The 453,343-nt window shown below is 62.2% G+C and carries 440 protein-coding genes and 2 pseudogenes (2 of these 442 only partly in view); 251 read left to right on the forward strand and 191 right to left on the reverse strand.

What is annotated here, in order from left to right:
* Positions 1-675 carry the 3' portion of an RNA polymerase sigma factor gene (locus tag ACFWAD_RS06705; RefSeq protein ID WP_378542324.1) on the forward strand. It extends 567 nt beyond the left edge of the window, so only the last 675 of its 1,242 coding nucleotides appear in the window; the start codon falls outside the window, past its left edge; the stop codon is at positions 673-675.
* A gap of 8 nt (positions 676-683) precedes the next feature.
* Here ACFWAD_RS06705 and ACFWAD_RS06710 read toward each other — a convergent pair whose 3' ends face one another.
* Positions 684-1,262, reverse strand: a complete 579-nt coding sequence (locus ACFWAD_RS06710; RefSeq protein WP_378542326.1) for a hypothetical protein — start codon at positions 1,260-1,262, stop codon at positions 684-686.
* Between the two features lie 35 nt (positions 1,263-1,297).
* A complete protein-coding gene (locus tag ACFWAD_RS06715) occupies positions 1,298-1,897 on the reverse strand; it encodes a TetR/AcrR family transcriptional regulator (protein WP_378446921.1) in 600 nt (199 codons plus the stop codon).
* 140 nt (positions 1,898-2,037) lie between these two features.
* Here ACFWAD_RS06715 and ACFWAD_RS06720 point away from each other — a divergent pair, with 140 nt between their 5' ends.
* The 3 genes from ACFWAD_RS06720 to ACFWAD_RS06730 all read left to right on the forward strand — a co-directional run bounded on the left by ACFWAD_RS06720 (position 2,038) and on the right by ACFWAD_RS06730 (position 4,751).
* On the forward strand, positions 2,038-3,183 hold the full coding sequence (locus ACFWAD_RS06720) for an acyl-CoA dehydrogenase family protein (RefSeq protein ID WP_007730036.1): 1,146 nt from the start codon (positions 2,038-2,040) through the stop codon (positions 3,181-3,183).
* Between the two features lie 61 nt (positions 3,184-3,244).
* Positions 3,245-4,006 carry an SDR family NAD(P)-dependent oxidoreductase gene (locus ACFWAD_RS06725; protein ID WP_003939707.1) on the forward strand — a complete coding sequence of 254 codons (762 nt, stop codon included), beginning with the start codon at positions 3,245-3,247 and terminating at the stop codon, positions 4,004-4,006.
* A gap of 97 nt (positions 4,007-4,103) precedes the next feature.
* Positions 4,104-4,751 carry a TetR/AcrR family transcriptional regulator gene (locus ACFWAD_RS06730; RefSeq protein ID WP_378532724.1) on the forward strand — a complete coding sequence of 216 codons (648 nt, stop codon included), beginning with the start codon at positions 4,104-4,106 and terminating at the stop codon, positions 4,749-4,751.
* Between the two features lie 2 nt (positions 4,752-4,753).
* On the opposite strand, the gene ACFWAD_RS06735 is transcribed toward ACFWAD_RS06730, so the two are convergent.
* Complete coding sequence (locus tag ACFWAD_RS06735; RefSeq protein ID WP_378531259.1) at positions 4,754-5,215, reverse strand: SRPBCC family protein; 462 nt, start codon at positions 5,213-5,215, stop codon at positions 4,754-4,756.
* 89 nt (positions 5,216-5,304) lie between these two features.
* Here ACFWAD_RS06735 and ACFWAD_RS06740 point away from each other — a divergent pair, with 89 nt between their 5' ends.
* The 6 genes from ACFWAD_RS06740 to ACFWAD_RS06765 all read left to right on the forward strand — a co-directional run bounded on the left by ACFWAD_RS06740 (position 5,305) and on the right by ACFWAD_RS06765 (position 14,106).
* Complete coding sequence (locus tag ACFWAD_RS06740) at positions 5,305-5,931, forward strand: TetR/AcrR family transcriptional regulator (protein WP_019745479.1); 627 nt, start codon at positions 5,305-5,307, stop codon at positions 5,929-5,931.
* 402 nt (positions 5,932-6,333) lie between these two features.
* The gene (locus ACFWAD_RS06745) at positions 6,334-8,436 is read left to right on the forward strand and encodes a dipeptide ABC transporter ATP-binding protein (protein WP_378542328.1); all 2,103 of its coding nucleotides are present in this window, start codon (positions 6,334-6,336) and stop codon (positions 8,434-8,436) included.
* 178 nt (positions 8,437-8,614) lie between these two features.
* Positions 8,615-10,495 (forward strand): ABC transporter substrate-binding protein, encoded by a 1,881-nt coding sequence (locus ACFWAD_RS06750; protein ID WP_378542330.1) that lies wholly within the window; start codon positions 8,615-8,617, stop codon positions 10,493-10,495.
* A 51-nt stretch (positions 10,496-10,546) separates the two neighbouring features.
* Entirely contained in the window at positions 10,547-11,497 is a 951-nt protein-coding gene (locus tag ACFWAD_RS06755; protein WP_378542332.1) for an ABC transporter permease, read from the forward strand.
* A gap of 53 nt (positions 11,498-11,550) precedes the next feature.
* Positions 11,551-12,402, forward strand: coding sequence for an ABC transporter permease (locus ACFWAD_RS06760; RefSeq protein WP_378542334.1), 852 nt, complete (start codon positions 11,551-11,553; stop codon positions 12,400-12,402).
* Between the two features lie 102 nt (positions 12,403-12,504).
* Positions 12,505-14,106: an amidohydrolase family protein gene (locus ACFWAD_RS06765; protein WP_378542335.1), complete on the forward strand. Its 1,602-nt coding sequence runs from the start codon at positions 12,505-12,507 to the stop codon at positions 14,104-14,106.
* Between the two features lie 324 nt (positions 14,107-14,430).
* On the opposite strand, the gene ACFWAD_RS06770 is transcribed toward ACFWAD_RS06765, so the two are convergent.
* Together ACFWAD_RS06770 and ACFWAD_RS06775 are read right to left on the reverse strand one after the other, a co-directional pair.
* Complete coding sequence (locus ACFWAD_RS06770) at positions 14,431-14,568, reverse strand: hypothetical protein (protein ID WP_378542337.1); 138 nt, start codon at positions 14,566-14,568, stop codon at positions 14,431-14,433.
* A 576-nt stretch (positions 14,569-15,144) separates the two neighbouring features.
* On the reverse strand, positions 15,145-16,536 hold the full coding sequence (locus tag ACFWAD_RS06775) for a serine hydrolase domain-containing protein (RefSeq protein ID WP_378542339.1): 1,392 nt from the start codon (positions 16,534-16,536) through the stop codon (positions 15,145-15,147).
* Positions 16,537-17,030: 494 nt separating this feature from the next.
* Between ACFWAD_RS06775 and ACFWAD_RS06780 the strand changes: the two genes are divergently transcribed.
* The 5 genes from ACFWAD_RS06780 to menC (ACFWAD_RS06800) all read left to right on the forward strand — a co-directional run bounded on the left by ACFWAD_RS06780 (position 17,031) and on the right by menC (ACFWAD_RS06800) (position 23,356).
* Positions 17,031-18,242, forward strand: a complete 1,212-nt coding sequence (locus ACFWAD_RS06780; RefSeq protein WP_378542341.1) for a serine hydrolase domain-containing protein — start codon at positions 17,031-17,033, stop codon at positions 18,240-18,242.
* A gap of 104 nt (positions 18,243-18,346) precedes the next feature.
* Positions 18,347-20,059, forward strand: coding sequence for a PucR family transcriptional regulator (locus tag ACFWAD_RS06785; protein WP_378542343.1), 1,713 nt, complete (start codon positions 18,347-18,349; stop codon positions 20,057-20,059).
* Between the two features lie 110 nt (positions 20,060-20,169).
* Positions 20,170-21,321 (forward strand): M20 family metallopeptidase, encoded by a 1,152-nt coding sequence (locus tag ACFWAD_RS06790; RefSeq protein ID WP_378542345.1) that lies wholly within the window; start codon positions 20,170-20,172, stop codon positions 21,319-21,321.
* Positions 21,322-21,368: 47 nt separating this feature from the next.
* On the forward strand, positions 21,369-22,253 hold the full coding sequence (locus ACFWAD_RS06795; protein WP_378542347.1) for a GNAT family N-acetyltransferase: 885 nt from the start codon (positions 21,369-21,371) through the stop codon (positions 22,251-22,253).
* Entirely contained in the window at positions 22,250-23,356 is a 1,107-nt protein-coding gene (menC, locus tag ACFWAD_RS06800; protein ID WP_378542349.1) for an o-succinylbenzoate synthase, read from the forward strand. Before ACFWAD_RS06795 ends, menC (ACFWAD_RS06800) begins: the two co-directional genes overlap by 4 nt.
* Before the next feature lie 529 nt (positions 23,357-23,885).
* Here menC (ACFWAD_RS06800) and ACFWAD_RS06805 read toward each other — a convergent pair.
* Positions 23,886-24,929 carry a glycoside hydrolase family 3 N-terminal domain-containing protein gene (locus tag ACFWAD_RS06805; RefSeq protein ID WP_378531285.1) on the reverse strand — a complete coding sequence of 348 codons (1,044 nt, stop codon included), beginning with the start codon at positions 24,927-24,929 and terminating at the stop codon, positions 23,886-23,888.
* A 162-nt stretch (positions 24,930-25,091) separates the two neighbouring features.
* Here ACFWAD_RS06805 and ACFWAD_RS06810 point away from each other — a divergent pair.
* The 3 genes and pseudogenes from ACFWAD_RS06810 to ACFWAD_RS06820 form a co-directional block, all read left to right on the forward strand.
* Positions 25,092-25,256 (forward strand): annotated as a pseudogene (locus tag ACFWAD_RS06810) (LysR family transcriptional regulator); the annotation flags it as partial.
* Between the two features lie 100 nt (positions 25,257-25,356).
* Positions 25,357-26,115 (forward strand): DeoR/GlpR family DNA-binding transcription regulator, encoded by a 759-nt coding sequence (locus tag ACFWAD_RS06815; protein ID WP_378531287.1) that lies wholly within the window; start codon positions 25,357-25,359, stop codon positions 26,113-26,115.
* Between the two features lie 139 nt (positions 26,116-26,254).
* Positions 26,255-26,497: a hypothetical protein gene (locus tag ACFWAD_RS06820; protein ID WP_378542351.1), complete on the forward strand. Its 243-nt coding sequence runs from the start codon at positions 26,255-26,257 to the stop codon at positions 26,495-26,497.
* 85 nt (positions 26,498-26,582) lie between these two features.
* Here the strand turns inward: ACFWAD_RS06820 and ACFWAD_RS06825 are convergent, their stop codons facing one another.
* Positions 26,583-27,170: an HAD-IA family hydrolase gene (locus ACFWAD_RS06825; RefSeq protein ID WP_378531291.1), complete on the reverse strand. Its 588-nt coding sequence runs from the start codon at positions 27,168-27,170 to the stop codon at positions 26,583-26,585.
* A gap of 288 nt (positions 27,171-27,458) precedes the next feature.
* On the reverse strand, positions 27,459-28,037 hold the full coding sequence (locus ACFWAD_RS06830; protein WP_378531293.1) for a TetR/AcrR family transcriptional regulator: 579 nt from the start codon (positions 28,035-28,037) through the stop codon (positions 27,459-27,461).
* A gap of 82 nt (positions 28,038-28,119) precedes the next feature.
* On the opposite strand from ACFWAD_RS06830, the gene ACFWAD_RS06835 reads away from it, so the two are divergent.
* A complete protein-coding gene (locus ACFWAD_RS06835) occupies positions 28,120-29,049 on the forward strand; it encodes a DMT family transporter (protein ID WP_378531295.1) in 930 nt (309 codons plus the stop codon).
* Here the strand turns inward: ACFWAD_RS06835 and ACFWAD_RS06840 are convergent.
* The 6 genes from ACFWAD_RS06840 to ACFWAD_RS06865 form a co-directional block, all read right to left on the reverse strand.
* Positions 29,036-29,857, reverse strand: a complete 822-nt coding sequence (locus ACFWAD_RS06840) for a tyrosine-protein phosphatase (RefSeq protein ID WP_378542353.1) — start codon at positions 29,855-29,857, stop codon at positions 29,036-29,038. The genes ACFWAD_RS06835 and ACFWAD_RS06840 overlap by 14 nt on opposite strands.
* Before the next feature lie 35 nt (positions 29,858-29,892).
* Positions 29,893-30,306 carry a hypothetical protein gene (locus tag ACFWAD_RS06845; RefSeq protein ID WP_378542355.1) on the reverse strand — a complete coding sequence of 138 codons (414 nt, stop codon included), beginning with the start codon at positions 30,304-30,306 and terminating at the stop codon, positions 29,893-29,895.
* A gap of 64 nt (positions 30,307-30,370) precedes the next feature.
* Entirely contained in the window at positions 30,371-31,312 is a 942-nt protein-coding gene (locus ACFWAD_RS06850; protein WP_378542357.1) for a DUF1214 domain-containing protein, read from the reverse strand.
* 64 nt (positions 31,313-31,376) lie between these two features.
* On the reverse strand, positions 31,377-31,685 hold the full coding sequence (locus ACFWAD_RS06855) for an SHOCT domain-containing protein (RefSeq protein WP_378542359.1): 309 nt from the start codon (positions 31,683-31,685) through the stop codon (positions 31,377-31,379).
* Between the two features lies 1 nt (position 31,686).
* Positions 31,687-32,124, reverse strand: coding sequence for a DUF6325 family protein (locus ACFWAD_RS06860; protein ID WP_378542361.1), 438 nt, complete (start codon positions 32,122-32,124; stop codon positions 31,687-31,689).
* Positions 32,121-32,495: a PLDc N-terminal domain-containing protein gene (locus tag ACFWAD_RS06865; protein ID WP_030537228.1), complete on the reverse strand. Its 375-nt coding sequence runs from the start codon at positions 32,493-32,495 to the stop codon at positions 32,121-32,123. The genes ACFWAD_RS06860 and ACFWAD_RS06865 overlap by 4 nt, the downstream gene beginning before the upstream one ends.
* A gap of 170 nt (positions 32,496-32,665) precedes the next feature.
* Here ACFWAD_RS06865 and ACFWAD_RS06870 point away from each other — a divergent pair, with 170 nt between their 5' ends.
* Positions 32,666-34,201 (forward strand): LuxR C-terminal-related transcriptional regulator, encoded by a 1,536-nt coding sequence (locus ACFWAD_RS06870; RefSeq protein ID WP_378542363.1) that lies wholly within the window; start codon positions 32,666-32,668, stop codon positions 34,199-34,201.
* Here the strand turns inward: ACFWAD_RS06870 and ACFWAD_RS06875 are convergent.
* Entirely contained in the window at positions 34,136-34,723 is a 588-nt protein-coding gene (locus tag ACFWAD_RS06875; protein WP_378542365.1) for a TetR/AcrR family transcriptional regulator, read from the reverse strand. The genes ACFWAD_RS06870 and ACFWAD_RS06875 overlap by 66 nt on opposite strands.
* A gap of 95 nt (positions 34,724-34,818) precedes the next feature.
* Here ACFWAD_RS06875 and ACFWAD_RS06880 point away from each other — a divergent pair, with 95 nt between their 5' ends.
* From ACFWAD_RS06880 to ACFWAD_RS06895, 4 genes are all read left to right on the forward strand, one after another.
* Entirely contained in the window at positions 34,819-36,597 is a 1,779-nt protein-coding gene (locus ACFWAD_RS06880; RefSeq protein ID WP_378542367.1) for an ABC transporter ATP-binding protein, read from the forward strand.
* Between the two features lie 75 nt (positions 36,598-36,672).
* Positions 36,673-37,884 (forward strand): acyl-CoA dehydrogenase family protein, encoded by a 1,212-nt coding sequence (locus ACFWAD_RS06885; RefSeq protein WP_378542369.1) that lies wholly within the window; start codon positions 36,673-36,675, stop codon positions 37,882-37,884.
* Positions 37,881-38,906, forward strand: a complete 1,026-nt coding sequence (locus tag ACFWAD_RS06890) for a phosphotransferase family protein (protein ID WP_378542371.1) — start codon at positions 37,881-37,883, stop codon at positions 38,904-38,906. Before ACFWAD_RS06885 ends, ACFWAD_RS06890 begins: the two co-directional genes overlap by 4 nt.
* Positions 38,903-39,640, forward strand: coding sequence for an SDR family NAD(P)-dependent oxidoreductase (locus ACFWAD_RS06895; RefSeq protein WP_378542373.1), 738 nt, complete (start codon positions 38,903-38,905; stop codon positions 39,638-39,640). Before ACFWAD_RS06890 ends, ACFWAD_RS06895 begins: the two co-directional genes overlap by 4 nt.
* Positions 39,641-39,704: 64 nt before the next feature.
* Here the strand turns inward: ACFWAD_RS06895 and ACFWAD_RS06900 are convergent, their stop codons facing one another.
* The gene (locus ACFWAD_RS06900) at positions 39,705-40,250 is read right to left on the reverse strand and encodes a hypothetical protein (protein ID WP_007729604.1); all 546 of its coding nucleotides are present in this window, start codon (positions 40,248-40,250) and stop codon (positions 39,705-39,707) included.
* A 144-nt stretch (positions 40,251-40,394) separates the two neighbouring features.
* Here ACFWAD_RS06900 and ACFWAD_RS06905 point away from each other — a divergent pair, with 144 nt between their 5' ends.
* Genes ACFWAD_RS06905 through ACFWAD_RS06920 form a run of 4 tightly spaced genes read left to right on the forward strand, consistent with a single transcriptional unit; the run spans position 40,395 to position 42,880 of the window.
* A complete protein-coding gene (locus tag ACFWAD_RS06905; protein WP_378446906.1) occupies positions 40,395-40,895 on the forward strand; it encodes a methylated-DNA--[protein]-cysteine S-methyltransferase in 501 nt (166 codons plus the stop codon).
* Positions 40,882-41,436 (forward strand): RNA polymerase sigma factor, encoded by a 555-nt coding sequence (locus ACFWAD_RS06910; RefSeq protein WP_378542375.1) that lies wholly within the window; start codon positions 40,882-40,884, stop codon positions 41,434-41,436. The genes ACFWAD_RS06905 and ACFWAD_RS06910 overlap by 14 nt, the downstream gene beginning before the upstream one ends.
* A complete protein-coding gene (locus ACFWAD_RS06915) occupies positions 41,433-42,038 on the forward strand; it encodes a methylated-DNA--[protein]-cysteine S-methyltransferase (protein WP_378542377.1) in 606 nt (201 codons plus the stop codon). Before ACFWAD_RS06910 ends, ACFWAD_RS06915 begins: the two co-directional genes overlap by 4 nt.
* The gene (locus tag ACFWAD_RS06920) at positions 42,035-42,880 is read left to right on the forward strand and encodes a DNA-3-methyladenine glycosylase family protein (protein ID WP_378542379.1); all 846 of its coding nucleotides are present in this window, start codon (positions 42,035-42,037) and stop codon (positions 42,878-42,880) included. The genes ACFWAD_RS06915 and ACFWAD_RS06920 overlap by 4 nt, the downstream gene beginning before the upstream one ends.
* Before the next feature lie 4 nt (positions 42,881-42,884).
* Here the strand turns inward: ACFWAD_RS06920 and ACFWAD_RS06925 are convergent, their stop codons facing one another.
* The 5 genes from ACFWAD_RS06925 to ACFWAD_RS06945 form a co-directional block, all read right to left on the reverse strand.
* On the reverse strand, positions 42,885-45,110 hold the full coding sequence (locus tag ACFWAD_RS06925) for an MMPL family transporter (RefSeq protein ID WP_378542381.1): 2,226 nt from the start codon (positions 45,108-45,110) through the stop codon (positions 42,885-42,887).
* 102 nt (positions 45,111-45,212) lie between these two features.
* Positions 45,213-46,763 carry a bifunctional 3'-5' exonuclease/DNA polymerase gene (locus tag ACFWAD_RS06930; RefSeq protein ID WP_378542383.1) on the reverse strand — a complete coding sequence of 517 codons (1,551 nt, stop codon included), beginning with the start codon at positions 46,761-46,763 and terminating at the stop codon, positions 45,213-45,215.
* Positions 46,764-46,810: 47 nt separating this feature from the next.
* Positions 46,811-47,674: a biotin-dependent carboxyltransferase family protein gene (locus tag ACFWAD_RS06935; RefSeq protein ID WP_378542385.1), complete on the reverse strand. Its 864-nt coding sequence runs from the start codon at positions 47,672-47,674 to the stop codon at positions 46,811-46,813.
* Positions 47,671-48,303: an allophanate hydrolase subunit 1 gene (locus ACFWAD_RS06940; protein WP_378542387.1), complete on the reverse strand. Its 633-nt coding sequence runs from the start codon at positions 48,301-48,303 to the stop codon at positions 47,671-47,673. The genes ACFWAD_RS06935 and ACFWAD_RS06940 overlap by 4 nt, the downstream gene beginning before the upstream one ends.
* The gene (locus tag ACFWAD_RS06945) at positions 48,300-48,779 is read right to left on the reverse strand and encodes a MarR family winged helix-turn-helix transcriptional regulator (protein WP_378542389.1); all 480 of its coding nucleotides are present in this window, start codon (positions 48,777-48,779) and stop codon (positions 48,300-48,302) included. The genes ACFWAD_RS06940 and ACFWAD_RS06945 overlap by 4 nt, the downstream gene beginning before the upstream one ends.
* 74 nt (positions 48,780-48,853) lie before the next feature.
* Here ACFWAD_RS06945 and ACFWAD_RS06950 point away from each other — a divergent pair, with 74 nt between their 5' ends.
* On the forward strand, positions 48,854-49,687 hold the full coding sequence (locus ACFWAD_RS06950; RefSeq protein WP_378542391.1) for an alpha/beta fold hydrolase: 834 nt from the start codon (positions 48,854-48,856) through the stop codon (positions 49,685-49,687).
* A gap of 11 nt (positions 49,688-49,698) precedes the next feature.
* On the opposite strand, the gene ACFWAD_RS06955 is transcribed toward ACFWAD_RS06950, so the two are convergent.
* Positions 49,699-50,142 (reverse strand): hypothetical protein, encoded by a 444-nt coding sequence (locus ACFWAD_RS06955; RefSeq protein WP_378542393.1) that lies wholly within the window; start codon positions 50,140-50,142, stop codon positions 49,699-49,701.
* A 49-nt stretch (positions 50,143-50,191) separates the two neighbouring features.
* Between ACFWAD_RS06955 and ACFWAD_RS06960 the strand changes: the two genes are divergently transcribed.
* A complete protein-coding gene (locus ACFWAD_RS06960) occupies positions 50,192-50,470 on the forward strand; it encodes a hypothetical protein (protein WP_378531334.1) in 279 nt (92 codons plus the stop codon).
* Positions 50,471-50,588: 118 nt separating this feature from the next.
* On the opposite strand, the gene ACFWAD_RS06965 is transcribed toward ACFWAD_RS06960, so the two are convergent.
* Together ACFWAD_RS06965 and ACFWAD_RS06970 are read right to left on the reverse strand one after the other, a co-directional pair.
* Positions 50,589-51,965, reverse strand: a complete 1,377-nt coding sequence (locus tag ACFWAD_RS06965) for an NAD-dependent succinate-semialdehyde dehydrogenase (protein WP_378542395.1) — start codon at positions 51,963-51,965, stop codon at positions 50,589-50,591.
* Between the two features lie 99 nt (positions 51,966-52,064).
* A complete protein-coding gene (locus ACFWAD_RS06970) occupies positions 52,065-53,378 on the reverse strand; it encodes a YhgE/Pip domain-containing protein (RefSeq protein WP_378542397.1) in 1,314 nt (437 codons plus the stop codon).
* A 317-nt stretch (positions 53,379-53,695) separates the two neighbouring features.
* Here ACFWAD_RS06970 and ACFWAD_RS06975 point away from each other — a divergent pair, with 317 nt between their 5' ends.
* The 6 genes from ACFWAD_RS06975 to ACFWAD_RS07000 are packed head-to-tail and all read left to right on the forward strand — an operon-like array spanning position 53,696 to position 61,540.
* Positions 53,696-54,598, forward strand: coding sequence for an NADP-dependent oxidoreductase (locus tag ACFWAD_RS06975; protein ID WP_378542399.1), 903 nt, complete (start codon positions 53,696-53,698; stop codon positions 54,596-54,598).
* Between the two features lie 49 nt (positions 54,599-54,647).
* On the forward strand, positions 54,648-55,388 hold the full coding sequence (locus ACFWAD_RS06980) for an enoyl-CoA hydratase/isomerase family protein (protein ID WP_378542401.1): 741 nt from the start codon (positions 54,648-54,650) through the stop codon (positions 55,386-55,388).
* Positions 55,385-56,947 carry an acetolactate synthase large subunit gene (locus ACFWAD_RS06985; RefSeq protein ID WP_378542403.1) on the forward strand — a complete coding sequence of 521 codons (1,563 nt, stop codon included), beginning with the start codon at positions 55,385-55,387 and terminating at the stop codon, positions 56,945-56,947. Before ACFWAD_RS06980 ends, ACFWAD_RS06985 begins: the two co-directional genes overlap by 4 nt.
* Positions 56,948-56,990: 43 nt before the next feature.
* Complete coding sequence (locus ACFWAD_RS06990) at positions 56,991-57,668, forward strand: GAP family protein (RefSeq protein ID WP_378542405.1); 678 nt, start codon at positions 56,991-56,993, stop codon at positions 57,666-57,668.
* A gap of 18 nt (positions 57,669-57,686) precedes the next feature.
* A complete protein-coding gene (locus ACFWAD_RS06995; protein ID WP_378542407.1) occupies positions 57,687-59,582 on the forward strand; it encodes an SEC-C metal-binding domain-containing protein in 1,896 nt (631 codons plus the stop codon).
* Positions 59,583-59,617: 35 nt separating this feature from the next.
* Positions 59,618-61,540, forward strand: coding sequence for an SEC-C metal-binding domain-containing protein (locus ACFWAD_RS07000; RefSeq protein ID WP_378542409.1), 1,923 nt, complete (start codon positions 59,618-59,620; stop codon positions 61,538-61,540).
* Between the two features lie 36 nt (positions 61,541-61,576).
* Here the strand turns inward: ACFWAD_RS07000 and ACFWAD_RS07005 are convergent, their stop codons facing one another.
* Entirely contained in the window at positions 61,577-63,007 is a 1,431-nt protein-coding gene (locus tag ACFWAD_RS07005; RefSeq protein WP_378542411.1) for a coniferyl aldehyde dehydrogenase, read from the reverse strand.
* Positions 63,008-63,115: 108 nt separating this feature from the next.
* Here ACFWAD_RS07005 and ACFWAD_RS07010 point away from each other — a divergent pair, with 108 nt between their 5' ends.
* The 5 genes from ACFWAD_RS07010 (at position 63,116) to ACFWAD_RS07030 (ending at position 68,820) form a co-directional block, all read left to right on the forward strand.
* Positions 63,116-63,913 carry an enoyl-CoA hydratase gene (locus tag ACFWAD_RS07010; protein ID WP_378531354.1) on the forward strand — a complete coding sequence of 266 codons (798 nt, stop codon included), beginning with the start codon at positions 63,116-63,118 and terminating at the stop codon, positions 63,911-63,913.
* A gap of 45 nt (positions 63,914-63,958) precedes the next feature.
* Positions 63,959-65,479: an acyl-CoA synthetase gene (locus ACFWAD_RS07015; RefSeq protein ID WP_378542413.1), complete on the forward strand. Its 1,521-nt coding sequence runs from the start codon at positions 63,959-63,961 to the stop codon at positions 65,477-65,479.
* A gap of 120 nt (positions 65,480-65,599) precedes the next feature.
* Complete coding sequence (locus ACFWAD_RS07020) at positions 65,600-66,766, forward strand: acyl-CoA dehydrogenase family protein (protein WP_007729538.1); 1,167 nt, start codon at positions 65,600-65,602, stop codon at positions 66,764-66,766.
* A gap of 44 nt (positions 66,767-66,810) precedes the next feature.
* Positions 66,811-67,551 (forward strand): 3-oxoacyl-ACP reductase FabG, encoded by a 741-nt coding sequence (gene fabG / locus ACFWAD_RS07025; protein ID WP_378542415.1) that lies wholly within the window; start codon positions 66,811-66,813, stop codon positions 67,549-67,551.
* A 72-nt stretch (positions 67,552-67,623) separates the two neighbouring features.
* Positions 67,624-68,820: a CaiB/BaiF CoA transferase family protein gene (locus ACFWAD_RS07030; RefSeq protein ID WP_378542925.1), complete on the forward strand. Its 1,197-nt coding sequence runs from the start codon at positions 67,624-67,626 to the stop codon at positions 68,818-68,820.
* A gap of 6 nt (positions 68,821-68,826) precedes the next feature.
* On the opposite strand, the gene ACFWAD_RS07035 is transcribed toward ACFWAD_RS07030, so the two are convergent.
* The gene (locus tag ACFWAD_RS07035) at positions 68,827-70,047 is read right to left on the reverse strand and encodes an acetyl-CoA C-acetyltransferase (protein ID WP_378542417.1); all 1,221 of its coding nucleotides are present in this window, start codon (positions 70,045-70,047) and stop codon (positions 68,827-68,829) included.
* Positions 70,048-70,355: 308 nt separating this feature from the next.
* On the opposite strand from ACFWAD_RS07035, the gene ACFWAD_RS07040 reads away from it, so the two are divergent.
* Positions 70,356-71,546, forward strand: coding sequence for an acyl-CoA dehydrogenase family protein (locus tag ACFWAD_RS07040; protein WP_378542419.1), 1,191 nt, complete (start codon positions 70,356-70,358; stop codon positions 71,544-71,546).
* A gap of 77 nt (positions 71,547-71,623) precedes the next feature.
* On the opposite strand, the gene ACFWAD_RS07045 is transcribed toward ACFWAD_RS07040, so the two are convergent.
* The gene (locus ACFWAD_RS07045; protein ID WP_378542421.1) at positions 71,624-73,294 is read right to left on the reverse strand and encodes a chitobiase/beta-hexosaminidase C-terminal domain-containing protein; all 1,671 of its coding nucleotides are present in this window, start codon (positions 73,292-73,294) and stop codon (positions 71,624-71,626) included.
* A 182-nt stretch (positions 73,295-73,476) separates the two neighbouring features.
* On the opposite strand from ACFWAD_RS07045, the gene ACFWAD_RS07050 reads away from it, so the two are divergent.
* Complete coding sequence (locus tag ACFWAD_RS07050) at positions 73,477-74,367, forward strand: LysR substrate-binding domain-containing protein (protein WP_378542423.1); 891 nt, start codon at positions 73,477-73,479, stop codon at positions 74,365-74,367.
* Here the strand turns inward: ACFWAD_RS07050 and ACFWAD_RS07055 are convergent.
* The gene (locus ACFWAD_RS07055) at positions 74,301-75,245 is read right to left on the reverse strand and encodes a LysR family transcriptional regulator (protein WP_378542425.1); all 945 of its coding nucleotides are present in this window, start codon (positions 75,243-75,245) and stop codon (positions 74,301-74,303) included. The two genes, ACFWAD_RS07050 and ACFWAD_RS07055, sit on opposite strands and share 67 nt — an antisense overlap.
* Positions 75,246-75,432: 187 nt before the next feature.
* Between ACFWAD_RS07055 and ACFWAD_RS07060 the strand changes: the two genes are divergently transcribed.
* Genes ACFWAD_RS07060 through ACFWAD_RS07085 form a run of 6 tightly spaced genes read left to right on the forward strand, consistent with a single transcriptional unit; the run spans position 75,433 to position 81,492 of the window.
* Positions 75,433-76,992, forward strand: coding sequence for an AMP-binding protein (locus ACFWAD_RS07060; RefSeq protein ID WP_378531369.1), 1,560 nt, complete (start codon positions 75,433-75,435; stop codon positions 76,990-76,992).
* Positions 76,989-78,035 (forward strand): MBL fold metallo-hydrolase, encoded by a 1,047-nt coding sequence (locus ACFWAD_RS07065; RefSeq protein WP_378542427.1) that lies wholly within the window; start codon positions 76,989-76,991, stop codon positions 78,033-78,035. The genes ACFWAD_RS07060 and ACFWAD_RS07065 overlap by 4 nt, the downstream gene beginning before the upstream one ends.
* 38 nt (positions 78,036-78,073) lie before the next feature.
* Positions 78,074-78,835, forward strand: a complete 762-nt coding sequence (locus ACFWAD_RS07070; protein WP_283302961.1) for a crotonase/enoyl-CoA hydratase family protein — start codon at positions 78,074-78,076, stop codon at positions 78,833-78,835.
* Entirely contained in the window at positions 78,832-79,644 is an 813-nt protein-coding gene (locus ACFWAD_RS07075; protein ID WP_378542429.1) for an enoyl-CoA hydratase/isomerase family protein, read from the forward strand. The genes ACFWAD_RS07070 and ACFWAD_RS07075 overlap by 4 nt, the downstream gene beginning before the upstream one ends.
* A 30-nt stretch (positions 79,645-79,674) precedes the next feature.
* Positions 79,675-80,577, forward strand: a complete 903-nt coding sequence (locus ACFWAD_RS07080) for a LysR family transcriptional regulator (RefSeq protein ID WP_378542431.1) — start codon at positions 79,675-79,677, stop codon at positions 80,575-80,577.
* Between the two features lie 3 nt (positions 80,578-80,580).
* Positions 80,581-81,492, forward strand: a complete 912-nt coding sequence (locus ACFWAD_RS07085; protein ID WP_378542433.1) for a LysR family transcriptional regulator — start codon at positions 80,581-80,583, stop codon at positions 81,490-81,492.
* Here ACFWAD_RS07085 and ACFWAD_RS07090 read toward each other — a convergent pair.
* The 5 genes from ACFWAD_RS07090 to ACFWAD_RS07110 all read right to left on the reverse strand — a co-directional run bounded on the left by ACFWAD_RS07090 (position 81,489) and on the right by ACFWAD_RS07110 (position 87,697).
* Positions 81,489-82,451, reverse strand: coding sequence for an NAD(P)H-dependent flavin oxidoreductase (locus ACFWAD_RS07090; protein ID WP_378531380.1), 963 nt, complete (start codon positions 82,449-82,451; stop codon positions 81,489-81,491). The two genes, ACFWAD_RS07085 and ACFWAD_RS07090, sit on opposite strands and share 4 nt — an antisense overlap.
* Positions 82,448-84,145: a class I adenylate-forming enzyme family protein gene (locus ACFWAD_RS07095; RefSeq protein ID WP_378542435.1), complete on the reverse strand. Its 1,698-nt coding sequence runs from the start codon at positions 84,143-84,145 to the stop codon at positions 82,448-82,450. The genes ACFWAD_RS07090 and ACFWAD_RS07095 overlap by 4 nt, the downstream gene beginning before the upstream one ends.
* Positions 84,142-84,906 (reverse strand): SDR family NAD(P)-dependent oxidoreductase, encoded by a 765-nt coding sequence (locus ACFWAD_RS07100; protein ID WP_378446871.1) that lies wholly within the window; start codon positions 84,904-84,906, stop codon positions 84,142-84,144. Before ACFWAD_RS07100 ends, ACFWAD_RS07095 begins: the two co-directional genes overlap by 4 nt.
* 53 nt (positions 84,907-84,959) lie before the next feature.
* Positions 84,960-86,090: a thiolase family protein gene (locus ACFWAD_RS07105; protein ID WP_378542438.1), complete on the reverse strand. Its 1,131-nt coding sequence runs from the start codon at positions 86,088-86,090 to the stop codon at positions 84,960-84,962.
* A 134-nt stretch (positions 86,091-86,224) separates the two neighbouring features.
* Positions 86,225-87,697 (reverse strand): MFS transporter, encoded by a 1,473-nt coding sequence (locus tag ACFWAD_RS07110; protein WP_378542440.1) that lies wholly within the window; start codon positions 87,695-87,697, stop codon positions 86,225-86,227.
* A gap of 196 nt (positions 87,698-87,893) precedes the next feature.
* Between ACFWAD_RS07110 and ACFWAD_RS07115 the strand changes: the two genes are divergently transcribed.
* Complete coding sequence (locus ACFWAD_RS07115) at positions 87,894-89,051, forward strand: acyl-CoA dehydrogenase family protein (protein WP_378542442.1); 1,158 nt, start codon at positions 87,894-87,896, stop codon at positions 89,049-89,051.
* A gap of 66 nt (positions 89,052-89,117) precedes the next feature.
* Here ACFWAD_RS07115 and ACFWAD_RS07120 read toward each other — a convergent pair whose 3' ends face one another.
* Genes ACFWAD_RS07120 through ACFWAD_RS07130 form a run of 3 tightly spaced genes read right to left on the reverse strand, consistent with a single transcriptional unit; the run spans position 89,118 to position 92,240 of the window.
* Positions 89,118-90,338, reverse strand: a complete 1,221-nt coding sequence (locus ACFWAD_RS07120) for a CoA transferase (protein ID WP_378542444.1) — start codon at positions 90,336-90,338, stop codon at positions 89,118-89,120.
* 31 nt (positions 90,339-90,369) lie between these two features.
* The gene (locus ACFWAD_RS07125; protein WP_378531392.1) at positions 90,370-91,368 is read right to left on the reverse strand and encodes a MaoC family dehydratase; all 999 of its coding nucleotides are present in this window, start codon (positions 91,366-91,368) and stop codon (positions 90,370-90,372) included.
* A complete protein-coding gene (locus tag ACFWAD_RS07130) occupies positions 91,365-92,240 on the reverse strand; it encodes an HpcH/HpaI aldolase/citrate lyase family protein (protein ID WP_378531394.1) in 876 nt (291 codons plus the stop codon). The genes ACFWAD_RS07125 and ACFWAD_RS07130 overlap by 4 nt, the downstream gene beginning before the upstream one ends.
* Before the next feature lie 199 nt (positions 92,241-92,439).
* On the opposite strand from ACFWAD_RS07130, the gene ACFWAD_RS07135 reads away from it, so the two are divergent.
* The 5 genes from ACFWAD_RS07135 (at position 92,440) to ACFWAD_RS07155 (ending at position 96,590) form a co-directional block, all read left to right on the forward strand.
* Positions 92,440-93,591: an acyl-CoA dehydrogenase family protein gene (locus ACFWAD_RS07135; protein WP_378531397.1), complete on the forward strand. Its 1,152-nt coding sequence runs from the start codon at positions 92,440-92,442 to the stop codon at positions 93,589-93,591.
* A gap of 31 nt (positions 93,592-93,622) precedes the next feature.
* Entirely contained in the window at positions 93,623-94,369 is a 747-nt protein-coding gene (locus tag ACFWAD_RS07140; RefSeq protein WP_003940169.1) for a GntR family transcriptional regulator, read from the forward strand.
* An 80-nt stretch (positions 94,370-94,449) separates the two neighbouring features.
* Positions 94,450-94,902, forward strand: coding sequence for a MaoC family dehydratase (locus ACFWAD_RS07145; RefSeq protein ID WP_378531399.1), 453 nt, complete (start codon positions 94,450-94,452; stop codon positions 94,900-94,902).
* A gap of 40 nt (positions 94,903-94,942) precedes the next feature.
* Positions 94,943-96,139 (forward strand): acetyl-CoA C-acetyltransferase, encoded by a 1,197-nt coding sequence (locus ACFWAD_RS07150; RefSeq protein ID WP_378542446.1) that lies wholly within the window; start codon positions 94,943-94,945, stop codon positions 96,137-96,139.
* Between the two features lie 61 nt (positions 96,140-96,200).
* A complete protein-coding gene (locus ACFWAD_RS07155) occupies positions 96,201-96,590 on the forward strand; it encodes a metalloregulator ArsR/SmtB family transcription factor (protein WP_317552083.1) in 390 nt (129 codons plus the stop codon).
* A 7-nt stretch (positions 96,591-96,597) separates the two neighbouring features.
* Here the strand turns inward: ACFWAD_RS07155 and ACFWAD_RS07160 are convergent, their stop codons facing one another.
* The 3 genes from ACFWAD_RS07160 to ACFWAD_RS07170 form a co-directional block, all read right to left on the reverse strand.
* Positions 96,598-97,095: a hypothetical protein gene (locus ACFWAD_RS07160; protein ID WP_378531404.1), complete on the reverse strand. Its 498-nt coding sequence runs from the start codon at positions 97,093-97,095 to the stop codon at positions 96,598-96,600.
* A gap of 111 nt (positions 97,096-97,206) precedes the next feature.
* Positions 97,207-97,857 carry a pyridoxamine 5'-phosphate oxidase family protein gene (locus ACFWAD_RS07165; RefSeq protein ID WP_378542448.1) on the reverse strand — a complete coding sequence of 217 codons (651 nt, stop codon included), beginning with the start codon at positions 97,855-97,857 and terminating at the stop codon, positions 97,207-97,209.
* Between the two features lie 16 nt (positions 97,858-97,873).
* A complete protein-coding gene (locus ACFWAD_RS07170) occupies positions 97,874-98,827 on the reverse strand; it encodes a DNA-3-methyladenine glycosylase family protein (protein ID WP_378542450.1) in 954 nt (317 codons plus the stop codon).
* Between the two features lie 45 nt (positions 98,828-98,872).
* Here ACFWAD_RS07170 and ACFWAD_RS07175 point away from each other — a divergent pair, with 45 nt between their 5' ends.
* Complete coding sequence (locus tag ACFWAD_RS07175; protein WP_378542453.1) at positions 98,873-99,424, forward strand: ribonuclease H; 552 nt, start codon at positions 98,873-98,875, stop codon at positions 99,422-99,424.
* A gap of 5 nt (positions 99,425-99,429) precedes the next feature.
* On the opposite strand, the gene ACFWAD_RS07180 is transcribed toward ACFWAD_RS07175, so the two are convergent.
* From ACFWAD_RS07180 to ACFWAD_RS07190, 3 genes are all read right to left on the reverse strand, one after another.
* Positions 99,430-100,428, reverse strand: coding sequence for an MDR family oxidoreductase (locus tag ACFWAD_RS07180; RefSeq protein ID WP_378542455.1), 999 nt, complete (start codon positions 100,426-100,428; stop codon positions 99,430-99,432).
* Between the two features lie 80 nt (positions 100,429-100,508).
* Positions 100,509-101,642, reverse strand: coding sequence for a 12-oxophytodienoate reductase (locus ACFWAD_RS07185; protein WP_378542457.1), 1,134 nt, complete (start codon positions 101,640-101,642; stop codon positions 100,509-100,511).
* Positions 101,643-101,646: 4 nt separating this feature from the next.
* Positions 101,647-102,174: a nuclear transport factor 2 family protein gene (locus ACFWAD_RS07190; RefSeq protein ID WP_378542459.1), complete on the reverse strand. Its 528-nt coding sequence runs from the start codon at positions 102,172-102,174 to the stop codon at positions 101,647-101,649.
* A 125-nt stretch (positions 102,175-102,299) separates the two neighbouring features.
* Between ACFWAD_RS07190 and ACFWAD_RS07195 the strand changes: the two genes are divergently transcribed.
* Entirely contained in the window at positions 102,300-103,205 is a 906-nt protein-coding gene (locus ACFWAD_RS07195; protein ID WP_378446856.1) for an amidohydrolase family protein, read from the forward strand.
* A 43-nt stretch (positions 103,206-103,248) separates the two neighbouring features.
* Here the strand turns inward: ACFWAD_RS07195 and ACFWAD_RS07200 are convergent, their stop codons facing one another.
* Both ACFWAD_RS07200 and ACFWAD_RS07205 read right to left on the reverse strand, forming a co-directional pair.
* Positions 103,249-103,992 (reverse strand): SDR family NAD(P)-dependent oxidoreductase, encoded by a 744-nt coding sequence (locus ACFWAD_RS07200; protein ID WP_283302923.1) that lies wholly within the window; start codon positions 103,990-103,992, stop codon positions 103,249-103,251.
* A 27-nt stretch (positions 103,993-104,019) separates the two neighbouring features.
* On the reverse strand, positions 104,020-104,958 hold the full coding sequence (locus tag ACFWAD_RS07205) for a 3-oxoacyl-ACP reductase (protein WP_230815229.1): 939 nt from the start codon (positions 104,956-104,958) through the stop codon (positions 104,020-104,022).
* Positions 104,959-105,231: 273 nt separating this feature from the next.
* Between ACFWAD_RS07205 and ACFWAD_RS07210 the strand changes: the two genes are divergently transcribed.
* A complete protein-coding gene (locus tag ACFWAD_RS07210) occupies positions 105,232-105,375 on the forward strand; it encodes a hypothetical protein (protein WP_378542461.1) in 144 nt (47 codons plus the stop codon).
* Positions 105,376-105,443: 68 nt separating this feature from the next.
* Entirely contained in the window at positions 105,444-107,039 is a 1,596-nt protein-coding gene (locus ACFWAD_RS07215; RefSeq protein WP_378542463.1) for an acyl-CoA synthetase, read from the forward strand.
* A 56-nt stretch (positions 107,040-107,095) separates the two neighbouring features.
* Here ACFWAD_RS07215 and ACFWAD_RS07220 read toward each other — a convergent pair whose 3' ends face one another.
* The 3 genes from ACFWAD_RS07220 to ACFWAD_RS07230 all read right to left on the reverse strand — a co-directional run bounded on the left by ACFWAD_RS07220 (position 107,096) and on the right by ACFWAD_RS07230 (position 109,871).
* Positions 107,096-108,343, reverse strand: coding sequence for an Nramp family divalent metal transporter (locus tag ACFWAD_RS07220; protein ID WP_378542465.1), 1,248 nt, complete (start codon positions 108,341-108,343; stop codon positions 107,096-107,098).
* Between the two features lie 128 nt (positions 108,344-108,471).
* Positions 108,472-108,963: a nuclear transport factor 2 family protein gene (locus ACFWAD_RS07225; RefSeq protein ID WP_003939809.1), complete on the reverse strand. Its 492-nt coding sequence runs from the start codon at positions 108,961-108,963 to the stop codon at positions 108,472-108,474.
* Between the two features lie 32 nt (positions 108,964-108,995).
* Positions 108,996-109,871 carry a TIGR03619 family F420-dependent LLM class oxidoreductase gene (locus ACFWAD_RS07230; protein ID WP_378542467.1) on the reverse strand — a complete coding sequence of 292 codons (876 nt, stop codon included), beginning with the start codon at positions 109,869-109,871 and terminating at the stop codon, positions 108,996-108,998.
* Positions 109,872-110,009: 138 nt separating this feature from the next.
* Here ACFWAD_RS07230 and ACFWAD_RS07235 point away from each other — a divergent pair, with 138 nt between their 5' ends.
* From ACFWAD_RS07235 to bphC, 4 genes are all read left to right on the forward strand, one after another.
* Positions 110,010-110,918 (forward strand): IclR family transcriptional regulator, encoded by a 909-nt coding sequence (locus ACFWAD_RS07235; RefSeq protein ID WP_378446850.1) that lies wholly within the window; start codon positions 110,010-110,012, stop codon positions 110,916-110,918.
* A 76-nt stretch (positions 110,919-110,994) separates the two neighbouring features.
* Positions 110,995-111,864: an alpha/beta fold hydrolase gene (locus ACFWAD_RS07240; RefSeq protein ID WP_019745379.1), complete on the forward strand. Its 870-nt coding sequence runs from the start codon at positions 110,995-110,997 to the stop codon at positions 111,862-111,864.
* A gap of 181 nt (positions 111,865-112,045) precedes the next feature.
* Positions 112,046-113,224 carry an acyl-CoA dehydrogenase family protein gene (locus ACFWAD_RS07245; RefSeq protein WP_378542469.1) on the forward strand — a complete coding sequence of 393 codons (1,179 nt, stop codon included), beginning with the start codon at positions 112,046-112,048 and terminating at the stop codon, positions 113,222-113,224.
* A 35-nt stretch (positions 113,225-113,259) separates the two neighbouring features.
* Positions 113,260-114,180, forward strand: a complete 921-nt coding sequence (gene bphC / locus ACFWAD_RS07250; RefSeq protein ID WP_095968411.1) for a biphenyl-2,3-diol 1,2-dioxygenase — start codon at positions 113,260-113,262, stop codon at positions 114,178-114,180.
* 63 nt (positions 114,181-114,243) lie between these two features.
* Here the strand turns inward: bphC and ACFWAD_RS07255 are convergent, their stop codons facing one another.
* From ACFWAD_RS07255 to ACFWAD_RS07265, 3 genes are all read right to left on the reverse strand, one after another.
* Positions 114,244-115,557, reverse strand: coding sequence for a bifunctional o-acetylhomoserine/o-acetylserine sulfhydrylase (locus tag ACFWAD_RS07255; RefSeq protein WP_378542471.1), 1,314 nt, complete (start codon positions 115,555-115,557; stop codon positions 114,244-114,246).
* A 38-nt stretch (positions 115,558-115,595) separates the two neighbouring features.
* Positions 115,596-116,111 carry an OsmC family protein gene (locus ACFWAD_RS07260; RefSeq protein ID WP_007732784.1) on the reverse strand — a complete coding sequence of 172 codons (516 nt, stop codon included), beginning with the start codon at positions 116,109-116,111 and terminating at the stop codon, positions 115,596-115,598.
* Between the two features lie 241 nt (positions 116,112-116,352).
* The gene (locus ACFWAD_RS07265; RefSeq protein ID WP_378542473.1) at positions 116,353-117,114 is read right to left on the reverse strand and encodes an enoyl-CoA hydratase-related protein; all 762 of its coding nucleotides are present in this window, start codon (positions 117,112-117,114) and stop codon (positions 116,353-116,355) included.
* Between the two features lie 117 nt (positions 117,115-117,231).
* On the opposite strand from ACFWAD_RS07265, the gene ACFWAD_RS07270 reads away from it, so the two are divergent.
* Positions 117,232-117,825 carry a TetR/AcrR family transcriptional regulator gene (locus ACFWAD_RS07270; RefSeq protein ID WP_378531438.1) on the forward strand — a complete coding sequence of 198 codons (594 nt, stop codon included), beginning with the start codon at positions 117,232-117,234 and terminating at the stop codon, positions 117,823-117,825.
* Positions 117,826-117,831: 6 nt separating this feature from the next.
* Here ACFWAD_RS07270 and ACFWAD_RS07275 read toward each other — a convergent pair whose 3' ends face one another.
* Complete coding sequence (locus tag ACFWAD_RS07275) at positions 117,832-118,491, reverse strand: TetR/AcrR family transcriptional regulator (RefSeq protein WP_378542926.1); 660 nt, start codon at positions 118,489-118,491, stop codon at positions 117,832-117,834.
* A gap of 268 nt (positions 118,492-118,759) precedes the next feature.
* Between ACFWAD_RS07275 and ACFWAD_RS07280 the strand changes: the two genes are divergently transcribed.
* The 3 genes from ACFWAD_RS07280 to ACFWAD_RS07290 all read left to right on the forward strand — a co-directional run bounded on the left by ACFWAD_RS07280 (position 118,760) and on the right by ACFWAD_RS07290 (position 122,350).
* Positions 118,760-119,563, forward strand: a complete 804-nt coding sequence (locus tag ACFWAD_RS07280; protein WP_019745372.1) for an SDR family NAD(P)-dependent oxidoreductase — start codon at positions 118,760-118,762, stop codon at positions 119,561-119,563.
* A 72-nt stretch (positions 119,564-119,635) separates the two neighbouring features.
* Positions 119,636-120,757 (forward strand): DUF5938 domain-containing protein, encoded by a 1,122-nt coding sequence (locus ACFWAD_RS07285; protein WP_378542475.1) that lies wholly within the window; start codon positions 119,636-119,638, stop codon positions 120,755-120,757.
* Between the two features lie 72 nt (positions 120,758-120,829).
* A complete protein-coding gene (locus tag ACFWAD_RS07290) occupies positions 120,830-122,350 on the forward strand; it encodes an AMP-binding protein (RefSeq protein ID WP_378542477.1) in 1,521 nt (506 codons plus the stop codon).
* Positions 122,351-122,352: 2 nt separating this feature from the next.
* On the opposite strand, the gene ACFWAD_RS07295 is transcribed toward ACFWAD_RS07290, so the two are convergent.
* A complete protein-coding gene (locus tag ACFWAD_RS07295) occupies positions 122,353-123,909 on the reverse strand; it encodes an alpha/beta hydrolase (protein ID WP_378542479.1) in 1,557 nt (518 codons plus the stop codon).
* Positions 123,910-123,985: 76 nt separating this feature from the next.
* The gene (locus ACFWAD_RS07300; protein WP_378446830.1) at positions 123,986-124,753 is read right to left on the reverse strand and encodes a MerR family transcriptional regulator; all 768 of its coding nucleotides are present in this window, start codon (positions 124,751-124,753) and stop codon (positions 123,986-123,988) included.
* Between the two features lie 174 nt (positions 124,754-124,927).
* On the opposite strand from ACFWAD_RS07300, the gene ACFWAD_RS07305 reads away from it, so the two are divergent.
* From ACFWAD_RS07305 to ACFWAD_RS07320, 4 genes are all read left to right on the forward strand, one after another.
* Positions 124,928-125,878, forward strand: coding sequence for a TauD/TfdA dioxygenase family protein (locus tag ACFWAD_RS07305; RefSeq protein ID WP_378542481.1), 951 nt, complete (start codon positions 124,928-124,930; stop codon positions 125,876-125,878).
* A 140-nt stretch (positions 125,879-126,018) separates the two neighbouring features.
* On the forward strand, positions 126,019-127,149 hold the full coding sequence (locus ACFWAD_RS07310) for an ABC transporter permease (RefSeq protein WP_378542928.1): 1,131 nt from the start codon (positions 126,019-126,021) through the stop codon (positions 127,147-127,149).
* Positions 127,146-127,832, forward strand: coding sequence for an ABC transporter ATP-binding protein (locus ACFWAD_RS07315; RefSeq protein ID WP_230815256.1), 687 nt, complete (start codon positions 127,146-127,148; stop codon positions 127,830-127,832). Before ACFWAD_RS07310 ends, ACFWAD_RS07315 begins: the two co-directional genes overlap by 4 nt.
* A 27-nt stretch (positions 127,833-127,859) precedes the next feature.
* Positions 127,860-128,411, forward strand: a complete 552-nt coding sequence (locus tag ACFWAD_RS07320; protein ID WP_378542483.1) for a TetR/AcrR family transcriptional regulator — start codon at positions 127,860-127,862, stop codon at positions 128,409-128,411.
* A gap of 5 nt (positions 128,412-128,416) precedes the next feature.
* Here the strand turns inward: ACFWAD_RS07320 and ACFWAD_RS07325 are convergent, their stop codons facing one another.
* Positions 128,417-128,791 (reverse strand): nitroreductase family deazaflavin-dependent oxidoreductase, encoded by a 375-nt coding sequence (locus ACFWAD_RS07325; RefSeq protein ID WP_378531452.1) that lies wholly within the window; start codon positions 128,789-128,791, stop codon positions 128,417-128,419.
* 109 nt (positions 128,792-128,900) lie between these two features.
* On the opposite strand from ACFWAD_RS07325, the gene ACFWAD_RS07330 reads away from it, so the two are divergent.
* The 6 genes from ACFWAD_RS07330 to ACFWAD_RS07355 all read left to right on the forward strand — a co-directional run bounded on the left by ACFWAD_RS07330 (position 128,901) and on the right by ACFWAD_RS07355 (position 134,762).
* On the forward strand, positions 128,901-129,575 hold the full coding sequence (locus ACFWAD_RS07330; protein WP_378542485.1) for a TetR/AcrR family transcriptional regulator: 675 nt from the start codon (positions 128,901-128,903) through the stop codon (positions 129,573-129,575).
* A gap of 195 nt (positions 129,576-129,770) precedes the next feature.
* Positions 129,771-131,243: an aromatic amino acid ammonia-lyase gene (locus tag ACFWAD_RS07335; protein ID WP_378542487.1), complete on the forward strand. Its 1,473-nt coding sequence runs from the start codon at positions 129,771-129,773 to the stop codon at positions 131,241-131,243.
* A gap of 99 nt (positions 131,244-131,342) precedes the next feature.
* Positions 131,343-132,458, forward strand: coding sequence for an ABC transporter ATP-binding protein (locus ACFWAD_RS07340; protein WP_378531460.1), 1,116 nt, complete (start codon positions 131,343-131,345; stop codon positions 132,456-132,458).
* Positions 132,455-133,105, forward strand: a complete 651-nt coding sequence (locus ACFWAD_RS07345; protein WP_378446824.1) for an ABC transporter permease — start codon at positions 132,455-132,457, stop codon at positions 133,103-133,105. The genes ACFWAD_RS07340 and ACFWAD_RS07345 overlap by 4 nt, the downstream gene beginning before the upstream one ends.
* Positions 133,102-133,842, forward strand: coding sequence for an ABC transporter permease (locus tag ACFWAD_RS07350; RefSeq protein ID WP_378542930.1), 741 nt, complete (start codon positions 133,102-133,104; stop codon positions 133,840-133,842). The genes ACFWAD_RS07345 and ACFWAD_RS07350 overlap by 4 nt, the downstream gene beginning before the upstream one ends.
* Before the next feature lie 11 nt (positions 133,843-133,853).
* Positions 133,854-134,762 carry an ABC transporter substrate-binding protein gene (locus tag ACFWAD_RS07355; protein ID WP_378542489.1) on the forward strand — a complete coding sequence of 303 codons (909 nt, stop codon included), beginning with the start codon at positions 133,854-133,856 and terminating at the stop codon, positions 134,760-134,762.
* 778 nt (positions 134,763-135,540) lie between these two features.
* On the opposite strand, the gene hutG is transcribed toward ACFWAD_RS07355, so the two are convergent.
* The 11 genes from hutG to ACFWAD_RS07410 form a co-directional block, all read right to left on the reverse strand.
* Complete coding sequence (hutG, locus tag ACFWAD_RS07360) at positions 135,541-136,509, reverse strand: formimidoylglutamase (RefSeq protein ID WP_378531466.1); 969 nt, start codon at positions 136,507-136,509, stop codon at positions 135,541-135,543.
* Between the two features lie 23 nt (positions 136,510-136,532).
* The gene (gene hutI / locus ACFWAD_RS07365; protein ID WP_378531468.1) at positions 136,533-137,723 is read right to left on the reverse strand and encodes an imidazolonepropionase; all 1,191 of its coding nucleotides are present in this window, start codon (positions 137,721-137,723) and stop codon (positions 136,533-136,535) included.
* Between the two features lie 37 nt (positions 137,724-137,760).
* Positions 137,761-139,434, reverse strand: coding sequence for a urocanate hydratase (hutU, locus tag ACFWAD_RS07370; RefSeq protein WP_317552059.1), 1,674 nt, complete (start codon positions 139,432-139,434; stop codon positions 137,761-137,763).
* Between the two features lie 51 nt (positions 139,435-139,485).
* On the reverse strand, positions 139,486-140,922 hold the full coding sequence (locus tag ACFWAD_RS07375) for a purine-cytosine permease family protein (protein ID WP_378446819.1): 1,437 nt from the start codon (positions 140,920-140,922) through the stop codon (positions 139,486-139,488).
* 202 nt (positions 140,923-141,124) lie between these two features.
* Positions 141,125-142,489 (reverse strand): FAD-binding oxidoreductase, encoded by a 1,365-nt coding sequence (locus ACFWAD_RS07380; RefSeq protein WP_378531470.1) that lies wholly within the window; start codon positions 142,487-142,489, stop codon positions 141,125-141,127.
* 16 nt (positions 142,490-142,505) lie between these two features.
* Positions 142,506-143,579 carry a histidinol-phosphate transaminase gene (locus ACFWAD_RS07385; protein WP_378531472.1) on the reverse strand — a complete coding sequence of 358 codons (1,074 nt, stop codon included), beginning with the start codon at positions 143,577-143,579 and terminating at the stop codon, positions 142,506-142,508.
* A complete protein-coding gene (hutH, locus tag ACFWAD_RS07390) occupies positions 143,576-145,144 on the reverse strand; it encodes a histidine ammonia-lyase (RefSeq protein WP_378542491.1) in 1,569 nt (522 codons plus the stop codon). The genes ACFWAD_RS07385 and hutH overlap by 4 nt, the downstream gene beginning before the upstream one ends.
* Before the next feature lie 110 nt (positions 145,145-145,254).
* Positions 145,255-146,046, reverse strand: coding sequence for an IclR family transcriptional regulator (locus tag ACFWAD_RS07395; RefSeq protein ID WP_378531476.1), 792 nt, complete (start codon positions 146,044-146,046; stop codon positions 145,255-145,257).
* Positions 146,047-146,137: 91 nt separating this feature from the next.
* On the reverse strand, positions 146,138-146,800 hold the full coding sequence (locus tag ACFWAD_RS07400) for an IclR family transcriptional regulator (protein ID WP_317552053.1): 663 nt from the start codon (positions 146,798-146,800) through the stop codon (positions 146,138-146,140).
* 37 nt (positions 146,801-146,837) lie between these two features.
* Positions 146,838-147,980, reverse strand: coding sequence for a CaiB/BaiF CoA transferase family protein (locus ACFWAD_RS07405; RefSeq protein ID WP_378531478.1), 1,143 nt, complete (start codon positions 147,978-147,980; stop codon positions 146,838-146,840).
* A gap of 11 nt (positions 147,981-147,991) precedes the next feature.
* Positions 147,992-149,161 carry an acyl-CoA dehydrogenase family protein gene (locus tag ACFWAD_RS07410; RefSeq protein ID WP_378531480.1) on the reverse strand — a complete coding sequence of 390 codons (1,170 nt, stop codon included), beginning with the start codon at positions 149,159-149,161 and terminating at the stop codon, positions 147,992-147,994.
* A gap of 233 nt (positions 149,162-149,394) precedes the next feature.
* On the opposite strand from ACFWAD_RS07410, the gene ACFWAD_RS07415 reads away from it, so the two are divergent.
* The 6 genes from ACFWAD_RS07415 to ACFWAD_RS07440 all read left to right on the forward strand — a co-directional run bounded on the left by ACFWAD_RS07415 (position 149,395) and on the right by ACFWAD_RS07440 (position 159,231).
* The gene (locus ACFWAD_RS07415; protein ID WP_378542493.1) at positions 149,395-154,017 is read left to right on the forward strand and encodes an NAD-glutamate dehydrogenase; all 4,623 of its coding nucleotides are present in this window, start codon (positions 149,395-149,397) and stop codon (positions 154,015-154,017) included.
* Positions 154,018-154,126: 109 nt separating this feature from the next.
* The gene (hutC, locus tag ACFWAD_RS07420; RefSeq protein WP_378446969.1) at positions 154,127-154,882 is read left to right on the forward strand and encodes a histidine utilization repressor; all 756 of its coding nucleotides are present in this window, start codon (positions 154,127-154,129) and stop codon (positions 154,880-154,882) included.
* A gap of 217 nt (positions 154,883-155,099) precedes the next feature.
* Positions 155,100-156,494, forward strand: coding sequence for a serine hydrolase domain-containing protein (locus ACFWAD_RS07425; RefSeq protein ID WP_378542495.1), 1,395 nt, complete (start codon positions 155,100-155,102; stop codon positions 156,492-156,494).
* A gap of 97 nt (positions 156,495-156,591) precedes the next feature.
* On the forward strand, positions 156,592-157,671 hold the full coding sequence (locus tag ACFWAD_RS07430; RefSeq protein WP_378542497.1) for a dipeptidase: 1,080 nt from the start codon (positions 156,592-156,594) through the stop codon (positions 157,669-157,671).
* Between the two features lie 32 nt (positions 157,672-157,703).
* A complete protein-coding gene (locus ACFWAD_RS07435) occupies positions 157,704-158,639 on the forward strand; it encodes an alpha/beta fold hydrolase (protein ID WP_378531488.1) in 936 nt (311 codons plus the stop codon).
* 85 nt (positions 158,640-158,724) lie between these two features.
* Positions 158,725-159,231 carry a ClbS/DfsB family four-helix bundle protein gene (locus tag ACFWAD_RS07440; protein ID WP_378542501.1) on the forward strand — a complete coding sequence of 169 codons (507 nt, stop codon included), beginning with the start codon at positions 158,725-158,727 and terminating at the stop codon, positions 159,229-159,231.
* On the opposite strand, the gene ACFWAD_RS07445 is transcribed toward ACFWAD_RS07440, so the two are convergent.
* Positions 159,222-159,800, reverse strand: coding sequence for a GNAT family N-acetyltransferase (locus ACFWAD_RS07445; protein WP_378542503.1), 579 nt, complete (start codon positions 159,798-159,800; stop codon positions 159,222-159,224). The two genes, ACFWAD_RS07440 and ACFWAD_RS07445, sit on opposite strands and share 10 nt — an antisense overlap.
* Positions 159,801-160,014: 214 nt before the next feature.
* Between ACFWAD_RS07445 and ACFWAD_RS07450 the strand changes: the two genes are divergently transcribed.
* A complete protein-coding gene (locus tag ACFWAD_RS07450; RefSeq protein ID WP_378542505.1) occupies positions 160,015-160,809 on the forward strand; it encodes an SDR family NAD(P)-dependent oxidoreductase in 795 nt (264 codons plus the stop codon).
* Position 160,810: 1 nt separating this feature from the next.
* On the opposite strand, the gene ACFWAD_RS07455 is transcribed toward ACFWAD_RS07450, so the two are convergent.
* Genes ACFWAD_RS07455 through ACFWAD_RS07470 form a run of 4 tightly spaced genes read right to left on the reverse strand, consistent with a single transcriptional unit; the run spans position 160,811 to position 163,577 of the window.
* The gene (locus ACFWAD_RS07455; RefSeq protein ID WP_378542507.1) at positions 160,811-161,269 is read right to left on the reverse strand and encodes a nuclear transport factor 2 family protein; all 459 of its coding nucleotides are present in this window, start codon (positions 161,267-161,269) and stop codon (positions 160,811-160,813) included.
* A gap of 51 nt (positions 161,270-161,320) precedes the next feature.
* A complete protein-coding gene (locus ACFWAD_RS07460) occupies positions 161,321-162,109 on the reverse strand; it encodes an SDR family NAD(P)-dependent oxidoreductase (protein WP_378542509.1) in 789 nt (262 codons plus the stop codon).
* Positions 162,110-162,139: 30 nt separating this feature from the next.
* Positions 162,140-162,436: a hypothetical protein gene (locus tag ACFWAD_RS07465; protein WP_378542511.1), complete on the reverse strand. Its 297-nt coding sequence runs from the start codon at positions 162,434-162,436 to the stop codon at positions 162,140-162,142.
* Positions 162,414-163,577 carry a Rieske 2Fe-2S domain-containing protein gene (locus ACFWAD_RS07470; protein WP_378446803.1) on the reverse strand — a complete coding sequence of 388 codons (1,164 nt, stop codon included), beginning with the start codon at positions 163,575-163,577 and terminating at the stop codon, positions 162,414-162,416. Before ACFWAD_RS07470 ends, ACFWAD_RS07465 begins: the two co-directional genes overlap by 23 nt.
* Before the next feature lie 237 nt (positions 163,578-163,814).
* Between ACFWAD_RS07470 and hsaA the strand changes: the two genes are divergently transcribed.
* From hsaA to ACFWAD_RS07510, 8 genes are all read left to right on the forward strand, one after another.
* A complete protein-coding gene (gene hsaA, locus ACFWAD_RS07475; RefSeq protein WP_378542513.1) occupies positions 163,815-164,981 on the forward strand; it encodes a 3-hydroxy-9,10-secoandrosta-1,3,5(10)-triene-9,17-dione monooxygenase oxygenase subunit in 1,167 nt (388 codons plus the stop codon).
* A 38-nt stretch (positions 164,982-165,019) separates the two neighbouring features.
* Positions 165,020-166,312 (forward strand): glutamine synthetase, encoded by a 1,293-nt coding sequence (locus tag ACFWAD_RS07480; protein WP_378542515.1) that lies wholly within the window; start codon positions 165,020-165,022, stop codon positions 166,310-166,312.
* Positions 166,313-166,377: 65 nt separating this feature from the next.
* Positions 166,378-166,737, forward strand: a complete 360-nt coding sequence (locus ACFWAD_RS07485) for an ArsR/SmtB family transcription factor (RefSeq protein WP_378542517.1) — start codon at positions 166,378-166,380, stop codon at positions 166,735-166,737.
* Entirely contained in the window at positions 166,730-167,191 is a 462-nt protein-coding gene (locus ACFWAD_RS07490; protein WP_378542519.1) for an SRPBCC domain-containing protein, read from the forward strand. The genes ACFWAD_RS07485 and ACFWAD_RS07490 overlap by 8 nt, the downstream gene beginning before the upstream one ends.
* Positions 167,192-167,272: 81 nt before the next feature.
* Positions 167,273-168,154, forward strand: coding sequence for an SMP-30/gluconolactonase/LRE family protein (locus ACFWAD_RS07495; RefSeq protein WP_378542521.1), 882 nt, complete (start codon positions 167,273-167,275; stop codon positions 168,152-168,154).
* A gap of 1 nt (position 168,155) precedes the next feature.
* Positions 168,156-169,172, forward strand: coding sequence for a TIGR03617 family F420-dependent LLM class oxidoreductase (locus ACFWAD_RS07500; RefSeq protein ID WP_378542523.1), 1,017 nt, complete (start codon positions 168,156-168,158; stop codon positions 169,170-169,172).
* 30 nt (positions 169,173-169,202) lie between these two features.
* Positions 169,203-169,751: a pyridoxamine 5'-phosphate oxidase family protein gene (locus ACFWAD_RS07505; RefSeq protein WP_378542525.1), complete on the forward strand. Its 549-nt coding sequence runs from the start codon at positions 169,203-169,205 to the stop codon at positions 169,749-169,751.
* A 168-nt stretch (positions 169,752-169,919) separates the two neighbouring features.
* Positions 169,920-171,830 carry an alkyl/aryl-sulfatase gene (locus ACFWAD_RS07510; RefSeq protein ID WP_378542527.1) on the forward strand — a complete coding sequence of 637 codons (1,911 nt, stop codon included), beginning with the start codon at positions 169,920-169,922 and terminating at the stop codon, positions 171,828-171,830.
* Positions 171,831-171,936: 106 nt separating this feature from the next.
* Here ACFWAD_RS07510 and ACFWAD_RS07515 read toward each other — a convergent pair whose 3' ends face one another.
* Positions 171,937-173,469, reverse strand: a complete 1,533-nt coding sequence (locus tag ACFWAD_RS07515) for an FAD-dependent oxidoreductase (protein ID WP_378542932.1) — start codon at positions 173,467-173,469, stop codon at positions 171,937-171,939.
* A gap of 153 nt (positions 173,470-173,622) precedes the next feature.
* On the opposite strand from ACFWAD_RS07515, the gene ACFWAD_RS07520 reads away from it, so the two are divergent.
* The 7 genes from ACFWAD_RS07520 (at position 173,623) to ACFWAD_RS07550 (ending at position 181,362) form a co-directional block, all read left to right on the forward strand.
* The gene (locus ACFWAD_RS07520; RefSeq protein WP_378532734.1) at positions 173,623-174,249 is read left to right on the forward strand and encodes a TetR family transcriptional regulator; all 627 of its coding nucleotides are present in this window, start codon (positions 173,623-173,625) and stop codon (positions 174,247-174,249) included.
* A gap of 193 nt (positions 174,250-174,442) precedes the next feature.
* Positions 174,443-175,606, forward strand: a complete 1,164-nt coding sequence (locus tag ACFWAD_RS07525) for a steroid 3-ketoacyl-CoA thiolase (RefSeq protein ID WP_378542529.1) — start codon at positions 174,443-174,445, stop codon at positions 175,604-175,606.
* A gap of 34 nt (positions 175,607-175,640) precedes the next feature.
* Entirely contained in the window at positions 175,641-177,821 is a 2,181-nt protein-coding gene (locus ACFWAD_RS07530; protein ID WP_378542531.1) for an acyl-CoA dehydrogenase, read from the forward strand.
* A 7-nt stretch (positions 177,822-177,828) separates the two neighbouring features.
* On the forward strand, positions 177,829-179,031 hold the full coding sequence (locus ACFWAD_RS07535) for a lipid-transfer protein (RefSeq protein ID WP_378542533.1): 1,203 nt from the start codon (positions 177,829-177,831) through the stop codon (positions 179,029-179,031).
* On the forward strand, positions 179,031-179,900 hold the full coding sequence (locus tag ACFWAD_RS07540) for a MaoC/PaaZ C-terminal domain-containing protein (protein ID WP_378542535.1): 870 nt from the start codon (positions 179,031-179,033) through the stop codon (positions 179,898-179,900). Before ACFWAD_RS07535 ends, ACFWAD_RS07540 begins: the two co-directional genes overlap by 1 nt.
* Positions 179,900-180,550: a PaaI family thioesterase gene (locus tag ACFWAD_RS07545; RefSeq protein WP_378542537.1), complete on the forward strand. Its 651-nt coding sequence runs from the start codon at positions 179,900-179,902 to the stop codon at positions 180,548-180,550. Before ACFWAD_RS07540 ends, ACFWAD_RS07545 begins: the two co-directional genes overlap by 1 nt.
* A 23-nt stretch (positions 180,551-180,573) precedes the next feature.
* Positions 180,574-181,362 (forward strand): SDR family NAD(P)-dependent oxidoreductase, encoded by a 789-nt coding sequence (locus tag ACFWAD_RS07550; protein ID WP_378542934.1) that lies wholly within the window; start codon positions 180,574-180,576, stop codon positions 181,360-181,362.
* A 7-nt stretch (positions 181,363-181,369) separates the two neighbouring features.
* Here ACFWAD_RS07550 and ACFWAD_RS07555 read toward each other — a convergent pair whose 3' ends face one another.
* Positions 181,370-182,194 carry a mycofactocin-coupled SDR family oxidoreductase gene (locus ACFWAD_RS07555; protein WP_378542539.1) on the reverse strand — a complete coding sequence of 275 codons (825 nt, stop codon included), beginning with the start codon at positions 182,192-182,194 and terminating at the stop codon, positions 181,370-181,372.
* A 135-nt stretch (positions 182,195-182,329) separates the two neighbouring features.
* Between ACFWAD_RS07555 and ACFWAD_RS07560 the strand changes: the two genes are divergently transcribed.
* Complete coding sequence (locus ACFWAD_RS07560) at positions 182,330-182,485, forward strand: hypothetical protein (protein WP_378542541.1); 156 nt, start codon at positions 182,330-182,332, stop codon at positions 182,483-182,485.
* 22 nt (positions 182,486-182,507) lie between these two features.
* Here the strand turns inward: ACFWAD_RS07560 and ACFWAD_RS07565 are convergent, their stop codons facing one another.
* From ACFWAD_RS07565 to ACFWAD_RS07590, 6 genes are all read right to left on the reverse strand, one after another.
* Positions 182,508-184,004, reverse strand: a complete 1,497-nt coding sequence (locus tag ACFWAD_RS07565; RefSeq protein WP_378542543.1) for a DUF222 domain-containing protein — start codon at positions 184,002-184,004, stop codon at positions 182,508-182,510.
* A 77-nt stretch (positions 184,005-184,081) separates the two neighbouring features.
* Positions 184,082-184,597, reverse strand: a complete 516-nt coding sequence (locus tag ACFWAD_RS07570; protein ID WP_378542545.1) for a nuclear transport factor 2 family protein — start codon at positions 184,595-184,597, stop codon at positions 184,082-184,084.
* Position 184,598: 1 nt separating this feature from the next.
* Positions 184,599-185,495, reverse strand: a complete 897-nt coding sequence (locus ACFWAD_RS07575; RefSeq protein WP_378542547.1) for a TIGR03619 family F420-dependent LLM class oxidoreductase — start codon at positions 185,493-185,495, stop codon at positions 184,599-184,601.
* A gap of 5 nt (positions 185,496-185,500) precedes the next feature.
* On the reverse strand, positions 185,501-185,857 hold the full coding sequence (locus ACFWAD_RS07580; RefSeq protein WP_378542549.1) for an EthD domain-containing protein: 357 nt from the start codon (positions 185,855-185,857) through the stop codon (positions 185,501-185,503).
* Positions 185,858-185,890: 33 nt separating this feature from the next.
* Positions 185,891-186,361 carry a nuclear transport factor 2 family protein gene (locus ACFWAD_RS07585; protein ID WP_378542551.1) on the reverse strand — a complete coding sequence of 157 codons (471 nt, stop codon included), beginning with the start codon at positions 186,359-186,361 and terminating at the stop codon, positions 185,891-185,893.
* Positions 186,358-188,019 carry a class I adenylate-forming enzyme family protein gene (locus ACFWAD_RS07590; RefSeq protein WP_378542553.1) on the reverse strand — a complete coding sequence of 554 codons (1,662 nt, stop codon included), beginning with the start codon at positions 188,017-188,019 and terminating at the stop codon, positions 186,358-186,360. The genes ACFWAD_RS07585 and ACFWAD_RS07590 overlap by 4 nt, the downstream gene beginning before the upstream one ends.
* 254 nt (positions 188,020-188,273) lie before the next feature.
* Between ACFWAD_RS07590 and ACFWAD_RS07595 the strand changes: the two genes are divergently transcribed.
* The 3 genes from ACFWAD_RS07595 to ACFWAD_RS07605 are packed head-to-tail and all read left to right on the forward strand — an operon-like array spanning position 188,274 to position 191,610.
* A complete protein-coding gene (locus tag ACFWAD_RS07595) occupies positions 188,274-189,905 on the forward strand; it encodes an AMP-binding protein (protein WP_378532743.1) in 1,632 nt (543 codons plus the stop codon).
* The gene (locus tag ACFWAD_RS07600; protein ID WP_378531529.1) at positions 189,902-190,732 is read left to right on the forward strand and encodes an SDR family NAD(P)-dependent oxidoreductase; all 831 of its coding nucleotides are present in this window, start codon (positions 189,902-189,904) and stop codon (positions 190,730-190,732) included. Before ACFWAD_RS07595 ends, ACFWAD_RS07600 begins: the two co-directional genes overlap by 4 nt.
* Positions 190,729-191,610, forward strand: a complete 882-nt coding sequence (locus ACFWAD_RS07605) for an LLM class F420-dependent oxidoreductase (protein ID WP_378542555.1) — start codon at positions 190,729-190,731, stop codon at positions 191,608-191,610. The genes ACFWAD_RS07600 and ACFWAD_RS07605 overlap by 4 nt, the downstream gene beginning before the upstream one ends.
* Before the next feature lie 13 nt (positions 191,611-191,623).
* Here the strand turns inward: ACFWAD_RS07605 and ACFWAD_RS07610 are convergent, their stop codons facing one another.
* Positions 191,624-192,886: a TetR/AcrR family transcriptional regulator gene (locus ACFWAD_RS07610; protein ID WP_378531533.1), complete on the reverse strand. Its 1,263-nt coding sequence runs from the start codon at positions 192,884-192,886 to the stop codon at positions 191,624-191,626.
* Between the two features lie 214 nt (positions 192,887-193,100).
* Here ACFWAD_RS07610 and ACFWAD_RS07615 point away from each other — a divergent pair, with 214 nt between their 5' ends.
* Complete coding sequence (locus ACFWAD_RS07615) at positions 193,101-193,340, forward strand: LuxR C-terminal-related transcriptional regulator (protein ID WP_378446777.1); 240 nt, start codon at positions 193,101-193,103, stop codon at positions 193,338-193,340.
* Between the two features lie 36 nt (positions 193,341-193,376).
* On the opposite strand, the gene ACFWAD_RS07620 is transcribed toward ACFWAD_RS07615, so the two are convergent.
* Both ACFWAD_RS07620 and ACFWAD_RS07625 read right to left on the reverse strand, forming a co-directional pair.
* A complete protein-coding gene (locus ACFWAD_RS07620) occupies positions 193,377-193,940 on the reverse strand; it encodes a GtrA family protein (protein ID WP_378531535.1) in 564 nt (187 codons plus the stop codon).
* A 65-nt stretch (positions 193,941-194,005) separates the two neighbouring features.
* Positions 194,006-195,211, reverse strand: coding sequence for an enhanced intracellular survival protein Eis (locus tag ACFWAD_RS07625; protein ID WP_378542557.1), 1,206 nt, complete (start codon positions 195,209-195,211; stop codon positions 194,006-194,008).
* A gap of 135 nt (positions 195,212-195,346) precedes the next feature.
* On the opposite strand from ACFWAD_RS07625, the gene ACFWAD_RS07630 reads away from it, so the two are divergent.
* Positions 195,347-196,567 carry a fatty acid desaturase family protein gene (locus tag ACFWAD_RS07630; RefSeq protein WP_378542559.1) on the forward strand — a complete coding sequence of 407 codons (1,221 nt, stop codon included), beginning with the start codon at positions 195,347-195,349 and terminating at the stop codon, positions 196,565-196,567.
* 4 nt (positions 196,568-196,571) lie between these two features.
* On the opposite strand, the gene ACFWAD_RS07635 is transcribed toward ACFWAD_RS07630, so the two are convergent.
* The 4 genes from ACFWAD_RS07635 to ACFWAD_RS07650 all read right to left on the reverse strand — a co-directional run bounded on the left by ACFWAD_RS07635 (position 196,572) and on the right by ACFWAD_RS07650 (position 199,681).
* The gene (locus ACFWAD_RS07635) at positions 196,572-197,240 is read right to left on the reverse strand and encodes a methionine ABC transporter permease (protein ID WP_378542561.1); all 669 of its coding nucleotides are present in this window, start codon (positions 197,238-197,240) and stop codon (positions 196,572-196,574) included.
* Positions 197,237-198,238: a methionine ABC transporter ATP-binding protein gene (locus ACFWAD_RS07640; RefSeq protein WP_378446775.1), complete on the reverse strand. Its 1,002-nt coding sequence runs from the start codon at positions 198,236-198,238 to the stop codon at positions 197,237-197,239. Before ACFWAD_RS07640 ends, ACFWAD_RS07635 begins: the two co-directional genes overlap by 4 nt.
* Before the next feature lie 12 nt (positions 198,239-198,250).
* Entirely contained in the window at positions 198,251-199,108 is an 858-nt protein-coding gene (locus ACFWAD_RS07645; RefSeq protein ID WP_378446774.1) for a MetQ/NlpA family ABC transporter substrate-binding protein, read from the reverse strand.
* 117 nt (positions 199,109-199,225) lie between these two features.
* Complete coding sequence (locus ACFWAD_RS07650; RefSeq protein WP_378542563.1) at positions 199,226-199,681, reverse strand: nuclear transport factor 2 family protein; 456 nt, start codon at positions 199,679-199,681, stop codon at positions 199,226-199,228.
* 130 nt (positions 199,682-199,811) lie between these two features.
* Here ACFWAD_RS07650 and ACFWAD_RS07655 point away from each other — a divergent pair, with 130 nt between their 5' ends.
* The 6 genes from ACFWAD_RS07655 to ACFWAD_RS07680 are packed head-to-tail and all read left to right on the forward strand — an operon-like array spanning position 199,812 to position 205,476.
* Entirely contained in the window at positions 199,812-200,978 is a 1,167-nt protein-coding gene (locus ACFWAD_RS07655; protein ID WP_378542936.1) for an acyl-CoA dehydrogenase family protein, read from the forward strand.
* Positions 200,975-201,922: a MaoC family dehydratase N-terminal domain-containing protein gene (locus ACFWAD_RS07660; RefSeq protein WP_378542565.1), complete on the forward strand. Its 948-nt coding sequence runs from the start codon at positions 200,975-200,977 to the stop codon at positions 201,920-201,922. The genes ACFWAD_RS07655 and ACFWAD_RS07660 overlap by 4 nt, the downstream gene beginning before the upstream one ends.
* Positions 201,922-203,037, forward strand: coding sequence for an acyl-CoA dehydrogenase family protein (locus ACFWAD_RS07665; protein ID WP_378542567.1), 1,116 nt, complete (start codon positions 201,922-201,924; stop codon positions 203,035-203,037). Before ACFWAD_RS07660 ends, ACFWAD_RS07665 begins: the two co-directional genes overlap by 1 nt.
* On the forward strand, positions 203,034-203,462 hold the full coding sequence (locus ACFWAD_RS07670; protein WP_378531555.1) for a MaoC family dehydratase: 429 nt from the start codon (positions 203,034-203,036) through the stop codon (positions 203,460-203,462). The genes ACFWAD_RS07665 and ACFWAD_RS07670 overlap by 4 nt, the downstream gene beginning before the upstream one ends.
* A complete protein-coding gene (locus ACFWAD_RS07675) occupies positions 203,462-204,640 on the forward strand; it encodes a lipid-transfer protein (RefSeq protein WP_378542569.1) in 1,179 nt (392 codons plus the stop codon). Before ACFWAD_RS07670 ends, ACFWAD_RS07675 begins: the two co-directional genes overlap by 1 nt.
* Before the next feature lie 14 nt (positions 204,641-204,654).
* Positions 204,655-205,476, forward strand: coding sequence for a MaoC/PaaZ C-terminal domain-containing protein (locus ACFWAD_RS07680; RefSeq protein WP_378542571.1), 822 nt, complete (start codon positions 204,655-204,657; stop codon positions 205,474-205,476).
* Between the two features lie 111 nt (positions 205,477-205,587).
* On the opposite strand, the gene ACFWAD_RS07685 is transcribed toward ACFWAD_RS07680, so the two are convergent.
* Positions 205,588-206,364, reverse strand: a complete 777-nt coding sequence (locus tag ACFWAD_RS07685) for an SDR family oxidoreductase (RefSeq protein WP_378542573.1) — start codon at positions 206,362-206,364, stop codon at positions 205,588-205,590.
* A 199-nt stretch (positions 206,365-206,563) separates the two neighbouring features.
* Between ACFWAD_RS07685 and ACFWAD_RS07690 the strand changes: the two genes are divergently transcribed.
* Positions 206,564-207,325, forward strand: a complete 762-nt coding sequence (locus ACFWAD_RS07690; RefSeq protein WP_378531563.1) for an SDR family NAD(P)-dependent oxidoreductase — start codon at positions 206,564-206,566, stop codon at positions 207,323-207,325.
* A 15-nt stretch (positions 207,326-207,340) separates the two neighbouring features.
* Here ACFWAD_RS07690 and ACFWAD_RS07695 read toward each other — a convergent pair whose 3' ends face one another.
* On the reverse strand, positions 207,341-208,117 hold the full coding sequence (locus tag ACFWAD_RS07695; protein ID WP_378542575.1) for an SDR family NAD(P)-dependent oxidoreductase: 777 nt from the start codon (positions 208,115-208,117) through the stop codon (positions 207,341-207,343).
* On the reverse strand, positions 208,114-208,758 hold the full coding sequence (locus ACFWAD_RS07700; RefSeq protein ID WP_378542577.1) for a hypothetical protein: 645 nt from the start codon (positions 208,756-208,758) through the stop codon (positions 208,114-208,116). The genes ACFWAD_RS07695 and ACFWAD_RS07700 overlap by 4 nt, the downstream gene beginning before the upstream one ends.
* 188 nt (positions 208,759-208,946) lie before the next feature.
* Between ACFWAD_RS07700 and ACFWAD_RS07705 the strand changes: the two genes are divergently transcribed.
* The 5 genes from ACFWAD_RS07705 to ACFWAD_RS07725 all read left to right on the forward strand — a co-directional run bounded on the left by ACFWAD_RS07705 (position 208,947) and on the right by ACFWAD_RS07725 (position 213,898).
* Entirely contained in the window at positions 208,947-209,846 is a 900-nt protein-coding gene (locus ACFWAD_RS07705) for a LysR family transcriptional regulator (protein ID WP_378531569.1), read from the forward strand.
* An 84-nt stretch (positions 209,847-209,930) separates the two neighbouring features.
* Complete coding sequence (locus ACFWAD_RS07710) at positions 209,931-210,962, forward strand: hypothetical protein (protein ID WP_378542579.1); 1,032 nt, start codon at positions 209,931-209,933, stop codon at positions 210,960-210,962.
* Between the two features lie 5 nt (positions 210,963-210,967).
* Positions 210,968-211,954: a hypothetical protein gene (locus ACFWAD_RS07715; protein ID WP_378542581.1), complete on the forward strand. Its 987-nt coding sequence runs from the start codon at positions 210,968-210,970 to the stop codon at positions 211,952-211,954.
* A 13-nt stretch (positions 211,955-211,967) separates the two neighbouring features.
* Positions 211,968-213,251: an adenylosuccinate synthetase gene (locus ACFWAD_RS07720; protein WP_378542583.1), complete on the forward strand. Its 1,284-nt coding sequence runs from the start codon at positions 211,968-211,970 to the stop codon at positions 213,249-213,251.
* Positions 213,248-213,898 (forward strand): NUDIX domain-containing protein, encoded by a 651-nt coding sequence (locus ACFWAD_RS07725; protein ID WP_378542938.1) that lies wholly within the window; start codon positions 213,248-213,250, stop codon positions 213,896-213,898. Before ACFWAD_RS07720 ends, ACFWAD_RS07725 begins: the two co-directional genes overlap by 4 nt.
* A gap of 6 nt (positions 213,899-213,904) precedes the next feature.
* Here ACFWAD_RS07725 and hppD read toward each other — a convergent pair whose 3' ends face one another.
* Positions 213,905-215,110, reverse strand: coding sequence for a 4-hydroxyphenylpyruvate dioxygenase (gene hppD, locus ACFWAD_RS07730; RefSeq protein ID WP_378446760.1), 1,206 nt, complete (start codon positions 215,108-215,110; stop codon positions 213,905-213,907).
* A gap of 177 nt (positions 215,111-215,287) precedes the next feature.
* Between hppD and ACFWAD_RS07735 the strand changes: the two genes are divergently transcribed.
* A complete protein-coding gene (locus ACFWAD_RS07735) occupies positions 215,288-215,809 on the forward strand; it encodes an Lrp/AsnC family transcriptional regulator (RefSeq protein WP_378531577.1) in 522 nt (173 codons plus the stop codon).
* On the opposite strand, the gene ACFWAD_RS07740 is transcribed toward ACFWAD_RS07735, so the two are convergent.
* Entirely contained in the window at positions 215,806-217,350 is a 1,545-nt protein-coding gene (locus ACFWAD_RS07740) for an MFS transporter (RefSeq protein ID WP_378542586.1), read from the reverse strand. The two genes, ACFWAD_RS07735 and ACFWAD_RS07740, sit on opposite strands and share 4 nt — an antisense overlap.
* Before the next feature lie 56 nt (positions 217,351-217,406).
* Here ACFWAD_RS07740 and ACFWAD_RS07745 point away from each other — a divergent pair, with 56 nt between their 5' ends.
* Positions 217,407-218,057: a TetR/AcrR family transcriptional regulator gene (locus ACFWAD_RS07745; RefSeq protein ID WP_378531582.1), complete on the forward strand. Its 651-nt coding sequence runs from the start codon at positions 217,407-217,409 to the stop codon at positions 218,055-218,057.
* Position 218,058: 1 nt separating this feature from the next.
* Here ACFWAD_RS07745 and ACFWAD_RS07750 read toward each other — a convergent pair whose 3' ends face one another.
* Complete coding sequence (locus tag ACFWAD_RS07750) at positions 218,059-219,063, reverse strand: adenylate/guanylate cyclase domain-containing protein (protein ID WP_317552319.1); 1,005 nt, start codon at positions 219,061-219,063, stop codon at positions 218,059-218,061.
* Between the two features lie 302 nt (positions 219,064-219,365).
* On the opposite strand from ACFWAD_RS07750, the gene ACFWAD_RS07755 reads away from it, so the two are divergent.
* Positions 219,366-220,085, forward strand: coding sequence for a DUF6319 family protein (locus tag ACFWAD_RS07755; RefSeq protein WP_378531584.1), 720 nt, complete (start codon positions 219,366-219,368; stop codon positions 220,083-220,085).
* A 74-nt stretch (positions 220,086-220,159) separates the two neighbouring features.
* Positions 220,160-220,816, forward strand: coding sequence for a serine protease (locus ACFWAD_RS07760; RefSeq protein ID WP_064687707.1), 657 nt, complete (start codon positions 220,160-220,162; stop codon positions 220,814-220,816).
* Between the two features lie 13 nt (positions 220,817-220,829).
* On the opposite strand, the gene ilvD is transcribed toward ACFWAD_RS07760, so the two are convergent.
* Complete coding sequence (gene ilvD / locus ACFWAD_RS07765; protein ID WP_378531588.1) at positions 220,830-222,524, reverse strand: dihydroxy-acid dehydratase; 1,695 nt, start codon at positions 222,522-222,524, stop codon at positions 220,830-220,832.
* A gap of 142 nt (positions 222,525-222,666) precedes the next feature.
* Between ilvD and ACFWAD_RS07770 the strand changes: the two genes are divergently transcribed.
* From ACFWAD_RS07770 to ACFWAD_RS07780, 3 genes are all read left to right on the forward strand, one after another.
* Positions 222,667-223,008 (forward strand): hypothetical protein, encoded by a 342-nt coding sequence (locus ACFWAD_RS07770; RefSeq protein WP_378542588.1) that lies wholly within the window; start codon positions 222,667-222,669, stop codon positions 223,006-223,008.
* Between the two features lie 103 nt (positions 223,009-223,111).
* Entirely contained in the window at positions 223,112-224,800 is a 1,689-nt protein-coding gene (locus ACFWAD_RS07775) for an alkaline phosphatase D family protein (RefSeq protein ID WP_378542590.1), read from the forward strand.
* Positions 224,797-226,071, forward strand: a complete 1,275-nt coding sequence (locus ACFWAD_RS07780) for an alkaline phosphatase family protein (RefSeq protein WP_378542592.1) — start codon at positions 224,797-224,799, stop codon at positions 226,069-226,071. The genes ACFWAD_RS07775 and ACFWAD_RS07780 overlap by 4 nt, the downstream gene beginning before the upstream one ends.
* On the opposite strand, the gene ACFWAD_RS07785 is transcribed toward ACFWAD_RS07780, so the two are convergent.
* Positions 226,068-226,625 (reverse strand): TIGR03086 family metal-binding protein, encoded by a 558-nt coding sequence (locus ACFWAD_RS07785; protein ID WP_378531597.1) that lies wholly within the window; start codon positions 226,623-226,625, stop codon positions 226,068-226,070. The two genes, ACFWAD_RS07780 and ACFWAD_RS07785, sit on opposite strands and share 4 nt — an antisense overlap.
* A gap of 101 nt (positions 226,626-226,726) precedes the next feature.
* Between ACFWAD_RS07785 and ACFWAD_RS07790 the strand changes: the two genes are divergently transcribed.
* The 6 genes from ACFWAD_RS07790 (at position 226,727) to ACFWAD_RS07815 (ending at position 233,227) form a co-directional block, all read left to right on the forward strand.
* On the forward strand, positions 226,727-227,722 hold the full coding sequence (locus ACFWAD_RS07790) for an aldo/keto reductase (protein ID WP_378542594.1): 996 nt from the start codon (positions 226,727-226,729) through the stop codon (positions 227,720-227,722).
* Positions 227,723-227,767: 45 nt separating this feature from the next.
* On the forward strand, positions 227,768-229,039 hold the full coding sequence (locus ACFWAD_RS07795) for a nitrate/nitrite transporter (protein ID WP_378542596.1): 1,272 nt from the start codon (positions 227,768-227,770) through the stop codon (positions 229,037-229,039).
* A gap of 70 nt (positions 229,040-229,109) precedes the next feature.
* Positions 229,110-229,538: a DUF6325 family protein gene (locus ACFWAD_RS07800; RefSeq protein ID WP_317551990.1), complete on the forward strand. Its 429-nt coding sequence runs from the start codon at positions 229,110-229,112 to the stop codon at positions 229,536-229,538.
* Positions 229,539-229,562: 24 nt separating this feature from the next.
* Positions 229,563-229,886: an SHOCT domain-containing protein gene (locus tag ACFWAD_RS07805; protein ID WP_378542598.1), complete on the forward strand. Its 324-nt coding sequence runs from the start codon at positions 229,563-229,565 to the stop codon at positions 229,884-229,886.
* A gap of 83 nt (positions 229,887-229,969) precedes the next feature.
* The gene (locus tag ACFWAD_RS07810; protein WP_378542600.1) at positions 229,970-231,874 is read left to right on the forward strand and encodes an alkyl/aryl-sulfatase; all 1,905 of its coding nucleotides are present in this window, start codon (positions 229,970-229,972) and stop codon (positions 231,872-231,874) included.
* A gap of 114 nt (positions 231,875-231,988) precedes the next feature.
* Positions 231,989-233,227 carry a DUF222 domain-containing protein gene (locus tag ACFWAD_RS07815; protein WP_378542602.1) on the forward strand — a complete coding sequence of 413 codons (1,239 nt, stop codon included), beginning with the start codon at positions 231,989-231,991 and terminating at the stop codon, positions 233,225-233,227.
* Positions 233,228-233,298: 71 nt separating this feature from the next.
* Here ACFWAD_RS07815 and ACFWAD_RS07820 read toward each other — a convergent pair whose 3' ends face one another.
* Both ACFWAD_RS07820 and ACFWAD_RS07825 read right to left on the reverse strand, forming a co-directional pair.
* Positions 233,299-234,294 (reverse strand): endonuclease/exonuclease/phosphatase family protein, encoded by a 996-nt coding sequence (locus ACFWAD_RS07820; RefSeq protein WP_378542604.1) that lies wholly within the window; start codon positions 234,292-234,294, stop codon positions 233,299-233,301.
* Positions 234,295-234,375: 81 nt separating this feature from the next.
* Complete coding sequence (locus ACFWAD_RS07825) at positions 234,376-235,797, reverse strand: short-chain fatty acyl-CoA regulator family protein (protein ID WP_378542606.1); 1,422 nt, start codon at positions 235,795-235,797, stop codon at positions 234,376-234,378.
* A gap of 168 nt (positions 235,798-235,965) precedes the next feature.
* On the opposite strand from ACFWAD_RS07825, the gene prpD reads away from it, so the two are divergent.
* From prpD to ACFWAD_RS07860, 7 genes are all read left to right on the forward strand, one after another.
* Positions 235,966-237,468 (forward strand): 2-methylcitrate dehydratase PrpD, encoded by a 1,503-nt coding sequence (gene prpD / locus ACFWAD_RS07830; protein WP_378542608.1) that lies wholly within the window; start codon positions 235,966-235,968, stop codon positions 237,466-237,468.
* Complete coding sequence (gene prpB, locus ACFWAD_RS07835) at positions 237,468-238,385, forward strand: methylisocitrate lyase (protein WP_378542610.1); 918 nt, start codon at positions 237,468-237,470, stop codon at positions 238,383-238,385. The genes prpD and prpB overlap by 1 nt, the downstream gene beginning before the upstream one ends.
* The gene (locus ACFWAD_RS07840) at positions 238,382-239,503 is read left to right on the forward strand and encodes a bifunctional 2-methylcitrate synthase/citrate synthase (RefSeq protein WP_378542612.1); all 1,122 of its coding nucleotides are present in this window, start codon (positions 238,382-238,384) and stop codon (positions 239,501-239,503) included. Before prpB ends, ACFWAD_RS07840 begins: the two co-directional genes overlap by 4 nt.
* A 157-nt stretch (positions 239,504-239,660) precedes the next feature.
* The gene (locus ACFWAD_RS07845) at positions 239,661-243,044 is read left to right on the forward strand and encodes a pyruvate carboxylase (RefSeq protein WP_378542614.1); all 3,384 of its coding nucleotides are present in this window, start codon (positions 239,661-239,663) and stop codon (positions 243,042-243,044) included.
* A 110-nt stretch (positions 243,045-243,154) separates the two neighbouring features.
* Positions 243,155-243,937: an enoyl-CoA hydratase gene (locus ACFWAD_RS07850; protein ID WP_378542616.1), complete on the forward strand. Its 783-nt coding sequence runs from the start codon at positions 243,155-243,157 to the stop codon at positions 243,935-243,937.
* A 60-nt stretch (positions 243,938-243,997) separates the two neighbouring features.
* A complete protein-coding gene (locus tag ACFWAD_RS07855) occupies positions 243,998-244,858 on the forward strand; it encodes an SDR family NAD(P)-dependent oxidoreductase (protein ID WP_378542618.1) in 861 nt (286 codons plus the stop codon).
* 10 nt (positions 244,859-244,868) lie between these two features.
* Entirely contained in the window at positions 244,869-245,384 is a 516-nt protein-coding gene (locus ACFWAD_RS07860) for a MerR family transcriptional regulator (protein ID WP_378542620.1), read from the forward strand.
* Here the strand turns inward: ACFWAD_RS07860 and ACFWAD_RS07865 are convergent.
* Together ACFWAD_RS07865 and ACFWAD_RS07870 are read right to left on the reverse strand one after the other, a co-directional pair.
* Positions 245,342-246,262 carry a TIGR01777 family oxidoreductase gene (locus tag ACFWAD_RS07865; protein ID WP_378531671.1) on the reverse strand — a complete coding sequence of 307 codons (921 nt, stop codon included), beginning with the start codon at positions 246,260-246,262 and terminating at the stop codon, positions 245,342-245,344. The two genes, ACFWAD_RS07860 and ACFWAD_RS07865, sit on opposite strands and share 43 nt — an antisense overlap.
* The gene (locus ACFWAD_RS07870; RefSeq protein WP_378542622.1) at positions 246,259-246,936 is read right to left on the reverse strand and encodes a TetR family transcriptional regulator; all 678 of its coding nucleotides are present in this window, start codon (positions 246,934-246,936) and stop codon (positions 246,259-246,261) included. Before ACFWAD_RS07870 ends, ACFWAD_RS07865 begins: the two co-directional genes overlap by 4 nt.
* 145 nt (positions 246,937-247,081) lie before the next feature.
* Here ACFWAD_RS07870 and ACFWAD_RS07875 point away from each other — a divergent pair, with 145 nt between their 5' ends.
* Both ACFWAD_RS07875 and ACFWAD_RS07880 read left to right on the forward strand, forming a co-directional pair.
* Positions 247,082-247,486 carry an EVE domain-containing protein gene (locus ACFWAD_RS07875; RefSeq protein WP_378531675.1) on the forward strand — a complete coding sequence of 135 codons (405 nt, stop codon included), beginning with the start codon at positions 247,082-247,084 and terminating at the stop codon, positions 247,484-247,486.
* Positions 247,487-247,498: 12 nt separating this feature from the next.
* Positions 247,499-247,945 (forward strand): MarR family winged helix-turn-helix transcriptional regulator, encoded by a 447-nt coding sequence (locus ACFWAD_RS07880; RefSeq protein WP_378542623.1) that lies wholly within the window; start codon positions 247,499-247,501, stop codon positions 247,943-247,945.
* A 6-nt stretch (positions 247,946-247,951) separates the two neighbouring features.
* On the opposite strand, the gene ACFWAD_RS07885 is transcribed toward ACFWAD_RS07880, so the two are convergent.
* Positions 247,952-248,605: a TetR/AcrR family transcriptional regulator gene (locus ACFWAD_RS07885; protein WP_378531679.1), complete on the reverse strand. Its 654-nt coding sequence runs from the start codon at positions 248,603-248,605 to the stop codon at positions 247,952-247,954.
* Between the two features lie 96 nt (positions 248,606-248,701).
* Here ACFWAD_RS07885 and ACFWAD_RS07890 point away from each other — a divergent pair, with 96 nt between their 5' ends.
* The 3 genes from ACFWAD_RS07890 to ACFWAD_RS07900 are packed head-to-tail and all read left to right on the forward strand — an operon-like array spanning position 248,702 to position 251,489.
* Positions 248,702-249,163: a MaoC family dehydratase gene (locus tag ACFWAD_RS07890; RefSeq protein ID WP_054781524.1), complete on the forward strand. Its 462-nt coding sequence runs from the start codon at positions 248,702-248,704 to the stop codon at positions 249,161-249,163.
* A 28-nt stretch (positions 249,164-249,191) separates the two neighbouring features.
* The gene (locus tag ACFWAD_RS07895) at positions 249,192-250,364 is read left to right on the forward strand and encodes an acyl-CoA dehydrogenase family protein (protein WP_378542624.1); all 1,173 of its coding nucleotides are present in this window, start codon (positions 249,192-249,194) and stop codon (positions 250,362-250,364) included.
* A gap of 9 nt (positions 250,365-250,373) precedes the next feature.
* Positions 250,374-251,489 (forward strand): acyl-CoA dehydrogenase family protein, encoded by a 1,116-nt coding sequence (locus ACFWAD_RS07900; protein WP_378542625.1) that lies wholly within the window; start codon positions 250,374-250,376, stop codon positions 251,487-251,489.
* A 273-nt stretch (positions 251,490-251,762) separates the two neighbouring features.
* Here ACFWAD_RS07900 and ACFWAD_RS07905 read toward each other — a convergent pair whose 3' ends face one another.
* Positions 251,763-252,425, reverse strand: coding sequence for a response regulator (locus ACFWAD_RS07905; RefSeq protein WP_378542626.1), 663 nt, complete (start codon positions 252,423-252,425; stop codon positions 251,763-251,765).
* A 36-nt stretch (positions 252,426-252,461) separates the two neighbouring features.
* Positions 252,462-253,646: a histidine kinase gene (locus ACFWAD_RS07910; RefSeq protein WP_378542627.1), complete on the reverse strand. Its 1,185-nt coding sequence runs from the start codon at positions 253,644-253,646 to the stop codon at positions 252,462-252,464.
* Positions 253,647-253,811: 165 nt separating this feature from the next.
* On the opposite strand from ACFWAD_RS07910, the gene ACFWAD_RS07915 reads away from it, so the two are divergent.
* The 4 genes from ACFWAD_RS07915 (at position 253,812) to bla (ending at position 259,113) form a co-directional block, all read left to right on the forward strand.
* The gene (locus ACFWAD_RS07915) at positions 253,812-254,534 is read left to right on the forward strand and encodes an ABC transporter ATP-binding protein (RefSeq protein ID WP_378542628.1); all 723 of its coding nucleotides are present in this window, start codon (positions 253,812-253,814) and stop codon (positions 254,532-254,534) included.
* Positions 254,531-255,868, forward strand: coding sequence for an FtsX-like permease family protein (locus ACFWAD_RS07920; RefSeq protein WP_378542629.1), 1,338 nt, complete (start codon positions 254,531-254,533; stop codon positions 255,866-255,868). Before ACFWAD_RS07915 ends, ACFWAD_RS07920 begins: the two co-directional genes overlap by 4 nt.
* A gap of 258 nt (positions 255,869-256,126) precedes the next feature.
* Positions 256,127-257,626, forward strand: a complete 1,500-nt coding sequence (gene dacB / locus ACFWAD_RS07925; RefSeq protein ID WP_378542630.1) for a D-alanyl-D-alanine carboxypeptidase/D-alanyl-D-alanine-endopeptidase — start codon at positions 256,127-256,129, stop codon at positions 257,624-257,626.
* Between the two features lie 581 nt (positions 257,627-258,207).
* On the forward strand, positions 258,208-259,113 hold the full coding sequence (gene bla, locus ACFWAD_RS07930) for a class A beta-lactamase (protein ID WP_378542940.1): 906 nt from the start codon (positions 258,208-258,210) through the stop codon (positions 259,111-259,113).
* 34 nt (positions 259,114-259,147) lie between these two features.
* Here the strand turns inward: bla and dacB (ACFWAD_RS07935) are convergent, their stop codons facing one another.
* Genes dacB (ACFWAD_RS07935) through ACFWAD_RS07965 form a run of 7 tightly spaced genes read right to left on the reverse strand, consistent with a single transcriptional unit; the run spans position 259,148 to position 267,684 of the window.
* Positions 259,148-260,509, reverse strand: a complete 1,362-nt coding sequence (gene dacB, locus ACFWAD_RS07935; RefSeq protein WP_378542631.1) for a D-alanyl-D-alanine carboxypeptidase/D-alanyl-D-alanine-endopeptidase — start codon at positions 260,507-260,509, stop codon at positions 259,148-259,150.
* A complete protein-coding gene (locus ACFWAD_RS07940) occupies positions 260,506-261,498 on the reverse strand; it encodes a phosphatase PAP2 family protein (protein ID WP_378542632.1) in 993 nt (330 codons plus the stop codon). The genes dacB (ACFWAD_RS07935) and ACFWAD_RS07940 overlap by 4 nt, the downstream gene beginning before the upstream one ends.
* Positions 261,495-263,417 (reverse strand): glycoside hydrolase, encoded by a 1,923-nt coding sequence (locus tag ACFWAD_RS07945; RefSeq protein WP_378542633.1) that lies wholly within the window; start codon positions 263,415-263,417, stop codon positions 261,495-261,497. The genes ACFWAD_RS07940 and ACFWAD_RS07945 overlap by 4 nt, the downstream gene beginning before the upstream one ends.
* A 45-nt stretch (positions 263,418-263,462) precedes the next feature.
* A complete protein-coding gene (locus ACFWAD_RS07950) occupies positions 263,463-264,803 on the reverse strand; it encodes an ATP-binding protein (protein WP_378542634.1) in 1,341 nt (446 codons plus the stop codon).
* Complete coding sequence (locus ACFWAD_RS07955; protein WP_133727074.1) at positions 264,800-265,465, reverse strand: response regulator transcription factor; 666 nt, start codon at positions 265,463-265,465, stop codon at positions 264,800-264,802. Before ACFWAD_RS07955 ends, ACFWAD_RS07950 begins: the two co-directional genes overlap by 4 nt.
* Before the next feature lie 57 nt (positions 265,466-265,522).
* A complete protein-coding gene (locus tag ACFWAD_RS07960; RefSeq protein WP_378542636.1) occupies positions 265,523-266,524 on the reverse strand; it encodes a GDP-mannose 4,6-dehydratase in 1,002 nt (333 codons plus the stop codon).
* Positions 266,521-267,684: a glycosyltransferase gene (locus tag ACFWAD_RS07965; RefSeq protein WP_378542638.1), complete on the reverse strand. Its 1,164-nt coding sequence runs from the start codon at positions 267,682-267,684 to the stop codon at positions 266,521-266,523. The genes ACFWAD_RS07960 and ACFWAD_RS07965 overlap by 4 nt, the downstream gene beginning before the upstream one ends.
* A gap of 277 nt (positions 267,685-267,961) precedes the next feature.
* Between ACFWAD_RS07965 and htpG the strand changes: the two genes are divergently transcribed.
* The 4 genes from htpG (at position 267,962) to ACFWAD_RS07985 (ending at position 273,162) form a co-directional block, all read left to right on the forward strand.
* Positions 267,962-269,890, forward strand: a complete 1,929-nt coding sequence (gene htpG, locus ACFWAD_RS07970) for a molecular chaperone HtpG (RefSeq protein WP_378531686.1) — start codon at positions 267,962-267,964, stop codon at positions 269,888-269,890.
* A 156-nt stretch (positions 269,891-270,046) separates the two neighbouring features.
* Positions 270,047-270,586 carry a DinB family protein gene (locus tag ACFWAD_RS07975; RefSeq protein ID WP_378542640.1) on the forward strand — a complete coding sequence of 180 codons (540 nt, stop codon included), beginning with the start codon at positions 270,047-270,049 and terminating at the stop codon, positions 270,584-270,586.
* A gap of 81 nt (positions 270,587-270,667) precedes the next feature.
* The gene (locus ACFWAD_RS07980) at positions 270,668-272,248 is read left to right on the forward strand and encodes an FAD-binding oxidoreductase (RefSeq protein WP_378542942.1); all 1,581 of its coding nucleotides are present in this window, start codon (positions 270,668-270,670) and stop codon (positions 272,246-272,248) included.
* On the forward strand, positions 272,245-273,162 hold the full coding sequence (locus tag ACFWAD_RS07985; protein ID WP_378542642.1) for a diacylglycerol kinase: 918 nt from the start codon (positions 272,245-272,247) through the stop codon (positions 273,160-273,162). Before ACFWAD_RS07980 ends, ACFWAD_RS07985 begins: the two co-directional genes overlap by 4 nt.
* Before the next feature lie 169 nt (positions 273,163-273,331).
* On the opposite strand, the gene ACFWAD_RS07990 is transcribed toward ACFWAD_RS07985, so the two are convergent.
* From ACFWAD_RS07990 to ACFWAD_RS08000, 3 genes are all read right to left on the reverse strand, one after another.
* Positions 273,332-273,463, reverse strand: coding sequence for a hypothetical protein (locus tag ACFWAD_RS07990; RefSeq protein ID WP_256063007.1), 132 nt, complete (start codon positions 273,461-273,463; stop codon positions 273,332-273,334).
* 261 nt (positions 273,464-273,724) lie between these two features.
* Positions 273,725-273,847, reverse strand: a complete 123-nt coding sequence (locus ACFWAD_RS07995; protein WP_256063008.1) for a hypothetical protein — start codon at positions 273,845-273,847, stop codon at positions 273,725-273,727.
* Positions 273,848-273,858: 11 nt separating this feature from the next.
* On the reverse strand, positions 273,859-274,383 hold the full coding sequence (locus ACFWAD_RS08000) for a hypothetical protein (RefSeq protein WP_378542644.1): 525 nt from the start codon (positions 274,381-274,383) through the stop codon (positions 273,859-273,861).
* A gap of 589 nt (positions 274,384-274,972) precedes the next feature.
* Between ACFWAD_RS08000 and ACFWAD_RS08005 the strand changes: the two genes are divergently transcribed.
* The 3 genes from ACFWAD_RS08005 to ACFWAD_RS08015 all read left to right on the forward strand — a co-directional run bounded on the left by ACFWAD_RS08005 (position 274,973) and on the right by ACFWAD_RS08015 (position 276,882).
* On the forward strand, positions 274,973-275,257 hold the full coding sequence (locus ACFWAD_RS08005; protein WP_378542646.1) for a hypothetical protein: 285 nt from the start codon (positions 274,973-274,975) through the stop codon (positions 275,255-275,257).
* Positions 275,258-275,320: 63 nt separating this feature from the next.
* Positions 275,321-276,148 (forward strand): potassium channel family protein, encoded by an 828-nt coding sequence (locus ACFWAD_RS08010; protein WP_378542648.1) that lies wholly within the window; start codon positions 275,321-275,323, stop codon positions 276,146-276,148.
* A gap of 47 nt (positions 276,149-276,195) precedes the next feature.
* Positions 276,196-276,882, forward strand: a complete 687-nt coding sequence (locus tag ACFWAD_RS08015) for a TetR/AcrR family transcriptional regulator (protein ID WP_378542650.1) — start codon at positions 276,196-276,198, stop codon at positions 276,880-276,882.
* Between the two features lie 6 nt (positions 276,883-276,888).
* Here ACFWAD_RS08015 and ACFWAD_RS08020 read toward each other — a convergent pair whose 3' ends face one another.
* On the reverse strand, positions 276,889-278,073 hold the full coding sequence (locus ACFWAD_RS08020; protein WP_378542652.1) for a metallophosphoesterase: 1,185 nt from the start codon (positions 278,071-278,073) through the stop codon (positions 276,889-276,891).
* A 120-nt stretch (positions 278,074-278,193) separates the two neighbouring features.
* Between ACFWAD_RS08020 and ACFWAD_RS08025 the strand changes: the two genes are divergently transcribed.
* On the forward strand, positions 278,194-278,823 hold the full coding sequence (locus ACFWAD_RS08025; protein ID WP_378542654.1) for a GyrI-like domain-containing protein: 630 nt from the start codon (positions 278,194-278,196) through the stop codon (positions 278,821-278,823).
* A gap of 3 nt (positions 278,824-278,826) precedes the next feature.
* Here the strand turns inward: ACFWAD_RS08025 and ACFWAD_RS08030 are convergent, their stop codons facing one another.
* The 6 genes from ACFWAD_RS08030 to ACFWAD_RS08055 form a co-directional block, all read right to left on the reverse strand.
* Positions 278,827-279,219: an RNA-binding S4 domain-containing protein gene (locus tag ACFWAD_RS08030; protein WP_029256216.1), complete on the reverse strand. Its 393-nt coding sequence runs from the start codon at positions 279,217-279,219 to the stop codon at positions 278,827-278,829.
* A 24-nt stretch (positions 279,220-279,243) separates the two neighbouring features.
* Complete coding sequence (locus ACFWAD_RS08035; RefSeq protein ID WP_378542656.1) at positions 279,244-280,155, reverse strand: oxygenase MpaB family protein; 912 nt, start codon at positions 280,153-280,155, stop codon at positions 279,244-279,246.
* Between the two features lie 163 nt (positions 280,156-280,318).
* Entirely contained in the window at positions 280,319-281,167 is an 849-nt protein-coding gene (locus tag ACFWAD_RS08040) for a 3-hydroxybutyryl-CoA dehydrogenase (RefSeq protein ID WP_378542658.1), read from the reverse strand.
* Positions 281,168-281,259: 92 nt separating this feature from the next.
* Complete coding sequence (locus ACFWAD_RS08045) at positions 281,260-282,417, reverse strand: acyl-CoA dehydrogenase (RefSeq protein ID WP_003939784.1); 1,158 nt, start codon at positions 282,415-282,417, stop codon at positions 281,260-281,262.
* Between the two features lie 159 nt (positions 282,418-282,576).
* Positions 282,577-283,269, reverse strand: coding sequence for a TetR family transcriptional regulator (locus ACFWAD_RS08050; RefSeq protein ID WP_378531702.1), 693 nt, complete (start codon positions 283,267-283,269; stop codon positions 282,577-282,579).
* A 72-nt stretch (positions 283,270-283,341) separates the two neighbouring features.
* Complete coding sequence (locus tag ACFWAD_RS08055) at positions 283,342-283,962, reverse strand: TetR/AcrR family transcriptional regulator (RefSeq protein ID WP_378531704.1); 621 nt, start codon at positions 283,960-283,962, stop codon at positions 283,342-283,344.
* Positions 283,963-284,052: 90 nt separating this feature from the next.
* Between ACFWAD_RS08055 and ACFWAD_RS08060 the strand changes: the two genes are divergently transcribed.
* Entirely contained in the window at positions 284,053-285,420 is a 1,368-nt protein-coding gene (locus ACFWAD_RS08060) for a cytochrome P450 (protein WP_378542660.1), read from the forward strand.
* Positions 285,421-285,435: 15 nt separating this feature from the next.
* On the opposite strand, the gene ACFWAD_RS08065 is transcribed toward ACFWAD_RS08060, so the two are convergent.
* Positions 285,436-287,040, reverse strand: a complete 1,605-nt coding sequence (locus tag ACFWAD_RS08065; protein WP_378542662.1) for an acyl--CoA ligase family protein — start codon at positions 287,038-287,040, stop codon at positions 285,436-285,438.
* Between the two features lie 140 nt (positions 287,041-287,180).
* Here ACFWAD_RS08065 and ACFWAD_RS08070 point away from each other — a divergent pair, with 140 nt between their 5' ends.
* Entirely contained in the window at positions 287,181-288,047 is an 867-nt protein-coding gene (locus tag ACFWAD_RS08070; protein WP_378542665.1) for a response regulator transcription factor, read from the forward strand.
* A 115-nt stretch (positions 288,048-288,162) separates the two neighbouring features.
* Positions 288,163-289,590: an amidase gene (locus ACFWAD_RS08075; protein WP_378542667.1), complete on the forward strand. Its 1,428-nt coding sequence runs from the start codon at positions 288,163-288,165 to the stop codon at positions 289,588-289,590.
* Positions 289,591-289,621: 31 nt separating this feature from the next.
* Here ACFWAD_RS08075 and ACFWAD_RS08080 read toward each other — a convergent pair whose 3' ends face one another.
* From ACFWAD_RS08080 to ACFWAD_RS08135, 12 genes are all read right to left on the reverse strand, one after another.
* The gene (locus ACFWAD_RS08080) at positions 289,622-290,302 is read right to left on the reverse strand and encodes a 3'-5' exonuclease (RefSeq protein ID WP_317551954.1); all 681 of its coding nucleotides are present in this window, start codon (positions 290,300-290,302) and stop codon (positions 289,622-289,624) included.
* Between the two features lie 124 nt (positions 290,303-290,426).
* Entirely contained in the window at positions 290,427-291,560 is a 1,134-nt protein-coding gene (menC, locus tag ACFWAD_RS08085; RefSeq protein WP_378446709.1) for an o-succinylbenzoate synthase, read from the reverse strand.
* Positions 291,550-292,371, reverse strand: coding sequence for a GNAT family N-acetyltransferase (locus tag ACFWAD_RS08090; protein ID WP_378542669.1), 822 nt, complete (start codon positions 292,369-292,371; stop codon positions 291,550-291,552). Before ACFWAD_RS08090 ends, menC (ACFWAD_RS08085) begins: the two co-directional genes overlap by 11 nt.
* Positions 292,349-293,512, reverse strand: coding sequence for a M20/M25/M40 family metallo-hydrolase (locus tag ACFWAD_RS08095; protein WP_378446708.1), 1,164 nt, complete (start codon positions 293,510-293,512; stop codon positions 292,349-292,351). The genes ACFWAD_RS08090 and ACFWAD_RS08095 overlap by 23 nt, the downstream gene beginning before the upstream one ends.
* Entirely contained in the window at positions 293,509-296,868 is a 3,360-nt protein-coding gene (locus ACFWAD_RS08100) for a serine hydrolase (RefSeq protein WP_378542671.1), read from the reverse strand. The genes ACFWAD_RS08095 and ACFWAD_RS08100 overlap by 4 nt, the downstream gene beginning before the upstream one ends.
* On the reverse strand, positions 296,865-297,656 hold the full coding sequence (locus ACFWAD_RS08105; protein ID WP_003940215.1) for an ABC transporter ATP-binding protein: 792 nt from the start codon (positions 297,654-297,656) through the stop codon (positions 296,865-296,867). Before ACFWAD_RS08105 ends, ACFWAD_RS08100 begins: the two co-directional genes overlap by 4 nt.
* Complete coding sequence (locus ACFWAD_RS08110) at positions 297,653-299,533, reverse strand: dipeptide/oligopeptide/nickel ABC transporter permease/ATP-binding protein (RefSeq protein WP_378542673.1); 1,881 nt, start codon at positions 299,531-299,533, stop codon at positions 297,653-297,655. The genes ACFWAD_RS08105 and ACFWAD_RS08110 overlap by 4 nt, the downstream gene beginning before the upstream one ends.
* 1 nt (position 299,534) lies before the next feature.
* Complete coding sequence (locus ACFWAD_RS08115) at positions 299,535-300,548, reverse strand: ABC transporter permease (RefSeq protein ID WP_378542675.1); 1,014 nt, start codon at positions 300,546-300,548, stop codon at positions 299,535-299,537.
* A gap of 60 nt (positions 300,549-300,608) precedes the next feature.
* Positions 300,609-302,213 (reverse strand): ABC transporter substrate-binding protein, encoded by a 1,605-nt coding sequence (locus ACFWAD_RS08120; protein WP_378542677.1) that lies wholly within the window; start codon positions 302,211-302,213, stop codon positions 300,609-300,611.
* 226 nt (positions 302,214-302,439) lie between these two features.
* Complete coding sequence (locus ACFWAD_RS08125; protein ID WP_378531726.1) at positions 302,440-304,038, reverse strand: ABC transporter substrate-binding protein; 1,599 nt, start codon at positions 304,036-304,038, stop codon at positions 302,440-302,442.
* Between the two features lie 145 nt (positions 304,039-304,183).
* Positions 304,184-305,785: a PucR family transcriptional regulator gene (locus ACFWAD_RS08130; RefSeq protein ID WP_378542679.1), complete on the reverse strand. Its 1,602-nt coding sequence runs from the start codon at positions 305,783-305,785 to the stop codon at positions 304,184-304,186.
* A 49-nt stretch (positions 305,786-305,834) separates the two neighbouring features.
* On the reverse strand, positions 305,835-306,749 hold the full coding sequence (locus tag ACFWAD_RS08135; RefSeq protein WP_378531730.1) for an SDR family NAD(P)-dependent oxidoreductase: 915 nt from the start codon (positions 306,747-306,749) through the stop codon (positions 305,835-305,837).
* Between the two features lie 100 nt (positions 306,750-306,849).
* On the opposite strand from ACFWAD_RS08135, the gene ACFWAD_RS08140 reads away from it, so the two are divergent.
* Positions 306,850-307,467, forward strand: a complete 618-nt coding sequence (locus tag ACFWAD_RS08140) for a TetR/AcrR family transcriptional regulator (protein WP_378531732.1) — start codon at positions 306,850-306,852, stop codon at positions 307,465-307,467.
* 314 nt (positions 307,468-307,781) lie between these two features.
* Positions 307,782-308,933: a magnesium and cobalt transport protein CorA gene (locus tag ACFWAD_RS08145; RefSeq protein ID WP_007731382.1), complete on the forward strand. Its 1,152-nt coding sequence runs from the start codon at positions 307,782-307,784 to the stop codon at positions 308,931-308,933.
* A gap of 87 nt (positions 308,934-309,020) precedes the next feature.
* On the opposite strand, the gene ACFWAD_RS08150 is transcribed toward ACFWAD_RS08145, so the two are convergent.
* Positions 309,021-309,638 (reverse strand): hypothetical protein, encoded by a 618-nt coding sequence (locus tag ACFWAD_RS08150; RefSeq protein WP_007731384.1) that lies wholly within the window; start codon positions 309,636-309,638, stop codon positions 309,021-309,023.
* 109 nt (positions 309,639-309,747) lie between these two features.
* On the opposite strand from ACFWAD_RS08150, the gene ACFWAD_RS08155 reads away from it, so the two are divergent.
* The 13 genes and pseudogenes from ACFWAD_RS08155 to ACFWAD_RS08215 all read left to right on the forward strand — a co-directional run bounded on the left by ACFWAD_RS08155 (position 309,748) and on the right by ACFWAD_RS08215 (position 322,551).
* Positions 309,748-310,794 carry an ATP-dependent DNA ligase gene (locus ACFWAD_RS08155; RefSeq protein WP_378542681.1) on the forward strand — a complete coding sequence of 349 codons (1,047 nt, stop codon included), beginning with the start codon at positions 309,748-309,750 and terminating at the stop codon, positions 310,792-310,794.
* Complete coding sequence (ligD, locus tag ACFWAD_RS08160) at positions 310,794-311,834, forward strand: non-homologous end-joining DNA ligase (RefSeq protein WP_378446698.1); 1,041 nt, start codon at positions 310,794-310,796, stop codon at positions 311,832-311,834. Before ACFWAD_RS08155 ends, ligD begins: the two co-directional genes overlap by 1 nt.
* 58 nt (positions 311,835-311,892) lie before the next feature.
* Positions 311,893-312,444 (forward strand): DUF6764 family protein, encoded by a 552-nt coding sequence (locus ACFWAD_RS08165; RefSeq protein WP_378542683.1) that lies wholly within the window; start codon positions 311,893-311,895, stop codon positions 312,442-312,444.
* A 108-nt stretch (positions 312,445-312,552) separates the two neighbouring features.
* The gene (locus ACFWAD_RS08170; protein WP_378446696.1) at positions 312,553-313,764 is read left to right on the forward strand and encodes a serine hydrolase domain-containing protein; all 1,212 of its coding nucleotides are present in this window, start codon (positions 312,553-312,555) and stop codon (positions 313,762-313,764) included.
* Between the two features lie 15 nt (positions 313,765-313,779).
* Positions 313,780-313,998: a dodecin gene (locus ACFWAD_RS08175; protein WP_003939815.1), complete on the forward strand. Its 219-nt coding sequence runs from the start codon at positions 313,780-313,782 to the stop codon at positions 313,996-313,998.
* A gap of 10 nt (positions 313,999-314,008) precedes the next feature.
* Positions 314,009-314,890 (forward strand): hypothetical protein, encoded by an 882-nt coding sequence (locus tag ACFWAD_RS08180; RefSeq protein WP_378531741.1) that lies wholly within the window; start codon positions 314,009-314,011, stop codon positions 314,888-314,890.
* 81 nt (positions 314,891-314,971) lie between these two features.
* The gene (locus tag ACFWAD_RS08185; RefSeq protein WP_378542685.1) at positions 314,972-316,654 is read left to right on the forward strand and encodes an FAD-dependent oxidoreductase; all 1,683 of its coding nucleotides are present in this window, start codon (positions 314,972-314,974) and stop codon (positions 316,652-316,654) included.
* A 216-nt stretch (positions 316,655-316,870) separates the two neighbouring features.
* Complete coding sequence (locus ACFWAD_RS08190) at positions 316,871-317,794, forward strand: Ig-like domain-containing protein (protein ID WP_378446693.1); 924 nt, start codon at positions 316,871-316,873, stop codon at positions 317,792-317,794.
* Positions 317,795-317,868: 74 nt separating this feature from the next.
* Positions 317,869-318,843: a carbohydrate ABC transporter permease gene (locus tag ACFWAD_RS08195; RefSeq protein WP_378446692.1), complete on the forward strand. Its 975-nt coding sequence runs from the start codon at positions 317,869-317,871 to the stop codon at positions 318,841-318,843.
* A complete protein-coding gene (locus ACFWAD_RS08200) occupies positions 318,840-319,742 on the forward strand; it encodes a carbohydrate ABC transporter permease (protein WP_378531745.1) in 903 nt (300 codons plus the stop codon). The genes ACFWAD_RS08195 and ACFWAD_RS08200 overlap by 4 nt, the downstream gene beginning before the upstream one ends.
* A gap of 37 nt (positions 319,743-319,779) precedes the next feature.
* Positions 319,780-321,111 carry an ABC transporter substrate-binding protein gene (locus ACFWAD_RS08205; RefSeq protein ID WP_378542687.1) on the forward strand — a complete coding sequence of 444 codons (1,332 nt, stop codon included), beginning with the start codon at positions 319,780-319,782 and terminating at the stop codon, positions 321,109-321,111.
* A 15-nt stretch (positions 321,112-321,126) separates the two neighbouring features.
* Positions 321,127-322,212 carry an ABC transporter ATP-binding protein gene (locus ACFWAD_RS08210; protein WP_378542689.1) on the forward strand — a complete coding sequence of 362 codons (1,086 nt, stop codon included), beginning with the start codon at positions 321,127-321,129 and terminating at the stop codon, positions 322,210-322,212.
* 16 nt (positions 322,213-322,228) lie between these two features.
* Positions 322,229-322,551 (forward strand): annotated as a pseudogene (locus ACFWAD_RS08215) (YnfA family protein).
* 68 nt (positions 322,552-322,619) lie between these two features.
* Here ACFWAD_RS08215 and ACFWAD_RS08220 read toward each other — a convergent pair.
* Positions 322,620-324,578: a M13 family metallopeptidase gene (locus tag ACFWAD_RS08220; protein WP_058037706.1), complete on the reverse strand. Its 1,959-nt coding sequence runs from the start codon at positions 324,576-324,578 to the stop codon at positions 322,620-322,622.
* A gap of 112 nt (positions 324,579-324,690) precedes the next feature.
* Between ACFWAD_RS08220 and ACFWAD_RS08225 the strand changes: the two genes are divergently transcribed.
* Genes ACFWAD_RS08225 through ACFWAD_RS08235 form a run of 3 tightly spaced genes read left to right on the forward strand, consistent with a single transcriptional unit; the run spans position 324,691 to position 327,969 of the window.
* Complete coding sequence (locus tag ACFWAD_RS08225; protein WP_030535180.1) at positions 324,691-325,140, forward strand: helix-turn-helix transcriptional regulator; 450 nt, start codon at positions 324,691-324,693, stop codon at positions 325,138-325,140.
* Positions 325,141-325,145: 5 nt separating this feature from the next.
* Positions 325,146-325,556: a VOC family protein gene (locus ACFWAD_RS08230; protein ID WP_003940539.1), complete on the forward strand. Its 411-nt coding sequence runs from the start codon at positions 325,146-325,148 to the stop codon at positions 325,554-325,556.
* Between the two features lie 52 nt (positions 325,557-325,608).
* A complete protein-coding gene (locus ACFWAD_RS08235; protein ID WP_378446688.1) occupies positions 325,609-327,969 on the forward strand; it encodes an ATP-binding cassette domain-containing protein in 2,361 nt (786 codons plus the stop codon).
* A gap of 13 nt (positions 327,970-327,982) precedes the next feature.
* On the opposite strand, the gene ACFWAD_RS08240 is transcribed toward ACFWAD_RS08235, so the two are convergent.
* The 6 genes from ACFWAD_RS08240 to ACFWAD_RS08265 form a co-directional block, all read right to left on the reverse strand.
* On the reverse strand, positions 327,983-328,930 hold the full coding sequence (locus ACFWAD_RS08240; RefSeq protein ID WP_378542692.1) for an intradiol ring-cleavage dioxygenase: 948 nt from the start codon (positions 328,928-328,930) through the stop codon (positions 327,983-327,985).
* Positions 328,931-328,996: 66 nt separating this feature from the next.
* On the reverse strand, positions 328,997-329,923 hold the full coding sequence (locus ACFWAD_RS08245) for a PaaI family thioesterase (protein WP_378542694.1): 927 nt from the start codon (positions 329,921-329,923) through the stop codon (positions 328,997-328,999).
* Between the two features lie 44 nt (positions 329,924-329,967).
* Positions 329,968-330,750: a pirin family protein gene (locus tag ACFWAD_RS08250; protein ID WP_378542696.1), complete on the reverse strand. Its 783-nt coding sequence runs from the start codon at positions 330,748-330,750 to the stop codon at positions 329,968-329,970.
* 114 nt (positions 330,751-330,864) lie between these two features.
* The gene (locus tag ACFWAD_RS08255; protein ID WP_378542698.1) at positions 330,865-331,611 is read right to left on the reverse strand and encodes a pirin family protein; all 747 of its coding nucleotides are present in this window, start codon (positions 331,609-331,611) and stop codon (positions 330,865-330,867) included.
* A gap of 1 nt (position 331,612) precedes the next feature.
* Positions 331,613-332,578: a pirin family protein gene (locus tag ACFWAD_RS08260; RefSeq protein WP_378542700.1), complete on the reverse strand. Its 966-nt coding sequence runs from the start codon at positions 332,576-332,578 to the stop codon at positions 331,613-331,615.
* Positions 332,579-332,726: 148 nt separating this feature from the next.
* Positions 332,727-333,449, reverse strand: coding sequence for an IclR family transcriptional regulator (locus ACFWAD_RS08265; protein WP_378542702.1), 723 nt, complete (start codon positions 333,447-333,449; stop codon positions 332,727-332,729).
* A 138-nt stretch (positions 333,450-333,587) separates the two neighbouring features.
* On the opposite strand from ACFWAD_RS08265, the gene ACFWAD_RS08270 reads away from it, so the two are divergent.
* The 6 genes from ACFWAD_RS08270 to ACFWAD_RS08295 all read left to right on the forward strand — a co-directional run bounded on the left by ACFWAD_RS08270 (position 333,588) and on the right by ACFWAD_RS08295 (position 339,057).
* Positions 333,588-334,037, forward strand: a complete 450-nt coding sequence (locus ACFWAD_RS08270; RefSeq protein ID WP_378542704.1) for a nuclear transport factor 2 family protein — start codon at positions 333,588-333,590, stop codon at positions 334,035-334,037.
* A gap of 49 nt (positions 334,038-334,086) precedes the next feature.
* A complete protein-coding gene (locus tag ACFWAD_RS08275; RefSeq protein ID WP_378542706.1) occupies positions 334,087-334,923 on the forward strand; it encodes an SDR family NAD(P)-dependent oxidoreductase in 837 nt (278 codons plus the stop codon).
* The gene (locus ACFWAD_RS08280; RefSeq protein WP_378542708.1) at positions 334,916-335,698 is read left to right on the forward strand and encodes an SDR family NAD(P)-dependent oxidoreductase; all 783 of its coding nucleotides are present in this window, start codon (positions 334,916-334,918) and stop codon (positions 335,696-335,698) included. Before ACFWAD_RS08275 ends, ACFWAD_RS08280 begins: the two co-directional genes overlap by 8 nt.
* A complete protein-coding gene (locus tag ACFWAD_RS08285) occupies positions 335,695-337,152 on the forward strand; it encodes an FAD-dependent oxidoreductase (RefSeq protein WP_378542710.1) in 1,458 nt (485 codons plus the stop codon). Before ACFWAD_RS08280 ends, ACFWAD_RS08285 begins: the two co-directional genes overlap by 4 nt.
* 76 nt (positions 337,153-337,228) lie before the next feature.
* Entirely contained in the window at positions 337,229-338,542 is a 1,314-nt protein-coding gene (locus tag ACFWAD_RS08290) for an MFS transporter (protein ID WP_317552316.1), read from the forward strand.
* A gap of 26 nt (positions 338,543-338,568) precedes the next feature.
* Positions 338,569-339,057 (forward strand): nuclear transport factor 2 family protein, encoded by a 489-nt coding sequence (locus ACFWAD_RS08295; protein WP_378542712.1) that lies wholly within the window; start codon positions 338,569-338,571, stop codon positions 339,055-339,057.
* A gap of 68 nt (positions 339,058-339,125) precedes the next feature.
* Here the strand turns inward: ACFWAD_RS08295 and ACFWAD_RS08300 are convergent, their stop codons facing one another.
* Both ACFWAD_RS08300 and ACFWAD_RS08305 read right to left on the reverse strand, forming a co-directional pair.
* A complete protein-coding gene (locus tag ACFWAD_RS08300; protein ID WP_378542714.1) occupies positions 339,126-340,766 on the reverse strand; it encodes an ABC-F family ATP-binding cassette domain-containing protein in 1,641 nt (546 codons plus the stop codon).
* Positions 340,767-340,989: 223 nt separating this feature from the next.
* The gene (locus ACFWAD_RS08305; RefSeq protein ID WP_378542716.1) at positions 340,990-341,547 is read right to left on the reverse strand and encodes a TetR/AcrR family transcriptional regulator; all 558 of its coding nucleotides are present in this window, start codon (positions 341,545-341,547) and stop codon (positions 340,990-340,992) included.
* A gap of 51 nt (positions 341,548-341,598) precedes the next feature.
* On the opposite strand from ACFWAD_RS08305, the gene ACFWAD_RS08310 reads away from it, so the two are divergent.
* From ACFWAD_RS08310 to ACFWAD_RS08350, 9 genes are all read left to right on the forward strand, one after another.
* Entirely contained in the window at positions 341,599-342,555 is a 957-nt protein-coding gene (locus tag ACFWAD_RS08310; RefSeq protein ID WP_378542718.1) for a DMT family transporter, read from the forward strand.
* Positions 342,552-344,147, forward strand: coding sequence for an amidohydrolase (locus tag ACFWAD_RS08315; protein ID WP_378542720.1), 1,596 nt, complete (start codon positions 342,552-342,554; stop codon positions 344,145-344,147). Before ACFWAD_RS08310 ends, ACFWAD_RS08315 begins: the two co-directional genes overlap by 4 nt.
* Before the next feature lie 759 nt (positions 344,148-344,906).
* Positions 344,907-345,848, forward strand: a complete 942-nt coding sequence (locus ACFWAD_RS08320) for an Ig-like domain-containing protein (RefSeq protein ID WP_378542722.1) — start codon at positions 344,907-344,909, stop codon at positions 345,846-345,848.
* A gap of 216 nt (positions 345,849-346,064) precedes the next feature.
* Positions 346,065-346,577 (forward strand): alternate-type signal peptide domain-containing protein, encoded by a 513-nt coding sequence (locus tag ACFWAD_RS08325; RefSeq protein WP_378542724.1) that lies wholly within the window; start codon positions 346,065-346,067, stop codon positions 346,575-346,577.
* A 22-nt stretch (positions 346,578-346,599) separates the two neighbouring features.
* Positions 346,600-347,142 carry a hypothetical protein gene (locus ACFWAD_RS08330; protein ID WP_378542726.1) on the forward strand — a complete coding sequence of 181 codons (543 nt, stop codon included), beginning with the start codon at positions 346,600-346,602 and terminating at the stop codon, positions 347,140-347,142.
* The gene (locus ACFWAD_RS08335) at positions 347,139-347,879 is read left to right on the forward strand and encodes a signal peptidase I (RefSeq protein ID WP_378542728.1); all 741 of its coding nucleotides are present in this window, start codon (positions 347,139-347,141) and stop codon (positions 347,877-347,879) included. The genes ACFWAD_RS08330 and ACFWAD_RS08335 overlap by 4 nt, the downstream gene beginning before the upstream one ends.
* Positions 347,880-347,888: 9 nt before the next feature.
* Positions 347,889-348,494, forward strand: a complete 606-nt coding sequence (locus ACFWAD_RS08340) for a SipW-dependent-type signal peptide-containing protein (RefSeq protein WP_378542730.1) — start codon at positions 347,889-347,891, stop codon at positions 348,492-348,494.
* The gene (locus ACFWAD_RS08345) at positions 348,491-349,102 is read left to right on the forward strand and encodes a signal peptidase I (RefSeq protein ID WP_378542732.1); all 612 of its coding nucleotides are present in this window, start codon (positions 348,491-348,493) and stop codon (positions 349,100-349,102) included. The genes ACFWAD_RS08340 and ACFWAD_RS08345 overlap by 4 nt, the downstream gene beginning before the upstream one ends.
* Position 349,103: 1 nt before the next feature.
* A complete protein-coding gene (locus tag ACFWAD_RS08350) occupies positions 349,104-350,162 on the forward strand; it encodes a hypothetical protein (protein ID WP_378542734.1) in 1,059 nt (352 codons plus the stop codon).
* A gap of 7 nt (positions 350,163-350,169) precedes the next feature.
* Here the strand turns inward: ACFWAD_RS08350 and ACFWAD_RS08355 are convergent, their stop codons facing one another.
* Together ACFWAD_RS08355 and ACFWAD_RS08360 are read right to left on the reverse strand one after the other, a co-directional pair.
* Entirely contained in the window at positions 350,170-350,580 is a 411-nt protein-coding gene (locus ACFWAD_RS08355) for a limonene-1,2-epoxide hydrolase family protein (RefSeq protein ID WP_378542736.1), read from the reverse strand.
* On the reverse strand, positions 350,577-351,818 hold the full coding sequence (locus tag ACFWAD_RS08360) for a cytochrome P450 (RefSeq protein WP_378542738.1): 1,242 nt from the start codon (positions 351,816-351,818) through the stop codon (positions 350,577-350,579). The genes ACFWAD_RS08355 and ACFWAD_RS08360 overlap by 4 nt, the downstream gene beginning before the upstream one ends.
* A 185-nt stretch (positions 351,819-352,003) precedes the next feature.
* On the opposite strand from ACFWAD_RS08360, the gene ACFWAD_RS08365 reads away from it, so the two are divergent.
* The 4 genes from ACFWAD_RS08365 (at position 352,004) to ACFWAD_RS08380 (ending at position 356,079) form a co-directional block, all read left to right on the forward strand.
* Positions 352,004-352,555 carry a TetR/AcrR family transcriptional regulator gene (locus ACFWAD_RS08365; RefSeq protein WP_378542740.1) on the forward strand — a complete coding sequence of 184 codons (552 nt, stop codon included), beginning with the start codon at positions 352,004-352,006 and terminating at the stop codon, positions 352,553-352,555.
* A gap of 122 nt (positions 352,556-352,677) precedes the next feature.
* Positions 352,678-353,826, forward strand: a complete 1,149-nt coding sequence (locus tag ACFWAD_RS08370; RefSeq protein WP_378542742.1) for a TetR/AcrR family transcriptional regulator — start codon at positions 352,678-352,680, stop codon at positions 353,824-353,826.
* A 58-nt stretch (positions 353,827-353,884) separates the two neighbouring features.
* Positions 353,885-355,012 (forward strand): acyl-CoA dehydrogenase family protein, encoded by a 1,128-nt coding sequence (locus ACFWAD_RS08375; protein WP_378542744.1) that lies wholly within the window; start codon positions 353,885-353,887, stop codon positions 355,010-355,012.
* Positions 355,009-356,079, forward strand: a complete 1,071-nt coding sequence (locus tag ACFWAD_RS08380; RefSeq protein ID WP_378542746.1) for an acyl-CoA dehydrogenase family protein — start codon at positions 355,009-355,011, stop codon at positions 356,077-356,079. Before ACFWAD_RS08375 ends, ACFWAD_RS08380 begins: the two co-directional genes overlap by 4 nt.
* Before the next feature lie 13 nt (positions 356,080-356,092).
* Here the strand turns inward: ACFWAD_RS08380 and ACFWAD_RS08385 are convergent, their stop codons facing one another.
* Positions 356,093-357,631 carry a long-chain fatty acid--CoA ligase gene (locus ACFWAD_RS08385; RefSeq protein WP_378542748.1) on the reverse strand — a complete coding sequence of 513 codons (1,539 nt, stop codon included), beginning with the start codon at positions 357,629-357,631 and terminating at the stop codon, positions 356,093-356,095.
* A gap of 192 nt (positions 357,632-357,823) precedes the next feature.
* Here ACFWAD_RS08385 and ACFWAD_RS08390 point away from each other — a divergent pair, with 192 nt between their 5' ends.
* Complete coding sequence (locus ACFWAD_RS08390; RefSeq protein WP_378542749.1) at positions 357,824-358,861, forward strand: phosphatidylinositol-specific phospholipase C domain-containing protein; 1,038 nt, start codon at positions 357,824-357,826, stop codon at positions 358,859-358,861.
* Between the two features lie 59 nt (positions 358,862-358,920).
* A complete protein-coding gene (locus ACFWAD_RS08395; protein ID WP_378531839.1) occupies positions 358,921-359,697 on the forward strand; it encodes a trans-aconitate 2-methyltransferase in 777 nt (258 codons plus the stop codon).
* Positions 359,698-359,724: 27 nt separating this feature from the next.
* On the opposite strand, the gene ACFWAD_RS08400 is transcribed toward ACFWAD_RS08395, so the two are convergent.
* The 5 genes from ACFWAD_RS08400 to ACFWAD_RS08420 form a co-directional block, all read right to left on the reverse strand.
* Positions 359,725-360,720: a glycine betaine ABC transporter substrate-binding protein gene (locus ACFWAD_RS08400; RefSeq protein WP_378542751.1), complete on the reverse strand. Its 996-nt coding sequence runs from the start codon at positions 360,718-360,720 to the stop codon at positions 359,725-359,727.
* Entirely contained in the window at positions 360,717-361,496 is a 780-nt protein-coding gene (locus ACFWAD_RS08405) for an ABC transporter permease (protein WP_378532752.1), read from the reverse strand. The genes ACFWAD_RS08400 and ACFWAD_RS08405 overlap by 4 nt, the downstream gene beginning before the upstream one ends.
* 35 nt (positions 361,497-361,531) lie before the next feature.
* A complete protein-coding gene (locus ACFWAD_RS08410) occupies positions 361,532-362,749 on the reverse strand; it encodes an ATP-binding cassette domain-containing protein (protein WP_378531843.1) in 1,218 nt (405 codons plus the stop codon).
* Positions 362,746-363,393 (reverse strand): ABC transporter permease, encoded by a 648-nt coding sequence (locus ACFWAD_RS08415; RefSeq protein WP_283302663.1) that lies wholly within the window; start codon positions 363,391-363,393, stop codon positions 362,746-362,748. Before ACFWAD_RS08415 ends, ACFWAD_RS08410 begins: the two co-directional genes overlap by 4 nt.
* A 300-nt stretch (positions 363,394-363,693) precedes the next feature.
* Positions 363,694-364,314, reverse strand: a complete 621-nt coding sequence (locus tag ACFWAD_RS08420; protein ID WP_378542753.1) for a malonic semialdehyde reductase — start codon at positions 364,312-364,314, stop codon at positions 363,694-363,696.
* A 110-nt stretch (positions 364,315-364,424) separates the two neighbouring features.
* On the opposite strand from ACFWAD_RS08420, the gene ACFWAD_RS08425 reads away from it, so the two are divergent.
* A complete protein-coding gene (locus ACFWAD_RS08425) occupies positions 364,425-364,778 on the forward strand; it encodes a helix-turn-helix domain-containing protein (protein ID WP_279164427.1) in 354 nt (117 codons plus the stop codon).
* Position 364,779: 1 nt separating this feature from the next.
* Here ACFWAD_RS08425 and ACFWAD_RS08430 read toward each other — a convergent pair whose 3' ends face one another.
* Complete coding sequence (locus tag ACFWAD_RS08430) at positions 364,780-365,196, reverse strand: PPOX class F420-dependent oxidoreductase (protein WP_378531848.1); 417 nt, start codon at positions 365,194-365,196, stop codon at positions 364,780-364,782.
* A 229-nt stretch (positions 365,197-365,425) separates the two neighbouring features.
* Here ACFWAD_RS08430 and ACFWAD_RS08435 point away from each other — a divergent pair, with 229 nt between their 5' ends.
* Positions 365,426-366,274, forward strand: a complete 849-nt coding sequence (locus ACFWAD_RS08435; RefSeq protein WP_378542755.1) for an alpha/beta hydrolase — start codon at positions 365,426-365,428, stop codon at positions 366,272-366,274.
* A gap of 178 nt (positions 366,275-366,452) precedes the next feature.
* The gene (locus tag ACFWAD_RS08440) at positions 366,453-366,656 is read left to right on the forward strand and encodes a PspC domain-containing protein (protein ID WP_378531852.1); all 204 of its coding nucleotides are present in this window, start codon (positions 366,453-366,455) and stop codon (positions 366,654-366,656) included.
* 9 nt (positions 366,657-366,665) lie between these two features.
* Here the strand turns inward: ACFWAD_RS08440 and ACFWAD_RS08445 are convergent, their stop codons facing one another.
* On the reverse strand, positions 366,666-367,325 hold the full coding sequence (locus ACFWAD_RS08445; protein ID WP_378531854.1) for a TetR/AcrR family transcriptional regulator: 660 nt from the start codon (positions 367,323-367,325) through the stop codon (positions 366,666-366,668).
* A gap of 99 nt (positions 367,326-367,424) precedes the next feature.
* On the opposite strand from ACFWAD_RS08445, the gene ACFWAD_RS08450 reads away from it, so the two are divergent.
* Complete coding sequence (locus ACFWAD_RS08450) at positions 367,425-368,921, forward strand: MFS transporter (protein WP_003940566.1); 1,497 nt, start codon at positions 367,425-367,427, stop codon at positions 368,919-368,921.
* A 49-nt stretch (positions 368,922-368,970) separates the two neighbouring features.
* On the opposite strand, the gene ACFWAD_RS08455 is transcribed toward ACFWAD_RS08450, so the two are convergent.
* Positions 368,971-369,678 carry a TetR/AcrR family transcriptional regulator gene (locus tag ACFWAD_RS08455; protein ID WP_378542757.1) on the reverse strand — a complete coding sequence of 236 codons (708 nt, stop codon included), beginning with the start codon at positions 369,676-369,678 and terminating at the stop codon, positions 368,971-368,973.
* Between the two features lie 141 nt (positions 369,679-369,819).
* On the opposite strand from ACFWAD_RS08455, the gene ACFWAD_RS08460 reads away from it, so the two are divergent.
* Positions 369,820-370,257, forward strand: a complete 438-nt coding sequence (locus ACFWAD_RS08460) for a GtrA family protein (protein WP_020908979.1) — start codon at positions 369,820-369,822, stop codon at positions 370,255-370,257.
* A 62-nt stretch (positions 370,258-370,319) separates the two neighbouring features.
* Positions 370,320-371,090 (forward strand): ABC transporter permease, encoded by a 771-nt coding sequence (locus ACFWAD_RS08465; protein ID WP_378531858.1) that lies wholly within the window; start codon positions 370,320-370,322, stop codon positions 371,088-371,090.
* On the opposite strand, the gene ACFWAD_RS08470 is transcribed toward ACFWAD_RS08465, so the two are convergent.
* The 3 genes from ACFWAD_RS08470 to ACFWAD_RS08480 all read right to left on the reverse strand — a co-directional run bounded on the left by ACFWAD_RS08470 (position 371,068) and on the right by ACFWAD_RS08480 (position 374,115).
* Positions 371,068-371,739 (reverse strand): NAD-dependent epimerase/dehydratase family protein, encoded by a 672-nt coding sequence (locus ACFWAD_RS08470; RefSeq protein ID WP_378542759.1) that lies wholly within the window; start codon positions 371,737-371,739, stop codon positions 371,068-371,070. The two genes, ACFWAD_RS08465 and ACFWAD_RS08470, sit on opposite strands and share 23 nt — an antisense overlap.
* Before the next feature lie 362 nt (positions 371,740-372,101).
* The gene (locus ACFWAD_RS08475; RefSeq protein WP_378542761.1) at positions 372,102-373,583 is read right to left on the reverse strand and encodes a flavin-containing monooxygenase; all 1,482 of its coding nucleotides are present in this window, start codon (positions 373,581-373,583) and stop codon (positions 372,102-372,104) included.
* Positions 373,584-373,656: 73 nt separating this feature from the next.
* On the reverse strand, positions 373,657-374,115 hold the full coding sequence (locus tag ACFWAD_RS08480) for a DUF5990 family protein (RefSeq protein ID WP_378531865.1): 459 nt from the start codon (positions 374,113-374,115) through the stop codon (positions 373,657-373,659).
* Between the two features lie 38 nt (positions 374,116-374,153).
* Here ACFWAD_RS08480 and ACFWAD_RS08485 point away from each other — a divergent pair, with 38 nt between their 5' ends.
* A complete protein-coding gene (locus ACFWAD_RS08485; protein WP_378542763.1) occupies positions 374,154-375,308 on the forward strand; it encodes a lipase family protein in 1,155 nt (384 codons plus the stop codon).
* 36 nt (positions 375,309-375,344) lie between these two features.
* On the opposite strand, the gene ACFWAD_RS08490 is transcribed toward ACFWAD_RS08485, so the two are convergent.
* From ACFWAD_RS08490 to ACFWAD_RS08510, 5 genes are all read right to left on the reverse strand, one after another.
* Positions 375,345-375,677, reverse strand: a complete 333-nt coding sequence (locus ACFWAD_RS08490) for a CD225/dispanin family protein (RefSeq protein WP_003940071.1) — start codon at positions 375,675-375,677, stop codon at positions 375,345-375,347.
* A gap of 72 nt (positions 375,678-375,749) precedes the next feature.
* Positions 375,750-376,277, reverse strand: a complete 528-nt coding sequence (locus tag ACFWAD_RS08495; protein WP_378542765.1) for a hemerythrin domain-containing protein — start codon at positions 376,275-376,277, stop codon at positions 375,750-375,752.
* Positions 376,274-376,840, reverse strand: a complete 567-nt coding sequence (gene msuE, locus ACFWAD_RS08500) for an FMN reductase (protein ID WP_378542767.1) — start codon at positions 376,838-376,840, stop codon at positions 376,274-376,276. Before msuE ends, ACFWAD_RS08495 begins: the two co-directional genes overlap by 4 nt.
* A gap of 8 nt (positions 376,841-376,848) precedes the next feature.
* Complete coding sequence (locus ACFWAD_RS08505) at positions 376,849-377,907, reverse strand: LLM class flavin-dependent oxidoreductase (protein WP_378542769.1); 1,059 nt, start codon at positions 377,905-377,907, stop codon at positions 376,849-376,851.
* Between the two features lie 11 nt (positions 377,908-377,918).
* Complete coding sequence (locus ACFWAD_RS08510; RefSeq protein WP_007731489.1) at positions 377,919-378,422, reverse strand: MarR family winged helix-turn-helix transcriptional regulator; 504 nt, start codon at positions 378,420-378,422, stop codon at positions 377,919-377,921.
* 158 nt (positions 378,423-378,580) lie between these two features.
* Here ACFWAD_RS08510 and ACFWAD_RS08515 point away from each other — a divergent pair, with 158 nt between their 5' ends.
* The gene (locus ACFWAD_RS08515; RefSeq protein WP_378542772.1) at positions 378,581-379,879 is read left to right on the forward strand and encodes a DUF222 domain-containing protein; all 1,299 of its coding nucleotides are present in this window, start codon (positions 378,581-378,583) and stop codon (positions 379,877-379,879) included.
* 91 nt (positions 379,880-379,970) lie between these two features.
* On the opposite strand, the gene ACFWAD_RS08520 is transcribed toward ACFWAD_RS08515, so the two are convergent.
* Positions 379,971-380,963 (reverse strand): GGDEF domain-containing protein, encoded by a 993-nt coding sequence (locus tag ACFWAD_RS08520; RefSeq protein WP_378542774.1) that lies wholly within the window; start codon positions 380,961-380,963, stop codon positions 379,971-379,973.
* 173 nt (positions 380,964-381,136) lie between these two features.
* Here ACFWAD_RS08520 and ACFWAD_RS08525 point away from each other — a divergent pair, with 173 nt between their 5' ends.
* The gene (locus ACFWAD_RS08525; RefSeq protein WP_378542776.1) at positions 381,137-382,405 is read left to right on the forward strand and encodes a VWA domain-containing protein; all 1,269 of its coding nucleotides are present in this window, start codon (positions 381,137-381,139) and stop codon (positions 382,403-382,405) included.
* Position 382,406: 1 nt separating this feature from the next.
* Here ACFWAD_RS08525 and ACFWAD_RS08530 read toward each other — a convergent pair whose 3' ends face one another.
* The 4 genes from ACFWAD_RS08530 to ACFWAD_RS08545 form a co-directional block, all read right to left on the reverse strand.
* Positions 382,407-383,498, reverse strand: coding sequence for an alpha/beta fold hydrolase (locus ACFWAD_RS08530; RefSeq protein WP_378542778.1), 1,092 nt, complete (start codon positions 383,496-383,498; stop codon positions 382,407-382,409).
* A 146-nt stretch (positions 383,499-383,644) separates the two neighbouring features.
* Positions 383,645-384,271: a superoxide dismutase gene (locus tag ACFWAD_RS08535; RefSeq protein WP_378542780.1), complete on the reverse strand. Its 627-nt coding sequence runs from the start codon at positions 384,269-384,271 to the stop codon at positions 383,645-383,647.
* Positions 384,264-384,836: a flavin reductase family protein gene (locus tag ACFWAD_RS08540; RefSeq protein WP_378542782.1), complete on the reverse strand. Its 573-nt coding sequence runs from the start codon at positions 384,834-384,836 to the stop codon at positions 384,264-384,266. Before ACFWAD_RS08540 ends, ACFWAD_RS08535 begins: the two co-directional genes overlap by 8 nt.
* A 104-nt stretch (positions 384,837-384,940) precedes the next feature.
* Entirely contained in the window at positions 384,941-385,786 is an 846-nt protein-coding gene (locus ACFWAD_RS08545; RefSeq protein WP_378542784.1) for an LLM class F420-dependent oxidoreductase, read from the reverse strand.
* Between the two features lie 176 nt (positions 385,787-385,962).
* On the opposite strand from ACFWAD_RS08545, the gene ACFWAD_RS08550 reads away from it, so the two are divergent.
* From ACFWAD_RS08550 to ACFWAD_RS08570, 5 genes are all read left to right on the forward strand, one after another.
* Positions 385,963-386,811, forward strand: a complete 849-nt coding sequence (locus tag ACFWAD_RS08550; RefSeq protein WP_378542786.1) for a class I SAM-dependent methyltransferase — start codon at positions 385,963-385,965, stop codon at positions 386,809-386,811.
* A gap of 243 nt (positions 386,812-387,054) precedes the next feature.
* Positions 387,055-387,912 carry an ABC transporter permease gene (locus tag ACFWAD_RS08555; protein WP_378542788.1) on the forward strand — a complete coding sequence of 286 codons (858 nt, stop codon included), beginning with the start codon at positions 387,055-387,057 and terminating at the stop codon, positions 387,910-387,912.
* Positions 387,909-388,991 (forward strand): aliphatic sulfonate ABC transporter substrate-binding protein, encoded by a 1,083-nt coding sequence (locus tag ACFWAD_RS08560; RefSeq protein ID WP_378542789.1) that lies wholly within the window; start codon positions 387,909-387,911, stop codon positions 388,989-388,991. The genes ACFWAD_RS08555 and ACFWAD_RS08560 overlap by 4 nt, the downstream gene beginning before the upstream one ends.
* Positions 388,975-389,802, forward strand: a complete 828-nt coding sequence (locus ACFWAD_RS08565) for an ABC transporter ATP-binding protein (protein WP_378542791.1) — start codon at positions 388,975-388,977, stop codon at positions 389,800-389,802. The genes ACFWAD_RS08560 and ACFWAD_RS08565 overlap by 17 nt, the downstream gene beginning before the upstream one ends.
* A gap of 81 nt (positions 389,803-389,883) precedes the next feature.
* Entirely contained in the window at positions 389,884-390,111 is a 228-nt protein-coding gene (locus ACFWAD_RS08570; RefSeq protein WP_007733785.1) for a hypothetical protein, read from the forward strand.
* 24 nt (positions 390,112-390,135) lie between these two features.
* Here ACFWAD_RS08570 and ACFWAD_RS08575 read toward each other — a convergent pair whose 3' ends face one another.
* The 6 genes from ACFWAD_RS08575 to ACFWAD_RS08600 all read right to left on the reverse strand — a co-directional run bounded on the left by ACFWAD_RS08575 (position 390,136) and on the right by ACFWAD_RS08600 (position 394,788).
* Entirely contained in the window at positions 390,136-390,324 is a 189-nt protein-coding gene (locus ACFWAD_RS08575; protein ID WP_378531923.1) for a helix-turn-helix transcriptional regulator, read from the reverse strand.
* The gene (locus ACFWAD_RS08580) at positions 390,324-390,734 is read right to left on the reverse strand and encodes a hypothetical protein (protein WP_378542793.1); all 411 of its coding nucleotides are present in this window, start codon (positions 390,732-390,734) and stop codon (positions 390,324-390,326) included. Before ACFWAD_RS08580 ends, ACFWAD_RS08575 begins: the two co-directional genes overlap by 1 nt.
* 90 nt (positions 390,735-390,824) lie before the next feature.
* Positions 390,825-391,343 (reverse strand): GNAT family N-acetyltransferase, encoded by a 519-nt coding sequence (locus tag ACFWAD_RS08585; protein ID WP_378542944.1) that lies wholly within the window; start codon positions 391,341-391,343, stop codon positions 390,825-390,827.
* A gap of 19 nt (positions 391,344-391,362) precedes the next feature.
* Positions 391,363-392,241, reverse strand: coding sequence for an SDR family oxidoreductase (locus tag ACFWAD_RS08590; protein WP_378542795.1), 879 nt, complete (start codon positions 392,239-392,241; stop codon positions 391,363-391,365).
* Complete coding sequence (locus tag ACFWAD_RS08595; protein ID WP_378542946.1) at positions 392,238-393,770, reverse strand: flavin-containing monooxygenase; 1,533 nt, start codon at positions 393,768-393,770, stop codon at positions 392,238-392,240. Before ACFWAD_RS08595 ends, ACFWAD_RS08590 begins: the two co-directional genes overlap by 4 nt.
* A 13-nt stretch (positions 393,771-393,783) precedes the next feature.
* Positions 393,784-394,788 (reverse strand): patatin-like phospholipase family protein, encoded by a 1,005-nt coding sequence (locus ACFWAD_RS08600; RefSeq protein ID WP_378542797.1) that lies wholly within the window; start codon positions 394,786-394,788, stop codon positions 393,784-393,786.
* A 130-nt stretch (positions 394,789-394,918) separates the two neighbouring features.
* Between ACFWAD_RS08600 and ACFWAD_RS08605 the strand changes: the two genes are divergently transcribed.
* Positions 394,919-395,509, forward strand: a complete 591-nt coding sequence (locus ACFWAD_RS08605; protein WP_230814704.1) for a TetR/AcrR family transcriptional regulator — start codon at positions 394,919-394,921, stop codon at positions 395,507-395,509.
* Here ACFWAD_RS08605 and ACFWAD_RS08610 read toward each other — a convergent pair.
* Positions 395,495-396,586, reverse strand: a complete 1,092-nt coding sequence (locus ACFWAD_RS08610; RefSeq protein WP_378542799.1) for an alpha/beta hydrolase — start codon at positions 396,584-396,586, stop codon at positions 395,495-395,497. The two genes, ACFWAD_RS08605 and ACFWAD_RS08610, sit on opposite strands and share 15 nt — an antisense overlap.
* 19 nt (positions 396,587-396,605) lie before the next feature.
* On the opposite strand from ACFWAD_RS08610, the gene ACFWAD_RS08615 reads away from it, so the two are divergent.
* From ACFWAD_RS08615 to ACFWAD_RS08625, 3 genes are read left to right on the forward strand one after another with little or no spacing between them, the layout of a single operon-like run.
* Positions 396,606-397,370 carry an MBL fold metallo-hydrolase gene (locus ACFWAD_RS08615; protein WP_347874614.1) on the forward strand — a complete coding sequence of 255 codons (765 nt, stop codon included), beginning with the start codon at positions 396,606-396,608 and terminating at the stop codon, positions 397,368-397,370.
* Positions 397,367-398,032, forward strand: a complete 666-nt coding sequence (locus tag ACFWAD_RS08620; protein ID WP_378542801.1) for an alpha/beta fold hydrolase — start codon at positions 397,367-397,369, stop codon at positions 398,030-398,032. The genes ACFWAD_RS08615 and ACFWAD_RS08620 overlap by 4 nt, the downstream gene beginning before the upstream one ends.
* A gap of 43 nt (positions 398,033-398,075) precedes the next feature.
* Entirely contained in the window at positions 398,076-398,627 is a 552-nt protein-coding gene (locus ACFWAD_RS08625) for an SRPBCC family protein (protein WP_378542803.1), read from the forward strand.
* Positions 398,628-398,631: 4 nt separating this feature from the next.
* Here the strand turns inward: ACFWAD_RS08625 and ACFWAD_RS08630 are convergent, their stop codons facing one another.
* A complete protein-coding gene (locus tag ACFWAD_RS08630; RefSeq protein ID WP_378542806.1) occupies positions 398,632-399,717 on the reverse strand; it encodes a LacI family DNA-binding transcriptional regulator in 1,086 nt (361 codons plus the stop codon).
* A gap of 159 nt (positions 399,718-399,876) precedes the next feature.
* On the opposite strand from ACFWAD_RS08630, the gene ACFWAD_RS08635 reads away from it, so the two are divergent.
* Positions 399,877-401,049 (forward strand): acyl-CoA dehydrogenase family protein, encoded by a 1,173-nt coding sequence (locus tag ACFWAD_RS08635; RefSeq protein ID WP_003939770.1) that lies wholly within the window; start codon positions 399,877-399,879, stop codon positions 401,047-401,049.
* Positions 401,046-402,194, forward strand: coding sequence for a CaiB/BaiF CoA transferase family protein (locus tag ACFWAD_RS08640; protein ID WP_378542808.1), 1,149 nt, complete (start codon positions 401,046-401,048; stop codon positions 402,192-402,194). Before ACFWAD_RS08635 ends, ACFWAD_RS08640 begins: the two co-directional genes overlap by 4 nt.
* Before the next feature lie 66 nt (positions 402,195-402,260).
* Here ACFWAD_RS08640 and ACFWAD_RS08645 read toward each other — a convergent pair whose 3' ends face one another.
* The gene (locus ACFWAD_RS08645; protein ID WP_095968655.1) at positions 402,261-403,262 is read right to left on the reverse strand and encodes an NADP-dependent oxidoreductase; all 1,002 of its coding nucleotides are present in this window, start codon (positions 403,260-403,262) and stop codon (positions 402,261-402,263) included.
* 111 nt (positions 403,263-403,373) lie between these two features.
* Here ACFWAD_RS08645 and ACFWAD_RS08650 point away from each other — a divergent pair, with 111 nt between their 5' ends.
* Together ACFWAD_RS08650 and ACFWAD_RS08655 are read left to right on the forward strand one after the other, a co-directional pair.
* Positions 403,374-404,306, forward strand: a complete 933-nt coding sequence (locus ACFWAD_RS08650; RefSeq protein WP_378542810.1) for an alpha/beta fold hydrolase — start codon at positions 403,374-403,376, stop codon at positions 404,304-404,306.
* Entirely contained in the window at positions 404,303-404,734 is a 432-nt protein-coding gene (locus tag ACFWAD_RS08655; protein WP_378542812.1) for a nuclear transport factor 2 family protein, read from the forward strand. The genes ACFWAD_RS08650 and ACFWAD_RS08655 overlap by 4 nt, the downstream gene beginning before the upstream one ends.
* Before the next feature lie 18 nt (positions 404,735-404,752).
* Here the strand turns inward: ACFWAD_RS08655 and ACFWAD_RS08660 are convergent, their stop codons facing one another.
* Positions 404,753-405,526: an SDR family oxidoreductase gene (locus ACFWAD_RS08660; RefSeq protein WP_378542814.1), complete on the reverse strand. Its 774-nt coding sequence runs from the start codon at positions 405,524-405,526 to the stop codon at positions 404,753-404,755.
* A 235-nt stretch (positions 405,527-405,761) separates the two neighbouring features.
* Here ACFWAD_RS08660 and ACFWAD_RS08665 point away from each other — a divergent pair, with 235 nt between their 5' ends.
* Entirely contained in the window at positions 405,762-406,673 is a 912-nt protein-coding gene (locus ACFWAD_RS08665; protein WP_378542816.1) for a hypothetical protein, read from the forward strand.
* Here the strand turns inward: ACFWAD_RS08665 and ACFWAD_RS08670 are convergent.
* A complete protein-coding gene (locus ACFWAD_RS08670; RefSeq protein WP_378542818.1) occupies positions 406,661-407,272 on the reverse strand; it encodes a phosphoribosylanthranilate isomerase in 612 nt (203 codons plus the stop codon). The two genes, ACFWAD_RS08665 and ACFWAD_RS08670, sit on opposite strands and share 13 nt — an antisense overlap.
* A 69-nt stretch (positions 407,273-407,341) precedes the next feature.
* Here ACFWAD_RS08670 and ACFWAD_RS08675 point away from each other — a divergent pair, with 69 nt between their 5' ends.
* From ACFWAD_RS08675 to ACFWAD_RS08685, 3 genes are all read left to right on the forward strand, one after another.
* Positions 407,342-408,643, forward strand: a complete 1,302-nt coding sequence (locus ACFWAD_RS08675) for an alpha/beta hydrolase (RefSeq protein ID WP_378542820.1) — start codon at positions 407,342-407,344, stop codon at positions 408,641-408,643.
* Between the two features lie 91 nt (positions 408,644-408,734).
* Positions 408,735-409,964 (forward strand): acyl-CoA dehydrogenase family protein, encoded by a 1,230-nt coding sequence (locus tag ACFWAD_RS08680; protein WP_230814689.1) that lies wholly within the window; start codon positions 408,735-408,737, stop codon positions 409,962-409,964.
* A 94-nt stretch (positions 409,965-410,058) separates the two neighbouring features.
* Positions 410,059-410,703: a CatB-related O-acetyltransferase gene (locus ACFWAD_RS08685; protein ID WP_378542822.1), complete on the forward strand. Its 645-nt coding sequence runs from the start codon at positions 410,059-410,061 to the stop codon at positions 410,701-410,703.
* 12 nt (positions 410,704-410,715) lie between these two features.
* On the opposite strand, the gene ACFWAD_RS08690 is transcribed toward ACFWAD_RS08685, so the two are convergent.
* Positions 410,716-411,321 carry a hypothetical protein gene (locus tag ACFWAD_RS08690; RefSeq protein ID WP_378542824.1) on the reverse strand — a complete coding sequence of 202 codons (606 nt, stop codon included), beginning with the start codon at positions 411,319-411,321 and terminating at the stop codon, positions 410,716-410,718.
* A gap of 68 nt (positions 411,322-411,389) precedes the next feature.
* Between ACFWAD_RS08690 and ACFWAD_RS08695 the strand changes: the two genes are divergently transcribed.
* Together ACFWAD_RS08695 and ACFWAD_RS08700 are read left to right on the forward strand one after the other, a co-directional pair.
* Entirely contained in the window at positions 411,390-411,743 is a 354-nt protein-coding gene (locus tag ACFWAD_RS08695; protein WP_003939907.1) for a VOC family protein, read from the forward strand.
* A gap of 102 nt (positions 411,744-411,845) precedes the next feature.
* Positions 411,846-413,165: a M18 family aminopeptidase gene (locus ACFWAD_RS08700; protein WP_378542826.1), complete on the forward strand. Its 1,320-nt coding sequence runs from the start codon at positions 411,846-411,848 to the stop codon at positions 413,163-413,165.
* 11 nt (positions 413,166-413,176) lie between these two features.
* Here ACFWAD_RS08700 and ACFWAD_RS08705 read toward each other — a convergent pair whose 3' ends face one another.
* On the reverse strand, positions 413,177-414,163 hold the full coding sequence (locus tag ACFWAD_RS08705) for a Dyp-type peroxidase (protein WP_378542828.1): 987 nt from the start codon (positions 414,161-414,163) through the stop codon (positions 413,177-413,179).
* Between the two features lie 249 nt (positions 414,164-414,412).
* Here ACFWAD_RS08705 and purL point away from each other — a divergent pair, with 249 nt between their 5' ends.
* The 9 genes from purL to purM all read left to right on the forward strand — a co-directional run bounded on the left by purL (position 414,413) and on the right by purM (position 424,776).
* Complete coding sequence (gene purL, locus ACFWAD_RS08710) at positions 414,413-416,692, forward strand: phosphoribosylformylglycinamidine synthase subunit PurL (RefSeq protein ID WP_378542830.1); 2,280 nt, start codon at positions 414,413-414,415, stop codon at positions 416,690-416,692.
* Between the two features lie 3 nt (positions 416,693-416,695).
* Entirely contained in the window at positions 416,696-418,480 is a 1,785-nt protein-coding gene (locus tag ACFWAD_RS08715; RefSeq protein WP_378542832.1) for an alpha/beta hydrolase, read from the forward strand.
* Complete coding sequence (locus ACFWAD_RS08720) at positions 418,477-419,133, forward strand: CPBP family intramembrane glutamic endopeptidase (protein WP_378531961.1); 657 nt, start codon at positions 418,477-418,479, stop codon at positions 419,131-419,133. Before ACFWAD_RS08715 ends, ACFWAD_RS08720 begins: the two co-directional genes overlap by 4 nt.
* Positions 419,133-419,522, forward strand: a complete 390-nt coding sequence (locus ACFWAD_RS08725) for a sterol carrier family protein (protein WP_378542834.1) — start codon at positions 419,133-419,135, stop codon at positions 419,520-419,522. The genes ACFWAD_RS08720 and ACFWAD_RS08725 overlap by 1 nt, the downstream gene beginning before the upstream one ends.
* 147 nt (positions 419,523-419,669) lie before the next feature.
* Positions 419,670-421,247: an amidophosphoribosyltransferase gene (gene purF, locus ACFWAD_RS08730; protein ID WP_003940541.1), complete on the forward strand. Its 1,578-nt coding sequence runs from the start codon at positions 419,670-419,672 to the stop codon at positions 421,245-421,247.
* Positions 421,248-421,439: 192 nt separating this feature from the next.
* Positions 421,440-422,048 (forward strand): AIM24 family protein, encoded by a 609-nt coding sequence (locus tag ACFWAD_RS08735; protein WP_003940441.1) that lies wholly within the window; start codon positions 421,440-421,442, stop codon positions 422,046-422,048.
* 3 nt (positions 422,049-422,051) lie between these two features.
* Complete coding sequence (locus tag ACFWAD_RS08740) at positions 422,052-422,729, forward strand: AIM24 family protein (protein ID WP_378531969.1); 678 nt, start codon at positions 422,052-422,054, stop codon at positions 422,727-422,729.
* Between the two features lie 13 nt (positions 422,730-422,742).
* Positions 422,743-423,489 carry an AIM24 family protein gene (locus tag ACFWAD_RS08745; protein ID WP_003939813.1) on the forward strand — a complete coding sequence of 249 codons (747 nt, stop codon included), beginning with the start codon at positions 422,743-422,745 and terminating at the stop codon, positions 423,487-423,489.
* 207 nt (positions 423,490-423,696) lie between these two features.
* Positions 423,697-424,776: a phosphoribosylformylglycinamidine cyclo-ligase gene (gene purM, locus ACFWAD_RS08750; RefSeq protein ID WP_378542836.1), complete on the forward strand. Its 1,080-nt coding sequence runs from the start codon at positions 423,697-423,699 to the stop codon at positions 424,774-424,776.
* Between the two features lie 147 nt (positions 424,777-424,923).
* Here purM and ACFWAD_RS08755 read toward each other — a convergent pair whose 3' ends face one another.
* The 4 genes from ACFWAD_RS08755 to ACFWAD_RS08770 form a co-directional block, all read right to left on the reverse strand.
* Positions 424,924-425,127, reverse strand: a complete 204-nt coding sequence (locus ACFWAD_RS08755) for a DUF3073 domain-containing protein (protein ID WP_003940337.1) — start codon at positions 425,125-425,127, stop codon at positions 424,924-424,926.
* A gap of 202 nt (positions 425,128-425,329) precedes the next feature.
* On the reverse strand, positions 425,330-426,283 hold the full coding sequence (locus ACFWAD_RS08760) for an asparaginase (protein ID WP_003940365.1): 954 nt from the start codon (positions 426,281-426,283) through the stop codon (positions 425,330-425,332).
* On the reverse strand, positions 426,280-426,948 hold the full coding sequence (locus ACFWAD_RS08765; RefSeq protein ID WP_378446596.1) for an MOSC domain-containing protein: 669 nt from the start codon (positions 426,946-426,948) through the stop codon (positions 426,280-426,282). Before ACFWAD_RS08765 ends, ACFWAD_RS08760 begins: the two co-directional genes overlap by 4 nt.
* Positions 426,945-428,066, reverse strand: a complete 1,122-nt coding sequence (locus ACFWAD_RS08770; RefSeq protein WP_378542838.1) for a YgfZ/GcvT domain-containing protein — start codon at positions 428,064-428,066, stop codon at positions 426,945-426,947. The genes ACFWAD_RS08765 and ACFWAD_RS08770 overlap by 4 nt, the downstream gene beginning before the upstream one ends.
* Positions 428,067-428,145: 79 nt before the next feature.
* On the opposite strand from ACFWAD_RS08770, the gene ACFWAD_RS08775 reads away from it, so the two are divergent.
* The 5 genes from ACFWAD_RS08775 (at position 428,146) to cydC (ending at position 435,141) form a co-directional block, all read left to right on the forward strand.
* Positions 428,146-429,009 (forward strand): aminodeoxychorismate lyase, encoded by an 864-nt coding sequence (locus tag ACFWAD_RS08775; RefSeq protein WP_019745097.1) that lies wholly within the window; start codon positions 428,146-428,148, stop codon positions 429,007-429,009.
* A 154-nt stretch (positions 429,010-429,163) separates the two neighbouring features.
* Positions 429,164-430,663 (forward strand): cytochrome ubiquinol oxidase subunit I, encoded by a 1,500-nt coding sequence (locus ACFWAD_RS08780; protein WP_030535241.1) that lies wholly within the window; start codon positions 429,164-429,166, stop codon positions 430,661-430,663.
* A gap of 9 nt (positions 430,664-430,672) precedes the next feature.
* Positions 430,673-431,716, forward strand: a complete 1,044-nt coding sequence (gene cydB / locus ACFWAD_RS08785; protein ID WP_003939727.1) for a cytochrome d ubiquinol oxidase subunit II — start codon at positions 430,673-430,675, stop codon at positions 431,714-431,716.
* A gap of 58 nt (positions 431,717-431,774) precedes the next feature.
* A complete protein-coding gene (cydD, locus tag ACFWAD_RS08790; protein ID WP_378542841.1) occupies positions 431,775-433,463 on the forward strand; it encodes a thiol reductant ABC exporter subunit CydD in 1,689 nt (562 codons plus the stop codon).
* Complete coding sequence (cydC, locus tag ACFWAD_RS08795; RefSeq protein ID WP_378542843.1) at positions 433,453-435,141, forward strand: thiol reductant ABC exporter subunit CydC; 1,689 nt, start codon at positions 433,453-433,455, stop codon at positions 435,139-435,141. The genes cydD and cydC overlap by 11 nt, the downstream gene beginning before the upstream one ends.
* Before the next feature lie 233 nt (positions 435,142-435,374).
* Here the strand turns inward: cydC and ACFWAD_RS08800 are convergent, their stop codons facing one another.
* From ACFWAD_RS08800 to ACFWAD_RS08835, 8 genes are all read right to left on the reverse strand, one after another.
* Complete coding sequence (locus ACFWAD_RS08800; RefSeq protein WP_378542845.1) at positions 435,375-436,415, reverse strand: type IV toxin-antitoxin system AbiEi family antitoxin domain-containing protein; 1,041 nt, start codon at positions 436,413-436,415, stop codon at positions 435,375-435,377.
* 144 nt (positions 436,416-436,559) lie between these two features.
* Complete coding sequence (locus tag ACFWAD_RS08805) at positions 436,560-437,165, reverse strand: FABP family protein (protein ID WP_378532754.1); 606 nt, start codon at positions 437,163-437,165, stop codon at positions 436,560-436,562.
* Between the two features lie 291 nt (positions 437,166-437,456).
* Positions 437,457-437,762, reverse strand: coding sequence for a DUF1416 domain-containing protein (locus ACFWAD_RS08810; protein WP_003939797.1), 306 nt, complete (start codon positions 437,760-437,762; stop codon positions 437,457-437,459).
* Positions 437,763-437,764: 2 nt separating this feature from the next.
* Positions 437,765-438,598: a sulfurtransferase gene (locus tag ACFWAD_RS08815; protein ID WP_003939859.1), complete on the reverse strand. Its 834-nt coding sequence runs from the start codon at positions 438,596-438,598 to the stop codon at positions 437,765-437,767.
* Between the two features lie 74 nt (positions 438,599-438,672).
* Complete coding sequence (locus ACFWAD_RS08820; protein ID WP_378542847.1) at positions 438,673-439,143, reverse strand: DUF4395 domain-containing protein; 471 nt, start codon at positions 439,141-439,143, stop codon at positions 438,673-438,675.
* Between the two features lie 131 nt (positions 439,144-439,274).
* Positions 439,275-439,361, reverse strand: coding sequence for a putative leader peptide (locus ACFWAD_RS08825; protein ID WP_350318872.1), 87 nt, complete (start codon positions 439,359-439,361; stop codon positions 439,275-439,277).
* Positions 439,362-439,371: 10 nt separating this feature from the next.
* A complete protein-coding gene (locus tag ACFWAD_RS08830) occupies positions 439,372-439,848 on the reverse strand; it encodes a thioredoxin family protein (RefSeq protein ID WP_378531985.1) in 477 nt (158 codons plus the stop codon).
* Entirely contained in the window at positions 439,845-440,624 is a 780-nt protein-coding gene (locus ACFWAD_RS08835; RefSeq protein WP_347874593.1) for an LmeA family phospholipid-binding protein, read from the reverse strand. Before ACFWAD_RS08835 ends, ACFWAD_RS08830 begins: the two co-directional genes overlap by 4 nt.
* A 141-nt stretch (positions 440,625-440,765) precedes the next feature.
* Here ACFWAD_RS08835 and ACFWAD_RS08840 point away from each other — a divergent pair, with 141 nt between their 5' ends.
* The 13 genes from ACFWAD_RS08840 to ACFWAD_RS08900 all read left to right on the forward strand — a co-directional run bounded on the left by ACFWAD_RS08840 (position 440,766) and on the right by ACFWAD_RS08900 (position 452,411).
* Positions 440,766-441,518 (forward strand): response regulator transcription factor, encoded by a 753-nt coding sequence (locus tag ACFWAD_RS08840; protein ID WP_003939728.1) that lies wholly within the window; start codon positions 440,766-440,768, stop codon positions 441,516-441,518.
* Position 441,519: 1 nt separating this feature from the next.
* Entirely contained in the window at positions 441,520-442,419 is a 900-nt protein-coding gene (gene mshD / locus ACFWAD_RS08845) for a mycothiol synthase (RefSeq protein WP_378542849.1), read from the forward strand.
* A gap of 193 nt (positions 442,420-442,612) precedes the next feature.
* Complete coding sequence (gene pstS / locus ACFWAD_RS08850; RefSeq protein ID WP_378542948.1) at positions 442,613-443,731, forward strand: phosphate ABC transporter substrate-binding protein PstS; 1,119 nt, start codon at positions 442,613-442,615, stop codon at positions 443,729-443,731.
* A gap of 68 nt (positions 443,732-443,799) precedes the next feature.
* Positions 443,800-444,891, forward strand: a complete 1,092-nt coding sequence (pstC, locus tag ACFWAD_RS08855) for a phosphate ABC transporter permease subunit PstC (protein ID WP_378531991.1) — start codon at positions 443,800-443,802, stop codon at positions 444,889-444,891.
* Positions 444,892-444,894: 3 nt separating this feature from the next.
* Positions 444,895-445,803 carry a phosphate ABC transporter permease PstA gene (gene pstA, locus ACFWAD_RS08860; protein WP_378542851.1) on the forward strand — a complete coding sequence of 303 codons (909 nt, stop codon included), beginning with the start codon at positions 444,895-444,897 and terminating at the stop codon, positions 445,801-445,803.
* 58 nt (positions 445,804-445,861) lie between these two features.
* Positions 445,862-446,638 (forward strand): phosphate ABC transporter ATP-binding protein PstB, encoded by a 777-nt coding sequence (pstB, locus tag ACFWAD_RS08865; protein ID WP_230814665.1) that lies wholly within the window; start codon positions 445,862-445,864, stop codon positions 446,636-446,638.
* Positions 446,639-446,919: 281 nt separating this feature from the next.
* The gene (ureA, locus tag ACFWAD_RS08870) at positions 446,920-447,222 is read left to right on the forward strand and encodes an urease subunit gamma (protein ID WP_003939800.1); all 303 of its coding nucleotides are present in this window, start codon (positions 446,920-446,922) and stop codon (positions 447,220-447,222) included.
* Complete coding sequence (ureB, locus tag ACFWAD_RS08875) at positions 447,219-447,689, forward strand: urease subunit beta (RefSeq protein ID WP_007733849.1); 471 nt, start codon at positions 447,219-447,221, stop codon at positions 447,687-447,689. Before ureA ends, ureB begins: the two co-directional genes overlap by 4 nt.
* Complete coding sequence (locus ACFWAD_RS08880) at positions 447,686-449,395, forward strand: urease subunit alpha (RefSeq protein ID WP_378542853.1); 1,710 nt, start codon at positions 447,686-447,688, stop codon at positions 449,393-449,395. The genes ureB and ACFWAD_RS08880 overlap by 4 nt, the downstream gene beginning before the upstream one ends.
* A gap of 4 nt (positions 449,396-449,399) precedes the next feature.
* Entirely contained in the window at positions 449,400-450,089 is a 690-nt protein-coding gene (locus tag ACFWAD_RS08885; protein WP_378542855.1) for an urease accessory protein UreF, read from the forward strand.
* Entirely contained in the window at positions 450,082-450,831 is a 750-nt protein-coding gene (gene ureG, locus ACFWAD_RS08890; RefSeq protein ID WP_347874591.1) for an urease accessory protein UreG, read from the forward strand. The genes ACFWAD_RS08885 and ureG overlap by 8 nt, the downstream gene beginning before the upstream one ends.
* The gene (locus ACFWAD_RS08895; RefSeq protein WP_378542857.1) at positions 450,831-451,568 is read left to right on the forward strand and encodes an urease accessory protein UreD; all 738 of its coding nucleotides are present in this window, start codon (positions 450,831-450,833) and stop codon (positions 451,566-451,568) included. Before ureG ends, ACFWAD_RS08895 begins: the two co-directional genes overlap by 1 nt.
* Before the next feature lie 90 nt (positions 451,569-451,658).
* A complete protein-coding gene (locus ACFWAD_RS08900) occupies positions 451,659-452,411 on the forward strand; it encodes an SDR family oxidoreductase (protein WP_378542859.1) in 753 nt (250 codons plus the stop codon).
* Between the two features lie 58 nt (positions 452,412-452,469).
* Here the strand turns inward: ACFWAD_RS08900 and phoU are convergent, their stop codons facing one another.
* Positions 452,470-453,165 (reverse strand): phosphate signaling complex protein PhoU, encoded by a 696-nt coding sequence (phoU, locus tag ACFWAD_RS08905; protein WP_003940130.1) that lies wholly within the window; start codon positions 453,163-453,165, stop codon positions 452,470-452,472.
* A 72-nt stretch (positions 453,166-453,237) separates the two neighbouring features.
* Positions 453,238-453,343, reverse strand: the 3' portion of a protein-coding gene (locus tag ACFWAD_RS08910; RefSeq protein WP_378542861.1) for an LCP family protein. Its footprint extends 1,952 nt past the window's final position; only the last 106 of its 2,058 coding nucleotides appear in the window; its start codon lies beyond the right edge, outside the window — the gene reads right to left on this strand; its stop codon occupies positions 453,238-453,240.

The raw sequence follows: 453,343 nt of genomic DNA on the forward strand, positions 1-453,343 counted from the left end.
ATCTATTCGGTGTTCACCGAGGGGTATGCAGCGAGTTCGGGTCCGGATCTGCAACGCGTCGACCTGGCGGTAGAGGCGATCAGGCTGGCGAGGATCTTGCGCGCATTGCTTCCCGATGAGCGCGAGATCGCGGGGTTGCTTGCGTTGATGCTTCTCGTCCACGCGCGTCGGGATGCCCGTACCGACGCCGGTGGCGGGATCGTGCTCCTCGAGGACCAGGATCGTGGGTGCTGGGACCAGCCGATGATCGAGGAAGGCTGCGATCTCGTCGTCGTCGCGTTGACCGGGGGAGCGCCGGGGCCCTACGGGGTGCAGGCCGCTATCGCCGCATTGCACGACGAGGCTGCTGATGTGAAGAGCACCGACTGGCCACAGATCTGCGCGCTCTACGGAGTGCTGCTCACACTGACTCCGTCGCCCGTCGTGGCCGTCAATCGGGCAGTTGCGCTGGCGATGCGCGATGGCGAGGTGGTCGGACTGGCAGCGTTGGAGGAACTGGCAGCCGAGCCCAAACTTGCCGACTACCACCCGTATCACCTCGCGCGCGCCGAACTGCTCGCTCGGTTGGGGCGCACCGACGCGGCAGCGGCTGCGTATCGGCAAGCCCTGAAACTGGTTGGTACCGATCCGGAGCGGGCCTACTTGGAGCGTCGGCTCGACGAGATCTCTGACTGAGCGGTGCTTTATCGAGGGACGTCGAGATCGAAGTACAGGGTCTCGGACCAATAGCCTAGGCCGAGCTCGCGGAGCGGTTCCTCGATGCTCTCCTGAGTCGGCGTGAACAGTCTCTCCCAGAACTTTGGCTTGGTGGGTGCGAACGTGGTCAAAGCCGCCTCCATCTCGGCGTCGATGGTCGCCAGACCGGCCATCAGTGCCTGGCCTTGTTCGGCGAACGGTTCGTCGTCCATGTCGAAGATCTCGCCGCATTCGAGAACGAAGTAGTGGTCGGGTTCGGTGTGGCTGCGCAGGAAGCTCAGCGCTTCACCGGCCATCGCGCCGAGTTCGGGGTGGTCGATGCGGCCGAGGAAGTCTTCGAGCCGGGCAATGCCGGGGCCACAGGGCGCGGTGACCGCGATCAGGTCGGGAACGTCGTCCCAGATGATCGACTGGCGAGCGAAGGGATTCACGGACACAAGGATCCTGGGGACCAGCGGTATCGCGTACGACCACTCCGAGATTCCCTCGAGGCCCCGGGCGCGAGCGGCAGCCGGATTCTCGTGCGGGGCAACAGGGGTCGAGTAGAGATAAGTGCGGTTGGCCACTGGCCGAGTCCTTTCTGCGGTCGCCGTCACCTGATTCAGGCGGCGCCCACCATCCTCAATGCCAGGTCTCCGTACAGTTTTCCGATGTCTTCCGGATCCGTGTAGTTGCCGGCCGGGAACCAGCGGCACACGTCGACGCACAGGGACATCAAGGCGAGGGTGACGCCTTCGGCGTCGGGGATAGTGAAATCACCCGACTGGACGCCGGCGTCGACAACCTCCCGGACCACCCGCGTCGTGCTGCGACGAAGCGCGACGACGGTTCGATAGTGCTCTGGTGTGAGTGCCGTGAGTTCGTACTGGACGACGCGAGCGAGTGAATGGTGCCCGGCCTGCCAACTGGCGAACGTGCTGATCAATTCCCGCAGGCGAACGGACGGTTCTTCGCCCGGTCGGTCGGCGCCCTCGACCACTTTCAACGCTTCGGTGTGGCCTTCGAAGCTGATCGCGAAAAGCAGTTCTTCTTTCGAGCGGTAATGCGGGTACATGGCCGCAGGACTCATGTCGAGTCGCGCGGCGATGTCACGGGTGGTGGTGCCGCCGTAACCGGCAGAGGCAAAAGCGTCCACGGCTGCCGCGCGGATACGGGCCGCAGCTTTGGAGGGGCTGATCACCACGTCAGGTGAATCGCTCACGGTTTCCTCCAGATGTGACGGATTTCGATGTTGACAATATCCCGCTCTCGATTCACTATAAGCAGGTGCTTAGATTCTAAGCGAATGCTTAGGAACATCGTTACGTGTGGCTTTGCCACGCCGAAAGGAAGCAACTCGTCATGCGTCGCACTCTGTACGGACCCGATCACGAGGCATTTCGCGAATCTGCCCGCGAATTCGTCAACCGGAACATCCTTCCGGTCGCAGAGAAGCTGATCGACCAGCGCTTCATCGATCGTGAAATCTGGCTCGAAGCGGGACGCAACGGCTTCCTCGGACTCGAGGTTCCGGAGGCGTACGGCGGAAGCGAAGCTGGCGACTACCGCTTCAACGCGGTTCTGGCCGAAGAACTCTCGCGTGCCAGCGCAGCTGTTGCTTCGAGCTTCGGCATCCACGCCGACGTCGTTGCTCCCTACCTCGTTCAGCTCACCACCGAAGAGCAGAAGCAGCGTTGGCTGCCCAAGTTCTGCACCGGCGAGATGCTGACGGCCATCGGCATGACCGAGCCTTCCGGTGGATCCGACCTCGCCTCGCTCAAGACCACTGCGGTCAAGGACGGCGACGACTGGATCATCAACGGCTCCAAGACCTTCATCACCAACGGCTACAACGCCGACCTCGTGATCGTGGCGGCGCGGACCAGTCCCGAGAAGAAGTCCAAGGGCATCACTCTCTTTGCCGTCGAAACCGGCATGGAAGGCTTCGAACGCGGACGCAAGCTCGACAAGGTCGGCCAGCACGAGTCCGATACCGCCGAACTGTTCTTCGAGAACGTTCGCGTGCCGTCCACCAACATCATCGGTGAGATCGACCGCGGCTTCATCCACATGATGGAAATGCTGCCGCAGGAGCGCGTCGGCGCTGCGGTGTCCAACATCGCGCACGCCGCTCCGATCCTCGAAGAGACGCTGCAATATGCCAAGGATCGCAAGGCTTTCGGTCAGCCGATCGGCTCGTTGCAGTGGAACAAATTCCTTCTCGCGGATCTCGTCACCCGCATCGAGGTCACCCAGGCCTACGTCGACAACTGCGTCGCGGCACACGCTGCCGGCGAGCTGACCGCCATCGATGCGGCCAAGGCGAAGTGGTGGACCGCGCAGGTGCAGAACGAGGTCCTCGATCACTGCGTCCAGCTGCACGGCGGCTACGGCTTCATGACCGAGTACCGCGCCGCCCGCGCGTGGATGGATGCCCGCGTCACCAAGATCTGGGCCGGATCCAACGAGATCATGAAGGAACTCATCGGCCGCGATCTCGGCCTGTAATTTCGCAACTGAAGTCCATATGTCACTTCCCGAACCCGACGACACAGGAGCATCACCGCGCATGTCTGTTCTCGACAAGTTCTCTCTGACCGATCGAGTGGTCATCGTGACCGGTGCGTCGTCGGGCCTCGGGGTGGCGTTTGCGAAAGCCGCAGCAGAGGCCGGCGCGGACGTCGTCCTGGCAGCTCGCCGCGTCGACAAGCTCGAAGACACGGCCAAGCTCGTGCGTGACGCCGGCCGCGAAGCGTTGTGCGTGGCCACCGACATCGTCGATCCGGCACAGGCTCAGAACATGGTGGACGCCGCGATGGAGAAGTTCGGCCGCGTGGACGTCCTGGTCAACAACGCCGGCGTCGGAACCGCGGTGCCGGCAACCCGCGAGACCCCGGATCAGTTCCGCGCCGTCATCGACATCAACCTCAACGGGTCGTATTGGGCAGCGCAGGCCTGCGGCCGCGTCATGCTTCCGGGCAGCTCCATCGTCAACATCTCGAGCATTCTCGGACTGACGACGGCCGGACTTCCGCAGGCCGCCTACGCGGCGAGCAAGGCAGGCGTCGTCGGATTGACCCGCGACCTCGCACAGCAGTGGGGAACGCGCAAGGGCATTCGTGTCAACGCGATCGCGCCCGGCTTCTTCAAGTCGGAAATGACCGACCAATACAACGACGGCTACTTGGATGCGATGGCTCCGCGCCTGATCCTCGGCCGGATGGGCGATCCGGAAGAGCTCGCGGCCACGATGGTGTGGCTCGCATCCGAGGCAGGCGGATACGTCACAGGCCAGACCATCGCCGTCGACGGAGGAATCACCATCACCTGACGCCGATGCCGAGATGTCGCCGGCTTTGCCGTATAAGTAGCTGGTGACCTCTCGCGCCGAACCTCAGGAGAACTGGGAAGACCGTCCGCCACCATCAATGGCAGCGACGGAGCTTCTGCGTGACCTCCCGGTGACCGCTCGCGGCGTCCGTACCAGGGCTTCTCTGGTTGCAGCGGCTCGGACTGTGTTCGAACGCGCGGGATATCTCGATGCCCGGCTGACGGACATCACCAAGGAAGCGAACTGCTCCACCGGCACGTTCTACACCTACTTCGACAACAAAGAGCAGATTTTCGCCGCAGTTCTCGACGTTGCGCAGGAAGACATGCTGCACCCCGGCATGGGTCGGGTCCGTGACGTCGACAATCCGTATGCGGTCCTCGAATCGAGCAACCGTGCCTACCTGACAGCGTTTCGCCGCAACGCCAAACTGATGGGGCTGCTCGAGCAGGTATCGCACATCGATCCGGCGTTCGCGAAACTGCGTCGGGACCGAGCCGAGACCTTCATTTCGCGTAATGCGCGCGCCATCGAACGTTTGCAAGCAGCGGGCAAAGCGGACCGTTCACTGGATCCGCTGCTGGCATCGCGAGCGTTGTCGGCGATGGTGAGCCGTCTTGCCTACAGTTCGTTCGTCTCGGAGGAACCTGGCGCCGACGGCAACCCTGTCTCGTTCGAGGACGTCGTCAAGACAGCTACTCAGGTGTGGGCCAACGCCCTGGGCCTCGAAGGCGACCGCGGGTAGTTTCAGCCTTCGCCGCGGGCCGCGAACTGCTCCTCGAGGCTGCGGCGCAACGTCTCCTCGCTGTTCTTGACAGCGTTCTCGACGAACGGCCCGATCAAGCGGCCGAGTGCCTTGCCGGCAATGCCGCCGGGGAGTTTGTAGGCGAAGTCGACGGAGAGTTGGGTCTTGGAATCGTCGATCGCGGCGAACTCCCAGGTGGACGAGTTGGATACACCGCCGAGCGAAGACAGCTTGATGATCCGATTCTTCTCCCACTCGGTGACCTCGAGCTTGGATCGCAACGTGCTTGGCCCGACCTGCATGGCAGCGTCGAATGTGGCGCCGAGCCCCTGATCGAACTCTCCGAACGGGGTGAACTCGGAAACACCGAACATCCACGTCGGGACGTTGCGGTAGTTGTCGATGTAGTCGAAGGCGACATCAACCGGCACGGCAGCAACCGCGGTGTGGCGAACATGGATCATGACTGGTCCCTGTCTTTCGGTGAACATCGACTGTAACCAATGGCACCGACGTGTTCGGCGGCGGAGCAAGAGCGATCTACGGTATCGGTATGACGAACGAGCTTCCGGTACGCGGATCCTGGCGCGATTACGAAGACCTGGGACTGCCGAAACCGCTCGCTGCGGCACTGGAGGCGTTCGTCGAGCAGGGCTATCACGGGACTTCGATCCGCGACGTCGCCTCGCGGTCCGGCTTGTCGGTGCCGGGGCTCTACCACCACTACCCGTCCAAGCAGGCTCTGCTGATCGGTTTGGCGACGGTCGTGATGACGGAGTTGTTGGAGCGAAGCCGAGCCGCCGAACTCGACGCCGGGGACGATCCCTCTGACCGCTTCGACGCGGTGATCGAATCTCTGTTGCGGTTCCACATGTTTCGACGCGAGCAGTCGTTCGTCGCTTCCTCCGAGATCCGCAGCATGGAGCCCGACAGCCGAGCGAGCTACATCGCGCAGCGCGACGAACAGCAGAAGCAGGTGGATCGGATCGTCCTCGACGGCGTCGCTTCGGGAGTGTTCGAGGCCGACCATCCCGAGGACGCCAGCCGTGCCGTCGTCACGATGTGCGTCGCCGTGGCGGTCTGGTACCGCCCGGACGGTGAATTGTCCCCGGACGAGTTGGTGGAGAGGTATTTGGAGATAGCGAGGCGCATGGTGGGGGCGAAGCGGGTGGGGGAGTGACTGTGGGGGCGAAGCGGGTGGGGCAGTGACTGTGGGGGCGAAGCGGGTGGGGCAGTGAGTGTGGGGGCATGCAATTGAAAAGCGATGTCGTAGAGCTAAATTCGGGATGAGCGGTTTCGCTGCATGCGTCCGACCAGCCGAATGCCGTTCTCTCCCTTATGTGCCGGTACTCTTCTTGTGCCTCTCGGCAGGCTCGGTCACGTCGCTGCTGTCTCGAAACGCCACTCGTCGGCTAGCGAAGCCTGTGGAAATATGTCGCTGACCACGGGCGTTCATAGCTGGAAGGTCTTCGGTGCGGCGAACTGCCAACGCACGAATTTGTCCTCCGAGACGAAGTTTTTTGCCTGATTTCATTCGCGTCGACCAACCTACCCCCCGGGTGTGCGCCACTACGATCAGTCCATGGTTCTGGACAGCGAGGCCACGCAGATGGCTGACACCTTGGGTAGTGCTTCTGGTGACGGCCCCGACTTGCTAGCGATCCGCGATCTCTCGATCGAAATTCGACGCGGCGATCGAATCGTACGACCGGTGTCTCGCGTGAGTTTGCGGCTGCGCCGTGGCGAAACTCTTGGCGTTGTAGGCGAATCCGGCTCTGGGAAGTCGATGACCGGACTGGCGATCATGGGCATGTTGCCGGCCGGCGGTGCCGTGACCGGCGGCTCGATCATGGTTGACGGCAGAGAACTCGTCGGCCTGCCGCAGTCCGAGTACAGGCAGGTCCGAGGCAATGACATCGCGATGGTTTTCCAGGACTCGATGTCCGCGTTGAACCCCACCCGTCGGATCGGTGATCAAGTTGCAGAACCGGTGCATCTTCATTGTGGTGGGACCAATCGCGCTGCGCGCCGACGAGCTGAAGAGGTGCTGGCTCTGGTCGGGATACCCAGGCCGTCCGAGCGGATGAACGACTACCCGCACCAACTCTCCGGAGGTATGCGCCAACGGGTGATGATCGCCATGGCGCTGGCGTGCGAGCCTCGCATCATTATCGCCGACGAGCCGACCACCGCTCTCGATGCCACGATCCAGGCGCAGATCCTCGATCTGCTCGACGACTTGAAGTCACAGCTCGGTATGGCGATGATCCTGGTCTCCCACGATATCGGGGTGATCGCGGGGCACGCGGACCGCGTCGCGGTGATGTATGCGGGGCGCGTTGCCGAGACCGGCCCGACAACCACTCTGTTCGGCGACATGCGGCACCGTTACACACAGTCGCTGCTCGCTTCGATTCCCACGATCACTCACGACAAGCAGGACGAGCTGTACAGCATTCCCGGGTTCCCTCCAGACATGGCGCTGCCAATGCTTGGCTGCCCGTTCGCACCCCGGTGTGCCTCAGCCACCGATCGTTGCCACGAGGACGATCCGCAGCTGACGATCGAGCCAGCCGGGCATGCCTACGCCTGCTGGCATCCGGCCGCCGGGCCGATCACCCGTGTGCGGTCCCGGATTGCGCCCGCAACTGCCGGGCTCGGTGGATCGGAGTCGGTTCCGCGGCTGCGCGTTCGTAATCTGGTGCGCGAGTATCCAACCGGTAGATCAGGACTGTTCGGTGAGCGACGCACCGTCAAGGCAGTTTCCGGAGTCAGCTTCGATGTCGCTGCCGGTGAGACCTTCGGGCTTGTCGGAGAATCTGGATGCGGCAAATCGACGCTCGGCAGGATGATCGTCGCGTTGGACCAACCGACCCAGGGCGAAGTGTTACTCGAGGGCGACTCGATTACCAAGATGGGTTCGCGCGAACTCGGGCGCCGTCGGGCTGAATTGCAGATGATGTTTCAAGATCCCCACGCTTCTCTCGACCCCCGGATGCGGATCGACACCATTCTGCGTGAACCACTGGCCATCCAGAACATCGGCACCGGAGCGCAGCGGGCGACCCGTGCCCGGCAACTGTTGGATCAGGTGGGTCTCCCGGCGAGCGTGATGGAGCGCTATCCACATGAGCTGTCCGGGGGACAGCGTCAAAGGGTGGGGCTGGCGCGCGCACTTGCGCTCGATCCGTTGGTGCTCGTCGCCGATGAGCCGGTGAGTGCGCTGGATGTTTCTGTGCGCTCACAGGTTCTCAACCTGATGCGACGCACCCAGCGCGAGTTCGGACTCAGCAGCGTCGTGATCTCTCATGATCTTGCGGTGGTGCGCTATCTCGCCGACCGTGTCGGAGTGATGTACCTCGGCAGGCTCGTCGAAATCGGCACGTGCGAAGAGGTTTACGCGACGGCTGCCCATCCCTATACCGCTGGGCTTCTCGCAGCAGTCGCGGATACCGATCCGCTGGCCACTGGCCGTGACGGTGGCACGCCCATCCGCGGCGAGTTGCCCAGCGTCATCGCTCCGCCGAGCGGATGCCGCTTCCGGACACGATGCTCGCAGGCGACCGACCTGTGCGCCGCGGCGGAGCCGCCGCTGGAGTCGATCAGTGATACCCATCAGGTTGCCTGCCACTTTCCGCTGCAGCCCAAACGGTTCGAGCAGCATGCCGATCTCGCCACGACATAGGCTCGTCAGTCTCATACCGGTATGAAATCGGTTGCACGGCAACGAGAGCGGAGCCATGCGAATTTGTGCTCGTCCGCCGACTGGATGGGCAATAGCTACTACACGCTGGTACGTCTCAGCGATCTTCTTGAAGTGGGCGGGATCGAGCCCCCACGTGCATGACTGACAGGAGCAAAGAATGACCACTCTCACTACCCACAGAGCGCTGCGTGGGGTGTTCGCTGCAGCAGCAGTCTCGTTGCTGATCGCCGGATGTACGAGCGTCGAGCCCGCCGGAACAGGTTCCGGCGGAGATGCTTTCGGATCCTTACCCGAAGCCGTCGGGCAACCCACGGCAGGCGGTACGATCACCGTCGCATCGCCTGTGGGGCTCGCACCCAACGTCATCTACCCGAACTTCGCCAGTTCAGATGTTCAGTTCGCTACCCAGCAGGTGATGTTCAAGTACCTGTACGCCGCAGCCGACGTCGGCTCGAAGGATTCGGTCAACTCTGCACTGAGTCTGGCCGAGCTGCCCACGGTCAGCGACGACGGCAAGACCTTCACGATCAAGATGAAGGATTCGTACCAGTGGTCTGACGGGAAACCGGTCAATGCCGATGACTTGATCTTCTCGATCGAGTTGATCAAGGGCGCGATCGCCGAGAGTCCCGCCAACTGGAGCGGTTATGTCGCGGGCAGTTTCCCGGAGAACTTGGTCAGCGCCACGGCGACCGACCCGTACACCGTTGAGCTGCAGCTGAATCAGGCGATGAATCCGGACTTCTTTCTGAACAATGTGGCGGCGCCGCTGCTGATTCCGCTTCCGTCGACGGCGTGGAACATCGCGTCCACGGGCGGGCAACACCTTGACTACACGGTGCCCGAAAACGCCAAGGCGATCTACAACTACCTGTCGGAACAGGGACGTGCGCAGTCGACCTTCGCCAGCAATCCGTTGTGGCAAGTCGTCAATGGCCCCTTTCGGCTGCAGAGTTTCGAATCTGCTACTGGTGCATACACACTCGTTCCCAACTCGAATTACACCGGACCGAGACCCTCGACGGTCGAGGCGGTGAAGTTCCTGCCGTTCACCTCCACATCAGCGATGCTCAATCAGCTCAAGGCAGGCGAGCTGACAGTCGCTGCTCTGGATGCAAGTTTCGCGTCGCAGGCCTCCGATCTGGAAAAACAGGGGTATCACGTGTACGGCCGACCCGGCCCGACACAGTTCAATCCGGTGGTGATCAACTTCAAGAACACCACGAACAACTTCGACAAGGTTATCGCCCAGCTGTACATACGGCAGGCGTTGCAACATCTTATCGATCAGCCCGGTTACATCAAGAGCCGCGGGATCTACGGCGGCGCCGGTGCACCGTCGTACACGCTCGGTCAAGCCGGCACTCGCTTCGCCCCGTCATTCGGGGAGGACGCCCCGTACCCCTATGACCCTGCCGCGGCCGAAAAGCTTCTCACCGAACATGGTTGGGAGGTCGGCGACGATGGGACAAGGACGTGTGTCAGTCCCGGAACCGGTCCCGGCAACTGCGGTGCCGACATCCCTGCCGGACAGACCCTCAGCTTCAATCTGCTCTATGCGAACTCGCCAGCGAGCATCGCCAACCGCAATATCGCGTTCATCTCCGCGGCACAGCAAGTCGGCATCACGATCAGCGGGGAGGCCAAGTCCCTCAACTTCCTCTACGAGAACGCCGACAACAATGCCGCGCCGGCCTATCAGGACCAGTGGGCCCTGGCAGACGAAGGGAGTTTCAACACAGCGGCCTACCCCTCCGCAATTCGCTATCTGGCGACCGGAGCCTCGTACAACCTCGGCCATTACAGCGATCCCAAGGCTGACGCCCTGATGGATGCCTCGAAGAACTCGACCGACCCGAACGCGATGGTGACCGAGACGACCTTCGTCGGAGAGAACTTGCCCTACTTGTTCATGCCGAACCCCTCCACCATCGCTGTTTGGAAGTCCGACATCTCCGGTCCGCCGACCGCGTTTGCGAACATCACGCGCTACGGATTGGGCGTCCTGGACCCACAGCTCTGGTACTTCCACTCCTAGATCACCACAAGAAGGCCGTCAGCAGACTTCGTAGAATAGAAAGACGACAACATGGCATGGTACGTGCTTCGGCGCCTGGCGATTTCGCTCCTGGTATTGATTGGGATCTCCGCGGTGGTGTACTTTCTGCTCCACTTTGTGCAAGGCAGCCCTGGGCGTGCAGTGTTGGGCCAGAGGGCATCTCCCGAAGCAGTGGCCGCGTTCAACAGTGAGCACGGCTTCGATCGACCGATCATCGAGCAGTACCTCAGCTACCTCAACGAGCTGGTTCACGGAGACCTCGGCTACTCCTACAAGTTGAACCAAAGTGTCGCGACGCTCCTGCAGCAGAACGCCGGCCGTAGCGCCATGCTCTCGTTGGCGGCTCTGGTACTGGCGCTCGTCGTCGCGATACCCCTGGGGATCTGGCAGGCAGTCAAACGCAACAGCATTGTCGACCACACAGCCACTGCCGCGTCGTACACGCTGTATGCGACGCCGCAGTTCCTACTCGGCCTGATCCTCATCGCGCTCTTCAGTCAGGCCATCCCGATCTTCCCTTCCCAAGCGTCCCAGTCACCTTCGCCGTGGGTGATCTTCACAGACCCCAAAGCCATGGCGCTGCCGGTCATCACGATCGCCCTCACCAGCGTCGCAGTCTTCTCCCGCTACCAGCGAACTGCCACTCTGGATCAACTCGGACAGGACTACATCAAGGTGGCGCGAGCCAAGGGACTGCCCGAGCGGTTGGTCCTGACCCGACATCTGTTGCGTAATTCCTGCCAACCGCTCATCACAGTGGTGGGTCTGTCGATTCCCGCACTACTGGCGGGAAACCTGATTGCCGAGACTGTATTCAACTACTCGGGCCTCGGTCTGCTGTTCCTCAACAGCCTCCAACGTGAGGACTACCCGGTACTACTGGCCTACACCCTGATCGGTGGCACATTGACGGTATTCGGAAACCTCATCGCCGACGTCGCGCTAGCCATCACCGACCCCCGGATCGAGCTGTCCGCATGAGTACACCAACACAAGTGCCCACAAAATCGGCTGAGAAAAGTACAAGCACGGAAGTGCCCGCGAAGTCGGCGGCGTTGGGGGCCATGCTTCGTCGACTGCGAGCACATCCGCTCGGCCTCGTCGGCCTGCTACTGCTCTTGTTGCTCACTGGTTTCTGCTTTCTCGGGCCGTACATCTATCACACCGACCAGACCTATGTGAGCCTCGCGGATGCCGCGCTGCCGCCGACCAGCGAACATCCCCTCGGCACCGATGCCAACGGTTTCGATGCTCTCGGGCGCTTGATGAAAGGCGGCCAGGTCTCCCTGCAGATCGGTCTGCTCGCCGCGGTTACTGCAACCGTGATCGGCACCCTGTACGGCACCATCGCCGGCCTCGCCAAAGGCTTCCTCGACGGAGCCATGATGCGCCTGGTCGACATCTTGCTGTCGGTGCCGTTCCTGCTTGTCGTTCTCATTTTGTCTGCACGATTCACCGCCAGCGCCGTATCGCTGGGTCTGATCATCGGTGCGTTTTCATGGCTTGTGCCCGCCAGATTGGTTCGAGGCGAGGTCTTGTCGCTGCGCGTACGAGAGTTCGTGCTGGCAGCTCGGGTAATGGGTGCATCGCGTCCGAGACTGATCCTGACGCATCTGGTCCCGAATGCCCTCGGCGTGATCATCGTCAACATCACCTTTCAGGTTGCCGACGCCATCCTGATCGTCGCCACCCTCGGGTTCCTCGGCTTCGGGCTGTCCTACCCCTCGACGGACTGGGGTGGCCAACTATCGGACGGTGCCACCTACATCGCCGATGGTTACTGGTGGCTCGTCTATCCAGTCGGCGCATGCATCATTCTCACCGTGCTGGCCCTGAACCTGCTCGGAGAGGCTCTTCGCGAGATGTTTGCGCGCCAGACCAATTGACAGCGGCACTCGGCGCGATCGGATCGCCAGATGCCGAGTGCCTAAACATAACCAGTCACAGAGGAGCAAAAGTTGTCGATTTTCAACCCGGAGGAACAGACGATGTCCATCGATCTCGTGGTGCGTGGTGGCATGGTTGCTGACGGAACAGGGGGACCCCTTCGCCGTGCCGACGTCGCGATCAGCGCTGATCGGATCGTAGCGGTCGGCGAGGTTCCCCCCACCAGTTGCCAGGAACTGTCGGCTGAAGGCGCAGTCGTGGCACCCGGGTTCATCAACGTGCTCAGCCACGCCTACGACACGCTTCAACTAGATCCGCGCGGGCTGTCAGATCTCTATCAAGGCGTCACCACGGAGGTCTTCGGGGAAGGCTTCTCCATGGGGCCGGTCAGCGGCGAGATGGGTGAGATCATCGACGCCGAACCGCTTCCCTCAGGCGTACGGAGGAACTGGCCGCGACTCAACGACTTCCTCGATCACCTGGCGATGACCGGCGTTGGCCCGAACATCGCCAGTTTTGTTGGTGCCCACAACCTTCGCATGATTCATGCCGGCGCGGACAATCGGGCCCTTACCGAAGAAGAACTCAGCTCGGCGTGCCGAATACTCGACGACGAGCTCACCGCGGGCGCCCTTGGCGTCGCCTCGGCGTTGATCTACTCGCCGGGCAGCTACGCAAGCACTGCCGAGCTCACCGCATACGCGAAAGTGCTCGCCCAGCACGATGCGCTCTATATCTCGCACATTCGTAACGAGGCGGATCGGCTGCTCGACGCCATCGACGAACTGATTGACATCGCTCGTGTAACATATACGCGCGCAGAGGTTTACCATATCAAGGCCTCCGGTCGGCAGAACTGGCCGGCGATGAGCAAGGCGATCGACAAGATCGAAGCCGCACGCCTTTCGGGTCTGAGCGTCAGTGCCGATATCTATCCCTACGAGGCTGGTGGGACACTTCTGAGTGCGTGCATTCCGCCGCAGTTTCACGAGGGCGGCCGCGTTGCGCTGTTGACCCGACTGGCAGAACCCGGGACTCGCGCCGCCATCAAGACATCGATCACCCACCCGGGTGCGGACTGGGAGAACCTCTACCTCGGGTCGGGAGGTGCCAGCGGCATCCTGATGCTCGGAGGGATAGAGCCAGACGTCGGAGGTCGAACCTTGGCTGAGATCTCCACTGACCGTGGAGACCCCGATCCGATCGACACTTTGCTCGACCTCGTGACTGCCGACCCAGATCTACTGGCGACCTACTTCGAGATGACAGAGGAGAATATTCATCTCGCACTACAAAGTCCGTGGGTCTCGATTTGTTCTGACTCGGAAGCTTCGCCCGCAGAGGCGCCGTTCAACGAGGCGCCCACCCATCCTCGCGCGTATGGTGCATTCGCTCGGGTCCTGGGCCCGTACGTCCGTGCGGGTGTTCTCCCTCTCGAAGACGCCGTCCGGCGCATGACCAGCCTGCCCGCGGAGAATCTCCGACTGCTCGATCGGGGTCAGGTTCGGGTGGGCGCCTTCGCGGATCTCGCCGTATTCGAGCCGGAAGCGGTTAAGGACCTTGCCACCTATCGAGAACCACATTGCTACGCAACGGGTATGCGGCATGTGTTGATCAACGGCGCAATTGCTTTCCAAGATGGCCTACCGACCGGCCGGCTCGCCGGCCGCGCGCTGCGTCGGGGCGGATCATACGAGGGATGACGGGACAAATGTGGGCGACTGACGGCATCCCTGACGGTACTTCCAGATCAGGTAGGTAGCGGTCACCCTAAACCCCTTCGCCGAAGGTCTGCGCCCAGCTGGATCTGTAACCGTGACAGCCATTTGCCTGTCACGGTTACAGATCTGTTCGAGGCTGTATCTGGTGCCGTGGGGTGCTCGTGTTGAATGTGGCAGCCGTTGAATGTGACAGTGGATGAATATCTTTGGAAAGCTGCCGGATTCATGTAACTAGTTGCCTTGCAATATAATTGAAAACAGATGGGTCGACCGAAATTCGGTCGACCCATCTGCTCTGCTACGGCGTTACGACAGGCTTGCTCCGCCTCCGAAGAACGAGACGAGACCAAGGGCGGCGGTAATGCCGCCGATCACTCCAGCGATACCGCTGAGAACCGTGACGGCATTGTCAATTGCAGTCAGGTCAGATTCAGATGAACCCATTGAAAGCTCCTTGCTTGTAAGGGATTTGCGAAGGCGGAATACGAAGACGGATCAGATTCCGCGAATCGCGGGGAATTTGTTACCCGCATCACAGTAGGTGTGAACGCGGCTTCAGTCAATAGATCTATCCCGAAATCTGTTGATACAAAACGTCTTAATGTTTTGTCTGACATCGGCATGACCCAAATATGAAAGGATGCACGGAGTTCGTCTCGGGCCTGAAACCTGATCTGCGTGTCTCCGGGCCGGAGTTGGGGTGAGAGAGACCTCGAGATGCCCGTTCCTTCTGAACTTGCGAAACAGGCCTTTGGTGAGTGGGTTCTTCAGCACTGATGGGGCGGTGAGGGGCACAACGATCTGAGCATGTCGCCCGGGTTGAGACGTCCGGCAACATGCTCAGATCTCTGCGTGAAGTTCAGATCTTCGTTTCACATAGGTGTTGCTGTTACACATAAGGATTTGCATCCATTGTGGACGAGAAGAACTCAGGGATGGGCTAACTGATGGTGAAACATTCGGTCTTCGAGGAGTTGGCGCACTGCGCCGGCCGATTGCAGTGACTCGCTCCGGCTGGGACTATGCATCAACCTTCTTGAAAAGCCTTGTCATGTAGAGATGTTCGTCTCCGTCGACCGTGACGCGCGCAGCTTCGAAAGACGCACCTGCAAGCTCGATGAGGAACCGAGATCGAGACAAAGGCTGGACTGGCAGCGGAGGCATCGGCGGCTCGCCGGTGATCTCTACTTTCGCAACCATACGGACCTGGTACTCACCATCGTCCTTGCGGCTCAGTTCGATTCGATCCGTTGTCGTCTCGTAGGCGCCGACTAGCTCCGACAAATCAGTCTCGCCGGGCTCCGCTTCCGGTTCCGGGTAGGTCAGACCGAGAGCGTGTGCGATCTCAGTCTCGATGTCGTGAGCCAGTGCGGCACCGCGGTGCGAATTTGTCAGCACCCCGATTGCGATGCCCAACTCGGGGAATGTATGCAACTGAGCGATCTGACCGATCACGCCACCGGAGTGATGTACGCATGCCACGCCATTCCAGTCTGAGATGATCCATCCCAATCCCCAACCCTGATCAACGGTGGACAGGCCGGTGAGGTCGAACTGCGGTACCCGCATCGCCGCCACCGACTTTTCCGAGAGGATTCGTTCGCCCGTCAACCCCAGCCCGTCGCGCAGGTGCGCCGCCGCGAACGCCAGTAGATCGCCCATGGATGCGGTGATGGTGCCGGCCGGTCCCACTGAACGTGGAAGTGCCCAGCGTGTAGTCGGCAGCACGTTCTCTGCTGACTCCTGGTCTGGGTTGGCAAGATGGCCGACGGCCGCACGGAACAGGATGGCATCATCAGATCTGGTGACCGTTTGGGTCAAACCCAGTGGGCCGTAGATTCTTTCAGAGAGTGCCTGGTCCCAGGTCTGCCCTCGTAGTGCCTCGACGATTCGGCCGGCGACGACGAACGCGGTATTGCTGTAGCTGAGGTGCCCTCCGGCCGAGGTGACACTGATTGCGCTCGCCAACCCCGCGACGTATTTTTCGAGGCAGTCGTCGCCGTCGCCGGTGTCGGTGAAAACATCCCCGTCGATACCAGAAGTGTGCGTGAGCAATTGGCGGACTGTGACATTCTTCGTATTGTCGGCATCGGCGATCGTGAATTCCGGAAGCACCTCGACGACGGGGGTGTCGAGGGTCAGCAAGCCCTCGTCCACCAACTGCATGACGAGAGTCGTCGTCCATATCTTCGTGATCGATCCGATCTGAAACAATGTGTCGGCGTCGACCTCCACCTTCGTCTTGAGGCTAGTCAGACCGGTGGTCAGCACACGCACGTCCGCGCTGCCGTCATCGGCCAGTGCAATAACACCAACCTGGGCGCCCGGCACCGAGTGCTTGGCAGCCAATTCGTCGAGTCGTTGCTGCCAATGCGGTGAGTTCAGCAGGTCTGCAGCCAATTTCGTAGGCATATCGATTTTCCTTGTTCGGTTTCGGAGTTGATTTGGTTCAAGTTCTTCTGCGACCGCCACCGAGTCAGCTGGCTTGGCAGATCGTTCACAGCCGGATCTGGAAAGACATCTGAACGGAGAATTTGTCGGTGCACTCGAGGAATCGGTTTCGTCGAATGGCAGCCCTGCGCTCGGGAGGCGTTACGACAACCATCGCTGCGACTTGGTACCGGCTGATCATGGTGCAACGGTAAGCGTGTGTCGATGCAAAGTATTCGTCGGCCGCGACGAGGCCGATAGTCAAGATCCATCTGATCGGACAAAGCCATCGGCCAATCCACGGTCTGCCGGTCATGGGGCAGGAAGGCGATGGCGCCTGTAATGCTTGCATTGATTGTCCGTTCGGCTGCACGAACAGACCGCGCGAGTGTCGTGCCGCCAGACCACGACTGTCGACACTCGGCTAGCAACAATCATGGAATCAGTCGCCCCACCCGAGCCGAAGGACGAACACCATGTCGAGAGAAACGCTTGTCATCCCCATCGAGGATCAGTTGGATGCCGCGATGGCCCGTGTTGCGAGCCTGGCGACGGCACCGGGCTCGCAGGCTGCGTTGATGCGCCACGGTGAGCTGATCTGGACAGGCACTCAGGGCTTGGCGAGGGTCGACCAAACCGTCCTTGTCTCCGACGAAACGCCGTTTTGCTTGGCCAGCTTCGGCAAACTGATACTCGCAGCATGCACGTTGCATCAGGTCGAGCGCGGAGTCATCGGACTCGACCGGCCGATCTCGATGTATCTGGGCCCCGATGTGCCCGGCGCTGACACAGTGACGGTTCGTATGTTGCTCACGCATACGTCAGGCTTTCCGGATATCTATGCATCGCCGGGGATGGAGGTGCTGTTTCCTCCCGAGTTGGAGGAATCCCTGTGTGACGCTGCCGGTTCGGACTCCGCTGTGCGCAATGTCTACGATCCGAACCGGCCGTTCACTTGGACGATGCTGGCCGAGGCTCTTGGTCCCCCCGTCGATTCGGGACGCCGTTGGGACTATTCCAATACCGGATACATCGTGCTGGCCCGGGTACTGGTGCAGGCGCTCGGCGGCGAGGAGCAGATGGAACGTGCCTGTTCGGACCTCATTCACTCAGTCGGCGGCCACTATTCGATGAACGACGATTTACTGACCCTGCGACGGTCCCCGCGCTTGGCCGAGTCGTTGGCCCGGGGCTATCAGCGGTTGTCGGACGGCTTGTTCCACGACACTTATGCAGCATGGCAGCCGTCCGGCATACCGTCTGACCTTTTCGGTCTTCCGTTCGGCGACGGCCTGTTCGCGGGTACCGCGATCGGAGCAGCACAGTTTCTCGACAGCTTGTTCGTTCGCAAGACGCTGCTCGGTTCGGCGACCCTGGAGCAGATGATTTCGGCGACGCCGCAGGCCATTGCCGGACCGGCAGAACCAGTCCGGATCAACAGTTACGGGATGGGAACGTTCCGCACACAGGTGGGTAGCACCGTCTGGCAGGGCCATAGCGGTACGTACGGTGGGTACACCGCAATGGGTGCAAGTGAGATGTCAGCCGGCGTCACGCTGGTCGCAGTCACAAACGGCCTCCCTGCTGTGGGTGCTACTCCGTCCGCTGGGATAGTGGAAACTCCTGCCGGGACAGTGTGGAATGCGCTTGCCGCGGTCTGTGCGGACCATTTCGAGTCGGGGCGTTAACTACGGAGGATTCGCCGAACTTGATTCGATCGGAGGAAAAAGCGCGTCGATTTATGTCCGCTGCGACGATACTAGTGATCTATCACACGCCATAGTATTCGTGAATGCTCAGCTCAATCGCGACAAACCGCCGCAGTCTTGGCCGGATTTTGGACCATCTCGGCGCGACGCTCCTCGAGAAGTTGGCCGGATCGATCATGGACCACCACGCGCTCGGAGGCGTGGTCATCTACGATTCCGCCGACGATCTGGTGATAGCTGAACGCTCGATCGTGCTTGGTGTCGGGGTCCACGATCATGACGGGATCTGCCGACTGCTGCGCGAACTCGGAAATCGCAACGCTGCGGCGCTGGTCGTGCGCGCACCGATCACTGTTGATGCTTCGATGACGCTCGCAGTCCAGCGATCGGGTGTGACGCTGCTCGGCCTGGTGGAAGGAGCATCCTGGACGCAGTTGGTCGCGATGTTGCGCACGTTGCTCGCAGAAGACGATATCGGCGGCTCCATGACCGAGTTCATCGGCGGGATGCCCTCCGGTGATCTGTTCTCGCTCGCCAACGCGATTGCAGCCTTGCTGGACGCGCCACTCACGATCGAGGACAGAAGCTCCAACGTCCTGGCGTTTTCAGGACGCCAGGACGAAGCCGACCTCTCCCGTGTCGAAACGATTCTCGGCCGCCGGGTCCCAGAGCGTTACCTCCGTTCACCTGAGTCCCGAAGCGAGTTCGAGCAGCTCCATCGCAGCGAGGATCCGGTCTTCCTCCCTGGCTGGACTCTCGATGACGACGAGCACGCCATGGCGCGCGTCGCCATCGCCGTGCGCGCGGGTGAGGAGGTGCTCGGCTCGATGTGGGCCGCCGTCCGTGAGCCTCTGAGCGACGAACGCAACCAGGCTTTCGCTGATTCCGCGAAGCTGGTCGCGCTGCACATGCTGCGCTTTCGTGCCGGAAGTGATGTCGAGCGACGGCTACGCGCAGACCTGGTGAACACTGCGCTCGAAGGCGGCCCGTCGGCACCTGAGGCGGCCGGGCGACTCGGCCTCATCGGTCGACCGGTGGCGGTACTTGCACTCGGCCTGAACTGGACAGCGGAAAGCGCCGGGGCCGCCGACAGCGCACCGATGCACGCCGCCAGTCTGCAGCGCGCCGCCGACGCCTTGGCTCTTCACCTGACGGCTCTGCAACCTGGCTCGGCCGTTGCAGTGCTCGGAGACCGGGCCTACGCGATCGTGCCGCTACTCGGTAACGCTCCGGATCATGCCAAGCGGACACACCTCATGGCTCAGGGGTTTCTCGACCGAACCGGTCAAAACCTTTCGGCATTGATCGGAATCGGCCCACTCGCCATGGACGGTGGGAGCCTTCCGAATGCCCGACGCGGTGCCGACCAAGCGCTGCGAGTGCTGCGGCACGAGGGAGGGAAACGCCGCGTGATTGCCGCGGAAGACGCTTACATCGATTCATTGATGCTCGATTTTTCGGATCTGGTCGCTGCGCGAGGCAACGCAGTTTCACTGCCCATCGCGCGGCTGCTCGCCTACGACGCCAAGCACCAGGCACACCTGGTGAAAACCTTGCGCTACTGGCTCAATGCATTCGGTGATGTCAGCATCGCCGCCCGACAGGCCTACGTCCACCCGAGCACGTTCCGCTATCGGATCCGTCGTGTCTCAGCGGTCAGCGGTCTCGATCTCAACGACCCGCAGCAACGATTCGCAGCCATGCTGCAGCTGCGCCTGCTGGAAGTGCGGCAGCTTCCCGGCAATACCCAGGAGATTCCTGACGCCTGCGACAACACTGTCGAACTCGGCCAGTGATGTTGGTCTGGGCGAACCATCCCTGACCCTCCGATATGCGCGGATGGACGATTCAATCGCGGCAGGACTGCGAAAGGCTGGGGTGAATCAGTCGATCGAAGGAGCCTTGTGTGACCCCCGTGCTAGCGACATTTGAACAACTGTCGAAGCAGATGCTGATCGATATCGGCACTCTGGTCAGGTGTGAGTCCCCGTCGTCGGACCTGGAAGCCGTGGCTGCCAGCGCCGACGCTGTTGCTCTGGTTGGAACCGCACTGTTGGGCGTCGAGCCGGAACGCGTCATCGTCGACGGATGCACTCATCTGCGATGGCGTCTCGGCGAAGGGCCTCGCAGAGTATTGCTGCTGGGTCACCACGACACCGTGTGGCCACTCGGCTCGCTCGAAACTCATCCATGGTCTGTCGAGGATGGAGTCATACGCGGACCTGGATCGTTCGACATGAAGATTGGCGTTGTCATGGCGCTCTACGCAGCCGCACACGTCGACAGGGGAGCACCGATAACCGTGCTTGTCACCGGCGACGAAGAGACGGGTTCTGATACTTCCCGCGCGCTGATCGAACAGTCTTGTCGAGACGTCGCAGCAGTACTGGTACTCGAAGCATCGGCCGATGGAGGCGCCTTGAAGACGGCGCGGAAGGGAATCTCCGACTATCGAGTGGTGGTGTCGGGACGCGCGTCGCACGCAGGGCTCGAGCCGGAGGCCGGCATCAATGCCGCCCTGGAATTGGCGCATCAGATCATCAGGATCGCCGCAATCGGTTCGACAGAACTCGGAACCACCGTGGTGCCGACAGTCGTCTCTGGTGGCACCACGACCAACACAGTGCCGGCATCAGCCGAGGTCACGGTCGACTCACGTGCATGGAGCCGGGAGGAGCAGCAGCGCGTCGATCGCGAGATCAGGGCACTACGTCCGGTTCTTCCAGGTGCCAGGCTTGTTGTCACCGGAGGTCCGAACCGACCTCCGTTGGAGCGCGAGATGTCCGCTGAATTGTTCGCGATTGCTGCGCGAGTCGCAGACGAGGCCGGACTCGGACGCCTTGGTGAGTCCCACGTGGGTGGAGGGTCCGACGGAAATCTGACGGCAGGTCTGGGAGTGCCGACCCTCGATGGTCTCGGAGCAGTCGGCGGCGGGGCCCACGCGGATCATGAACACGCGCTCGTCGAGGAGATTCCCGTGCGAACTGCGCTCGTGACAATGCTGGTGAATCGACTGACCGAACCAGTGCCGTCAGACGAACGAGTGCCGAAGAAATAGTGGAGCTGGACAGTGTTCCGCTCGCCCGAATGGGCAATCCTCGACTTATGACCACTTTTGCTGAACAAGCGCGAGACGTCGCGCGAACTGAGACGTCGCGGATTGCCGCGATCGCCGCCGCTCAGGCGGCAGACCGATCAGGAGTGGCGATCCGCGCGCTGATCTCAATCGACGACATGCAGAGGGGTGTCGAACTGATCGATCAGATCTGGCGGCCAACTGACGGAATGTCGATCATGAACGTCGAGGTTCTTCAAGCGCTTGCCGGTACCGAAAGCTATGTCTGTGGGGTTTTCGCGGGCGACCAGATTCTCGGCATATCTGTCGGGATGTGGGGCGTGCCGTCGACTTTGTCACTGCACAGCCATATCGCCGGGGTGGCGGACAGTGCGCGCGGCCGAAATATCGGGTTCGCTCTCAAACTCCACCAGAGAGCCTGGGCCATGGCGCGGGGCATCAAGACCATCACGTGGACGTTCGACCCCCTGGTCAGCAGGAATGCGCACTTCAACCTTTCCAAGCTCGGCGGCACTGCTCGCGTCTACCACGTCAATCATTACGGGACGCTGCTCGATGACCTCAATGGCGAAGACGAGACTGACCGCCTCAAACTCGAATGGGACCTCGCGAGTTCTCGCGCTTCGAGCTGCGCAGCGCTCGAGCAACGAAACAGCGCCCAGGTGCATACAGAGCCAATGCTGTCGAGAGACCCCCTTGGCCGGCCATCACTGGAGGACACGTCCGCGGCCGATGTATCCGTGGCGGTGCCCACCGACATCGAGGCGCTTCGTCACTCGGATCCTGGGCTCGCCTCCGAATGGCGCCTCGTGATACGGGAGGTTCTGGGAACCCTGCTCGCCGAAGGTGGGCAGGTCGAGGATTTCGACCGTCGTGCAAACGCGTACATCGTGTCCAAAGGGACGGCAGTATGAAGATCGATAGCTTCGAAATCAGGCGGGTTCAGATGCCGCTCGTGTCGCCTTTCCGTACCTCGTTCGGCATCGAGACCGAACGGGAAATGTTGGTGGTGCGGGTTCGCGCTCCAGACGGCGACGGCTGGGGTGAATGCGTCGGCATGTCAGACCCGCTCTACTCCTCGGAGTACGTCGATGGCATCGACGACGTACTCAAAAGGTTTCTCATCCCAGATCTGTTGTCGATGGATGCGGTCTCGGCGCACCTCGTGGCGCCTCGCCTCGCCAAGTACAAGGGGCATCGCATGGCAAAAGCCGCCCTCGAGATGGCGATCATGGATGCGGAGTTGCGGAGCCAGGGCATTTCGTTCGCGCAAAGTCTGGGCGCGGTGGTCGATCACGTCCCGAGCGGAGTCTCGGTCGGAATCATGGACTCCATTCCAGAACTACTTGATGCTGTCGGTTCCTATATCGACGAGGGATACGTCCGGATCAAGCTCAAGATCGAACCGGGATGGGATGTCGATCCTGTCCGCGCCGTGCGTGAGCGCTTCGGCGACGAGGTAATGCTCCAGGTTGACGCCAACACCGCCTATACCCTCGGCGATGCCCCTCAGCTGGCGAAGCTGGACCCTTTCGGGTTGCTCCTGATCGAACAACCGCTTGACGAGGAGGATGTCCTGGGGCACGCGGACCTCGCGGCTCGCATCAAGACGCCGATCTGTCTCGACGAGTCGATAGTGTCGGCCCGGTCTGCCGCCGATGCCATCAGACTCGGCGCGTGCTCGATCGTCAACATCAAGCCCGGCCGTGTCGGCGGCTATCTCGAGGCTCGACGCATCCATGATGTGTGCGCCGCACACAACGTGCCGGTGTGGTGCGGCGGAATGCTGGAAACGGGTCTCGGAAGGGCGGCGAACGTTGCGTTGGCTGCACTCCCCGGTTTTACCTTGCCCGGTGATGTGTCCGCTTCCGACAGGTTCTATCAAGTCGATCTGACGGAGCCGTTCGTGCTTGAAGGCGGTGGGCTCCGTGTCCCCGATGGACCAGGGCTCGGCGTGGACCCACTGGCGGATCGGCTGAAGGAATTCACGGTTCGTGCGGCGGAAGTCCAACGCTGAGATCGCAGAACTCTCGAATCGTCGCTCTCCGACCATTTCGCATTGAAAACGGCTGAAGCGGAACCGAGTCATTTTGCGGTCTGGGGCGTGGTGAGTTGTGCTGCCGTGATGAGCTACGGAGCCCGACAGTCGGGCGAGCTACATCGCGCAGCGCGGTTGGCAGTGAGCCGGCACAGCAGAGAATTCTGTGAGCCGCCGCCGCCGACGGCGATTGTCTCGATTCTCGACCCGGCAAGTGCTCCGGCTGCGCACATCCGTGTCGCGATGATGCTCGACGGCAAGATAGTCGAAGTGGATTCTACCGAACCGGTTTCCGACAATCCGGCACACCCGTTCACACAGAAACTGCAGATGTCTGCACCAGTGGCGGGTCCCGACGAGCAGAGGATCCGCCTTGAGCGGCGCCGCGAGTCTTGCCGGTTCCCAGACCGGAAGGCTGACCAAATCGGTTTGAGGCCTTGAGCTGTTGTGCCGAATCCCGAGCCTTGGTTCCGAAGCCGATCGGCCGACGCCAACAACACCGCCTTTGTCAACCGATCTGTTCGCCATGGGTGGAGCGTGGGACGATCGAACTCACTAATTCGCGAACACGGTTTGCCGCGCCGCGAAGTCGTTCTGCTGCTTTCGGATTCCGGAGGGCCGCGGCGGCCAATGACTTTGCAACAGTGGCGACTTCATCGCCGCCGGGGATCAGTAGGAGGTCGGCGCCGGCCAGGAGACTTGCGAGTGCGGTCTCTTCGGGTGACCGCCCAAGCATCGTTGCGGGGGAATCCAGATCGTCACTCACGACGACGCCGCGGAAGCCCAGATCCTCTCGCAGTGCTCGGATCGTGATGCTCGAGGTCGTCGCCGGAGCGGTTGGATCGACAGCTTCGACGATGGCCGGTCCGACCATCATGCCGGAAACGCCGGCGTGGACGACAGCCTTGAATGGTGTGAGAGTTTCTGCGCTCCAGTCCTTTGCGGCGACGGCTGTGTCCTTTAGTGCGGGGTCGTGTTCGAGTACAGGGAACCCCGGGAAGTGTTTTGCGATTGCCGCGACTCCAGAGGTCTGGACGCCGTGAACGAAGGCCACTGCGATGCGAGCGATTTCCGAATGCGGTAGGTCGAGTGTGCGTTCGAACAACCAGGGATTGTTGCCTTCCAGGCGATCGAGTACGGGCGACAAGAATGCATTCACGCCCATCTCACGGGCGGCGAACGCCACTGATCGGGCAACATTTTCGATGTTCGTATCGGTCATTTTCGTTAGCGCGTCGGTTGAGGGGAACTGGGGAACGAGCGTATGGAGGCGCTGGATGCCCCAGGGTTCCTGATCGACTGCGACGAGCAACGGCGTGTCAGTGCTCGAGTCCAGGGCGCTGGTCAGTTTGCGGAGTGATTGACCGGTTTCATTCTCGCGGCGAGCAGATGTCATTCTGCGGGATACGTACTCCTCGCGGGATTCGCCGAGGATGACCGCAACGGTTCCGGCGCGGAGAAGATCAGCGAGCCAGGTTTCGACGTGATCCGAATCGAACGCTGGGAACATCACTGTGTGTGCGTCGCGCTCGAGAGTTGAATAGTTTGACATCGAGGGTCCTGTTTCTCGCACACAGGTGCGCTTGTCGGTATTTGTTCAGGTAGTGCTCGAGGGATTCGTAGTACTTGTGCATTGGACTTCGGCGTGACCTGGAGCGACGTCATCAGCGGTGTTACGCGCGTTGACCTTTCAGCCGTGGCTGTTTCTGGAATTGTCGAATCTCTACGTATCCTCGACCGGATACTGCCCACCGGGTGAGCGCAGATCCAGACCAACAACATCGCCGGCCACTACGAGGCGGTCAAACACGGTGTTGGGACCGCGCCCTTACTGACGTACATCGGCGCGACCGACGATGACCTCCTGCCGGTGGTTCGTTGTCCAAAAGGTGATGGCAGTTATGTGCGGACGTTGATCATCGCAGGTAAGTGATCGTCAAATTCTTTCGAATGATCAGAAAAGATGTATGATTTTAGTCATGGTGATTGATGGTAGACAGGTCGCGATAGTGCGAGCATTGAAGAACTCCGAGTCGGTATCCGTGACGGACCTCGCACGCGATCTGAACACTTCCGAGGTGACAATCCGTCGGGACCTCGCCGAACTGGAAACTGCCGGGGTGCTCAGAAGGGTGCGGGGCGGGGCCGTGAGTGCCATGTTGCGTGGTGATGAGCTTCCGTTCGTCCTGCGCGAGATGGAGGGGGTGATGGAGAAGGCTCGAATCGCTTCCGCCGCAGTCAATTTGATTGCCGATGGCGAAGCAGTGTTGCTCGACAGCGGTACGACGGGGCTGGCAGCAGCACACGAGTTGTCGTCTCGCAATGTCACCGTGATGCCGTTGGCGGCGCACGCGATTCCCGTTCTCATGGAGGCTGCAACGGTGAGATTGTTACTGCCTGGAGGAACGGTCCGTAGCGGGGAGACCTCCATGGTGGGTCCGATGGTGGAGCAGAACCTCGCTGCGCTGAGATTCGACACAGTTTTGCTGACCTGCTGCGGACTCAGTCGAACGAGCGGGGTTACCGCCTACGACATGCAGGATGCGGCGGTCAAACGTGCTGCTCTGGGGTCGTCTACGCGTGTGATCGCCATGGCCGATTCGAGCAAATTCACTCGGACAGCACTTGCAGTCGTTTGTGCGCTCGATCGGATCGACGTGTTGGTCACCGATGTCGGGGCCCCTCAGGACGTGGTGGCGGAGTTGAGGGACGAGGGGATACAGGTGCTCTGTGTCTGAGTATCAGACTGTTTCTGACGGTGAAGGCTGACGGACCGAGCCCAACGACGGAGTTGGCGGGCCCAACCTGCAATTCGATCAGATGTTGAGTTGCGTTGCAGTGAAACAAATTCAATGATTGTTCGATCGAGGTGACGGCGTGGTGATCATGGGTCGGTTCAGTGAGCGTTTTCTGATTCTCCGCATTCGCGTAGTTTTGTGGCGTGCCGACCGGGAACGTACGCGAACTCTGCTGCGTGAGTTCGGTGAGTTCGTCGACATAGGTGGGGGCGCGGATATCGATGCTGTGCTCGATCTCGAAGGCTCGAGTGTGTACACGGACGAGCGGGCCATTCTTGCCGGGTTGCGTTTGGCGGCCATAATGCGCTGTCAGAGCCGCTGACGACCTCCCGTGCAGACGGTCACTGCTTCCGAGTCATGGTGATCGGTGTCCGCACCCCCTAGTTGATGCCGCCTGGGGTCTAGCCTCAATCGCGGTCGGCAAGGTTTGAGAGGGTGGATTTGCCGACGTACAGGTGGGCCTGCATTCCGTATTGCTTTGCAGCGGAGATATTTTCAGGTCGATCATCGACGAAAATGATGTCTTCTGCGCTGCCGCCGATTGCACTATGTGCCTGTGAAAAAATTTCCCGGTTGGGTTTGACCATCTTCAGGCTCGCACTGAAGATGAGTTTATCGAAGTATCGGGCCAGTTCGGAACCTGTAATTGCTGAGGCTAATTCGTTCGGTGCGTTCGACAGTAGATGCAGTTTCGAGCCGCGGCGGTGTTGATTCTCGATCCATGCGACGCTATCGCGATCGAAGTGCATCCACCCTGCGATATCGATCTCCACAAGGGCCTTCAATATGTTCGGATCGATTGGAACTGGTTGCGCTAGAACATTTTTCCAGTAGTCGTGTGCGGACTGGCCGGCGTCATATGCCGGTCGAAAGGCCCAGTAGTTGGTAGTGAAGTCGATTCGATCCATCCCCGTCACGGCGATCAGTTCGTCGATGGATTGCGGATCCTGGGGTTGAGAGATGACCTCGCCGTAGTCGATCAAGTATGTGGGCATCAAAGACTCCTTCACGTTTTGCTCGTAGCTGTGCGATGTTCGTCGCGCGGGCGACGGAACAGGAAAGTTACGGAACCGGGTTATTGCTGGCGCACCTGTCCGGGCGCATCTCAATCGTACAACAAAAATGATCAATCGAAAACATTCGATGATCAAGTAGGAGTTTGCGATCTTCCGTTCCGATCGTTTTCGGGCTGAAGCAAACTCTGTGGCGCCGGTGTGGATGATTTTGCTGTCAGGTACGGACTCTGTCGTAGGGGTCGCCCGGAATGTGCGCAGCGGGGTGGATCACCCGGAGTTCTTCAGCAAATCGAGCGCCGCGTCCCGACCGCCGCCGAAGGGGTCGGTGCCGATACCGATCCCGTCTGCGACGAGGGCACCTTCGTGAAGCAGCATGATTGCCTCGGCGAGGCGTTCGTCGGCTTGCCCGTCCGTCGCCAGAATGCGCCGAAAAAGGTCCAACATCTCCCGCTTCTGTTCGGCGACAACAGCGAAGACCTGATGTGAGCGATCACTGAACTCAGCGTGGGCGTTGATCATGCTGCACCCCTTTCCTCCGCTCGCCCCGGACCAGGAGGCGGAAGCATCGAACACCGCACTCAACTGTTCGGCGCGGCTCTCGCCGGCGGATGCGAGCTTCTTGTCGCGAAAGGCGCGCCACCGCCGATCTCGGTCCTTCAGGTATTCCACGACGAGACCGTCTTTCGAGCCGAACCGCTCGTACAGAGTTTTCTTCGTGACCCCGGCGTCCAGTGCGACGGTATCCACACCTACGGCATGAATACCCTTTTCGTAGAACAACTTCGACGCCGACTCCAGGATGCGACGCGCTTTCGGAGTCAACTCGGGTACGGATTCCGCTGCCATGGACAAGAGTATACCGATCTGTATAGTCGAACGTGTGAGTAAACAGATCGGTATACCTCGGATCGTAATCCCGAGATCTGTCGTGACGGCTACCTTGTCGGTCCTGTTCGTCGCGTGCTGGAGTTCGGGTTTCATCGGAGCCAAACTCGGGGCCGGCAGTGCCGAGATCCCCACGTTGCTGATGTGGCGGTTCCTTCCGCTCGCGGCGGTGCTCGTCCCGATTGTCTGGCTGTCCGCCCGGCGCCGGAACATGGTGCCGACTCCGCGGGCTCTCGGCAGGCAGGTGGTGATCGGGATGCTCTCTCAGAGCGGCTACCTGTTGTCTGTGTACTGGGCAGTCGATCTCGGCGTGAACACCGGAACCACCGCACTGATCGACGGTATTCAGCCGCTGGTCGCGGCGGCTCTGCTCGGTCCGGTCCTCGGTGTCGCAGTCCCGCGTATGCAGTGGGTCGGGCTGGCGATCGGACTGGGCGGCGTCGCGATGGTCACGGCAGCCGATGCCGGGGCCGGTACATCCGCTCCGTGGTGGGCATACGCGATCCCGTTCCTGGGGATGCTCAGCCTGGTTGCATCCACCTTCGTCCAACAACGCGCTCTCACGACCACGCCACCTCTGCAGGCCCTGGCCATCCACTGCTCGACCAGCGCAATAGTTTTCACGACACTGGCGGTGGCCTCAGGAGTCGCCGTACCGCCAAGCGTCAACACATTCTGGATCGCATTGCTCTGGTTAGTCGTGCTGTCCACGTTCGGTGGTTACGGGCTGTACTGGTTATTGCTCCGTCGCATCGGCATCACTTCCGTCAACACCTTGATGTTCTTGATCGCCCCCGTCACCGCGGTCTGGGGCGCGTTGATGTTCGGAGAATCCTTCACTCCGTTCACCGCGCTCGGCTTGGCGGTGGGGATCCTCGCCGTCGTCGTGGTCACCCGGGTGGACAATCACCAGAAAAAGCGGGGCGAGGGCGAAAATGACTGTCCGGTAAGGGCTCCGATCACTTCGCGCTGATGACTCCCGACCTGGATGTGAACCGCTCGCGGAGCGCGGTGAGTTGCTCTGCGGTGAGCTTCAGTCCGTTGATTGCGTAGTCCTCGACGGTGCCGAAGTGCGTGCGCATTTCGTCGAGAGCGGCGTCGAAGTAGCTGTCACGGACCCCGAGGAGGGGCCGGAGTAGTTCTGCGTCAACGCCTTTGCTGGCGGCGAAGTCGAGGATCGGTTCCGTCATGGGAGCCAGATCGGTATTCGTCTCCAGATAATCGGCGCGTACGTCGGCTTCGTCGGCCCCGAGGAGGAGTAGGAAAGACGTCGCGGCCCACCCGGTTCGATCCTTGCCGGTGGTGCAGTGGAAAAGTGCTGCCCCGGCGCGGTTTTCGTCGATGAGGTCGAGGTAGAACGTGCGATAGGCGTCGAGAGCGGACGGCAGGCTGACGAAGTTGCGGTTGGCTTCCTCCATCTGCGCGATCCCACGGCCGCCGCTGATGGTCTCGGCGTACGCGAGCGGGTCGGTCATGAGTAGTCCGGTGGCCGCTGCATTTTGGGCATTGTCGGCGAGGACGTCTAGCCAGACCGTGCGTGTCGAGTCGGGGAGATTGTCGAGTGCGCCGTCGCGCTCGGCGGCGGTCCTCAGGTCGTAGACGGTCCGGACGTCCAAGTCGGCGACCGCGGCAACGTCGTCGCCGTCGAGTTTCGCGAGCGTCGCCGAACGGTAGAGCGCGCCTGCGCGGACGGTGCCGTCAGCAACGGGAATGCCACCGAGATCCCGGAAGTTCGGGGCGGTCTTGAGGAGAACGCGACGATCGAGCGGGTGACTTGGCATGGCTGACTCCTTGTGGGTTCCGTTTCACTGATCATTCATGCCTTTTGCACACTGCGCACGAGCTTTTCGGCATTGCGTCTCTTGATCCACTTGTCGATGACAAGAGCCATGAAGATCCAGCCGCCCAACGCGGTGATCACCCACACGATGATCGGTGCGAGGATCCAGGACCCGACGCCGCTGATCGCAATGCCGTCGGGGACCAGGGTGGCAACCCGGAGCGCTAGCAGTGTGGCGACCAAGCCGACACCACCCGCGAGCGGAGCGGCGTAGTGCAGTGCCACGCTGAGCACGAATGGGCCGAGAATCATGTGTGCGAGGGTGAATACACCGATAGCGGCCAAGAAGCCGTTCACGCTCAGGCTGACCCCGGGAAGAGTGAAATGTACGACGATCAGCGCGATCGCACCGAGTACGCATTGCGAAATGAGCTGAAATAGCAGACGCATGGGTTGTACCTCCGTGCTCAGGTCGAGTCACCCGAGAGTGGTGTGTGCGTGGGTAAACGCTTCGCTAGAGCGCTTCGGGACGAGGAGCCGTCCAGGTGCCGTCGAGCACGGAGGGGCAGGGGCGGTACAGGCGCAGCACGTAGTTCCAGCCCGGCATGATTGGCAGTGCGTTCGCGACGCCGTCGAGATGGACACCGAAGCGGATGGTGGTGCTGCCGTCGGAGTCGGGGGTGGCGGTGATGCTGTTGATGCTGTTGACGCCCAAAGCGTTTTCTTCGAAGTACCCCGCCGCGTTGTACAGCGAGACCGACCAGAATGCATCCACGGGAACGTCGTTCAGGCGGAGACGGTATTCCCCGACGGGGAGACGTTCGTCGAAGTTGACGTAGGTGGCCTCGTACTCGGGGAGGCCGCCCCAGCCGGAGGCGGTACCGAGCAGGTGCCTGATGGGGTCGACTTCCGCCGCGGTGCCGAATGAATGGTCGTATGTGGTGATGCCACGAGCGAGGGCGAGGAGCGCGTCGCGGGTCTCGGTCTGCGACTGCTCGTCGTAGTCGCGCAACGGGAACTTGCCTGTTCCGCCGCCGTCGATGGTGAGGGCGTCCTGCAACCGGTTCACCTCGGTGACGTCTTCGGGGCTGTTCGGATCGACGAGGATACGGACGATCAGTGCGGCGTAATCGGTTCCGACCAATTCGCGCGTGAGCAGGTGCTCTCCCGGATCGCGCAGGATGACGGGACCGTAATGATCTTGACTGACCACCCACACGGAGATGTAGCGCTTGCCGGTATCGGGCACCGTGATCGTGACGTCTTCGCGCACATCGACGATCGCGCTGCTGTACAGGGTGTCGCGGTTCTGGCGGATGATCGGCTGGTCGTCGAGCGACCCGAGATCACGAGTGTGGTTCCACGTGCCCAGGCCGACGCCCGCGGCCAGGCGAGCGAACATGAGATCGGATTCTGCCCGATTGAAGTTCAGGACGTTGACTGAGGTCGCGGACATAGCGGGTTCCATTCGGTGTCGGGTATGGAAGCGAGAGCGGGAATCCCTCGCCCGTCGGGGTGAATCAGCCGAGCAGTCGAGCTTTCGCGGCTTGAAACTCGGCCTCGCTCAGTAGACCTTGTGATTTGAGGTCGCCGAGTTTCTGCAACTCGGTGACGAGATCGACCGGGGAGGCGGGTGCGGGTGTGGGCATCGGGAGTACGGCCTGCTGCTGGGCAAATTCGTACTGCGCCTGCTCGTATTCGGCTTGGGCTCTCCTTTGCCGGCGGGTGGCCATCCCGTCGCTGACGGCGGTCGCGGTACCGGTCACGACCGCTGTGCGGGCGGCGAGGCCCAGCAGTCCGGGGCGACCTCTTCTCGGGATGTACGGCATGTCAGACCTCCAGTTTCGGGATGATCGTGTCCATGAGGGCGTTGACGACGGGTGCGGGTATCCGCTCGTAACCCAGTAACACCGCGCCGGACGCCGCGGTCCGGGCGGCGAGCTCGCGCTGATAGACCAGCTCGATCGCTACCAGCAGCGCTGCAGCGCCGGTGGGAATGGCTGCCGCGAGTTCGGTGATGTCCTCGTGCCCGAGCAGACCGGACGCGCCGAGCATCTCGACGTTGATCTCGAAGCCGTTCGGCAACTCCTCGACCTCGATGAGGGTGAGTTCACCGTCCTCGGACTTGGAGATGACGATCAGATCGAGCAGCCGCACCAGGCCCGTATCCGTGAGGTCGGTGAGCGCGGAGAGCGCGGCCGGGTCGAGGTCCTGCCCAGGCAGACGGAGAAGATAGAAATCGACAGGGCCGAAACGCGCGGCACTCACGAGAGGACCTTCAGCTTCAGTGCGGCGAACTCGTCCTCGCTGATCGCTCCGGCTTCGAGCAGTGCTGCGGCTGCGGCGATCTCCTCGCTGGGGCTCTTCCCCGCGACCTCGCGGATGTACGATTCGGCGGCCTTCTCGGCGTCGCGTGCGGCCTTGTTGCTGCGTTCCGTCATCCCTTCGCCGCGGGCGACGAGATAGACGAGCGCGGTGAGGATGGGCAGGAAGAGTAGGAAGAACACCCAGACGGCCTTCAACCAACCGCTGAGCTTGTGGTCGCGGAACAGGTCGGCGATGATCGCGAACAGCGCGAAGAGATATCCGATGAAGACGGTTGCCCACAGCATCCAGCCGAGGCTTTCCCAGAAGCTCATGTGTCTTATCCGTTTCGTGTCAGGCCTGCGCACCGGGATTCCGCCGACTAGCGCATTTCGGTTGATTCCGGCAATTCTCACTGGTTTCCGCAGGCTTCGATCGCGGTCTCATCCGAAGCGGATGAGACCGGATCTCCACGGACATCGAACGTCTCGAGTATCTTCGACACATGATCGAAGCCGTGCGTGACGCACTCGCCTCTGGTGAGGCGGAGCAGGCTCGACGCGTCCTGCGGAAAAACTGGCTTCGTTTGATACTCGAATCTCACACCAGGGAACTCGAGCAACTCTGCCTTGCGCATCCCGATCCGCACGATCCGCACATCCTGCTGATACGGGCGTGCTGCCGCGATCTCAGCGGCGATCAGTACGGCGCTGAGTTTCTCCGCGGGCAGGGTCTGCGGGTCGCGTCCGACGATTTTGTCGTCTGCTTCACCGACCTGCTGCTCGCTCCGGACACCTCGACCAAGGCCGTCATCGCCGATCGCGCTCGCCACGCGCTCGCCCAGTGTGAGCCCGAGGACGATTACCCGTCCGCGCTTTTCCTCCTCGGGTGGACCGAGATCAGGCTTCGTCGTGACCTTCCTCGTGCAATCGCGCTACTTCGCTCCGCCAGCGACGAGGCGCAGTTGCAGTCGCGCACGGAGACGTTGCGTCTCGCGCAATCCAATTTGGCTTTTGCGCTCACCCACGCAGGAGTATTCACCGAAGCCGAACGGATCCTCGACGGCCTTCCTGCGCGAGAGGTGGCGTCCGATTGGGAACGCTTCGAAGGCGGTCTCCCACAGTCGAATCGAGGGTGCATCGCTTACTGGCGTGGCGACTTCGAGGAGGCGATCGCTCAGTTCGACTCGATCATCGTGGAGGGCAGTCCCGGAACCAATTTCGAGGCGCTCGCCCGTCTGTACTTGGTGATGAGCCTGATCGCTCTGAACCGGGAAGACCGGTACCACAACGCCGCTCGTCTGCTGCGCGGCGTGAGCACTGCGGACAAGCATGGCATTCCTTGGGATACGCTGCGGCGCGTCACCACGGCCTGGCTCGCCCACGCTCAAGGACAGGACGAGCAAGCTCGCCGCATCGCAATGCCCACGCTGACCAGAACAGGAGCTGCGGTCGCTCACGCGCTTCTCGCGGAGCTCTACCGAGTCATGGGGGATCCGGAACCGTCGGCTCAAGCGCTTCGCTTGGCAACCTCGGCCGCGCTGCCGCGATATGCGCTGGTGAGCACCCTTGTCACGTCTGCCGCCCTGAGCTCCGTCGCCGGGCGTGGACCGCAGGCGCACGAGCAGTTGGATCGTGCGCTGGCGGAGGCAATCCCCGAGCGGATTCTCGCCCCATTTCTCAGCGGCGATCCGGTAATCGTCGATCTGTTGAACGCGCACGCAACACAGGGGTCGAGACACCAGGAGCTCCTGCGCACGATTCTGGAAAAACGGGGCCGGCTCTCTGCCCAACTCGCCGGAGTCCTGACGGAACGTGAGAAAGAGATCCTCACTTTTCTGCGCACCACGATGACTGCAGACGAGATCGCTGCGCACCTCGGCATCGCCTATCCCACTGTGAAGACTCACATTCGCTCGATCTACCGCAAACTAGGCGTGACCAAACGGCGTGCCGCTGTTCAAGCAGCCGACAACCTAGACCGCGGGATCGGGCGCGATTCCGCGGCGGAGGCTGCGAACCGTCAGGTCCAAGGCCTGTAGTCGCGTCCCGGAGCCGCAGTTCACGTAGTCCATCGACGTGTAGAGCAGTGACCACAGCAGGTTCTGCACCCAGTCCGAACCCATGTCGGGGTCGATGGAACCGTCGGAGTGTCCGCGCTCGATGGCGTCGCTGACTCCGTCGTCGTTCGACGCGGACTCGGCAAACGAATCTTCTTGATACACGCCGGGAGTGAAGAACAGGACCGTCAAAAGATCGGCCAGTTCGAAGTATTCGTGGCACAGGCGCACCAGTGCCTCTGCTCCGGAGCCCTCACCGAGACGCGCCGCTGCTGCGGCCTCTCCGACGGCGCGGGTGGCCTCGGCCGCGACGGCGTCGACCAGGTCTGACCGTTCGGGAAAGTAACGGTGCAAGGTGGTCCGGCCGACCTTCGCGGCTGCAGCGATCTCGCTGAGCGTCGCGGCAGGCTTGGATGCGAACACCGAAACGGCGGCATCGAGGATGGCCTTTCGTGTGCGCTCGCGGGTCGCGCTTTGTTCTGGTGCGCTGTGGATCGTTGTCACGAATTCGAAGCGTAGCCGTGTCCGGTTTCGGTATCCAGTGTTTCCGTATCGGAATTCCTCTTGCCCTTTATGGAACATTCGTGTTCCATAAATTCATGCTTGAATCCGATGCTCCTCAGCCCGCGCCGAAATGGAGTAATCTCCGCGTCCTCTCGGAGTTCGCTCGCCCGCACCTGCCGTCGCTCCTCCTCGGATTGGTCTTGGCGCTGTGCGGCTCCGCGGCAACGCTGGCAACGCCGATGGTCACCAAGTGGGTTCTCGACACCCTCGATACCGGCGCTTCGCTGCAAGGGCCGATCCTTACTCTGGTCGTCCTTTTGGTCGTCGGTGCGGTGCTCGGCTGCGCTCAGTGGATCGTCCTCGGAACTGCCGCCGAAAAGGTTGTCTTCGACGCCAGGTCTTCGCTGGTGAGACGATTCCTGGCAGCAACAGTGCCCTCGCTGCAATCGCGGTCGGTCGGTGAATTGGTCACCCGGGTCACCTCGGACACCTTGCTGCTGCGGGAAGCGGCGTCGTCGGCTGCGGTGAATATTCTGAACGCAGCCGCGTTGACCATCGGAACGATTGTTCTGATGGGCGTTCTGGATCTGCCGTTGTTAGGCGTGACCATGGTGGCAATCGTGTTCGCCTCCATACTCTTTGCCGTTCTGATGCCTCGGATTTCCGCAGCCGAAGCGCGAACCCAGGAATCACTCGGTCAGCTCGGCGGCGTTCTCGAGGGTGGCTTGCGTGCGATCCGGACGGTCAAGGTTTCCCTCGCCGAGGATCGCGTCGGCGCTCTGGTGACGAACAATGCGTCCGATGCGAAACGGCATGCGATCACGGCGGTTCGAGTGTCGGCAACCGCCTGGACTGTCGCGTGGACTGCCATTCAAGGCTCGATCATTGCGATCTTGGGCTTTGGCGCCTGGCGAGTCGCCGACGGCGAAATGGCCGTCTCGACGCTCATCGCGTTTCTGCTTTACGCCTTCACCCTGATGGGGCCGGTGTCGGAGCTTGCGCAGAACGTGACCTCCGTTCAGTCGGGAATCGCGGCGGCTATCCGAATCCGCGAGATGCAGTCGTTGCCCACCGAGAAGTACGACGAGGTCGTGAACGTCGTCGAGAACACGAATGCTGCCGCGCCGCTCATCGAGTTGCGCGATGTCACTGTGAGCTACCACGGCTCGAACCATCCGGCGTTGCGTGATGTCTCGCTCGTCATCCCGGAGCGCGGGCACATGGCCATCGTCGGTCCGTCGGGTGCGGGTAAGACGACCTTGCTCTCGACGGTGTTGCGATTCGTCGAACCGAGATCGGGTGAGGTTCTCCTGCACGGAGTCGGTTACGACGCGCTAGATCACCGCGCTGTGCGCGAGAGTCTCGCGTACGTGGAGCAGGAGACACCGGTGGTACCCGGAACGATTCGGGAGAACGTCGTCTTCAGTCATCCCGACGCAACAGACGATGAAGTTCAGGCTGTTCTTCGCTTGCTCCGACTCGACGACGCGATCGAGGCCCTGCCCAACGGACTCGACACCGCTCTGACGGCCACCTCGCTGTCCGGTGGCCAACGTCAGCGGATCGCGATGGCGCGCGCAGTTCTGCGGCCGAGTGCCTTGCTTCTGCTCGACGAAGCCACTGCCCAGGTCGACACGCTCACCGAAGCCGCCATAGTCGACGCGATCAACGAACGTGCACGCACCGGGGCCGTGGTGACCATCGCTCACCGGCTCTCGACCGTGCGCGACGCTGACTGGATCGTCGTGATGGAGGACGGTCGGATCCGGAACATCGGCAACCATGACGAGCTCATGGACAAGGACGATCTGTACCGCGACATGGTGGTTGCCGGCCGGCTGGATCAGGGTGAGGCAATGCTCGAAGATTGTTGACCCGACACGTCGGCGTGTGCGAGAGTGCTCGTACCGAGCGATCGCTCGGTCGGGATGTTCTTTCGGAGGTGGCTGGTGGCAATCGATCTGACGTACGCGCCCGAGGTGGTGGCGCTGATCGAGAAGACGCGCGACTTCACTCGCAACGTAGTGCTCCCCATCGAAGACGAACATGCCGGTGACATCGCGGTCGCGGGTGGCGATGCCATTCGCATCGAGATGCAGGCTGCGGCAAAAGAAGCCGGTGTCTTCGCTCCCCATGCGCCGATCGAGTACGGCGGTCACGGGCTCAACATGAGTGATCGCGCGCCGGTCTTCGAAGAAGCCGGCTACTCGCTCTTCGGGCCGACAGCGCTCAACATCGCTGCGCCGGACGAGGGCAATGTTCACATGCTTGCCCACGTCGCGAACGAAGCGCAAAAGCAGCAGTTCCTCGCGCCGCTCGCAAGCGGGGACATGCGGTCGGCATTCGCCATGACCGAACCCGCGCCCGGAGCCGGATCCGATCCCTCAGCCTTGAACACCCGCGCGGAGAAGGTTCCCGGCGGCTGGAAGATCAACGGTAAGAAGTGGTTCATCACCGGCGCCGACGGTGCCGGATTCTTCATCATCATGGCGCGCACCTCCGGCGAGCCGGGGCAACGCGGCGGAGCGACAATGTTCCTGGCGCCGACGGACACTGCAGGCCTTCACGTGGGTCGACACATCGACACCCTCGACAAGGCCATGATCGGCGGGCACTGCGAGGTCACGTTCGAGGATCTCTTCGTTCCCGACGAGGCAGTTCTCGGCGAGGTCGATCAGGGTTTCGCCTACGCGCAGGTTCGCCTAGGCCCCGCCCGGATGACGCACGTGATGCGCTGGCTCGGTGCGGCGCGCCGCGGCCACGACGTTGCCGTGGCCAGGGTTGCCGAACGCGAAGGCTTCGGCTCGAAACTCGGTGATCTCGGCATGATCCAGAAGATGGTCGCCGACAACGAGATCGACATCGCAGCCAGCCGCGCACTTCTTGTGCAGGCCTGCTTCGAACTCGATCAGGGCGGGCATGCAAGCAACGCGACGTCCATCGCCAAGACCTATGCGGCCGAGGCGATCTTCCGGATCGTCGACCGCTCCATTCAGATGTGTGGCGGGATGGGCGTGTCCGGCGATCTGCCGCTGGCGCGGTTGTCCCGCGAAGTGCGTCCCTTCCGCGTCTACGACGGCCCGTCCGAGGTTCATCGCTGGGCCATTGCGAAACGTGTTGTCGGAGCTGCGAAGCGGGCTGCGCGGGAGGAGACGAAGTGACGGACTTTCCAGGACTCGATCTGGCGGCGCTGCACAAATACCTGCAAGCCTCCGGCGTCGCTGTCAGCGGGGAGTTGCGAGCCGAACTGATCTCGGGCGGCAAATCCAACCTCACGTACGGAATCTTCGACGACAACTCGAAGTGGATTCTGCGTCGTCCACCCACTGCCGGTCTCACTCCGTCGGCGCATGACGTCGCGCGCGAGTTCCGAATCACCTCGGCGTTGCAGAACACTGCCGTACCGGTCGCTCCGACCGTCGCGCTGTGCGAGGACGCCTCGGTGATGGGTGCGTCGTTCACGGTGGTCGAATTCGTCACCGGCCAAGTGATCCGGACCAAAATCGAACTGGAAGCGGTTCCGGCAGAACAGGTCACGCAGTGCACTGACGAGTTGGTGCGCGTTCTGGCCGCCCTGCACGAGGTCGACTACAACGCAGTGGGTCTCGGCGAACTCGGCCGACCCGAGGGCTACGTGGCCCGTCAGGTGAAGCTGTGGGCCGGTCAATGGTCACGCGTCAAGACCGAGGACTCGGCAGACGTGGACAGATTGGCGTCGAGCCTCGCGGACATGATTCCGGCAGAATCCGCTTCGTCCATCGTGCACGGTGACTACCGAATCGACAACACGATTCTCGAAGCGAACGACGTCACCAAGGTTGCCGCAGTGGTGGACTGGGAACTGTCGACGCTGGGAGACCCGCTGGCCGACATCGCGATGATGTGCGTCTACCGGCACCCCGCGCTGGATCTGGTTCTGGGTGAGCCTGCTGCATGGACCAGTCCGTCGCTACCCTCCGTTGTCGATCTGGCGCAACGGTATTCGACCGTGTCAGGTCGAGAACTGGCGCACTGGAACTTCTACATGGCGCTCGGATTCTTCAAACTCGCCGTCGTGGCGCAAGGTATCGATCACCGATTCCGGGCAGGCGCCACCGTCGGCGGGGGTTTCGACAAGGCTGGATCTTCTGTGCCGGAACTGATCTCGGCCGGCCTCAACGCACTCCAAGGGAAATTCGAATGAGTCGATCAGCACTGCTCACCGGTGCCTCCAAGGGAATCGGGCTCGGCATCGCAACCCGACTGGCCTCGCAAGGGTACGGGCTGACCATCACCGCACGCGACGCCGAACGACTCGCCGTGGTCGCCGAAGAACTTACGCGCGCCGGGTCGCCGGACGTCGTAGTCTCGGCCGGCGACATGGCGGACGAGAACTTCGCCGCAGCACTCGTTGCCACACACGGCGAGCGATTCGGCTCCATGCGGGCACTGGTCCTCAACGCCGGAGTGGGAACCAGTGGGCGAGTAGCCGACTACCCCATGGGACGTTTCGACAAGACCGTCGCCGTCAATCTCCGGACGCCGTTCGCGCTCCTGCAAGCATCGCTGCCGCTCCTGCGCAATGCGGCGGACGCGGACCTCGCCGGCGGAGCAAAGGTGATCGCCCTCGCCTCGATGGCCGGCGTGTATGCCGAGAGCGGTCTGGCGGTGTACGGAGCCACCAAAGCTGCACTGATTTCGATGGTGGAGGCTCTCAACGCCGAGGAATCCGGAAACGGCGTCAGTGCGACGGCCATCGCTCCCGGCTACGTCGACACGGACATGTCGGCGTGGACGCACGATCGGATCACACCCGACAAAATGATCAAGGTCGACGACATCGTCGAGTTGGTGGACGGTCTGCTCAAACTCTCGTCTCGAGCAGTAGTTCCGAAGGTCGTCATGACGCGGGCCGGAACCAACGGCTACTCGGCCTGAAAAATCAATCGAGCTTGGCTTCGCCTCGACGGTATCAATCCAGCTTGGCTTCGCCTCGACGGTATCAATCGAGCTTGGCTTCGCCTCGCTTGCGGAAAAAGTGAAAGCCGGGAACTCCGACGATCGCCTGCCGCAGGTCCTTGACCACTCCCAGGAGTTCGTGGATCTCGGGCGAGACGGAGTCCAGGGTTCCGAGGATGGGCAGCACCGCGGCCACCCGGTCGGTGAGCTCCGGCAGTTGGTCGATCAGTTTGATCGCGGCGCTGACCTCCGCCTCGGAAAGGTCGTCGGCGAACCTTGCGGCCAGCGGCGCGAGCTGCAGGGCAATGGGCTCGTAGATCTCGAGGAGCTGTCCCGCGATGTCCGAGGTCTGCTCGACTGCTTCGACCAACGTCTCCGCTCGAACGGTCACGGCGGCGGCCCCGATGACGACGCGGTCGGCGTTGTCGGCGATCTGGTTGATGCGTGCCACCAACCTCTCGACGGAGAAGAGGAGCGCCTCGAGTCGAGTGGGCAGGGTGACCGCAAAAGCGACCGTGGACAGGGACCAGTGCACCACGTCGCCGACGGAGCGGACGACGGTGGAGCTTCCGGGCAAAACTAGAGCCATCCCTCGATACTGCCTGATGTGACGTCAAAGTACAGGTAAATCTCACATTCACGAGGCGCGCGGCGTCTTCGAGGTATCGGTGCCAGCGCGGACAATCAATTCACCCGCTGCCTGCTGCACCGCTCAACCTGGAAGGATCGAGACATGACGGCAATCCGAACGCATACCGTGATCGACTCGCCGATCGGGGCGTTGACGCTGGTAGCGGCAGGTGAGAACCTCTGCGGGCTGTACATGGCGGAGCATCGTCACAAGCCGGACGAGTCCACATTCGGTGATCGTTCCCCGGCGGTCTTCGGTGAAGTCGAATCGCAGCTCACGGAGTACTTCGAGGGTGATCGCACGGAGTTCTCCGTGCCGCTGGCGCCCGTGGGCACAGAGTTCCAGAAGCGAGTGTGGGACGTCTTGCGAACGATCCCGTACGGCGAAACCTGGACCTACATGGAGCTCGCGCAAACTTTGGGTAACCCACTTGCGATCCGCGCGGCCGCTGCGGCAAACGGTAAGAATCCGATCAGCATCATCGTTCCCTGCCATCGCGTGGTCGGAAGCGACGGAAGCCTGACCGGTTTTGCCGGCGGCCTCGAACGCAAGCGCTTCCTCCTCGATCGAGAGCACGGCGGCGAATCGGATGTCCTCTTCTGATGCGCTCGACTCACAATTCGGTGATCGGGAACGTCTACCGATCGTGACACTGAAACCGTTCGAAGACGTCGTGACCGAATACGGTGCTGTGGTCCTTCGGGTCTGCCGTGCGGTGGTCGGTCCCGTCGACGCCGAGGACGCGTGGTCCGAGACGTTCATCGCAGCGATGCGGGCCTATCCGGATCTGAACCCGGACGCGAACATCGAAGCCTGGCTGGTGACCATCGCGCACCGCAAGGCCATCGACATCACCCGAGTGCGTGCCCGCGTGGCCGTTCCGACAGACGACGTTCCGGAATTGCCGACGCGAATCGGCGTACCGGGCACATGGGATCACGAACTGTGGGACGCACTCGAACAACTACCACTCAAACAACGTGCGGCAGTTGCCTATCACTTTCTGGGTGGGCTGCCGTACGCCGAGATCGCGGACATCCTCGGTAATACTCCGGCAGCCGCCAGACGTGCGGGCGCCGACGGTATCGCCACCTTACGAAGAACCTACTTGTCCGCCACCGCTGCGGAAGGGAGTCACTCATGAATACCGACGCCGAAGTGTTCGAGGCACTTCCAGCCGTTGACGCCGACGCTCTGACCCGGCTTCGCGCGCGCCTGGCCACGGAGGCCTCCGAAGCCGAATTGATCGACGTGGCGTACCGAACCGTCGATTCACCTGTTGGAAAGCTACTGCTGGCGGCGACCGACGTGGGTTTGGTGCGGGTTGCTTTTGCCGTCGAAGGGCACGATCGGGTTTTGGAACGATTGTCCGACACTGTCAGTCCCCGAGTGCTTCATTATCCGCGGAGGCTCGACAACGTCGCTCGGGAGCTGGACGAGTACTTTGCCGGTGCGCGTAGGGAATTCGATCTGAACTTGGATTTTCAACTCGCGAAGGGGTTCCGACGCGAAGTGTTGCGCCATCTCCCCGAAATCGAATACGGCCATACCGCAAGCTATTCGGTGGTCGCAGCAGCGTCGGGTAGTCCACGGGCCGTGCGTGCCGTGGGGACCGCATGCGCAAAGAACCCGCTGCCGTTGGTGGTCCCGTGTCACCGGGTGGTGCGCAGCGACGGCAGCCTCGGGCAGTACGCGGGTGGCCCCGAACTGAAAGCGATTCTGCTGAAGCTGGAATCGAACCGGTGAGCGAGGTGAAGTTGCACTTTCAGAAACCGTATGCGGTCGAACCGCTCACTGGCGCATTGCGGGCTCACTGTATCGCCGGCCTCGAGCATCACGACGACGGTGTTCACACCAGGGTCATACCGTTGCCTTCCGGCCCGGCAATCGTGTCGGTGTCGTGGAGTGATGACTGCGTGGTGGTGGATGCTGATGCACCGGAATCGGATTCCGAGGTGCTCGAGGCGACCGTGCGTCGTTGGCTCGACCTCGACGCCGATCACACCGCTGTCGAGGCAGCGTTCGGCAGCGACGAGTTGTTGGCCCCACTCGTGGCGGCCCGTCCGGGATTGCGGGTACTCGGCTCGGTGGACGGGTTCGAGACCGCGGTGCTCACTGTTCTGGGACAACAAGTTTCGCTCGGCGCGGCGAGGACGTTCGGTGGACGCTTTGTCGGCGCATTCGGGGAGTCGGTGGGAGGTGAGTTTCTTGCCTTCCCTGATCCGGGCGCGGTTGCAGCGCAATCGCCGGAGAACATTCAGAAAGCCGTCGGATTGACCACGGCGCGCGCAAAAACGGTGCACACGTTGGCAACTGCCGCAGCGGACGGCCTCGAACTCACCTGGGATGCGGATCCCGTCCAATTTCGACAAGAGTTGTTGGCGCTACCGGGAATCGGACCGTGGACCGCCGACTATCTCACCGTTCGAATTCTTGGTGATCGCGACGCATTTGTACCCGACGATCTGGTATTGAAACGTGCGCTGGGGGTTTCGTCAGGCAAAGAGGCCGCAGCGTTGTCGGAGCGCTGGCGGCCCTGGCGTGCCTACGCACTCTTTCACCTGTGGACAAAAGAAGCGTTTCTGTAGTCGATCAGTCTTTTGCGCGGGCCAGTTCGGACGGCCACCAGATGCGTTTCCCGATGTCGTGCGAGAGCGCCGGAACCAGGACGCTGCGCACGATGATCGTATCGAGCAGCACGCCGAAGGCCACGGCAAATCCGATCTCGGCGAGGAAGACCAGTGGCAGGATGCCCAGTACGGCAAATGTTGCGGCCAAGACGATTCCGGCTGAGGTGATCACACCGCCCGTCACGGCAAGGCCGCGCAGAACACCTGAGCGGGTGCCGAATTCTCCCGTCTCCTCCCGCACTCGGGTCATCAGGAAGATGTTGTAGTCGATACCCAAAGCGACCAGGAACACGAAGGCGAACAGCGGGAACGATTGATCCGCCCCGGCGAACCCGAATACGTGGGTGAAGAAGAATCCGCTCACGCCGAGTGTCGCCGCGAAGGAAAGCACCACGGTGACAATGAGAATCACCGGGATCAGCAGAGCGCGAAGCAAAGCGGCCAGGACCAGGAAGATCACCACCAGCACGATCGGGATGATCAGGTTTCTGTCGCGGACCGAGGCGGCCTGGACGTCGAGGGTGGTGGCCGTGCTGCCGCCGACAATTGCGTCGGCGCCGGGCACGTCGTGCACCGCCGTCCGCAGTCGCTTGACGGTGTCGAGTGCCTGCGGTGAATCGTAGGAGTCGGCGAGGGTTGCGTTGATCATGGTTCGGCCGTCGATCGGTGCAACGGTGAAAGCTGCAGGGGCGCAACCCGCAGCAGCGGCTTGTGCGACGGCAGCGGGGTTGGTCTTGATCAGCTCGCTGACCTTCGCGACGTCCACCTGCGTGCAGACGGCGCCCGGATCCTTCGAGATACCTTCGACTCCGCTGGCTGCCTTGATGACGGCGTCGGCCTGGTCGGCGTTTGTGGTGATCACAGCCGGTGCGCCGGCTCCGGGATCGAACTTCGAGTCGTAGAGTTCTTGTCCGACAACGGCGTCGGGGCGGTTGGTGAAGCTTTCGGTGGATGTCAGGCCGTCGGTTTTGAGACTGCCGATCCCGGCTGCGAACAGGATGATCAACAAGACAGTGGCGCCGATCCACAGTGGACGGTCCTTGCTGCCGACGGCCTCGGCGATCTTGCCCCACATCCCGTGCGTCGTAAGGTCTGCGGCGTGATCGACCTTGGGCTTGCGCGGCCAGAAGACCCACCGTCCGGTGGCGGCCAGAGCGACAGGCATGAACGTCATCATCACCAGGTAGGTGCAGGCGATGCCGATGGCGGCGACGGGTCCGAGGCTCTTGTTGGAGTTGAGTTGAGAGAACGTCAGACACAGCAGACCGAGAATTACGGTGACAGCCGAAGCCGTGATGGCCGGCGCAGACTCGCGCCAGGCCTTGATCATCGCGTCGAAGCGGTTGGGATACGTGTGCAGTTCTTCGCGATAGCGAGAAATCAAGAGTAGGGCGTAGTCGGTACCGGCACCGATCACCAGGACAAAGAGGATGCCTTGGGATTGGCCGGTCAACGTGAGTACTTCGGCCTTCGCGAGGAAGTAGATCACCATCGAGGACAAGCCGATTGCGAGAAGTGCGGAGAACAGCGGAAAGAACCACAGGACAGGCGACCGGTACACGACAAGCAGGATGAGAATCACGACCAGAAGTGCCGCACCCAGCAGTGCTCCGTCCAGACCGGCGAAGGCGTCGATGAAGGCAACGAGTAGCCCACCTGGCCCGGCTGGGAGTACCTCGACATCCCCGGCAGCCTGCTTCGCGGCGTCGATGACGTTCTGTTCGGTGGTCGCCAGAACATCGCCTGCCACGGCGGTGTCGCCGTCTTTGGCGACGAGTGGCACGAAGATCGACGCAGTTGTGCCGTCGGCGGAGTACTGGGTGGGCTGCATACCGTCGGCATCTACTCCGGAGACGACGGAAATGGCGTCGTACGCCGAGTTGATTGCAGACTTGTCTGCCTCGGTGAGGGCCGAATCTCGATGGAACAGAACAAAACCAGGGATGGTCTCGACTGCCAGGAAGTTCGCGGATTGGTTGCTGACGATCGTCGATTCGGCGGAACTCGGGAGGTAGGAGGCGTTGTCGTTCTTTTGTACCTCGGCGAGTTTGCCTTGGAACGAACCACCGAAACCGCCTGCGACGAAGGCGAAGATCGCAAGGGCGATCACGGTGAAGATCGGCAGGCGACGGCGTTTTACCGCTCCGTGCTCGTTCCGTTCTGCGTCAGTTGTATCCAGCTTGGTCATGGTTCTCCTCGAACGCAGTCGACCAGCACCAACAAAGCAACGTTTTCCAGTAGAACACGCAATACGGGCGCGGTGGAACCACTTGGAGTGGAATTGACGACGCTACGAAGTGCCTTTGCCGTATGTCTCGCGGGCTGCGACGTCCATGGGGAAACGGACCACTGTGTCGCCGAACAGCAATCGAGTTGCCGAAGCAGCTGCGGCCAGCACGTGCGCGGTACCGGTTTCGGGGTTGCGGGTATGCACGACCACTTCGTCGTGCTGGAAGAAGACCAATTCGCCGTCCGGATCTTCGGCGAGGCGTCGCCTGAGGTCGGCCAGGAGGCACAGCGCCCACTCGGACGCGGTGGCCTGCACGACGAAGTTCCGCGTGAAACGACCGCGGGCATGAGCGTCGCCGTGGGAGTAGAAGTCGGGAGACGGTGGGGGACAAGCCCGGCCGAGCAGTGACCGAACCACCTCGCCGCGCTCGCCTGCCTTCGCAGCTTGCTCGACGTACTCGACCGCGACCGGGAATCGCTTCCGCAACAAGATGAGTAGTGCTTTGGCTTCACCCGCCGTCGCCCCGTACAGGACTCCGAGGATTGCGACCTTGGCTTTTGCGCGATCACCGCCGAAGGCTTCAGCACCGACAAGTGCGTACAGGTCGTCGTCCCCGGCGGCGGCCATCATGCGGCGGTCGCCGGACATGGCAGCCAGAATTCGGGGCTCGAGCTGACCGGCGTCGGCGACGACGAACACGTGACCGGGATCGGCGACGACGCTCGAGCGCATGGTCTTCGGAATCTGGAGGGCCCCGCCGCCTCGGCTCGCCCACCTGCCGGACACGACACCACCGGGAACGTAGATCGGACGGAATCGATCTCCCCGCACCCAACTGTCCATCCACTGCCAACCGTTGGTGCTGTACAGCTTGGCGAGTTCGCGGTGACGAAGGAGTAGCGGCACAGCCGGATGATCGATTTCCTGCAGAAACCACTTGCGCGTCGACGGCAGTTCGATGCCCTGACGCCCGAACGCCTCGGTGATCTCCACCGACGACGAAGGATTGACGGTGCGCCCGAATACCTCACTGATCTGTGCGGCAAGTTCCTGCATACGAGCGGGGAGGTCGTATCCCGTCGGGCGCGGCCCCAGCCGTTCTTCGAGGAGTTCGCGATGCTTCTGCGTCGAAAACGGAAGGCCCGTGTGCGTCATTTCGGCGGCGCTGAGAGCGCCGGCCGATTCTGCTGCGATCAACAAGTCCAGTCGAGCGTCCGCGCCGACGGTTGCGCGCTGCTCGGCGAATTCGGTGGCGACGGCGAGGGGATCGAGAACGGGGGCGGTGTCGAAGAGACCGAGGCGATCGTCGTCGAACTCGTCGGCAGGTGGTGACGGTTTGCCGACGCGCATTCCGAGGATCGCGCGGGTCAGGGAGATGTCGTGGCACCGCTGAACCCGTACGCCTGCCCGCAGTAGCGGTGGGTACACGGTCGCCGTACTCGGCCACACCCACCGCGGGTGCTCGGCTTCCTCGATGGTGCGCACCGCTGCGATCAGGTCGGGGTATTCGACGGGATCGGCGAGCGGCGTTCCACCGGGATCGGTCCGGAGGACAGTCGCCGTCACAGCTCCCGTGGACGTCGTACTACCGGGAACCAGGACAACTCGCACACCATCAGTGTGACGGCAAGGTCCGACACGAGAACGCTCGGCGCTGCTCAGGCGCCGACGAACCGGATGTGCTGACCCGGGCGGGCTTGGCCGAGCCGGTCGATATCTGCGTCCGCGACCACTCCGACCACCGGATAACCGCCGGTGATGGGGTGGTCGGCGAGGAACACGACAGGTTGGCCGCTGGGTGGGACCTGGATCGATCCGAGTGCCACGCCTTCGGTGGGCAGTTCGGTGTCATCGGTGCGTCGAAGCAGTTCGTCGGCGCCGACGCGATCGAGGCGTGCCCCGATTCGGTCAGAGTCGGTCGAAACCGCCCATCGGCCCTGGACGAGTGTTTCGGGGTTGGTGAATCGATCTGCACGCGGACCGAATAGGACTCGAATGTCGAGAGTCTCGTTTGTCATCGGCGGCACCGGTGCGAGGTCGACGAGTGAGAACGCGGTCGGCGAAGGCCCGATCGGGAGAACAACGCCGGGCTCGAGAGGAGCCGGACCGATCCCGGACATCGTGTCGGTGCTGCGCGATCCCAGGATCTCGGGAACCACAATGCCGCCTCGGACGGTCAGATACGTCCGCAGTCCACTCGGTGCGTAGTCCAGGCGGACGGTCTGACCAGCTCGCACAGAGATCACGCTCGAATGCCCGACCGGAATGCCGTCGCGGTAGGCCTGTGCCGGCGCTCCGGTGAACGCGATCGTTGTCGGTTGCTGCGCTCGAAGACTCAGCCCACCCAGGAGAATTTCGACGCCGGCTGCGCCCTCGTCGTTGCCGACGAGCCGATTGCCAAGCCTGAGAGATCGCCTGTCTGCCGCACCGGAAACCCCGACACCCGAGCGAAGATGACCTATCCGTCCGAGGTCCTGGATCAGGCTCAGCGGCCCGGTGTCGAGTATCTCCAGACTGTTCATCGTTGATTCTCGTTCACGAAGCGCACGCGTCTGCCGGGCTGAACGGTGGCCGGTGGTGTGGCGTTCAGGTCCCACATCACGGCGTCGGTGCTTCCGATGATCTGCCAGCCACCCGGTGATGCCCGCGGGTAGACCGCGCTGTATCCAGCGGCCAGGGCGACGGAACCGGCAGGCACAGCGGTTCGTGATTGAGTTCGACGCGGTACGTCGAGCCGAGTGTCGCCTGAAGTCAGGTAGGCGAAGCCGGGTGCGAATCCGATGAAGGCGCAACGCCACATCGCCCCGGTATGAGCCGCAACCACCTCGGATCGGGTCATTCCGAGTGACTGTGCGACGTCGTCGAGGTCGGGCCCGTCGTACCTGACGGAGATGGTGAGCAGGTCGGTCTCGGAATGCGCGTCCGCGATCGCAGCGGACTTCGACTGCTCCAGATCGTTCAAGCACTGCCGGACGTATGTGAGATCTGCCGTCGGGCTACAGGTGACCAGAACGGTGCGCGCTGCGGGGAGGAAGTCTTCGACCCCGACCGGGGTGCTTCGCGTCAGAGCTTCGGTGAACGTGAGCACGTCGGCTTCGGAATCGAGGTCGACGAGAAACGCACGTTCTCCGGCGGGGAGTATGCAAGTCACCGGGAGGGCTCCCTATCGATGCGAGCCCGCTCCACATCCGCTCGCATCGCCACGATGAAACTCGCGATGGTGGCTCGCTCGGTGGCCGTGTAATTGCCGATGGTGCTCACTGCCCGTGAAATGAGTGGGCCGAAGAAGCTCTCGCCGAGTGTGACCGCCGCTGGTGTGACCTGCAAGATCACTCGCCGTCGGTCCGCCGAATCGCGTTCCCGAGCTACGTGGCCCGCTTTGACCATCCGGTCGACGAGCGCGGTCACCGACGCCGAGTTGATGCCCAGTTGCGCGCCGAGCCAACCTGGCGTCGCCGGTGTGTTCGAGCGCTCGGCGTCGAGAAGGCAGATCAGCGCGCGCACGTCGGTGGAGTGCATCGTTTTTTTGGACGCAAATCCGGAAACCGCCACGTTCAAGTCGACGGTCAGCGCGCGAAGCGAGTGCACGATCGCCATCGCTTCGTCTTCTGTGTCGCCGACGCTCATGGATATCTCCCAGCCCTGGTGTGTCGTCTCTCGATTGTCTACTATCTCGATAATCGAGAGAAATGGGGGTGGGGATGAACTTCAATCGCGCATACGACGCCGTACTGACCAAATGGCCGCAGAAACCGCTGGGTGTGGATCTCGCGGGGCGGTTCGGCAGCACGCATGTGAACGTCTGTGGACGTGAAGACTCGCGGCCGTTGATCCTTCTGTCCGGGGGAGGCGCCACCTCGACGGTGTGGTTCGACAACGTTGAGGCGCTGTCGAAATCCCGGCGTGTTCTTGCCGTCGACACCCTGGGTGATGCCGGACTCAGCATTCCGAATGGTGATCGAATGAAGTCCGTCGACGATCTGATCGAGTGGATGGACTCGATAGTCGATTGCACCGGCGCTGACACCGTCGATGTGATCGGACATTCCTACGGCGCGATGATTGCGTTGGCCTTTGCGATGCATCGACCGAATCGTGTCGGGAAACTTGTTCTGCTCGATCCCAATTCGAGTTTCTCCGGCATGAAGGCGGGCTACCTTCTGCGTGCACTTCCGTTGTTGCTCAAGCCCTCGCGAGCACGCCGACGGCGACTGTTGGAGTGGGAGACAGGCGAGCTGAGCATCGACTCCGACTGGCTCTCACTTGCGGAATTGGGCACTTCGGATCTACCACGACCCAATCTGGTAGTGCCTCAACGTCCTTCGGAGCAGGACACGAGCGCTCTGGATGTCGAGTTGTTGGTGGTCCTCGCGCGGGACGGGCGCGTGCATGATGCGGCAACAGTGGCCAAGGTAGTACGTGAGCGTGTTCCCGCAGCGCGCGTCGAGGTGTTGGAAGATGCTTCACACCACAGTATTCCGATGGTTCCCGCCGATGAACTGAACCGGGTGCTCGTCGACTTCTTGGAGAGCTGACGGACGGTGGTTCAGGGCGCGACGATGCACCCCGGCCCGATCGGGGTGGCCGGATTGACGTTGACCGTTGCGACCGGCCCGCCCGCGGATGTCTGGTAGGCCATCAGAGAGTGTTCGCCCGGTGCAGTCGGAGTCCACAGCGTGACGGCGTGGCCGAGTACAACCGGCAAGGTGAAGTAGGGATTGACGGTGTCCCAGATCAATTCCTGCGGGAACATGGTCGACGCCCGGTTCATGTCGACTATCGAAACGTTCGGCTCCACCAACTCCGCTGTCCTGGCTACCACCAGATACGTGCAGCCGGCTCCGTACGGCGTTGTCGGGCCGCTGCTGAGGCCGGGAATGATCGTGACGTCGACGACCTCCGCGGACGCTGACGTCGCGGAACAGATAGCGGCGCTCGCGCAGAGGGCGGCGGCGATCGCGGTAGTGAGAGCAATTCGTGAAAGTGTCATACCAGCAGGTCGGTTTCATCTGGGTGGGCGTTACAGGCACACTGATCGGATGCGCGCACTTCATGTACTTCTGGCCGGTTTCGGTTTCGTATCGGGGTTCCTGATTGTTGTTGTCTCCGTTCTGGTCGAGTGGGCGACCCTCGCCTACCGGACCGATTTCGCCTTTGTCGGAGGCTCCACCGTGTCGGTCGGTGTTTCCTACGAGGCGATCTACACCGCCGTCGCCACTCCGTTCGCGGGTGCCTTGTTGGGCTGGCTCGTGGCTCTCCTTGCGTCTCGGTTCGGTTGGAGTCTCTCTCGTCAGACCGCAACTCCAGCAAGCAAGTGATCAGGCAGCGGACCCTCACGCTGGTTCGTGGGTTATGAGGAAAGGCCCCGACCTCCATCGAGGTCAGGGCCTTCCTTCGCGTCGAACTACTTCTGCGTCGAGTTACTTCTGCGCCGAGTTACTTCTTCGAGACGCGGATCAGCTTCTTGTTGACGAACTCGTCCATTCCCCACGGGCCGAGTTCGCGGCCAACTCCGGAGCGCTTGACTCCACCGAAGGGCAGGCCGGGCAACGTCGTACCGTGCTCGTTGACAAACGCCATCCCCACGTCGAGATCGGCAGCGACCGACCGCGCGGAATCAAGATCGCTGCTCCAGACGGATCCGCTCAGTCCGTAGACCGACGAATTGGCAAGTTCCACAGCCTCGGTGGCCGACTTGACCTTGTAGACGACGCCGGCAGGTCCGAACAGTTCTTCGCTGTACGCCCGCATGTCCGGTGTCACGTCTGCGAGCAACGTCGGTTGAACGTAGGCGCCCGGGCCGTCGATCTTCTTTCCACCGGTCAGCAGCGTGGCGCCCTTGGACACCGCGTCGTCGATCTGCTCGATCAGAGTGTCTGCCGCGCTCTGCGAAGAGAGCGGACCCAAGACTGTGGATTCGTCCAACGGGTCACCGGCAGTGACGGATTCGAAGGAAGTCGCCAACTTGCGGGTGAAGTCGTCGTAGAAATCTTCGGTGACGATGAAACGCTTGGCCGCATTGCACGCCTGGCCGGCATTGGACAGCCGCGCCTTGGTTGCTGACTTGACTGTGGCATCCAAGTCGTCGGAATCGAGGACGATGAACACGTCGGATCCTCCGAGTTCGAGAACTACCTTCTTGAGATTGCGTCCGGCAGTTTCCGCGACGCTGGTGCCTGCGCGTTCGCTGCCAGTCAGTGACACACCCTGAACGCGCGGATCGGCGATCATGTCCGCGATCTGCTCGTTGGTCGCGAAGACGCTGACATAGGCGTCGTCCGGCAATCCGGCTTGTCGCAGAATCTCTTCCATCAGCAACGCCGACTGCGGACAGTTCGATGCGTGCTTGAGAATGATCGTGTTGCCGAGCATCAGATTCGGTGCTGCGAAGCGGGCGACTTGGTAGTACGGGAAGTTCCACGGCATGACGCCGATGAGAGCGCCGATCGGTCGCCGGTACACAACCGACTCCTCGGCCCCGGGAACGTCGAGTCGTTCTTCCTCGAGCAGTGCGGGACCGTGATCTGCGTACCACTGATAGATCGCGGCCGAGAGCTGCACTTCGCCCTTGGCCTCGCGGACCGGCTTACCCATCTCCAACGAGATCATTCGAGCCAGTTCGTCTGCGCGCTCTGTGTACAGTTCGGCGGTCTTGCTCAGGACTGCCGCACGCTGCTGAGGCGCACTGTTGCGCCAGGTCAAGTAGCCGCGATGCGTGTTCGCAAGTGCGGCTTCAACTCCGGCGTCATCCAAAGTATCGAATTCCCTGACGGTTTCACCTGTCGCGGGATTGACTGTTTTGTAATTAGCCATAGTTGTACAACGTGCGGAGGGGGCTCGAAGATTCCCGAAACGCGCAATCGAAATGAATCGGCTCAACAGGTTTCGATCAAATACCTGCTGGGTACCATGTCACGCCACCTTGGGGCGATGGGTGCGTTCGTAGCCCTTGCGGTCGTAGAAACGGGTGGTCACGATGCCGAGTACGACGCCGATCAGGAGACCCACCAACGTCATCCAGATGGCATGCAGCAGGCCGGCCTCACCGCGCGCACCGAAGAACAGGATCGACCGTGTGCCCATGTAAATCTGGTGCATCGGCTCGAACTGGGCCAGCCAGGCATACAACCTGGGGCTGGCTTCGAGGGGGATGGTGCCGCCGGACGAGGGCAGCGCGAGAATGACGAAGACGAACAGGTTGATCAACATGCCCAACGAGCCGAACGCGGCCATCACCGACATTGCCGTGATGCCGACCGCTGTGATGACCAACGCCCCGTACTCCCACAACGCAAGCCCGTGAGTGACCGGCATACCGAGGGCGCGACTGATCCATTGGAACAACGCGGAGACTATCCCGGACAGCACGATCATGAACGCCCATTTCACTAGCAGCGTCCGAAACCTGTTGATACCCACCACATCGTTCTGAACGAAGAGTGGACCGAATTCCGTGGGCGCATAACCGAGCATGCCGTCCACCAAGGAATTGACGACGGTTGCTCCGGTGAACCCGGCAAGTACCAACAGCAGCGCGAAATAGAATGCAACCAAACCGAATCCGGTGCCGTCGGGAAGCGGATCGTGAGCCACGGTGAGTACATTCACCGGATTCTCGAGCAGCAGGCGGCTCGCTCCGGAGATCTGGGTTCCGGTGCCTCCCGCCTCCAACTGCGCGGTGACAAGGGTGGTGAGCTGCTCGCCCATGTTCTTGTTGACCGACGCGAGCGCTGTAGTACCGATCGATTGGACCAGAGATGCGGAGACGGAACCGGCTCGAGGATTGGTATAGATCGTGATGATCGGTTGTTCTACATCACCGGCGACGACGCTCGCCTCCGCCAGGATGGTCGTCCTTTTCGTGAAATCACTGGGAATCACGATCGCCCCGTACAGCGTGCCGGAGTTCAGCCGTGATTGTGCTTCGGCGATGCCGATCTGCTGCAGGTCGATCTTCTGGTGGTCGATTCCGCTTTCGAGGCCGGCGACTATGTCGTTTCCGAAATTCTTGCGATCGGTGGGATCACCGCCCGGGAGGGTGTCACCTTCGTCTTGGTTGACCAGGGCGATCGGGAACTGGTCCAGATGCTTCTTGGGGTCGAGTATCCCGCCCATGTACAGCGCTGCCAGCGCGGACATCAAGAGGGTGACCACTATCAATGGTGTCAGCCAGAATCGTGGTGTGTGCATGACGGTGCGGGCAGACGGCTCCGTGTTCTTGCTCATCGTCAGTCGACCGGCTTTCTTTCGCGCGGAGTTCCTCGGGCTGAGCGTAAACGCAAAGGTGCGCCGGGGCAGATCTTTCGGACACCGACAGATGTTGCGCCAACAGAGATCGCCCCAATGGAGGACGCCCCCAACCCTCTGGAATTGGGGGCATCGCCAGCCGGTTCATCCTCAGTAGTTCGACGAACCGGTGACGACGGTACGGACCTGTTTCTGAAGAAACGCTGAACGTGACGTTCCTCGCTTCGGGGAAGAGACTTCGCCTACATTTCAAACGGGCGCGGAGGTCCGTCCCGAAATCAAGATCGGAGCACAATATGAAAGCAGCCCGCTTCAGCAGGTTCGGAGGGCCCGAAGTCCTCGAGCTTGTCGACCTACCCGACCCGCACGCGGGGCCAGGCCAGATTCGGATCGCCGTCCGAGCGGCAGGTGTGAATGCCAGTGACTGGAAGAAGCGCCAGGGGCTGATGGATCAGGAGCTGCCGCAAACCCTGGGGTACGAAGCGGCGGGCGTCGTCGACGAGATCGGTGAGGGCGTCACAGATGTGAACCTCGGTGATCGTGTTTTCGGCTTCTGCACTGACGGTGCGGCACAGGCTGAACTTGCAGTGCTTGCGTATTTTGCGCCTATCCCGTTGTCTCACAACTTTATCGACGTCGCCGCGCTGCCCGCGGCGGTCGAGACGGCGACACGCGCGCTCGACCAACTCGGGGTGCAAAATGGCAACACTCTGCTCGTGAACGGTGCCTCCGGCAGCGTCGGTAGCGCTGCCGTCCAATTGGCTGTGATTCGCGGCGCCCGGGTGATCGGTACCGCAAGTCTATCCAATCACGAGTACCTACGGTCGCTCGGCGCCGAGCCGGTCACATATGGAGAGGGCCTCAGCGAGCGAGTTCGTGCACTCGTGCCAGACGGCGTCGATCTGGCGCTCGACGTGGCCGGAACCGGTGCGCTGCCGGTGCTCATCGAGTTGGCAGGCGACACAGATCATGTGGTTACGATCGCCGATTTCGACGGCGCACAGACGTACGGCGTGAGGTTCAGCCGCGGCGACAGCGGGCGGGCGATCCACGCTCTCGGTGATATCGGCGCGCTGATCGAATCCGGGCGCTTCAGCCTCCCCCCGACGAGAGCCTTTCCGCTCGACGAGATCGCGGAGGCACACCGAGTCGGAGAGAAAGGACATGTGCAGGGAAAGCTCGTCTTGGAAGTCGGCTGAATCGACCGAGTAGCTTGAATCGAGACTCTCGGCTACGACGGAGGTACGGATGACTGTTCGGATCGAGGAGCACACAGCGGGAGTTCGGTTGCTCACGATGGATCGCCAGGAGAGGCGCAACGCGCTCGACCCCAAGACTTACCGCGAACTGACGAACGCGATCCGGGAGTCTGACGACGATGACGCAGTGCGGGTTTCGGTGCTGACGGGTGCCGGTGGTGTCTTCACCAGTGGTAACGACATCGGAAGTTTTCAGGACACTGCCGGCGAGGACGGCGGTGAGGCCAAGGATCTGTTGATCGCACTCGTTACCGCACGTAAACCGATTGTCGCAGCGGTCGAAGGGTTTGCAGTCGGGATCGGCACCACGATGTTGTTGCACTGCGACCTGGCGTTTGCCGGACGAGGTACGCGGTTCCGCTTGCCGTTCGTTCCGCTCGGGCTCTCGCCCGAGGGTGGATCGAGCTATTTGTTGCCGCAGATCGCGGGCCTCAAACGCGCGACCGAACTGTTGATGCTCGGAGATATGTTCGACGCCGACGAGGCTGCCGAAGCCGGTCTGGTCAATCGCGTCGTGGAGGCCGGCACCGCACTCGACGTGGCGCTGGACCGTGCAGTTCGCATTGCAGACTCCCCGGCTGAATCGGTAGCGCTCACGAAGATGCTGCTCCGTCGACCGCATCTCGACTCCCTGCTGGAAACCATCGACGTGGAGTCGGATCATTTCGCGAGACGACGACGATCCGATGAAGCGCAAGAAGCATTCGCAGCTTTCATGAAGAAGAGGTGACCGATATGAATGGTGCACAGTCACTTATCCAGAGTCTGGTCGACTCGGGTGTCGAGGTGTGCTTCGGTAATCCCGGAACGTCCGAGATGCATTTTGTTGCCGCACTCGATTCCGTTCCCCGGATGCGAGCCGTACTCGGCCTGTTCGAGGGCGCTGTGACCGGTGCCGCGGACGGCTACGCACGGATCGCCGGAAGGCCTGCCGCGACGCTGCTCCATCTCGGCCCCGGTATGGCGAACGGACTGGCGAACCTTCACAACGCGCGCCGCGCCCACACACCGATCGTGAACATCGTCGGGGACCACGCGACATATCATCACGGTTTCGACGCTCCTCTCGAATCGAATATCGACGCGCTGACCGAGTGGCTGGAGGGATGGAGTCGACGTTCCGACTCCACCGCGACCGTCGGTAGCGATGCAGCTGACGCCGTTGCCGCGTCAATGGATCCGCCCGGAAGGATCGCGACACTGGTCCTACCTGCTGACGTCTCGTGGGGCGAAGGTGGAGTGCTTGCGGAGCCTCGGGACATACCGCCGCGAGCGGAAGCTTCTGCAGCACAGATCGACTCGGTGGTAGGCGCGCTCAATGCCGAGGGCCGCGCGACGCTACTGCTGGGCGGCGCAGCGTGTTCTGAAGCCGGACTGCGCGCCGCTTCCCGGATCGCCGTCACGACGGGTGCGCAGATTCTGGTCGAGACCTTCCCAGCGAGGCTTCAACGGGGCGCCGGGCTACCGTCATTCGAGCGCTTAGGGTACTTCGCCGAGCACGCCACTGAACAACTTCGCGGAACAACTCAGCTGGTTCTGGCCGGCGCGGTTTCGCCGGTCTCATTCTTTGCGTATCCCGGAAAACCGAGCGATCTGGTCCCGGACGGCGCCGCGGTGACAACGCTGGCGAATGTCAGCGACGATGTTGTCGGCGCGTTGGAAGCAGTGGCGGAACTCGTGGCACCCGGAGTGGAACCCGTTCTGCAGGAGGCAAATCGGCCGTCGCTGCCGAGCGGGCCTCTCGACGTGCGAAATTGGGCCGACGTGATCGGGGCCCTACTGCCAGACGACTCCATCATCTCCGACGAGGCGGCCACTTCCGGTTGGGCGATCCCGATTGCCCTTGCCGGAGCGCCGCGCCACGACGTGCTCACGCTCACCGGAGGTGCCATCGGCCAGGGCATCCCGGTGGCGACGGGTGCCGCGGTGGCAGCGCCGGAGCGGCCGGTGATCAATCTCGAAGCCGATGGAAGCGCGATGTACACCATCACGGCGTTGTGGACGCAGGCGCGAGAGCAGTTGAACGTCACGACGATTCTGCTCAACAATCGCGCTTACGCCATTCTGCGTGGCGAGTTGCAACGCGTCGGCGCAGAAGGCGCCGGCGTCGTCGCACAGTCGATGTTGGATCTGTCGTCTCCGAACATGGATTACGTCAAGATCTCCGAGGGCCTGGGTGTGCCGGCGTCACGGGCGAGCACGGCGGAGGAGTTGGCGGAGCAGTTTGCTGCAGCGCTGGCGGAGCCCGGTCCGCATCTCATCGAGGTCATGCTGCCACCCCCGTCATGATTTCGCGTCGGTCATCGATCGTGCATTCAACTGGAGGTTTTCGGTGCTAGCCGCGATCGGTCTGTCTCTGCCTCTTGCCCTCGGTCTGCTTTTCGTCTCGATGCCCATGGCGGTGATCGTGCTCGTGATGGTTACCGCCGGAGCACATCGCGGGGCGGCATCTTTTCTCCTCGGGTGGGTGCTCGGTATATCGGCGGTCGTTGCAGCGACCATCGTGATCGCGGACTACTCGTTCGCGGAATCGGAGTCGTCGCAGACTTCGGCGTGGTCGAGCGTCGTACGAATCGTGTTGGGCCTTGTTCTGTTCGGATTGGCGTACAAGCAGTGGCGAGCGCGACCGAGAGACGGAAGTGATCCGACAGTTCCGAAGTGGATGAAGAGCATCGACGGATTGACGCCGCGCAAGGCTTTCGGGTTGGCGTTCTTGTCCGCGGCGGTCAATCCCAAGAACGCTGCGCTGGCGGTATCCGGTGCGGCCACTATCGCGGTCGCCACGAATGTTGTTGCTCAACAGACTGTTGCGGCGGTCGTCTTCACGGTGATCGCCAGCGTCGGCATCGCGTCGCCGATCCTGGTGAAGGTGTTCTCCGGCAATCGAGCCGACGAGATCCTCGCATCCGCGAAGGCATGGATGACCGCCAACAACGCAGTGATGATGGCGGTCATCCTGGCGATCCTCGGTGCGACCGTGCTGGGCGAGGGGCTCAGTGGACTGCAATAAGTCGCCTACCATTGGCGGGTGACTGATTTCGACGACGACGCTGCTGGTTCCATTGCCTCCGCTGCGGTGGCTGTTCTGCGCGAGCAAGGCCCGCTGAGTCTCGAAGAGTGGGCGACCCATCTCGAGGAGTACGGAACTGCGACCGAGTTGGCCGATGTACTCGAGTACCTGTCCGAACCGATGCTCGGGTACCTGCCCAACGGAAAGTACTTCGCCCTCGACGCGGCCCTCGAAGGGCTCGTGTTCACTCACCGGCTCAGTGAGCTCGAGATTGCGTCCGACATCCTTGACGCGAGCCCCGACCTGGAACCGATCTTGGCGTTCGGCGGCGGCGAAGACGGAGCGATCCGGGTGGCCCTGGCGGAAGTAGCAGCCCTGGAACGCGGAGCTGCTCCCTTCCGGAGTCGACGAGTTGTGGTTCTCCCGGTCGGAACCCTGGGCGAGTGTGCCGACGGCGATCTCGTCGGTCTTGCCGTCGAAGACGGAAGACTTGCTTTTCGCCTGGTGGCGATCGAGGACGAGCCCGATCTTGCTCCCGCCCTGGACGAGCTTTTCGAGGACGACGGAGTCGAGGCACTCGATTCCGTGTGCTGGCAACTCCTCCTCGCGGATCCGTCACTTTTCACGGTTCCCATTGCGCCGCTGGGTGAGTTCTTCGAGGCGGCAGGCTACGAACATGAGCGAGAATTGCTGGCGCGTCGGGGATTCGACTTCGACGCTTACGATCTGCAGATTCGGACAGCCTTGGTGGCCAGTACATACGATCTGACCCACGACGAGGCTGTCTCTGCCGTCGCGTTTGTCGATCTGGCGGACCGCGGATACACCGACGCGGTCATCGTCGACTTCGATATCGCGGACTGGGCCCACCGTCATGTGAGCGCTTCCCCGGATTCTTTTGTCTCACTCGCAGATCCGGGTGCAGCGGTAGCAGTGTTCGATCTCGGATTTCGGAATCAGGATCCGGTGACCGATGCGATTCTCGAATCGCTTGCAGCCGAACTGGCCGAGCGAGGGCCGAGGTCGGTGCGGGCGGCGGCTCATTGGCTGGCCGGTAAGGCCGTCGATCGGCTGGGACGCGTCCTCGAAGCGGAAGCGCACTACGAGAAGGCGCTACTTGCCGAATCTGGTTGGGGTCCTGCTTTGTTCGAATTGGCCCAGTTCGCGTCGGACCGCGGCGACGCGATCCGGGCACTGTCACTGCTCGGGCGGATCGACGGCGGAAGTGAAGAGAATCTCTACGCCGTACTGCAGGACTTCGTCCCAGCCGATCACCCGGAACTCGGGCGAAACGACAAGTGCTGGTGTGGTTCCGGCCGCAAGTACAAGGTTTGCCACCTCGGAAAGGCGGATGAATCCGTCAAGGCGGACGGTCGGTGGTTGTACAAGAAGGCATGTCTGTTTGCCTTTGCCTCCGAGTTCGTCGACACCGTGACCGGGCTCGACGATCTCGAAAACGAGAATCTCTCCGAGGACGAACTGCTCGCCACCACGATCTTCGACGGCTCGGCACTGGATGTGGCTCTGTTCGAGGGTGGGATTTTTGCCGACTTCCTGGCCAGACGCAGTGAACTCCTCCCGGAGGCGGAAGTAGTGACAGCCGCGCAGTGGCTCGGAACCAGCAGGTCGGTGTACGAGGTGGTCGAATCTTCGGACACCGGTGTCGTGCTGCTCGATCGTGGGTCCAAGGAGACCGTCACGGTTTCGCACTCGGTCGAAGCCAAGCCCGGTGATGTGATCAGTGCTCTGGTCCTGACGGCCCCCACGGGCGCGCTTGCGGTGGGCGTGGTGGTCATGGCTTCGCAATCGCAGGCCGCGAGGGTTCTCGAGGTTCTTGCTTCCGAGGATCTCGACGCCGACGAACTGGTGCGTGAGTCGCGTGGAGGCGCCGATCACTCGACCGATGACCGGTGACGATGTATCGAGTCGACCCCGTTAAAGTTGGATAGGTGAACGAACCGATGGATGCCAATGACTTGATCGCCGAAGCCGCGATGGAGTTGTTGCGTGAGCACGGCCCGCAGACAGCGGCGGACTGGGGCACCCTGTTGGCTGATGCCGGGCACGGTACAGCCGAGGACATGGCCGAATTCGTCGAGTACGTCGAGGACCCACTGCTCGGATATTTGAGTGAGGAGCGGTACGCCGCACTCGACACGTTGTTCGAGCATCGAGTGTTGACCCATCGCCTCACCGAAGCGGAGATCAAGTCCGGCGTTCTCGACGCCAATCCCGATCTGATGATGCTGCGAGTTTTCCTCGATCGTGACGACGACGAGATCCACGGCATCAGCGTCGTGCATCGCGGGATCGACGACGATCTGTTGGCTGATCGTGGGATCGAAGACCCGGAGTTCCCGCACGACGAAGGTTTTCTGCTCGACACCGACACCCTTGCCGAGTGCTCGGCAGGTGACTTGATCGGATTGTTCGTCGCTGACCGCGAGTTGACGCTCTGCACCATCCCCGAGGTACTGGATCCCGCACCCGGATTCGGCGAGAACCTGGCGACGGTCCTTGCCGACATCGGTGCGGACACCCTCGATGCCATTGTCTGGCAGTTGATGCTCGACGAGCCGTCGCTGTTCCGTCAGCCGACCGCACCGCTGGGCGAGATGCTCGACGCGGCAGGTTACGTCCGCGACGGTGATTACGTCGCGGTGGACGGTTTCGATTTCGAGGCATACCACCTGGCGAACCGCGCCAGGATGCTCGAGATTCGAGAGAACCTGCACTCCGAAGAAGCCGCGTCGGTGATCGCCTTCGTCGATGTGGTCATGGCTGCGAAAGCCGAAGGCGTCGAGGATGTCTCGGACTGGGCGCGCAAGCAGATCAAGGAGGATCCGCAGACCTTCGTCGGCATCGCCGAGCCGCCCGCGGCTGCGGCAGCATTGGAACTGTTGTCCGAACTCGATGACCACGATTCCGCATTGCATTCTGTTGCAACTGCTCTCGCGGAGAAGGGGCCGCGCCGAGTCAAGCCGGCAGCGCACTGGCTGGCGGGCAAGGCTTCGGACCGTCTCGGCAAGATCCTGGCCGCTGAGGCGTCGTACGAATCAGCGCACGATCTTGATCCCGACTGGACTCCGGCGATCTTCGATCTGGCGCTACTGGCGGCCGATCGCAGCGACGTGACGCGAGCGCTGGCTTTGCTGGGCCGGATCGAGGGCGGCGAGTCCGAAGTTCTGCATGAGGTTCTTCAGCGCTATGCGCCGGCCGAGCATCCTGAGCTCGGTCGAAATGACAAGTGCTGGTGCGGTTCCGGTCGAAAGTTCAAGGTTTGTCATCTCGGTAAGTCCGAAGTGACTTTCGACGATCGGGCCAGCTGGCTCTACGTCAAGGCTCAGTTGTTCTCGCGCACACCGGAGTACTTCGACGCCGTATTCGATCTCGCGCTCATTCGTGCCGAGCAGTTCAACAGCGAAGAGGCACTGACGCTGGCCGTCGAAGGTGGTTTGGCCGTCGATGCTGCCTTGTTCGACGTCGGCATCTTCGAGGCGTTTGTCGAGCGCCGCGGAGAACTGCTGCCTTCCGACGAGCGGGAACTGGCCGACGAGTGGTTGAAAATTGCGCGCTCGGTGTACAAGGTTGCCTCGACGGAGCCGGGACAGTTGGTGACCCTCAGCGACGTCCGCAACGGTCATCTGGTGAAGGTCACGGACGAGTGGGGCTCGCTGAACCTCGAGCCAGGCACACTCGTGTGTGCTCGTGTTCTTCCGGCCGGGTCCACGATGCGCACCTTCGGTGGCATCGAACCGCTTGCGGTAGAAGACAAGAAAGAGCTGATCCAACTGATCGAGTCGCAGGACACCGAGCCGGGTCAGTTGGTGGAGTTCCTCAGCCGCGGCCTTGCCGGTGCGCCTTTCCGGTAGCGCGAACTACCAAAAAGGCGCACGGGGCCGGAGGCCCTAGGGCGTCACCTGAGCCAACATCATCTGCTCGAAACCCTCACCGTAAGGCGGGAGCATTCCCCACTCGCCGCGCGGATCATGCTGCGCTGCCTCGAATACCGTTCGCGCGTGACTGAACTCGAGGAAACCCTCGCGCCCGTGGTAATGCCCGATACCCGAAGCCCCGACGCCGCCGAAGGGTGCGTCGCTCAGTCCGGGGTGAGACATCGCGTCGTTGATGGTGACGCCACCCGAGACGGTGCGTTCGAGTACGGACTCCTTCTCGTCCAGATCGGTTCCGAAGTAGTACAGCGCCAACGGCTTCGGACGTGAATTGATGTCCGCGACAACGCTGTCGAGTTCGTCGTACGGCAGGATCACGACGGCCGGCCCGAAGATCTCCTCCTTCATGATCTGTGCGTCGGTCGGAGGGTCGACCACAATTCGCAGTGGGCGACGACGAGTGTCAGCGGAGAGTTCTTCGTCGGGAACGGTGATGATTCGTGCTCCATGTTCTTCGGCGTCCTCGATGTACCCCTCGATGCGTGCGAGGTGACGATCGCTGACTATCGAGACCATGTCCTTGTTGTCGGCGATGGTGGGGAACAGTCCCGTGAACTGATCGGTGAATGCGCCGATGAACGCTTCCGTGTTCTCGCGCGGGACGTAGATCAGATCGGGAGAGACGCAGAGTTGACCGGCGTTGGTCGACTTCGCGATAGCCAAACGCGAAGCAGCAGAGGTGATATCGGCACTGCGGCTCAAGACGCTCGGTGACTTGCCGCCGAGTTCGAGGGTGACCGGAACCAGGTTCTTCGCAGCATTGGCCATGACCAGCTTGCCGACGGTCGTGCTGCCGGTGAAGACGAGGTGGTCGAAAGGCAGGGACGTCAGCAGATCAGCGACTTCCGGGCCGCCGGTCACCACCGCGACCTCCACAGGGTCGAGCGTTCGTCGCGCCGCCTCGGCCAGGACGGCCGCAGTGTTGGGCACGATCTCCGACGGTTTGAGAACCGCGCGATTTCCCGCTCCCAGAGCGCACGCGAGGGGGCTCAGGAGAGTGAAGAGTGGTGCGTTCCAGGTTCCGATGATGCCGATCGAACCCTTGGGTTGGTACGACACGTACGCCGTGGCACCGAGTTGGTCCTGCATCGCTCCGGTCGCTCTCGGTGAGCGAATCATCCACTCTTCGAGAGAATCACGAACGTGCTTGAGTGAAACCATCGATCCCAGAACGTCATTCATCACCGAGTAGGCCGGAATTCGACCGCCGAAGTCTTCGTTGATCGCTTCGGTCAAATCCTTGTGGTTTGCGACCAGGAGATCGACGACGCGTTGGATGCGCTCGCGTCGTGTCTGCGCGGACGGAAGCCCGGCGGCGCGAGTTGCTTCCTGCTGGGCGCGCAGTATCTGTTCGAGATCGGTGGTGACGGCGACATCGGTGCTCATGGGCACTCCTCGTAGTGGCGAAGTATTGACCGGACCGTATCGACGCGGCGCGAGCGGATGCCCTTTCGTCTCGTTGACCGGGACGGATTCGATTGGTAGAGAGAACACATGTCGCAGACACAGGTAGAAAACACTGCAGTGAAGATTTCCGTCGAGGAATCGGTGGGACTCGGTTTCCTGACGCTCGATCGGCCGGCGCGCCGCAATCCGCTCTCGGCGGAGACCATGCGCGAGGTGACGGCTGCCCTGCTCGAGTTGGCTGCGGACGAGCGCGTACGGGTTGTCGTCGTGCGCGCCGAAGGCCCGGTGTTCTCCGCGGGCCACGATCTGACGGAGATGATCGGGAGAACCCTCGAGGACGAGCGGGCGATCTTCGACGGCTGTACCGAGATGATGGAGACCGTGCAGCGGATTCCGCAGCCGGTGATTGCCGCAGTCCAGGGCCCGGCTATCGCGGCGGGCTGCCAGTTGGCCGCGTCGTGTGATCTGGTCGTTGCAGCGTCGAACGCTGTTTTCGGTACTCCCGGCGTCAAGATCGGACTGTTCTGCTCGACGCCGATGGTCGCTCTGAGCAGGGCGGTAGGGCGCAAGCGGTCGATGCAGATGTTGCTGACCGGTCAGACGATCGACGCCGAGACCGCTGCTGACTGGGGTCTGGTGAACTTTGTCGTCCCGCCCGAAGACCTGGACCGGGAGGTGCGCGAACTGGCCGCCAAGATCACGACGGCCAGCCCCTTGACGGTGAAGATCGGCAAGCAGGCGTTCTATCACCAGATCGATCTGCCGCAAGCGCAGGCGTACGAGGCGATGGCGGAAACGATGGCAACCAACGCCGTGACCTGCGACGCTCAAGAAGGTATGCAAGCCTTCGTGGACAAGCGAAAGCCCGAATGGCGCAATAAGTAACGATCGCTCTTCCGGTTTAGTTGGACGTCCTATAACCTGAGGCGCATGAGCCTGGATCCACGCACCAACACCGTCGACGGAGTGCTTCGGCGCTCGGCAGCCAAGTACCCCGACCGCGTAGCTGTCGTCTTCGAGGATCGCACCCGCACGTACCGCGAACTCGACGACGCGGTCACCCGGGTCGCGGCCTATCTGCTCGGTCTGGGTCTCGAACACGGCGACCGTGTCGCGGCATACGGAACCAATTCCGACGCCTATGCAATCGGATTCCTTGCTTGTGCGCGAGCAGGTTTGGTGCATGTTCCGGTCAACTATGCACTCAAGGGGGACGAACTCCGGTACCTCGTGGCGCAGTCAGGCGCCCGCGCGGTGTTGGTGGACCCGGCATTGGCGTCGACGCTCGACTCGGTCCGCTCCGACCTCGATCTCGACCACGTGATCGCGCTGCGGGATGCGGAACTGTCGGTCGTCACGATCGGTGAGGCAGGCGAGGTACCGGTCTTCGAACCGCGTGCGACGTCGACGGATCTGGCGCAGCTGCTCTATACCTCGGGTACTACCTCGAAGCCCAAGGGCGCCATGATGTCTCACGGTGCGCTGGTTCACGAGTACGTGTCCTCGGTGATCGCGCTGGGGCTCGACAAGAGTGACAACCCGTTGATCTGCATGCCGATGTACCACTCCGCGGGCATGCACGTCTTCATGCTGCCGTACCTGTCCGTGGGCGCGACGGTCAGTCTGATGCAGGCGCCGGACATCCCGGAAATCCTGCGCCGTGTCGAAGCCGAAAAGATCGGATCGCTGTTCCTGGCTCCGACCGTGTGGGTACCGCTGGCCAACCATCCTGACCTCGAGACCCGCGATCTGTCCTCGCTGAAGAAGGCGCAGTACGGCGCCTCGATCATGCCGGTCACCGTGCTCAATCGCCTGCGTGAGCGTTACCCGGACATCGGCTTCTACAACTGCTTCGGTCAGTCCGAAATCGGTCCACTGGCAACAGTTCTCCAGCCCAGCGAGCATGCCGATCGTCCGTCTTCATGCGGTCGCGCGGTGTTCTTCGTCGAAACCCGCGTGGTCGACGCCGACGGAAACGACGTCGCCGACGGTGAGTCCGGTGAGGTTCTCTACCGCTCGCCGCAGCTGTGCAACGGCTACTGGGAGAACCCGGAAGCCACCGCCGAGGCCTTCCGCGACGGCTGGTTCCATTCGGGCGATCTGGTCGTGCGGGACGAAGAAGGTTTCATCACAGTCGTCGACCGGATCAAGGACGTCATCAACACCGGCGGCATCCTGGTGGCGTCGCGCGAGGTCGAAGATGCGGTCTACACGCACCCCGCAGTGGCAGAAGTTGCCGTGATCGGTACACCCGACGAGAAGTGGATCGAGGCCGTCACCGCGATCGTCGTGCTCAAGGACGGCAACGACGAGTTGACGCCCGAGGCGTTGATTGCCCACGTCAAGGAACGGATCGCTCCGTTCAAGGTGCCCAAGCACGTCCGTTTCGTGGCCGAACTCCCGCGCAATCAGAGCGGCAAGCTACTGAAGCGGGAACTGCGCACCGTCTGAGGCTTGCTATAGGTTCTGCCTTACCTTCGGTTCGTTTTCAGGTCTTTGACTCCGATTGCCTCACGGTATTGACTTCGGAGGACGGCATGGACTTCGGAAACAGCAAGGTGAGTGGTGGGAATGCAGGTCGATGCAGATGACTTCGCAGATATCTTGGCGACTGCGCGGGAGTTCATCCGAAAGGAAGTCGTTCCGCGTGAGCAGGAGATAGCCGACACCGACGCCATTCCTGAGGACATACGCAAGAAAGCCGCAGCCATCGGGCTCTTCGGCTACGCGATCCCTCAGGAATGGGGTGGGCTCGGACTCGACCTCACCCAAGACGTCGAATTGGCAATGGAATTCGGCTACACCTCCCTGGCGCTGCGTTCGATGTTCGGTACCAACAACGGAATTGCCGGGCAGGTATTGGTCGGCTTCGGTACCGACGAGCAGAAGGCTCAGTGGCTCGAGCGCATCGCCTCCGGTGACGTCGTGGCTTCCTTTGCTCTGACCGAACCGGGCGCGGGCTCCAACCCGGCCGGCCTTCGGACCAAGGCAGTTCTGGACGGATCCGACTGGGTCATCGACGGTAACAAGCGGTTCATCACCAATGCTCCACTGGCGCAGCTGTTCGTAGTGTTCGCACGCACCCGCCCGGCGGATTCCGATGGCCCGGGAATCGCAGTGTTCCTGGTTCCGGCCGACACTCCGGGCGTCACGGTCGGCCCCAAGGACAAGAAGATGGGTCAGGAGGGTGCTTGGACCTCCGAGGTCACCTTCGACAACGTCCGGGTTCCCGAGTCGGCCCTCGTCGGTGGCGACCAGGACACCGGATACCGCGCTGCGATGACGTCTCTCGCACGCGGACGAGTCCATATCGCGGCGCTCTCGGTGGGAGCAGCACAGCGAGCGCTCGACGAATCTGTCGCATTCTCCGTGGTCACGGAACAGGGCGGTACCGCTATCGGCGACTTCCAACTGGTTCAAGCGATGCTGGCCGACCAGCAGGCAGGTGTCATGGCCGGGCGTGCGATGGTGCGCGAGGTAGCCGCGCGGTACGTCAGCGGTGAGGATCGACGTCTCGGCCCCTCGGCGGCAAAGCTTTTCTGCACCGAGATGGTGGGCAAGGTCGCGGATCTCGCCGTGCAGATCCACGGTGGCAACGGGTACATGCGCGGTGTGCCGGTCGAACGCATCTACCGTGAAGTTCGCCTGTTGCGCCTGTACGAGGGAACCAGCGAGATCCAGCGACTGATTCTCGGCGGTGGGCTCGTGGCGCAAGCGAAAAAGCAAAACCAGCGCTGACACCTTTTTACCTGACGAGCTTTAACCTCACGAACGGAGTGGACATGGGATTGTTGGACGGCAAGGTCGCAGTGGTGACGGGCGGAGCACAGGGGATCGGGCTCGAAATTGCGCGCACCTTCATCAAGGAAGGCGCGACCGTCGTCATCGGCGACATCAACGAAGGCGTGGGAACGGCTGCGGTCGCCGAACTCGGCGGAGAGTCGGTCGCTCGTTTCGCTTCCTGCGACGTTCGGGACTCCGGACAGGTCGAGGCAATGCTCGATCTGGCTGAAAGCGCTTTCGGCCCAGTCGATGTCATGGTCAACAACGCCGGCATGACTCGCGATGCCACGATGCGGAAGATGACCGAGCAGGACTTCGACGACGTGATCGCCGTTCACCTCAAGGGAGCGTGGAACGGGACACGCGCTGCCGCCGCCCGCATGCGTGAGCGCGAAACCGGCGCAATCGTGAACATCTCGTCGATCTCCGGCAAGGTCGGCATGCTCGGGCAGACCAACTACTCCGCCGCCAAGGCCGGCATCGTCGGTCTGACGAAGGCCGCGGCAAAAGAGGTCGCATTCAAGAACGTTCGCGTCAACGCCGTTCAGCCCGGACTGGTCCGCACGGCAATGACCGAGGCGATGCCCGAACGAATCTGGAACGAGAAGCTGTCCGAGATTCCGATGGGGCGCGCAGCCGAGCCTTCGGAAGTTGCTTCGGTTGTACTGTTCCTCGCGAGCGACCTCTCGAGCTATATGACGGGTACGGTCCTCGAGATCACCGGCGGCCGCCACATCTGATCCGTCCTGTTCGAGTGCAAGAATTCAGAGTGCAAGAATTCTGGGTGTAAAACTTCTGGGGTGACTACTGACATGGGACAGCCGAACTCGGACCTTCCGCTCGACGGAATCACCGTAGTTGCACTCGAACAGGCGGTGGCGGCACCGCTCGCCACCCGACATCTCGCGGACATGGGTGCGCGGGTGATCAAGATAGAACGCGTCGGTGAGGGTGACTTTGCGCGTCACTACGACCAGGCGGTTCACGGTCAGGCATCACACTTCGTGTGGCTCAACCGTTCCAAGGAATCCATTGCCGTCGACGTGAAATCGGAATCCGGCCGGCAGATCGTTCTCGACCTTGTCGCGCGAGCCGACGTGTTCCTGCAGAACCTGGCTCCTGACGCTGCCGCGAGACTGGGGTTCCGCGCGGAGGAACTGCGCGAGAAATTCCCACGGCTCATCGTGATCGACATGTCCGGCTACGGCAGTGCCGGCCCACGGCGCGAGCGCAAGGCCTACGACATGTTGGTCCAAGCCGAGACCGGAATGATCTCCGTGACAGGCACACCGGAAACGGCCACCAAGACCGGCATCCCGGTCTCGGACATCGCAGCAGGAATGTACGCGCTGACTTCGATTCTGAGCGCCCTGTTCCGTAGAGAGCGAACGGGCAAGGGAGCGCTCGTCGAGGTCTCGATGTTCGATTCGACCGTCGAGTGGCTGGGTCATCCGATGTACATGAAAATGTATGCGGACAAGCAGATTCCGCGCGTCGGTCTCGGCCACGCTGCCATCGTTCCCTACGATTCGTATCCGACTGCCGACGGCGAGATCCTGATCGGCGTCCAGAACGATCGTGGATGGCGGGCACTGATGGTGGACGTGTTCGAGCGCGAGGATCTGGTCGACCATCCGCGGTACCGCACCAATATCGTGCGCGTCGAAAACCGTGGTCAGGTAGACGAATTGGTGGGTTCTCTGACTCGTCTGTACTCGACGGCAGATCTAGATCAGCGCCTGGCCGCCGCTGGTGTTCCGGCTGCGGCACTCAACGACATGGCCGGTCTGCTGGAACATCCGCAGCTGGAGAAGCGTGCCAGGTGGCGGTCCGTGGGCACCGAACACGGTCCGATCGATGCCGTGTTGCCTCCGATGACGTACTCGGATGTCGAAATGCGCATGGGTGATGTTCCAGCTCTCGGCCAGCAGACGGATTCTCTGCTGGCCGAGTTGGGGCGTACCGACGATCAGATCACGAATCTCCGACAAGACGGATCGATCGGTTGACGCTCCCTAGCGTCGAAGGTTCTCGAACACCGCTGCAATCCCTTGTCCGCCGCCGATGCACATGGTCTCGATCCCGTACCGTCCCTGGCGCCGGTCGAGTTCGCGCAGCAGATTTGCAAGGATCCGCCCACCGGTAGCGCCGACAGGATGTCCGAGCGAGATGCCGGAACCGTTGACGTTGAACCGTTCCTCGATGTCCTGGGCGCTCAATCCCCAGGCCTTGGCGCACGCGAGAACCTGAGCCGCGAAGGCCTCGTTGACTTCGATGAGGTCGATGTCGTCGAGTGACAGGTCGACACGGGAGAGTGCTTTCGCCACGGCAGGCACCGGGCCGATGCCCATCCGGTTCGGCTCCACACCGGCCACACCCCAGCTGACCAGTTTCGCGAACGGTCGCAGGCCCAGCCGTTCGGCGTTGGCAGCAGTAGTGACGATCGCGGCTGCGCCGGCGTCGTTCTGACCGCACGCATTACCGGCGGTGACAGTGGCTTCGGGATCGACGCGACCTCGAATGGGGCGCAGTGCAGCGAGATCGGCCAACTGAATCCCTCGGCGCGGATGCTCGTCGCGAGTGACCAGCGTCTGCTCACCACGGCGTCCGGGCACCGAAACGGGAATGGTCTCGTCGTCGAAATACCCGCTGTCCTGGGCATGAACTGCCCGCTCGTGCGATCGGACCGCGTAACGGTCCTGCTCGTCGCGAGTGATCGAGTACTCCCGACGCAAGTTCTCGGCGGTCTCGATCATTCCGCCCTCGACCGGGAAGTTGACTCCGCCGGAGTTCGTGCGCGGTTTGGCCAGTCGGTCGTGGAACTCGACGGAAGGGCGCTTTGTGCCCCAACGCATGTCGGTGGAGTAGAACTCGGTTCCGCTCATGCTCTCGGCGCCGCCGGCGATGACCAGGTCGCTCATCCCGGTCTGTACTTGCATCGCGGCGTAGATGATCGCTTGCAAACCTGAACCGCAACGGCGATCGAGTTGTATTCCGGGAACGGACACGTCGAGACCGGCGTCGAGTGCCGCGATTCGCCCGATGGCCGCAGCCTCTCCGTTGGCGTAACCCTGACCGAAGATGACGTCGTCGACATCTGTGGACGCAATGCCGGTTCGTTCGACGAGGCCACGCACAACAGTGCCGGCGAGAGTGGTGACGGAAACGTCCTTGAATACTCCGCCGAATCCGCCTACCGGGGTGCGAACGGGTTCACAGATGACTGCGTCGTGCATGGAATGCGCCTGTCTCGAGGAGAGGTGGGGGATGCGTCGCGTGAAGGGACCGATCGAAGGGCCACCGCGACCTGGCCACTCGAATATCCAGCACGCGCGGCGGGATTGTCAACAGTGGGAACGACCTGTTCGGACATAGTTTCCGCCATACGGTTCGTATGTGAAATCGACTTTGACACATATACCGTTCAAGGATTGAATGGACGCACGACCTCTGCTGAGCACGGCTCGCCGCTGGTTGAAAGTTCCTGTAGTCGAATCAGTTTCGTCGACAGGAGAGTGCGAAGTACCGACTGACAGGTGGAACAGTGACTCGTTTGGCGCAGACGGCGGGATTGACCGAAACCCAGACCGACATCGTCGGGGCGGTACGAGAGTTCGTCGATCGCGTCGTCATCCCCGCGGCGCAGGAACTCGAACACTCGGATACGTATCCGACCGACATCGTCAAGCAGATGAAGGACATGGGTCTGTTCGGACTGACCATCGACCCCGAGTACGGGGGAATCGGCGAATCACTGCTTACCTATGCGCTGTGCGTCGAAGAGTTGGCCCGCGGATGGATGAGCGTGTCCGGTGTCATCAACACGCATTTCATCGTGGCTCACATGATTTCCGCGCACGGGACGCCGGAACAGAAGGCGAAGTACCTGCCGCGTCTGGCGTCCGGAGAGCTCACCGGCGCATTCTCCATGTCCGAACCTGCATTGGGTTCGGACGTTGCCGCGATCACCACCAGGGCGCGGCGCACCGAATCGGGCGACTACGTCGTCAACGGCCAGAAGATGTGGCTGACCAACGGTGGTTCGTCGACGCTGGTTGCAGTCCTGGTCAAGACGGACGAGGGCGCGGAGAAGCCGCACAACAATCTGACGACGATATTGATCGAGAAGCCCGCAGGTTTCGGTGAGGTACTCCCGGGCCTGACCATCCCGGGCAAGCTCGAGAAGATGGGCTACAAGGGAATCGACACCACGGAGATGATCTTCGACGGTTTCGAGATCGCAACCGAAGAGGTTCTCGGTGGCACCCCCGGTTTGGGATTTCGGCACATGATGGACGGCGTCGAGGTCGGCCGGGTCAACGTCGCCGCTCGCGCTTGCGGAATCGCCCAGCGCGCTTTCGAACTGGCGGTCACCTACGCCAAGCAGCGCGAGACTTTCGGCAAGCCGATCGCCGAGCATCAGGCCATCGCGTTCCGGATCGCCGAGATGGGCACCAAAGTCGAAGCGGCCCATCTGATGATGGTCAACGCTGCCAGGCTCAAGGATTCGGGTGAGCGCAACGACGTCGCCGCAGGTATGGCGAAGTACCTGGCGAGTGAATTCTGCTCGGAGGTCACGCAGGACAGCTTCCGTATCCACGGTGGGTACGGCTACTCCAAGGAATACGAGATCGAGCGGTTGATGCGCGAGGCGCCGTTCCTTCTGATCGGTGAAGGCACCAGCGACATCCAGAAGCAGATCATCAGCAAGGGTCTGCTGCGTACTTACAACTGAACCGAGAAGCGGCACCGCGATACTTTTGCGGTGCCGCTTCGTCGTGTCGGATCAGCGGGTGAAGTCAACGGGTAACGTCAGCGCTTGAATGCCAAGGTTGTCACTGGTGACCGATTGCCGTATGCGTCAACGGCTTCGACACGAGCTTCGTACGCGGTGCCCGCTGCTGCATCGGGAATCGGAATGTCGAGGCTGTTCGGCCGCGGCATGAAGTAGAAGTCGGAGAGCACCTTCGACGAGACAACCTTCGCTCCGGTGGCCGTGTCCTTGACCTCGACGGCGTAGTGGTGCACCATCTGATCGTCCTTGGCCTGCGCGATCCTCAATGCGGTCGCACCGTTTTCGCCGGTCGTCACCGAGAGCGGGGTGGTCGTGGTGAATTCCGGTGCGTGCGTGTTCCGTGCACCCTGGATGTAGCGGAAGTTGTCCTTGATCTGCTGGTTGGTCGAACCGTCGAGTTCGACCGTCCACCCCGAACCGCTCAGAGTGCCGGCGCTCGAGTACGGCGGCTGCCAACTCGCCGACCAGGCGCCGCCGGCGTAGATGTCGTGCTTGTCTGCCGCCATGTTGATGCGGTTGATCTCCGTGCGGTCTTGGTAGACCTCGACGAAGAGTGCTTGGGCCGTGGGTGATTCGAATCGGTTGGCGAGACCGGATTCGGTCACCATCTGATAGCCGTGATCGATTTCGATGTACGACATCGAACCGTCGTTGACCGACGTGAAGTCACGCTGATGGATCGACCGATCGTCGTTGTTGTTCAGATGCGAGTGTCCGGAGAAGAAGATTGCCTGTGGGAAGGCGCTCAAGTCCTCTGTCAGTCGTGGATTCGACGCTTGCTGGCCGTCCATGGCCGTGTTGCTGGCAGGTCGGTGGCCCTGTACGAGAATCGGTTTGGTCAGGTTCGCCGAGTCCGAGGTGATTTCGGTCAGGCGGGACTTCAGCCAATTGCGTTGTGCTGAATCATTGTTGTATGTCTCGGTGTTCACTGTGAAGAGATGGACACCGCTGACGTCGGATTCGTAGTATCCGCCACCGGAATCCGGGAACCACTCTGTCGGGTATCCCGCTCTGATCGCCGCGAGACTTGCATCGTGGTTGCCGTTGGAGATCAGCAGTTGGGTGTCGTTCATACCCTTCCTGGCGAGGTTTGCCTGGAAGATCTCTGCGACGATCTTGTGATCGGGGCCCTTGCCGTCTCCGTTGTCGTTGATCATGTCGCCGTTGGACAGGATTGCGTCTGGTTTCGGGAAGATGGAACCGATTGTGTCGAAGAAGCTTTCGTACTTCTTGTCGTTGTTCGCGTGATCGCCGACGTGGACGTCGGACATCACGACGACCTGAGCCAGCGGCTTTTCCGAGGTCTTGATCAGGTAGCCGAACGAGACCGCCGCGCTCGCGTGATCGCCGCGGAAAGCGGCGACAGTGACGTTGGTGTCCTGTGCGATCTGCAACGGATGTCCCGGCGTGGCAGCTTGGCTGTCGGTGGTGGGTGTCGTTCCGTCCAAGGTGTAGCGGACGGTGGTGCCGCGCTCGGCGGTGAAGGTCAGGTCGACGGGGTGCTCGTACCGTCCGCCGGGGACACTGACGCCGGGCGCTGCGGGCGGCGTGTTGTTCTCACCCGAAGAGCTGCCCCATTCGAAGGACGAACTGCCCCAGCCGGGTTCGGCATGGGGTTCGGCGGGGGCGATGCCGGGAACGGCGAGAGCCGCGGTCACGGCTGCTATCGCGATGGTCGTACGTCTCACGAGGATTCCTTGTCTTCGACGCGGTGGTTCAGACCTATCCATAATTGGTCTGGACCAATTATGGTAGGTGGCGCCGGGTAGAAGAAGGTGTGTCCTGAATGTCCGATTAATGAAGGGTGCATGAACACCCTGCAGTGCTTGCTACCGGTATACCTGGCTGCGTTTATGGCAAAGTCGACGGCGTGGACCTACGTCAGATCGAGTACTTCCTCGCCGTTGCCGGTGGGGAGTCTCTGTCGACGGCAGCGCAGAATCTGTCGGTCACCAAGCCGTCGCTGTCGCAGGGGATTCGTGGTCTCGAGCGCGAACTCGGAGTCGAACTGTTCCACCGTGTCGGTCGCGGTTTGGTTTTGACGGCAGCAGGTCGGGCGTTGGTGGGACCGGCCAGGCAGATGATGCGCAGTAGTGCGGCCGCGTTCAATGTCGCGATCGGTACGGCCGACGAGCCTCGTGGGCGGCTCGACATCTTTTCCGCGGCACATGGTCTCGAAGGCCCGATCGCACGCATCGTGGCGAACTTTCGTGAGCAGTGGCCTGGTGTCACCGTACGTGTCGGTGAACTACAACAGGGTGCGACGACCGAACAGGCGTTGGCTGACGGCGCGTGCGAGGTGGTCTTCAGCTATTGGCCACCGGACATGTCGGCGCTGTCGACAAAAGTGATCGGGGTGAACGAGTACTGGCTGGCAGTGCCGTCGGGGGTACACCCGGATGTGTGGCCCAACGGCGTGAAACCCGCTGCAGGAGAGCCGGTGTCATTGACGGAACTGCCCGATCTTCCGGTGGTGGGCGTGCTCAAACACTCGCGGGCGCGGCTCGCCATCGAGTCGTCCCTGCAGGCTGCCGGTGCCAGGACTCGAATGTCGACGGAGCTGGCGCAGCGGGAGACCGTCGGCGCGTTCGTCTTCGCGGGTTTGGGTATGGCGTTCATGGAGCGTTCGTTGGCCGAGAGATCGGTCGCGTCCGGCGCGGAGATATTTCCCGTGGAACCGGCGATCTCGCTGAATTACGGCGTCGAATTCGATCCGGAGACGCTCTCCCCGTTGGGCAGGCTGTTCGTAGACGGCTTGTGACGTGTCGAGAGTTTCTCGATGTACGCGGACCCGGCCGGCGAGAGCGGGCCGTCGCGGTAGACCAAGATCGTCTGCCGGGTGATCGGTGGGAACAGCGAGCGAACCTCAGCTGCCGGGTAGTCTTGTTCGGCGATCGATCTGGGAAGCAGTGCGACGCCTACGCCTTGGCCGACCATCTCCCGGACGGCAAGGCGATCAGGTACTTCCACCACGACGTTGGTGAGTTCCAGGTCGTCGTCGACCGAATGCCCGCGCCTGGCTGCAGAGGCCTCGACCACCATCGGCAGGCCCGCAACCACAGCGCGTGGAACCGGGTCGGGTAGTTCTGTGGCCAGGTGAACGGGGACAGACAAGACCGTTTCCTGGGTACTCACGGAGATTTCTCGAAGCCCGTCGGAGACACCGGTACCCGGATGAGTCTCGAGAAACCCGAGTTCACACGCGCCCGCTCTGACCAGTGCTCGCACCTCCAGTGCGTTCGCGGCGGCGTTCGTGGAGAACCGAATTCCGGGTGCCGTCAGATGGAGGCGTCCGGCGACCTCGGCTACCGGGTCGATGGCCAGATCGGACTGGACAGCTAGGGCGAGTTCCCCGGCACGCAAAGCGATTACCGCAGCCACCGCGGCTTCGGCCCGCGCAACGTCGGAAAGCAACGTACGGGCAGACTCGGCGACCGCCAGTCCGACTGTGGTGGGAGTCAAACCGCGAGTGGTGCGCTCGAAGAGTGTGGCTCCGAGTGCTCGTTCGAGGTTGCGCACGGCCTGCGACAGTGACGGTTGCGAGATATGCAGGACGTCCGCGGCCGCAGTGACGCTGCCGTGGTCGACGACGGCGACGAGATACTGCGCGCTGCGTATGTCCATCCCGGGTGCCTGCATCTGACGAATTCTCCCAGATGACGGTGCCCTGGCTGCGGTGACTTGCTGCGACCTGCAGACATAGGTCTGAGCTATGGCTCTGTGCGCCTTCTCGTCTTTGTGGCGCAGGCCATAGCGATGGTCGACTGTTCCAGTACCACTGACCGCGGTTCGCGCTCGGTGAGTACCTGGAACACAGGAGCGTGATGTGAGCGAGCTTCACCTGCCCAACCGGATACGCCACTCGGCGTCTACTCGGCCGTTCGATCCGGCGATCACGTGCGGCGACCGAGCTTTGACGTGGGCCGAGCTGGACGGCGAGACCAATGCCTTGGCGAGTGCGTTGGCAGAAGTAACCGCGACGGGTGCTCGTGTCGGCGCGCTACTGCGGATGGGTCTCGAAGGTGCGGAAACCTTCATCGCGTGTGCGAAGGCAGGCGCTGTGTTCATTCCGTTGAACTGGCGACTCAACCCACGCGAACTCGTCGACATCGCCGAGGACGCAGAACTCGACGTCTTGATCGTCGACGACGAGTTCGCAGTGGGCGCGGCAGCGATTTCCACAGCGTTGCCGGACATCGCGGTCATAGCCGTGGGAGCCCCAGGAAGTCTGCCGAATTCGCGAACCTGGGCGGCGTTCGCGGCGTCCGGGACGGGCGTCGACCCCGGACTTGGGCACGAGCCAGACGCAGCGGTTCTGCAGCTGTACACGTCCGGGACCACCGGCCGGCCCAAGGGAGTCGTGGCCACGCATCGGAATCTGTACAACGAACCCGCTGGGTTCGACGTGTACGAATTCGGTTCGAATGCAGTGGCACTCGACGCGCTGCCTCTCTTTCACATCGCCGGTGCAGGCTGGATGAGTACGTGCCTGTCCGCCGGAGTGCCTTTGGTGCTGCTCGGAGACATGGCGCCGGCTCGGGTCGCTGATGCCATCGCGACTCACCACGTCACCCACGCATTTCTGGTACCTGCGGTCATTCAGACGCTGGTAGATCTGCCCACCCTCGACAGTTTCGATCTCTCCAGCTTGCAGGTGGTCGCGTACGGGGCGTCGCCGATCACGCCGGCACTCCTCGCCCACGCGATGAACGTGTTGAACTGCAAATTCGTTCAGCGATACGGGATGACCGAGACAACGGGTTCGGTATCCGTCCTTCGCGCCTACGACCATCATGTGAGTGGGCCGCGATCGGACTTGCTCCGCTCTGCAGGAAAACCGATGATCGGCGTCGAGATCTCCATTCGAGACGTCACGACTGGTGCAGAATTGCCGCCCAACGAGTCCGGTGAGATCGTCGCGCGCAGTAGAAACAACACTCGCGGGTACTGGCGACGTGAACGTGAGACCGCCGAATTGTTCACCCACGACGGTTTTCTCCGAACGGGCGATGCCGGTCATCTGGACGACGAGGGCTATCTGTTCGTCACCGATCGTCTCAAGGACATGATCATCACCGGCGGCGAGAACGTTTATCCGATCGAGGTGGAATCCATTCTGGCCGAGCACCCTTCGGTTGCCGAGGTCGCGGTGGTCGGGGTTCCCGACACGCGCTGGGGTGAATCCGTGACCGCAGTCGTCAAACTCGTCGACGGTGCCGCGGTGCCCAGCGTCGAGGAGTTGATTGCTTTCAGCACAGCGAAGTTGGCGTCGTACAAGAAGCCTCGCCAGATCCATTTCGTGGACTCTCTACCTCGCAATGCGAGCGGAAAACTGCTCAAGTCGAGCCTGCGGACCATGCTGAACGCGAGCGGAGAAGCATCATGATCGTGACCGAAGACGTCGGCGTCGCACAACGTGAGGCGTGGGCGAACAAAGTCCTTCCACCGGTGGAGCAGGTACGGGACGGATTGTGGTCGATCCCTGTTCCCATGCCGGACAACCCTTTGCGCTACGTGCTCGTCTACGCGCTCGCCCTCGACGACGGACTAGCCCTCATCGACGTCGGTTGGGATCACGAACAGTCGTGGCAGGCTCTGGTCGACGGCATAGGGTCGATCGGATACCACGTTTCCGAAGTGCGGTATGCGGCAATCACACACCTGCATCCCGATCACTTCGGCCTGGCGCCGCGCCTTCGGCAGGTCAGCGGTGCAACGTTGGCGATGCACGTGGCCGACGCGACGCTTCTCGGATACCACGGCCCCGAGCAGACTCGCAACGACATCAGTGGTTGGAACTCGCAGTTGTCCGAACTCGGCGCGCCGGCGGAAGTGCTCGATGCCTCTCGGGTCGACCTGGTGCGGTTCGCTGAGCACGAATCCATCGACGTTGTTCTGGGCGATGGGGATTCACTCGACCTACCAGGATGGAATCTTCGCGCCCAGTGGACGCCCGGCCACACCCCGGGACATCTCTGCTTCGTGGAAGAGGACCGGGGGTTGTTGTTCAGCGGCGATCACATGTTGCCGAGGATCAGCCCGAACATCTCCACGATTCCCGGTGAACTCGAGAACCCGCTCCATCGTTATCTGCTCTCGCTCGAGGCGACGACAACCCTGGGTGAATGCGAAGTCCTTCCGGCACACGAATATCGATTCCGGGGGATCGCTGATCGTGCACGTCAATTGATGGGGCACCACGAGGAAAGATTGGCGGAAATTGTGGAGGCGGTGCAGGCCGAGCCCGAGTCCACGGCCTGGGACCTCTCGCGCACGATTTCCTGGTCTCGCCCGTTCGATCAGATGTCGCCGCGGCTACTTCGCCTGGCAGTCCGCGAAACACATGCTCATCTTGTTGTTTTGGCCAAGCGGGAGATCGTGACACCGTCCGGCGGCACGCCCGTGCGATGGAGCCTCCGCGCTCAGTGACCTTTCAAAAATTCTCATCACGGAAGTAGGAACCGAACATGAGCGTCGTGCTCACCGACTTCGCCGACGGCATTGCCGTCATCACACTCAATCGTCCCGAGGCCAAGAACGCGGTCAACCTGGAACTCGCGAAGGCCTTGGCGGCCGCGATCGACGAGTTCGAGGAACGGTCCGATCTCACCATCGGAATTCTGACCGGGGCTGGTGGAACCTTCTGCGCAGGTATGGATCTCAAGGGATTCGCACGCGGCGAACGACCATCGCTGCCCGGTCGTGGGTTCGCCGGTTTGACCGAAGCTCCGCCGTCGAAGCCGCTGATCGCAGCCGTCGAGGGTTGGGCACTCGCCGGCGGTTGTGAACTGGCGTTGGCAGCGGATCTGATCGTGGCATCCTCCGACGCGAAATTCGGCTTACCCGAAGTGAAGCGGGGGCTTGCCGCGGCCGCCGGTGGCCTTCTGCGTCTGCCCAAGATTCTCCCGTATCAGCTCGCCATGGAGATCGCTATCACGGGTGACCCACTCAGTGCCGCCGTGGCGCATCATCACGGCCTGGTCAATCGACTCGCCGAACCGGGACAGGCTCTGGCTGTCGCACGCGAGCTGGCGGCACGAGTAGCGGCAAACGGTCCGCTGGCTGTGCGCGCGACGAAGCAGGTGCTGGCAATGTCCGCCAAGTACACCGATCCGGATGCCTTTGTCGCGCAACGCGAATTCATCGATCCGGTCTTCGCATCTCGGGATGCCAAGGAAGGTGCCACCGCATTCGCCGAGAAGCGCTCTCCCGTGTGGAGTGGTTCATGAGTGCCGAAACCGTCGAGCGCGCGGCCGTAAGCATCGAACGCACGGGCGCTGTCGCAACGATCGTTCTCGATCGACCGCATCGCCGCAACGCGCTCGATCTTGACGCCTGGATCGCGCTCCGTGAAGCGGTCCTCGAACTTCAGGAGGACTCGCAGATTCGCTCGGTGATCCTGACTGGCGCGGGTGGCACCTTCTGCGCGGGTTCCGATCTGGACAAACGCGGCTCGTCGCATCCGCTCGATCGGATGCGCGTCATCAACGCAACGGCAGCTGCCCTGGGTGAGTTTCCCAAGCCTCTGGTGGCAAAGGTCGACGGGTTTGCCGTCGGAGCCGGATGGAACATGGCGTTACTCTGCGACTTCGTCGTGGCAGCCAAAGGCGCGAAGTTCAGCCAGATCTTTGCCAAACGCGGGTTGTCGGTCGACTTCGGGGGTTCGTGGATCCTGCCGAGACTGGTCGGACTCCAGCAAGCCAAGCGACTGGTGATGCTCGCCGAGACGATCGACGCTCAGGAAGCCTACGAACTCGGATTGGTGACCTATCTGGTCGAACCGGCCGAACTGGACGAACACGCGTCGACACTGGCGCTACGGCTCGCCGACGGTCCGCCTGCTGCATTGAGTCAGTCTGCGGCCATGCTCGAACATCACACTTCGCTCTCGTTGCGGGAAGCACTCGACAACGAGGCAAAGGCGCAAGCCGTCAATTTCGCGACGGACGCTACCGACGCGGTTCGTGCCTTCGTGGAAAAGCGGGATCCGATCTTCACCGGAGAGTGGGCGGTACCAGGGGTAACTCGCGTGGAGTGAGCGACCGATCGCTGGTCGTATGATGAGTGAGTGGACCTGCACTTTGTCACCTACTTCGTCGCTGTTGTCGACCACGGTGGGATAACGAAGGCCGCTCAGGCTCTCTACATTTCGCAGCCGTCACTTTCACAGGCAATTCGTACGCTCGAGCGTCGACTCGGCGCCACGCTGTTCGACCGGACGGGTAGACGGTTGGTTCTCACCGATGCCGGACGAACTTTCGATCTCGCGGCCAGGCGAATACTTGCCGACGTCGAGCGCGCGAAGGCCAAGGTGACCGCCGTTCGCGAACTCGAGTTCGGCCGTGTGGACGTCGTCTCGTACTCGGCGTTCTCGATCGATCCGATGGTCGAGTTGGTCCGTCGATTCCGGGCCAACTTCCCGAAGATCGTCGTGCGCGTTCTCGACACGTACGGCCCGGCCGGGGTGGACAACGCGTTGCGGCGCGGATCGGCCGAGGTCGGTGTCACCGATCTGAGTATCGGGTACGAAGGATTGGTCACGGCTCCGATCGTCACTCAGGAGTTGGTGCTCGCCACGCACGCGTCGTTGTCCGGCCGCTTGGTGGCGCCGTTGATCGATCCGGTTCCTCGAGCGCTACTGCACACTTTGCCTCTCGTCGCCGACCTCGGTGACCAATCGAACCAGTTTCGTGGTTTGCTCAGCGAAGGCGCCGAGAACGTCGTCGTCGATTGTGTCCATCCGGTCACGACGTGGGACCTGGTCCGTCGCGGAATCGGCGCCACAGTTGTTCCGAGAAAGGTTGCACAACAGCAGATGTCCGATGTGTGTGCCTTCTCCTTCGATCCGCCGCTTCGGCGCGACGTCGGCATCGTCTACCGCTCGGGCGAGCAATCGCCGGCCGCTGCAGCGCTCATCGCGACGGCTGCCGAGATGGCCGCGACGTACTCTTCATCCTCTGGGAAGGACTGAGCGGTGGAATTTCGACAGATGGAGTACTTCCTCGCGGTCGTCGAGAACAAGGGAATCAACGGCGCTGCAGCGGCTTTGGGTGTTGCTCAGCCGACGGTGTCCCAGGCGTTGCGAGGGTTGGAACGTGAACTGGGAGTGAGGCTTTTCCACCGGATCGGGCGCGGAATGGTGCTCAGTGCAGCCGGTCGCAGCTTGGTCGGCCCGAGTCGACAGGTTCTGCGAGACGTTGCAGCCGCGGCGGAACAATTGACGGCATCCGACGGTGCGATTGTCGGTCGACTCGACATCATGGCTTTTCCTGCTCTGACCTCCGGGACGATCGTCGATCTGATCGCGGAGTTCTGTCGACGGTATCCGCAAGCGCGAGTCAGATTCTCGGAACTCGAGCGGGAGGACAATCTGGAAAGTCTCATCCGGGACGGTCACTGCGAATTCGCGGTGGCACATCTGCCGCTCGAGGCCGGCGAAGGGCTCGAGATCGTAGAATTGGGGGAGCAGGAGTACCGCCTGGTCTACCCGGCGGGAACTGATCTACCCGAGGGACCGGTACGCCTTTCGGAAATGCCGGACATTCCCATGGTATTCGTTCCTCGCGGGGCGGCGATGGGTGATGCGATCGAAGATTCGATCCGAAAGGCCGGTACGAGAACGGAACTCGCAGTGGTCACGGAGCAGCGGGAGTCGCGGCTACCGATGGTCATCGCTGGGCTCGGCGGTTCATTGGTCGAGCGCTCGGTAGCGAAATCGATGCCAGGTCAGGTGGTGGAGCGAGCCTGCGAGCCGAGATTCCTGCGTGCGTACGGTCTCGCCTTCGACCCCTCGACTCTGTCGCCGGTGGGACAGGCATTCGTGAGCTTGGTCCACGAATACCTGTCCGACGAATACCTGTCCGACAACTATCTGTCGCAGCCCTAGCGTCGGCAGATACGCTCGCGGGCCGCCTCGTACTCGGATGCGAGACGCTCGACCACTGCATGCGTCGGAAGAACTGCGTCGACCGAACCGATTCCCTGGCCCGCGCCCCAGATGTCGCGCCAGGCCTTGGTGTCGGTATCGGTGGTCGCGAAACTCATTGCGGAAGGATCGGATTCGGCCAAGTTTTCCGGGTCCAAACCGGCGGCAACGATGCTGCCACGCAGGTAGTTCCCGTGTACGCCGGTGAACAGATTGGAGTACACGATGTCCGAAGCGCCGGAGTCGACGATCATCTCCTTGTACGCCGGATCGGCGTTGGCCTCTTCCGTAGCGATGAAAGCCGAACCGACATAAGCCAGGTCGGCACCGGCCGCGAGTGCAGCAAGAATCGAATCACCGTGAGCGATGGCACCCGACAGCAGTAGCGGACCGGCGAACCACTCACGAATCTCCCGAATCAGGGCGAACGGCGACTGTCTACCGGCATGTCCGCCTGCCCCGGCGGCGACCGCGATCAGCCCGTCCGCGCCCTTCTCGATCGCCTTGCGTGCAAAGCGGTTGTCGATGACGTCATGGAGAACGATTCCGCCGTACGCATGTACCGCATCGTTGATGTCCGTGCGTGCACCGAGCGAGGTGATGACGATCGGGACCTCGAACTCTGCGATGGTGGCAAGGTCCTCTTCCAGGCGGTTGTTGGACCGATGGACGATGAGGTTGACCGCAAATGGTGCGGAGGGCTTCTCCGGGTGCTCACGATCATGCTCCTCGCGCGCCACCGTGATCAGCTTGAGCCAATCCCGAAGTGCTGACTGCGGACGGGCATTCAGGGCCGGGAAAGACCCGATGATCCCGGACGTGCACTGCGCGATAACGAGGTCGGGCGTCGAGATGATGAACATCGGTGACGCGAGAACTGGTACCCGCAGTTGCGACGTCAGATCTGCGAAGGTCGTCATTTGGAACCTGCCTTGTCGACCGACTCGAGAAGCCTCGACCGGAGATCGGTTTTGAGCACCTTGCCGGCGGCGGACGTCGGGAGTAGCTCTACCTCGACGACATCGCGAATCTTCTTGTACGGCAGCACTTGCTCGGCGACAAACGCCTTGATCTGCTCGGCGTCGAACTCGGCGCCCGGAATCATCACCACGAAGGCGACGGGTTCTTGACCGTTGCTCCCCACTTCGCGGCCGACGACCGCGGCAGTCGAGATTGCCGGATGCGAGACCAGAATCTCTTCGAGTTCACGCGGATAGACGTTGTACCCCTTGTAGATGAGCATGTCCTTGGCCCGGTCACAGATGAAAAGGTATCCGTCCGAGTCCACGTACGCGATGTCGCCCGTGTCCAACCAGCCGTCGACGAACTGTTCTGCGGTGGTTTCCGGATGTCCGAGATAGCCGTCGGTGACCTGAGGTCCACGTACCCACAGTTCGCCGCGTTCGTTCTCGCCCAGAACGGTCTTCCGGTCGAGTTGATCGCGAATCTGTATCTCGGTGTCGAAGATTGGGAGGCCGACGCTGCTCTGACGGTATTGCGAGCCGTTGATCAGCGGTGCGGCCGTGACCACACAAGTGGCCTCCGTCAGTCCGTATCCCTCGACGACCAGCGCTTTGGGAAATGCGCGGCGGAGCGCAGCGAGCGTGACGCTGTCGATCGGGGCGGCGCCGGAGGACACGACACACACGCTGTCGGTGTTACGCACCGTAGCGTCGGGATGAACCGACAGTGCGTGCCACATGGCGGGAGACCCGGTGAGGTAGGTGGCCCCGTGCTTTTCGATCAGCTCGAGCATCCGGCCGGGTTCGAACCGGCCGGCAAATACCTGAGTGAGCCCGGAAATCAACAGGAACGACGTGTTGAGCAACGAATGTGCGTGGAAGAGAGGTGAGACCACGATGGTCGCACCGGTTCCCGGCGTCGGACCGAGCACGTCGAGGCCGGCGATGCGTCGTGGCGTGACCAGACCGTCGGCACCTGCCTCCAACTCGTGTCCGGTTCTCCAACCACACATCTGCGTGATGTTGCCGACGACGTTGCGGTGAAGAACGCGAACACCTTTGGACACCCCGGTGGTTCCGCCCGTGAACGCGATGTGTGCGATGTCGTCGCTACGGACGGTGGCAGGGGTGAATTCGGTGGGTAGGTCCGCGATGAAGGCGTCGAACGCGACGACCGACTCCGGTGCGTCGAGCGCGCCCTCGGTGTCCTGGACCATCACGATCGTACGTACGGTGGTTCCTGCAGAAGCGGCCAGAAGGACGTGCAGCTGCGAACTCTGAGTGACCGCAGCAGCGGCGGACGTCTCTTCGATCTGCTTGCGTAGGCCGAGCTCTGGTTGAAGCGGATTGACCAACGTAACGGTCGCTCCGGCTTGCAGGCAGCCGTAGTAGGCCTGGAGGAACTCGACGCAGTTCCCGAGGTGCATCAACACCACGTCACCGACGCCCACTCCGGCTTGCCGCAATGCACCGGCGAATTGTGCACTGCGCTGGCCGAGTTCGCGGAAGGTGCACGCGCGCTCGCCGTCCACGACGGCGAGGCGATCACCGTACAGTGACGCCATGCTGGGTGCCCAGTACGCCATCGTGGTATCCGGGTAGTGCATGTTGTGGCGCAGTTGTGGATTGGCGATCACGCTGGCGCCCGTCACCGGGGAGCCATCCGGATAGCGCCGTCGAGCCTGATGGTTTCGCCGTTGAGATAGCCGTTCTCGAGCATGGAGACGGCCAGCTGACCGAACTCGTCGGGTCGACCCAACCGTGAAGGGTTGGGAACCGAGGCTTCGAGGGCCGTGCGCACGTCTTCACGCAGGCGCGCCAGCAGGGGAGTGTCCATGATGCCAGGAGCGATGGTGTTGACGCGGATTCCGCGGCTGGCGAGATCGCGAGCAGCGGTGACCGTCATACCGACGATGCCGGCTTTGGATGCCGTGTAGTTGATCTGACCGATCTGACCTTCGAATGCCGCGACCGACGCCGTCATGACGATGGCACCTCGCTCACCGTCCACGGCGTCGAGTTCGGCCATCCTCTCGGCGCCGAGTCGGAGTGCGTTGAACGAACCGACCAGATTCAGTTTGACGACGAACTCGAAATCCTCGACCGATCCGGCTTTTCCGTCCTTGTCGAGAATGCGCATGCGACGCCCGGCGCCGGCGCAGTGGACGACGCCACGCAGTCCGCCGCGCTCGTGCGCCGCGTCGAGTGCTTCCGCGAATTGTTCGCTGTCGGTGACGTCGGCCGCGGCGAATTGTGCGGCAGCTCCGAGATCGGCCGCCACCTGCTTACCGTCGGAAGAAGGCAGATCGATCAACGTGACCTGCGCCCCGGCGTCGAGCAGTCGTCGAGCGGTGGCCAGGCCGAGACCTGAAGCGCCGCCGGTGATCGCGGTGGAAAGTCCCTCGAGTTTCATGAATCAATTCTTCTTTCCTGCTGGATGACGTGTGGCCCGAAAGCGTTGTCGGGTCAGATCAATTCGAGAATGGTCGCATTGGCCATGCCGCCGGCCTCACACATCGACTGGAGTCCGTAGCGAATTCCCTGATCACGCATGTGATGTGCCAGGCGAGTCATCAAGATCGCGCCCGATCCGCCGAGTGGGTGCCCGACCGCGATCGCGCCGCCGAGCGGATTCACACGATCTACTGCCGCGCCGGTTTCGGCCTGCCAGGCAAGCGGGACGGGCGCGAATGCCTCGTTGATCTCGAAGGCGCCGATGTCGTCGATGGACAAGCCGGAGCGATCCAATGCCTTTGCGGTGGCGGCAATCGGACCGGTGAGCATGATGACCGGGTCATCGGCCGCGACCACTGCGGTGTGGATACGGACGAGAGGCTTCCACCCGCGTGCCCGGGCGTACTCACTGGTCGTGACGAGTGTGGCGCCCGCTCCGTCGGAAATCTGAGAAGAGTTGCCGGCGTGGATGACTCCGTCGGCGTCGAAGGCCGGGGGCAGCTTCGCGAGCGACTCCAGACTTCCGCCTCGCCGAATGCCTTCGTCTTGGGACAAGCCGGCGATCGGAGCGATCTGCCCGGTGAACGCACCTGCATCGGTGGCGGTGGCCGCGAGTTCGTGTGAGCGAAGTGCGTATTCGTCCATAGCCGTTCGTGTGAGCGCCCATTTCCGGGCCATCATCTCGGCGCCGGTTCCCTGGCTGAAACTGTCCACCCCGAAGCGCTCGAGTACCGAAGCGGGGAAGTGCTCACCGTTTTTGCTGGCGGTCCCCATCGGTACTCGCGACATCGATTCGACGCCTCCCGCTACGACCACGTCGTTCTGGCCGGAGATGACGGTGGCCGCAGCGAAGGACACTGCCTGCTGGCTCGATCCACAGGCTCGGGTCAGCGTGACACCGGGAACGCTGTCGGGCCAGCCGGCGGCGAGTGCCGCTGTGCGGGCGATGCTTCCGGCCTGCTCGCCGACCTGACTGACGCATCCCCAGATCACGTCGTCGACCGTCGCCGCGTCGAGTCCGGTCCGTTCAGCGAGCGCACGCAGTACATGTGCGGACAGCTCGGCCGGATGGATCTCCGAGAGGGCGCGGCCGCGACGGCCGATCGGTGTACGTACTGCGTCGACGATGACGGCATCTCGCATGTATCTCTCCTGCTGTTCGTGCCCGGTGTTGCGACGGTGCGGTTGGGGCGTTACTCGAGTCGATCACGAGTGGGACGACCCGGCAATGTCTTTCGGTGAATGGCTGTGTTAGCGAACGGCTATACGTGGAGTACTCAGCCGCGGATGAGCTTGCGGTCGCGTTCGGGGTTGGCGAAGACGAGGACCAGAACCGCGGCGACGACTCCGATGATGCCGATTGCCTGGAAGGACTGGGCGTAGCCGTCGGCCGGTGTTGCAGCGTTGTCCACGATGACTCCCGTTGCGTAGGGAGCAATCAGGCCGCCGATCGACATGATGGCGAGGAAGAATCCCATCGTTCCGGCAGTCTGCTGCGGCGGGCACAGTTCGGAGATCGCAGCGTTGATGAGCGGGAAGGTGATTGCCGAGAATCCGTAGCCGATCGAGACCATGGCGACGGCGACGATGGGAGTGGAGATCTGAGGCAGGAAGAGGAGGATCGATCCGCAGATCAGAACGCCGACACAGGGGACGATGACACGAACCGTGCGAGAGGTGTAGCCGCGGCCGATCAACTTGTCCGTGACCGAACCGGAGGTGATCATGAGAACCAGACCGACGATCGAGGGCAGCGCGAACATCGAACCGGCTTGCATCGCACTGTATCCGAGGCCGACCTCGAAGTACGACGGCAGCCAGGTGAGAACGACGGTGGTCAGCGCGTAGATGGTGGCGATGAGGAAGCAGCAGCTGACGAAGGTGCGGGAGAGCAGGATCTTTCGCCACGGAACGTTGGGCTCGGTGACTGCCTTCGTTGCTGTCCCGACTGTCCCGGCCGCCTCGCTTGCTTCTGTATCTGCATTCTTGGTCGCCTTGACGGCCTTGCTCGTGTACGGGCCCTCGGACCAACCGGCCAGCCAGCAACCCATCCACACGAGTCCGAGGACGGAGAGCGAGAGAACCGCTGCACGCCAGCCGTAATGAACGGCGATGAAGGTCAGTACCGGTGCGAGGGCGATCTTTGCGACAGATGCGGATCCGGCGAGCATTGCGCCGGGAAGGCCGCGCTTGGCCGGCGGGTGCCACGAGTACGCGGCGGTGTGCATCAGTGCCGAGCTGGGACCCTCGGCGAATCCGAGGAGCATGCGCGAGACGATCAACATTGCGAGGCTGGCGCCGAGAACGAGGGGAAGCATGACCACGGACCAGATGGCGGCCAGGATCAACAGCGCCCAACGCAGGGTCAGATACTTGTTGAGCGGTCCGGCGAGGAATCCACCGATGCAGAACATCAGGAAGAAGAGCGAGCCGACCATGCCGATTTGCGACGACTTCAGTCCGAGCTCACGAGCGAGGGGCTGAGCGATGATTCCGAGGACTGCCTTGTCCGCGTAGTTGACGATGTAGAGGAAGACGACGAGTCCGGTCATCGTCCACGCACGCTTGCGGGTACCGAAGACAGGGACTGCTGACGAATCTGGCGTTGCTGTTGCTTCGGGCTGGACGTCGTTACGCTGTGGCGCGATGGGGGTCACGTGGCGTCCCTTCGAGACTGGTGGGCGGATGCGATCGTGCTCGAAGCGCAGCCTCGAAGCGATCGATGGTGTTGTATTTGCCGGCTGACCCATTCAACGTGTTCTGGATCACTTTGAGCAATGTCGCGTCGATGATCGGAACGATAGCGGTTGCCTATGTATCGCAGGTCAGGCCATATTGGTACGCCCTATCGGAGCCATAGCCGATGAGTGTTGGATCGGATGCGGAACAGTGAGGCAAGGTGAGAAAAATGATCACCCTGTTCCCTCGACCGACTGGAGTTCATACATGCAGCGCACCGTGTTCAACGAGGATCACGAGGCATTCCGGGCTACCGTCCGCGATTTCATCGCGAAGGAAGTCACCCCCGTCCACGAGAAGTGGGAAGAGGACGGTTACCCGCCCCGTGACTTCTACCGGCGGCTGGGAGAGCTGGGCGTACTCGGAATTCAGGTGCCGGAGGAATACGGCGGAGGCGGCGAGAAGTCGCTCAAGTTCAACGTCGTCGTCGCCGAGGAAGTTTCTGCCGCCGGGGCGTCCTTCGGCTCGCAGTCGGTGCATACCAACCTGATCCTGCCCTACCTGCTCGAGTACGCGAACGACGAGCAGAAGAGCCGCTGGTTGCCGGGCTTCGCTTCGGGAGATCTGATGTTCGCGATTGCGATGACCGAACCGGGGACGGGTTCGGATCTGGCGAACATCGCGACGACGGCCAAGCTGTCCGAGGACGGCACGCACTACGTGGTCAATGGTTCGAAGACGTTCATCACCGGCGGGGTGCTTGCCGATCGCGTCCTGGTTGTGTGCCGCACCGCCCCCAGTACAGCGGAGAACCGACGCACTGGGTTGTCGATTCTGGTGATCGATACGTCGTCGCCCGGATACTCGGTGGGGCGCAAGATCAACAAGATCGGTCTCAAGACCTCCGATACTGCTGAGCTTTCGTTTGTCGACGTACAGGTGCCCGTCGAGGACCGGCTCGGAGAAGAAGGTGACGGGTTCAGCTATCTGACTCACAACCTGGCTCAGGAGCGGTTGACCATCGCGTTCGGAGCAGCGGCCACCGCGCGCGCCGCGCTTCGCTTTGCGATCGACTACGTCAAGGACCGCAAGGTGTTCGGTAAACCCGTCGCGGCATTCCAGAACACCAAATTCGTTCTGGCCGAATGTGCTACCGAGGTCGATGCCATCCAGCTGGTGTCCGACAACGCACTCGAATGCCATGACCGCGGCGCGCTGACGATTCCCGACGCAGCGAAGGCGAAACTGTTCTGCACCGAGGCAGCAGGTCGAGTGATCGACAAGTGCCTCCAGTTGCACGGCGGATACGGCTACATCACCGAGTACCCCATCGCACGTCTGTACGCAGACACACGTGTCACGCGAATCTACGGTGGCACAAGCGAAGTCATGAAGACCATCATCGCGAAGGATCTTGGTCTCTGAATTGCAAGCTACAAACTTTCGGCCTCGGAACGATGTTCCGAGGCCGAAAGTATTTTCGTGGGTGGGTCAGTTCGCCGGAACCCCGACGACGCCGTCCGCGATCAGCGTCGAGGCGTGATCGGCGTTGGTTCCGAGGATGTCGGCGAGAACCGCGATCGAGTCGCCGCCGACCTCGGAGGCGGGTCTGGTGCCCAGGTGCGCGCCGTCGAACGAGGCGGGGTTGGCGGCAGCCAGATAGCGTCCGATTCGAGGTTGATCGAGTGCGGAGAACATCGGGTTGTTCTCGAGTTCACCCGATTTCACAACCTCTTCGAAACTGCGGTACCTCTCGAACAGAACTGACGATGTGTCCAGCGCTGCAGCGATCTCGGCGCCGCTGTGTTCCCGGAACCAGTGTGAGAACAGGGCAGTCAGCACCTCTCGATGACGGTAGCGGTCCGCTTCGGTGGAGAAGTCCGCTCCGAGTGCGGTTTCGACGGCGTCGACAGCCGCCGTGGTGCCGGTGACCGACGCAAGGTCGCGGAAATGGCGAGTAGTGAGGGCGACGATCATGAACCGTTCGTCGTCACTGGAGACGAAATCGATTCCGTACGTGCCGTAGACGGCGTTGCCACCGGACTCACGACTGCGGCCGTTCACCTGCACTTCGGTGAGGTAGCCGAGAGTTCCTGCGGTGGCCAACGCGACGTCTTCGAGCGGGAGCGTGATCCGAGATCCATGTCCGGTCGAGTCACGTTGGCGCACTGCGGCAGTGATCGACAGGGCGGCGTAGAGCCCGCATGCGACGTCCCAGGCAGGCAAGGCGTGATTGACAACTCCGGCGTAGTCCGCGGGGCCGGTGATCTGTGGAAATCCCAACGCGGCGTTGACCGTGTAGTCGACTCCGGGGCTGCCGTCGCGGCGCCCGAGGATCTCGAGAGTGATGACGTCGCTGCGCAACTGGGCCAGGGAGTCGTGGCTCATCCAGTTGCGGCCGCCGGCATTGGTGACCAGGATTCCGCCGCCAGGTCCCGGAGCCGTGACCAGTTGGCGAATCAGTTCCTGGCCGCGCTCGGCACGCATGTCCACCGAGAGTGAGCGTTTGCCCTTGTTGAGCCCGGTCCAGTAGATGCTTTCACCCTCGGCCGTCACCGGCCATCGGTTGTAGTCGGAGGCTCCTCCGATCGGATCGATCCGGATCACGTCGGCACCGAGTTGTGAGAGAGTCAGCCCGCACAGGGGTGCGGCGACAAAGCTCGAGACCTCGATGATGCGAAGCCCGGACAGCGGGCCGGGGGTCTGAGTCATCTGTGTTCCTCCGGGGTAGAAGAGTGTGCGGTCATGCCATCAACACGGTGAAACGCCAGTCGAGGACCGGAGTTTGTGTTGCAGAAGCATTGTGGGAGAACACGAGTGAACGCAGCTGCACTGCGGTTCCGTGTTCGAGGGGCGACGAACCTTCGACGTGCAGTTCGCTCGAGAGGGTATCGCCCTCGTGAACGGGTCCGGCGTGATCGCACGAGTGCCACCCCAGCACTGTCACCACGTTCGGCAGTGCGCGAGTTGCCTGGGCGAGAGCAATCCCGATGGTGTGGCCGCCGTAGACGAGGCGACCGTGAGTGCCGACGCGCTCGTCGTGGTGCGTTGCTGCGATGTTCAAGCTCAGGCGGGCAAGTTCGGGGGCGCTCGAGACGACGTCGCCGCTGCTACGGAACACGGAGCCCACCAAACCTGATTCGAAGTGCTTGCCGGGCACCCGCTCTCGATATGTGTCGAGGTCCCAGCCACTTGGTGAGACGTACGGAGCCGGTTCGAGCGGACCGATCGCACCGAGGTCGTCGGCGTGGCGGGTTCTCGTCTCGATCGGGTCGGGGCTCAGCGGGAGCATGGCGCAGCGGTAGAAGTCGAGGACCGTGTTGCCGTTCTGGTCAGCGGACGTCATCCGTAGCGCCGCAAGTCCGGTGGCGGCGCGTCCCGGCTTGGCCGAGTTCTCTCGTAGACCGACCACTTCGGTCCGTGTGTACAGGGTGTCGCCGAGCACGGGGAAGCGATGGAATCGCAGTCCACGGTAGAAGAGGTTCGCCTTGACGTGGTGAGTGACCACGGTGGACTGACCGATGGCAATGTCGGTGACCAGTCCTGGATTGGCCACTGGTGCAGCAGAACCCGTGACGCTCGACGACAAGTGTGCGTCGAGGGGCAGGCGCATGCGGTCGCCGAGAATTGCCTGATGTGCGGCGGCGAGTCCACTGGTCAACGTCACCGCGGGGGCTTCGTCGAAGATCTGTCCGTGGGTCAGCTCGTCGAAGTACGGTCCTCCTACGTAGTGCTCGCTCATACGGAGACTCCTTCAGCTCGGGCAAGCGTACGACGCGCTGCCACGGCCACAGCTTCGTCGAGCATCTGACCGTCGAGTTGGGCGGCGCCCGAACCCAGGGTCTCGGCTTCTTCGAGTGCGGTCAATACCCGCCGGGCCTCACTGACTGTGTCCTCCGAAGGGGTGAATGCGCCAGTGGCCGAGTCGATCTGCGCCGGATGGATGACCCATTTGCCGTCGAATCCGAGAGCGCTGGTCCAGTGCGCAGCGCGCCGGAAGGCGTCGTCGTCGGCGATGCCGAGAAAGGGCCCGTCGATTGCGGCGATGCCGGCCGCACGGCAGGCGATCAGGATTCTGTCCTGGACGGCAAGCCAGTGTTCCGGCAGCGCCGAGCGCGAGCGACCCAGTGCTGCACCGAGATCGGCGTATCCGATGATCGCGCCCTGGAGGCGAGGAGTCGCGCGGGCGATGGAGTCGGCATTCTGGACGCCTAGCGGAGTTTCGATCAGCGCTTGCAAGGTGGTGTGGTGCCCGCCTGCAGTCGCGAGGATCTGTTCGGCCTCGAGCAGTTCGTCGGACGACTCGACCTTCGGGACGATCACGCTGGTCAGCGATTCTCCGAGGGCGCCGCAGGCGATCAGGTCGTCGCGGGCCCACGGCGTTGCCAGGCCGTTGATCCTCACCGAAATGGTGCGCGTCGCACCGAACTCCTGCACCAGCGCGGTGACGAGGGCTCGCGCCAGGTCCTTGTTTGCCGAAGTGACGGCATCCTCGAGGTCGAGAATCACCTCGTCTGCGCTCGATGCGATGGCTTTGCGCGCCTTGCGCTCGTCCGAACCCGGTGCGACCAGAGACGCGCGGCGTCTGGTCGAGCGGTAGTGGTTCTCGTCCATGTGTGTCGATTACCTCGATCTGGGGTTCAAATGTACGGCCAGTTGTGAAAGTGATGAGCTGCCGTGAACGGCGTTGATGTGCACCGAACTGCCTCGATGCTGGCAGTTGCTGCGTATCCATGTCAAGGAGCGGTATTGACATTGCGCGAACAATATCGAAATATGGCCGTACAAACTTTTTTCAAGTCGAGGCGGATTCATGCTCAAGCTCAACGACGAAGAGACATTTCTGATCGAAACCGTGCGCCGGTTCGTCGACCGAGAGGTCAAGCCCACAGTTCAGGAGGTGGAGCACGCGAACGAGTATCCCGAGAAGTGGATCGATCAGATGAAGCAGATCGGGATCTACGGTCTCGCGATTCCCGAGGAGTACGGCGGATCGCCGGTGTCCATGCCCTGTTATGCGCAGGTGACGCAGGAACTGTCGCGAGGGTGGATGTCCCTGGCGGGAGCGATGGGCGGTCATACGGTGGTCGCGAAGCTCATCGCACTGTTCGGTACCGAAGAGCAGAAGGTGAAATACCTGCCGCAAATGGCAACCGGTGAGATCCGGGCAACCATGGCACTCACCGAGCCTGGCGGTGGCTCCGATCTGCAGGCCATGACGACCAACGCCAAGAGCGACGGCACAGATCTGGTCGTCAACGGGGCCAAGACGTGGATCACCAATGCCCGCCGGTCCGGCGTGATCGCCTTGCTGTGCAAGACCGATCCGAGTGCAAGCCCTCGGCATGCGGGCATCTCGATCGTTCTCGTCGAGCACGGCGAAGGACTGACGGTCTCCCGCGATCTCCCGAAGCTCGGGTACAAGGGCGTCGAGAGTTGTGAATTGTCCTTCGACAACTACCGAATCTCCGAGTCGGCCATTCTCGGTGGCACTCCTGGCAAGGGATTCGGGCAGATGATGAAGGGGCTCGAGACCGGCCGTATCCAGGTGGCATGCCGTGCGCTGGGCGTCGCCACGGCTGCACTCGAGGATTCTCTTGCCTACGCGCAGCAGCGCGAGAGCTTCGGGCAGCCGATCTGGAAGCACCAGTCGATCGGGAACTATCTCGCCGACATGGCAACCAAGTTGACTGCGGCACGGCAGCTGACCTGGCACGCGGCGCAAATGTACGACAGCGGCGAGCGGTGCGACATGGAGGCAGGCATGGCCAAGCTGTACGCCTCCGAGGTGGCAATGGAAATCGCGTTGTCCGCCGTCCGCATCCACGGTGGTTACGGCTACTCGACGGAGTACGACGTCGAACGGTATTTCCGTGATGCGCCGCTGATGATCGTCGGTGAGGGAACCAACGAAATTCAGCGCAACGTGATCGTTTCGCAGTTGGTTGCCCGCGGCGGTCTGTGACGGCCCGGTGAGCAAGTAGGATCATGTCGCTATGAGCGGTAAGGAAAGAGAGACGGAGCCGGCGTACCAACGCCTCTCTCGTGAGCTTCGTCAGCAGATCTCTGCCGGTACCTACCGCGACGGCATTCAACTGCCCACCGAATCCGAACTGGCGCAGCATCATGGCGTGAGCCGGCAGACGGTCCGCCGAGCCTTTCACGACCTCGTTGCCGAGGGCATCGTGTACCGGGTACCCGGGCGCGGAACGTTCGTGACCGAGAACAGTGGCCGCTATCTCCGTCATCTCGGGTCCATCGAAGATCTCATGAACCTTTCGCGGGACACGACGATGGAAGTAGTCTCACCGCTGCAACGGCGCGTGGACATCGAGGCTGCCAGTCGGCTTCGGCTCGACACCGACGTCGTGTACACCGTGGTCTTTCGGCGGATACACGAAGGGGTTCCGTTCGTTCAGACGACGGCGCATCTGCCGGAGGCGATAGCTCGTCAGATCATCGACCTACCCGCAATGGCCGCCGGTGCGGTGAGCGCAAATACCGTGATCGGCTTGCTGGAACCGCTGATCGACAGTCCGATTGTCGAAGCAGCACAATCGATCACGGTGTCCCCGGCGACGGCAGACGTGGCCAGGGACGTCGATTGCGAGATCGGGCACGCCATGTTGCGAGTGGATCGGTTGTACTCCAACGCGCAGGGCGTCGCCAACGAGCTGTCGGTGAGTTACTTCTTGCCGGAGCAGTACACGTATCGGGTGACACTGCGCCGGGGCGCACATTAACGCTGCGCCGGGGCGCACATTAGAGCTGCGCCGGGCGCTGTTGCTTTCCTTTGCTGTTCAACACTTTTCAGGAGAGAACTATGCGAATTTTCAACGGAATCGACGAAGTAGAGACGGCTGTCGGTGAGCACTTGGGCTACAGCGCGTGGTTCCCGGTCACACAGGATCGGATCGACAAGTTCGCCGACGCCACCGAGGATCATCAGTGGATTCACGTGGATCCCGAGCGCGCAGCGCAGGGCCCTTACGGCGGCACCATTGCCCACGGCTATCTGACCCTGTCGTTGTTGCCGGTGCTGGGCGCTCAGGTGATGCGCGTCGACGGAATTTCCATGACCGTGAACTACGGCAGCAACAAGGTGCGATTCCCCGAACCGGTCAAGGTCGGTTCGTCGGTGAGAGCGGGCGCGGAGATTCTCTCCTTCGAGCGCACGGCGAAGGGCGCGACGATTGTCGTGCGGTACACGATCGACATCGAAGGAGCGGGCAAACCTGCGTTGGTGGCAGACACCGTGCGCCTGCTGGTTGCCTGAGCCCTTTTCCATTATTCCAGAACGAGATTCGAGGTCAGTTGTGAAACGAGCAGCATTGGTCGCGCCGGTCCGAACCGCGGTGGGCCGCTTCGGAGGGGCACTTCGAGACGTGCCGGCGGAAAGTTTGGCTGCCACCGTGGTCAAGGAGACTGTGCGTCGTAGTGGAATCGATCCGTCTCGCATCGACGACGTCGCGATGGGGCAGTCGTATGCCAATTCGGAGGCGCCGTGCATCGGTAGGTGGGCGGCGCTCGAGGCCGGGTTGCCCATTTCGGTGGCCGGCTTCCAAACGGATCGACGATGCGGAACGGGCCTGCAAGCCATCGTCACTGCGGCCATGATGGTCCAGACGGGTGCTGCCGACGTGGTTCTGGCGGGCGGTGTCGAATCGATGAGCGGGATCGAGCACTACACCACCGGAGCGCGGTGGGGCACCAAAGCCGGTGGGCTGCAACTGTTCGACCGCCTCGATCGTGGTCGCGAGCGCTCGCAACCCGAGTGGCGTTTCGGCCGGATCAGCGGAATGATCGAAACGGCCGAGAACGTCGCGACACGCTGCGGGATCAGTCGGGAAGAGTCGGACGCGTTTGCCGTCGACAGTCACCGAAAAGCAACACTGGCAAGAGATTCCGGCCGGTTCGACGCCGAAATCGTCACCGTCGAACTGAAGGATCGAAAAGGGAACGTCACACAGTTCCGTGCTGACGAAGGGATCCGTTCGGACACCTCACTCGAAACTCTGGCACGGCTGCGTGCGGTAACCGAGGGTGGCGTCGTGACCGCCGGTAACGCCAGCCAACAGAATGACGCTGCCGCAGCGATGTTGGTGGTCGCCGAGGATCGTCTGGACGAACTGGGGCTGGAGCCCATCGGGTTCCTCGACAGCTGGGCCGCGGCCGGTTGTGAACCGGCGCTGATGGGCCTCGGGCCGGTCGCCGCCGTCTCGAAACTGTTTGCCAGGACGGGTACAGGCTTCGCCGACTTCGAGCTGGTCGAACTCAACGAAGCGTTTGCGTGCCAGGTTCTCGGTGTCGTGAAGGAATGGGGTTTCGAGGACCTCGATCGCCTGAACGTCAACGGTTCCGGCATCTCGCTCGGGCACCCGGTGGGAGCGACGGGTGCGCGTATGGTGACGACGGCCCTTCACGAACTCAGCCGTCGCGGCGGCGGAAAAGCGCTGTTGACCATGTGCATCGGCGGTGGCCAGGGCATGGCGGCCGTGGTGGAGTCTGCCTGACCAGGTCGCGCTTCTGGGTACACTTGCGGCGGGGGATCGGAAGTTCTACGGAGGCAGTCGGTTGACGAATGCAGGTGCAGCAGACACCAGCGGCGCGCTGAGCATCGAGGATGTTCGTCGCGCCAGGGCTGCACTCGAGGGTTTGGACGTCACCAGTTGGTCCGGTCGCTTCGAACTGCTCTCCGACGCCAACCGTCTGCGTCTGCTGCTCTGCCTTCACCACGCACCGGGTATCTGCGTCACGGATCTGTCCGTGGCGCTGGGGATGAGCGGCACAGCCGTCTCACATGCGCTGCGACTGCTGCGTAGCCAGGGATGGGTGAGCGCGACGCGCGACGGCCGATCGATGCGGTACCAACTGGCAGACGACACCGTTCACCAGTTACTGCATTCGATCGGCGCCACGCATTTTCACGAGGAGTCACACACCCCCGGGCACACGCACAGCTGAGCGGCTCTCAAGGAGTCGCGAAGAACTTCTCGACGGCCGGTGCAGCGTTCGGGTTTCCGTTGGTGATTCCTGCGCCGACTCCGGCAACCGTGCCGATGACTCCACCGACAATGCAGCCGGCGATGAAGTTCGGGAAGATCGACAGGCAGCCGATTCCGACGCCTAGGTTGGCCCCGATCAGCGTCGACTGCAGGCCACCGTTGTTCCAGCCGGTATTGACCTCGTTGGCCATGGTGTCGAACGCGGCCTGCTTCGGATCGTTTCCGGGGAAGAGCATCAACGCCGCCTGGCTGTTCGACTCGGCGGTCGGGGTGAACAGGGGTTGGGACGGATCGAAGCCCGCATTCGGGGGCGCTGCGACGGCAGTGCCGGCTCCGGCGCCGACAGCGGCGACAACGAGAACGGACATCGTGAGAGTTCGGGACAGTTTCATGGGGACGGCCAATCTGTCTGTGTGGAACCGGTCGTGAATGGTGGCGGTGCAGTTCGTCAGCCTGAACTCCACCGTCAGGATCGATCGTGCGGACCTCCTCGGGCACAACGGGACCCGTCGTCTCCGCGCGACGGGCCGTGTTTGGTGGCTACCCGACTCCGGGTGCCCTGAAACCGCCTAGTCTCATTCGTTTTTCGACAAGCGAGCGCGCAGTTCTTCGACCTCGGCAGTAAGGCGATCGACCTCGGCTTGCAAGGGTTGGCGTGCCAGAGCGAGGGATTCGTCCATGCGTTCCTTGTCGAAGCGAGGCGTGATGTTTCGACTGCAGTTCCAGTCGAACGCTTCGACGTCGATGACGATGGAGCGCTGAGCTTTTGCCGTCATCGTGCCGCCGGGAACCTGCAAGAGTTGTTGCAGCAGTTCGGGGTCCTGATCCGCTTCGATCACCTGCGCGCGCCCGTAGATCTTCAATCTGGTCCGCGTCGGGTAGTCGATGACGAACAGCGAGATGCGATTGTTCTCTTCCAGATTGCCGAGTGTCACGAATTGCTGATTGCCGGGCAGATCGGCGAATCCGATTCGATTCGGACCCAACACATGCAGGAATCCACGCGGGCCGCCGCGATGTTGGACGTACGGCCAACCGTCGGGTGTCACCGTGGACATGAAGAAGGAATCCACGGATTTCACGAATCCCTGAGCGCGGAAATCGAATTCCATCGGGCCTTCGTCGGGCTGATCGAGTTTCGAACCGTAGACGGTGAAGCTACCGGTCGACCGCTGACGCTCCACCGCAGCGGGTGAGAAGGCGATGTGTGCGTATCGGGTCGACATTTTAATCTCCTGGTGCTCAGTGCCAGCGGTGGTCGGCAACGGCTGTTCGTGGACCGAACTTGGGTTTGACTGCTTGACCGCTGACCTGCAGCAGTCGCACAGCGCGGTATCGATGTGGTTGTAGGGGAGCGAGGTACTGCACCATCTGGGCGTCGTCGATCGGTTCACCCAGCAGCGACCACCCGACGACCGCGGCGAGGTGATAGTCACCGACCGAGAGTGCGTCGGAATCGCCGAAGGCACGCTGCGCCACTTCGGCGGCAGTCCAGATCCCGACGCCGGGGACCGCTCGCAATCGTTTGGTCGCTTCCGCCCTGGAGAACGTGGATGCCTGCTCGAGGCGGTCGGCGACGCGAGCGCACTGAACGATCGTCTTGGACCTCGCGGGATCGACGTTCGCACGATGGAACTCCCACGACGGCATTCGACGCCATTGGTCCGTGGTGAGTGGAACTCGCATTCCGTCGGGCGCGGGGCCGGGTGGGCGCTCACCGAACTTGGTCAACAGGCGGCGCCACGCGGCAAACGCGTCGATGCCGTGAACTCGTTGCTCGAGGATCGCTGGTACGAGAGCTTCCATGACGCGGCCGGTGCGGCCGATACGCAGATGAGGGAAGCGTCGATGGGCTTCGGCGAGCTTGGGATGTTCGGGAGCAAAATCTTCGGCTTCGTCGTCGAGACCGAGCAGCGCGTCGGCGCCTTCCAGTAATTCCGTGGCACCGGGACCCCACGCCTGCACGCGGACCGAGTGCCGATCCGACTGCGTGATGCGGTAGGTCACAGGACCCGAAAGTTGGCGGGAAACTCGCCAGATCGCTCCGTCGGCGGACCGCCGATGTGCGGGGTCGCCGGGTCCGCGCTGATGCGGGCTGAGCGTCAGCGCGGCATCGAGTGGTCGCTGAGAAGTCACCGTGACTTCGTCGGCCGGAGATAGCGGCGTCATCGAGGTCAGCGTATCGCCACCGTCCATCCTCCGTTAAGGCGTGTGTCGGTGGCGCAACGTATTGTCCGAGCCATGATCATCGTGAGCACCGACGGATCCTGTCTGCGAAACCCCGGTGGGGCTATCGGCTGGGCGTGGGTCAATCACGAGGGTCCGAGCATGGCCGGCGGAGAAGCGTCCGGCACCAACCAGATTGCCGAGTTGCGTGCCCTCTTCGAGGCTGTCGTCGCGCATCCGGGTGGGGATCCACTGCTCATCGAATCCGACTCGCAGTACGCCATCAAGTGCGCGTCGGAATGGCTGCCGAGTTGGAAGCGCAAGGGATGGAAGACCGCGAGCGGTGGGGCGGTCAAGAATCTGGAACTGGTGCAGAGCATCGACCGAGCCATCACCGACCGGGTCGGACCGGTGCGCTTTCGCTGGGTGCGCGGGCACGTCGGCAACCACTACAACGAGATGGCCGACAAGCTGGCCGGCGAAGCCGCACGCGCCATCGTCTCGGGGGACATCGCGTCGGTCCCGCTTGCGGCGCCGGTGAAGAAGGAACCGACCGTCGTGAACTCCTCGTACAAAGAGAAGTCCACGACGGCCGAAGAACCGGCAGATTTGTTCACACTGTTCTGAGCGGTTCAGAAACCGTCGGCAACCTGAACCAGCGCCCGGCCGGTGTACTTGCCCTCGCGTACCTGATCGATCACCGAGACGACGTCGCGGACGGCAACGAGGTTCGTGATTTCCTTCAGATGACGTGGCGCAAGGTCGGAGCCCAGACGTGCCCACAGTGCACGACGGGGTTCGATCGGCATCAGTACCGAGTCCATGCCCAGCAGTGAGACTCCGCGGAGAATGAACGGCAGCACGGTCGTAGGCAGCGCGGCGCCACCGGTCAATCCGCTGGCAGCGACAACACCGCCGTAGTTGATCGTGCTCAGCACGTGGGCGAGGGTCTTTCCGCCGACGCAGTCGACGGCCGCAGCCCACTGGGATTTTCCGAGCGGACGGGGCTTGGCGTCGGGATCCTCGGGGAGCCGGCCGATCACCGAAGACGCACCGAGAGACGTCAGAAGGTCTGCCGCACCGGGCTTGCCACTGGAGGCGACCACGTCGAAGCCTGCGCTTGCCAGAAGGTCGACGCTGACGGTGCCGACGCCGCCGCTCGCGCCCGTCACCAGGACGGGACCGTCGGCGGGCTTCACTCCGCTGGCCAGAATGGCTTGGACACTCATGGCGGCGGTGAATCCAGCCGTGCCGATTGCAGCAGCGTCGGCAGTGGAGATGCCGTCGAGCTTCACCACCCACTCGGCAGGCAGCCTGGCGATCTCCGCGTAGCCGCCGTTGCGGGCGGTCCCGATCTCGTATCCGTGGGCCACCACCTTGTCGCCGGGGATGAACGCGTCGGACTCGGAGGCAATGACCTCGCCGGCAACGTCGATACCGGGGACGATCGGGTAGTCGCGAACCACCCCGCCCTTCGGGGTGACCGCGAGGGCGTCTTTGTAGTTGACGCTCGAATACTCGACGCGAATCGTGACCTCACCTGCCGGGAGGAAGGATTCGTCGACGGTTTCGGGGGCGAAGTCGATGGTGCCGTCGCTGTCGCGGGCGACCCAGGCTTTGAAGGTAGTCATAGGTCGAACATAAAGGCCTTCGGCCCTGTGCGCCTTTTTGGTAGTCCGCACTACCAAAAAGGCGCACAGGGGCGGAGCCCCTAGATCAAGCTGCCCTCATGCACCGCTCGATCGAAAGCCGGCAGCGGACCGCCCGCGCGCAGGGTCGTCGCCAACGCAGGATCGGCGAGATGGAGACGGCCGATCGCGATCAGATCGAACTCACCACTGCCGATGCGCTCCTCGAGTTGCGGGATGTTGTCCACGACAGGTGCGACGCCTTCGATGCGACTGTCGCGCAGTGACTTTCCGATCCCGACGCTACCGACGGCCATCGTGACGGCACCGGTCAGCTTCTTTGCCCAACCGGCCAGTGAGAGGTCGCTGCCTTCGAAGGCCGGGACGTCGAAACGCCTGATGCTGGCGTCGAGGACGTCGACTCCGGCGTCGACCAGCGCACCCAGGATGACACCCAACTCCTCGGGAGTTTCCGCGATCTTCGCGGTGAAATCCTGCTGCTTGTGCTGCGAGAAACGGTAGATGATCGGCAGATCCGGGCCGATTGCCGCGCGGATTGCAGCGACGACGGCAGCCGGGAACTTGGTACGACGCTCCAGGTCGCCGCCCCACGCGTCATTGCGCTGGTTGGTGCCCTCCCAGAAGAAGGAATCGAGGAGGTAGCCGTGACCGCCGTGGATCGCGATACCGTCGAAGCCGAGTTCGACAGCGTGCTTCGCGCTGCGGACATAGGCGTCGATGACGTCCTGGATGTCCTGCTCGGTCATCGCCTCGGTGCTAGCCTGCGCGCGCTCGACGTAGGCAGCGGAGTACGAGGTGACGCCGAGCGGGCCCCATTCACCGGAGGGGCGCATCGGCTTGAGTGACGGGTCTATCTGCGTCATCGCGCCCCACAGCGGTCCGACGTGCCAGAGCTGAGGCACGATCTTGCCGCCCGCAGCGTGCACGTCGTCGACGACCTTGCGCCATCCAGCCTGCGCAGCGGGGGTATGGAGGTTGGGGACGTTGGCGTGATCGACAGCAGTCTCGTGATCGATCGCGACGCCTTCGGTGACGATCAACCCGGTGCCGCCCTCAGCGCGTCGGCGGTAGTAGTCGGCAACGTCGCGGCCGGGCACACCCTCGATGGAGTATGTGCGCGTCATCGGCGACATGACTATTCGATTGGACAGTTCGAGCGAACGGATGCGGAGCGGTTGGAACAGCGGGTTGGTCACTTCGTCACAGCGCTTTCATGAATCGGAAGAATCCGGGGTCCTGGTCTACACGGAGCCTGGTCAGAGTTCGGTAGCTGATCAGCCACTTACCGTCTTCTTTGCGGTATTCCTCGTGGTAGTGGCCGTAGCCGTGCAGATGCAGCTCTTTCTCGCCGTCGTTCCACCACAACATGTCCTCCATCGCCCAGATACCAGTTGCGGTGGTGGGCGAGGTGAGCACAATTTCGGGGGTGTGTGCGTGGTGCGCTGTGGTGAGGGGGATGTCGCCGTCGAGCATGTTCCGAATCGCTGCGGTGAGCTTGTCGATTCCCACTACCTGGTTCGAGGTGTCACCGGTCTTGGGTTGCTTGTCTGTCGGGAGTCCGCCCCACGTCTCGCTGACGACGTCTGCGGTGTGCAGGGTTGGGTAGACGTGCCACTGCTTGGTGTCCATACAGCGTAGGCGCGCGGCGAAGACACGCTTGATTTCCTCGATGGCGAGCAGTTCCTCGACGGCACTGATCGACTCCACTTCGGACTCGGTCTGAGACATTCAACCTCCAACAGTGATCGGCAATATGGGTTCACATTCGGGTGCTCGGGTCAGGCCGTCAACGACCTGTCCCGGTGAGCGCGACGGCACTCGGTATGGTCGAGCGAACGAAAGGGGTGTCAGACGTGTGTACCGAAGAGGTCCCATCGACCGGACCGGAAGAGATTGCCGAGGTTCGGGCTTTCTGGCGCGATTTGGGTGTTCCGGGTGTGATCGACGTCCATACCCATTTCATGCCGAAGAGCGTCATGGACAAGGTGTGGGGCTACTTCGATTCCGCGGGACCGATGATCGGTCGACCGTGGCCCATCGCCTACCGACTTGCCGAGGAAGAACGGGTACACCGTCTCCGCGAGTTCGGCGTCCGGGCTTTCACGTCGATGATCTACCCCCACAAGCACGCGATGGCCGAATGGCTCAACCAGTGGGCCGTCGAATTTGCCGCGCAAACACCTGATTGCCTGCACACGGCCACGTTCTATCCCGAGGAGTCGGCGGCGTCGTACGTAGGGAAGGCGTTGGAGTCCGGGGCGCGAATCTTCAAGTCCCACATCCAGGTCGGCAACTACGATCCGAACGATCCTCTGCTCGACAAGGTCTGGGGTCAGCTCGAGGACTCCGAGACGCCCATCGTGATTCACTGTGGTTCGGGACCGGCTCCGGGGGAGTACACGGGGCCCGATCGCATCGCTTCGCTGCTGGCACGGTACCCGCGCCTGCCGTTGATCGTCGCGCACATGGGGATGCCCGAGTACAGCGAATTCCTCGATCTTGCAGAGGCTTACGGCAACGTCCGCCTGGATACCACCATGGCGTTCACCGACTTCACGGAAGAGCAGTGCGCCTTCCCAAAGGCCGATGTCTCTCGGCTCGTCGACATGCAGGACCGGATTCTGTTCGGTAGCGACTTCCCGAACATTCCGTACCCGTATCTCACCGCCTTGCAGGCGGTTACGCGCTTCGATCTCGGTGACGAGTGGCTGCGAGCCGTTGTGCACGACAACGCTGCCAAGCTCTTCTCGGTGAGCTGAGCCCACCGAGAAGACCTTCGACTCAGCCGGTGAGGAGCTTCGCTCAGCGCAGTTTGATGCTGCCGCCGTCGGCCATCAGCGTCTGACCTGTCATGTACTTGGAGTCCTCGCTCGCCAGGAACACCACGACGGGAGCGATGTCGGTTTCGGGATCACCGATGCGTCCGAGAGGTACCTTGGCGACGGATGCGGCTGCGCGCTCGGGGAAGGCTTCCTGCCACTTGACGACGCCTTCGGTGGCGGCGAACGGGCAGACAACGTTGACCCGAATGCCCTCTGGCGCCCACTCGTTGGCGACTACGCGAGTCAGGCCTCGCACAGCTTCCTTGGCTGCCGCGTAGGACGTCTGGGTGGGCATGCCGTCCAGGCCGGAGCCCGACGCGAAGTTGACGACCGAACCCTTGGTCTTCGCGAGTTCGTCGTGGCATGCCTGCATCAGGTGGACGACAGGGTAGAAGCCGGTGTTGAAGGACAGGTCGAACATATCCTGCGTGGTTTCGAGCAACGGAGCCTGACGGGAAGCGTGAGCGTTGTTCACCAGGATGTCGAGCTTGCCGAAAGCCTCGAGCGCGGCGTCACGGATCTGCTCGGCAGAACCTGCGGCAGCGAGGTCGACGTTCAGGAATTTGCCGGCCCCGGCCAGTTCCTCCTCGAGTGCCTGGCCCTGCTCGTCGTTGATGTCGACGAACAGGACCTTCGCGCCTTCACGAGCGAAGACTCGGGTGATGGCACGACCGATTCCGCCGGCGCCGCCGGTGACGATCGCTACCTTGCCGTTCAACCTCATGAAAACGCTCCTCTTCGTAGGTGCTTCTTAAACTGTTGCGGTCTCGTCGACTGCAAGGGCAATCTTTTCGAGGCCGGCGATGCTGTAGGCAGCGTAGGTCTCGTACGGTCCGCGGCCTGAGAAGTAGGACGAGAGCTGGCCACCGAGCTCTTCGACCGTGAACGCGGATCCGGCTGCGTCGAAACGATTTTCGACCTTGGGTGCTTCCATCAACGCCACCATCTTGCCGTAGACGACGAAGACCTGGCCGTTGATCTCGTCGGAATCGGGGGATGCGAGGTAGCTGACCAGGGTCGCGACGCGCTCGGGTGCCAGCGGATCGAGACCGCTTACGCCGGTGTTGTTCTCGCCGAAGGCTTCTGCTGTCATGGCGGTGCGGGCGCGGGGGCAGATCGCGTTGGTGCGGACGCCGTAGCGGGAGAGGCCTGCTGCGCTCGAGAGCGTCAGAGCGGTGATACCGGCCTTGGCTGCCGAGTAGTTGGGCTGTCCGGCGCTGCCGAAGAGGAAGGCCTCGGAAGAGGTGTTGATGATGCGGCCGTATACCGGTGCGTCGGCTGCCTTGCTGGCTGCGCGCCAGTGGACTGCGGCTGCGTGCGAGGTGGCGGCGTGACCCTTGAGGTGCACGCGGATGACGTCGTCCCAATCGGATTCGGTCAGGTTGAAGATCATCTTGTCGCGCAGGATGCCTGCGTTGTTGACGAGGATGTCGAAGGATCCGAAGTTCTTGACAGCTTCTTCGATGATGCGCCCGCCGAGCGACCAGTCGGAGACGTCGCCGGTGATGGCGAGTGCCTGTCCACCTGCGGCCTTGATCTCGTCGACCACGTCGTTGGCCGCTGCACCCATGTCGTTGACGATGACAGCTGCGCCGGCAGCGGCGAGTCCGAGTGCCTCGGCGCGACCCAGGCCGGCACCGGCGCCGGTGACGGCGGCAACTTTGCCTTCCAAGCTCAGTGATTGCGTCATGTCGTGCTCCTTCGATCCGGTCTGGCGGTAAGTTCGGCAAAATTAGTATTCATTCTAATTTGAAGTCGAGAGTTCGGTTGCCGTTCCGAAAAAATCATTCGAACAGAATCAGAATTAGTTCTAGTTTTGAACACAAGTCTGGCCATCTGAGGGGCAGTCCCACTCAGCGGGAGCGGTGATCTGGGTCACGAGCCGTGCATGCCACCTTGGGGCGACGCGGCGATCCCACCGCGTACGCGCTTGCGTCACCACCGATCCTGTCCCGGAGCCATCATGGTTGTCGACACCCAGAAACGTCCCCACCCCACACCTCCGTCGGAAATCCTCACGGCGGGATCGGCTTTCGCGACCTCTGGTGGTGCGACGGGTGAATCCGCCCAGTTCCTGGCCGCATTCGTCGGCGCCAAAATCGGATAGTTCTCACCGCAAACGCAGTACGGTCGGCCCCGAATTCGCCGGGCCGGACATCAAGGAAGGCACCAGCAGTGTCATTGAATTTGGCAGATCTGTTCGAGGGTATTTCGGATTTGATTCCGGACCGCACGGCACTCGTGTGCGATGGGCGTCGTCGCACATACGTCGAGTTGGACGAGGGCTCGAATCGCATCGCCCGCCACCTGGCGAGTGTCGGTGTCGGGCCGGGCGACCACGTTGCTCTGCACATGCGCAACAGCATCGAGTTCGTCGAAAGTTTGCTCGGGTGCCTCAAAATCCGCGCGGTCCCGATCAACGTCAACTATCGCTACGTCGACGCCGAACTGACCTACCTGTACAACGATTCGCAGTCGGTAGCGCTGATCGTGGACGAGGAGTTCGTTCCCGTCGTAGAGACGGTTCTCCCGGCCGTGCCGGGCATCAAGCACGTCGTTGTCGTCGGCGAGTCGGCGGTCCGCGACGTCGAAGGCGTCGACGTCGTTCGATATGCCGACGCTGCCGCCGAGCAGCCTGCTACTCGTGACTTCGCGCCTCGCAGCAACGACGACCTGTTTGTCATCTACACCGGCGGCACGACGGGAATGCCCAAGGGCGTCATGTGGCGGCATGAAGACTTCTACTTCGCGGCGCTCACCGGCGGAAACCCGTTCGGTCCGCCGCATACGACTGCCGAAGCGCTGTATGCCGCGGTGCCGAATGTTCCCGCGATGAACATGCTCAGCACCGCACCCCTGATGCACGGCGCGGCGTCGTACTCGCTGTTCACCGGATTCTTCATGGGTGCCAACGCGATTCTCATGGCGCGGTTCGACGCGAAGTCGACGCTGCAGCTCGCCGGGAGTGAGAAGGCCGTCTCCATCACCGTCGTCGGAGATGCGATGGCTCGTCCGCTCGCAGACGAATTGGCGTCGAACGCAGCAGATTACGACCTCAGTACAGTCGGAATGATTTCGTCGGGCGGAGCGTTGTTCTCGCTCTCACTGCGCGAGCAGCTCAAGTCCATACTTCCGAACCTGGTGATTCGCGACGGATTCGGCTCCTCCGAGTCGGGCGTCGACGGCAATCTCGAAATCGGCGAAGACGGCCTGATGCGCATCGCCGCTCGCGACGAGACGCGCGTCGTGGACGAACGGATGCGGCCGCTCGAGCCGGGATCTGCCGAGACCGGATACATCGCTCGCAGTGGTCACGTGCCGGTCGGGTACTTCAATGATCCGGTCAAGACGGCGGCTACGTTCCCGGTGATCGACGGAGTGCGGATGTCGGTACTCGGCGACGTCGGGCGAGTGGAAGCCGACGGCTCGATCGTCCTGCTGGGGCGTGGTTCTCAGTGCATCAACACCGGCGGGGAGAAGGTGTACCCGGAAGAGGTCGAACAGGCACTCAAGAGTCACCCGGCAGTGCTCGACGCTCTGGTCGCGGGAATTCCGGATGCGAAGTTCGGTGAGCGCGTCGCTGCGGTCATCACGACCCGCGAGGGCTTCGACGTCCCGGACGCTGCCGAGATCGGTGAGCATTGCGCGTCGCACGTTGCTCGGTACAAGGTGCCGCGCACTGTTGTCAGTGTGCCGTCGATCAGGCGCTCTCCCAGCGGAAAGGCCGACTATCGCTGGGCCAAGGCCACTCTCGCCGAGCAAGCCTCCTGATCCGGCCGGAGTCATCCAGCGCGTTTGTGAGGGACGCGTTGGGTGGCTCCGGTGCTCTAGCCTGTCAGCGTCAGAACCAGCAGAGCGACGTTGAGCGCAACGATCAAACCCGCTGCAACCCATGCCGCGACGGTCGTGAGTGGGGCATTACGCGCGTCGCCCATGAGTTCGGGGTCCGAAGTCATACGCACCAGTGGGATGATCGCGAAGGGGATGCACAGGCTCAAGACCACCTGGCTGAGTACGAGTGCGAGAGTCGGATCGACGCCGAGTGCGAGAACGATCAGCGCCGGGATGAGAGTGACGATTCGGCGCGTGATCACCGGAATGCGAATGGCCAGAAGGCCATGCATGATCTCGGCGCCGGCCGCGCACCCCACGGAGGTCGACGCGAGTCCGGAGGCGAGGAGTCCGATCGCGAATACGACGGCCACACCAGGGCCGAGTGAATTCTCGATCGCGGCATGCGCGCCGTCGATGGTGTCGGTGCCGGGTACTCCGCGCAGCGCGGACGCGGCCAGGAGCAGCATGCCGATGTTCACGCCACCGGCGATGATCAACGCGACGACGACATCCCAACGGGTGACCTTGAGTAGTCGCTGCAATCGTGGCCCAGGTTTGATGTGGCCGTGGCGATCTCGGGCCAATGCGGAGTGCAGGTAGATCGCGTGCGGCATGACCGTGGCGCCGAGCATGCTGGCAGCGAGCAGTACGGTCTCGGTTCCTTCGAAGCGGGGGACCAGTCCGGCGACGGCTTCGCTACCGGAGACGTCGGTGAAGGCGAGTCCGGTCAGGAAGCCGATCGTGATGATGGCCAGCAATCCCATGACCACGAACTCGAAAGTGCGCTGTCCGCGCCGACTTTGGATCGTCAAGATCACCATCGACACGCAACCGGTGATCAACCCACCGACGAAGAGCGGGACGTTGAAGAGCAGGTTGAGTGCGATGGCGCCGCCGATGACCTCGGCCACGTCGGTTGCGATCGCCATCATCTCGGCCTGGAGCCAGAACGCGCGACGGTTGTTCTTACGCAGGCGCTGACCCAGCATTTCGGGCAGGGATCTGCCGGAGACCAGCCCGAGTTTCGCGGACAGATACTGCACCAGGACGGCCATCGCGTTGGCGAGTACCAGCACCCAGATGAGCAGGTAGCCGTACTTCGCGCCGGCAGTCAGGTTGGCGGCGACGTTGCCCGGATCGACGTACGCGATGGCCGCGACGAACGCCGGACCGAGCAGGGCGATGGATCTCCCCGTAGGTCGTCGGCGCGGAGTCGTCGGCTCTTGCGTACTGGTGCTCATCGGTCTCCTGGTCGCACGTACTCGGACCTGCCGGTTCGAATATGTGAACTATAGAGTTCGGGGGGCCGAACTTTCAACCGCTGTGCGCGGTTAGTGACCGCAGAGACTCTCTAACCGCGCACAGGGGGTTAGGCCGTCACGCCGGCTGCCAGCAGGGCGCGAGCCTCGGGTCGGCCGTCGAGGAGAGCGTTGGTGCGCAACTCGACCTTCCACTCGCCGTCTGTCTTGATCAGCTCCCAACGGTTTGCGGTGATGCGGAGGACCTTGAATCCCGTCGGGTTCTCGGGATCCTTGATGACCAACTGTGAATGGCAGGTAGCGACGGCCTTGTTGCCGTCGATGCGGATGTGCGCGGGCGTCATCATGTGCGCCGCGCCGTTCATGATCCAGTTCTGGTGAGAGGCGCTGTGAACCATGGCCCGCAGTTCGCCGCGGCCGTGCATCGCGCCGGTGTCGACGTCGTAGACACCGTCCTCGAGCCACAGGTTCGCGACTTCGTCGGCCGATCCGCTGTCGACGGCGGGGCTGTACGTGGTCAGCAGTTCGGTGATCGCGAGCTTGTCCTCGAGCAATTCCACTCGGGCGAGCAGGGATTCGATCAGGGCGGTCGAGTCAGTCATCGGTACGTCCTTTGCATTGGATTATCGGCGAATCAGGAAGTGGTGAAAGAGAAGCCCTCGGCGAGGGCGATTCGGTGAAGTTCTTCGAGTTGTTCGCAGTAGTGTTCGGCGCTTCGAGCGCCGACCGAGCAACTGGCTATGGTCGCCCCGGCGTCGCGGACGCGAGTCAAGGCGCGAAGCGTGGACTCGGGATCGCCGAGGGGATCGAGCGGAGCGCCGGCGGGGAGGACGACGTCGAATCCGTCGGGGAGCGTCGTGGCGCCCAGCATTTCCTTCAGTTCGGAGAATCTCAGCCCGAACGGAACCCACCCGTCGCCGTGTGTGGTGGCCCGGCGCAACGATCTCTTGGTCCGGCCGCCGATCCACAGTGGCACACGTTTCTGGACGGCATGAGGTTCGACGACAAATCCGGAGTAGTCGTAGAACTCGCCGTGATACTCCGGAGTCGGCGTCGACAGCGAAACCCGAAGTGCGGCCAAAGCGTCGTCGGCACGCGCTCCTCGATCGGTGAACGGAGCATTTACGAGATCGAATTCTTGTTTCAGAGTTCCCACTCCGAGTCCGAGTATCAGGCGTCCGTTGCTGACGCGATCCAGCGTTCCGTAGCGCTTGGCGATCTCGAGGGGATGGTGATAGCCCAGCACCAGGACCTGCGTCGCCAGCAGGATTCGTGACGTACGTGCGGCGAGAAAACCGAGGGTGGCGAGCGGATCCCAGTAGGTTCCGCCACGTTCGGTGGCGATCTCTTCTGGAACCGCGACGTGTTCACTGCAGGTCAGGTGGTGGAAACCGAGTTGATCCGCCGCGGCAGCAATTGAGGCAATCTCACCGATGTCAGCACTCGTCTCCCACTCCGAACGTGTGCTCGGGTGCTGAATCAGGACCGGCGTGACGATTCCCAGGTGCATCGGGCGTTTATAGCCCTCCCGCACGCGCGGCGGCAGGTGAATTACCGCTGATCGGGATCGAAAAGGTTGATTCACTTTCCAGAAACTGTGACCTGGGTTATAGTCGGTAGAATCAATTCCAGTTTTCGGGAGGCGTCCATGACCATCGTTGACATGAACGACACACTGTCCACCGTCCAGACCGCCGCCGGGCTACCCAAGAAGGATCTGCCGCCGTCGATGGTCGAGCGGATGACACTGATTCTCGACGCCTTCGACGGCCGCGCCGCACGGCTGACGCTGGAAGAGGTCGCGTGCCGCACTCAGTTGCCGCGGTCCACCGTCCACCGCATTCTCGATCAGCTCGTCAAGCTGGACTGGGTTGATCACGCGTCGTTCGGCTACTGTCTCGGGCGCCGTGCACTCGGCCTCGGTGGTGGCGACGGCGGCCACAGCCAGATCCGCGAAGCCGCGGCGCCGCTTCTGCATGAGCTGCACCTGCAGACCGGCATGGTCGTTCATCTGTCGGTGCTCGACGGGCGCGAGAGTGTCTACCTCGACAAGGTCGGCGGGCGGTTCGCCGCGGCGCTACCGTCCCGCGTCGGCGGCCGAGTACTCGCCCATTCGACGGCCGGAGGCAAGGCGATGCTGGCGTGGATCGACCCCGAGCGTGTCGACGCTCTGTTCGGGTCGGCTCTTCCCCGCTGCACCGAGAACACGATCACCGACGTCGCGGTGCTCCATCAGGAACTGAACCGGATCCGTCAGCGTCGGGGACTGGCCTTCGAGCGCGGTGAGTCGGCACGTGGGGTCGCGTGTGTGGCGTCGGCAATTCGCGGACACGAGGGTCCTGTCGGCAGTATCGCGTTGTGTGGGGACATGCGGACCGCTCAGCTCGAGCGAGTTGCTCCGCTGGTCGTCGACGCGGCTCGCGAGGTCTCCCGCACGCTGTACCCCGAACTGGGCGCTCCCCGCCGTGGCCGCAAAACCCCACCTGTTCCGACCAATACGTTCTCCGCTGAGACGATGGATCGCCTGCTGGCGGCGTCGTCCGACCACTGGATCTGACGTATTTTGATCGACTTGTCTCGCTGATCGGGACGAGTCATAGCAGCTCAGCGGTACTGATGGCACCGTTCGGACCATGACGACTGAACTGAGCTACGAGGGAACCCTGAAGGAACTGCAGACCGATCTCGGTGTGCTCCGGTACCACGAAGCCGGCGACGGCCCGCCGCTCCTGCTGCTGCACGGATCGGGCCCCGGAGTCACCGGTTGGCGTAACTACCGCGGCGTTCTCGCGGACTTCGCGGAGCACTTCCACTGCTACGTTCTCGAGTTTCCCGGATTCGGCGTCAGCGATCCCGGCCCCGACCATCCGATGATGATGGCGCAGGCATCGGTCGGCATGTTCCTCGACGGCCTGGGCCTCGGACCGGTCCACATGATCGGTAACTCCATGGGCGGCATCGTCGCCACCAAGGTTGCGATCGACGAGCCCCATCGGGTCAGCAAGCTCGTCACCATCGGCGGTATGGGCAAGAACACCTTCTCTCCCGGCCCCGGTGAAGGCATCAAACTCCTCATGGAGTTCACCGACAACCCCACCCGCGAAGCTCTGGTCCGTTGGTTGCATTCGATGGTCTTCGACCGTGCCGTTGTCACCGAGCAGCTCATCGAAGAGCGTTGGGCCCTCGCCACCGAGCCGACGACGCTCGAGATCGCCCGCCGTATGTACAGCAGCAAGGCCATGGCAGCTATGGGCGCGGCTGCTGCTGCGTCGACCGCCGTGCCGTACTGGGCGCAGCTGAACAAGATCAAGGCGCCGACGCTGTTGACCTGGGGACGCGACGACCGCGTCAGCCCCGTGGACATGGCGATCCTGCCGATGCGCGACATCCCCAACGGCGAAGTTCACATCTTCCCCAACTGCGGACACTGGACGATGATCGAGGCCCGCGACGCTTGGGTTGCGTCCGTTCTGGCATTCCTTACCCGGCCCGAAGGCAAGTAACGGGCTTCGCCCCCCGTGCGCCTTTTTGGTAGCCCCCACTACCAAAAAGGCGCACAGGGGGTGCTCCCACTCACCGGGAAGCGTTTCTGCACTTCGGCGGGCTCCCTGCCACCGTTTCATCAACAGATTTTCATTCTGCCTAGGCGCTCGCCGGGTACCGAAACCAGAAAGCCGGAAGATCATGGGTCAGGTTCTAGACAACATTTCACAGTTCGCCGACGAGATCCGCGCCGACGGAGTCGAGGGCGACAAGCTGATGCGCTTGACGGACGGCAGCGCGAAGCGACTGCGCGACTCCGGTGTCATCCGGATGTTCCAGCCGAAGGAGTTCGGCGGCCTCGAGGCACATCCGCGTGAATTCGCCGAGACCGCAATGGCTATCGGCGCGATGGACGGTGCCACCGGCTGGGTCAGCGGCATCGTCGGCGTCCACCCGTGGGAGCTCGCGTTCTTCGACCGCAAGGCTCAGGAAGAGGTCTGGGGAACCGATCCCGATACGTGGATGGCGTCACCGTACGCGCCGATGGGTGTCGCGAGGCCGGTCGAGGGTGGGTACATCCTCAACGGCCGCTGGTCGTTCTCCTCGGGTACCGATCACTGTGACTGGATCATGATCGGTGCGATGGTCGGTGACGAGACCGGTAAGCCGCTGATGCCGCCGAAGCACCTGCACGTGCTGTTGCCGCGCTCCGATTACGACATCGACCAGGACAGCTGGAACGTCGTGGGCCTGCGCGGAACCGGTTCGAAGGATCTGATCGTCAAGGACGCGTTCCTGCCCACCTACCGCACGATCGACGCCGGAAAGGTGTACGACGGAACGGCATGGAAGGAAGCGGGCCGTACGGAGACGTTGTACAAGTTCCCGTTCTCGTGCATCTTCCCGCTCGGTATCACCTCGTCGTTGATCGGTATCGCGGAGGGTGCGTTGGCGTGCAACATGGCTGCGCAGCGTGAGCGGGTGACGGTCAGTGGTGTTCCGATCAAGGAAGATCCGTATGTGCTCTTCGCGATCGGTGAGGCGGCTGCCGAGATCGCTGCTTCTCGGGCTGCGATCTTGGAGACGGTGGATCGTTTCTGGGACATGACCGAGAAGGGGCAGGAGGTCTCGTTCGAGCTTCGTGCGATCGGTCGGCGTACGCAGACTGCTGCCGCGTGGCGGGCGGTGCGGGCGGTGGATGAGATCTTTGCTCGTTCCGGTGGTGGCGCTTTGCAGTTGAGCACGCCGATGCAGCGGTTCTGGCGTGATGCTCATGCCGGTCTGGCGCATGCGATTCACGTGCCCGGTTCCATTTTCCATGCGTCGACGCTCTCGCAGCTCGGTGGCGAGCCGCAGGGCATCCACCGCTCGATGATCTAGTCCCACAAACATTCTCGAAGCAAGGACGGTTAGGAATGACTGAAATTCGGGGTCTGGGATATCTCAGGATCCAAACGCAGGACGTGGCTCGCTGGCGCGAGCTCGTGGTCGACGGACTCGGCCTCGCGGTCGGTAGTGGCCCGGAAGCCGACGGCCTCTACTTGCGCCTGGACGAGCGTCGTGCGCGACTGATCGTCCTGCCCGGCGAGACGGACAAGGCTCTCGCAGTGGGCTGGGAAGTGCGAGATCAGTTCGCGCTCCAGCGTGTTCGTGAAGCGGTCGAGAAAGCCGGAGTCGAGGTCGAGGTACTCTCCGAGGTCGACGCCAGCTACCGCGATGCCGAGCAGGTCATCGCCTTCGACGATCCCAACGGCAATCGCGTCGAGGTGTTCTTCGGGCCGGTGCTCGACCACAGCCCGTTGGTCACCCCGCACGGCGGCCGTTTTGTCACCGGCGATCAGGGCCTCGGCCATGTGGTGCTTCCGGTTACGCGCTTCGACGAGGCATACACCTTCTACACCGAGGTGCTCGGATTCCTCCCGCGCGGTTCCATCCGTCTCGGCGGAATCGACGCGCCGCCGCCGGCCCGTCGAGTCCGTTTCATGGGTGTCAATCAGCGTCACCACAGCCTCGCGCTGTGCCCGGCGCCGCCCGTGGACGAGCCCGGTCTCGTGCACTTGATGATGGAAGCCGAGACTCTCGACGCTGTGGGTCAGGCTCTCGATCGTGTTGCCAAGCTCGGCTTCTCGATCTCCTCGACGTTGGGTCGCCATACGAACGACAAGATGGTGTCGTTCTACGTGCGTGCACCGGGTGGCTGGGATCTGGAGTTCGGGTGCGAGGGCATGCTCGTCGACGAAACCTTCTACACCGCTGAGGAAATCACAGCGGACAGCTACTGGGGCCACGACTGGTCCGACAGTGAACCGCTGGCTGCGTTCACTCCCAAGAGCTAGCTCTTCGCAACGAAAAAGCTCGGTCCCAATACATATCGGGGCCGAGCTTTTTCGTGTGATCGATCAGGAAGCTGCTGCTGCCAAACCGGTTTCGAGGTCGGCGAGAATGTCGTCGATCCCTTCGATGCCAACCGCGAGGCGGACGAGCCCCGGGGTGACGCCCGAAGCGAGCTGCTCTTCGGGGGTGAGCTGCGAGTGCGTCGTCGACGCGGGGTGGATGACGAGTGAGCGAACGTCACCGATGTTGGCGACGTGGCTGTGCAGTGTCAGGGCGTTGACGAACTTCTTGCCCGCATCGACACCACCGGCAAGCTCGAATGCGACGATTGCGCCGGTGCCCTTGGGCGCCAGCTGCTTTCCGCGCTCGTGCCACGGCGAGGAGGGCAGTCCGGCGTACGCGACCGACGTGACTTCGGCGCGGCCCTCGAGGAATTTCGCGACCTTCTGGGCGTTGGACACGTGGCGCTCGATGCGCAGGCTCAGTGTCTCGATGCCCTGCGAGATGAGGAAGGCGTTGAACGGTGCGATGGCCGAGCCGAGGTCGCGCAGAAGCTGAACGCGTGCCTTGAGGGCGTAGGCGGGTGCACCGAGATCGGCGAAGGTGACGCCGTGGTAGCTGGGGTCGGGGGTCGTGAAGTTGGTGTGGCGTCCCTGGGTCCAGTCGAACGTGCCGCCGTCGACGATGACGCCGGCGATCGCGGTGCCGTGTCCGCCAAGGTATTTGGTGGCGGAGTGGACGACGATGTCAGCGCCGTGCTTCAGCGGTTGAATGAGGTAGGGCGTTGCGACGGTGTTGTCCACGATCAGCGGGATGCCGTTCTCGTGGGCGACCGCACTGATACCGGGAATGTCGAACACGTCGTTCTTGGGGTTGGAGATGGTTTCACCGTAGAACGCCTTGGTGTTCGGACGGATGGCCGCACGCCAGTGTTCGAGATTGTCCGGGTCTTCGACGAAGTCGACGGTGATACCCAGCTTGGGCAGCGTGTAGTGGAAGAGGTTGTACGTGCCGCCGTACAGACGAGGGCTGGAGACGATGTGGTCGCCGGCCTCGGCAATGTTGAGGATCGCGAAGGTCTCGGCGGCCTGACCGGACGCAACCAGCAGAGCTGCGACTCCACCTTCGAGGGCGGCGATGCGCTGCTCGACGGCATCCTGCGTCGGGTTCATGATGCGGGTGTAGATGTTGCCCGGCTCGGCGAGGCCGAAGAGCGCGGCAGCGTGGTCGGTGTTGTCGAAGACGTAGCTGGTGGTCTGGTAGATCGGCAGTGCCCGAGCGTTGGTGGCGCTGTCCGGGCCCTGCCCGGCGTGGACCTGCTTGGTTTCGAACGACCAATCGGCAGTCGGATCGGCTTCGACGGGGGTGTTCTCGCTCATGAATTCATACTCCGTGGTGAAGGGTGGGTTGATGCGGGTCAGGCGGTTTCGACGACTGTATGCACTGGGACGGGATTGCGGGTGAGATCGAGTACGGGGCAGTGGGCATCGACGGTCTCCTGCAGCTCCAGGTAGCGCTCGCGAGTTTCCGGACCGGTCAGGGTGACGACCACGCGGACCTCGGAGAATCCCGGACGGACCGCGTCGTCGAAGCCGAAGAATCCACGGACGTCGAGATCGCCTTCGGCTCTGGCCGAGATGTCGTCGAGCGCGATACCGAGTTTGTCGGCCCAGACGCGGTAGGTGACCACCTGGCAGGACAGAAGAGAAGCGAGGTAGTACTCGACTGGATTGGCTGCGGTGTTCTCGCCGCCGAGGGCCGGTGGCTCGTCGACCTCGACGCTGTACTTACCGAGAGAAATGGTGCTGGCAACGGCGTCGTGCGCCTGGGCGGAAGCCTTGAAGACGACGTGCGCTTTGCTCGCGTCCTTGTCGATGGCGTCGGCGTTGGCTGCTACGACGGAACTCAGGTGGGAGATGGAAGCGGTGGTCATGACAGAAATGTCCCCTGATCTGGGCGTACATACGAGTATCGACGCGAGCGGCGCTCACGTCGTAGGTCCGATCAGAAGATCGGACACCCGGAGGTACAGACATGCGCAAAATCGACGTGGCGTCGCCGCGTCAGCAGCGTGCCCGTCTCGTATGCGCCAGTTCCCGTCACAGGAGAGACTGTAACCGGTTCACACCCTTTCCGACCAGATGTATAGGAAATCTGTCTCGGATCGTGGTCCGTCATGTAGGCGACAGTCCGCTCCACCGGGGTGTCCGACGACCCGCAAAAGCGTCGAGTCCTTCGGCGATGTCCGGGGAACGCAGCACTGCTTCCTTGGCATCGTCGGTGACGTTCCATCCGACGGCATCGGCTTCGGCGTAGAGAGCGTCGATCGCCTTCAAGCTCAAGCTCACCGAGGTGGGGGAGGACTCGCAGATCTCGGCCGCCATCACCAACGCCTCGTCGAGTGCGTTGCCTGGCGCAGTGACCACGTTGACGACGCCCAGGTCCCTGGCCCGTTCGGGATCGAGTGTGCGGCCGGTGATCAGGAGTTCGCGGGCGATGTTGATCGGAAGTGCCCGAGGTGCCCGAAAGAGTGCACCGGACGTCGCAACCAAACCACGCTTGGTTTCGGGAAGGCCGAATTGTGCTGTGGCAGAGGCGACGATGAGATCACAGGCCAAAGCGATTTCGAAACCTCCACCCAGTGCGTATCCCTCGACTGCAGCGATCAGGGGCTTGTTCCGCTGACGCCGAATGACGCCGTACTCACCGCCGCGAGGCATGCGAAGGTCGGCCCGCTCTCGGATATCGGTTCCGGCGCAAAAGATGTTGGGGGTTCCGGTGATGATGCCGACCCACAGATCAGGGTCGTCGTCGAGAAGATTCAGCGCGGCTTCGATTCCCTCGGCAGTCTCACGGTTGATCGCGTTACGGCGTTCTTCGCGTTCGATCCTGACGATGAGAACGCGGTCATGGCGTTCGGTGGAAACAGTCGACATAATTGGACTGTAGTCCACCTATCGGAGGTGGAGGTGCGTCACCTGACGGGACGGACATTGGACACATTCCGGACTGTGGCGAAGACTGTGTTCTGAGGCGGAGAAGGGCAGGTCGACGTGATTTCCAAACGAGAACAGAACAAGCGCGACACCAACGACAGGTTGCTCTCGGCTGCACGAATTCTGTTCTCGGCGCAGGGTTTCGCCAGCACGACCGTCGACGACATCGCCGAGCGAGCCGAGGTGTCACGAGCCACCTTCTTCAATTACTTCCAGGGCAAGGACTCGGTTCTCGAGGCGCTGCACAGTGATCATCTCGATCAGCTTGCGACACTGGTGGATCAGCTCATGGAATCGCCGATGTCGACTTCTGATCGGATCTCCCGGATTTTTCAGGACTTTGCGCAGCAAGCGATCATGCATCCGCGCTATCTGCGCATGGTGACTGCGGAACTCGAGCGCGACTTCGCCTCCTCCGGAGCGGGGGCGGCCCACGATCATCGGTTCCACGTGGAACTTCTACGGATCGTCACCGCCGGGATCGAAGCCGGCGAAGTGCGATCGGACTATCCGCCGCTGTTTCTCGCGCAGATGATCGGCGGTACTTACGGCGCGTTGGTTCGCTTCTGGCGGCAAGACGCCGACTACGACGTGGTCGGCGAATTCGATCGCGGAGCGAAGTACGTGGCCGAGGGCATTGCCGCTCGCTGAACTGACTCAGGGAGTGGGCACTACCAGGGGCAGCATCTGCTGGACGCTCTCCGAAAGATAGTTCGCAGCAGTCTGATCGCCGGACAGATGACGCAGCAGACTCTGCTGGAACAGGCCGTCGAAAATCGCGTACATCGCCGGCGAGGTGACCGAGGGTTCCACGTCGAGAAGCTCGGCATAACGAGAAACGATGCGCCAGATCATGTTTTCGAGACTCTCGTCGATCGCGGCGACGTCGGCTCGGAAGGACTCCTCGAACATCGACTGCGCGCGCAGGTCGTACCAGAGACGGTGCATCGTCGGTTCGTCGATCATGGTCTCGGCCAGCAGTGCCCCGAAACCGGTTTTCAGTTCCTCCGGCGTCTGAGCGGTGGCGACGATGCCGTCGTAGCGGGTGACGCAGCGCGCCTTGTAGTGGCGGACGCAGTGGGTGATCAGGTCGACCTTGTCGCTGAAATAGTAGTGCAGGACGCCGTGTGAGAACTCCGAATTCTGGGCGATTTCGCGCAGACTGGTGCGCGCGTAGCCCAGTTCGGCCAGCGTTTGCAGCGCGGCCTCGGCCAGTTGATCGCGCCGCTCGGAGAATTTGTCGACCTGACGACGTGACACCTTGTCGGCGTTGGTGCGCTTGTCTGTGTTGGACCGCTTATCCGACGAGGTGGGCACAGCATTTTTCACTGCCCCACTTGACTTCTCGACTGTCGTGGTCACGATGGCACGTCCTGTTCCCTGCGATTTCCACAGCGGCACGATCGCCGCGTCCGAATCAGTGTAACCCCTGGTCTTTGACGAGCGTGTAACAAAATCTTGACAGTCGTCAAGATTTCTCTTGACACTCGTCCAAAGTTGAATACTCTGTGACTCACACCACTTGGCAGCGTCGCTGTGAACGGTGGCATCGCGAGAGTCGTTTCAGTCATGGAGGCAGTCGAAAATGAGCGTGTTTGATCTCGAGGGACGAAAAGCACTGGTCACAGGTGGTGCCAAGGGGCTCGGAGCCGGAATGGCTGAGGCGTTGGCGAAGGCGGGAGCGTCGGTGATGATCGGCGACGTTCTCGAAGACGAGGGTCGCGCCACCGCGGAAGCCGTCGGTTCGGGCGGAGTCAAGACCGGCTTCGTGAAGCTGGACGTCACCGACGACGCCAACTGGGAAGAAGCAGTTGCTGCAACCGCGGAGACTCTGGGCGGCTTCGACATCCTCGTCAACAACGCCGGCATCGAGATTTCCTCGCTGGTGGTGGACCTTGATCCGGGCGACATCCGCCGCATGTGTGAGGTCAACATCCTCGGAACGGCGCTCGGAACCAAACACGGGCTGCGCAGCATGCGTCCGGGTGGCGTCGCCGGAACTGGCGGATCCATCATCAACATTTCGTCGGTCGCCGCAACCATTCCATTTCCCGGCATCAGTGGTTACTCCGCGACCAAGTCCGCGGTCGACCGCTTCACCAGGGTTGCTGCAGCCGAGTCGGGCAAGCTCGGCTACGGAGTCCGCGTCAACTGCATCTACCCGGGTCTTGTTGCCACGGAGATGGGTCTCGGACTCGCAGCGGACATGGAGAAGCTCGGCCTCTGGCCCAGTGCCGAAGCAGCCGTCGGCGACGTCATCGGTCTCACCCCGCTCGGCCGTCTCGGCGAAGTGAACGACATGGCGGACGCCGTGGTGTTCTTGTCCTCCGACGCCGCACGATTCATCACCGGTATCGGCCTTCCCGTCGACGGTGGCATGGGCATGTAACTCGCCCCCCCCAATTCGCACGTACGCCCTTCTCTCGTCCCCCTTCTCACGTCTCCGAAAGGTTCCACGAACATGTCCGAAAAGAAGCCAGTCATCGTCTACGGCGTCTCCGGGTATACCGGCCGTCTGGTGTGTGAATACCTGCGCGAGTTCAACATCCCGTTCATCGCGGCCGGCCGCGACGCCGCTCGCATTCAAGAGGTTCTCGACAAGATCCCCGGTTTGGACACCGTCGATCACGAGGTCGTCGAGGTCGAGCACACGGTCGAGGCGCTCACCGAACTGTTCACCGGTGCTCAGGTTGTCAGCAACATGGTCGGCCCGTTCATCAAGCTCGGCGGCACCGTCGTCGAGGCCGCCTTGAATGCCGGTTGCCACTACATGGACACCACCGGTGAGCAGGACTGGGTACTCGACGTCCAGGAGAAGTTCAGCGACAAGTACCAGGAGAAGGGCCTGCTCCTCTCGCCCGGCATCGCTCAGATGTACACCACCGGTGAGATCGCGGCCAACATCGCATTGGAAACGCCGGGCCTCGACACACTCGACATTCTGGTGCTGTGGAAGGGATTTCCCACTTACGCGTCCACTCAGACGATCTTCACCATCCTCAAGGCGAACTGGTACTACCTCGAGCAGAACAAGTACGTGCAGTGGGCGCCCGGCCAGACTTTCGACGTCGTCGTTCCCGGCCAGCACGAAACTGCGCTGGCATTGCCGTGGGGCGGAACATGCCACCCGGTGTGGTTCAAGAACGATCCGCGAATTTCCAACGTCAAGGCTGCGGGCGGAGTGTTCGACCGCACCGTGATGGAAGGTGTTGTCGCGACACAGAAGATCGTGGAGGAGCAGATCAAGACCCTGCCCGCCGACGAGCAGGAAGCCGCCTTGGCCGAGATCGCCGGTTCGGTGCAGGCCGGCATGCCACCGCGTGAGAACCCACGTATCAACACCTCGATGGACTCCGTCTACGCGTCGGGCCCGCTCGGTCGCTCACACGTCGTGATCCACGGCAACTGCAACTACAAGCAGACCGGACTCCTGCACGCATACGCAGCGCATTCTCTAATTCAGCAGGCACCCAAGCGCACCGGACTCGCCTCGGCCTGCCAGGCATTCGGGCATCGCGAACTGCTCGGCGCGCTACGCAGTTTCGGGCTGGCACTGGAACCGGAAGTAACCATCAACACCTAGTCCACGCCCTCGTCATCACGTTCACGGCTCCCGGCGTACATCGCGCCGGGAGCCCCGCCCTGGAGGCTCCCCATGCGTTTGACCGACTATCTCGACAAGGGAGCCTCTCTTGGTTCCACCGCACCGTGTTTGACGATGGGGGAGCGCACGCTCTCCTACGGCGAGGTGCAACAGTTCAGCCGTCGCTTCGCAGCTTCGCTCGCGGCATCGGGCATCGCGCCGGGCGAGAAGGTCGCGATTCTGTCCGGCAATGATCCGATCTCGTTCTCGTGCGTATTCGGAATAAGCCGGGCCGGCGGTGTCTGGTGTCCGATCAATCCTCGCAATGAAGCTGCGGAAAACCGAGATCTGTTGGATCTGTTCGATTGTCGCGCTCTCTTCTTCCAGAAGTCGTACGCCCCGCTGGTCGACCAGATCAAGGACGCGCTTCCCCAGTTGGTGACGCTCGTCTGCATCGACGGCGAATGGGATTCGGCTCAGTCTCTCGAAAGCTGGCTCGGGGAAGAAGAACTCGACGCCGCGGCGCCCGACGACGTCACCATGCTGGTCGGCACCGGTGGTACGACGGGTCGGCCCAAGGGTGTGATGTTGACCGGGCACAACATCGAGACGATGACGGCCATCACCTTGATGAGCTATCCGTTCGAGGGGCGCCCGGTGTATCTGGCGCTCGCGCCGTTGACTCATGCCGCCGGTGTTCTGTGCTTCCCGATCATGGCCCTCGGCGGCGAAGTAGTGATCATGCCGAAGCCCGACCTCGGGTACTTCCTCGCGAACGTTCAGAAGCACAAGGTGACTCACACCTTCCTGCCGCCGACGCTCATCTACATGCTGCTCGAGCACGAGGCCCTGTCGGCCACGGATCTCAGCTCGCTGCAATGCTTCTGGTACGGAGCGGCGCCGATCTCCCCGACCAGACTCGCGGAGGCGATCGACAAGATCGGCCCGGTCATGGCTCAGCTGTTCGGGCAGAGTGAAGCCCCCATGATGATTTCGACGATGTCACCGAAGGAGCACTTCGGCTCGGACGGCACTGTCGCAACGTCACGACTTTCGTCGGCGGGTCGACCGTCGCCGTTGGTGACCGTGGGGATCATGGATGACAAAGGCGCGCTGCTCGGACGTGGCGAGCGTGGTGAGGTGGTGATTCGCAGTTCGTTGGTCATGGCGGGCTATTACAAGAACCCCGACGCAACCGCGGAAGCGTCAGCCCACGGCTGGCATCACACCGGCGACATCGGGTACCTGGACGAGGACAATTTCCTGTTCATCGTCGATCGCGCCAAGGACATGATCATCACGGGCGGTTTCAACGTCTACTCGGTCGAGGTCGAGCAGGCGCTCATGGCGTACCCGGGGATTCAGGACTGCGGAGTGATCGGGTTGCCGGACGACAAGTGGGGAGAACGTGTTGTGGCAGTGGTGCAGCCACACCTCGGCGCCGAAATCGACGGCGCCGAGGTAATGGCTTTCGTGAAGGCTCGCATCGGAAGTGTGAAGACTCCGAAGCAAGTCGTCGTCTGGGACGATCTACCTCGCTCCAAGGTCGGCAAAGTTCTCAAGAACGAGATCAAGAGCGAGCTGACGGGCTGAGATCACGACTCGCAGACCACGTCTTCTGCCGGCAGTGAGCCGTCGAGCAGATACGAGTTGACGGCGGCGTTAGCGCAAGTGTTCCCGTAGCTGGGGAACACCGCATGGGTACGGCCTGGAACTGTCACCAGCCGTGAGCCTTTCATGGCTTCATGCATACCAAGTCCTTCCTCGTACGTCGTGCGGGTGTCTCCGGTTGCCTGGATCTGCAATGCCGGAACGTTGCTGTCGATGTCGATCCGCTTCGGGGGCTCACTGCGCCAGAACGCGCAGGGCATGATCGTGTTGTGGGTGCCGGCAAAGATCGGCTGATCATCCCGGTGCTCTTCCAACTTGTTGCGATACCACTGGGGATCACTCGGCATCGATACGTCGCCGCAGACGATGGCGATTGTTCCGGCATAGTCGGGGCCGGTACCCAGTTCGGTCTGGAACCACGCCTGCATCAGACCCGTCAGCTGGGGGTGGATGTTCTCGACGGTCTTGCCGGACGCGAGATCGCGCAACTGGACCAATACCTGTGCGAATGCCTCACTTTCCTTCTCGGTGTCCCCGGTTCCGTTGACGTACATCAGGAATGGAAGGACGTGATCGTCGACGGCGTAGTCACCGATCCGAATCGGAGTGGTGGCTGCGTCCGAGATCAGCTTCTCGATGAGGGCGCGAACTTCGGCGGGCGTCGATCCGAGCGCATAGGTGGAGTTGCGTTCCGCTGCCCACTGTGAGAATCCGTCGATCGCCTTCTCGTTGGCCGGGCCCATGTCCTGGAACATCTCGTATCCGTACTTCTTCGGGTCCGGTGCACTGTCGAGAACCACACGATCGATCCTGTCGGGGAACATTTGAGCGTAGGTCGCACCAAGATAGGTGCCGTACGACCACCCGAAGTACGACGCCTTCTCCTGGTCGAGGGCGCCGCGAATCACGTCGAGATCGCGGGCGATATTCTGAGTATTGATGTGCGGCAAATAGTCCGGGTACTTGTCCCAGCATTTGTCAGCGGCCTCACGTGCGAGCGCGACGCTCTCGTTCCACCCTTCGTCCGTGGTACCCGGTGAACGCATCCATGACATCTGCTCGACGCCGCAGTCGATCGGCGTGCTCTTGCCGAGTCCCCGGGTGTCCATGCCGATGACGTCGTACGCCGCCGCGACCTCCGGTGTCATGCCCGCATTCAGAATCTCGGGCAAGCCCAGACCGCGGCCACCCGGGCCGCCAGGGTTGGTGAGCAGGATCCCGCGTCGCTGCGCTGGGTCGGTGGACGCGACCCGCGAGATCGCCACTTCGATTGTCTTCCCGTCAGGGGCAGAATAGTCCAAAGGCACTGTGACCATGGCGCAGTCGCTTGCCGTTGACGTTCCGGTGTCTGTGGCGCATGGTCCCCATTCGACATCCTGGTCGTAGAACGCGCTGAGATTTGGTTGTGGATCTGTCTGCGCGGCAGTAGGTTCTGAACATGCAGCCAAGGCGGGTACGGCGAGTGCGGCAGCGGCGACTGTGAAAGCCAGCCATTTTCGCGGTCGAGGCATGCGTGATCTGGGCATGATGGATCCAGTCATTGTCGTGTCCTTGTGTCGAGCCCGATTCGGGCAGCGTTGATCACCCCACTTCGAATGTGGGGGTTTATGAGGGGTTTCAGGGTCGAGATTGGCGGGCGGCGAACTCGGCCGCCACTGCCTTCGCGAATCTTTCCTGGGTGGCGGTTCGTCGATCCGCTTGGTGTTCGCGCAGTACCGCTACCAGACGAGTGGGTGAAGCACTCTCCGGTGCAGCCTGTTCAGGTAGCACGCTCTCGGTGAAGTCGCAGAACTGAATGGCAAGGGCCGCAATCGTGTCCGCGTCCGCCGGGGCGTCGGCGAGGGCGTCCATGCGAGTGATCAATTCGATTGCCTGCTCGCGGTTCGGCTCGGCCAACGCTCGGTGATGTGCGCTCAGGAGTGAATCGCAGACCTCGGGATCGCCCCCGGATACCGTGAGCGCGAGGATCAGAAGTTCGCGCTCGTTGTCGATCCATGCTGTCGGTGCTCCGGCCACGACGTACTGTGCGAGCACTTCGGAAAATGCATCGGGTAGTTCGGGATCGGCGTTGCGGCGTAGTGACTCGATGTGGGCACGTTGAACAGCGATCTGTTCGGCCTTGGTTGCCAATTCCTTGTCGAGGGCGTCGAGCGCGGACCGAGTGTCGTGAGCATCGCCGTCCAGGAGTTCGGCGATCTTGGCGACGGGGATCCCCAGATCGCGCAGACGACGGATCCGGCTCAGTCGTGCCAGGTCCACCGCCCGGTACATGCGGTAGCCGTTGGGTTGGCGTTGTGGTTCCTCGAGAAGCCCGTTCGAGTGGTAGTAGCGCACGGATCTGACTGTGGTGCCGGCCAAATTGGCCAGCTCGCCGATGGTCATCATCGTTCTGCCCTCCCGTGATCGAAGCGGATTCCGTCTGTGGAAACCATTCTCCAACCCTGACGCGGCGTCAGGGTCAAGGTTCGAATGAAGAACGTGACCGTTGACACGTTAAGGACTTGACCTTAACCTGGATTCTGTCCGTTACGACATCGTCGATTTCGAGGAAGTGCCCTGATGGCTACCCTTTTTCCTGCGGCAACGATCTTTCCGATTCCCACCGATCCGCTTGCGGCCTACGGTCCACTCGTTGCTCGCCGGAATCCCGAGTCGGTTACCCCGGCGCCGTACGAACACTTTGTGGTCAAGGCGGTCACTCCGACGATCGGAGCGGAAATCTCCGGTATTCGACTCAGTGGGGACCTGTCGGATTCCGTGATTGCGGAACTCCGCCGAGCCCTCCTCGAATGGAAAGTCCTCTTCTTTCGGGATCAGGACCTCGGCCGAGCTGATCATCGAGCTTTTGCCGAGCGTTGGGGCGATCTCGAGCAGCATCCGTTCTTCAAGTACACGCAACCCGGGCAGACGGACGTCGATGTCACGACACTTGCCAAGGATGCAATGGTCGGCGGAGTCGAGAACAACTGGCACAACGACGTCACGTGGCACGAGTTTCCGTCGTTCGCAGCGGTGCTTCGTGCAGTCGAGGTGCCAGAGGTAGGTGGTGACACGTTGTGGGCGGATACCGCAGCCGCCTACGACCTACTTCCGGAAGGCATCAAGAAGCGTATCGACCCGCTTGTTGCAGAACATGATTGGATCAATTCTTTCGGTAGGTCGATGCCGGCGGATGCGGTCGAGATGTTGCGTCCGAAGTTCCCCGCTGTGCAACATCCGGTGGTTCGGGTCATTCCCGAAAGCGGCAGGCGGGTGTTGTTCGTCAACATGACCTTCACGCAACGGATCCTCGGAGTGTCAGAAGAGGAGTCGAACCAACTCCTCACGATGTTGTATCGACACGTCAACCGTCCGGAGTTTCAGGTCCGTCTCAAGTGGGAGCCGAATACCGTTGCCTTCTGGGACAATCGGACGTGTCAGCACTATGCCGCCAGTGATTATTTCCCGGCGCGACGCGTGATGGACCGAATCTCGATAGTCGGAGATCGACCGATGGGTGTTGCGGACTGACGAGCCCCATTTCGTCCAACCTCTACTACGGGTAGTAGTAATGCAGCTCACATAGTTTTTCGACGCCTTGTCGATATGATTTCGACAAGGCGTCGATAAAAGTCGGCGTGACTCGAACCGACGACTTTGGAGCTTCCCGAATGTTCCTCGCCCTGCGTGAACTGTGGTTTGCGCGAAACCGTTTCCTCTTGATGGGTGCCGTGGTTGCCCTCATCTCGATCCTGATGGTGATCCTGTCCGGCCTCTCGTCCGGCCTGGTAAACGACGGTGTCTCCGCTTTGCAGCGGACGCCGATTCAGGCGTTTGCCTTCGCGCCGGACACCAAAGCCGACTCGGCGTTCTCGCGCTCGGTCGTCACCGAGGAGCAGGCGCAAGCGTGGCGCACGCAACCCGATGTCCAAGACGCCGAGCTCTTCGGCAACATGATCGTCAATGCAAAAACTCGCAGTGGCACGCCTGTCGATCTCACGCTCTTCGGCATCGAACCTGGCTCCTTCCTCGAGCCCGTCTCCGCCGACGGGAGGGGACTGCAAGCCGACACGGACATCATCGTCAGCTCTACCTTCCGTGACGACGGTGTTGCGATCGGTGACACCGTGATACTCGATCGACTCGGTACGGAGCTGACAGTTGTCGGATTCACCGAAGACAAGCGCACTTTCGGTCACGTCGACGTCGCCTACCTGCCCCTGCGTACTTGGCAGGAGGTTCACGCCGGTGCCAAGATCGGCGAAACCGCCAATGCCAGTGCCTTTTCCGAAGCAAGTGTTGTTGCGATTCGGGGTATTGGTGGCGCGTTGCCGGACCTTGTGTCGGGCGATGCGGCGGCGGGAACGTCCGCAAAGACGCTCGAGGAATCTTTCGACTCCTCACCAGGCTTCTCCGCGGAAATGATGACAATGTCGATGATCAAGGCGTTTCTGTACGCGATCTCGGCGCTGGTGGTCGGTGCATTCTTCAGTATCTGGACGGTTCAGCGTGGTCGTGAACTCGCAGTGTTGCGCGCAATGGGAGCCTCCACCGGCTTCCTGCTTCGTGACGGCATGGCGCAGGCACTGGTAGTGCTGCTTGGATCCATCGGCATCGGTGTGTTGCTGGGCTTGGGGCTCGGTTCGGGACTCGAAGGCGGGGGCATGCCGTTCGCCCTCGAGTCCGGCTCTGTCGTCAACGGCGCAGTGCTCTTGGCGGTACTCGGGCTGGTCGGCGCAGCCGTTGCCATCGTCCGCGTTACCCGTGTCAACCCGCTCACCGCTTTGGGAGAAAACCGATGACCACAGTCGAAAAGACCACAACCGGATTGGTATTGACCGCTGTCAGCCTTCGATTCGGTGACGGTGACTCCACCGTGCTCGCCCTCGACAACGTGAACCTCGAGGTCTCGGGCGGCGAACTTGTCGCGATCGTCGGACCGTCAGGCGCTGGAAAGTCGAGCCTGCTCGCTGTGGCCGGCGGACTCGGTCGGCCGTCCAGTGGAACGATTGTCATCGACGGCGTCGACGTGTCGGCGATGCCTGCCCGTGCCCTGGCCAAACTTCGACGAGACAAGGTCGGCTTCGTCTTTCAATCCGGCAATCTGATTCCAGCACTGACGGCGCGCGATCAGCTTCGGCTCATTCCCAAGCTCACGGGGAGGCCGGGTCGCGATCCCGAGGAATTGCTCGACTCGGTCGGTATGAGTCACCGTGCAGATCGTCGACCTGGTCAACTCTCCGGCGGTGAACGCCAGCGCGTCGGTATCGCTCGGGCTTTGATGAGCAATCCCTCGCTACTGCTCGTCGACGAGCCGACGGCTGCTCTCGACCGCAAGCGCAGCCATGAGGTGGTCGAACTGCTCTCGCGCGAAACCCACGAGGCCGGCGTCGCTACGATCATGGTGACCCACGATCACGACGTGCTCGGGCACTGCGACCGCATCCTCGAAATGGTTGACGGTCGATTGCGTCAGAGCGAGTAAGCCCGCAAGGGGACTGGAGGAGATTCGGTGCCGAGGATCGATGCGCCCACTGTGGTCGAGCATCGTGCTGCTCAGCGCCGAGCCCTCCTCGACGCTGCACACACTCTTCTGTCCGAGGCTCCGGACCGGCCGCCGGGGCTCGGTGAGGTGGCGGCGAAGGCCGGGCTCGCCAGGTCGAGTGCCTACCACTACTTCCGGTCCCGGGAAGATCTCCTCAGCGCCGTCGTCGAAGACATGTTCCCGCGCTGGAACGACAAAATCGTCGAGGCGATGGCAGGCGCCGACGATCCGGTATGGGCCTACGTCGAAGCAAACCTCCAATTGGTTGCCGACGGGGAGCACGCGATAGTCGGAGCGTTGGCGACGCTGACCCCGCAAACATTTCGAGATTCGCGGATCATGGAAATGCACGACAGTCTTGTGCTTCCTCTGGTCGAGGCCCTCCGTCTCCGTGGTGTCTCGGACCCGAAGCTCACCGCCAAGCTGATCAACTCGCTGGTGCATACGGGTACTGAACTGATCGAATCCGGTTGCAGCATGGAGGAAGTCAGGTCCGCAGTGCGTGAGGTCCTCGCGTGACGGGCTCAGGCAGCAATGAGATCCATCCGAAGATACTCGGTGATGCGGAGCAGTCTCGGGGGTTGGGATACGTCTGAGGAAAGTGCCTGAAATGCTTCGTCTTTCGCGACGAGACGCGGGGCGCCAAGGCTCACCTCCGTCTCGTCGACCGACAGTCGAGCGCTTCCCGCTTTCAAGACGTTCTGCACCCAGTCCGAGCCTGATCCGTACACCAGAATGAAGACGTAGCCACCGTCGACCGGATAGGCGTCGAGAGGCGTCCGATACGTTGCACCGGACGTGCGCCCGACGTGCGTCAGCACCGGCCACTTCCCGCTCGAGATTGCACGAGGATTGAACACTCGCTTGTTGACGTGTCCCCACCATCTCGGCATCGGCATTGTGATCTCCCTTCGCGAGAGCCTTACGGGTGTAAGGCAGGCTTACAGCTGTAAGGATGACTTACGCCTGTAAGGTTGTCAACGTATTCGTTCCTCGGAGGGGGTCTGTGTGTCACGACAGCAGCGGCAGCCGCTGAACAGAGCTCGCGTGCTCGAGGGTGCGATCCGCGTTGCCGACGCGGGTGGCGTCGAGGCCATCACGATGCGACGGGTGGCCCAGGAATTGGGCATCGAGGCGATGTCGCTCTATCACCACGTGCCGAACAAGGACGCGATTCTGGACGGCGTCGTCGACGCAGTGTTCGAGGCGATCGACCTACCCGACAGCGAGTGTGCGGATTGGCGAGATGCAATTCGTGGACGCGCGTCTTCCGCTCGCAGAGTCCTGTCGCAGCACCGTTGGGCTCTCGGTCTGCTGGATTCGCGGCGCAACCCTGGCCCGGCGACGCTGCGTCACCTCGACGCTGTGCTCGGAGTTCTCCGGAAGGCCGGGTTCACGGTGCCGATGGCCGCTCACGGAGTCTCGCTGATCGACAGCTACATCGGCGGATATGTTCTCCAGGAGGTGAATCTACCGATCAGCGGGCCCGGCGGCGTCGAAGAAGTTGCGAGTGACATCCTCGAGCGCCTTCCGGCTGAAGAGTTGCCCTTCCTTCACGAGATGATCGTCGATCACGGTCTGAGTCCGGATTATGACCACACGAGTGAGTTCGCCTATGGCCTCGATCTCATCCTCGATGCGCTGGAGGCGCGTCGAGGATCGGCGACACCGGTCCTCGAATAGCGACAATTCGTGTCCAGTTGCTCACTCCTACTGAGGTGACGCAAGGTGTGTGCACGCGGATGAGCTGCAGTGTCCCTATTGACAGGTGGCTGTATATACAGGACTATACATTCATCAAAAGTGACCCAAGGCACATTGCGTAGATGATGTGATGCACGCCCGCGGTGGCCGAGTCCTTCGATCGATGGAGTTCTGATGACTGAACGTCTTCCTGCGGAAGACCAGACGGGAGACAACAGTGTCCTGCTCGACGGGAGGGGGCTCTCGGTTCATCGGGTGAATGAAATTGCTCGAGAGCCGGCCTTTATCAGACCTGCCGAAGCCGCGCTCGAGCTCACTCGGCGGTCATGGGAGACCGCGGTTCGGGTTTCCTCCCGTCAGGCGGTGTACGGGCGCACTACCGGGGTAGGCGGGAATCGCGAAACATCCGTCTCCGACGGTGTGCAGCAGGATCTGAGGCTTCTGAGAAGTCACGCAACGGGATCGGGCCCCAGGCTCCCTGACCGGTTGGTGCGCGCCGCGATCGTCATCCGCACCAACCAGATCCTCAACGGCGGCTCAGGTATGCATCCCGACATCATCGACGGTTTGGTTGCTGCTGTTGCTTCACAGAACCTGCCGACAGTGCACGCACGCGGCGCGATCGGAACGGGTGACCTGAGTGCGTTCTCCGAAATTGCCTTGGGGCTGATCGGCGAGAGCCCGCTTCGCGACGGACGCACAGGGGTCAGTTGGACTCCACACCACGGTGATGCACTTCCCTTCATCTCCACCAACGCGATGACGGTGGCGATCGCCGGCGACACCAGCATCGAAGTTGCGGGGTGGCTTCAGCACTGCTTGGTTGTCAGCGTCCTTTCCGTGCTCGCGTCGCGAAGTTCTGTCGAACCGTTTGCTGCACAGGTGCAATCGGCAAGAATGCACTTCGGTCAAGCGGAAGTCGCAGAGAGGGTTCGCGAGCTGCTGGCACCACACGACATCGCACCCGTGAGGGTTCAGGACTCGTTCGGGTTTCGCGCCCTACCTCAAATCTTGGGTGCCACCTGGCAAGCGGTGCATCGACTGCAGAACACGCTGAGTATCGAGATGAATTCGTCTTCGGAGAATCCGCTGGTGTCGGTCGAAGACGACATGGTGTTCCACAATGGGAATTTCCATGCGATGCCGATCGCGCTTGCGGTCGACGAGGCGAAGTTGGCGATCGCCAGTGCTGCCCTGCTCTCGCAATGTCGGCTCGCCAACCTCTCCGATCCTGCAGTCACCGGCCTTCGTGCGTTCCTCGCGGACGGTCCGGACGGCAGCAGCGGCACCATGCTTCTCGAATACACGACTTCTGCTGCCATCGCCGAGATCCGCTCGTCGGCAGCTCCGGGGTCGTTGGGCCACACGGTAATTTCGCGCGGTACCGAGGACCATGCAAGTTTCGCATCCCAAGCTGCAACTCAATTGGCGGACATCCTCGGCCAATCTCGATTGGTGCTGGCGTGCGAACTGATCTCCGCCGTTCGCGCACTTTCGCAACAGCAACGTGAGTTGGATCCGGCGACCGAGCTCGGCGCGTACCTTGCGCGTGCGCGCATGGTGCTGGATGCGAGGACCGAAGATCGTTCGCTCAGTGCCGATCTGAGTGCCGGTGTGAACTTTCTTTCTCAGCCGATCGGCCCATAAGCAGGTGGACTGAATCACAAGTAGGTGTGTGCTCGAACAGAACTCGACCAATTCTCCTGGGTGCGTCCGGACTCAGGTCGACACGAAAGTAGTTCGTAGATGATCAAATTCGACAAAGTCACCAAGGCGTATCCAGACGGAACGATTGCCGTCGATGCTCTCGATCTGGAGTGCCCGACGGGAAAGATCACCGCGTTGGTGGGTCCTTCCGGCTGCGGCAAGACAACCTCACTTCGCATGATCAACAGGTTGATCGAACCTACGTCAGGCGCGATTTCGCTCGACGGTGAGTCCACGGCGGGAATGGATCCGGCACTTCTGCGTCGACGCATCGGGTACGTGATCCAGCACGCCGGTCTCTTTCCCCATCGCACCATCGTCGACAACATTGCGACGATGCCCCGCTTGCTCGGGGCGAGCAAGAAGGAATCACGGACTCGCGCTATGGAACTGCTCGAAACGGTTGGTCTGACAACTAACTTTGCCGACCGCTATCCGTGGCAGCTCTCCGGTGGACAACAACAGCGAGTCGGTGTCGCGCGAGCGTTGGCCGCGGATCCGTCATTCATGCTGATGGACGAACCGTTCAGCGCCGTGGATCCGGTCGTCCGTGGCCAACTGCAAGACGAGTTTCTCCGCCTGCAAAAGGAGATCGGAAAAACGATCATCATCGTCACCCACGACATCGACGAAGCACTGAAACTCGGGGATCAAGTGGTGGTTCTGCGTACCGGAGGCATTCTTGCGCAGGCGGCGACGCCCCTCGAGTTGCTCACTCAACCCGCCGACGAATTTGTTGCCGATTTCGTCGGGCGTGACCGTGGGTACCGATCGTTGGGATTCACGACTTTGGACGGCGAGCTGCCGACAGTTTCAGAACCCGTCGCACATTTGGGCGATTCCGCTGCGGCGGCCCGCGCACTCACAGGCGATACGTGGCTCTTGGTAGTGGACCCCGCGAACAAGCCGCTCGGGTGGGTGAAGCCGGACGCACTTATGGATCGTATTCGCCCGGACGACTTGAATCTCAGTGGAACACTTGCTGATTCCAAAGGCACGATGCGAGCTCTGTTGGATGCGGCGCTGTCAGCGCCGAGTAAGCGTGGCGTTGTCGTCGATGATGCCGGACACCTGGTGGGAACCGTCACCGCCCACGCTGCGGTGGAAGCCATCGAGGCCGCCGACCTGGCCGACGCAGGGAGAGCACTCCGATGAACTTCGAATGGCTCGGACGCCAGTCCGATCGGATCATGGACCTGGTGGGTTGGCACATTCTTCTGTCGTTGATTCCCTTGGTGATCGGCTTGGTGGTCGCGTTGCCGATCGGCTGGGTCGCCTATCGCAGTCGCCGATTGCATCCCTACGTGGTGGGCACGGCCGGATTGCTCTACACGATCCCCTCGCTCGCGCTGTTCGTCCTCCTGCCTCCGATTCTCGGTACCAAGATTCTCGATCCGATGAACATCATCGTGGCGCTCACTGTGTACACCGTTGCCCTGCTCGTACGGGTAGTGGCCGATGCGCTCGATTCGGTTCCGCCGGAAACGGTTCTGGCGGCAACGGCGATGGGCTACCGGCCATACCAGACGCTGTTGAAAGTGCAGTTGCCGGTTGGAGTTCCGGTGATCTGCGCGGGTTTGCGCGTAGCAGTCGTCTCGAACGTAAGTCTTGTCTCACTCGGCGCACTTCTGGGGATCCCGCAGATTGGTTCGTTGTTCACTCAGGGATTTCAGTTGCGCTTCTACACTCCCATCATCGCGGGTATCGCTCTGTGCCTGGTGCTGGCGTTGATCCTTGATCTCCTCATCATGTTGGCGAATCGGTTGCTGACACCGTGGACCCCGAAAGTGACTACATCATGATCAACTACCTTCTCGACGGATCCCACTGGACCGGGCCGGACGGCATCCCCACCCTTCTCGTGCAACATCTGATGTATACATTCGCTGCGCTGGCGGTGGCGGCGGTCATCGCGATCCCGCTCGGTCTCTACATCGGACACACCGGACGGGGATCCGTTGTGGTTGCTGGACTGGCGAACTCGCTGCGAGCGCTGCCGACCATCGGTCTGCTGATCCTGCTGGTTCTCATCATCGCGCCCTCTTTTCCGAACAAACTCGCGTACCTGATTCCCAGTCTCATCGTCCTGGTACTTCTCGCGATCCCTCCCATCCTCACCAATACGTATGCCGGCGTCCGAGCGGTCGATCAGGCTGCGGTCGACGCCGCGCGGGGAATGGGATTTCGGTCGATGCGGATCTTGACCGAGGTCGAAATTCCGTGCGCCCTGCCACTCATGTTGTCCGGCATCAGAAGTGCTGTTCTTCAGATCGTCTCCACGGCGACTGTCGCCGCGTACATTTCGTTGGGTGGACTCGGCCGGTTGCTGATCGACGGAAAGGCCCAGAGCGACTACGGCCAGATGGCGGCTGGAGCCGTGCTGGTATCGCTGATCGCCCTGGTCTTCGATCTCGGAATCGGCGCACTGACCGCGCGGGTCGTTTCGCCCGGCATCACCAGGCGCGATCGGAAGAAGAAGACAGAGAAGACCGCCGCCCCAGCACCGCGCACTGCTGTGCCTGCGCCCGCACCGATCTGAGGACATTCGAGATGAAAAAGGTATTGATCGCCGCGTTGGTCGGTGTGACAGCTGTTGCGTTGTCCAGTTGCGGAATCGGCAAGGACCCCTTGGCTACCGATGGTGGTGGTAGTGCCGAGGGCGCCATAGTGATCGGTTCCGCCGACTTTCCCGAGAGCCAACTGATTGCGACCATTTACGCCGAAGCGCTTCGTGCCAACGGTATCGACGTTACCGAGAAGTTGAACATCGGTAGTCGAGAACTCTACGTACCGGCATTGCGCGACGGTTCCATCGATCTGATTCCCGAGTATTCCGGCGCCTTGTTGCAATATTTGGACAGCAAGACAATGGCGACGGCGTCAGATGAAGTGTCCGCTGAAATCGATGCGAAATTGCCCAAGGGCCTGGTAGCTCTCGAGCCGTCGCCCGCAGAGGACAAGGACGTACTTGCCGTCAAACAGGAGACGGCGGAAAAGTATTCGCTGGAGACCATCGAGGATTTGGTGCAGCATGCCGACGAGTTGACTCTCGGCGGTCCGCCAGAATGGAAGACGCGTGAAAACGGCGTTGCCGGGTTGAAGGCCAAGTACGGCCTGACTTTCCGGGAGTTCCTGGCCCTCGATGCAGGTGGGCCCCTGACGCTCAACGCGCTTCTGAGCGGGCAGATACAGGTAGCCGATGTCTTCAGCACCGATCCTGCGATGCGCTCGGAGAACTTGGTCGCGCTCGAGGACACGAAGCACCTCTTTCTCGCCGAGAACATCACGCCGATCATCAACGAATTGAAGGCTCGCGATGACGTCCGCTCAGTGCTCGCGGGCGTTTCGGCGGCGCTGACCACCGAGGACCTCATCGAGATGAACCAGCGCGTCGCTGATCTCGACGACATGAGTGACATCGCTCAGGACTGGTTGCAGGAGAACTCCCTGGTGCCATGATCGAAGGCCCGGTGTTGTTCTCGTCGTCGGTCGAAACAGACGATATCGATAGGACGCGGGCCGGGGTAACGTCGCGAAGTCAGGCGTGCCTCGGCCTCACGGGGACCCGTTCAGACCAAGGATTTCCACATGCCGAGAAGCCGACCGCGCACACCCGTTGGACGAGTTCGGAACGACGCAGCCACTACAACCAGGTTTGTCGTGGCCGGCGTGTGTCTGGTGTTCTCGCTCGGTGCCTGTTCATCCGACAGTCGCGACAGCACAGACGAAACGTCAAGCAAGTTCAGAGAAATTCGGTTCGCTCACGCTTGGTATGACACGCCGGTGATCCGGGTCAAGTCGGTAATGGCGACCCAGGAGGATTGATCGGCTTTTCGATTCACGACGGCACGGTCGGGCCTCCCGTGATCGGTGGCGTCCCCGGCTTCGAGTACTGCTCGGGCAATTCGTCGACTTCGCCTTCACAATTGCCGACGGCGTCCACATCCGAGGGGTGCGGAACGATCACGTACCCCCCAGACAGGCGTCATCGCCTCCATCGACAATCTGGAAGGCGGTATGACTTGTGAGGGGTCAATGGATGTCGCCCAAAGGTACCTGAATGACACGCCGCTCAGCCATGGCGAAAACACCTGGTCAGCGGAGTTCGACGGTTGGCTGTGCGGTGTCTTGACTGCAACCGCCAGCGAGGTCGAAGGGCTCAGTTTGAAGTGCTCGGACAGAACTCGTGGAACCAGTTTTCAGGCGGTTCCGTAGATCTGCTGGAGGCCCGCCGAGTTCAGCGCTGAACCGGCACGTGCTTCGTGACTATCCGGTGGATCAGGCGAGCAGCCGTTCGGGCAGTGCGATTGTCGACGTCGAGGCTCGGGTTCAGTTCGGCGACATCGAGAACCGCGAGCTTGCCACTGGACGTGACTCGGTCACAGACGTATTGGATGGTTTCGAGGCTGACTCCGTAGGCCGCAGGTGCGCTGACGCCCGGCGCCACAGCTGCAGGCAGGACGTCGAGGTCGATGGTCAGGTAGACCAGATCGACGTCGTCGAGGAAGTCTGCGAGGAACTGATCCACGACGGCTCGGCCGATCGCTCCGCATTCTTCGTCGAGCAGATAGCGAACGCCAAGGCGGTGAGCCGTGTCGAACAGGGCAGTGGTGTTGCTCGGCTGGCTGATTCCGATCACGCTGTACTGATGCGAGGTGCCTGCCGCGGCTTCGTCCTCGGCGATCTGACGAAAGGGTGTGCCGGAGCTGGGTATCGGGTCGCCCCGCAGGTCGAAGTGCGCGTCCAGATTGAGAATTCCGAGTTTGGCTCCGGCGATCCGCAACTCGGAGCCCGCGACGCCGAGATACGTGCCGTAGGCGATTTCGTGTCCTCCCCCGAGAACGACGGGGAAGTGTCCCGAATCAAGCGCAGCGCTGACGGCGTTCCCGAGTGCGGCTTGACCGGCCTCGAGTTCTTCACCCGACACGGCAACGGTTCCGGCGTCCTGAATCTGCAGCGGTTCGGCCAGCGCCATGGAGGCCAACCCCGCTCGCAAAGCGTCCGGGCCGTCAGCAGCACCGCGCCGTCCCTTGTTGCGCCGGACGCCTTCGTCGCTGGAGAAACCGATCAGGACGCAGTCGCCGGGCGTCTGGTCTACCGAATACGGTTGCACGGCATGGTGCCAACGCAAATGCTCGGCGGTGGTGCCGTCGGAGCGCCCTGTCCACGGCGTGGGTTCGATGTCGACTGCGATCTGATGTGCCACGACGGCCTCCCGGTGAGTGTATTTCAGTAGCTGGTGGCGAGTGCGCCGTTTCTCCAGACCTCGCGCACCAGTGGCACGCCCGGGCGGTAGGCGAGGTGGAGGTACGACGGTGCATCGAGCGCGATGGCGTCGGCACGTGTTCCGAGAGAAAGGGTTCCGACGTCGGAGCGCTGCAACGCCCGGGCGCCGCCTGCAGTGGCGGCCCAGACTGCTTCAGCGGGCGTCATGTGCATGTCTCGCACCGCAATTGCGATGCAGAACGGGAGGCTGGTGGTGTAGCAGGTGCCGGGGTTGCAGTCGGCGCCGAGAGCTACGGTGACTCCGGCGTCCAGCAGTGCGCGGGCGTCGGGGTACTTGTTGCGGGTGGAGAAGTCGGCACCTGGCAACAGTGTTGCGACGGTGGAGCTCTGAGCCAGGGCGTCGATGTCCTCGGCGGTGACGTACGTGACGTGATCGACGGATGCGGCACCCATTTCGACGGCGAGCTGGACTCCTGGTCCTTCGCCGAGTTGGTTTCCGTGGACGCGGGGGACCAGTCCGGCGGCGACGCCTGCGCTCAGAACTGCGTGTGCCTGTTCGCGATTGAACGCACCGCGCTCGCAGAAGACGTCGATCCATTTCGCGTGTGGCGCACAGGCAGGGATCATCTCGTCGCACGCCATGGCAACGTAATCATCGGCGCGGCCGGCATATTCGGGTGGTGGAACGTGGGCCGCCAGCAGTGTGACCTCGTCGGTGAACTGCCCGGCGATCATCGCGCTGCGTAGTTCGCTCTCGGTGTTCTGCCCGTACCCGGTCTTGCATTCGACGGTTGTGCTGCCCGAGCGCAGGGATTCGTCGAGTAGGCGTCGAACATTGGCCTGTAATTGTTCGTCGGTGGCCGAGCGTGTCGCTTCGATGGTGTTGCGGATGCCACCGGCAGCGTACTTTTCGCCCGCCATCCGAGCTGCGAATTCCTCGGCCCTCTCGCCACCGAACACCAAGTGCGAGTGGCTCTCCACGAAGCCGGGCAGGAGTGCCCGGCCGCCGATATCCTGACCGATATCGGCAGCCGGGGCGTCGGCGGAATCGCCGACCCAAGCAACAACGCCGTCGTCGAAGACGATTGCCGCGTCGTGTCGTACACCGAGCTTGCCCTCACCCAGAGTCGGGTCATTGGTGACGAGGGTTCCGATGTTGGTCAGAACTGTGGTTCGAGAACCATTCGTGGTCAATGTAATTCCTAACTCAGGGTGAGGTGGTGGAGCTGGTTCAGTTCTCGGTCATCGGGATACGGACGCCGCGGGTGGCTGCGGTGTCGATGGCGTGGTCGTATCCTGCATCGGCATGCCGGATGACGCCCATACCGGGGTCGTTGGTGAGAACTGCTTCGAGCTTCTTGGCTGCGAGTTCGGTGCCGTCGGCGATGCACACCTGTCCTGCATGGATGGAGCGTCCCATACCGACGCCGCCACCCTGGTGAAGTGAAACCCATGAAGCGCCGGATGCGGTGTTGACCAGGGCGTTGAGCAGCGGCCAGTCGGCGATCGCGTCGGACCCGTCGATCATCGATTCGGTTTCGCGGTACGGCGAGGCGACCGATCCGGAGTCGAGGTGATCACGGCCGATGGCGATCGGTGCGGACAGCTCGCCCGAGGCGACCATCTCGTTGAACTTGAGACCGGCGAGGTGACGCTCACCGTATCCGAGCCAGCAGATGCGAGCCGGAAGGCCCTCGAAGGCAACCTTTTCGCCTGCCATGGTGATCCAGCGGCGCAGGTGCTCGTTCTCGGGGAAGAGTTCGAGGATGGCCTTGTCGGTGGCCTCGATGTCCTTGGGATCACCGGAGAGTGCTGCCCAGCGGAAGGGGCCGAGGCCTTCTTCGAAGAGCGGGCGGATGTAGGCGGGAACGAATCCGGGGAAGTCGAAAGCGCGGTCGTAGCCGGCCTTGCGAGCCTCGTCGCGGATGGAGTTGCCGTAGTCGAACACCTCGGCGCCCGCATCCATGAATCCGACCATGGCCTTGACGTGTGCGGCCATCGCGTTGCGGGAATCTTCGGTGAACTTCTGCGGATCCTTCTCCGACATGGTCTTCATGTCGGAGAAGTCGATGCCGATCGGCAGGTAGGCGAGGGGATCGTGCGCCGAGGTCTGGTCGGTCACGATGTCGATGGGGGCCTTCATCTCCAGCAGCGCCGGGAAGATCTCTGCCGCATTGCCTTCGAGGCCGATGGAGAGTGGCTTCTTCGCATCGCGTGCCGCGGTCGCCAATTCGAGCGCGTGCTCGATGCTGTCGGCCTTGGTGTCGAGATACTTGTGGGCGATACGACGGTCGATGCGGGTGATGTCGCAGTCGACGCAGATCGCGACGCCGTCGTTCATCGTGACGGCGAGAGGCTGAGCGCCGCCCATGCCGCCGAGACCCGCAGTGAGGGTGATCGTTCCGGCGAGCGATCCGTTGTAGCGCTTCTTCGCGATGGCGCCGAAGGTCTCGTACGTACCCTGCAGGATTCCCTGGGTGCCGATGTAAATCCAAGAGCCTGCGGTCATCTGGCCGTACATGGTCAGGCCGAGGTCTTCGAGACGGCGGAACTCTTCCCAGTTCGCCCAGTCGCCGACCAGGTTGGAGTTGGCGATCAGCACTCGCGGTGCCCACTCGTTGGTGCGGAAAACACCGACCGGCTTGCCGGACTGCACCAGCATGGTCTCGTCGTTCTTCAGCGTCTTCAGCGTGGCGACCATGGCGTCGAAGGCAGCCCAACTACGTGCTGCGCGACCGGTTCCGCCGTAGACGACGAGGCTGTCCGGGTGCTCGGCAACATCGGGGTCGAGGTTGTTCATGAGCATGCGCAGGGCGCCCTCTTGCTGCCAACCGAGCGTCGTGAGCTCGGGGCCGCGGGGAGCACGGACGGGGCGCGGCTCGTGGCCGGGGGTGCTGATTTCCATTGTGTTCTCCTAGCTTGCTGAAGTTCGAGCTGTTCGAAAAGTGGTGGGGGATCAGACGCGAGAGTCGGTCATCGCGGTGTGATCGGGGTAGATCATCGACGCAGGCGGATTGCTCGTGCGCTTGGCGAGTGGGTAGTAGATCAGGCCGGTGAATACGATTCCGACGATCCAGGAGATGTCGGCGCCGCCGAGCATGTCCGTGACGGGGCCGGTGTACAGCTTCTGTGCGAGGAACGGGATCTGGGCGAGAACGCCGGCGGCGTAGCAGGCCAGCGCGGTGAAGTTCCATGCGCCGTATCGACCGTTGACGTCGTACAGCGCCGGAATGTCGATGCGCTCCTTGGAGATCAGGTAGTAGTCGATCAGGTTGATCGCACTCCACGGCGTGAACACCATGAGCAGCACCAGGACGAAGTTCTTGAAGTTGTCCAGGAAGTCGGCGCTGGCGGCGATCGCGATCAGTACCGAGATCGCGGTGAAACCGAGGATGTAGAGGGTGCGCGCGGTGCTCGAGATTCGTGACTGTCCGTTGAAGGCTGTGACGGTGGTCAGAATCGACATGAATCCGCCGTAGGCGTTGAGCACGTTCACCGTCAGCTTGCCGACCAGGATGACGAAGTAGATCAGGAAGGCGATGGCGGCCGGCCCTGCCAGGTCTCCCATGAAGCCGACCTGGTTACCCAGGAACGCATCGCCGGCGCAGGCCGCGACGAGGACGCCGAAGGTCATGGACCACTGCGATCCGATGACGCTGCCGAGGAACGTCGACCAGAAGGTAGTGCTCTCGGAGGTGCTGCGCGGCAGGTAACGCGAGTAATCGGCGACGTACGGGCCGAAGGTGAGCTGCCAACCGGCACCCAACGAGATCGCGAGCAGGAAGGTGACGATGTCGAAGCCCTTGATGCCGACGTACGAGGCGACGTCGTACTCGAGGAACAGTCGAACGGCCAGGTAGGAGAATCCGACGATGCCGACGACGGTCGCGACCTTGCCGACGATGTGGATGAGCTTGTAGCCGGTGACCGCGACGAATGCGGTGAGGAGACCGAAGACGACGATGCCGACGGTGGGGCTGTCGATGTGCAGGATCTTGTTGACGGCTTGTCCGGCCAACACGGTGCCCGTGGCAGCGAAGCCGAGGTACATCAAAATGACGAGAACGAGCGGGACGACGGCTCCCTTGACACCGAACTGTGCGCGACTCGAGATCATCTGGGGGAGGCCCATGCGTGGACCCTGTGCCGAGTGCAGCGCCATGACAGCGCCACCGAAGATATTGCCGATCAGAAGTCCGACGATCGCCCAGATGGCGTCGGCGCCGAATACGACGGCGAGGGCACCGTCGACTATTGCAGTGATCTGCATGTTGGCGCCGAACCAGAGAGTGAACTGGCTGCGCGGGGTGCCGTGTCGTTCTGCATCCGGGACGACGTCGATAGTGCGTCGTTCCGGAGTGAGGATGACCTCGGCCGGTCCATCGTGAGTCATAGGCCTGTCTTTCTGCTGCGAGCCCGTCGAGCGACGGAATCGACGTCGGGGTATTGCCCACCTTCTTCGTGCTTTGTGCCTGTTGCTCGGCGCTCTGTGCGCTGGGTCACTGTCACTGCGGATAAATGTATATGCCTGTATATACAGGCGTCAATACCCGCGGCCCGTTTTCACGTAAATGCTGTGTAACACCACTCGGGAATCAGAAACCCTTACCCGGGTTGAGGATTCCGAGCGGATCGAACGCGGCCTTGATCGATCGGTGCAGTTGCATGCTGTCCTCGCCGATCTCGAGAGAGAGCCACCGGCGCTTCAGAACGCCGACGCCGTGCTCGCCCGTCAGGGTTCCGCCGAGTTCGAGAGCGCGCCGGAAGACCTCGTCCGCGGCGGTCCACACGGCGTCGGGGACCGAGCCGTCGGCAGTGCGGTCGAAGACGAAGGTCGGATGGACGTTGCCGTCACCGGCGTGCGCGACCGTCATGATCTTCACCGAGTGCTCGGCCGCCGCCCGGTCGATACTTTCGAGCATGTCGGGCAGTTTCGACCGCGGAACCCCGACGTCTTCCACGAGGCATTGCCCGAGTCGTTCGGACGCGGGGTAGGCGAGCCGGCGGATCTCGAGTAGCTGCGCGGCTTCCGCTGCGTCCTGGGAGACGGCGACAAAATCTGCGCCGGCCTGCTCGAAGTGGTTCTCCATCGCTGCCGCTGCTGCGTCGGCGTCGACCCCGTCGGCCTGTGCGATCAGCATCGCGGCAGTGTTGTCTTCCAATCCGATTCGTTTCCAGTCGTCGACTGCGCGCAGAGTCGCGCGATCGATCAGCTCCAGCAGACTCGGCCCGATCCCGTCACGAACGACAGCGGCAACGGCGTCCGCTGCGGAGCGGAGAGAATCGAAACTGCCGACGACGGTGACCGGTGCTCTCTTGGGCTTGGGCTGCAACTTGAGGGTGGCGCTCGTGACGACTCCGAGAGTTCCTTCCGAGCCGACGAGAAGACTGGTCAAGTCGTATCCCGCAACACCTTTGACAGTCCTTCGGCCCGTCCGTACGATCCGACCGTCGGCTAACACCACCTCGAGACCCAAGACAGAATCGCGGGTGACGCCGTACTTCACACATCGAAGTCCGCCGGCGTTGGTGGCGATGTTTCCACCGATCGTGGAGATCTCGAAACTGCTCGGATCGGGGGCGTACATCAGCCCGTACTCGTCTACCGCTCGACTGATGTCGGCGTTGATCACCCCGGCTTCCACGACCGCGAGCTGATCGTCCGGATTGATCTCGAGAATCGAGCGCATGCGAGTGGTCGAGATGACCAGACAGCCCTCGACGGCTGTCGAACCGCCCGCCAAACCGGTTCCCGCGCCGCGGGTTACCACCGGGACCCGTTGAGCAGTAGCCCATTTCAGAGCCTCGGAGATGTCGGCCGCAGTTTCGGCGAGCATGACGGCCGCCGGCTGGCCGGGTTCGGCGAGATGGGCCTCGTCGCGACGGTACGAGTCCATTACCGACGGGTCGGTGATCAGGCGACTCGAACCGATCGACCGAGCGAGTTCGTGGACGGACATTCTTTTCTCCAGTCGGTCAAAGGGTGTGTGCGAGTGTGTCCACAGCGGCGATCACGGCGTCTTCTGCTGCCCGCTCGCCGACGGTGACCCGCACTCCCTCGCCGGGGAACATCCGGACCGAGACACCTTGCGCGACGCAGGCCGCTTCGAGTGCAGACGCTCTCTCGCCGAGGGGGATCCACACGAAGTTGGCGCCGCTCGGGACGGTCTCGACGCCGCGCAGAGTCAATTGCTCACGTAGGTGAGCGCGACCCGCAGTCACCGTTTCGACTATCGAATCGGTGTGCGCCGGATCGGTCAAGGCCGCGCAGGCCGCGGCCTCGGCAACTGCGCTGAGTCCGAAGGGCGGTGCAGCGCTGCGAAGATCGGCTGCGATCGCCGATTTGGTGACGGCATAGCCGGCACGGAGTCCGGCCAATCCGTAAGCCTTGGAGAAGGTTCGGAAGACGACGATGTTGGGAAAGGTTCGAAGCAGGTCGACGCCGTCGACGTCGCTGGTCGCGAACTCCCGGTAGGCCTCGTCCAGGAGGATGAGGACATCGCTCGGGATTGCGCGGGCGAACGCAACGAACTCGGCGGTCGAGAACTCGCTACCGGTCGGATTATTGGGGTTGCAGACGAGTACCGCGCGGGTCTGCGAGGTCACGGCTGCCGCCATTGCACTCAGATCGTGCCGATGTTCGGAATCGAGTGCGACGGGTACACCGCTCGCCCCGGCGATTCCGATCAGTATCGGGTACGCCTCGTAGCTGCGCCACGGGTAGACGACCTCGGTGCCCGGACCCGTGTACGCAGTCAATACCTGCTGGAGCAGTGCCAACGACCCGGCGCCGACCAATACCTGGTCGTCGCCGACGCCCAGGCGATCGCTCAACCGGGCGATCAGCGTGTCGCCGAACAACGACGGGTACAAGTGTGATTGTGACGCCGCGAGATTCACGGCGTCGAGAATTGCGGCCGAGGGTGCAACCGTAGACTCGTTGCTCGACGCCCGCCACCGAACCTGCTCGAGGCCGGCTGCTTTGGAGTATCGCGGAAGTGCTTCGATTTCGGGTCGAGGACGAGGCCTCAGCGCTCTGGGCGCGGTCATGCCAGGGCACCGATCGCGTTCTCCGCGGCGGCGACTATTGCGCCGGACGCGGCCAAGTCCACTGCCGCCTCGATCTCGGGCGACAGGAAGCGATCGGTACCCGGACCCTGCACCTTCTCGCGCAGGGTTCGGAGTACTGCTCCGGTGGCGGGGGAGGGCTCGAGTGGGGAGCGCAAGTCGATTCCTCTTGCTGCAGTGAGTATCTCGATCGCAAGTACTCGGGTGAGACCGTCGATGGACCGGCGGAGCTTGCGTGCACCCGACCATCCCATGGAGACGTGATCTTCCTGCATGGCCGAGGAGGGAATCGAATCGACACTGGCGGGGCTCGCGAGTCGCTTGAGTTCGGACACGATGGCAGCTTGCGTGTACTGCGCGATCATCAGTCCGCTGTCGACTCCAGGATCGTCGGCGAGGAAGGGGGTCAGGCCGTGATTGCGTGCTACGTCGAGGAATCGGTCGGTGCGGCGTTCGCTGATACCGGCGACGTCCGCGGTCACGATGGCGAGGAAGTCCAAGACGTAAGCCACGGGAGCTCCGTGGAAGTTGCCGTTCGAACGAACCCTTCCGTCGAGGGTGACGACGGGATTGTCGACAGCACTGGCCAATTCGCGTCCGGCGACGAGGCGGGCGTGATCGACGGTGTCGCGTGCGCCGCCGGCGACCTGCGGGGCACAGCGAAGTGAATACGCATCCTGAACTCGGGTGCAGTCAGGGCCCGCGTGGCTGGCGACGATCGGGGAGTCGGCAAGCAAGCGCACCATGTTCGAGGCCGCCGCACCCTGCCCGGGGTGGGGACGAAGAGCCTGAAGATCGGCGGCGAATACCTGATCGGTGCCGAGCAGACCCTCGACGCTCATCGCGGCCGCGATGTCGGCCAACTTGAGCAGATGATCGAGATCGGTGATCGCGAGGGCCAGTTGGCCGAGCATCCCGTCGGTGCCGTTGATCAGTGCGAGGCCTTCCTTCTCGGCCAGAACCACCGGTTCGAGGCCATGGGCAGCCAATGCCGTTGCCGCATCGGTGAGTTCACCGTCCGCGGTGCGGACGGAACCTTCTCCGATGATCGCCATCGCCACGTGCGCCAGTGGCGCCAGATCTCCCGAGCATCCGAGGCTGCCGTATTCGTGGACCACCGGGGTGATGCCTGCAGTGAGTAGGTCGGCGTAGGCCTGCGCGACCACGGGGCGCACTCCGGTCCGTCCGGTGGCGAGCGTCGACAGACGCAGGAGCATCAAGGCCCGAATCACTTCGCGTTCGACTTCCGGGCCCGAACCTGCCGCGTGTGAGCGGATCAGGCTGCGCTGCAACTGCGTCCGCAGATGCGCTGGGATGTGGCGGGTGGCAAGTGCGCCGAATCCCGTGGAAACTCCGTAGACCGGCGTGGGGTCTGCAGCCAGGGCCTCGATGCGTGCGCGACTTTCGGCGATCGCGGCCAGTGAGTCCGCGGTCAATGCGACGCCGTGACCGTTGCGCGCGACATCGACGACGTCGGCGATGGTGACAGCGCCGATTCCGACCTCGATGGTTCGGGTGGCTGTCCGGGTGGCAGGGGTGGCGTTCATGGGACTCCAATGATGATGCGATGGCTGTCTAATAAAGTCTTGTATACGAGACTCTAGTCTTGAATATGAGACGAAAACAAGACCCGAGAAGGCCGGAACGGAGAAATTTGCTACATGTCGGCGGGCGGAGTCTCCACCATTCGATCGCCGAGGTCGGCGGAGAACTCGGCGCTGACCGTGCGTACTCGGTCGGCGATCAGTGCACTCTCCGCGGCGGATTTGGATCCGGAGAGGAAGGTGACGCCGAGAGCTGCGACCGGACGGCCGTCCCGCGTGATCACAGGACTGGCGATGCAATTGATCCCGGATGTCGTCGCATTCTCTTCGACCGCATACCCGCTCCCGCGTGCTGCGGCGAGCAGTTCTCGCAGTTCGGGAAGCGTCGACGGTCCCGTTCCGGTCCGCGTCGGCCAGGTGTATCCCTCGTAGAGAGCGCTGATCTGTTCTGCATCCAGACGGCTCAGAATCGCCCGCCCGACTGCAGTGAGGTGAGCCGGAAGGCGGGTCCCGATTTCGGTCACCAACCGCACGCCCGGCTTGAGCGGTTCACGTTTGTCGAGGTAGATGACATCGGAACCTTGAAGTACCGCCAGATGGGACGTCTCATCCGTCGACTGAGTAAGGGCCAGCATGAATCGTTGGCCCTCGCGGTGCAGTGGGCCGGAGCGCATGTACGACGCACCGACTTCGAACGCCGAGACACCCAGGGTCCAGGCGCGTTGATCAGCCCAGTACGAGACGAACCGTCGATCTCGCATGACGTTGAGAAGATGATGCGTCGTGCTCTTGGGCAGGTCGAGGGCGCTGGAGATTTCCGCGGTCGCCAGCGGCACACCCCGGCGAGCCAGGAGATCGAGCACGTCGAGAACACGCTCAGCGGATTTCACGCGGCTCGTGCTCATGGGGGTATGTCCTTACAGGTAGGTCGGAAGGCGGAGCGGGGGAATCACATTGTCTCGGATACGAGACTGGATCGCCAAGTGTTCGGGGCGGTTAGTGAGTCTGGCTGCCTAGTTCAGCGGACAACCGGGCGCAGTGCTCCACCAAGACGCGGCCGTGGCTGGCGCAGACCTCGTCCGTCAGACGGAAGGTGGGGCCGACCACGCTGAGCGCTCCGGCTATCTGACCGACCGCGTTGTAGATCGGCGCGGCAACTCCGGTCGAGTGATCCTCGATGGTGTCGTGGGCGATGGCGTACCCGCTCTCGCCTACCTTGCCGCTCAACGCTGCGCCGACGGCGGTGCCGTCCAGGGGAACGCTCTGGCCAACCCAACCCATGTGACGGATCGCGTGTGTGCCCTCGATCTGATCGAGGTACAGCGCAGTATCTTTCGGTCCCATCGTCGACAGGTAGGTCGATTCCCTCGTGGTTTCGGCGATGGCCTTCATCGCGGGCCGGGCTCTCGGCAACAGTTGATTGTCACCGAGAGCGCGAGCCCCGATCTGCAGTAGCCGCGGGCCGACGCGATAGACGTTGTCCTCGCCCCGGACTACGAACTCGGTTTGTTCGAGGCTTCTGATCAGGCGAAGCGCGGTACTGGTTGCCAGATCGGTCGCCTTGGCGGCGTCGCCGAGAGTCAACCCGCCGTGCTCGACGATCGCACCGAGAAGTTCGAACGTGCGATTCGCGCTGCGGGTCACGTCGCCGGGGGCCATGTCCTACTCCAAGTGCCGAGGGATGTCTGCGCTGAATCTATCGCGAGCTCGGCAGCACCTCACCGTGGTGCTCGTCCAGCAGGGGGCTGCGGCGAACCCTAGGGCGTCGGCTTTCACCGAACACGACGGGTTGTCGTACGTAGGAGATCTTTCCTGCTACCGGGTGCTCGAACGATTCGACGACCCCCCGATACTCGGCCTGCGCGGAGGTGAGTGCCTGCTGGACGTCCCAGATCTCCGAGCCGGCGAGGCCCGCGTCGCCGAGAATGCCAACCACGTCGGCGACGGTCTTTCCGGCAGCCCAGTTTTCGATCTCCTTACGCAACGCCGGCTCGTTCTCGGTCCTGGCGGTGTCGTCGGCAAAACGAGGATCTGCGATCAAGTCGACGCGATTCATCGTCTGCGCCAATTTCTCGAAGCCCGATTGGCTCGCAACCGCGAGGACAAAGAGTCCGTCGTCGGCCTTGTAGGTGTCGAAGGGTGTGGAGACCGGATGTCGGTTGCCGACGCGTGGGGGAGTGAGCCCGGTGGACTGCAGCTGGCTGTGCGCTGTCGGCAGCATGGCGAGCATGCTGTCGAACATCGCGACGTCCAGGTGCTGCCCGAGTCCGGTTGCCTGTGCGCTCAACAGGGCGGTGCTGATTCCCCAGGCAGCGAACAGCCCGGCGACCAGGTCTCCGAACGACTCACCCAACCGGGTCGGCCCGGATTCTTCCGAACCGGTGATGCTCATGATTCCCGAAAGAGCTTGGACTACAAGATCGTAGGCGGCGGCTCCGGACATCGGTCCGTCCTGTCCGAAACCGGAGATGGACGCGTACACGATCCGCGGATTGCGAGCCCGCGCAGCCTCGTAGTCGATTCCCAGGCGCTTGGTGACACCCGGGCGAAAGTTTTCGACGACGACGTCCGCGGTCTCGATGAGCGTCAGCAGCGCCTCACGGTCCTCGTCGTTCTTGAGGTTCAGCGCCACCGAACGCTTGCCGCGATTGAGCACGTTGAAGTAGATGCTCTCGCCGTCGCGGAACGGGCCGAGGTGCCGAGAGTCTTCACCGTGTTCGGATTCGATCTTGACGACGTCTGCGCCGGCATCGGAAAGCAGTGCGGTGCAGTAAGGCCCGGCGAGGACACGTGAGAGGTCGATGACCCGGATGCCGTCGAGTGGGGGAAGTGCAGTCATGTCCGCGCCTTTCAGAATTCGGTGGAACGCGGCGACGGAGCATTGCCGGCAATGGTGAGCAATTGAATCTGCGAGGTGCCCTCGAAGATGCGGAGAATGCGGCAATCGCGGTACAGGCGTTCGATTTCCGATTCGCGCATGAAACCTGCGCCACCGTGGATCTGCACGGTTTGATCGACGATCGAGAAGCAGGCTTCGGTGGCGACGTACTTCGAAATCGATGCGGCGCGGCGGATGTCCTGGCCGGCGTCCTTGACGTCGGCGGCCCAGTCGGCGGTGACGCGTGATGCGACAAGTTGCGCGTCGCAGCCACCGAGAAGTAGCTGGATTGCCTGGAAGTCGAAGATCGGCGTGCCGAACTGCTTTCGCTCCGTTGCGTACTCGCGTCCCAATTCCCAAGCGCGCAAAGCGATGCCGTTTGCCATTGCCGCCACGTCGATGCGCGCGCGGTTCAGGGCGGTCAAGGCGATGTTGCCGCCGCGACCTTCGGTACCGATCACGGAGTCGAGCGGCAGAACGACGTCGTCGAGGTAGACGGTGTACGTCGGAGCCGAACGAATTCCCATCTTGTCCTGCGGCTCCGAGTAGCTGATTCCGGGAGTTCCCTTGGGGACGACGAAGGCGGTGATGCCTCGGAATCCTGCGCTCGGGTCCGTCTTGGCGAAGAGCACGACCAGGTCGGCTTCCTTGGCGTTGGAGATGTACGTCTTGGATCCGGAGAGATGCCAGCCGTCGTCCTCGCGTCGGGCGACGGTACGCATCGAGGCGATGTCGGAGCCGGCATCGGGTTCTGTGAGTGCGAAGCCTGCCAGCAGTTCGCCCGAGGCGAGCCGGGGCAACCAGCGCAGCTTCTGTTCTTCGGACCCGCCGACGAGGATCGGCTCGAGGCCCAGGTAGTGGGCGGTGTAGATCGATGCCAGCGCGGCATCGGTGCGTGCAACTTCTTCGATGGCGACCAGTTGGGTTCGTGTCGACAGACCCAGTCCGCCGAATTCCTCCGGAACGGAAATGCCCATGAGGTCCTGCTGCCCGAGGCGCTTGACCAGTTGTGCCGGGAACTCTTTGGACTCGTCGCGTGCGGCTGCTCCTGGGTGGATCTCGGCGTTGGCGAAGGCTCGGACGGTACTGCGGAACTCTGCGAGGTCAACGCTGTCGATGTCGTGCGCGGTCTGGGTGGTCACGGGGGCTCCTTCGAAGCGAGGCGTTTACGAATTTCATCTAATGAAAGCTAATTGCCACTAGTTGGCATGACTGACTATGGCCGAGGGTGGCGAATTTGTCCAGGGGTGAAGCTGTTGTGTCGCGGCTCACGTTCTGCAATGATCAACTTGTCTAAGCCTGTATAGACAAGATGATCGCGGATGGAACCCACTACCAGTCGGAAGCAGCGTGGCTTTCGGCGGAAGGTGCTGACATGAGCCTCGTTTCAGTCGACACGACACCGGACTCCGAGAACGTGAGGAGGGTGTCCAGTACGTATTTCGAGGGCTTGTCGGCTGATCGATACGCGGCGCTTGCCGAAGACCGCAAGCTTGCGATTGTCGCCGCGCACATGGACCTTTCGCACCGAAGAGGACTCAATTCGTCGATCTCGCGACTCGCGCCGGCCGGGGAGTTAGGGGATGGCCCGGCGATTCAATACGTCGGCGACGACATGCCGCAGCTCGTCGAAGCGGTACTGGCGACACTTGCCCGCGCCCGCGTGGAACCGGAATTCGTGGTGCACCCCGTGCTGTGCACTGAAGACGCCCTGATCGGGGAGCGGACCGAATCATGGATCCACGTAGGACTACCCGCGCATTGTTCGGACGAGCAGGCGCAGTTGATCGCTGACGACGTCGCCGGAATCCTCGACCGTATTGCGCGTGCCTTCCGCGATTCCTTGCCTCTGCGGGATCTCGTCGACGAGGCGCGCGAGCAATTGGACTCGAACGCCGACGCCGAAGAAGCTGATTTCCTCCGGTGGTGCAGCGCCGGAAACTTCAGGGTCGTCGGCGGTGTGCGGACTGTCGACGGTGACGAGCCGTACGCCCTCGGCGTGCTCCCCGATCCGACCGGCTCTTCGGATGCGAAAGCGGCGCCCCTCTCGATTGCGGTGGTGTACCTCCGGCAAGGGTTCGGTGGATCCGAATACGCCACCGAGATCGACGTGTCCATCGGTGACCGTGCGTACCGATTCATCGGGTTCTTCACCGCGGCCGGTCTGGTCGCCGACGTCAGGCGAACCCCGCTCGTGCGAGGACGCGTCGCAGAAATCTTCGGTGCCTCCGGATCCACCGTCGATTCGTTTGTCGGACAATCGATGCTGGCAGTTATCCAGTCGATTCCGGTCACAGTGCTCCTGGCAGCCGAGCCGGCCCGAATCGCGGACGCGCTGGACGAACTCACTTCTGTGGACGGCCGAACGTCGATCCATCTGTTCTTGCAACCGGTGGGAAGTTCCCCGGCGACGGGGCGAGATCAAGAGTTGTCGGCTTTGCTCTTCGTTCCGCGCGAGAAATTCAGTACGACGATCAGGACAACGGCCGAGTCGGTACTCGCCGACGCACTCGGTGCCCGCAATATCGAGTTCTCCAGTCGAGTCTCGGAATCCCCCTTGGCCGTCGTACATTTCACGGCCACGGTCGGCGGCGGCGCGAACTTCGCGTCGGCGCGACAAGCACGGGAGATTCGGGACCTCGTCGTCGACGCGTGCCTGACCTGGGACGAGCGGTTCGTTCTGGATGCTTCGAATCACGAAGAGCGGCGCAGGCGTGCTCAGTTCGCCGAGCGAGTTCCGGTGGCGTACAAGCAGGATTTCGACGCCGCCCGAGCCGCCGAGGACATGGTGTTGTTCGAGGGCCTCGCGCCCGGAGAGGTGAGTCCACGACTGGCCCGATCTGTCGACGGACCCGGTACTCACCGACTCGGACTGTACGTATCGGGTGACCCGCTCTCACTGGGCGAGGTGCTGCCGGTATTGCAGAGCCTGGGTGTCGACGTGGTCGACGAACGGCCGTACGAGATCGCACCGGTGGGATCGGAACAGTCCTGGATCTACGAGTTCACGCTCGACTATCCGAGCGCTCCGGTCGAGCGCTTCGACAACTTTGCCGCGCGGTTCGGGGCGGCGTTTGCCGCAGTTCGAAACGGCTCCGCCGAGCCGGACTCGTTCAACGAACTTGTCGCGATCGCGGGACTCGGTTGGAAACAGGTAGTGGTGCTGCGGGCATATGCGGAGTTCTTGCAGCAAGCGGGATTTCCGTACAGCACCAGTCGCGTCGCCGAGGTGCTTGCCGATCATCCCGAGATCGCCGGCAGATTGTGCGAATTGTTCGAGAGCCGTTTCGATCCCGACGTCGTCGACGGCGATAGAGGTACACGTGCAGCAGCGGAGGTGGAAACGGCCGTGGCACAAGTGCAAGGACTCGACGCCGATCGGATCCTGCGCGCATTGTCTGAACTGGTCCGTAACACGTTGCGTACCAACTATTTCGTTTATCCCACTGAATCGATCGGTGCGCTCTCGTTGAAGTTCGATTCGGAGAAAGTGTCCGTATTGCCGTTCCCTCGACCGAAGTTCGAGATATTCGTGTACTCACCCGATGTCGCAGGTGTGCACCTTCGCTTCGGTACGGTGGCTCGCGGCGGCTTGCGCTGGTCGGACCGGAAAGAGGACTTTCGCACCGAGGTACTGGGATTGGTGAAGGCGCAGGCAGTCAAGAACGCAGTCATCGTGCCTGTCGGCGCGAAGGGCGGATTTGTCGTCAAACGCCCACCGGTTCCAGGACTGGGTGCAGACGCAGACCGGGAAGCTGCGTTGGCGGCCGGGATCGATTGCTATCGAACCTTCATCAGCGGACTACTTGATCTGACCGACAACGTCGACAAGCAGAGCGGCGCAGTTGTTGCGGCGCGAAGGGTCGTTCGCCACGACGGTGACGACACGTATCTTGTAGTCGCCGCGGACAAGGGCACTGCAAAGTTCTCCGACATCGCGAACGAGGTTGCCGCAGAGTACGAATTCTGGCTCGGCGACGCCTTTGCATCCGGTGGGTCGGTCGGGTACGACCACAAAGCCATGGGTATCACCGCGAAGGGCGCCTGGGAAAGTGTCAAGCGGCACTTCCGTGAGCTCGGCGTCGACACCCAGAACGACGACTTCACTGCGGTGGGGATCGGAGACATGAGCGGCGATGTCTTCGGCAACGGCATGTTGTGCAGCAAGCACATTCGCCTGATCGCGGCGTTCGATCATCGGCACGTGTTTGTCGACCCGAACCCGTCGCCGGAGCGCTCGTACGTCGAGCGATCACGTCTGTTCGCTCTCCCACGATCCTCGTGGGCCGACTACGACCCGGCGTTGATCAGTGCAGGCGGCGGAGTGTGGGAACGCTCGGCGAAGCGCGTCCCGATCAGTGACGAGATGCGTCGGGCACTCGGTCTCGAAGACGACGTCACCGAACTGACTCCACCGCAGCTGGTTCGGGCGATTCTGTGCTCACCGGCAGATCTGTTGTGGAACGGCGGCATCGGGACGTACGTCAAGGCGTCCGGTGAGTCCGACCTCGAAGTCGGAGACAAGAGCAACGACACGGTTCGGGTGAACGGCAACGAAGTCCGTGCTCGGGTGATCGGTGAGGGAGGCAACCTCGGCCTCACCCAGGCGGGACGAATCGAGTACGCACGCGGCGGCGGGCGGATCAACACAGACGCGCTCGACAATTCTGCGGGAGTCGATTGCTCCGATCACGAGGTGAACATCAAGATTCTTCTCGACTCCCTCATCAGTTCAGGCGCCGTCGCAGACTCGCATCGTGTCGAACTACTGGAATCGTTGACCGACGAGGTCGCCGAACTCGTTCTTGCAGACAACCGTTCGCAGAACGAACTGATGGGCACCACGCGTGCGGACGCGGCGGCGATGATCGGTGTGCACGGCAGGGTGATTTCCAGCCTCGAATCCAGAGGGATCGTCGACCGAGCCATCGAGGGGTTTCCGACCAAGAAGCAGTTCGCCGCGGCCGAGAAGACGGGAACGGGGCTGACGTCGCCGGAACTCGCCACACTGATGGCGCACGTCAAGCTCGATCTGAAATCCTCGCTGTTGGCGGGAAGTTCGATAGACAATCAGATCTACCGCCAGACGCTGGCGAACTATTTTCCGGAGGGTGTTCGAGATGCCGGGGGTGACGCCCTCGACCGGCACCCGCTGCGGCGCGAGATCGTTGCGACCGTGCTGACGAACAACGTGGTCGATCGTGGCGGCATCACCTATGCGTATCGGCTCGGTGAAGAAGTCGGCGCTGATCCGGAAGACGCAGTACGTGCCTTCACCGTGGTCTCCGAGGTATTCGGACTGTGGGAGTTGTGGAACGACATCAGCGAAGCCTCGATCTCGACTGCCGTATCCGACGAGTTGATCCTGCTCACCAGACGACTGCTCGACCGGGCCTCACGGTGGATGCTGACGCGTCGGCCTCAACCGCTGGCCGTCGGGGCCGAGATCAGCCGATTCGGTGATCGCATCGCGGAGGCGTCGGCAGAACTCGGTGGCTGGCTGGTGGGCGCCGATCAGCGGAACCTGGCTGCGCGAACGGTCCTCATCACGGACAAGGGCGCACCCGAGAACCTGGTCAGGCGAGTGGAGATCCTGCTCGATCAGTTCGGTCTGCTCGACGTGGTGGAGATCGCGGACCTCGCCGATCGCGCGATCTCGGAGACCGGCGAACTCTACTTCCGGCTCGGTGAGCACGTCGGGCTCGTCCCGATGCTCAACCGCGTGTCTGCATTGAGCAAGGACGGAAAATGGAATGCGTTGGCGAGGTTGTCGTTGCGTGACGAGTTGTACTCGACGGTGCGAGCCTTGACCCTCGACGTCTTGGCCGACGCGGAAACAGGTGACTCGACAGCGGAAAAACTCTCGAGGTGGGAAGAAAGGAATGCGTCGAGAATAGAGAGGTCCACTCTCGCGCTCGCAGAGATCGAGGCATCCGGGCAACACGATCTTGCTGCGCTTTCGGTTGCGACGAGCCAATTGCGGCGCATGGTGGGCTAGGTCGGGCGCCGGCACTCGCGGTTGGATCGGAAAGGTGCACCAGGCGGATAGACTTCGGAGGCCGAACGGGAGAACCGACTCGGTGGTTTTCGACGAACGGGTGGTGGCGATGGCGATTGCTGAAGTGGACGCAGAACTCGCCGTGCTGTTCAACGAGGCAGGCGGCGAGTCCGCCCCTGCCTACGAACGGGTCAAGAACCTCGTGATCTCGCAGATCAATTCGGGTCGGTGGACCGAAGGTGATCAGTTGCCTTCGGAGAATCAACTGGTCAGTGCGCTGGGGCTGTCACGTATGACGATCAATCGAGCGCTTCGCGAACTCACCAGCGACGGTCTGATCGTGCGGATGATGGGGGTCGGCACCTTCGTCGCCGCCACGAAGACCGCGTCCCCGCTGTTCGAAGTCAAGAACATCGCCGACGAGATTCAGCGGCGCGGCCACCGTCATCGAACCGAGGTCGTGTTCGTTCGTGAGGAAGAAACCGACCACGGGCAGACGTTCCTTCGTGAATCGGTGGGCAAACGGGTGTTCCATTCGCTGATGGTGCACTTCGAGGACGAAACTCCGATTCAGGTGGAAGACCGGTTCGTGAATCCGAACGAGGCGCCCGACTATCTGCGCCAGGACTTCACTGCGATCACCCCCAACAACTACCTGAGTGACGTTGCGCCTCTGGTGCGCGGCGAGCACGTCGTGGAAGCGGTGTTGGGGAGCCCGGACGAATGCGAACTGCTCCGCATCGATCGAGGGGAACCGTGCCTGCTGATTCGCCGCCGCACCTGGTCGGCCAACGGGTTGGTCAGTGCGGCGCGCTTGATCCATCCGGGTTCACGCAATCGCTTGGAAGGAACCTTCGAGCGCTGATCGCTTCGAATGGCGAGACCTGAACACAGGCTCGTCCGATCGCACCATTTTCGGGTGCAACTTCGGTGCAATCGACCAGGACGTGACTGCGAGCACACTGAGATCATGGGTGGACGGTTATCGCTTCCGCAACCTCACGTCCCGACGAGTGAGACCAGAGCGGATCGCAGCAACACCGTCCAAGCCACTCGCTTCCATGATCGAAGGAGTTCGACCTGTGACCGACTTGCCCAAGGACCTACTTGTCGCCCCGAAGTGGCAGGAACGCCTCGACGAACTGGCAGCCAAGCATTCGGTACCGGGTGCGCAGGTCGGTGTGATCGCGCTGGGCGAAGAAGGCACTGCGGACATTCGTGTCATCACCACCGGAGTGACGAGCCTGAACACGCGCGTCGACGTCGACGCCGACACTTTGTTCCAGTACGGATCCGCGAGCAAGATCTGGACGACGACGCTGATCATGCAACTCGTCGACGAGGGCAAGCTGACGTTGGACACCCTGGTGGTGGAGGTGCTTCCGGAGTTCACGATCGCAGACCCTTCCAACACGAAGGAAATCACGATCCGCCAGTTGCTCACGCACACAAGCGGTATCGACGGAGACTTGTTCAACGACACCGGTGACGGCGACGACTGCGTCGAGAAGTACGTCGACGAACTCGCTACCGCGATCAGCGTTACCGAGCCCGGCGGGCATCTGAGTTACAGCAACGCGGGTTTTGCCGTTGCCGGCCGCATCGTCGAGGTCCTTCGTGAGATGACGTGGGACGAGGCGTTGGTCGAATATCTCTGGAAGCCACTCGGATTGACGCACATCATCACCAAGGCCAAGGACGCGCCGCTGTTCCGCACGGCCGTCGGCCACGTGGCCAACCCGGATCGGACGTCGCCTGACAAGGTGGTTCCGACCAAGCAGTGGCTGCTCCCGCGCGGTATCGGACCGGCCGGAATCATCACCGGATCTGTCAGCTCTCTGCTGACTTTCGGTGCTGCACACATGCGTGACGGCCTCGCGTTGACGGGTGAGCGCATTCTGTCCGAAGAATCCGCACGTCTGATGCGAACCCCGCAGTTCGACCTGACTGCGGTCTCGAGCGTCGATCAGGCTTGGGGTCTCGGCTGGATCCTGTCCGACTGGGGCGGTGTGACATCCGCGCAGCACGGTGGTGCGACGATCGGCCAGATCACTCGTTTCCACACTTTCCCCGAACTCGGCCTGGCCATGGCCGTTGTCACCAACTCGCGTGGCGGCGGTGCCCTGGCCCACGACATCGAGAAGGAGATCGCTCAGGAGCTTGATCTCGTTCTGCCGGAACCGAAGTCCGAGGCGGATGCGGCAGAGATCGACGTGTCGCACATTCTCGGTACCTATGAATCGACAACCGTTCGAATCGAACTCACGCGCGACGACGACGGCGGATTCCAGGTTCAGAACTTCGCCAAGATCGAGATCGACGGCGAGCCCCCGGCCGCGCCCACCAAGGTCGTGCCGCTGTCTGCTTCCCGGTTCTCGATCAGTAACGAGAGCGCCTCGGGGGAGATGGCACATCTCACGATCGATGGCGAAGAATACTTGTACATGACGCGGCTTTTCAAGAAGATTTCCGACTAGCCGCGGCGAGATGATTCGCTCCGTTGAATGAAATCTCGGGCAGGTCGAGGGCGATGAGGGCCCTCGACCTGCCCGCACTACTTTTCGAGGAAAGCTAATGATGAAACCTCTCGCTCCCTTTCCGGACGTGAATCACCCAGCGGCACTGGATGCTTACGGCCTTGCGCCGGTCATCGACGGTCACAACGATCTGGCATGGACGGCTCGCGAGACTGCCGCCTACTCGGTGGAGAATCTCGAGAAGGATTCCGTCTTCCAAACCGATATCGACAAACTCGGTCGCGGTGGAGTCGGTGCGCAGTTCTGGTCGGTTTACACCCCGTGTGACATGACCGAGCCAGAGGCGGTTCAGTACACCCTCGAACAGATCGACTTCGTGTACCGGATGATCGAGCGGTACCCGGATACTTTCGAATTCGCGCGCACCGGCGACGACGTGCGTCGAATCTGGAGTGAGGGCAAGGTCGCGTCCTTGTTGGGCGCGGAGGGCGGTCACAGCATCGGCAGCTCGCTCGGTGTCCTGAGAATGATGGCGCGCCTTGGTCTTCGGTACATGACCCTGACGCACAACGACAACACCGGGTGGGCGGACTCCGCGACGGATACGCGAGTGCACGGCGGTCTCACCGACTTCGGTCGCGAGATCGTGCGCGAAATGAATCGGCTCGGCGTACTCGTCGACCTGTCGCACGTCTCGGCGGAAACGATGAGAGATGCCATCGAGACGTCGTCGGCACCGGTGATCTTCAGCCATTCGTCCTGCACTCAGCTGTGCGGTCACCCACGCAATGTTCCCGACGACGTCATGCGGCTGCTCGCGGACAACCGAGGCGTCATCATGATCGCCTTTGTGCCCATGTTCCTTTCTGCCGAATACAACGAGTGGTTCAAGGGCGGACGGGTCGGCCCACGGCCGGCGATGACGGTGGACCATCTGGCCGATCACGTCGAGCATGCCCGAGACGTCGCGGGCATCGACCACATCGGTTTGGGTAGTGACTACGATGGGTTCGACGACTTTCCGGACGGTATGCAGGACGTATCCGGTTTCGCGGTGTTGATAGACCGTCTGGCGGAACGCGGTTGGTCCGCGGAGGACTTGGCAAAGCTGATGGGCAACAACGTGTTGCGTGTGCTCGACGAGACCAGTGCGGCCTCGCTATCGAGCCTTTCCTAGCCGTATCGACGCCCGAGAAGATGAGGATGAGAATGAAGAAGATTCGTACCGTTGCACTGAAGGTGGTTGCTTCGGTGTCCGTAGTTCTAGTTGTGCTGGTATCGATTGCGCTCGTGTTCAATGTCAGCTCCAGCAAGGCGAGCGTTCCGACCGGGGACACGGGCAACCAGTTCGTGTCCGTCGACGGAAAGAACATGAGCTACTCGATCCGCGGCAACGGCGATCAGACCATAGTGCTGCTACCCGGGTTCGGAACGTCCGCACCGATTCTCGACTTCACACCGCTTGTCAACGAGCTGGCGCCTGACTACCGCGTCGTCACGATCGAGCCCTTCGGCTACGGGCACAGTGACCAAACGGACAAGGACCGCACGACTGCGAACATCGTCGAAGAGATTCATACGGCAGTACAGTCGCTGGGGATTGACGAATACATCCTCATGGGACACTCGATCACTGGTGTCTATGCACTGGACTACACCGCGAAGTACCGCGACGAGGTCACCGCATTCGTGGGCATCGACAGCAGTGTTCCAGGGCAGCCGAATATGGATACCAAATTTCCGATCGACGCACTCCGAGTGGGAAGGCAGTTGGGCTTGTCGGAACTGCTGTCCAAGTTCGTCGGTGGTGAGAACTCGGACGAGTACCTCGACGCCGCAGCAAAGGACGAGATGCGACAGTTGACTGCGAAGAACAACTTCAGCGACACCTACCTCAACGAGATGGACCATCTTTCCAGCAACTTCGCAGAAGCAATCGGCAGGACGTTCCCGGCCGATCTTCCGATTCTGTTGTTCGCCGTGCAAAATTCCGAAGTCGAGGGCTGGACTGCGCTGCACGAAGGGCAGGCCGCCTCCGTTGATCACGGAGAGTTGATCTTGCTGGACGGGGACCACTACCTGCACCACACCCGATCAAAGGAGATCGCCGAGAACGTCAACAGGTTCTTGGGCGAGCTGAACTAGATTTGGTAGACGTTGAGTTGAACGCGGAGTCATCGCATTGCGGTGACTCCGCTTCTTCCATCTCTACCGATCGTTTGGAGGCATTGTGGCGCAGAACTTTTCACGCCTCGAACTGATGAGTGAGCTGGACTCGGCGTATTTGAAACTCGACGTGTTACTTGACGGCGCCGCCGAGGCCGATTTGTTCGACGCCATTGCCGTCGATGCGTGGACGGTGCACGACGTACTCGCGGTGCGTGTCTGGTGGGCAGAGGCCGTCGTAGAGTGGATAGGCGCCGGACTGCGTGACGAGACACCACAAACGCCTGCTGCAGGTTACAAGTGGACGCAAACTCCTGCACTGAATCAGTCGGTTGTCGACGCGAGCACCGACGTTCCGATTCCGGTGCTTCGGGATCGCTTGGAAGCTGCCGTGGCGTTGTTACGCAGATACGTCGAGACCCTCGACGACGATCAACTGCTGTCGGTCGGGGTTTTCTCGTGGACCAGGACGTGGCCGGTGTCGAGGTGGATTGCCGTCAATACGATCACCCAATATGCGTCTTTGTCGAAATTGATTCGGAGACTACTGAAATCGACGAATCAGCTCTGAATACGGTGCATCCGCCAGACCGTCGGTCCGTCGGTCAGTGAGATTTTGCCTGCGACCGTGAAACCGAACCGTTGATACAGCGGTAGATTTCGTTCGGTCGACGTATCGAGCCAGCAATCCTGCTTGGTTCGATCCAGCTCTGCCAAAGCATGTTTCAGTAGCGCAGATCCCAGTCCCCTTCCGCGCGAGCGCGGCGTCGTGCCGATCGTTGCCAGCGACCACGCGTGCTCGGGTACGGGAAGCGCAGACAGCTGTTCGTCAGCCTGAAGTACGCGCTCGAACCGATCTCCATGCAGTTCGACGATCTTCTCGACAGTCTCTCCATCAGGCTCAGGGGTGTCCGGCGGCAGGACTGCGATGACGCCGTTGCCGGAATCATCGATGTAGGAACGCCCGAACGGTAGTGCCATCTGTTCGAGGTAGATCCGTTGCAGAGCCGCGACGCGTTCCACGTGGGAGTCTTCGGCGACGCACCAGTTCGTCCAGGGGTAGTCGGCAAATGCTTCGCCGAGAACCTCGGCGGCACGGTCGAGGTCGTCGATGGACAACGGTCGAACAGAATTCTGCATAGTGCCACTTCAGCACAGTGAAGTCTTCCGTCGCCACTCGATTTCGGCGGTGTAGCAGGTGCGCGGGCCGTGGTCACGTACTTGTGAGTTCATTCAAGAAAGCTGGACGAGGCAGTCGATCCTGCGTTGACTGGTAGTGATCGGGCAATCGCCGAGCTGTCAACTCCGGGCACGTGAGATCCGGGTATGGCGATTCTCCGCGAAAGGAACAGATATGAACAGGCTCGAAGGCAAGAATGTAGTGATCACAGGCGCCGCCAGTGGAATCGGGCGTGCAGCAGCACAACTCATGGCGGCAGAGGGCGCCAAGGTGCTGGTCGCCGACCTCGATCCGGCGCGAGCCGAGGAAGCGGCGGCGGCGATTCGCGAGACCGGTGGCAATGCACTGGGTTTCGGCGTCGACGTCATGAACGAGGACTCCTTGGCTGCGATGATCGAAAGGGCGGTCGCCGAATTCGGCGGCATCAACGTCTTGTGCAATCACGTGGGCGGTAGTAATCCCCGCAAGGATCTCGACCTGCTCCGGATGGACCTGGACGAGTGGGATCGCGTGATGTCGCTCAACGTGCGTAGCACCGTGGTCGCTTCACGCCTTGCCATTCCGCACATGAACAGTGCCGGTGGAGGATCGATCGTCAACACGGCCTCGGTAGGTGGATTGATCGGGGATTCCCTGCAGTCTGCCTACGGATCCGCCAAAGCGGCAGTCATTCGTCTGACTCAGTACATTGCAGTCCAGTACGGAGCAAACGGTGTTCGGTGCAATGCCGTAGCGCCGGGCGCGATCATGACACCCGCTCTCGTGGACAACATCCCCGCTGATGTCATCGATGGCATGAAGCAGGCAAACGCCCTGCCTTACCTCGGCGAACCCGAAGACATCGCGCATGCCATGGTCTACCTGGCTTCGGACGAATCTCGCTACATGACGGGGCAGACCCTGGTGGTCGACGGCGGACTCACCAGCAAGAGTCCGCTCGCGACCGGCCGTTCGTCGATGTTGAGCTGAATCAGCTCCGCCAACCGCTGGGGCCGGCGCCCAGAACCTCGATGGATCCCTGACTGGCGTGTGAATGCTTGGTGCGGTGCGTCATTCGCCACTTTCCGTCGATCCGCGCCCATGAGTCGTGGTAGTCGCCGAGGGTGAAGAAGTTCAGGTGAGCCTTGCTCCCGGTGCCCACATGCATGTCGCTGACGTAGGAGCGGCTGGTGGCAATATCACCGACCACCTCGACCAGAACGTTGCCGATCAGATGTTGGGTGGGTCCGCACTCGTCGAGGAACGAGCGGATGGATGCCACGACCTCGGCAGGCCCGCGAAGAGTTCCGGTGCCCAGTTCCGCCGTAGCGTCCGGAGTCATGATCCGGTGGAGTTCATCCCAGTCGCGGGCGTCCATGGCTCGCGCGAACTCGAAGACGGCGCGGGTGATCTCGCGTTCGTCGAGGAGAGTGGTGATGTCGATGCTCATGCTGTGCGCCTTTCTTAACGTCGGGGGGTTAATAAAGGCGCACAGCAGATGTCAGCGGTTGAGCAGCTTGCGCATCGCTTCGGCAGCGCCCTTGACCATCTTGTCGCGGGGGAAGCCACTGCGCTTCTTGGCGCCTTCGTAGTTTCCTGCAGCAACCCAGATCGGGCCGTCGGCAAGGTGTTCGAGACCTTCACGTGCAACATCTTCGGGTTCTGCGACGTTCATACCCGGGATGTCGAAATTCAGTCCTGCGCGAATCATAGCCGGTGTGCGAGTGACACCGAGAATGAACTCGACAACGTGAACACCGTAAGGCTGGAGTTCGAGCCACAGGCTTTCGGCGAAGATGCGCCCGAACGCCTTGGACGCCGCGTAGATGCTTTGGTGCTCGGAACCCATGAAGCCCGCAAGTGAACCGAGCAGCATGATGCCGCCGTGTCCGCGATCCTTCATCAAACCGCCGAAGTGGTGCGAGAGTTCGAGTTGCTTGTTGATGTTCAGTTCGATGACTCCGGCAAATCCGTTCAGATCGCCGGTGACGAACTCGTGTCCGTAGCTGTTGGCACCGGCGTTGAAGATGAGCAGGCCCACCTCGACGTCGTCGGTGACGGCTTTGATCTGATCGAGCGCGTCGGGAACGAGTAGATCCAATGCGAGAGTGCGTACTTCGACGCCGTTGGCACGCGCCTTGGCCGCGGTCTCCTCGAGCGGTCCCGGTTTGCGGGCGATGAGCACCAGATTGATGCCGAGCTTGCTGAGCTCGTCGGCGAACCCTGCGCCGACACCTTCGGAACCGCCGGCGATGACTGCCCACGGGCCGTAGTACTGAGGATCGATCATTACTACCTTCTTCGAAAGATGTTGGCTTGGCTAGTGAAACGGAGCCGGTACGGGTTCACTGTCGTCGACGATCGGCTTGGGTACCGGGTCTTCGTCGAGGATCTCGATCTCCCCGGCCCTGGCCGCATCGACGATGGACGCGATCAAGGCGCCGCACTCCTTGCGGGGAGCACCCGGTCGACCCTCTCGTTGCCCGAATTCTCGTTCGTCGGCAATTTCGAGGCACTTGGCGCGGGCCTGGTCGCTCCACTGAACAGTGGTGTGTTCCCAACTGTTCTTCTGGACCAGGACCTGCGCCTTGCACTCAGCGCACTGAAGAGGCTGCATCTTCTTCGGCCTTCTTCGCCGCGAGGTTGTCTTCGACTTCCTTCTGCCAGGCGGCGACAGGGCGTGCGGTATCGAGTTCGAATTCGAATCGCTCGGTCATCTCGGGAGCGATGTCAGCGACGTCGACGTAGAACTGCTCGTACCAGCGACGGAGCTGGTAGACCGGGCCGTCCTCTTCGCACAGGAGCGGGTTCTCGATGCGAGTCTTGTTCTTCCAGATCTCGACGTCCTGCTCGAAGCCCTTGGCGATGAACGTGCCGAAGTTCGCGGCCATCGCGTCGGCGGCTTCGCCCTGGAAACGATCCGACTTCTTGACGATGATGCCGTACTGGAGCACGAACTTGTCCGCGCTGACCGGGTAGTGGCAGTTGATGAGCACGGAGTCGACGTTGTAGTCCTCGTACTCGTAGGTCAGGTCGTCGACCATGAAGGAGGGACCGAAGTACGTGGCAACCGAGTTGCTGCCGACCATCTTCGGGGTGCCTGCTGCGTGCGGACGCATGTCCGAGCGAGCGACGCCGCGCATGTACTGCGTTGCTGCGTGGCCTTCGAAGACGTTCTTGAAGTACGTCGGGAACGAGTAGTGCACGTAGAAGAAGTGCGCCATGTCGACGATGTTGTCGACGATTTCTCGGCAGTTCGTGTCGACGGTGGTGGTGTACCAGACCCAGTCGCTCCACTCGTCGCTGAGCGCGCCTTCGATGCGGGGGATGGCTACGTCGTCGGTCGGCGGGTTGCCCTCGGGGTCGTGCCAGACGAAGAGCATGCCGTCCTGGTCGAGGGTCTGCCAGGCGCGCGTCTTGGCCAGCGGGGGAACGCGGCGTGCGTACGGAATCTTCTGGCACTTGCCGTTGCCGCCCCAGCGCCAATCGTGGAACGGACAGGCAATGGCGTCGCCCTTGATGGTGCCCTGGCTCAGGTCGCCACCCATGTGACGGCAGTACGCGTCAAGGATCTTGACGTTGCCTTCACTGTCGGCGAAGACGACAAGTTTGGTGCCGAACGCCTCGATCGAGTGCGGCTGGCCGTCCTTGAAGGACTCCGTGAGTCCAATGCAGTGCCATCCACGTGCAAAGCGAGTGGGCGCGGTTCCAGCTTGGATCTCGCGAACCTCGTCGTTGTCGGACTGAGTGATCGTCACGATGAGTCCCGTCCTTTCCAGGGGCAGTGTCGACGCCCGACGCTAGGGGAGCGTGAATTGCCTCTGGGGCGTCGTCTCACTGGCCGGGACCAGCGGAGAGCACGAGGATCGGGCGGCTGATCCCGGCCTCCGGGACTTCGGATCACCGGAACGCATGACCGACATATCGTGACGGGGCAGCCGTTATGTCTATCTGCCGATCCGCTCCCTCACGGTTCGGTGCGAGGAGTGTCTCCCATGGTCAACAAGGTTCTGAGCACAGTCCGTGATCTGCTTCCGAAGATCGCGGCCCGCGCTCAGAAGGTCGACGATTCGCGCAAGATCTCCGAACGGACCATCCGAGAACTGTCCGAAGCCGGTGTCTTCTCGATGCTGGCGCCGAAGAGATACGGAGGCGCCGAGAGCGACCCGGTCCACTTCTACGAAGTGATCCGGGCGATCTCCGCTGCCTGTGGCTCGACGGGCTGGGTCGCCTCGGTGGTGGGGGTGCACCCGTGGCATCTGGCGCTTTTCGACGACCAAGCCCAGGCCGACGTGTGGGGAGAGGATCAGACGACGCTCATCTCGTCCGCCTACGCACCGGTCGGACGGCTGACGGCGGTGGATGGCGGCTACGAGCTTTCGGGCCAGTGGGGCTTTTCCTCCGGCTGTGATCACGCGAGTTGGGCATTGTTGGGAGCGATGGTGGTCGGCATGGATGGCCGTCCCGTCGATTTCATGACGGTGTTGGTGCCGCGCACCGATTACGAAATCCGTGACGTGTGGGATGTCGTGGGTATGCGGGGCACCGCGAGCAACGAGATCGTGGTCGACAAGGCCTTCGTTCCCGAGCACCGATTGAAGCGCAACTACGAGACCGCACAACTGCGTGGACCCGGCCAAGCGGTCAATCCTGGCCCGCTGTACAAACTTCCGTTCGGGAGCATCTTCACCTCGACGGTGGCCGCCCCGTGTGTGGGCATCGTTGCCGGTTGTTACGAGGGGTACCTGGACGTGATGCGTGAGCGCGTCCGTCTGAGCTTGGGTGGTGGACGGTTCAGCGAGGATCAGTTCGCTCAAGTTGCCGTCGCACGTGCGTCATCGGAGATCGACGCTGCGATTCTGCAGATGGATCGCAACATCCGGGAGATGTACGAACTTGCTATAGCCGGCCAAGAGTTTCCGCTCTCGATGAGGCTTCGGGCCCGTCGTGATCAGGTTCGCGCGACGGAACGTTCGGTGGAAGCGATCGACATGCTGTTCAAGACAGCAGGCGGTAACTCCCTCTCCCGTGGAAACCCGATCGAGCGCGCGTGGCGCGACGTTCACGCAGGGAGCGTTCACGTTGCCAACGAACCGGAGCGCGCGTTGGCGCTGTACGGCCGGGCAGCGTTCGGGCTGCCGGTGGAGGACAACCTGATCTGACGGGTTGGCGCGTCACCGGGTGGGGTATTTGCCTCTGAATGAGGGAAGTTCCGGCTCTGACCATCGGCTCGCTCGTCGACATGGCAGGTGTTGCACGAGCGAAAGTGATGCCTGCGGCCCGAACTGGTGTCTTCGAGGAAGTCGGTGCGGGAGTGTCACCGAGTTGGAACGTCTTCTGCAGCGATGATCGGATTGCCTTCACCGATTCCTTCTCCGTCGTGGGCGATCTCCGACTACGTATCGACCGATCCGATCTCCGCGATCTCGGTGGTGGTGTGTCCTGGGCGCCCGCGACTTTGCATGAGCAGGACGGTTCGACGGCTGCCGTGTGCACGCGATCCGCGCTTGCTGCCGTCGCTGCGCGGCTCGCCTCCGACGGCCTCGAAGCCCGTGTCGGCCATGAGGTCGAGTTCACGCTTTTCGGTGACGCGTGTGGCGGTGAATGGTCGGCCTACGGGCTGGATGCGGTCGTTCGGCATGAGGACTTTCTCAAGGACCTCCTGCACAATGCCGAACGCGCACAACTACATATCGAGCAGGTCCATGCCGAATACGGACCCGATCAATTCGAGATATCGATCGCTCCGAGCGCTCCTGTTCAAGCCGCTGATCTCGTGGTGTTGGCTCGGATCTTGATCAGCCGTACGGCCAGAGCGCACGGAGTGGCGGCCTCGTTCTCGCCGATTCCCACCCTCGGCGGCGCAGGAAACGGTGCACACCAGCACTTTTCGTTGACCGCGGGTGGTAGCTCGCTCTTCTCCGGCGGCAGTCGGGAGCATGGAATGACCGACGCTGGAGCTTCCGCATTGGGTGGAATCCTTGCTCATCTGACGGAGTTCACGGCCGTCTTTGCGTCCTCACCGCTCTCCGGCCTCAGGCTGCGCCCGGACAATTGGTCGGGGGCCTACGTCTGTTGGGGGCTCGAGAACCGCGAATCGGCACTGAGGTTCTGTGCAGAGTCGCCGTCGAATCCGCACGGCGCCAACGCCGAAGTGAAAATCATCGATCCGTCGGCCAACCCGTATCTGGCGACCGCTGCGATACTTGGCCTTTCGCATATCGGTATCGGCAATGCCGCGGCATTGCCTGCGGAAATTGTGGTGAACCCGTCGACTCTCACGGACGTGGAACGTCATGAGCGCGGGGTGACCCGAGTCCCCACCGATCTCGGCGAGATCGTGCAGAAGTTCAACTCCTCCTCGGTGGCGAAGGAAATCTTCGGGGAGTCGATCATCGAAGCGATGGTGTCCGTGAAGGGAGCCGAGCGGAAGACGTTTTCCCAGATGGACGAGGCGACAACCGTCGAGCGGCTTCGATACACCTGGAGCTGAAAGGGTTGACGCCCAAGCGCCTGAGTTCTATGTTTAAGTGATTCCTTAATTAAGGAGTTGCTTACATGGACGAGCGAAGTGTCCGGCTCGATGCAGTGTTCAGTGCACTGGCCGACCCGACGAGGCGTGAAATGCTCTCTCGCCTGACGGATGGTTCGATGACCGTCGGCGAGTTGGCTGAGCCGTTCGAGATGAGTCGACCCGCCATCTCGCAGCATCTGAAGGTGTTGGACAAGGCCGGTCTCATCGAACGGACCGCCACTGCGCAATGGCGCACCTGCACCCTTCGCGCAGAGGGGCTCGACGACGCCAGTGCCTGGGTCAACGAACATCGGCGGGGTTGGAACGAACGCTTCGATCTCCTCGACGAGCGTCTACGTGAGCTGAAGCAACGTCGACCGAAGAAGGAGAAGGACAATGAGTGAGCAGAACGGCGATGCCACCGCAGAATTCACCATCACCCGAATCTTCGACGCACCACGTGAACTCGTGTGGCAAGCGTGGACCGATCCCGACGAGGCAGCCCGCTGGTGGCATCCCGAGGGCGTCAGCAGCCCCCGTGAGCATGTCACGATCGATCCCAGAGTTGGCGGAACGTACCGCCACCTGATGATCAACGACGAGAACGGAGCCGAGTACCCCACCGGCGGAACCTATCTCGAGGTCGACGAGCCGAAGAGGCTTGTCTTCACCTGGGGAAATCCAGGTGATCCGGTAGGCGCCGCGCCTCGGATAACGGTCACGCTCGCAGAATGGGGTGACAAAACCGAAATGACCTTCCACCTGGTAGGAATTCCGGGATTCAAGGGCGATGGGAATGTGTACGACGGATGGGAATCCGCTTTCGACGTGTTGGAAGAAGTTCGAGCCGGCGACTAGTCGGGAATCGGACACCGCGACAGCGGTGCCGGTGATTGAATGAGACTGATACTTCATTCATCACCGACTCAGGAGAGCCTGATGGCACCAGAAGTTGCGGTAGTTCTCGAGGGATACACCTACTTCGAATGCCCGCGCTGGCACGAGAACCGGATCTGGGTGTCGGACTTCTACACCTACCAGGTGATTTCGGCCCGCGAGGACGGGACCGACATACGCGTAGAGGCGGAGGTTCCAGGGCAGCCGTCCGGGCTGGGGTGGCTTCCGGACGGCAGATTGCTGGTCGTCTCCATGCGGGACCAGAAGATTCTGCGGCGAGAATCCGACGGCGAGTTGGTGGTGCACGCAGACTTGTCCGGGTACGTCAGTGCCAACGTCAACGACATGCTGGTCGACTCGCAGGGACGAGCGTACGTGGGCAACTTCGGGTTCGATCTGATGCACCTGGCTCCCGTCGAAACGGCAGATCTCCTCCGCGTCGACCCGGACGGGTCGGTGCACGTTGTGGCACGAGATCTCCACTTCCCCAACGGGATGGCTTTGACGTCAACCGGAGATCTACTCGTGGACGAAACCTTGGGGAATCGAATCAGCGCGTTTGCCGTCCAACCGGATGGCTCGCTGGGGGAGCGCCGCGACTGGGCGTCGTTCGGACCGGTGCCTGGTGGCCCCGAGATGGAGACCACTCTTGCACAGATTGTTGTTGCAGCCGATGGTTGTTGCGTCGACGGAGACGATTCGATGTGGGTGGCCGATGCACTCGGAAGTCGAATTCTCCACGTGGACCCGTCTGGCAAGATAATCGATGAAATTGCCTTCGAGAGCGGCGTCTTCGCTTGCGGGCTCGGCGGTTCCGACGGTCGTACGCTGTTCGTGTGTGCCGCCCCGGACTTCAACGAACACGCTCGCAAGGTGGCTACCGAAGGAAAGCTGCTGTCGATTCGTCTGGAGCCGTTGGCCTGACATGGAATTGGTGACCTCGCTACCTGCCGACACTCCGCTGCGGCAGGTAGCTCAGTACGTCGGCCGCATCGAGAATCTCGGTTTCGACACGGTGCACATCTCCGAGACCATTCGCGATCCGTTTGCGGTGGCGGCACTCGCCGTCGAGCACAGCACCACCCTCACTGTCCGGACGTCGATGGTTGTCGCGTTTGCACGCAGCCCCATGGTGACGGCTTTGGCTGCGTGGGATCTGGCGGACTTCTCGGGTGGACGATTCCAACTGGGGCTCGCGACGCAGGTGCGGGGAAACATCGTCGGGCGGTACTCGATGCCGTGGACGGATCCTGTTGCGCAACTGCGTGATTACGTCAGCGCTGTACGCGAGATCTTCCGAGTGTTCCAGGAGGGCGGTGAACTCGACCATGCCGGAACGCACTACACCTTCAACCGTCTGCAACCCTATTTCAACCCGGGGCCGATCGGCGTCCCCGCACCTGAGATATGGACAGGGGGAGTGAACTCTCGCATGTGCTCATTGGCCGGAGCCGTCGCCGACGGTTTTGTTGCTCACCCCACCAGCTCCCATCCGAAGGTGCTCGCGGAGAGGATCATTCCGGCTTTGGCGGCAGGCGGAAGGAAGCCTCGATTGATTGCCGTTCCGAAGACGATCACCGGCAAAGACCGTGCTGCGATACTTGCTCAACGAGAAGCGGTGCGCAGTGAACTTGCCTTTCTCTACTCCACACCGGCGTACCGAGTTGCGCTGGAGGTCCTCGGATTGTCCGAGGTCGGGGAGAAGCTGACTGCGATGGCGCGAACGGGCGATTGGGCTCGACTACCCGACGTTCTCACCGACGAGGTTCTCGACATCTTGGTCACGCAATGCACTTACACCGAACTCCCCGAAGCGCTGAGTTCGAAGTACGCGCACCTCTGCGACGGGATTGCACTGGCAGTGCCGACGGATCCCGCCGGCGACGTCGCTTTCACAGCGATGTGTGAGGAGCTTCGAGCCGGCGCAGCGTCTGCCCCGTGACGTCCAATCGGCGCGATCTACACTTTCGGCATGGGGCGCGTCTACGAAGGCATCGATGAAAAGCTCACCACGTGGTTGCAGGCTCAACCGTTGTTCGTCGTTGCCACCGCACCGTTGTCTGCTGACGGGTTGATCAATTGCTCACCCAAAGGTGGAGTCGGATCGTTTGTGGTGCTGACATCCACCCGGGTGGCGTACCTCGACCTGACTGGTAGCGGAGTGGAAACTATCGCGCACGTGCGTGAGAACTCGCGAATAACCCTGATGTTCATGGCATTTGGCGGACCACCGAAGATTGTACGGCTTCACGGCAATGCGCGCGTTCTACTGGCAGGGTCGGAACCGTTCAACGAGCTGGTCGGTAAGTTCCCCGACCACCCGGGGCTGCGGTCCATCGTCGTGGTTGATCTGACGCGCGTCTCGGATTCGTGCGGATACGCAGTACCGCTGATGGACTACCAATCCGACCGTGACGTGCTCGACCGCGTGGCGGAGATGAAGGGCCCGGAGCGGCTCATCGCCTATCGCGCCGAGAAGAACGCGAAGAGTGTAGACGGTTTGCCCGGTATCGACCCGTAGTGACGCGCTGGTTCTGTCCTTCGCTCAGTCGCCATCTCACCTGTGACGGGTGATGCGCGAATTCCGCGTGGCCGCCAGATTGGCTGCAGAGGGTTCCGCGTGAGGTCACGGTCCGATGGCATCGCGTGCTTGCGTGGGCGAGAAGACAAGAACCGGAGGAGAGTGCTCATGGGTGCTGAGACCAAGCCCGCAACGCCGTTCACGGTCGAGGTCAACCGCGCGGCAGTCGACGATTATCCGATGTCGGACCGCGAGGATTTCGGCGACGCGGACCGCGGATTCATCGCCGGGTGGGAGAACGATCAGGTCTTCAACGACAACGGTGATCTGATCCACGACGGTCAACCGCTCGAATACATCGCCGATGACAAACAGGCTCCGGAGTCGGTGAACCCGAGCCTGTGGAGGCAGTCGCAGTTGGTGAGGCGATGTGGGCTCTACAAGGTCGTCGACGGTCTGTATCAGGTCAGATTTGCAGTCAACCTGACCATCGTCGACGCCCCCGACGGACTCGTCATCATCGACACCACCACCAGCGCCGATCTTGCCAAGGCAGGCCTGGAGCTGTTCCGTCGTGAACTGGGCAACAGCAAGCCGATCGTCGCGATCATCTACACCCACACACATTTCGATCACTACGCCGGCGTCAAAGGCCTCGTCGACGAGGCAGACGTGGCTTCGGGCAAGATCCCGATCGTCGCACCCGGAACCATCGAATCGTTCAACAAGTTCGCGATCGGTGAGAACGTCATCACCGGCAATGCAATGTCGCGGCGAATGGGCTACACCTTCGGTTTGATTCTCCCGCAATGTGATTGTGGTCTGGTGACAGTCGGCCTGGGGTCTGGCGCCGACGGGATGAACATCCACATGACGTACATTCCGCCCACCGACGGCATCACGAAAACCGGCGAGGTGCGCAACCTCGGAGGATGGGACTTCGAGTTCCTGTACGCCCCGGACACCGAGGCGCCGGAAGAGATGCACATCTGGATTCCCGCCATCAAAGCGCTCACGTGCGCCGAGAACGCCAACCACTCGATGCACAATATTCAGACGATCCGCGGTGCGCGCACCCGAGATGCGCGCAACTTCGCCAGGTACTTGGACGAGACGTTGGTGCGATGGGGCGCTGACGTCGAAGTACATCACGGCCCGCACACGTGGCCGGTGTGGGGGAACGCCACAGTGGTGGAATTCCTTGAATCACAACGGGACATGTACAAGTTCATTCACGATCAGGCTCTTCGATTCGCCAACCAGGGCTACACGCCGCTCGAAGCTGCAGAGGTCGTGCGACTGCCGGAAGCCATCGGCCAGAAGTGGTACAACCGCTACTACCACGGCGGACTGCACCACAACGTGCGCGCAGTGTTCCACAAGGAGCTCGGCTTCTGGGACGGAGACCCTGCAACGATCTTGCCGTTGCTGCCCGAGGATCACGCCAAGCGGCACGTCGACTTGATCGGGCGGGAGAAGATACTTACCGAGGGTCGCAATGCTTTTGATGCAGGCGACTATCGGTGGGCGGTGCAGCTTCTCCATCATCTGGTTTTCGCCGATCCTGACGACGAGGAAGCGAAGAATCTGCAGGCCGACGCCTACGAGCAGCTCGGGTATCAGCAGGAAGTTCCGCAGTATCGGTCGATCTTCCTCGCCACCGCAATGGAACTGAGGAACGGGGTGACCGGTGCCGGCCAGGTCAACACCGACAGCACGGACACGATCTTGTCGATGCCGATCGATCTGCTTTTCGACTATGCGGGCGTGCACCTCGTTGCAGAGAAGTCGGACGACGTCGACATCTCCATCAACTTCAGTTTTGCCGACACCAAACAAGATTGGAACATGTGGGTGCGTCGAGCGGTTCTGAACGCACGCTCCGGACGGGCACCCGACGCGCAACTGACGCTCACGGGTCCGAAGCCGCTACTTGCCGGAATCCTGCTCCAACCGGGCAAGGCGTCCACCATTCTCGAAAGCGGGAAGGTCACGCACGACGGTGACGTCTCGACTCTTTCGCGCTTCGCCGACATCATGGACGTGTTCGACCCGAATTTCAACATCGCGACGCCGTGAGAAAGAAAGGCCGTGAGAAAGAAAGGCCGTGAGAAAGAAAGTGGGGCAGCCGATTGCGATATCGACTGCCCCACGATCTGTTGCAACACAGTGTGATTGAACTACGTTACTTCGCCATGTCCTGGGCTGCTCGGTAGGAGAAGACCATTGCCGTTCCCAGCGGAACTCCGGGGCCGGGGTAGAAGCGGCCGCTCAGTGACGCGCTCGTGTTGCCGGCGGCGTACAGGCCGTCGATGGCGCTGCCGTCGGCGCGAAGGACTCGACCGTTGACGTCGGTGACCAATCCGCCCTTGGTGCCGAGGTCACTGAGGACGATGCGAGCTGCGTAGAACGGACCGTTCTCGATGGCCGTCAGCGCCGCATTCGCGCCGCCGTTGGGCGGGCAGAAGAATGCGTCGTACGGGTCCTCTCCGCGGTGGAATTCTTCGTCGACGCCCAGTTTTGCTGCATCGTTGAACTTTTCGACGGTGCTGCGCAATGCGTCGGCCGGTAGTCCGGTCTTGGCGGCGAGCTCTTCGAGAGTATCGGCGCCCACCCAGGTTCCGGCTTCGAGGTGTTTGGCGGGTGCCGTGTTCGGGATGCAGATGGCGGGCAGCCCGCCACCCTCGCGTGAGTCGAAGATCATGAACGACGGTACGGCAGAACCGTTGTCGTCGTGATCATCCATTGCCCGGCCGAACTGGTCGTACGGAAGTGACTCGTTGAGGTAGCGCTCGCCCGCCTTGTCGACGACGAGGCCGCCGCGAACGCCGACCATGAAGGCTGCGCTGCCGTCGGGCTGCTCGACGCCGGGGCAGAACCATGCCTGATCGAGCAACGCGGTTGCGCCACCGACAGCGACACCGGCAGAGATCGCGTCGCCGGTATTGGCACCGAACGGGCCCATGCTCCAGATTGCCTTGCCAGGGGTGCCGGCCTGCTCACGCATCTCGGCGTTGCCTTCGATACCGCCCGCTGCCATCAGGACACCGCGGTTGGCCTTGATTCGCTGGGTTTCGCCGCCCGATTCGACCTCGGCCCCGACGACTCGTCCGTCTTCGACGATCAGGGAGGAGAGAACGGATTCGGTTCGAAGTTCTGCTTTGCCGGTGCTCTGGACTGCGGCCAGCAGACGGCCGATCAGTGCGCGCCCACCGATCATCGGGCCGGGAGCATGGCCTTGACCGGTGCGGTCTTGGTCCAGTTCCGGACGCACCTTGCCGGCGAGATCACCGATGTCGGCGGGATCAAGATCGAGCGGGTTGATGGAGCGTCCCGTGTCCATCCGGCCCTCGGCCTTGTAGTAGTCGGGAAACGCCCGGAACTCGAATTCGATGTTCGGGTTCTCCTCGAGCAACGCGACCACTGCCGGTGCGGTCTCGACGTAGGCGTCCTGGCGATCGGACTCGGAGTCGCCGAGCAGCGCGCGTAGATAGGTGCGTGCGTTCTCCGTCGAGTCAGGCAGTCCCGCGCGTTCCTGTACCTGGGTTCCCGGCAGCCAGATGGATGCACCCGAGTACGCGGAAGTTCCGCCGAAGCGATCGGTTTTCTCGAGGACGATCGTCGTCAATCCTCGAGCTGCCGCGGTGTATGCGCCGGTCAGCGCGCCGCCGCCGGAGCCGACTACCAACACGTCGCACTCGGTGGTCCAGTCCTGCATCATTGCGTCCTTACTCCAAGAGGGTGGGGTGTCCACGGAATACCGCACGGAGAGAGAAGGCCATGCCAGGTCCCACTGAGCGGGCAATATGCCGAGATGGGTGATCGAGATGCGAGAATTGGCGAGGTCGTTCGCGACCGAGACACAGAATCGATGATGGGGGCGACGTTGCCGAGAATTGCCGAGGTCAGGGACGCTGCCGAGCCCAGTTCGGACGAGCAGCGGGCGCGCCATGTGCGAATGTTGGAAGCGGCTGCCGAATTGGGGACCGAGAAGGAACTCTCACGGGTTCAGATGCACGAAGTCGCCAAGCGGGCGGGCGTGGCCATCGGCACCCTTTATCGCTACTTCCCCTCGAAGACGCACCTCTTCGTCGCGGTGATGGTCGAGCAGATCGATCAGATCGGCGACAGCTTCGCCAAGCATCAGGTTCAGTCGGACAATCCGCAGGACGCGGTGTACGAGGTGTTGGTTCGCGCCACTCGCGGGTTACTGCGTCGGCCGGCTCTCTCGACCGCGATGCTGCAGTCGTCCAGTACCGCCAATGTCGCGACGGTGCCGGACGTGGGCAAGATCGATCGTGGATTCCGGCAGATCATCCTCGATGCGGCCCGAATCGAGAACCCCACCGAGGAAGACAACACAGGTCTGCGTCTGCTGATGCAGCTGTGGTTCGGGGTCATCCAGTCCTGCCTCAATGGTCGAATCTCCATCCCCGATGCGGAGTACGACATCCGCAAAGGGTGTGACCTGCTTCTGGTGAATCTCTCACGACACTGACGTGACCTCGCCCTCTCGGGGGGTGAGTTCGTCATAGCTTCAAAATTGAAATCAATTCTATTATTGAAGGTGTCGTGGTGCCGAAGTGGCCGTTTGTGGGGGCATTGCCCTCCTCTCATTAATAGAATACATTGCAAAAAAGTTGACGGTGAGCCAGCTCACCGACCGAAAACTCCACGAAGGAGCGCACATCATGGGTCATGCAGTCATCGTCGAGGCCGCTCGTACACCGATCGGCCGTCGTCGCGGCGCCCTGGCGGGACTGCACCCCGCCGAGATTCTGGGAGCAGCGCAGCTCGGGGTCCTCGAGCGGGCAGGCGTCGCACCGGAAGACATCGGACAGATCATCGGCGGCTGTGTCACCCAGGCAGGTGAGCAGTCCAACAACGTCACGCGGCAGGCGTGGCTGCACGCCGGATTGCCGTACAGCACAGCCGCAACCACGATCGACTGCGCCTGTGGATCTGCGCAGCAGGCAGTGCATTTGATTTCCGGCCTGATTTCGTCTGGTCAGATCTCGGCCGGTATCGGCTGCGGCGTCGAGGCCATGAGTCGTGTGTTCCTGGGCCAGGCCAATGCGCCCGGAACGGGAAACCCGTACCCGGACGACTGGACCATCGACATGGGTGACCAGTTCACCTCTGCTCAGCGTATTGCCGAGAAGCGTGGCATCACACGCGCGGACGTCGACGCCTTCGGTCTCGAGTCGCAGCGCCGCACAGCCCAGGCCTGGGCAGAAGGCCGTTTCGACCGGGAGATCGTTCCCGTCAAGGCTCCCGTGGTGGACAAGGAAGGCGTGCGTACCGGCGAGATCGCCACCGTCACTCGCGATGGCGGCCTGCGTGAGACGACGGCCGAAGCGCTCGCCGGGCTCAAGCCGGTTATCGAAGGCCATATCCACACCGCCGGCAACTCGTCGCAGATCAGTGATGGCGCGGCTGCGGTACTGCTGATGAGCGAAGAGCGCGCACAGGAACTGGGATTGAAGCCCCGCGCGCGGATCGTCGCGTCCGGCATGGTCGGATCCGATCCCTTCTATCACCTGGACGGACCGATCGAGTCCACCCAGATGGTGCTCGACAAGGCCAAAATGACCTTGGACGACATCGATCTCGTCGAAATCAACGAAGCGTTTGCCTCGGTCGTGCTCTCCTGGGCGCAGGTTCACGGCGCAGACCTGTCCAAGGTCAACGTCAACGGTGGTGCGATCGCGCTCGGACATCCCGTCGGTTCCACGGGCGCTCGTCTGATCACCACTGCGCTGCACGAACTCGAGCGCTCGAACAAGTCGACGGCTCTGGTCACGATGTGCGCCGGTGGCGCTCTCTCGACCGCCACCATCATCGAACGCATCTGACCCGTACTGACACTGTCGAATTGACGAGGTAGACATGACTATTGGATTGAGTGAAGAAGATCGCGACCTCCGCGACTCCGTACGGGGCTGGGCGGCGCGCCACGCAACACCCACCGTCATCCGTGAAGCTGTCGAGGCGAAGATCGAAACCCGCCCGCAACTCTGGAACGGGCTTGCCGAGCAGGGGCTTCTCGGACTGCACGTAGCCGAGGAATTCGGTGGCGCCGGTTACGGACTGGTCGAACTCGCGATCGTCGTCGAGGAACTGGGACGCTCCATGGTTCCCGGTCCGTTCCTGCCGACGGTAGTGATCAGCGCTGTTCTCAGTGATGCCGGAGTATCGGGCAGACTGCCGGCACTCGTGGACGGAAGCACGCTCGGAGCTGTTGCACTGCAGCCGGGTTCGCTGAAGATCATGCGGGACGGTGACACTGCCACGCTGAGCGGTACGTCCAGTCAGATTCTCGGCGGTCATGTCGGCGACGTGTTCCTGCTCGCTACGGACAGCGGGTTCGTGTTGCTCGAACGCGATCGTCTCGAGGTGACAGACCTGGCCAGCTACGACGTTGTACGTCGTAACTCCGAGGTCACCGTCGACGGACTAGTTCTCGCTGATGCGGAAATCCTCACCATCGACACCCAGCGCGTACTCGACATTGCCGCAACGTTGTTCGCGGCCGAGGCATCCGGCTTGGCGGACTGGGCAGTCACGACCTCAGCTGACTACGCGAAGGTGCGTCAGCAGTTCGGTCGTCCGATCGGCCAGTTCCAGGGCGTCAAGCACAAGGCTGCTCGGATGCTCGCTCTTGCCGAGCAGGCACGCGTCTGCGCCTGGGATGCTGCACGTGCCCTGACGCCGGCGAACGGTGTCGGTGCCGAAGAGGCTTCTCTCGCAGCAGCCGTCGCCGGAGCAACTGCTCTGGAGGCCGGCTTCTCCGTCACGCGCGACTGCATCCAGGTGCTCGGCGGTATCGGCTACACCTGGGAGCACGACGCACACCTTTACTTGCGTCGTGCGCAGTCCTTGCGAATTCTGCTGGGTTCCACGGCATCCTGGCGTCGACGCGTTGCCGAGTTGACCATTGCCGGCACCCGGCGCGTGCTCAGCATCGAATTGCCGCCCGAGGCCGAGGCGATCCGCGCCGACGTTCGAGCCGAGCTCGCACCGGCGTTGGACCTCGAAGGTGCCGCGCAGAAGACGTATCTCGCGGAAAAGGGTTACACCGCGCCACACTTCACGGCTCCGTGGGGCAAGTCCGCCGATGCCGTCAGCCAGCTGGTCATTGCCGAAGAGCTACGCGCTGCGAAGATCAAGCCGCACGACATGATCATCGGCAACTGGGTCATCCCGACGCTCATCGCGCACGGCAACGAGGAGCAGCTTGCCAAGTTCGTCCCGCCGTCACTGCGCGGCGACATCGTCTGGTGCCAACTCTTCTCCGAGCCCGGCGCAGGTTCCGACCTCGCGGCTCTGAGCACCAAGGCCACCAAGGCAGATGGCGGCTGGAAGTTGCAGGGCCAGAAGGTATGGACGTCGATGGCACGCGACGCGCACTGGGGAATCTGCCTCGCCCGCACCGACGCCGACGCCCCCAAGCACAAGGGCTTGTCCTACTTTCTCATCGACATCAAGAACAGCGGTCTCGACATTCGTCCGCTGCGCGAGATCACCGGCGAGGCACTCTTCAACGAGGTGTTCTTCGACGACGTCTTCGTTCCGGACGAGTGCCTGGTCGGCGAGCCGGGTGACGGCTGGAAGCTCGCTCGCACCACGCTGGCCAACGAGCGTGTCTCGCTGTCCAACGACTCGTCTCTGGGATCGGGCGGCGAGGCTCTGCTGAGCCTGGTCGACGGACTTCCCGGTGGTATCGACGACGAGCAGCTGACGGTTCTCGGAAAGGTGCTGTGCGACGCACAATCCGGCGGTCTGCTCGGTCTGCGCACCACATTGCGCTCGCTTACCGGCGCACAGCCGGGGGCTGAGTCCTCGGTGGCAAAGCTGATCGGCGTCGAGCACATCCAGCAGGTCTGGGATGTGGCGATGGAGTGGGCTGGTCCCAGTTCCCTTCTGGGCGATCAGCATCGGATGTCTGCGACGCAGATGTTCCTGAACTCGCAGTGCATGTCCATCGCCGGTGGTACAACCAATGTTCAGCTCAACATCATCGGTGAGCGAATCCTGGGTCTGCCCCGTGACCCCGAACCGGGAAAGTGACCTGCACATGAGCAATCGCACCTTCGTCATCGGCGTGGGCATGACCAAGTTCGAGAAGATCGAGACCCGCGACTGGGAATACCCGGACATGGTGACCGAGGCAGTCTCGAATGCCCTGACCGATGCCGGGATTGGCTACGACCAGATCCAGCGTGCTGCAGTCGGTTACGTGTTCAACGCGTCGACTGCCGGCCAGCGAGCCCTCTACGAGATCGGTCTGACCGGCATCCCTATCTTCAACGTCAACAACAACTGCGCCACGGGGTCGACGGCGCTGATGATGGCGCGCGAATGGGTCCAGGCGGGGCAAGCGGACTGCGCCTTGGCTGTCGGATTCGAGAGGATGACCAAAACGGCGTTGACCGGCAACGGTGAGATGCCCAAGGTCACCACTTTGGACTCTCAGCTGAAAATCATGGTCGAGGACTACGGCTTCGCCCGCTCGCCCATGACCGCTCAGTTGTTCGGCAACGCTGCCGTCGAACACATGAAGAAGTACGGCACCACGATCGAGCAGATTGCAGCCGTGGCGGTCAAGAACCACAAGCACTCGGTCAACAATCCGTATGCACAGTTCCGTGACGAGTACACCCTCGAACAGGTACTGGGCGACAAGATGATTCACGAGCCGCTGACGCGCTCACAGTGTTCGCCGACCTCGGACGGTGCTGGTGCCGCAGTGGTCGTGAGCGAGAAGTTCGTGCGTGAGCACGGTCTCGAAGACCAAGCGATCGAGATCGTCGCGCAGGCTTTGACCACCGACACCGAGGCAGCGTTCGCCGAGAAGTCGATGATCGACGTGGTCGGTGCGCCGATGACGGCAGCCGCGGCCGAACAGGTCTTTGCGCAGGCCGGGATCACCATCGATGATGTCGACGTCATCGAATTGCACGACTGCTTCGCGATCAACGAGATCATCACCTACGAGGGCCTGGGGATGTGCGCGGTCGGAGATGGCGGAAAGCTCGTCGAATCCGGCGCAACCACCTACGGTGGCCAGTGGGTTGTCAACCCGTCGGGTGGTTTGATCTCGAAGGGACACCCGCTGGGTGCGACGGGCTTGGCACAGTGCGCCGAACTCACGTGGCAGCTCCGCGGGACGGCAAATGCCCGCCAGGTCGAGGGCGCTCGAATTGGACTGCAGCACAACCTCGGACTGGGCGGCGCGTGCGTCGTGACGGTCTACCGAGCCGGAACTTTGGAGAACTGATGGCTATCGATCTTGCAGCGGCATTGGCTGCCGAACCGACTGTGCGCGAGGCGTCGTGGACCGATCGCGACGTCATGCTTTACCAACTGGGTCTGGGGGCCGGCGTGAACGCGCTGGATCCTGCTGAACTCACCTGGGTGTACGAAAAGGGCCTGAAGGTACTACCGACATTTGCAATGGTTGCAGGCCAGGGAGTTTCGGCGGGTGTACTGCCAGCGCCGTCGATGAGCATGCCGGGAATCGACATCGACCTGCGCAAGATCCTGCACGGCGGGCAGTCGCTGTCACTTCACGCCCCGATCCCGTCGACGGGTACCGCGCGTATTTCCTCCCGAGTTGCCGACGTCTGGGACAAGGGAAAGGCGGCTGTGATCGTTCTCGAGACCGCAGCGCATGACCTTGACGGGAATCCGTTGTGGACCACAAGAATGCAGATCTGGGCGCGCGGCGAAGGCGGATTCGGCGGAGATGCCGGACCCGAAGTTGTTGCCGGGGTGCCTGATCGAGCGCCGGACAAGGTGCTGACGTCGAGCACCAGTCCCTCGCAAGCGTTGGTGTACCGACTCAGCGGAGACATGAACCCTCTTCACGCCGATCCTGCCTTCGCGAAGATGGCGGGCTTCGACGCACCGATCCTGCATGGTCTCGCGTCGTACGGCATCGTCTGCAAGGCAGTGGTAGACGGGATTCTCGACGGAGATCCGACCCGGGTGAAGAACTACTCAGTGCGGTTTGCCGGTTCGCTGTTCCCCGGCGAATCCATCACCACCTCGGTATGGCAAGACGGCAACACACTGACCTTGGCGGCGACGTGCCCCGAGCGCGAGAACTCCCCGGTTCTCACACACGCAACAATGGAGATCAACTGATGGACCTCGGTACGCACCCCACGTCAGCAACACATCCGGGCGGCACGATTCTGACGTCGCCGCCGCAGGACGCCCCGGTCGACCGGGCGACGGCAGCGGCGCGTCGCGTTGTCGACGCGATGCTGCGGACCGACCGCGGAAACGCCAATCTGGACCGGGTTGCGGAGGAGCTCAACAGCATAGCCGAGCACCTCGAGCAGCACTCGCCCGAGGTGGCCGAGCGGTTGATCGACATGTGGAACGGTGAGGGCGTGACTCGTCACGATCCAGTGACCGGTCCCGAGAACGCCATTGCGCCGCCGCTCGTCCTGGAAGGGCTTGCTGACGGTTCGGTGCAGGGAGTCGTCACGTTGACTCTGCCGTACCAGGGGCCTCCCGGTCACGTGCACGGCGGTGTTTCGGCGCTGTTGCTCGATCACGTTCTCGGTGTCGCCAATGCCTGGGGTGGAACCTCCGGTATGACAGCACAATTGAGCACTCGCTACCACCGCCCGACTCCGCTGTTCGAGCCCCTCACCATCAGCGGCAAGTTCCTTTCCAAGGACGGTCGCAAGATTCACACCGTCGGCGAGATCAAGACGGCGGACGGCGAAGTGTGCGTGTCCGTAGAGGGATTGTTCATCGACAAGACGGTGCCGCGCCCTAGGTAGGGGTTCTGATGAAGGAGGCCCCCGTGGGCAAGCTCGACGGACGTGTAGCAGTGGTCACCGGTGCCGGTATGGGCATCGGTCGCGGAGTGGCAGGCGCGTTTGCACGTGAAGGCGCGTCGGTCCTGGTTGCCGAGATCGACGAGGCAGCTGGTATCGAGACGGCGCAGTGGCTGCGCGACGAATGGGGCGTGGACGCGGAGTTCATCCGCACCGACGTCACTGACAAAGCGCAGGTTGTTTCCATGGTCGACCGGGCCGTGGAGCGGTTCGGACGCCTCGACATTCTGGTCAACAATGCTTGGCGGACTTTCGGTTTCGCTCGGTTCGAGAAGATGACCGACGAGCAGCTGCGCGGCGGTTTCGACATGGCAGTGATGGCGGCTTTCTGGGCCATGCAGGCTGCACTACCGGAACTCGAGCGTCACGGCACGGGCCGCGTGATCAACATGTGCAGCCTCAATGGCGTCAACGCCCACATGTATTCGGTGCAGTACAACGCGGCCAAGGAAGCTCTGCGGACGCTCACTCGAACCGCCGCGCGTGAGTGGGCTCCTCGGCAGGTGACCTGCAACGTCATTTGCCCCGGCGCGCAGAGCGCGGCGTACAAGCGTGTTGCCGAAGCCAATCCGGAGAACGTGGCCGTAATGGCCGCACAGAATCCGATGGGGCGGATCGGGGACCCTCTCGACGACATCGGTCCCGTTGCGGCCTTCCTGGCGAGTGACGACAGCCGCTACGTCACCGGCAACACCCTCTTCGTCGACGGTGGTGGGCACATCAACGGTGTGCAGTGGGCGCCGACGGTCGACTGATCGGCGGTTACTTGGCCGTGAACCCCGCGTCGACAGGCAACGCGATACCTGTGACGTACCGAGCTTGATCCGAGACCAGCCAGGCAATCGCGTTGCTGACGTCGGAAGCCTCGATCAGCCCGACGTCCAAGAGATTGCCGACGTCGGCTCCGCTCGATGTGGGGGAGTCCGCAAACAGTTTCGAGACGGCATCGTTGACGACCATCGGCGTATTCGCTCCCGCCGGATGCACGGAGTTGACACGGATATTGTGGGGAGCAAGCCAGTGTGACCACGTGCGTCCCAGCCCCACGATGGCGTGTTTACTCGCGCAGTAGCCGTCGGATCCGCCGGTTCCGTCACCCCCACGTCCGACGAGTCCCAATGTCGAACCGGTAAGGACTATCGCGCCGCCCGTCCCTTGCTCGATCATCGCGGGGGCTGCGGCCTGAACGGTATTCCAGACGCCGAAAAGATTGACCTCCATCTGGTCGCGGAACGCGTGGGCATCGTCGACGTCCGGGGACATCATGCCGATACCGGCGTTGGCCAGAACGATGTCGAGGCTGCCCAACGCAGCGATTCCTTCGGATACTGCAGTTCGCAGTGCGGGCAGATCGCGAACATCCACTTCTCGTGCGACGATATTTCGCCCGAGGTCCTCGACCAACGCTGTCGTCTGCCGTAAATCGTCGGCGGTTCCCATCGGGTAGGCCACCGATTCGATCTGATGGCAGATGTCGAGCGTAATGATGTTCGCGCCCTCTTGCGCCAATCGCACGGCGTGGCTTCGGCCCTGACCTCGGGCGGCCCCGGTGATCAGTGCGGTTTTGCCTTCCAACTGTCCGGGCATGAGTGCTCCGTCCGTCGCAAATCTTGAATACTCGGTCACGAGTACTGACCCGAGTGGACGGCGAAACTCGTCGCCGGCGACGTAGTCTGAGGTCAGGTACAGCGGGAACTCGCTTCGGAAGAGAAGAGGCTCGGGATGTCCGAATGGGTGAAGAAGGTCGAAGCTGAAGCCAGGGGGCTCCTCGCCGAGGCGGAAGAAGAGCTGACCGTCCTCGAAGGTGTCGACACCATCGATCCACTTGCTGAGGACGATCCGGCAACAGACGACGACACCAAGCCAACGTCGGACTGACACTGCGACGCATCGACGCGCCTCAGAACGGTGGCGGGTCATCCCCATAGTTGATGGGTTCTCGGTGAGCCCGCGGTGAATTCCACCGCCTACTTTGAACGTGCTTCTCTGCTCGTTTCTGAATCCGTCGGCGCTGGTTATTGCGTTCGCTCTGGATACGGGCAGCCTTGTTCTCTGCCTGGGTCCGCCGATTTCGACCACCTTGCGGCGGTATCGGTTCGCGTAGGCCGGCCATCAGCCCTGCGGGTCGCGTTCGGTAGCTGTGCCCGGTCGGCGACGTCAGCGACATGGTTCGATCCTCGTTCGACGCGAACCGCCAACGGTCGGAATGCTTGAGGCGATGATGGTTGCGGCAGAACGCACTCATATTCGACTCGACTGTTTTGCCGCCGCGGTCGGGGTCGCCATGATGGAAGGGTTCATTGTGGTCGAGGTCGGAATTCCAGGCCGGGACATCACAATGCAGCCACTGGCAGCTGCCCGCGATGATCCGCAACCACGTATCGAGTACTGCACCTGGCCGGTAGACGTGTGCCGACGCAGCCACCGGTTCGGTGGCGACATCAGCGGGTACGCGGACCTTTCGAATGACGGCGTCTTGCGCGATGTCGCGAGCATGCTCAGCGCTGATCACTCCGTACCCGTCCAGGTGGGCGGGCTCGCCGCCACCGCGCAGAGTGGAATCAGCCATCACGACGTGGACCACGGGCCGGCGAACGACAACAGCACCCCTACGATCCTGTGGGCAATCAGCACGGTCACAATTACACGGCAAGAACGGTGATCCGTTGGTCAACTCGAAGAGCGCGTCGGCTCGCCGTTGCTCGTAGGTTCGCGAGTCGTGTCGGCACACCGACATCGCCAACTCGCGCAACCGACCGTCGAAGGCCCGCGCCTGCTCGGCCGGAACGCTTCCCAAGATTTTGGCCATCCCGTCCTCGGCGGCACTGACCCCGACGAACCGATCGGTGAGAGCGCGACGTCGGCGTTCTCGCATGCCTTCCGGGTCCACCGCCGCCACGATCCGATCGATCGCCGCTGTCAGGCGCCGACCCGTCAGGCCGGTTCCACCGGCAACCGGTGGTGCGAGGACGTGCTCGAGCAGTAGTCGTTCGACCTCGTCGATCAACTCGTCTTTCACGTTCGCCGTTGCGGAATCGATCAATCCCACGCGGTACAGATCCAACTCGCCGCGCGCCATCGCCGCTCGAGTGCGATGCAAACGGGTCTTCAACGAGAAACCCAACCCGATCAACTTCCCGGCAGCTGCGCGACCCATCGTGAGCGTCGCACCGATTTCCGATTCCGCCAACTCGTGTGCGGTCGACGACCAGGTCCCACTGGCGACATGCTCTGAGCTTCGCCGCGAAAAGAACTCGGCAACGACGGCGAGCTTGCGTTCGACCAGCATCGCCTCGCATGCGTGCAGATCGGTCATGAGATCAACCAGGGCACAATCAGTTTCGGTACCGGTCAGCTGTGCTGAGATACCGAAAAGCTCTGTCGTGGGGTTGAACATGCATCGAATTATATTCGAATGTGTGTTCGATTGAAACTGAATCCTCAAATCAGTCGGAATCGTCCGATTTCTGAATCTCAGTGCATCTCAAGGGTTTGTCGTAGTGCTTTCAGGGGATCCGAGGCATCTCGACGCCCGCGCGGGCCAGGCCCCTCGGGGTTGACGAAGCGGCCCTCGTCCGAGCGGGTCCACTCTCGTACGGCCCATCGCTCCTTGATGGCCCAACGTCCATCACGTCGCTCCATATGGTCGATGAACCGCGCACCGCTGGTGAAGTTGACCATCCCGATGCCTTCAGCACCGCCCCAGTGAGTGGACATCGAGTACGCCTCGCTGATCGCCTGGTCGCCATGCAGTTCGACCAGATGATTGCCGATTTGGTGCATCGTGCCGCCAATCGCCGAGAGTTTCGGTGTGACCCAAGCGATGTACTCGTCGATGTTGCCGTCGAACCCGGTGTGATGGTCGACCGCATCCGGATGATAAGCGCTGCGGACGAGATCGAAGTCGAGGCGATCGATGCCGCGGCAGTACGTCAGAACCACCTCACGAATAGCCTGCTTGTCGATGAGATCCTGCAGTGCCCGGTCCATGTCACGCCTCCTTGATGTTGGTCATCCAGTCGATCAAATCTGGTAGTTCTTCAGCAGCGCAATCGAATACGGCAGGTCGGAGCACGACGACGGACGCGCCGCGGTCAAACCAGTCCCGGACTTTGTCCGCGGTTGCCGAGAGGTCTACGGATCCGCTGTCGCGTCGAACGGGTGCCGCGGACACCTGCACACGTGCGGTGTCCGGGTCACGGTCATGAGACTCGAACGTGCTGCGCAACAACGCAACACTGTCGGTGAATGTTCCCAGATCGGTCGGGTTCACGGTCCAGCCGTCGGCAACGCGTGCGATGCGGTCGAAGTTCCGCTGACTTGGTCCGAAACCGAAGAGCACCGGTACATGGGATTGGGTCGGCAGTGGGAGGCTGTGGTAGTTCTCGAAAGCGAAGTCGCGCCCCTTGAAGGTGGCCGGGGCATTGGTCCACAGTGCGCGGCACGCTGCGACAGTCTCCTCCATGCGGCCGAATCGCGCGTCGAATGGCATGTTGGTGGCGGTGTATTCGGCTTCTTGCCATCCAACGCCGAAGCCCATGACGGTGCGACCTTCGGACAACGAGTCGAGTGTGGCAACCTGCTTGGCGAGCAGGGCCGCCGGGCGAACAGTGGCGATCAGAACCGATACCCCGAGGCGAGCGCGCTCTGTCACCGCGGCGATCGCGGACAGAAGTGAGATCGGTTCGTACCAAGGATGATCCACAGGGAACAAGAAGTTGTGTTCGACTACCCGCTGAGCGTGTGCGTCGGCATTGAACCCCAGGTGATCGCCGGTGCAGATCAGATCGATCCCGGCACGGTCAGCACGCGCGGCGAAGTCCAGAACGGGGCGAATCTTGCCGTCGAACATGGCCTCGAGGCCCAAAATGTTGACGCCGATCTCCATCGGAGTCAACTCCGAGGAAATTCGCGCTCGTCGACGACGAACTGAATGATCCTCGTTTGATCGAGGAAGTTGGATTCGTCAGCCCGAATCCGGTTGCCTACCTCCGGTTGGGCGTGAGTTGCGAGCATGTCTTCGTATCCGGACTTATCGCTGAACCACATTTCGGTGATGACATCGAATTGTGGATCCGGGGTGTCGCCGGTGCGTAGAACCTGAGTCAGGTCCGGGAAATTCCTTCGGTATTCGATGATTTGAGGGAATGTTTCGGTGATCAGCGGAGCATGGTTGTTCTCGTAGTAGTCGACGAATTCGTCTCGCGTCAGTCCGGGTTTGCGAGTGAGAAGGGCGATTACCTTGAACACGTGGTCTCCAGTTTCCTCGGCAACGAGATGGATTCAGAGTGCGCGTCGGGCGTGGGCGGACAGGTCGCCCATATTGTCCAGGCAGAAGAGCCTCGAGCTGAACTGCCACGTTCCGTCGACGCAGGTGAAGCGATCGAAGTAGCGCCCGGACAGGATAGGTTGCAGGGCAAGCGCTTCAGTACCTTGTATGACCGTGATGTACGAGAGTGCCGACGCCGATTCGCCGTCGACCGCAATCCGGGTGTTGGTCAGCAGATGTTTGGTTCGCGGAATCGGCGGATCTCCGTACATCCGAATGAATCCGCTGCATGCTGCAAAGACGGCGTCGGCGTCGGCTGAAATGACTGTGGTGGCAACCCCGTCCGGTCCGCACTGCCCGTAGTCGGACTGGGCGAACAATGCGGCGACGTCACGCAATCTGCCCTGATCGATCAGATGCGTGTACTCACAGAGCAGGTCACGGATCGCCGACTCGGCAACGATCCGTGACAGCTCCGCGGTCATACGGTGATCTCGCGCCGAACCATCTTGCCGGTTGCATTGCGAGGCAACAGATCACCAGTGATGCGCCACTTCGACGGAACCTTGAAGTAGGACAGGCGCTCGGCGGCGTAGTCGCGCAACTCTGCCTCCGTGGTCTCTGCTCCGGGACGCAGGACCACCACAGCGGATACTTCCTGGCCGAGGTCGGGGTGCGGCATGCCGATGACAGCGCACTCGATCACGTCGGGGTGTTCGTCGAGCGTCTGCTCGATCTCGGTGGGGTAGACGTTTTCGCCGCCACGCAGGATCAGGTCGGAACGACGGCCGGTGAGACGGAGACGCCCGTTCTCGATGACGCCGAAATCGCCTGTGCGGAGCCAGCGCCCGGGCGCGATTGCCGACTCGGTAGCCTCGTCGTTCTCCCAATATCCGAGCATGACGAACGGGCTGCGTACACACACTTCACCTTCGATGCCGTCCGGCAGCCACTCGCCGAAGGGATCTCGAATCTCCATCGAGACGGTGATGATCGGACGGCCGAGAGTGCCTGGGAACTCTTCGAGTTCGGCGCCTACGGCCACTGCGATGGCGGTGCTGCATTCGGTGAGGCCGTAGCTGTCGACCAGAGCATTGCGTGCGAACGGCACCTGCTCCTTGAGTCGTTCTTTGAAAGCCGGCGACGACGGCGCGGATGCCAGCGAGAAGGAAGTCAGCGAAGCGACGTCGTACTTGGCAATGTTGCCGTGTTCGAGTAGGCGCGACGCCATTGTGGGTACCGCACCCCAGTTGGTCACGCGCTCGCGTTCGACCAGCCCGAGCACCTTGTCGACGTCGAAGCCACCCTCGGTCAGGATGACGGCGCTGCCGGTCGCGAGACGGGGGACCACCAGATTGTGCAGGCTGGCGATGTGGAAGAGCGGGGAAGTGAGTAGATAACGCAGCGGGCTCGGCTTGGAAGCGTCGTACTCACGGCCAGTGAAGGCGGCGCCGATTGCGTCGCTGTAGCGGTGGTAGTCGACGACGGCCATCACGTTGCGGTGCGAGTGGAGTGCGCCCTTGGGCCGACCGCTGGTTCCGCTGGTGAACAGGATGACTGCGGGATCGTCTTCGTCGATATCGGTGCTCGGCACGTCGGAGCCTGCATACTCCGAGATGAGCGCGGGCAGATCCTCTTCCATGGTGAGGACCGTGATGCCTGCCGGCAGTTCGGGAAGCGCGGCGCCGCGCTTGGCGTCGACGACAAGAACCTTCGGACGCGAGAGCTCGATCCCGTGGGTCACCTCTCGCGGAACCCACCAACCGTTGAGACCGACCGCGATCGCGCCGAGCGCCTGCGTCGCGAAGAACGTCATGACCCACTCGGGAGTATTGGCGGCGAGGATGCCCACTCGGTCGCCTTTACGGACCCCGTACTTGTCCCGCAGGGCAGTTGCCAGAGCGGCGACGGAGTCGGCGTGCTCGGTGAACGAGATTCGACGATCGCTGGTGACGAGATAGTCGCCGTCGCCCCAGGCCCGAGATGCCGAGATGAGCTCACCGATGGCGCGACCACGGTTCTTCATCACGGGCATGACGGTGCCGAGAACCTCTTCTTCGACGATCTCGAATGGCCCACCTGGACCAGTGAGGCGTGAGACCGCCTGGTCCAGAAGCAACTGCGGATCTGCGGGGGCAGTCATGGAATGGCCTTTCGTATTGTGGCGCTTTTCACGTCACAAAATCTCACGAGAAAATCATATCTGTGGCGGCGGTTACCACTGAGCGAGACTGGGAGGGTTCAGGCTCTGAGGCGTCGATACGTTCGAGTCGTATCGCAGTTGGAGAAATCGACATTCCGATATCGACTAGGACACAGGACACGATGACGAACACCGCCACCGAAGCATCTTCGAACGCAGCGCTTGCAGCACCCCAGCGCGAGGACGTCGCGCAGATGTTGATCGACCGTCTCGGTGATCAGCACCTGGGCCTGCGGACGCGCACGCAGGACTGGAGCTGGGACGAGGTGGTGCGCGAGAGCGCAGCGCGCGGCTCGCTTGCGAAGTCGCTTCGCGCGCCTGGACCGTTTCACATCGGAGTACTTCTCGAGAACGACCCCGAGTTTCTCTTCTGGCTCGGCGGCGCGGCCTTGACCGGAGCCACGATCGTCGGCATCAATCCGACCAGGCGTGGAGCCGAACTCGAGGCCGAGGTTCGGTACGTGGACTGCCAGCTGATCGTCACCGACAAAGCGGGCTACGAGAAACTGGCCGGCCTGGACCTCGGGCTGACCGAAGACCGTTTTGTCCTTGTCGACGACGCGTCCTACGCGGACAAAATTTCAGCTCACCAGGTCGAGTCACCTCAGATCGACCTCGGCGTCGACGCGTCAACGCTGTTCCTGCTTCTCTTCACCTCGGGCACCACTGGAATGTCCAAGGCAGTGCGGTGCAGCCAGGGGCGTCTGACGCGGTTGGCCTACGCGAACTGCGCCAAGTACGACATCGACCGCGACGACGTCTGCTACTGCTGCATGCCGCTCTTCCACGGCAACGCGTTGATGGCTCTGTGGGCGCCGGCCCTTTCGCAGGGAGCTACGGTCTGCCTCGTTCGTAAGTTCACCGCCTCGGGATTCATGCCGGACGTTCGGTTCTACGGCGCAACATATTTCACCTACGTCGGTAAGGCCTTGGGGTATCTCATGGCGACGCCAGAACTGCCCGACGACATCGAGAACACCCTCACTCACGGCTTCGGGACCGAGGCTTCGCCGGGGGACAAGGCAGAGTTCATCCGGCGTTTCGGTGCACAGCTTTTCGAGGGATACGGTTCGAGTGAAGGTGCCGGTTCGGTCGTACTCGATCCGAACCAACCTGCCGGCGCGCTGGGCCGTCCCGCGAGCGAGAACATCGTCATCGTCGATCCCGATACCCGCGAAGAGCGACCCCGCGCAATTCTCGACGAGCACTCTCACGTGCTGAACCCCGACGAAGCCATCGGCGAGATGGTCGACAAGGCCGGGTCGAAGAAGTTCGAGGGGTACTACAAGAACGAAGACGCGATAGCCGAGAAGATTCGCCACGGTTGGTACTGGACAGGCGATCTCGGCTACGTCGACGAGGCCGGGTTCATCTACTTCGCCGGTCGCAAGGGTGACTGGATCCGCGTCGACGGCGAGAATACGTCGGCTCTGATGATCGAGCACATCCTGCGTCGCCACCCCAAGGTGATTGCAACGGGTGTCTTCGCGGTGCCGGATCCGCGTTCGGGTGATCAGGTGATGGCTGCGATCGAGGTCGCCGATCTCGCCGATTTCGATCCGGTCGAGTTCGCGGCTTACCTTGCCGCGCAGGCGGATTTGGGTACGAAGGCGGCGCCGCGGTTCGTTCGCGTTTCGACGGACCTGCCGGTCACAGGGTCCAACAAGGTGCTCAAGCGTGAATTGCAGGCCGACCGCTGGCGTACCGACGAACCGGTGTTCCACTGGGTGGGCCGTGGCGCCCCCGAATACACGTTGATGACCGAAGCTGACGTGGTGAATCTGGAGAAGGAGTTCGAGACACACGGCCGTTCGCGGTTCCTGTGAGTGGAGTTGCGCTGGTAACCGGCGCTTCCCGGGGGATCGGCCGAGAGTGCGCGCTTGCCTTCGCGCGCGCCGGGTTCGACGTTGCTATTACTGCTCGCACCGTTCGTGAAGGAGAGGGGCGGGCAGCTCCGCGAACGAGGCAGGGCGAGCAAGTGATTCCGGTGCCCGGCAGCCTGGAGACGACGGTCGCCGAGATAGAGGCCTTCGGGGTGCGAGCGCTGGCCGTTCCGATGAACCTGCTCGATCTGGAATCCGTCCGCGGCGCCGGTGAACGGGTGCTGGAGGAGTGGGGACACGTCGACGTGTTGGTGAACAACGCCTACGCACAGACGGTCGGAAACATGGACCGGGTGCTCGACATCGAGATCGACGACGCTCAGGCGATGGTGATCGGGAATTACCTGCACCAACTCGCTCTGGTTCAGGTGATTCTGCCGTCGATGATCAAGAGTGGCAACGGCGTTGTCGTCAACCTGGCATCGGGCTCGGCCACCATGGATCCGCCTGCGCCGCCGGGGGAGGGCGGCTGGGGATTGTCCTACGCTGCCTCGAAGGCGTCGTTCGGACGTATCGCCGGGGCGATCAACTCCGAGTATCGGGGCGCCGGGATCAAGGCGTTCAATCTGAGTCCGGGATTTGTCATTACGGAATCAGGGAAAGCCCGTGGTGGCGCAGACGCGATAGTCGACGCAGGGTTCGCTGCCATACCGGCATCCGTACCGGCTGCAGCGGCGGTGTGGCTTGCAACAGATCCGGATGCGGACCGGTTCCTCGGTCGCGTCGTGGACGGTCCGAAATTGATGGCGACACTGGAGGAAACGGTATGAAGCTCGGCGTAGTCGTTCCGGTCGAATTGGGTCGAAGTGGAGACCCCGATTGGATTCTGCAATTCGCCCGTGCGGCCGAATCGTTGGGTTTCGACGAGATCTCGGCTGTGGAGCACTCGGTGGTCATCGCCGACACCGAGAGTGAATACCCCTATTCTCCGACCGGCAAGTCGCATCTTCCCGATGACTGCGACATCCCGGATCCGCTGGAACTGCTCTCGTTCGTGGCCGGCGCCACAACCACTTTGGGTCTGTCCACCGGAGTTCTGGTGCTGCCCAATCACAATCCGGTAGTGCTTGCCAAGCGCTTGGCGACGCTTGATCGACTTTCGGGTGGGCGCCTGCGCATCTGCCTCGGACTGGGCTGGATGAAGGAAGAGATCGAAGCGTGCGGCGGTGACTTCGAGCGTCGTGGCAAGGTAGCCGACGAGGCAATCGCCGTGATGCGCGCACTCTGGGCAGGCAAGGAAGCGGTCGACTTCGACGGTGATTACTTCTCGTTCAAGGGTGCATACAGCTGGCCGAAGCCTCACCGCGAGTCGGGAGTTCCGCTCTACGTCGGTGGACACAGTCTCGCGGCCGCGAGGCGAGCAGGCCGATTGGGTGACGGTTTCCAGCCGCTGGGACTTGCTGGTGAAGACCTCGACAAGGCCGTTGTAGCGATGAAAGCTGCTGCGGTCAAAGTCGACCGAGATCCCGCCGACGTCTCGCTCGTTCTCGGTGCGACATTGCCCAGACTCGACGAAGCAAAACTCGAGTGGGCTCGCACATTGGGCGCCGATCGAATCGTGCTGTCCGCCAGCCGTCGTGGTACGTCGTTGGAACTGATCATCGACGAGATGGCCGAATGCTCGAAGCGTTTGGGGCTCGGAACGTAAATCCCGTACCTGATCAAGGATGAGCCAGCCCGTTCAGGAGCATCGCGCTGACGAAGGCCGCGTTGTCGGCCGGGCTGTCGGATCGGCGGGTGAAGCACCGCAACAGGAGGGTGTTGGTGATTCCTGCGGCGATGTCCATCGGGCTGCTGATGGTCGACAAGACTCCATTGTCCTGGCCCCGCTGCACAACCGGAGCGATGATCGAGGGAATGTTGAGTTTCTCTTTGAGCGACAGCAGGCTCTCGGGCTCGCCGTAGGTGTCGTGGGCAACGGCAACCAGCAGTGCATCCATGAACTCTGTTTCGTCAGAAGCTAGTTGAGCGCAGCGGAGTAGGAAGTTCTCGATGATCGCGACGTCACCAAGACCGATCAGAATGTCGTCGGCAACGGTTTCTCGCAGTGAGTCCACTCGATTCTGAAGGGCCGCCACCAGAATATGGGGCTTGGTGGGAAACAGTTTGTTCACGGCGGCGCGGGGAACCGCCGCAGTGTCGGCGATGTCGTTGATCTGCGTCATGAAGTATCCGCGCTTGCCGAATTCGCTACGGGCAGCGGCGAGAAAGGCTGCTCGCGGATCACGCGGTAGCGGCCGCGGCGCGGCGGGCTGGTCGATCGGTCCCACAACATCGTCTAGGTGTTGATGGAGACCAGACGTATCGACGACGGCGCCCAATATCGCGAGCAGTGCGTCGGACATCACCTCGGGTGAGACGGAGCGGGAATCTATGCGGCTACGAACGCGGAAGCCGTCGATCAAAGCGTTGACGGTGACAGCGAAGGTCTTGGTGGTGAAAGGCCTTCGAAGTGTTGCGTCGGTTTTCTCGAACAGTGCCTCGTAGGCAGCGGACACGAGTTCGTCGCGTCGACGATATTCGTTTCCCAGAGCGGTGGTGGTTCGCCTGTGTGAGCCCGCAAAAATGTGTGAGAGAAGACTTCTGGCCGTCGACGCTTCGTTGACGAGAGCGTCGAACGCCTCGGTAACCAGGGTGGTGACCGTCGGGCGAAGCGCGTCGTCGTTTGCCATCAACTGTGCGCGCACGGTCTGCTTGACCGTGTCGGCGCTGTGCAAGGTCGATTCGGTGAGGCTGGCGATCACGGCCTCGATGAATTCGGATTTTGTTCGGAATTTGCGGAAGAATGTTGCCTGCGACGCGCCGGCTTGGTTGACGACCTGTTCGCTCCGCAGACCGCGTTCGAGAATGTCTCGAGGAGCCTCGACGAGCGACGTCACGCCTGCATCGATGAATTGCACAGTGGAGGCGTCGTGATCAGTCATCGTCGGTCCTTCGGTCGATCGGCAGTCTCTCCCGCACATAACGGGCAAACGAGACTCTACCGAGGTCAAGGCGCACTCGAGTGGTGTTCTGAGAGTGTTCACTCTCGCTCGAGAGTTCTCCCAGTCAACAAATGGAGTGACCCGGCGACCCCGCTCCGTTTCCATGGGAGTTCGACCGCGCGAAACAAGGCCTGGAAAGTTAGGGACACCACCGATGAAGACTGCCGACTCACCCAGCCTCAGTAGGCGTGAAGTACAGGTGCTGTTGACCTGGATTCGCTGCGACTCGAAAGCCGAAGTCTCCCGTGAGCTGTACATCGCGGAGGGAACTGTGAATACGCACCTTGCGCGTATTCGCGGGAAGTACGACGAAGTGGGCCGGACAGCGCCAACGAAGATGGCGCTGCTTGCTCGGGCTCTTCAGGACGGGTTGATCCGTATCGACGAACTCTGATCGACACGCCAGCTATCTGGTGCGTCGATCCGGAAGTCAGTCGAGGGGGGTGGCGTCCGTTGTCGGTGTCTTGGCGCCAGGAGTCGCTTCGATGTCGAGAACGACCTGGCTGTCGGTGGCATCTTCGGGGAAGACGTACCGGCGCATGGCCCACCACCGGAAGGCCGTCGCCAGCAGGGTTCCGATGATCGATCCGCTGATGAAGTCCGCGAAGTTCTCCATCAACACCGATACCTCGGGTTGACGCAGGTGGAACACGTACCTGGAGGTCCAGAGCGGTACCTGGTTGATGGCCAAACCGATACCGGCGACGATGAAGAACAGGGCAGCCTCGTGATGGCGCTGTCTACCACCGCGCTGAGCGAACGACCACTCGCGGTTCAGGACGTAGGACAGAACCGTTGCGATCAGGACCGCGAGGATGTTGGCCGTCACCGGGTGCTGAGGCAGAACCGTCCACTTGATGCCGAAGAACAGCACCGTGGTGACGATGAAGGCGATGCCGCCGACCACCAGGAACTTGAGCATTTCTGCGTGCGGCAAGACGCGCACGAGAACCCGCTCAGGAAGCCTATTGACCATCTTTTCGACAAACGCCATTGTTCGAGGCTAACCCTGAATACAGCCGACGGCACAAATCGTCGACGCACGTGTCGGCCAGATCATCAGAATCCGTACCCGAGAATTGCCGGCTTCGATGTGCTGAACGCGAAGTCGAGATTCCGGATTTCCTGCGAATCAGTTGCCTGGAGTCGGTGCGCCGCAGCAAAGGCCTTGGCCTGGTGCTCGCCCAGGTACAGGCTGCTCAGAACGTCGGCGGGCATCGTGATCGCGGGCTCGGCGTCGGTGGCCGTGCACGTGGCTTTGCCTCCCTTGACCTGAAGTGCAAAAGTTCCGCCCGCGCTCAGGAAAGGATCTTCGACCTTGATGACGGTGTCCAGGTCAGCAGCGTATTCTCGAGCTTCGAGCGCCGCGGGCACGTCCATGATGCGAAGCCACAGACGATCGGAACGCGTGGTTGTCCTGGCGAGGCGGTAGTCCGTCAGCATCAGCCGTAGGGGATCGGCGGGATGCTGGCGTGTCTCGATCCGGGTGACGAGGTCGAGCCCGCAGATCGTGCGCCACAGCGCCGCGTGCGCATCTTCGGTGATCGTCACGAACTCGTCGATCCGGGCGATGCTGTCGCGGCCCTCGCTCGTGTGCCGGTAAGCGATGTATCCGTCCGCGTGTGTCAGAAAGAACAGTCCGGAGGCTCCGTCACGATCCTCGGACGGGTCGGCGAACATGTGATCCCACAGTGGTTGCGGACGGACCTGCGCGCCGGGAGTCTGCAGTCGCCAGCGGTCGTAGATCTCGGGAAGAAGCGTCGTGGCAGCCTTGACGTCGACAATCGACACACCGCCGTTGTCGGGCACCTCCGGGCGGAACTGCGCGAAGCGTCGATCGAGGGTGATGCCCTCGCTGACGGTGGCCGGGCCGTATCCGAAGCGGTTGTAGATGCCGGCCTCGCTGGCCGTCAGTGCTGCAAGCGGCGCACCGGTCGACTCGATATGGGCGTGAAGTGCAGTGAACATCGAGCGTAGGACGCCGCGGCGACGATGAGTCGGGGCGACGGATACCCAGGTGATCCCGCGCGTGGGGAGTTGGCGTCCGCCGGGCACGGTGAATTCCATGTCGATCTCGATGGCCACGCCGACAGGTACGTCACCGTCGACGGCAAGGATGATGTCCTCGGGCTTGTAGAGCGCCTTTGTCAGCTCGCTGACCGCGGGAGACGGATGAAAACCGAACCCCACCGAGTCGAGTAGTTGGAGAGCCGGCCAGTCACTCTCGGTAGCGGTGCGGATGGTGATCTTGTTTTCGGGGCTCACGTATATCGACTCTGGCATAGATTGCACGAAGACGCACATGAATATCGGAGCCGACGTTTCTGCACCGACTCCCAGGGGTACCGCCCGACGGACCAGTCCTGCGGCACGGAGAAAAACCGATACGGAGAAAACACTGTGGCGATCACCGACATCAAAGAATATGCCCACCTCACCGAGGAAGACGTCGAGGCGCTCGGGCGTGAACTGGACGCCATTCGGGTCGATATCGAGGAGAAGCGCGGCGCGCACGATGCTCGATACATCCAGCGGACAATCGCGTTTCAACGCTCTCTGATGGTGGCCGGCCGCATCGTCTTGTTCGCCAGCAAGAAGAAGCCCGCCTGGATTCTGGGGACTGCGCTCCTGGGGGTCGGCAAGATCATCGAGAACATGGAACTCGGCCACAACATCATCCACGGCCAGTGGGACTGGATGAACGATCCCGAGATTCACTCGAGCAACTGGGAGTGGGACAACACCTGCCCGTCCTCGGGATGGAAGCACTCGCATAACTTCACTCATCACAAGTTCACCAACATCGTCGGTCTGGACAACGATGTGGGTTACGGAATCATGCGCGTCACTCGTGATCAGAAGTGGCACGCCGACTATCTCTTTCAACCGATCACGAATTTTGTGCTCGCGACACTGTTCGAGTGGGGCGTGGCACTGCATCACCTGGAAACGGACAAACTCCGCAAGGGTGAGGTGAAGTGGTCCGAGAAATCGGACATGGCCAAGGACGTCGGAAAGAAGATCGCGCGGCAGGTGACAAAGGATTACATCCTGTTCCCCGCTCTTACCGGCCGGGCGTGGAAGACCACGTTGACGGCGAACGTCGTTGCGAACCTCATCCGAAATTACTGGAGTTACGCCGTCATCTTCTGCGGGCACTTCCCCGACGGTGCCGAGAAGTTCACGCTCGAGGAATTCGAGAACGAATCGCGCGCTCAGTGGTACCTACGGCAGATGCTGGGCTCCGCCAACTTTCACGCCGGCCCGGTCATGGCCTTCATGAGCGGCAACCTCTGCTATCAGATCGAGCATCACTGCTTCCCGGATCTGCCGAGCAACCGGTACTCGGAAATTGCGGTGCCGTTGCGCGACCTGTGTGACAAGTACGACCTCCCGTACACGACCGGGCCGCTGTGGAAGCAGTACGGATTGACTCTGCGCACCATCTGGAAGTTGTCGCTGCCCAACAGGTTTCTCTCGGCATCCCAGGACGACGCTCCGGAGACGCACTCGGAGTTGAAGTTCCGTATCCGAGGCGGAATCAAGGAAGTGTTCGGCGTCGATCCGCAGACCGGTAAGCGGCGTGGCTTGCGAACAGCGATCGCAATGGTCTCGAGCTGATCAGTCAGCGCTTGTGCGCCATTGAACGAACCACGAGATCACCGGTCGACTGGATTGCCTGCACCAGCACGATCAAGATCACGACTGCGACGAACAGCACCGGTGTGTTGAATCGTTGGTAGCCGTACTTGATTGCGAAGTCGCCGAGTCCACCGGCGCCGATGGCACCTGCCATGGCTGAGAAACCGATCAGCATCACCGCAGTCAGGGTTGCTCCGGCTACAAGTCCTGGAACTGATTCGGGTAGTAGCACTTTGGTGATGATGTCCTTGTCGGTGGCGCCCATGGACCGTGCTGCCTCGACGCGCCCGGAATCGACCTCACGCAAGGCGTTCTCGACGACGCGGGCGAAGAAGGGCACCGAACCGATGGTCAACGGCACGATCGCTGCCGTGGCGCCGAGCGCTGTTCCGACGATCGCCCTCGTTGCCGGGATGAGGAGGACCAACAAGATGACGAACGGCAGCGAACGGCCGATGTTCACCACGGTGCCCAGAACCGAATTGAGGACGCGGTTGGGACGGATTCCGTCGGGAGCGCTCGCGTGCAACAGAACTCCGAGCGCAATACCGATGATGATGGTGAGCACGAACGAGACGCCGACCATGTAGAGCGTGTCGAGTAGGGCTTCCCATGCTTCGCCCAGGGAATCCTGCCAGGACGTCTTGTTCATGAGAACGTCACCTTCACTCCGCGCTGCGAAAGATGTTCTTCGACAGACTTTCTTGTCTCTTCGTTGCTGGTGAGTCCGGTGTGCGAGGCGAACTCCACGCGAAGGCGACCGACCTGATGAGTGCCGATGTTCTCGATACCTCCGGAGATCACCGTGACGTCGACGTCGAGATCTCGCGAAAGTTGGGAAATCACGGGCGAGGTGGACAGTGAATCGACAAAGGTGAGGAGTGCGGGAATTCCGGTCGGGGTAGTTCGCACCGTTCCGGTCGGCAGTAGTGCCTCGCCGAGTGGCGATCCCGGGTCCGCGACCAGTTCGGTGAGAGTTCCCTCGTCGACGATGCGGCCCTGATCGATCAAAGCGGCGCGGTGGCAGATCCGTCGAACCACGTTGAGCTCGTGGGTGATCAGAACAATGGTGACACCGAGTCGTCGATTGAGATCGGCGAGTAGATCGAGGATCGAATCGGTTGTGTCCGAGTCGAGGGCGCTAGTGGCTTCGTCGCACAGGAGGACATCGGGAGAAGCCGCCAAGGCCCTCGCGATCCCGACCCGTTGTTTCTGTCCGCCGGACAGTTGCGAAGGGAAGGCGTCACGTCGGTCTTCCAGGCCGACCAACTCGATCAGCTCGTCGACGCGGGCACGGCGATCTGCCCGCGAGTATCCCGCCACTTCGAGAGGAAAGGCGATGTTGGCGGCGACCGAGCGGGAGTGAAGCAAGTTGAAATGCTGGAACACGACACCGATCCGCTTGCGTGTGTCGCGCAGTTGCGCTGGGCTCAGCGCAGTCAGATCAGTGTCGCCCAACAGAATCCGGCCGCTGGTCGGGCGTTCGAGCAGGTTGAGGCAACGCAGCAAAGTCGACTTGCCCGCGCCGCTCTTGCCGATGATGCCGAAGATTTCACCGTCTTCGATTTTCAGGGACACGGAATCGAGTGCATGCAGAACTTTTGTGCCGCTGCGGTATTCCTTGGAGACCGATTCGATCGAGAAGACCATGACGGGTCTCGATCAGGTGGCGCTGGCCGGAATGACCGAGCCCTGGTAGGTCTGCTCGATGAACGTCGCGACGTCGGCGGACGTCAATGCCTCGGCCAACTTCTGTACTCGCGCATCGTTTTCGAGCGAGGTGCGTACGGTCAGGACATTGGCGTACGGGTTGCCCTCGGCCTTCTCGAGCACCAGGGCGTCCTTGGCCGGGTTGAGACCACCTTCGATTGCGTAGTTGCCGTTGATGATTGCGAGATCGACATTTCCGTCGTCGAGCGTGCGCGGAAGCTGCGGGGGATCGACCTGGGTGAACGTGAGTCCCTTGGGGTTGTCGATGATGTTCTTCTCGCTGATCTGCGTGATGTCCGTGCCGGGCGCGCCCAACTGCTGATCCAGCTTGATCAATCCGGCCTGCTGCAGCAGGTACAGCCCACGGGCGAAGTTCGTGACGTTGTTCGACAGCGCCACCGTTGCGCCTTGGCGTAGGTCGGCCACGTTGGTGACCTTCTTGGAGTATGCACCGAGCGGCTCGACGTGGACTTTCGCCACTGCGACCAGGTCGTCGACACCCTTCTCCTTCGACCACGATTCCTGATACGGCACGTGCTGGAAGAAGTTGGCATCGGTGTCGCCGGCTTCGAGCACCTCGTTGGCGTCGAGGTCGCCGGTGATCTCGCTGACCTCGATCTTGGTGTCGCCGAGCAGGCCCTTTTCTTCGACGAACTTCAGGATCTCGGCATGCGGAACCGAAGAAGCGACGACACGAAGGGGCGCGTTGGCGTCGGAGGAGCTGTCGCTCGAGCACGCTGCGACGGTTCCGACTGCGACGGCGGCCACTGCGAAGGCAGCGAGGAATCTTCTGGTGCGCGAGCGTGACATGTGAATCTCCAAGACATAGCCGAACGCACGCCGAGATGGCGTGACAGTTGCTGAACGCTAGCCCGGTAAACCTCCCGTGAGGAGATACAGAATCACCGCGATTTTTTCATGTACCTATTATCCGAGCAGGATGACCGGAACGTCCTCGGCGAAATCGACTACCAATTCGCGACGCGAGAACAGCCAGGTGCCGTCGACCTTTTCGAAGCTGTCCTGGTAACGGATCTCGATCCGGTTGTCCCGGTGGCCGTCGCCCCTCGGATAGATGTGGTGAGCGGAGCAGTAGGCCTCACCGTGTGCGGTGGTGGGGCTGTCGAGGTCGAGGATCTGCTGCTCGACGATGTGCCGCGTCGAGTGCAGATGTGAGACGGCATCGACCACGGAACTGCTGACGACGGAGTTTCCACGTATCTCCGTCGGCGCATCGGTTCCGTTCAGTGCCGGCGGCAAGACGAATGCCGCATCGTCGGTGAAGAGAGCGGCAAGTGCGGTGGTGTTTCGGCGGTCGACGGCCTGTGCATACCTGGCGGCCAAGTCGGTGAGAGCGACGCGATCCGAGGAGTCCATGCGCATATCTCACCCTATGTGACGCCGCTCATGTTTCGGCTTCCCGCTCATCGAGACATTCACAGCGCCCACCTGGGCATCTGGTTAGCGTCCAGGCCAGGAGTTGCCAGCCATGAATGCCATAGGAGAAACAGCGATGGATCTGAGGGAATCGCCCGAGCAGCAGGAGCTCCGCAAGGAGTTGCGCGCGTACTTCGCGGCGCTGCTGCCGGAAGAGAAGCGTCGCGCGGCCGGCGAGCAAGGTGTGGGCGGCGAGTACTTCCGCGAGATCGTGAAGTTGCTGGGCAAGGACGGCTGGCTCGGCATCGGCTGGCCGAAGGAATTCGGTGGACAGGGACGCTCCATCGAGGAGCAGTTCGTGTTCTTCGACGAGGTTCAGCGCGCGGGACTGCCGTTCCCCTTCGTGACCGTCAACACCGTCGGCCCGACGTTGATGAAGTACGGCACCGAAGAGCAGAAGGAACGTTTCCTGCCCGGCATTCTGGCCGGCGACATAGTCTTCGCCATCGGATACACGGAGCCCGAGGCCGGCACCGACCTCGCGTCACTCAAAACTCGTGCGGTTCTCGACGGTGACGAGTGGATCGTCGACGGCAACAAGATCTTCACCAGTGGCGCCAATACTGCCGACTACGTGTGGCTGGCCTGCCGCACCGACTCGGATGCCCCCAAGCACAAGGGCATCTCGATCCTGATCGTCCCCACCGCGGACGCAGGCTTCGAGTGGTCACCGATCAACACTGTCGGCGGCTTGATGGTGACGTCCACGTACTACTCCGGAATTCGCGTCCCGTCGAAGGACGTTGTCGGTGAGGTCAACGGAGGCTGGCAGCTTATCACCGCGCAGCTCAACCACGAGCGAATCGGCCTGGCGGCCATCGGTGGCCGTACCTACGGTCTGTGGAACCTGGTCCTGGACTGGGCCAAGGAAAACGGCGCCATCAACATCCCCTGGGTCCAGCAGGATTTTGCGCGCACTCACGCCAAGCTCGAGGCCATGCGACTGCTGAACTGGAAGATGACGGCCGCCGTCGCACAGGACACGCTTTCCGGAGCCGACGCCGGTGCCACCAAGACGTACGGCACCGAGACTCATGTCGACGTCTATCGCACCCTGCTCGGAATTCTCGGCTCCGCCGGACGCATCCGCCCCGAGTCGTCGGGCGCTTTGCTGGCCGGTCAGATCGAGCAGATCTCGCGTCAGGGTGTCGTGAACACCTTCGGCGGCGGCGTCAACGAGGTTCTGCGTGACATGGTCGGCACCATCGGGCTCGGCTTGGTTCGCGAAAAGAGGGTCAAGTGAGCGATATTTCGGCGCAACTCGACGCTTTTGTCGGCCAGACTCTGGTTCCCACTACCTGGGGGCCCGACGAGGTCAACATCCCCATGATCCGGCATTGGGCCGAGACCATGGGCGATACCAACCCCGTTTACCTCGACGACGACGCCGCCCGCGCCACCGGACGCGACGGCGTCGTCGCTCCCGCTCAGATGCTCCAGGTCTGGATCATGCGGACGTTCACCGACAAGATGGCGGGCAACGACCCCTCGCCGGTGTGGACCGATCTGATCGCCACCCTCGACGCAGCCGGTTACACCTCCGTCGTGGCCACCGATTCCGATCAGGAGTTCTTCGCCGAACTGCGCCCAGGCGATCGCGTGAACTACACCGAGGTCATCGAGTCGATTTCGCCGGAGAAGAAGACCGGTCTTGGCGTCGGACACTTCGTGACGACGCTCAAGACCTACCGCAACGGTGACGACCAGGTTGTCGGCACCCAGCGGTGGCGGACGCTGCGGTTCAAGCCTCAGGAATCTGCTGCGCCCGAGGCTCCTCGTGCGCTGCGTCCGCGTCCGGCTCTCAACGCGGACAACGCTTTCTGGTTCGAAGCCGCCAAGGAGCACCGTCTGGTGATCCAGCGCTGCACGTCCTGCAAGACGTTGCGTCATCCCACCGGCCCGATGTGCGGGGAGTGCCAGTCACTCGAGTGGGACACGATCGACGCGTCGGGCCGGGGCACGGTGTACAGCTTCGTGGTCAATCACCACCCCAAGATCGACGCGTTCGACTACCCACTGATCGTTGCGGTCGTCGAACTCGAAGAGGGAACCCGATTGATCGCCAACATGGTGGGCATCGCGCCCGAAGATGTCGTGGTCGACATGCCCGTGGAACTTGACTGGATCGACGCCGACCCGGATCTGACGCTTCCCGCGTTCCGGCCGGCCGTACGCGAGGAGCACTGATGGACTTCAATTTCAGCGAAGAGCAGGAAGCAATTCGCGCACTGGCCGACGAGGTCTTCACAAGCAAGGCGACGATCGAACGCACCAAGGAGATCGAACTCTCCACTGAGCGCGTCGACCGTGAACTGTGGCGTGAACTCGCGAGCACCGGGCTGCTCGGAATCGCACTGCCGGAGGAGTTCGGCGGCGGCGGGCTCGGATTGTCGGAGCTGTACGCGCTGCTCGAACAGCAGGGACGTCACGTTGCGGCCGTGCCGATCTGGGAGACGACCCTTGCGGCACTGGCTGTCAACGAATTCGGCTCAGATTCCCTTCGCGCCGAACTCCTTCCGGGAGTTGCCGATGGCAGTCGATTCCTGACCGTCGGTCTCGAAGAGTTCGGTCCGTATACGGGCGGCGACCCACTGACCACGGCTGAGCAAGATGCCGAGGGCAATTGGACCGTGACTGGTGAGAAGGCAGTAGTGCCGATGGCTCACATCGCGAACCTCGCCCTCGTCTCGGCAACCACGTCCACCGGTACGGCATTGCTGCTGGTGGACCTCAGTGCCGAAGGAGTGACGCTCGAACAGACGCAGTCCACCAACTGGGAGATCTGTGCCAACGTCACCTTGGCCGGAACGCCGGCGCAACTCATCGGCGCGGCCGACGGAACCACGGTTCCGTGGCTGATCGACCGAGTCGAGCTGGCATTGGCCGCAATTCAATGGGGCGTCGGATCGGGCGCTGTGGCACAGGCCGTCACGTACCTGAACGGCCGCAAGCAGTTCGGCCGTCCGCTGGCGACCTTCCAGGCCGTCAATCATCAACTCGCTGACTGCTACATCGATCTCGAAGCGATGCGCGTAACACTGTGGCAGGCTGCCTGGCGCATCTCCGAGGGACTGGATCTCGGCACCTCGGTACTGGTCGCCAAGTGGTGGGCCACCGACGGCGGACAGCGCGTCGTGCATCGCACCACGCACGTCCACGGCGGCATGGGCGTCGACACCGACTACCCGGTTCACCGTCACCTGCTGTGGGGTAAGCAGATTGCCGCCACCCTCGGGGGTTCCAGCTCCGACCTCGCGCGACTGGGTGCGCAGCTCGCATCCGGTGTGGAGGTGCTCGCATGACCGTTCTCACCGGTCGCAGCTACGCGGACATCATGGTCGGAGAGGCATTGCCCGAGTTGGCAATCCCGCTGACGCGTACGTTGATCGTCGCCACCGCAATTGCCACCCGCGATTTCCAGGACGTGCACCACGACCCGAGCCTGGCCCAGGAGCGCGGCTCCAAGGATGTCTTCATGAACATCCTCACGAGCAACGGTCTCGTTGGCCGTTACGTCACGGACTGGGCCGGATCTGCATCGACTCTGCGCCGCATCGCCATTCGTCTCGGCGCGCCCAACTACCCGGGTGACACCATGACGATGACCGGTGAGGTCGTGTCCAAGGAAGACGGAGTGGTCGTGGTCAAGGTGCAGGGTGCAAACAGCCTCGGCAACCATGCATCCGGCACCGTCGCAGTCGCTTTCAAGGAAGAGGAGAGGCCCTGATGGCGATCAGCCCACTCTCGGGAGCCGCCGCCATCGTCGGCATCGGATCCACCGAGTTCTCCAAGAACTCCGGCCGCACTGAACTGCAGTTGGCGTGTGAGGCCATCGTGGCCGCGCTCGCTGACGCCGGTATCGATCCGTCCGAGGTAGACGGACTGTCCACCTATACGTCGGAGACCAACGGCGAAGCCATCGTGGCTCGCAACTGTGGCCTCGGTGAGCTGAAGTTCTTCTCGCGCATTCACTACGGTGGCGGCGCTGCGTGTGCCACGGTGCAACAGGCCGCTATGGCAGTTGCGACGGGTGTTGCCGACGTAGTGGTCTGCTACCGCGCCTTCAACGAGCGCTCCGGTGTGCGCTACGGCCTTGGCCAGCACGATCGACCGATGGACAGCACGGCCGACCGCGCTGCATATGCGTGGATGACTCCTCAGGGATTGTCGACTCCCGCTCAGTGGGTCGCGATGTTCGCCCGTCGATACATGCACCAGTACGGTGCGACGAGTGAGGACTTCGGACGAGTTGCAGTGGTGGCGCGCAAGCACGCCGCCAACAACCCGGCTGCTTGGTTCTACGAGCGTCCGATCACACTCGAGGACCATCAGAACTCGCGGTGGATCGCCGAGCCGCTGCACCTGCTCGACTGCTGCCAGGAAACCGACGGCGGCCAGGCGCTGGTCATCGTCTCTGCCGAGCGCGCAAAGGATCTGGCCAACAAGCCCGTCGTCATCAAGGGCGCCGCTCAGGGCAGTAGCAAGGATCAGCACATGATGACCAGCTACTACCGTCCTGACATCTCCGGTATTCCGGAGATGGGCCTAGTTGCTCGTCAGCTGTACGGCCAGAGCGGCCTGACCCCTGATGACATCAACGCAGCGATCCTGTACGACCACTTCACCCCGTTGGTGCTTCCCCAGCTCGAAGAACTGGGCTTCTGCAAGCCAGGCGAGGCCAAGGACTTCATCCGCGAAGGCAACCTCGAGATCGGTGGACGCCTGCCGTCCAACACTCACGGGGGTCAGATCGGCGAGGCATACCTGCACGGCGTCAACGGAATTGCCGAAGGTGTGCGATTGGTCCGAGGCACGTCGACCAATCAGCCCGAGGGCGTCGAAAACGTGTTGGTCACAGCCGGAACGGCAGTACCCACCAGCGGTCTCGTTCTCGGCGCTGTTTGAGAGAGGAAATGACAGTGACAACTTCGGAAGCTGCGAAGACCGCCGGCGATTGGCGCGGAGCCGATCTCGGGGCCCGCACCGTCTCGTACACCGAGCGCGACGCGATCCTGTACGCACTTGCCTTGGGCGCCAAGGCAACCGAGCTGGACCTCGTCTTCGAGGATCAGCTTCGGGTACTGCCGACCTTTGCTCTGACGCTGGCGCAGTGGGCCCCTGACGCGCTGGGGTCAGCGGGAGCCTTCGACACCAAGACGGCGCTCCACGGCTCGCAAGAGCTGAAAGTGCTTGCCCCGCTGCCGCGTAGCGGTGACGTGACCTTGAAGGCTTCGGTCGGCGAGGTGTGGGACAAGGGTGCGGCTGCGGTGTTCGAGGTCAGGGTGGAGTGCGAATACTTCGTCGCGACCTGGTCACTTTTTGCTCCCGGTGCCGGTGGATTCGGCGGAGAACGTGGACCCTCACGTCCGGCGGAGCCGACGGGCGAGCCTTCGCTCACCGGTGTGCTGACCACCGCGGAGAATCAGACAGCGATGTACCGCCTGCTGGGCGACAAACACCACATCCACATCGATCCCGAGGCTGCGGCGCGGATCAACCAGCCGCGTCCGATCATGCACGGACTGTGCACGTTGGCCGCCAGCACGCTCGAACTCGCTCGGGTCGCCGGAGTGCATCCGGCAGACCTCGTCAGCCTCGACGGCCGATTCGCTGCGGCAATCCATCCGGGTGAAGCGCCGTCCATCGTTGCGTGGGGAACTCCCGACGACCTGGCGTTTCAGGTCAACAAGGGTGATCAGGTGGCGATTTCCGGTGCACGAGTGAGCTTCTCCACTCACTAGTCCCTCCATACTCAACTGCGGGGTGCTTGACCTCTCGTCGCACCCCGCAGTTGTTCGCACGAAGAAATCAGCCCCTGAGCGCATTCGCTCAGGGGCTGCTTTGTGAGTGATTCAGTCCTGATGGGTCGCCATGTAGCGAGCCGGGTATTCGCCGCCGCCGTGGACGGCGATGTCGGCACCGTTCACGTACGAGGAGAGTGGGCTCGCCAGGAACAGGCAGGAGTTGGCGATATCGGTCGGCACGGCCATACGCTCCATCGGAATGGTCCTGGTGACAGCAGCGCCGCCGTCGGCACCGTAGACCTCGGCGGCTGCCTCCGTGCGGATCAGGCCCGTGGTGATGTGGTTGATCCGGACCTTGGGCGCCCATTCGAGGGCCAACGCCTTGGTCAGGACGAGGAGGCCCGCCTTGGCTGCGCTGTACGCCGCGGTTCCGGGCTGCGGATCGATTGCCGAGACGCTGCCGATGTTGATGATGGCACCGCCGTCGTCCTGCGTCTGCATCACTGCGTTGGCAGCCTGGGCAACGTTGAAGGGCGCCAACAAGTTCAGTGCCACGATCTTCTCGACGAAGCGGGGCGACACCGTCGCAGCATCGGCGTCGGGGGAGCCGCCGGCGTTGTTGACGAGGACGTCCAGACGGCCGAAGCGCTCGACGGCGTCCTGGACGAGGGCTGCGGCGTCGGCGGGGTCACGGACGTCCGTGGCGCGAAAGGCTGCGCTACGACCGTCGGCCGTGGGCAGAGTTTCGGGTTCGTTGCGGCCACAGACCAGCACGTTCGAACCCGCGGCGAGGAAGGTTTCGGCGATGACGAAGCCGATGCCTTTGGTGCCGCCGGTGACGATCACCGAGCGTCCGCTGAAATCGACGGGGTTGGGCAGTGTCACGGTGGAGCCTTCCTGGTGCAGTGCCGAGCTGAATTGCCGCCCAATGTGATTGACGCGACACAGTCGCACACCTTAGGGTCAAGCAAGTGCTTGGTTGTTTTGTAGGTCGAGTGTAGACGACAAACACCGGCAGTCACCAGAATCGACCGGTCGCTCTCGCAAAAGGGCCCCGCACGTCGACGGACATTGGAGTAGTCACATGGGCAAGCTCGAAGGCAAAGTCGCACTCATCACGGGTGCGGGTCAGGGAATCGGGCAGGGGATCGCCCTGGCCTTGGCCAAAGAGGGCGCCGTGATCGCCGTTGCCGGCCGTACCGAATCCAAGTTGCACACCACCTGCGGACTGCTGGCTGACATCGGTGCACGCGGAGAGGCAGTGGTCTGCGACGTCAGCAAGAGGGACGACATCACCGCCGCCGTGGACCGTACCGTCGAACTGTTCGGCGGAATCGACATCCTGGTCAACAACGCCAACGACTGTAAGCCCGGCCCGCTCTTGAGCGTGCTCGACGAAGACTTCGAGCGTTCCTTCGCGACGGGCCCACTCGCCACCCTGCGCATGATGCAGGCGTCGTACCCGCACATGAACAGTCGAGGGGGCGGCGTCATCATCAACATGGTCACCTCGGCGGCCGTGCGCTGGGACGCCAGCAACTACGGCGCCTACGGGTCCATCAAAGAAGGAATGCGCTCGTTGACCCGCGCCGCAGCCTGCGAATGGGGCAAGGACAACATTCGAGTTCTCAACGTCGCCCCGCACGCCAAGACCCCCGCGTTGCAGTGGTGGATGGACAAGAATCCGGAAGAAGCGGCGGCTTTTGTCGCGGGTATCCCGCTGGGTCGCGTCGGAGATCCCGAGACCGACATCGGTCGTGCCGTCGTCTTCCTCGTCAGCGAAGACGCCGGGTACCTTACGGGCGCAACGATCCCGCTCGACGGCGGTCAGTCGCGCTGGGGCTGACCGCCATCGACTCGGTCAGGTCATCACGGCGCCGCCGTCGACGGCAATCGTCTGCCCGGTGACGTTGCGAGCCTTGTCGCTGAGCAAGAACGCGACCATTTCGGCGATGTCTCCGGGCGTCTGGGCTCGACCCATCGGAACCATCTGGGCGACAAAAGAATCGAAGACGTCAGCATCGGAAACATCTGCGAGCGAGGGATCGCGTCGGCGCAGTTCCTTGATGGTTCGAAGCCACATGTCGGTGAGGATCAGTCCGGGCATGACGGTGTTCGAACGGAGTCCTCGAGTCGCGCCGATCCTGGCGACGCTGTGACTCATCTCGATCACGGCGGCCTTCGACGGTCCGTAGTGCGCGAGCATGTCACCGCCCAAGCGGGCACCGATCGACGCGATGTTGACGATCGCTGCCGGACCCTCGGTTCTACTCACGAATTCGCGGCACATCAGGAAGCTGCCCTTGGTGTTCACTGCAAAGGTGTTGTCCCACTGGTCTTCGGTGATCTCGAGGAACGGCGTGAAGACGCCGATGCCGGCACCGTTGACGAGCGCAGTCGGACTTCCGATCGACGCAGCCACGTCGAACGCGTTCTTGACGTCACCTTCACGCCGAACATCGCATCGTGCCGTGTGGACTGCTACGCCAAGGCTTTCCAGGCGTGCTGCGGTGTCGGCGAGTGCAGCCTCTTCGATGTCGAGGAGAAGCAGGGTGCCGAAGTCCTCCGCAAGGCGCTCGGCAATAGCGGCGCCCAACCCGGCAGCTGCGCCGGTGACAATGGCTACGGGCGCGCTCACGGCAGGTGCGTTTCGAGCAGTGGGGCAAGCAGTTCGGCTGCGCGCGCCGCCGTGATGACCTCGCTCGGGTCCACCTTGGTCACGACTTTCGAAGCAGAATCTTCGTAGACATGCTCACCGATGAGTCGCCCCTGCTCGTCGTACGGCCAGACGAATGCCAAGGTCCGACGCACGAGATACCAACCGTCGGGGTCGATATCCGAGGGTTGTTCGGGGCCGGGGGCGGTGGGCGTGGATCCACCCGATTCGTGCACCGCGCCGAACACCCCGTCTCCCAGAATCGATCCTGGGACGAATTGACTGAAGAGGGTCTCACCCGAGAACCCGCTGTCGGAGACCGCGAAGTCGGACTGTCCGGTCCACATGACAAGGGTGTCCGTCTCGGCGAGTGACTGGTAGAAGTTGGTGACGGCGTCCATACCGTCCAGAACAATCGACTGCCCGTCTTCGAACAACCGGTAGACGGGTTCTTCGACGGTCATGTCGGGCGAGAGGATTTCCTTGTAGCGACCGGAGACCTCGAGCAACGCGTGGCGCCGGTAGTTTCGGAGGATCTTCTGGTGCCGCGGATTGTCGATGGTTTCCAATTGCTTTTCGACGCCATCCATCATGTGGACGAATTCGTGCTCGTACTTGCTCATCACATCTCCTGGTTTCGCAGATTCGGCGGGCTGTCCGGATCTGCGCCAACTGTGACCTGGCGAGGCATTCGCTGTACATGTAGAACTTCGTTCGACAATTGCCGGTTTGCTTAACTCTGCTGTTCAGATACCGTGATGGTCATCACTTTGTCGGTTAGCGACCGCCGAAAACAACCGAATGGACGGTAATGAAGAAGACGAGAAGAGGCGAAGATCTGAATCTGCGCTTGGTGTCCTCATTGCTCGTCGTCGTGACGGAAGGGCACTTCGGGCGAGCAGCAGATCGGCTGTTCGTCACCGCGCCCGCCCTCAGTCAGCAGATTCGCCGACTCGAGGAACAGGTGGGTGTCGAGTTGGTTGATCGCAGTTCGCACCCGGTGGTGCTCACCGCCGCGGGCGAGGTGTTTGTCGCGGATGCGCGACCCGCTCTCGATTTCGCCATTCGCGCGATGAACGGACTCGATGCGCTCGAGCGTCGGCGGGCCCGGAGATTGAGGATCGGATTCATCAATGGGGCTGCTGGAAGTTTGGGGCGTGCGGTGATCGATTCGTTGCACGCGGAGGTGGAACTGGTCCAATTGGATTGGTCCCAACAGGTTTCGGCGGTAGCGAGCGCGACCGTCGACGCGGCATTCGTGCGTCCACCGCTGCCGGTGCTCGACGGTGTGGTGCTCGAACGGATCGGCGTCGAGCCGCGGGTTGTGGCCCTGCCCCGGGGGCACCGGCTGGCGGGCCGTACGAGCATCGAGATTTCTGAAATAGATGGGACAGTGCAGGTTTCAAGTGACGGCGCACCACCCGAATGGGTGAAATGGTGGTCGGTGGACCCACGCCCCAGTGGTGTGCCCGTCCGGTACGGCCCCTCTGTCCGCACGATGGACGAAGCGCTCGAGGTTGTCGCCAACGGTCGAGCGGTGGTGATAACGGCAGCAACGATCGCCGAGTACTACACCCGCTCGGATATCAGTTTCGTGCGAATCTCCGACATCGAGCAATGTTCGATCGATCTGTGTACCCGCGAGGGCGACAGCAGTCCGGCAGTGATCGAGCTACGCAAAGCTGTTTCAGCCCTCGGTGCCGACAGGTGATTGCCGTGTCCTGATGTGATGCGCATGTACTCGGATGAAATGCGCATTCTTGCCGTCTTCGTTTTAGTCGGTTAGACTAAAACTATGAAAACGATCAGCACGGCACTTGAAATCGTCGAGGCAGCACGAGTTTCGGCCGATGTGTTCGGAGGAGTCTCCAGTGATCTCGACTCCCGCCGTGCTGCACAGCGTCGTTTTCATCGGCTTGCCTCCGCCATTCATCCGGACCGGGTGAAGCCCGAAGATCGGGTGCGGTACTCGGCCGCGGCGTCCCGATTGAACGAGCTTTACCGGAGTTGGACGGAGGAGTCCGAGCCGGCGGATTCTCGGCCCGCTTATATCGGAGAGCGGGGAGAGTACGCGTTGGGTGGACTGGTAGCGCGCGGGTCGGTCGCCAACCTGTACCGGTCCGATGCCGGTGTCGTACTCAAGATTCCGCGAAACCCTCGGTCGAACTCGATGATCGAGGCCGAACGGAATGTGTTGACGGACATCGAGAATTCGTCCGACGTCGGTTGGGCAGCCCCGTACTTCCCGCGGTTGATCGATCGAATCACCCATGTGGATGCCGGCACGAGACGTCAGATCGACGTGCTCGACGATCTGACTGAAGGTTTTGTGAGTCTCGCCGACGTTCGCGCCGCATATCCAGGTGGCCTCGATCCACGGGACTGGGCCTGGATGCACCGACGGCTACTTCGGGCTCTAGCGGCAGCGCACGCTACTGGTTGGGCGCACACCGCGATCACTGCGGACAACGTGCTGATCGAGCCTGATCGGCATGGGGTTGTGCTGGTCGGGTGGTCCTTTGCCACCCGCACGGGCAACCGCCCGGTGGCGACGATCGGTTCCGATCGTGATTCCTACCCACCGGAACTCGGCGAAGCAGCTTCGTCGGCTTGGGACATCTACATGGCTCATCGCTTGATGCTCCGAATGCTGGGCGAGCAGACCCACGAACGGATGAAGGCGTTTGCAAGCGGCTGCCTGCAGGACAACCCCAGGCTGCGTCCCAGTGCGATCGATCTACTGGGTGAGTTCGACGAACTCCTCGATCTTCTCTATGGCCAGCGGACATTTCGTCCGTTCGCCGTTCCCTCCACGAAAGGACAGTGATTGTCATGGGCTACGGACACTGGGACGACAACACCTATTTGGCGGGCAAGACTTTTCGCGCCGCACGCGGTGTCGACGACTTCGGCTACACCGATTCGCTCCGGTCGCGTCCGCGGAGCAGTTGGAGAGCGGACCCGACGCTCGACCCCTTCGGCGTCGACAAGCGTGAGTGCCGAGATTCGGACGGGCACCCCGATTCGCTGCCGATAGCAGTGCTTTTCGATGTCACCGGTTCGATGGGTGCGGTCCCTCGCATCATGCAGGACAAGCTCGGGAAGCTGCACGGACTGCTGCAACGCAAAGGATATGCCGACGATCCGCAGATTCTGTTCGGCGGTATCGGCGACGCGGATTCCGACCGGGTGCCACTGCAAGTCGGGCAGTTCGAGTCGGGAAACGCGATGGACGAGCAGCTTCGAACCATCTTCCTCGAGGGCAACGGTGGTGGTCAGAAGTCGGAAAGCTATGAATTGGCAGCATATTTCATGGCGCGCCACACCAGTACGGATGCCTGGGAGAAGCGGGGACGGAAAGGCTACCTCTTCATCATCGGCGACGAGTTGAACAAGCCGCGGCTCTCGGCTCGTCACATCCGTTCGGTGATCGGTGACAAGGTTCGCCAGGACGTATCGGTGCCGTCGATCTACCGTGAACTCGAAGAAAGATGGAACGTCTACTTCGTTCTGCCAGATCAGTCGTCGTACTTCAACGATCCGGAAATCGCGGATCACTGGAAGAAGTTGCTCGGTGAACGCTTCGTCAAACTCGACGACCCCGCCGCAGTGTGCGAATTGATCGCGCTGACGGTCGGAATCGGCGAAGATCGCATCGATTTGCGCGACGGACTGACGGATCTCCGCGACATCGGTTCCACGGCTGAAGCGGAGACCGTCGGAAAGGCCCTGGCTCTGATTCCACGACGTACCACTGCAACGGTGGCCGGGTTGCCCCGTGACCTCGGAACCGGCACGGACGACGTCGATTTCGTCTAGAAGGAGGAAGTCTGTGAACGCTTTCGAAGGTCGTGACGTCGTCGTCGTGGATCTCGGATTCGGCGACGCGGGGAAGGGAGCAACAGTCGACTGGCTGTGCTCCGAGCAAGCCGATCTCGGTGTGGCCGCCGTGGTTCGGTTCAACGGCGGAGCGCAGGCAGCGCACAACGTGATCGTCGGCGAGCGGCACCACACGTTTTCGCAGTTCGGCTCGGGTACGTTGTCCGGTGTCCCGACGTTTCTCTCGAGATTCGTGTTGGTCGAGCCCATCGCGCTCGCCCGGGAGGCGCGCGTCCTGGAGTCGATCGGAGTTCGAAGCCCGTTCGACCTCATACGTATCGACGCGCGCGCATTGTTGACGACGCCGATTCATGTCGCAGCCAACAGAGCCCGCGAGGATGCTCGCGGCGGCCACCGGCACGGCTCGTGTGGCAAGGGGATCGGTGAGACTGCGGCGTATGCGCTGGGCCACAGTGCGCCGACGGTGGGGGACTGCTTGCGGCCGGATTCCTTGCGTTTCAAGTTGTCGGCGTTGGCAGCCCACTACGGACCGTTGATCGCGGAGAGCCGCCACGGGTTTCCACCGATCGACGACATGGTCGACATGTACAGGGAATTCGGAGCTGTCGTAGACATTGCCGGCCCGGGCGCACTGGGCGGGTTGAGTGCCGGTGGTCGTCTGGTATTCGAGGGAGCGCAAGGCGTCCTTCTCGACGAGTGGCGGGGGTTTCACCCACACACCACGTGGTCGACAGTCGAGCCGTCTAATGCGCGAGCGATGATCGACGAGTTGGGTCGGGACAGTTACGTACTCGGTGTCACCCGCACATACATGACACGACACGGAGCTGGACCGTTCCCGACCGAGGATCCGGATCTGGCGATGGTGTTGCCAGAGCTGCACAACGGGGCCGGTGAGTATCAAGGTGGATTCCGGATGGGTCACCTCGACGAGTTGTTGTTGCGCTACGCAATCGAGGCGAGCGGCGGTGTCGACGGATTGGCACTGACTCATCTCGATGCGATGGATCGTGCGCGGGCCGCCGGCACCCCGATCCACGGAGTGCAGGCGTACGAAGGACTGTCATCCGTTCCCGTCGGGGAGTGGAAGGATCTCGATCACCAACAGGCGCTGACAGATTTCTTGAAAGCCGTAGGGGTTGTGCCGAAGGAACTTCCGGCCGACCCGGACGATTTCGCCTGGTATCTGAGCGAGGAAATGGGGGCGCCGGTGGTTCTGACCGCGGACGGTGCCGACCGGGCCGATCGCCAGGTGCGATGCCCAGTGCCTGCATGATGGACGGTGTGGACCAGTCACTTGTCTCGATCGATGTCATTGCGCTCCGGTTCGGCAATCCGGAGCCTGGGATGTTGCGATTTGCCGTCACGCCGCGGCAAGCGGAGCCGTACACCGGGCAGCTAGCGCTGCCCGGTGTGCTGCTGGGCGCCGGTGAGCGGTTGCAGGACGCCGCCAGGCGGGCGGTGACCACCAAGCTCGGAATTCCGGACGAGAAGATCCTCGTCAGCGGTCAATTGACCGTGTTCGACGAGCCCAATCGCGACCCACGCGGGCCGACGCTCTCGGTGACCATGTGGGCAGTGATCTCGTCTGACGAGGTGCCGAATTCAGCCGAGTGGGTGAGCTGGGACAACCCGGGTGTCCTTGCGTTCGACCACAATCGGATAGTCGCCGATACCCGCCCGATCCTTGCGGACACCCTGTTGTGGCGAGATCAGGCTTTCACGCGTGCGCTGCTGGGACCGTCGTTCCCGGCGTCGTACGCGCTGGCCGTGGCGGAGGAACTTTCCGGTGAGCGTCCGGACCCGGGCAACTTGAACCGGACGCTCAAAGCGTTGCCAGGGCTGGAACGTACGGACGAACGAGTCCGGGTCAGTGCCACCGGGCGACCCGCGGTGGTCTGGGCGTGGACCGAAAACAGCTGACCTACCTCAGAAGTTGCCCCGCGCGGCCTGCTCACGCTCGATCGCTTCGAACAGGGCTTTGAAGTTTCCCAGTCCGAATCCCAGTGAGCCGTGGCGTTCGATGATCTCGAAGAACACGGTGGGACGATCTCCGATCGGCTTGGTGAAGATCTGAAGAAGATAGCCGTCCTCGTCGCGGTCGACGAGGATGCCTCGCTTCTGCAATTCCTCGATCGGAACTCGAACCTCTCCGATACGCGCGCGCAGTTCGGGATCCTCGTAATACGAAGCCGGAGTGGAGAGAAACTCGATTCCTTCGTCGACCAGAGCGTCGACTGCTCCGAGGATGTCGTTGGTCGCAAGTGCGAGATGCTGAGCGCCGGGACCTTGGTAGAACTCGAGGTACTCGTCGATCTGTGACCGCTTCTTCGCGATGGCAGGTTCGTTGAGTGGGAACTTGACTCGGTGATTGCCGCTCGAGACGACCTTGCTCATCAGCGCGGAGTAGTCGGTGGCTATGTCGCCGCCCACGAACTCGGCCATGTTGGTGAATCCCATGACCCGGTTGTAGAAGTCGACCCACTGGTCCATCTTGCCCAGTTCGACGTTTCCGACGACGTGGTCGAGGGCCTGGAAGATTCGCTTGGGCGCGCCGTCACGCTTGCGGTACGACGACGTCCGTTCGACGTATCCGGGAAGGTAAGGGCCGGTGTAGCGGGAACGGTCGACGAGGGTGTGCCGAGTCTCGCCGTACGTAGCGAGGGTGGCCAGGCGAACGGTGCCGTGCTCGTCGGTGACGTCGTGCGGTTCGCTCAGCACCGTCGCACCTTGGGTGATCGCGTGCGCGATGCACTTGTCCACGTCGGGGACGCTGAGCGCGATGTCGCGGATGCCGTCGCCGTGACGGCTGTGATGCGCGATCAACTCGCTTGCCGGATCCACAGCACCTTTGACGACAAAGCGCACGGCACCGCTCTTGAGTACAAACGCGTGGTGGTCGCGGTTTCCGGTGGACGGACCCGAATACGCCACCAATTCCATGCCGAATGCGGACTGGAAGAAATGTGAAGTCTGCGTGGCGTTTCCGACGATCCATTCGAGGCCGTCCCAACCACTCACCGGGAAGGGATCGTGATCGCTGTCGTACTCGACCAATCCGACCAACTGGCGTAATTGCTCCAGATCCAGGCCGGCCAACTGTTCGTCGTCGGTGAGAGTCTGTTCGACGGTCATGATGAGTCCCCTCTGAGTGCGAAGTACACAGTGCGGTGCTCGAGTTATGTTCGGCACTGCCAGTACAAACAGATAAGTCCTTCAAAGGTTGGGTAGTCAACGGAGGTAGTTGAAAGTAGACATAGCGCCGGAATCCGAAGATTATGGCACTGTTTTATAGGCAATATGCATAGTTGAATGACGAGTGGAGCAGACGTGAATCTCGACGCAGTGGATCTGGCTCTGTTGGACGCGATGAACAAGCACCCGCGTGCCGGTGCTTTGGAGCTCTCGCGTCAGGTCAAGGTTGCCCGGGCGACGGTGCAGGCGAGACTGAAAAGGATGGAAGATGCAGGCGTCATCGCCGGGTATGCCCCGCACATCAACTTGGCTGCAGCGGGTTTCGGGGTGCAGGCATTCGTGACTTTGCAGATCGCACAGGGGGCGCTCGACACCGTCACCACCGAACTCGAAGCCATACCTGGTGTTCTCGAAGCCTTTGCCACTACTGGCTCCGGCGACGTGCTGTGCCGGATTGCCGCTGCTTCGCACGAGGATTTGCAGGCGACTCTGCTCGAACTGAACCGGTCGGGGGTAGCCACTCGCTCGACCAGCGTCATGGTTCTCTCGGTTGTGGTGCCGCTTCGGTCGATGCCCCTACTTCAGACTTTGCAGTCGAAGCAGACGACCAAGGCTCCGGCGTATCGACACGACGGTTAGTCCCGCTGACGGCCCGGAGCCCAGAATCCGAGGACGATCGCGGATACCCACATGATCGCGGCGAGTGTGAGCGCTCCTTGGTCCATGCCTTTGATGAAGGCGTCACGGGCGAATTCAGCCAATTGTGCGCCTTGCGGTCCGGCTGCTTCGGCGACGTGAAGTGCAGCGGCCAGGGAGCCGGATACCGGCTCCCTGGCGGGTTCGGGCAGCAAATCGACCGCGGGCTGAACATGATTGCCGTACCCGGCGGCGAGGATGCTTCCAGCGAGTGCAACGCCGATGGCAGAGCCGATCTCGCGGGTCGCGTCGTTGACTGCTGATGCAACGCCCTGTTTGGAGTCTGGTGCATTGGAGACGATGGCAGCAGTTGCTGGGGTTGTCGACAAACCCAATCCAATGGCGGCCACTACCAAGGGAACACAGACTTCGGCATAGGTCGAACTGGCATCCAAGCGCGTCAGGAGTGCAATTCCGGTTCCGAGGAAGGCGACTCCGGTTGCGGTGAGGGCGCGTAGACCGATACGCGGAATCAGCAGGGGCGCAACCACGGACAGGGCCATCACCGGCACGGCGATCGGCATGAGGGCTAGCGCCGATTGCAGAGGAGAGTAGTCGAGCACCAGTTGCAGATACTGCACGATCAGAAAGAACAGGCCGAAGGTCGCCAGGAACTGCAGTGTCAGTGACGCTGCGCCACTGCCGAATGCGCGGTTGGCAAACAGCCTGACGTCCAGAAGCGGATGGAGAGTGCGTAATTCGACCCAGCTGAAGACTGCCGTCATGGCAATTCCGCCGATCAGCAGAGCAAGGACCACCGGATCGAGCCAACCACGGGCGGGTGCCTCGATCATCCCCAGGACGAACAGTCCGATCGAGCCTGCGATCAGTGCGGTGCCTGGAAGATCGAGTGGAGTTGCCTCCGCGTCCTTCGACGTCACGATCGTGAACGACACCACGAGGATCAGGACGGAGACGACGGCCAGGCTGACGAATATCGAATGCCACGACCATTTTTCGAGGAGCAGGCCGGAGACGACCAGTCCGGCGATTGCACCCGAACCAGCCACTCCGGACCAGACTCCGACCGCGCGGGCACGCTGGGCCGGCGGAAAACCTGCGGTGAGCAAGGACAATGTCGCGGGCATGACAAATGCGGCGCCGACGCCGGAGATCACTCGGGAGACGATGATCCACGACGGTTCGTCCGCGAAGACCGGAATCGACGAGCCGGCGGCAAAAACGAGTAGTCCGAACATGAGAAGTTCGCGTCGACCGTAACGATCGCCGAGCGCGCCCGCCGGCAACAGGAGACATGCCAGTGTGAGCGTGTACCCGTCTACGATCCACGTGAGCTGGCTCTGTGTTGCACCGGTATCGCGGGCCAAGTCGGGAAGGGCCGTGTTGAGCGCGGCCATCGCTGCGACGACCAGTGCGACAGCGCAGCACGCGACCGTCAGCATCCAGATCTGTCGGATGGTCCACGAGGACTGTTCGAGCGTCGTATCGCTACTCACGAAACCTCCCGATAGAAACAAGACCATCAGTATCGTTACAAGAACGGCAGTTCCACAACCCCCAAGTGGGTATAACTGAAGTTGTGACGGTGGGAATCGACAAGCAGGAGATCGATCAGCGGGTCAGCGACGAGGATCCGCGCAAACAACGATCCCGGTCCAGGTTGCTCGACGCGGCGACCAAGCTGCTCGCAGAGGGCGGCGTGGACGCGGTGACGATCGATGCCGTCACCAAGTTGGCCAACGTCGCACGTGCGACGTTGTATCGCCATTTCGACAGTGGCACCGAGTTGCTCGCCGCGGCATTTGCTCGCCTGTTACCTCCGGTGCCGGAGATGTCCGGTGAAGGCGACCTCCGCGCGCAGTTGCTCGAGTTGTTGACCAGTCAGGCCAAGGCCATCGAAAGCGCACCGATCCAGGTGACGGCGATGTGCTGGCTCGGCTTGGGGCCGGAACTGAAGGGCTACTCGAGCGTCGACGCCCTGTCCACGGACAAGCCCGAATTGCGATCACTGCGACAGACGGTCTTCGAGCAGTACCGGCATGCGTTCGATCGGATCCTGCGCTCGCCGGAGGCAATCGACGCGTTGGGCGAGTACGACTACGACGTCGCGCTTGCACAGTTGGTCGGCCCGTTGGTGCTCACCAAACTGGCGACGCTGACGCCTCTCGGGGAGGCCGCGTGCGAGCAGATCGTGGACGATTTTCTGGTCGCACGCGGGGTGTCGAGCTGACTCACGGCTCCAGATTGCGTCGTAGAACGTACTGTTCGAGCCTGTCGATTCCGCGCACTCGCCGCGGACGAAGGTGCCGCAGTTTGAAATTGGCGTCCGAGCCGAGCTGGTTGGCCAACTCGGAATCGATCAGCACGGTGCCGGGACGAGCGGAACTGGTCAGGCGCGCGGCCTTGTTGACCACAGAACCGTAAAGATCTCCGAAGCGAACCAACGTCGGACCCATGGCCAGACCGACCCGAAGCTGTGGATCGTCGTGATCGGCGAGGACGGCTTGCTGGATCTGCAAAGCGATCTCGGCGGCGTGGTGGGGACTTTCGGCGGCAAACATGACTTCGTCACCGACGGTTTTGACCACCCAGCCGTAGTTGCGCCCGATGATTTCGGTGGACGCCGACTCGAACCGCTCGAGCAGATCGTTGAGTTCGGCGGAGTCGAGGCCGCGGGTCAGCGAGGTGTACCCCACGATGTCGGCGAAACCCACGACCAGAACACGACTCGCGACTTCTTCGCCGGGGTTTCCGACGTTGCGGCCCGTCGAGGAGGCGACGTGACGCTTCCAGACGTACGTCTGCAGGGATTCGACCGCGGGGATGATCTCGGCGCCGAGGCTCAAAACGATCTTCCGGATCGCTTCGGGCTCGTGATCCGCCGAGTCGGCGAGCTGGTCGATGATGTGGGTGCTGATCAGCGAGACCTGCCACTCAGCCAACCTCGACATCGACTGCCCGAGTGAGCGGGCGGCAGCCACCTCGCTGCTCTGCGAGATGACTCCTCGATTCACCATGTCGATGATCGTCTTGAGGGCGTTCGCGTCCTGCTGGGTGAACATGACTGCGTCGGGATCCTCGTCGACTGCAAAGCCCATCGCGACCCACAAACGATCGGCACGCTCGCGTGTTACACCGGCGAATTCCGCGATCTGCGACTGAGTGAAGCAACGGGGCCCGCCGAGGAGAGACTCCTCGATGTCGGCTTGAATTCGGCTGAGCAGGTGAGCATCCACGTCGACCGGATCAGCAGTGTGAGGTTCGGCAACGAGAGATTCAGCAGAGGCGGGTTCGGTGACCTCGTCGATCCACTCTGACTCCGAACTGCTCACCGTGCTCCTTCTTGCCGCAACGAATTACTGTCCACCATCTTCCACGCGGTGCCCCGAGAACAGTACTGAATCGGCCGAACCGCCTCCGAATCCTCGGGCTCAGTCGGGCGGTGAGAGCGAACACGTCGGTGGCTTGTGCAAGAGTTGCCCCGAGAAAAGCACTATCGATACTGAAATGCACCACATTCTTCTGAAAGGACTTGCGCATGCCACCCCGTAGACGTTCCGGCGCTGCCGCATCAACGCCGGATCACCTCACTGCGGAAAATCTGGCAGCGCTCGCCACGGCTGTCGCCGAAGGTAAGCGCGCCACCGTCTATCTGCGCGAGGCAACCCCCAGCTTGGGGATCGAAGCCGGCACCTCGGCGAAAGTCGTGTCGGTGGACGGCAATACCGTGCTCATCCGTCCCAAAGGCGTCAACGACGAATTGCCTTTCGAAGCAGAAGAATTGCGCATCAACCGTGTGTCCGCGTCACCGGCCAAACCGGCCCCGCGACCCAAACCAGTTGTGGAGTCCGAACCCCTTATGGAGCCACTCGTAGAACCCGTTCGGCCCAAGCCGCGGGCGCAGCCTGCACCCGCTCCGGTACCGACTACCACTGCTGCCCCTGCCGCGACACCTCGCCCGGCCGTCAAGCGTGCGAAGAAACTGCCGGCCGGCATCAGCGTCACCATCCATGCGGGCGCGGACAACGACTGGAGCGTGACGGTCACACAGGGCGCGAAGCGTCCGGGCAAAGCGGTTCCGGTTGCACCCGACGCAGTCGAGCGAGCTGTCCGCGAGTTGGGCGAGCCCACCGCCATCGAGGCCGTCGAGTCCATCATCGTCGCTGCGCGAGACATGGCTGCAGCGCGAGTCGACGAGTTGAGTCGTCAGCTAGAGGAGGCGCGCAAGATGCTCGAAGCGCTCGGAGCTACCGACTAGAAACGCTGCGTAGGTCCGCACTTTCCGGGGTATGCGTTTTTTGCAGCGGGGAGATTACCGGCGGAGAGATTGTGATGTTGCAGCGAATTGTTTCGGCTCTGGCAGCGTTGGTCTTGGCACTCGGACTCGGGTTCATCGTCAGCAGTAACGCGGTTGCTGCACCCACGCCCATGGGTGGTGGTTCGGGCATCATCATCGACAATCAGCTGGTCTGTACCTTGACCACCATCGGTCATGACAACGGCGGCAGACTTGTGGGCATTACCGCTGGTCACTGCGGTGGTCCTGGATCGTTCGTGATCCCGGAAAGCAACGAGGACGCGGGCGTGGTCGGCACGTTCGTCGAGTCGAACCCGGAGTTGGACTACGGGGTCATCCAGTTCGATCCGGGCAAGGTCACACCAGTTCGGACGGTGGGCGCGGCCACCATCACGTCGATCGGCGCTCCGGCCAGCTTCCCGGCCACAGCCTGCAAGGAAGGCCGCACGACCGGCACCACCTGCGGCGTCGTCTGGGGAGACCTGAGCGCCGACGCATCCACCTGGACTCAGATCTGCGTCGACCACGGTGATTCGGGAGCACCGGTCACGGTCGGCACGACACTGGTCGCGATGGTGAACGCCTATCTCTGGGTGCCGTGCCTGGGGCCGGAACTCGGCACCAACATGACCTCCATCGTGGACACGATCAATGCCCACGGCGGAGTTGGCGCCGGGTACCGGCCCATCTAGCAGCGAGCTGGGATCAGCCGCACACTGCTCCACCCGAGGCTGATCCCACGAGCTTGGAGTACTTGGCCAGCACACCACGCGTGTAGCGAGGCGGCAACGGCTCCCAGCCCTTCCTGCGGGCTTCCAATTCGGAATCGTCGACCAACAATTCGAGTTGTCCGGTGCCCACGTCGAGCCGGATCTGATCGCCGTCGCGAACGAACGCGATGGGACCGCCGTCGACGGCCTCGGGCGCAACGTGTCCGACACACAGGCCGGTGGTGCCGCCGGAGAATCGTCCGTCCGTCAGTAGCAGGACGTCCTTGCCGAGACCCGCACCCTTGATCGCGCCCGTGATCGCCAGCATCTCGCGCATTCCGGGGCCACCCTTCGGGCCCTCGTAGCGGATGACGACAACGTCACCACCAGTGATGGTTCCGTCTTCGAGTGCGTCCATTGCGGCGCGCTCGCGTTCGAAAACCCGTGCAGTTCCGATGAATACGTCGGATTCGAAACCTGCCGACTTGACGACTGCGCCGCCGGGAGCGAGCGACCCCTTCAGGATCGTGATGCCTCCGGTCGGGTGAATGGGCTTGTTCATCGCCCGCAGAACCTTGCCGTCGGGATCGGGCGGGGTGATGTGCGCCAGATTCTCCGCCACGGTCTTGCCGGTGACGGTCAGGCAATCTCCGTGCATGAGTCCGGCGTCGAGCAATGCCTTCATGATGACGGGGACGCCGCCGATACGGTCGACGTCCGTCATGACGTGCTTTCCGAAAGGCTTGACGTCGGCGAGGTGCGGGACCTTTGCGCCGACGCGAGCGAAGTCGTCGAGCGTCAGCGGGACGTACGCTTCGTGCGCGATCGCGAGGAGATGGAGCACCGCATTGGTGGAACCGCCGAAAGCCATGACCACCGCGATGGCGTTTTCGAATGCTTCCTTGGTGAGGATGTCCCTGGCGGTGATGCCTCGACGCAGGAGCTCGACCACGGCTTTGCCGCTTTCGCGGGCGAATCCGTCACGGCGACGGTCCGGTGCGGGCGGTGAAGCGCTGCCGGGCAGCGACATTCCCATGGCCTCGGCGGCGCTGGCCATCGTGTTTGCGGTGTACATGCCGCCGCACGCACCTTCGCCCGGGCAGATCGCTCGTTCGATGGTGTCGACGTCGGCGCGGCTCATCAGTCCGCGCGAGCAGGCGCCAACCGCCTCGAACGCGTCGATGACGGTGACTTCGCGCTCGCTGCCGTCGGAAAGCTTGGCGACGCCGGGGAGAGTGGAACCGGCGTAGAGAAATACGCTGGCCAGGTCGAGGCGGGCCGCCGCCATCATCATGCCGGGCAACGACTTGTCACACCCGGCAAGAAGAACCGATCCGTCGAGGCGTTCGGCCTGCATGACGGTCTCGACGCTGTCGGCGATCACCTCGCGAGAGACGAGGGAAAAATGCATGCCCTCGTGACCCATCGAAATGCCGTCGGAGACGGAGATCGTGCCGAATTCGAGGGGGAATCCGCCGGCCTCCCGCACGCCCTCTTTGACGGCTTTTGCCAGGCGATCGAGGGACAGGTTGCACGGCGTGATCTCGTTCCAGGACGAGGCGACGCCGATTTGCGACTTGACCCAGTCGTCGTCGCCCATTCCTACTGCACGCAACATGCCGCGCGCTGCGGTCTTTTCGAGTCCGTCGGTGACGTCACGACTTCTGGGCTTGATGTCGGGTTCGGTCATTTTCCAAGCATAGGCGTCGGCGGAGTGTCTTTCCGGCAGACTAGCGACTCGAGTTGTCACGAAACACCGCCCGTCGTGAATAGACTCGTCGCATCGCAGTTGGGGCTGGGTGCGTAGGTGATTGACGTACAGGGGGATTCACGTGGAGTCGGAACTGATTTCGGCATTCGGATTTGCAGTTCTGGCCGCCTTATTGACCGGTAGTGGTGTCTTCCTGGTTGTCCTGACGGTTCTGCATGAGATTGCCCGGTGGAAGGGACGCTTCGTATCGGTGTGGGTGACGTTCTTTGCCGCACTGCTGATTCTGCCGGTGCTGTTCGGCGCATTGATCGCCGGCTATTCCGCGTTCTCCGAGGTCGACGGGTCCGAGGCTCTGATTCCGCCGGCGTTCTGGATCCTGATCGCGGCCGGGGGTGCACTCGGCGGTTACATCGGAGTCAAGGTCGGTGTGGTTCGAGGCTCGGCCCTCGACTACCGGTTGTAATCGGGATCGACTCGATCAAACTTCCAGAGAAGCGCAGGCGAAGCCTGGGTGAACATCCCGAAGCTCTCTTGAACGCCCGTTCAGGTGCGGGTTCACTCCTAGCGTGCACACGAATGCCTTCGATCGAATATCCAGACGTGGCCTGCTGCAGGGATCGGCGGCCCTCGCCGGCGCAGTAGGTCTCGGTGTCGCTTCGGCGAGCCACGCCGGTGCCGCGGTTCCGGGTGGCAGCCCGGGCTTCGCGCACGGCGTGGCATCCGGTGACCCGCTGCCGGATGCGGTGATCATCTGGACCCGCATCACCCCAACGGCAGAGGCGACGCCGGGTTCGGGCGTCGGGCCGACGGTGACGCTCAACTGGCAGGTCGCGACCGATGAGGGGTTCGCGAGCGTCGTTGCGTCAGGAAGTGTTGCCGCTTCGGCAGATTCCGATCACACCGCGAAGGTCGACGTCACCGGACTCGATTCGTCGACGACGTACTGGTACCGATTCACTGCGGGTTCGGCCGTTTCCCCGGTGGGCCGCACCCGCACGGCTCCGTCGCACTCGGCAGATCTCGATCGTCTCCGCTTCGGCGTCGTGTCCTGCTCCAACTGGGAGGCCGGGTATTTCGGTGCCTACCGCCACCTCGCATTCCGCGAAGACCTCGACGCGATCATCCATCTCGGTGACTACATCTACGAGTACGGGCAGGGGGAGTACGGCGCGCGGAACGGATCCATCCGTTTGCACGAGCCGGCCCACGAGATCATTTCTCTGGCCGACTACCGAATTCGGCACGCGCAGTACAAGACCGACCCGGATCTGGCAGCACTTCACCTGAAGCTCCCGTTCATCACCACGTGGGACGACCACGAATCGGCTGACAACGCGTACCGGGACGGCGCCGAAAACCACACGCCAGGTGTCGAAGGCGATTGGGCTGATCGAAAGGCGAACTCGGCCAAGGCATATTTCGAGTGGATGCCTGTCCGACCGTCGGGTAGTGGCTCGAATGTTCAGCTGTATCGCCGGTTCCGCTTCGGGAATCTGGCCGAGATCTCGATGCTGGATCTGCGCACCTACCGTGACGAGCAGCCGACGATGAAGCAGGTCGACGATCCGTCGCGCACCATTACCGGACGCGCACAGATGGATTGGTTGACCAACGGGATCGTCAGCTCCCCGACACAGTGGAAGATCGTCGGCAATCCGGTCATGATCACGCCGTGCGTGTTCCCGCCGCTCGAACCGGCGACCACCGCGGCGTTGACCGAACTGGTGGGAGTGCCGCACGCTGGAATCCCGTACAACACCGATCAGTGGGACGGGTACACCGCCGACCGCACCAGGCTTTTCGACGCCATCACCTCGAACGGCGTGGAGAACACAGTCTTCATCACCGGTGACATCCACACGTCGTGGGCGTGCGACCTACCGACCAACGCCGCCAACTATCCGGGTGGACCGACCGTCGGCGCCGAGTTCGTCGTCCCGTCGGTGACGTCCCCCAACATCGACGACATGCTGAAAGTACCGCCGCGCACGGTAACCGTTGCGGCAGAAGAAGCATTCAAGGCCGTGAACCGACACGTGCGGTACGTCGAACTGGATTCGCACGGCTACGGCGTCTTCGAAATCGCCCGCGAAGGTACCCAGATGGACTGGTACTACGTCGACGATCTCACCAATCCGCGGAGTAACGCGCACTACGCCGTGAGCTACCGCCTACCGGCAGGTGCTGGCAGTAGAGTCTCACCCACCTCGGCCGCCCTCGATCAGGCCTCGTACCGACCAGGAGTCGACCAGTGAGCATCGAAGTTTCGCGGCGTAGCGTTCTGATCGGTGGAAGTGTTGTTGCGGGATCGGCATTGCTCGGCACACCCGCTCGCGCGAGTGTTCCCACCAGCGCTGGTATCCCAGACCTGGACGTGCATGTCATCGTCGTCGACGGCATGCGGCCGGACGAGCTGCGATCGGAGCTCACCCCGACGCTCACCGGGCTTGCGGCCGGCGGTATCCACTACCCGGATGCCAGCGCCATCACGATCGCGGAGACACTGCCGAACCACACGGCGATGATGACGGGAGTGCTGCCGGTGCGTTCGGGAGTGCCGGCCAACTCCGTCTACGATCCCGCCATCGACAAGAAGCGCGACCTCGATCGGCCTTCCGACCTGCAGACCTCGACGGTTCTGGATCGGGTGCGTACCGAACTCGGATTGACCACTGCGAGTGTGCTGTCCAAGCGCTACCTGCACGGGCTGTTCGGTGATCGCGCCTCACTGGTGTGGGATCCTCAGCCGCTCGTTCCTGGTACGGAGCATGCGCCGGACAACTTCACGATCGACGCCCTGATCCGTATCGTCGGCGGGAACTCGCCGCGACTGTCGTTCACGAATCTCGGTGACGTCGATCGCGTCGGCCACCTGGATCTGTCCGGTCCGTCCATCCGTATCGCCCGCACAGCCGCACTTCAGAACACCGACAACCAGGTTCGCCGCTTCGTCGACTTCCTTCATGACACCGGTCGTTGGAATCGGAGCATTCTGATCGTGTTGGCCGACCATTCGATGGACTGGTCGGAGCCCGCGAGGCTCATCGGCCTGGATCGACCGCTGAACGCGGACCCGTTGCTGGCAGGCAAGATTCGGATCGCCCAGAACGGTGGCGCAGACCTGATCTACTTCGTCGGACCCGATGGCGAACGGGCCGAAGCCGTCAGCCGGATTCAGCAGATCGTGGACGGAGTCGACGGCGTCGAATCCAGCCACCTTCCGGCCGAATTCGATCTCGGCACCAATGCCGGTGACGTCGTTGCGTTTTGCGCTCAGGGTTGGCGGTTCAGTGATCCGACTCCACTGTCCAACCCGATTCCCGGCAACCACGGTCACTTCGTGACGCTGCCCATCCCGTTCTTTCTCAGTGGTGGGCATCCCGCTCTCGACGGCGGACGGAAGATCGACACGCAGGCTCGCACGATCGACGTCGCGCCGACGGTTGCTGCTTTGCTCGGCCTCGGTGCACCTGCCGGTGGTTGGGACGGCGTCGCCCGCACAGCGGGTGTGTCGCTGAACGTCTAGCGAGGGTCGCGACCGGTCAGGGCAATCAGCCTGTCCTGCAACGACGCATCGTCAGGAAGGTCGACGGGAGGGGAGAAGAGTCCGCTCTCGGCGAGCATGTCGCGCTGCCCGTCGAGGTCGGACCAGACGGCCTCGACGAGGTCGGGATCGAGTCGCTCGTCCGCGCCGACTGCTCGCGCGAGATCCCAGGTGTGGATCGTGACGTCCGAGGTCTGTTGGCGTAGATACGGTTCCACCTTCACCGTGCCGTACGAGAGGTGAACGTGGGCACTGAGGTCCGTCGATTTCCACGCCTTGATGGCAGCATCGGAATACTTCTGCCATTCGGTCCACAGATCGTCCCCGACGGGAAGGATATCCGGCGTCGCCTCGCCGACTGTCAGTCCGGCCAGGAGCGGCGGTACCCACTGCTGCTCCTCGATGACGTGGCGAACGAGGTGTTCGACGTGCCAGTCGGAGTCGGGCGTGGGTGCGTTCCAGTCCTCGACTGCGGCGAGGCGTGAACCGAATTCGCGGTGGGCGGTGAGCACGAGTTCGAGCCAATCGAATGCCATCACTCGAGGGTAACCCGATCAGCGTGACCTTAATCGGTGCGTGAGGCGTCGATTCGGTGAAGACTGTCGAGGTTGTCGCTCAGTCGAATCGAGGAGTTTTCATGACCGTCCCCACCGTCACTCTGGCCGAAGGTCTCACTGTCAGTGCCCAGGGATACGGCGCGATGTCCGTCGCCCCTGTCTACGGCCCCGTTGATCCGGCCGAGGCGCTCGCCACGTTGCACCATGCGGTGGACATCGGGATCACGTTCATCGACACCGCCAACGTGTACGGCGAGGGATCGAGTGAGCGTGCGGTGGGAGAACTTCTCAAAGACCGCCGGGACGAAGTGCAGTTGGCGACCAAGTTCGGGCTGGTCGGCAACATCGCCAACGGTCAGCGCGGGATCAACGGAGACCCGGCCTACGTACCGCAGGCACTCGACGAGTCTCTGGGACGACTCGGCGTCGATCATGTTGACCTCTACTACTTGCACCGAGTCGATCCGAACGTCCCGATCGAAGACACCGTCGGAGCGATCGCGGAGCAGGTGAAGGCGGGCAAGGTCCGCAACATCGGCCTGTCCGAAGCGACCGGTGACGAATTGCGTCGTGCGTACGGGGTGCATCCGATCGCGGCGATCCAGTCGGAATGGAGCATCTGGAGTCGGGACGTCGAGAACAAGGTGGTGCCGGCTGCCGCGGAACTCGGAGTCGGATTCGTGCCCTTCTCACCCGTCGGTCGGGGCTTCTTGGCGGGGTCGTTCGATGCGGAGACGCTTGGCGACAACGACCTGCGTCGACGCTTCCCTCGCTTCTCAGAGAGCGCGCTCCCTGCTAATCAGAAGGTTCTCGACGTGGTCCGTGCGGTGGGCGACGAGCTCGGCGCGACGCCCGCACAGGTTTCCCTGGCATGGCTCGACGCCAAGGGCCGTCAGTACGGATTGCCTTCCGTATCGATTCCCGGCACTCGGTTTGCTGCCCGCGTCACGGAAAACGCCGGAGCATTGGACATCGTTCTGAGCGAAGACCAGATCGCGCGCCTCGACTCACTTGCCGCGATCACCGAAGGGTTCCGTTCAGCAGATCTGAATTGGGTGTCACAGGGTCGCGAGTGATCATGTCCTGAGCCTTGCGAAAGACAGGAGTAACATACAGACCCGATGAAAAAAGTGTGGTTGGTCTGGGGTGTCGGTGTTTTTGCCTACGTGATCGCCGTTCTTCACCGCACTTCGTTCGGTGTCTCGGGTCTGTCTGCCGCTGACCGGTTCTCGATCTCGCCCAGCGTCCTGTCGAGCTTCGTCGTGCTGCAGATCGTCGTGTATGCGGGCATGCAGATTCCCGCGGGCGTTCTCCTCGACCGCTACGGTTCGCGGATCATGATCGCTGTCGGTGCGTTCATCATGATGTCCGCGCAGTTGGCTCTTGCGTTCACCGAATCGCTGCCCGTCGCGATCGGTGCGCGCATCGCCGTCGGTGCGGGAGACGCACTGACCTTCATCTCGGTGCTGCGATTGGTACCGCAGTGGTTCCCGCCCCGGCAGGTGCCACTGGTCTCGCAGTTCACCGGCATTCTCGGTCAGCTGGGTCAGGTCCTGTCCGCCCTGCCGTTCATGCTTCTGTTGACCGGGCCGGGCTGGACGTTCGCCTATGGCAGCGCGGCGGCCGTCGGGGTTCTGGCCTTCGTTCTTGCGCTGACCGTCATTCGCGATGCGCCACCCGGCGCCGAAGTCGTGGCAGCGCCCGCTGGTGCCAAGGAGATCGGTCGACAGATCAAGACGGTGTGGATGCGTCCCGGTACACGCCTCGGGTTCTTCAGTCACATGGGTACGCAGTTCTCGATCACCACGTTCGCGTTGCTGTGGGGTGTGCCGTATCTGAAGTCGGCTCAAGGCCTCGATTCCGCGACCGTCGGCTCGCTGTTGACGCTGTCGGTCATCTCGGCAATCGTGGCCGGCCCGATCCTGGGAATCCTGACCGGTCGCTATCCCATGCGTCGATCGTGGTTGGTTCTCACCATCATGGTGGCCAGTGCGCTCATGTGGACGATCGTGCTCTCACGCAGTGAACCGTCTCCGCTCTGGCTGTTGACGATCCTGGTGGTCGTGATCTCGGTGGGCGGGCCGGGTTCGGTGATCGGCTTCGACTACGCGCGCACATCCAATCCGAGTTCGGCGATGGGCACAGCGCAGGGCATGGTCAACATCGGCGGATTCCTCGCTTCGCTCATCGTTATTCAAGTGATGGGCGTGATCCTCGGACACATGGGCGGATACACGTTCGACGGTTTCCGCGTCGCCTGGATGGTGCAATATCCCGTCTGGGTTCTGGGCATCATCGGTGTACTCGTCACCAGAGGTAAGGCCCGACGCGAACTCGCGGCAGAGGGCGTACACGTGCGCCCGATTCGCGAAGTCATACGCCGCAACAAATAGTTCGATCGCGGCAGGTAATTCATCCCCTGCGGGTGAGGTTACTACGCGCCGGAGCCACCAGGCTTGATGGATGAACGACGCAATGAACATCGGACCGGTCGAGCTCGTGGTGCTGGCATTCCCAGGTTCTACTGTGGATCCCGAAGCGGTTGCCGCGCTGCAGAACGTGGTGGAACGAGGTTTTGTCACTCTGCTCGACCTCGTCTACATCGCCAAGGACGCCGACGGACAGGTGTCGCAGATCGACGTCGACGAAGATCTCACCGACATCGGACTGGCGATACTGTCCATCGAAGCCAAGGCATTGATCAGTGACGAGGATCTGGACGTGGTCCGCGAGTCACTCGAACCAGGCACGTCCGCCGCAGTCATCGTCTACGAGCAGACGTGGGCGCGCGAACTCGCGTCGACGGTTCGCGGCGGCGGCGGCGAAGTAGTCCTACACGTTCAGATCCCGCGCGAGGTAGTCGTCGCAGCGGTCGAAGCAGCATTTCAGTAGCGACAATTACCTAAGGAGTTCGGCATGGTTTTTCGAGGTGGACGCAGAGGGCGGCCCGGATTGCTCGGCACGGTAACGCGCACTGCGGTAGTGGCTGGAACCGCAAAAGCGACGTCCAACGCCATGGATCGACGGAGCCAGCGCAAGGCTGACGAGCAGCAGCAGGCGTACCAGCAGCAATACTCGCAGCAGCAGGCCCCGCCGGCCCAGGTCGCTCCCGTACAGTCCGTTCCCCCCTCCGGCGCCGACGATCTGGTCTCCAAATTGCAGGAACTGGGGCAGCTTCATCAGTCCGGCTTGTTGACCGACGCAGAGTTTGCGGCCGCGAAGGCGCAGTTGCTGAGCTAGCCCTGCGATTTCCCTCAACACGGTTTCCCTCGAAAACAAGCGGCAATACGGTATTGCCGCAATTCGGCATGAAAGGCTGATCAATGATCGACCCCCGCGCAGCATCTGCCGCAATCGAAGCGGCGAACTCCCGAGTCGCCGAGACTCTGCCGTTCTCCGACGACGACGATTTCACCGATGCGAAGCGAGGTTTCGTTGCCGCGCTCGATCCGGGAGTGGTAACAGGTTCGGACGGAAAAGTAGTGTGGAACAACGATTCCTACGCTTTTCTTGATGAGGAGTGCCCGCCAACGGTCAATCCGAGTTTGTGGCGTCAGTCGAGATTGGTCGCCAAGCAGGGACTTTTTGCGGTGACGGATTCGATCTATCAGATTCGCGGACTTGATCTCTCGAATATGACGTTGATCGAGGGGGAGACCGGAATCATCGTCATCGATCCACTGATCTCTCGGGAAACCGCCGCCGCTGGGCTCGCGTTGTACCGGGAGCACCGTGGTGATCGACCAGTCGTCGCGGTGATCTACACGCATTCGCACATCGACCACTTCGGCGGGGTCAAAGGGGTGACCACCGACGACGACGTCGCTGCCGGCCGATGCGTGATCATCGCACCCACCGGGCTGGTGGAGCACGCCGTCGAGGAAAACGTCTATGCGGGAACGGCAATGGCTCGACGCGCAGCCTACATGTACGGGGCGGCATTACCCCGAGGCCCTCGAGGTAGCGTCGGAGCCGGGTTGGGGCAGACCACCTCCACCGGCACGCCGACGCTCATTTCGCCGACGGTGTCGATCTCGGAAACGGGTCATACCGAGACGATCGACGGCGTTCGGATCGAGTTCCAGATGACGCCCGGTACCGAGGCGCCGTCCGAGATGAACTTCTACTTCCCGGACTTGCGCGCACTGTGTATGGCGGAGAACGCAACTCATACTCTCCACAACCTGCTTACGCTCCGCGGAGCCCTCGTGCGAGATCCTCACGTCTGGTCTGCGTACCTGACGGAATCGATCAATCGTTACGCCTCACGATCCGACGTTCTGTTTGCGTCCCACCACTGGCCGACGTGGGGGACCGAGCGGCTCACCGAGTTCCTGTCACTGCAGCGCGACCTCTACGGGTACCTCCACGATCAGACACTTCGTCGAATCAACCAGGGGTGGACCGGACTTGAAATAGCCGAATCGATCGAACTGCCACCTGCATTGGCGCAGGCGTGGCACACGCACGGGTACTACGGTTCCGTCAGTCACAACGTCAAGGCCATCTACCAGCGCTACATGGGCTGGTTCGACGGCAACCCTGCGCATCTGTGGGAGCATCCACCCGTCGAATCGGCCAAGCGTCACGTGGAGTTCATGGGCGGATCAGCAGAAGTGTTAGGAAAAGCTCGGGAATCGTACGAGCGCGGCGATTTTCGCTGGGTTGCGCAGGTGGTGAACTACGTCGTCTTCGCTGAACCGGACAACGTCGAGGCCAAGAACCTGCAGGCCGATACCTTCGAGCAACTCGGGTACGGCGCCGAGAACGGTACGTGGCGGAACTTCTACCTCACCGGTGCTTACGAACTGCGCAACGGCTCGGTGGGAACGCCCACGGTTGCCGCGGCGCCCGACATCACCGCGGCGCTGTCGGTGAGTCAAGTCTTCGATGCAGTATCGCTGCGCGTGGACGGAGTGCGCGCAGCGGGATCGCACATCGTCATCGATTGGAACATCACTGACGAAAACATCGTTCACCGAACGGAACTCAGCAACGGAGTCCTGATTCATTTCGATATCGATCCACTCGAGGGCGCCGGGTCTGTGGATGCAACCTTCGGTCTGAGTCGGCGCGACTTGCTCGGTGTGCTGCTCGGCGGTGCGGACTTGGGTGCTGAGATCGCGAATGGAACCATCTCGGCTTCCGGCGACCCGGCGAAGCTCGCAGAACTTGCCGGTTACCTTGACGAGCCGGATCTAAATTTTGCGATAGTCACTCCGACCTAGTGCTGTTTCACTCGCGAACGAGTCTGTACTTCAATAGGTCTCGAGTTGTGAGCGTTCTTGAAGTTGTCCGTTATGTCTCTGGTTATCGAAAGTATGTTCGATTAAACTTTCGGCATGGACAGTCGGGAAGCGTGGCAACTGGATGGCGAGGACCTCAAGAGTGAGGTTCTGGATCTGGTGCGTGTCCGGCACGAATTGCAGTCGCGGTTGGTGTTGTTGATCGTGGAGATGTTTTCCCGGGAGACTTTGGTCGGGAAGGGTTTTCGGGCGATCGCGCAGTGGTTGCACGGTTCGACGAATTTGGAGATCGGTGAGTGCAGTCTGCTGGTCAGTCTGGCGCGGTTACTGTTGCTCGAACCTGTTGTCGCGGATGCGTTCCACCGCGGCGATGTGGATGCGTTGAAGGCCCGTCAGGTAGCGTCGTTTTGTCAGCATCCGCCCAAGAACATGACCCCGGCGGATGTGGACAAGGCCCGCGGGATCCTGTTGGAGTTGGCGTCGAAGAACATTGCCGATTGTGATGCGGTGCGGGCGGCGATCCGGCGGATCGAGAAGCAGTACGGCAAACGTGAAGACGGCGTCCCGGTCGGGGAGGATTCCGAACGTAACGAGTTCTACGCCTCGAAAGGCCTGTACGGGCGCGTGTCGGTGAAAGGTGATCTGGATGCCGTCAACGGTGCCCGTCTGATCACGTTGTTGTCGAGCCTGTCGGCGCCGACGCCGGAGAAGGACGGCGTCAAGGACACTCGCACTCCGGCGCTGCGACGGGCGGACGGGTTCTGCGAACTGCTGCGACGGTACGAGCGGGCGGGACTGGGTCCGATCGAAGGCGGAGTGAAACCGCACATCACGGTCACCGCGTCGGCGAAAGACATGACAGATATGCAGGCGCTCAAGGATTTGTTGCCGTCCACCGAGGAGTTGGGATTCGCGTGGACGGATTGGATGGGCCCGATCAGTATCGACACCGCCCGGATGCTGGCCTGCGACTGCACCGTGACCCGGATTTTGTTGGACGAGAACGGTGTTCCGCTCGACTGCGGTAAGGAAGTGCGAACGGCGACGGTTCCGCAAAGGCGGGCGTTGGCGGTCCGTGATGGTGGGTGTGCGTTTCCGGGATGCGGAACACCATCGGGGTGGTGCGATGCTCATCATATCGTTCACTGGAATGATGGTGGCCCAACGGATCTCGACAATCTGATTCTGTTGTGTGGTCATCATCATCGGACGATGCACCACACCGAATGGAGGGTGGAGATCGGCCCCGATCGAAAAACGGTGTTCTACCCGCCGATGCCGATCGACCCGTATCAGCAGCCGATCGGCGGGAACAGTCCACCGACAGCCGCCTGAACGGGCACAAACTGCAGACGCGAGCACCGGGGCCTAACCATGCCCCGGTGCTTGCTCAATCCAGTATTAACTCAAGACAACGTGATGTCGGCAATCAAGCCGTGGTGATCGGATCCCTCGATCTTGATCCGTTCGAGGGAAGTCGCCACGGCGCCTTTAGTGATGATGTGGTCGATACCGACCGCCGCCGGAAACCATTTGTCGGTCGGATAGGTCGGGATCAGGCCGGAACCCAATTGGTCGGCGGCGCTGGTGTATCCGTTCGTGAGAAGATTCCGGAACTGTTTGTTCGAGTACGACGCGTTGAAGTCGCCGCTCACTATCACGTTGTCCCGCCCGGCGACTTTGTCCATGTAGGACCCGAGCCTTCGCTGTTCGGCCGCCCACACCGAAGCCGGTGAGATGTAGGCCGGTGCCGGATGTACTGCGAAAAGCGTGACCGGTTGAGACAAGCCGACATTCAGCTCGGCCGAGAGTGTTTCAGGTGAAAATCCGTCGAGGCTACGCGGATTGGAGAGCGGAAAGCGACTGTAGATGCCGGCTCCGCCACCGCCGTCGGTGTACGGGACCAGGAATTGATGGCTCAGAACTTCTTCCAGTCCCGCGGCTTTCAGGGTTTCGGCTTCCTGGTATGTCAACTCCTGGACGGTCACGACGTCGACGTTGCGTTCGCGAACCGTCGTCACAAGCGACTCCGGATCCGCTGCACCGACCATCAAGTTGGCCTGCATGATTCGAATCGACGGGCCGGTCGCGGACGTCGATTCCCCAGTGCCACCGATGTACAGCGGGCTCACAGACCATCCGAACAACCCAAGGACGAGGATCGAGGCGGCGCACACGATCCACTGGCGCCCGATACCCGAGACCACGGCGCCGATCAGCGGTGCGATCATCAACAGAGGTGCCACGGACGCCAGAACGATCACGATGTTGTGATCGACGTCGAGCACGGCCGCGGCCAACGCGGCGAGACCAGTCGCGATTCCGGCAACACCAACCACGAAAGTAAGGCGGCGAAGAACACGCCGGCGCGGGGTCACGGTATCGGGTTGCATGACCTCCATGGAAGCAGAAGAGCGTCGTAGCTCCGGGAAACTGCAGGTGGAGTCGGTGCGCCCGACTGTTTGTGCCCGACTGTTTGCGTCCTATTGTTGCGGATACGGCAGATGACTACTGCTGTTCTCGCTGACGGAGATCGAGCGACCGAGTTGAGGGAAGGCGCGTTGGGAGCACGCCGGTCTGTCGCAGACCTTGCACCCCGCACCGATCGGCACGATGGTCGCGGGGTCGTCCGTCTGGATTCCGTGGGAGTAGACCATGCGATCGGCGTAGCCGATGTCGCAACCGAGCCCGACGGCGAAGTTCCGCTCAGGTGCGAGGTATCCGAGTCCGCCGCTGTGGGTAGTGCGCGCCACCCAGAGGTATGTCCGACCGTCGGGCATCTTCGCGACCTGGGTGAGGATGCGTCCGGGGCTCGCGAATGCCTCATGGATGACCCACAGCGGGCAACTTCCGCCAACTCGCGAGAAGTGAAAAGCGGTAGCAGACTGACGCTTCGAGATATTGCCGGCACGGTCGGTTCGGACGAAGAAAAAGGGAATGCCGCGCTGGCCGTGTCGTTGGAGGGTGGACAACCGGTGACAGACGGTTTCGAAGCCGACCTCGAATTTGAGGCTGAGCAGGGCGATGTCGTATCGCAGGGCCTCGGCGGATTCCAGGAATTGGCTGTACGGGAGTAGCAGTGCGCCGGCAAAGTAGTGCGCGAGGCCGATACGCGCCAGTGCCGCGGACTCGGAACTGAGCGATTCATCCTCAGCGACAAGGGTATCGATCACGTCGGCCTGTGTGAAGAAGGCCAACTGCATCGCGATCTGGAACGCGCGTTGTCCTGCCGACAGACGTCGCGCCAGGGTGAGGATCGACTTGTCCGGATCGTAGAAGCGCTTGGGGCCGAGCTTGTCTGGTTCGTCCGTGCGGATCGTCACGGTGACGCCGTGCTGGTCGCGAAGCAGTCGTGCCAGTTGCAGGTCTACTGCGCCCACGGACAGTCCGTTGTCCACGAACATCCGCTCGGCAGCGTCGTCGAGTACGGCGATGTGATTCTTTCGGTCGTAGAAGAAGTCCCGAACTTCCTCGTAAGGCATGGGCACCAAAGACACATCAGATGCTGTCTCGCCGGACAACTGCGTCGAGAACTGGTCCAACTGCTCTGTTGCGGCGTGAAGGCGGCGGTGCAACATCACGAGGGTGCGTCCGACCGCCGGCATTCGGGCCACCAATTCGTCCACCTCCGCCAGCGATACGTCCCCGGATTCCGAGGTTTCGGCCAGGGCGTGATGAACGTCCGCAACCAGGCGTGCGTCGGAATCGGAAGCGAAGAATTGCACGTCGAGATCGAACTCGGCGTTGAGCTTGAGGAGGACGGGGACCGTCAGCGGTCGTTGATCGTTTTCGAGTTGATTGACATAACTGGGGGAGAGTTCGAGTGCCTTTGCCAGTGCGGACTGTGACAGGTTTCGTTCTTCCCGCAGTCGTCGCAGCCGCGCTCCCGCGTACATCTTCTTCATCGAATTCTCCTCGGTGCCGATCGCGTACACCCTACCGAGAAGCCATTCGCAACATTCGCAACATTGCAGGATTGTTATTGCACAAATAGGCAATTGCGAGGGCCTATCCCGCGGTGAACGAGCTGCGTAGCGTGCAAATAGATACCGAAGCACGTGAGAAGAGGATCGATGAAGACGCATCTCGTACGCACCCACCGCTCTGCCGAAGAGTTCCCCAAGGAAGACCACCTCGCGTGGAAGATCGCGGAAGTTGCGACGGATTCCGTCGACGTCACCGATGCCACGTCCGACATGATCGTCAACCGGATCATCGACAATGCGGCGGTTGCTGCCGCCTCCCTGGTGCGCCGTCCCGTGGTGAATGCGCGGGCGCAAGCACAGTCGCATCCGTATACGCCAGGCTCCACCGTGTTCGGTATCCCCGGTACCTTCTCGCCTGAATGGGCCGCCTGGGCCAACGGCGTCGCAGTTCGTGAACTCGATTTCCACGACACGTTCCTCGCCGCCGAGTACTCACACCCCGGTGACAACATCCCGCCGATCCTCGCCGTCGCTCAGCACACCGGCCGTGACGGAAAGGACCTGATTCGTGGTCTGGCAACCGGCTACGAGATTCAGATCGACCTGGTTCGGGCTATCTGCCTGCACGAGCACAAGATCGATCACGTCGCACACCTCGGCCCCTCGGCCGCCGCCGGTATCGGAACTTTGCTCGGTCTGGGCACCGAGACGGTCTACCAGGCAATAGGTCAGGCGCTGCACCTCACGACGGCGACACGGCAGTCCCGCAAGGGTGAGATCTCCAGTTGGAAGGCATACGCGCCTGCGCTGGCCGGCAAGGTTGCCGTCGAGGCAGTCGACCGTGCGATGCGCGGTGAAGGTGCACCTTCACCGATCTGGGAAGGCGAAGACGGCGTCATCGCCTGGCTGCTCGGTGGGCCGGACAAGGAGTACCACGTTCCGCTGCCCGGTTCGAGTGAGGCGAAGCGCGCCATCCTCGACTCGTACACCAAGGAACACTCCGCGGAATACCAGAGCCAGGCGCCGATCGACCTGGCTCGTCGGATGCGTTCTCGTGTAGGTGATCTCGACCAGATCGCCTCGATCGTCCTGCACACCAGCCACCACACCCACGTCGTCATCGGCACCGGTTCCGGCGATCCGCAGAAGTTCGACCCCACCGCGTCACGCGAAACCCTCGACCACTCGGTGATGTACATCTTTGCCGTCGCGCTGCAGGACGGCACCTGGCACCACGAGCGCTCCTACGCGCCCGAGCGTGCACAGCGCCCCGACACGATCGAGCTGTGGAACAAGATCTCCACGCGCGAAGACCCCGAATGGACACGTCGTTACCACTCCACGGATCCGGACGAGAAGGCCTTCGGCGCTCGTGCCGAGATCACCTTGAAGAGCGGCGAAGTCATTGTCGACGAGCTGGCGGTGGCCGACGCGCACCCACTCGGCGCACGTCCGTTCGCTCGCGATCAGTACGTTGCGAAGTTCCGCACCCTCGCCGAGGGCGTCATCGAGCCGAGCGAACAGGATCGCTTCCTGGACGCCGCACAGCGCACAGTGCAGCTGAAGGCCGGCGAGCTCGACCAGCTGACCTTCACCGTCTCCGAAAACGTCCTTGCTCGGGCACCCAAGGTCGCCAAGGGGCTCTTCTGATGACGGGCCTCATCGCAGCATCGACGTCCGCAGCCGACAAACGCATCGCTTTCCGTGCCGGGCTGACCTCCGGCAAGATTCAGCGTTTGCCAGGTGCCATCAATCCGCTGACAGCCAAGCTGATTCAGGAAATCGGGTTCGAAGGTGTCTACGTATCCGGTGGTGCGTATTCCGCCGGGTTGGCGCTTCCCGACATCGGACTGACCACGTTGACGGAGGTCGCCGGCCACAGCAAGCAGATCGCGCGGGTCACCGACCTCCCGACGCTCATCGACGCCGACACGGGTTTCGGTGAACCCATGAGTGCCGCCCGCACGGTCACCATTTTCGAGGACGACGGAATAGCCGGACTCCACCTCGAAGACCAGATCAACCCCAAGCGCTGTGGGCACCTCGACGGCAAAGCGATCGTGCCCACCGAAGACATGGTTCGCCGTGTTCGTGCTGCGGTGTCGGCCCGTCGTGACCCCAACTTCGTCATATGCGCGCGCACCGATGCTGCCGGAATCGACGGTATCGACGCAGCCATCGAGCGAGCAAAAGCCTATGCGGACGCCGGTGCCGACTTGATCTTCACAGAAGCCTTGGCCACCGAGGCCGACTTCGAGAAGTTCCGCGCAGCCCTCGACATTCCGCTCCTCGCCAACATGACCGAGTTCGGGAAATCGAATCTCATTTCGGCGAAGACGTTGGAGGAGATCGGGTTCAACGCCGTCATTTACCCCGTCACCACCCTGCGGTTGGCGATGTTCGCCATCGAAAAGGGGCTGCGTGAGATTTTTGCGGAGGGCACGCAAGAAGGATTGCTCGGTGAGATGCAGCATCGCAGCAGGTTGTACGAGATTCTCGAGTACGAGCGCTACAACGAATTCGACAGTGGCATTTTCAATTTCAGCTTGGAGGGGAGTAGGACATGACCGAACAGATTCCGACGATCTACAAGGGCTTGGCCGGAGTTGTCGTCGACACGACGGCTATCTCCAAGGTAGTGCCCGAGACGAATTCGTTGACGTATCGCGGTTACGCAGTGCAGGACCTTGCCGCGAACTGCAGCTTCGAAGAAGTTGCGTACCTGCTTTGGTACGGCGAGTTGCCGACTCCCGAGCAGCTCGAATTACTCTGTCTGCGTGAGCGTGCAGCCCGCCGCGCCGATCGCTCGCTTCTCTCACTCCTCACCAAGATGCCAGACAATTGTCACCCGATGGACGTGGTCCGGACGGCGATCAGTTACCTCGGCGCCGAGGATCCGGCGGAGGATGACAACTCGGAGAAGGCCAATCTGGTCAAGGCACTGCGGATGACGGCTGTGCTGCCGACCATCGTGGCAGCCGATTTCCGGCGCCGCCGCGGTCAGGATCCCATTGCGCCCCAGTCGGATCTGGGATTCGCCGAGAACTTCCTGAACATGTGCTTCGGCGCCGTTCCGGAGTCGGCGATCGTGAAGGCCTTCGAAGTCTCGCTGATCCTGTACGCGGAGCACTCCTTCAACGCCTCGACGTTTGCCGCACGTGTTGTGACGTCGACACTCTCGGACATCTACAGTGCAGTGACCGCTGCGATCGGCACCCTCAAGGGCCCGTTGCACGGCGGTGCGAACGAAGCCGTCATGCACGACATGCTCGAGATCGACGACCCCGATCGCGCGGAAGCGTGGATGTCGGCGAAGTTGGTTGCCAAGGAAAAGGTCATGGGCTTCGGGCACCGCGTCTACAAGAACGGTGATTCGCGTGTTCCGACCATGAAGCAGGCGCTCCTCGACGTCGCGGCGGCGACCGACGGCGAGAAGTGGGTGCAGATGTACGAGATCCTCGAAAAGACGATGGTCAGTGCAACCGGAATCAAGCCGAATCTCGATTTCCCTACCGGCCCTGCGTATTACCTCATGGGTTTCGACGTCGAGATCTTCACGCCGATCTTCGTGATGAGTCGTATCACCGGATGGACGGCGCACATCATCGAGCAGGGGCAGTCCAATGCGCTGATCCGGCCGCTGAGCCAGTATTCGGGCGTGCCACAGCGAACTGTCGTGGCATGACGGTGGCATGACGCCCCTTTGATACTGCGTCGGCGAGGTTCGGTTCTGGCATCACCGTCTCCTGGCCTCGTCGACGCTTCTCCACGCATGGCCCGCACTTTCCCGTGCGGGCCATGTTCATTTCGCGTACTGACACTCTCGACAGCGAAGGTTTTCCATGTTCTCCAAAGTGCTTGTCGCCAACCGAGGCGAAATCGCCATTCGTGCGTTCCGCGCCGCCTACGAACTAGGTGCCGGAACCGTGGCCGTGTTTCCGTACGAGGATCGAAACTCGATCCACCGCACCAAGGCCGACGAGAGTTACCAGATCGGGGAGGTAGGTCACCCGGTTCGGGCGTATCTTTCGGTGCCCGAGATCATCGCCGCTGCCCAGAAGGCTGGCGCCGACGCGATCTACCCCGGCTACGGATTCCTTTCGGAGAACCCTGAACTGGCTGCCGCATGTGCGGACGCCGATATCACCTTCGTCGGCCCGTCGGCCGAGGTACTGGAGTTGACGGGAAACAAGGCCCGTGCTGTCGCGGCTGCGCGGGCGGCAGGGCTTCCCGTCCTCGAGTCGTCCGAACCGTCCACCGACATCGAAGCCCTGATGAGCGCGTCGGAGCTCATGGAGTTTCCGCTCTTTGTCAAGGCAGTTGCCGGAGGCGGCGGACGAGGGATGCGGCGTGTCGCGGAGCGGGGCCAGCTGAGAGAATCGATCGAAGCTGCTGCGCGCGAAGCTGAATCAGCGTTCGGTGATGCGACGGTATTCCTCGAACAGGCGGTGGTCGACCCGCGGCACATCGAAGTGCAGATCCTCGCAGACGGTGAAGGAAACGTCATTCACCTCTTCGAACGAGACTGCAGTGTGCAACGGCGCCATCAGAAGGTAATCGAACTTGCGCCCGCTCCGAACCTTCCAGCCGGACTTCGGGGGAAGATCTGTGCCGATGCTGTGGCGTTTGCGAAAGCTATCAACTACTCGTGTGCAGGCACTGTCGAGTTTCTGGTCGATACCCGTGGCAATCACGTGTTCATCGAGATGAACCCGCGAATCCAGGTGGAGCACACCGTCACCGAGGAGGTGACCGACGTCGACCTGGTTCAGGCTCAGCTGCGAATTGCTTCTGGTGAATCGTTGTCCGACTTGGGTCTTCGCCAGGAGTCGATTGTTCTGCGCGGCGCTGCACTGCAACTGCGCATCACCACCGAGGATCCCTCCAACGGATTCCGACCGGATACCGGGCGCATCACGGCCTACCGAACCCCGGGTGGTGCCGGCGTTCGCCTGGACGGCGGGGCTACCCTCGGGGCAGAGGTCGGTGCCCATTTCGACTCCATGCTGGTGAAGCTGACCTGCCGCGGGCGCGACCTACCCACTGCGATTTCGCGGGCAAGGCGCGCGGTCACCGAATTCCGAATCCGAGGGGTTTCTACCAACATTCCCTTCCTACAGGCAGTGCTCGACGACGCAGATTTCCGGGCAGGGGAGGTGACGACGTCGTTCATCGAGGAACGTCCGGGACTACTTACGTCGCGGGTCTCCGCGGATCGTGGCACCAAAATCCTCACGTATCTTGCCGACGTGACGGTGAACCGGCCGCACGGGGAGCGGAAGTCGACCGTCTACCCGCACGACAAGCTGCCGAAGATCGATCTGACTGCTCCGCCGAAGGACGGTTCCAAGCAGCGGCTGATGAATCTGGGGCCGACCGGATTTGCTGCGGCCTTGCGTGAACAGAAAGCGGTGGCGGTCACCGATACCACCTTCCGCGATGCGCATCAGTCGTTGCTTGCGACCCGGGTTCGTACAAGCGGTCTGCTGGCGGTGGCCGGTCACGTCTCCCGAATGACTCCGGAACTGTTGTCGCTCGAGGCGTGGGGCGGAGCTACTTACGACGTCGCTCTGCGTTTCTTGAAGGAAGACCCGTGGGAGAGGCTCGCCGCACTGCGTGAGGCCGTGCCTAACATCTGCCTGCAGATGCTTCTGCGCGGACGCAATACCGTGGGGTACACGCCCTATCCGGAGAAAGTGACCACGGCATTCGTAGCCGAAGCAGCGAGAACTGGGATCGACATCTTCCGAATCTTCGACGCTCTCAACAACGTCGATCAGATGCGGCCGGCGATCGACGCAGTACGTGAAACCGGTACGAGTGTGGCGGAGGTGGCACTGAGTTACACCGGCGATCTGTCTGATCCGGCGGAGACGCTGTACACACTCGACTACTACCTGCGGTTGGCGGAGCAGATAGTCGATGCCGGGGCACACGTTCTGGCGATCAAGGACATGGCAGGACTGCTTCGTGCACCTGCAGCCGCGACACTTGTATCTGCACTGCGCAGCAACTTCGACCTCCCGGTTCACGTGCATACTCATGACACTCCCGGCGGCCAGTTGGCTACGTACCTGGCATCATGGCAGGCCGGGGCCGACGCAGTGGATGGGGCGTCTGCCCCGATGGCGGGGACAACCAGTCAGCCTGCACTCTCGGCGATCGTTGCGGCGGCTGCACATACGGAGTTCGATACCGGTCTGGAACTTGGATCGGTGTGCGATCTCGAACCGTACTGGGAAGCGCTGCGAAGGGTCTACGCACCGTTCGAGTCCGGCGTGCCCGCACCGACGGGTCGCGTCTACACCCATGAGATCCCGGGTGGCCAGCTCTCGAACCTCCGCACCCAGGCGACCGCCTTGGGTCTCGGCGACCAATTCGAAGACGTGGAAGCGAATTACGCTGCTGCGGATCGGATGCTCGGACGGCTGGTGAAGGTGACGCCGTCGTCGAAGGTAGTCGGTGATCTTGCGCTCCATCTTGTGGGTGCAGGTGTTAGTTCGGACGAGTTCGCCTCGGATCCAGCCAAGTTCGATCTACCGGAATCGGTGATCGGCTTCTTGCGCGGGGATCTGGGTACACCGCCGGCCGGATGGCCGGAGCCGTTCCGCACGAAGGCGTTGGAGGGGCGGGGCGCGGCGAAACCTGAAGTGTCGCTTTCGGAGGATGAGAGCAAAGCGTTGAGCGCCGACCCCGCGCAGGTGCGCTCCACGCTAAACCGCTTGCTGTTTCCTGGTCCGAGCAAGGAGTTCCTCGATCACCAGGAACTGTACGGAGACACGTCGCGATTGTCGGCGAATCAATTCTTCTACGGTTTGCGTCGTGGTGACGAGCACCGAGTTCAGCTCGAGCAGGGCGTCGAACTGATCATCGGACTCGAAGCGATCTCGGAACCGGACGAGCGCGGATTCCGAACCGTGATGTGCATCCTCAACGGTCAATTGCGGCCGGTGTCGGTGCGAGACAGAAGCATCGCGGATACCGTTCCGGTGGCTGAGAAGGCTGACCGAAGCGTTCCTGGGCAGGTACCGGCACCGTTCGCCGGTGTGGTCACACTCACTGTGGCACAGGGGCAGAGCGTCGAGGCCGGTGATACTGTCGCGACGATCGAAGCGATGAAAATGGAGGCTGCGATCACCGCGCCCCGCGCCGGTACTGTCGCCCGACTTGCGATCGCCGAAGTCCAACAAGTTGAGGGCAGCGATCTGCTTCTGGTTATCGAGTAGGCGCAGACTGGGCGAGGTTCGCACTATCTGCAACTTTGCAGCGAGAATTCGCAAAGATATTCAAGTGCAATGTGTTTCGTCTATTCGAGGTCGAAAATAGTGTGAGTGTCATGACTGAAACGCACGAAGACATCTCGATCATCCGTCGTGGCGAGACCCTCGACGTCGTGTTCAACCGGCCGGAAAAGCGCAACGCATTGACCCCGCAGATGTACGACGCCATTGCCGGAGCCTGCCGGCGCGCCGACTCCGACCGCGAGATTCGGTTACTTACCCTCCGCGGAGCCGGGGGAGAGGCGTTCTCGGCGGGCTCCGACATTGGCCACTTTCAGACTTTCTCGAGCTTTCACGACGGGCTCGACTACGAAAGTCGGTTCGTCGGCGTGCTGACCGAACTCGAGAAAGTGCGGGTCCCCACCCTCGCGGTCATCGACGGCGTGTGCGCTGGCGCAGGGCTGCTGCTGTCGGCAGCGTGCGACGTGCGGATCGCGACGCACGGGTCCCGCTTCTGCCTTCCGATCGCGCGCACACTCGGAAACTCGTTGTCGATCCATTCCGTGGCGTTGCTGGCGGACAGGATCGGCAGTTCGCGTCTGATGTCGTTGGTCGCTCGGGCGGGGGTCATGTCGAGCGACGAGGCTCTGCGGAACGGCTTCCTCAGCGACTGCGCAACGGAGACCGAGTTCGCGGGCCTGACTGCCCAGGTCTCGCGGGAACTGCTGGCGGCTGCCCCGATGACCGTGTGGACGATCCGAGAGTCCCTGCGCCGCATCAGGACCCGATCGGTCACCGACAACAACGATCTGATGAGCATGATCTACAGCAGTGACGACTTCAAAGCCGGTGTCGACGGTTTCCTTCGCGGAGAGCGACCGGTCTGGGCCGGCGTGTAGTCCGGCGGTAGAACCACAGGCTTGCGTTGGAGCGCGCTCTAACCCCTAGCGTTGCCGACCATGACAACAAAGACCTGGATCATCACTGGAGTTTCTCAGGGTTTCGGACGTGAACTCGCACTGTCTGCACTTCGATCGGGGGACGCGGTAGTCGCTGCAGTTCGTCGTCCCGAGTCCGTTGCAGATATTGCGTCGGCGAATCCGGATCGGTTCTCGGCGGTGACGTTCGACGTCAGAGATACCGCAGCAACTCCGGGCGTCGTCGAACATGCGCTCGGGCGTTTCGGTCGCGTCGACGTGCTGGTCAACAATGCCGGTCGTGGGATGGTCGGCGCGGCGGAGATGGTGGACGATTCGACCTTGCGGGATCTCATGGAACTGCACCTGATCGGGCCCGCCGCATTGGTGCGTGCCGTCCTCCCGTCGATGCGGGCGCAGGGCAGCGGGACGATCGTGCAGATGAGCAGTCAAGGCGGCCGGATGTCGTTTCCCGGTGTCGGGGCGTACTCGGCGTCGAAGTTCGCTCTCGAGGGTTGGTCGGAGGCTCTTGCCGGTGAGGTCGCGCAGTTCGGCGTTCGGGTGATGATCGTCGAGCCCAGCCGATTCCGTACGGCATTCAACACACCTGGCGTTCTGAGCTTCGCCGAATTATCCTCGGAATACCGTGATTTGCTCGATCCCGTTCTGCGGGACATGGCGGCGGCAGACGGTGTTCAGGAGGGTGATCCGGAGAAGGCAGCAGAGATCATCACCTCGCTTGTGCACAGCGAGAATGTGCCACTTCGTCTGCCACTCGGAAAGGAAGCCGTGGAGCGGGTGTCCGCGTCGTATCGGAAGAATCTCGCCGAGGTATCCGTCTGGGCCGACCTGGCTCGCAGCGCCGATTTCGCGGATGCTGCCGGACCTGTCCGCCCGTTCTAGGCTGAGAGTCATGGCTACCGAAGACTTGATGCGTAAGGCACTCGAGGCACTTGGGGAAGTGGACGGGCCAATGTCGATCGAGGTGATCCATCGACTGGTCGACGCCGGGGACGTCGAGGAGTTGATGTCGATTGCCGAAGTGTCAGACCTGCTGGATGTTTCGGCACATACCCTGCGTTATTACGAGAAGATCGGCTTGGTTGCGGTGGATCGTGATTCGAGCGGACATCGTGTGTACGGCCCGGAATCTGTTCGCAGGCTGGTGTTTCTGACCCGCATGCGCATCTCGGGTATGGCGATTCGCGACCTGCAGCACTACGTCGAACTGGTCGACGCTGGTGAAGGGACAGTTCCGGAGAGGCTCGACATGCTGCTCGAGCACCGGGACACCGTTCGGCGGCAGATCAAGGAACTCACGCTGTCTCTGGCCGCGACGGAGTACAAGATTGCAACGTACGGTGGGCGAACCGGGGAGCGGGATATTCAGCCGAGTGAAACCGGAAGCAGCCCTCGCGGGGTCTCCTGAGCGATCTGGTCCAGCGCCGACTCCAGTGTCGGAAACTGATAGCGGAAGTTGTTGTCCGCGAGCACTCCTGGCGCTACCCAGCGGCTCTTGAGCACCAACTCGGCCTCGGTGCGGATGACCCGAGCTCCGAACTCCAGCATCCAGCCGGGTGTGGGCAAACCGTACCGTCGACCCAACGCTGCGCGCACCTGTCGCATCATCTCGTCATTGGTCACCGGGTACGGGGATGCGATGTTGACCGGGCCTGAGATCTCCGGATGCTCGTAGATGTGGATGATCGAGCGAACGACATCGGCAATGTGAATCCAGCTGAACATTTGTCGTCCGTCGCCCATCCTGCCGCCGAAGCCCATTCGGGAGAGGTTGACGAACGGGTTGATCGCCCCGCCGCCCGCGCCGAGGACGATCGACATCCGAAGTGCCACTTTGCGAACGGGTGTTGGTGCCGAGAACAATTCGTGTTCCCACGCTCGCGCGACCGCGACGGAGAATCCCTTTCCCAGCTCTCCGTTCTTCTCGTCCATCGGTCGATCTCGTGCGTCTCGGTAGATCGTGCCGGTACTGGCATTCGCCCAGAGTGAGGGTGGCTGCGGCGTACGGGTCAGCGCACGACCCAACAGTGCAGTCGTTTCCACTCGGGAGGAGAAGATGTCGTCGGCATTGCGCTTGTTGTAGCGGCAGCTCACGGAGCGGCCGGCGAGGTTGACGAGCAGATCCGTGCCGCTGAGCACATCGGCGACGCCGTGCTCGTCGGACCACGTGGCATCGCTCGTTCCTCCCCGGCCGATCGTCCGAACGTCGACCCCGCTGGATTCGAGCGTTCGAAGAAGGTGTTGGCCTACGTAACCCGACGCACCACAGACAACAACGGTCTTCATGATTTTGTGTTCCCTTCTGGAGAAATCACTTTGGCCATGAGGGCGGCGACATCGCCGACCAGACCTCGTGCCACTGGCAGCCGGGCAAGTGTGAGCGCTTTCGCGATGATCGGTACCAGGCCGTCGACCAGGGAACGGGTGCGCGCTTGCCCCGGAGATGAGTCGGTAACCCAGTGCAGCGTCACGCCCAGATAGCTGAGCCACAAGAGCGTGGGGAGCTGGGTCTCCAATGACGACGGCGTCCGCTGCTTCGACGCCGCCAGTGCTTCACGCATCAGATCGACGGCCATCGATCTCGCATCGGTCGACTCGGCCGAGAACGGGCTGGACGGTGATGCGGTGGGCAGTGCAACGTGCAGAAACGCGCTACCGAAGCCGTGATAGGGCCCCATGACATCGAGTCCGGTATGCAGAACAATCCTGAGATTTTCTGTCAGTGACCCACCTTCGCGAAGGAGTGGAAGCGCCAGAGCGCGGTGATCGCGTTGGATGACGAGATACAGCTCGTGAACAAGTTCGTCTTTACTGGCGAAGTAGTAGTAGGCATTCCCGAGCGAGACCTCTGCTTCATTCGCGATCTTGCGCATGGTCGTCGCTGCGAAGCCCTCGTCGCGGAAGAGCCGCAAAGCGGTTTCCACCAGCTTTTCCCTGGTCTTGATCCCGCGACTACTCATCGGCTCTCCTTCTTTGAACGCGTTCAAGTACAGCGTACGCCCTGTAGTTGAACACGTTCAAGACTCAATCTGTTGCGAGTAAGATAATAAGCGCGCATACTAAATGCATGAATGGATGTGCTTTCGGTTCGCCAGGGGGCCGGCGATGAATGCCTGGTTAGGGGTTGTCTCTGCCGAACATGTGCGTCGCGCAGTGGATCTCGGTATCGCACAGATCGGGCACGGAAAGAGAGCCGGATTGGCACGGATGAAAGCAGGTGACGTGCTGGTCTACTATTCGCCGGTCGAGTCCATCGGCGACCGAGATCCGTTGCGCGAGTTCACAGCTCTCGGTGTGATCGAAGAGGGTGAGATCTGGCAGGCGGACGAGGGGTGTTTCAAGCCGTTTCGGCGGCGAGTTCGGTACGAACAATTCAACCCCGTTCCTCTCGACGCAGTCCGGAGTCGATTGGCGCTGACCTCGGCACAGAATTGGGGGTATCAACTCCGGCGTGGCTTGATTCCGTTGGATGACAACGACGTCGAGGTTCTGCGTTCGACGACGAGCTGACACACTGGCGCTGTGGCGAAGAAACTGGAAACCGACTTCGAGGACGCGGACGAGAGTCCCGGTCTGATGTTGTGGCGTGTCACCAACGCTTGGCAGGCCTCGATTCGCGCTGCGCTGCGACCTTTCGACCTGACCCACGTGCAGTTCGTTCTGCTGGCAGCACTGACCTGGCTGGATGCAGAGACGCCGATAACTCAACGCGGCCTTGCCGAGTACGCGCGCACCGACGCGATGATGACGTCACAGGTGATTCGGACCCTCGAATCCAAGGGGTTTGTCGAACGACGTCCACATCCGACCGATGCTCGTGCTCGCTCGCTTGCCGTCACGCCGGTGGGTGCGGCCTTGGCCGGCGGGGCGAATCGCGCGGTGGAATCTTCGGACCGGGAATTCTTCGCCGCTCTCGGGGATCGTCAGACGGCCTTCGTCGCGATGCTCGGCGCGCTTGATCGACGGTAACAACCCTCAGTTTCGAGGAGATTGCTCTGTAGTTCTCTGCAGCAGTGCGTATTTGGCTTCCAGTCCGTCCAGCAGGGATTCCAGTGCGAGTTCGAAGCTGGCGCCGTCGATCTCGGTGGCACGCTCACGCAACAGGTGTGCTCGTGTGAGGTGCGGGTAACGCTCGGCGTAGATAGCGGGATCGTCCACGAATCCGCCGGAGAACGTTGCCGTCGCAGCACCCATGACCACGTACTTGACGGAAGCGCCGATCAGCGTTGCCGTGCGCTGCGGCCATCCGGCGCGCACCAGGCCGCCGTGGATGGCGTTCGCGCGATCGAGGGCGATGGGCCTGACGCTCGGACCGTAGGCCAGATAGGGAACGATGTTGGGATGCTTGCCCAGGGCAGCGTGGTAGGACCGCGCCCACGTACGCAGCGCGCCGCGCCAATCGTCGGAGTCGAAGCCGCTTACGTCGACGGACTCCATGATGACGTTCGCGACGTCGTCGAGTAACTCGTCCTTGTTGGCGTAATGGCTGTACAGCGACGGTGCCTGTACGCCGAGAACAGTGGCGAGTTTGCGCATCGAGAAGTCGGTCAGACCGTGCTCGTCCACCAGTTTCAGGGCAGTGTCCCTGATGATCGGCTTACTCAGTAGTGGAACCCGCGGTCGCGCCATCGCACAGAACCCTTTCGTCTGAAAGTACTGGACAACCTTACACTGTGAGTTTATTATCGAATTAACCTAACAGTGTTCGGGAACGTGGAGGATCAGATGACACGGGTGTTCGAGAACAAGTCCGATCTCCTGGGGGCAGTCGGTGAAACGCTGGGTTCGAGCGAGTGGGTCGAGGTCACCCGTGAGATGGTCCATCAATTTGCCGACGCGACCGGTGACCATCAGTGGATTCATGTCGACGACGAAAGAGCTAGGCGCGAATCACCTTTCGGTGGACCGATTGCGCACGGGTATCTGACGCTCTCACTCCTGCCGCTTCTGTCGAAGTCCGTGTATCGCATCGACGGCGCGAAAATGGTCATCAACTACGGGTCCGACAAGGTTCGATTCCCGAGTCCGGTGCCCGTCGGGGCCAAGGTTCGAAATACCGCAGTGCTCTCCGCAATTGAAGAATTGCCGAACGGTTCACTACAGAGTCAGATCACCAACACCGTCGAGATCGAAGGCGTGGACAAACCTGCCGTTGTTGCGCAGACCGTCGCGCGAATCTTGTTCTGAAATCCTGCAAGAAGAAAGCAGACTCCACATGAATCTCGAACTGACCACTGAGGAAGTTGCGTTCCGCGAGGAGATGCGAAAGTTCTTCACCACCGAATTCTCGCCCGAACTTCGAGCACGTGCGGCCGGATTCGGAAAGCTGACTCGTGAGGACATCGTTGCGGGCCAACAGATTCTGAACGCACACGGGTTGGCGGTTCCACACTGGCCGGTCGAATGGGGCGGCAAGGACTGGACTCCGGTTCAGCGCCACATCTATTCCGAGGAAATGCAGTTGGCGTCGGTACCCAACCCGTTGCCGTTCAACGTGAGCATGGTTGGGCCCGTTATCGCTGCCTTCGGTTCGCAGGAGCAGAAGGAGGAATTTCTCCCCGCTACGGCCAACGCCGATATCTGGTGGTGCCAGGGTTTTTCGGAACCCGAAGCCGGTTCGGATCTCGCTTCACTCAAGACGGCCGCTGTTCGTGACGGCGCAGACTACATCGTCAATGGTCAGAAGACGTGGACCACTCTCGCGCAGCACGCCGAGTGGATCTTCTGTCTGGTTCGTACAGATGCCAGTGCTCAGAAGCGGCAGGCCGGAATTTCGTTCTTGCTCATCGATCTGGCAACTCCCGGCATCACGGTTCGCCCCATCAAACTGATCGACGGCAGCGTCGAGGTCAACGAGGTGTTCTTCGACAACGTCCGCGTGCCTGCGGAGAATCTTGTCGGCGAGGAGAACAAAGGCTGGGACTACGCCAAGTTCCTGCTCGGCAACGAACGCACGGGCGTCACGCGGGTCGGGTTCTCCAAAACTCTTGTCGCCACGGCAAAAGAGAAGGCGCGGGAGGTTCGCGTCGGAACCGGCACCCTCCTCGATGATCCGTTGTTCGCGGCTCGGTTGGCTGAGCTGGAAAACGATTTGCTTGCGCTGGATCTGACTCAACTGCGAGTTGTGGCGAGTTCGGCAGACGGCAAGCCGAACCCGGCGTCCTCGCTGCTCAAGCTCCGCGGCTCCGAATTGCAGCAGGCAGCAACGGAATTGCTGATGGATGTTGCGGGTCCGGACTCGTTGCCGGTGAACACGGCCGAGATCGACTCGCCGGAGTGGGCGCAGCAAGCGGCGCCGCGCTACCTGAACTACCGGAAGGTTTCCATCTACAGCGGATCAAGTGAGGTGCAGCGCTCCATCATTGCCTCCTCGATTCTCGGATTGTGAGCATCTGACATGAATTTCGAACTCGACGACGAGCAGACGATGCTTCGCGACACGACGCGTGAATTGCTCAACCGCAGCTACGACGCGGAGAAGCGCAACGCCACCTCGGCTACTGACGAGGGATGGAATGCCGCGGTGTGGAAGCAGTTCGCGGAGCTTGGGCTGCTCGGCCTGCCGTTCGCGGAGTCTGACGGCGGAATGGGCGCTGGACCGGTCGAGACCATGGTCGTGATGACCGAACTGGGCCGAGCGCTTGCACCCGAGCCGTATCTGGGTGGTGTTCTGATCCCCGGCGGTTTGATCGCGGCTGTCGGTTCGGCAGATCAGCGGGCGCGGCTCCTGCCGGCGCTCAGCGACGGGACCACTCTGTCGGCCTTCGCACATACGGAACCTGGCACGCGCTGGCCGGTTGCCACCGTCACGGCCGCGGCTTCACATTCGGGATCGGGGTGGACGATCACCGGCGTCAAGAACCCGGTCCTGCAGGGCGACAGCGCGCACGTCGTGATTGTCAGCGCCGCACTTCCAGGCGGCGGCACTGGGCTCTTCCTGGTAGATGCAGACGGTTCGGGTGTCGTACGGCGCACGTACGCCACTCACGACGGCCGGCGCGGTGCGCAGTTCACGTTCACCGATGCCGCGGCCGAACAACTTGGTGAGGGCGGCGATGTCGCGGAGGCGATCGTCGAAGCAGAGGTTCGGGCGCAGGCGGCTCTGTGCGCCGAGGCGATCGGGATCATGACCGAAGCGCTGCGACTGACGACGGATTACCTGAAGCAGCGCAAGCAGTTCGGTGTTCCTCTCGCGAAGTTTCAAACATTGGCGCATCGGGCCGCCGACATGTACGTGGCGCTCGAACTGGCGAGCAGCATGAGTCTGTATGCCACCATGTCCATTGCCGACGGCGTGATCGATCCGACCATCGCGTCGCGCGCGAAGCTGGCTGTCGGTCGCGCCGCGCATCAGATCGGACAGGAAGCGATTCAGATGCACGGCGGCATCGGAATGACAGCCGAGTATCCGGTCGGGCATTACGTCTCGCGACTGGTGGCCATCGAACACACTTTGGGTGCCTCGGACGATCACCTTCGGGTGCTGGCCGGCGGCGTCTCGAAGAATCGATGAGCGGGCCTACCATCCGGGACAGAAAGGCCGGTTAGCGGATTCTACGAATGCAACTGTGGTGACAGACACCACGGATGTACCACCCGCTAGTGCTGTGGTCACGAGGTCAGCTCGGAGGCGGCGCTCGACGACCGTTCGTTTCTTGTAGTCGTCGCATATGCCGAGCTATCACGTGCCGATCCGAGGAAGTTCGCACCGGTGTCGACCCTTTCTCGACTGTCGCAGCAGAATGATCTGCGCCCGGCTTTGATTGACTTACTTCGCTTGATTCGCTCAGCGGCGTTCAATCCAGGCAAGGATCGCTTTGACGCGCCGATTATCTTCCCCGGGAGGCAAACCCAACTTGAGAAAGACGTTGGCAACGTGCTTGCTGACCGCAGCCCTGGACAGATACAGAGTGTCGGCGATCTCGCCGTTGGATTTACCTTCCGCCATCAACGCGAGAACTTCGCTCTCACGTCCAGTGAGCCTGCCGATCGGACCGGGGGAGGCGTCCTGTCGGATGACATAACGCACTACCTCCGGATCGACCACTACGCCTCCACCGGCAACCGTTTCCACTGCTCGAAGGAAGTCTCCAACCCGTCCCACTTTCTCCTTGAGCAAGTAGCCGACACCGTCCGCGCCCGGGCCACTGAGCAGTTCCTTCACATATGGACCGGTGACGTATGCAGACAACACCAGGATCGGGAGATCGCGATGGCGGGCGCGCAGATCCATCGCGGCGCGCAATCCGTCATCCGTATGTTCAGGCGGCATTCGTACGTCTGTGACGACCAGGTCCGGCAATTCACCTGAGTTGGCCATGTCGTCGACGGTCGTAACCAGCGAGGGGGCGTCTTCACATTCGCGGACGACCTCGTGGCCGCTCGCGGTCAGGATTTCCTTGATGCCGGCGCGAATGAGTGCGGCATCATCGGCCAGCACGATCTTCATGGCGTGTTCGTTCCTCGTCTGTTCGGTGTCGGACTGTCACCATGGTGGTTCGGCAGGGGCCGTCACTGTCAGAGTAGTTCCCTTCTCGGGAGGACTGACGACCTGAATTTCGCCACCGACGCTTCGCATTCGTTCCCGCAGTCCCGCCAAACCAGTGCCCCGGCCATCGGTAAGGTCAAGGCCTCCGACCCCGCGGTCGACAATTTTGGCCATCACACCGTAAGGCGAACAGTGAAGTTCGATCAGGACGTGGTCGACGCCGGCATGCTTTACGACATTGGTGAGGGCTTCCGAAATAGTGAAGTAGACGGCACCGGCGACGGGTCCTGACAGATTCGAGTCGTCACCCTCGGTATCGAGCTCGACGGTTAGGGATGACCGGGCTACCAGTTCGCGAACCGCCGCCATCAACCCTAAGTCACTGAGATCGCGGGGGTGGATGCCGCGCACCGTTTCGCGTAAGCGTTCCAAGGCGCGTTCTGCTTGCGCTTGCGAGCGTGACGCCAGTGCACTGATGCGCTCGTTGTCTGCGCCGGAATCGGCGGCGGCTTGAAGTAGTCCGAGGCTGAGTACCACCGCAACGAGATCCTGCTGCGCGCCATCGTGCAGATCGCGCTCAATGCGTTGTCGTTCCAGTTCGAAAGCCTCGGTCAACGAGGCCCGGCTCGTGCGCAGGTCGAGAAGTTGATTGTGCAGATCGAAGTCGTTTCGGTCTGAAAGCGCGAGCAATATCAGGTCGCGAAGCCAGGAAATTCCGGACAATAGCGCTGCCGTCAGTGCTGCGAGAACAAACCCGGTCGGAACGGCCGCGACCGACTGGCCTGCGGACGTCGGCGTGAATGGTCCCACCTGCGCCGCGATACCGAAGAACCAGAAGACGGGTGAGAAAACCAGCGCCAAGGCTCCGATGAAGCCGAAGAACGCCACAAGCAGAGAAGGCAACGACAAGACCACGGCAATCAGCATCACCGGCAGGTCTGTTCGCCAGAGCGCGGATGTGCGGACCCGTAGTCGAATCCAACTGACCCAGGGTTCGTTCGCAGGCCGCAGAGGTGCGCTCGGCGCGCCGCAGGCTCTGGCACGCACACGATCAAGTTCGGCTACCACGATCGCGGTGATCGGCAGCAGCGGTATCAGTACCAAGGACAGGAGAAATAGTGGAAGGAGGGCTGCGGCGACGATCTCCAGCACTACTCGTCGCGCCAGCACGGAAATCGACATGACGTCACACTCTCCCAGACGACGGTGGAGGAAGAGGTAGTGCTGGTTCTACCCCTTGAGGGAGACAGCACCAGTGTTTTCCAGGATCGAGAATGTTGAGATTCTTACATGCCGAACGAATCCATCACCAGTACCACTCCTTGTGTCCGACTTCGTGGACTGCGGATGGATTTCCCCGTTCTTGGCCGCAGTGGCGAAACCAACCGGGTACTGCACGACCTCGATCTCGACATACCCGCGGGGCACCTCACCGCAGTCGTCGGACCGTCCGGTTCTGGCAAATCGACTCTGCTGTTCTGCGCGGCAGGGCTCGAGGAGCCGACCGGAGGCACCGTGGAAGTGCTCGGCACCGATCTCCAATCCCTGAACGCACGCAAACGTGCAGCGTTCCGGAGCAAACACATCGGTTTCGTATTTCAGGAGTACAACCTGGTCAGCTCGCTCACCGTCGAAGAGAACATCGCTCTCCCCGCTCGCCTCGCGGGTCACAAAGTGCCCAAAGCTCGAATTCGCGAGGCAATGGACCGCCTCGGCATCGGTAATCACGCCGCCCGACGACCCGACCAACTCTCCGGTGGCGAGCGGCAGCGTGTCGCGGTCGCCCGCGTCGTTGCCAATCAGCCACGCATCGTCTTTGCCGACGAGCCCACAGGCGCACTCGATCTCGTGTCAGGGCAAGTAGTACTGGATTGGCTGCAAGCTCTACCGGCACACGGCACCTCCGTGGTGATGGTCACTCATGACCCATATGCTGCTGCCCGTGCTGATCATGTGGTCGTCATGGGTTCTGGGCGTGTGCACAATGTCATGCCCGGTGGAGACGGACATGCGGTGGGCGAGGCCATAATGGCCGCGCAATCGGCGGCTGTTGGGGATGTGCTCGCATGATTCGATTGGTTCTCGCAGATATTCGTCGTCAATTCGCAATGTGGCTGTGGACCGTCTTGTGTGCCACCGTGGGTGGAGCCTGCGCCGCTGGCGTGGTGATCGCGATGTTGGCCGGCATGAGTGCGACGCGGGTTGCCGGTGATGCAGCCATGACTCAGGCTTCCATAGCGCTTGGCGGAAACATCGTCTTCTTCACCGTTCTTGCCGCAACCGCAGTCGTTGCCTCCACGGTGGGACTGACATTGACAACGCAGCGCCGCGAGCATTCGCTCTGGATAATTCTCGGGATTCCGCGCCACCATGTACGGCGCGTGCTGATCATCGAATTGTTGGTTCTCGGAATGGTGGCGGGTTTGCTCGCGTTGCCACTGGCGCTCGTAGTCGGTCGTGTGGCCCTGATGCAATGGACGGAGACGGGGCTCGATCTGCACGGTGCTCATGTCGGTTTTCAACTGTGGTACGTCGGGGTCGCGCTGGCAGCGGGGATTGCACCGTGTCTGCTCGGAGGGTGGGGTGCTGCTCGGCGTGCATCGAAGACAGGGGAGATGCGCGCTTTTCGTGAGACTACCGAGTTAATGGCTCGTCCAGGCATCGGCCGAAGTGTCCTCGCGGCGTGCCTGTTCGCTGGTGTGCTCGGAATGTGGATTCCAGGTCTTGGGTCTGAACTGAGCGGACCCGAGCAGCGCACTGCCTTTGCCTTCGCCGGCAATCTCTTCTTGGTGTGTCTGCTGCTTCTGATGGGCCCGTGGACTATTACGCCTCTGATGAAACTGTGGACTGCGATGGTTCCAGTCGGTGACGTCGCTTGGCGGCTGGCGATACAGTCGTGTCGCGCCCGTGCTGCGCGGAGTGTCACCACTGTTTTGCCATTCGCGCTGGCATTGTCGATGGTGAGCATCTTCATGGTGATCGGCAATGTGATGCCTGACGACTCCACCGGTCTCGGCGACGTGCTTGTCGTGCTCGGTTGGGTGTTCGTCGTTTCCTGGGTTGGAGGACTTGCGGTCATCGCGTTAGTCGGTCGTGAACGACGCCGCGACGCGGCGCTGATCGGTATCGCCGGTGCCCCGCCAGCCGTAATAGCCCGTTCGACAATGTATGAAGGCTTGATATACGCCACTACCGCAGTCCTTTTCGGAGTTCTGACGTTGCTGGTATCTTGCTGGACAGTCGCACTGGCCGCACGAATGTCAGTCTCGTCGGTATTGGGCGGCCTGCCGTGGCCGATGCTCACTGCGCTGGCAGTCATGACGCTGATCATGACCAGCGCAGCATTGATCTGGCCGACGATCACCACTTCACGGGCCAATCTCGCCCAGCAACTTCGCGCCTGACTGACGGTAACTTCGACGAGATGCGAGGTGCGTCTGAAGCGTTGTCGTCCCAATCCGAGAATCGAACAAATGACAGGAAATCCTTTGTCCAAGAATGAAAATCATTCAGAACGACTGGAAGTGTCCGACTTCGATCGAAGGCCGCGACGCCCAAGGCTGATGGCGCTCATCACCACACCGATAATCGCAGCCGTCGCACTGTCGGCATGTTCCGCCAATCCCGACGACAGAGCATTGGGTATCGATGCGGAGACGTCAATGCCCACAAACGAAGTCAATCCCGAGGTACGCGAACTCATGGCTGGACCCCCGTGGGAATCGGGTCAGTGGGGTGTTCTCGTAGCGGACGAAGCGACGGGGGAGATCGTGCAGTCGCTGAACCCGGAATCACAGTTCGTCACGGGGTCCACGGCGAAGACCTTCGCAGTCGGGGCGGCATTGGATATTCTCGGCAGTGACCACCGATTCCAGACTCCGATCGCCCATACCGGAGAAGTCACGGCAGACGGTCGACTCTCGGGCGATCTGATCATGGTCGGCAGCGGAGATCTAGCGCTCGGCGGTCGCTCGGCATCGCCCGACACCCTCGAGGTTCCCGATTTCGATCACTTCGACGCCAACGCCGTTCCAGGCATGGCGACCATCACCCCTCAAGACCCGTTGGCCGGACTCGACGAACTTGCCGGCCAGATCGCTGCCGAAGGAATTCGCAAGATCGACGGCGACGTTGTCGTCGACAACCGCCTCTGGGACCCGATTTCTGTTGGCGGTGTACCGATTACGCCCACGATGATCAACGACAACCTCATAGATCTGCTCATCAGCCCGCTCGATCGAGGACAACCCGCCACAGTCGACTGGCGACCGAAAACCGCAGCCTTCACGGTCGAGTCGGACGTGATGACAACACCGATCGGCACCAAGCCCGCGGTCACTGTCGACGCCGCCGACTCGGGGCACATCATCGTGCATGGAACTGTCCCCGCCGACGCGAAAACACCATTCGTCGCAACCTACCAAGTACCAGACCCTCCGGCATTTGCGCGGACCTTGCTGATCGAGGCACTTGCCCGCCACGGCGTCACAACCAGCGCGCCGACATTGGGTACGAACCCCAGCGACATCCTCCCGTCACAAGATCGTGTTGCGGCACTGCCAGTCTCGGCGTCCTACACCTCACCTCCCTTCAGTGAATACGCAAAGCTGATCAACAAGGTCAGCCACAACCTCGGGGCGAATCTCTTGCCGCCGCTGATGGCTGCGCAACGAGGTCTCCAGACCTACGAAGAGGGCATGCAGATCGAACGAGAATTCCTCGCAAAAAGTGGCGTCGACCCAGCGTCGTTTACGTTAGTCGACGCCCAAGGCCTACCTGGGGACAAAGCCACGCCTCTGGCACAGACCGAACTTCTTCGAGCCCTCGCCCGCCGCGACGATTTCGACGTATTTTACGATTCGATGCCCAGCCTGGGCCTCGATGGATCGCTCGCCGACGTCATCGATCGCACCGATCCGGCGGCGGGACAGATCCGCGCAAAAACCGGTACCTTGGTCGACGCGCCCGACGGGAACATGCAACTCGCCACGAAAGCGCTGGCTGGATATATGAACTCGCAAAGTGGCCGGCGACTCGTCTTCGCGATATACGTCAACAACATCCCTGTGCCCAGCGGAACCGTCGAAGATGCGATCGACTTAGCCCTCGATGCCAACAAGCAACTCGGAGCGATCGCTGCTGCGATCTATCGCTCATCGTAGCGGGATCCTCGACGGCTCGTCGGACGCATAGGGGTGCAACCCGAATTCGCAAGGGGATCGATGTCGTCCGATGGCTATCCAGACAAACCATCACTGGACCATCGGGGCCGCACGAGAGATCGGGTTCCTCGCTGACCGTTCGGCAACGCTTCACCTCGCGAAACCCACTACCGTTCGACTCCGAGCTCTGGCCGGTGAACCATCGAGGACGATGACGATGGTAAATGGCGCCGCACTCGCGCCTTGGCATAAAGCTCCGTTGGGCGGCGAGTGAAGGCTCGAAGTCATTGCGGCTCAACCGGGTAGATTGTCACTCCCGTCCGAGTGAGCGTGGTGAGTTGAACGTTCGGCTCACCGTCAATGTCCACGTAGACGAACCCAGGACTGTTCAGTTCACGGCGAACCACAGGCATTGTGCCCTATCTGGATCAAAATAGGTGGAACCCGCTGCGAAAGAAAAGTTGTGCTGAGCTCAGACATGGGGAACGTGCGTCGGCGAGCGTACTTCGCCTCGCGTATGTTGTTGCGTGGAATTGATTTTGGGATTCCACCAGTAAGTTTGTGAAAGGTTGTTGACAGTGATGGTAGAGAGTGGGGCAGTCACGCGGCGTGCGTTTTTGGTTGCGGCGGTGTTGATTCCGGTCGTGGGATGTTCGGCGAAGAGTAATCAGATTGCAGATGCCGGGCCGACGAAAGTTGGCGCGGGAGATCCAAGTGATCTTCTGGTCGAACTCGAAGGTCGATACGACGCGAGACTGGGGGTGTATGCGAGTAGTTTGAACACCGGGAGGACGGTGGAGTATCGCGCGGACGAGCGGTTCGCGTTCTGCTCTACGTTCAAAACCCTCGCTGTCGCAGCTGTATTGGATAAGTATCCATTGAGTTATCTCGATACCGTAGTCCACTACACTGCCGCCGATCTGCAGTCGTACGCCCCGATCACGGAGCAAAAGCTCGATGCCGGGATGACGGTTGGTGAATTATGCTCCGCAGCAGTGCAATACAGTGACAATACCGCCGCCAACCTCCTGCTGCAGATGCTCGGCGGACCTTCTGAAGTCAATGCATATCTTCGCAGTATCGGTGATGATGTGACTCGGCTGGATCGGATCGAACCCGAACTCAATACCGCCATTCCAGGCGATGATCGTGACACGACGTCCCCGCGGGCGATCGGTACGGACTATGAGCGTCTTGTCCTCGGCGATGCACTGACGCCGGACAAACGTGAGGTGCTCACGGGTTGGCTTCGAGGCAATACCACTGGTGCGGAGCAGATACGGGCCGGTGTTCCCCAAAAATGGACGGTCGCCGACAAGACTGGCAGCGGCGACTACGGAACCAGTAACGACGTCGGTGTCGTGTGGACGGATACTTCAGATGCGGTGACGATTTCTATCCTGACGACGCGGTCGGATAGAGACGACACCGCGGTCAAAGCGATCATCGCCGACGCCACACGTCTCGTCGTCTCAGCGCTCACCTGACGTCGGTGAAGAACCGATCCCGAAGTCTCGGGGTTTATCGGCACCCGCAACCGCGTAGCGCCGTTGCTACGGCGTCGAGGGCGGGTCTTGCTGCCTCGGGTGCGGTGCCGTTGGACATGAGGGTGAATGTCAGGACTCGCCGGTCGTTGTCGACGACGATTCCGGCCAGCGAACTGACACCGGAGAGGGAGCCAGTTTTCGCGCGCACCCACCCTGCTGCCGGGGACGGCGGGTTGAATCGGTCCGCCAAGGTGCCTGTCGCTCCGGCGACGGGGAGTGTGTCGAGCAGTGGGCGAAGTTCCGGGGTGTCGGGCCCGGCTGCCGCGGTGAGCACCTGATCGATGAGGCGTGCCGAGATGCGGTCGTCGGTGGATAATCCGCTTGCGTCTCGCAATTGTGCTCCGGTGGTGTCGAATCCGCTCTCTTGCAGTGTGTGAGTGATGGCGTCGACTGCTCCGTCGAAAGTTGCGGGTAACCCACGGGCGAGTGCAATCTCGAACCCCACCGTCTCGGCGAGTACGTCGTCGGAGTGCACCATCAGGTCGTGTAAGCGTGTGCTCAACGGAGCAGATTGAACCGAGGCCACCACGGCCGCCGCTGGTGTGGCCGTAGAAGGTGTGGTGCCTTCGGTGACAGATGCCGGGTCCAGTCCGAGTTGTTCAGCGAGGGCTCGGCCGGTGTCCAGTGCGGGAGTGTGGGTGCGCGGAGAGTAGTCAGCCAAGGGGTCTGCGCGGCCGCCGTCGAGCATGACCGATTCGATAGGGGTGATACTCCCGCCGGCGATGTCGGCGGTGTCCCATCCGGGGGCAATTGCCGGGCCTGGAAATAATGTGTTGTCCACCATGAGGCTGCTGACGTGTATACCGGAACGGTGGATCTGGTTGATCAGGTCATCGAGATGTGGGGCGTCGGTGTAATAGCCTTGCGTGCCGGTAGGTTTCGCGGTCAGTGTCGGGTCGCCGCCGCCGACGAGCACAAGTTGGCCGGGGTTGGCGCCTTGGACGACGGTTGTTGTAGTTCGGTGATCGGCCGGCAGTGTGAGTAGTGCGGCGGCGGTCGTGAGAACTTTGACTATGGAACCAGGTACTTGCGGGGTGTCGGTCTGTTGTTGCCACAGTGTTGCGCCGGTCTGGGCGTCGGTGACGTGACCTGTCAAACTTCCGAGGTCGGGGTTGTCGAGTGCGGGTTGGAGCACTGCCGAGAGTATTTCAGGACTGGGTGAAGGGGCATCCGTCGGCACCGGCGTGATTTTCGGGTGCGGAGTAATCAGTTGTGGGGCCGTCACTGTCGGGGGAGGGGTGGGAGTGGGGTCGAGTTGGCTGCACCCGGCAGTGAAGGCCGCCACCATCGTCGTTGCTGCGTATGCGAGAAGGGATCCAGACCGTCTGTTTGTCATTGTTCTGAGTCGTTTCTTCGACATTCGATGTCGACCTCATTGCCGCACTTCTTGGGGGTCGCCGATCCGATTGTGGCGATCATCGACCTGACGTGTGTTGTCGCCCTGGCTGACAACTCTAAGCAATGGCCGTGGAAGCCGCGAAAGCGGCCTGTCCGGCGCTCTCCGGGACGGGGAGCAGTGGGCGATTGCGATATCGCGCATACGAAGACAGTCATTGGAACCGCCACCGTTGTCGCGAGTACACCGGTGAGCACACCGTATGGTCGTGGATCGAGGGCCAGAACGATCACCGTCGTCGCTATCGGCCCACCCACCAGCATGGCCACCAACATGAACCCCCGTATTCGGCGACCACCCACCGGGAAGGCAGCTGCGAAGAGGCTGACGATTGCGGCTGCGAGCAATACGGATCCCGCAACATCGCTGAGGCGGTGCCATCCCTCGCCCATGATGTCGCGGCTGACCAGCGCCACCCACGCCGCGCAGGGCACGACTCCAACCAGGCGCATCCACGACGGTGCGATCAGGAGCAGGCTGAGGGCAATACCCATTGCACCGGCGACATGGCCGCTCGGAAACGTGTTCGCCGTCGGCCAGGGGACGTCCTGGTCGAGTTGAGGCCGCTCGAGAACGTCGAGACGGAGCGTTCTCGCCGTCACTATGCACACGATGGGAACTGCAAGCGTCGTCACAGCAGCGAGCGGCCGACGAATCATACTCCCTGTCAACAGGATCGCGGCTGCGACGGAGATCCACATGAGCGGGTTGGTCATGATGTCCAGCCGCAGGACGTCGGGCACCGATATGCCGGTCTGCGCCGACTTCGCAGCTTGAAATACTTCCCGGTCGAGTTGTTGACCGCCGGCGGTACCAACAATCAGAAGGAATACGGCGACCGCACCCGCGGCGAATGACATGCCGACGACAATCACTGTCCACCGTGTTCCGTTGCGTACGGCGGGCGTCATCGTGGCGGAATCGGTCACGGACACAGCGTGGTGATCGCGGCGCCGATCGATGCACTGGCGCAGCCCGGGCCGATGTCGCCAACGTCGGGGTCATGGTAGGTGCTGTCGTCAAAATTGGCTGTCACCAACAGCTTTCCATCCCCGAAGATGGTTCGCTGCACCATTCTGTCGTTTGACAACCACTGAAAGTCCGTCATGGGCTCAGTTCCAGCCGCTTCTTGCAGGGTGGCGAAGAACTTCTGCATGGTCGCCATCCTCGGGCCTTCCTCCGCGATGGTTTGTGCGTTCAGGGTGTAGTTCAGCGGCGTGTTGTAGAGCATTGCCAACAGCGCGCGATCGGTTTGCTCGGCTGGCAGCTTGTTGAAGGACAACTCCCATCGATCCGTACTGACTACCGAATCGTGCAGCACCGTCTCGTACAGCGGCACAAGGTATTTCGGATCAAACATGCCGGCTTTCAGATCTGATGAAAGCGCGACGGGCTTGAAGAAGAAGGCCGGGCCGTTCTTCCCCCAGTACGCACCCCAGTTCGCCTTGTCTCGTTCCGCTTTCCAGAGGCCGTTCATCACCGGCGTGCTCGATCCGTGACTGAAGGACACAACGCTGTTGGCCCACGACCCGGCTGTCTCGGATCCCAGCACCAGATCCTTGCCGATCACCTTCATGCGGTCGATGCGGTTCTGCCGGTCCTTGGACTGGGTCATCCGGTGGTCCGGGTTGTAGTCGTCGAATACCTCGCCTGTCGCATCGACGTCCAGGAAGTAACTGTTCACGCCGTTACCCACCTTTGCGGCGACGCGAGAGGCAACAAGCTCAGGGTCGGCAGCTAATGCCTCCGAGCTCAAGTAGCAACCGCGACCGCTGAATCCGCCTTCCATGTCGCCCTTTTCGTCAATGATGCAGGCGCCGGGCCAAATCCCTTCGGGCCACGAAGACGAGGGATTGTCGACTTCACCGGTCGGGTCCTGTGCGTTGGCGAAGGTGTCGTACGGCCCGACGAGAAAGCCGTAGTTCGTGGCTGTTTCGACGGCCTCGCGGGTCATCGGCTGGTCGTCGGCGTCGTAGCCGAGCCACATCTTGGTGATGCCGAGGTCATGGAGTTGGCGTATCGCTTCGGGAGTACGCGCATCTCCCCACAGATAGGCGTGAAAGGCACCGACCAGCTTGACCGTGTCCGGGTTCTCAGCGATCTTCTGCTGCAGTGTGCGCAGTCCGCCCTGTTCTTCGAGCAGACTGCGGTAATCCAGTGCAGGGGCCACCGGGGACCCGTCGGTGACTGACAGGGCAACCGTGTAGGTGCCAGTGCCCTTTTCCTGGCTGAAGTCGTGTGTTGCAGTGCTGCGCAGCCGGCCGTCAACCGAGGCGAAGTTCAGGGAGGTACCCAAGTCGGTCGGCACCAGATAGCTCGCCCCTACGGTGCCCGCGCTGAACCCCCAGAACGGCATCGTCAGATCCTGCAATCGTTGCCCCTCGTCCCCGACCAATCCGATATCGGGGTGGTTCCAGAATGTGTCGTCGACCGGGATACTCAGCCCTTCACCTTGGGGAAGTTGCAGATCTCGCGCACCGGCCCCGGTGACCGGCCACGACACGCGTTGATCTCGCGAACTGGTCAGGTCGATCACCAGGCGGCCGGCCTGAGCAACCGCTGTCACGTCGAGGCCGCGGTCGGGGTATGACCAACGGGCACTGTCATTCTCGATTGACACCTTGCCTGGTGCTCCGAGGTCTGTCGCAGTGGCGGCCGACAGTTCGACGTCGCTGTCCACGCGTAGGTCGTTCACATCGATCCTGGCCTCGCCGCCCTCGATCTGCACCGTGATGGTGCTTCCATCCACCCGCACCGCGGGGTCCGCCGCACTCGCGGTACACGCCGTGGAGGCAAGCGCGACCAACACGGTGCCCACAGCGATAGAGGTCAATGCCTGTGTTCTCATAGTTCGAAAAGTAAGCGCCGAACATTAGAACAAGATCAGAGAGACTTACTCTCGAGCCGGCAGGCGCACGGTGAACACCGCTCCACCGTCGGGGTTGTTGCCCACCCTGATCGTGGCGACGTGGGCATGCGCGATCTGTTGGGCCATAGCCAGTCCCAGTCCGGAGCCGGAGGTGCCCCGACTACGGGGTGACCGATAGAAGCGTTCGAAGATCCGAGGCAAATCCGCTTCGTCTATGCCGGGTCCGTTGTCCGAAACGGTGAGAACACCGCCTGTCAGGCTCACCTTCACCGTCCCACCCGGCGGAGTGAATTTTGCCGCGTTGTCAACCAGATTCGACACCATCTTCGCGAGTCGCGCATCGTTACCGCCTACCGTGTGTGGATTCGTGGTGCAGTGGAAATCAATCTTCGGCCAATGGGCACGTGCCGCCTCGACCACCTGCTCGACGACGCGCTCGAACGCGACGTCCTCCCTCTCGATGTCCGGCTCGGTACCTCGTGCGAGATCGACGATGTCGTCGATCAAGGTTCGCATATCCGCGGTACTGCGAGCTAGCGCGGCCCGTACCCGTCTCTGCTGCTCGTCCGTCAATTTGTCGCTTCGGGCCAGAAGTTCCGCGTTCGCGATGATCCCCGTCAGTGGGGTCCGCAACTCGTGCGAGGCGTCGGAGACCAATCGTTTCTGCGATTGGACGGAGTCATCGAGTGCACCGAGCATGGTGTTGATCGATTCCCCGAGCGTGGAAAGCTCATCCGATCCCTCGACTGTGATCTTTCGGCTCGGATCTCGTTCCTTTGCAACATTTTCGGCCTCGCGGGAGAGTCTGGCAACAGGACGCAGCGTGTAGCGGGCGACCGCGTAGCCGAGGATAGCGCTGATGACGATGCCGATACCGCACAACAGCGCTAGCAACCACGCAATCCGGTCGAGCGCCCGGTGTTGCTGATCGGCACGGACTCCGACAAGGAGCGCACCACCGTCCTCGAGCGGTGTCACATACATCCGTCCGGGTAGACCCGCGAGGTCGATGTTCGCGAGGAAAGGCCCTGACTCGCCGTCGAGGACGGCATCGAGTGCAGAGGGCTTCGGCAGAATAGTGGCGGGTTCGTCTGTAGCACTCGGTTCGCCTGTCGCATCGAGGACCTCGAAGCAAGCCGGCGAGGAAAGATAGGCGCACTCGGCGCCGCTGCCCAACTCCTGGCCACCGGCAATCCGTAATTGGATCGCCGTCGCTTCCCGAATGAGACCGACGTCGAGGCTTCGGTACACCTCCCGTGACGAGATCCAGTACGCCCCCACCGCGCAAAGCAGCACCACCGCAGCCACGGCAATCGACGTGGTGATGGCCATTCTCGTTCGGATGGCCAATCGCGTACGCGTCACGGCAACTCCAGCCGGTATCCGATCCCGCGAACCGTATGAATAATGCGTGACTCGCCGCCCGCCTCTAGTTTCGTGCGCAGGTAATTAATATATACGGCAATGGAATTCGACTGAGGTCCGAAATCTTGACCCCACACCCGATCGCTGATCACCTCACGGGTGAGCGTCTGGCCGGAGTTCGCGATGAGTAGTTCCAGCAGCGCGAACTCGGTTGCAGTGAAATCCATGCTCCGGCCGGATCGGACGCCGCGCCGTGTCTGCGGGTCGAGAGAAAGATCCCCGAACTGCACCTCGGGTTCCGGTGGCGCTGCCCGCCGCAGCAGAGCACGTACCCGCGCGCCGAGTTCGTCGATGTCAAAGGGCTTCGGCAGGTAGTCGTCTGCCCCCGCATCGAGCCCCGCAATCCGATCGCCTACCTCCGAGCGTGCTGTCAGAACCAGGATGGGGATCCGATTGCCCTGCTCACGCAAGATTCGGCATACGGCGAGACCGTCGATTCCCGGCATCATGACGTCGAGCACCATCGCATCGAACGAATGCTCGGAGACCGCGGCCAGAGCGCTCGAACCGTCGGAAACCGCCTGCACCTCGTACCCGTCGGATTCGAGAGTTGTCACTACCGCTTCGCGGACCGACGGATCATCATCGACGACTAGGATCATCTACTTATCGTGCCTGACATGAGTCCGATACGGATACAACCCGTGCGACGTCTCGCATCACACACGGTAGCGGCGAGGATCGGCGATCGGATGAGCTTTGATCCACTCCGAGGTGCGCGTGAGTCCTGCTTTCAGGGAGACCTGTGGGCTCCAGTCCGTCAACTCACGCACTCGACTGTTGTCGGACACCAGGCGGTGAACCTCGCTGCCTGCTGGACGGTTACGTGAGTCTTCGGTTGTGACAGATGCGGAAGACCCCGTGATCTCGATCAGCATGTCAATCAGGTCGCGGATCGAAATCTCCTGGCCGGTGCCGAGATTCAAGGTCAATCCGAGCGTTCGCTCGGATTCCGCGATCTCCATGAAGCCCCGGGCAGTATCGTCGACGTAGGTGAAGTCCCGAGTCGGGGTCAGCGCGCCGACAGCGATCTCGCCTGCACCGGAATGCAACTGGTGCAGGATCGCAGGAATCACGGCGCGTGTCGATTGCCGCGGGCCGAACGTGTTGAACGGTCGGCAGATTGAAACCGGCGTATCGAACGAGTGGAAATAGGACAACGCGACCATGTCCGCCGCAATCTTGGATGCGGAGTAGGGAGACTGGGGTTGCAACGGGTGAGTTTCGGATATAGGTACTTCCCGAGCAGTTCCGTAGACCTCGCTCGTTGACGTATGCACCACCCTCCGCGCGCCGTGACGGCGCGCGGCATCCACAATATTCTGGGTACCAAGGACATTCGTCTCCAGATACGTTTGCGGAGCCTGGTAACTGTATGGGATTCCGATCAGTGCCGCGAGGTGGAAGATGGTGTCGATCCCCTCTGCCGCATCGAGGACTTGTCCGCTGTCACGGACATCTCCTGAGATCATCTCGATATCGGGAAGGTGATCCGAAAGAAAGCCGGCCGATGCGTAGGGCTTGTAGTGCGCGAGAACTCGTACGTGCGCGCCTTGCCTGAGTAACTGCTCAACCAGGGAGCTGCCGATGAAGCCTTCGCCGCCGGTGACCAAGACCTTTCGGCCGAACCAGAATCCATTGACTTGCACAATTTCACTCATTTGATTCCTTCACTCGTATTGACGTTTTCAGGCGTCGCGTGTTTGCCGGTGGCGAGCTCCCGTAGCCAGTTCGCCACTGTTCGTGCGGAATTATCAAGTCCCGGAGCGAGATCGGTTGCCGCCGTGGCACGTTCAGTGGAATCTCCGAGAAGGTCGTCAATCGCGCTCGCCAGGTTCGCGGTGGTCAGATCCGCGTCTCCCAGCATTCGGGCGCCGCCGCGAGTTACGAGAGCTCGAGCATTGTGTCGCTGATGGTCACCGATCGCGTGCGGATAAGGCACGAGGACGCTGGGCACCTCCACATGCGAAATCTCGGCGACGGTGATCGCTCCGGATCTCCCCACAAAGACATCGGCGCCCGCATATACCAAATCCATCCGGTCCAAGTACGGCAACACCAGCACGTTGTCGAGGTCTTCGACGGCGGCGGAGGCCTCGGAGAAGTACTCGGGCCCAGCCTTCACAACCAGGCGGAAGTTGTTGCGGCCGCGCCACTCGCGCGCCAGTGAAAGCGCGGTATCGGTCATTCGGCGAGATCCGAGGCTGCCGCCGCAGACGATGACGAGGGCCTGTCCTGCCGCCGCACCGAAACTGGCACGTGCCTGATCACGGAGCGCATGCTTGTCGAGGCCGGCGATCTCCCTCATCAGCGGGGTTCCTACTACCCGAACCTCACTGCGCTTGAATGCCGGCGCAGCCTCGGCAAATGCTACTGCGACCCGAGAAGACAAGTTCGCGCACAGTCGGTTTGCCCGCCCTGCCACGGCATTGGATTCGTGGATCAGTGTCGGTATTCCGGCGAGGTGCGCACCCAGCACGATCGGCAGACTGGGATACCCGCCGGTACCGAACACGACGTCTATATCGAGTTCACGAATCGTTCTGGCGCACTGAATGCCGGACCGTGCGAGTCGTGTCGCTGCTCTTGCACTACCGCGCACACCGGTAAGGCCTTCGATCTCGGCTGTGTGCAGTCGGTAGCCGGCCGCGGGCACAATTCTTTCTTCCAGTCTGCCTTTCGCGCCGAAGAAGTCGATCTCGACATTGGCATCGGGAATCTGACACAAGGCCTCGGCTACAGCGAGTCCCGGATAAATATGTCCACCGGTGCCACCCGCTCCGATGGCGACTCGCAGAGTCGATCGCGGTTCGTTTGTCATACCGGCACTGTGCGTGAGCGAGATTAGAACTCTGTTAGCGCCGACGCTCTGTGTGTCAGGGTGAGTTGAGTCCAGCGCTTCACAGTGACCCCGCCTGCAGGGAAAGATGTGAGAAACCCGGCGAACTCACCGCCGAAAGGGCCGAGATCGCCGCGACTCGAATCCAACTGGACGAACAGGTTCGGGTGACCTCCCTTTGTCCGTGCGGGCGCCGACCCCCGGTATTCGAGGTCAAGTAAAATTCCTGTGATCAGTCCGAGAAGAGAAAGGGATCGAAGTGACCGCGCATACCGAGCAGCTCGAGTTCCAAGCAGAAACACGTCAGCTGCTGGATCTGATGGTTCATTCAATCTATACGAACAAGGACAGCTTCCTTCGTGAGTTGATCTCCAACGCTTCGGACGCGCTGGACAAGCTCCGCCTCGAGTCTTACCAGGACAAAGACCTCAACGTCGACGTCTCCGATCTGCATATCGAGATCGACATCGACAAGGCAGCACGCACCCTGACCATCCGCGACAACGGCATCGGCATGTCGCGTGACGAGGTCGTCGACCTGATCGGCACGCTCGCCAAGTCCGGCACCGCCGAAGTCCGTCGCAAGCTCAAGGAAGCCAAGGATGCAGCGGCATCCGAAGAACTGATCGGTCAGTTCGGCATCGGCTTCTACTCCACGTTCATGGTCGCGGACAAGGTCACGCTGCTGACCCGCCGCGCTGGTGAAGATCATGCGACGCGCTGGGAATCGACCGGCGAAGGCACGTACACGCTCGAGCATGTGAACGAGGCTCCGCAGGGTAGCTCCGTGACCCTGCACCTGATGCCCGAGGATTCCGAGAACGGCCTGCACGACTACACGTCGGAATGGAAGATCAAGGAACTGGTCAAGAAGTACTCCGACTTCATCGCGTGGCCCATCCGCATGGATGTCGCTCGTACGTCGACGCCGGCCGAGGGCGAGGAGCCCGAGGTCACCATCGAGACCGAGACGATCAACTCGATGAAGGCGCTGTGGACTCGCTCCAAGGACGAGGTGTCCGAGGACGAGTACAAGGAGTTCTACAAGCACGTCAGCCACGCCTGGGACGAGCCTCTCGAGGTCATCCCGATGAAGGCCGAAGGTACTTTCGAATACCAAGCGCTGCTGTTCATTCCGTCGACGGCGCCGTTCGATCTCTTCATGCGTGAGCGCAAGGCCGGCATCCACCTCTACGTCAAGCGCGTCTTCATCATGGACGACTGCGAAGAGTTGGTGCCCGATTACCTGCGTTTCGTCAAGGGTGTCGTCGACGCACAAGACCTCTCGCTCAACGTCTCTCGTGAAATTCTGCAGCAGGACCGGCAGATCGCTGCCATCCGTCGTCGTCTGACCAAGAAGGTCCTCTCGACCATCAAGGACATGAAGGCGAACGAGCCGGAGAAGTACTCGACCTTCTGGACCGAGTTCGGACGCGCGCTCAAGGAAGGCCTGATGGCCGATGCCGACAACCGCAAGACGCTGCTCGATATCTCTTCGTTTGCCTCGACCAACAGCGAAGAGGGCGTGACCACCCTCGCGGAGTACGTGGAGCGCATGAAGGACGGTCAGGAGCAGATCTACTTCATGACCGGCGAATCTCGTCACCTCATCGAAAGCTCCCCGCACATGGAGGCTTTCAAGGCCAAGGGCCTCGAAGTTCTCGTACTCACCGACCCCGTGGACGAGATGTGGGTCGACGCTGTCTCGGACTTCGACGGCAAGACCTTCCAGTCGATCGCCAAGGGCGAGGTCGACCTGGACACCGAGGACGAGAAGAAGGCGGCCGAGGCCGAGCGCGAAGAGAAGGAAAAGGAATTCGGCGCGCTACTGACGTGGCTGACCGAAACCCTGTCCGACGACATCAAGGAAACGCGTCTCTCGACGCGCCTGACCACGTCGGCTGCCTGCATCGTCGGCGACGCGTTCAGCATGTCGCCGACACTCGAGAAGATGTACAAGGCTTCGGGTCAGCCTGTTCCGCACAGCAAGCGCATCCTCGAGCTCAACCCGGCACACCCGCTGGTCTCGGGTCTGCGGGAGGCGCAGGCCGCCAACGACAATGCAGAGAACCTGACGGAAACCGCTCAGCTTCTCTACGGCATGGCGTTGCTTGCCGAGGGCGGCGAGCTGAGCGACCCGGCGCACTTCACGCGTCTGCTGGCCGATCGTTTGGCTCGCACAGTCTGATCTGGTCCTAGCTGGCTCGAACTCCCGGCATCCACCTTCATCGGTGGGTGCCGGGAGTTTTTTTCTTGATCGTTTTCTATTGAGGACCGTTTCTGTCCGCAATAACTTCTAACGTAGTTCTCACAGGGCACGAACCCACTAGCGAAGGAAAACATCATGAACGCACCGACCACCACCGTCACCGGCGAGCGCGCGGATCTCCTCCAGAGCCTGCGACAGCATCGTGAATTCCTTCTCTTCACCGTCAAAGACCTCACCGACGAACAGGCTGCTTCGAGGCCGACCGTGAGCGAACTGTGCCTCGGCGGATTGGTCAAGCATGTGGGGCAGTCAGAAAAGGGTTGGGTCGACTTCATCCTGGAGGGGCCGGCCGGACTGGGTGGAGACTTCGATCCCACCCAGTGGTCGGAAGAGATGCAGCAGGAACGGGCGAACGAATTTGCCATGGTCGAGGGTGAAACCCTGGCAAGCATCGTTTCCGAATACGAGGGGATCGCGGCCAGGACCGACCAGTTGGTGGCCTCGCTGGACAGCCTCGACATCTCGCATCCACTGCCGTCGGCACCGTGGTTCGAAGCGGGGGCTCGCTGGTCAGCCCGACGCGCGTTGCTGCACATCATCGCCGAGACGGCCCAGCATGCGGGCCACGCGGACATGCTTCGCGAAGCCATCGACGGTTCCAAGACGATGGGTTGATCGACCTGTGATGTTTACACATCACACAAATATGTAACACTAGTGTCTATGAGCACCGAAAAGTCTGCCTTGCAACCGCCGATGCAGTGGGACGCCTGGGGCGATCCGGCCAAGAAGCGTGAACTGTCGGACGCAGTCACATCGTTGTTGACCGGATTTCTCGGTGTCTCCGCACCGACTCGATCGCGTCTCGCCATCGAAGACGTTCAGGTGACTCCGTCCGCTATGGCTCAGTCGCATGTCGAAGCGCTGGCAGGGCTGGTCGGGGCCGAGTACGTCAGCACCGAGGATTCCGATCGAATTCTTCGGGCCGGTGGCAAGAGCACCCCGGATCTGCTTCGCCGTCGTAGCGCCGAGCCGCAGGATGCCCCCGACGCAGTCGTCACCCCAGGGACAGACGCAGAGGTCGAGCAGGTTCTCCGATACTGCTCTGCCAACCGGATCGCAGTGGTCCCGTTCGGCGGCGGCACCAGCGTCGTCGGCGGGCTCGATCCCATCCGCGACGGGTTCGACGCAGTTCTTTCTCTCGACCTGCGTCGGTTCGATCAACTCGTCGGGTTGGACGAGGAGTCGGGCATCGCGACGTTCGGCGGCGGAACCACCGGCCCACGGGCCGAGGAGCTTCTGCGTGAACACGGCTTCTCGGTCGGGCACTTCCCGCAGAGCTTCCTGTTCGCCACTCTGGGCGGGTTTGCCGCTACCCGATCGTCGGGACAGGCGTCGGCTGGATACGGACGCTTCGAGGACATGGTCCAGGGCCTCACCGTCGTCACTCCGAGTGGTGTGGTCGAGACCGGGCGCGCGCCGGCATCCGCCGCCGGCCCCGACCTGGGTGAGCTCTTTGTCGGCTCCGAGGGCACCTTCGGCGTCATCACGCACGTGCGTGTGCGGGTTCACCGCCTGCCGGAGACCACAGTGCGCGAAGGGTGGAGCTTCCCCGACTTCGCCACCGGCGCAGCAGCATTGCGTGAGCTTGTCCAGGAGGGATCGGCTCCGACCGTGCTGCGGTTGTCCGACGAGGCCGAGAGCGGCGTGAATCTGGCGACCACCGACAAGATCGGCGAGAACGCCTTCACCGGTGGTTGCCTCGGCATCACCACCTACGAGGGCACCGCTTCGCACACCGCTGAACGGATGACGGAGGCCCGAGCAATTCTCACCGCTCACGGCGGCACGTCGCTCGGCGAGGAGCCCGGAAACAGCTGGGAACACGGGCGATTCGATGCGCCGTATCTGCGTGACGCTCTGCTCGACGTCGGCGCATTGTGCGAAACTCTCGAGACGGCAACCACGTGGGGCAACCTCGCGAGCCTGCGCTCCTCGGTCACCGAGGCGCTGACCAAGGCTCTCGTCGAGCAGGGGACTCAGCCGCTCGTGATGTGCCACATTTCGCACACCTACAAGACCGGTGCTTCGCTGTACTTCACCGTAGTCAGCGCGCAGACCGAGGATCCGATCGCTCAGTGGCACAAGGCGAAAACTGCCGCTGGCGATGCGATCATCGGCGCCGGTGGAACGATCACCCATCACCACGCTGTCGGCGCCGATCACCGCCCATGGATGAAGGACGAGATCGGTGAATTGGGCGCGAACATCCTTCGCGCAGTGAAGAATGCAGTGGACCCTGCCGGCATCCTCAATCCTGGAAAGCTGATTCCGTGACCGAAACCCGCAGTCAGATCGAGAAGGTTACCGTCCTGATCAATCCGATGGCGGGACATGGTCACGCGCCTGCGGCAGGACGCAAAGGTGTTGCGCGACTGCGCGCTCGGGGAGTTGCCGTCACCGAGATCATCGGAACCGACGCCGACGACGCCAAGAAGTTGGCGCGTCGTGCGATCGAGGAGGGTACCGACGCGCTCGTAGTGGTCGGCGGCGACGGTGCCATCAGTATCGGACTGCAGGCTGCCGCGTTGACCGCAACGCCCATCGGGCTCATCCCGGCGGGCACCGGCAATGATCACGCCCGTGAGTTCGGCATTCCCACAGGCGATCCCGAAGCAGCGGCCGATGTGATCGCAGACGGTGTCGTGCAGCAGTCAGATCTGGCGAAGATCACGCTGGCCGACGGTTCCGTCGTCTGGTCGGGAACCATCATCGCTAGCGGATTCGACTCGCTGGTCAGCGAGCGGGCCAATCGGATGTCCTGGCCCAAGGGGCCGATGCGCTACAACCTGGCGATGCTCGCCGAGTTGGCGAAGATGAAGCCGTTGCCGTACCGGATCGAACTCGACGACGAGGTCATCACGGTGGACGCGACGCTGGTCGCTGTTGGCAACGGCCGCTCGTACGGTGGCGGCATGCTCATCACTCCGGGTGCGTCGAAGTCGGACGGGTTGTTGGATCTGACCGTCGTCGGGCATGGTTCGAGGTTGCGTCTGGTGCGCCTGTTTCCGCGGGTGTACAAGGGAACTCACGTCTCGCTCGACGCGGTGCAGACGTACCGATCCAAGAAGGTGCGGTTGGTCTCCGAGGGCATCATCGCTTACGCGGACGGCGATCGGGTGGGGCCGTTGCCCATCACGATCGAGGCAGTTCCCATGGCGCTCAACATCTTGACGCACACTCGGATCTGAGTTAGGTCCTGCCGGTCACGCGCAGGTATGGGGCACGCCTCCGTCGAACCGCGAGGCCAACTGAACAGCATTGAGGCCGACCAGGGCTGGTCTGGTGACAAACGAATTTCGTTCCGCACCAGACCAGCCCGCCAGACCACACTCATATTGAGAGTGTTAGAACATCTTTTCAGTCGGCGCTTGCCGACTCCAGACTTCCCCACCCGGCGCCTTCACTGGATGCTGTGTTGAGACCGAACAAACCGATGGTGATGAGACCGGCGATCAGCGCCGCTACATTTGAAAAGTAGTCAGACGACATCGTATTGCACCTCAGCCTTTCTTAGGATAGCGCGGGGATCAACTCAGCGATTGGCCCCAACGAGCCCATCCATGAATCGAATACCACCGCAAGGAGGTCGAGAACTACTGCCTGCAAAGACATTGCGCGGTTGTTCCTTTCACTGGGGGATGAATCCGAACGATAGGTTCAGAGGGGTTCGGATCAGAAGATCGAACATCATAGGGAGCATCTGCGTCACCGTCTGGCCCAACGATGACGTGGCCTCGGCAATAGATCCCATCACTGCGCTCCGCTCGAATAATTGTTGGACGACATCGCGTTCAGGCCGTCGATTGAACCGCCCAGCACGGGTGCTACCCCGGAAATGAAAGCACCCATCAGGGCGACGAATACTGCAAGCATTCAAAGGTCCTTTACGAGACGGTGAAATGGAAGTTGTATGCCGACAGCCATATCAAGTGCTTGTGAGCAAGGAAGGTCGAGGTGCCGATGTGGGTGGTGCCCGCATTGGACCAGGGGTTAGCGCTCGTGACGGTTGACGGCGGAGTCGTAGTTGGTAGCGTGGCAGTGTTGAGCGTCAGTTCGACGTATCCACCGTTGTTGACAACGACATCGGACAGGCTCGAATTCGCATTGACACAGTACTTTCCGTTGGCGTCGGTCGCCGTGGATGTGCCGGTAAAGACCGGTACGGTCGGGGTTGCCGACGTCGGGTCATACAAGTTACCGGTGATCGTGACACCCGCGACTCCGGTGGAGCCGGAGCCTGAGGGCGGAGCCGAGTTCGAATTCCAGGTCCCTTTATAGACGTTGCCGCACAGTTGGTAGTTGGTTGTGGGTACCGAGTTCGCCGCTGCTGCGGATGCGGGCCCTGCGAATGCGAGGGTGGCGACTGAGGCCAGTGCTGCGGCCCCGAGTCCGATCTGCTTGATTTTCATACTGATTGATTCCTCACTGGTGAGATCTCGTGCGTATGTACATTTCCTTCGCGTGCGTGCGTGCGTGCGTGCGTGCGTGCGGGTCGGGTCGATGTCGTGACCTCAGTTGCACCCCTCAGCGCGTCTGAATCAGGCCATGAATTCGATAGGCCCGATTTGTGACAGGCAAGACGATAACCCGAAAAACTGAAACCTGTATCTGTTTTTTAGATCCGTCTTTTCGAGCTGGATGCTGCCGATTTGCCGCTCGACGGAAACGTGAGGGATTGCCAAAGATAGGCCATTTGGACGAGCCTCGAACCGGAAGCCATACGGCAAACGTGATGAAATATCACCTATGTGAACAGGGATGTAATTCTCTGTTGGGCGCCCTGGTCGAGTTCGACGTCCAGAATTGACTGTAAGGTTTGCCTCCTGTGGAAAATTCTCTGAGCAGCATCGAATCATCGAAAATTGTTCAAGAGAACTGTTAGAAGACGCTAGAAGTATATGTAGGTATGGAGTTTCAGTATTTGGAGATTGGGCGAAAAGTCGTGGGCGGAACTGTCGGCCAGAAGCTTTCTGAGAATTCCGTGTCAGCTCTGAAAACTTGCACATCAAGGTCTGCTTCGTTCCGGAAATTTCCCGCATATCACTAACACTTTTGACGGGTAATGGTATATCGATTCTTAATACTTTTGGAGAATGTGGAGAAAGTTTGGTTGCAACTTTTGGTGGGGTCAGCCCATTCCGCAGTGAATTTGCGGCAGCGATCGAGGATGCCCTGGAAGATGGGATGAAGCGCACAGCGGTTGCGCTGCCATTTATCTGGCGTGGTGCAGACGTGCCGATCGAAGAACGCTCGAGGCAGTTCCCACGGCGCTCAACATCTTGACGCACACTCGGATCTGAGTCGGTTCTTCCGGGCACGATGTAGCGGTGGTGTCAGACTTCTCGGATGAACTTATCGACGAAGTCGGTGCACCGCCGCACTGCGTGGACGTCGGAGAAATGGCAGCTAGCCACCGACATCCCGTTGACCGCTGCGGCCTGCCTGTTCTTGGTGGCGTACGCGTACCAAGTGCTGGCGCAACCGACGGGCCTTCCACATCGTCTGACCGAATGGACCATGTGGGCCGCGTGGGTCGTTTTTGCCGTCGACTACGCAGTTCGCCTGTGGTTGGCACCTGCCCGCGGTCGCTGGTTCGTCAGGCATCTCTTGGCTTTGGCGATGGTGGTGTTGCCCATGCTGCGTCCGCTGCGCCTACTTCGGTTGGTCACACTGCTTGCGATAGTCCACCGCTCGAGCGGGCAAAGCTTGCGTGGACGAGTGGTCGTGTACGCCACCTCTGCCACGGCCTTGCTGATCGGTGTTGCGGCGCTGGCCATGCTCGATGCCGAGCGTCACGCGCAGGGCGCTGCCATCACGTCGTACGGAACGGCATTGTGGTGGGCGATGGAGACGGTCACGACCGTCGGTTACGGAGACATGGCTCCCGTTACCACGACCGGGCGCATGATCGCCGGAGCATTGATGATCGGCGGAATTGCGTTGCTGGGCATCGTGACTGCCACACTCGCTTCCTGGTTGGTCGAGCGCGTGGCGGAACAGGACGAGGCATCCCAGGCTGCGACGCGTAAGCAGGTGGCGGCTCTGTCCGAGGAAGTCCGAGCCTTGGCTGCCAGCACTCACCGGGTTGATCTCGCGTCCGTCGATACCGATTCGCTGCGTCGTGAATTGGCGTCGAGGGGAGTCGTGGCGCAGCACGCGTCTTCAGGCAACTGACATGCATCGGAGCGAACAATAGAATGATGGTCTGATAATCTTGCGTGATGGTGGCGACCCACGGATTTCAGCGCGCGCGCAGGCCTGAGCAGATCGAAGCGCGTCGGTGCGCGATTCTCGATGCGGCCCGCGCGATGCTCGGGTCCAGGCCCGTCGCCGACATCAGCCTGCGTGAGCTCAGTGAGAGCGTCGGCCTGGCGAAGTCGAACGTGCTTCGCTACTTCGACAGTCGCGAAGCCATCTTACTCGAAGTGCTCGACGAGAACTGGGTTGCGTGGTTGGACGGGTTGTCCGAGTCGTTGACTCCGGCCGGTGACGACTCACCGTTCGCCACTGAAATCCATGTGGCATCGACGGTTGCGGAATCGCTTGTCGCACAGCGTTTACTGTGTGAGTTGATGAGCGTCATGGCAGGTGTCCTCGAAAGAAACATCTCCGTCGACTTCGCCCGTGACTTCAAGAAGCGGGCAACGGTCAACTCGGGGAGGTTTGCGTCGCTGATTCATTCGCAATTGCCTCACCTCTCGGAGGGCGACGCGGCTCAATTCGCCAAGGTGACCCTGGTGATTGTTGCAGGCTTGTGGCCGACTGCCGAGCCTGCCGAATCCATGGTCGTCGTACTGAACGAGATGCAGGCGCCCCCTGCTGCCGAAATGTTCGCAACCGGCCTACGTGAAGGTCTGATCAATCAGCTCGTCGGGCTGTCGGCGCGAGCGGCAACCCGAACGAGCTGAGCCCGTTCAGGCGCTGTGCAGCGTCAGGACGGTGATCTCGCTCGGTGCGAACACGCGGAATGGTGGACCCCAGAACCCGGTTCCGCGGCTTGTGTACAACTGCGTGCGGTCGCCGTGACGGGTGAGCCCGTGCACCGACGGTTGATCGAGTTTGACCAGAAGGTTGAAAGGCCAGATCTGTCCGCCGTGGGTATGACCGGCGAGCTGCAGATCCACTCCCGCGGAAGCGGACTGAGTTACCTGCTTCGGTTGATGGGCGAGCATCAGGATCGGCAAATCGGGGTCGGTGCCGGCAAGGGCCATATCGAAGTTCGCGCCGTGACCGTCGAGCTTCGATCCCAGAGCGGTGGCGTCGTCGACTCCGGCGATGACCAGGTTGTCGCCGCCCTTGGTGACGACGAGGTGCCGGTTGTGCAGGGCATCCCAGCCGATCGAGGTCATGTAGTCGAGCCACTCCTGAGCCTCGTGGAAGTACTCGTGATTCCCGGTGACGTAGACACGAGCGAGTCTGGCTTCCACCGACGCGAGGGGGGTGGCTTGGCCGAGGCGCTGCTCCACTGTTCCGTCGGCAATGTCACCGACGTGGGCCACGATGTCGGCGTCGAGTTCGTTGACTGCCGCGATAACGCGCGCGGACCACTTCTCGCGATTGATCGGGCCGAAATGGGTGTCGGTAATTGCGACTACTCGAAGCTTGTCCATTCCCGTTCCGAGCCGAGGGATGGTGACGTCGACGTGCTTGATCCGTGGCAGTCGCATGGCTTCCCGATAGCCCCAGATCAGCAGTACGGCCGAGACGATCAGCGCCGCAACGGCGACAATTCTCGACCGAAGCGGATCCTCCACGCCGCCGACGAGGAGTCCGAGTCGCAGGACTTCGGCGAGCAGCGTCCACACGAACACGACCCAGATGACTCCGAGGAGCGCATCGCCGACCATGCGAATGGGATCACGATCGGTGTGGCCATGGCTGAGCACCATCGAGGCAGGCAGGGTGATCAGGAGGGCGGCAAACAGAACGGTGCCGAACACTGTCACGGCCGTCGGCCAGTCCGGCCGGATGAACAAACTCCACCACGGGTACACGAACAGTAGGGCCAAGATCGACGCGACAATCGCGGAAATGGCCACGATCCGCAACGGTCTGCGGCGCGGAGCTTGGACGACGTCGGTCGCCTGGGGTGTAGTCACCCCGTAAGAGTAAAGGTCCACTGGTCTATTAACAAGGAGACGCCGGTCCGCTATTCGGTTGTCGGTGTCTTCGGCTAGTTTCCTGATGTTGAACTTGGTCCGAGCTCAGGTGGGTGGCATATGGAGAAGTACGACGTCAAAAAGGCCTACAAGGATCTCTATTCGCCCGGCCGTCGCGATTTTGCCTTCGTGACCGTCCCTCGCTTCGGCTACTTTGCCGTCGACGGTCACGGTGATCCCAACACTGCCACCGAGTACTTCGAGGCGCTCGAAGCGTTGTATTCGGTGTCCTACGCGACCAAGTTCGCGAGCAAGAAGGAACTGGATCGCGACTTCGTCGTGGGCCCGCTGGAAGGGTTGTGGCGGGCAGATGACCCCGAGGTGTTCGTGACGCGGGACAAGTCGTCGTGGGATTGGACGATGATGATCTCGCAACCGGAGTGGATCACGGAGACCGAACTGTCTGCGTCGATTGACGCAGTCCGGGCCAAGGCAGTGCGGGCCAAGAAGGACATTGCCGCTCTCGACAAGGTCAGGTTTCTCGAGTTGGAGGAAGGCCTGTCCGTTCAGATTCTTCACGTCGGCTCGTACGACGACGAAGCTCCCACCCTGGACCGGCTGCACAACACATTCATCCCGTCGAACAGCCTGAGCTTCAACGGCGATCATCACGAGATATACCTCAGCGACGCTCGCCGGACGCCGCCCGAGAAACTGAAGACGGTTCTGCGTCAGCCTGTTTCGAGGTAGCGATTACGGCTCGAGGCCGCGCAACTTCTCGAGGTCGCGTCGCTCACGTTTGGTCGGTCTGCCGGCGCCGCGATCACGTCGCGGGATGGACGCGATCAGTTCGGGAGGCGGTGGGGGTGGTGAATTATCCTGCAGGCAATCGGCGGCCAGCACGGCGCTGACTCGTTTCGTGATCGGCTTGACTACTACGACGATGCGCTCGATGCCGGATACGCGCACCCGTACCTCGTCGCCGGCTTTCACCTGCTGAGCCGCCTTTGCCGACGTTCCGTTGACCCGAACGTGTCCTGATCGGCATGCGGTCGCCGCCTGCGAGCGTGTCTTGAAGAGTCGAACGGCCCACGTCCAGCTGTCCACGCGGACACTGATCGCGTCGGAGGGGAGTTGGGCTGGCACGCTCTCCAGCCTACCGATGCAGGCTCAAAGACCCTGTGTGCGGATACCCGAGTATGCGCGCGGTGCGTACTGCAGACGTAGGGGAAGTAGATGCCAGAACCGATCGGTCAGTGTCAGGAAGCGGGCGAACCAGAAGTACATTCGTTCGTCGCGCGGCGTCCATTCCCATCCGAGGGTTTCGCGTGCCTTCTCCGGCATCAGTGCCTTGCCGATCCAGTTCGCCACGGCCATCGTGGGGCGCGAGGAGAGTTTCCACAACCACGTCGGCACCTTCGGCGCCGGTGCGATGTTGTGCTCGGAGATGCGCGTCGACCACTTCGTGGTGTGAGTGTTGATCAACTGGTTGTCGAGCATGTCTTCCCAGTACGCGCGAAAGCTCGCGTAGTCGTCGAAAGCGGGTCGATCGGTGAGACCGTAACAACGCCACCAGGTTACGGCCTCACGGACAAGCTGGTCCTTCTGCTCCGGTGTGAACTTCTTGTATGCGAATCGTTCGTTGAAATCGAGTATCACCTCGAAGAATGTGACGTGAGTCCACCAGAAAGTGTCAGGAGCGAGGGCGTGGTAGCGCCCGCCGGTTTCGTCTGTTCCTTTGAGATCGGTGTGGAAGTTGCGAACGAGCATGCCTGTGCCCTCTTCGGTCCGGTCGTACACGACCCCGTAGATGGGAGGCAGTGAGCGGAACAGGCGGTCGAGCGGATTGTCGAAGAAGTTCGAATGATCTTGCAGCGCTCCACTTACCGCAGGGTGCATGTTCTGCAGCGTGCCTGCGCGTCCGAGATACAGCAGACCGCGAACGTCGCCGAAGTGTGTCCACGTCAGGGAACCGGGGCCGATCGGATCGGCTCGTAGTTCCCGGGGTTCTGGTCGCACCTGGGGCTTCGGTAGTTCCCCGGGCTTGGGTCGACGAGTGTCGGTGTCCGGATCGCTGCTCATCTGGTTGACCCTCCGCCTGCGCTCATGTGACAACGGTTGTTGTCACATGATGACTTTTGCTGCGCCGCGCGAATTTGTCAATGGATTCGGCAAGATCTGCCCGAAACAACTCCGGCCCCTCACCTGCGACAGGTGAGGGGCCGGAAGAGTGAAGCGGTCGGACTCAGGCGTATTCGTAGAAGCCGCGACCGGTCTTCTTGCCGAGGCGACCGGCGTCGACCATGCGGCGAAGCAGTGCCGGCGGAGCGTAGTGCGGTTCTGCGAATTCCGCGTACAGCGACTCTGCTGCTGCGAGAGCGATGTCGAGACCGACGGTGTCGAGGAGCGTCAGCGGACCCATGGGGTAGCCGCAGCCACCCTTCATGGCCTCGTCGATGTCTTCTGCTGTGGCGTAACCGGATTCGAGCATCCGGACGGCCTGGCACAGGTACGGGATGAGCAGGGCATTGACGATGAAGCCCGAGCGGTCGCCCGCTCGAACCGTCTTCTTACACAAGGTGTTCTTTGCGTAGTCGGTGACGGCGAGGACGGTCTCTTCGGACGTTGTGAGGCTGACCACGATCTCCACGAGCGGCATGACCGGCACGGGGTTGAAGAAGTGAACGCCCACAACCTGGCCGGGACGCGAGGTGGCCTTGGCGATCTTGATGACGGGGATCGACGAGGTGTTGGTCGCCAGAATGCCTGCAGGCTTGACGATCTTGTCGAGCTTGCCGAAGATCTCGTACTTGAGAGCCTCGATCTCGGGAGCCGCTTCGATCACCAGATCGCGATCGGCGAACTCTTCGATGTCCAGGGTGACGCGAACGCGTGCGACGGCGGCGTCGGCGTCTTCCTGGGTGATCTTGCCCTTGGCTACGCCGCGGTTGATCGACTTGGCGATCCGCTCGCGAGCGGCGGCCGCGAATTCTTCTTTGGTTTCGAGCACCAGTACCGAGCTACCGGCTTTTGCACAAACTTCGGCAATGCCGGCACCCATGGTGCCGCCGCCGATTACGCCTACGAGTTCCACGATTCTCCTCAAGATTCTTCAGACAGGGGGCAACCCCCCGTGCGCGGTTAAGGAGTCTATGGACTGCCTAACCGCGCACAGGGCCGGAGGCCCTACTTCAGCAGCGCACGCGACATCACGACGCGCTGAATCTGGTTGGTGCCCTCGTAGATCTGCGTGATCTTGGCGTCGCGCATCATGCGCTCGACCGGGAAGTCGGTGGTGTAACCGGCGCCGCCGAACAGTTGCACGGCGTCGGTGGTGACCTCCATGGCAACGTCCGAAGCGAAGCACTTGGCGGCAGCGGAGATGAAGCCGAGGTTCTTCTCGCCACGCTCGGCGCGAGCAGCGGAGGTGTAGACCATCAGACGTGCGGCTTCGACCTTCATTGCCATGTCGGCGAGCATGAACTGAACAGCCTGGAAGTCGCTGATGGACTTGCCGAACTGCTTGCGGTCCTTGGTGTATGCCAGTGCTGCGTCGAGTGCACCCTGGGCCAGGCCGACGGCCTGGGCGCCGATGGTGGGACGCGTGTGGTCGAGGGTCTCGAGAGCCGTCTTGAAGCCGGTGCCCGGTTCGCCGATGATGCGGTCACCGGGGATGCGGCAGTTCTCGAAGTACAGCTCGGCGGTGGGGGAGCCCTTGATGCCGAGCTTCTTTTCCTTCGGTCCGACGACAAAGCCCTCGTCGTCCTTGTGGACCATGAAGGAGGAGATGCCGTTGGCACCCTTGTCGGGATCGGTGACAGCCATGACGGTGTACCAGGTGGACTTGCCGCCGTTGGTGATCCAGCACTTGGAGCCGTTGAGGATCCAGTCGTCGCCGTCAGCCTTGGCGCGGGTACGCATCGAGGCAGCGTCGGATCCGGCTTCACGCTCGGACAGTGCGTACGACGCCATTCCGCCGTTGACGAGGTCCGGGAGCACCTTGGACTTGAGCTCTTCGGAACCCTTGAGGATCAGGCCCATGGTGCCGAGCTTGTTCACGGCGGGGATCAGCGAGGAGGAGCCACAGACGCGGGCAACTTCCTCGATGACGATGCAGGTGGCGACGGAATCGGCGCCCTGGCCGTCGTAAGCCTCGGGGACGTGGATGGCGTTGAAGCCCGACGCGTTGAGGGCGGTGAGAGCTTCCTCGGGGAACCGTGCGTTCTCGTCGACGTCCTTGGCGTACGGCGCGATTTCCTTCTCGGAGAGTCCGCGGATAGCAGCCCGCAGTTCGTCGTGCTCTTCGTTCAGCGCGAAGAGATTGAAATCCGGGTTTCCTGCCATGGGAACGCTCCTTGGTGAAGGTGGCTTGAAGGCGGTCGGTGCGGCTCCGGCGTTACCAGCGAGATTCGCGGACAGACCGGTGCCAATGACTCCAGTCAAACACGGCACTGAGTGCCAGGTCAAGGGATGGGCGTGTGAAGTTTCGGTGCACGAGGAGTGTCAGCCGAGTTGTTCGTGGATCTTTCTGCTGATCTCCTCGGGGGAAGTGCCCGGGGCGAACGCTACTACCAGCACAGACTTCGATTCTGGCGTGCTGGTCTTGGATCCGGGGGCCACGCCGTACGTCCGCCGAACGTCGAGAAGCGCCTGACTCAGCGCTTCGGCTGTGGCGTCCTCGTCGCCCTTGATCATGCTTCGCAAGAGGTAGTTGTGGCACGCGGTGACAGCTGCGGCAAAACCGACAACCTCGAGGACGGGTTCGCGCGGAACAGCGCTGCGGAGGTAATCGACGAAAAGGCGCTCGTAGCGGAATCCGGTGACCAGCTCGCGATCGCGGAGGGCCGGGACATGCTGTACGACGCGGTATCGCCGCATCGACAGGTCTCGGTTCCGGCGGAAGAAATCGAAGACCAGTCCCGCGGCCTCGCACACGGACGCCCAGGGGTCGGCGGAATCGGATGCAAGGAATTCGGCGACGTGTTCGAGGAGGGATTCGTGATCGGCGAAGATCACGTCTTCCTTGGAGCGGAACTGCCGGAAGAACGTCCGACGCGATACACCGGCTGCAGCGGCGATCTGCTCGACGGTGGTGGCTTCGTACCCGTTCTCCGAGAACAACCGGATCGCTTGAGACGCGACGTGCACCCGAAACTGTGCGGGGTCAGTTCCGGGCAAGTCTGCGCGTTCACTCATGGGGACAAGTATTGCGCCTGTGAGCACGATCCCGGTGTGACGGGCAGGATCGAGGTGCCGGGCAGTTCTGTATCAACGGTGTGCGGTGGATGTGAATTGGTAGGTTGCCGCCTCGACGATCTCCTCGGGGGAGATAGCGATCTCCTCGTTCAACCATGCGGTGACCAACTCGGCGAGGCCGCCTACAAAGAGCAGTCCGTTGATCTGACCTTGACGTGGTGGCCAAGCTCGGTCGCCGTACATTTGCGTGGCTTCGTCCGCGACCATCTGAGCGAAGCCGTGCAGTACTGCGCGTCGGTGTGTACGCAGGGGTTCGTATGCAGCGGATTCGATCATTGCCACACGGCCCTTACGGGGATCCTCGGTGAGGATGGTGACAAACGACGCGATGGCATCTCGTACTCGCTGCTCGAGGGTCCCGTCGCTCGCTCGTAGTGCGGCCAGACCTGCGTCGCGGACCTCGTCGGCAATCCCGTCCAGGATCTTTTCCAGCAATTCGTCTCTGCTGGAGAAACTTTCGTAAAAGTAGCGTTCCGTCAACTTGGCCTGTGCGCAGATAGCGGTCATCGTGGCGCCGCGATTGCCTGAGGCCGCGAAGAGTTCCATCCCTGCCTCCATCAAGCTCTCGCGCCGCAGCGCTGAGCGCTGGTCGCTGCTCAGGCCGGCATATCGACGCGGCGTAGGCGGAGTCATAGGTCGATATTGACAGATGCATGAGTGTGACGCAGACTACTGTCAATCTGACAGGAGACACTGTCAGATTGAGCGAGAGTAGAGGTCACAGTGCCCAAGATCCTGGCTCGACCCCCGATGAACTCGCCGTTGCACCCGATTTCGGGTCGTTCCGGGCTGCCCCTGGTCGGGCACGCGCTGGCATACATTCGCGATCCACTCGCTCTGATGCAGGAGAACTGGGATCGATTCGGCGAGGTGTCCTGGTTCTCCATGGTCGGTCGGCGATGGATCGCTGTACTCGGACCTGACGCGTGTCAGGAGGTCCTGCAGAACAAAGATCGGGCTTTCGTCAACAGCGACGGCTGGTCGGTGCTGATCGGCCCCTTCTTTCACGGTGGGCTGATGCTGCTCGATTCCGAAGAACACTTACGACACCGTCGAATCATGCAGCAGGCGTTCACTCGATCACGACTCGAGAAGTCTGTCGACGTTCTCAACCCGGCAATCGACTCGGCGCTCGACGCATGGTCTCCCGCTGACGGATTCCGTGCCTATACGGCACTGAAGACGTTGACCCTCGATCTCGCCACCGACATTTTCATGGGCGGCGCGGAAGGAAGCACCGAGAGCGAAATATCCTCGGTGAAGAAGGCTTTCGTCGATTGTGTCCAGGCAGCAACCTCTCTGGTTCGCTACCCCGTGCCGGGGACGCGATGGAAGCGAGGGCTCGACGGCCGCCGGGTCCTGGAAGACTTCTTTCGTCGTTACCTGCCGGCGCGTCGAAGTCTCGAAACCGATGACCTGTTCTCCGTGCTCTGTCACATCGAATCCGAAGCGGGACAACGCTTCAGCGACGACGAAGTGATCGACCATATGATCTTCCTTCTGATGGCCGCTCACGATACCTCGACCATCACCCTTTCCACGATGATGCAATACCTGGGTCAGCACCCAACGTGGCAGGACAAGTGCCGCACAGAATCACTTGCTCTGGGGACCTCGATGCCGAGTTATGCAGATCTCGACGGGCTGAGCAGTCTTGATCTGGTGATGAAGGAATGCCTCCGACTCGTCTCTCCCGTACCGGTCATGGCGCGGCGAGCGGTCCGCGACACCCAAGTGCGGGGTCGCTTCGTACCGGCGGGAACGTATGCCGCCGTCGCTCCTCATTTCACACACCACATGTCGCAGTACTGGCCTGATCCCGAGCGTTTCGATCCCGAGCGCTTCGCCGAGAACCGACGCGAAGACAAGGTTCATCGATACGCGTGGGAGCCGTTCGGCGGTGGAGTGCACAAATGTCTCGGAATGCACTTCGCCGGCGCCGAGATCAAGGCAATCATGCATCACCTCCTCCTGCGCTTCGAATGGAATGTCGACGCCGATTACGTCGCCCCGCTCGACTTCACGTCCTTACCGTTCCCTTCCGACGGTCAACCTGTCGATCTGCGTCGGCGTCCCACTCCGGTGCGCTGAGCCCCTACGTCCGAGTTACTTCGACGCCCGCAGTTCGAACTTGAGGACCTTGCCGGTCGGGGTGCGAGGAAGGTCGAGGGGGAAGACGATGTCGCGGGGAACCTTGTACCCGGCCAGCAAGGTGCGGGTGTGCTCCACGATGTCTTCTGCGGAAGCCTGTAACCCCTTGCCCAGCACCACGAATGCTTTGGGACGCTCGCCCCACTTCTCGTCCGGAACGCCGACGACTGCCACGTCGATCACCGCAGGGTGGCTCATGATCGCCTGCTCCACCTCGACGGTGGAGATGTTCTCGCCGCCCGAGATGATGATGTCCTTCGCGCGGTCCTTGAGCTGGATGTAACCGTCGGGATGCATGACGCCGAGATCTCCGGAATGGAACCAGCCACCGGCAAACGCTTCGGCGGTCGCGGCTTCGTCGCGGTAGTACCCGAGCATCACGTTGTTGCCGCGGAGCACGATCTCACCCATGGTCCGGCCGTCGGCGGGAACGTCGTTCATCTCGGCGTCGACAACGCGAGCATTCTCGGCCTGCACCATGCCGACTCCCTGGCGGGAGAGAAGTGCGGCACGCTCGGACTGAGGCTTCTCGTCCCAAGCCTTCTGGTACTCACAGATCGTGTACGGCCCGTAGACCTCGGTGAGCCCGTACACGTGGACGACGGTGACGCCGATGTCTTCGAGCTTTCCGATGATCGTCGGCGACGGGGGAGCGCCGGCGGTGGTGATGCGCAGGGCGTCGACCTTGTGAGCCTGCTCGGCATCGGCGATGGTCGAGCAGACGGTGGGGGCGCCGCACAGATGCGTCACGCCCAGATTGTCGATGGCGTCCCAGATCGCGTCGGCGCGGACCGCACGCAGGCAGATGTGTGTGCCCGCTGCCTGAGTGACGGCCCACGGCGTGCACCACCCGTTGCAGTGGAACATCGGCAGTGTCCACAGATACTTCGTAGATCCGTCGAAGCCGTTGTGAAAGGTCTCGCCGAGCGAGTTCAGGTACGCCCCGCGGTGGGAGTACATGACGCCCTTGGGCTTCCCGGTGGTGCCCGAGGTGTAGTTGATGGCGATGCACTGTTGCTCGTCGTCGACGCCCCAGTGCAGTGGCTGATCGGCGAGTGCTTCGCCTTCGGCAATCAGATCGGCGTATTGCCCGGTGACGATTCCGGCGGGAACGTCCGGATATGGGACGGTGGAGTCCGGGATCTCGATGATCTCGCGCAAGCTCGCCACGTTTGTCTTGGACGAGGTGACCGAACCGACGAATTCGGAGTCGACGAACAGGATCGTGGTTCCCGAGTGATCGAGAATGTACTCGAGTTCGGGACCGGCGAGGCGTGAGTTCAGGGCGATCAGGACTCCGCCGGCGAGTGGGACGGCAAAATGCGCGAACAGCATCTCGGGAACGTTCGGAGCCAGATATGCAACGCGGTCACCGGGCTGAATGCGTTCACGCAGGACGCGGGCCAGCGATGCGACCTCGTCTCCGAAGTCGCGGTACGAGTAGGTCCGGTCGCCGTGTACGACGGCGGTGCGATCGGGGAACACCGCGGCGCTGCGCTCGAGAAAGCGCAGCGGACTGAGCGGGGTGTTGTTGGCTGCAACAGCTGTCGGGACAGACAAGGTTCCTCCGAAGGCGACGTGGCTCGGTTGGTGTCACGATAAGTGTGATCGGCACTACAAATGGTCTGGATGCACGCTATTGCCCAGTCACAGGTGCCGCTACCCTCTGAATTGGGTATGTGGGATGCCGGGAGGTGCGTGTGAGCAGGGTATTGAGGCCGAGCGACGACGACGCGTTGCGCGCCGAGCTGCGTCGACTACATCCCCGGACCGAGTTGCCGGTTCTGTTCGGCGGTTGTGTGAGCGACCGGTCGCTCACCATCACCGGGCACGTGGGCACTCGCAGCAACATCCTGCGAAACCTGCAAATCGACGCCGAATGCGGACTCGGTGGCCGGGCGATCGCAGAACAACGACCGGGCGCGGTCCAGGACTATGCGAACTCGTCGCACATCACGCACGACTATGACTACGAAGTGGGCGCCGAAGCGATCGAATCCTTGATGGCAGTCCCGATCGTCGTACGCGGGGTTACTCGCGGAGCGATCTACGGAGGACTGCGTGCCAACCTGCCGATCGGCGACGTGATCGCCGAGACGATGATGCGATCGTCGTACGCGTTGGCCCGCGAATTCGAGATCCGCGACGAAGTGGATCGGCGCGTGGCGATGCTCGATACCGCTGCGGTGGAACATGGTTCGAACCGCGACGCCCAGATCTCCGAGGGATTGACCGAGAGCGTACTGGCGCTCGGCGAGATCGCGGCGAACCTCGAGGACACGACTCTCAGCGCGCAGGTCCACGCCGTCGAGGCAAAGCTTCGGGCATTGGCCTCGCCGATTCCCTCCGCGAACACTCCAGCCGCGAACGCCGTTGTCCTGTCACCACGCGAGCGGGAGGTGATGGGGTACGTCGCCCTCGGACTACGAAATGCCGAGATCGCCGAGAGGTTGTCCTTGAGCGTCGAAACGATCAAGACGTACATGCGGAATCTGATGGGAAAACTCGACGTCCGCAGTCGTCATGAAGCGGTCGTGGAAGCGCGGCGGCAGGGTTTGATTCTGTGAGGGCTTGATTCTCTGATCGGTCCCGCCAAGCGGAATTTCGGAACTGCGTCGCCGCCCCGGTTGATATGACGGACCTCACTATCGGCAGAGTTCTACACGAGTGATGAGGGCATCGATGCAGGATTTGTTCGACAACAACGACATGACCGGCCTGGCCGAAGCAATCAAGAGCGGCGACGTCTCCGCCAAGGAAGTCCTCGAGTTCAGCCTGGACAGGCTCGACGAGCGCAACCCGGCAGTCAACGCAGTGATCAGTGAGCGTCGCGAGGAAGCGCGCAACGAGGTATCAGGCGGTCTGCCGGAAGGTCCACTGCACGGCGTCCCGTTTGTGATCAAAGACCTCGGCATGGACGTCGCAGGATTGCCGAGCACCAATGGATCTCGATTGTTCGCCGACGCTGTGGCAGAGGAAGATTCGACGCTCGTCGAGCGCTACCGTCAGGCTGGTCTGGTTGTCATCGGCAAGACGAACACCCCGGAGTTCGGCAAGAACGCCAGTACCGAACCTGCGCTGTTCGGACCCACCCGCAACCCGTATGCACTTGATCGTTCGCCCGGCGGATCTTCGGGTGGCACGGCTGTAGCTGTTGCCGTCGGGATCGTGCCAGGCGGACATGCCAGCGACGGTGGTGGATCGATCCGTATTCCCGCATCGGCCTGCGGCTTGGTAGGCCTCAAGCCGAGCCGTGGACGCACTCCGACGGCACCGGCGCGCACGCTCTTCTCGTCGCCGATGAGTGTTCATCACGCACTCACCCGAAGTGTCCGCGACACCGCGCTGCTTCTCGACCTGTCCGCCGGACCGACAGTTGGCGATCCTTACGTGATTCTGGCGCCGAAGCGGCCGTACGTCGAGGAAGTGGGCGCGGATCCCGGACGGTTGCGGATTGGTCTGAGTAACGCGCTGCCGGACGGCACCCCGGTTGATCCGGAATGTGCGGCCGTCACAACCAGTGTTGCCGGCCTGCTCGAAGAACTCGGTCACGATGTCACCGAGAGTGCCCCGAACTTTCCCCTCGATGCGCTTACTGCCGGGCTTTCGGTGTTGATGGGTATTCCGATGACGATCGAGGTCGACGAACGACTCGCGGTCCTGAACCGCGCAATCCGGGACGACGACCTCGAGCCGATGGCCCGGATGATCTACGACCGTGCGAAGTCCGAAAGTGCGACGAACGTCGTCACGGCGTTGCAGGAACTCGAGCGGGCAGCCCAGGTGATCGGTGCGTTCTTTGTCGATCACGATCTGTTGCTGACGCCGACGATGGCTCGGCCGGCAGCTCCGCTCGGTCTGCTCGATACGGCAAATCCCATGTCGATCTGGGAACACTCGGCCGGATACAGCGGTTTGACCAGTCCGTTCAACAGTTCCGGTCAGCCGGCGATTTCCTTGCCGATGGGGCACGACTCGGCCGGTGTGCCGATCGGCGTTCAGTTGGTCGGTGCGTTCGGACGCGAAGATTTGCTGATCCAGGTTGCGTCGCAGCTCGAAACGGCCCGTCCGTGGTCCATTGCGCCGGTGTGGCCGCCGGTCCCGGTCTAACGCGCGCGGTTGTTCGAGCAAGGGGAGGGCGTCAGGCGATGATGCGAATTGGCCACTGGCCGTTCACATCTGCGACGTCCCTCCCCTGGCTGAGTAGGTACTCGGCGAAATCACGCTGGCGCTCGGCGTGCCAATCGGCTTGATCGACCATGAGATCGAGCCCCAGGATGTCGGGGAACCGCACGGCCAGCTCGCGAGCCAACGCTGCCGCTGCCTTGGCATCGGCCTCAGCCTCGTGGGCCGACTCGAGGGAAATCCCGTAGTGCTCGCACACGGCCGCGAGCGTTCGTTTGCCCTTGCGGAAGGTGTCCATGGCGCGATCGATCACGTACGGATCGATGACCAACCCCGGAACGAAGGCGGGCTTGCCGATGCGCAGACCCTCGGCGTGCATGACCGTCAGATCATAGGAGGCGTTGAACGCCACGACAGCGTGATCGCGTGCCCAGGAATTGTGCAGGGCCTCACGGATCTCTTCGTAGCCCTCGGAGTAGTTCTGGCCGTGTTGCGCCGCGAACTCGGTGCTGATGCCGTGAATGGCCGAGGCGCCGGCGGGGATGTCGACGCCGGGATCGAGTAGCCACGTGCGTGTTTCGACACTCGAACCGTCGATCACCGCGACGCAGGCACTGACGATACGAGCGGTCGACGGATCTCGTCCCGTGGTTTCGAGGTCGAACGCGCAGATCGGGCGATCGGACCAGCTACTCATCGGGGGCCTTTCGGTGCGGTGCATCATGTCCGAATCACTATGCACCTCCCTACCGACACAAACGACAAACAGTCACCTCCGCCCGGTGAGGGCGGAGGTGACTGTTTGTCGACGCTGTGGAAACCTACAGAATTTCGGTTCCGACGGTGAAGCGCTCCATGACGTCTTCACGCGGAGTCACACCGAATCCCGGTCCCTGCGGCACGGCGATGTGGCCGTCCTCGATGACAAACGGTTCGGTGATGTCTTCCTTGTAGAAGCGATCGGACGCCGAGATGTCGCCGGGCAGTGTGAAGCCGTCCAGCGCGGCGAGAGCGGCGTTGGCAGCGCGGCCGATTCCGGTCTCGAGCATTCCGCCGCACCACACCGCAATACCGTGCGCCGACGCGAGATCGTGGATTCGCTTGGCTTCCAGGTATCCACCGACACGGCTCGGCTTGATGTTGATGACCGAAGCAGCACCGAGCGTGATGGCGTCGGCTGCATCCTTGGCCGACTCGACTGACTCGTCGAGGCAGATCGGAGTCGAGAGGGACTGGGCAAGCTTGGCGTGCTGCACCAAATCGTCCTCGGCCAAAGGCTGTTCGATGAGGAGCAGTGCGAATTCGTCCAGGCGACGCAGCAGCTGCGCATCGACGAGGGTGTATGCGGCATTCGCGTCGACCTGCAACGGGACGTCATAGCCGAACTCCTTGCGCACTGCTGCGACAGGTTCGATGTCCCAGCCCGGCTTGATCTTCAGCTTGATGCGCACGTAACCCTGCGACAGGTAATTGCCGACGGTCTCGAGCAACTGCGGAATGCTGTCCTGGATACCGACGGATACACCGGACGGAACCCGCGTGCGAGTGGCACCGAGGTACCGAGCGAACGACTGTCCGCGAGCACGCAATTCAGCATCGAGAATTGCCATTTCGATGGCCGACTTGGACATCTGATGACCCACGATGTGATGAAGCACGCTGCCGACGGTCTCGGCCGAGAGCGGCTGATCCGACTGCGACTTACGCAGCGTCGGAACGAGATACTCGCGCAGCATCGCTCGCGCGCCGGCGGTGTACTCCGAGTTGTAGTACGGATCGCTCAGCGAGCCGCACTCGCCCCATCCGACAGTCTCCACCGGGCCGTTGGGGCCCTCGGTGGTGCCACTCACCTTCAGGACGAGGGTGTTGCGCTCGAGTTGGGTGCTGAATGACGTGGTGAAAGGGGAGACGAGAGGAATGCGCAGTTCGCGCAATTCGACGGACTCAATGTGCATGGACTTGCTCTTCTCCGGTTGTCTCGCAGATTTTCGTGAACATGTAATAGCCACTGGGGTCGAAGCCGGTCGATTGCCATTCCTTCGAGGCGATCAATGGTTCGAGGTACTCGCGAAGCGCGTGTCGCCAGGCAAAGGCGGAGGCGCGGTCGACCGTTCTCAGATGCTCTATGTCTCGGGGTATTCCGACTGCGATGTCGATGCAGTCGGGTGGGATCGGGAGCATCCGAGGTGTACCGTCCTCGGTGGGTTGGAGCACCTTGAATGTATCATTCACGGCCACAGTCGAACTCGGAGCTCCATCGGCGTCGAGGTCCCAACTGACCAGCATTCGATCGCTGGCGTCGCCGGCATTGATACCGTCTGCCATTGATCCGTAGAAATCCGGATTGTATTCGGCCGGTTCGGCACCGAGACGCTGGATGTTGAAGTAGGCATTTCGTGCGACGAGTGGATCGAAAGTCCAACGGATCGTTTGTACGCCGCGCTCGATGCACCAGTCCCGCTGATGATGCTTCAGAGCGCGGCCGATTCCCTTGCCTGCATGCCCTGGTAGAACTCCGGCGATGTGCGAGTGCAGAACCTCGCCGAGAGGCTCGACGAAGAATCCGACACAACCGCCGATCATTTCGCCTTCGGAGAAGGCTCCCACCACGTAATGGCCACCGTGATGGAGTGCAACCAACATCGCCGTGCCGAAATGAGCCGGTCCGGGACTGGTTGCCCAGATCTCGTCGAAAACGGCAGACAGATCGGCTATTTCGCGGGTGTCGACCAGTTCTCGAAACTCAACCGCTTTGCTTTTCGACACGAGGGCCCCCTTCAGACGTGATCGAACGAATAAGGCCCGCAACCAACGCCGTTCTCGGAGCGATAGCGGACACGAGCGCGTGCTCGGTCTCGGCGTGTGCACCGCCGCCGACGCCACCGAGGCCGTCGAGGGTGGGGATGCCGATGCCGGCAGTGAAGTTTCCGTCCGAGGCTCCACCGACGGCGAGGCCGACGGGAGGAGTCAGATCATGCTCGAGCGCAACACGTTCCGCCAAGGCAAGCAACGGTGCGGACATCGCTGCTTCGAGGGGAGGCCGGTTGACGCCACCCGAGACCGTTACTACTGCTTCGGGGTGGATTGCCTGCAGGGCTCGGATATTCGAATCGACCCGCTCCTGCTCGGCTGCGCTGGTTGCGCGCACGTCCACGTCGACAAATGCTTCTGCCGGAACCGTGTTGGTGGTGGTTCCGGCCGAAATGACGGTCGGCGTGACGGTGGTTGCCTGCGCGGGAGAGGACAAGTCGTTGATCGCGATCACGAGACGAGCCAGCTCGACTGCCGAGTTGATGCCCTTTTCCGGTTCCAACCCGGCATGTGCAGCGCGGCCGGCAACATGGATCCGATACAGAGACACTCCCTTGCGGACGGTCTTGAGTTCACCGCCGTCGCCGCCGGCCTCGAGGACGAGCACCGCGCCCGCAGCAAGTTCCTCGATGAGGGACCGCGACGTGGGCGAACCGATTTCCTCGTCACCGGTCACAAGGAGTGTGATCCCGTCGAGTGCATCGTCACCGTGCAACTCTCGAACGATGGCGAGGGCGTGAATCGCCTGAACAACACCAAGTTTCATATCGAGGCCGCCAGGACCTCGAAGTGCTCCGTCGGTGACGGCTGCGGGCAGGCGCGTCAGGGTGCCGATCGGCCACACGGTGTCGTGGTGACCGAGCAGCATCAGCCGCGTCGGTGAGCTGCCGAAACGGGTCACCAGATGGGTTCGGCCTTCCCTCACTATCGACTCCGGTGTAACGCCGAGTCGTTCGTGGACAAGGTCTGACGTCCATTTCGCGCTGCGAGCAACAGCTTCGAGATCGTGAGACGGCGACTCGACTTCGATGAGCGCGATGGCGTCCTCGAGGATCTGAGGAAGTTGGCGCTCGGCCAGATCGCGGAGAACGGTCATCGGTTGTTCACTCGCGGATATGCGCGGCTTCCGACGTGTAACAATTGTGTACTCCCGTTGTCGGAGAAAGTGATCCGGATCCAACTCGATGTTTGAGGGAGTCGGGTCCCGAACACTCCAGGGTGAACTTCGATCAGGTTGAGAGAGACGGACTCTGCCGTTTCGGCGTTGAGCGAAGGATCGATGTGATCGGTGCGGCGGGCGGTCAGAGAACTGCCGGTCCGTTCCAAGACGAAATCGGCGGCAGCATCGCGGTACAGACCGCACAGCGCATCGAGTTCCTCGGGTGAGGACGTGATGCGGGTGTGGGGGTCACCAGGCGAGAATGCCGGTGTCACGGCGACGCCGCCGATCGAAGCGATCACCTCAGCCAGAAGATCGCCCGAGAGACCGTCCATCGCTCCGCCGTTGGCCATCAGGACTACTGCTATGCCGCAGGACGGGACCACCCGCAAGAACGACTGCTGGCCGAGAGTTCCGCCGTTGTGGCCGTGCGCCAGTACCCCGCCCCAATTGTGCAGCAGCCACGTAGTTCCCATGATGTCTGCAGACGACACGTCACCGATCTGGCGGCGTTCCTCGAGCATCGCCAGATGAGTGGAACGCTGAAGCAGCACCGGATCCTCGCGCATCGAATCCTGCGCGAACAGGAGTAGGTCTTCGGCTGTGCTGTTGATGAGACCAGCGGGGCCCATCGAACGAGGGATGAGGAATTGTGGTGTCTGCTCGAGATTGTCGGCGCCGCCGACGTGCCCGACTGCGGCGCGGTGCAGTGCCGTTTCCTCGGGCAGAGTCGTGGTCTTGGTCAGGCCGAGCGGCTCGATGATCCGCTCGCGCAGAACCGCGTCCCAACTCTTACCTCGGAGAACCTCGATGATTCGTCCGGCGATGACGAAGCCGGTGTTGCAGTAGGACCAATCGGTACCGGGAGCGAAGAGTTGCACCGTCGAGGTCAGGGCTGCGACGTATCGCTCGACGCAGTCGTCGCCGCGTCCGCCGTCGATGAAGACGTCACCGTCGATGCCACTGGTATGAGTCAACAGGTGGCGTGTCGTGACCGTTTCGGTGGCTACCGTGTCGGCAACCGCGAAGTCCGGCAGGATGTTCCGGACAGGTGCATCGAGGTCGAGCAGTCCTTCTTCGACGAGTTGCATGATCAGTGTGGCCGTCCAGACCTTGCTGATCGAACCCATCTGGAACAACGTGTCAGGTGTGGCCGCGACACCGGTGCGGGTGCTGACGACACCGGAAGTGACCACGGTGCGGTCGAATCCGCTGCGACCTGTGGTCAAAATTCCCAGCGAGGCACCGGGTACCCCGTACTTCGCGCTCAGGGTGTCGAGTCGGTACTGCCAGTAGTCGGGGTCGACCGTGATGAGTGCCGGCGTGGGGGAGAGGTGACGTTCGAGCCACTCGACCAGCCTGGTGCTGTAATCCAGTCGGTGGGACGGGCGGCCCGTCAACACGAAGGCATGCGACGCGTCCGGGTAGACCACCAGTTCGGTCGGGGTGCCGGCCAAACGCAGTCCACCGAACCACTGTTCGGCTTGGTTGACCGGGCACCGGACATCGCTGCCGCCGTGCAGTATCAGCGTCGGTGTTGTCACCTTCGTGACTCGCCCCAACGGCGAAAGTTCCTGTACCCGAGATGACTGCGGGTCGAATTCGACCGTCTGCAGCAAGATGCCCTCGTCCGACGGGCCCGCCGTGTTCGCGATGTCGCAGACGAGGCCACCGGCGACTGCGACGGCAAACCGATCGGTGACCGACGTCAGGGCGCAGGTCATGAATCCGCCGTAACTGTAGCCCGTGAGCACCAGTTGTTTCGGATCAGCAATCCCTTCGGCGACAAGCGTTTCGACTGGTTCGAGCAGGTCAGCGCGATCCGCCTCGCCCCAGCCGTCCCGCACGCCGTCGAAGAAGTCGTTTCCGTAGCCGTCACTTCCGCGCGGATTGATCATCAAGACCGTGTATCCCAGCGCGACCAGTTCCGCGTGGTACGCGTGCATCACGGTGGGCGTTCCGGTCCAGGCATTGTGTGGTCCGCCGTGGACGTCCAGAACCAACGGACCGGCACCCGTGACGTTCGGGTCGCGCAGGATCCAACCCTGAACACGGGCGCCGTCGCTGATGTCGAACCAACGCTCGGTGGCGACTGGGAACGCGACGGAAGTTGTCAGTTCCGTGTTCAATTCGGTGACGGTTTCGACGGCGCGAGTCTCGAGATCGATGACGGCGACCTCACCGAAGGACGTCGCCGTTGCCAGCGCGACGACGGCCTTCCCGGACGTCAAGGCAAGGCCGGAGACCACGCTCTGTTCTCTGGTGAGAAGTGGTGAGGCGGAGCCTGATCCGAAATCGACCTTGTGAAGTTCTGTGGAGCCGTGGTTGCGGATGCAGAAAACGATGTCGCCGTCGGCGGTGAAACACGGTGCGCCACCGGGATAACCGGTCCCGCCAGGCATGACGTTTCGGTCGAGTTCGGACGTCAGACTGCGGTCTTCCACTCGCTGGTCGCGGTGCAGGACAAGAAGTTCGTTGGTGTGAATGATCGGCGTGTGCCAACCGACTGCTACGACGGCGTCGCCGGCAGGTGTCCACGCAAGTGGTCCGGCGATGCCGCGTGCGTGCCCCAGCATCCGCGGAGCCGAGGCGAGATCAGTCAGCGATACGGTCCACGCGGAACTCGCCCGTGTCAGATCGGCATTGCCGTCCATCGCCGCGGTGAAAGCAAGTTCGGTGCCGTCGGGACTGTACGCGGGATGCGAAGCGTCCCAATCGCCGTCCGTCAGTTGCCGAAGCGAGCCGGCGGCCAGATCGAACTCGAACAGGTGCGCACGAACGCTGCCCCGGACGCCGGATCCGTCGACCTTGTAGTTGAGGCGTTTCGCCACCAAGAGGCGTGACGATCCGGCGGCAGTGCGGTCGACCGGGGCACTGAAGGCGATTCGAGCACCGTCGGGAGAGAACACCGGTGCCCCAGCGCCGAGCGGGAGTTGTTCCGTGGTGGTCATCTGAACGGCGGGTCCCCCGGTGGCATCGACCTTCCACAGTTGCTGTGTGCCCGAGGAATCCGGCCGCACGAAGACCAACAGCGTGGAAACGGGATGCCATGCCGGCGAGGTATCGGCAGGTCCCGCGGTGAGCTGTAGTTGCGGGGAAGCCAACCAGATCGAGTGCTCGTTGGTATCCGCGGCCGGATTCGCTTCGGTACGTACGTATGCAATGCGTCCCGACGCCGATACGGCGATGCTGGTCGGTGTAACCACGGCCGCGTAATCCTGGATCCTCGCCGAACGACGTTCTTCGGCACGGGCTACGGCTGCGGGGGAGTCGAGAGTGGTCGGCGTTGTCATTGGAACATCGGCTCCCCGAAGGTCGGGATCGCGGACAACAGCTTGGCCGTGTACGGCTCCTTGGGCGAATCGATCACGTCGAGAACCGGCCCGTGTTCGACGATCTCGCCGCCGAGCATGACTGCGACGTGGTCACAGACATAGCGGATCACCGCCAGGTTGTGACTGACGAACAGAACCGTCAGACCCAGCTGCTTCTGCAGATCCACCAACAGATTCAGAACCGCGCCCTGCACGGACACGTCCAGAGCGGAGGTGATTTCGTCGGCAAGCAGGACTGCCGGTGCGGCTGCCAATGCCCGCGCGAGGGCAACGCGTTGGCGCTGACCACCCGACAACGACGACGGGTATTCGTGCGCCTTCTCCACCGGCAGTTGGACGGTGGTGAGGAGTCGAGCCACCTCGGCAGCGCGGTCACCGCGGCTGCGGCGAGCTTTGTCACGACGCTCGGTGGATCGCAGCGCCTCGGCCAATGACTGGCCGATGGTCATTCTCGGATCGAGGCACGAGTACGGATCCTGGAAGACCATCTGGATCCGGTGGCGCAGACGAGCCGTCGCGCCGCGGGCGTGAGCGACGTCCACACCGTCGAGAAGGATCTGGCCGGAACTGGGCTCGGCCAGGCCGACAGTTGCTCGCGCCAGTGTCGACTTTCCGGAACCCGATTCACCGACGAGACCGACCACCGATCCGGAGGGGATGTCGAGATTGATGTTCTTGACAGCGTGGAATTTTTTCGAACCGCTTCCGAGGTGGACGTTGACGTCACGGAATTCGAGCCTGCTCATCGGATCTCCTCTGCAACAGCCAACAGTTCTTCCAACTCGATGTCGGCGGTGCTCTCCTCGGCGTCGAGGCTCTCCACCTGCCAGGCTTCGTCGACGGTGGCAAGCGGCTTGTCGCGATCGGTGCTCATGGTGGGGACTGCGGCGATCAGCGCGCGGGTGTACGGATGCTTTGCACGACCGGCAGTCAGATCGTCGACTGCGATGTCTTCGACGATTTCGCCGGCAAACATGACCAGGACACGGGTGCACATGCCGGTGATGACGGCCATGTCGTGCGAAATGAGAAGGATTGCGGCGCCGGTTTCTTCGCGAACCTCGTGGAGCAGTCCGAGGACCTCACGCTGAACGGTCACGTCGAGCGCAGTGGTGGGTTCGTCCGCGATGATCAGAGCGGGCTTGCCCATCAGACCCATGGCGATCATCGCGCGCTGACGCATACCGCCGGAGAACTCGTGGGGGTACTGCTTCGCGCGCCTGGTCGCGTCGGGGATCTTGACGGCGTTCAGTCGCTCGACTGCCGCCTTCTTCGCGTCGGCCTTGCTCATACCTTCGTGGAGCCAACCGATCTCGGCGACCTGGTATCCGACCTTGAGTGACGGATTCATGGACGACATCGGATCCTGGAACACCATCGCCATGCGCGTGCCGAGTTGGCGGGCAACCTTGCGCGAAGCCGCGTCGTCCGGCCGCTTCCCGTCCTTCATCAGCACGGTGCCGTCGAACTCGATGAGCCCGGCGTCGACCACGGTGGGGTGGTCGGTCAGCTGCGCGATTGCCATGCAACTCAGTGACTTTCCGGAGCCGGATTCACCGACGATGCCCACGGTTTCGCCGCGATGAACTGTAAAACTGATGTTGTCGACGGGGCGACGCCAGTGGTCACCCGCGGGGACCGCGACGGACATGTTGCGAACGGTCAGAACCGCGTCTTCGTCGCTGGGCGTCGAATCCGTCTGAGCTGTGCGTGCATTGATCGGCTTCCACTTCGGCAGACGACTGCTGATCGGGCTGCGAACTCCCGCACCGCGCGCAATGGCCTCGCCGAGCAACGTGAAGGTCAAACCGGCGAGCACGACGGCGATGCCGGGAGCAAGTGCGGTGGCCGGGTTGACGAAGATCTTCGACAGGCCTTCGTTGAGCATCCGGCCCCAGTCGAACGCGGGCGGCTGAATGCCCAAGCCGAGGAACGAGAGTCCGGCGAAGACCACAAGGCCGCTGCCGACAGCGATGCTGGCGTTGACGATGAGTGGTTCACGGATGTTGGGGAGAATGTGGCGGAACAACAACCCGGGCTTGGTGACCCCGAGGATGCGAGCTGCGTCGATGAAGTCGCGTCCGTTGACCGAGGAAGCCAGCGCGTACGTCAACCTCGCGAACGGCGAGGCCAGGGCGAGACCGATGGCGATCACCGCGCTGCCAGCACCCTGTCCGAGAACGACCAACAGGAAGATGGCCAGAAGGAGACCGGGGAACGCGATGGCGAAGTTGAGGAATGCCACGACCATTCGTCCGACCCACCGGGGAGCGAGCGTCGGGAGCGTACCGAGGATCAGGCCGAGTGTGACACCGAGCGCGACTGCTCCGAGCGCCATGAGCACCGACAGTCGCGCGGCGGTCATCGTGCGCGCGAAGACGTCACGCCCGCCCGCGTCGGTGCCGAAGATGTGCTCGGAACTCGGTCCCTGAGACAGTGCCTTCGGGTTGGCCGCGACGGCGGCGTCACCCCAGATCATCGGTCCGAAGATGACGAGGGCGATCAGAGCGGTCAGGAAGGTGAGGGCGAGGATTCCCAGTGGGGTGCGAAACGTTCCGACGATCCAGTGTCGTCGCGGAGGCGTCTTGGGGGCCGCAGTGGGGGCCGTAGGTGAGGTGCTCAACTCAGTTCTCCCGAATTGTGGATCGTGGGTCGATGAGAGCGAGCACCACGTCGACGATGAAATTGATGAGAAGGACGATGGCGCCGTAGACCACGACCAGCGTCTGGGCGAGCGGGTAGTCCTTCTCGGTGATGGACTTGACCAGCGCCATGCCCATGCCGGGCCAGGCGAAGATGCTCTCGATGAGCACGGTGCCGGCAATCAGACCACCCAGGAGGAGTCCGGCAAGCGTCAGTGTCGACGTCATGAGGTTGGGCATTGCATGACGGAAGTAGATTCGCGCCACCGTCATTCGCTTGGCGCGTGCGGTGCGGATGTAATCCATGTCCAACACGCCGAGCGCCTCTGCACGGACGATGCGCGACATCGAGGCGATGGCACCGATCGACATGGCCGCGACCGGAAGGATGTAGCTTTCCGGTCCACCGCGGCCGGCGACGGGCAGAACAGGGAACGTGACGGCAAAGAGGTAGACCAGCGCCGTACCGAACATGAACTCGGGGATCACGGCGATGGTGCCCGACGTTGCGGTGTAACCGATCTCGACTCCGCGTCGTCGACCGTTGCGGGTCAGTGCAGCGAAGATGAGGCCGATCGGAATGCCCACCAGCAGCACCGTGACGACTGTGAGTACAGCCAGTTCGAGTGTTGCCGGTAGGCGGGACGCGATCACCTCGAAGACCGGAGTCCTCAAGGTGATCGAGTCACCGGGATTCCCGCTCAGCAACCCGCCGACGAATCGGAAGTACTGCTGCCACAGGGGAAGGTCGTAACCGAGCTGAGACCTCGTTGTCTCCACCAGTTCGACCGGTGCGTTCATTCCCAGTGCCAACCGAACCGGGTCTCCCGGAATCAGTTGGAGCATCAGGAACGCCGCAGTCACCAGCGCCCAGAGTGAAATCACGAAGGTGCCGAAACGACGCAGCAGATATGCGGGCCAGCTGTCGGACTCGAGCCACTTTGCTCGAGCCTGAGGCGCCGCTTCTGGTTTCGCGGCTTCAATAGTTTGACTCATGGGCTGTCTTTCCGGAGGGCGGGATGCTGGGGCGGGAAGAGATTCAGTGCGGGATGCTGCCTACTGGTACAGACGCAACGCAGAACCGGTGTACGACTTACCGAATGCGAGCCCAGCTTTGTTGAAGTACACGTTCATGACTGAGTCGGCGAAGGGCACAGCGGAGAACGACTTGGTGATCTCCGACTCGGCGTCGGCCCAGGCATCACAAGCAGCGTCGCCGGTCAGGCCGGAAGCCTTCGTCGCTGCTGCTTCGTATGCGGGGTTGCTGACCGACGCGAAGTTCTTGCCTGCTGCGGGAATCGGCCCGGCGAAGTACGCGGCGAAGGTGCTGGGGAGCGGAGTGTTGATCTGGACCCACGCGATGTCCCAGGCAGAGTTGTCCTTGCCGCTCAGAATGACGTCGATGATCTTGTTCGAGTCACCACCGGTCACCTCGACGTTTGCACCGAGTTCGGACCACGCCGACTGAGCAAGTTCGGCTGCTGCGTTGCGCGGATCGTCGGTGCCGTCGTAGACCAGGCGAAGGTTCAGCGACTTTCCGTCCTTGCTTCGCTTGCCATCTGCGCCGGCAGTCCAACCCGCCGCGTCCAGGGTTGCCTTTGCTGCAGTCAGATCGAAGTCAGGAACATTGCCCTCGACCGAATCGTAGACACAGGCGCGCGGTTCGACGCCTACGAGACTGGTTGCCCGGACACCGCGCCCCGCAGTGATGACCTGAGTCAGGTCGTCGAGATTGACCGCCTGGATCAGTGCCTTGCGCACTGCGGGATCACTGGTGGGATTGCTGGCGATCTGATTGAAGTACATCTGACCGGCGGGATTCGGCCTCAGGACAGAGTCCAGGTTTGCGGCGTCGACGCGGTCCTTGTCCGGGCCACCGATCGGTGCAGCATTGAGCTCACCTGAGAGCAGCTGGTTGGCGGCGGTGCTGACATTGGGTGCCATGGCGGCGACAACCGTCTTGGGGACACCGGGGGTGTCGGAGGTGGTGCCGTCAGGGCCCCAGTTGTAGCCCTCACGACGCTGGAACGTGTAGTGGTCGTTGGGGACAACTTCGGTGAGTTCGAACATGCCGGTACCGAGCGACTTCTTGTTCGACGCGGCCGGGTCCGCGAGTCCGGCGTCACACATGATCGCTAGGCGGGCACCGACGTTGAGAAGCAGGAACGGGCTTGGCGCCACAGTGGTCACCGTGACGGTGCGGGTCGCGGGATCGGCAGTTGCAGTAGCACCGGTCGGCACGGTCTGGCCGCGCAACTGTGAACCGTTGTCCGGATTGGCCACGAAGTTGATGTTGTCGGCAACGGTCTGCGGGGTCAGCGTCGACCCGTCGGTACAGGTCACGCCTTCACGAATGGTGAAGGACGCGGAGGTGGGGGTTTCTTCCCACTTCTCTGCCAACCACGGTTTGATTTCACTGGTCTCGGGATCCTGGTAGATCAGGTAGTCGTACGCCAACTTCGACATTTCGCCAGTTGCCGAGGACGCCGCCATGATCGGATTGAGTGCGCCCGGATCTGCCTGCATCGCAAAACGGAAGGTCCCGTCCGTGGCCGGTTCACCGCCACTGGCGCCCGAGGACGTCCCTCCCGAGCCACAAGCGGACAACACGAGAGCGAGCCCCGCGGCTGCTGCGAGTGTTGGATAGGAGCGGTGTTTCATGGTGCCTCCGGGATGGAGCTGGTGCCCGAGCGAAGTTCGAGAGGGCGCGGTTGAGTGTTGACTGCTAAATCTTGGCGTATGACGTGACGCGCATCTCTGTCGATCCTCACGAAAATCGGGTCGATTTTCGTCCGCTCCCACGAAAATCGGCATGATCAGTGAATACCTGTCCGTATCCCGACAGCGACCGGCGAAACAGAACGATTTCCCCGGTCGCTGCCGTCGTCTACTGGTACAGGCGCAGGGCCGAACCGGTGAAATTACGGCCGAATGCCAGACCCGCATTGTTGAAGTAGAGAGTCGTGATCTTGTCGGCAAAAGGTACCGCTGAGTTTGCTTTGATGATCTCCGATTCGGCGTCTGCCCAAGCGGCACAAGCATCCTCGCCGGTCAGTCCGGAAGCCTTGGCGACGGCTGCGTCGTAGGCAGGGTTGGAGATCGACGAGAAATTGAGTCCCGCAGCCGGCACCGGACCGGAGAGGAAGGGCACGAGCATGCTGGGCAGCGCGACGTTGATCGGCTCCCACGCAACGTCCCACGCGGTGTTGTCCTTGCCGCTGAGTGCTACATCGAGGATCTTGTTCGAGTCTCCGCTGGTGAGTTCGACAGTTGCGCCGAGATTGTTCCACGCGTTGAGTGCGACGTCGGCGGCAGCATCGGTCGAGTCACCGAATGTTTCGTAGACCATCCGAAGTCGGAGCGGTGTGCCGTCCTTGCTGCGCTTACCGTCGGCACCGATTTTCCAGCCCGCAGATTCGAGAGTTGCTGCGGCTGCGCTGGTATCGAAGGCCGGCAGGTTTCCGGCGACAGAGTCGTAGATGCAGGCCCGCGGTTCGATGGACACCATCGTGGTAGACCGGGTTCCGCGGCCGGCGGTGAAGATCTCGGCGAGGTCGTCGAGATTGAGCGCCTGGACAAGGGCCTTGCGCACAGCCGGATCGCTGGTCGGATTACCCGGGCTGTGATTGAAGAACATCTCGCCCGCCGGAGCCGGCTGCTTGACCGTGTTCAGGTTCGCGGCATTCAACCGGTCCTGATCGGCGCCGGAGACGGCGGCGGCATTCAGATCACCGGACAACAGCTGATTCGCCGACGTACTCGTATTGGCCACGATGGACGCGACGACATTCTTGGGCACTCCGGCAGTGTCGGAGGTGGTGTCGTCAGGTCCCCAGTTGTATCCGTCGCGCCGGACGTACGAGTAGTGATCGTTTGCCACGGCCTCCGTCATTTGGAACATGCCCGATCCGATGGTCGTCTTGTTTGCCGCCGTCGGATCCTTCAACCCCGCCTCGCACATGATCGGAATCCGCGCCAGATTGAGGAGCAAGAACGGAGAGGGCTCCGGAGTTGTAACCGTCACTGTCCGTGTTGCCAGGTCGGCGGTGGCGCTCGCCGTTGCCGGTGCGTACACCCCGCGGAGAGCGGATTTGTTTGCGGCGTTGGTGATGAAGTTGACGTTGTCTGCGACAGTCTGTGCCGTCAGGGCGGATCCGTCCGTACAGGTGACGCCATCGCGAATGGTGAACGACGCGGAAGTAGTTGTCTCTTCCCATTTTTCGGCCAACCACGGCTTGGTGACGCCGGTATCGGGATCTGGGTTGAGCAGATAGTCGTAGCTCAGACGTGCCAGTGAGTGTGCCGGTGAAGCGGCAGTCATCAGCGGATTCAGAGCGCCGGGGTCGGCCACGAGTGCAAATTTGAAGGTGCCGTCGGTGAGGGGCTCACTACCGCCCGAACCCGACGATCCGCCCGACGAGCACGCGGTCAGAGCTAGAACGGTGCCGGTTGCTGCAGCCAGTAGTGCGTAGGACCGTTGTTTCATGGTGCCTCCGGAAGATGAAGTCCCGACCCGAGCGACGCGTGATCTCTCGAGTGGGGAGCAAAAGACGATTGCATGAATCTTCACCCAACGAAAGAAGGAGAGCATCGTCCGAATCTACGAAGGTTCCGTGAGATTTGGTAGATCGCTACGACGTCGCCGGATAGAAGAGACGAATCTGAAGCATCAGGCTGAATCGGGTCTCGGGGTCGTCGAGATCGATGCCGGCGATTCCGGCGAGCTTCTTGAGGCGGTACCGGAACGTGTTGACGTGGATGTGAACCAAGGAGGCAGCCGCCGGAATGTCGCCGAACGTGTCGAGCCAGGCGCGGAGAGTGTCGACGAGGTTGATGTCGTGCGTGCGGTCGTATTCACCTAGCACGGCGAGTGGACCCGACGCGGTCTCGTTCTCGTCCGCCAGGGCGTCGGAGAGGCGCAGAAGCAGGGAATTGATCTGCACGTCGTCGGCACGCGCGACGGTCCGGCCCGAGGAATTCCACGTCGATCTCAGAACGCGAAGCGCTCGGTCGGCTTCGTCGCGTGACTTCTCCAGCGTCATCACGTCGGCCACCGTTGCGCCGATTCCGATGACCACCGACTTCTCCGAACGGGAACGGTCTGCGAACTCCGACGCGATCCGGCGCACGTAGTCGTCGTCGGTCTGATGCCGGGTGTGTGGGATGACGGCGTAGACGGTGCCACCGATCGCTGCCGCCACCGAGAGTGGAAATACCTGGTGGAGATAGGTATTGAGTGTCAGGGCCAGTTGATCGACGTCGGCTTCCGCCTCCAACGATGCGCCGGCGCCGCCACGGAAGCCGGCCGCCAGCACGGTTGCCTTCGAACGACCGTAGCCAAGTCGCTCGGCCGCTTCCTTGGCCGAAGTACCGCCACTGAGTAGTGTGATCACCTCACCCAGCCTCAGCCGTCGTGCCGAATCCGCGGCCAGTTTGGCGCGAAGCAAACTCATGGCGGCCGCGCCCGCCGCCTCGACGAGCGTTTTGACCTGCAATTCGTTCGGCTCCTCGTCCAGGATCACCCAGATCGAACCGAGGATTTGAGATGCCGCATGTATTCGCATGCCGACTCGGGGCCTGATGCCCGGCCCGATTCCCGGTAGAAAGACCGGAAGGGCCGAGCCGTAGATCTTGTTGAAGTACCCCATGGACCTGAGTCGGTCGGAATAGTGCTGCGGCACTTGATGTCCGAGGACACTCTGTTTGCGTGCCTCGTCGCCGAAAGCTTGATCCGCCGAGAACGCGAGGATCCGGCTCGACTGGTTCTCGATGGTGACGGGGCCGTTCATCACCTGAGCGATCGAGTTGGCGAGATCGAACAGGTCGGCATCGGCGGCCGTCGTGCGGTCCCCGTTGTTGCCGGATTCGAGGATCTCGTTGATCAACAACGCACTTTGGAGCCAGCTCGCATCCTTGACCATTCCGAGGAGCGCGACGTCGGTGTCGGCTACCGCCTGCTCGACGAGTCCGTCGAAGTCCAGAGGTTCCTTGACGATCAGTGCTACCGCGCCTGCCGAGCCGTATTCTCTTACCGCCGTTGCGATATCGGCCGAGCCGGCGAGACCTGCACCGAGCACGACTGCGCCCGCACTGTCCTGCGTAGCTTCGGACCCTTCATGCAGGGTCACGCGGCTGACAGTGCGGGCGCCGTCGACGGTGTCGCCACCGCTGAGGAACGTCATTCCCAGTCTGTCGACGATGTCGACGATCGATACTCCCGTGGGTGTGGTCACCACCACACCTTAGGGGGAGCATGGTCGATCAGTTGGCTGGTTGCCCTGCTCAGTTGGTCGGCTGCTCCGCTACAGCCTTCTCGACGAACCGGCGGGTCTGATCGAATGCCGCGGGTACCTGAACGGAATTCGTCATGTCACTGATCTCGGCCCACCGCTCGGCAACGACCTCGGGCGAGAGTGCGCTTTCGGGGATGTACACGCCCTGCGACTCTTCCATGCGAGCGATCGCGAAGACGCCGGCGCCGGCGCTGAGGATGGTCTTGGTTGGCGCATCGTCGGAGACCATGAACAGTGCGCCGGGTGAAATCGATTCGGGTGCAAGCAGAGCGAGAGTCTTCTCGTCGAGGAGGTCTTCGGTCATACGGGTCGCGGCGGTCGGAGCCAGCGAGTTGACCCGGATGCCCTTGCGTTCACCCTCGATGGACAGAACGTTCATCAGGCCGACGACGCCGGACTTGGCGGCGCCGTAGTTCGCCTGGCCGAAGTTGCCGTAAATTCCCGATGCAGACGTAGTCATGAGGATGCGTCCGTAGTTCTGTTCGACCATGTGCGGCCAGACCGCCTTGGAACAGATGACGGAACCCATCAGATGCACGTCGATGACTTTGCGGAAGTCGTCGAGCTCGGCCTTGATGAACGACTTGTCGCGCAGGATTCCGGCGTTGTTGATGAGGATGTCCACGCGGCCCCACTTGTCCACGGCCGTCGCAACCATGGCCGCAACGGCGTCGGCATCGGTGATGTCGCAGTGGTCCGCGATGGCCTCGCCGCCCAGCTCGACGATTTCTGCCACGACCTTGGCTGCTGCGGTATCGGCGCCGCCACTGCCGTTGACCGAGCCACCCATGTCATTGACGACGACGCGGGCACCGCGTGCCGCGAGGGCCAATGCGTGTGAACGGCCGAGTCCGCCGCCTGCGCCCGTGATGATCGCTACCTTGCCGGAAAAATCCAACGACATTGGAAAACCTCTCTGATCTGGGATACTACTCAGTATTACTATGCGACAACGTGGAAACAGTCAAGGGCTGGCAGGCAGTGTGAATGGGAGTGGAAGTCGAATGAGTAGTGATTTTCCGGACGTGCGATCCGCGATCATCACCAGCGCCGCCGACGCCTTCGCCGAAGACGGTTACGCGGCCACGACTGTAGATTTACTGGCCGATCGGATCGGTGCCACCAAAGGTCTTGTCTACTATCACTTTCGCTCGAAGTTCGACATTTACCTGGCAATCTACGAGCGCGGGATGAGCATGCTCCGCGCCGAGGTCGAGGCTCGGATGGACGTCGCAGACAGCGGCCTCGCGCGTCTCGAAGCGATGTCGCACGCCCACCTGGTCAATCTCATGACACATCTCGGGTATCACCACACGATCCACCAGGGGGTCCGGGGCCAGATGAACTCGGCGCTCAAACCGAGGCAACAGCAAGTCCTGGTGGAACTGAATTCTCTGCGGCTCGACTACGAGAATCTGTTCGTCGACGTGATGACCGAAGGTGTCGCGGATGGTTCCATTCGTGCGGGTTCACCTCGAATGGCGGCAAAAGTACTCCTCAGCAGTCTCAACGGCATCGACCTCTGGTACCGAAGGCGTGAAGGGCAGACGTTGGCGGAGACGGAGTCGTTGGCGGACCAGATCGTCGAACTCTTGGTCGGCGGATTGCGCGCCGCGAGCTGACTGAAAGCTGCATTCACCGTGCGGGTTTCCTTCGGCCGTTTCGGGCGGTCCTGCGGCTTGGCGTTCGGTTTGTCGTGCGGTTTGTCGAGCCCTGGCAGTCGGGGTAGCATGTTGGCGTCGTGCGCGGACTTGCGCAGGAATTCAGGGAAGAGGAGGTGTGGCTGTAATGCGTGGCCAACCTCCGAGTACCAACTGAAGCTGTAGCCGCCCGGTTTGATCCGGTATTTTGCTGCAGCTTCATCGTGTGTTCATCGGCTTCAGCTTTGCTGTGAAGCAAGCGTCGTCGTTCACTCTTCCCTTGAAAGCTGTTCAGCATGCGCGAATTTCGTCGTTCACGGTCGGTACTGCCACGTCGTTCTGCGGGTCTCGGTGACTCGCATCCCGGACACTCACGTGCCGCGCGCACCGTCGTCAAGGCCGCCCCGCCCGAGGCAGTAGCGCCCGTCGAATCGACCGTCGTCAACAGTGGCGTGTACCGCGACGGCGAGCGGATTGCGTCACCGTCCACGCTGGCGGAAGCGCTGTCCTGCCTTCCGGATTCGCAGTCGATGGCGTGGATCGGAATGTACCGGCCCGACGACGCTCAGTTGTATGCCGCTGCACAGCATTTCGACCTCCACGAACTGGCGGTCGAGGATGCGATCGTCGCGCACCAGCGCCCCAAGCTCGAGCGCTACGGCAAGACGCTGTTCGTGGTCCTGCGGGCAGCGCGGTACCGCGACGAGACCGAGCGGGTCGAATTCGGCGAGCTGCACATCTTCTGTGGTCCGAACTTCATTCTGACCGTCCGTCACAGTGAATCGCCGGATCTGTCGGCGGTGCGGACTCGCATGGAGAACGACCCCGACCTCTTGCGATTGGGCACCGAGGCTGTTCTCTACGCCATTCTCGACGCGGTCGTCGACGGGTACGCGCCGGTTGTTGCCGGCCTGCAGAACGACATCGACGAGATCGAAACCGAAGTGTTCAGTGGCGATCCCGGAGTATCGCGTCGCATCTACGAATTGACCCGTGAGGTGATCGAATTCCAGCGGGCGACTCGTCCGCTGCTGGGGATGCTGCGTGGGTTGTCGGCAGGATTCGACAAGTACCACACGGACGAAGAACTCCAGCGTTACCTCCGCGACGTCACTGACCATGCGACGACTGTGGTGGAGCGGGCCGACGGCTTTCGTCAGTTGCTCGGAAACATCCTCACGGTGAACGCAACTCTGGTGTCGCAGAACCAGAACGAGGAGATGCGCAATCTGACGCAGGCAAGCTACGCGCAGAACGAGGAGATCAAGAAGGTCTCGGCGTGGGCGGCAATTCTCTTCGCGCCGACGCTCATCGGAACCGTGTACGGGATGAACTTCGACGACATGCCGGAACTGCACTGGCACTTGGGCTATCCGTTTGCGCTCTCGATGATGTTCCTGACGTGTGGAAGTCTCTACACGATCTTCAAGCGTCGGGGCTGGCTGTAGAAAGCACTCGTTGTAGAAAGCGCTGTGCGCCTTGTCAACCGAATTCGGTTGGCAAGGCGCACAGGTGTTTTCGGGAAGGCGCTCGAATCAGAGCGTGGCGACGCAGACCGTGAACTTACGTTCCGGGTGCTCGAATCCCGAGTCTGCCCCCGAACCGCATTCGTCGATCGACGTGGAGTTCTGCAGAATTTCGACGACCTCGACGACATTGGTGCCGCTGGTATCCGAGCATTCGATGCGGGCAGGCTCGTCCATTCCGCTGCCGAGATCCATGCATCCGCCCACTACCCAGTCGACGTCGAGACAGACAGCGCCCTGCTCGTCACCCGCGAGAGTCTCGTAGTAGTACGAGTCGACATCGGAGGCACACAGATCAGAGGTGGGAACCTTGGCGACCACCTTGTAGTTGGAATCCTTGCTACCGCAGTCCGCGTTGTCAATTTCCGCGGCCGTCGTGGTACCGCCGAGCTTGACGCAATCACCGATCGACACGTCGATGTCGACGTCGCCGCCGTCGTCCGAGCCCTCCTGGCCGGTGATCTTCGAGGTGGTCGGGGCCGCTGAGGTAGTTGTCGAATCGGCAACCGAGGACGAAGATTCCGCAATGGCTTTCGGCTCGATGTCGGAACCGCAACCGACGGTGAAGGCGGCGATTGCAGAAGTTGCGATCACCGCAGTGCAAAGTCGCCGGACGATTCCGGACATAGGGACCCCTTTGTTGATTCTTGGATAATTCTGATGGTTCGTAGATTGTTCGGGACCTATTCCAATACATCGGTAGTCGAATTGCCAACCGGACTGTCAGTATGGGTAGGTGGACCTACCCCTGATGCCGCCGCTTGCCCCGATGCTCGCGAAGGCCGCGGCCACCGTGCCGTCTCAGCCCGAGTCCGGTGATCCGACGTGGTCGTACGAGCCGAAATGGGACGGATTTCGAGCAATCATCTTTCGCGACGGTGACGAAGTGGTGCTCGGGTCGCGGGGAGGAAAAGACTTGGCGCGGTATTTTCCCGAAGCAGTTGAAGCTGTCAAAGCTGAATTGCCCGAGAAATGCGTCGTGGACGGCGAACTGGTGGTTCCCCGTGAAATCGACGGTGTGACGCGCCTGAGTTGGGAAGCATTGTCTGAACGTATTCATCCCGCAGCGAGCCGCGTTGCATTGTTGTCGGAACAAACGCCCGCCCAGTTTGTCGGGTTCGATCTACTTGCGCTCGGGGATCGAGACGTCTCGATCGAGGATTTCGGTGTGCGGCGTGCGCTGCTCCTCGATTCCGTCGGCGGCGGACCGAGTTGCCACGTGACTGCCGCGACGGCAGACAGCGCCGAAGCAATGGGTTGGTTTGACACCTTCGAAGGCGCGGGCCTCGACGGGGTTGTCGCCAAGAAGCTGGCGGGGCCGTACCTGCCGAACAAGCGCGAGATGATCAAGGTGAAACACGCCAGGACCGCGGATGTCGTATTGCTGGGCTACCGTCCCCACAAGAGTCAGCCGGGTATCGGGTCGATGCTTCTGGGTCTGTTCGACGGTTCGGAATTGAAGATGGTCGGTGGCGCTTCGGCTTTTACCGCTGCGCGGCGAATCGAGTTGCTGGCCGAGCTCGAGCCTCTGCGGCTCGGGGACGACGTTGTGGCCGAAGGCGAGGCCAGTCGGTGGCGATCTGCCGCAGACCGCTCGTGGATTCCGCTTCGTCCGGAGCGGGTGCTGGAAGTGGCATACGACCAGATGGAAGGGGAACGCTTCCGGCATGCTGCACGATTCCTGCGCTGGCGTCCGGACAGGGTGCCCGACGAATGCACATTCGATCAGTTGGAGGTTCCGGTGCGATACGACTTCGCGGATGTACTTGCAGGTGGTAAATGATGGCGAGTCCGGCAGAGGAATTGGACGTCGACGGGATCGCGGTCCGGTTGTCGAGCCCGGACAAGATCTACTATCCGCAGCTGGGTGAGGACGGCGGAACCAAGCGACATCTTGTCGAGTACTACCGCACGGTGGCGCTGCAGGGCGCAGCGCTGCGAGCGCTCCAAGATCGCCCCACGCATCTTCAGCGGTTCCCCGACGGCATCGAGGGCGAAGAGGTCTACCAGAAGCGTCTGCCGGCAAAGCGGCCAGAGCACGTCGAATCCTGCGAGGTCACGTTCCCGTCGGGTCGCAAGGCTGATGTCCTTCGAGTGCGCAGTGCCGCGAACATCGTGTGGGCTGCAAATCTCGGGACCGTCACGTTTCATCCGTGGGCCGTGCGGTGCCCGGACACCGATCACCCGGACGAACTCCGCATCGATCTCGATCCGCAACCGGGGACCGGATTCGACGAGGCCGTTGCCATCGCGGATGAAGTTCTTCGCCCACTGCTCGACGAGCTGGGATTGGAGGGATTCCCCAAGACGTCCGGTGGCCGAGGCCTTCACGTCTACATCCCGCTCGAAGCGCGCTGGGATTTCGTCGAGGTCCGTCACGCGGGTATCGCCCTCGCTCGTGAGGTCGAGCGTCGCAGTGCCGATCGAGCCACCACGGCGTGGTGGAAGGAAGAGCGCGGGGAGCGAATCTTCATCGACTTCAATCAGAATGCCCGCGACCGGACCATCGCGGCGGCGTACTCCGCCCGTAAGACACCGATCGCGACAGTGTCGACCCCGGTGACGTGGAACGAACTGCGCGACGTGCATCCCGACGACTGCACCATCGCCACGGTTCCCGGCCTGCTCGCAGATCGCGGAGATCCGATGGAAGCGATGCACGACAAGGCCTTTGCCCTCGACGTTCTGCTGGAGATGTGGGAGAAGGATCTTGCGGCAGGGTTGGGCGATCTGCCGTACCCGCCGAACTATCCCAAAATGCCCGGTGAACCCAAACGTGTTCAACCGAGCAAGGACCGCGATCGGAAGAACAAAGACGGGTAGCGTCAGAGGCGGACATATCGGGTAATTCGATTAGACGTCGAATGTACGGTCACGTCGAATGCACGTCACGTCGAATGCACTGTGGGGGTTGGATATGGATCGCCGGAAAACGCGAGCAGTAGGTATGGCGGCGGGTGGCATGATTCTTGCCGCCTTCGGATTGTCATTCGGTAGCGGAACGGCCTCAGCTGCGACGTTGGATTGTTCGGCGCGCGGCCAAGATCAGACGATCGTCGAGGGGGCGTCTGCGTGCCGAGCGGTGGCAGATCCCTCCAGCTACGCGATTTCACACGTGGAGGGCGACGGCGTCGGCGTCGCGGATTCGCGAGACGGTGGCCGGTCGGCGGGCGTGGGACTCTTCGGCGGAGTCGCGGCGGCGGAGTCGCGCGGTGGTCTACTTGCCGCCGTTGCGTACGGTCCGGGCTCGCTGGCACTCGGCCGCACCGACTCCTCGCCTTTTGCCGTGGTGCTCAGCGGGCCCGGCGGCAGAGCGGCGGTGGGTGACGCGGACGTCGGGGCGATCTGCTCGGGCGGCCCCACCCTTGTTTTCAACATCGCCACAGGTCAGGGATGTATCAGTGACGGCACTTCGACGTGGGTCACCCCGTGAGGGCACCCCGGCCCTGAGCCTCGTGCGTGACAGTGGTCACAATGGTGTCAAGCTCCTGTCACCGATCGGGTGACCGGGCAACTTGATCAGTGGGGATCGGAGGACGCGATGACTCCCAATGCACGACGGGGTTCGCTCGCCCGGGTGGAGGTGCCTTCGCGCACCGAGCTGTACGTGGACCGGCGATTCCTTCCTTTGGCAGACCGCTTCTTTGCGATGTACCGCCAACCGCAACAAGGCGGCGGCGCGCTCGTCGTGTACCTGGGCGGCGAGAAGGTGCTCGATATCTGGGCAGGCAATGCCGATCGCGATCGGCGCTGGGACCACGACACGGTGTCGCTGTCGTTCTCGACCGGCAAAGGCGTCGCCAGCACTGTTGTCCATCGGCTCGCCGAACGTGGACTCATCGACTACGACGCTCCGGTTGCTCAGTACTGGCCAGAGTTCGCGGCGGCAGGCAAGGACAAGATCACCGTCCGCGAACTGATGTCGCATCGGGCGGGCCTTCATCGAGTGCGCGGCCTCATGCCGCATCCTCTCGACCTGATGGACTACGACGCGGTCGTGGCTGCCTTGGCCGCCGAGAAGCCTGATCCGCGTCGGCTCCGAGGCCCTGGCTATCACGCTGTGACCTATGGCTGGTTGGTGGCCGAACTTGTCGCCAGGGTGTCCGGTCAGTCGTTCATCGACGTAGTGCAGGCCGAAATTGCGAAGCCTCTCGGAGTCGACGAATTCTGGTATCGCGTACCCGAAACCGAGCGTCCACGTATCGCGAAGCTGTTCCCACATATCAATCCTGCGGGCCTGAACTGGGCCTTCGCTTCGACCGTGCTCTCACACGTCGGTCCGACTCGCGGACTTGCGGAGGCCGCGATGCCGGACGGTTTCGACGTCATGGTGCGCAACCCCGCTGTCCACGACGCCGTGATGCCGGGCTGGAACGGAGTGTTCAGCGCACGTGCTCTCGCGAAGATGTACGGCGCCATCGCGAACGGTGGCGTGATCGACGGGAAGCGGTTCCTGAAGGAATCGACCATCGACCAGATGTCGACGATTCAGACTCGCGATCGTGACTACGTCCTTGCGGTGCGGCCCAACTGGACTCTCGGTTACCACCCGCCGATCATCGCCGCGCGTCGGCAGCCGCGTAATGCGATCGGCCACTACGGAGTCGGCGGTTCGGGCGCGTACGCGGACCTGTCCAGCGGACTCTCACTCGGTTTCACCACCAACAGGTTGGGTAGTGCTGTGACAGCTCTCGGTGATCTTCGCCTTGCGAGGCTCGGTGCCGAGGCGCAGGAGTTGGTTCGTCGAATCTGACACGAAGGGAATGCCATGAGCAGCAACGTGTACCGGGTGACCGAGATCGTCGGCTCGTCCACCGAGAGCAGTGACGCGGCAATTCGCACCGCCATCGCCCGGGCGAACGAGACGGTCCGCAACCTCGAATGGTTCGAAGTGGTGGAAACCCGCGGGCACATCGAGAACGGCGCCGTAGCGCACTTCCAGGTCACGTTGAAGGTCGGCTTCCGACTCGACGGCGACGAATCTTGAGCCGTCCTTGATGAGTGTCGATCTCACGGCGGCCGTCGGGTTCATGGCAGGACACGCCAGGACGCTCGATCGGCATCGACTGAATCTGATTCTCGGACAGGGTGACCGGACCGCGGCATTGGCGGCTGTGGACAGCTATCGCAACCCGGACGGTGGGTACGGCTGGGGACTCGAACCTGATCTCCGCTCGGCAACCAGCCAACCTGGCGGAGCGCTGCACGCCTTCGAAGCTTTTGCCGACATCGGAACGCCGACGCGCAGAGCCGTCGAACTGTGCGATTGGTTGCAGGCGAATTCGCTGGCCGGCGGCGGTTTGCCGTTCGCCTTCCCGATCGCCGACCCGGCCGGTTGTGCGCCCTTCTGGGTGAGCGCGGATCCGACTGCGCCGTCGTTGCAGATCACCAGCATCGTGTGTGCTGCAGCGGCCAGCGTCGCCGAATTCGACGAGGCTGTCGCCGAACATCCGTGGTTCGTCTCTGCCGTTCGATATTGCCTCGACTCGATCGACGGGGCGGAGTCTCTGCATGCCCTCGAGTTGGCCTTTGCGTTGCAGTTTCTCGACGCGGTTCACCGGAGCAACCCCGAAGCGTCGTCATTGGTGACCGCTCTTGGTTCGCGGATACCAGCTGACGGCTTGGTTCGCGTGGACGGCGGAGCGGAGGGCGAATTCATGCGGCCACTCGATTTCTCACCGCTTCCAGGTGGTCCGACCCGCACGTTGTTCGATGCATCGGTGATCGAGTCCGAACTGTCCGCGCTCGCTGCGCGACAACGTGATGACGGCGGATGGGCGGTGGATTTCGACAGCTACTCGCCCGCCGCTGCACTGGAATGGCGAGGTCACGCCACCGTGCAGGCGGTGTGGCTGCTGAAGCGCAATGGCGTTATCTGAAAACGATTCTCGCGCCAAATTGGAACACGTTATAGTCTGGGAACCAGTTCGAGCTTCGTGTTTCAGGGATAGGGGAATGTCATGGCGTATGTGATCACGCAGCCGTGCTGCAACGACGCCTCGTGTGTTGACGTGTGTCCGGTCAATTGCATTCATCCGACACCGGACGAAGCTCCGTTCGCGACCACCGAAATGCTCTACATCGACCCGGACACCTGCATCGATTGTGGTGCCTGTGTGGACGAATGCCCTGTTGAGGCAATTTTTCCGGACAACGAACTCGACGAGGACGACGCGCCGTATCTGCAGATGAACGCGTCGTACTTCGAGAAGCATCCGATGGGCCCGGATTGGCCCGAGCCGATCACGATGGCCAAGATCGACCCTGAGCTGGGAACGCTGAAAGTGGCGATCGTCGGATCCGGCCCGGCCGCCTGCTACGCGGCGATGGAATTGACCGGCAAGCCTCGCGTTGAGGTCGACATGTTCGATCGACTTCCCACTCCCTACGGATTGGTGCGTGCCGGTGTGGCTCCGGATCATCCCGGAACTAAAGGCGTCACCGACCAGTTCCGTGCCGTGGTCGCGAAGAAGACCGTGCGCTGCCACTTCAACGTCGAGGTGGGCGCGCACATCTCGCACTCCGAACTCTTGGACCATCATCATGCGGTGATCTACGCGGTGGGTGCTGCGGGGGACCGCAAGCTCGAGATCCCGGGTGAGGATCTGCCGGGAAGTCACGCGGCCACGGAGTTCGTCGCCTGGTACAACGGTCACCCGGGATATGCCGACCGAACTTTCGACCTCTCCGGAGAGCGAGCAGTGATCGTCGGAAACGGCAACGTCGCACTCGACGTCGCGCGAATCCTGGTGACCGACCCTGACAAGCTTGCGAAAACGGACCTCGCCGAGCATGCATTGGAAGCGCTGCGCAACAGCAAGATTCGTGAGGTCGTCATTCTCGGACGTCGCGGGCCGGCGCAGGCCGCGTACACCAACCCCGAACTGTTGGCACTCGGACAGATGGCGGACGTGGACGTCGTGGTCGACCCGGTCGAGGCCGAACTCGACGAGGCCAGTCAGGCATTCGTGGACAGTGATGCTGCCGAGCCGTCCGTGTTGTTCAAGGTCAAGCAGGCGCAAGAATTTGCTTCACGTACTGCCGATCCGTCTCGCAAGAGGATTGTTCTGCGGTTCCTCACCTCTCCCGTCGAGATCCTCGGTGACGACGCGGTCTCTCAGGTGCGCATCGTGAGAAACGAGTTGGTTGCAACGCCGACCGGTCAACTCTCCGCCCGACCCACCGAAGCCGAGGAAACGATCGACACTTCGCTGGTGCTTCGATCCGTGGGATACCGCGGTACGCCGATGGCCGACTTGCCTTTCGACGACGCTCGCGGCGTGATCCCCAACGAGAACGGCCGAGTGATCGACACCGAGACCGGCACACCGATCCCGGGTGTCTACGTCGCGGGTTGGATCAAGCGTGGACCGACGGGCGTGATCGGCACCAATAAATACTGCTCCGCGGAGACCGTTTCGATGATCTTCGACGACTTCGCAGGTGGACGCCTTGCCGCTCCCACCGAGGATGCCGACAAGTTGCAGGTTCTGCTGGCAGACAGGTCGCCGGATCAGGTGGACTATCAGGGTTGGCAGCGTATCGACAAGGCAGAACGCGCATCCGGTGCCGCGGCCGGACGCCCGCGAACCAAACTCATCTCCATCGAATCCATGTTGGCCGCTGCCCGCAGCGAGGGATAGCAACGGTTGGGCGAACATCCGAATTGCTCGATTGCCGCATTTGTGTGTTAATGACTATGGAAATGTGCGGTTTGCTCTCTTCGGCGTGCTCGGGTGTGTAGGTGTGCGCCCGGCCGGTGCGTCCGAATGGTGCATCGGCATCGGTACCAGGCGGGTATCGATGCCGGCCGCGCACGATCCACGTGAGTACGTGGTCAGTCGAGCGAAGGTAGTGACATGGGCAGCAAACAGGGTCGTCGGACGTCGCGGGTTGCCGTGGCAATCGTCGGAGCGGTGGCTGCCGGCCTCGCTCTCGCCGGACCTTCCGCGGCTGTTCCTCTCTTTCCCGGTGGACCCGACATTCCGTTGCCCGTGATCCCCGGCGTTCCGTACCTCGACCCGGCAATTCCGGTTCCGGGCATCCCCGGTACGCCGATTCAGGCGCCCATCGGTGCACCCAACTTCTCCGCGCCGTCGCTCAACCCGTCCGCGGGCGAGACCGTCGGCATCGCGCAGCCGATCATCATTCGTTTCAACGAGGCCGTCGATGACCGTGCCACGGCAGAACGCGCTATTCGTGTGACCACCAATCCGCCGGTCGAGGGCAACTTCTACTGGATCAACAACAGTCAGGTCCGTTGGAAGCCGGCACAGTTCTGGCCGGCGAACATCTCCGTGACCGTCGACGCCGGTGATTCGCACTCCACGTTCAACATCGGTGACGCACTCGTCACCGTCGCGGACGACAACACCAAGCAGGTCACCGTCACCCGCAACGGCGAGGTGGTGCGCACCATGCCGACGTCGTTCGGCAAGCCGGGACACGAAACACCGAACGGCACGTACATCGTCGGCGAGCAGCTGCGTGACATGTACATGGATTCGTCCACGTACGGCGTTCCGATCGATTCTCCGGAGGGCTACCGCACCTACGTCGAGTACGCGACACGAATCTCCTACAGCGGCATCTTCGTCCATGCCGCTCCGTGGTCGGTTGCGCAACAAGGTTTCACCAACGTCAGCCACGGCTGCCTCAATGTCAGCACCGAGAACGCCAAGTGGTTCTTCGAAAACGCAGGCAAGGGCGACCCGGTGATCGTGCAGAACACCGCAGGTGGAGTCCTCAGCGGCGCCGACGGATTGGGTGACTGGAACCGCTAGACCTCGTCGACGAAGGCCCTGCGCGAGAAGTATTCGCGCAGGGCCTTTTTCGTGTCGCGTTCAGCTCGAGTGTCTTGTACGTTCACCATTCATTCTTTGCGGGCGGTCAGACTGCCTCAGTGAGATCGAGTCCGGAAAGAACGCTGCCCACTTCAGGCAAGCCAGGTCTGTGGGGCAGACCATGGCGTGACTACGCGCTCTTTGCGCTCTTGGTAGGTCCCAATCTCGCGTTGCTGATCTTGTTCACCTATCGTCCGTTGGTCGACAACATCCGACTTTCGTTCTTCGACTGGAACATTGCGGACCCGAAGGCGACGTTCATCGGTCTGAGTAACTACCGCGAGTGGTTCGGACGAAGCGACACCTGGCAGATCGTCACCAACACAGTGGTATTCACGTTGGTCACCGTCGTGGGTTCGATGGTCATCGGCTTGGCGTTGGCCATGCTGCTCGATCGCAAGCTCGTCGGGCGAAACCTGGTCCGATCGGCCATCTTCGCTCCCTTTGTGATCTCCGGTGCCGCGATCGGTGTGGCGTTTCAGTTCGTCTTCGACCCCAACTTCGGATTGATCCAGGATCTCCTGCACCGTGTCGGACTCCAATCGCCCGACTTCTATCAGGATCCCCACTGGGCACTGTTCATGGTGACGGTGACGTACATGTGGAAGAACCTCGGGTACACGTTTGTCATTTATCTCGCTGCGCTGCAGGGAGTTCGGCAAGAGTTGAACGAAGCCGCCGAAATCGACGGCGCCAAGCCGTGGACAAAGTTCCGCCGCGTGCTCCTGCCTCAGTTGCGCCCGACGACGTTCTTTCTCTCCATCACCGTCATGCTCAACTCGCTCCAGGTCTTCGACATCATCAACGTCATGACCCGAGGTGGCCCGCTGGGGACGGGGACGACGACGATGGTCTACCAGGTTTACAACGAGACGTTCCGAAACTTCCGGGCGGGCTACGGCGCGACGGTTGCCACCATCATGTTCTTGATCCTGCTGATCATCACCGTCTACCAGGTTCGTGCCATGGATCGGGGAGAAGAGAAATGACAGCGGTAGAGGAAAAGAAAAGCGCTGCTCCGACTTCCGTCGTCCGGCCGGGCCCGGACCGCAGGAACGTGGATCGGCGTGAGGTCGGCGTCAAGATCCTCGGCTACGCGGCAATGGTGATCGCCTTGGTCATCATCGTCCTGCCGCTGTACTGGATCGTGATGACTTCGTTCAAGGAGCGACCGGAGATCTACACCCAGCCGGCAACGTGGTGGCCGTCGTCGTTGCATCCCGAAAACTATTCCGAAGCAACGACATCGGTTCCGTTCTGGATGTTTCTGCGAAACTCGATAGTGATCACGACGATCCTGTCCGCGGCGAAGTTCGTTCTGGGGACGCTCAGTGCCTACGGATTGGTGTTCCTGCGCTTCCCGGGGAAAAACTTCGTCTTTCTCGGCATCATCGCAGCGTTGATGGTTCCGAACCAGATCACCGTGATCTCGAACTACGCGCTCGTGGCAGAGTGGGGATGGCGTAACACGTTCCAGGGCATCATAGTTCCGCTCGCGGGTGTAGCCTTCGGTACGTTCCTCATGCGCAACCATTTCCTCTCGATCCCTTCGGAGATCATCGAGGCGGCGCGGATGGACGGCGCCGGCCACTGGCGACTGCTCTGGCGCGTGGTGCTTCCCGTGTCGGGGCCGACGATGGTGGCGTTCGGCATCATCACGGTGGTGAACGAATGGAACGAGTACCTGTGGCCGTTCCTCATGTCCGACGATTCCTCGGTAGCGCCGCTGCCGATCGGATTGACCCAACTGCAGAACAACGACGGACTCACCAACTGGGGTCCGGTCATGGCAGGAACGGTGCTGACGATGCTACCGATCCTGGTGATTTTCCTTCTGCTGCAACGACACATGATCAAGGGCCTCACCTCCGGTGCGGTCAAGGGCTGACAGCTTTCCCGTCACATTTCTTTTTCGAGGAGCAGTAATGGCAAACATGAACAGGCGTGGTTTCTTGAGCCTCGGCGGAGCAATCGCCGCCGGCGCCGCACTGACCGCGTGCGCGGGTTCCGGGGGGTCGAGCGCTGATGCTGCGGGAACATCCGGTGCTGCGGGTGATTCCAACACCATCACCTTCTGGTCGAACCACCCGGGTAAGTCCACCGACGTGGAGAAGGAACTGATCAACCGCTTCCAGACCAAGTACCCGGACCTGAAGGTCAACTTGGTGGACGGTGGCAAGAACTACGAAGAGGTGGCACAGAAGTTCAACGCTGCACTCTCCGGCGGAGATGTTCCCGATGTGGTTGTGCTGTCGGATGTCTGGTGGTTCAACTATGCACTGGCCGGGGCAATCGAGCCGCTCGACGGACTCTTCTCCGAGGTGGGCGTCGACTCGGCCGACTACGTCGATTCGCTGCTCGCCGACTACCTTTTCCAGGGTAAGCACTATGCGCTTCCCTACGCTCGGTCGACGCCGTTGTTCTACTACAACAAGGCGGTCTGGTCGCAGGCCGGCCTTCCCGACCGTGGGCCCGCGACGTGGCAGGAGTTCGACGAGTGGGGACCTGAGCTGCAGAAGGTCGTGGGCAACGGCAAGTTGGCACACGGGTGGGGCAACGCGAAGGATTACCTCGGCTGGACCTACGAAGGCCCCATCTGGACGTTCGGCGGCTCGTACTCCGACCAGTGGAATCTGCAGCTCGACAACGAGAAGACCATTGCCGCAGGGCAGTTCCTCTCCAGCATGATTCACGACAAGAAGTACGCCGCGGTCTCCACCGACATCGCAAACGAATTCGGTACCGGCATTCTGGCGTCGACCATCGCGTCGACGGGCGATCTGTCCGGCATCAAGAAGACTGCGAACTTCGACTTCGGTACCGCTTTCCTCCCCGCGGTGGACGGAACTCCCGGTTGCCCCACCGGCGGTGCCGGGCTTGCGATCCCGTCCAAGATCTCCGATCAGCGGAAGAAGAACGCGCTCAAGTTCATCGACTTCATCACCAATGGTGAGAACACGGCATACTTCTCGCAGAACGTCGGCTACATGCCGGTCCGCAAGTCGGCAACGTCGGAGCCGAGCATGAAGGCGTTCCTCGACGCGAACCCCAACTCCCGAACCGCAGTGGATCAGCTTGCGCGCACGCGCTCGCAGGACTACGCACGCGTGTTCGTGCCGGGTGGAGATCAGATCATCGGTACCGGACTCGAGCAGATCGCTCTCCAGAAGGCCGACGCCGCATCGACATTCGCCGGCGTCGCGACCCAGTTGCAGCAGATCATCGACCGGCAGATCACCCCCAAGCTGCCGAAGTAGTAGGAGAGAACACTCATGGCAAACGTGCAATTCGCGGGAGTAACGCACCGCTACGAAGGAACCGATCGACCGGCAGTCGACCGTCTCGACCTCGACATCGCCGACGGTGAGTTCCTGGTACTCGTAGGACCTTCCGGTTGCGGTAAGTCCACCAGCCTGCGAATGCTCGCCGGTCTCGAATCCGCGTCGGACGGCCGGATCGAGATCGGCGGCACGGACGTCACGCACCTCGCTCCGCGAGCACGTGACGTCGCCATGGTGTTTCAGAGTTACGCGCTGTACCCGAACATGACCGTCGAACAGAACATGGGCTTCGCGCTCCAGAACGCCGGAGTGGGAAAGACGGAGCGCCGGGAGCGGGTACTCGAGGCCGCGCGGATGCTCGAACTCGAACCCTTGCTCGGGCGTAAGCCGGCAAAGCTGTCGGGCGGGCAACGTCAGCGAGTTGCCATGGGCAGAGCCATCGTTCGCCATCCCAAGGTGTTCTGCATGGATGAGCCGCTCAGCAATCTGGATGCCAAACTGCGCGTCAGTACGCGGTCACAGATCGCCGCCCTGCAACGTCGGCTCGGCACCACAACGGTCTACGTCACCCACGATCAGGTGGAAGCGATGACGATGGGAGACCGGGTGGCGGTCATGCTGGACGGTCGCTTGCAGCAGGTGGCGAAGCCGCGCGAACTTTACGACAATCCCGTCAACACTTTTGTGGCCGCCTTCATCGGGTCGCCGGGCATGAACTTGATCGAAGCGCCGGTCGAGGGCACCGTCGCAGTGGTCGGTGATTTACGGATACCGCTGCCCACCGGGGCGTCTGAGCGGGAACGGGTCGTCGTGGGAGTTCGCCCGGAGTCGTGGGATCTGGTGGGAGCGTGGCGAAGGGGCTCGCTGGCCGTGGATGCCGACCTGCTCGAAGAGTTGGGCGCCGAATCGTTCGTGTACGCGAAGGGGTCGCCGGATTGCCAGTGGCAGAGTCGATCCGGACGGATTGTCATCCGCGTCGACCGGAAGATGTCCGTGACGCCAGGAGAGTCGCTCCACCTGCTGCCCAAAGCGGGTGAGGTGTACTTCTTCTCCGCGGAGACCGGGGTCCGTCTGTAGCGATACTGTGTGCGGCATGACCGTCGCACGTTCGCTGCTGTTGTTCGTTCTCGCCGCGCTGCTCGAAATTGGGGGCGCGTGGTTGGTGTGGCAGGGAATTCGCGAGCACAAGGGATCTGGGTAGGGCTGGGCGTCATCTCGCTCGGCCTCTACGGCCTGGTCGCGACCATGCAACCTGATGCCAACTTCGGCCGTATCCTCGCCGCGTACGGCGGCATCTTCGTTGCGGGGTCGCTGCTCTGGGCAGTGGTGATGGACGGATTTCGCCCGGATCGCTTCGACATCGCCGGTGCGCTGATCTGTCTCGTCGGTGTCGGGGTGATCATGTACGCCCGGTAGGGCCTTCGGCCCCGTGCGCGCTCAGGGAGTCCAGGGGGTCCTTAAGCGCGCACAGGGGCTTGCCCCACTTACCAGATCTTCACACGCTTCTCCGGCTCCAAATACAGTGCGTCACCGGGCTTGACGTCGAACTCCTCGTGGAACGTGTCGAGGTTGCGGACGACGCCGTTGCACCGGAACTCCGGCGGCGAGTGCGGGTCGACGGCCAGGCGGCGAAGCGCTTCGGCCTCCCGAGCCTTCGTGCGCCACACCTGCGCCCACCCGAAGAACACGCGCTGCAAGCCGGTCAGTCCGTCGATGACCGGCGGTTCGGTACCTTCGGTTGCGATCTTGTACGCCGCGATCGCGATCGACAGCCCGCCGAGGTCGCCGATGTTCTCGCCGATCGTGAACTCGCCGTTGACGTGGTGGCCTGGCAGTTCCTTCGGCTCGAATTCGTTGTACTGCTCGATGAGAGCCTTTGTGCGCTTGCCGAATTCGCTGCGATCCTCGTCGGTCCACCAGTCGACCATGTTGCCGTCACCGTCGTACTTCGCGCCCTGATCGTCGAAGCCGTGACCGATCTCGTGTCCGATGACTGCGCCGATGCCGCCGTAGTTGGCAGCGTCGTCGGCTGCCGCGTCGAAGAACGGCGGCTGGAGAATGGCTGCGGGGAACACGATTTCGTTCATGCCCGGGTTGTAGTAGGCGTTGACGGTCTGCGGTGTCATGAACCACTCGTCACGGTCGACGGGGCCGCCCAGCTTGGCCAGGTCACGGTCGTACTCGGCGGCGTATCCACGACGGTAGTTGCCCACCAGGTCGGTAGCCGAGATCTCGAGACCGGCGTAGTCCCGCCACTTGTCGGGGTAACCGATCTTCGGAGTGAACTTCTCGAGCTTGGCCAATGCAGCCTCACGTGTCTGCGGGCTCATCCACTCGAGGTCGGAGATGTTGCGGCGGTACGCCTCCTGCAGGTTTGCGACCAGTTCCAGCATGCGGGTCTTCGCCTCTGCGGGGAAGTGTCGATCGACGTAGAGCTTGCCGACGGCCTCACCGAGCAGATCCTGGACCAGGCTTACCCCGCGCTTCCAGCGCTCACGGTTTTCTTCGGTCCCGGACAGCGTGGTGCCGTAGAACGCAAAGGTTTCGTCGACCAGGGCCGAATGCAGGTAAGGGGAACGGGCATGAAGCACCTTCCACGCCGCCCATGCCTTCCAGTCGTCGAGTGACTCCGACGCCCAGAGTGCGGTGAAGGTGTGCAGGAAGTCCGGCTGACGGACGACGATCTCGGCGAACTTCTCCGAATCGGCGCCGAGACCCGACAGCCACGCAGCCCAGTCCAACCCGGGGTTCTGCTCGGTCAGTTCCTCGAAGCCCACGAGGTTGTAGCTCAGATCTGCGTCACGACGCTTGACGACGTCCCAGTGCCCGGCCGCGATCTTCTTCTCGAGTTCGAACACACGCTGTGCGTCGTACCCGACGCCGGCCAGGGTGAACATCTTGTCGATGTGCGCGACGTACTTCTCGCGGATTTCCGCGTAATTGTCCTCGCGGTAGTACGACTCGTCGGGGAGGCTGATTCCCGACTGGCTGAAGTGGATCAGGTACCGCTCGGAGTTCTTGGCATCGGTGTCGACGTAATGCGAGATGGCACCGCCGACGCCGACGCGCTGGTGGCGTCCGATCACGGTGGCCAGCGACGACCGGTCCGGCGCATCGGCGACGGCGTCGAGCTCGTCGTCGATGGGGCCGAGGCCTGCGGCCTCCACGGCGTCGGCGTCCATGAAGCTCGAGTACAGGTCGCCGATGCGCTGTGCATCGGTACCGGCGGCCGAGTTGGACTCCGCGGCTTCGGTGATGATGGTCTGTACGTCTTCTTCGGCCTTGTCGTAGAGCGTCCGGAAGGCCCCGTCGACTGCGCGGTCTGCCGGAATCTCGTATTCGGCGAGCCATTTTCCGTTGACGTGGACGAACAGATCGTCCTGCGCCCGTGTGTCGCCGTCGAGGTGGGTGAGGTCGATGCCTGAGCGATGAGCCGTGGTCATTTCTCCATCCTTACACGATCATGACGAACTGCTCGGTGTGTGCGCGATCGCTCCACGCCGAGTTCATCTCTTGTGCTGGGCAACGTCGGTATGGCATGGCACGATCGAATACGTGACCAGCAGACCTGCCGCAGATCCGCACCTGCAGGACCTCGCGCGACTACGACGTGTGCGAGACCGTATCGACCGGGAGTACGCGCGGCCTCTGGACGTGGAGGCGCTCGCGCGGGGAGTGAACATGTCTGCGGGGCATCTCAGTCGCCAATTCCGTCAGGCATACGGAGAACCGCCGTACGCCTACCTGATGACCAGGCGAATCGAGCGAGCGATGGCGTTACTGCGGCGCGGAGACCTCAGTGTCACGGACGTCTGCTTCGAGGTCGGTTGCAGCTCTCTCGGCACTTTCAGCAGCAAGTTCACCGAATTGGTGGGGGTTCCGCCCAGTGTCTATCGGCGCGAGGCCGAGCAGTCGACGGCAGGAATGCCGTCCTGCGTGTCCAAACAAGTCACCAGACCGATCAGGAATCGAGAAGCGCAGACCGCGCAGCCGCAATTAACGTGATCGCCATGGACATCACCATTCACTCGAGTTTCCTTCCGCAGGACGACCCTGAAGCCGCCCTGAACTTCTATCGCGACACGCTCGGCTTCGAGGTTCGCAACGACGTCGGCTACGACGGGATGCGTTGGATCACGGTGGGGCCGCCCGGCCAGCCCGGCACCTCTATCGTGCTGCATCCGCCGGCCGTCGATCCCGGAATCACCGACGAGGAGCGCCGCACCATCATCGAGATGATGGCCAAGGGCACCTACGGCGGACTTCTCCTGGCCACCAAAGATCTGGACGACACGTTCGAGCGGCTTCAGGCCGGCGACATCGACGTCGTCCAGGAACCGACCGAGCAGCCGTACGGCGTTCGCGATTGCGCCGTCCGGGACCCAGCGGGAAACCTGATCCGTATTCAAGAACTGCGCTGAGCCCGTCAACTGCGCTGAGACCGTCGGCGATCGACTGACAGATGGAGACACGATGACTGCCTTGCACACCGCAGACAGCCACGATTTGATCCGCGTGCAAGGCGCGCGGGTGAACAACCTCGAAGACATCAGTGTCGAGATCCCGAAGCGGAGGCTGACGGTATTCACCGGCGTCTCCGGTTCGGGGAAGAGTTCGCTGGTGTTCAGTACGATCGCCGCGGAATCGCAGCGGATGATCAACGAGACCTACAGCGCTTTCGTTCAAGGATTCATGCCGACGCTCGCGCGGCCGGACGTCGATGTTCTCGACGGCCTGACCACCGCGATCATCGTCGATCAGCAGCGGATGGGAGTCGACCCGCGCTCGACCGTCGGAACCGCCACCGACGCCAACGCGATGCTCCGCATCCTGTTCAGCCGTCTCGGAAAGCCTCACATCGGTTCGCCTCAGGCGTTTTCGTTCAACGTGGCCTCGATCTCCGGAGCAGGCGCGGTCACGATGGAACGCGGCGGACGTCAGACGAAAGAGCGTCGCAGCTTCAAGATCACCGGCGGCATGTGTCCGCGGTGTGAGGGACGAGGGGCGGTCAACGATTTCGATCTGACCGCGTTGTACGACGACACCAAGTCGCTCAACGAGAGTGCGATCACGGTGCCCGGTTACAGCATGGAGGGTTGGTACGGCCGGATCTACCGCGGCTGCGGTTTCTTCGATCCCGACAAGCCGATCAAGAAGTACACCAAGAAGGAACTGAACGATCTGCTCTACAAAGAGCCGACCAAGATCAAGGTCGAAGGCATCAACCTGACGTACACGGGTCTGATTCCGCAGATTCAGAAGTCGTTCCTGGCCAAGGACGTCGACGCGATGCAGCCCCACATCCGGGCTTTCGTCGAGCGGGCGATCACGTTCACCACCTGCCCCGAATGCGACGGGACGCGACTGAGCGAGGGGGCGCGGTCGTCGAAGATCAAGGGCGTCAACATCGCCGACGCCTGCTCGATGCAGATCAGCGATCTCGCGGAATGGGTCAGCGGACTGAAGGAGCCTTCGGTCGCGCCGTTGCTCACGACGCTCGGTGAAACGCTCGACTCGTTCGTGGAGATCGGACTCGGCTACCTCAGTCTCGATCGGCCGTCGGGAACCCTCTCCGGCGGTGAAGCTCAGCGCACCAAGATGATTCGTCACCTGGGTTCCTCGCTCACCGACATCACGTATGTTTTCGACGAGCCCACCACCGGCCTGCATCCGCACGACATCGCGAGGATGAACGACCTACTGCTGCGCCTGCGGGACAAGGGCAACACCGTGCTCGTGGTCGAGCACAAGCCGGAGACGATCGTGATCGCCGATCACATCGTCGACCTCGGTCCGGGTGCGGGTAGCGCCGGCGGAAACGTCTGCTTCGAGGGCACCGTCGACGGTTTGCGTGCCAGCGACACCGTCACCGGCCGTCACTTCGACGACCGGGCCGCAATCAAAGAGACCGTGCGGGAGTCCACCGGAGCAATCGAGATTCGTGGAGCGAACTCACACAACCTGCAGGACGTCGACGTCGACGTACCGCTCGGCGTCCTGGTCGTGGTCACCGGTGTCGCCGGGTCGGGCAAGAGTTCGCTGATCCACGGCTCGCTCGCGAAACGCGAAGACGTGGTGTCGGTCGATCAGAGCGCGATCCGCGGCTCGCGTCGGAGCAACCCGGCGACGTACACGGGGCTGCTCGACCCGATTCGCAAGGCATTCGCCAAGGCCAACGGCGTGAAGCCGGCGCTGTTCAGTGCCAACTCCGAGGGCGCCTGCCCGACGTGCAACGGCAACGGCGTCATCTACAGCGACCTGGCGATGATGGCCGGCGTTGCCACTCTCTGCGAGGAGTGCGAGGGCAAGCGCTTCCAAGCCGAGGTACTCGAATACAAATTCGGTGGCAAGGACATCAACGAGGTTCTCACGATGTCGGTGGCCGAGGCCGAGGAGTTCTTCGGCGACGGTGAGGCCAAGACCCTCGCTGCGCACAAGATCCTTGTCCGACTGGTCGACGTGGGGCTCGGATACCTCACGATCGGCCAGCCGCTGACGACGCTGTCGGGTGGTGAGCGTCAGCGCATCAAGCTGGCAACGCACCTGGGGGAGAAGGGCGGCGTGTACGTTCTCGACGAGCCGACCACCGGACTGCACCTGGCCGACGTCGAGCAGTTGCTCGGCCTGCTCGATCGACTCGTCGATTCCGGCAAGTCGGTCATCGTCATCGAGCACCACCAAGCGGTGATGGCGCACGCCGACTGGATCATCGACCTCGGCCCTGGTGCCGGTCACGACGGCGGTCGGATCGTCTTCGAGGGCACTCCCGAGGAACTGGTCGCCGACGGCTCCACCCTCACCGGAAAGCACCTCGCGGCATACGTCGGCGGCTGACCTGGCTCCTACCTCAGGCGTCGATACCCAGGTTGATGACGGCGAGGTAGGAACCGTCCGACTGCTTTTCGACGGTCATGAGGCCGGTGTCGTCGTAGATGCCGTCACTGGCGTTGTTCGTGTTGTTCTCACGACCGGTGTGCTCGCTGTACGGGGACTGCGAGTACACCTCGTCGAGGAGCGTCTCGTCGAAGAAGGTCTGCGACGTGAGGACCGTTTTCTTGTCGATGTGCACCTTGACGTGGATGTGCGTCGTGCGGCCCATGTACCAGCCGGGGAAGATCGTGGTGAACTGCGCGATGCCGTTTGCATCGGTGGTCTGGGCCCCGCGTAGGTAGGTGCCGTCGTCGGTGGTGGTGGCTTCGGTGTCGCCGACGCTGTACGAACCGTCCGACGTCTCACCGGAACCACCCATGCCGCCGCCCGTCCCGCCGGGTGCGCCTGACGGAGGTTCCCCCATTCCGCCGGCCGGGGGAGTTCCGCCGCCACCGCCGCCGTTGGCGCTCAGGGAGCCGGATTCGAAACCGGAGTACACGCCGCCGGCGTCGCAGTGCCAGATCTCGACGACGGCGTTACCGACCGCGCCGATACTGCCGTCGGCGTTGCACTGGCTGTTGTCCTGCACGCGCATCGCCACCTGCAGCGTGGTGCCCGGACGGTCCTCGCGGATGTCGCCGCGAATGGAGTCGACGTCGAACCAGTAGGGGCCCTGTGTTTCTTCCTTGCTCATGACGCACTGCGGTGCTTTGGCCAGAAGTGTGGTCACGGCATCGCCGGACGTGGCCGCAGCGGAAGTGCCGGAAGCTGTTGTCGTTGATGCGGCCGCAGCCGACGTAGTCGTGGAAGTGCCACTGTTGCCGGAACAGGCTGCGATGAGCCCGCCCAGGCTGATGGTTCCGCCGAGTGCGAGGGCCCGTCGACGGCTCACGCGTAGCCGGCTTGCTTCGATGTCTTTGTTCACGCCGCTGTACCTCCATTGTGTGGGCTGTTGTCTCAATGGTGTACGGGCGACCTGGTTCGGAACTGGTTATCCGCTGTGAACTTGCTGGGAGAGCATTTGAATGCTCGAGGTGGCCCGCACGTAGACCTGTCCGCCGGCGTCGACGATGCGAGTTTCGATCAGTGCGAGCCTGCGCCCGGCACGAATCACGACGGCCTCGGCGCGCATGATCGGCCCACCGATGTCGGGGGAGCGCAGGAAGTCGATCTTGTGGTCGAGGACGCGATAATCCTGATCGGCGCTGGTCAGCGTCTGCGCTGCCAGACCGGTGATGGCATCGACCGCCGAGATGAGGACACCTCCCTGAACGGCGCCCAACGGGTTGGCCATCCAGGCAACCGGGGCGAACTCGCCCACGACGGAACCCGGGGTCACGTCGACGACCGCAAGATCGAGGAGCCCGGCGAGCGGACCGCGTTCGAGTTTGCCGTCGCGGATTCCTTCGACGACGTCGGACCCGGACAACCCGCTCAGGTTGCTTGTCTTCTCCGGCGTCGGGACGGGCAGCGGCTCGCCCTCCACGTAGTCGTCGATTCCCACGACGGGAGGACGCGAGACCACCATGGCGCGGCCGGCCATCACCGCCAGGAGCGAGCCGTTCTCGTCGCGAAGTTGACCGGACGCGAGCCCGACGCCTTCGTCGAGATGCACGAGTGTGCCGGTGGCGCCGACGTCGGCGACAGCGGGGATGTCGGCGCCCGCACTGACTGTGACCTGCGCGAGCACGGACTGATGGCCCGAGGTCAGTCCCGAGTACACCGCGCCGCCCATGGCACCGTCGATCATGACTCCGACGGAACCGAGCACGGTCTTGCCACGGTGATCGTGGAATCGCTCGCCGACGGCCTGCGCGAAGGCCAGGTCCCCGGGCACGACCGACACGGCGCGCACACCCATCAACGTGTTGAGGGGGTCAAGTTTCTTGACGGGCGCGGCGGAGTTGTCGATGCTCATGCGTCGAGTATCTCCAGCGCACCCAGTCTTGCCGAGACCGGGTCTCAACCACCGATACGTGAATGCATCTCCCAGACGAGGACTTCGGCCCCGACGTCGGAGGTCAGTTGCTGCGCACCCGAATCACTCAACCGGACGGCATCACCCTCGTACAGTGTGCCGACGCCCTCCATCTCGGCAGTACCCTGCGCGACGAAGACGTGCAGGAACGGTGCGCTGGGAAGATGTACCGAGGTGCCGGGCAGAATGCGCGCGACGTGCATGGCGGCGTTCTTGTTGTTGATGCGAATCGCCGAATGATCCTTGTAGCGGCGCATTCCGGAGGCAACCGGGATCAGACCGCCGCGCAGCAATTCGTCGTCGATCTCGAGTTGTTCGTACCCGGGAGTGAGTCCACCTTCGTCCGGGACCACCCACATCTGGATGAAATGCACGGGGTCGGAATGCTGTTCGCCGCCAATACGCCACGAATCGTTCTTCTCACTGTGCATGATTCCGGTACCGGCGCTCATGCGCTGGGCGAGCCCCGGATAGATGACGCCGGTGTGGCCGATGGAATCCTGGTGCACGAGTGAACCGCGAAGCACCCACGTCACGATTTCCATGTCCTTGTGCGGATGGGTGTCGAAGCCGGTTCCCGCCAGTACGGTGTCGTCGTTGTTGACGAGAAGCAATCCGTGATGGGTGTTGTCGGGGTCGTAGTGCTGCCCGAACGAGAACGAATGTTTCGAATCCAGCCAGGAGACGCGGGATTTCAAACGATCACCGGAGCGGTGCACATCGATGTGCGGTGTCGTCCGTGGGGCCTGTGCTCGACCAGATGCCATGGCTCCTCCTTCTGTGCCACCGGGATCCAGCACTGCCGGATCCACCACTACCGGAATCCACCCTACGACGAACCTGCTGTGTAGTCCGAGCATTGGGCGTACTCGGTGGTGTCGTCAGTTCGTCGACGCGTGCATCTCCCACACGAGTATCTCCGCATCGTCGATCCCCTCGACTCGTTGACCGCCAGTATCCTTGAGACGCAACGAATCTCCCGGACCGAGCAATCCGACTCCCTCGACGTCGACAGTGCCACTGGCAATGAAGCCGTGCACGTACGGCGCATCCGGGAGAGATACCGACCCACCGGTCTCGAGGCGAGCAACATCCAGTGCCGCATGTTTGTTGTGCAAGCTGATCGCGCTGTGATCACGATGCGCGGGCATCCCCGACGCCAGGGTGATCAGGCCACCGCCGTCGAGTTCGGAGTTGATGTCGAGTTCCTGATAGCTCGGAGTCACTCCGGATTCGTCCGGGGGTATCCACATCTGGACGAGGTGAACGGGCTCGGTGACACGTGAGCCGTCGGCCCGGAAGCGATCGTTGCGCTCGGAGTGCAGGATTCCGGTACCGGCGCTCATTCTCTGCGCGAGTCCGCGATGGATGACTCCGGAGTGCCCAGCGGAATCCTGGTGAACCAGGGATCCGCTGAGCACCCACGTCACGATCTCGGTGTCGCGGTGCTGATGAGTGTCGAAACCGTAGTCGGCTTCGATGATGTCGTCGTTGTTCACCAACAGAAGTCCGTGCGCGTACGCGGCGTGATCGAAGTTTCCGGCGAAGGGGAAACTGTGACGCGCCGTGAGCCAGCCGTAGTTGAGATGCGCACGTTCGTCAGCTCGTTGGACGACTATCGACGACATGTCAGCTCAGCGTCTCGTGTGCCGCCGGGATGGATCCGAGGCGTCCGGCCTGGAAGTCCTCGAAAGCCTGCATGACCTCGGACTTGGTGTTCATGACGAAGGGCCCGGCCATCGCGATGGGTTCGCGGATCGGCTTGCCGCCGAGGATGAAGACCTCGAGGGATTCGGTCCGTGAATCCTGGCGATCGGAAGCGGCGACGGTGATGGAGTCACCACGTCCGAAGACAGCTGTCTGTCCGACACGAATGGGCCGACGCTCGGCCCCGACCGTGCCTTCGCCGGCGAGGACGTAGACGATCGCGTTGAACTCGGGATTCCACGGAAGCGTCAGGCTCGCACCCGGGGCCACAGTCGTGTGGGAGAGCGCGATGGGTGTGTACGTCGAACCGGGTCCGGCGTGGCCGGCGATGTCTCCGGCGATGACGCGTACCAAGGCTCCGCCGTCGGGGGAGGAGAGCAATGCCACCTTGTTGCCGGTGATGTCCTGGTACCGCGGCGCTGCCATCTTGTTGTCGCGGGGCAGGTTGACCCACAGCTGGACACCGTGGAACAGGCCGCCGCTGACGACGAGGTGTTCCGGCGGAGTTTCGATGTGGAGGATGCCGCCACCCGCCGTCATCCACTGGGTGTCGCCGCCGCCGATAATGCCGCCGCCGCCGTTGGAGTCCTGGTGCTCCATGATGCCGTCGATCATGTAGGTGACGGTTTCGAAGCCGCGGTGCGGGTGCCACGGTGTGCCCTTGGGTTCTCCGGGTGCGTAGTTGACCTCACCCATCTGGTCCATGTGGATGAAGGGGTCGAGGGCGGAGAGGTCGATGCCTGCGAAGGCGCGGTGAACGGGGAAGCCTTCACCTTCGTATCCGACCGGTGCGGTGGTGATGCTCTTGACCGGGCGGTCGACTGCCGACTCTGCCGGCTCGTCGAGGCGGGGCAGGGCCAAGATGTTCTCGACTGTCACAGCAGGCATGTCGTACTCCTCGTGTCCGTGAAGCTGAAGTCGGGTAGTTGATTGTTCAACTATCTCATCAGGAGTCAACAAAGTCGAGCCCCGGGTATTCCCGGGGCTCGACTGGTGTTCGGATCAGCCTGGTGTTCGGATCAGCTCGGTGTCTGGATCAGCGCAACATGCTGCCGAGGGTTCTTGCGGCTGCCATGACCTCGGCGCCCAGCGCTGTTTGGTCCTCGGAGTCGAAGACGGAAATTCCGAGGCTGGAAATGGCGTCGCGGCGTCTGCCTGGGATCACTGCCGAGATTCCCAGGACGGACGGGATGACTTCGCCGACGGTCACTGCATAGCCGCGTGCGCGTGCAGCCGTCACTTCCTCTCGTTCCCCACTCGTCGGCGGGAGTGAGGCAAGAATGGAAAGCCCGGCGGAGCCGCGGTCGATCGGATCAACCTGCCCTGGATGGAACGCGACGTGGACTTTGGCGCTGCGCGGTTCGACCACCATCAGGGCGCGCACTTCGGTGTCGCTCTCGCGGACCACCAGGTGTGCGGTCGCCTCGGTGGCCTCGGCGAGTTCTTGGAGAATCGGGCGAGCGAGGGTGCGCAAATCTTGTTCCACCGGTTCGGCGAGGGTGACCAGGCCGGCGCCGAGAGTGACGCGCTTGAAGGAGTCCTTGCGGCACAGGTGATGAGCCTCGAGTGTGCGGATCAATCGATGTGCGACGGTTCGGTGGACTCCCACGCCGTCGGCGATGTCGGTGACCGACAAGCCGTGCGGATAGGACGTCAGGAGTTCCAAGATCTCGAGTCCGTGGTGCAGCGTTTTCGACATGCTCGAGTCCACTTGAACTGCACTTTTGCGCGGTCGGTGTTCCTCGCTCAGCTCTGACATCAAATTCCTTTCTTGACGTTTGTGAGGTATGCCACCTACGCTTTGAACATATCGCACAGTGTGTGCGATTATCGCACACTTTACGAAGCTGCACAACCTTCGGGTGGATGCAGCGCAGCGTGTTCGGAGAGAATCTTCATGAGCAACTACCGCGTCGTGGCAACGGAGGACGTTGTCGCAATCCATCAGCTGTACGGCCACCAGAGTCATTGCATAGACTCTGGGCGCCAGCAGGATTGGGCGCAGACATTCACCGAAGGCGGTGAGTTTCATTCCCCCAGCTATCCGGAACCCGTGGTCGGTTTCGACGACCTTGCGGCTTTTGCTGCTCGCTTCTACGCTGCGGCGGAAGCTGCCGACGAGGTGCATCGTCACGTTCTGACCAATCTCGTCGTCGAGGCGGTGGACGAGAGTGCTCTGGCAGTGCGCGGGTACCTGCAGATCGTTGCCACCGCTCGCGGCGGCGAGTCGCGACTGGTGCGGATGACGACTGTCGCTGATCGTGTGGTTCGGGTCGGTGAGGAGTGGAAGATCGCCCGCCGCACCGTCTTCCGTGACGACGCGCCCCGAGCGTCCGAACACGCTTGAAGTGCCGAAATGTTTCTTGCACAACAATATTCAGTAGGAGAAGTACATCATGACCGAAAGCTCTGACCAGACGAACCCGGGCCGCACCGTAGTGACGCAGATGTCGGCGGTATACCCGGAGTTGGCAGGCAAGGTCGCAGTGGTGACCGGCGCGGCTCAGGGTATGGGTGCGACGTTCGCCGAAGGACTGGCAACGCGCGGCGTACATGTCGTCGGCGCCGACATCAACGAAGAGCAGATGCTCGCCACGGCCGCACGAATCAACACGAACCTGGAGTCGAATGCACTGGCGGACAAGCCGGGTCGCGTCGTCGGAGCTCGGGTCGACGTCACCAAGCCGGACGAGCACGAACTGCTTGCCCAGTTGGCGCTGAAGGAGTTCGGCCGGGTTGATTTCTGGATCAACAATGCGGGAATCTTCCCGTTCGCACTGGCCGAGGAGATCACCCCGGAACAGATCGGGGCTACGTTGAGCGTCAATGTCGAAGGAGTGCTCTACGGCGCTCAGGCCGCGGCGCGGCACCTCGGTCCCGGCGGCGCCATCGTCAACATGTCCTCGGTGTCGGCGCTGCGTGTGCGAAAGGGGAGAGGGGCATACTGCACGTCGAAGGCTGCCGTCGCGCACCTCACGGAGTCTCTTGCAGTGGAGTTCGGCGACAAGGGTATTCGGGTCAACTCCATTGCGCCCGGTTACATCGACACGGCGATGACGAAGTGGGTCCAGGAAGATCCGATCGCGCTCGCGAACGCACTCGACGCGGTACCGCTGCATCGTCTGGGCTCGCCCGAAGAGGTCTTCGGCCCGCTGCTGTTCCTGCTCTCGGACAGCGCGCGCTACGTCACCGGGCACAGCATTGCGGTGGACGGTGGTTCGCGGCATGTCTGAGTCCATGAAATATCCCGGCGTCGTTCTCGTTACCGGCGGTGCTGCCGGGATGGGAGCGCATCACGCGCGCACGCTCGCCGCGCGCGGTTCGCATGTCTGCATTGCCGATGTTTCGGATTCATCCGGCGTGGTCGACGACATTGTCTCCGCCGGCGGATCGGCGTCCGCTCACCTTCTCGACGTCACCGATGCCGATGCCTGGGACCGGGTTGTCGACGAAATTCGCACCACTCGTGGGGAACTCGGCGGACTGGTCAACAACGCCGGCATCTCGCGTCGGCTCGAATTCATGGACACCCCGAACGACATCTGGGAGCTGACCATGAAGATCAACCTCTTCGGCCCGTTCTACGGTATGAAGGCGGTGGCGCCGCTGATGCGCGAGAGTGGTGGCGGATCGATCGTCAACATCTCGTCCATCGCCGGTCAGATCGGATACTTCTCTCCGGCTTACTCGTCGAGCAAGTGGGGTCTGACCGGTCTGTCGAAGTCGGCCGCAGGCAACTTCGCGCAGTGGGGGATTCGCGTCAACTCGGTGCACCCGGGACTGGTCGGTACGGCGCTGCTCGGCGGCGCGAACGACTTCGTCGCCGCGTCACTGAAGTCGGTTCCCTTCGGACGCATGGGAACTCTCGACGAGATCACCGAAGCAGTGCTGTTCCTGCTCTCGAACAGTTCGACCTACACCACCGGTACGGAACTCACTGTCGACGGCGGGTTGGTGTCGAACGGTCTTTACCACCGCATCATCGCGGAGACTGGAGAACTTTCATGACCGAGCACTGGGACGTCGTTGTCATCGGTGGCGGCGGAGCAGGTCTCGCCGCTGCGGTGTCGGCAGCTGAAGAAGGCGCATCCGTTCTGCTGTTCGAATCCGAAACCGAACTCGGTGGATCCACCGCGCTGTCGGCCGGCATCTTCACGGCCGCCGGAACGAGCGTGCAGGCCGGCCTCGGCATCGACGACTCGGCAGAGAAGTTCTTCCAGCACTACATGGACCTCAACCAGTGGATGCTCTCACCCGGATTGATTCGTGCGTTCTGCGAAAATGCCGGTCCGACACTGGAATGGCTCATCGGACTCGGCGTCGAGATTCCCGCGGCGATCTCGGGTAACGCTCACCAGCCGGGACTCGCCCAAGCCGGCGTCGAGGACGTCTGGCGCGGCCACGTGCCCAAGGATCAGGGATACGGACTGATTCAGGTGCTGGACAAGGCTCGTCGTAAGCACGGGATCGAGGTCATCTTCGGAACACGGGTGCAGAAGCTGATCGAGGAAGACGGTCGGGTTGTCGGCGTTGTCGCCGACGACATCGAGGTGCCTGCGGGCGCCGTCGTTGTTGCCTCCGGTGGATTCGCGCAAGATCCGGGTTTGGTTGAACGCCACTTCCCGGACGCGAACAAGGCTGGGGACGCGTTGTTCGTCGTCGCGGCGGCGGGTAGCCGCGGAGATCACCTCCGCTTTGCCGAGGACCTCGGGGCTTCGGTGGCCGGCGACGGCTGGGGCTTGATGCTGCCCACCGTCTACTTCCAGCGATTCCATCACTGGCAGGCCGGTTTTCCGCCGAAGTCACGGATCTACGTCAACCAGGACGGCCGTCGATTCATGGACGAGGACAGCTCGTACGCCGTCTCGACCGGCATCATCGACCATCAGGGTGGATACGGTTGGATGATCTTCGACGAGAATGCTCGCGTGAATCTGGCTCCGGGATATGCAGATTGGAATCCCGAACGCGTCGAAGAAGAAGTTGCCGCCGGTGGCACGATTCGTGCGGACACGATCGAAGACCTCGCAGTGGCTACGGGTGTTCCGGTTGCGACGTTGGCGCAAACCCTGTTTCGATGGAACGACCAACTGCCCAGCGGTCACGACGACGACTTCCTCCGCCATCGCACGTTGCGGAACAAGGGTGCCGTCGGCAATCCGGATCCTATTGCGACAGCTCCGTTCTATGCCGCGAAAATCCTTCCGGCAGAGCTCGTCTGTACGCATGCGGGAATGGAGATCAACACCGATGCGGCCGTGCTCGGCAGCACCGGAGTACCTATCGAGGGTCTGTACGCGGCCGGTGAGGCCGGCGCCGGAATCCTCGGACTGAGATACGTGGGCGGCGGCAATGCGGTTGCCAACGCTTTGACCATGGGCCGCGTAGCGGGACGTAATGCGGCGAATTACACCAGGACCAGCGCTGAGAGCGCACCGGTCCATTCCATCGCGCACTCCTGACGTCCGACGTCTGCGCGGCACCGAATCCAGTCAGTATCCAATCCAGGCAGGGAACAACATGTCAGAGAATGAGACCATGGCGAGAGCCGAATCCACCGAGGGCAGCAGCGTGGCAACCGAACGACAGTCGACGACGAAGGTAATTCGCGCGGCCATCGTCGGTACCGTCGTCGAGTACTACGACTTCGGTATCTACGGATACATGGCCACGACGATCGCCGCGCTGTTCTTCGTTTCCCATGACCCGAACGCAGCACTGCTCGGTACCTTTGCAGCATTCGCCGTGGCCTTCTTCCTACGCGTGCCCGGCGGCATCTTCTTCGGCCACATCGGCGACAAGTACGGCCGCAAGAACGCGCTGTCCTGGACCATCCTCCTGATGGTTCTCGCGACAGCCGGAATGGGCCTGCTGCCGACTTACGCCACATTGGGTGTGTGGGCGACGTCCATCCTCGTTCTGGCTCGTTGCCTGCAGGGCTTCGCGGCCGGCGGTGAACTCGGCGGAGCCAACGCGTTCGTCTCCGAGTCCGCTCCCAAGCGGTGGCGTGCGACGCAGACGTCGATGGTCAACACCGGCACCTACCTGGGTTCGTTGGCAGCTTCGCTCATGGCTCTCGGCCTGACCTCGGTGTTCTCGCAAGAGCAGATCCTCGAATGGGCCTGGCGTATCCCGTTTCTGCTCAGCCTGCTGATCGGTGGTATCGGTATCTGGATCCGTAGCCAGATGGAAGACACTCCTCAGTTCGAAGAACTGCAGGACAAGGGTGAGACCAAGAAGCTTCCCATCCGGGAACTGCTCAGCACGTCCGGCGGCAGCGTCGTCAAGATCATCATGCTGGGCGCACTCATTACCGGTGGCTACTACATCGCCTCGGTGTATGCCGCGACTTACCTGCAGACCACTGGTGGTCATTCGTCACGGGTTGCGTTCCTTTCCACTTCTCTTGCACTGGTTCTCGGCGTCATCACCTTGCCGATCTCGGGATACATGGCAGACAAGTACGGGCGTCGGCCGGTGCTGTTCGCCGGTAGTGCCGCCGCAGTGGTTCTCGGAATCCCGATGTTCATGATGATGGCCGGTTCTGGCATCTGGCAGGCGGTTGTCGGTCAGTCAGTGCTCTTCATCTGCGTTTCCGTTGTCAACGGTGCTTCGTACGTGACCTATGTCGAAATGCTGAAAGCATCTGTGCGGTACAGCGGTCTGGCCCTGGGTAACAACGTCACCAACATGTTCCTCGGCGGCACCGCGCCTTTCATCGCCACCTATCTCATCAGCTTGACCGGTAACTCTCTCGCTCCGGCTGGATACTTCGTCTTCTGTGCGGTGATCACCCTCGTCACGGTCTTCTTCATCAAGGAGACCAAGGGTGTTGAACTGCAGGTTGATTGATCCTCGGGTAGAACAGGAGCGTGACCGTGTCCCTCGCTGACAAGCAAGAAATCACCGAAGTCCTGTATCGCTATGCTCGGGCCGTCGATCGGAAGGATTTCGACAGCGTGGCCCTCTGCTACTTCGATGACGCGATAGACAACCACGGTGGTTACATCGGAACCGTCGACGGGCTCATCGAAGACATGAAGCTCAGACACAAGACGATCGACTCGTCGATTCACTGCATTTCCAACATACTGATCGACGTCAACGGCGATGTCGCTCAGTGTGAGTCGTACTGCTTGTGCTTTCTGCGGCAAGAGCGTTCCGGTACGGATACGGTGCAGACGCTTGCGACGATCAAATGCCGTTACGTCGACAGGTTCGAAAGGCGCCATGGTGAATGGCGAATCGCCGATCGGATCGTCGTGTTCGACGAATCCCGTGAAGACGTGATCGAGAACGTCTTACCCACGGACTGGGTGACGCAACGTCGATCCTTCGACGATCCGGTCTACACCAGGACGCCTTGACCAGTAGTGCAGACGAAGGCCTTCACACACGATGTGTGTGAAGGCCTTTCGGCTCTTCACTTGTCGTGTCAGCCCACTACATCCGGCGCCGCGACCTCGGTCAAACAGCCGTCCGAGAGTCGAAGCCAGCGTTCGACCTTCACCTCGGCCAGGAACCTCTCGTCATGACTGACCACCACGAACGCCCCCTGATATGCGTTCAGGGCGCTTTCGAGTTGAGCGACACTCACCAAGTCGAGGTTGTTGGTCGGCTCGTCGAGAAGCAGCAGCTGTGGGGCCGGATCGGCAAAGAGAACGCATGCCAACGTAGCTCGCAATCGTTCACCACCCGAGAGGGCAGCCACGGGCAGGTGAGCACCCGCACCCCGAAAGAGGAAGCGCGCCAGTATGTTCATGCGTTCCGGCGCCGGGAGATTCGGAGCAGACAATGCAAAGTTCTCCGCGACGGTGCGCGTGGGGTCGAGAAGGTCGAGCCTTTGCGACAGGTAGGCCACCCGACCGTCGGCTCGCTTGATCTCACCGGAAGTCGGCGCCACATCCCCGTTTACGATTCTCAGTAACGTCGACTTTCCGACGCCGTTCGGCCCCGTCAAGGCGATACGTTCCGGCCCTCGAATGGCCAGGTCAGCCCCGGGGTCGGTGAAGATCGCGCGATCGTCGAACGCGAATTGCATTCGCTCACCGAGGAATACCGTCCGGCCGGCGGGTACGTGAGTTCCCGGCAGTTCGAGCGAAACCGTCTGATCGTTGCGAAGAACGCGGCCGGCTTGGTCGAGTCGGTCCTTCGCCGCGTCGACCCGGGCGAGGTGTGTCTCGTTGGCCTTGCCGGCCGACTCCTGAGCATTGCGCTTCATGGTCCCCGCAAAGATCTTGGGCAAGCCCGCGTTCCCGAGATTGCGGGCGGCGTTACTTGCGCGTCGTGAAGCACGTTCTCGGGCCTGCTGCAGCTCGCGCTTCTCGCGCTTGACCTCTTGCTCGGCGTTGCGGATGTTCTTCTCCGCCACTTCGCGAGCCGAGCGTGCCGCGGCTTCGTAGTCGGTGAAATTGCCACCGTAGAAGCTGATCTCGCCGCTGTGAAGTTCGGCGATGCGGTCCATGCGGTCGAGTAAACCTCGATCGTGGCTGACGATCAACAGACAACCATTCCACTCGTCGAGAACCTCGTAGAGCCTGTGGCGCGCGTCGAGGTCGAGGTTGTTGGTCGGTTCGTCGAGGAGAAGGACATCGGGGCGCCGCAGTAGTTGAGCCGCGAGTCCGAGCGAGACGACCTGCCCGCCGCTCAGGGTGTCTAGGCGACGATCGAACGTCATGTCACTCAAATCGAGTCGGCCGAGTTGGGCTCGCGTTCGCTCCTCGATATCCCAGTCGGACCCGATTGTGGTGAAGTGTTCTTCTCGTGTGTCTCCGGATTCGACAGCGTCCAACGCAGCGAGCGTTGGAGCGATGCCCAAGACCTCGGCAACGGTCAGATCGCCCGTCAGTGGCAGGTCCTGCGGAAGGTATCCGAGAACCCCGTCGACAGACACACTTCCCGAGCGCGGGTGCAGTTGACCGGCGATCAGTCTGAGCAAAGTGCTTTTCCCGACGCCGTTCTGGGCAACCAGTCCGGTTCGGCCACCGGGCACGGTGAATGACAATTCGTCGAAGACCGGAGTGTCGTCCGGCCAGGCAAAAGACAGATTCGAGCAAACGATGTAGATATCGGACATGAATAGACCTCAGGTGTCGTGCGGGCGCGGCAACGCTGCTCCGCGAAGAGTCGGGTAAGTGAACGACAACATGGCCACGACGGCAGCGCTCGAAGCGTCTACCGGTGGCCGTCATGCCCGGTTTTATCCGGAGATGTCGAGTTCACCAACCATGTCTGATCCTTTTGGTCTGTGTCGTTTCATCCGACGATAACAGGAGCAGGTATTTACATGCGAGCGTTGTCTACATGCGAGCAATGCCGGCGCAGAGAAGTTCGACCAGTCGTCGATACACGCGATCGGGGTCGGTTCCTGCCGGTTGGCCCTCGACCGATTCGAGGATGCAGAAACCGTGCAGCGCGCTACGAAGAGACCACGCCGCCTGCTCCGAATCATCCGGGCTCAGACCGTATCCCGCGATCACCTTGTTGATGACGTCGACCACCTCGCCGACGGCCGAGACCAGATCGGGATGCGGAGCGGTGGGGTAGCGATCGGTGATGGCGTAGAGGCCGGGGTGCGCTCGGACGAAGGCACGCCATGCGTCGGCAAGCGCCATGACGGCGTCGTCGCGGGAGAGGCCGACCGCGGCGGCGCGCAGTTGTTCGGCGAGAAGGTTGCGTGCGAGGAGGCTGAGTTGATGTTGGACGTCGTCGACCCCGTCGACGTGTTTGTAGAGGGCTGACTGCCGGACGTCGAGGGTCTCGGCGAGTTGACTCAGTACCAGAGCGTCGGCGCCTTTGCTGTCGACCAGGTCGGCTGCGGCCGCGATCACGCGTTCACGGGTAACCGGAGTTCTCATGCACGCATCTTCCCTGTATGACAGGCCTCGCGCTGGTGATACATTATCACCATGAGTGATGATGTATCGCCGGGCGCGTTGTCCGGCGACGACCTGCGCCGTCGTGACCTGCGCGTAGTCGTGACCGGTGCATGCATCCTCGGGTTGACCTCGGTGCTCTACGAACTCTCCGGGGTGTCGCCGTCGACGGGTGCGTTCTTTCGGTGCCTCTATGCGCTCGTCCCGCTCGGCGTACTCGTGCTCGTCCAGCGCCGCCGGTCACCCCGGCCGTCTTCGGGGCCCTGGATTGTGAAGTCTTTACTTGCCGGCGCTTTCCTCGGAATCGATCTGGTGCTCTGGCACGAGTCGATTCATTCGATCGGGGCAGGTCTTTCGACTGTGATCCTGAATCTGCAGGTGCTGTTCGTCGCAATCCTCGGCTACGTTGTTCTGCGCCAACGGATCGGCCGGGAATTGGTCGCGAGCCTTCCGTTGCTCTTCGTCGGAGTTGCTCTGGTGGCCGGGACGAGCACCACGCTCACGGGATCGAATCCTGCTGTCGGAGTGTCGTTCGCCATGGTCGCGGCGGGTGCCTACGCGGTCTACATCTTCCTCATGGGTCTGGCCACTCGGGCGGCGGGCAGAACGGCTCTGCCGATGCTCGTCTCGACCGGAGCCACTGCCCTCACTGCAGGTGTCTACGGCCTCGTGAGTGGAACTTTGGATCTGACGCCTTCGCTCGTAGCTCAAGGCTGGCTTGTGCTGCTCGCGTTAGTGTCTCAGGTGATCGGGTGGCTGTTGGTGGCCAGCGCCAGTCAGCGTCTGCCTGCCAGTGCCGTCGCCGCCAGCCTCGTGTTGCAATCGGCGTCGGCCCTGTTGTTCGGTGCGGTGTTGCTTGCGCAGACCCCGACACTCGTCCAACTCGCGGGTGCCGGAATGATTCTCGCCGGAGTGGTTGTCGCGACGCGGACACCCCCGAAGAAGTCCTCGACGACTGTTGTCGGAAAACGAATGGAGACAAGCGTATGACCACGGCGGCTGACCGCATCTACATCAACGGCGATATCAGGCCCATGGACAGTACGGTCGGCGACAACCCGACCGCAATGGCTGTAAAGGGCGGCAGATTCGTCGCCCTCGGAACTGATGCCGAGATCTCGGCGTTGTCCGATCACGACACCGCTGTCGTCGATCTTGCCGGAGCGGTGGTTGTTCCGGGGTTCATCGAGACGCACCTTCATCCGATGATGTGGGGTTTGATGCTCGGTGGTGTCGACGCAACGACGGGTGCGTGCCCCACCATCGAAAAGTTGATTGCGGCGTTGGCTGCGCGGGCCGCGATCACACCAGTCGGCGAGCCCATCGAAGCCTGGGGCTTCGACGACAGCCTCGTGGCGGACGATCGTGGCCTGACCGCAGCTGATCTCGACAAGGCTTCCACCGATCATCCGATTCTGGTGCGGCACTTGTCTGCTCACGGGATCTATGTCAACTCGGTCGCATTGGAGAAGGCCGGGATCGATGCCACCACGGTTGACCCGGAGGGCGGTGTCATCATTCGGGACAGCGACGGTGTACCCACCGGTGAGCTGTGTGAGATTCCGGCAATGTCTCTGGTGCACGGCCTTGTTCCGGAAATGAATCCGGATGCATCCAAAACTGCGATGCTACGGGCGCAGGAAGTCATGGCTTCGGTGGGCGTGACGAGTTTCCACGACATGTACGTCACGGCCGAGATGTACCAGGCGTACCGGCAACTCGATACCGATGGTGACCTGCGTCTGCGTGCGCGCCTCTATCTGGGGCACGGGGTGCATGATCAGTTGGGTGAGCTCGCCGATCCGAGCGACCGAATCCGTGTGGGTGGCGTCAAACTCATTTCGGACGGGTCGATTCAGTTGCACACTGCTGCTCTGAGCGAGCCCTACCACGATCTGGATGGATGTCACTGCGGCGGAATGGCAATCCCGGCAGGTGCACTCGGGTCACTCGTCGAGGAGCATCACGTTGCCGGCCGGCAGGTTGCTATCCACACCAACGGTGATCAAGCCATCGATTTTGCATTGGACGCAATTGCTGCGGCGCGGGCGGCGCACCCGGACATCGAAGTCTCACATCGACTCGAGCACGTTCAGACCTTGCGGGAAGATCAGATCGCGCGAATGGTCGAACTCGGGGTGGTGGCGTCGATCTTCGTGAACCACGTCTACTACTGGGGCGACCGGCATCGCGATCGTTTTCTCGGACCGGGTCGCGGCGAACGGATCAGTCCCGTGGCGTCGGTGGTGGCGGCCGGCCTTGCCTACGCGCTGCATTGCGACTGCCCTGTCACTCCGGTGAATCCGCTCTTCACCATGAACACGGCCGTACATCGAGTGACACGAGAAGGCCACGTTCTGGGTGCAGATCAACGGGTTTCCGCATCCGATGCGTTGGCCGGCTACACGAGTGCTGCCGCTCGTCTCACCGGTGAGTCATCGGACAAAGGTCGGATAGCGGTGGGACTTTTGGCGGATTTTGTTGTGCTCGACGGAGATCCGTTGCACAGCGCTTCGGCGGACTTGAACGAACTGTCGGTCCTGCGAACGGTTGTCGGCGGTGAAACCGTCTTCGAGGCGTAGTCGCACACTTTATTTTACTTTGCATTTGGGTGTCGGTAGTCAACTCCTTACCGGCGCCGGTGACTGTCGGTGTACGTGGGCCGGGAAGCGAATTTGCTTCCCGGCCTACTGCTTTGGGCCCGGCGGGCGTGTTCGCGATTCGATGATGCGGAAAAGCTGTTGGTGGAGTGTTGATTTCGCCAGCGGTCGCATTGTCATAGCCGGCCGATCCGAGACCCTGCAGCGATTGATTGCGCCCTTCCTCGGCCGCACATGTGAAACCGATGTGACTCCTCGTCGAATGCGTTTACTCCTTCTGTTTGCTCGAGGGTCGCTGTTATCTGTGTGCAAGCTCGCGAGGATGCTCAGGCGAGCCTGGAGTATGTAGAACGTGTTCTTGTTAGTAATCGAACGAATCACCCTTTCGGGCGCAAGTACTATTTTGCACACTAGTTGCGATGCACAGCTAACTAGTTCAAACAGTACTGGTCAGAGTGCAATATTCTCGCTTTGTGGGTTCCGGAATCCCTTCTGAACGTTTGACCAGTAAAACCACCACAAAAGCTGATACGTGTGATAAAAATTGATTTCGAAGCGGAGCAGTAGCTATGTATGAGCGAGGGCATGCACAGCATCTCGGTTCGGCTTGCAAGCTTTCTGCAACATGTTCGGCGCTTTGTAGTTCGGCACTTTCGATGTTCGGCACCGATGACGGATGTACCTGGATCCGTTATCTCTTCACCCATACCCGGCAACGGGACAGATGAAATGAGTCTTCACATGCCTCGATTTTTCCCGGTCGGGGGCGGACACGAATCCCGTCTCCCCCGGCGCGCCACTGCTGTGTTGGCGGCGCTGCCGGCTGCACTGCTCCTCGCGACTTCGGGTGCGTTGCTCGCACCCGGTATCGCCTCGGCCGCCCCGGGCGACGACATCACGGACCAGTGCCTGGAGATGTCCCAGGACGGTGGACCCTGGGTGAAGCCAGCGGCCTTCGATCCCAGTGGAACCGACTACATCCCGATCCCCGGTGACGAGGGCACGCAGTTGGCCTTCAACGTTCGTAATGTCTGCGACCTTCCTGCCACGCTCACTCTTTTCAGTGAGAGCTGGTCCGTCTCGGGCGGCGGCACTGCGACAGTGCGGGGCAAGCTCGACGGCCAGATCGGCCAGCAGTTCGTCATCGGGCCGAATGCGGATTCGTCGACTCGGATCGAGCTGGTGAAAACGCCTCTCGCACAGAACGCCAACGTGATGGCTGGTTTCATGATCGGCATCCCTGCCGGCGAAGTTTTGCAGGGATACGAGATCAACCCCGGCTGGGGTCTCGTCCTGGTGGAGGGTGAGCCCGTCGTGGCCGCTCCCAGTGCGCCGACCGGTTTGACTCTGGGTTCGGCCGAAGTAGAGGCGGGCACACCCGTCAAGGTCTCCGGCAAGGCAGAGCCGAACAGTACCGTCACCGTCACCGGAGGCGGCGCCACCTGCACCGCCACCGCGGATACGAGTGGGAACTTCAGCTGCAACCTGACGATCACCACGCCCGGCAGTCATCCGATCACCGCCACTGCGACAAATGCGGGTGGGACCAGCCCCGCCTCTACGGCGGTCACAGTGAAGGTGACGGCGAAAACCACCGATCCGGGTGGCAGCAGCAGCGGTTCGCTCGGCAGTAGCACCGGTTCGCTCGGAAGTCTCGACCTGTTCGGCAGCCTCGGGGGATAGACCCTCCGGCCCACGCGACCACCTAGACCTCGCGATGCGCGGGGCGATCTCGGAACTCTCCGCGCATTGCCAGCCTTCTCGGCCACCGAATTCATTCGGCGGCTTCGATTCCCATGCCCCTTCCAGGGCTGTTTCACCGGAGTGCACATCCGCACGGCCCGGGCTCAACCAAGCGCGTCGGATGTCCCGCCGCGAACTGCACAGGAGGAATACCAGATGAACAAGACCACAAAGGGTGCAATCGCCGCTGGTGCGGCTGCCGTTCTGCTCGCCGGCGGTGCCGGAACCATGGCCGCGTGGAATGCGTCCACCAACACCACGGGCGCCGGCACGGTCACCGCAGGATCGATGGCAGTTTCCGAGACCACTGCTGGCACCTGGAAGTGGGTCGGCGGCAGCAAGGCCGGACAGGCGTTTGCGCCCACCGACAAGCTGGTCCCGGGCGACAAGGTCGCTTACACCTCGGTGTACCAGGTGACCCTGAACGGCACCAACCTGAAGGCCACCCTCACTCCCACCCTCGGCAACCTCACCGGCTCGCTGAAGGACGCGAATCTGCTCACCGTGAGTCCGTCGAGCACCAACGTCTCGCCGATTACCGCGTCCGGCCCCATCTCGTTCACCACCGAGGTGGAGTTCAAGGCGGATACCACCGGTCAGGTCGGCGCCGCCGGCACCGCCACTATCGGTGCCGGAACGATCCTCCTCGAGCAGACGCTCACCCCTTAATTCGAGACCAGAAGAAGGTCACGTGAAGACCCAATACAAATGGGCGATCGCAGCGTCGTCGGTTCTGCTCATCGGGTTCGTCTCGGTGCAGCAGACCGGCGCGCTGTGGCGCGATACCGCAGAATCGACCGGCGGCACTATCCATGCAGGCATGCTCGATATCTCTGCCGGCGGTGAAGGGGTCAAGCAGTTCAACCTCGATGGGTTCAAGTTGGACAACAAGGGCCCGGGCGACAGCATTCAGATGCCTCTGCCGGTGATCAACTCCGGTAACGTGCAGATGAACTTCGTGCTTTCCGATGTTGTGCTCAACGGCGCGACCCCACCGCCGCTGAGCCTGCGCGTGGCCAAGGTAGCCAACGAGGCGGCCTGCACCGCCACTGGCGACGTGGGCACTGAGCTTTACAACGGTGCCATGGACGGCGCGGCCTTTTCCGAACAGCTGGTTCCGGCCGGTCAGGTGCAGGTGTTGTGCCTGCGGGCCACGTTAGGCCAGGGTGCGGCAGCGAGCCAACAGTCCAACGCGACGTTCACTTTCGACGCAAGCTCGGTGAGTCAGTCATGACCGTCACCGCGAGAAGCCAGCGCGCGGGCGATCGTGCCGAGTACCAACCCCGGCACAGCGCACACGTGGAAAAGTCTGAGCGGCAACATGATCCCGAACAAGGCGGAAACGACAAGACCACCCTCTGGTGGTGGACTCGCACCATCGTCTCGTGGGTGCTGTTGCTGCTGATGGTCGGACTTCTCGCGGTGATGGTCGTCATCCCTCGACTCACCGGCTCGACCGCGTACACGGTGCTCACCGGTTCGATGGAACCGACCATGCCTCCAGGCACGCTCATCGTGGTCAATCCGACCCCCAACGAGGATCTCACCACCGGGGACGTGATCACGTTCCAGCCTGTCTCCGGCGATCCCGCCGTGGTTACCCACCGCATCGAGGGCATCTACTACACGGGGGAAGGGGAGCGTCGCATCCACACTCGCGGCGACAACAACCCCGTCGCCGACTCGTGGTCGCTGGTGCCCGAGCAGATCCGTGGTCGTGTCATCTACTCGGTGCCGTATCTGGGCCGGGTGAACTCGGTGATCAACGGGCAATCGCGTTCGATTCTCACCACGGGCGTAGCTGCGGGCTTGGCTGTATATGCCGTGTGGATGGTCGTCAGCGGTATCCGCGACAAGCGGGGCAAAGCCGATGACGACGAAAGCGGCACCGACTCGACTCCTTCCGGCCCGGAGTTCGGCGCGCCAGTATTGCCCGCCGACCCATCGGCACCAACCTCCGAATCGAAATAGGACAGCAGAATGTCTACAGAACAGAAATCGGGCGGCGACGCGCGTCTCGGGGCGCGGATGCGAAGCCGTCTGGGCGAGACCGGTTGGATACGAACCCGGGCCGTGCTCTCACTGGGCATGGTCCTGGGCCTCGGAGCGGTCGGCACGATGGCGGCGTGGTCCGACAGCGCTACCGCGACCACAGGTATGTTCAGCACCTCGTCGGTCCAGTTGAAAGTCGACAATCAGCGGCCTGCCCACCAGTTCACCGAACTCAAGCGCAACAGCATGTTGCCAGGCCAGAGCGAGGCCGGGGCGTTGACGGTACAGAACACCGGAACGGCCAACTTTCAGTGGGCAGTATCCGCCGCTGCCACAGGCTCGCCCGCGCTGATCGGCAAGCTCAAGGTGTCGCTCCATCAGACTGGCGCCAATGACGGCAGCACCTGTTCGGGACCGATCATCGGCACGCAACAGGCATTCTCCGGCAACCCGACGCTCGTCTCGGGCAGGTCACTCGCAGCTGGTGTGTCGGAGCAGGTGTGCGTAAAGGTCATCGTCGATGCCACCGCGGGTCAGACCGAGCAGTTCAAGATCGCCGACCTCGGCTTCAACTTCACCGCAACGGGGCAGTGATCATCGAGATGGATAGCACCGATGAGGAGGTGACCGTGGGACGCAGTCGTGGCAAGGAATTTGCCTTGAATGTGGCTGCGGTCGCCGGGCTCATCTGCATCATCGCTACTCTCGCGTCCCTGATATTCGGGATCAAGCCGTTGGTGTTTCGCTCGGGTTCGATGGAACCGGCGATCTCCACCGGTGCGCTGGCGCTGGCGAAGACCGTGCCTGCAACTGAACTCGCTGTCGGCGACGTGATCAGCGTCGACAACGACCAAGGCGTGCGCATCACCCACCGCGTGGTCGAACTCGAACCGGCCGGCGCGGACACCGTGCTCGCCACGCTCAAGGGCGATGCCAACAATGTGGCTGATCGACTGCCCTACACCATCACCGAGGCAGACCGCGTGTTCATCAGCGTCGGTGGGCTCGGTTACGTCGTTGCTTGGCTTTCCAGCCCGCTCGCAACTTTCCTCGGCGGCGGATTGGTAGGCGCGGTGCTGGTCATCGCATTTGGACGAACTAAAGACCGGCGTCTGGAGAATGCCCGCGCCGCCACTACAAATGACGCCCGCGTCGATGCTGACGAAACCTGCGGGGAGCTTCAGGAGGCTCATAATGATTGAAATGCGACGGGCTAGCACCCGCATGAAGTCGCTGCGGTCGTTGATCGCCGTCGGCGGCGTTGCTGCAATGGCTTTCGGTCTGGCTCAGGCCACTGGGACGTTGGCCAATCCAACTGACGTGGTCAATTCGACTGGCGCACAGGTGGCGACGGGCAACTTCTATCCGACGCCGCTGACCACAAGTATCGGGTGCTCGACCTCGGGTTCTGTCACGAGCCAACGTGGAAACCCTTATTGGAGCGCTGTACCCGGGGCAACGGGTTACAAGGTCGAACTGATGAACAGAAGTAACAACACCGTCAAGGACACAAGGACCTTCACCGCTACGCAACTTCAGTGGTCGAGCGTATCTGACTCGGATCGCTCGGGACTTTACATCAGGGTCTACACCATAAATGGCCCGATGACCTCGTCGGGATATACAACCGGCGCCGGCATGTCTTTCAAAGACTGGGTTAGTGGTCGCACCGCGTGCGAGGGTAGTTCGAGCACAAGCAAGCCAAACCAGGCTTGGGAGAACGTCTCCACCTGGGATCCGAGCACTCCGGCACCGAACGGGGCGAACCCTCTGAGCAGGATGCAGGCCGAAGCGATGGTTGCGACCGAGCCGGATGTTGTCGAGTCGGAATCGACCACCTCACAAGCTCCGACGACGAGCGAGACCGCGTCTCCGACAACGTCTACCGAGTCGACCAGCACCACCGAGGCCCCGACTACCACGACGACACCGGACACGACAACCCCGGCACCGACCACGCCGGGAACCACATCGCCGGAGACTTCTCCGACGGCAGCTCCGAAGCCGGTGCTTACTGACACAGTCGAGAATGGTGGTCTCACCGGAGGCTGGACCGCGGGCGGGAACAAGGTCGCGGTCGTCGACGCTGACGGTAACGAACTTGCAAGCGGCCGTGTCGAATCGGGTTCCACTCTGCACTGGTACGACGGCCAGTTGTGGATTGTGGGGGCAACCGAGGTCTACCGCATCATGGAGTCGCCGCAGGACGGCACGTGGAAGTTCTACAAGGACAGCGGGCAGAACATGCCTGACTTCGGGTAGCGGCTCATCACTCGACCTCTCGACTGTGCCCCCGGGTCTCCGGACCCGGGGGCACGGCCAACAGTTTGTTGATCGGTGCAAGATCGAAATAGTCACGCCAGGCCACAATTTTCGAGTCCGCGATCTCGAAGATTCCCATGACCGGCAGGACCACGTGTCTGTCGCCGAGGTCGAATCGGTCGGTCCGTTCGTTGAGTACAGTCGCACCGTTGGCGGACTGGTGATGAATCGTGAATTCGATCCCACCGAAGGCGGAGATGAAGCCTTCGAGGAAATTCAGGATTTCGGTGCGTCCGACGATCGGCGCCATCGGAATATTATGGTAGACAGCATCTTCACTGAAGTACGACGCGATTGTCTCGGCACTACCGAGCTTCCACTCGGCGCAGAAGGCAGTGACCAGTTCTTCGGGGCTCATGGTGTGACCTCTCGACAGGGTGAGACGTTCAGGTGCAAACTTTGATGGCGGCGCACGAACATGCTCGGGACCCAACGTGGTGGGGATTCGGAATCGATTGTGACGTGCGAACTGTTTTCGAGAAGGACTGCGATCGCGGTCTTTGCTTCCAGACGAGCCAACGCCGCCCCGACACAGAAATGCGCTCCTTTGCCGAAGGCGAAATGCGCTCGGGAATTGACCCTGTCGAGATTCATGACCTGTGGTTCGGTGATCGACTCAGGGTCGCGGTTCGCCGAGCCCCACAGCAGTATGAGATGACTGCCGGCAGGTAGCGGCACGCCGCCGAGTGTTGTGTCTGCGTTGACATGTCGGTGATGTCCGCGAAAGGGTGACTCGAGCCTGAGTGTTTCTTCCAGGAACGCGCCCACGAGTAGAGGGTCCTCGCGCAGCTGCGTCTGAATCTCAGGGCGCTCGGCGAGCAACCGTGCAGAGTTCGCGATCAGTCCGGCGGTGGATTCGCCACCCGCACCGACGAGTTGCACCAACATCAGCACGGCCGCGTCCTCGCTGAGTTCGCCTGCGTCACAGCAACGGACGAGATCTCCGAGTAGATCATCCACCGGGTGAGCCCGTGCCTCACGAAACTTGCTGTAGAGGTACCCGGTGAGTTCGGCCGCCGAGGTGACGACGTCTGTCAAACGCTCCGACGTCACGATGCCGCTGAGAAGTTCGGTGCTGTCGTACGACCACGCCAGCAATTGGGGGACGTCGTGTGCCGGCAGGCCGATCAGCGTGGCAACCATCTGCAGCGGCAGCGTGTCCGCTACCGACGTGACCCATTCGATCCGTCGACCGTCGAAGCCGTTGTCCCACAACTGCTGCGTGTACTCGGTCATCGCCGGCTCGAGTGCTCGTATACGTTTGGCGACCAGTGTCGGCAAGACAAGTTTGCGCTGGTGCTGATGGTCGGGCTCGTCGGCAGTCGCGAGAACGTGAACAGCCTTCCCGCCGCCGTTCATGTCGAAGGTCACCGCCGAACCGTCCGGTGTACGAACCAGTACGCCGGTGAGGTTGGAGGAGAAGTCATCGGTACGGGAAACGGCTTCGGTGACCAATTCCCACGTCGACACCAGATAGAAGTCGGTATCAGGAATTCGGTACACGGGGTGCTCGCGCCGGAGTACGTCGTATAGCGGGTAAGGGTCGTCGATGTTCGGCGGCAGGAAAGGGTTGATGTCGAGCGTCGATGGTGTCACGAAGGGAAGATTTCACGGCCAGGAAGGAGAAGTCAACAGGTGGAAAAAGCCTCTGAACTGGGACTTTGTGAGAATCTCACGCGCGTTGGGCCTTCTATGCTTCTCCCAGGTCAGAGACCCAACGCCTTCCGCAGCATAGAGATTTCTGATTGAATCTGTCTCAAACTGAGACGAGGTGACGGAGAGTGACCGGTGCGAACGAGCGTCGCGCCGCCGACTGGTTGGCCGGCGGTAACCGCACTGAACTCGCAACCGAGCGCATCTTCGCGGCTGCGGCAGAGCTGATTCGAGAACAGGGATTCGATCGGTTCAATGCCGACGACGTCGCTGCCCGCGCAGGCTGTTCGCGGGCAACGCTCTACCGCCACGTAGGTGGCAAGTCCGCGATCCGCGAGGGGTTGTTGTCACGAGGCGCGGCATCCGTGGCGAGCCAGGTCGCGACTGCGGTCGAATCACTGCGCGGCGACGAGCGCATCGTGGAGTCGATCCTCGTCGCCGTCGACGCGATCAGATCCGACGCTGCCATGAGCCACGGCCTTGCGGCGGCGCGGGCCAACGGAATCGACGAGTACCTCGTGTCCTCGCCATTGCTGCCGCGTACTGCACTGGAACTTGCAGGATTGGATCCTGAAGGCCAGGAGTCGCAGTGGGTGGTTCGGATCGTGTTGATGCTGTTGGCGTGGCCTCTTGCAGACACGGCCGCCGAACGACGAATGGTCGAGTCGTTCGTCAGCTGAAGAGAAGGACTCCACGTTCGTGAGAAGTGCAACGAGTTGGCTGCTGGTGCAGAGTGTTCGTGCATTCGTTCATCGGCTCGGTACCCTGAAGTCTGTCTGCTGCCGCGAAGGAGAAAGTCACGATGGTCGTACGCAGACCCCGCGACCGTAAGCAGCAGATTCTTGCAGCTGCAGGTGAGCTTTTCCGTGAGCACGGATATCACAACGTGTCCGTCGCACAAGTGGCTGCGGCAGTGGGAATCACGGCGCCTGCTCTCTATCGGCACTTCAAGAACAAGCCGGATCTCCTTTACGCTGCGGTCAACGCCGGCATCGAATCGCTCTACGATCGGGTCGCGGGGTCCGAAGATCTGAAATCGCTGATCACCGAACTTGCGGCATCTGTGTCCAGACGTAGGGGTCTCTCACTTCTGTGGCAGCGAGAGGCACGTTACCTGCCTGACGCGCAGCGTGAGGAACTGCGTTCGACTCTCAAGAGCGTTGCCTCGCGCGATGCGGCACTGATCCGAACTGAACGCCCCGACCTCGACCAGGAAGACAGCTATCTGCTCGCCTGGGCTGTCATCGCAGTCTTCAACAGTGTGTCTTCGCGCCGAGTCTCCTTGCCGAGGCGTCAAATGGAACTGTTGCTTGCCGAGTTGGCGGACCGCGCTGCATACACGGAGTTGGGTCGTTCGGAAGTGAAAGTCGCGGGAGCAACGGGTCATCTTCCGGTTGTGATGCCCAGACGTGAACTCTTGTTGACCGAAGCGATTCGGTTGTTCGACGAGCGCGGATATCAGGCAGTCAACACCGAGGACATCGGCGAGGCTGCAGGAACAACAGGACCGAACGTGTACAACCACTTCGATGCCAAGATCGACCTACTGATCGCGGCGGTCTCGAGAGGCGGCGAGCGGCGACGGCTCGGCGTTGCCCAGGCGCTCGGCACCGCAACCGGGCCGGAGGACGCGCTGTCCGGATTGCTTGTCGCACATATCGATTTCGCGATCAACGAGCGTCATTTGATCGGGTTGTTGATCAGCGAACTCGACCAATTACCGGACAAGTTCCGCCGCACGTGTGAACAGAATCAACGTGAGTACGTCGCGCTGTGGGTCGCGATGCTCGAAAATGTCCGTCCGGGTCTCGAGTCCGCGACCGCCAGGATCACCGTCAATGCCACTTTGACAGTTGTGGAGAACGCCGTCCGAATCGGCCGGCTTCGCCGTCGCGACGACCTGTCGGACAGACTCTTCGAGATCGGCTGCGCCCTGCTGCTGGGCGCATGAAAAATTCGGGTAAGCGCCACGGGCGGCAGATCGACTCACGAAACTGATCGGAGACGTCATGCGTTTCGACGCAACAGAACTGACGATCGAGGAACTCGATCTTCAGGCAGAAGTACGGGAGTACCTCGACCAGCGACTCACCCCCGGTACCTACCCGCTCGGACTCGGGATGTCCGGGGCGGTGGATCCGGTGTTCTCGCGAGATCTGGGTAGACGTGGGTGGCTCGGCATGTCGCTGCCGAAGGAATACGGCGGGGGCGGACGGTCAGCAGTGGATCGATTGGTCGTCGTGGAAGAACTTCTCGCGCGGGGAGCGCCGGTCGGTTATCACTGGATCGGAGACAGACAGTCGGGTCCGAGCATCGCCGCCAACGGCACAGAAGAACAGAAGCGGTACTTCCTTCCTGATATCGCGAGCGGTGAGTTCTCGTTCTCGATCGGGATGAGTGAGCCCGACGCTGGTTCGGACCTGGCATCGGTACGCACTCGCGCCGAACGCGTCGATGGTGGCTGGAAAGTCAACGGCACCAAGATCTGGACTACGGGCGCCTTCCACGCCACACACATACTCGCCCTGCTTCGAACCTCGGCAGACAAGCACAACGGACTCACTCAGCTGATCGTCGATCGCGACAGCGAGGGCCTGACCGTCTCACCCATTCCGTTCATCGACGGAAGCGAGGACTTCTGCGAGGTGTCGTTCCAGGACGTTTTCGTGCCGGACTCGCGTCGCCTCGGAGACGTCGGAGCGGGCTGGGGACAAAACACCGGTGAACTCGCACTCGAGCGAGGTGGCGTCGACCGTTGGATGTCACTGATGCCGGTCCTCGAGAACTGGGCGGCCAACCAAGCAGCGCAAGGCGGTCCCGCTGCCCTCGCCGATCTGGGCTCGATTGCCGCACGCTGCTGGGCTTTTCGCGGGATGTCGCTGTCCATTGCACGGATGGTCGACGCCGGTCGCTCGCCGGTCACGGAGGCCGCGCTGATCAAGGAGATGGCAACACGCTTCGAACAGGACTGTGTTGCGACCGTCGCGCGGCATCTCGGCCGGGCTCCAGACCTTGCGTCCGACGATCCGTACGAATCACTGCTCGCCAGGGCCGTGCTGGTGGCGCCGTCGTGGTCGATTCGCGGCGGCACCAACGAAATTCTCCGCACCGTGATCGTGAAAGGGTTGAACCGATGAATTCGGGGTCAGAGATCAACGCGTACACATTCGACGCCGACCTCGAAGCGATGGTCGAGCAATTTTTCGCCGAGAAGTCCGGCACCGAGGTGGTAGCGCAGGCCGAGATCGACGGTCTGCCCAACGAATTATGGGACGCGGCAGTGGAACTGGGGCTGCCACTGGTCGGTCTTCCCGAATCTGCAGGTGGTTCCGGTGGCTCGCTCCTCGACGCCGTGACTGTGCAGCGCGCTGCCGCGAGGCACGCTGCGCCGTTGCCCCTCGCCGAGACGTACCTTGCCGGCAGACTGGCAGCAGCGGCCGGGCTACCGGTGCCCTCCGGAATCGCAACCGTGGCCCCGAGATCGCAGCGCGACGATGCGCGTCGGACCAGCGACGGCCTGGTATCGGGAACCTTTCACGATGTGCCGTGGGGGAGCGCCGCGTCCGTGCTGGCGGCAGTTCTCGGTGATCGAGTTGTACTCCTGAACATCTCCGACGCAGTGATCGGTTCCGGGGCGGATCTCGCGGGGCAACCGCGTCAGAGTCTGACGTTCTCCGAAGCGCGGACCGTCGACGGTGACAACCCGGTCGATCCCCGGATTCTCGGTAGACTCGGCGCCTTCCTCCGTTCGGTGCAGATGGCGGAAGCCATGGAGGCGGTGTCGACGTTGACCCGGCGCTACGTGGCGGAGCGGGTGCAGTTCGGAAGGCCGATCGCGCAATTCCAAGCCGTCCAGCAGCATATCGTCACCCTTGCTCAGATGGCATCGATGTCGACGCTGGCCGTGGATCGCACTGCGCTTGCGCTCACCGGTCGCGACGCCGACTTCGAAGTGTTTGCAACCAAATTGGTGGTTTCGCAAAATGCGCTCGCGAGCGTGCGCGCCGCCCACCAGGCGCACGGTGCGATCGGCATGACTCGCGAATACCGCTTGCAACAACTCACCCGTCGACTGCATGCCTGGCGATCGGAGTTCGGCGACGAAATCACGCTTGCTACCGAACTCGGAACGGCCGTCGCTGCGGCGGCCTCCCTGCCCCGCTTGATCACCAACCCGCACAGGACATTTCAGCTGAATCCCTGACCGTCGTCGATGATTATGTTGCGTTACAACGAAGATCGCGCTTGAGTACCTTCCCTGCTGCGGACAACGGCAGGGCATCGACGAATTGGAAGGAACGGGGAGCCTTGTATCCGGCGATGAGCGCCTTCACGTGTGCGCGTAGCTCTTCGGCTTCGGCGCCGAAGCCGCTTCGAAGGACGATCACGGCATGAACGCGCTCACCCCACTGTGTATCGGGCAAGCCGATCACGGAACAAGCCGCGACGGATTCGTGTTGCGCCAAAGCGTTCTCGACCTCAGTGCAATAGACGTTTTCGCCACCGGTGATGATCATGTCCTTGAGGCGATCGACGATGAACAGAAATCCGCGATCGTCGAGATACCCCGCGTCTCCGGTATGCAGCCACCCTCCGCGTAGCACGTCGGCGGTCTCATTCGGTTTGTTCCAGTATCCGAGCATGACGTGGCTGCCGAACGTGACAATTTCACCCACCACGCCGGGGGGTAGTTCCACGCCGGCCGGGTCGACGATTTTCACTTCGCAGTGCGGAAGTGCTCGGCCGGCGCTGCGGAGGAGATCGCCGCCCTCGAGATGATCGGCCGGACTCAGCATGCTGATGTGCGCGGTTTCCGACATGCCATAGCCTTGGGCGAAGGAGCTGTTGGGGAACATGTGCATGACCTGCCCGAGAAGCGTCGGCGAAATCGGGGAGGCACCATATCTCAGGATCCTGACACTGGACAGATCGTAAGTGGTTGCGTCTTCGCTGGTTTCGTTTTCGTGGGAGACCAACATCTGAAGCATCGTCGGCACTAGGCCGACGGTGGTTGGGCGATGGCGATCCACGGCCTCGAGAAATGAGCGCGGGGTGAAGTTCGGCATGAATACTTGAGTGCCACCCATCAGCGACTGAGCCAACCATCCGACTATCCCGGCGATGTGAAACAGAGGGTTGACCGCGAGGTTCGTTCCGTTGCTGACTGCCACACTGCCTGCCGCGAGAGTACCCAGCGCAGAGGTCATCAGGGCTTGGTGGCTGATCATCACGCCCTTCGGCAGTCCGGTGGTTCCGCCGGTGTAGAGGAGTAATGCCAGCGTGTCGCCGCCGACGCGCAGATCGTCGACTGCAGTCGCCTCCGCGATCACCCGTTCATAGTCGAGCATTCCGTCGGGAACCGGGCCGTTGCCGCAGTAGACGACAGCAGTCAGGCTGGGACACGAATCGCGAAGGGCAGATCCGATGGAAGCGAAATTGTCACCCACCAGCATCACGCTCGACCCCGAATCTTCGAGCGCGTACGTGATTTCCCCGTGGCTCCATCGTGAATTGACCGGACTGGCCACTGCCCCGAACCACCAGCAGGCCAGGAGCGCCTCGTGGTAGTAGTCGGAGTTCGAAGCCAAGATTGCGACTCTGTCGCCGGCGCGCAGTCCCAAAGTCTGAAACCCTCCGGCGAGTCGGGTGATCCGGCCGACCGATTCCCGGCACGTGCGTGCCCGGCCATCGGAAATGGTCATCACCGTATCGGGTGATGCTCGCAAGGATCGGTGAACGAATTGAGTCAGCTGCATGCGATTCCTCCTGCGAGTGTTCGACGAGTGCTCTGACTCGAATCAGTTCCGTCAATGATGGTATTGGCTTGATGATTGCTCTCATCCACCGCCTGAGACCGCGCTTCACCTTCGACTCACTCTAAGACGATCGTCCAGTTAACTCTGACGATTCCGTCCTGCCGCGGCGTACTTTCTGCGAGAGTGTCGAACATGCGTGGAATCCTGGTAGCCGGTGTGTGTGCATTCGCGGCGGCCGTCTCGGCGCCTTCCGCCGGCGCCGAGACGACCGAGAACCAAGCTCGCTCGTTCTCCGAGACGACGTCCGTCGGGATCCACAATTCCTATGAGAAGGCGACGTTTCCCTACTTTGCGGATGCACTCGACTCGGGAGCGTCGTTGCTCGAGCTGGACCTGTGGACCAACGGCGGCGGTCCGAACTGGCGTGTGTCGCACATGAATCCGGTGGCAAGCGAGAGTAACTGCGTCGGAGCATCGAACGCCTCCGAGTTGCGAAGTGGCCCGCGAGATCAGGGACTCCGCGGATGTCTGGCAGATATGCGGGCGTGGCACGAGGCCAATCCCGAGCATCCGCCGGTGATGATCAAGTTGGAACTCAAGGACGGTTTCACCGCCGGGTACGGACGGGGGCCCGCGGATCTCGACGCCTTGATTCTCGGGACACTCGGAGACGCGGTTTTCACGCCGGGCGATCTGATGGGTGAGTCTTACTCGACCCCGGATGCCGCCGTCACCGAGCGTGGATGGCCGAGCACCTCCGAAATGACCGGGAAATTTCTGTTCGAGCTGATACCGGGAACGATCGAGGAGGGGAACCCTCTCGATACGGAATGGACGGACCGGCAGTATGCGACGCACCTGCGGGATCTGTCCTCCGCCGGGCTCGTCGAACTCGGCGCGGCCTTTCCTGCTGTTCACCGGGCGTCACCGGGAGACCCACGTCTCGACCGCTACACCGATCCGGGGATCCGTCCGTGGTTCGTGATTTTCGACGGTGACGCCCTCGACTACACCACGGGAGTTGTGGATCCGAGTTGGTACCACGAACGGGGTTACCTCCTCGTCATGACCGACGCGCACAAGGTCGCTCCGCAGATCGACGGTACCCACGCCTCGGAAGCCGAGGCGGGCGAGCGACTCGACCTGTTGGCCGGGCAGCACGCAAGTTACATCACCGCGGACTGGTCGAGGTTGCCGAACGTACTGTCCACCGTGGTGCCGCGTCGGTGATGTCCGCTGACAAGATCTGACGGGCGGCAATTCTCAGGAACAGGGTGCAGGATGGGTTCATGCGCACAGTCACGTGGAATCCCGAAGTCTACGGCCGCTATTCGGGGGAGCGGTCACGCCCGTTCGTCGACCTGGTGTCCCGGGTGGCCACCGAAGACCCGACTCGCGTAGCCGACCTGGGCTGCGGATCAGGCACTCTGACCGCGATGCTGGGGGAAAGATGGCCGGACGCGTCGGTATCCGGTTTCGACTCGTCTCCCGAAATGGTGGCGCAGGCCCCGGCAGACCTACCGGGAAACGTCACCGTCGAGTTGGGGGACATCATGTCGTTCGACGCCACAGGTTACGACGTCGTCGTCAGTAACGCTGCACTGCAGTGGGTTCCGAGCCATCGCGAGCTGATCGATCAGTGGGCGGACACCCTGGGGTCCGGGTCGTGGCTGGCGTGGCAGGTTCCGGGGAACTTCGATGCTCCGTCCCACTCGCTCATGCGGAACCTCGCGGAGTCCGCGGAGTGGAGTGAGCGACTGGGCGGCGTCTTGCGCGGTCCGGAAGGCGTTGACAGTCCAGTTGCGTACGCGCAGCGTCTCCAGGAACACGGATTCGACGTCGACGCTTGGGAAACAACGTACGTACACGTACTGGCAGGTGCCGACCCGGTGCTCGGATGGGTACGGGGGACGGGCTTGAGGCCGGTGCTCGACGTTCTCGGCGAAGCTGACGCGCCGGAGTTCGAGCGCCAGTATTCCGATCTGCTGCGTGAGGCGTATCCCGCAACAGCCGCCGGAACGCTGTTTCCGTTCCGGCGGGTGTTCTGCGTGGGACGCAAGCGGTAGATAGTCGGCCGGCTTGCGGTCAGCCGATCACTGCGCGGTGACGAAGCCTTCGGAGACCAGCCAGTCGCGAGCCACGTCTGCCGGCTCCTTGCCGTCGACGTCGACCTGCCGGTTGAGTTCGGTCATCACCTCGTTGGTCAGTCGCTCCGAGATCGGTGCCATGACTTCTGCTACCTGCGGATGTGCTTCCGCGAAGTCCTTTTTCATCACCAGTGCCGGATTGTATTTCGGGAAGAACTGGAGATCGTCGTCGAGCAGAACCAGGTCGAGAGCGATGATGCGGCCGTCGGTGGTGAACACTTCACCGAACTTGCACTGGTCGCTGTCGGCCGTCGCCTGGTAGATGATGCCGGTCTGCAGAATCTGTCGCTGGGCGCGCGACGCATCGAAGCCGTACTTGGCTGCCAGACCGGGATATCCGTCCTGACGGACGTTGAACTCGGTCTCGACGCACGTGACCGCAGCGCCGGGATCGGACTCGACCAACTTCGCGTAGTCGGAAACCGTCTTGACTCCGGTCTTCTCGGCTGTCTCCTTGCTCATCGCCAATGCATACGTATTGTTCATCGGCGCCGGATCCGTCCACACCATGTCGTTCGCAGCCAGATCAGCGTCACGGACCGCTTCGAACTGCGCCTGCGAGTCCGGGAGAGGAGTCTCGTTTCCGAGATAGTTGATCCACCCGGTTCCGGTGTATTCGTACGCAAGATCGATCTGCCCGTTCAACTGTGCGTCTCGGGTGCTGTTGGAGCCCTGGATGTTCGTGAGATCGCGAACATCCGCGCCTGCAGCGGACATCGCGAATTCGATGATGTATCCGAGCACGATCTGCTCGGTGAAGTCCTTGGAACCGACGGTCATCTTCACACCCTCGAGCTCCGGAACCGGCGCGATGCTGCCGGGGCCGACGGCCAGGGGCAGTGCGCCACCGGACTCGAGACCACACGAAGCGACAAGTGTGAGGCCGATCGTGGCAACGGCAAGTTTCCAGCCCCACGTTCTGGTGATCGAAGTCTTGGTCATCGTAATCCCTTGGGCCCGAGATAAGTTTCGGCGAGCGCGCCGAGCCAGTCGATCAGTAGGGCCAGCGACACCGCCAGTACCGCACCGACCACGAGGGTGACGTTGTCACGGAGCTTGTATCCGGTGTCGATCAGAATGCCCAGACCGCCGGCACTGACCAGGAAGCACAGCGTCGCCGTGCCGACCGCCAGAACGAGCGAAGTGCGAAGGCCCGCAAGAATGTACGGGACAGCCATCGGGAATTCGAGCTGGCGCAGCACGGTCAGAGAAGACATTCCCTGACCACGCCCGGCGTCGATGAGGGTCTTGTCCACCTGCTGATAGCCCAGAATCGTGTTGCGCAGCACGGGAAGCAGCGAATAGAAGGCGATCGGAAATACACCGATCCAGAAACCCGTTGTTCTGGTCGCGAGATAGAACAGCACGAGGAGGCCGATGGCCGGCGCCGCGGCTCCGATGTTGGCGATACCGACGAAGAACGGTGCCAAGCGGGTAAATCTCGGCCTGGTCAACAAGGTTCCGAGCGGAACAGCGATGGCGACGACGATGATGACCACTGCTGCGGTGATCAGCACGTGTTGCCACGTCAGCGTGACGATATTGTCGAGATTGATGCTGGCCTTCTGCGTCGCGTTGAGATCGCGAGTGAACGCCCAGGTCAACACGCCCGCAACCAGGATCAGAACGATGACCGGCTGAACGTACAGGCGCATCCGTTCCGCTCGGCGGGTGGCCGCATTTTCGGCGGCACCGAGATCGGGCGCATCAGTTTCCATTTCGGGAGCGGCGACGCGCTCTTCGGTCGGGGCACTCATATTCGACCCTCGACGTTCTCGGCGTCGGACTCCTCGTCGTGATCGTGGGCATGCTCCTCGCGCATCTCGGAGAGATGGCTCACGAGTGTGTCGATCGTGATGAGGCCGACGTACTCGCCGCGCCGTCCGGTGACCACAGTGGACGCATTGCTCTCGGCGAGAAGAGCTTCCAACGCATCCTGCAGGGTGGACTGGATGGACACGGCCTCACCGATCTCGTTGCCGACACCTCGGAGGCTCGACGCATGAGCGAGGTGGCCGGGTGAGACCCAGCGAAGCGGTCGCCCACGCTGATCGAGAATCAAGGCCCACTTCCACTTGCGCGCTGCCAGTGCGGTTCTCAAATCGTCGACCGAATCTGTTTCGCGCGCGGTGAGGCATTGCTTGAGCTTGATCTGACGCACCCGGGTCAATGTCAACTGCTTGAGTGATGCGTCGGCGCCGACGAAACCCGCGACCATGTCGTTGGCGGGATTGGCGAGAATAGCTTCGGGGGTGTCGTACTGCATAATGCTGGACTGGTTTCCCAGCACGGCAATTCGATCACCGAGCTTGACTGCCTCGTTGAAATCGTGGGTGACGAAGACGATGGTCTTACCCAACTCCGACTGCAGACGCATCAGTTCGTCCTGGAGCAGGCCGCGGGTGATGGGGTCGACCGCACCGAAAGGCTCGTCCATCAACAGAACCGGGGGATCGGCAGCGAGTGCTCGCGCCACGCCTACACGCTGTTGCTGGCCGCCGGAAAGCTGGCGCGGGTACCGGTCGCGATAGGTGTCCGGATCGAGACCGACGAGGTCGAGCATCTCGTCGGTCCGTGCCGCGATGCGTTTCTTGTCCCAACCGATGAGGCCGGGCACCGTCGCGACGTTCTTCGCAATGGTGAAGTGCGGGAACAAACCTGCCTGCTGAATCGAGTATCCGATGCCGCGGCGAAGCTTGTCCGGGTCGATGGACAGCGCGTCTTTGCCGTCGATGGTGATCTTGCCCGAGGTGGGTTCGATCAGACGGTTGATCATGCGCATCGTCGTCGTCTTGCCACAGCCCGAAGGTCCGACGAACACCACGATCTCACCGGCCGGAACAGTCAGTGAAACATTGTCCACCGCTGCTGCTTTCTGGCCCGGGTAACGCTTGGTCACGGATTCGAGAACGATCTCGACTCCGGATACCTTCTGGTCTGCGGATACGTCGGACGGAATGGTTTCGGTCATTGCAGCCCCTTCGAAGTAGTGAGACGGCCGATGACGACGTAGATTCCGTCGAGGATCAGGGCCAGAATGACGATGAGTACGGTGCCGACCAGCGCTTGCGGAACAGCATTGGGGCTACCGACCCGCGAGAGCCCGGAGAAGATCAGGTTTCCCAGACCGGGGCCCTTGGCGTACGCCGCGATGGCGAGGATGCCCATGAGCATCTGCGTACTGACCCGCATACCGGTGAGTATCGACGGCCACGCAATCGGCAGTTCGATTCGACTGAGTACGTGAAGGCGATTCATCCCCACACCGCGTGCTGCGTCCGTGATCGCCGGATTGACCGCGTCCAGGCCGATGATCGTGTTCCGAATGATCGGGAGCAGGGCATACAAGATCAATGCAGTGATCGTGGGGGCGACGCCGAGACCGAGTATCGGAATGAGCAGTCCGAGAAGGGCGAACGAAGGAACCGTCAGGATCGTGCTGGCCAAAGCTGTTGCCACGGACGAACCGACCGGGCTTCTGTAGACGAGAATTCCGATGATCACGGCGGCAATCGTCGCGATGATCACGGACTGGATAACTGCTGAAACATGTAGGTACGAGTCGGTCATCAATTGTTGTCGTCGTGCAACGACAAAATCCCATAGCGCGCCCATATTTCCGAACCCACTTTCTTCGGACTTCTGCTCGCAAGAACGTCTTCCCTCGACACCGACCGGCGCACAAGGGCTTTCCCCGCAGCCGTCGTCGGCCAAGGGGTTTGTCTCGACTGTCGTCCAAAAACTCGGATACTGCAACTAATTCCGATTGCAGCGTGTCGGATGTTGTTCTGGACGTGAGATTTTGCGAGACGCGGGTATGTACCCGCTGCGTGAGACGTTGAAACGTCCTGGAGACGACAAAGCGGGAGAGCTCCGAAGAACTCTCCCGCATTGCTTCATTTGTCCGAATTGGCCTCAGGCCCAGGTGAGCGCATCCTCATTTGAGAGTCGCGGCAGACGATCGAACCACGGGTTCTCGCCGGGATGGCCGATGTTGACCACCAGGATGGTCTTGAAGCGTCCGTCGGCGAAGAACTCGCCGTCGATGCCGTCGGCGTCGAACCCGGCCATCGGGCCGGCGACCAAACCCTGGGCCCGTATCGCGAGGATGAGGTAGCCGGCCTGCAGTGCGGCGTTGAACTTACTGCTCGATGTGGCGGCAGCGTCGTCGGACTCGAAGTAGTCCTTCATCTCCGGACGGATGGGGAACAGCGCCGGGATGTGCTCGTAGAACTTGGTGTCGACGGCAAGAACGGCAACGGCGGGAGCGGCCTCGGTCTTGGCCTTGTTGCCGTCTGCCATGTGCTCGATGAGGCGCGCTTTGCCTTCCTCGGTACGGACGAACAGCACTCGCAACGGATTGGTGTTTGCCGCCGTCGGTGCCCACTTCGCGAGCTCCCAGATTGCGGTGAGCTCGTCGTCGGTCACAGGTTCGTTCGAGAAGGAGTTGGCGGTGCGAGCCTCGGTGAAGAGGAGTTCGCGGCCAGCTTGGTCGAGTTGCTGGTCGGTGAATGGGGTGGCTGCGTCGAGAGACATCAGGGGGCTTCCGTTCGGTGGTAGCTCCACCGAACTTTGCCCGGTAAAGCTAGTTGCTAGTAAAAAAATAGTACCTACGGATACGTTAGCACTATGACTAGGATGGTGGGGTGGCAAGCAAGAGCGAAGCGGAGCACGAGCCCCGCGCATGTGACGGGGCGTTGGCCCGTGCGTTCGGCTTCCTGGGCAAACGATGGAACGGCGTCATTCTCGGCACGCTGCTGAACGGGCCGGCGGGATTCTCCGAACTCAAGCGAGCGGTCGGCGGGATCAGCGATTCGGTGCTCTCGGAACGCCTGACGGAGCTGGCCGGGGCAGGCCTGGTTACGAGGACCGTCGACGCAGGTCCGCCCATCGCCGTGGAGTACGAACTGACGGCCTCGGGGCAGGCGCTGCTTCCCGCTCTCAGTGAACTGACAACCTGGGCCGCCGAAAATCTGCCGCCCGAGAGTTGCCCGAACTGACCTATTGCGTGTGAACAGTCTTGTGAGATTCGTACCAGGTGTCACCTGCCGGTTCTCCCGCCAAGTTCCAACTCCACGAGACTGTCGGCGTGATGCGTGAATAGATTCCGGGGCCGACCATTCCTACCCTCTCGATCGGCTGTTCAGCGATCCCGTAGATCCTGATCCCGCGCGCGACAAACGGCTCGAATGACGGCATGTCGTCCATGACGAGGGCGACTTCGAGTTGCCCCGAACCGATATTGCGGAACTTCTTGGTGTTCAGGACGGCTTCGCCTACCCCGCCGATCCACAAATGGACCCCGTCGTACTCGAAAGCCAACGGCACGACATCGGGTTGACCGTCCGGTGAGACGGTGGCCACGCGTGCCAGTGGCTGCGACTGCAGGTAGGCGATTTCTTCGTCCGTGAATGACATCTATTTCTCCTTCCGCGCGACGAAACATGTACGCAACGTAGATGCAACGTATCCAAAACTAGTGTTTTGGATCACACAGTGTTCGTGGGGTCGAGAGGCATTTGGTCACGAATCTGTGGGCAGAACGGGTCCTGTTCGCTACCGGTGGTGGACGAGGACAAGGTTCCGCGGGTTGAGCACACAGCCCGCGGAACCGCCCCCATCAGGGCACCGGCTGACAGGAGTCCAGGTGTCCGTAGTTGCGGAAGTCTCTGCGATCGATTTCGCGGAAACTGAATTCGAATGGGCGCAGAGATCGGCGCTGATTCGTGAAGTCGGCCCACTCGTTCCGGGTCCCCCATCACTGGCGATGTGTCTGAGCGAGCCGACGCGCGGACTGGTCGACATCGCTTCACTGCTTCTCGCGGCCCCTTGGTTGCTTCGATCACCGCGTGGAGACGGGCACCCAGTCCTCGTTCTCCCCGGACTGCTGACATCGGACGTGTCGACTCTTGCCTTGAGGGCGTACCTGAGTTTCCTCGGATACCGCGTCCACGGCTGGAATCTGGGCGTCAACACCGGCCCGACGGCGATGGTGGTCGACGGATTGCCCGCCGCATTGGCCCAGGTGGCGGATCGGTACGAGCAGAAGGTGTCGGTCATCGGCTGGAGCTTGGGCGGTATCTACGCTCGTAAGTTGGCGAGGGACGTGCCGGATTCGGTGCGACAGGTGGTGACACTCGGAAGTCCTTTCGCTCTCACCAGTCTGGAGCAGACGAGAGTCGGATCGCTCTACGCTCGTTTGTCCGGGAAGCACGCCATACTGCCTCCGGTCGACGGCATCGAATCCGAACAGGGGCCGCCCATTTCGGTTCCTGCCACGTCGGTCTACTCCAGACACGACGGTATCGTTCCGTGGCAAGCATGTTGTGAAACCACGTCCGGACAATCGGAAAGCGTTGCGGTGCAAGGCAGTCACATGGGATTGACCCACAACCCGTCGGCGTTGTGGACGGTCGCCGACCGTCTGGCGCAGGACGTCGACAACTGGCAACCTTTTGCGGCACCGAAACGACTTCGGCGGCTGTTCCCGCGCTGAAGTCTGGGGCCGATGTGTGGGGGAGAACCCTGAGTGCGACGCGGGGACAGACTGGTACCTGGGTATGTATTGCGGCCGGAAAAGATGGGTCCATGGCCTGATGCGCGTGAGTGCCCCGCCGGCGGATAGTGGAGATCGACGCGGATAGTCCGCGAGATCTACTGAAGGGGCACCGAACATGACTTCGCCGATGAAGACCCGCAAACTCACTCGAGCGCGCTCAGGTGCAATGTTCGGCGGGGTCTGCGCCGGGATCGCACGATACTTCGGGTGGAAGTCGTCGACCGTCCGCCTGCTGTTCGTGCTCTCCTGTCTGCTGCCCGGCCCGCAGTTTCTGATCTACATCGTCATGTGGATTTTCATTCCTCGTGAGGAAATCTGATCGAACCGCTCAACGACGGCGGTCTTTCAGGCACTGTTTGGCCTCGTGCAGTTCTTCGGCACTGAGCGGGGGGAGGGGGAGCGGGTCACGGTGCAAGCCCTCGGTGCGTAGTCCGTCGAGCATCACCGAAAGGTACCGGCGCCACACAGTCGGGTTGACGGGCTGCGCAAATTCGGTGACGGCGCCCACCATGAAGATGAGGCCGAAAAGGTCGGTGACGACGGCGTCGGGGCGCAGCATCCCGGCGTCCTGGGCCCGGTAGAAGATCCTCTCGACCGACGGTTCGACGATGGACCGCTGGCATGCCAACTGCTCGCAACCCTCGTCGGTTCCGTTCATGACGTCTTTGAGTCCACGGTTGACCGACATACGGCTGCAGGCGAATTCGGCAAACGTGACAAGCCCGTCCCACGGATCCGGATTGCTCAGTGATGCCTCGGCGGCCGCCGCCATGTCGGCGAAGTTCTGCTGGAAGACTCCGTCGATCAGTTCTTCCTTGCTTGCGAACCGTCGATAGACGGTTCCGACGCCGACACCCGCGCGTCGGGCGACGTCGTCGAGTGTGACGTCGATCCCTTCTTCGGCGAACAATTCACGTGCGGCATCGATGATCAACTGCCGATTACGTGCAGCATCAGCGCGAAGCGGGCGCCCCATTGCGGTACTCATGTCCCCACTCTACCCGTCAAGTGGAGACAGCTTCTCCGTTTTGGTGTAGCGTTTTTGCTAACCGGAGAAGCCATCTCCGCATAGGTGGGGCGAGGGACTATGTCAGACATTGCTGAACGGACTGAATTCGAGCAGTCCTCAGCGCCTTCAGGGGACAACCACGCAAAGCGGTGGCTGGTTCTCGCGGTACTGGGAATTGCGCAGCTGATGGTGGTCTTGGATGCCACCATCGTCAACATCGCGCTGCCGGCTGCGCAGCGCTCTCTGGAGTTCGGTGATTCCGACCGCCAGTGGATCATCACGGCATACGCATTGGCGTTCGGCAGCTTGCTGCTACTCGGCGGTCGACTGAGCGACTTGTTCGGGCGCAGGCGAACTTTCATCGTCGGCCTGATCGGCTTCGCGGTCGCCTCCGCTATCGGTGGCGCAGCCGTCAACTTCGAAATGCTTGTTGCCGCTCGTGCGGGCCAGGGCGTCTTCGGTGCACTCCTTGCTCCGGCAGCGCTGTCTCTGCTGTCCGTGACCTTCACGGATCCGGGTGAGCGCGCAAAGGCTTTCGGTATCTTCGGTGCCGTTGCCGGCGGTGGCGGCGCTATCGGACTGTTGCTCGGCGGAGCGCTCACCGAGTGGGTCGACTGGCGCTGGTGCCTCTTCGTGAACCTCTTCTTCGCGGCAATCGCATTGGTCGGAGCAGTCCTGTTGCTCGCGCCGCACACCAGTGACTCGCGGCCCAAGCTCGACATCCCGGGAACGATCCTGGTGTCGATCAGCTTGTTCAGCATCGTCTTCGGTTTCTCGAAGGCCGAATCGGACGGCTGGAGTGCAACTCCTACCATCTCGTGGCTTGTTGCCGGCGTTGTATTCATGGCGGCATTCATCTACTGGCAGACCAAGTCCGAGCATCCGCTCCTGCCGTTGCGGGTGGTCCTCGACCGTATCCGGGCGGGCTCGTACCTGGCGATCTTCCTTTCCGGCGCAGGTATGTTCGCAGTCTTCCTGTTCCTGACGTACTACATGCAGCTGATCCTCGGGTACAGCCCGATCATGACCGGCCTCGCATTCATGCCGATGGTGTTCGGAATCGTGACGGCGGCAACGCTTTCGACAGCGGTCTTGCTCCCTCGCGTTGGTCCGCGAGTGCTGATCGTGAGCGGAATGGTCATCGCGGCGATCGGAATGACGCTGCTGGCCCAGATTTCCGTGGACAGCACCTATGCCGTCCACATCCTCCCGGGCCTCGTGGTCACCGGACTCGGTATGGGCAGCATCTTCGCGCCGTCCATGCAGGGCGCAACCTCCGGCGTGCATCACGAAGATGCGGGCGTCGCATCTGCCACCGTCAATACGATGCAGCAGGTGGGCGGCTCGATCGGTACCGCGTTGCTCAGCACGATTGCGGCTTCGGCTTCCACCAACTACCTGGTGGGCCGCGAGATGAATCCGCTCACTCAGGCACAGGCTGCCGTCGAGAGCTACACCACGACGTTCTATTGGGCAGCAGGTATTTTCGCGGTCGGAGCGGTCTTGACCGGACTGGTTCTGCGGAGTGGACTGCTTCCCGATTCGCCTGAAGGTGAGCCGGTAATCGCCCACTGACAGCAAATTTCGGGGTCGACGCCATTGCGGCGTCGACCCCGAAATCGAGTCAGCAGTTCTTATCGGGCGATGCCTGAAACCGATGAAGGACGTGATCGAGTTGTTCGGACGACAGCGCCGGGACGGGCAGTTCTCGATGGCCGGTGCGGGACGCGCAGAGTCCGTCGATCATGAACCCGAGGGCGCGGCGGTAAGCCTGAGGGGCCTCGTCGCCGCCGAACTTCTGGGCCATCTTGACGACCTGCATGAGAAGCGGAATGTCGTTGACTTCGAAGTCGCTCCGCAGGGTGCCCTGTTCCTTGGCACGATTGACGAGTGCCGCGGTGTGCTGAGCGATCCCGGCGCGCGCGCGAGCGAAGGTGTCGGACGCGAAGCGCCCGTCCATCAGGAGATCACCGAATCCGCGGTTGTCCGCCATGCGCAGGGAGATCACGTCGAGGAAGTAGACAAGGCCTTCCCAGGCGTCGGGCATCTCGCGGGCGGTGGCGGCGATCGTTTCGATCTCGGAGCACCGTGTGTCGAACAGGGCCTGGATCAGCTCGTCCTTGCTGGCGAACCGCCGATAGACAGTGCCGACGCCGACGCCCGCGTGTTTCGCCACATCGGCAAGAGTGGCGTCCAGTCCTTGGGCCGCGAACACCTCGCGGGCGGAGTTGAGAATCCGCTCGAGGTTGGCCTTGGCGTCGGACCGAAGGCGCGGCTGTGAGCAGTCGGCCGAGGTCCCCGCACGAGAAGCGTCGGGGTGGGTTGTCGGCATCCTCACAGTCTACGGCACTAAGCGGAATGATCGATTCCGTTAGTGCTATATTGCTAAGCGGAACGTGTGGTTCCGATTGTCCGTACGAGAGAAGCCGATATGAGCACGTCTGACATCTGGGTCGGGAGCAATCCGATCTCGATGGTGGGTACGCGGAGCGCGGGTTTTGCGGCTACGAGGCTTCGCGCTCTTGCCGGAGACGGTGCCTTTGCCCAGCTCGTTCGTTTTGCTCTCGTCGGCGGAGCCAGCAACATTCTCTACTTCGCCGCTTTTCTGGCCCTGCGCGGTGACGGAGCGCTGGTCGCCAATGCTGTAGGTGCAGTCTTGAGCACCATTCTTGCGAACGAGCTGCATCGCCGGCTCACCTTCCACGCCGCGGATCGCGTCAACTGGTTCACTGCTCAGTGGGAAGGTGGCGGGCTCGCCCTGGTCGGTTTGATCGCCAGTTCTGCTGCCATCAGTGCGCTCGGATTCCTGTTGCCCGGTGCTGACGGGCTCCTTCAAGCGGGCCTTGTGATCGCAGTGAGCGGAATTGTCGGCGGTCTGCGGTTTGTCGCCCTTCGCGGTTGGGTTTTCTGAGCGGTTCGCGGGTTCGGATCGCGGGTTCGGATCACATTGGCTCGTAGGGAACACTGTGACCCATGAGCCTTTCGATAGCCGACTCCGGCGTCCGTTTGGCCGTGCTCTGTATTGTCATGGCGCTCGTGGCCACACTCGTCTACCGATTCGCTCGCCTCGGTAGCATTCGGATAGTTCCCGGCGCGCTCGCACGCGGCGCCCTTCAATTGGCTGCTGTTTCGTTGATCCTTGCCGCGGCATTGGCTCACATCTGGTCAGCACTCCTCGTGCTCGTCGGCATGTTCGCTGCGGCGTCGTTCACCGCTGCACGACGCTCCGGCGCAGGAACTTCCGGCGGGTGGCTGACCGTCGCGTTGGCATCGGGAATCGGTGTGGTGTTGCCACTCATGCTGCTGTCCGGAGTGGTTCCGGTCGAAGGCGTCGCTCTTGTCCCGATCGGCGGAATTGTCTTGGGCGGCGCCATGACAGCGACGTCGATGGCAGCCAAACGCGGACTCGACGCCGTCGACGATCGTTTCGGGGAAGTGGAAGCCGCACTGAGCCTGGGTTTCTCGCAACGCGATGCGCGGTGGGAAGTCGCCCGTACCGCCGCGTCCGACGCCCTGTTGCCCGGAGTCGACCAGACCCGCACCGTCGGCCTCGTGACTTTGCCCGGCGCTTTTGTCGGCGTTCTGCTTGCGACGGGGTCGGCTGTTCAGGCCGGTGCAGTACAGATTCTTGTCCTGGCTGGGCTGTTGTTGGCGCAAACCTGCGCTGTAGCTGTGGCTTTGGAACTCGTTGCGCGAGGTTTCGTATTTCGGGGAAAGGCTGTCAGGCCTGCGCGAGTTCGTTGATCTTGTCGCTGCGCAGGACACGGTCGGGAAGATCGGGAGTGTTAGCCGCGAGGGTGATCATCGCCTTGCCGATGTTCTCGCTGGTGGTAACGCCGTTGGGCCACACCTTGCGCAGGAGTGGGTAGAGAGGCACGGAAACCTGATAGAAGAGCTTGTACCACCACGTTTTCGACGGCGATCCCGGGCGCGGACGGATGAACCCCGGCCTGAGGATGTAGGCCGTGAGGGGGACTGTGAGTAGCGCGTTCTCGGTTGCGCCGCGTACTCGCTTCCACATGGTCTTGCTGGTTTCGGTGGAGTCGGCGCTTTCACCGGACACGTAGACGAAGACCATCTGCGGGTTCAAGCGCGACAGCGTTGTGGCGGCGGCAAGCGTGATGTCACGCGTGATGTGGGTGTAGTCGGCTTCGTTCATTCCTGCGGAGGACACACCGAGGCAGAAGAAGCAGGCGTCGGCACCGATCAGATCTGCTTCGATTGCCGAGTAGTCCAGTAGGTCGCGGTGAACGATGTCGACGATCTTCGGGGCAGTTGAACCGCACGAATTGCGGCCGACGGTGACGACGGTGTCGATTCGTGGATCGTCCAGGCACTCGAGCAAGACGCTGTTGCCGACCATCCCCGTTGCCCCGAAAACGATGACCTTCATTGTGACCCCCGCCGGTATTGGTTCTGCTTTCTGTGATGCGCACACTACGGAACAGTCTGAGAATCGACCGACAGCGACCACCAACTGAACGCTTGACCTGCATTTATGAGTCCATTTTGACCCGACTTGTGACTAAAGTCCCTACAAACCGGCTGGACGGTTGGCTGAAAATAGTTTTATGGACGAAGGAGTTGATGAAATACACGTTCTCGGATCGGAGTCCGCCGGTCGGATGATCGAGGCGTCGACGATCATCGTCCTGGGTGCACTCTGTGCCGTCGTCGCAGGTTCGGGCGTGTTTTTTGTTCTCGGATCGATTGGTGGATTTGCTCGACTGCTCTACTTGGTCATGCGGGCGCCGATCAACTCTTGCTCGGTACCAGTTTCGAACTTCGAACTGGCGCCTTCGAGAACGTCATGTGGTCGTTGATGCTCCCGAACGTCGAGTGAAGACGATCGAGGATGTAGTTCTGACGCATGTTCCAGGGTGACTTCGATCCCTGCTTCGGGAACTGTTCAACCGCGCGCATGACGTACCCGGACGCCAGATCCAGGATCGGACGCTGGTCCATGTCTTCGGTCGCGTGCGGCACACACTTCGCATAGCCGCGCTTGTCCATCTCGGTCAGTAGTCGGCACACGTACATCGACGTGAGATCGGCTCGCAGAGTCCACGAGGCATTGGTGTATCCGACGCACATCGCGAAGTTCGGTACGTCGCTGATCATCATCCCCTTGTAGACGTAACGATCACCGAGGGTGACGGGTTCACCGTCCACTTCGATCGACATCCCGCCGCATGCTTCCATCTTCAATCCTGTTGCAGTGACGATGATGTCGGCTTCGAGTTCGCGTCCTGATGCGAGCCGAATCCCGGTCTCGGTGAAGGTGTCGATGTGATCGGTCTCGATCGAAGCCTTGCCGGATCGGAGGGCTTTGAACAAATCGCCATCCGGTACGACGCACAAGCGCTGGTCCCAGGGATCGTAGGTGGGTGTGAAGTGGGGATCGAGTGGGATCTCTTCCGGGAGTTGACGACTGATCGCGAGGTTCAGCAGCCTCTTTGCGCGCGCCGGACTGCGTCGGCACAGTTGGTAGAAACTGAGGTTCACTACGACGCTCTTCCATCGAGCGATGCTGTGCGCGAGTTGATTCGGCAATACCTCACGGATGGTGTCCGACACCTTGTCGCTGGACGGCAGCGCCAGAATGTAGGTCGGCGATCGCTGGAGCATCGTGACGTGGCTTGCGTCCCGCGACATCGTGGGGACCAAAGTGACTGCGGTGGCGCCGCTTCCGATCACGACGACCTTCTTGTCGGAGTAATCGAGTTCTTCGGGCCAGAACTGCGGGTGCACCACCTCGCCGGCAAACGATTCGCGTCCGGGAAAGTCGGGGGTGTATCCGCCGTCGTAACTGTAGTAACCGCTGCAGAGATACAGGAAGTTGCAGGTCAGCGTTTCGTCTTCGTCGTCGGTCGTCACGGTGACTGTCCACGTCGAGTCCGCTGACGACCAGGATGCTGCCGTCACCTTCCGGTTGTACCGAATCTTCTTGTCGATCCCGTTTTCGCGAGCTGTATCGCGCACGTACCGGAGGATCGAATCACCGTCGGCAATTGCTTTGGCATCTGTCCACGGGCGAAACGGGTAGCCGAGCGTGAACATGTCGGAATCCGAACGGATACCGGGGTATTTGAAGAGGTCCCAGGTTCCGCCACTGTTCGCGCGGGCCTCGAGGATCGCGTACGACTTTCCGGGCAGTTCGGTCTGGAGTCGATACGCAGCACCGATGCCGGACAAGCCGGCGCCGACGATCAGGACATCGAGGTGTTCGGTGCTCATCAGTTCGGACTCCGTATCGATCGCGTGGTCACCCACAGAGTAGGTGTTCGTTCACCACACTACTGAACGATGCTCAGTAAGGCGAGGATGTCCACGTGATCGTCGGCGGCCGGATCGCCGCACACAGTGGTTTACCTGCGGCGTCGGTGAGTCCGAGTTCTCCGTGGAGCACGTCGGAACGGTCGGCCTCGTCAATGATGTGCTCGGGGACCGCGTCGAGCATCAGCTTTGCGCGCCGGAACATCTCGAACGTCTGGTCCTCGGATAACGTCACCCAGGACAGGTAGATGAAGCGTCCGCGCGGTGGGCCCTGGATGTACGGTCCGAGAATGTCCCAGGCATTGGGCTTTCTGTCGAGGTTCGCTGCCAATTCCCACCGCACTGTTTCGGTGTCTCCCGGTACGAGGTCGAGGATTTCGTGGGGCTTGCCCCGGCGCTGGACGCCGACGTGGATGTTGCTCCGTCCTTCGAAGGTTGCGGTTTCGGAACAATCCCGTCCGGGCAGGCTGTGACCGGTGATGATGATCTGCATATCGACATCATGCTCTGCACGGGTCGGGAGGGGTTGGCGTGGTGAGGCGTTCGGGTGGAACCTTTGTTGCGGCCGCGGTGGCGAGCATTGTGTTGTCGAGTCTTGTGGTGGTGTCAGGGGTTGCCGTGGCGACAGCGGACGAACCGGAAGTCGCGGGTGCGTTGGAATCGCACGAACTGCTCTCGGCTGCAGCCCTTCCGGTCGGTACCGGTGCAGCGGAGCGAGTTGTCTATCGGACCCTGCGAACTGCCGACAGGTGGGGAGAGTCGTCCGGGTCGGTGTTTCTACCGGAAGGTGCGCCACCGATCGGCGGCTGGCCCGTCATCTCCTACGCCCACGGAACTCTGGGCAGCGCCGATCAGTGTGCGCCGTCGTCAACCGGATTCGGTCCAGGGGAGATCGAACCGATCGAACGCTGGTTGGACCAGGGATATGCAGTTGTCGCTACCGACTACTCGGGTCTGGGCACCGACGGGGTATTGGCGTATCTCGACGGGCATGCCGCCGGCGCGAATGCCGTCGACATCGTGCGGGCCGCACACGAGTTGTACGGGAACGTGCTGAGCTCGCGGTGGATGGTCGCAGGTCTGTCCGAAGGTGGTCACGCGACATACTTCGCAGGACACGAGGCCACCTCTCGTGCACCGGAATTGGATTTCCGCGGCTCTATTGTTGTTGCAGGCCCCACACATATGGAAGGTCTGTTTCCGTTGGGTGGACCGCTGTTTCCCGACATCGGCATCACGGGATTAGTGGGGTACGCGCTGTATGTCCTGGCTGGAATCGACGATCAACGACCCGAAGAGAACATTCGTGAGGTTCTCTCGCCCCAGGGAATCGAGTGGATGGAAAAGGCGCGAACTCTGTGCGCCGGGGATCTCGGCCGACAAATTCGAACCGAGCGAATCCAGTTGAGCTCGTTGTTCTCTCGGTCGGTGTGGACGCCGCGCATGTACGACCTGTTCCGCGAGATGATGCAGGTGCCGGTCGACGGCTACGACCGTCCACTGCGCGTGGTGCAGAGCGTGTCGGACACAACGGTTCCTGTCGCCCTTACCTGGGCGCAACTGGTCGACATGCGTTCGCGGGGAACGCAGTTCGAGTATCAAGAACTCGCCGGAATCAGCCACGGTCAAACGACGGTCGCTTCGATGGACCAGACCATGGAGTTCATCGATCGATTGATGGGGTGATGTTCGGCGGTGTTGTTGTTGTTTCAGTGTGGTTGTTCAGCGCATACGTCGCGGCCCGTAATCGTGGCCACCGTTGGCGAACCACACGATTGCCGCAATCGCGTACAGGATGCAGACCAGGAGTAGTAGCCCGCCTGCGATCCACAGCGAGATTTGACCCAGTCGTTTCACTCGATCGGACGCGTACCGAGACCCGGCCACATCGCCGTCAGCCCACAGCGGATACACGTTGAAGGCGTGCGTGAAAGCGGAGAAGGAAAGCGGCCAGAAGAACAGCAGCGAGACCACTGCCCAACCCGCATTGACGGGCGGTCGAATCGGGTGCTGAGGAACGGATTGCTGGACGGTGGGTTGATCCGGGTTGGTCATGGGGGCTCCTGACATGAGGTGGCCCTTTCGACGCTACTGCGATGGAGCTGAAGAATCACTGAGCGTGCACGATCAGCCGTAATGCCAGTCGCGATCCATCCGTCGGAAGTACGGAAAGAGTGTGGCCTCCTCGAAATCGAGGTGCGACTGCATATGGTCCGCCAATTCGGAGATTGCGGCGTGTGCCCGATTGACCGTGGAGGATTCGGTGCTCAGTGCGAGCGACGCACGCTTGGCTTCCGACACGATCTCCCCGACAAGCTTGTGTTCTGCCTGCAGTCGTTCGACCGCAGGGGCCAACTCGGGAAAGTTCCTGGTCATTACCGGGAACATTCGTTGATCTTCGATGGTGTGGTGCAGAGTCAGCGTGTTGCAGTAGAAGTCGCAGTTGACCCGTAGTTGCCAGACGAAATCCGCGATCGTCAGATTGTCGATCATCTCGGGTATCCGAGTCAGATCGGCGGTTTCGTCCGACAACAGTTGCAGGGCATTCTCGAGTACCTCGATATCGGCTCGCAGAGGTTCGTGAACCTGACGTAGCTGTTCGATCATCCTCAGACCGGCAACTGTTGCCGTATTGTGCGAATGAGGGGTGTTCACGTCAGCGCAACTCGATCCCGCTCCGCGAGCATCCTCGCTACCGGCAGGACGTCCTTTGCTGCCATCTCGATACGCTCGAATACCTCGGGGTTGAGGATAGTCGTTCCGTCGAAATCACCTGAGCTGAGATAGATCCCGACAGGAGCTGTGAGCGCTTGAAAGAAGGCAAACAAGGGCCGCAGGGCATGATCCAACACGAGAGCATGGCGTTCGCTGCCACCTGTCGCGGCAAGTATCACCGGAGTGTTGGCGAGTGCGTACTGGTCGACGAGATCGAAGAAGTGCTTGAACATTCCCGTGTACGAGCCGCGGAAAACCGGTGACGCGGCGATGACGATATCCGCGGACTCGACTGCAGCCAGCGCTTCGGCGGTCACTGAGTCGACGTGATCGCGATCCAGAGCTGTCGCGAGCCCGGGAATCAGATCCACGATCTCGATGACCTGTGCGTCGATCTGCTCGAAGTCACTGGAGGTTTCGACGATCAGATCGACGAGTGCGCGAGTCTTGGAAGGCTTCTGGAGGTTGCCGACAACGGCGACAACTTTGAGTGGTGTGCTCACTGAAGTTCCTATTTCTCAGATGATTTCAACGATTCGATTTCCTTGCGCACCACGGGGGCTACTTCTGTGCCGAGGATCTCGATCGCACGCAGCATGTCCTTCTGTGGCACGTTGCCGAACCCCATCTGGATCATGATGCGGTCATGATGGAACAGTTCGTACTGCGCCATCGTCTTGTCGATGATTTCCTGCGGGCCGCCGAGGAAGAACGCACCCGCGGTGGTTGCCTGCGCTTCATATGCCCTGCGCGGCATGGGAACTCCGTTTCCGCGCTGATGATGATTCTGCATCCACCCGGCCTGGAAGTACGGGTACGACGTGTCGAGTGCTGTTTGCTTCGAGGTATCGACAAATCCTGGCGAAGCAATCGAGACAGCCAGTTTCTTCGGATCGTGTCCGAACTCCGCTGCAGCCCTGCGGTATAGATCGACGAACGGTTCGAACTGTTGGTAACTTCCACCGATGATGGCCAGTGAGAGGGGCAGGCCCAGTTTCGCGGCACGGACGACAGAGGCCGGAGTACCTCCGACTGCGATCCACACCGGAATCTGACGGTCCGGGCGGGGCGTCACGTCACCGTCGATCAGTGGTGGGCGAAGTTGTCCTTCCCAGTTGATCGGGTTCTCGTCGCGCAGCTTCAGTAGTAGATCAAGCTTTTCGGCGAAGAGTTCGTTGTACTGGGACAAGTCGTACCCGAAGAGCGGAAATGACTCCGTGTACGAACCTCGGCCGGCAATGATCTCGGCACGGCCTTCGGAAAGCAGGTCGACTGTCGCGAACTGTTGGAACACACGTACGGGATCGTCGGAACTGAGTACGGTTACGGCGCTGGACAGCTTGATGTTGTCGGTAGCCTGAGCCATTGCCGCGAGCACAACTGCAGGGGCTGAGACTGCGAAGTCGGTGCGATGGTGCTCGCCGACGCCGAAGACATCGAGTCCAACCTGATCGGCAACGGTTGCCTGCTCCACCAAATGACGAAGGTGGACACCGGGATTCATCATCGCGCCGGTAGTGGGATCTGGGGTGAGTTCACCGAAATGGTAGACGCCCAATTCGAAAGCCATATTGTTTCTCGCTATCTGTTCGTGGGGGTGATGGAAAGTTGTTCTACGTGCGCATCGCATGCGCCGCCTTGATTCGTGTGATGTGTGGCAAGTCGGGAGAAGAAGCGTTCGAGTACCGGAAGCTCCTCGGTTTCAATGAGATCGGAGAAGTATTCGGCGATCCCTCGCGTGTGTATGGCGGACGCTTTTCGAAGCGTCTTCTTGCCCGCAGGCGTCATCGATACCGTCACGACGCGTCGATCGTTGTCCGGTCTAACGCGCTCCACTAATCCGGCCTCGACCAATCGATCGACGACGCGCGTCACGCCACTGGTGGTGACCAGGACCAGTTCGGCCAGATCGCCCATTCGGATCGTATTTCCCGGAGCTTCGTGCAGTCGGAGCAGAACGTCGTACTGGCCAAGGGTGAGTCCGGTGGTGGTTCGAAGGTCCGCCTCCATCTTGCCGAGGATGACGCTGTGGGAGACGACGAGGTCGCGCCACACACGACCACGTACGTGTTCATCAGTTGTCATCGGTGACCCCCTCCATTTATTTGCGACCGCAAGTATTGCTTACTCAAATAATACGCGTGCGACGGTCGAACTATTCCCTGCTCTTATTTGCGCTGGTAGCAAGGGATTGACTCGAACGCGTGTTCGAGTATGATTTGAGGAGGGGATCGGGGGATTCAATGAGCGTCTTGTTGTCGGATGTGGTTTCGGGTTCTGCGGTGGGGTTACGCGGACGCCTGTGGCAGTTGTCTGCCGCGGAGTTGCGTGAGGCCGCGGTGTCGGCCAGTGCGGAGATTCTGCGGCTGGAAGCCGTGCGGGTGGCGGTGGTGGACGAACTGTCGATGCGCCCGGATGATGAGGTGATCGCGTCCCGCGGGGTGGGGGCGTGGTTGGCGGCGAACACGATGCTGCAGGTTCGGGACGGGAAGAAGATCGCCGCCCTTGGTGCGGCGCTGCGGCCGTTTCCGGCGGTAGCGGCTCGGTTCGATGTTGGGGATTGCTCGTTCGATCATGCCGTCTTGATCGTGACGTTCTGTGAATCCCCGCCGAAGGGGATGCCGGAGGAAGCACTCCCTCGCTGCATCGACTTGTTGCTCGCAGCTGCGTCGGGTGTGGAGGCGACGACAACGAAGGTGCGGCACGTCATCGCGACCTTGGAGCGGGTGTTCGAGTCCGATGAGATTCCACCTGCCGAAGATGTCGACCAGAACGAGCTTCGGATCGCCTCGACACTTAATGGTCGGGTGGTGGTGCGGGGTGATTTCGACGCTCTCACCGGCGAAATGCTGTTATCGGCGTTGTCGAATCTGACGATGCCGACCCCGGCGCCGGACGGAACCCCCGACGCTCGGTCGGCGGCGAAGCGGACGGCGGACGGGTTCACCGAACTGATCCGCCGGTATCTGGACTGCGCCAAGACCGGTGCCGATGGTGGGCAGCGTCCGCATGTGAATGTGCACATCAACGCCCGTGATCTCGCCGAGCATCGGGACTGCGCCGCTACGCCTTCTGATGGTGAAGAGTCTCGGTCGGATCTTGATGTCGGGCACATGCCATGGCTCGGGCCGCTGTCGGTGTCGCAGACCAGGCTTCTGGGGTGCGATTGTTTCCTGTCGACTGTTCTACTCGACGCTCACGGCACACCGTTGGATGCGAGACCCGGAAAACGTCTGGTCACTGCCGAACAGAGAGTGGCGTTGATTGCCCGCGACAAGGGCTGCGCGTTCCCGGGGTGTTCATGCGTACCGGCGTGGACGGATGCGCACCATATTAAGCACTGGGCCAACGGCGGCCCGACAGTGATCAACAACCTGGTCCTGCTGTGCCGCTCGCACCACCGGTTGATGCACCGCAAATCCGGGTTCGTCGGAAAATGGGAAATCCGAATCGGCGTCGACAACAAACCGTGGTTCATCCCGCCAGCCTCGATCGACCCCGGGCAGCACCCCAGGCCGGCGAACACCACCTTCAAAACCTGAGAACAGTTTCTCAGGCACAACAGAACACAGCCGAGCACCGCATCGAAGGGATCCCTCCGATGCGGTGCCGAGAGGCCGTGGCGGAGTCGAATCAGCGGTTCGAGCGCTTCTGTCGGTACATCTCGGCATCAGCCGCATCCCAAGTCTCGGAGAGACTCTGGGACATCGAAAAGTCAGCCCGCCCGACCGAACAGCGCACCTCGGCTAGCCGGAAGGACTTCTCCAAACGCTCGATCAGGTAGTCGACAGCGTGTGGTTGTGTGTCGGACAAGGCGATTCCGAACTCGTCGCCGCCCAACCGCGAAACTACGGCGCCCGGGTACGCGCACGCTGCCAGGATTTCACCGGCCCGTTGGACGTACTCGTCGCCGGCGGCGTGACCGAGTTCGTCGTTGATGGTCTTCATGCCGTCGAGATCAACGATGATGATCGATCCAGGATCGGCGAATTGCCGGTATCGCGTTTGTTCGGCTTCGAGGAAGCGGTTCCATCCACGACGATTGAGAAGGCCGGTCAACGGGTCGGTCTCCGCGTCGAGTTGCGCAGTTTCGGCCAGACGAACCGACTGCGCACGCTGATAGTCGACGTCGAGAATGGTTCCGAGAAGCCGGCACAGGAGCGTGAGTAGCGCTTCGTTGTCCTCGAGAACAGAATCGCCCGGGGTCGGGTCGGCGCCACACAGCGTTCCGAAGAGGCTGCCGTCGCTGTGCAGAATCGGAATGCTCACGTAGGCGCCAATTCCTTCCCACCTGTCATCTCGGGAAAGCGCGGGCACGAGTTCTCGGTTGGACGAGACCGGTGGCGCATTTCCGCAGACGACCTCGCTGCACATGGTGTCTTGCCATGCGCGTGTCTCGCCGACTTCGATGTGAAGGGGGTTGGGTGAAACGGTCAGAAACACCTGGTTCGACCCGTCGAATCGCGTGATCGACCAGAGTGCCAACGGGAGGTGGTCGTCGAGATAAGAGACGATCGAGCGACTTGCTTGGTCGAAATTCGTCAATGGCGGAAGTATCGGCATTGAGGGAAGTGGCAACGACGGGAATGTCATCGGCGGGATGGTGCGCGCCTGACCGTGCGACATCGTTTACCTCCTGATCGACAGTCCGATTCTGTCGACCTGCAGGCTCTTGGTCCCGTGTACGACATATCTCCCTCGAACAGTCTGCCTCGAGAATCCCGACGATTGCTGAAAGTGTGCTGTGATTCTTCTGACCGCCGGGCCGGCAATCGGAAGCGGCCAGCTAATCTTCCGGTATGGAGCTGGCGCGTGGGGCGAACACAGTCATTGACGGAACTTCATTGAAAGTGGCGGTGAGCGGTAGCGCCCCGGGCACGGTGGATCTGATGGTGTTCCAGCTCGATGATCGCAACAAAGTGCGCGATGACGCGGATTTCATCTTCTTCAATCAGCCGGTCTCACCCGAAGGCGCGGTGCGCTTGGAGTCCGGCGGCGTCATCGAAATCGACATCGCAAGGGTGCCCGCTGACATTCACCAGCTGAGTGTTGCCGTGGCGTTGGATGCGGCGGCAAACGGAACCCTTTCTTCAGTCCGTGACATGGGCGTCGTGGTGGAGCAGGCCGGTTCCGTCGCGGTTGTGGCTCCGGCTTTGGGTCTGACGACAGAGAGAGCGGCGGTCCTCGTCGAGATCTATCGCCGCGGCGCGGGGTGGAAGCTGCGCAACGTGTCAGCTGGCTGGGACAGCGGATTGGCAGATCTGGTAACAGCATTCGGCGTTTCTGTCGACGAGGAACCGCAGACCCAACCTGCCGGGTCCGCTGAATCGGTAGACGGAATTCGGAGCGTGCCTGACGAGGCGAAACTCTCGATGGTGAAGCGGGAGAAACTGGACCTCCGAAAACGTGAGGTGGCCAAGGTCCTGCTGACCAAGGGTGGCAACGGAATTCGTGCGCGAGTGGTTCTGGTGATCGACAAAACAGGCAGCATGGCCAAGCAGTACCGCACCAGGGTGGTTCACCGCGTTGTCGAACGCATGGTCCCCGTTGCGATCCAACTCGATGACGACGGCAAACTCGAGCCTTACTTGTATGCAGTCAGCTTCATCAAGCTTCCCGAGATCTCCGTGCATGATGCGGAAGAGTGGTCTGACACCTACCTGCACTTACGCGGTTCGCATGGCGGTTTCAACTACGACAAGATCGGCGCCGCGAATCGTGAAGTGCCGATCATGACAGAGATACTCTCCGGCCTGACCCGTGGTTCGGCCCCTACGCTTGTCCTGTTCTTCACCGACGGCGGCTTCAGTGAGCGCAAGGAAATCACGAAACTGATGCGCGAAGCGTCTGGGCTTCCGGCCTTTTGGCAGTTCGTCGGAATCGGCAAGGCCAACTACGGAGTGCTGGAGAAGCTCGACGACCTCGACGGCAGGGTAGTCGACAATGCCGGATTCTTCGCGCTGGACGACATCGACACCGTCGACGACGCGCAGCTGTACACCCGTTTGCTGAGTGAGTTCCCGGATTGGCACAAGGCGGCTGTGGCGGCAGGCATCACGAAGCCGTGACTCAGCTGGTCGAAACCAGCTGCGGTGCATTCTCTTTCAAGAACTCGTCGATGAAAGTCCAGGTGGAATCTCGCGCGGTGGGACCGGCAACGAGACCGAGGTGACTGCCCGGTGCCTTTTCGAATCGAACTGACGGCGCTCCGGTGAGGACCGAGGTGATCGCCTCTACCGAAGCGATGGGTGCGATCACGTCAGTGGCGCCGCCGATCGCGAGAACGGGGACGTTCAGTACGGACAGCTTGATCTCACGTCCGGCAAGTGTGATGGCGTCGTTGTAAAGTCCGTTGCCGAGCATGAGTTGTTCGCAGATCTGCTGAAACGCCTTGCCGGGGTATCCAGGCATTGCCGCCATGAACTTGTCGATCGACTCCATGCGAGCCAGCATCTCGGTGTCGTGGAGGTTACGCACGATGAACCACGGCTTGAGGACTTCACGCTGCAAAGCCGTCACCTTGTAGCTCGCCTGAACGAGGGGAGCGGGTAGTCCGCCGACGAGATTGGTCGCGGACGTGAGTGGCGTGTCACCGGTGTATTTGCCGATCAGCCTCAAGGGGCTGATGGCGGGAATTTTCGTGTAGTCGATCGGTGTGCCGATCGCGGTGATCGACGCGATCGGAAGGTCGGGGTGCGCGGAGCTCGTGAGTAGAGACATGGTTCCGCCGAGACTCCACCCGATCACGGAAACGGCAGCGCCGTCATGCAGATCCGATATGGAGCGGATCGCTTCGGGGATGATGTCGTCGACCCAGGCCTCGAATCCCATTCCGCGGTCGGAGTACCGCATGGTTCCGTAGTCGAGAAGATAGGGAGTGTTGCCGCCTCCGAGTAGGTGGGCGGCGAGGCTCTGGCCTGGACGAAGGTCGTAGCAATCGGCGGAAACTGCGAGGGGCGGCACGAGAAGAACCGGGTTGCCCTTCGGTGTCCACAATGCACCGAAGCGATATAGATCGCGGTGTGGACCTTCGCTGATCAGCACGGACGGGGTGCGTTCGGCCTTCTCGACGCCGTCGCCGAACGAGAGTCCCCACGCGTTGCGCGCTGCGGTGTCCAGCGTCGGACGCCACGTCGCGATCAAGCCACTGATATCCAGCACTGGTTCCCCTCGGAGTCGAATCGGCTGACGGCCGAGACGGCCGCGCTGGGTGTATGTTACCTGCCTTCACATACATCGACGTCTGGGGTGCAGAAACCCAGCTCGGCAACGGAGCCACCGTGCCGAGCTGGGTTGATCGGTAGTAATCAAGCCGGGACGATCAAGCCCGTCGCGGCAGTGGCCGTTGCGTAGCGCTGTGCGACGTCTTCCCAGTTGATGACATTCCAGTAGGCCTTCACGTAGTCGGCCTTGACGTTCTTGTACTGCAGGTAGAACGCGTGCTCCCACATGTCGAGCATGAGCAGCGGAACGATGCCGATGCTGATGTTGCCTTGCTGATCGGTGAGCTGCTCGATGACCAGTCGCTTCCCGATCGTGTCGTAGGCGAGCACCGCCCAGCCGGATCCCTGCAAAGTGGTTGCTACAGCGGAGAAGTGGTTGACGAATGCGTCGAAGGAGCCGAAGTGCTCGTCGATCGCAGCCGCCAACTCGCCCTCCGGCCGCTCACCGCCGTTGGGGGAGAGGTTCTTCCAGAAGATGGAGTGATTGGTGTGTCCGCCGAGGTGAAAGGCGAGGTTCTTGCTGAGTAGCGGTGCCTTCGCGGTAATCGTGCCGTTTTCACGGGCAGCAGCCAACTGCTCGATTGCGCTGTTGGCGCCCGCCACGTAGGTGGCGTGGTGCTTGCTGTGGTGCAGTTCCATGATCTCGCCGGAGATATGGGGCTCGAGAGCGGCGTAGTCGTAATCCAGCTCGGGGAGAACGTATTCAGTCATGTGACGTGCCTTCCTTTGAGGAGATGTTGTGAGGGGACAGGTTTCTGTAGGTTCGATCGTGATAGACCAGTGGCTCCGAAACCTGCTGCGGATCGATGACGTCGACTACGCGCGCGGTGACAATCACTGCGGAGCCACACGTTGTGGCATTCAAGGGAACTGCGCGCAGGGCATGGCCCGTCTCATGCAGGAACGGTTCACCGGTCGGCAGCAACGACCAAGGCATGTCGTCCCCGAAGCGCACGGCGCCGCGGGTCGCGAACGTGGCAGCCAGTCGTTCGTTTGCCGAATTTGCCAGGTGAACAACAAAACTGCGGGCGCAAGCAATGACTCTGGCAGAACCTCGCAACGACTGCAGCGAGAACGCCAGAACTGCTGGATCGGCGCTGATCGAGATCAACGACGACGACGTGATGCCGGCCGGGCCGTCGTCGCCCGTTGCCGTGATGATCGAGACGCCGGCGGGATGGTTCCGGAACGCCTCGACGAAGGAGCTCCGGATGGACAGCTCCGAATCAACGGGGCTGTCCGAAACAGATTGGGTGCCAACCAGTTTTGTGGTCACTCCTCGCCCCTCTTCTGCCTCGGTTTTTCTGTCGTTGCACTGTCTTGTGCAATACCGACGTTAAAACCTCGAGTGCAGTTGAGGTCAAGGTGCTGTGGGCTACCTCACCGTCCGAGCTTGGTTGCCAGACGTTCCATGTATCCGACAACCTCTTCGGGGCTCTTGTCCGGAGTGCCGAACATTGCTTCGGTGACACCGATGTCGGCCCAGTGGGCGAGCTTCTCCGGGTCGGGTTTGCCTGCCAGGACTGTTATTTCAGGCTCGCCAACCCTACCTGCTTCGGCCCAGATCTTTCGAAGCAGTTCTACGTTTCCGTCGATCTCCTGCTCGATGGGTGTGGTGATCCAGCCGTCGGCGGACTTGGCGATCCACTTGAAGGTCTTCTCGTTGCCGCCACCTCCCAGGAGGATGGGTGGACGGGGTTTCTGAACAGGCTTGGGCCAGGCCCAACTTGGCCCGTACTTCACGAATTTGCCGTCGTACGAGGCTTCTTCCTTCGACCACAGTTCTCCCATGGCTTCGAGGTACTCGCGGAGTGCGGTCCGGCGCTTGTTCGGCGGTACGCCGTGGTCTGCGAGTTCCTCTGCATTCCAGCCGAATCCGACGCCGAAAACCACGCGGCCGTCGGAAAGGTGGTCCAGCGATGCGATGGTTTTCGCGAGAGTGATCGGATCGTGCTCGAGGGGGAGAGCGACGGACGTACCCAACCGGATGGTGCTCGTGACCGACGCCGCGGTACCCAGGGCGACCCAGGGGTCGAGTGTGCGCATGTAACGGTCGTCGGGCAATTCGGCCGACTGGGTTCCGGGGTGATCGGAATCCCGCGACACTGGGATGTGAGTGTGCTCCGGAACGTAGAAGGCGTCGAATCCATTCGCCTCGGCAGCCTTTGCCGCCTCGGCGGGGCGGAAGCCGCGATCACTGGTGAACAGGCTGAGTCCGTAGCGCACTGGTTCTCCTTCGATGGTCCGTCGAAAAACTGTAACCTGTTGCAGGATCCTTCGGATAGGTTTCCGGCCGAGTTAAATCGATTGCCGACGTGACCGAGGTCGTGGTGAACTCATGCGGACTTGTGAGGTTGTGGGCCGGATAGGTTGCGGCCGAGAGGTTGGACAAGGTGGGCACCGTGGATGCAGTGGAGATGAATCGGTTGTCGTGGAATGCGGCGACCGTCGCTCACAACAGCCACAAGGGAGACCAGGCACAGTTCTTTCGCAACGGCGGGTCGACCCTGTTTCCGGAAGAAGTGGCGCTGCTCGGCGAGATCGACGGCTCCTCGATTCTTCATCTGCAATGCAATTCCGGTCAGGATTCGTTGAGTTTGGCGGCCCTCGGTGCCAACGTGACCGGCGTCGACCTCTCGGATTCTGCGATCGACTTCGCCCGAACCTTGTCCACGGAATCCGGCATTGCCGCCGAGTTCGAGCGAGCGGATGTATCTGGATGGCTCCGCGAAGCCGCCGCCGCCCGGAGAAAGTTCGACCGAGTCTTTTCTTCCTACGGAACGGTGATCTGGTTACCCGATCTCGACGAGTGGGCAGAGGGGATTGCCGGTGTTCTGGCGCCTGACGGTCGATTCGTTCTGGTGGAGTTTCATCCATTTGCCATGTGTTTCGACGAGAAGTGGTCGCTGACATACCCGTACGGAGGCGGGACACCCGTGACCGAACCCCGCGGCGTGGGCGACTACGTGGCAGATTCAGTCGATCTTGTCTTGCCGGGCGCTCACGGAGGCGGAGTCGAGAACTTTGAAAATCCCTTCCCCTCATGTGAATTCAACTGGTCCACTTCTGAGGTGCTAGGAGCTTTGCGGCGTGCCGGATTGACGCTCGAGTCCTTCGACGAGTACCCGTACGCCAACGGCTGGCAAGGATTCGAGGAGATGACCGAACTCGGCGGCAAGCGCTGGGGAGTCCCGGCCGGACGTGCCGAGCTGCCGCTGATGTATTCGCTGTCCGTTCGCTTGGCAGGCTGACGCCTATTTCCCCCGCATTTGCGGGTAATTGACGACACAGGTACTAATTACCCCCATGCCCACGACGCCACTGACACGACGCATCGCCGTCGACCTGTGCCGTCTTGGTGCCCACTGCTGTTGCTGTTGATTCCTTCCGACTCTCCTGAGTGAGAATGGCGCCTCCCTGTGTGCCTTCGCCCCTGCGTATGCACTCGTAGCTGCATATGTGCCGGAATTTCCGCACGTCGAGGAAGAACAGCGATGTCGACTTCTGTCGAAGCAAAAGAACCAACACCGGTCTCGGAATCGAACCGTGAGCCGCGCCGGCCGTGGGCTTCGAGTGTGACCACCGTGGGGCTGCCAGTGCTCTCGGTGATCGCATTCGTGGCGCTGTGGCAGGTTGCGGCAGCCAGCGGGACCTGGAGTGAGACCTTCGTGCCGTTTCCGAGCACGGTCTGGCATGCCTTCGTCAACACGATGACCACGCATGACGGAGTGCGGGGCTACCAGGGGTATTTGCTCTGGGAGCACCTCTACATGACCCTGCGACGCGTGCTGGTCGGTGTGATCATCGGCGTCGGATTGGGCGTCATCCTCGGCTTGGCCATGGGATCGGTGTCATGGCTGCGGAGCCTGCTCGAACCGTGGTTGACGTTCCTGCGCGCACTGCCGCCCTTGGCATATTTCTTCCTGCTGGTGATCTGGCTGGGAATCGACGAGGCGCCGAAGATTACATTGCTGGCGCTCGCTGCGCTCCCGCCGGCAGCAGTGGCCACGACAGCTGCTGTCGTCGCGGCGCCCGTGGGGCTGGTCGAAGCGGCCAGGGCATTGGGAGCTTCACGGGCACAAGTGATCCGAGATGTGGTCGTCCCGTCGGCGTTGCCGGAAACTTTCACGGGCATTCGACTGTCGGTGGGTATGGCGTACTCGTCGGTGGTCGCAGCCGAACTGTTCAACGGCATCCCTGGAATCGGCGGAATGGTCAAGGATGCAAGCAATTACAACAATACGCCGGTTGTGCTGGTGGGGATCTTCGCCATCGGATTCTCCGGCCTGATCATCGACGGACTGCTGCGGGCCGCAGAGCGCCGCGCCGTTCCCTGGAGGGGAAAAGTATGACTGACAATCAGAAACACGCCAGCAGCAACCTGAAGTACAGCGAGGGAAAGGTTTCCCGGACGGCGTTCACGGTGCTGATCGGCGTCCTCGCCCTCGTTCTCGGCGCGTGCTCGGTGGATCATTCCGGCCAGGATTCGTCCAAGGAAACGATACGCATTGCCTACCAGTCCTTCCCGAGCGGCGATTTGATAGTCAAGAACAACCGTTGGCTCGAAGACGCTCTGCCCGAGTACAACGTGAAGTGGACGAAGTTCGATTCGGGAGCCGATATCAACACCGCCTTCATTGCCGGTGAAATCGACTTCGGTGCAATCGGTTCGAGTCCGGTTGCTCGTGGACTCTCGGCACCGCTGAACATTCCGTACCAGGTTGCGTTTGTTCTCGATGTGGCCGGTGACAACGAAGCTCTGGTGGCCCGCAACGCAACCGGAATCAAGACGGTGGCAGATCTGCGGGGCAAGAAAGTGGCCACGGCATTCGCGTCGACCGCTCACTACAGTCTGCTGGCGGCTCTGAACCAGGCCGGACTCAGCGCAGATGACGTCCAGTTGGTGGATCTCCAGCCGCAAGCATCACTCGCCGCCTGGCAGCGAGGTGACATCGACGCCGTCTACACCTGGCTGCCTACGCTCGACGAACTCCGCAAGGACGGAACACAGTTGATCGCCAGCCGCGAGCTGGCGACGGCGGGAAAGCCGACGCTGGACCTGGGTGTGGTGTCGACCGCATTTGCGAAGGATCACCCCGAGATCGTCGACACCTGGCGGCAGGTTCAGGCCCGCGCGCTCACGACGATCGCCACTGACCCGAACGCGGCAGCGGAAGCTGTTGCCGCGCAATTGGGCGCCTCCAAGGAAGACGCGGCAGCGCAGCTGAAGCAGGGTGTGTTCCTCACTCCCGAGCAGATCTCCTCGCCGGAATGGCTGGGCACCGAAGGCGCTCCCGGAAATTTGGCAGTGAACCTGCAGAGTGCAGCGCAATTCCTGGCCGAGCAGAAGCAGATCGACAGTGTGCCTGATCTGACGGTGTTTCAGAATGCTCTCTATGTGAAGGGGCTTCCCGATGTCCTTGACCAGTAGCGTGACCGCACAGCAGGCGGTCGGAGGGTTCGCAGCCGACCGCCCGGGGGCGATCAGAATCGACACCGTCTCACACAAATACGGCCACGGCCGAGAGTCCGTAACGGCGCTCGGACCGGTATCGATCGACGTCGCACCTGGTGAGTTCCTGGTCCTCGTCGGAGCGTCGGGTTGCGGCAAGAGCACCTTGCTGCGGTTGATTGCGGGATTCGAAAACCCATCCAGCGGAACGGTTCAGGTGTCGGGATCCGACCCGATCCCCGGGTCGAGTGCGGGAGTGGTGTTTCAGCAGCCGCGGCTCTTCCCGTGGAAGTCCGTCGGCGGCAATATCGATCTGGCACTCAAATACGCCGGCGTTGCGAAGAGCGACCGCGGGCAAAGACGCGACGAACTCCTCGACCGCGTCGGGCTGGGCGGCACTGCGGACCGGCGAATCTGGGAGATCTCCGGCGGGCAGCAGCAGCGGGTGGCAATTGCCCGGGCCTTGGCAGCCGAAACGTCGTTGCTTCTGTTGGACGAGCCCTTTGCCGCGCTGGACGCCCTCACCCGCGAGCGTCTGCAGGAGGACCTCCGCAACGTCAGCGCCGAGTCCGGGCGAACGAGTGTCTTCGTCACTCACAGCGCCGACGAGGCAGCATTTCTCGGCTCAAGGGTGGTGGTCCTGACAAGCAGGCCGGGCAAGGTCGCGCTCGATCTGAAAATCGATCTGCCACGAACAGGCGTCGACCCTGACGAGCTCCGCGGCTCACCCGAATATGCGGCATTCCGAGCCGAAGTCGGCCACGCCGTCAAGGTTGCCGCTGCAGCGTAGGTACCCTGCGCGTCGACTACCAGGCGACCGCGTCGATAATAGGAAGGAGAACGTGCAGGACACGACGAACAAGGAGTGGTCATGGCAACTGAGGTGGAGTCCGGTGACCTCGTGCAGGCAGCCGGCCATGCGGGTCCGTGGACGGTAGTCGAAGTTCGCCAGGGCATGGCGCTGCTCGAACACAGTGACGGGCACAGGTTGTCGCGTCGAACGACGACGCTGACCGTCGTCCGCAAGGGCTCGGGCAAGAAGGCAACGGCCGTCGAAGACGGGAACGACGAAAACGGATCACCAACTCTGTTCGACTGAAACCGCAGCTCGACTGGTTTTCCGTCAGTCCGAGAAGATGTCGTCTACGCGTTTGTCGAAGTATTCGGCGATTCGGAACGCCAGTGACAGGCGTGGGTCGAAGTGGCCCTTCTCGATAGAGATCACGGTCTGGCGCGTGATGCCGAGTGCGTCGGCGCACGCTTGCTGTGACAATCCGGCTGCCGTCCGGAGTTCTTGAAGGTTGTTGCGCATCAGATCTCGACAGTGGGGGTGCGATCCCTCGACACTGCCCAGTACCGGATTCCGAAGTCGGCCAGCCCGAGGGCTGTAAACATTACGAGCGGCAGTTCGGGAGCGCCGAAGACATTGTGCGCGATCAGTGCGATCCCCATGGCAGTGATCAAGTCGGTGAACGCACCGAAGCCGGCCTTGCGACTCCATTCGGTTTCGACAGTGTCCTCGGGGTAGGTGGGGGCCTTGTTGTTCTCCGATGGAAAAAGGGCCCACGCCGACCCGATACAAGCCGGTGCCATGACGATTGCGAAGACGATGAAGGCCAACGTCTTCCGGTCGTCGGCGGTCAACGCTGCAAAAAAGCTGAAGGCCAGCGTTGCTGCGACGCCGATACCGATGATCAGGCTCCACCGTGCAGTGGTGCTCATGAAGCCTCCCAGATGTAAGAGTTCTTTGACATGCCTGAGCGTAGGTCTACGTATGCCTGATGTCAAAGAACTCTTACATCGCGCTGAGGGTCAAGCGATCCCGAAAGGCGCGGCGTAGGAAAACTTCCCCGTCTGATCAGTGCAGTGCGCGGCGAGGGTCCTGATCTGAAAGTGAGCGCCCCACTCGGCTTCCGGGGACTCGACCCCGACGTCGGTGCTGGTGACGAATCCGAACCGGGGGTAGTACTCGGTGCTTCCGAGAAGCGCGAGCAGTGGCACGTCCTGGGCGTCGGCCGCACCGATTACGGCGTGCATCAGGGCAGAACCGACGCCGCTGCGCTGGTGGCCCGGCGTGACTGCCAACGGCCCGAGACCAACCGCCTCGACTTTTCCGACCCATCCGCGTGTCCCGATCACGAAACCGACGATCTCGCCGTCTGCCACGGCGACCAGTGACAACTTCGGCAAGTAGTCGTCCGAGGCGAAGAGTTGACGTGTCAGTTCGATCTCGATGGGAGTCTCGCCGGGCGGCGCCTGGTCGGCAAACGCCGCCCGGAGCAGTGAATAGACGGCGTCACGGTCGGAAGAAGTTTCGCGGCGGATGTACATGGCCACGAAACTACCCGCTTCATCTCCGATCGTGCTCCTCGTTTTCGGCCTGACGTGCCACTCGCTTTTCGTAGTCCGCGCGCCCGTTCGGATCTACCGATGTCAGTGCGCGACGATCGTCGATCACCCGGCGTCCGATGTTGATCATCCATTCGGGTACAACAGCGTCGATGAGGTCCCAGCCCGCAAGGTAACGCGGAACCGTAGTTTCGGCTCGTCGATGCGTGACGGTGTCGACGACGGCTTTTGCCACGACCTCGGGTTCAACGGTCGGCATGCCCTTTCCGAGTGGCACACCGGAGGAGAGTCCGGTGCGCACGGCGCTGGGCAGGATGGCGCTGACGCTGACTCCGGAATCTGCGAATTCGACACGGGCAGAAGCCGAAAGACCCACCGCGCCGAACTTGCTTGCGTTGTACACGGCCATTCCGGGCACGGGGAGCTTGCCTGCCATGGATGCGATGTTGACGACGTGGCCGCGTCGTCGTTCCACCATGCCGGGCAGCACTGCACGCATCCCGTGAATCGGCCCCCAGACGTTGACGTCGAGGGTGACTCGACTGGTGGCGTCGGACTCGTCGAGGAAGCCCCCGAGCGGCATCACCCCAGCATTGTTGACCAGAATGTCGATGTGACCGAATTCGCCGATCACTTTGGGGATGAACACATCCCAGGATTCGCGCGAGGTGACGTCAAGTGCGTAGCCGCGGGCTCGTGCGCCGATGGACGCGGCTGTGTCGACGGCTGTCTCCTCGTCGAGATCGCCGACGCAGACGAGTGCGCCGCGAGTTGCGAACAACTCCGCTGTGGCCCGGCCGATTCCGCGGCCGCCGCCGGAGATGACAACGACTGCTCCGTCGAGATCGATCGGCGGGTAGGTGGTGCCGAAGAGGCTCATGCGGTGTACTCCGGTTCGAGGGTGGTGGTGGGCTCAGAGGGCGTGAAATCCGACGAAGGGTTGTCGGAGAGCGTGTGGTTGTAGGCATACGGATCGAAGTCTCGTAGGCGTCGACGCATGGCGCCGGACGACCACGGCCAGTTGAAACTGTTGCGGCCGTTGACGTCGAAGAAATAGCTTTCGCAACCACCCGCGTTGTAGACCGTGGTTCCCAGGGCTTCCTGAACCTGAGAGTTGAAGGCTGCCTGTACTTCCGGCCGCACGTCGATGGTTTGCCAGCCGTGCCGACGAGCGTGGCCGATCGCCTGCGCCACATAGTTCAGCTGGGCTTCCAAGATCATGAATGCGGACGTGTGCCCGGTGCCGAGGCTCGGCCCCAGCAGAATGAACGCGTTGGGAAATCCGCTGACGGCGGAACCGAAGTACGCCTGAGGGCTTCCCTGCCAATGGTCGTCGAGTGATCGACCTTCTCCGTCGAAAACCTTGGAGGCGATGGGCATGTCGAGGATGTGGAAGCCTGTTCCGAAGATGATGGCGTCCACCTCCGATTCCGCTCCGTCGGCGCCGATCACGGTGTTGCCGCGGATTTCTTCGACTGCATTGGCGTGGACGCTGACGTTGGGTTTGCCGAGTGCCGGATAGTACGAATTCGACATGAGCAGTCGCTTGCAACCGAGGGTGTAGTCGGGTGTCAGCGCCTTGCGCAGCTTCGGATCACGGACCTGCAGGCGCAACTGGGCCGAACCGAGTTTCTGCACGATGCGCAGGATCCACGGATTGCGGAATCCCAATCCGAGCGCTTCCATGATTCCGTATTCGATGCTGCGCAGGGCTTTGTGCGCTCCCGGTACGAATCGCATGACGGACCTTTCGATCCGCGGTACGTAGTGGTCGGGTTTGGGGAGAACCCATTGAGCGGTTCGCTGGTAGAGGTGAAGTGTGGAGACCTCGGAGACGATGCGCGGAACGAACTGGACTGCCGAAGCGCCGGTACCCACCACAGCGACGCGTTTCCCGGTCAAGTCGTAGTCGTGATTCCACTGCGAGGAATGAAACACCTCGCCCTCGAACGTTTCCAGTCCTGGGATAGCCGGTGTCAAGGGTTCGTTCCACGGACCCGCGGCTGCGATCACGAAACGAGCAGTGAGTTCGCCACTGGAAGTTGTGATGTTCCACAGGGATTGCGACGCATCCCACTGGGAGGAGAGCATTTCGACCCCGAAGCGAACATGCTTGTCCACGCCGTGGCGTCGAGCCGTATCGTCGATGTATTCGCGGATCTCCGGCTGCTCCGCGAACAATCGCGTCCACTCCGGATTGGCGGCAAAGGAATACGAGTACAGACCGGACGGAACATCGCAGGCGCAACCGGGATAGGTGTTGGCGCGCCAGGTACCGCCGAGTGAATCGGCCTTTTCGAGCAAGACGAAATTGTCGATCCCCAGGCGCTGCAGATGAATGGCTGCGCCGATTCCGGAGATCCCGCCGCCGATGATCACGACCTCGAAGTGGTCAGGTTCGTTGTTCACTGAGTCTGCGCTTTCACTGGTGGGAATGGGTGGTGTGGAACGGGTGTGCATCGAGTTCACGCTTGGTGCTCGCACGTGTTGTGCGCAGGGATGATTCGAAGGTGGCGAGCCGCCGTCGGCCGTCCATGAAGTTGGCGCCCATGACGGCGAGATCGTCATCGGTGGCATCGATACGCAGAACCTTGGTGCCTGCAGCGCGAACCAGTTCGATCTCGCGGTCGAGGCCCTTGGACATTGCGTTGCGTAGGGCACCGCGTTCGAGGCGAGCAGCGCCGCGCGCCGGCCTCAGTGTTCGAGATGCCATGGGCGCCAGTACAACCAGCTCGTCGAGTTCGAGGGGGAGCAGGAGGTCTACCGATGCCGTCGATGCCGCGCCGCCGTCGATGTACCTGACGCCGTCGACGGTGACAGGTGGGAACCAGCCGGGAATCGCCCAGGACGCTCGAAGTGCTTCACCGACGGTTGTTTTCGGAGCCCCCTGTGCCCCGAATGCAACCCGTCGCCCCGTTCTGTAGTCCATGGATACCATGTACGCGTTCGGATGTGGGAGCCATGAATCGCCAGGGGCAAGTGATGCGGCGAGCGTGGTGAGCCACGACGGGTCGCCGCCACCAAGCGGTGCGATGCCGCTCATCCGGCTCAGAACCGGAAGATCTCGACGCGCCACCAGTCGTGGATTGCCGATCCCCAAGCTCGGTAGTGGTGGGATTTTTCCGGGTGCCGACGCGATGTGGGCGAGGAGTTCGGGGCGGGCCGCGGGATCACCGAGTTGCATGGCGACCAGCTCGTCGACGCCGACTCCGCTGCCGAGCATCGTCACGAACTCGGCTCCGGCAGAGGTGCCGATCATGGCGGTGGCTTCGCGGGGATCCCAGTCGAGTGCCTCCCGAACCGAGGCGAGCGCGGCAACGGTCCAGGCGAAGCCGAGAGTGCCGCCGCATCCGATTGCCAAGCCGCGTTTCGGCGCGCTGTTTCGTCCGGAGCCGGTCGCGGTGGTTCCGGTCACTTCTGAAGTCATATTTCGGAGACTATCAGTATCTGAATAACGTGGGTACTCCAAATTTGGTTTTCCGGAGTGCGCTCGCGAGGCGCTCCCGGTATTCGGCTACCGTTGGAATCTCGATACTCAGAACCACTAGGAGGTTCCGATGGCGCGATTGACCAGGCAGGAAGCGCAGGCGTTGACCCGCGAAACCTTGTTGGCGACGGCCGTCGAGCATTTTCTCGATCGTGGGTACGCCGCCGCGTCGCTCGATCAGATCGCCGAGGATGCCGGCTACTCCAAGGGTGCGGTGTACTCGAACTTCAAGAACAAAGACGAGTTGTGCGCCGAAGTGCTCGGCCGAATCAGATTGACCAAGGTCGGTGAGATCACCGCACAGCTCGGAGCGAAGTCGACGCTCGACGACGCGGTGGCCGAGTTCGCGCGATGGGCAGAGCGGACGATCGGGGACCAGAGGTGGACTCTGCTCGAGGTCGAGTTCTCGGTCCGGTCGCGGCACAGCGAGGACATTCGAGCGAAAATCGCGGCGGGTGCCGACCAAGTGCGCGGGTTGATCGCCGGAATGGTGCAGCACCTCGCCGAATCCAACAACGTGACGCCGACGATGGACCCGAATGCGGCAGCCCTTCGAATGCTCAGCGTCGGAATCGGTTTGGGTCTTCAGCGTGCGATCAGCCCGGAGCTTCCCGTCGATCCACTGGTGGATACGGTGCGCGAAATATTACTGGGTGGGTGAAACTGTCGGGCGGGCAAGGAGAACGCGCAACATCCCGCCGATCTCGGCGACGGCGGCGCGTGAACCGGCGCTCGGTCCCAGAATGTTGACGAAGCCGTGGATGAATCCGGGATAGCGTCGATCCGTCACGTGAACTCCGTTGTCGCGCAATCGTGTTGCGTAGGCTTCGCCTTCGTCCCGGAGTGGATCGAATCCCGCCGTGATCACGATGGCTGGTGGCAGTCCGGCCACATCGGGGGCGCGTAGCGGCGACACCATCGGGTCGAGTCGATCGGCATCGCTGCCGAGGAAGCTGGACTCGTAGAAGTTCATATTGGCCTCGGTCAGGAAGAAACCTTCACCGAACGTCGTTCTCGACGGCGCCTTCTCGTGGAAGTCGGTCGCGGGATAGATCAACAATTGTGCTGCCGGAGGGGTCTTGCCGTCGTCGCGGGCCCGCAGCGCCACCGTTGCGGACAGGTGCCCACCCGCGCTGTCGCCGCCGACAGCGATGCGCGTCGGGTCTGCGCCGAACTCTTCGGCGCGGTCGACGATGTCAAGGTAGGCGGAATAGGCGTCGTGTACCGGTGTGGGGAAAGCGAATTCGGGTGCGAGCCGGTAGTCGACCGAGACGACCCGTGCGCCGGAAGTCTCGGCCAACAGGCGGCACGGAGCATCGTGGGATTCGATACCGCCCTGCACCCAGCCGCCGCCGTGGAAGTAGACGAGCAGAGCGCCGGTGTCGGCGCTCGGAACATAGAGCCGGGCTCGAAGTGGGCCGTCGGCGCCCGACACGGAAATCTCTTCGGTGTGGACCGGTGCGGGCCGACCGCCCATCATGATCGCCGTTCGGGTCAGGTTGGCGCGAGCAGCGGCGAGTGACTGGGAATCGGTTGTGTGCGACGGTAGTGGCCGCGTCTTCGCGAGCGTGAGCAGCAGGTGTGCGTCGGCGTCGAGCGTGTTGCCCTCGATGACGACGGGTGGACCGGTGATTCGGCGTTTCACCGCGCTGGGCAGCGCGAATGCGGCTGCCACCACGGATGCTTCGGCGCGATCTCGAATGCTGCGGCTGCTGGCCTGCTTCACGGATTCCGACACGTGGCGCACACTACCAAGCATGACTACTGCGGCACTGTCGATCACGCAGATCGAGAACACACACCTGGTTCGGTGCGGTCACGCCAATTGGGTACTGGTCGAAGAAGGGTCCGATCTGACGCTGATCGACGGCGGATACCCGGCCAACGGGGCCGACGTCGAACGCTCGATCGAGCAGATCGGTCACCAGCTCGGGGATGTTCGGGCAATCCTCGTCACTCACGCGCACGTTGATCACATCGGCGGAATCGCGGACATCGTGACTCGGCTCGAGGTTCCGGTCCTGATGGATCCATTGGAGGTGCCCCACGCGAAGCGGGAGTATCTGCAGCAGTTGTCGCCGGCTAAAGCTCCGTTGCTGTTGTGGCGGCGAGGTGCTCCGAAGTGGCTTCGCGACGTGATCGGAGCGGGCGCATTGAAAGGAGCGGAACTGCCTCACGCACAGGCCTTTGCGTCCGGTGGCGCGCTGGATATCCCAGGCCGTATCGTGCCGATCCCCACTCACGGGCACACCGACGGCCACAGCGCTTACCTGGTCCCCGACGCAGGCGTCGTCGCGTCGGGTGACGCTTTGGTGACCGGACACGCGACGTCGAGCGTCGCCGGACCACAATTTCTGGTGTGCCCTTTCAATCATGACCGTGAAGCGACGGACCAGGCGTTGGACAATATCGCCGCTGCACCTGCCGGCGTGCTGTTTCCCGGACACGGTCCGGTCTACGAAGGCAGCCTGGCTGCCGCAGTCGAACAGGCCCGAGCCGGCCGGACAAGGATGCGTCCATGACTACTGTCGAAACGGTCGACGAAGGTGCAGTGCACGGTTTCCTGCATCGGCCTGATTCTGTGTCCTTCGCGTCGCCCGTCGCCACGCTTGCACTGACTCACGGCGCCGGAAGTAACTGCGACACTGTGCTGTTGCGTGCTGTTGCCGACGGCTTCGCCGTGGCGGGAATGCAAGTTCTCCGATTCGATCTCGCGTTTCGGGTGCGTCGAGCTTCAGGCCCGCCACATCCGTCGCGCGCTGCGGAGGATCGCGCGGGCATTGCCGAGGTGATTGCCGCTGTTCACGCGGACTACTCGGTGCCCGGACCTGTTCTGCTCGGCGGACATTCGTACGGCGGGCGGCAAGCGTCGATGCTGGCGTCGGAGAACCCAGGGCTTGTCGACGGACTCGTTCTGCTGTCCTACCCACTGCATCCACCGAAGAAGCCCGAGAAGCTCAGAACGGAACACCTTCCCGAGTTGAACACACCGACCGTTGTCGTCCACGGATCGAAGGACGAGTTCGCGACCACGGAGGAGATTCGGTCTGCACTTGCGCTGATTCCCGCACCGACGCGATTGGTGGAGTTCGAGGGGGCTCGACACGACTTGTCCGTGGTGAAATTCCCGGTGGTCGAACAGGCAGTCGCAGCAGCAACAGAACTGTTCACGCTCGGACGTTGACGCGCCGGTTGCCCGTGTCGGTGGTTCCTGGTGAGATCGAAGCATGAGTGCCCAGCAGTATCAGCCCAGTGCCCTGTCCGACGTCACGGTGAGCGTCGACGGCGACGACACAGTCGTCAGCTTTCCCCGGGTGCTGCCGTATCCGGTCGAGAAGGTGTGGGAGGCGATCACCGACCCGGAGATGTTGGCGCAATGGACGCCGTACACCGCCGATCGGAATCTGAGCCGCACGGGCGACGCCGTGATCACCATGCTCACCGAGGACGGCGCCCCCGAAATGTCGTTGCCGGTCAGTGTTCACGTCGTGGAGACCACCCGGCGTCTCGAACACGAGTGGGGCCCGGACGAATTGGTGTGGGACCTGACCCCGGTCGAAGGCGGTACCCGCGTCGTGCTGACGCAGAGGTCGCGGGCTGAGGGGATGGCGTCGGCGCTCGCTGCGGGGTGGCATTTGTGCTTCGACGTACTCGATGCCCTTCTCGCGGGTGAGCCCTTCGGTCCGATCGTGGGTGAACGGGCACGCGAGTACGGCTGGGACGCGCTCAACTCCGGCTACGCGCGACGGTTGGGTATCGACGAATCTCAGGTCTGGTAGCTGCTCAGAGTTCTCGGGCGGCGGGCTTTCTGGTGGAGGCTCGCACGATCAGTTCGACGGGAAGTTTCACGGATTCGACGTTCCTGCCGGCGATCAATGCGAGCAGGTGTTCGAGCCCCGTCGCGCCGATCTTGCGGGCGGGGGACCGCACCGTCGTCAGTGGCACCGGGAGTTGGGAGACAACCGGGATGTCGTTGTAGCCGACCAGTGCAAGATCGTCCGGAATGCTCAAGCCGAGATCGCGGGCTACGCCGAGAACACCGATAGCGATCGTGTCGCTCACCGTGAAGACGGCGTCGGGCCGTGAATCCCCACCGAGCAGTATTGCCGCGGCATCGACTCCGCCTTGAACTTCGAACTCGGACGCCACGATTCGGTGCGGCGGCAGTTTCAAGCCCGCTTCGGCCAGGGCGTCGCGGAAACCTGCGACGCGTTCACGTGACGTGCTGGCGTGATCCGGTCCGGCGATCACACCGAGATCGCGATAGCCGCAATCCAGTAAATGCCTTCCCGCGAGGTAGCCGCCGAGGTGGTCGTCGCCGCTGACAAATGGCAGGCTGCCGAATGGAAGGCCGCGGTTCGCGGACGCCGTCGCCGGGTCGATGTGCCGGTTGAGCAGCAAGATCGGTAGTGAGCGCAGGGGGAGTGAGTCGACAAAATCGGTACCCGGCAGGTGGATGCTGCTCAGCATGAGCCCGTCGACCTGGCGGCTGACCAGGAACTCGACGGCTTTGCGCTGTGCGTCCAGATCGTCAGGTGGGCTGGAGAGCAGGACCGAGTAACCCGCCGCGGTGGCAGCTTCCTCGATGCCCTGGAACATGGTGGCCACCACGACGTCCGTCAGCCTCGGCATCACGACGCCGATGGTGGTGGTCTTGCGGGTACGCAGGCTGGCCGCCCACAGGTTCGGTTGATAACCAAGCTCCTCGGCAACCTGACGAACTCGGAGCGCCGAGTCGGACCAACCGTCGGCCGGCTCAGGCTGACGGAGGACCCGCGACGCCGTCGAGATGTGGACCCCGGCCTGGTCGGCGATTTCGCGCAGCGTCGGCGGGCGGCCGTTGCTGCGGGTCGACGGATCGGGCGTCATCTGCGTCGGGGCTCCTGGTGTGCGTCGGTTCTGAGTTGGTTCGGTGTCGGTCGGCTGTTCGGGGATTGACGGGTGCGCAACCGGGCTCTACTCTAGGCGATGCAAACGATTGCGCAATCGTTCTCGCAAAGGATTGCGCCCGAGAACACTGGAGGCCCCGTGACCACGCCGCAGTCCCTGTCCGAGCTTTTTGCCATCGACACCCTGCTGGACGCCGAGGAGATCGCGATCCGCGACACGGTCCGCAAGATGGTCGACGATCGCATTCGCCCGCACGTAGGTGAATGGTTCGAAGCGGCAGCACTGCCGGCTCGTGAGCTGGCCAAGGAACTGGGCGCGCTCGGCGTACTGGGCATGCACCTCGAGGGCTACGGCTGTGCCGGGATGAGCGCCACGGCGTACGGGTTGGCCTGCCAGGAACTGGAAGCTGTCGATTCGGGCATTCGCAGCCTCGTCTCGGTCCAGGGCTCGCTCGCCATGTTCGCGATCCACCACAACGGAAGTGAAGAGCAGAAGGAAGAATGGCTCCCGCGGATGGCGGCGGGTGAAGCCATCGGCTGCTTCGGTCTCACGGAACCCGATTTCGGATCCAACCCCGGCGGTATGCGAACCAACGCCAAGCGCGACGGCGACGACTGGATCCTCAACGGCACCAAGATGTGGATCACCAACGGCTCCATCGCGGACGTCGCCGTGGTCTGGGCTCGAACCGACGACGGCGTGCGCGGATTTGTCGTTCCCACCGACACTCCGGGATTCTCCGCCCCCGAGATCAAGAACAAGATGTCGCTCCGGGCGTCGGTCACCTCGGAACTGGTGCTCGAAGACGTGCGTCTGCCTGCCTCGGCGATGCTGCCCAAGGCTCGCGGACTGTCCGGCCCGCTCGGCTGCCTCAACGAGGCACGCTTCGGCATCATCTTCGGCGCGATGGGTGCAGCACGTGACTGCCTCGAGACCGCGATCTCGTACGCGCGTGATCGCAAGGTCTTCGACAAGTCGCTCGCCGCGTACCAGATCACCCAGGCCAAGATTGCCGACATGGCAGTCGAATTGGGCAAGGGGCAATTGCTCGCAATCCACCTCGGACGTCTCAAGGACGCCGGAACGGTTCGTCCCGAGCAGGTCAGCACCGGCAAGCTCAACAACGTCCGCGAGGCCATCAAGATCGCACGTGAATGCCGAACCATTTTGGGCGCCAACGGCATCACGCTCGAGTACCCCGTGATTCGACACGCCAACAACCTCGAATCCGTCCTCACCTACGAGGGCACCTCCGAGGTTCACCAGCTGGTGATCGGTCGCGCTCTCACCGGTGAAGAAGCGTTCCGGTGACGGTAGACGCTGTCGGAGCGCTCGACGGGTTGGTGATCGCGGATTTCGGCCGCGTCCTCGCCGGTCCGTACGCCACGATGATTCTTGCCGATCTCGGCGCGGAGGTCGTCAAGATCGAGCGGCCGGGTGTCGGCGACGATACTCGCAGCTGGGGTCCGCCGTGGGTCGGTGACGAGTCGAGTTACTTCCTGTCGGTGAACCGCAACAAGAAGTCGGTCACCCTGGACCTGCGCGAGAACGCGGATCTCGAGAGTGCACGCGAACTGGTTCGCAATGCGGACGTAGTGGTGCAGAACTTCCTGCCGGGAACGATGGACCGTCTGGGTCTGGGCTACGACGCTGTCCGAGAAATGAATCCGCGTGCGGTCTACTGCTCGATCAGCGGCTTCGGTGGCAACAATTCTCTGCCGGGGTACGACCTGTTGATTCAGGCGGTCGGCGGATTGATGAGTATCACGGGTCCCGATTCCAAGACACCCACCAAGGTCGGTGTCGCGGTGGTCGACGTCATCACCGGCTTGCATGCCAGCGTGGGAATCCTTGCAGCGCTGCGCCACCGCGATCGAACGGGCGAAGGGCAGCACGTCGAGGTCAACCTGTTGTCCTCGTTGCTGTCCGCGCTGGCCAACCAGTCGTCCGGCTACGTGGCCGCGGGTGTGGTGCCGGCGGCCATGGGCAATCGGCATCCGAGTATCGCGCCCTACGAGGTGTTCGAGACCGCCGACCGCCCGCTGGTTCTCGCTGTCGGCAACGATCGCCAATTCGGTTCGTTGGTAGAGGTTCTCGGAGTTCCCGAACTTGCCGCGGATGTACGGTTCATCTCGAATCGGGATCGGGTCGCGCATCGAGAAGAGTTGTTCGACGCCGTCACTGCTGCGTTGGCCAAGGGCGCGGCAGACTCGTGGTTCGAGGCGCTGACCGAGCGCGGAGTTCCGTGCGGGCCCCTCAACGACATCGCCGACGCGATTGCACTGGCGGAGCGGCTGGATCTCGATCCGGTGGTGACCATCGACGATCCGCGTCGCGATGGACCGACTCGGCAGGTAGCCAATCCGATTCGGTTGAGCGGCACTCCGGCAACCTATCGGTCGGCCCCGCCGCGGTTGGGTGAGGACAGCGTTCCCACCCCGTCGGGCGTTGGTTGACGCACGCGAATCGGCCACCGGAACACCGGTGGCCGATCTGCGTGTGTGTCTGCGTATGTGTCTGACTCAGCTGACCTTCAGGACCAGCTTTCCGGTGTTCGCACCGGCAAAGAGAAGATTGAGGCTGTCGCCGAATGCGTCGATGCCCCCGTCGACGACATGCTCGCGAGCCGTCAATTCGCCACTCTTGATCCACTTTCCGATCTGCTCCTGCGCTTCTGCATAGCGATCGAGGTAGTCGAAGACCACGAAGCCGGCCATCGTGGCCCGGTTGACGAGAAGTGACAGATAGTGCGCGGGGCCGGGCTGAGGCTCGGTGGCGTTGTAACCTGCAATTGCGCCACAGATGACGACCCGAGCACCGAGGCGCAGGCGGGACAGTGCTGCGTCGAGAATCTCACCGCCGACGTTGTCGAAGTACACGTCGATCCCGTCGGGTGCATTGGACTTGAGTGCCTTGTAGACGGATTCGTTCTTGTAGTCGATGGCGACATCGAAGCCGAGGTCTTCGGTGAGCCACGCGCACTTCTCCGGACCACCGGCGATGCCGATGACCTTGCAGCCGTGGATCTTTGCGATCTGGCCGACGAGGCTGCCGACGGCGCCCGCCGCGCCGGATACTACGACGGTGTCACCGTCCTTCAGCTTTCCGACGTCGAGCAGTCCGAAATACGCGGTGACGCCAGGGAATCCGAGAGCGCCGAGCCAGGTCGGTAGGGGAGCGATCGATTCGTCGACCCGCGTGACATCGGTGCCGTCGGAAACGCCGTATTCGGAAGCGCCGAACGATCCGGCGACGATGTCACCGACCTGGTAATCGGGGTGTTGGGATTCGGTGATGCGTCCGACGCCGTGGGCGCGCATGACGGAACCGAGCTTGACCGGGGGAACGTACGACTTGACGTCGTTGAGCCAGCCGCGCATCGCGGGGTCGAGGGAGAGATACTCGACCTTGACGACAAACTCGCCCGGTCCGGCGGACGGGATCTCGGCATCGACGTATTCCCAGGTGGAAGCGTCGGGAAGTCCTGTCGGGCGGGCGGCGAGGCGTACTTGGCGGTTGGTCATCTCTCCCCTTCGGCGAAACGAATTGAACTTGAGGCCGGATTCAATATAGGTGATGGATCACGAACTGGGAAGAGTTGGATGAACCGATTGGCGACTATGTATGTTCGATCGATGAGCAATGTGGTCGAAGACGCGCCTGGTTGGTTCACCCGGGCGCTGGAAGCGCCGGTCGAGACCGGTTCGGTGGAGGTCGAGGGCGCTGCGGTGCACCTTCGGGCTTGGGGGTCGGCCGGGTCGGCGGGGCCGGGAATCGTGCTGATCCACGGCGGTGCGGCCCACAGCAGGTGGTGGGACCACATCGCCCCGCAATTGGCCGATGGGCGGCGCGTCGTTGCTCTCGACTTGACGGGCCACGGCGACAGTGACACTCGCGACGCCTACGCGATGTCCCAGTGGGCTCGCGAGGTGCTGGCGGCGGCCGAGGCCGGGGGAATCGACGGCAAGCCGATTCTGGTGGGGCACAGTATGGGTGGGATTGTTTCTTTCGTGGCCTCTCATCTGCACGGCGAGCTGTTGGACGGCGTTGTCATCATCGATTCTCCGCTCAAGGCGCGTACGCCCGAAGAGGAGGCAGCTCGACGCCAGAATGCGTTCGGCCCCAAGAAGGTTTACCCCACCAGGGAGGACGCGATGGGCCGGTTCCGCTTCGTTCCGCCGCAGGATTCGGGTCTGCCTGCGGTGCGTGACCATGTGGCAGCCACGTCGATGGAGGAAGTCGAGGGCGGTTGGTCGTGGAAATTCGATCCGAACTTCTTTCTCCGTGTCGGCGCCGAAGATGTTCTGAGCAGTGAACCACGTTGCCGCGTAGCATATTTCCGGGCCGAGAACGGAATTGTGTCCGACCGACTCATGGAACACATGCGCGGGTTGTTCGGACCGGAGGCCATCGTGGCGGAGATTCCCGAAGCTGGACATCACGTCATGATCGATCAGCCGTTGCAACTCGTGACCGGGGTGCGAACTGTGTTGAGTGCGTGGGCCGTCGCCAGTCAAGTGCCGGTAAATCAAGTAGCAGGTAACGCCGAGGAAAGGGTAGAAGCATGAGCACGGAATTGACGCTCGAACCGAAAGTCGAAGCAGCCCTGCAGTTGTGGCACAGCATGATCGAAACCGGTGACCTGTCGGCGCTACCGACCATCGTCGCGCCTGACGCGCAGTTCCGGTCGCCCACCGGATTCAAGCCGTACCAGTCCGCGGATGCCGTTGTGCTCATTCTCAATACGGTGATCCAGGTCTTCGAGAACTTCGAGTACCACCGGCAGTTCGCCGGAGCCAACGGTCGGCAGGTCGTGCTCGAATTCAGTGCGAACATCGGCGACAAGAGCCTCAAGGGAATCGACATGGTCGAATTCGACGAGGACGGCAAGATCGTCGATTTCGAGGTCATGGTGCGTCCGGCCAGCGGGCTCGCCGCATTGGCTGCCGAGATGGGCAAGAGGCTCGGGCAGACGCTGCCGACCTACAAAGCCTGAACCGAGTCCGGCCAGGGCTCAGTTCGTACTGAATCCGCCGTTGGAGTGAAGGAGTTGTCCCGTAATCCAGCTTCCGGCGTCGGACATCAGAAACCGAACGAGGTCTGCAGTGTCGCCGGGAGTACCCAGTCGGCCGGCAGGGGTCCGGAGGGTGGCGGCCTGCCTGATCTCCGGTGTCATCCACCCTGTGTCGATAGGTCCTGGGTTGATGACGTTGGCTCTTACCCCACGTGATCCGAGTTCGACTGCGGCTGCGATGACGATGCGGTCGAGAGCTCCCTTGCTGGCTCCGTACGGGAGATTGTGGGCCGCATGGTCGCTGGTGAGCGCGATGATCCGCCCGGTCACCTGACTGGCGTCGTGCTGTTGCGGAAGTTGTTCAGCGAACGCTTTGATCAGCAGCCAAGAGGCGCGGGCGTTGACGGCGAAATGTCGTTCCCAGCTCTCGACGGTGGTGTCGAGGATGGAGCTGTCGACGCTTTCGCAATGTGAGAGCACCAGCCCACGAAGGTCGCTTCGCGCTGCGGCAGCGTCAACGAGCTGACCGGCAGCGTCCGGCGAGGCCAGATCTCCGGGAATCAGGTCGACACGGCTCCCGAGTGCGCGACACTTCTCTGCAATGTCCTGCGGATCGTGCGCTCCGCGGACGAACCCGACGCGTTCGTCATAAGGCTCCCAGTAGCCGATCGTCAGATCCCAACCATCCTCGGCGAGACCCAATGCAAGGCCTGCTCCGATCGACTTGCTCCGGCCGACACCGGTGATCAACACGGTTCCGCGCTTGTCAGACACTGCTCGCCTCCAGAAACTTCGTGTAACTGATGCGGGACTTCCTGCAACTGACGCGCACAACTCGAGCGGTCAACCGCGGGTGAGGTCACTTCAGTTGGAAGGATCACTGTATCGGGCGAGCGCGTGCCGTCGGCCCCTCGACCTGGCAAGAGTCTTGACACGGCGCTGGTCACAGCGTTTGACTGAGATGCAAGCTCGAGTTGATTCGCCGGACTGTGTCCCGGGAGGTTGACCTATGCGCGGCAAGGGAATTGCAGGCAAGGCTTTCTCAGGCGAGGGCTGTAGACGTGGGGCACGGTCGCACCGGGGGACCATCCCGGTACTGGCTTTGGTTGGGGTGTGCGTACTTTCGTTTGCCATGACTCAGACGGCCGGCGCTCAACCTGTTGCGGAGACTGTCGATACCGGGTTCGTGATCCCCTTTGCCGGGGCACCTGGCTACGAGAGCGTCGCGCCCACACAGCTGACCAGTCCGGATCAGCTCAACCAGTCGCTGGGTCAACCGATAGCGGACGAGATTGCCGCGCAGATCGGACTCGAACCAGCCGACACTTTGTCCGAGGAGCAGTATCGCGATCTCATCTCCGGCGGTGGGGTCGGGGGCAATCGCGAGGACGCCGAGGTGATCGACGAATGCGCCCGAATATTGACCAATACGAACGGGCGCCCTCTCTACTCCGGCACTACGCCGTCGGTTCTGGCCAGCTACGGGTTGTACGTGAACCCCGACGGATTGTTGGAGAGTCCCGCCAACGCGGATGCGCCGACGCGGCAGGTGAATACGCTGATCGCTCCCGGCGGTTTTGTCGGCACCTGGTTACGCAACAACGGTGCGACGCACTCTCTGATTGCGCTCTATCAGTCGGCGTACACGGTGCAAGCGGTCTACGGATTTGCAGCGCAACAGATTTCGGGTGAAGCGCAGCTGGTGACCAACACCAAAGCCGATGTGAGTTCGGAAGTCGGCATGTCGATGGCGCCGCCGCTCTGGATAGTGAACTTCGCCCTGCTCTACATCTTGAAGCCCTCACTGGCGGCAGCGATGCCGGCACGCTGGGCTCCCATTCCGCCTGCCGTTGCCGACGCTGTGAAGGCGAGTCCCACCGGTCAAGTCGCCTTCAGTGACTACGCGTACTACTTCGAGTGATCGGTCTGGCGGACAGCGCTCACGAACTTCTCGATCAAAGCGTGGTCCTTGACGCCGCGGGACGATTCGACGCCGCTGGAGACGTCGACGCCCCAGGCTCCGGTGGCATCCAATGCGTCGCGCACATTGTCCGGGGACAGTCCGCCCGCCAGGATCCACTGGCCCTGCGGGCGCGATTGCTGTTGGGCCCAGTCCCACGGCACCCCGGATCCGGCGTCTGCGCCGTCGATCAGGAGTTCGTCCTCACCGAGGTCGAGGTTGTAACCGTCGCGGACGTTGCTGGAGACGACTGCACGGATCACGGTAAGGCCGGCGTCGTGAAGTCGCTGCACTTGCTCGGCGCCGACAAGATCGTGAATCTGCACGGTGCGAAGTCCGGTGATCTCGGCGATCTCTAGGATCTGATCGATCGGGTTGCCGAGAAAGACTCCGATTGCCCGGATATGGGCAGGGACACGCGCGAGCAGGTCGACTGCGAGCGTGGGGTCGACTTTGCGGACGCTCTCGGCGAAGACGAAACCGATGGCGTCGACGCCCAGGCCCACCGTGAGGTCAACCGTGTCAACGTCGCGTAGGCCACAGACCTTGATGAATGTCACCTGATACAGAGTACTAGCGTCGTCGTCTAGCCTCGTGCGTGCGACATTTCTACGCGCGAGAGGCTTGACGTGGACTGGCTCTACCGAATCAGTTTGATCTCGGGACCGCTGCCGGTGATCCTGACTGTCCTTGGGGTCCTGGGTGGTGTGTGGCTGCTCGGTTCGAACGTGCGGTGGTACTACCGCAGAGCGGTGCCGATCGCGGGGCTGATCGCACTGGTGATCATGATCGCCGCCTGGATCACGGTCGAAAAGGTGATCGTGCCGTTCCCCGATCCCATCGCGATGTCGATCTACGTGTGGATCGGTCTCGGTATCTACGCGCTGCTACTTCTCGGGCCGCGAATCAAGGCGGGCGGAACCGTCGCGAAGGCGGTGCTGTCCGTGGTCGCGACAGTGCTGGTCATCGTCACCGCCGCGACCCAGATCAATCTGGTCTTTGCCGCCTACCCGACTGTGGGAATTGCGTTCGGCCACGACGATTTCGACCGCATTTCACTCGATGAGGTGCCCGGTCCGACGGATCCTGTTGTCACCGGCAACCCCACCGACACGGTGTGGAAAGCGCCCGAAGGCATGCCGATTCGCGGACGAGTCACGACTTTGCCGGTCCCCGGAACTGTTTCGGGATTCTCGGCGCGTGACTCTCAGGTGTATCTGCCGCCGTCGTACTTCACGAATCCGCGTCCACTTCTTCCCGTACTGGTGCTGATGGCCGGTCAGCCTGGCAAGCCCGAGGACTGGCTCCAGGGCGGAAAGCTCACCGCGACAATGGATTCTTTCGCGCGCGATCACGCCGGGCTCGCCCCGGTGGTCGTCATCGCCGACGGAACGGGTTCGCAGATGGCCAATCCGCTGTGCACCGATTCCTCGCAGGGCAAGGTCGGCACGTATCTGGCAAAGGACTTGCCCGCGGCAGTGGCGAATGCGTTCCAGATCGACACGAATCCGAGAGCGTGGGCCATCGGCGGGCTCTCCTACGGCGGTACCTGTTCACTGCAGATGGCGACCAACTACCCCGACGTGTATCCGACGTTCCTCGATCTGTCCGGTCAGGTGGAGCCTTCGCTCGGTGACCGAGCGCGGACCGTCGACGAGATCTTCGGCGGCGACGAGGCAGCCTTCGTGAAGGTGAATCCGATGGATCTCCTGGCGACCCGGAAGTTCCCGAACTCGGGCGGAGTGTTTGTGGTCGGAACCGATGACAACGAGTTCAAGCCGGGTCAGCAAAAGGTGTACGAAGCGGCCAAAGCGGCCGGAATGGACGCCAGGTATCTCGAGCTTCCCGGTGGTCACAGCTTTTCGGTGTGGTCCGCGGGCGTCGAACAGGAACTGGTGTGGATCTCGCAGCGAATGGGACTGATCAGCTGAATCCTGTTCCGGTTTTGGAACGTGTTCTATATTCGGTGTGTGGCTGTCGTTCGGCAGTCTCCCGATCGTTCACCGACTGGAGTTCAGGCACATGTACGAGTGGTCCGACACCGACCTGATGTTCCGCGACGCCTTGCGGGGCTTTATCGACAAAGAGGTGCGACCTCACGTCGACGAGCTCGAAAGTGGTGCGCTGCCGCCGTTCGACATCATCCGCAAGCTGTACTCGACCTTCGGTCTCGCAGACATGGCACGCGAGGGTCTCGAGAAGTCGCTGGCACGTGAGCGTGGCGATGCACCCTCCAGTGACGGTGAGAAGTCGAGTGCATTCAGCGGCGCAGGCAGCATGGGCGTCGTGCTCAACAGTGAATTGGCCGGAGTCAGCCTCGGTCTCGTCGCGTCGTTGGGCGTCAGCCTCGGATTGGCCGCCGGAACCATCCGCAGCCGCGGCACACTCGCGCAGAAGGAACGCTGGCTCCCCGGCCTGGTGACCTTCGAAACCGTCGGCGCCTGGGCGATCACCGAACCGGATTCGGGCTCGGATGCCTTCGGCGGCATGAAGTCCTACGTGCGCCGCGATGGTGACGACTACATCCTCAACGGCAACAAGACCTTCATCACCAACGGTCCGTACGCCGACGTGATGATCGTCTACGCAAAGCTCGACGAGGGCGACGCGTCGGTTGATCGCCGCGATCGCAAGGTGCTCGCCTTCATCCTCGACAAGGGCATGGAAGGACTCACGCAGAGCCCGCCGTTCAAGAAGATGGGCATGAATTCCTCACCCACCGGTGAGTTGTTCTTCGACAACGTCCGCATCACCAAAGACCGCCTGCTCGGCGAAACCGAGGACAGCGGAAAGTCGGACGGTAAGTCCAGCGCCAAGGAGAGCTTCGCCGCCGAACGCATCGGCATCGCGTCCCTCTCACTGGGCATCATCAACGAATGTCACCGTCTGAGTATCGAATACGCGAAGTCCCGCAAATTGTGGGGACGTGAGATCGGGCAGTTCCAGCTCATCCAGCTCAAGCTGGCCGAGATGGAGGTCGCTCGAATCAACGTGCAGAACATGGTCTTCAACGCGATCGAACGCACCGCGGCCGGAGACAAGGTGAGCTTGGCGGAGGCGTCAGCGATGAAGCTGTACTCCTCGCGCGCAGCGACCGAAGTTGCGATGGAAGCCGTGCAACTGTTCGGTGGAAACGGCTACATGGCCGAGTACCGAGTGGAGCAGTTGGCGCGTGATGCCAAGTCGCTCATGATCTATGCGGGCAGCAACGAAATTCAGGTCACCCATATTGCCAAGGGGCTTCTGGGCTGACGACCGGCACGTTTGCGCGTGTCGGTCGACCGCAGCAGGAACCGGATAGTCTTGCTGCGGTCGGCGACACCGCGCCGACGGATCGGAGTTGGTAATGAACGCGTCAGATTTCACTGTGCCGGATCCCGCCCTTGTTCATCCGATGGCTGGGCAACCGCGAGTGGTGTTGCTGAAGCCGTTGATCGACAACCCGTTGATCGAGGTAGGGGAGTACACCTACTACGACGATCCGGAGTTCGCCGAAGAGTTCGAGACTCGAAACGTGTTGCACCACTACGGTCCCGACAAACTGGTGATCGGAAAGTTCTGCGCGCTGGCAACCGGCGTCACCTTCATCATGAACGGCGCAAATCATCGTATGAACGGTGTCTCCACCTACCCGTTCCCGATCATGGGCGGCGATTGGGCCAGGCACATGGATTTGGTGCAGGATCTGCCGTCGCGCGGTGACACCGTTGTCGGGAACGACGTGTGGTTCGGCGGGAACGTGACAGTCATGCCCGGTGTTCGGATCGGCCACGGGGCGATCGTGTCCACTGGCGCCGTCGTGACGCGCGACGTCCCGGACTACGCAATTGTCGGCGGCAACCCGGCAACGGAGATCAAGCGCCGCTTCAGTGCTGAAGACATCGAGAAGTTGGTTCGAATTGCGTGGTGGGACTGGCCGATCGAGAAGATCACCCGCCACGTCCGGGTGATCTCGGACGGGAGTGTCGCGGAACTCGAAGCGGTCGAGTGATGTCCTCGCCCGCTAGTTCGTTCGAGTGAGCGAGTAGTTCCGGACGTGAAGCAGAGCGGCGGCGACAAGACCGACAGCAAGACCTGTGGCCGTGAAGGTGATCGGGTTCGGTTCGAGGTCGAAGTGGATGATGGCTGATTCGGGGTAGGGGTTCTGCGGGTCACGAGGTTCGGGAAGGACCACCGAATAGAAGGTGGGCGGCCAGATTTTTCCGACAACGGCAACCGCGAGTCCGTAGGCCGCTCCGAAGATCGAAAGCGCAAGCGGAAGAACCAATTTTCTGCCACCTGTGTCGCGTGACAGCTGCCATCCCGTTGCGTTCAGTGTTGCCGACACCGCAATGGCGACAGCCGTTCCGACAATCAGGAACCACGCAGTTGCGGGGAACCAATGAGGGGCATCGAAGTAGCTGTAGCCTTCGACAACCCACATGTATCCGGTCTTGCCGTCCTCCGCCGGCGGCGGTGGCGGAGGCTGGATGCCGAGATGTTCTGTTCGCAGAGACGGCGTGGCAAATCGCCAGGCGAGCACTCCGAGGACGCTCAGGAGTAATCCGGTCGCGATGAAAACGGCGAAGAGTGGTTCTGAAGCGCGGTTGCGAAGCGTCGTGAGTCGCATTCGAGGATCGTCTCATCTCGGCCCGAGATTACGAGTCTTTTGTCGGTGGCTTGCATTAGCTTGTGCGCATGACTCTCACACTCGGCATGATCACCTTCGACAGTCTCGATCCCGGTCCGCTCGCAACGTGGTGGGCAGCGCAGTTGGGCGGAAACATCGTCGAGGAGAACGACGGTTGGTTCTACATCGTCTCGGTCCCGGACAGCGCCACAAACTTCGCTTTCCAGAAGGTCCCGGATCCCACGGCCGGGAAGAACCGTATCCACCTCGATCTGGGGAGTCCGGATCTCGACGCCGAGGTGGCGCGACTCGTCGAGGCCGGGGCAACTGAGCACCACCGCGAGAACATGGACGGTTTCCGCTGGGTGACGCTCCTCGATCCTGATGGGAATCAGTTCTGCGTGTCCGGTCCGCACGCCTGAGCTGACCGGTCCTGTGCCCACCTGATTCACGGCCACTGATTCGCGCCCGCTGAATTCGCGCCCGCTGATATCGCGGACACCTGTTCGGGCATGATGAGGGGCATGACTTCTCAGACTTCTCGGACGTCTCAGGCCGGGGCGGCTTCTCTGACCGGGGCCGACGCAGACGGCTTGTGTAGCTTCGTCGATTCGTCACCGTCGCCGTTCCATGTGTGCGCGACGGTGGCGACCGAGCTGACGGCCGGCGGGTTCGTCGAAGTCCACGAAACGCAGTCGTGGCCCGCCGAGCCCGGACGGTACTTCCTCGTGCGAGGCGGTTCGCTGATCGCCTGGAGCACCGAGGGCGTCGGAAGTGCCGCTCCGTTCCGGATTGTCGGAGGTCATACCGACAGCCCGAATCTGCGGGTCAAACAGCATCCCGACCTCACTTCGGCCGGGTGGCAGATGGTGGGCCTCGAACCGTACGGCGGTGCGTGGCTGAACTCGTGGCTCGACCGCGATCTCGGTATCTCGGGACGATTGAGTGTGCGGGTGGGAAACACTGTGGAGCAGAAGCTGGTTCGCATCGACGACCCGATTCTTCGTGTTCCGCAGCTGGCTATCCACCTGTCCGAAGATCGCAAGGGCGTGATGCTGGATCCGCAGCGGCACGTCAACGGAATCTGGGGAGTGGGTTCGAAGCACAAGTCTTTCATCGGTTTTGTCGCCGAGCGTGCGGGTGTGGCCGCGTCGTCGGTTCTCGGCTGGGAGTTGATGACACACGACCTTGCGCCCAGCGCAGTGGTGGGTGTGGACAAGGAATTGGTCAGCGCCCCTCGGCTCGACAACCAGGGCACGTGTTATGCAGGGACACAAGCACTTCTGGCCGCGGCCGAGTCGCCGGGGCAGCAGGTCCCGGTGCTCGCACTCTTCGATCACGAAGAGGTCGGCAGCATGTCCGATCGCGGAGCTTTCTCGGACCTGCTGAACACCGTGCTCGAGCGGATCGTGTTGGGACGCGGTGGCGGCCGCGAAGAATTCCTGCAGGCGATGGCCGGCTCGGTATGCGCGTCGGGCGACATGGCGCACGCCACGCACCCCAACTATCCGGACCGCCACGAGCCCGCTCATCGGATCGAGATCAACGGTGGGCCGGTACTCAAGGTGAACCAGAACTTGCGATACGCCACCGACGCAGCCGGTGCAGGCGAATTCGCGCTCGCCTGCGATCAGGCAGGAGTGCCCATGCAGCGCTACGTCCACCGCGCCGATCTGCCGTGCGGCTCCACCATCGGACCGATCACGGCATCACGCACCGGACTTTCCACCGTAGATGTGGGCGCGCCTCAGCTCGCCATGCACTCGGCCCGCGAGCTGATGGGCGCGGCAGATGTCCGCATGTATGCCGACGCGCTCGGTGCCTTCCTCACTCCGCGTAGTTAGAGGGCGCGTAGTTAAAGTGCAGGGAGCCCAGTCGGTGTCGAGGGCGCAGCCGGTAGATCCTCGAAGAAGTCGGCGCTCGGTGTGAAGAACATCGAGCCCGTCACGGCCGTCGAGAAATCGAGCAGACGGTCGTAATTGCCGCGAGGGTTACCGAGAAACATGTTCTCGAGCATCCGTTCGGTGATCGCCGGAGTCCGGCAGTAGCCGATGAAGAAGGTGCCGATCTCGTCGTCGCCGAGGCGTCCGTACGGCATGTTGGCACGCAGGATCTCGAGAGCCTTGCCGTTCTCGTCCTTGATCGCGTTGAGGGCTACGTGCGAGTTGGCCGGCTTCACTTCGGACGTCATCTCGATGTCCTCGAGCTTGCTGCGCCCGATCACACGCTCCTGCTCGTCGACGGTGATTGCTTCCCAGTCCCGCATCTTGTGGATGTAGCGCTGGATGTGGACGTAGCTGCCGCCTGCGAACTCGGGATCCTCGTCGCCGACCGTCACCGCGGCGACGGCGTCGCGGCCCACCGGATTCTCGGTGCCGTCGACGAAGCCGATGAGGTCGCGGTTCTCGAAGTACTGGAAGCCGTGAACTTCGTCGACGACGGTGGCCGCGCCGTGCAGTCGCTTCGTGATCTGCCGAGCGACCTCGAAACACGCGTCCATGCTCATCGCGCGGATGTGGAAGAGCAGATCGCCGGGAGTCGACGGCGCCGAGTGAACGTCACCCTGTAGAGCGGTGAACGGGTGCAGTAGGGCAGGGCGCGGACCGGCGAACAGTCGATCCCAGGCCGACGATCCGATGCTTGTCACCACATCCAAACCTGATCCGGGGACGCGCAGTCCCACGGCGCGCTGCAGACCCGCGACGTCGGCGAGTAGTTCTCGTGTGGTGTTCTCGCCACCCGGATTCACGGTCGCGACCAGGAAAATTGCAGCCGGAGTGAGGGGAGTGGTCACCGACTGGGACTGCGCCGTGAGATCGGACTGACGAACATCCTGGGGCATGCGAGGCCTTTCGAGGAGAGAGTGGACCGGGCTGACTTTAAGAAAACCGACCGGATTACCCAAACCGGTTCGGGTGTGACCGGCGATACTTCGCAGGCCCGGAGGTGTTGCGGGTGCTGCCGTCTGCGGAAGTCGTCGGCCCACACCGATAGACTGTCCCCCGGCACGTTCTTTCGTTGGGCACATTCGTGGTGTCCCGCTCCGCGCCGGCTTGCCTCTTGACTCCCGTAGGGAAGGGACCACTCTCCAGTGTCTGCTCACCAGGTCGATACCGTCACGCACGCATCGGCTGATCCCGATGCCGCTCAGCCGTTCAAGGAGCTCGGTCTCAAGGACGACGAATACGCACGCATCAAGGAGATCCTGGGCCGCCGTCCCACGGACGCCGAACTGGCGATGTACTCGGTGATGTGGAGCGAGCACTGCTCGTACAAGTCCTCCAAGGTCCACCTCGGATACTTCGGCAAGACCACCACCGACGAGATGCGCGCCAACATGCTGGCCGGTATCGGTGAGAACGCCGGCGTCGTCGACATCGGTGACGGCTGGGCAGTCACGTTCAAGGTCGAGAGCCACAACCACCCGTCGTACGTCGAGCCCTACCAGGGTGCGGCCACCGGCGTCGGCGGCATCGTCCGCGACATCATGGCCATGGGTGCGCGCCCGATCGCCGTCATGGATCAGCTGCGTTTCGGCGCTGCTGACGCCCCCGATACCCGTCGCGTCGTCGACGGTGTCGTGCGCGGTGTCGGTGGATACGGAAATTCCCTCGGCCTGCCGAACATCGGCGGCGAGACGGTCTTCGACGAGTCCTACGCAGGCAACCCGCTGGTCAACGCCCTCGCGGCCGGCGTCATGCGTGTCGAGGATCTGCATCTGGCCTTCGCTTCAGGTGCGGGCAACAAGATCATCCTGTTCGGCGCACGCACCGGTCTCGACGGAATCGGTGGCGTCTCGGTTCTCGCGTCGGCGACGTTCGACGGTGACGGCGGCGGACGTAAGAAGCTGCCCGCGGTTCAGGTCGGCGACCCGTTCACCGAGAAGGTGCTCATCGAGTGCTGTCTCGACCTCTACAAGGCCGGCCTCGTTGTCGGTATCCAGGACCTCGGCGGCGCCGGGCTGTCCTGCGCCACCTCCGAGCTGGCTGCAGCCGGCGACGGCGGCATGCACATCAACCTCGAGAAGGTTCCGATGCGCGCCACCGGCATGACCCCGGCCGAGGTGCTCTCGAGCGAATCGCAGGAGCGCATGTGCGCCGTGGTCACGCCCGAGAACGTCGATGCGTTCATGGAGGTCTGCAAGAAGTGGGACGTCCTGGCCACCGACATCGGCGAGGTCACCGACGGTGAGCACCTCACCATCTCCTGGCACGGCGAGACCGTCGTCGACGTTCCCCCGCGCACCGTCGCTCACGAGGGACCGGTCTACAACCGTCCCGTCGAGCGCCCGGCAAGCCAGGATGCGTTGATCGCGAACACGACCGCAGGGCTCGAGCGTCCCGAGACGGACGAAGAACTCGAAGCCACTTTGCTGAAGATGATCGCCTCGCCTGCCCTGTGCAGCCGCAAGTGGATCACCGAGCAGTACGACCGCTACGTCCGCGGCAACACCGTCCTGGCCGAGAACGCCGACGGCGGCGTCATCCGCATCGACGAGAAGACCGGACGCGGAATCGCGCTGTCCACCGACGCTTCGGGCCGCTACACCGCGCTCGATCCGTACACCGGTGCCCAGCTCGCATTGGCCGAGGCTTTCCGCAACGTGGCAGTCACGGGCGCAACGCCCAAGGCCGTCTCCAACTGCCTCAACTTCGGTTCGCCCGAGGATCCGGGTGTCATGTGGCAGTTCCAGCAGGCTGTTCGCGGCCTCGCCGACGGCTGCGCCACCCTTGGCATCCCCGTCACCGGCGGCAACGTCAGCTTCTACAACCAGACCGGATCCACGGCGATCCTGCCGACGCCGGTGGTTGCCGTCCTCGGTGTGATCGACGACGTTCACCGCCGCATCCCGACGGGCCTCGGACTCGAGCCCGGCGAGACGCTGATCCTGCTCGGCGACACCCACGACGAGTTCGACGGTTCAATCTGGTCGCAGGTCGAGCACGGTCATCTCGGTGGCGTGCCGCCGAAGGTCGACCTGGCCCGCGAGCAGCTGCTCGCGGACATCCTGCTCGCCTCCTCGCGTGACGGACTGGTCACCGCAGCCCACGACCTCTCCGAGGGTGGACTGGCCCAGGCCGTCGTCGAAGCCGCGCTGGCCGGTGAAACCGGTTGCCGCATCCTGATTCCCGAGGGCGCCGATCCGTTCGTCACCCTGTTCTCGGAATCGTCGGGACGCGTCCTCGTCGCAGTTCCGCGCACGGAAGAAACCCGCTTCACGGGTATGTGCACCGCCCGCGGCTTGCCGTGGACGCGTATCGGAGTCGTCGACGAGGGCAGTGATTCCGTCGAGGTCCAGGGACACTTCTCCGTCACGATGGCCAAGCTCCGTGAGGCCTTCGAGGGAACGCTGCCCGCTCTGTTCGGGTGATAGATGGTCGATTCCGGAGAACTGACTTCTTCTGACAGCCAGCCGCAGGAACACCACCTGCGGCTGGCTGTTCCCGCATCTCTCGAGAAGCTCGACAACCGCTTCACCGAGTGGGCGTGGGGTCTCCTCAAGCTCGACTTCACCGGCATCGCATTTGCCGCGTTCTTCTTCTGCTGGTCGTTGACTCCTTCGCTGCTGCCGCGAGATTGGCTGTTCCAAGGTCTGATCGGCGGCATCAACTCGGCCATCGGCTACGGGGTCGGTACCGCGATCGGCTGGGCTGTCGAGCGATACCTGCTCAGCGGGCGACGGTGGTGGCCACTGCCCGAACCGGTGCCCTCCGCGATCAAAGTGTTCGTTCCGGTCGCGTCCATCGTCGCGGCGATCATCATGCTGGTCTACGCGGCCGGGTGGCAACGCGAAATCGCGGCACTGACCGATGCCGAAGGCACGACCACCTCGGGCTACATCCGAACCCTCGGACTGAGCCTGCTCGTCGGCGGTCTGCTCATCTCGATCTGGCGGGTCCTCCACGATCTGGTGAAACTGATTGCCCGACAGCTGATGCGGCGGTTCCACTGGTCACGATCGGTGGCCAACGGTGTCGGCGTCCTGGTTGTCACCGTTCTGTTCTTCATGCTGGTCGACGGCGTCCTGGTCCGCGGAATCTACGCAACGACCAACTCGATCTTCAGTCTGCAGAACTCGACCACTCGCGACGGCGTCGTCGAACCGCAGGATCCGATGAAATCGGGTAGCCCCGAATCTGCTGCTCCTTGGGACACATTGGGGTTCGAGGGGCGAAACTTCGTCTCGCGCGGACTCGACGCGCAGGAACTCGAAGCGGCAACCGGTAAGCCTGCGATGGATCCGATTCGTGTGTACGCCGGCCTCGAAAGCGCCGAAGATCCCGAAGAGCGCATGGACCTGGTCATCAAAGAGCTGGAGAGGACCGGCGCATTCCAGCGCAAGGTTCTCGTGGTCATTCCGACGACGGGTACGGGGTGGGTCAATCCCACTGCGGCGCAGGCAATCGAACTTGTACACGACGGTGACACTGCTCTTGTCGCCAGCCAGTACTCGTACTTGCCGAGTTGGATCTCGTTCCTCGCCGACCAGGAGAAGGCGCAAGCTGCCGGACGCCTGTTGATCGAGCGGGTGCACGAAAGATGGCTCCAGGAACCGGAAGCCACCAGGCCGAAGTTCATGGTCTACGGCGAGAGCCTCGGCGTCATGGCCGGCGCCGGAGCCTTCGACACACTGCAAGCGGCGCGCGATACCGCCGACGGAATTCTGTGGGTGGGCCCACCGAACGCGACGCAGTTGTGGCGTTCGATCGAGAAGAGGCGCGATCCCGGCACCCCCGAAGTAGCGCCCGTCTACGCGGACGGCCTGGCCGGCGTACGGTTCGCGGATCGCTCCGAAGACATTCCGACCGACGGGATGACGTGGCCGGAGCCGCGAGTTCTGTTTGTCCAGCACCCTTCCGATCCGGTGGTGTGGTGGTCGCCCGACCTGATGTTCAATCGTCCCGAGTGGCTCAAGGAAGTACCGGGATTCGACCGCTCACCGTCGATGAAGTGGTTCCCGGTCGTGACGTTCTGGCAGGTGTCGGCCGACCTCGGCAACGCCGCGGGAGTTCCGGACGGCCATGGTCACAATTACGGAACCTCCGTTCTGGACGCCTGGATCAGCGTTGCCCAGCCTGAGGGATGGACGGCCGCAGAAACCGAGCGGGTGCGATCGGCTTTGGTTGTCGCCGTGAAATCCGAGGGCCCGGAGAAGTGAGGGGAGCAGCCTCGATCGCGCTCTCCGCCGCCGCGGTCACCTGGAGCAACGTCGTGCTTCCGGCATTCGGTCTTTCGCCTCGTGCCCGCGCCGTGGTCAACACCGCAGCCGGTCTGTCGGCTATCGGCGTCCTACTCGCACGTGGTTACACCCGCGAGGAACTCGGCTTGGCGCACACCGGCATTCGTGGTGGCGCCCAGTTCGGCGGAGCCGCGGCCGGCGCAGTGCTTACGGGTTACAGCGTCGCTTTAGCCGTTCCCTCGTTGCGCGCGACTCTCGCTGCCGACGAGCGCGCAGACGGCCGCGAAGACTTCCTCGAATGGATCATCCTGCACATCCCGTTCGGCACAGTGCTCTCCGAGGAACTGTTGTTCCGTAGCGCGATGTCCGCGGTCTGGAACCGCGAATTGAACAGACCGACCGCGCAGGCCGTTCACGCACTGACTTTCGGGCTGTGGCACGTCGCCCCCGCCCGCGGTGCCGGCGACAACGTTCCCGCAGCAGTGGCGTTCACCGGTGCGTCGGCATTGCTGTTCGAGTGGCTGCATCGCAGGGGCGGCAGTGTCCTCGCACCGGCATTGCTGCACCTCGCGACCAATGCCGGTGGGGCACTTGCCGTTCGTATCGCTACTCGAAGACAGGGAGTGAACTGATGCCGCCCCGCCGCGCCGTCGACCCCGCCGAATTTCGTGCCGCAGTCCTGGCTGTCGGCCCGTGGCTTCGCGATCCGGATCTGCCGAAGCCTTCTCGCGCTGAACTCGGCGCCGCAGTGAAGATGAGTGCGCGCACTCTCGAGCAGATCGCCCCCGGATCGAGCGTCGAGGTGCGCGTCCCACCGTTTGTTGCGGTGCAGTGCATCGAAGGTCCGCGTCACACCCGCGGAACCCCGCCCAACGTCGTCGAGACCGACGCTCGGACCTGGTTGCAGATGGTCACCGGACTCCTCGAGTTTTCCGAGGCCGCAGGTGACGGACGAGTCGACGCATCAGGTAGCCGCGCCCCAGAAATAGCGCACTGGCTCCCCCTGCTGCGGTTGGCGTAGTGACAGAGCGGTTGGTGCAGTTACTAGAGACCGTCCGGTTCGCTTCGGAGTGATCTGAGGCCCAAGGCTGCCCTCAGGGGAAGTGGGTCCCAAAATGGCCGTAGACTGTGGATGCCCCCCAACCCCTGCCCACAAAGGGAGCGCCCGGTGACTCGTGCCGATCTGTCGGTCAACAGTCCAAATCTCCTCGCTTCGAACCCGTCCGACGAGGACGAGAACGAACCCCGCGAAGAATGCGGTGTATTCGGCGTTTGGGCGCCGGGAGAGGATGTGGCGAAGCTCACTTATTACGGCCTGTACGCACTTCAGCACCGTGGTCAAGAAGCTGCCGGCATTGCGGTAGCCGACGGCTCCCAGGTGTTGGTGTTCAAGGATCTCGGCCTGGTCAGTCAGGTATTCGACGAGCAGACCCTCGCAGCGATGCCAGGACATGTCGCCGTCGGACATTGCCGTTATTCGACGACCGGTTCCACGACGTGGGAGAACGCGCAGCCCATCTTCCGTACGACCACTGCCGGTACGGGCATCGCACTCGGCCACAACGGCAACCTGGTGAACACCGCTGAGCTTGCGAGCCGCACCCGTGCGGCCGGCCTGGTCAACGACAAGCGTCCCAACGCCGCGACTTCCGACTCCGACCTCATCGGTGGTCTGCTGGCGCACGCTGCCGGCGACAGCACCATCGAACAGGCTGCGATGGAATTGCTTCCCACGTTGGAGGGTGCGTTCTGCCTGACCTTCATGGACGAGCACACGCTGTACGCAGCGCGCGATCCGCACGGCATCCGCCCCCTCTGCCTCGGCCGCTTGGATCGCGGTTGGGTAGTCGCCAGCGAGACCGCAGCGCTCGACATCGTGGGTGCGTCGTTCGTCCGCGACATCGAGCCCGGTGAGCTGCTCGCGATCGACGCCGACGGCGTTCGCTCCTCGCGTTTCGCGAATCCGACGCCGAAGGGTTGCGTCTTCGAGTACGTCTACCTTGCCCGTCCCGACAGCGTCATCGGTGGCCGTTCGGTCCACTCGACCCGCGTCGAGATCGGTCGCCTGCTGGCCAGCGAGCACCCCGCCGAAGGTGACCTGGTCATCCCCGTTCCCGAGTCCGGCACCCCCGCAGCCGTCGGGTACGCACAGGGCTCAGGCATCCCCTACGGCCAGGGTCTGATGAAGAACGCCTACGTGGGCCGTACCTTCATCCAGCCGTCGCAGACGATCCGTCAGCTCGGTATCAGGCTCAAGCTCAACCCGCTCAAGGAAGTCATCCGCGGCAAGCGCCTTGTGGTGGTGGACGATTCGATCGTCCGCGGCAACACTCAGCGTGCGCTCATCCGGATGCTCCGCGAAGCCGGCGCTCTCGAAATCCACGTCCGCATCGCCTCACCGCCGGTCAAGTGGCCTTGCTTCTACGGCATCGACTTCGCCTCACCGGCCGAGTTGATCGCCAACGGAGCGGGCGGGCAGGACGCGACGTTCGAGGAAATGCTCGACGGCGTGCGTCGCTCCATCGGTGCGGACACCCTCGGATACATCTCCACCGAAGGCATGATCGCCGCCACCGAGCAGCCGGCCAGCCGTCTGTGCGCCGCGTGCTTCGACGGGACCTACCCGATCGCGCTTCCCAAGGAAACGTCGATCGGCAAGAACGTCCTCGAGGGGATGCTCGAGAGCACCGCAGGTTCGACCGCCACTCGCGACAACGACAACGCGAGCGCGCTCAGCCGCCCCTGAACACCGAAAGCGCTGAACACCGAAAGCGCTGAACACCGAAAGCCTGAAATTCGACAGCCGAGAATCTGCCGTCCACAGCATGTGGGCGGCAGATTTTCTGTTCACGACTTTCTGTTCCACGACGCGATCTGTTCCACGGCACGGCATCCGTCGTGAGCATCTGGCATAGTGCCCTCCGTGGCGCAACTGAGAATGGATGGGCACCGGGTACTGGTCGCAGACCTGGTGGGGGACACCATCAAAGCGATCAACGGCTCGATGGTGGCGTACGAGGGTGCGATCACCTTCAAGAACGCCGGTATGGGCGGTGGTGGCGGGCTGCGTGCCGCGCTGAAACAGAAGGCGGCAGGTGAATCACTGTCCCTGATGGAAGTCAGCGGTCAAGGCACCGTCTACTTCGCGGTCGACGCCCAGGACATCACGATTATCGAGCTTAACAACGACGCTTTGCACGTCGAAGCCTCACAATTGCTCGCATTGGTCGGCCAACTGCGAACCGACGTGAAATTTGCCGGTCTCCGCGGCGCAGGTTCAGGACAGGGCTTGTTCACGACGGTCGTCAGCGGCACGGGTCTGGTGGCCGTGCTGTCGAAGGGCGGACCGATCATCGCGCTCGAAGTCAGCCCGCAGTATCCGCTGGTTGCCGATCCCGACGCCTTCGTCGCTCACCGCGGTCAGCTGAACCAGAGCTTCGTCACCGACGTCACCTGGCGCTCCGCGATCGGCGGTGGCAGCGGTGAAGCGTTCTCGCTGCGATTCGACGGATCCGGTGTCGTCTACATCCAGCCCGAGGAGCGCTGACCCATGCCGTTGGAATTGGTGAACAGCAAGGTCGTCAAGTCGACTCTTACACCGGGACAGAACGTGCTCGCCCGCACCGGGTCGATGCTCTACTACACCGGCGACGTCCGCTTCGTCCCGCACAGCATGGGCGGTGGGCCCGGCGCCATGCCGAACATGGGCGGTATCGCCGGGATGGCCGGCCGCATGATGTCCGGCGAACACGCACGCATGATGGCCGCCGAGGGAAACGGTGAGGTTTTCTACGGGCACGCCGGTCTTTACGTCGAGGTCATCCACCTCGACGGTTCGTCGATGCTCACGGTCGAAGCCGACCGACTCCTCGCACACGACGGTTACCTGCAGAGTTCGATAGTCGCTCTCACGTCGCAGGGCGGCGTGCGCGGAGCGGTACGTGGCGCCATGACCGGTCAAGGCCTGTTCACGACACAGTTGCACGGACAGGGAAGCGTCGCGGTTCTCTCGCACGGGGGCGCGATTCCGTTGCAGGTCGGTCCGAACAATCCTCAGGTCGTCGTCGACCCGCAGGCGTACGTGTGCCACATCGGTCAGATCAACGTCGACATCTCCGCGAACGTCGGTTGGCGCGAGGCCGTCGGCAAGGGCTCGGGGGAGTCCATCCAGCTGAAGATGACCGGCGCCGGCACCGTCTGGGTCCAGGCGTCCGAGCAGAAGTTCTGAGAGGGCACAGAACATGGGTATCGAAATTCACAATCCGGCAACTCTGCCCGCGAACGACAACGTGCCGGGCAACGACTACGCCTTCTGCGTCGAGATGGCCGGGCAGCCGTGGTTCACGTCCAAGGGCGCGATGATCGCGTACTACGGAAACATCAACTTCGAGCCGCTCGGACGCACGAGTATGACGGCGATCGTCGCGGCCAGGTTCTCTTCGCCGCTCTACGCGGACGACTGGGTGCTCGCCCAGGGACAGGGCAAGTTGATCCTCGGCGACCGCGGATTCAACATCAATTCCTACGACCTCGACGACGGCAACCTCACGATTCGCGCGGCAAATCTCCTCGCCTTCGAGACGAGCCTGGACCTCAAACAGTCCATCGTCCCAGGCTTTTTGACGCTACTGGGGACGGGCAAGTTCCTGGCGTCGTCCAACGGGCCGGTCATGTTCGCGGAGCCGCCGCTGCGTATCGACCCGCAGGCGTTGGTGGGTTGGGCTGACTGCCCGTCACCGTCCCACCACTTCGACGCCGACTGGATGCAGAGCTTCCTGGGTGCGGTTCGCGGAAGCATGTTCGGCGCGAACACCGGCGAAGAACGCCAGTTCGATTTCACCGGAGCCGGGACGGTACTGATCCAGTCGAGCGAGAAGGTCGTCCATGACGGACATCTCCTCAAACACATCGAATCCGAGACCGTCGCACTCGGGCAGAACAGTCTGCGCGCACTGCACGCCTCGATCGGCGCGCGGCTGCAGAACTGACGTCTCGGGGTACGCGAGGTCTCACCGAGGGGGCCGGTCCGGTAGCGTATGGGCGTAATCGTCGGTATTTGTGTGCGCGCTCTGGGTCTCGAGTCGAACGATCCATCTCGCGTCACGAGGATTGCAAACACTTCACATTGCAAGACCACTTACCTGTGCACGAGCAATACGTGCTCGCGAGAAATACAAGGCTGGAGTAGTAACCCGATGACCGAGGACAGTCACCGCACCGCAGGCGCCTCCTACGCGGCAGCAGGAGTCGATATCGCCGCAGGCGACCGGGCGGTGGAACTCTTCGCCCCTCTGGCCAAGAAGGCCAGCCGCCCCGAGGTCATGGGCGGCCTCGGTGGTTTCGCCGGCTTGTTCTCCCTCAAGGGTGACTACAAGGAGCCGCTGCTCGCCGCATCGACCGACGGCGTCGGAACCAAGCTCGCTGTCGCCCAGGCGATGGACAAGCACGACACGGTCGGACTCGACCTCGTCGCCATGGTTGTCGACGACCTCGTCGTCTGTGGCGCTGAGCCGCTGTTCCTCCAGGACTACATCGCCGTCGGCCGGGTCATCCCCGAGCGTGTCGCGGAATTGGTCAGCGGTATCGCCGAGGGCTGCATCCAGGCCGGCTGCGCTCTCCTGGGTGGCGAGACCGCCGAGCACCCCGGCATCATGGCCGACGGTGACTACGACCTCTCCGCAACCGGCGTCGGTGTCGTCGAGGCCGAGAAGCTGCTCGGACCGGACCGCGTTCGCCCCGGCGACGTCGTCATCGCCATGGGTTCTTCGGGACTGCACTCCAACGGTTACTCGCTGGCCCGCAAGGTCCTGCTCGAGATCGACCGGATGAACCTGAGCGCACACGTCGACGAGTTCGGCCGCACGCTCGGTGAGGAACTGCTCGAGCCCACCAAGATCTACGCCAAGGACTGCCTGGCACTCGCTGCCGAGACCGACGTGCGCACCTTCTGCCACGTCACCGGTGGCGGCCTCGCCAGCAACCTCGCGCGCGTCATGCCCAAGGGCCTGGTCGCCGAACTCGATCGCGGAACCTGGAGCCCCGCTCCGGTCTTCGCCATGATCGCGCAGCGCGGACGCGTCGAGCGCGCCGAGATGGAGCAGACCTTCAATATGGGCGTCGGCATGGTCGCCGTCGTCGCCCCCGAGGACGTCGACCGCGCGCTGGCCGTCCTCACCGCGCGCCACATCGACTGCTGGACGCTCGGTAGCGTCAAGAAGGCGTCGGACGCCGCTGCAGAGCGTGCGTTCCTGGCCGGAGACCACCCGCGCTTCTGAACCGCAACGTCAACTGCCCCATCGGAGAGATCCGGTGGGGCAGTTTTGTTTCCGCACAAGCAGGGCGAGGCAGAAAATGGAACGCAAAAATGAGGAAGAGCGATCAGCTCTTCCTCATTTCACAGTCTGCGCGGTGGCAGTGCGCGGTCAACGCCGCCAGTCGTCGTAGTCGTCCTCTCGCGCATGCCCTTCCCTATCGGAAGTCTGGTCCGATCGGACACTGCTCCGATGCGAGTTGGTCGATCCACCTGCGAGCTCTCTTTGCAGGCTGTCGAAATCCGTGGTCGGTACGCTGTATTTCAATTCGCGTGCAACCTTGGTCTGCTTTGCCTTAGCCCGGCCGCGGCCCATGGCTGACCCCCTCGCGCTTTCGCGGGGCGGCCTGGGGAATTTGGCGGCCCCGTTTGAGTGTGTAAGTTTCCTGACACACACTCTAGCGTGGAAAAGTCGCTTCCGCTTCCACGAAGGCCTCACCGCCGTGTCTGATTGCTCTCACTATGGCCGCGAGCTGCCAGGATGCTGAAAGAACTCGTCAGAACTTTGTGAGAACTGCTCAGAAGTTTCCCGGAATTGCGCGAATCGTCCCCACTCGGGCGTCGCCGCCGAAGACCGGAGCGGACGCGAGGGCCGCCAACTCCTCGGTCCACTCCGTGTTCATACGCTTGAGCAGAGCTGCCGCCAAGGGCAGGAGCGCCCGCTCGTGACCGTCGTCGATCTTGAGGGCAAAAGCGGAACCGTCGGGAAGCGCTCCGGCGTAGATGCCGTCGTATCCGGTCTTGGAGAACAGACCCGGCACTGCGGACATCAGACGCTGATCGTTGCGGCCCGTGCCCGAAACGAGGAAGGGGTTCTCGCGGACCGCGTCGGCCACCGCTCGTTCGGGGGAGTCGGGCTCAGCCGAGGGCAGGCGTCCGAATGCCCGAGCCAGGTTCGTGAGCGAGAGCGGCACGATCGGGAGACCACAACCGTCGATGCCGAGTTCCTGCTCTTCCTCGCCGCTGAGATCGAAGATCGTCTCCTGGATCGCGAGTTGGAGGGGATGAGTCGGCTCCATGTACGTCTCGAGCGGCCAGTCGTTCACGACGCACGTGGCGAGCATCGCGGAGTGCTTGCCCGAGCAGGTCATGTAGATGGGGCTGGGAAGCTCGCCCGCTGCGATCAGTTCGGCTCGGGCCAGTTCGTTGCCCGGCAGATCGGAGGGGCACTGCAACTGGTCGACACCGAGTTGGTAGCGAGCGAGAAGCGCTGCGACCAGTTCGATGTGATCGGCCTCGCCCGCATGTGAGGACGACGCGACGGCCAGCTCTTCCGGGCTGGTGGGTGCAAAGCCGTTACGAAGCGCAGCGACGGCTTGCAGCGGCTTGTTCGCCGAGCGCGGGTAGATGGGTGTGTGAATTTCCCCGAGTCCGACAACGACCTCGCCGTCGGCGCCGAGAATGACGGCCGATCCGCGATGCACGCATTCGCGGAATCCGGAGCGGACCACTTCCACCAATTCGATACTCACGAGTGCACCTGCGCTTCTGCTTGTTCGATGAACCTCTGGACGCGCGCGGTGACGTTCGGTGCAAGGTCGGTGTGTTCTGCGAGGAGCCGTCGAAGCCGCTCAGGATCCGTTCCGGCGAAGACCTCTCGAACAGTCACTCCGTGATCCGGTACGTGGACTCGGGTGACCGAGTCGCCCGCGGCGATCGTGCCGGTCCGGTTGACGCGAAGATAGGCGCCGACGTCGGTCCGCTCGGTGAATCGCTTGACCCAGCCCTTCTCCGCGGCCCAGATGCCGAACGTGCCGCACGGGACGCGGGGAGCGGTCACCTCGAGTTCGAGAACGTCCGACGCCTCGGCTCCGGTGATGTGCCAACGCTCGCCGATCACGGCGTCCGTGACGAGCATCCCGCTGATGTGGAGATTCTCGCCGAACCATCCGGGGCCGAGAGGTCGGCCCAATTCGTCCGACCAACGCTGGGCTTCGTCGCGCTGATAGGCGTAGACAGCTTGGAAGGCGCCGCCGTGGAACTCGGTGTCGCAGACGTAGTCGCCGCCGAGTCCGAGTCGGCCGACAGCGACGCGGCCGTCGACGGGACGCTTGTCGATCGCGGTTCGCGGGACACGCCTGACGCCACTGTCACGTTCGGTGTGGAGGACGCAGACCGCGTCAACGGTGCCCGTCACTTTCCGCGCAATCGGTTGACAGCCTCACGTCCGGCCTGGGGTGCGTCGTCCGCGACGATCGAGTCCGGATCGATGGACGCGGCGCTGGGTCCGGCCATGAGTTCGGTGTCGACCGGAATGTTGCGCTTGATCAGAGCGAGCGCGATGGGGCCGAGTTCGTGATGATTGACAACGGTGCCGACGCGTCCGACGGCTCGTCCGCCCGCCGTGATCGGGTCACCCGGTTCCGGGACGGCTTCGGCGCTGCCGTCGAGGTGCAACATGACGAGATGGCGCGGGGGCTTGCCGAGATTGTGAACCCGGGCGACGGTTTCCTGGCCGCGGTAGCAGCCCTTGTCGAGGTGGACGGCGCCGTGCTCGGCCGGCCCACCGATCCAGTGGACCTCGTGCGGGATCGTCCGATCGTCGGTGTCCAGTCCGAGGCGCGGCCTCGTCGCTTCGACGCGAAGTGCCTCGAAGGCCCAACTTCCGGCGGGCTTCGCGCCGGCATCGATCAGCTTGGTCCACCACGCCGCCAATTGCTCACGTGGGATGAGGAGATCGAAAGAGTTCTCGGTGGGCCACGGCATGCGGCGGACAAATCCGCCGTCGGCCAACGCGAGAGCGTCGTAGGCCTCGGTTGGTACCTGAACCTCGAGTGCGGCGAGGACAGTTGACGCTTCGGGTCCGATCAGGCTCAGGACCGCGAGTTCGTTGCCGTCTCGGGGTTCGGCTTTGGACCAGAACACCATCTTCTTCAAGAAGGAGAGGAGGTCCGGTCCGCGGTCGGCCTCGGTGTCGATCCAGGTGACACCTGCCAAGTCTGTCTGCACGAAGTGGTGCTCGACGCGTCCGTTGACGTCCAGGCTCAGATTTTCGGCGCTCTTGCCGTCGGGGAGCGCGGCGATGTGCTGGCTCGAGATCGTGTGCAACCAGGTGAGGCGTTCGTCGCCGGGAATGGCGATCACGAATCTGTGACTGCGGTCGACCACCACTGCTGCGCGCTGCGCGGTTCGCTGTTCACCGAGGGGATCGCCGTAGTGCCATGCGACACCGATGTCGGCCGAACCGTCCGGTGCGGTGACCGCGCCGGGGGAAGTCAGAAGTGGGCTGTTGGGCACAAGAGCGTTGTCGACCACAAGAACAGTCTAGGAGTGTGGGCGGGATCGCGGTTACAGGGCGGCCCCGGCGGCTTGGCGGATCGTTAGGGTTGATGGCATGCCTGATCGCGTATTGGTGACTCTCGACCATGAGGTGCTCGATGCTGACGCACCGTTTTTGCACGCCGACGACCTGGCGGTGGTGCGCGGCGACGGAGTCTTCGAGACGCTGTTGGTGCGCGACGGTAGGGCGCGGGTGGTCGAGGGACATCTGAGTCGACTGGTTCTGAGCGCGCGGGCGTTGGGTCTGCCCGCCCCCGTTCTCGATGACTGGCGTCTGGCGATCGAGATGGCAGCCGAGGAGTGGGGGACAGAGAAGGAAGGCGCTCTTCGTCTTGTTCTGACCCGCGGCCGTGAGAGCGGTGACAAGCCGACAGCCTTCGTGATGGTCGGCCCGGTGGCTGATCGGGTCAGGCAGGTCCGTGAATCGGGGCTGTCGGTGATGACTCTCGAGCGAGGTTTCTCCGTCGATCTCTCCGCCCGGGCACCTTGGCAGCTACTGGGCGCGAAGACGTTGTCCTACGCAACCAACATGGCTGCGCTTCGATATGCGGCGAATTTGGGTGCTGACGATGTGATCTTCGTCAGTTCCGAGGGCAATGTGTTGGAGGGGCCACGCTCGACGGTGGTGATCGTTCGGGACAGGACTTTGATCACACCTCCTCCTGCACAGGGCATTTTGATGGGTACGACGCAGCGTGCCCTGTTCGACGTTGCCGGCAGTGCTCGCTTCGATTGCCGGTACGAAACCCTCCGACCTGCGGATTTGATTGCGGCCGACGGAGTGTGGATGGTTTCGAGCGTCACACTGGCCGCGCGCGTCCATACACTCGACGGGCTCGCATTGCCAGAGCCGAAGGTCTCCGAGGAATTCGCGGAATTGGTTGAACGTGCAATTGATTCGGATTCAGCAGGGCGATAGGCGAATAGGAATCGCGACAGGTCTCTACTACATTTGGTAGTAGCAAAGTCCTGCGGTCCAAACCGGACAGCAGTACCGTGTCCGCAGGGGCCGAGCGACTGCCCGCGTCTCGAACCCCGAAGCCTGTCCCAGGGCCCTACTCTCGGAGTAGCCAATGGATACTTTGGACGTCTCCAGGTGGCAGTTCGGTATCACTACCGTCTACCACTTCATCCTTGTTCCGCTGACCATCGGACTTGCACCGATGATCGCGATCATGCAGACGATGTGGGTGGTCACCAAAAAGGACCACTGGTATCGGCTCACCAAGTTCTTCGGCAAGCTTTTCCTCATCAACTTCGCACTCGGTGTAGCCACCGGCATTGTGCAGGAGTTCCAGTTCGGCATGAACTGGAGCGAGTACTCGCGATTCGTCGGTGACGTCTTCGGAGCTCCGCTCGCGTTGGAAGGCCTTGTCGCCTTCTTCATGGAGTCCGTCTTCATCGGACTCTGGATTTTCGGTTGGGGCAGGCTGCCCAAACTTGTACACCTGGCGTGCATTTGGCTCGTGGCGATCGGCGTCAACGCGTCGGCGTTCTTCATCATCGCGGCCAACTCGTTCATGCAGCATCCGGTCGGTGCGACGTACAACCCTGAAACGGGTCGTGCCGAGCTCACCAGCATCTGGGAGTTGTTGACCAACAACACCGCTCTCGCGGCCTTCCCGCACGCGGTTGCCGGCGCCTTCCTGACGGCGGCGACGTTTGTTGCCGGCATCAGTGGTTGGTGGATGGTGCGGAACATGCGCCGCGCCAAGCAGGCTGAGGCCGCCGAAGCCGAGCGCCTCGAATCCGATGCACGGACGATGTACCGCCCGGCAACACGATTCGCCTTGCTCGTCATGATCGTGGCCGGAATCGGCATCATCTACACCGGTGACGTCCAAGGCAAGCTCATGTTCCAGCAGCAGCCCATGAAGATGGCGTCGGCGGAATCGCTGTGCGAGACCGAGATGGATCCGGATTTCTCGATCCTCACTATCGGCACTCACAACAACTGTGACAGCGTGACGCACGTTCTGAAGGTGCCGTTCGTTCTGCCATGGTTGGCCGAGGGCAAGTTCACCGGCGTCGAACTGCAAGGCGTGAACCAACTGCAGGAGCAGGCGGAGCAGGACTTCGGACCGGGCAACTACCGACCGAATCTCTTTGTCACGTACTGGTCTTTCCGCGCCATGATCGGCCTTGCCGCCGGTTCGGCCGCACTGGCTCTCGCGGGACTGTGGGTCACCCGCAAGGGGCGAGTCCCGGACCAGAAGTGGTTCGGAATCCTCAGCCTCGTCGCGATTCCCACTCCGTTCATGGCGAACAGTGCCGGCTGGATCTTCACCGAGATGGGCCGTCAGCCCTGGGTGGTGCATCCCAACCCGACCGGCGTCGACATGATCAGACTCACTGTCGACCAAGGTGTTTCGGACCACGCATCGGCGACCGTCTGGGCTTCGCTGATCACCTTCACCCTCCTGTACGGAGCGCTGGGTGTCGTCTGGTTCAAGCTGATCGTGCGATACGCCAAGGAAGGCCCGTTGGAGCACGACATGCATCCGCCGGGCGATACAGATCATGACGAGCCGGAAGATCCGGACAAGCCCAAACAACTGTCGTTCGCGTACTAGGAGGCGATCATGGGACTTCAAGAAGTATGGTTCGTGCTCGTCGCAGTACTGTTCATCGGTTACTTCGTCCTCGAAGGGTTCGACTTCGGTGTCGGAATGCTCATGCCGATCGTCGGCAGAGGCAGTGACCTCCCGGCCGATACGCGTCGACGGGTGGCGCTCAACACGATCGGCCCGGTGTGGGACGGCAACGAAGTGTGGCTGATCACGGCCGGTGGCGCGATGTTCGCGGCATTCCCGGAGTGGTACGCGACGTTGTTCTCCGGGTTCTATCTACCGCTGCTGATCATCCTGGTGGCCTTGATCGTTCGGATCTGCGCCATCGAATGGCGGAGCAAGATCGACGACGACAAATGGCGTCAGCGTTGCGACTGGGGCATCATCTTCGGCTCCTGGGTCCCGGCAGTTCTCTGGGGCGTGGCTTTCGCGAACATCGTTCGGGGCGTGGCGATCAACGCCGACAAGCAGGTCGAGTCGGGATTCTTCGATCTGCTCAATCCTTACGCACTGCTCGGCGGTCTGACCACCGCGCTGGTGTTCGCTCTCCACGGCGCTGTGTTCCTGGCGCTCAAGAGTGCCGACGAGGTTCGTGAAGATGCCGTGAAAATTGCTGCACGGCTGGCAATTCCAGCTATTCCGGTTGCCGGCGGATTCGTCCTGTGGACGCAACTCGCCTACGGCAAGGGATGGACGTGGATTCTGGTAGCCGCCGCTGCTGCCGCTCTGATCGGCGTCGTCTTCCTGACGCGGGCCGAGCGCGAAGGCTGGGCCTTCGTTCTCACTTGTGTGGCCGTCATCGCCACTGTCGTGCTGCTGTTCGCCTCGCTGTTCCCGAACGTCATGCCGTCGACGCTTGATCCGGCATACAGCCTGACCATCGAGAACGCGTCGTCGAGTCCGTACACGCTCAAGGTGATGACGTGGGCCGCGGCATTCATGACGCCGGTGGTGATCATCTACCAGGGCTGGACGTACTGGGTGTTCCGTCAACGCATCTCCTCCAAGCAGATTCCGGCGTCGATCGGCCTGCGATTCAAGGAGAAGACGTGGTAGTGGCAAACCCGCAATCACAAAAGATTCGAATCACGAAAGAACTGACGGTCGAATTCACGTGACTATCGAAGTAGGCGACGCTCCCACCACTCGGGAGCGTCGCCGGGGGCCGATCGACCCGCGGCTGTGGCGACATTCCGCTTCTGCGCGCGGCTATCTGATCCTGACTGTTGCTCTGTCGATGGTGAACGTCGTGATGGTCATCGTCGCGGCGCTCATGATCGGTCGGGTGCTGGCCGGAGTGATCACCACTCGAACTGTGGATGTTTCCTCGTGGACAACCGAATTGGTTGTTCTAGGCGCAGCTGTAGCGGTCCGAGTTCTGGGGACCTGGCTGCAGACCAGGTATGCGCACCGGGCATCGACTCGCGTGGTTGCCGAGATCAAGAACGGCGTGCTGACGTCGGCGTCGGCGATGAGTCCTCGCGATCTCGATCCTCGGCGCGACGAGATCGCGACCGTGCTCACCCGCGGTGTCGACGGTCTTGGTCCGTACCTGACGGGATACCTTCCGGCCCTGGTCCTGTCGGTGACGCTGACACCCATCACCCTGATAGTCATTGCGGTGCAGGACATGACGTCTGCGGTCATCATCTTCGTGACGCTGCCGCTGATCCCGATCTTCATGATTCTGATCGGCTTGCTGACAAAGGGTAAGTCGGAGAAGACGCTGGCAGCGATGACCACGTTGTCTTCGCAACTGCTCGACCTCCTTGCAGGTTTGCCGACGCTGCGGGCGCTCGGTCGTCAGCAAGGTCCTGCCGAGCGCGTCCGTGAACTCGGCGACGCTCATCGGCGAACGACGATGTCAGCCCTCCGCGTCGCGTTTCTGTCCTCGATGGTGTTGGAACTGCTCGCAACACTCTGCGTTGCATTGGTGGCCGTGAGCATCGGCCTGCGACTGGTGTACGGGGACATGACACTCGAGCCGGGGATAGTCGCGCTGATCCTCGCGCCCGAGGTGTACCTGCCGCTCCGAATGGTGGGAACCCAGTTCCATGCCGCCGAGGACGGAATGGCCGCAGCCGACAAGGCATTCGAGGTTATCGAGGCCGATTCTGCCGCGCCGGAGGGTGGCTGGACGACTGTAGTCGCTCGCGGCGCCGACATCGTCTTCGACGGCATCGGTGTGGCCTCCCGTGGGGGAGTAGCGCCGTCTGAACTGTCCGCCGTTGCGTCTCCAGGGAAGATCACGGTGCTCACCGGTCCCAACGGTTCCGGCAAGTCGACGGCAGTGCACGCGCTACTCGGGTTGATCGAACCGAGCAGTGGGCGCGTGACCGTCGCCGGCGTCGATGTCCGAGACCTGGACGAGCACGCGTGGTGGAGTCAGTTGGCCTGGCTACCGCAACATCCGGTCCTCCTGCCCGGCACCATTCGCGAGAACCTCGATCTCACCGGGGCCGTCGAGTCGCAGGCGTTGGCTCGAGCTGCGGCCGCGACGGGATTCGACGCGGTACTGGCCGAGTTGCCTGCGGGCGTCGAGACCGTGATCGGCGTCGGCGGCACTGGTCTGTCGTTGGGGCAGCGGCAGCGCCTGGCCCTGACACGCGTCCTCGCCTCCGACCGCGCGGTTCTTGTCCTGGACGAACCCACCGCTCACCTCGACTCCGATTCGGAAGGGACAGTGTTGGCTTCTCTGAGAGCACGAGCGGAGCGCGGCGACACCGTGGTCGTGATCGGCCACCGTCCGAGTGTGCTCGTCGCGGCTGACCGGATCGTCGAGGTACACGCTCATGAGAAGTGATACTCACGATCCGCTCCTGCGTGCTCTGCGGCTACTGGAACTTCGGCCACGACGAGTACTGACGGCGGTAGCGGCGGGCGTCGCAACACTCGGCAGCGCCCTCGCCTTGGCCGCGCTGTCCGCGTGGTTGATCACGCGGGCCTGGGAGATGCCTCCCGTTCTCGACCTCAGCGTTGCGGTGGTTGCCGTACGCGCATTGGGAATCTCGCGTGGTGTCTTTCGTTATCTCGAGCGATTGACGACGCACGACGTCGCGTTGCGCGGCACCACCGCAGCGCGATCGAGGATCTACCAGCAGTTGGCAGCGGGAGATCCCGCGGCCGCTGCCGGACTGCGACGCGGCGACCTGCTCTCACGAACCGGCGCCGATGTGGACGCGCTGGGCGACGTCGTCGTCAAAGCACTGATCCCGATTGCGGTTTCGATTGTCCTCGCGTTCGCTGCGGTGGGAATCTTGTTGTTCATCTCCGTTCCGGCCGCGCTCATTCTCGCTGTTGCGCTGGCGGTGTCCGGGATCGCGGCACCCTGGCTGTCGGCTCGTGCTGCTCGACTCGCCGAAGCCGACAGTTCAGCTGCCGCAGCTCGATTCAGCGAGTCTGCGGTGACGGCCCTCGACCATTCTGCCGAGCTTCGGGTATCGGGCCGCTTGGATCAAGCAGTGAGCGAGGCTGTCTCCGCCGAGGACGAGTTGGTCGACGCGACCGATCGTGCGGCGGTACCGAGTGCCTTTGCCGCCGCTGCGACGCCTCTCGCAATCGGCGTGAGCGTCCTCGGGGCTCTACTGATCGGAATCGCGCTCTACGGAACCACCGACATGTCACCGATGTCCATGGGAATCCTTGTACTGCTTCCCTTGTCGGCTTTCGAGGGAACCGCGATACTGCCCAGCGCAGCGGTAGCGTTGACCAAGGCGCGACTGGCGTCGGCGCGCATCATGGCGGTTCTCGATCGAGCGGACGAGGAACACGTCGAAGGTGACCGTGCGTGGCCGGAGGACGGGGTCCTGAGCGTGCACGCGTTGCGGGCGGGTTGGCCCGGGGGGAAGGTGACCGAACCGCTGTCGGTGGATCTTCCTCGCGGTGCTCGTGTTGCCGTCATCGGCGAGAGCGGATCGGGAAAGACCACTGCGCTGATGACGATGGCGGGACTGCTGCCGCCCGTCGCGGGAACAGTTCGCGTTGGCGGAGTGGATGTTTCGGAAGTCGATCCGGCCGAGCTGCGTCGTCACGTGGGGTACTTCGCCGAGGACGCACACCTCTTCGAGACGTCGGTACTCGAGAACCTGCGCGTTGCACGCGGTGACCTCACCGTCGAGGACGCGGAGAAAGCACTTGCCGCAGTCGGTCTCGGCGATTGGCTGGCGGAACTGCCGGACGGGCTCGACACCTACCTGGTCGGCGGTATGCGAGCGGTTTCGGGCGGTGAGCGTCGTCGGTTGCTGTTGGCACGCGCGATCGTCTCGCCCGCGGAGGTGCTGCTGCTCGACGAGCCGACCGAGCACATGGACGCGGAGGCAGGCGCTCAGCTGCTTCGCGAGTTGCTCGATCGTGACGGAATGCTGGTCGATTCTTCGCGAACGGTTGTTGTCGTCACCCACCAACTTCCGGCCGGTACTGGAGCTGACCAGGTGATATGTGTCGGAAAAGTTTCTGTGGAAAATACGTTGCCGTCGTCGTGAAGTGGGCGTACTTTCTCCAGTACACAAGGAAGGAGGTGGTCTGAAATTGAAGTACAGACGGACGCGTGAGGTGGCTGCCAGCTAGCCGCAATCGCTGACGGAATTCACTTACCGCGCGAGCGGCCGGCGAATCCCAGGCAGCCACCCGACCCCCGAGCCCCCGATCAGTCCGACCGGGACCCCCGCGAAAGCGAGGGTGTGGCTCGGGGGTCGCTTCGTGCTGTGCGCCTTTGTTAACCCCCGGCGGTTAATAAAGGCGCACAGCGTGGACAAGGATTAGGCCCCCACCATCCACCGCGCTCGAGGACCGCTCTGACCTCGGCTGCAGTTCGGCACGAGGCTCCCTCCACCTCTTCCCAACCGAAGACCAGCGTGGCGTTGCCTGACAGTTCGGATGCGTTTCCTCGCCGACGATCACGCAGTGCAGTCGCCCGAGAAGAGTGGAAGGCAAATCCGTCGAGTCGAACGATCAGTGCGACACCGCAATTGCGGTAGTCGACGTCCTCGTAGAGAGTTCTCCCATCAACGAGGACCGGCGATTGCCGTCGTGCTTCCGGCAAACCGTGTGCGCGCTCGACTTCGATTGCGTAGCGGTGTTCGAGTACTGACTGGACGCCGCGATCCAAGAGGTCCAGTGTCGAGGACAGCGCTTTGACATATCGCCTCGGCCGGCGGCACTCCATTCGGGTGCGTAGCGCCATCTGCGACACCTTGCACGCCGTGGCCGAGCGGACGAGAGAACGAGCGGCGTCGCGAGCTGACGGCTCTGCCACCGCCAGGTCGATTGCAGTGTCGGCCAGCGACGTACGAGCAGGCTGAGTAGCAACCCCGATATGGGCTTGAGCGCGTGAACGATGAACGATCACTCCGGGATGAGCAGTGGACCACCCCAACGGAACGGGGCGTGTCGGGGAGCGTTCAGGTCTGAACGTCGGATTCTGACAGCGCGAGGATCGGCCGTATCGGACCGTGATGTGGACCGGCAGTTCGGACTCGATGTGCGTGAGTCCCCACTCTTCGGCAGCAGTCCGGTGACTCAGATATGTTTCACCGCCGCCGAACAGAAGTGCAGCTTCGAGAATCATTGCTCGGTTGAGTGGGCCGTTGGTACTGGATTGAACACCGTGGAGGACGGTCGTCCATTGACCCGATTCGACCAGATGTTGGATGCGCCGCGGCGAATAGCCGAAAGGGCGCAGTTGTTTATTGGTCGCGAGTCCGTGTTGGAAGTCGAAGAGTCTTCGGAGATCAGGATCGAGGTAGTCGCAGCTCATGCGAATACCGTGGGATCGCTGTCCGACAGGAATCAGTCGAAGATGCCGCCCGGAAGCTCGCCTGTGGAATTTGACGGTGCCTGTGGATAAATCTGCTGTGCGCCTCTATTAACCGCCGGGGGTTAATAAAGGCGCACAGCAGGACTAGCCGATGTAGCGTGTCAGCCGCGCCGAGAGACGCGGTTCCAGGCCACCGTCAGACATGATCCGCTCTTCGACGTACGCGAGGTCGCCGCCTTCGACGATGCCGTACAGACGCTTCGCGCCGCCGTACAGTGCACCGGACTGGCTGCGGATCACCACGTCGGTGGCAAGTTCCCACGATGCCTGGGTGAGTGCGCGCCCGTAGTACATTTCGACGACGCCGGAGCTGTGGCTGAGCAGGAGTTCGACGACTTCCTGGTTGACGCTGCCGGGGATGCCGTCGCCGCCCATTCGCCAGTAACCGCTCTCGCGCAGATCGGGGCTCACGTACTCGCCCTCGGCGTCGAGACGCCAGGACCGGGACTCCCAATTGAGGTAGGGGCCACCGTCGTGAGAGATGACGATCTGCTGACCGAAGGCGTAGTCGCCGGTCTCGTCGTGTCCTTCGCCTTCGCCGCGCCAGACGCCGACGAGGGGGAGTAGTGCGAGGAGTTCGGGATTGATGTCCGGGCCGAGGCGCAGGTTTGCGGTGTCCTCGGGCAACGGAAGGTCCGGCAGGGTCGGGATGTTGAGCGACGCCGTCGACTTGGAGCGCTCGACGGCGATGGCGACAGCTTCGTCCCCGCTGCCGCGCCTGACGGCACCTGCAGCGGCGGAATCGTCAGCGGTCGCGTCGGACCCTGAATCCGGAGCCTGGCTCACGACTCGTCGGTGACCAAGCGGTACACGACGTACACGGAGAACCAAGCGATCATGACGGATGCGAGTGCGAGGAGTACCTCGAAGAAAATGACCACGGGTACATCTTAGACCGCGGCGACCGACCGGAAAAATCGGGAGCCGGAATGCAGAAGGCCCCGCACCGAAGGGGTGCGGGGCCGCCTGAGAAAGCCGGAATTACTTGCTGACGGTCACGTCCACGTTGTGCACGCCCGAGCCCTCGGGAGCGACGGTGGAAGTGCCGTTCCCCGAGCTGGACAGTGCACGCACGGTCCACTCGCCCGGAGCGGCGAAGAAGCGGAAATCGCCGGTTCCCGATGCCACGACCTCGGCCGTGAACTCTCCGGAGCCGTCGAGCAGACGCACGAATGCGCCGCCGATGGGCTGTCCGTCAGCCGCGAGGACGCGGCCGGTGATGACCGTCTCCTTCTCGACGTCGACGCCGGCAGGCAGGGTCTGGCCCTGGGTAGGTGCTCCACACATGATCAGGCTCCCAATTCGATCGGTGCGCCGACGAGTGAGCCGTATTCGACCCAGCTGCCGTCGTAGTTCTTGACGTTGTTCTTGCCGAGGATCTCCTGCAGGACGAACCAGGTGTGGCTCGAGCGCTCGCCGATGCGGCAGTAGGCGATCGTTTCCTTGGTGTCGTCGAAGCCCTTCTCCGCGTACAGCTTGGCGAGGTCGTCGTCCGACTTGAAAGTGCCGTCCTCGTTGGCGGTGGTGCTCCACGGGATGTTGATGGCGCCGGGGACGTGGCCGCGCTGCTGTGCCTGCTCCTGCGGAAGGTGCGCGGGAGCGAGGATCTTGCCGGAGAACTCGTCAGGGCTGCGAACGTCGACGAGGTTCTTGCTGCCGATGGCGTCGATGACCTCGTCGCGGAATGCGCGGATCGAGAAGTCGGGGGTCTCGGCCTTGTACTGCGTGGCTTCGCGGTTGACGGCATCCTTGGAGAGCGGGCGTCCGTCGAGTTCCCACTTCTTGCGGCCGCCGTCGATCAGCTTGATGTCCTGGTGGCCGTACAGCTTGAAGTACCAGTACGCGTATGCGGCGAACCAGTTGTTGTTGCCACCGTAGAGAACGACGGTGTCGTCGTTCGCAATGCCCTTGGCGGAGAGCAGATCCGAGAACTGCTCCTGGTTCAGGAAGTCGCGTCGGACGCCGTCCTGGAGGTCCTTGCGCCAGTCGAGCTTGACTGCACCCTCGATGTGGCCGCCGTCGTATGCGCTGGTGTCCTCGTCCACCTCGACAAAAACGGTCTTGGGGGTGTTGAGGTTCTGCTCAGCCCAGTCAGCGGAGACTAGGACGTCGGAGCGAGCCATGGTGTTCCTTTCGATGTGGTCTTGCATCGGTCGATGTCTAGCAGGGGTTCAGCAGGGTTGTGTGGCAAGCGCTTTCACGCGGTGGTAGCGCGGCCGGTATTTCGCAGCCTTGCGACGAGTGGGTAGATCTGGCAGCCGAGGCAGATACCGAACGCGGCGTTGAGCAGGGCCGCGAACAAGGCGAAGCCGGTGGCAACGGTGCCGACGATCGTCGACCCGGCCAGGAAACCGACCGTGCCGGCGAGTGAGAAGACGAAGCCGACGAACTGCGCGAAGCGAAGTGGCGCTACGGGTTCGCGTTCGCTGACCGGCGAGATTCGCGGCGCGACGAGCTTGCCGAAGATCTGGCCGTACGGGCTGCGCTTGGGACCGAGTACCGCTCCGACCGCGAAGACGATCGCCTGCAGGGCGAGAAGCACTGTGGCGGCGGGCAGTGAGAAGGTCGAGAGAATGAGCGTGAGTACGAGAACGCCGGTGGTGACCCATGCTGCGAATCGAGGTCCGCGGACGTCGACTTGCTCGAGTTGGGGTGTGGTTGTGGACATCGGGAGTGCTCCTGCGCTGGATTGCATGGTGCTTGCCTGGACCGAGAAAACGGGGACGCAAAAGTCCCGTTCGGTGAATTGATCACGTGAGCGAAAGCTCGAAGGTCAGAGAGATCTGACGGATGTGGTGATCAGCAACAGGTACAGCAACAGCCCCCGAGGCGGCACAGGTCTACTGCGCGGCGTCGGGTGAGCATCAGCTCGTGGCGGGTTTGCACGTCGGCGAGTTTACCCCGAATTCTCGGATTTTGGCTCGTGGGGTCCGGATAGTGGTACGAGCGCAGCTTTCAGGTCGGCTGCGGACGGCACTCCTGACACTCGGAACTGTTCGTCGAGTCCACCGTCGAGGATGAAGGTGGTGGGTAGGGACAGGACGCTCATTTCGCGTGCCAGGGCCGGTTCCTTGTCGATGTCGAGTTCGATCTCCACCGGCGGACGGGGAGCGTCGGCCATCGAAACCACGACCTGGCCGACGACGCGCCGTACTGCTGCACACGGTCCGCACCAGTCGGCGGAGAAATGCAGTACGACGGGTCCGCCGTTCGGCGATGCGACTCCGGCGGCGCTCAGCAGTTCGAGGCGGCTGTCGGTGCCGCTGGCTGCGGACGTGGTGGTGGCTCGGACCGCTCCGTTGCGCGATTTGAGAAAGAGTCCGACCGCGACGACGGCTACGAGCGCGACCAGCAGAATTGTGATCCCGGTCATCGGTTCTGCAGCTCTGCGAGATCGATCGTCGTGTTTTCGGCGCTGCCTTCGATCACGATTCTTCCGCCTTCCGCGTAGACCAGGCTCGGCTGGATTCCGTAGGGGAGTGCCTGCGGATCGATCGTGTAGCTGAACAATCCGAGGACTACGGGTTCGAGAGCCGCGGGGATCGAGAAATCGGCTTTGCCCTCAGGACCGAAGTACAGGTTGCTGGCGACGATCTTGACCTGCCCACCTTCCAGAACCAGGTTGGCCTGCACGCTCACGGCAGTCTCGACCGGGCCGACGGCAACCGTTCCGGTCAGCACGACGGCGCCCGCGGTGCTGGCGCCCGTTCCGCCGCTGCCCCCGGTGCCGTCCGACTTGTTGGCCGGCGGCGAAGATACCTGCAGGTCAGGGATGTTCAGCAACTTTCCGAGATCGGTGGCGTTGATTCCCATCCGGCCGTCGAGTTTGTCGACGGGGAGCTGGGTGACGTTGCCGTTCACGATGTCGGAGAAGGGCACGGTGACCCCGCGCAGGTTGGCCTCGACGGTCACTTCGCCGACCACGTCGCTCTGGACGCCGGTGGCTCTGACGTAGACGTCCTTGTACTTCCCGCCGAGTGCCTGGGTGAGGAAGGGGAACCCGTTGAAGGTGACCTCGGGGTCCGCCTCGAGTGACGCGCCGGTTCGGAGCTCGCGGGAAACCCGGTACTCGGCGTACGCGGCAGCGCCGAAATCGGCCACCAGTCCGAGGCCGAGGAGGAAGACGATGCCGATGATCAGTTTGCGCACCGCACCATTGTGACGGACTCCGGTCGGGGTTCGATGCGACGGCCCCGGTACCAGGCACGCTAATGTAGTGACCGACCAAAAGCGTCGAACTACTCGAGCGTTGCCCTCGCGGGTTGCGCGGGCTACTAGATAGGAGGCCGTGTGGAACTGCTCCTCCTCACCTCCGACCCCAACCCGGAAGCTGTATTACCGGCGTTGGCGTTGCTGGCGCACTCGGTTCGGCCTGCCCCCACAGAGGTTTCCTCGCTTCTCGAAGCGAGTTCCGCGGACGTGGCGTTGGTAGATGCGCGCACCGATCTTGCTGCCGCGCGCGGTTTGTGTCGACTGCTCGGAAGCACGGGATCTGCAGTACCTGTGGTCGCCGTACTCACCGAAGGCGGACTCGTCGCAGTCAATGCCGACTGGGGGCTGGACGACATCCTGCTTCCCGGTACCGGTCCGGCGGAGGTGGACGCCCGATTGCGGTTGTTGGTCGCCCGCAGCGGCGGTGTGGCCAGTCCGGAAGCGTCGGGAAAGATCACGCTGGGCGAATTGGTTATCGACGAGGGGACGTACACGGCACGACTGCGTGGACGGCCCCTTGATTTGACTTACAAGGAATTCGAGCTGCTCAAGTACCTCGCGCAGCACGCCGGGCGGGTATTCACCCGTGCGCAGTTGTTGCAGGAAGTGTGGGGTTACGACTTCTTCGGTGGCACCAGGACGGTTGACGTCCACGTGCGTCGTCTGCGGGCGAAACTCGGCACCGAATACGAGTCCTTGATCGGTACAGTCCGAAATGTCGGATACAAGGCAGTGCGTCCGACCAGGGCCAAGGGCGGCGCAGCAGCTCCCGTTCAGTTCGAGGACGACGAAGACGTCGACTACGACGCGGCCGACGGTTCGGTGGTCTGACGTGGGTTGGACCGATTCGCTGCCGGCCGGATCCGCCGAGCAGGTTTCCGCGCTGCTCGATCGCGCGACCGAGTGCGACGGCAAGGCGCCGGTCTCGGAGCAGGGGCGACATGCCGTTGCCGGACGCGGTGCAGCACGACACTTCCTCGAGTTCGACGGCGATGCCGTCGTCGGTTACGCACAGCTGCAAGCCGGTTCGGACGAGCATCCTGACATGGCGGAGTTGGTGGTCGACCCGCAGGCACGGCGCCGCGGCATCGGAACCAGGCTTGCCGCAGCGGTATTCGACGAGGGCCGTTCAGGCACACGCGTCTGGGCGCACGGAAACATAGACGCTGCAGTGGAATTCGCCAAGAGTCTCGATCTGGTCAGCGTGCGTGAGCTCCTTCAGTTGCGTCGACCTCTCGATGCTCCGCAGCTTCCGGAAATCGTTGTGCCCGAAGGTGTAACGATGCGGACGTATCGCGGACCCGAAGACGATTCCGAGATCCTTCGCGTCAATAATGCGGCGTTCTCCTGGCATCCCGAGCAGGGCGGCTGGACCCAGTCGGAGATCGACGAGAGAACGGCCGAAGGGTGGTTCGATCCCGCCGGTCTGTTCATGGCGTTCGCGGACACCGATCCCGATACTCTTCTCGGCTTTCACTGGACCAAGGTGCACGCACCCGAAGGCGATGATCCGGAGCTGGGGGAGGTGTACGTCGTGGGCATCGATCCTGCGGCGCAGGGACGCGGTCTCGGTCGAGTGCTGACCCTGGCGGGCATGCATTACCTGCGTGATCGTGGCCTCGGAACCGTCCTTCTGTACGTCGAAGGCGACAACACTGCCGCCCTGCACACGTACGAGCGTCTCGGCTTCGATCGGTTCCACGTGGACATGGCTTACGCCCGCGCGCGCTGACGTCACAGTCGAACACGCAGAAATGTCTGGTCTGTTCATTCTCCGTTAACCATGTGTGGTCCAACCGGACACCGCGCCCGCCTACTTTTCTCTGTGGGCAGCGCCGTGTTGCCTGATGCAGATTTCAATCATTCTGCATCTCATGTCGCCGCCCGATCGTGGGCGTGGCGGTAGCGATTTCCGGAGGATCTTGGTGAATCTCAAGCGCAGTGGTGCCCTGCTCGGTGTAGTGGCCGTGGGCGCCATGACCTTGGCCGCATGTGGCAGCGACAACAACTCGTCGTCGACGGGTGTGGACGCGTCCTCATCGAACGCAACGTGCGAAGGCAAGAGCAACCTCTCTGCCGCTGGTTCCTCGGCACAGAAGAACGCCATGGACCAGTTCGTCGCCACCTACATCTCCGTGTGCCAGGAAAAGGGCAAGACGGTCAACGTCGCTTACAACCCCAGCGGTTCGGGTGACGGACGTACGCAGTTCATCGCCAAGCAGATCGACTTCGCGGGCTCCGACTCGGCCATCAAGGACGAGCAGGCGGACAAGGCCAAGGAGCGTTGCGTCGGCGGCGAAGCCTGGAACCTTCCCCTCGTCTTCGGCCCCATCGCAGTTGCATACAACCTCGACGGCGTCGACAAGCTCGTTCTCAACGCAGAGGTCCTCGCGAAGATCTTCAACGGTGGCATCACCAACTGGAACGATCCGGCAATCGCCGCGCTCAATTCCGGCGCAACGCTTCCCGACGAGAAGATCACCGCCGTGATCCGCTCCGATTCCTCGGGCACCACGGACAACTTCCAGAAGTACCTCGACGCAGCGTCGAACGGTGCCTGGACCTCGGGTGCAGGCTCCGACTTCACCGGTGGCGTCGGTGAGGGCGCCAAGGGTTCGGCCGGAGTAGCACAGGCAGTATCCACCGCACCGGGTTCGATCACCTACGTCGAGAAGTCGTTCGCGGATCAGAACAAGCTCTCGGTTGCCGAGATCAACACGGGCTCCGAGGCAGTCGCACTGACCAACGATTCGGCTTCCAAGTCGATCGCCGGTGCCAAGTTCAAGTCCGACGCCACCGGCGACCTGACGCTCGACCTCGCGTCGATCTTCAAGACCAACGAAGCCGGCGCGTACCCGCTCGTGCTCGCCACCTACTCGATCGTGTGCTCCAAGGGCTACGACGCCGACACCTCCGCAGCTGTGAAGTCGTTCCTGACCAGCGCAGCAAACGAGGGACAGGCCAACCTGGCCGAGCAGGGCTACGTTCCGCTGCCCTCGAACGTCCAGGATCGACTCAACGCATCCATCTCGGCAATCAGCTGAGCTGACCTGCGGACTCGTGCGGACAAGCCCATGGATCTACATTCAGACGTGAAGGAACGTGAGCGCACATGAGTGACGCGCCCATCACCTCGACATCTCGTTCTCCCGGCCCCGCAACCAGCGGGGCCGGGGTGGGCGGTCCGAACGGCACCACGGAGGACACGATTACTTCCACCAAGGCCCAGGCCACCGAGCAGTCACCGAAGGGTGACGGCCCGGGTACCGGCACAGCAAAGACCGTGACCCGTCCGGGCGACCGCATCTTCAGCTCGCTCGCTTCCGGTTCGGCCATCTTCATCACCGTCGTCATCGCGGCGATCGGTGCGTTCCTGATCTGGCGGGCGATCCCCGCACTGAGCCGGAACCAGGTCAACTTCCTGACCAGCTCCCAGTGGGTGACGCAGAACATCAACGAGATGGCATTCGGTGTCCTCGACCTCTTCCAGGTCACGGTCCTCGTCTCGCTCTTCGCGCTGGTGCTCGCGATGCCGATCGCACTGGGTATCGCGATCTTCCTGACCTCGTACTCACCCAAGTGGCTCACCCGGCCGCTGTCGTACACGATCGATCTCCTCGCGGCAGTGCCGTCCATCGTCTACGGCCTGTGGGGACTTCTCGTATTCGCACCGGCGATCACCCCGGTCGCGGTGTGGCTCAACAAGACTTTCGGCTGGTTCCCGCTCTTCGCCGACGGCAGCGGATCGATCACCGGCGGCGGCACCATCTTCACCGCAGGAATCGTCCTGGCCGTGATGATCCTTCCGGTCATCACCGCAGTGACCCGCGAGGTGTTCATCCAGACCCCGCGATCACAGATCGAAGCTGCACTCGCCCTCGGCGCCACGCGCTGGGAAGTTGTGCGCACCACGGTCATCCCGTTCGGTAAGTCCGGCTACATCAGCGGATCGATGCTCGGTCTCGGACGCGCACTCGGTGAAACGATGGCGCTGTACCTGATCCTGCGCACCACCTCTCAGGCCTTCGGCTGGTCGCTGTTCGACGGCGGCTCGACCATCGCCTCCAAGATCGCCCTCGGCTACGCGGAGTTCAACAACGACATCCAGGCAGGCGCGTACATCGCGGCCGGACTGGTGCTGTTCGTACTGACCTTCGTCGTCAACGCGGCTGCCCGCGCAGTGATCGCCGGAAAGAAGGACTGACCCATGACCTCCACTCTGGACCGGCCGGTCAAGGCCCCCACTTTCCAAGGCGTCGGCACCCGTCGTCGCGCCAAGGACGTCATCGCGACCATCTTGGTCAGCCTGGCAGTCGTCATCGCGCTCATCCCGTTGGTCTGGGTGCTCTTCACGGTCATCGCCAAGGGCCTGCCCGCTCTGACGTCGCCGACGTGGTTCACCAACTCGCTCAGCGGATTGACGGCGTCGGCCGACGGCGGCGGTATCTATCACGCGTTGATCGGCACCCTGCTGCAAGGCATCGTGTGCGCGGTCTTCTCCATCCCGCTCGGTATCTTCGTCGCGATCTACCTGGTGGAGTACGCCGACCGGAAGTCGAAGCTCGGCAAGCTCACCACGTTCATGGTCGACATCCTCAGCGGTGTTCCGTCGATCGTGGCCGCGCTCTTCATCTACGCCCTGTGGATCGCGACCTTCGGCTTCCCCAAGTCCGCGTTCGCCGTGTCACTGGCTCTGGTCCTGCTGATGGTCCCGGTCGTCATCCGCTCCACCGAGGAAATGCTGCGCATCGTTCCGATGGATCTGCGAGAGGCGTCGTACGCGCTCGGCGTGCCGAAGTGGAAGACCATCTCGAAAATCGTTCTGCCGACGGCACTTCCCGGCATCATCACCGGCGTCATGCTGGCCCTGGCCCGCGTGCTCGGTGAGACCGCACCGCTGCTGATCCTCGTCGGCTACGCACCGTTCATCAACTTCGACCTGTTCAACGGTGAAATGGGCACTCTGCCTTCCGTCATGGTCGCCGAGATGAACAACCCCACCGACGCCGGCACCAACCGCATCTGGGGCGCAGCGCTGACCCTGATCCTGCTGATCGCGATCCTCAACATCGTCGCGAAGCTGATCGGTCACTTCTCACAGGTCAGAAGCAAGTGATGCGGCCTCGGAACATGTTCGTACTCAACAGCGTCAACAACTCAGTAGGGAGCCGGTAATGGCCAAGCGTCTGGATCTCAAGGACGTCAACATCTACTACGGCAAGTTCCACGCCGTCGCCGATGTGGGCCTGTCCGTCCCGCCCCGGAGTGTCACCGCCTTCATCGGCCCGTCCGGCTGCGGCAAGTCCACCGTTCTTCGTTCGCTCAACCGCATGCACGAAGTGATTCCCGGTGCGCGCGTCGAGGGTTCGGTCTTGCTCGACGGTGAAGACATCTACGGTTCGAACGTCGATCCCGTCGGTGTTCGCAAGACCATCGGCATGGTCTTCCAGCGGCCCAACCCGTTCCCGACCATGTCCATCCGGGACAACGTCGTCGCGGGCTTGAAGTTGCAGGGCGAGCGCAGCAAGAAGAAGCTCGACGAGGTGGCCGAGCGTTCGCTGCGCGGCGCCAACCTGTGGAACGAGGTCAAGGATCGCCTCGACAAGCCCGGTGGTGGCCTCTCAGGCGGTCAGCAGCAGCGTCTGTGCATCGCGCGTGCCATTGCCGTCTCGCCCGACGTCCTGCTCATGGACGAGCCGTGCTCCGCGCTCGACCCCATCTCGACTCTGGCGATCGAGGATCTGATCACCGAGCTCAAGAAAGACTTCACCATCGTCATCGTCACGCACAACATGCAGCAGGCTGCGCGTGTGAGTGACCAGACGGCTTTCTTCAACCTCGAGGCAACCGGTAAGCCCGGTCAGCTCGTCGAGATCGACGACACCGAGAAGATCTTCTCGAACCCGACACAGAAGGCCACCGAGGACTACATCTCCGGCCGCTTCGGATAAGTCCTGGGATTGCACACTGCACGACCATGTTTCACCCCCGTTTCCAACAGGAGACGGGGGTGAAACTTTTTGGTTGTGGTGATAGTTCCCACTCCGGTGCGTACCGCTGAGCGTCGTTGGGCGCCCGAATAATTCGATGAGCAGCGCAAGTGCGCCGAGTGGGTGCTGAAGTAGCCGACGATGTGAATCTCGTGGATACTGACGACGCTTCGGGCAATGCTAATCTCGGCCCGACAGCACGCTGTCGATCGATGTCGTTTCACAACCGGAAGGGCTTGTCAGTGCACCTCACCCCTTCAGATACCGAAAAGCTGCTCCTGAGCGTCGCGGGCATGGTCGCCCGCGACCGCCGCGAGCGCGGGGTACTGCTGAACTACCCCGAAGCGATGGCCCTGATCTCGTGTTGGATTCTCGAGCGCGCGCGTGACGGAATGACGGTTGCGGAACTGATGAACGCCGGTCGGCAAGTGCTCACCCGCGACGACGTGATGGAAGGGGTGCCAGAGATGATTGCAAACGTCCAGGTGGAGGCCACTTTCCCGGACGGTCGCAAGCTGGTCACCGTGACGGAGCCCATTCGATGATTCCCGGTGAGGTACGTGTGTCCACCGAACCGCTCGAGTTCGGCACGGACGCGGAAAAGATCACGATGGTCGTCGTCAACGACGGCGATCGTCCCATTCAGATCGGTTCGCATCTCCATCTGCCGGCCGCCAACCCGGCGCTGACCTTCGATCGCGAAGCGGCAGACGGTTTCCGGCTCGACATCCCCTCGGGAACGTCGGTTCGGTTCGAACCGGGAGTCAGCAGAACGGTGACACTGATCGCGCTCGGCGGACTCAAAAGGGTTCCGGGCCTGCAGATCGTGCCGGACGAAGACCTGCCGACGCATGCGCGTGAGCCCAAGACCGTCATGCCGTTCGGCACACCCGGCGTCGAGGTCGAAGAGCCGTTGCGAGCGTCCTCGGTGAACGTTCGCGTGAGTGATGTTCCAGTCGAGGCGGATTCACCGGATGACGCCGCGACGACAGTTGAGAGGACAGCCGAATGAGCAGGATCGATCGACGCGGTTACGCCTCCCTGTACGGTCCGACCGCAGGCGACCAGATCCGTTTGGCCGACACAGATCTGTGGATCGAGATCGAGCACGATTACACCGCGACCGGCGACGAGATGGTCTTCGGCGGCGGTAAGAGCATCCGCGAGTCGATGGGCCAGGGCCTGACCACTCGTGATCAGGGGGCTCTCGACGTCGTCATCACCAACACGGTGATCCTCGATCACTGGGGAATTGTCCGGGCAGACGTCGGAATTCGCGACGGACGCATCGTTGCGATCGGCAAGTCCGGTAACCCAGACATCATGAACGGCGTGCACCCCAAGCTGCTCATCGGGCCGAGCACCGACGTGATCGCCGGTGAGGGAAAGATCCTCACCGCGGGTGCGATCGACACTCACGTGCACTTCCTCAGTGAAGTCGAGATGATGGAAGCACTCGCCACTGGTACGACGACCGTGGCGGGAGGCGGAACGGGCCCCACCGAAGGAAGCAAGGCAACCACCGTCACGCCCGGCGCCTGGTCGCTGACGATGATGCATCGGGCCCTCGACCACATCCCGCTCAACGTTCTTCTTCTCGGCAAGGGCAGCACCGTCAGCCATGAGGCCATGCGCCAGGAAGCTCTCGCGGGCGCAGGCGGATTCAAGGTTCACGAGGACTGGGGTTCCACTCCGGCCGCGATCGACGCCGCTCTGCGAGCAGCCGACGAGTTCGGCCTCCAGGTGGCGCTGCACGCCGACAGCCTCAACGAAACCGGTTACGTACAGCACACTTTGGACGCGATCGCCGGACGCGGAATCCACGTATTCCATGCGGAGGGCGCCGGCGGCGGGCACGCACCGGACATCATCGTGACCGCCGGTGAGCCGAACGTTCTTCCGGCATCGACCAATCCGACGTTGCCGCATACCGTCAACACGGTTGCCGAGCACCTAGACATGCTCATCGTGTGTCATGCGCTCAATCCCCGGGTTCCGGAGGACCTTGCCTTTGCCGAGTCTCGAATCCGCCCGACAACGATTGCGGCGGAAGACTTTCTGCACGACATCGGAGCCATCTCCATCACCTCGTCCGATGCCCAGGCTATGGGCCGTATCGGCGAGGTGACTCTGCGGACGTGGCAGGTGGCCCACGTCATGAAGGCCCAGTACGGCAAGCTGGGCACCAGCATGCCGGCCGACAACGAGCGTGCGCGGCGCTACGTCGCCAAGTACACGATCTGCCCTGCCGTCGCGCACGGGATCGATCACGAAATCGGGTCGGTCGAGGCCGGGAAGATGGCGGACCTGGTTCTGTGGGATCCCGCGTTCTTCGGAGTCCGTCCTTCTGCCGTGATCAAGGGTGGAGCGATAGTTGCTGCGCCTCTTGGTGATCCGAACGCTGCGATCCCGACCCCGCAGCCGGTGTTCGTTCGCCCGGCCATCGCGGCAACTCCGGGATCGGCGCCGCACCTGTCCACGACGTTCGTCTCGCCGATGGCCATCGAGGACGGTTTGGCCGGTCGTCTCGGTCTCACCCGCACCCTCACCGGCGTCCGGCCGACTCGTCACCTCACCAAAGCGGATATGCCGAACAACACGGCACTGCCGTCCATCGACGTCGATCCGGAGACGTTTGCCATCAAGGTCAACGGCGACCTGATCGCGCCCAACCCTGTTGACGTAGTGCCGATGGCTCAGCGCTACATGCTGTTCTGAAACCATGTCAATCGAGATGGCGTCTGCCGAGATAGCGTCGATGCTCTTGGCAGACGGGCGTCTGCCTACGGGCGGTCACGCGCACTCGTCGGGGTTGGAACCGGCACTGGTGGGCGGACTCCTGCAGAGTCAGGTCCCTGACTTCATTCGCGGTCGACTCGAAACAGTAGGGCTGGTCGAGGCCGCTGCAACGGTGATCACGCGGCGTTGGGCCGTAAGCGCGGGTAGTGCAGGCGAACTCGAGGACATCTCGAGAGAACTGCTCGCTCGGACTCCCAGCGCACCGCTGCGTGAGGCGTCGATTCAACTCGGACGCGGGCTGGCAAGGCTGGCGTCGCGATTGTGGCCGCACCACCCCGCGGTGCAGATCCTCATGGCTCTGCCCGGGCATCCGATGCGTCCGCTCGCGTTGGGAGTCTTCACGGCGATCTCCGGGATGGACGACCTGCAGGCAGCTAGATCCTGTCTGTACGACGACGCACAAACGGTGGCGTCGGCAGCATTGAAGCTACTGCCGGTGGATCCGGCAGAACCGGTCGAATGGCTGCTCCGCGCCGCCTCGACCATCGAAACCGTCGCCGCGGCTGCCGTAGCAGTCGACGGCGTCACAGATATACCCGCAACAACAGGACCGTTGGTCGAACAATGGTCACTCGAACACCACGCTCGATCCAGGAGGATTTTCCGTGCTTGACAACCTGAACAACACCGCCACTGCTGCAAGAGGTTTGAGGCTCGGCGTCGCCGGACCGGTTGGCACCGGCAAAAGTACCCTCATCGCCACCATCTGCCGCGAGCTCGCGTCGGAGTACGAGATTGCGGTTGTGACCAACGACATCTACACCGACGAGGACGCGCGACTGTTGCGCGCGGCCAACGTTCTGCCGATCGAGCGCATCGTCGCAGTCGAGACGGGCGCGTGCCCGCACACGGCAATTCGTGACGACGTCACACCGAATCTCATTGCGGTCGAAGACCTCGAGCGTCAGTTCCATCCCCTCGACATGGTGATCGTGGAAAGCGGTGGTGACAATCTGACTGCCACGTTCAGTCCGGCCTTGGTCGACGCCCAGATCTTCTGCATCGACGTCGCCGGCGGTGGAGACGTCGCGCGCAAGGGCGGTCCCGGAATCGAGCGGGCAGATCTGTTGGTTGTCAACAAGATCGACCTGGCCCCGTACGTCGACGTCGACGCGGTCCAGATGGTTGCCGATGCCACGGCCGCACGTGACGGACTTCCCGTTCTCGCACTCAGCCAGAAGGATCACGCCACGATCGACCAGCTCAGCGCGTGGCTTCGCCAGGTCATCGCAGCTCATCGCGCGGGTAGCCACACCCCGCAGGATCCGGGACCGATGGCACCGCACTTCCATGCCGATGAAGAAGACCACGACCACGGACACGGTCACGGGCACAGTCACTCTCACGCTCACTGATGAGCACCGGAGCTACGCGGGTTGTCGTCGAGCGAGTGGGGGACACCGCTGTTGCGCGAGAGCTGATCTCGGGCGACTTCCTGGCCCCGCGATTCGTCGACGCTCGCGGGCTCACCGTGCGAATTGCCTTGGTAGGGCACAGCGCAACGCTGCTGGCCGGTGACGACCTGCGTATCGAATTCGTGGTCGCGCCGGGTACGTGTCTCGAGGTGATCGAGCCTTCAGGGACCGTCGCGTACAACGCGCGCGGTGGCCGGGCGTCGTGGTCGGCATCAGCGAGCGTCGGCGCGGGTGCGGCGCTGATCTGGCGTGCGGCACCGTTTGTCGTCGCCGGCGGCGCGGATGTGACCAGGCGCGTGGATATTTCGCTGGAATCCGACGCGGTGGCGCTGCTCGACGAGATGATCGTGTTCGGCCGGACCGGCGAAACCGGCGGTGCGCTTCGCTCGGATCAGCGAATCACCGTCGACGGTGACGCGCTTCTCGTGGAAACACTCGACCTGCGTAGCGTGCCGGGCCGTTCGCTGCCGGGAATTCTTGGTGGTCATCGCGTGCTCGGTACAACCATGCTGTTGGGGATGAAGACTTCCGACGACGTCGAGGGGCACGTGACGCCGCTGGCGGGACCGGGGATGCTGGCCCGGGCTGTGGCCGATCACGCCCACGAGGCGAGCGCAGCGTTGGATCCGATCTGGTCGCAGTGGCGGGCACGGGTATCGGAGAAGTACAGCGACTGATCTGCCCGACCGTCACACTCCGGGCGGCTGCATCGTCCACTATGTGACCAGGCCGAAGAGAGCCGGGCGCACAGGTTTGACGGAGGCATCATGCGAATTGTTGTTCTGGGCGGAACCGGCCAGATGGGAAAACTGGTCGTAGAGCAGGCCAAGGCAGGGGGCCATGACGTGGTCGCTGCCGCTCGATCGACGGGAGTCGACATCTCCACGGGTGCCGGGTTGGACGAAGCGTTTGCCGGCGCCGACGTGGTCGTCGACGTGAGCGATCACGTCACCAACAGTGCCAAGAAGGCGATCGAGTTCTTCGAGACCGCAGCGAGGAATATCGCTGCGGCCGAAACCAGAGCCGGCGTAAAGCATCACGTGTTGCTTTCGATCGTGAACTGCGACGATCCGCAGTTGAAGTCGTTCGGGTATTACCAGGGAAAAGCCGCCCAGGAACGCGCGGTGGAAGCGTCGGGCATTCCCTTCACGATTCTGCGATCCACCCAGTGGTTCGAGTTCGGCGAGAAGACCATCGCCCTCTTCGGACTGGGGCCGGTTGCGATGGTTCCCAGGATGCGGTCACAACCGGTGGCAGCGAAGACCGTCGCCGAGGCGCTTGTGACCTGCGCTCAGAATGGTCCGACCGGTAGGGCCCCAGACCTGGCCGGGCCCGAGGTCCTCGAGATCCCGGCCATGACGCGCGAGATCTTGAAATACCGTGGCCGGCGCACATTGCTGATCCCGATCTCGATGCCGGGAGCGGGTAAGGCGATGAAAGGCGGGGCGCTGCTACCCGGGCCTGAGTCGACAACTGCGGGACCCACGTTGGAGACCTGGTTGCACGAGCACGAGAACTGAATAGGAAAGGCGGCCGCGCAGGTGCGCGGCCGCCTTTTACTCACGTGGACGGTTGGGTTCAGAGATCCGGGTACGAGGTGAGGTTGTCGACCTTCTCGGTGGTTTCCGGCTCTTCGGGCAGCTTGCCGGTCACCAGGAAGATGACGCGTCGGCCGACCTCGACAGCGTGATCGGCGAACCGCTCGTAGAAGCGGCCGAGCAGAGTGACGTCGACTGCGGCGGCTACGCCGTGCTTCCACTCGCGATCCATGAGGACGGTGAAGAGGTGGCGGTGGAGGTCGTCCATCGCTTCGTCTTCTTCGCGCAGGCGAGCAGCGCGCTCGGGGTCGCGGGTCTCGAGTACGACCTTGGCGGCTGCACCGATGGAGACGGCGATGCGTCCCATCTCGGCGAAGTAGCCGTTGACCTCTTCAGGAAGCACGTGGTTGGGATGTCGGCGGCGCGCGATCTTGGCGACGTGCAGGGCGAGTGCACCCATGCGGTCGATGTCGGCGACGATCTGGATTCCGCTGACCACCGAGCGCAGATCTCCGGCAACGGGAGCCTGCAAGGCAAGCAACGCAAACGCACGCTCCTCGCAGATGGTGCTGAGTTCGGTGATCTTGTCGTGTTCGCCGATTACTTGTTCTGCCAGGGACAGGTCTGCCTGGAGCAGGGACTGGGTGGCGCGCTCCATAGCGGCACCTGCCAGTCCTGCCATCTCGCCGAGCGTGTCTGCAAGCTCGGTCATCTGTTCGTTGTAAGCCACGCGCATGAGGTCAGAGCCTACGTGCCGTGAAAGACCAAGTCACAAGCACCAGGTGAACGCAAGGTGAATGAACAAGTCTCAGTCGCAGGTGGTGTCTCCGGCGTTGACGCTGGCGATGTCGGCGGGCAGAGCCGTCGAGGTGCTGGTGTCGACCGACGTCGGATTTGCCGCCAGCATGGTCCCC

Origin of the sequence: Rhodococcus sp. NPDC059969, from assembly GCF_042738325.1 — a bacterium.
Taxonomy (GTDB): domain Bacteria; phylum Actinomycetota; class Actinomycetes; order Mycobacteriales; family Mycobacteriaceae; genus Rhodococcus_F.

Excerpts from the sequence above, each read along its gene's own strand:
- ACFWAD_RS07555 (WP_378542539.1), bottom strand. The coding sequence starts at position 182,194 with ATGCCCGGACAGTTGGAAGGCAAAACCGCACTGATCACCGGGGCCGCC.
- ACFWAD_RS08565 (WP_378542791.1), top strand. The coding sequence starts at position 388,975 with ATGTCCTTGACCAGTAGCGTGACCGCACAGCAGGCGGTCGGAGGGTTC.
- ACFWAD_RS07400 (WP_317552053.1), bottom strand. The coding sequence starts at position 146,800 with ATGGCCCCCGGCGACGTGACCCGCAGCGCGAATCGCACGTTCGAACTT.
- ACFWAD_RS07755 (WP_378531584.1), top strand. The coding sequence starts at position 219,366 with ATGCCACCCCGTAGACGTTCCGGCGCTGCCGCATCAACGCCGGATCAC.
- ACFWAD_RS07610 (WP_378531533.1), bottom strand. The coding sequence starts at position 192,886 with ATGACTGATCACGACGCCTCCACTGTGCAATTCATCGATGCAGGCGTG.
- ACFWAD_RS08560 (WP_378542789.1), top strand. The coding sequence starts at position 387,909 with ATGACTGACAATCAGAAACACGCCAGCAGCAACCTGAAGTACAGCGAG.
- ACFWAD_RS08620 (WP_378542801.1), top strand. The coding sequence starts at position 397,367 with ATGACTACTGTCGAAACGGTCGACGAAGGTGCAGTGCACGGTTTCCTG.
- ACFWAD_RS07565 (WP_378542543.1), bottom strand. The coding sequence starts at position 184,004 with ATGTTCAACCCCACGACAGAGCTTTTCGGTATCTCAGCACAGCTGACC.
- ACFWAD_RS08645 (WP_095968655.1), bottom strand. The coding sequence starts at position 403,262 with ATGACCAACCGCCAAGTACGCCTCGCCGCCCGCCCGACAGGACTTCCC.
- ACFWAD_RS08045 (WP_003939784.1), bottom strand. The coding sequence starts at position 282,417 with ATGGCAGGAAACCCGGATTTCAATCTCTTCGCGCTGAACGAAGAGCAC.
- menC (WP_378446709.1), bottom strand. The coding sequence starts at position 291,560 with ATGCACATTGAGTCCGTCGAATTGCGCGAACTGCGCATTCCTCTCGTC.
- ACFWAD_RS07435 (WP_378531488.1), top strand. The coding sequence starts at position 157,704 with ATGAAGAAGATTCGTACCGTTGCACTGAAGGTGGTTGCTTCGGTGTCC.
- ACFWAD_RS08145 (WP_007731382.1), top strand. The coding sequence starts at position 307,782 with ATGCGCGAATTTCGTCGTTCACGGTCGGTACTGCCACGTCGTTCTGCG.
- ACFWAD_RS08535 (WP_378542780.1), bottom strand. The coding sequence starts at position 384,271 with ATGACTGAATACGTTCTCCCCGAGCTGGATTACGACTACGCCGCTCTC.
- ACFWAD_RS07255 (WP_378542471.1), bottom strand. The coding sequence starts at position 115,557 with ATGAGCGAGAACACCCCCGTCGAAGCCGATCCGACTGCCGATTGGTCG.
- ACFWAD_RS06945 (WP_378542389.1), bottom strand. The coding sequence starts at position 48,779 with ATGAGCGTCGGCGACACAGAAGACGAAGCGATGGCGATCGTGCACTCG.
- cydC (WP_378542843.1), top strand. The coding sequence starts at position 433,453 with ATGAGAAGTGATACTCACGATCCGCTCCTGCGTGCTCTGCGGCTACTG.
- ACFWAD_RS08230 (WP_003940539.1), top strand. The coding sequence starts at position 325,146 with ATGGACATCACCATTCACTCGAGTTTCCTTCCGCAGGACGACCCTGAA.
- ACFWAD_RS07590 (WP_378542553.1), bottom strand. The coding sequence starts at position 188,019 with ATGACTGCCCCCGCAGATCCGCAGTTGCTTCTGGACCAGGCGGTCTCA.
- ACFWAD_RS08305 (WP_378542716.1), bottom strand. The coding sequence starts at position 341,547 with ATGAGAACTCCGGTTACCCGTGAACGCGTGATCGCGGCCGCAGCCGAC.
- ACFWAD_RS06795 (WP_378542347.1), top strand. The coding sequence starts at position 21,369 with ATGACCACTTTTGCTGAACAAGCGCGAGACGTCGCGCGAACTGAGACG.
- ACFWAD_RS06770 (WP_378542337.1), bottom strand. The coding sequence starts at position 14,568 with ATGGGTTCATCTGAATCTGACCTGACTGCAATTGACAATGCCGTCACG.
- ACFWAD_RS08135 (WP_378531730.1), bottom strand. The coding sequence starts at position 306,749 with ATGTCGTTGGATTTTTCCGGCAAGGTAGCGATCATCACGGGCGCAGGC.
- ACFWAD_RS08780 (WP_030535241.1), top strand. The coding sequence starts at position 429,164 with ATGGATACTTTGGACGTCTCCAGGTGGCAGTTCGGTATCACTACCGTC.
- ACFWAD_RS07495 (WP_378542521.1), top strand. The coding sequence starts at position 167,273 with ATGGCACCAGAAGTTGCGGTAGTTCTCGAGGGATACACCTACTTCGAA.
- ACFWAD_RS07465 (WP_378542511.1), bottom strand. The coding sequence starts at position 162,436 with ATGCAGCCTCTTCAGTGCGCTGAGTGCAAGGCGCAGGTCCTGGTCCAG.
- ACFWAD_RS08700 (WP_378542826.1), top strand. The coding sequence starts at position 411,846 with ATGACTTCTCAGACTTCTCGGACGTCTCAGGCCGGGGCGGCTTCTCTG.
- ACFWAD_RS07385 (WP_378531472.1), bottom strand. The coding sequence starts at position 143,579 with ATGACCGCGCCCAGAGCGCTGAGGCCTCGTCCTCGACCCGAAATCGAA.
- ACFWAD_RS06925 (WP_378542381.1), bottom strand. The coding sequence starts at position 45,110 with ATGACCAAGCTGGATACAACTGACGCAGAACGGAACGAGCACGGAGCG.
- ACFWAD_RS08395 (WP_378531839.1), top strand. The coding sequence starts at position 358,921 with ATGCGCACAGTCACGTGGAATCCCGAAGTCTACGGCCGCTATTCGGGG.
- ACFWAD_RS08685 (WP_378542822.1), top strand. The coding sequence starts at position 410,059 with ATGAACGCGTCAGATTTCACTGTGCCGGATCCCGCCCTTGTTCATCCG.
- ACFWAD_RS07340 (WP_378531460.1), top strand. The coding sequence starts at position 131,343 with ATGATCAAATTCGACAAAGTCACCAAGGCGTATCCAGACGGAACGATT.
- ACFWAD_RS07535 (WP_378542533.1), top strand. The coding sequence starts at position 177,829 with ATGAGCAATCGCACCTTCGTCATCGGCGTGGGCATGACCAAGTTCGAG.
- ACFWAD_RS07180 (WP_378542455.1), bottom strand. The coding sequence starts at position 100,428 with ATGACTACCTTCAAAGCCTGGGTCGCCCGCGACAGCGACGGCACCATC.
- ACFWAD_RS07335 (WP_378542487.1), top strand. The coding sequence starts at position 129,771 with ATGACTGAACGTCTTCCTGCGGAAGACCAGACGGGAGACAACAGTGTC.
- ACFWAD_RS07345 (WP_378446824.1), top strand. The coding sequence starts at position 132,455 with ATGAACTTCGAATGGCTCGGACGCCAGTCCGATCGGATCATGGACCTG.
- ACFWAD_RS08200 (WP_378531745.1), top strand. The coding sequence starts at position 318,840 with ATGACAGCGGTAGAGGAAAAGAAAAGCGCTGCTCCGACTTCCGTCGTC.
- ACFWAD_RS06955 (WP_378542393.1), bottom strand. The coding sequence starts at position 50,142 with ATGACACTTTCACGAATTGCTCTCACTACCGCGATCGCCGCCGCCCTC.
- ACFWAD_RS07850 (WP_378542616.1), top strand. The coding sequence starts at position 243,155 with ATGACTGAAACGCACGAAGACATCTCGATCATCCGTCGTGGCGAGACC.
- ACFWAD_RS07280 (WP_019745372.1), top strand. The coding sequence starts at position 118,760 with ATGAGCGTGTTTGATCTCGAGGGACGAAAAGCACTGGTCACAGGTGGT.
- ACFWAD_RS07705 (WP_378531569.1), top strand. The coding sequence starts at position 208,947 with ATGAAGAAGACGAGAAGAGGCGAAGATCTGAATCTGCGCTTGGTGTCC.
- ACFWAD_RS08015 (WP_378542650.1), top strand. The coding sequence starts at position 276,196 with ATGGTGGCGACCCACGGATTTCAGCGCGCGCGCAGGCCTGAGCAGATC.
- ACFWAD_RS08300 (WP_378542714.1), bottom strand. The coding sequence starts at position 340,766 with ATGTCCGATATCTACATCGTTTGCTCGAATCTGTCTTTTGCCTGGCCG.
- ACFWAD_RS06965 (WP_378542395.1), bottom strand. The coding sequence starts at position 51,965 with ATGGCTAATTACAAAACAGTCAATCCCGCGACAGGTGAAACCGTCAGG.
- cydB (WP_003939727.1), top strand. The coding sequence starts at position 430,673 with ATGGGACTTCAAGAAGTATGGTTCGTGCTCGTCGCAGTACTGTTCATC.
- ACFWAD_RS08140 (WP_378531732.1), top strand. The coding sequence starts at position 306,850 with ATGAGTAGTGATTTTCCGGACGTGCGATCCGCGATCATCACCAGCGCC.
- ACFWAD_RS08570 (WP_007733785.1), top strand. The coding sequence starts at position 389,884 with ATGGCAACTGAGGTGGAGTCCGGTGACCTCGTGCAGGCAGCCGGCCAT.
- ACFWAD_RS08100 (WP_378542671.1), bottom strand. The coding sequence starts at position 296,868 with ATGACAACGCCGACCACTCTCGACTCCCCCGCAGCCGTAGCCCGTGCC.
- ACFWAD_RS08260 (WP_378542700.1), bottom strand. The coding sequence starts at position 332,578 with ATGCCTGCTGTGACAGTCGAGAACATCTTGGCCCTGCCCCGCCTCGAC.
- ACFWAD_RS08405 (WP_378532752.1), bottom strand. The coding sequence starts at position 361,496 with ATGGAAACTGATGCGCCCGATCTCGGTGCCGCCGAAAATGCGGCCACC.
- ACFWAD_RS07240 (WP_019745379.1), top strand. The coding sequence starts at position 110,995 with ATGACGACTGAACTGAGCTACGAGGGAACCCTGAAGGAACTGCAGACC.
- ACFWAD_RS08745 (WP_003939813.1), top strand. The coding sequence starts at position 422,743 with ATGGGTATCGAAATTCACAATCCGGCAACTCTGCCCGCGAACGACAAC.
- ACFWAD_RS06775 (WP_378542339.1), bottom strand. The coding sequence starts at position 16,536 with ATGCCTACGAAATTGGCTGCAGACCTGCTGAACTCACCGCATTGGCAG.
- ACFWAD_RS08590 (WP_378542795.1), bottom strand. The coding sequence starts at position 392,241 with ATGAGCCTCTTCGGCACCACCTACCCGCCGATCGATCTCGACGGAGCA.
- ACFWAD_RS07170 (WP_378542450.1), bottom strand. The coding sequence starts at position 98,827 with ATGGACGGTGGCGATACGCTGACCTCGATGACGCCGCTATCTCCGGCC.
- pstA (WP_378542851.1), top strand. The coding sequence starts at position 444,895 with ATGACCTCCACTCTGGACCGGCCGGTCAAGGCCCCCACTTTCCAAGGC.
- ACFWAD_RS07585 (WP_378542551.1), bottom strand. The coding sequence starts at position 186,361 with ATGACCGCGGAGCTGTCACGGATCGTTGCCGAGTCGGCGATCCGTGAC.
- ACFWAD_RS07190 (WP_378542459.1), bottom strand. The coding sequence starts at position 102,174 with ATGTCTCAGACCGAGTCCGAAGTGGAGTCGATCAGTGCCGTCGAGGAA.
- hutC (WP_378446969.1), top strand. The coding sequence starts at position 154,127 with ATGGCGATTGCTGAAGTGGACGCAGAACTCGCCGTGCTGTTCAACGAG.
- ACFWAD_RS08800 (WP_378542845.1), bottom strand. The coding sequence starts at position 436,415 with ATGAGCTGCGACTACCTCGATCCTGATCTCCGAAGACTCTTCGACTTC.
- dacB (WP_378542630.1), top strand. The coding sequence starts at position 256,127 with ATGCCCACAAACGAAGTCAATCCCGAGGTACGCGAACTCATGGCTGGA.
- ACFWAD_RS08205 (WP_378542687.1), top strand. The coding sequence starts at position 319,780 with ATGGCAAACATGAACAGGCGTGGTTTCTTGAGCCTCGGCGGAGCAATC.
- ACFWAD_RS08820 (WP_378542847.1), bottom strand. The coding sequence starts at position 439,143 with ATGTCCACAACCACACCCCAACTCGAGCAAGTCGACGTCCGCGGACCT.
- ACFWAD_RS08390 (WP_378542749.1), top strand. The coding sequence starts at position 357,824 with ATGCGTGGAATCCTGGTAGCCGGTGTGTGTGCATTCGCGGCGGCCGTC.
- ACFWAD_RS07785 (WP_378531597.1), bottom strand. The coding sequence starts at position 226,625 with ATGGCATTCGATTGGCTCGAACTCGTGCTCACCGCCCACCGCGAATTC.
- prpD (WP_378542608.1), top strand. The coding sequence starts at position 235,966 with ATGAAGACGCATCTCGTACGCACCCACCGCTCTGCCGAAGAGTTCCCC.
- ACFWAD_RS07540 (WP_378542535.1), top strand. The coding sequence starts at position 179,031 with ATGGCTATCGATCTTGCAGCGGCATTGGCTGCCGAACCGACTGTGCGC.
- ACFWAD_RS08000 (WP_378542644.1), bottom strand. The coding sequence starts at position 274,383 with ATGAAAATCAAGCAGATCGGACTCGGGGCCGCAGCACTGGCCTCAGTC.
- ACFWAD_RS07460 (WP_378542509.1), bottom strand. The coding sequence starts at position 162,109 with ATGATCGATCCTCAGTACTACGGCCCGTGGGCAGTCATCGCCGGCGGT.
- phoU (WP_003940130.1), bottom strand. The coding sequence starts at position 453,165 with ATGCGCGTGGCTTACAACGAACAGATGACCGAGCTTGCAGACACGCTC.
- ACFWAD_RS07900 (WP_378542625.1), top strand. The coding sequence starts at position 250,374 with ATGAATTTCGAACTCGACGACGAGCAGACGATGCTTCGCGACACGACG.
- ACFWAD_RS07635 (WP_378542561.1), bottom strand. The coding sequence starts at position 197,240 with ATGAACAAGACGTCCTGGCAGGATTCCCTGGGCGAAGCATGGGAAGCC.
- prpB (WP_378542610.1), top strand. The coding sequence starts at position 237,468 with ATGACGGGCCTCATCGCAGCATCGACGTCCGCAGCCGACAAACGCATC.
- ACFWAD_RS08520 (WP_378542774.1), bottom strand. The coding sequence starts at position 380,963 with ATGTCGCACGGTCAGGCGCGCACCATCCCGCCGATGACATTCCCGTCG.
- ACFWAD_RS07350 (WP_378542930.1), top strand. The coding sequence starts at position 133,102 with ATGATCAACTACCTTCTCGACGGATCCCACTGGACCGGGCCGGACGGC.
- ACFWAD_RS07860 (WP_378542620.1), top strand. The coding sequence starts at position 244,869 with ATGGCTACCGAAGACTTGATGCGTAAGGCACTCGAGGCACTTGGGGAA.
- ACFWAD_RS07075 (WP_378542429.1), top strand. The coding sequence starts at position 78,832 with ATGAGTGCCGAAACCGTCGAGCGCGCGGCCGTAAGCATCGAACGCACG.
- ACFWAD_RS07620 (WP_378531535.1), bottom strand. The coding sequence starts at position 193,940 with ATGGCGTTTGTCGAAAAGATGGTCAATAGGCTTCCTGAGCGGGTTCTC.
- ACFWAD_RS08715 (WP_378542832.1), top strand. The coding sequence starts at position 416,696 with ATGGTCGATTCCGGAGAACTGACTTCTTCTGACAGCCAGCCGCAGGAA.
- ACFWAD_RS08420 (WP_378542753.1), bottom strand. The coding sequence starts at position 364,314 with ATGTCTCTCGACGCAGCCACCCCATTCACCGACCAGCAACTCGACCAA.
- ACFWAD_RS06765 (WP_378542335.1), top strand. The coding sequence starts at position 12,505 with ATGTCCATCGATCTCGTGGTGCGTGGTGGCATGGTTGCTGACGGAACA.
- ACFWAD_RS07290 (WP_378542477.1), top strand. The coding sequence starts at position 120,830 with ATGCGTTTGACCGACTATCTCGACAAGGGAGCCTCTCTTGGTTCCACC.
- ACFWAD_RS07230 (WP_378542467.1), bottom strand. The coding sequence starts at position 109,871 with ATGCACCTGGGAATCGTCACGCCGGTCCTGATTCAGCACCCGAGCACA.
- purM (WP_378542836.1), top strand. The coding sequence starts at position 423,697 with ATGACCGAGGACAGTCACCGCACCGCAGGCGCCTCCTACGCGGCAGCA.
- ACFWAD_RS08430 (WP_378531848.1), bottom strand. The coding sequence starts at position 365,196 with ATGTCATTCACGGACGAAGAAATCGCCTACCTGCAGTCGCAGCCACTG.
- ACFWAD_RS08210 (WP_378542689.1), top strand. The coding sequence starts at position 321,127 with ATGGCAAACGTGCAATTCGCGGGAGTAACGCACCGCTACGAAGGAACC.
- ACFWAD_RS07650 (WP_378542563.1), bottom strand. The coding sequence starts at position 199,681 with ATGCGCATGGACTCCTCGGATCGCGTCGCTCTCACCGACTTGGCCGCC.
- ACFWAD_RS08680 (WP_230814689.1), top strand. The coding sequence starts at position 408,735 with ATGTACGAGTGGTCCGACACCGACCTGATGTTCCGCGACGCCTTGCGG.
- ACFWAD_RS06745 (WP_378542328.1), top strand. The coding sequence starts at position 6,334 with ATGGTTCTGGACAGCGAGGCCACGCAGATGGCTGACACCTTGGGTAGT.
- ACFWAD_RS08310 (WP_378542718.1), top strand. The coding sequence starts at position 341,599 with ATGAGTGATGATGTATCGCCGGGCGCGTTGTCCGGCGACGACCTGCGC.
- ACFWAD_RS07960 (WP_378542636.1), bottom strand. The coding sequence starts at position 266,524 with ATGAGTGAAATTGTGCAAGTCAATGGATTCTGGTTCGGCCGAAAGGTC.
- ACFWAD_RS07030 (WP_378542925.1), top strand. The coding sequence starts at position 67,624 with ATGGGACAGCCGAACTCGGACCTTCCGCTCGACGGAATCACCGTAGTT.
- ACFWAD_RS06865 (WP_030537228.1), bottom strand. The coding sequence starts at position 32,495 with ATGAGCTTCTGGGAAAGCCTCGGCTGGATGCTGTGGGCAACCGTCTTC.
- ACFWAD_RS08125 (WP_378531726.1), bottom strand. The coding sequence starts at position 304,038 with ATGAAACAACGGTCCTACGCACTACTGGCTGCAGCAACCGGCACCGTT.
- ACFWAD_RS07980 (WP_378542942.1), top strand. The coding sequence starts at position 270,668 with ATGCAGTGGGACGCCTGGGGCGATCCGGCCAAGAAGCGTGAACTGTCG.
- ACFWAD_RS08815 (WP_003939859.1), bottom strand. The coding sequence starts at position 438,598 with ATGGCTCGCTCCGACGTCCTAGTCTCCGCTGACTGGGCTGAGCAGAAC.
- ACFWAD_RS06825 (WP_378531291.1), bottom strand. The coding sequence starts at position 27,170 with ATGCCCACATACTTGATCGACTACGGCGAGGTCATCTCTCAACCCCAG.
- ACFWAD_RS07870 (WP_378542622.1), bottom strand. The coding sequence starts at position 246,936 with ATGAGTAGTCGCGGGATCAAGACCAGGGAAAAGCTGGTGGAAACCGCT.
- ACFWAD_RS07305 (WP_378542481.1), top strand. The coding sequence starts at position 124,928 with ATGGCTACCCTTTTTCCTGCGGCAACGATCTTTCCGATTCCCACCGAT.
- ACFWAD_RS06755 (WP_378542332.1), top strand. The coding sequence starts at position 10,547 with ATGGCATGGTACGTGCTTCGGCGCCTGGCGATTTCGCTCCTGGTATTG.
- ACFWAD_RS06815 (WP_378531287.1), top strand. The coding sequence starts at position 25,357 with ATGGTGATTGATGGTAGACAGGTCGCGATAGTGCGAGCATTGAAGAAC.
- ACFWAD_RS06960 (WP_378531334.1), top strand. The coding sequence starts at position 50,192 with ATGCGCGCACTTCATGTACTTCTGGCCGGTTTCGGTTTCGTATCGGGG.
- ACFWAD_RS08605 (WP_230814704.1), top strand. The coding sequence starts at position 394,919 with ATGGCGCGATTGACCAGGCAGGAAGCGCAGGCGTTGACCCGCGAAACC.
- ACFWAD_RS08175 (WP_003939815.1), top strand. The coding sequence starts at position 313,780 with ATGAGCAGCAACGTGTACCGGGTGACCGAGATCGTCGGCTCGTCCACC.
- ACFWAD_RS08410 (WP_378531843.1), bottom strand. The coding sequence starts at position 362,749 with ATGACCGAAACCATTCCGTCCGACGTATCCGCAGACCAGAAGGTATCC.
- ACFWAD_RS06805 (WP_378531285.1), bottom strand. The coding sequence starts at position 24,929 with ATGTCAAACTATTCAACTCTCGAGCGCGACGCACACACAGTGATGTTC.
- ACFWAD_RS08575 (WP_378531923.1), bottom strand. The coding sequence starts at position 390,324 with ATGCGCAACAACCTTCAAGAACTCCGGACGGCAGCCGGATTGTCACAG.
- ACFWAD_RS06845 (WP_378542355.1), bottom strand. The coding sequence starts at position 30,306 with ATGCGTCTGCTATTTCAGCTCATTTCGCAATGCGTACTCGGTGCGATC.
- ACFWAD_RS07990 (WP_256063007.1), bottom strand. The coding sequence starts at position 273,463 with ATGTCGTCTGACTACTTTTCAAATGTAGCGGCGCTGATCGCCGGTCTC.
- ACFWAD_RS07200 (WP_283302923.1), bottom strand. The coding sequence starts at position 103,992 with ATGAGGTTGAACGGCAAGGTAGCGATCGTCACCGGCGGCGCCGGCGGA.
- ACFWAD_RS07665 (WP_378542567.1), top strand. The coding sequence starts at position 201,922 with ATGGACTTCAATTTCAGCGAAGAGCAGGAAGCAATTCGCGCACTGGCC.
- ACFWAD_RS07165 (WP_378542448.1), bottom strand. The coding sequence starts at position 97,857 with ATGTCGACCCGATACGCACACATCGCCTTCTCACCCGCTGCGGTGGAG.
- ACFWAD_RS07865 (WP_378531671.1), bottom strand. The coding sequence starts at position 246,262 with ATGAAGACCGTTGTTGTCTGTGGTGCGTCGGGTTACGTAGGCCAACAC.
- ACFWAD_RS07640 (WP_378446775.1), bottom strand. The coding sequence starts at position 198,238 with ATGGTCTTCTCGATCGAATCGGTCTCCAAGGAATACCGCAGCGGCACA.
- ACFWAD_RS07560 (WP_378542541.1), top strand. The coding sequence starts at position 182,330 with ATGTCCGAATGGGTGAAGAAGGTCGAAGCTGAAGCCAGGGGGCTCCTC.
- ACFWAD_RS07760 (WP_064687707.1), top strand. The coding sequence starts at position 220,160 with ATGTTGCAGCGAATTGTTTCGGCTCTGGCAGCGTTGGTCTTGGCACTC.
- ACFWAD_RS08515 (WP_378542772.1), top strand. The coding sequence starts at position 378,581 with ATGAGCGTCTTGTTGTCGGATGTGGTTTCGGGTTCTGCGGTGGGGTTA.
- ACFWAD_RS07445 (WP_378542503.1), bottom strand. The coding sequence starts at position 159,800 with ATGCAGAATTCTGTTCGACCGTTGTCCATCGACGACCTCGACCGTGCC.
- ACFWAD_RS08220 (WP_058037706.1), bottom strand. The coding sequence starts at position 324,578 with ATGACCACGGCTCATCGCTCAGGCATCGACCTCACCCACCTCGACGGC.
- ACFWAD_RS07605 (WP_378542555.1), top strand. The coding sequence starts at position 190,729 with ATGAAGCTCGGCGTAGTCGTTCCGGTCGAATTGGGTCGAAGTGGAGAC.
- ACFWAD_RS08830 (WP_378531985.1), bottom strand. The coding sequence starts at position 439,848 with ATGACCGGGATCACAATTCTGCTGGTCGCGCTCGTAGCCGTCGTCGCG.
- ACFWAD_RS07945 (WP_378542633.1), bottom strand. The coding sequence starts at position 263,417 with ATGAGAACACAGGCATTGACCTCTATCGCTGTGGGCACCGTGTTGGTC.
- ACFWAD_RS08705 (WP_378542828.1), bottom strand. The coding sequence starts at position 414,163 with ATGCCCCAGGATGTTCGTCAGTCCGATCTCACGGCGCAGTCCCAGTCG.
- ACFWAD_RS08625 (WP_378542803.1), top strand. The coding sequence starts at position 398,076 with ATGAGTGCCCAGCAGTATCAGCCCAGTGCCCTGTCCGACGTCACGGTG.
- ACFWAD_RS07140 (WP_003940169.1), top strand. The coding sequence starts at position 93,623 with ATGAGCGGTAAGGAAAGAGAGACGGAGCCGGCGTACCAACGCCTCTCT.
- ACFWAD_RS06970 (WP_378542397.1), bottom strand. The coding sequence starts at position 53,378 with ATGAGCAAGAACACGGAGCCGTCTGCCCGCACCGTCATGCACACACCA.
- ACFWAD_RS07715 (WP_378542581.1), top strand. The coding sequence starts at position 210,968 with ATGGGCTACGGACACTGGGACGACAACACCTATTTGGCGGGCAAGACT.
- ACFWAD_RS08600 (WP_378542797.1), bottom strand. The coding sequence starts at position 394,788 with ATGACTTCAGAAGTGACCGGAACCACCGCGACCGGCTCCGGACGAAAC.
- ACFWAD_RS07235 (WP_378446850.1), top strand. The coding sequence starts at position 110,010 with ATGACCATCGTTGACATGAACGACACACTGTCCACCGTCCAGACCGCC.
- ACFWAD_RS07260 (WP_007732784.1), bottom strand. The coding sequence starts at position 116,111 with ATGACCACCGCTTCCATCTCCCACCTGAGTTCCGTCGTAGCAGCCAAC.
- ACFWAD_RS08315 (WP_378542720.1), top strand. The coding sequence starts at position 342,552 with ATGACCACGGCGGCTGACCGCATCTACATCAACGGCGATATCAGGCCC.
- ACFWAD_RS08490 (WP_003940071.1), bottom strand. The coding sequence starts at position 375,677 with ATGACCAACCCGGATCAACCCACCGTCCAGCAATCCGTTCCTCAGCAC.
- ACFWAD_RS06740 (WP_019745479.1), top strand. The coding sequence starts at position 5,305 with ATGACGAACGAGCTTCCGGTACGCGGATCCTGGCGCGATTACGAAGAC.
- ACFWAD_RS08010 (WP_378542648.1), top strand. The coding sequence starts at position 275,321 with ATGAACTTATCGACGAAGTCGGTGCACCGCCGCACTGCGTGGACGTCG.
- ACFWAD_RS08105 (WP_003940215.1), bottom strand. The coding sequence starts at position 297,656 with ATGAGCAGGCTCGAATTCCGTGACGTCAACGTCCACCTCGGAAGCGGT.
- ACFWAD_RS07740 (WP_378542586.1), bottom strand. The coding sequence starts at position 217,350 with ATGGTCTTGTTTCTATCGGGAGGTTTCGTGAGTAGCGATACGACGCTC.
- ACFWAD_RS06850 (WP_378542357.1), bottom strand. The coding sequence starts at position 31,312 with ATGTCCGCGACCTCAGTCAACGTCCTGAACTTCAATCGGGCAGAATCC.
- ACFWAD_RS08250 (WP_378542696.1), bottom strand. The coding sequence starts at position 330,750 with ATGGCATCTGGTCGAGCACAGGCCCCACGGACGACACCGCACATCGAT.
- ACFWAD_RS07510 (WP_378542527.1), top strand. The coding sequence starts at position 169,920 with ATGGGTGCTGAGACCAAGCCCGCAACGCCGTTCACGGTCGAGGTCAAC.
- ACFWAD_RS08035 (WP_378542656.1), bottom strand. The coding sequence starts at position 280,155 with ATGAGCAGCGATCCGGACACCGACACTCGTCGACCCAAGCCCGGGGAA.
- ACFWAD_RS07145 (WP_378531399.1), top strand. The coding sequence starts at position 94,450 with ATGCGAATTTTCAACGGAATCGACGAAGTAGAGACGGCTGTCGGTGAG.
- ACFWAD_RS07100 (WP_378446871.1), bottom strand. The coding sequence starts at position 84,906 with ATGAAACTCGAGGGACTTTCCACCGCGATCACCGGCGGCGCTTCAGGT.
- ACFWAD_RS08690 (WP_378542824.1), bottom strand. The coding sequence starts at position 411,321 with ATGCGACTCACGACGCTTCGCAACCGCGCTTCAGAACCACTCTTCGCC.
- ACFWAD_RS06855 (WP_378542359.1), bottom strand. The coding sequence starts at position 31,685 with ATGCCGTACATCCCGAGAAGAGGTCGCCCCGGACTGCTGGGCCTCGCC.
- bla (WP_378542940.1), top strand. The coding sequence starts at position 258,208 with ATGGTAGAGAGTGGGGCAGTCACGCGGCGTGCGTTTTTGGTTGCGGCG.
- ACFWAD_RS07915 (WP_378542628.1), top strand. The coding sequence starts at position 253,812 with ATGGATTTCCCCGTTCTTGGCCGCAGTGGCGAAACCAACCGGGTACTG.
- ACFWAD_RS07175 (WP_378542453.1), top strand. The coding sequence starts at position 98,873 with ATGATCATCGTGAGCACCGACGGATCCTGTCTGCGAAACCCCGGTGGG.
- ACFWAD_RS07520 (WP_378532734.1), top strand. The coding sequence starts at position 173,623 with ATGATGGGGGCGACGTTGCCGAGAATTGCCGAGGTCAGGGACGCTGCC.
- ACFWAD_RS07375 (WP_378446819.1), bottom strand. The coding sequence starts at position 140,922 with ATGACTCACGATGGACCGGCCGAGGTCATCCTCACTCCGGAACGACGC.
- ACFWAD_RS07480 (WP_378542515.1), top strand. The coding sequence starts at position 165,020 with ATGAGGGAAGTTCCGGCTCTGACCATCGGCTCGCTCGTCGACATGGCA.
- ACFWAD_RS08120 (WP_378542677.1), bottom strand. The coding sequence starts at position 302,213 with ATGAAACACCGCTCCTATCCAACACTCGCAGCAGCCGCGGGGCTCGCT.
- ACFWAD_RS08255 (WP_378542698.1), bottom strand. The coding sequence starts at position 331,611 with ATGTCGTCGATAGTCGTCCAACGAGCTGACGAACGTGCGCATCTCAAC.
- ACFWAD_RS08650 (WP_378542810.1), top strand. The coding sequence starts at position 403,374 with ATGAGCAATGTGGTCGAAGACGCGCCTGGTTGGTTCACCCGGGCGCTG.
- ACFWAD_RS08555 (WP_378542788.1), top strand. The coding sequence starts at position 387,055 with ATGTCGACTTCTGTCGAAGCAAAAGAACCAACACCGGTCTCGGAATCG.
- ACFWAD_RS08615 (WP_347874614.1), top strand. The coding sequence starts at position 396,606 with ATGACTACTGCGGCACTGTCGATCACGCAGATCGAGAACACACACCTG.
- ACFWAD_RS08885 (WP_378542855.1), top strand. The coding sequence starts at position 449,400 with ATGTCAATCGAGATGGCGTCTGCCGAGATAGCGTCGATGCTCTTGGCA.
- ACFWAD_RS08480 (WP_378531865.1), bottom strand. The coding sequence starts at position 374,115 with ATGCAGATCATCATCACCGGTCACAGCCTGCCCGGACGGGATTGTTCC.
- ACFWAD_RS07575 (WP_378542547.1), bottom strand. The coding sequence starts at position 185,495 with ATGGAGATCGGCGTCAACATTTTGGGCCTCGAGGCCATGTTCGACGGC.
- ACFWAD_RS08655 (WP_378542812.1), top strand. The coding sequence starts at position 404,303 with ATGAGCACGGAATTGACGCTCGAACCGAAAGTCGAAGCAGCCCTGCAG.
- ACFWAD_RS07845 (WP_378542614.1), top strand. The coding sequence starts at position 239,661 with ATGTTCTCCAAAGTGCTTGTCGCCAACCGAGGCGAAATCGCCATTCGT.
- ACFWAD_RS07485 (WP_378542517.1), top strand. The coding sequence starts at position 166,378 with ATGGACGAGCGAAGTGTCCGGCTCGATGCAGTGTTCAGTGCACTGGCC.
- dacB (WP_378542631.1), bottom strand. The coding sequence starts at position 260,509 with ATGACAAACAGACGGTCTGGATCCCTTCTCGCATACGCAGCAACGACG.
- ACFWAD_RS08170 (WP_378446696.1), top strand. The coding sequence starts at position 312,553 with ATGACTCCCAATGCACGACGGGGTTCGCTCGCCCGGGTGGAGGTGCCT.
- ACFWAD_RS08455 (WP_378542757.1), bottom strand. The coding sequence starts at position 369,678 with ATGCCGACAACCCACCCCGACGCTTCTCGTGCGGGGACCTCGGCCGAC.
- ACFWAD_RS06725 (WP_003939707.1), top strand. The coding sequence starts at position 3,245 with ATGTCTGTTCTCGACAAGTTCTCTCTGACCGATCGAGTGGTCATCGTG.
- ACFWAD_RS08775 (WP_019745097.1), top strand. The coding sequence starts at position 428,146 with ATGCCTGATCGCGTATTGGTGACTCTCGACCATGAGGTGCTCGATGCT.
- ACFWAD_RS07065 (WP_378542427.1), top strand. The coding sequence starts at position 76,989 with ATGATCGTGACCGAAGACGTCGGCGTCGCACAACGTGAGGCGTGGGCG.
- ACFWAD_RS07525 (WP_378542529.1), top strand. The coding sequence starts at position 174,443 with ATGGGTCATGCAGTCATCGTCGAGGCCGCTCGTACACCGATCGGCCGT.
- ACFWAD_RS07975 (WP_378542640.1), top strand. The coding sequence starts at position 270,047 with ATGAACGCACCGACCACCACCGTCACCGGCGAGCGCGCGGATCTCCTC.
- ACFWAD_RS08580 (WP_378542793.1), bottom strand. The coding sequence starts at position 390,734 with ATGAGCACCACTGCACGGTGGAGCCTGATCATCGGTATCGGCGTCGCA.
- ACFWAD_RS08355 (WP_378542736.1), bottom strand. The coding sequence starts at position 350,580 with ATGAGCCCCGAAGAACTGGTCACTGCCTTCTGCGCCGAGTGGAAGCTC.
- ACFWAD_RS08385 (WP_378542748.1), bottom strand. The coding sequence starts at position 357,631 with ATGCAGCTGACTCAATTCGTTCACCGATCCTTGCGAGCATCACCCGAT.
- ACFWAD_RS07820 (WP_378542604.1), bottom strand. The coding sequence starts at position 234,294 with ATGGAGGTCATGCAACCCGATACCGTGACCCCGCGCCGGCGTGTTCTT.
- pstC (WP_378531991.1), top strand. The coding sequence starts at position 443,800 with ATGAGTGACGCGCCCATCACCTCGACATCTCGTTCTCCCGGCCCCGCA.
- ACFWAD_RS08235 (WP_378446688.1), top strand. The coding sequence starts at position 325,609 with ATGACTGCCTTGCACACCGCAGACAGCCACGATTTGATCCGCGTGCAA.
- ACFWAD_RS08075 (WP_378542667.1), top strand. The coding sequence starts at position 288,163 with ATGCAGGATTTGTTCGACAACAACGACATGACCGGCCTGGCCGAAGCA.
- ACFWAD_RS07300 (WP_378446830.1), bottom strand. The coding sequence starts at position 124,753 with ATGATGACCATCGGCGAGCTGGCCAATTTGGCCGGCACCACAGTCAGA.
- hppD (WP_378446760.1), bottom strand. The coding sequence starts at position 215,110 with ATGACCGTCGAACAGACTCTCACCGACGACGAACAGTTGGCCGGCCTG.
- ACFWAD_RS08050 (WP_378531702.1), bottom strand. The coding sequence starts at position 283,269 with ATGAGTGAACGCGCAGACTTGCCCGGAACTGACCCCGCACAGTTTCGG.
- ACFWAD_RS08895 (WP_378542857.1), top strand. The coding sequence starts at position 450,831 with ATGAGCACCGGAGCTACGCGGGTTGTCGTCGAGCGAGTGGGGGACACC.
- ACFWAD_RS06830 (WP_378531293.1), bottom strand. The coding sequence starts at position 28,037 with ATGGCAGCGGAATCCGTACCCGAGTTGACTCCGAAAGCGCGTCGCATC.
- ACFWAD_RS07070 (WP_283302961.1), top strand. The coding sequence starts at position 78,074 with ATGAGCGTCGTGCTCACCGACTTCGCCGACGGCATTGCCGTCATCACA.
- ACFWAD_RS07205 (WP_230815229.1), bottom strand. The coding sequence starts at position 104,958 with ATGACGCAATCACTGAGCTTGGAAGGCAAAGTTGCCGCCGTCACCGGC.
- ACFWAD_RS07395 (WP_378531476.1), bottom strand. The coding sequence starts at position 146,046 with ATGAGCACGAGCCGCGTGAAATCCGCTGAGCGTGTTCTCGACGTGCTC.
- ACFWAD_RS06735 (WP_378531259.1), bottom strand. The coding sequence starts at position 5,215 with ATGATCCATGTTCGCCACACCGCGGTTGCTGCCGTGCCGGTTGATGTC.
- ACFWAD_RS07910 (WP_378542627.1), bottom strand. The coding sequence starts at position 253,646 with ATGTCGATTTCCGTGCTGGCGCGACGAGTAGTGCTGGAGATCGTCGCC.
- ACFWAD_RS07500 (WP_378542523.1), top strand. The coding sequence starts at position 168,156 with ATGGAATTGGTGACCTCGCTACCTGCCGACACTCCGCTGCGGCAGGTA.
- ACFWAD_RS07310 (WP_378542928.1), top strand. The coding sequence starts at position 126,019 with ATGTTCCTCGCCCTGCGTGAACTGTGGTTTGCGCGAAACCGTTTCCTC.
- ACFWAD_RS07265 (WP_378542473.1), bottom strand. The coding sequence starts at position 117,114 with ATGTCGACTGTTTCCACCGAACGCCATGACCGCGTTCTCATCGTCAGG.
- ACFWAD_RS08340 (WP_378542730.1), top strand. The coding sequence starts at position 347,889 with ATGTCTACAGAACAGAAATCGGGCGGCGACGCGCGTCTCGGGGCGCGG.
- ACFWAD_RS08695 (WP_003939907.1), top strand. The coding sequence starts at position 411,390 with ATGACTCTCACACTCGGCATGATCACCTTCGACAGTCTCGATCCCGGT.
- ACFWAD_RS06895 (WP_378542373.1), top strand. The coding sequence starts at position 38,903 with ATGAGTCGATCAGCACTGCTCACCGGTGCCTCCAAGGGAATCGGGCTC.
- ACFWAD_RS07790 (WP_378542594.1), top strand. The coding sequence starts at position 226,727 with ATGACCGTCCCCACCGTCACTCTGGCCGAAGGTCTCACTGTCAGTGCC.
- ACFWAD_RS08450 (WP_003940566.1), top strand. The coding sequence starts at position 367,425 with ATGTCAGACATTGCTGAACGGACTGAATTCGAGCAGTCCTCAGCGCCT.
- ACFWAD_RS08320 (WP_378542722.1), top strand. The coding sequence starts at position 344,907 with ATGCCTCGATTTTTCCCGGTCGGGGGCGGACACGAATCCCGTCTCCCC.
- ACFWAD_RS06840 (WP_378542353.1), bottom strand. The coding sequence starts at position 29,857 with ATGCCAAGTCACCCGCTCGATCGTCGCGTTCTCCTCAAGACCGCCCCG.
- ACFWAD_RS07655 (WP_378542936.1), top strand. The coding sequence starts at position 199,812 with ATGGATCTGAGGGAATCGCCCGAGCAGCAGGAGCTCCGCAAGGAGTTG.
- ACFWAD_RS08460 (WP_020908979.1), top strand. The coding sequence starts at position 369,820 with ATGGTGGGTACGCGGAGCGCGGGTTTTGCGGCTACGAGGCTTCGCGCT.
- ACFWAD_RS08900 (WP_378542859.1), top strand. The coding sequence starts at position 451,659 with ATGCGAATTGTTGTTCTGGGCGGAACCGGCCAGATGGGAAAACTGGTC.
- ACFWAD_RS08285 (WP_378542710.1), top strand. The coding sequence starts at position 335,695 with ATGACCGAGCACTGGGACGTCGTTGTCATCGGTGGCGGCGGAGCAGGT.
- ACFWAD_RS08665 (WP_378542816.1), top strand. The coding sequence starts at position 405,762 with ATGCGCGGCAAGGGAATTGCAGGCAAGGCTTTCTCAGGCGAGGGCTGT.
- ACFWAD_RS07135 (WP_378531397.1), top strand. The coding sequence starts at position 92,440 with ATGCTCAAGCTCAACGACGAAGAGACATTTCTGATCGAAACCGTGCGC.
- ACFWAD_RS07885 (WP_378531679.1), bottom strand. The coding sequence starts at position 248,605 with ATGGCGCGACCGCGGGTTCCACTACTGAGTAAGCCGATCATCAGGGAC.
- ACFWAD_RS07955 (WP_133727074.1), bottom strand. The coding sequence starts at position 265,465 with ATGATCCTAGTCGTCGATGATGATCCGTCGGTCCGCGAAGCGGTAGTG.
- ACFWAD_RS07110 (WP_378542440.1), bottom strand. The coding sequence starts at position 87,697 with ATGGGTCAGCCGGCAAATACAACACCATCGATCGCTTCGAGGCTGCGC.
- ACFWAD_RS08440 (WP_378531852.1), top strand. The coding sequence starts at position 366,453 with ATGACTTCGCCGATGAAGACCCGCAAACTCACTCGAGCGCGCTCAGGT.
- ACFWAD_RS08415 (WP_283302663.1), bottom strand. The coding sequence starts at position 363,393 with ATGGGCGCGCTATGGGATTTTGTCGTTGCACGACGACAACAATTGATG.
- ACFWAD_RS07595 (WP_378532743.1), top strand. The coding sequence starts at position 188,274 with ATGTTGATCGACCGTCTCGGTGATCAGCACCTGGGCCTGCGGACGCGC.
- ACFWAD_RS08150 (WP_007731384.1), bottom strand. The coding sequence starts at position 309,638 with ATGTCCGGAATCGTCCGGCGACTTTGCACTGCGGTGATCGCAACTTCT.
- ACFWAD_RS07015 (WP_378542413.1), top strand. The coding sequence starts at position 63,959 with ATGAGCCTGGATCCACGCACCAACACCGTCGACGGAGTGCTTCGGCGC.
- ACFWAD_RS08475 (WP_378542761.1), bottom strand. The coding sequence starts at position 373,583 with ATGAGCACCGAACACCTCGATGTCCTGATCGTCGGCGCCGGCTTGTCC.
- ACFWAD_RS07455 (WP_378542507.1), bottom strand. The coding sequence starts at position 161,269 with ATGAGCATCGACATCACCACTCTCCTCGACGAACGCGAGATCACCCGC.
- ACFWAD_RS08185 (WP_378542685.1), top strand. The coding sequence starts at position 314,972 with ATGGCGTATGTGATCACGCAGCCGTGCTGCAACGACGCCTCGTGTGTT.
- ACFWAD_RS08740 (WP_378531969.1), top strand. The coding sequence starts at position 422,052 with ATGCCGTTGGAATTGGTGAACAGCAAGGTCGTCAAGTCGACTCTTACA.
- ACFWAD_RS08470 (WP_378542759.1), bottom strand. The coding sequence starts at position 371,739 with ATGAAGGTCATCGTTTTCGGGGCAACGGGGATGGTCGGCAACAGCGTC.
- ACFWAD_RS08055 (WP_378531704.1), bottom strand. The coding sequence starts at position 283,962 with ATGACTCCGCCTACGCCGCGTCGATATGCCGGCCTGAGCAGCGACCAG.
- ACFWAD_RS08585 (WP_378542944.1), bottom strand. The coding sequence starts at position 391,343 with ATGTACATCCGCCGCGAAACTTCTTCCGACCGTGACGCCGTCTATTCA.
- ACFWAD_RS08095 (WP_378446708.1), bottom strand. The coding sequence starts at position 293,512 with ATGACCGTTCTCCGCGATCTGGCCGAGCGCCAACTTCCTCAGATCCTC.
- ACFWAD_RS07840 (WP_378542612.1), top strand. The coding sequence starts at position 238,382 with ATGACCGAACAGATTCCGACGATCTACAAGGGCTTGGCCGGAGTTGTC.
- ACFWAD_RS07415 (WP_378542493.1), top strand. The coding sequence starts at position 149,395 with ATGAGCCTCGTTTCAGTCGACACGACACCGGACTCCGAGAACGTGAGG.
- ACFWAD_RS07690 (WP_378531563.1), top strand. The coding sequence starts at position 206,564 with ATGGGCAAGCTCGAAGGCAAAGTCGCACTCATCACGGGTGCGGGTCAG.
- ACFWAD_RS06785 (WP_378542343.1), top strand. The coding sequence starts at position 18,347 with ATGCTCAGCTCAATCGCGACAAACCGCCGCAGTCTTGGCCGGATTTTG.
- ACFWAD_RS08755 (WP_003940337.1), bottom strand. The coding sequence starts at position 425,127 with ATGGGCCGCGGCCGGGCTAAGGCAAAGCAGACCAAGGTTGCACGCGAA.
- ACFWAD_RS08165 (WP_378542683.1), top strand. The coding sequence starts at position 311,893 with ATGCACGTCACGTCGAATGCACTGTGGGGGTTGGATATGGATCGCCGG.
- ACFWAD_RS07105 (WP_378542438.1), bottom strand. The coding sequence starts at position 86,090 with ATGCGAGATGCCGTCATCGTCGACGCAGTACGTACACCGATCGGCCGT.
- ACFWAD_RS07875 (WP_378531675.1), top strand. The coding sequence starts at position 247,082 with ATGAATGCCTGGTTAGGGGTTGTCTCTGCCGAACATGTGCGTCGCGCA.
- ACFWAD_RS07285 (WP_378542475.1), top strand. The coding sequence starts at position 119,636 with ATGTCCGAAAAGAAGCCAGTCATCGTCTACGGCGTCTCCGGGTATACC.
- fabG (WP_378542415.1), top strand. The coding sequence starts at position 66,811 with ATGGGATTGTTGGACGGCAAGGTCGCAGTGGTGACGGGCGGAGCACAG.
- ACFWAD_RS07120 (WP_378542444.1), bottom strand. The coding sequence starts at position 90,338 with ATGACTCAGACCCCCGGCCCGCTGTCCGGGCTTCGCATCATCGAGGTC.
- ACFWAD_RS07810 (WP_378542600.1), top strand. The coding sequence starts at position 229,970 with ATGATCGACCCCCGCGCAGCATCTGCCGCAATCGAAGCGGCGAACTCC.
- ACFWAD_RS07675 (WP_378542569.1), top strand. The coding sequence starts at position 203,462 with ATGGCGATCAGCCCACTCTCGGGAGCCGCCGCCATCGTCGGCATCGGA.
- ACFWAD_RS06730 (WP_378532724.1), top strand. The coding sequence starts at position 4,104 with ATGGCAGCGACGGAGCTTCTGCGTGACCTCCCGGTGACCGCTCGCGGC.
- ACFWAD_RS07670 (WP_378531555.1), top strand. The coding sequence starts at position 203,034 with ATGACCGTTCTCACCGGTCGCAGCTACGCGGACATCATGGTCGGAGAG.
- hsaA (WP_378542513.1), top strand. The coding sequence starts at position 163,815 with ATGGTCAACAAGGTTCTGAGCACAGTCCGTGATCTGCTTCCGAAGATC.
- ACFWAD_RS08630 (WP_378542806.1), bottom strand. The coding sequence starts at position 399,717 with ATGACGCCCGATCCGTCGACCCGCAGCAACGGCCGCCCGCCGACGCTG.
- ACFWAD_RS07115 (WP_378542442.1), top strand. The coding sequence starts at position 87,894 with ATGCAGCGCACCGTGTTCAACGAGGATCACGAGGCATTCCGGGCTACC.
- ACFWAD_RS07020 (WP_007729538.1), top strand. The coding sequence starts at position 65,600 with ATGCAGGTCGATGCAGATGACTTCGCAGATATCTTGGCGACTGCGCGG.
- ACFWAD_RS08510 (WP_007731489.1), bottom strand. The coding sequence starts at position 378,422 with ATGACAACTGATGAACACGTACGTGGTCGTGTGTGGCGCGACCTCGTC.
- ACFWAD_RS07825 (WP_378542606.1), bottom strand. The coding sequence starts at position 235,797 with ATGAAGAAGATGTACGCGGGAGCGCGGCTGCGACGACTGCGGGAAGAA.
- ACFWAD_RS08280 (WP_378542708.1), top strand. The coding sequence starts at position 334,916 with ATGTCTGAGTCCATGAAATATCCCGGCGTCGTTCTCGTTACCGGCGGT.
- ACFWAD_RS08275 (WP_378542706.1), top strand. The coding sequence starts at position 334,087 with ATGACCGAAAGCTCTGACCAGACGAACCCGGGCCGCACCGTAGTGACG.
- ACFWAD_RS07795 (WP_378542596.1), top strand. The coding sequence starts at position 227,768 with ATGAAAAAAGTGTGGTTGGTCTGGGGTGTCGGTGTTTTTGCCTACGTG.
- ACFWAD_RS06870 (WP_378542363.1), top strand. The coding sequence starts at position 32,666 with ATGATCGAAGCCGTGCGTGACGCACTCGCCTCTGGTGAGGCGGAGCAG.
- menC (WP_378542349.1), top strand. The coding sequence starts at position 22,250 with ATGAAGATCGATAGCTTCGAAATCAGGCGGGTTCAGATGCCGCTCGTG.
- ACFWAD_RS08270 (WP_378542704.1), top strand. The coding sequence starts at position 333,588 with ATGAGCAACTACCGCGTCGTGGCAACGGAGGACGTTGTCGCAATCCAT.
- ACFWAD_RS07220 (WP_378542465.1), bottom strand. The coding sequence starts at position 108,343 with ATGAGCACCAGTACGCAAGAGCCGACGACTCCGCGCCGACGACCTACG.
- ACFWAD_RS07450 (WP_378542505.1), top strand. The coding sequence starts at position 160,015 with ATGAACAGGCTCGAAGGCAAGAATGTAGTGATCACAGGCGCCGCCAGT.
- ACFWAD_RS07855 (WP_378542618.1), top strand. The coding sequence starts at position 243,998 with ATGACAACAAAGACCTGGATCATCACTGGAGTTTCTCAGGGTTTCGGA.
- ACFWAD_RS07210 (WP_378542461.1), top strand. The coding sequence starts at position 105,232 with ATGGTTGTCGACACCCAGAAACGTCCCCACCCCACACCTCCGTCGGAA.
- ACFWAD_RS07315 (WP_230815256.1), top strand. The coding sequence starts at position 127,146 with ATGACCACAGTCGAAAAGACCACAACCGGATTGGTATTGACCGCTGTC.
- ACFWAD_RS07920 (WP_378542629.1), top strand. The coding sequence starts at position 254,531 with ATGATTCGATTGGTTCTCGCAGATATTCGTCGTCAATTCGCAATGTGG.
- ACFWAD_RS07890 (WP_054781524.1), top strand. The coding sequence starts at position 248,702 with ATGACACGGGTGTTCGAGAACAAGTCCGATCTCCTGGGGGCAGTCGGT.
- ACFWAD_RS06910 (WP_378542375.1), top strand. The coding sequence starts at position 40,882 with ATGTCCTCTTCTGATGCGCTCGACTCACAATTCGGTGATCGGGAACGT.
- ACFWAD_RS08115 (WP_378542675.1), bottom strand. The coding sequence starts at position 300,548 with ATGAGTCAAACTATTGAAGCCGCGAAACCAGAAGCGGCGCCTCAGGCT.
- ACFWAD_RS07055 (WP_378542425.1), bottom strand. The coding sequence starts at position 75,245 with ATGCAGGCACCCGGGATGGACATACGCAGCGCGCAGTATCTCGTCGCC.
- ACFWAD_RS07515 (WP_378542932.1), bottom strand. The coding sequence starts at position 173,469 with ATGCAGGACTGGACCACCGAGTGCGACGTGTTGGTAGTCGGCTCCGGC.
- ACFWAD_RS06780 (WP_378542341.1), top strand. The coding sequence starts at position 17,031 with ATGTCGAGAGAAACGCTTGTCATCCCCATCGAGGATCAGTTGGATGCC.
- ACFWAD_RS08350 (WP_378542734.1), top strand. The coding sequence starts at position 349,104 with ATGCGACGGGCTAGCACCCGCATGAAGTCGCTGCGGTCGTTGATCGCC.
- ACFWAD_RS07245 (WP_378542469.1), top strand. The coding sequence starts at position 112,046 with ATGGGTCAGGTTCTAGACAACATTTCACAGTTCGCCGACGAGATCCGC.
- ACFWAD_RS07735 (WP_378531577.1), top strand. The coding sequence starts at position 215,288 with ATGACGAGTGGAGCAGACGTGAATCTCGACGCAGTGGATCTGGCTCTG.
- ACFWAD_RS06720 (WP_007730036.1), top strand. The coding sequence starts at position 2,038 with ATGCGTCGCACTCTGTACGGACCCGATCACGAGGCATTTCGCGAATCT.
- ACFWAD_RS07405 (WP_378531478.1), bottom strand. The coding sequence starts at position 147,980 with ATGACTGCACTTCCCCCACTCGACGGCATCCGGGTCATCGACCTCTCA.
- ACFWAD_RS08380 (WP_378542746.1), top strand. The coding sequence starts at position 355,009 with ATGAATTCGGGGTCAGAGATCAACGCGTACACATTCGACGCCGACCTC.
- ACFWAD_RS07225 (WP_003939809.1), bottom strand. The coding sequence starts at position 108,963 with ATGACTGACTCGACCGCCCTGATCGAATCCCTGCTCGCCCGAGTGGAA.
- ACFWAD_RS08370 (WP_378542742.1), top strand. The coding sequence starts at position 352,678 with ATGGTCGTACGCAGACCCCGCGACCGTAAGCAGCAGATTCTTGCAGCT.
- ACFWAD_RS07965 (WP_378542638.1), bottom strand. The coding sequence starts at position 267,684 with ATGACAAACGAACCGCGATCGACTCTGCGAGTCGCCATCGGAGCGGGT.
- ACFWAD_RS08025 (WP_378542654.1), top strand. The coding sequence starts at position 278,194 with ATGGAGAAGTACGACGTCAAAAAGGCCTACAAGGATCTCTATTCGCCC.
- ACFWAD_RS06975 (WP_378542399.1), top strand. The coding sequence starts at position 53,696 with ATGAAAGCAGCCCGCTTCAGCAGGTTCGGAGGGCCCGAAGTCCTCGAG.
- ACFWAD_RS07090 (WP_378531380.1), bottom strand. The coding sequence starts at position 82,451 with ATGACGACCTTCGCAGATCTGACGTCGCAACTGCGGGTACCAGTTCTC.
- ACFWAD_RS08880 (WP_378542853.1), top strand. The coding sequence starts at position 447,686 with ATGAGCAGGATCGATCGACGCGGTTACGCCTCCCTGTACGGTCCGACC.
- ACFWAD_RS06880 (WP_378542367.1), top strand. The coding sequence starts at position 34,819 with ATGCTTGAATCCGATGCTCCTCAGCCCGCGCCGAAATGGAGTAATCTC.
- ACFWAD_RS07995 (WP_256063008.1), bottom strand. The coding sequence starts at position 273,847 with ATGCTTGCAGTATTCGTCGCCCTGATGGGTGCTTTCATTTCCGGGGTA.
- ACFWAD_RS07895 (WP_378542624.1), top strand. The coding sequence starts at position 249,192 with ATGAATCTCGAACTGACCACTGAGGAAGTTGCGTTCCGCGAGGAGATG.
- ACFWAD_RS08400 (WP_378542751.1), bottom strand. The coding sequence starts at position 360,720 with ATGACCAAGACTTCGATCACCAGAACGTGGGGCTGGAAACTTGCCGTT.
- ACFWAD_RS08190 (WP_378446693.1), top strand. The coding sequence starts at position 316,871 with ATGGGCAGCAAACAGGGTCGTCGGACGTCGCGGGTTGCCGTGGCAATC.
- ACFWAD_RS06980 (WP_378542401.1), top strand. The coding sequence starts at position 54,648 with ATGACTGTTCGGATCGAGGAGCACACAGCGGGAGTTCGGTTGCTCACG.
- ACFWAD_RS07295 (WP_378542479.1), bottom strand. The coding sequence starts at position 123,909 with ATGACTGGATCCATCATGCCCAGATCACGCATGCCTCGACCGCGAAAA.
- ACFWAD_RS07710 (WP_378542579.1), top strand. The coding sequence starts at position 209,931 with ATGAAAACGATCAGCACGGCACTTGAAATCGTCGAGGCAGCACGAGTT.
- ACFWAD_RS08180 (WP_378531741.1), top strand. The coding sequence starts at position 314,009 with ATGAGTGTCGATCTCACGGCGGCCGTCGGGTTCATGGCAGGACACGCC.
- ACFWAD_RS08735 (WP_003940441.1), top strand. The coding sequence starts at position 421,440 with ATGGATGGGCACCGGGTACTGGTCGCAGACCTGGTGGGGGACACCATC.
- bphC (WP_095968411.1), top strand. The coding sequence starts at position 113,260 with ATGACTGAAATTCGGGGTCTGGGATATCTCAGGATCCAAACGCAGGAC.
- ACFWAD_RS07430 (WP_378542497.1), top strand. The coding sequence starts at position 156,592 with ATGATGAAACCTCTCGCTCCCTTTCCGGACGTGAATCACCCAGCGGCA.
- ACFWAD_RS08265 (WP_378542702.1), bottom strand. The coding sequence starts at position 333,449 with ATGTCAGAGCTGAGCGAGGAACACCGACCGCGCAAAAGTGCAGTTCAA.
- ACFWAD_RS07530 (WP_378542531.1), top strand. The coding sequence starts at position 175,641 with ATGACTATTGGATTGAGTGAAGAAGATCGCGACCTCCGCGACTCCGTA.
- ACFWAD_RS07570 (WP_378542545.1), bottom strand. The coding sequence starts at position 184,597 with ATGGACCGGGCACTGCAGGATCTCATCGACAAGCAGGCTATTCGTGAG.
- ACFWAD_RS07355 (WP_378542489.1), top strand. The coding sequence starts at position 133,854 with ATGAAAAAGGTATTGATCGCCGCGTTGGTCGGTGTGACAGCTGTTGCG.
- ligD (WP_378446698.1), top strand. The coding sequence starts at position 310,794 with ATGGCGAGTCCGGCAGAGGAATTGGACGTCGACGGGATCGCGGTCCGG.
- ACFWAD_RS07505 (WP_378542525.1), top strand. The coding sequence starts at position 169,203 with ATGGGGCGCGTCTACGAAGGCATCGATGAAAAGCTCACCACGTGGTTG.
- ACFWAD_RS08725 (WP_378542834.1), top strand. The coding sequence starts at position 419,133 with ATGCCGCCCCGCCGCGCCGTCGACCCCGCCGAATTTCGTGCCGCAGTC.
- ACFWAD_RS06935 (WP_378542385.1), bottom strand. The coding sequence starts at position 47,674 with ATGAACAGTCTGGAGATACTCGACACCGGGCCGCTGAGCCTGATCCAG.
- ACFWAD_RS07005 (WP_378542411.1), bottom strand. The coding sequence starts at position 63,007 with ATGAGCACCGATGTCGCCGTCACCACCGATCTCGAACAGATACTGCGC.
- ACFWAD_RS08080 (WP_317551954.1), bottom strand. The coding sequence starts at position 290,302 with ATGAGTAGCTGGTCCGATCGCCCGATCTGCGCGTTCGACCTCGAAACC.
- ACFWAD_RS08445 (WP_378531854.1), bottom strand. The coding sequence starts at position 367,325 with ATGAGTACCGCAATGGGGCGCCCGCTTCGCGCTGATGCTGCACGTAAT.
- ACFWAD_RS08245 (WP_378542694.1), bottom strand. The coding sequence starts at position 329,923 with ATGAGCATCGACAACTCCGCCGCGCCCGTCAAGAAACTTGACCCCCTC.
- ACFWAD_RS08325 (WP_378542724.1), top strand. The coding sequence starts at position 346,065 with ATGAACAAGACCACAAAGGGTGCAATCGCCGCTGGTGCGGCTGCCGTT.
- ACFWAD_RS07725 (WP_378542938.1), top strand. The coding sequence starts at position 213,248 with ATGATGGACGGTGTGGACCAGTCACTTGTCTCGATCGATGTCATTGCG.
- ACFWAD_RS08465 (WP_378531858.1), top strand. The coding sequence starts at position 370,320 with ATGAGCCTTTCGATAGCCGACTCCGGCGTCCGTTTGGCCGTGCTCTGT.
- ACFWAD_RS06950 (WP_378542391.1), top strand. The coding sequence starts at position 48,854 with ATGAACTTCAATCGCGCATACGACGCCGTACTGACCAAATGGCCGCAG.
- ureB (WP_007733849.1), top strand. The coding sequence starts at position 447,219 with ATGATTCCCGGTGAGGTACGTGTGTCCACCGAACCGCTCGAGTTCGGC.
- ACFWAD_RS08525 (WP_378542776.1), top strand. The coding sequence starts at position 381,137 with ATGGAGCTGGCGCGTGGGGCGAACACAGTCATTGACGGAACTTCATTG.
- ACFWAD_RS07615 (WP_378446777.1), top strand. The coding sequence starts at position 193,101 with ATGAAGACTGCCGACTCACCCAGCCTCAGTAGGCGTGAAGTACAGGTG.
- pstB (WP_230814665.1), top strand. The coding sequence starts at position 445,862 with ATGGCCAAGCGTCTGGATCTCAAGGACGTCAACATCTACTACGGCAAG.
- hutU (WP_317552059.1), bottom strand. The coding sequence starts at position 139,434 with ATGGAAATCAGCACCCCCGGCCACGAGCCGCGCCCCGTCCGTGCTCCC.
- ACFWAD_RS07130 (WP_378531394.1), bottom strand. The coding sequence starts at position 92,240 with ATGGACGAGAACCACTACCGCTCGACCAGACGCCGCGCGTCTCTGGTC.
- ACFWAD_RS07325 (WP_378531452.1), bottom strand. The coding sequence starts at position 128,791 with ATGCCGATGCCGAGATGGTGGGGACACGTCAACAAGCGAGTGTTCAAT.
- ACFWAD_RS07125 (WP_378531392.1), bottom strand. The coding sequence starts at position 91,368 with ATGAGCGAGCACTACGTAGGAGGACCGTACTTCGACGAGCTGACCCAC.
- ACFWAD_RS06750 (WP_378542330.1), top strand. The coding sequence starts at position 8,615 with ATGACCACTCTCACTACCCACAGAGCGCTGCGTGGGGTGTTCGCTGCA.
- ACFWAD_RS08335 (WP_378542728.1), top strand. The coding sequence starts at position 347,139 with ATGACCGTCACCGCGAGAAGCCAGCGCGCGGGCGATCGTGCCGAGTAC.
- ACFWAD_RS07815 (WP_378542602.1), top strand. The coding sequence starts at position 231,989 with ATGGACAGTCGGGAAGCGTGGCAACTGGATGGCGAGGACCTCAAGAGT.
- ACFWAD_RS08810 (WP_003939797.1), bottom strand. The coding sequence starts at position 437,762 with ATGTGTGGAGCACCTACCCAGGGCCAGACCCTGCCTGCCGGCGTCGAC.
- ACFWAD_RS07645 (WP_378446774.1), bottom strand. The coding sequence starts at position 199,108 with ATGTCACGCTCGCGCACCAGAAGATTCCTCGCTGCCTTCGCAGTGGCC.
- ACFWAD_RS07490 (WP_378542519.1), top strand. The coding sequence starts at position 166,730 with ATGAGTGAGCAGAACGGCGATGCCACCGCAGAATTCACCATCACCCGA.
- hutH (WP_378542491.1), bottom strand. The coding sequence starts at position 145,144 with ATGAACGCCACCCCTGCCACCCGGACAGCCACCCGAACCATCGAGGTC.
- ACFWAD_RS08290 (WP_317552316.1), top strand. The coding sequence starts at position 337,229 with ATGGCGAGAGCCGAATCCACCGAGGGCAGCAGCGTGGCAACCGAACGA.
- ACFWAD_RS08375 (WP_378542744.1), top strand. The coding sequence starts at position 353,885 with ATGCGTTTCGACGCAACAGAACTGACGATCGAGGAACTCGATCTTCAG.
- ACFWAD_RS06915 (WP_378542377.1), top strand. The coding sequence starts at position 41,433 with ATGAATACCGACGCCGAAGTGTTCGAGGCACTTCCAGCCGTTGACGCC.
- ACFWAD_RS07700 (WP_378542577.1), bottom strand. The coding sequence starts at position 208,758 with ATGAGCAAGTACGAGCACGAATTCGTCCACATGATGGATGGCGTCGAA.
- ACFWAD_RS07010 (WP_378531354.1), top strand. The coding sequence starts at position 63,116 with ATGTCGCAGACACAGGTAGAAAACACTGCAGTGAAGATTTCCGTCGAG.
- ilvD (WP_378531588.1), bottom strand. The coding sequence starts at position 222,524 with ATGACCGAACCCGACATCAAGCCCAGAAGTCGTGACGTCACCGACGGA.
- ACFWAD_RS08505 (WP_378542769.1), bottom strand. The coding sequence starts at position 377,907 with ATGGCTTTCGAATTGGGCGTCTACCATTTCGGTGAACTCACCCCAGAT.
- ACFWAD_RS07905 (WP_378542626.1), bottom strand. The coding sequence starts at position 252,425 with ATGAAGATCGTGCTGGCCGATGATGCCGCACTCATTCGCGCCGGCATC.
- ACFWAD_RS06900 (WP_007729604.1), bottom strand. The coding sequence starts at position 40,250 with ATGGCTCTAGTTTTGCCCGGAAGCTCCACCGTCGTCCGCTCCGTCGGC.
- ACFWAD_RS07380 (WP_378531470.1), bottom strand. The coding sequence starts at position 142,489 with ATGTCCGTCCACGAACTCGCTCGGTCGATCGGTTCGAGTCGCCTGATC.
- ACFWAD_RS07545 (WP_378542537.1), top strand. The coding sequence starts at position 179,900 with ATGGACCTCGGTACGCACCCCACGTCAGCAACACATCCGGGCGGCACG.
- ACFWAD_RS07805 (WP_378542598.1), top strand. The coding sequence starts at position 229,563 with ATGGTTTTTCGAGGTGGACGCAGAGGGCGGCCCGGATTGCTCGGCACG.
- ACFWAD_RS07035 (WP_378542417.1), bottom strand. The coding sequence starts at position 70,047 with ATGCACGACGCAGTCATCTGTGAACCCGTTCGCACCCCGGTAGGCGGA.
- ACFWAD_RS07800 (WP_317551990.1), top strand. The coding sequence starts at position 229,110 with ATGAACGACGCAATGAACATCGGACCGGTCGAGCTCGTGGTGCTGGCA.
- ACFWAD_RS06905 (WP_378446906.1), top strand. The coding sequence starts at position 40,395 with ATGACGGCAATCCGAACGCATACCGTGATCGACTCGCCGATCGGGGCG.